Source organism: Oryzisolibacter propanilivorax (assembly GCF_900103645.1).
Classification (GTDB): domain Bacteria; phylum Pseudomonadota; class Gammaproteobacteria; order Burkholderiales; family Burkholderiaceae_C; genus Melaminivora; species Melaminivora propanilivorax.
Window position 1 is genome coordinate 282,041 of the sequence record NZ_FNHP01000002.1, and the last position, 333,224, is coordinate 615,264.

A 333,224-nucleotide genomic window follows, 5' to 3' on the forward strand; every position below is an offset into this window, starting at 1 on the left:
GTGTTCACGTCGGGCGCCGGGATGTCCTTCGTGGGGCCGATGATGATGCCGATCTCGCTGGTGTAGCGGCGCGTCAGGCGCTCCAACTCGGAGCGCGAGAGCTTCTTCGGGTCGACGCGGATGCCGCCCTTGGCGCCGCCGTAGGGCACGTTCACCGCCGCGTTCTTGATGCTCATCCAGGCCGACAGCGCCATCACTTCCGACAGCGTCACGTCCTGGTGGAAGCGCACGCCGCCCTTGCCCGGGCCGCGGCTGGTGTTGTGCTGCACGCGATAGCCCTCGAAGTGGGCAATCGTGCCGTCATCCATCTCGATCGGCACGTCGACGATCAGCGCGCGCTTGGGGCGCTTGAGCGTCTCCACCCAGCGCGCCAGGCTGCCCAGGTAGGGCGTGACGCGGTCGACCTGCTGCAGGTAGATGCCCCAGGGGCCCAGGTGCTGCGGGTCGAGGTAAGAGGGCAGCGCGTGCGAGTGGCTGGCGATGGGCGGCTTGGAGGGCATGTAATGGTCCTTGTGCTGGCCCCGGCAGACGGGGCGGGCGTGAAAGCCGGCTACTCTATGCCCGGCCTGCGGCGCTGTCCAACGCCGCAGTCTTTGGCTGAGATGCAGGCGCGGCATGGACCTTGCGGGCAACAGGGCCATGCCGGGCTGCAGATCTGCCCTGGCCGGTGGCGCCGAAGCCGCCGGAAAAACCGCCGCCGCCCTGCCGCGCGGCACCGGCACGGACGTCATGTGATTGACCTAGGTTACTATTAAAACAATAGCTAAATGCCGTTATGGAATATGGGCCCGAGCCGTATTTTCCTTATAAAACACCGCGGCAAGCCGCGCTGCCTATACTGGCCCTATGCCTGCCAGTCAATCCCAGAAGAACCCTTCCAACCCCGCCACGCCCGGCCTGCAGGGCCCGCGCCGGCGCCTGGTGTTCGTCGCGCTGTACGAGCTGATCGCGGTGGCCGCCTCGACGCTGCTGTTCATGGCCATCGGGCAGGAGGTGGGGGCCTCGGGCGTGATGTCGGTGGTGGCCTCGACGCTGGCGATTGGCTGGAATGTCACCTTCAACCACCTGTTCGAGCGCTGGGAGGCGCGCCAGTCGGTCAAGGGCCGCTCGGTGCTGCGCCGCGTGGTGCATGCGGTGGGCTTCGAGGGCGGGCTGGCGCTAATGCTGATCCCACTGATGGCTTGGTGGTTCGACGTCGGCCTGTGGCAGGCCACGCTGATGGAGGCCGGGCTGCTGGTGTTCTTCCTGGTCTACACCTACGTTTTCAACTGGGGCTTTGACCGGGTTTTTGGCCTGCCGGCGTCGGCGCAACCGCTGCCGGCTGTATCGCCGCAGGGCTGATTCCGGCGCTGCGTGCACGGGCTGGCGCATCTGCCCCTCCCCCCGCCCTCTCCCCCTGGCGGGGACCGAGGGAGCAGCAGATGCCCGCCCGCTCACCCGGTCCCGCGCATTGGCCGGCTCAAAAAGCGCGAGCCGGCCTCGCCGAAACGCCAGGGCACGTCCGCCGCGCGGGTGATGCCGATGCGCGGACCGGACACCACCTGCGGCGCCGGCGCATCCGCCGGCGGCGCCAGCAGGGCGAACGGCGGCGCGTCCAGCGGCAGCTGGTCGAAGCCGCCGTCGATGCCCAGCGCCTGCGCCAGCCGCCCTGGCCCGGCGCACAGCAGCCGCTCGTCCTGCAGCCCGCGCCGCGCGCACATCGCCTCCAGCCCGTGCGTCGGCTCCAGCGCCCGGATCAGCACCGCCGTGCCCTCGCCCTCGGCGCCGCAGACCAGGTTCAGGCACCAGTGCACGCCGTACGAGCGGTACACATAGGCGCGCCCTGGTGGGCCGAACATGGCGGCGTTGCGCGGCGTGCGCCCGCGAAAGCTGTGCGAGGCTGGGTCGGCATCGCCATAGGCCTCGGTTTCGACTATGCGCCCGCCCACGCCATCGACCAGCAGCGTGACACCGATCAGCAGCGGGGCCAGCGCATGCGCCGGCGCGCGGAAGTCCAACCCCGCCAACGGCGCAGCCCCTGGCACGCAGGCGTTTTTCGGGCCCTTGTTGCTGCTGGCAGTGGTGCTGGGCACGACGGTCTTCAGCGATGGCCCTGGAAGGCGAAGAAATCCACCAGCGACGGCGCCACGCTGGTGATGGTCAGGCGCGGGCCGTCCAGCACCGCGATGCCGGCCACGGAGGCGCCGTGCGGCAGCGGGCAGTTCGGGCCGGTGAATGACGCGCGCATGTCGTACACCGCACGCCCGCCGGGCCGCGGGCCGATCGAGCCGCGCACCAGGCAGTCGGTGGAGGCCGGCGTCAGCCCCAGGCCGCCGTCGGGCGTGATGGTCAGCGTCAGCGGGTGCGGCCAGCCGCCGGCGTAACCGGTATAGCTGCCTGCCAGCGCGGCAGTGGTCACCGCGCGCTCGTACGCCGCCACGTAGCTGCCGTTGAAGACATCGAATACGAACCCCGCCTGCAACTGGCGCTGGGGCACGTAGCTGCCGCCGTAGAGCGACGAATGCACCTGTCCGCCCTTGTCGTAGTCCACCATCGCGGCCGAGCCGCGCAACTGCCCGTCGGACGAGCCGCTGGTGCCGTGGAAAGCGCCGTGGATGATGGGCCCGGTGTGGTACAGCCCCCAGGTCTCGCCCGTGTCCAAAATGGTCAGCAGCACGTCATAACCGGTGGAGGTTCTCCCGTCCCAGCGGCCCTCGGCGCCGGCCACGGGGCGCACGCCGGGCGGGGTGGCGGGGCCGACGTCGTCGTCATCGTCGCTGCCGCCGCCGCAGGCGGTGAGCAGCGCGGCCAGTGCCAGCAGGGCGGCTGAGCGGCGATAGGCGAAGGGGGGCACCGGGTTCTCCTTGGATGATGGCGGCTTGCAGGACAGGATTGCGCCTGCAATGCAGGTGCAGGTTATACCGGCAGCGCCGCCATGCGGGCCGCCCGGTGGCCACCGCCTGCTGCAGGCCCCGAGGCCCGCCAGCGCCATGCTGCCCGGCACTCGCCACAAGCCCCCACCACCCGGGCGCCGCCCCGCGTTTCCTAAAATCCCCGCCTTCGCCCCGCCAAGGAGCGTTGCAGCGGCCGCCTTCGACCACGCGGATCAGGCCGTCAGGCTTGGCGGAGACTGCCGTTTTTCGCGCAACGACGCTCGCCTGTTCCCCCACGAATCGACCGCACAGGTGAGCCTGATGACCACTGCCGCCGCGCCTATCGCGCCCCCTCCTCCCATGAAGCTCTCCGGCCTGGAGCCCGTCTCCATCGGCCCGGGCTCCCTGTTCGTCAACGTCGGCGAGCGCACCAACGTCACCGGCTCCAAGGCCTTCGCCCGCATGATCCTGGGCGAGCAGTACGAGCAGGCGCTGTCGGTGGCGCGCCAGCAGGTGGACAACGGCGCGCAGGTCATCGACGTGAACATGGACGAGGCCATGCTGGACAGCAAGGCCGCGATGGTGCGCTTTCTGAACCTGATCGCGTCCGAGCCCGACATCGCCCGCGTGCCGGTGATGGTGGACTCGTCCAAGTGGGAGGTGATCGAGGCCGGCCTGCGCTGCCTGCAGGGCAAGGGCATCGTCAACTCGATCAGCATGAAAGAAGGGCTCGACGAGTTCAAGCGCCAGGCGCGCCTGATCCGCCGCTATGGCGCCGCCGCCGTGGTGATGGCCTTCGACGAGCAAGGCCAGGCCGACACCTACCAGCGCAAGATCGAGATCTGCGAGCGCGCCTACCGCGTGCTGGTCGACGAGGTCGGCTTTCCGCCCGAGGACATCATCTTCGACCCGAACATCTTCGCCGTGGCCACTGGCATCGAGGAGCACGCCAACTACGCGGTCGAGTTCATCGAGGCGGTGCGCTGGATCAAGGCCTACCTGCCCGGCGCCAAGGTCAGCGGCGGCGTGTCCAACGTGTCGTTTTCCTTCCGCGGCAACGACCCGGTGCGCGAGGCGATTCACACCGTGTTCCTGTACCACGCGATTGCCGCCGGCATGGACATGGGCATCGTCAACGCCGGCATGGTCGGCGTGTACGACGACCTCGACCCCGAGCTGCGCGAGCGCGTCGAGGACGTGGTGCTGAACCGCCGCCCGGACGCGGCCGAGCGGCTGCTGGAGATTGCCGAGGCCGCCAAGGGCGCGGCCAAGGACGACAGCAAGAAGCTGGAGTGGCGCGGCACGCCCGAGCACCCGAAAACGGTGGGCGAGCGCCTGTCGCACGCGCTGGTGCACGGCATCACCGACTTCATCGTCGAGGACACGGAGGAGGCCTACCAGGACATCGTCGTGGCCAAGAGCGGCCGCCCGCTGCACGTCATCGAGGGCCCTTTGATGGCCGGCATGAACGTCGTCGGCGACCTGTTCGGCGCGGGCAAGATGTTCCTGCCGCAGGTGGTCAAGTCCGCCCGCGTGATGAAGCAGGCGGTGGCGCACCTGATTCCCTACATCGAGGAGGAAAAGCGTCAGCAGGAGGCCGCCGGCGTGGACGTCTCCAGCAAGGGCAAGATCATCATCGCCACGGTGAAGGGCGACGTGCACGACATCGGCAAGAACATCGTCACGGTGGTCCTGCAGTGCAACAACTTCGAGGTCATCAACATGGGCGTGATGGTGCCCTGCCATGAAATATTGGCGCGCGCCAAGGCGGAAGGCGCCGACATCATCGGCCTGTCCGGCCTGATCACCCCGAGCCTGGAGGAGATGCAGTACGTCGCCGGCGAGATGAGCAAGGACGACTACTTCCGCATCAAGAAGATCCCGCTCCTGATCGGCGGCGCCACCTGCTCGCGCGTGCACACCGCCGTGAAGATCGCGCCGCAGTACGACGGCCCGGTGGTGTACGTGCCCGATGCCTCGCGCAGCGTGAGCGTGGCGCAGAGCCTGCTGGGCGAAGGCAAGGACAGCTACTTGGCCGAGGTGCAGGCCGACTACGACCATGTGCGCGAGCTGCACGCCAAGAAGAAGAAGGTGCCGCTGTGGCCCATCGCCCGCGCGCGCGCCAACGCCGCGGCGGTGGATTTCGACCAATACGCGCCCACCGTGCCCCGCGCCCTGGGCCGGCGTGTATTCAGGAATTTCGACCTGGCCGAGATCGCCAGATACCTGGACTGGGGCCCGTTCTTCCAGACCTGGGACCTGGCCGGGCCGTTCCCCGCCATCCTCGACGACGAGGTGGTCGGCGAGGAGGCGCGCAAGGTCTTCGCCGACGGCCAGGCGATGCTGAAAAAGATCATTGAGGGCCGCTGGCTGACGGCCAACGGCGTGATGGGCCTGTGGCCCGCGGCGCGCGTGGGCGACGACATCGTGTTCTACACCGACGAGTCGCGCAGCCAGGTGCTGACCACTTGGCACGGCCTGCGTCAGCAGGCGGAAAAGCAGGTCGATGCCGAAGGCAAGCTGCGCCCCAGCCGCTGCCTGGCGGACTTCGTCGCGCCGCTGGACAGCGGCGTGCGCGACTACGCCGGCCTGTTCGCGGTGACGGCCGGCATCGGCGCCGAGAAGAAGGAAAAGGAGTTCCTGGACGCGCTGGACGACTACTCGTGCATCCTGTTCAAGGCCCTGGCCGACCGCCTGGCCGAAGGCTTCGCCGAGTGCCTGCACGAGCGCGTGCGCCGCGACCTGTGGGGCTACGCGGCGGACGAGACTTTGGGCAACGCCGAGCTCATCAAGGAGCAATACCAGGGCATCCGCCCCGCGCCGGGCTATCCGGCCTGCCCCGACCATACGGTCAAGGTCGAGCTGTTCCGCACGCTGCAGGCCGACGAGATCGGCATGTCGCTCACGGACAGCTTCGCTATGTATCCGGCCTCCAGCGTCAGCGGCTACTACCTGGCGCACCCGCAGGCGACGTATTTCAACGTCGGCCCGATCGGCGACGACCAGGTGCAGGACATGGCGCAGCGCCGGGGCATGGACCTGGACGAGCTGCGCCGGCGGCTGGCGCCGAACCTGGGGATGTGAGCCGCCACGGCAGGCAGTGCTGTTGCTATTGAAAGAATAGCTGCCTGCGCTTGATACACCAGGGCTAGCATCGGTTTTTATGGGAAATCCCTCCCCGCCCGTCGCACAAGGCGGGCGGGTCCTGCCCCCTTGATCACAGAGGACTTTGCGCACTCGCCTTCATCCGACCCTGGCCGCCACGGTCCAGCGCCAGTTCCTGCATGGCTGGCTGGTGGCGCTGGCGCTGTTCGCGCTGGCCCTGGGGCTGCTGCTGCACACGCGCTGGGAGGTGGCAGGCTGGGCAGCGGCGCTGGCCTTCGGCGCCTGGATGCTGGCGCTGCTGCTGCACCTGTACGGGCAGGTGCGCCGCGTGCCCTGTCCCGACTGCGGCCAGGTGCTGCGCAGCCATCCCGACCCTGCCGACGGCTGGGTGGCGTCATGCGAGGGCTGCCAGGTGCGCTGGCAGCTGCAGATCGGCACGCGCCTGCGCAACTGAGTGCGCTCGAGGCGGGCGGTGTGCCCGCCTGGTGCGCCGCCGGGCATGGGTCCTCTACGCACCCTCCACAACTGCCGTGCCGCGATGGCGTCGCTATCATGGTCCGCAGCTTTCCGCCCACCGTACGGCGGCAGCGGGAGCGATATGCGCTTTTCGCCCACAGGAGACAACACCATGCAACGACGCCACCTCATCGCCGGCGGCCTGGCCGCGGCCGCGCTGCCCGGCTTCAGCTTCGCCCAGGCACTGGAAAAAACCAAAGTCACCATCGCCGTCGGCGGCAAGAACCTGTTTTATTACCTGCCCCTGACCATCGCCGAGCAGCAGGGCTACTTCAAGGACGAGGGGCTGGACGTGTCCATCGTCGACTTCGCCGGCGGCTCGCGCGCGCTGCAGGCGGTGGTGGGCGGCAGCGCCGACGTGGTCTCCGGCGCGTTCGAGCACACCATCAACATGCAGCTCAAGGGCCAGCCGATGCGCGCCTTCGTGCTGCAGGGCGCGGCGCCGCAGGTGGTGCTGGGCGTCAACCCCAAGACCATGCCCAACTACAAGAGCGTGGCCGACCTGAAGGGCAAGAAGATCGGCGTGACGGCGCCGGGCAGCTCGACCAACGTCGTCGCCAACTACGTGCTGGCCAAGGCGGGGCTGAAACCCAGCGACGTGAGCTTCGTCGGCGTCGGCGCGGGCAACGGCGCCGTGGCGGCGATGCGCGCCGGGCAGATCGACGCCATCTCGAACCTGGACCCGGTCATCACGCTGCTGCTGCGCTCGGGCGACCTGAAGATCATCTCCGACACGCGCAAGCTGGACGAAGCCGAGCGCGTCTTCGGCGGCCCCATGCCCGCCGGCTGCCTGTACGCGCCGCAGCCCTTCCTGGACAAGCACCCGAACACCGCGCAGGCCCTGGCCAACGCCATCGTGCGTGCCGACAAGTGGATCCAGCAGGCCGGCGGCGGCGACGTCATCAAGGTCGTGCCCGAGAGCTACCTGCTGGGCGACCGCGCGGTCTACATCGACGGCTTCATGGCCGCCAAACAGGCCATGTCGCCCGACGGCAGCTTCCCGGCCAAGGGCCCGCAGACGGCGCTGCGCGCGCTGGCCAGCATCGATCCCAAGCTGGAAGCAAACAAGGTGGACCTGAACGCGATCTACACCAACGAGTTCGTCAAGAAGGCCAACGCCAAGTACCCGAAAGGTTGAGCGGATGACGATGCGTGATTCCGAGAGCCGGCACGTGCGGAGACTCCCGTGACCGCGCCCGCGATCGAACTGCAGGGCGTTGCCTGCACCTTCGTGGACAAGCACAACCCGGCGCAGCGCTACACGGCGGTCAGCCAGGTGGACCTCACCGTCGGTGCGGGCGAGTTCGTCAGCGTCGTCGGGCCCACGGGCTGCGGCAAGAGCACGCTGCTGAACGTCGCCGCCGGGCTGCTGGAGCCTTCCGAGGGCAGCGTGCGCATCTTCGGCGAGGCGCTGCAGGGCCTGAACCGGCGTGCCGGCTACATGTTCCAGGCCGAGAGCCTGATGCCCTGGCGCACGGCGCTGGCCAACGTCATGGCCGGGCTGCAGTTTCGCGGCGTGGCCGAAAGCGACGCGCGCGCACAGGCCGGGGACTGGCTGCGCCGCGTGGGCCTGGGCGCCTTCGGCGACCGCTACCCGCACCAGATGAGCGGCGGCATGCGAAAGCGCGCCAGCCTGGCCCAGACCCTGGTGCTGGACCCGGACATCATCCTGATGGACGAGCCGTTCTCGGCTCTGGACATCCAGACGCGCCAGCTGATGGAAAACGAGGTGCTGGCGCTGTGGCAGGGCAAGAAAAAGGCGGTGCTGTTCATCACCCACGACCTGGATGAAGCCATCGCCATGAGCGACCGGGTGGTGGTCTTGAGCGCCGGCCCGGCCTCGCGGCCGATCGGCGAGTTCACCATCGACATCGAGCGCCCGCGCGACGTGGCCGAGGTGAAAACCACGCCGCGTTTCCTCGAGTTGCACGCCGCCATCTGGGACGAACTGCGCGGCGAAGTCCTGAAGGGCTACCAGCAACAACTGCAGAAGGCCTGAAGAACAGCCATGTGGAATCTCATCAAACCGCGCCGCGCCACGCTGCGGCTGTGGCAACTCGGCCTGCTGGTGCTGCTGTTCGTGTTCTGGCACGCCATGACCAAGCCCGGCGTCATCCCACCGTTCATGTTCGACAACGACCAGCAGGCGGCGTTCTTCTTCGGCGAGCCGATCAAGATCTTCGCGCGCATCTGGGACTGGTTCGTGACGGATGCCGACATCTACCGCCACCTGTGGATCACCCTGGCCGAGACGGTGCTGGCGTTCGCCATCGGCGCCGCGGGTGGCCTGGCCGGCGGGCTGTGGCTGGCGCTGTCGCCGATGGCCTCGGCCATCCTCGAGCCCTACATCAAGGCGCTGAACGCCATGCCGCGCATCATCCTGGCGCCGATCTTCGCGGTGTGGTTCGGCCTGGGGATCGGCTCCAAGGTCGCCTTGGGCGTCACGCTGGTGTTCTTCATCGTGTTCTTCAACGTCTACCAGGGCGTGCGCGAGGTCAGCCCGGTGATCCTGGCCAACGCGCGCATGCTGGGCGCCAGCCAGCGCCAGTTGCTGCGCCACGTGTACCTGCCGAGTGCCACCAGCTGGGTCTTCAGCTCGCTGCACACCAGCGTCGGCCTGGCCTTCGTCGGCGCGGTGGTGGGCGAGTACCTGGGCTCGAGCGCCGGCGTGGGCTACCTGATCCTGCAGGCCGAGGGCAGCTTCGACATCAACACCGTGATGGCCGGCATCCTGGTGCTCACGGCGTTCGCGCTGGCGCTGGACGCGCTGGTCGGGCGCATCGAGCGGCGCCTGATGCGCTGGCAGCCGCAGGCCGACGGCGGCGGCAAGCTGTGACGCGGCGCCGCGCGCGCTGAGCCTCCCTAGCGGCGCCGGCGCGCTGCGGCGGTCATCTCCAGCTGCATCGCCGCCATGCTGACCAGGCCGTGCACCGTGGGCCGGGGCGACTCGACGCAGTGCTGCGCCACCTCGCGGTACAGCGGGTCGCGCACGCGGTACAGCTCGCGCAGCCGGCCCAGCGGGTCCTCGACCTGCAGCAGGGGCCGGTTCTGGTCGTGGCGCAGGCGGCGCATCAGGTCCTCGGGCGTGGCGCGCAGGTACAGCACCGTGTCGAAGCCCGTGCGCAGCGCGGCGCGGTTGACCTCGCGCAGCACCACTCCGCCGCCGGTGGACAGCACCACCGGCCCGTCCTGCGCCGCCAGCTCGGCCAGCAGCGCCTGCTCGTGGTCGCGAAAGGCCGCTTCGCCGCATTCCTCGAAATACTGGCGGATGCTGGTGCCCAGCACCTCCTCCAGCCGCTGGTCCATGTCCACGAACGGCAGTTGCAGGCGGCGCGCCAGCTGGCGCCCGACAGTGGTTTTGCCCGAGCCGGGCATGCCGACGAGGGCGCAACGCGTTTGCATGGTGGAGGACTGGGACAGCACGGACAGTATTCGACGACGGTGGCCCGGCCATGCGGCCGCGCCCGTTGGGGACGCCGAGTGTACGGGCGCCGCGCAGCGCCGGACCGCGTACGCGCTGCCGCCACCGGCATACGCGGTCCGCACTGACACCGCTGGTTGCAACTGCTGCGCACAATCGCCGGCATGGCTTTTTCCTCGACGCTGGACACCCTGAAGGCGCGCGCGCAGCCGCTGCTCAAGCCCGTGCAACCCCTCATCCGGGCGCTGGGCCTGTGGTCGGACGCCGACGGCCTGCGCATGAGCGCAGCGATGTCGTTCTACGGCATGCTCAGCCTGGCGCCGCTGTTGCTGCTGATGGTCGGCGTGCTGGGCTGGTGGTTCGACAAGTCCTACCTGGAGAGCAACCTGATCGCCCAAGTGCGCGGCGTGATGGGCGAGCGCGTGGCCGACGTGGTGCGCGGCGCCCTGGAAAGTGCCCAGGAGCCGGCGCAGGGCCGCGTCGCGTCCATCGTCGCCTTCGTGCTGCTGGCATCGGGCGCGACCGGCGTGTTCGTCGAGCTGCAGTCGGCGCTGGAGCGCCTGTGGGCCAGTGGCACCCAGACCGAAGGCGGCCAGGACAAGGCCGCGTGGTGGCGCCTGGCGTCGCTGCGCCTGCGCGGCCTGGCCTACATCCTGGCGTTCGGCTTCCTGCTGCTGGTGTCGCTGGTGCTGTCCACCGCCATCAAGGTGCTGGCCAACTGGGCCGGCCCCTGGCTGCCGTTCGACTCCTCGGGCGTGGTGCTGAGCCTGATCAACGAGACGGTGTCGTTCGCGGTGACGGTGCTGCTGTTCGTCGGCCTGATGCGCATCGGCGGCGGGCACCATCCACCGATGAAATGCCTGGTGTCGGGCGCCTTTCTCGGCGCCATCCTGTTCACCGTCGGCAAGCAGGCGTTGGCGTTCTACCTGTCCACGGCGGCGGTGGTCTCGGCCTATGGCGCGGCGGGTTCGCTGGTGGTGCTGCTGATGTGGATCTACTTCTCGTCGGCGGTGCTGCTGCTGGCGGCCAGCAGCGCCCGCGCGCTGCACGAGCAGGCGCGCCCGGCCGAGGCACGCGCCTCGCGGCCGCTGGGCAAGGACGGCGGGCAGGACTCCGCCAGCGAGCGGAACGCGCACACAGCGGCAGCAGACGAGGCGTGGGTGGACGCTGCGCCAGCCGCTAGCTTCGAGCAGCAGCCCGACTTCGCGCAGCTGGCGCGCATGGCCCGGCACGAGCCGCGCTGAACGCTGTTCCTTCAACCGCTGATTACGCCGCTTACATCCCGGTCCGCCTTGTAAAGCGGTTGCCGGGATAGCCTTGGCTGCATCTGCGGGCCTGCCGCACCAGCTGCCCGCCTGAACCATGCAACCACAGGAATCACAGCCGCATGCATCCGCTCGTCCCTTCCGGCGCCGAGACGCCGCCCCAGCGCACCGTGAAGCAACTCTGGACCGCCGTCGGCGTGCTCGGCATCAGCGTGCTGGCACTGGGCGGCACGCTGGCGGCGCAGCAGCTGCGCGGCCCGGCGGCCACGCCGCAGGCCCAGGCGCCCGAGTCGCAGACCGTTGCCGCCGTGCCGTCCACGCCGGAATCCGAAATCATCAATGAAAAAGCGCCCCAGGCCCTTGCAGAACAACGGTCTGTAGCTCCTGTTTCGGGAGCAAAGGCACCCGCACCGCAGCTGGCCCTGGCGCCCGTGGCACCACCCGCTCCACGCCCGCAGCCGGCGCCGCGCGATGCATATCTGCAGCCTGCCGCACAGTCACGCGCTGCCGCGCCCGCCGTGTGCGGCAGCTGCGGCCATGTCGAATCGGTGCAGGCCCTCTCGCAGCCGGCGCCGGCCAGCGGCGTGGGCATGGTCGCCGGTGGGCTGCTGGGCGGCGTGCTGGGCAACCAGATCGGCAAGGGCTCGGGCCGCAAGGTGGCGACGGTGCTCGGCGCCGTGGGCGGCGGCTATGTCGGCCACCAGGTCGAGCAGCGCGCGCGCAGCACCACCACCTACCGCATGCGCGTGCGCATGCACGACGGCTCGGTACGCACCTTCACCCGCGCCCAGCCGGTGGCCGAAGGCACGCCGGTACGCGCCACGTCCAACGGTTTCCGCGTCGACAGTGCCGGCGGCGCCAGCGCACCGCCGGCCGCCATGCGGGTGGTGGACAGCGGCTATTGAGAGGAAAGCCGGCGTGCTTCGGGGCGGCTGGCCTGGCCCCTTCAGCCAGAACGGCCTGCCCAGCCTGAGGCTGGTTCGCCAACTCGTTGAGCCCACCTAATTGGGTTCTGACCCCAATTAAGAGCCACGCTCCCCCATGACCGGCGCATCTTGAGCCAGCAGACGCCGTGGATCCGGCTTCGCCGGTCCACCAGCGTCGTCCCCCCTTCACAGCACGCGCAGCGCGCGCCAGAGAAGGGGGAAGCGGCGCAACCGCTCAGGGGTTGTCCTTTATTTTTCGACGAACGCCCGCTCGATCACGAAGTCGCCCGGCCGCGTGGTGTTGCCCTCCTCGAAGTCGCGCTTTTCCAGCAGCTCCTTGAGCGAGGCCAGCATCTCCGGGCTGCCGCACAGCATCACCCGGTCTTCCAGCGGCGACAGCGGCGGCACGCCCAGGTCCGTGAACAGCTTGCCGCTTTCGATCAGCTCGTTGGTGCGACCCTGGTTGCGGAAGGGCTCGCGCGTCACGGTGGGGTAGTACTTCAGCTGCTTGGCGACCATCTCGCCCAGGAACTCGTGTTGTGGCAGCTCCTGGGTGATGTAGTCGTGGTAGGCCAGCTCAGCCACCTCGCGCACGCCGTGGATCAGGATGACCTCCTCGAATTTCTCGTAGGTCTCCGGGTCGCGGATGGTGCTCATGAACGGCGCCAGGCCGGTGCCGGTGGAGATCAGGTACAGCCTTTTCGCCGGCAGCAGGTAGTCGATCAGCAGCGTGCCGGTGGGCTTCTTGCCGACGACGATGGTGTCGCCCACCTGGATGTTCTGCAGGCGCGAGGTCAGCGGGCCGTCGGGCACCTTGATGGACAGGAACTCCAGGTGCTCCTCGTAGTTGGCACTGGCGATGCTGTAGGCGCGCAGCAGCGGCTTGCCATTGACCATCAGGCCGATCATGGTGAAGTGGCCGTTGGAGAACCGCAGCGCGGTGTCGCGCGTGGTGGTGAAGGAAAACAGGCGGTCGGTCCAGTGGTGCACCGACAGGACACGTTCTTCGAGGAATGCGCTCATGGCTGGAGGATCGGGAGGGCAGTGGAAATCAGGGCCTGCTCGGGCCCTGGCGCGAGTGTCGCCGCTTTGTTATTCAGCCTGCGAATAAGCCAAACAAAGGCCGGCGCCCTCGCCCTACGGACAAACCCTGGCATTGTGGGGCAAACTTGCGCGCCGGCCCGATGGGGGCCGGCCCTGCAATGACCTGCGACAAAGGATCGCCCCATGCCGTCTCGCCTGCTTGCCGCCACCGCGCTGGCGCTCACCGCCTCCCTGTCCCTGCTGGCCGCAGGCAGCGCCCATGCCCAGGGCATTTACAAGCTGGGCGAGGTCAACAGCTACAAGGCCCAGCCGGCCTTTCTGGAACCCTACAAGAAAGGCATGGAACTGGCGGTGGAGCAGATCAACGCCGCCGGCGGCGTGGACGGCAGGAAGCTGCAGCTCATCACCCGCGACGACAACGGCAACCCCGGCGACGCCGTACGCGCCGCCGAGGAGCTGTTCGCACGCGAGAAGATCGACGTGCTGATGGGCAGCTTCCTGTCGCACGTCGGCCTGGCGCTGACCGACTACGCGCAGCAAAAGAAGCGCTTCTTCCTGGCCGCCGAGCCGCTCACGGACAAGATCGTCTGGGAGCACGGCAACCGCTACACCTTCCGCCTGCGCCCCTCCACCTGGATGCAGGTGGCCATGCTGGTGCCCGAGGCGGTGAAGATGAACAAGCAGCGCTGGGCCATCGTCTACCCCAACTACGAGTACGGCCAGTCCGCCGTGGCCACCTTCAAGCAGCTGCTGAAAGCGGCGCAGCCGAACGTGGAGTTCGTTGCCGAGCAGGCCACGCCGCTGGGCAAGGTGGACGCGGGCAGCGTGGTGCAGGCGCTGCAGGACGCGAAACCCGACGCCATCTTCAACGTGCTGTTCGCCGCCGATCTGGCCAAGTTCGTGCGCGAAGGCAACACGCGCGGGCTGTTCGAGGGGCGCGGCGTGGTCAGCCTGCTGTCGGGCGAGCCCGAGTACCTGGACACGCTGAAGGGCGAGACACCGAATGGCTGGATCGTCACCGGCTACCCCTGGTACGCCATCCAGACGCCCGCGCACCAGGCCTTCCTGGACGCCTACCAGAAGCGCTTCAAGGACTACCCGCGCGCCGGCTCGGTCGTGGGCTACAACGCCATCCTGTCGGTCGCCGCGGGCCTGAAGAAAGCCGGCTCAGCCGACACGGAAAAGCTCATCGCCGCCTTCCGCGGCCTGCAGCTGGACACGCCCTGGGGCCCGATCACCTACCGCCTGCAGGACCACCAGTCCACCATGGGCGCCTACGTCGGCAAGACGGCGCTGCAAAAGGGCAAGGGCGTGATGGTGGACTTCCACTACATGGACGGCGCCGACTTCCAGCCCAGCGACGCCGAGGTGGCCAAGCTGCGCCCGGCCGCGCGCTGAAGCGCCCTGGCGCGGCACCCGCCCATGCGGCCCAACAGCTTCAAAAAGCATAGCTGCATTCCCTTGATCCGCAAGGGCCAGGGGCATTTTTCGCTTCAAAACCGCGCAGACTGAACCCATGCAACTCTCCAGCCTGCTGGTGCAGCTGCTCAACGGCCTGGCCGGCGCCTCGACGCTGTTCCTGGTGGCCGCCGGGCTGTCGCTGATCTTCGGCGTGCTGCGCATCGTCAACTTCGCGCACGGCTCGCTGTACATGCTGGGGCTGTACGTGGCGTACTCCAGCGTCGAGCAGCTGGCGCCCACGCTGGGCTTCTGGCCGGCGCTGCTGCTGGCGCCGCTGGCCGTAGGGCTGTTCGGTGCGCTGGTCGAGGTGCTGCTGCTGCGCCGGCTGTACCACGCGCCCGAGCTGCTGCAGCTGCTGGCGACCTTTGCGCTGGTGCTGGTCATCAAGGACGCCGCCCTGTGGCTGTGGGGGCCAGAAGAATTGTTCGGCCCGCGCGCGCCAGGGCTGGAGGGCGCGGTGACGCTGCTGGGCCGGCGCTTTCCGGCCTACGACCTGTTCCTGATCGCCGTCGGCCCGCTGGTGCTGCTGCTGCTGTGGCTGCTGCTGAAACGCACCCGCTGGGGCACCCTGGTGCGCGCCGCCACGCAGGACCGCGAGATGGTCGGCGCCCTGGGCGTGAACCAGGCCTGGCTGTTCACCGCCGTGTTCGCGCTCGGCGCGCTGCTGGCGGGCCTGGGCGGCGCGCTGCAGCTGCCGCGCGAGCCGGCCAGCCTGGAGCTGGACCTGAACACCATCGGCGCGGCCTTCGTGGTGGTGGTGGTGGGCGGCATGGGTTCCATCCCCGGCGCCTTCGTGGCGGCGCTGCTGATCGCCGAGCTGAAAGCCGTGTGCATCTGGCTCGGCGTGGTGGAGGTGGCGGGTGTCAGCATCGCCTTCCCGCGCCTGACGCTGGTGGTGGAATTTCTGGTGATGGCCGCCGTGCTGGTCTGGCGGCCGTGGGGTCTGCTGGGCAAGCCGCAGGCCCTGGTGCGCGCCAGCAGCGAGAGGGCCGAAGCCCCGCTGCGGCGCTCCGGCCTCGGGGCGCGGGCAGCCTGGGTGGTCGGCGTGGCCCTGCTGGCGCTGCTGCCCGTGGCGGCCGGCGCCTGGCCCTACGCCACCGTGCTGGTGCAGGACGTGCTGGTGGCGGCCCTCTTCGCCGCCAGCCTGCACGCCCTCATGGGCCCCGGCGGCATGCACTCGTTCGGCCACGCGGCGTACTTCGGCGCCGGCGCGTACACGGCGGCGCTGCTGGTGCGCAGCGCCGGCTGGCCAGTGGAGGGCGCGCTGCTGCTCGCGCCGCTCGGCGCGGCGGCGTTCGCGCTGGTCTATGGCTGGTTCTGCGTGCGCCTGTCGGGCGTGTACCTGGCCATGCTGACCCTGGCGTTCGCGCAGATCACCTGGGCCATCGCCTTCCAGTGGAACGCTGTCACCGGCGGCAGCAACGGCATCACCGGCGTATGGCCGCAGGGCTGGCTGGCGGACGGGCCGGCGTTCTACCTGCTGACGCTGGCCTGCGTGGCGGCGGGCGTGTTCGCCCTGCGCCGGCTGCTGCACGCGCCCTTCGGCATGGCGCTGCGCGCCGCGCGCGACTCCGCCCTGCGCGCCGACGCCATCGGCATCGACGTGCACCGCCTGCGCTGGGCGGCCTTCATGGTGGCCGGGCTGTTCGCCGGGCTGGCGGGCGCGCTGTTCGCCTTCTCCAAGGGCGGCGTGTCGCCCGAGGCGCTGTCGGTGGGCAAGTCGGTGGACGGGCTGGTGATGGTGCTGCTGGGCGGGCTGCAGTCGCTGTCCGGCCCGCTGGTGGGTGCGGCGGCCTTCACCTGGCTGCACGACACCGTCGCCCGCCACACCGATTACTGGCGCGCGCTGCTGGGCGGCATCATGCTGCTGCTGGTGCTGCTGTTTCCACAAGGAATGGCCGGCCTGGCCCAGGTAGTCAAAGGGCGGGCAGCTATCAAACCAGGAGCAAATGCGCCGGAGGCCGCGCCATGAGCCTGCTGCAGGTGACCGGCCTGTCCAAGTCCTTCGGCGGCGTGCGCGCGGTGGACGGCGTGGATTTTTCCCTCGCGCCCGGTGAGCTGCTGGCGCTGATCGGCCCCAACGGCGCGGGCAAGACCACCACCTTCAACATGGTGGGCGGGCAGCTGGTGCCGGACGCGGGCGCCATCGTGCTGGACGGCCACGACATCGCCGGCCTGCCGCCGCGCGCCATCTGGCGCCGGGGCGTGGGCCGCACCTTCCAGATCGCCGAGACCTTCGCCTCGCTCACCGTGCTGCAGAACGTGCAGCTGGCGCTGCTGTCGGCCGACGGGCGCATCTTCCGCGTCTGGCGCCCGGCCGGCACGCACCGCGTGCAGGACGCCCTGGCGCTGCTGGAGCGCGTGGGCATGGGCGCGCAGGCCGCACGGCCGTGCAGCGAGCTGGCCTACGGCGACATCAAGCGCGTGGAGCTGGCCATGGCGCTGGCGCACGCGCCGCGCCTGCTGCTGATGGACGAGCCCACCGCCGGCATGGCGCCCGCCGAGCGGCTGGCGCTGATGGCCCTCACGCGCGAACTGGCGCACGAGCGCCGCATGGGCGTGCTGTTCACCGAGCACAGCATGGACGTCGTGTTCCAGCACGCCGACCGGGTGCTGGTGCTGGTGCGCGGCCGCATCCTGGCCGAAGGCCCGCCCGCCGCCATCCAGGGCAACGCGCAGGTGCAGGCCGCCTACCTGGGCACCGGCCGCATCGGCGCTGCCCCACCTGCCGCCGCAGCGCCAGGAGCCGCGCCATGAAACTGAACGACAACACCGCGCATGCGCCGGGCGACGACGCGCCCCTGCTGCAGGTCGAGGGCCTGAACGCCTGGTACGGCGCCGCGCAGATCCTGTTCGGCGTGGGCCTGCAGGTAGGGCGCGGCGAGGTCGTCGCGCTGATGGGCCGCAACGGCGCGGGCAAGTCCACCACCCTGAAAAGCATCGCCGCCCTGGTGCCGCGCCGCGTGGGCAGCGTGCGCTTTCTGGGCCGCGACGTGTCGCGCCTGGCCCCGCACCAGATCGCGCGGCTGGGCCTGGGCTACGTGCCGGAAGAGCGGCGCATCTTCACCGACCTGACGGTGCTGGAAAACCTGGAAGTCGGCCGCCAGCCGCCGCGCCGCTGGCCGGACGGCACCGCCGCGCCGCTGTGGACGCCGGCGCAGCTTTTTGCCCTGTTCCCCAACCTGGGCGAAATGCCCGGCCGCCCCGGCGGGCGCATGAGCGGCGGCGAGCAGCAGATGCTGACGGTGGCCCGCACGCTGATGGGCCAGCCGCTGGTGGTGCTGCTGGACGAGCCCTCCGAGGGCGTGGCGCCGATCATCGTGGAGCAGATGGCGCAGACCATCCTGCAGCTGAAAGCGCAGGGCATCGGCATCTTGCTGAGCGAGCAGAATTTGCCGTTTGCGGAGGCTGTGGCGGACCGGGCAGTGGTGCTGGAGAAGGGGCAGGTGGTGCATGCGGCGCCGATGGGGGAGTTGGCGGCGGATGCGGGGATGCGGCGGTTGTATTTGGGCGTTTAAGCGTATTTGCTTCGCGCAGGACGTTTTGGGGGCGTAAGACAGTGATGGGGGTTGTTGCCCTCCATCGCTTTTAAGGCATGAGCGGCTGCTGTGCAGCGGGTGCCGTCGTTCACTGATGCGCCTCCAAAGCACGGTGACCGACACACAGCAGTCATTCGCCCCACCCACGACTAGTTCGTGCGGTCGGCACGTATCGGATGAGCTGGTGACGTTGGAGATGCCACGGGTCATGACGGCTACTCGAAGGTCTTCTGCCATGGATTGTGAGTGAATACAAGCCACTCATTTTCTTCACGACGGCTATTCACGAGCCAAACACTACCTGTAGCGCTTGATGCTATCAAATACACTATATATAGTGTCTGCACGAGCGTAGTCTTAACAAAGCGGCTGTCAAGCCCGCCTCCGCTCCCGACCCCCACAAATGACCTTTTCCTCTTATCACCTCCCCGCCCCGGCCGACTGGCAGGCGTTCGAGCGCTTCACCCGAGACCTGTTCAGTGCTGTCTGGGATGACCCACGTGCGCAGGCCAATGGTCGTGCCGGGCAGGCGCAGGCGGGCGTCGACGTGTTCGGGACGAGTTCGCGCACTGGCGGACTCGAGGGCGTCCAGTGCAAGGGCAAGGACGCACGCTACGGCAATGTGGTGACCGTGGACGAGCTGCAGGCAGAGGTGAAGAAGGCGTTGACCTTCAAGCCGGCGCTGACGCACTACTACTTGGTCACCAGCGGCGAGACAGACGTGAGGGTGCAGGAGGAGGCGCGGCGCATCAGCGATGCGAACAAACAGGTGGGACTGTTCGGGGTCGACGTTTACAGCTGGGACCAACTGCTGGCACTCCTCCAGGACCATCGCCGGGTGGCGCGCAAGCATTACAGGGCGCTGCAGGTCGCGCTGTCCGAAATGGACGCTCCGGCCGAGCTCATCGCCATCTGCCACCAGTCGTTCCAGAACGGGAACGCGCAGTTTCACACCGTCGATGCGGTCACCGCTGCCGAAGGTTTCTACCCGGTGCAGATGGACGCCTCGATGCACTACGAGGCCGGCGTGCTGGACGCGCAGGCCGCAATTGCCGGCCAGCGCAACTTGTTCCGCGACATCACCGCTCAGCTGCGCGCTCATCCGGACGCCACGGTGGCGTACTTCGGCATCGCGCACATCCCGTTGACCATGCATGCCGGCGCCGCGGCCTCCACCAAGCAAGCCATCCGGCTTTACGAGTTGGACGGCCCCTCCGGCCAGTGGGAGCCACTGCTGGACGAGTCTGGCCCCGACCTAGACGTGGAGTTGGTGGACATGGGCGGCCCGGTCGGCGGTGAGCACGCGGTTATCCAGGTCGAGGCCAGCGCTCGGGTGGCCAAGACTGACATCGACCAGACCATCACCAAACCGTATCGGCACATCGTCATCCGCGTCGCGGAACCGAAGCGCGGAGTCATCACCCATCACGACCAGGCCCGCGCGGTGGCCAATGCCTTCCGCGAAGCCGTTGACCGCATCCACAACGAGAACCCAGCGACGACGATGCACGTTTTCGCCGCAACGCCCGTCTCGGTCTCCTTCCGGCTCGGGCAGATGGTCAGCCAGACCATGCACCGCTCGGTGCTGGCCTACAACTACTCGCAACGAAGCACCCCGCCCTACCACTGGGCGGTCGATTTGGTTGCCGCGGACGGTGCTCCGGGTCAACTGTGGATTTCCGAAGGACAGCCCCGTGTTTGATGCATCCAACGAACTGAAGACCTACTACGAGAACCACCTCCGGCTCGGCACGCAGCTGCGCAACGACCTGGCCGGCTACCGTGACCTGAACCTGCAGCGCATCACTGACGGCCTGAAGCTGCTGGGTGAAAAGAACAGCGTCACGTACAGGACCTGGGCCGACTACAAGAACCAGGGCAGCTACGCTATGCACACCCTGAATCAGTGCGAACACACCGACTACGACATCGACGTGGCGATCATCTTTGAGAAGGACGACCTACCAGCGAACGCCGCGGACGCGCGCATTCGCATCCGGGATGCCCTTCAGGAAAAGACGAAGGGCACCAACTTCAGCAAGGACCCGGACGCCCGGAAGAACGCCGTCACGGTCTGGTATTCCGATGGGTACCACATCGACTTCGCGGTTTACCGTCGTCGCACCGACTGGCTGGGCAAGACGGTTATCGAGCACGCCGGCGGCGATGAGTGGACCGAGCGTGACCCGATGGCGTACACCAACTGGTTCACTGGTCAGGTCGACTCCAAGAGCCCGCCGACTATGCTGCAAAGCGCGCTCGGCATGACGGTCACCTTGCCCAAGGGGCAGCTGCGGCGCATCGTTCGCTTTGTGAAGGCGTTCGCGCGCTCTCGGTCTGCATGGGCACTGCCCGGAGGCATCACCATCACCACCCTCGTGTGCGAGGTATACAAGCAGCACGCCACGCGCGACGACGTGGCCTTGGTGGACACCCTCCAGGCCTTACTAGCGCGCCTGAAGGGTTCGGTACAGGTCGAGAACCCAGTCCAGCCCGGCGTGTACTTCACCTCCTCAGACCGGCGGCGCCGCGAGGTAGAACGCCTGCGCGACGAGCTCGAAGCCAAGCTGCCAAGCCTGGACGTGCTCTACCAGGCCGACTGCACGCGCAAGCAGGCCATGGGCGCCTGGGATGCCATCTTCTGGCACGACTATTGGTCTGACGTCAAGAAGGAGGCCGCGTGCTCGGCGCTGGGCTCGACTGGCCTTGCCATCGAATGCTGGCTGTCCAAGAAAAGTCAGGGGCCAGTTTACAAGCAGCACAAGAGCGATTCGACCGCCCTGCCCAAGGGAGTCCACCTGCGATTCACTGCGGTTCCGGACGGTGTTGCACCGCCCTATGACGTGCGATGGGCGGTGCGCAACGAAGGCCACGAGGCCAAGGAAGATCGGGCGCTAGAGCACGACACTATGAAGAGCGTGAATGAGCCGTACTGGACCTCCACCGCCTACAAGGGGCGTCACAAGATGATTTGCGAGGTCATCAAGGACGGCATAACCGTTCGCCGTGGCGAGCACCTCGTGCGAATTGGCCCCGGGCGCCGGTTCTTCTAGCCAGGGCTGCGCCAGAACCACTCTACGATTTTGGCGCGCTTGTCCCACTGAATCGCCCCGGGATTGAACTGACCCCCAGAAGTTGGACAAACTTCAAGGGGTTTCCATGAGGAAGTACGAAACGGAGTTCAAGCTGCGCCATGCGCCATGCGTCAGAAACCGAAGCTGTCTCTCTTTCCTTAACGCGCCACCCCCTCACTCACTACCCCATCCCCCGCCAAATGCTCCCCGACCACCTCCGCCAACCAATTCATCACCGCCTGCACCCTTCGCGGTAGGTTGCGCCGGTTCGCATACATCAGCGTCAGCGGCATCGACGGTGCCGCGCACTGTGGCAGCACCTCCACGATCTCGCCGCGCGCCAGCAGATCCACCACGCCCAAACGCGGCACCTGAATGATGCCCAGCCCGGCCAGACAACTGGCCAAGTAGGCCTCGGCGTTGTTCACGGTGATGCTGCCCTGTATGGGCGTCGCCACCAGCGTGCCGTCCACTACGGCCTCGAAGCCGGTGGAGCGGGCGCCCAGCGTGTTCACGAAGTGCACAGCCGGTGCTGCGCCAGATCGCCCAGTGACTGCCGCGTGCCGTACTGGCGCAGGTAGGCAGGGCTGGCGCAGTTGACCAGGCGCGCGTCGCCCAGCGGGCGGGCGATGAGGCTGGTGTCCACCATTGCGCCGGTGCGCAGCACGCAGTCGAAGCCCTCGCGCACCACGTCCGCGCGGCGTTCGGTGCTGCTCAGTTCCAGTTCCAGCCCGGGGTGGCGGGCCAACAGCTCGGGCAGGCGCGGCACGACCACGTTGCGCGCCATGCCGGTGGACATGTCGAGGCGTATCCGGCCCTGCAGGCCCGCGCCACCGGCGTGCTGGAACACGGACTGCAGTTCTTTCACGTGCCCAGCGCGTTGAGGCGTTGGGCAGATGTTGATATGAGCCGACGGCTGTTTTCAAGCAAAATCGGCTGCTAGCCCTTGTGGATCAAGGGCCTGCAGCTATCAATAGAGTAGCTTTGGCAGCCCCAACAGCCGCGCGTGGCCGACGTGCAGCGGCGCTCAGGGCAAGTTCACGATCAGAACGACTCCCAGTCGTCGTCGTTGCGCCGCGCGCTGGCGGCGGCTGGGGCGCTGGTAGGCGACAGCAGCGGCCGCGCGGCGGACGCAACCGGCGCCTTGGGCGCCGGGGCGGGGCGCGGGGCGGTGGCCGGTTGCCGGCGTGGCGCGGCCGGCATGGTGGCCGCCATCGCCGCAGCGGCGGCGGGCGCCTGGCCGCCCTCGATGCGGAACACACTCACGGCTGCGGCCAGCTGCCCGGCCTGCGCCTTCAGGGCGCCAGTGGCGGCAGCGGCTTCCTCCACCAGCGCGGCGTTCTGCTGGGTGACCTGGTCCATCTGCGTGACGGCCTGGTGCACCTGGTCGATGCCGCTGCTCTGCTCCTGGCTGGCGGCGGTGATCTCGGCCACCAGGTCGCTCACGCGCTGCACGTTGCTCACGATGGTCTGCATGGTGCGCCCGGCCTCGTCCACCTGCTGGGTGCCCGCGCCCACCTGCGCCACCGAGTCGTCGATCAGCGTCTTGATGTCCTTGGCCGCGGCGGCCGAGCGCTGCGCCAGCTGGCGCACCTCGGCGGCCACCACGGCGAAGCCGCGGCCCTGTTCGCCGGCGCGCGCCGCCTCCACCGCAGCGTTCAGCGCCAGGATGTTGGTCTGAAAAGCGATGGAATCGATCACGCCGATGATGTCGGCCATGCGCCGGCTGGCGTCGTGGATGGCGCCCATGGTCTGCACCACGCCGGCCACCACCTGCCCGCCCTGGGCGGCGGTCTGCGCGGCGCTGGCGGCCAGCTGGTTGGCCTGGCGCGCGTTGTCGGCGTTCTGGCGCACGGTGCCGGTCAGCTGCTCCATCGACGCGGCGGTCTGCTGCAGCGAACTGGCCTGCTCCTCGGTGCGCGCCGACAGGTCCTGGTTGCCGGCGTCGATCTGACTGGAGGCGGTGGCGATGCCCTCGGCGCCGGTGCGCACCTGGGCGACGACGCGCGTCAGGCTGGCGTTCATGTCGTGCAGCGCCTGCAGCAGCTGGCCGGTCTCGTCGCTGCCGTGCACCTGCACCTGCGTCGTCAGGTCGTTGGCGGCGACGGCCCGCGCCACCTGCACGGCCTGCGCCAGCGGCCGGGTGATGCCGCGCGTCAGGCGCCAGGCACACAGCGCGCCGGCGGCCAGGGCCAGCAGGCCCAGCGCCAGCAGCCACCAGCGGCTCTCTTCATAGGTCGCCTGGATGCCCTGGGCGGTGGCATCGATGCGCGCGCGCTGCAGGTCCAGCAGGCGCTGGATCTGGTCGATGTAGGCGGCGGTGGCGGGCTGCACGGTCTGCTCCAGCAGACGCTCGGCCTCGTCGGTGCGGCCCTCGGCCTTGGCCTGGACGGCCTGGTCGCGCGCGTTCAGGTATTGGGTGCGCGCCTGCTGGATGTCGCTCCACAGCGCTTTTTCCTCCGGGCTGTCCAGCAGTGCCTCGATGCGCTTTTGCAGTTCGGCCGCCTTGCTCGTGGTCATGGCGGTGTCGGCCTTGAAGAACTCCACCAGCGACGGGTCGGAGCTTTTCACGATGGCGCTGGTGCGCCGCGCGGCGGCCGACACGTAGCGGAACCAGTCGCTGATCATGCGTTCCATGGCCAGAGGTTGCTGGGTCATCTGGGCGCTGGCCTGGGCGACGGTCTGCAGGCGCCATACGCCAAAGCCGCTGATGCAGGCCATCAGCAGCAGGACAAGGGCGAAGCCGGCGGCCAGGCGGGTGCCGATGGAGAGGTTTTTCATGGGGCGAGTCGGGGCGGGAAAGCGCCACGCAGAAAGGGCGCGGCAGGCCGGCAGCGCTGCCGGGCGGTGTTGCCAGGCGCGGGTGCAACAAGGCCGCCCGGCGAAGCAAAAAGTTACAAAGAAGGGATTCTACCGACGTATTCGGGAAAACCCTAGTCCCTGGGAAATCCTGTGGCTGCCCCGGGCCTATGGCGCCCGCTGGCCTGAACCGGGCAGCTGGGCCTCGGCCAGGTGGCTTTACTTCATGCGGCTTTCAGCGCCAGCGCCGGTGCTCTCAGCGCCGACTGCGCCCGGTGCAGCGACAGCCAGGCGCAACCCGCGCCCAGCAACGCCCCGGCCAGCGCATCCAGCGCCACGTGCTGCAGCGTGGCGAGCGTGGACCAGGCGATGGCCAGGCACAGTGCATGGTTGGTCCACACCAGCGCCCGCGGCGCCTGCATGGCCTGCAGCAGGCGGTGCAGCCAGCAGGCGGTGAACACGGCCGACGCCACGTGCAGCGACGGGCAGGCATTGCCCGAGGCATCGATGCCTTTGAGAAACGCCAGATAGGGGTAGACGGCCCAGTCGATGGCCGCATCGGGCACCTGCGTGGGAAAGGCCCAGAAGATCAGCAGGCTCACGGCACACAGCAGCGTGACCCAGACCGTGTAGCGCAGCAGCCCGCGGAAGTTGCCGATCAGCGCCGGCGGCAGGGACACGTAGACCCACAGGAAGGCGTACACCGCGAACGCCTGCGGCGTGAACGGCACCCAGCGGTCCAGCCAGATCTCGGGCATCACCCACGGCGCGCGGGACGGGTGGCGCAGCACGAAAAAATACGCCTGGAAGAACAGCACCATGAACGCGGTCGTGCCCGCTGCCTTCACGGGCCACAGGTAGGTCAGACGCTGCGCCAGCTGCCCCTGCCAGGCGGCGGGCCGCGTGGCGGCAGGCGAAGAGACGTGTCGCATGGGTCCCCGAAAAGGTGGGCGCCGATCATATCGGCTGCCCGCGGGCGTGCACCGGCAGCCACGGGCCGGCCGATACAATGAAACCTTCCGTTGCCGGTGCCGGGCAACACGCATTTCATCGTTGTCCTAGCCTGCTGCGCGAACCATGGATTCCCTCGAGTTGATACGAAACTTCCTCAGTGAACGTCTGGGCGTGGAGCCCGAGCGCGTGCGCGAGGACGCCGTGCTGGCCGACCTGGGCGTGGACTCGCTCATGGTGGCCGAGCTGATGTTCGAGGCCGAAGACCGCCTGAACATCGACATCAACAACGACGAGCCGGTGCCGGTGACGGTCGGCGACATGCGCGCCATCATCGAGCGCGTGCTGGCCGCGAGCAACGCGGAGGGCTGATGCGCCGCCGCGTGGCGGTCACCGGGCTGGGGCTGGTCAGCCCCTACGGCGGTGACCTGGACGACTTCTTCGAGCGCCTGCTCGGCGGCGAATCGGCCGTGCGTCATCTGGTCACGGACGACGTGCCGCGACCGCTGTCGATGCCGTTCGTGCGCTGCGCCGGCTTCGACGCCGGCGCCGCGCTGGGCCGGCCGCTGGCGTCGATGATGGAGCGCTTTTCCCAGCTCGGCGTGGCCGCCGCGTTCGGCGCCTGGGCCGATGCGGGACTGCAGCGCCCGGTGGCCGACGGCGAGGACCGCAGCGACTGGGGCTGCATCTGGGGCACCGGCATCGGCGGGGTGTCCGTCCTTGAGCGCGGCTACCGCGACCTGTGGCTGAACGGGCGCGACCGGCTGTCGCCGCTGTCGGTGGTCATGGGCATGCACAACGCCGTCAACGCCCACCTCTCCATGCAGCTGGCCCTGGGCGGCATCAGCACCAGCCACACCGCGGCCTGCGCGTCGTCGGCCATCGCCATCGGCGAGGCCTTCCGGCGCATCCGCGCGGGCGACGCGCAGGTCGTGGTGGCGGGCGGCTCGGACGCCACGCAGACCTACGGCGTGGGCCGCGCCTGGGAGGCCATGCGCGTCATCGCCCAGGGCGAGGGTGAAGCGGCCATCTCCGCCTGCCGACCGTTCGCCCAGGACCGCACCGGCCTGGTGCTGGGCGAGGGCGCGGCCGCGCTGGTGCTGGAGGACTGGGAGCATGCGCAGGCGCGCGGCGCGCGCATCCATGCCGAGCTGGTGGGCTACGGCGCCACCTGCGACCACAGCCACCTGGTGCGCCCCGATGCGCGCGGCCAGGCGCGCGCGCTGCGCGCCGCATTGCACGAGGGTGGCCTGCAACCCGAAGAGGTGGGCTACGTGAACGCCCATGGCACCGCCACGCCCGAGGGCGATCCGATCGAGGTGCAGGCGCTGCGCGACGTGTTCGGCGCGCACGCGCCGCGGCTGGCCGTGAGCGCCACCAAGTCCATGCACGGCCACCTGCTGGGCGCTGCCGGCGCCATCGAGGCGCTGGCCACGGTGCTGGCCGTGGCGCGCCAGGCGCTGCCGCCCACCGCGCACCTGGCCGGGCGCATCGACCCGGCCTGCGTCGGCGTCGACCATGTCACCCAGGGCCGGCGCGGAGTGCCGCTGCGCGCGGCCCTGTCCAATTCCTTCGCCTTTGGCGGCAGCAATGCCGTGCTGGCGTTCCGCACGGCCAACTCCGCCTGACATCTTCCACTGCGGGGCGCGGCCCTGCCTTTTTCTTTCACGTTCCCACCATGTCGACAGAACAGCTCATGCCCGAGGTCGCGGCCCTCATCGTCGAGGCCCTGAACCTGCCGGTGCAGCCCCAGGACATCCCGCCCGACGATCCGCTGTACGGCGACGGCCTGGGGCTGGACTCGATCGACCTGCTGGAGATCGCGCTGGTGGTGTCCAAGCGCTACGGCTTCCAGCTCAAGTCCGACGACGAGAACAACCGTCAGATCTTTGCCTCGCTGCGCGCCCTGACGGCGCACATCGCCAGCCACCGCACCGTATGAGCCTGCAGCGCCCGTCCGCCGCCTTCTGGCGCGGCGCGCTGGGCGCGCTGCTGGGCGTGGCCTGGGCGGTGTCGGCGCACCTGGCCAGCGCCGGCATCGGGCCGCTGGACCTGCGCGTGGCGGTGGCCTTCGTGCCACTGGCGCTGGCACTGGTGCTGCTGGCCTGGCAGTCGCCGCGCCGCGGCCCGGCCACGGCCTGCGCGCTGCTGCTGGCCGGTGCCTGTGCGCTGCTCGGCTGGCCCTGGCTGCGCGGGCACTTCACCTGGCTGTTCTGCCTGCAGCACCTGGGCATGCACCTGGCGCTGGCGGCGTGGTTCGGCGGCTCGCTGCTGCCCGGCCGCGAGCCGGCCGTCACCGCCATGGCGCGCCTGATCCACGCGCAGCCGCTGGACGCGGCCACGCTGCGCTACACGCGCGGCGTGACCTGGCTGTGGACGCTGTTCTTCCTCGCCAACGGCGCGCTGTCGCTGCTGCTGTTCGCCTGGGCGCCGGTGGAGGTCTGGTCGCTGCACGCCAACGTGCTCACCGGGCCGCTGGTGGCGGTCGTATTCTTGGCCGAGCTGCTGGTGCGCCGCCGCGTGCTGCCGGCCCAGCAGCGCCCGCCGCTGCGCGAGATGATCCGCAGCTGGCGTCTGCACAGTGCCGGCGGCCCCGATGATGCTTCCCGACCATGAGTGAACCTGTGCTGCCCTTGGTCAGCGGCCACGCGCTGCAGGGCACCCTGGCCTGGACACCGCGCGGTCCGGTCAGCGTGGCGCGCTACTGCGCCGACGTGCAGGCGCTGGCGCGCTGGCTGCCCGCCGGCCGCTGGGTCATCAATCTGGTCGAGGACCGCTATCACTGCGCGGTGCTGCTGGGCGCCTGCGCGGTGAGCGGGCGCGTCAGCCTGCAGCCGTCGTCGCAGTCGCACGCGGTGCTGCGCCAGCTGGCCGGCGCCTACCCCGGCTGCCACGCGCTGCTGGACGCCGCACCCGCGCAGCCGCTGCCGGTGCCGACGCTGCAGATGCCGCCGCTGGCGGCCGGCGCAGCGCCGGCCATACCTCAGGTGCCGCGGGACGCCACCGTAGCGGTGCTGTTCACCTCCGGCTCGACCGGCCAGCCCACGCCGCACGCCAAGACCTGGGGGCGGCTGATGGCCAATGGCCGCAGCGAGGCGCGCAGCCTCGGGCTGGATGGCTGCCCGCACACGCTGGTCGGCACCGTGCCGGCGCAGCACAGCTACGGGTTCGAATCGACGCTGCTGCTGGCGCTGCACGGCGGCTGCGCGTTCTGGAGCGGCAAACCGTTCTACCCGCAGGACCTGGCCGATGCGCTGGACGCGGTGCCGCGTCCGCGCTTGGTGGTGACGACGCCGTTCCACCTGGCGCACATCCTGGCCTCGCACGTGCGGCTGCCCGCCGTCGATCGGTGGCTGTCGGCGACGGCCCCGCTGGACGCAGCACTGGCCGCACAGGTCGAGCAGGACAGCAGCGCGCCGGTGCACGAGATCTACGGCTCGACCGAATCCGCCCAGCTGGCCACGCGCCGCACGGTGCAGGGTGCCGAATGGACGCTGATGCCGGGCGTGCAGCTGGAGCAGCAGGGCGACACCACCTGGGCGCACGGCGTGCACGTGGAAGGCCGGGTGCAGCTGTCGGACGTGCTGGCCGTGCAGCCGGACGGGCGCTTCACGCTGCTCGGCCGGCACGCCGACATGGTCAACCTGGCAGGCAGGCGCACCTCGCTGGCCTACCTGAATGAAATGCTGCGCGGCATCGACGGCGTGCAGGACGGCGCGTTCTTCCTGCCGCACGATGACGCGCTGCGCCAGGTGGGTCGGTTGGCGGCCTTCGTCGTCGCGCCGGACGTGCCGGCAGCGTCGCTGCAGGCCGCGCTGCGCGAGCGCATCGACCCGGTGTTCCTGCCGCGCCCGCTGGTACAGGTGCCGGCACTGGCGCGCAACGCCACCGGCAAGCTGCTGCGCGCAACGCTGGAGCAACTGTATCGGGACTGGGCGGCGGCATCCTTTCCGCGGGAGGGCGGCGATGCAGCGTGAGTGGACCGTGCCGCCCGAGCATCCGGCGTTCGCCGGGCATTTCCCCGGCCGGCCGATCGTGCCCGGCGTGGTGCTGCTGGACCGCGCGCTGCTGCTGGCCGCCCAGGCGCAGCCAGCCGCCGCGTGGAGCATCGTGCAGGCCAAGTTCCTGCACCCAGTGGGCCCGGGCGAGACGCTAGCGTTCACGCTGACCGCCAGCGGCGCGAATCTGTGGGCGCTGCGCGTGGAAAGCGCCGGCCGGCCAGTGGCCTCGGGCCTGCTGCGCCAACTGTCGCAGGACACGCCATGACGCGGCAAGCACCCTCCGCGCCCGCCTGGACACAGCGCCGGGAGCGCAGCCACCCCTGGCTGCTGCGCCTGATGGTCTGGATCTCGCTGACCGCCGGGCGGCCCCTGGGCCGGCTGGTGCTGCGCGGCATCGCCAGCTACTTCGTGCTGTTCGCACCGGCGGCGCGGCGCGCCAGCCGTGCTTTCCTCACGCGCGTACTGGACCGCCCGGCGCGGCTGCGCGACGTGTACCGCCATGTGCTGTGGTTCGCCTCGACCATCCACGACCGGGTGTTCCTGTTGCGCGGCGACGGCCGGCCGCTGCAGGTGGAGATTGTCGGCGCCGAGGTGTTGCACGACGCCCTGGCAGCCGGGCGCGGCGCGCTGCTGATGGGGGCGCACTTCGGCAGCTTCGAGGTGCTGCGCGCCGCCGGCCGCCAGCGTGCCGGGCTGCGCGTGGGCATGGTCATGTACGAGGACAACGCGCGCAAGGTCAACGACACGCTGCGCGCCATCAACCCTGAGGCCATGCAGGACATCATCCCGCTGGGCCGGGCGGACTCGATGCTGGCGGTGCGCGACCGGCTGGACGAGGGCTGGCTGGTCGGGCTGCTGGCGGACCGCTCGATCGGCGGCGACGCCGGCGTGCCGGTGTCCTTCCTGGGCAGCGAGGCGCGCTTTCCCACCGGCCCGTGGCGCCTGGCGATGATGCTGCGCCGCCCGGTGTTCCTCATGGCCGGGCTGTACCTGGGCGGCAACCGCTACCAGCTGCGCTTCGAGCGGCTGGTGGATTTCTCCAGCGTGCCGCCGGGCCAGCGCCAGGCGGCCATCGACGGCGCTGCGCGCACCTATGCCAGCGCGCTGGAGCGCCTAGTGCGCGAGTCGCCCTGGAACTGGTTCAACTTCTTCGACTTCTGGGAGCCGCGATGAGCATCCTGACCACCGCCCTGCGCGCCGGGGCCGCCCTGGCGCTGGCCGGCGCCTGCCTGGCCGCCCAGGCCGCCGCCGCGTTCGATCTGGACCAGCTGATGGCAGCACTGGCGCAGTACCCCGGCGGGCGCGCGCGCTTCGTCGAGACGCGCACGCTGGCGCTGCTGGACCGCCCGGTGCGCGCCAGCGGCGAGCTGCGCTACACCCCGCCCGACCGGCTGGAAAAGCACACCCTGCAGCCGCGCGAGGAAACCCTGGTGCTGGACGGCGACCTGCTCACCGTGGAGCGCGACCAGCGCCGCCTGCGCGTGAACATCGCCAGCCGCCCGGAGGCGCGCGCCTTCGTCGAGAGCATCCGCAGCACCCTGGCGGGCAACCGCCAGGCGCTGGAGCAGCACTACCGGCTGCAGCTGGGCGGCACGCTGGCCGCCTGGACGCTGGCGCTGGAGCCGCGCGACGCCGCCGTGCAGGCGCTGGTCAGCCGCATCACCGTCACCGGCCAGGGCGGAGAGGTGCGGCGCATCGAGTACGCGCAGGCCGACGGCGACCGCTCGCAGCTGGACATCGAACCGCTCGCGCCATGAGGCTCACGCCCGCCCGCATCCTGCTGCTGTGGCTGCTGGCCCTGCTGGCCGGCGCCGCCGTGATCGCGCGCGGGCGCTTCGTGGCCGACATGTCGTTCTTCCTGCCATCGAATCCCAGCGCCGAGCAGCGCATGCTGGTGGCGCAGATGAGCGAGGGCAGCGTCTCGCGCCTGCTGATGCTGGGCATCGAAGGCGGCGACGCGGCACGGCGCGCGCAGGCCTCGCGCGCGCTGCGCCAGGCACTGGCGGACGGCGGGCAGTTCGTCTCGGTGCAGAACGGCGAGCTGGACGCGCTGCAGGCCGAGCGCGACTTCCTGCTGCGCTGGCGCTACCACCTGAGCCCGGCGGTCACCCCCGCGCGCTTCACCGAGGCCGGCCTGCGCGCGGCGGTGGAGGGCGCCATCGACGTCGTCACCTCGCCCGTGGGCGCGCTGTTCAAGCCCTACCTGCTGCAGGACCCGACGGGCGAGCTGCTGCAGGTGCTCGAGCAGATGCACGCCGGCGGCCAGCCGCCGCTGCAGGGCGGCGTGTGGGCCGCACCGGACGGCAGCCGCGCGCTGCTGCTGGTGCAGACGCGCGCCGCCGGCTCCGACACCGATGGACAAGAGCGCGCCATCGAAGCCGTGCGCGCGGCCTTCGCGCCGCTGGCGGGCGAGGGTGCGGATGCGCTGCGGCTGGTGCTGTCCGGGCCCGGGCAGTTCGCGGTGCAGTCGCGCGAGCAGGTGCGCAGCGAGATCTCGCGCACCTCGGCGCTGGGCATGCTCGGCATCACGCTGGTGCTGGCCTGGGTGTACCGCTCGGCGCGCACGCTGGCGCTGTCGCTGCTGCCGGTGGTGACCGGCGCCGTCGCCGGCGTGGTGGTGGTGGGCCTGGTGCACGGCAGCGTGCACGGCATCACCGTGGGCTTCGGCGCGGCGCTGATCGGCGAGGCGGTGGACTACGCCATCTATTTCTGCATCCAGTCGGGCCGGCACGGCCTGCAGGCCTGGCGCCAGCAGTTCTGGCCCACCATCCGGCTGGGGGTGCTGACGTCGGTGGCGGGCTTCGGGGCGCTGCTGCTGGCGGGCTTTCCCGGGCTGGCGCAGCTGGGGCTGTATGCGCTGTCGGGCGTGGCCACGGCGGCGCTGGTCACGCGCTTCGTGCTGCCGGCGCTGGTCGGCACGCGCGGCGTGCAGGTACCGCCGCCGGGGCCGCTGTCGCGCGCCTCGCAGCGTGCGCTGGGCCATGCGCGCGTGCTGCGCTGGCCGCTGCTGGCGCTGGCGCTGCTGGCGGCCGGCTACCTGGCCGCGCAGCGCGGCCAGCTGTGGAGCACCAACCTGTCGGCGCTGTCCATGGTCAGTGCCGAGGACGGGCTGGCGGACGCGCGCCTGCGCGCCGACCTGGGCGCGCCCGACGCGCGCTACCTGGTGCTGGTGCACGGCGCCGACCAGCAGCAGGCGCTCGAGCGCGCCGAGGACGCCGGCGCCCGCTTGCAAGTGCTGGTGGAGGAGGGCGTGTTGGGCGGCTTCGACAGCCCGGCGCGCTTTTTGCCCAGCCAGCGCACGCAGCGCGCGCGCCTGGCCGCCCTGCCCGCGCGGAATGTGCTGGAAGAGCGCCTGCAGCGCGCGCTGTCGGACGCGCCGCTGTCGCCGCAGCGCCTGGCGCCGTTCGTCGACGCCGTGGAGGCGGCACGCACCGCGCCGCTGCTGACGCGCGCCGACCTGGAAGGCACGGCGCTGGCGCTGGCGGTGGACGCCTTGCTGTCCCCCGGTGAAGAGGGCTGGAACGTGGTGCTGCCGCTGCACCCCGCAGGCGCCGCCGACGAGGCCGAGGTGCCTGTGGCCACGCTGGCCCGCGCGCTGCAGGGCAGCGGCGCGGTGGTGGTCGACCTGAAGGGCGAGTTCGAGCGCATGTATGACAGCTATCTGCGCCAGGCCGTGTGGCTGTCGCTGGCCGGCGTGGCGGCCATCGCGCTGCTGCTGGCGGCGTCGCTGCGCAGCGTGCCGCGCCTGGCGCGTGTGCTGCTGACGCTGGCGGTGACGGTGCTGCTGGTGCTGGCCGGGCTGCACCTGGCCGGCGTGCGCCCGCACCTGCTGCACCTGGTGGGGCTGCTGCTGGTGGTGGCGGTGGGCTCCAACTACGCGCTGTTCTTCGACCGCGTGCGCGCCGACGGCGCGCTGGCGGCCGACACCTGGCTGTCCATGTCAGTGGCGGTGCTGACCACCGCCATCGGCTTCGGCGTGCTGGCGCTGTCGCGCGTGCCAGTGCTACAGGCGCTGGGCGTGGCGGTGGCGCCGGGCGTGCTGCTGGCGATGCTGGTGTCGGCGGCGCTGATCCTGCCGGCGCGCGAGGCGGCCGCGTGACCGCCCTGCAGTCGTTCGTGCAGGCCGGCGCGCGCCGCGCACTGGTGCTGCTGCCGGGGGCGCAGATGCACCCGCCGCACATCGTGCAGGCCGGCCTGCCCGCAGCGCTGGCGGCCAGCGGCGTGCCGCTGGACCTGCACCTGCCCGACCTGCACCTGGATCCGACGGCAAGCCGCGACGCGGTGCACGAGCTGCTCGAGCAGGTGCTGGCGCCGCTGCGCCCGCGCTACGCCGCGCTGTGGCTGGGCGGCATCTCGCTGGGCGGGCTGCTGGCGCTGCGCTGCGCCCAACGCGCCCCCGACGGGCTGCGCGGCCTGTGCCTGCTGGCGCCGTACCCAGGCAGCCGCCTGACCACCAACGCCATCGAGCGCGCCGGCGGGCCGCAGGCCTGGCAGGCGACGCCAGCGCAGGCGCAGGACGTGGAATTCCAGCTCTGGCAGGACGCGCGCGCCGGCCGTCCCGACCTGCCCGCCTTCATCGGCTGGGGCCAGGGCGACCGCTTCGCCGCCAGCATGGCCGCGCTGGCGGCGTGCCTGCCGCGCGCGCACGCCGCCCAGGCGCCGCATGGCCATGACTGGAACGCCTGGTTGCCGCTGTGGCGCGACTTCCTGGCCTGGCTGCCCAAGGGAGAACGCTGACGTGGCCCGCCGCTGGACGCCCTCGCCCTTCCTGTCCGTCTCGGGGGCGCTGCACGGCGCCGCCGCGCTGGGCGTGGCGCTGCAGCCGGCGCTGTGGCCCTGGGCCGGCGGCGCGTTGCTGGCCAACCACGCGCTGATCACCGGCGCCGGGCTGCTGCCGCGCTCGCGCTGGCTGGGCCCCAACCTGACGCGCCTGCCGCCCGCGCCGGGCGCCGGGCGCATCGCCCTGACCATCGACGACGGGCCGGACCCCGAGGTCACGCCGCACGTGCTGGACGCGCTGGACGCGCTCGGCTTGGTGGCCACCTTCTTCGTGATCGGCCACAGGGTGCAGCGCCACCCGCAGCTGTGCCGCGCCATCGCCGCGCGCGGCCATGGCGTGGAGAACCACGGCCACAGCCACTCGCACGCGCTGTCGCTGTTCGGCCCGGCGCGCTTGCACGCCGACATCGCCCGCGCCCAGGCCGTGATCGCAGATGCCTGCGGCCAGGCGCCACGCTTTTTCCGTCCCACGGCCGGACTGCGCAATCCGTTTCTCGAACCCGTGCTGGCACGCCTGGACCTGCACCTGGCCAGCTGGACGCGGCGCGGCTACGACACGCGCGAGGCCGACGCCGCGCGCGTGCACCGGCGCCTGACCCGCGCCCTGGGCGACGGCGACATCCTGCTGCTGCACGACGGCCATGCCGCCCGCACCGCGGACGGCACGCCGGTGCTGCTGGCCGTGCTGCCGCTGCTGGCGCAGGCGCTGCAGCGCCGCCGGCTGAGCACTACCACCCTTGCTGCCGCCCCGCCCACATGAGCTCTTCTTCCGCCTCCCCGCCTCCCGGCCTGCTGGACGCTGCCAGCGCGCGCTTTCGCCGTGCCGACCGCTTCGCCTACCACTACGCGCGCGGCAAGCTCGGCGGCGATGCCGTGTTCGCCGAACTGCTGCGCCAGGACCTGCTGCCGGCCACGCCGCGCCTGCTGGACCTGGGCTGCGGCCAGGGCAGCCTGTTCGCCTGGCTGCTGGCGGCGGCCGAGCTGCACGCCGCGGGCCGCTGGCCGGCCGACTGGCCGGCGCCACCACGCCCGGCGCAGCTGCGCGGCATCGAGCTGATGCCGCGCGACGTGCAGCGCGCGGCGCAGGCGTTCGGGCCGCAGCACCCGGTGGTGCGCGTCAAGCAGGGCGACATGACCACGGCCGATTTCGGCCGCTGCGACGTGGTCACCATCCTGGATGCGCTGCACTACTTCGACCACGCGCGCCAGCGCCAGGTGCTCACGCGCATCCGCGACGCGCTGGTGCCCGGTGGGCGCTTCATCACGCGCGTGGGCGACGCCGCCAGCGGGCTGCCGTTCAGGCTGTCCAACTGGGTCGATCACGCCGTCACCTTCGGACGCGGCCACCGCCTGCCGCGGCTGTACTGCCGCAGCGTGGCCGAGTGGCGCGCGCTGCTGCAGGACGTCGGCTTCGACGTGCGCCCGCAGGCCATGAGCGGGCGCCTGCCGTTCGCCAACGTGCTGCTGATATGCGACGTGCGCGCCGTGCCGCAGCCCGCGGCGGCAGGCCCTAAGATCGGCGCCTTGCCCACCGACGCCGTCCCGTGCAGCCCCTGACCCTCACCGACTACACACTGGCCACCTGCCTGGGGCGCGGGCTGCAGGCGCACGCGCAGGCCTTGCGCGACGGGCGCAGCGGCCTCAAGCCCTGCGACTTCGAGACGGTGCGGCTGCCGACCTGGATCGCCGAGGTCGCGGGCGTGGAAGACACCGCGCTGGCGCCGCCGCTGGCGGAATTCGACTGCCGCAACAACCGCCTGGCGCTGTTGGCGCTGCAGACCGACGGCTTCGAGGACGCGGCGCGCGCCGCCGTGCGCCGCCATGGCGCGCAGCGCGTGGGCGTGTTCATTGGCACCAGCACCTCGGGCATCCTGGAGACCGAGCTGGCCTACCGCCGGCGCGATCCCACCACCGGCGCGCTGCCGGCCGCGTTGCACTACCACGGCTCGCACAACCCGTTTTCCGTCGCCGACTTCGTGCGCCGACAGCTCGGCATCGAAGGGCCGGCGATGACGATTTCCACCGCCTGCTCGTCCAGCGCCAAGGTGTTCGCCGCGGCGGCGCGGCAGCTCGCGCTGGGCCTGATCGACGCGGCCGTGGTCGGCGGCGTGGACAGCCTGTGCCTGACGACGCTGTACGGCTTCTCGTCGCTGCAGCTGACTTCCGCACAGCCGGCGCGGCCCTACGACGCCCAGCGCGACGGCATCTCGGTGGGCGAGGGCGCGGCATTCGCGCTGCTGCAGCGGCCAGATGAAGCCGCGAGCAGCGTGCAGGTGCAACTGCTGGGCTGCGGCGAATCGAGCGACGCGCACCACATGTCGGCGCCGCACCCGCAGGGCCTGGGGGCGCGCCTGGCGATGGAGGCCGCGCTGCGCTCGGCCGGCCTGACCGCCAGCGCCATCGACTACCTCAACCTGCACGGCACGGCCACGCCGGCCAACGACGCGGCCGAAGGCCTGGCCGTGGCGGCCGTGTTCGGGCGCGGCGTGCCCTGCAGCTCGACCAAGGGCGCCACCGGCCACACGCTGGGCGCGGCCGGCGCCGTCGAGGCGCTGCTGGGCGCGCTGGCGCTGCGCGGCGGCTGGATCCCGGGCAGCCCTGGCACGCGCACGCTCGACGATTCCATCGACATCGACTACCGGCTGCAGGGCAGCGCGGCGCCGCTGCGCACGGTGCTGAGCAACTCGTTCGGCTTCGGCGGCAGCAACTGCGCGCTGGTGCTGGGGCTGCGGCCATGAGCGGCACACCGCGCACGCTCGACCTCTGGCTGGACGGCATCGGCCTGATCGCCCCCGGCATGCCCGACTGGCCCGCCGCCGCCGCGGTGCTGGCCGGCCGGGCCGACTGGGTGCCGGCGCCTTCGGTGCTGCCCGCGCCTGCGCTGCTGCCGCCGGCCGAGCGCCGGCGCGCCAGCCGCGTGATCCGCCTGGCGCTGGCGCTGGGCGAACAGGCCGCCACGCACGCCGGCGCCGACGTGGCGCAGCTGGCCACGGTGTTCACCGCCTCCGGCGCCGACGGGCACAACTGCCATGCGCTGTGCGAGCAGCTGGCAGGCGACGACCGGCAGGTCTCGCCGACGCGCTTTCACAACTCGGTGCACAACGCCGCCGCCGGCTACTGGGGCATCGCCGCGCGCAGCATGCAGCCGTGCCAGGTGCTGTGCGCGCACGACGGCAGCTTCGGCGCCGGGCTGCTGGATGCCACCGCGCAGGTGGCGGCGGACGGCGTGCGCGTGCTGCTGATCGCCTACGACAGCGAATACCCCGAGCCGCTGCACGCCAAGCGGCCGTTTCCCGATGCCGCCGGCATGGCCTGGCTGCTGTCGCCTGCGCGCAGCGCCGCGTCGCTGGCACAGCTGCAGCTGCTGCACGGCGCGGCGCAGGCCGCGCCCACGGCGCTGGCCGATGCGCGACTGGACACTTTGCGCACGCAGTACCCGGCGCTGCGCGGCCTGCCCGCGCTGCAGCGGCTGGCGCGCGGCGCTGCCGGCACGGTGGTGGTGGACTACCTGCCGGGCCAGGCCCTGGCGCTGCAGGTGCAGCCATGCCCGAGCTGAACCACGCCTGGATCGCCGCGCACATTCCGCATCGGGGCGCGATGTGCCTGCTCGCATGCGTGCAACGCTGGGACGCGCAGGAAATTCTCTGCGCCGCGACCAGCCACCGCGCGACCGACAACCCGCTGCGCGCCGAAGGCCGCCTGGGCATTGCCGCCGGCATCGAGTACGCGGCGCAGGCCATGGCGGTGCACGGCGTGCTGCTGGCGGGCGGCGGCACGCCGCTGGGCGTGGGCTACCTGACCAGCGTGCGCGACGTGCAGCTGCATGCCACGCGCCTGGATGACCGCGCCGGCGCGCTGCAGGTGCGCGCCGAGCGCCTGTCGGGTGACGAGCGCCTGATCCTGTACCGCTTCGACGTGCGCGCCGAGGACGGCACGCCGCTGCTGGACGGCCGCGCCTCGGTGGTGCTGGACGCGGCGGCGCTGTGATGGCCTCCGGGTCCGTTTTCTCTTCTGCCTGGTCATGAACCCTGTTTCCGCTTCTCCCGCAACGCTTTCCAGCCCGCGCCGCGCGCTCGTCACGGGCGGCAGTGGCGGCATCGGCGCCGCCATCTGCGAACGCCTGGCCGCTTCCGGCCTGGACGTCGTGGTGCATGCCCACCAGGGGCTGGAGCGCGCGCAGGCGCTGGCCGCGCGGCTGCGTGCGACGGGCGGGCGCGCGTCGGCCGCGGCCTTCGACGTGACCGACCGCGCCGCCTGCGCCCAGGCGCTGGAGCAGCTGCAGCAGGACGGCCCCATCCAGGTGCTGGTGAACAACGCCGGCATCCACGACGACGCGGTGTTTCCCGGCATGCGCGGCGAGCAGTGGGACCGGGTGCTGGACGTGTCGCTGAACGGTTTCTTCAACGTCACCCAGCCGCTGGCGCTGCCCATGCTGCGCACGCGCTGGGGGCGCATCATCAGCCTGTCGTCGGTGGCGGCGGTGATGGGCAACCGGGGGCAGGTGAACTACGCCGCCGCCAAGGGCGCACTGCACGCGGCCAGCCGCGCGCTGTCGCTGGAGCTGGCCAGCCGCGGCGTCACCGTGAACGTGGTAGCGCCGGGCATCATCGACACCGGCATGGCGCAGGACCGCTTCAGTGCCGAGGCCATCGCACGAATGGTGCCGGCGCGCCGCGCCGGCCGGCCGGAGGAGGTGGCCGACCTGGTGAACTTCCTGGTTTCCGACCGGGCCGGCTACATCACTGGCCAGGTGCTGTCGATCAACGGCGGGATGGCCTGAAAGCCCGGCTGTCGCGGCGCCTCAGGCCGAGCGCGAGGCCTTAGCCGGACCTTCCAATGCGCTGTCCTGCGCCGGCGCGCGCCCCAGCAGCCGCGCCAGCCGCGGCTCGACCACGGGAATGGACAGCATGGTGCTGCCCACCGCCATCAGCAGCAGCGCGGTGAAGGTGGCGTTGGTGATGATGGCCCGGTCCAGCAGCACGTTGGCGAAGATGATCATGATCAGCGCCTTGGTCTGCAGCAGCCAGCCGATCACGCCGGCCTCGCCCGGCCGCCAGCCCAGCAGGCGCCCGGCCAGGTGCACGCCCGCCAGCTTGCCCGCCACCGACACGGCCAGCAGCAGCGCGGCGGCCGCCACCACCTCCCAGCCGCCGGTGTCCCAGTTGGTGCGCAGGCCGGTGGACAGGAAGAACACCGGCATCAGCACCAGCAGCACGTGCCCGCGCAGCAGGTCCATGCGCGCCTGGTCGAACCATTCGGCATCCAGCACCGCGCCGGCCAGGAAGGCGCCCACCATGAAGTGCAGGCCCGCCCAGTCGGCGCCGAACGAGCACGCCGCCAGCCACACCGGCAGCAGGTACCAGCGGTCGGTCTGGCCTACGCGCGCCATCAGCTGGCGAAAGCCCGCCGTGACCAGGCCGAAGGCCAGCAGAAAGCCGGCCTGGCGCCCGACCCGCTCCCAGTCCATGAGGATCAGCGCCAGCACCGCCCAGATGGCCAGGTCGTCCAGGCTGGCGTAGCGCAGGATGCGCTGACCCAGCGGGTGGCGCGTGAGCGCCAGCTTGTCCATCAGCAGCAGCAGGATGGGCAGCGCCGTCACAGCGCAGGACATGCCCACGCCCAGGACGAACTGCCAGGGCTGCGTGGCCGCGCCCATCCAGCCGGGCGCCGCCACCAGCGCCAGCGCGGCGGCGCTGCCCAGCAGCAGCGGCACGCCCAGCGCCAGGCCGGCGGTGATGCCGCTCTCGCGCCGGTGGCGCCAGGCCTGGCGCAGGTCCAGCTCGATGCCGGCGATCATGACGAACAGCATCACGCCCCACCAGGCCACGCCGTTCAGGGCCTGCATGACTTCGGGCGTGAGCACGAAGGCGTGCTGCTCGGGCAGCCACCGGCCCAGCAGGCCCGGGCCCAGCACGATGCCGGCCAGGATCTGCACCACCACCAGCGGCGCCCAGCGGTCGGTGCGGCCCAGGCGCCAGACCAGCCAGGGCAGGGTGAAGATCACAGCCAGTGCGATCAGATAGCGCTCGACGACGCCCATGCGGCGGCCCTCCTTGTAGCTGTTTGGTCAGTGCCGTCCGCGCACGCGGCGCGCGGCCAGCAGCGGCAGGCGCAGCACGAAACCCAGGAACAGGCGGGTGTGCATCCACGTCAGCAGCGTGTTGTCGCGCAGGTAGCGAAAGTGCGACACGCCGCCTTCGCTGGCGTCGAGGTAGCGCACCGGCGCGTCCAGGTTCAGCGGGCGCACGCCGGCCCAGCACAGGCGCACCACGGCCTCGGGGTCGAAGTCGAAGCGGCGCATGAAGCGCTGGCCCCGCATCACCTGCATCAGCGGCGCGATCGGGTAGACGCGAAAGCCGTACAGCGAGTCGCCGATGCCGGCCCACAGCGTCTCCAGGTTGGCCCAGGCGTTGGACACCTTGCGCCCGTTCACGCGCAGCGCCGGCGCCTCGGGGCCGAACACCGGCCGGCCCAGCACCATGGCATCGGGCCGTGCCTGCGAGGCCTGCATGAACGCCGAGATGAGACCGGCCGGGTGCTGGCCGTCCGAGTCCATGGTCAGCGCGTGCGTGAAGCCGGCGGCGCGGGCCTGGGCGATGCCCTCCAGCACGGCGGCGCCCTTGCCCCGGTTCACCGGCTGCACGATGACGCGCAGCCCCGGGTCCTGCGCCGCCATTTCCTGCAGCCAGGCAGGGCTGCCGTCGGTGCTGCCGTCCACCACCACCCACACCGGGTTCCACTGCGCGCGCGCGGCGCGCACGGTGTCGATCACGGTGCGCCCCGGGTTGTAGCTGGGGATCAGCACCAGGTGGGTGGTGGAGGGCAGGGGCGACGTGTTCATGCGAAGGAAGAGCCGGCCAGTCCGGCGCGCAGGTGCTGCTCCAGCGCTTCGGTGAAGGCGATATGGTCGGTGGGCGGCTCGAAGCGCCGCCCCAGCCGGGCGGTGCAGCGCAGCGGCAGCACCGGCGGGCACCACAGCGGCCAGTGCTTGCCCAGGTACGGGCTGGAGAACTCCAGCAGCACCGCCTGCACCGGCGCCTGCGCGCGCCGCGCCAGCAGCCCGGCGGTGCGCCCCAGCGGGTCGAGCGGGAACTGGCGCGTGCGCGAGCCCTCGGGAAACAGCACCACCTGCGCGCCCTCGGCCAAGCTGCGGCAGCCGCTGGCGACCAGTGCGCGCGCGTCGTCGTTGCGCACGTAGCCGGCCATGCGCGCGGCGGCGCCGAACAGCAGGTTGTCCAGCAGGCTGGCCTTCATGATGCACACGGCATCGGGCAGGCGCGAGACCAGCAGCACCGCGTCCAGCAGCGAGGGATGGTTGGCCGCAACGATCAGCCCGCGCTCGCCGCGCAGCGCATCCAGCGCCGACAGGTCGAACCGGCAGGCGCACAGCAGCGACAGCACGCCCAGGTAGAAGCGAAACGCCAGCGTGATGACGCGCCGCCCCAGCCACTGACCCTGCGCGCGCGGCAGCAGCGGGTGCAGGAGCGCGGCGAACGGCAGCCATGCCAGGCACAGCAGCGCCAGCGTGCCCAGGCCGATGCACATCGCCAGGCGCTCGTACAGCCGCCACAGGCCGTGCGCGGCCGAGCGCCGTACCCCAGGCGCGGCCTCAGGCGGGGGTGCGGGCGGCGTCATCGACGGGACGGATGTTCCAGCGGCGCTTTTGCCGCGCCGCCCAGGCGCGGCGCGGCTGCAGCACATTGGCCGTGTAGTACAGCGCCTTGAACATCCAGATCGAGCGCCAGATGGGCGTCTTGCCGAAGATGTCGCCGGCCAGCATCGACAGCAGCGCCTCCTGCATGCGGAACACGTTCTTCGGGTACATGAAGAAGTCGCGCATGATGGGATTGGTCATGCGGTAGATGAACCAGGAGAACTGGCGCGGCCCGTGGCGCATGACGCGGTCGAAGCGGCGCAGCGCGGCGGCGCTTTCGGCCGGGCGGCGCAGGCAGGCGTCCACGGTCTCGGCGCCGACCACGCCGCTGTTCATCGCCAGCCACACGCCCGAGGAGAACACCGGGTCGACGAAGGCGTAAGCGTCGCCCAGCATCAGGTAATTGCTGCCGTGGTTGCGGCTGGCCGAGTACGAGAAATTCCCCGTCGCCTCGACCTCGGTGATGCGCTGGGCCTGCGCCAGCCGCTCGGCCAGCGCCGGGCAGGCGGCGATGTTGTCCGCCAGGAACTGCTCCAGGCTGCGCCCGGCGCGGCTCTTCATGTGGTGCGGCCAGGTGACCATGCCGACGCTGGTGGTGTCCGCGCTCATCGGGATGAACCAGAACCAGCCGTGCTCGAACCAGAAGATGGAAATGTTGCCCTCGGCCAGGCCCTCGTGGCGCCGCGCGTGCGAGAAATGCGCGTACACCGCCGCGCTGGTGTGCTGCGGGTTGCGCTCCTTGATGCGGAAACGGTTGGCGAGAAACGTGTCGCGCCCCGAGGCGTCGATGAGAAAGCGCGCGTGCCAGCGTTTGAGCGTGCCGTCGCCATGCTTGGCGTCCACCTGCACGCCGCCGTCCGGGGTGAACTCCACGGCGGTGGCGCGGCTGCCCTGGTGCACCTCGGCGCCGCGGCGCGCGGCATTGGTGAGCAGCAGCTCGTCGAACTCGGCGCGCTTGACCTGATAGGCGTGCGGCATGGACTTGTCCCAGGCGTCGGCGAAGACGAAGGTCTGGGTGTGCTCGTGGTGCGGCGAGACGAACTCGGCACCGGGCTTGTGCATGCCGATGGCGCGCATCTCCTCGGCTAGCCCCAAACGCTCGAACAGCGGCAGGTTGGCCGGCAGCAGCGACTCGCCGATGTGAAAGCGCGGGTGCCGGTCCTTGTCCAGCACCACCACGCGGTGGCCGCGCTCGGCCAGCAGCGTGGCCACGGTGGAGCCGGCCGGCCCGCCGCCGACGACGAGCACATCGCAATGCGCATCCTGAGGGGCAGTGGGCGCGCTGTCGGGGGCGGCGTTCATGGGCGTTCCGGTCGTGGGCGAAAAAACAGGGAACGGATCATACGAGGCCGCGCTCTCCCAGCGGCCACGGCGCCGGCGCCGGCATCGGGCCGGGCGCTGCAGGCAGGGGTTGCACCGGCGGCCGCCGCCGTGCCTTTTTATGCATGAGAAGCGGCTCCAGCCCAATGAAATCCACGGCATACAGCTCCTTTTTCAGGAGCGTCGTGCAGCCGCAGCGCGCCGCGTCAGTCCTGCGCCGCGCCCTGCAGCGCCTGCACCGCCTGCACCACCTCGCCGGCATCGCGCTGGATGGCCTGCATCGACCGCAGCGCTTGGCCCGCCAGCGCCACGCCTTCGGCCACGCTGGCCAGGCCATCGTGCAGCGTGGCCTGCACCGCCGCCACCTCGTCCTGGATGGCGCGCACCGACTGGCTGATGTCGCCGGTGGCGGCGCGGCTGTCGGCGGCCAGGCGGCGCACCTCGCCGGCCACCACGGCAAAGCCCTTGCCGGCTTCGCCGGCGCGCGCGGCCTCGACGGCGGCGTTCAGCGCCAGCAGGTTGGTCTGGTCGGCCACGCGGCGGATGGTGTCCAGCACCGCGCCGATGGCCTGGGCCTGCCGGGCCAGCGCCTGGCCGCGCTGCGCGGCGTCTTCCACCGTCGCCGCCATGGCCTGGATGCGCTGCACCGCCGTGCCCACGGTGTGCGCGCTCTGCTCGGCCAGGCCCTGCGTGCCCACAGCGATGCCATAGGCCGTGTCCACGCCCTGCTGGCGCGCCTGCGACTGGCGCACGCGTTCGGTGATGTCGGTGGCCACCTTGACCACGCCGATCAGCTCGCCCTGCACGCCGTGCACCGGGTTGTAGGTCGCCTCCAGCCAGACGGTGCGACCGTGCCGGTCCACGCGCTCGACCTGGCCGCGAAAAAACTGCCCGGCGCGCAGCCGCTGCCAGAACTGCGCGTATTCGGCACCAGCCGCCAGCTGCGGCGGGCAGAACAGGCGGTGGTGCCGCCCCAACACCTCGGCCTCGGCGTAGCCCAGGGTCTGCAGGAAGTTCTCGTTGGCGCGCAGCACCTGGCCGTCCAGGTCGAACTCGATCACCGCCATCGAACGCTCGATGGCCTGCAGCAGGCCAGTGGCCTGCAGGCGCGCATTCACCTGCTCGGTCACGTCCTGCGACAGCTCGACCAGCCGCGTCACCTGCCCGGCACGATCCAGCACCGGGCTGTAGGTGGCACGCAGCCACAGCAGCCGGCCGTCGGCATGCCGGCGCTGCACCTGGCCGGTAAAGGATTCGCCGGCTTGCAGGCGCCGCATGACGTCCCGGTAAGCGGCGCTGTCGGTATAGCCGGGCGGACACACCACGGCGTGTGGCTGCCCACGCAGCGCCTGTGCCGGATGGCCGATCAGCTCGCTGAACCGGGCATTGGCATGCACGATGTGGCCTTGCAAGTCCAGCTGCAGCGCAGCGGTGGAGCGGTCGATGGCCCGCAGCATCGGCGCTGCACCACGCCGGTGGCGCAGTGCGCCGGCGAGAGAGGAAAACATGGGGGGAAGGGAAGAAGGGAAGGGGCAGGACGCTGGGGCGCCCCGATGAGCGAGGGAACGCGCTGGGATCCCGTTTTGTTTACGGGTGTAACAAGTGTGGAGCGCTTGCACATGAAAGCCTGTAGGCCAAACACGTATAAAACACTGTCTGGATAATCAGTGTTTTGCCTTGATCGCCATACGCCGCCATGCCCCCGCCACCCCTCGCCCGCCACCACCGCAAGCGCCTGATGGACGTCTGGCGCTCGGCCGGCTGGCCGTGCCAGGACGGGGTGGAGATCGACCTGCTGGCCGCCGGCATGCTGGAGCGCCAGACCAGCCCCGAGGGCCACACCCTGCTGCGCGTGACCGACGCCGGCATCGCCTGGCTGGCCGACGAGCGCCGCGCCGGCCAGCGCCGCATCAGCCTGCACGACCGCATGGCGCTGGCGTTCGCGCGCCAGCAGCTGCTGCCGGCCGGGCGCGTGGTCTGGCGCGAGCTGTCGCTGCGCGCCGAGCTGCTGCCCGAGGGCGGCGGCGCGCTGGTGTCCGATGCCGCGCCCGAGGCGCCGGCCCCGCCGCCGGTGCTCGCCAGCCTGTGGGACGAGTCGGAGCCCACGCTGCCCCAGCGCCGCGCCGCGCGCGTGTGGCGCGTGGCCCGGCCGGACCTGTTTTCCGTGCGCAACACCAGCGTACCGGGCTACCTGCACCCCCTGGTGCACGAGATCAAGGCCAGCCGCGCCGACCTGCTGTCCGACCTGCGCCATGCCGCCAAGCGCCGCGCCTACCAGTGGCTGTGCGAAGGCTGCCACTACGTCTTCCCCGCCGGCATCGCCGAAGCCGACGAGCTGCCGCCCGAGTTCGGCGTGTGGATGATGCACGGCACTCCCGACGAGGACGGCATGGGCGCGCGCTTCGAGCTGGCGCGGCCGGCGCGCCACGCTCGCTGCACGTTGCCGTTCGACGTCTGGATGGCGCTGTGCAAGGCCACGCCGCTGGGCGCGGGCGGCGAGCCGGCGCAAGCGCGCCTGGGCCCGGCGTGACAGCGGCACCGGCGCCGCCGGACGCGGTGGCCGGGGCCGAAGCCGCGCGCTGGCAGGTGGCGGTGCGCACGCTGTGCGAGTTCACCGCCCGCAGCGGCGACCTGGACCTGCGCTACACCCCCGCGCCCAGCGCGTTGCAGGGCATTGCCGGCCACGCCCGCGTGGCCGCGCGCCGCGGCGCTGGCTGGCAGGCCGAAGTGCCACTGCAAGGCCACCACGGCCCGCTGCTGGTGCGCGGGCGCGCCGACGGCTTCGACGCCGCGCGCGGCCGGCTGGAGGAGATCAAGACGCACCGCGGCAGCCTGGCGCGGCAAAACCCCGGCCAGCGCGCCCTGCACTGGGCACAGGCGCGCATCTACGGCTGGCTGCTGTGCGCCGAGCGCGGTCTGGACCGGCTGGAGCTGGCGCTGGTGTATCTGGACATCGACAGCGAGCAGGAAACCGTGTTCACCGAAGTGCAGGATGCGCCGGCGCTGCACGCGCATTTCGCGCTGCAGTGCGGGCGCTACCTGGCCTGGGCGCAGGCCGAGGCCGCGCACCGCGACGCGCGCGACGCGGCGCTGGCGGCGCTCGCCTTCCCGCACGCCGGCGGCTTTCGCGCCGGCCAGCGCGAACTGGCGGCGCAGGTCTGGCACGCCGCCACGCGTGGGCGCTGCCTACTGGCGCAGGCGCCCACCGGCATCGGCAAGACCGTGGCCACCCTGTTCGCCCAACTCAAGGCGGCGCCGCAGGCAGGCATCGACAAGGTGCTGTACCTGGCGGCCAAGACCTCAGGGCGGCAGATGGCGCTGGACGCGCTGGTGCTGCTGACAGCGGGCGGGGGCGCTGCGGCGGGAACGCCAGGCGGCCATGGTCTGGGCGCCGGCGGCATGGCGACGGTCGTTGGCGCGCCAGTGGGCTCAAACGACGGCTCTGCCGCCTGCACGCCTGCGCCCGCCATGCCTGTCTGCGCCGGCCCCAGCCCCGCCACTGTTCCGGCGCCCACCGCCAGCGGCACCCGGCCTGATCCTGCTGCAGCGGCGACCGCGGCCGCCCCGGCACCCGCCGCGCCCCTGCGCGTGCTGGAGCTGGTGGCGCGCGAGAAGGCTTGCGAACACCCGGGCAGCGCCTGCCATGGCCAGTCCTGCCCCCTGGCGCTGGGCTTCTTCGACCGGCTGCCGGCGGCGCGCGGCGCGGCGCTGGCGCCCGGCACGCCGCTGCTGACCCAGGCGCGCGTGCGCGCGGTGGCGCTGGCGCACGGCATCTGCCCGTACTACCTGTCGCAGGAGCTGGCGCGCTGGGCCGATGTGGTGGTGGGCGACTACCACTACTGGTTCGACCCGGCCGGCCTGCTGCACGCGCTGGCGCAGCAGCAGGGCTGGCGCGCGGCGCTGCTGGTGGACGAGGCGCACAACCTGGTCGAGCGCGCGCGCGGCATGTACGGCGCACGGCTAGACCCGCAGCTGCTGCGCCAGGCGCGCCAGTCCGTCACCGCCGCGCGCGTGCCGCGCGTGAAAAAGGCGCTTGGCGCTGTGCGCCGCGCCTGGCTGGCGCTGGAACGTGCCATGGACGGCGACTACGCCGTGCACGCCGCCCTGCCCGCGCCGCTGGCCGGCGCGCTCACGCGCTGCGCGCAGGCCCTGTCCGAGCAGCTGGCCGAGCAGCCCGAGCAGCTGGACGCCCCGCTGCTCGAGTGGTATTTCGCGCTGCTGCAGTTCAACGCCTTGGCCGAAGGGTTCGACGCGCGCCACGCGCTGCTGGACAGCCAGCGCCTGGGCCCAGGCGGCAACGGCGGCAGTGCCATCAGCCTGCGCTGCGTGGTGCCGGCGCCGCACCTGGCGCCGCGCTGGGCGGCGGCGCACAGCGCCACGCTGTTTTCCGCCACGCTGCAGCCGCAGCGCTACCACGCCGACCTGCTGGGCCTGCCGCCGCAGCACGCGGCGCTGCAGGTGGCGGCGCCGTTCGCCGCCGAGCAGCTGCAGGTGCGCGTGGCGCGGCATGTCTCCACGCGCTGGGCGCAGCGCGCGCAGTCGGTGGCGCCCATCGTGCGGCTGATGGCGGCGCAGTTCGGCGCGGCGCCGGGCAACTACCTGGCGTTCTTCAGCAGCTACGACTACCTGGACCAGGTGGCCGAAGCGTTCGCCGCGCAGCACCCGCACATCCCGCACTGGCGCCAGGAACGGCGCATGGGCGAGGCGGCGCAGCGCGACTTCCTGGCCCGCTTTGCCGAGGGCGGCCAGGGCATCGGCTTCGCGGTGCTGGGCGGCGCCTTCGCCGAAGGGGTGGACCTGCCCGGGCGGCGGCTGGTCGGCGCCTTCGTCTGCACGCTGGGGCTGCCGCAGGTCAACCCGGTGAACGAGCAGATCCGCCAGCGCCTGCAGGCGCTGTTCGGGCGCGCGCAGGGGCACGACTACACCTACCTGTACCCGGGGCTGCAGAAGGTGGTGCAGGCCGCCGGCCGGGTGATCCGCACGCCCGAGGACCGGGGCGTGGTACACCTGATCGACGACCGCTTCGACCGCGCGCAGGTGCGCGCGCTGCTGCCGGACTGGTGGCAGGTCGAGCTGTGATGTTGCTATTCATTCGATAGCTACAGGCCTTTTTCCTGTAAGGGCTTGAGCGGTTTTTCATCTGAACCAGCAGGACGACCGGGGCGGGGCGCGGCCCCATCCGGCCTGTCGCCCGGTGGCGGCACGGGCAAGCGCATGGCTCCTACAGTCCGGCGCGGCCCACCGGACCACACTGGCCGGCATTCCGCTTTCACTTCCATACGTCCCATGACCTTGCTGTCCCGCCGCCTCCTGCTCGTCTCCGCCACCGCCTTCAGCCTGGCGCCTGCCGCTTGGGCGGCGTCCGGCAAGGCCGCCGCCCAGGGCGCCTCGGGCGCGCTGGCCTTCGACACTTTCAACGCCGACGACGCCAGCCCCACGCTGGCGCAGGGCGCGCGCTCGGCCGCCGTGGCACGCGCGCAGATCCTGCTGGACCGCGCCTGGTTCTCACCCGGCGAGATCGACGGCGCCTTCGGCAAGAACATGCAGCGCATGGTGCGCGCCTTCCAGCGCTGCAACGGCCTGAAGGACAGTGGCCGCATCGACGCCGAGACCTGGAGGGCGCTGCGCCAGGCCAGCACCGAGCCGCTGCTGGCGCGCTACACCGTCACCGAAAAGGACGCTGCTGGCCCGTTCGCCAAGACCCCCGCCGACATGGCCGAGCGCGCCAAGCTGAAGGCCCTGCCGTACGAGTCGCTGGTCGAGATGCTGGGCGAGCGCTTCCACGTCAACCCGGACTTCCTCAAGCGCCTGAACCCGGGCGTGGAGATCGCCGCGGCGACTGAGCTGGTGGTGCCCAACGTGCGCGACTCCAAGGCGCCCGAGCGCCTGTCGCAGCAGCTGGAGATCGACAAGAGCGAGCGCGTGCTGTTCGTGCTGGACAAGGACGGCCAGGCGGTGGCGGGCTTTCCCATCAGCATCGGCAACGAGGACAACGACCCGCTGCCGCTGGGCGGCATGGCCATCAAGAACGTCGCCGAAAGCCCCAGCTTCACCTACAACCCGAGCCTGCTCAAGAACTCGCCCAAGGACGCCGAGAAGGCCGAGATCCCGCCCGGGCCGAACAACCCGGTGGGCAGCATCTGGCTAGGCCTGACCAAGCCGCACTGGGGCATCCACGGCACGCCCGACCCGGCCACCGTCGGCCACTCGGAGACCAACGGCTGCATCCACCTGACCAACTGGGACGCCGAGCGCCTGGCCAAGGTCATCAAGGCGGGCGCCAAGGTCGAGGTCAAGGCCTGAGCCGGGAGGCGGCACCTGGTGGCGGCAATGGCCGGCGGTTCTGGCCACGCAGCGGTCCCTGACCCACAGCGCCTGGCAGGCTGGCGGGCCGCCGCCGCCGGCTGCGGCCTGGTGTTGCTGGCCGGCGCGGCGCTGGCTGCGGCGCCGGTCGTCCCCGCTGCAGCGCCCGCTGCCGGGCCGGCGGCCACGGCCGACCCCTTGCCCGCCGACACCGCGCTGCTGGCCGCACGCCAACTGACCCTGCCGGTGCAGGGCGTCGCGCCCGAGGCGCTGGTGGACACCTTCCGCTCCGCGCGCAGCGCAGGCCGGCGGCACGATGCCATCGACATCCTGGCGCCCGCGGGCACGCCGGTGCTGGCGGTGGAGGACGGCCGCATCGCCAAGCTGTTCCTGAGCCAGCCCGGCGGCATCACCATCTACCAGTTCGACCCGCCCGGGCGCTACAGCTACTACTACGCGCACCTGCAGGGCTACGCGCCGGGGCTGCGCGAAGGCCAGCAGGTGCGGCGTGGCCAGGTCATCGGCTATGTCGGCAGCACCGGCAACGCCCGGGCCGGCGCGCCGCACCTGCACTTCGCCATCACGCGCCTGCCGCCCGACCGCGCCTGGTGGAAGGGCCAGGCGCTGAACCCGTACCCGGTGCTGCGAAAACCATAGCTGAACGCCCTTGTTCCGCATGGGCCGGAAGGGCTTTTGACTGCAAACCCCGTCGGAACCCGCCCACGCCCGGCGCTGCGCCAGGCCTACGGCCCGCGAATGGCCCCGGTTTCGATAATTTTTCCTGGCAGTGCCCCGGCCCCAGCGCCCCGGCACGTTCCGCCGCCGCCGGCGCATTGCGCCGCAGGTGGCCGTCTCACTTCAGGAGCTGAACCCATGACCGTCTCTCCCCTGCTGCGCACCGCCGCCGCCGCCCTGGCCCTGGGCGCGCTGGCCGCCTGTTCTTCCACCCCCAAGCCCAAAGAGGAAATGGCCGTCGGCCGCGCCACGCTGGAGCGCGTCAGCGCCATGCCCGAGGTCGCCGCCAACGCCCCGGTGGAGCTGCAGCGCGCCCGCGACAAATGGATGCAGGCGCAGCGCGCCATGGACCACAAGGACTACAAGGAGGCGCGCCGCCTGGCCACCGAGGCCCAGGCCGACGCACGCCTAGCCGAAGCCAAGGCCGAGGCGGTGGATAACCGCCGCAACCTGCAGGAGGTGCAGGGCAGCATCCGTTCGCTGCAGCAGGAGATCGAGTACCGCGCGCGCAACGCTGGCGAGCCGGTGGCCGTGCCGGTGCCGGTGCCGGTCCCCGTGCCGGTGCCCGCCACTGGCACCACCACCATCATCACCACGCCCGCGCCGGTGCGCTGACGCACCGCCCCGGCCCTGCCGCCGGCACGCGCGCCTGCTGCCCCTTGGCGGCAGGGCGCCCAGGCCCGCGACTGCCCTGAACCCGACCGGTCCGCGCGCACCGCCGCGCGGGCCCAATGCACCCGACAAGGAGCTTTTCATGTCCCGTTTCCATACCCCTGGCGCGCTGCGCCGCCTGTCGTCCCTGGCCGCCGCGCTGATCGCCGCCGGCACCCTGGCCGCCTGCGCCTCGCGCGCGCCGCTGGATTCGGTCGAGCAGGCCCGCGCCACCGTGAACCGCACCGTCACCGACCCGGTGGTGGCGCAATACGCCCAGCTCGAAGCCAAGACTGCCAGCGACACCCTGGCGCGCGCCGACCGCATATGGAGCGACAAGCACGACGCCGCCGAGGCCAACCACCTGGCCTACCTGGCCACGCAGCAGGCGCAGACCGCGCAGGCCACCGCTCAGGCGCGCAAGACCGACGCCGAGATCAAGCAGGCCGGCAGCGAGACCGACCGCCTGCGCCTGGAAGCGCGCACCCGCGAGGCCGAACTGGCGCGCCAGCAGGCCGCGGCCCAGGCGCGCAACGCCCAGGCCGCGCAGCAGCAGGCGATGAGCGCCGAGCAGCGCGCCGCCGCGCAGGCCGCCGCCGCCCAGTCCGCGCAGGACCGCGTGCGCCAGCTGGAGGCGCAGCTGCGCGACATCGAGGGCCAGCAGACCGAGCGCGGCCTGCTGGTGACGCTGGGCGACGTGCTGTTCGCCTTCAACAAGGCAGACCTGACGCCGCAAGCCGCGCCGCGCCTGGACAAGCTGGCCGGCTTCCTGCGCCAGTTCCCCGACCGCCGCCTGCTGATCGAGGGCTACACCGACAGCGTGGGTGGCGACGCCTACAACATGGAGCTGTCGCAGCGCCGCGCCCAGTCGGTGGCCAGCGCCCTGATGCAGCGCGGCGTGGACGCCAGCCGCATCACCGCGCGCGGCTACGGCAAGGCCTACCCGGTGGCCGACAACGGCACGGCCGAGGGCCGCGCCATGAACCGCCGCGTGGAGATCGTCATCGCCGACGAGCAGGGCAACCTGCGCGGGCGCTGACCACCGCGCCGGCCGGCACGGCCGGCGCACAGCGCGCATGCGCTACAACACCAGGCCGGGGCGCTGCCCCGGCCTTTTTGCCTTTGCGGCGCGCGCCCTGCCGCGCGCCGCCGCCTGTTGGGAGAGCCACCATGACGCCACACGACATCCTGCATTTCTGGTTCGAGGAAACGCCGCCCAAGCAGCGCTTCGCCAAGGACGCCGCTTTCGATGCCACCATTCACCAGCGCTTCGGCGCGCTGCACGCGCGCGCGGTGCAGGGCGAGCTGTGGGACTGGCGCGGCACGCCGCAGGGCCGCCTGGCGGAGATCGTGGTGCTGGACCAGTTCCCACGCAACCTGCACCGGGGCAGCGCGCTGGCCTTCGCGCACGACGGCATGGCGCTGGTGCTGGCACAGGAAGCCATCTCCGCTGGCGCTGACGCGCAGTTGACGCCCGAGCAACGCGCCTTCCTGTACATGCCCTTCATGCACAGTGAATCGCGCGCCATGCAGCGCGAGTCGGTGCGCCTGTTCACCGCCCTGGGCCGCGCCGAGAACCTGGACTTCGCGCACCGCCACGCCGAGATCATCGAGCGCTTCGGGCGCTTCCCACACCGCAACGCCGACCTGGGCCGCACCAGCACCGCCGAGGAGCTGGCCTTCCTGCAGCAACCGGGCAGCAGCTTCTGACCTGCCCACAGGCGCAAAAAAGGCTGCCATCTGGCAGCCCGAGGGGGTGAGATGCAGCGCCAGGCCCGCCAGTACCGGCCGGCATGGCGCGGGTGCGTCAGCGGCCGGGGATATGGCCGTCCGGCGTGCGGATGGTCTCGTGGCCCTGCTTGGCGCGCAGGCGCTCCTGGTCGTCACCGACCACGCGGATGATCTTGTCCAGCGCGGCGGAGAAGGCGTCGGCCACCTTGTCGCCATCGGCCTGGGCGCTCAGCGGCTGGTGGTTGGCGGGGCGGGCCTCGATCACGCAGCGCTTGTCGCGCACGCCGCCCTTGCCGGCGTTGGTGTCCGAGAAAAAGATCTCGACGCGCGTCAGGTATTCGCGGAAGCGCTCCAGCTTGGCCGTAGCCTCCTGCTGGGCCCACTGGATGAGCGTCTCGCCGCCCTGGATGTGATCGTCGGTCTGCACTTGCACCTGCATATGCGGTTCTCCTGTCGTTGCGCGAAGCGGGTTGAGGAACTGATGGCGGCGCGCCCTGGGGCGCCGGATGCCGCGCTCGCAACCATCATGCCCCACCGCCGCGGGCCCGCCCTATCGGAGCGCAGCCCCCGTGCCCGCTGGGTCTGCTCCTACAGCGCACGGCGCCGCGGGTGCGGACAATCCATTCCGGTGAAGGAGCGCTTTTTGCCCATGCTGAACCCACCCTCCGAGCGGCTGAAGATCGGCCTGTCGGCCTGCTTCTCGCACGCCGACCCGAAGCGCCCGCTGTTCACCAACAAGACCCTGCAATACGTCGAGCAGTCCATCGCCCACTGGCTGATGTCGGCCGGCGCGCTGGTGGTGATGGTGCCCTGCCCCACGGGCGAGACGGCGCGCGGCGATGTCACCCTGAAGCACTACGCCGAATGGCTGGACGGCATGGTCATGCACGGCGGCTCGGATGTCTGGCCCGGCAGCTACGGCGAAGTGCCGCTCAAGGACGCTTGGCTGGGCGACCGCGTGCGCGACCTATACGACTTGGCCGTGGTCGAGGCCTTCGAGCAGCAGGGCAAGCCGATCTTCGGCGTCTGCCGCGGGCTGCAGCTGATCAACGTGGCCTTCGGCGGCACGCTCTACCAGGACATCGAGACCCAGCACCCCGGCGCCATGCGGCACCGCGACCCGGTCAGCTACGACCAGCACTTCCACGACATCGACCTGGTGCCCGGCAGCTGGCTGGCGCGCATGTACCCGGGCCAGACCCAAGCGCGCGTCAACAGCATCCACCACCAGGGCATCAAGGACTTGGCGCCGGGCTTCGACATCGAGGCCTGGAGCAGCCCGGACTGCGTGCCCGAGGCCATCCGGCGCAACCCGCGCCAGGGGCGCGGCTACATCGCCGCCACCCAGTGGCACCCAGAATTTCGCGCGCGCGACGGGCAGGTGCTGGACGACTCGCCCATCCTGCACGACTTCCTGGCCGCCTGCCTGCTGGCGCGCCAGCGCCCGCGCCCGGGCCGCAGCCCGCTGCACATCCGCGACCGCGCGTCGCGGCTGCTGCGCCAGGCGCTGCTGCGGCGCGACTGACCTCGGGCGGTGGCCGAACGGACCGCCACCTGCGGTCGGCTTCATGCAAAAACCCTGTTGGCCCTGACAGACAAAGGGTGTACAGCTATTATTTTTGCAGCAACCGGGCGCGCCGCTTGCGGGCCCAGATGACGATGCCGGTCACCGACAGCATGACCACCAGCAAGCCCATGGCCGACATCAGGATGCGCCCCGGCAGACCCAGGATGCGGCCCGAGTGCAGCGGCAGCTGCAGCTGCACGAACACGTCGGCAGCGGTGCCATGCCAGGGCCGGTGCGCTCCCAGCACCTCGCCGGTCTGGGAGCTGACGTAGACGTTGGACAGGCCCATGCCCAGCGAGCCGCCCTCGTCGCCGGGATCGAAGAACGAGACGTTGTAGAACGGATAGTCGCCGCCGTACCAGATGCCGCCCGGCGGATGCGGCAGTCCCAGGCGATGGCCCTCGCTGCGGGCGATGTCGATGGCCTGGGCGAAGCCAATGCGCGGCGCGATGAAACTGCCCAGCGGCGCGGGCACGAGGGTCTCGTAGGGCCCCGGCGTGGTCGTGGAAATGCGGCTCATCAAGGGGTAGAACACCTCGCGGTACAGGTTGAGCGAGAACGAGGTGAAGGCCACCACGAGAATCACGATCCATACCCACAGGCCGCCGGCGCGGTGCAGATCGAAGTTCAGCCTGTAGCCTCCTGCGCGCCAACGCACCGCCCACGCGGGGCGCCAGCGCTGCAGCCAGTGGCGCGGTGCCGTGCGCGCCACCTGGCGCCGGGGAAACGTCAGGTACAGCGCGACGAAGCTGTCCAGCAGCCAGACCAGCGCCACCGCTCCCATCAGCCGGAAGCCCCAGCGGTCGCTGCCCCAGAAGGCGGGAACGTGCAGGCTCTCGTGCAGGTGGCGCAGCCAGGGCATGAGGTTGCGCTGGCTGAGCGCGATGCTGCGGGAGTCGCGGTGGCCGGTGATGCGCGCCGTGACGGGATCGACATAGGCGGTGTTGTAGCCCAGCGTGTACCTGGCGCCGGTCGCCGGGTCGATGCGCGGGCGCACCAGGAAGGAGGCGGCGTGACCCTCCTCCAGCCCCAGCGTCATGTAGCTGACCTCGGCGCGCGGGTCATCCGCCTCCACGGCGGCGGCCAGCGCCAGCGGGTCCTGCAGCGCCCCGCGACCGGGGGTGTGCATGATGTCGGCGTTGAGCCACTCGTCGATCTCGTGGTCCCACGAGATCACCGCGCCGGTGAGCCCGGCGACGATCAGGAACAGGGCCACGGCCAGCCCCGCCCAGCGGTGCACCACCGTCCAGAAAGCACGCATCAGCCTCGGAGCGGTAGTTGAACGCGCTCGCCAGTGCCGTGATCGGCGTGCCAGGCAAGGCGTGACGACGCAGCGCACTCCTGTGCGCAAGGAGGGGCAACGCCGCATGGCGCGGCGCGCGCGGTGCTGGCGGGTGCGTAGCACCGCTGGCCCCACGGGGGAGCGCCCACGAAGCGGCAAAAGTCAATGTCCATGCGTTCCTCGCGAAGTTGGCAAGCGGTCAACTGCCGTTTCCAGGCTCAAAAGTCGACGCTGGCCGTGAGCGAGAAGGTGCGCGGCGCGCCCTGCACCAGGTAGCCATAGGTGGTGTAGCCGCCCACCGAGGCCCAGTAGCCACGGTTGGCCACGTTGTCCACGCGCGCGTTCAGCGTGACCAGCCGGCCGCCCAGCTCGGTCAGGTAGAGCGCGCCCAGGTCCAGCCGCGTCCAGCTCGGTGCGCGCAGGGTGTTGGCGGCGTTGGCGTACTGGGCGCCGGTATAGAGCACGCGTGCGTTCAGCGCCAGGCCGCTGACGCCCGGCACGTCCCACTCGGCACCCAGGTTGGCCTGGCTGCGCGGCACGCCCACCACGCGGCGGCCGTCGAAGGCGCCGCCCGCCGAGGCCAGGTACTTGGCGTCCAGCAGGGTCAGGCCGCCGAGCACGCGCAGGCCCCTGGCGGGCTCGCCGAACACGTTGAATTCCAGCCCGCGGTTGCGCTGCTTGCCGAACACGCCGTAGACGTTGTCCACCACGTAGGCGCTGGGCATGTCGGAGGTGAAGAAGGCGGCGCTGGCGCCGATGCGGCCACCGTCGTACTTGACGCCCACTTCCTTCTGGCGCGTGACGTAGGGCACGAACACCTCGCCGGCATTGGCGACCGGCTGACCGCCACTGGTTGCCGGGGCCGAGCCGCCCTTGGCCAGGCCCTCGATGTAGTTGGCGTACACCGAAACGTCGGGGCGCAGCTTGAACACGATGCCGCCCACCGGGGTCACGCGGCTCTTGTCATAGTGGCCGGCGCTGGCGCCGCTGGTGGCATCGAAGCCGTCCACTTCGATGGTCTGGTGGCGCAGGCCCAGCGTGACCAGCAGGCGCTCGTCCAGAAAGGCCATGGTGTCGGCCAGCGCCAGGCTGCGGGTCTGGATGCGCTCGGTCTCGCGCGGGCTGCCCAGCGTGCCGCCGAAGCCGGTCAGCGGCGGCGGGGGCAGTGCCACGGGGCGGTAGAGGTTGTTGTTCTGGCCGGTGGCGTAGTTGTAGCCCCAGGAGTTGCGCTCGCTGGAGTCGAAGGCCGCGAGCGAGGCCACGGCCGTGTGCCGGACGGCACCGGTCTGGAAGCTGCCGCGCACGCCCAGCTCGCCGGTCTTGATGTGGTTCTCGCGCGTGTTGTCGAAGCGGTTGAGCGTGGCGTCGCCCGCAGCGCTGGCGAGCGTCAGGCCCGACAGGGAGTTGTCTTCCTTGCCGCGGCGCAGGCCCACGGCGGCCCAGCCCGTCCATTGGTCGTTGAAGTCGAACTCGCCGCGCACGGTGCCGAACAGGTCGCGGCTGTCGGAGTAGGTCCAGGGCTGGGCGTAGTTGGCCCGGGCATCGGGCGCGGCCGGCATCGGCAGACTGGCCGTGGGCGTGACGGCGGGGCGGGGCGCGCCCAGCCGGTGTTCCTGCCAGCCCAGGTCGGCCGACAGGCGCGCGCGGCGGCTGCGCCAGTCCAGGCCCAGCGCGCCCACGGTGGTGCGCGTGTCCTCGCCGTCCACGCCCGTGGCGCCGCTGCGCCGCGCCAGGTTCAGGCGCACCCCGGTGGCGTTGTCCGGGCCGAAGCGGCGCGACAGGTCGGTGGCGGCGTACAGCTGCCCGCCGCTGGCCGCGCCCACGGACACGCGGCTGAGCGGCTCGTTGCCGGCGCGCTTGGGCACCACGTTGATGAGGCCGCCCAGGCCGCCGCCGCTGACGCTGCCCGCGCCCGATCCACTCAGGAAGGCGTTGGCGCCGCGAAACACCTCCACGCGCTCGACGAACTCGGTGGCCATGTACTGGCGCGGCACCAGGCCATACAGGCCGTTGTAGGCCACGTCGTCCGAATACAGCGTGAAGCCGCGCACGAAGTACGTCTGTTGGAAGTTGCCGAAGCCGCGCGCCTGGCGCACCCCGGCGTCGTTGAGCAGCACGTCGCCCACGCTCCTGGCCTGCTGGTCCTGGATCAGCTCGCTGGTGTAGCTGGCGGCGGAGAACGGCGTGTCCATCATGTCCTGCGTGCCCAGCACGCCCACGCGCGCGCCACGCGCCACCTGCCCGCCGGCATAGGGTTTGGCCAGTCCCTGTGCCGAGGCGTCGGCGCTGGCCTCCACGGTCACGGCGGTCAGGGATGGCGCGCCGGTGGCGCTCTGCGACTGCGCGGCGGCGGCGCCGGCCGCAAGCGCCAGGCCCACGGCAACCACGATGGGCAGCGGTCGGAAGCGGTTGGTGTTGGGGTTCATTATGAGAAGACGATTGAGAAACAATCTCAATTATCTCTCCACTGTGGACCCCAGGCGCTGGCGGCATGCGCCAATGCCCTGCTGGCTGGATCAGGAAAGCGCCAGGCAGCCCAGCGGTTCGCTGCCGAGGGCCTCCTGGCCGTCAGCTTGTCAGTGGTGGTGGCCGTGGCCGCCGTGCACGTGGCGGTGGGCGATTTCCTCGGGCGTAGCGGCGCGCACCTCGGTCACCTTGGCGGCAAAGCGCAGCGCGCGGCCGGCCAGGGGGTGGTTGGCGTCCAGATGCACCTCGGGGCCCTTGATCTTGATCACGTGGAAGACCTGCGGCTGGCCGTCGGCGCCGGGGCCCTGCAGCTGGCCGCCGACCTTCACGCCGGGCGGGAACTCGCTCTTGGGGATGGTGCGCACCAGCGATTCGTCGCGTGCGCCGAAGGCGTCCTCGACCGCCAGCTCGACGGTGGTGCTGAAGCCGGGCGCCTGGCCTTCCAGCGCGGCCTCGACCTTCGGGAAGATGTTGTCGTAGCCGCCATGCAGGTAGGCGACGTTGCCGCTGTCGAGCTGCTGGGCGGTGGCGGGGTCGGTCACGCGGTAGCTGAGCGTGACGGCGGTGTCCTTGGCGATGTTCATGGCGCGATCAGAGAAGAAAAAGGGCCTGGCCGCGCACGGGCGCGGCACGAAGGGCGCCATTGTCGTGCATGGCCCGCACGGGCCAGGAGGCACGCTCAGGCCGTGTCGCCGACGATTGGATCGACCACGCCACGCGGGTCCAGCGTCACGCGCAGCTGCGGCGCCTGCGGCAGGTCGGGGCGGGGAATGTCGGACAGGTCGCGCTGGGCGGTGAACTGCCCGTCCAGGTACAGAAAGCCGATGCAGCGCGCTACGGCGGCCAGGGCTTCGTCGGCGCTGGCAAAGCCGGACTCGCCCGGGCACTCGTCGCCATCCAGCGCATACGCCCAGCTGCCGTCTTCCTCCTCGGCCAGGCTGCCCAGGTCGATGAGCTTGTCGCGCACGTTGCTGGCGTACACGTGGCCCTGGTAGGCGTACAGGGTGAAGCGGTGCGAGGCGTGCGCCGAGACGGCCTGTGCCGGGACAGGAATGGCCTTATCGGCGCCTTCGGGCAGGGCGGTTTCGGGTTCGGTGGTGGCGCTGGAGGGTTGGGCGGTCGGCATGACGACGATCCTTGCAAAGGATGGGACAAAAACGAAAAGAAGGGGAAACGCGGGATGCGCTGGCGCCCTGCGGGACGCGCCACCCGGTCATGCCCATGCTAGAAACGCTGCCGCCCGCGCCCTGTAGGAGAACACCCGCCGCGCCTGCCATGCAGGGCCTGCGGCTGCTGCCCGCACAGCGCTTGCACGCGGCGCTATGCAAATGAAAGCGCCTGGGCTGTCAGCGGCGCCGGCGCCCCAGCCACCAGCCGGCCAGCAAACCGGCCGCGCCCAGCGCCGCCACGGTGCCGACCACGGCGGCCTTGCCCTGTCCGGCGCGTCCGCCGCTGACCGAGGTCTGCAGCGAGGGCCGGAACAGGTTGCCCTCGGATAGCGGCACGCGGTCGGCGCGGCGCAGGCCGAAGTCGCTGGCCCAGCGCATCAGCCGGGCCACGCCCGTCGGCGCCACGGCGTGTGCCACGCGCCCGGCCAGCGTGCCCATGCCCATGAAGGTGACGGCGCGCGGGCGCGGCGCCTCGGCCAGCGCCAGGATGGTCTGCGCCACCGCGCGCGGGTCCACCATCGGCAGCGGCGGGTTGATGCGCCGGCCGGTGTAGTTGGCGCCGTGCGACAGGCCGGGCGAATCGACGAAGGTGGGGGCCACGTCGCAGACGAACACGCGCGGCAGGTCGGCGACTTCGGCGCGCAGGCTCTCGGACAGCGCACGCACGCCGAACTTGCTGGCGGCATAGGCTGCGGCATACGGCGCCGGCAGCCAGCCGCCCACCGAGATCATGTTGATCAGCCGCCCGTGGCCCTGCTGGCGAAAGCGCGCCAGCGCCGCATGGGCGCCGTGCAGGTGGCCGAGCAGGTTGGCCTCGACCACGCGTCGGTGCGCGGCCAGCGGCACCTCGTCGAAGCGGCCGATGGCGCCCACGCCCACGGCGTTCACCCACACGTCGATGCGCCCGAAGTGGCGCACCGTCTTGTCCGCCAGCGCCTGCACGGCGGCCGGGTCGGTCACGTCGGTGGGGATGCCGATCGCGCGCGCCCCGGCGGCGCAGCAGGCCAGCGCCACCGGCGCCAGGGTGTCGGGGTTGCGCGCCGCCAGCACCAGCCGCACGCCGCGCTGCGCGAAGGCCAGCGCCGTGGCGTGGCCGATGCCGCTGGAGGCGCCGGTGACGACCACCACCGCGTCCGCGGGCAGGGCCGAGAGTGCGCCGGGCAGGACATCGGCGTCGGGCAGGTCGGGGAGGCGGGCGGCAGGGATCATGGTGCGAAAAGGCCGGCGGCGGGCGGCGGTGAGCTCATCAGGCGGCCATTTTGTAACCGCGCCCGGCCGCTGGCACGTAGGACGAATACGAACGGCCCGGCGTTACAGGCCCAATCGGCCCCTGGTCCTTGACTGCCAAGGGCTTGCAGCTACGAAAGCGGGAGCGTTTTCAGGACGGCCGGCGTGGCGCGAAATCCACGGCCAGCCCGCTCTTGGTGACGCGGATGCGGTCCGGCTGCAGGCCCAGGCCGTCCACCAGCGCCAGGTCGGCCGGGCGTAGCTGGTGCAGCGTCACGTCGTTCAGCGCCTGGGTGGCCAGCTTCGCCCCGTGTTGTGCCAGCAGCTGCGACAGCGTCGGCGGCAAGCCCTGCACGCGGAACGCGTTGACCTGCAGCCGGTCGGTGCGGATGGTGCGGTCGCTGGGCTCGTAGCGCAGGCCGAAGTCCACGTCCAGCACGCCCTGCGCCGGCCGGCCGGGCAGCAGAGGGCCGCTGGCCTGCAGGTCGGCCACGGCGTTGAGCTGGTCGCGCTCGGGCCGCAGGCCCAGGGTGGGGGTGAGCAGTTGCAGCTCCAGCAGCCCGGCCAGCGGGTAGCGGCGCGGAAAGCGCCCGGCCAGGGCCTGCTGCATCTCGGCCAGGCCGACGCTGTAGCGCGGCGCGGCGGCGCTGGCGCAGCCCGGCAGCAGCGCCAGCAGGACCAGCGCGCCACTGCTGGAGGCGGCCCAGGACAGGGCCTGGCGGCGGGGAAGGCGGTGTGGGGTAGGCAGCGTCATGGGCGAGGCGGAGAAAGAAAACGGTGGTCGGGCGATGCAGCTGCGAACGGTAGCGGCGGGCCGTGTCGGCATCAAACGCCGGCCGGCAGCGCCACACGGTCGGGCATCGGAGCAGCGGCGGATGCGCGGTAGGAGGCTGCGGCCACCGCGCGCACGGCGCCAGCATCCGCAACCGGCAGCTGCGGCCTGGCATCGCCCCCCGTGCGCAGCGCCGCCAGGCGCTGGTGCGCGCGGCTGTCCGGCTGCGCCGGGCGCTGCTGGCGTGCCTGGTCGTAGCGCTCGGCATAGACCGCCAGCCAGGCCTGCAAGAGCGCGCCGGCGCGCGCGTCGCCGGCCAGCTGCAGGCAGCGCGCGGCGACCTCGCTGGTGCACCACTGGTCGTCCTGGCTGGCATGGCGCAGGCGGTAGCGCGTCGCCTCGCCGCCCTGCAGGCCGAGCACCGGGAAGCGCTCCAGGTAGGGGCTGCGGTGGAACATCTTGCGCGCCTCGGCCCAGGTGCCGTCCAGCAGGATGAACAGCGGCCGGGCCGCAGGCGCCTGCGCACCGGCGCCAGCGCCAGCGCCACAGTCGCCGGCAGGATGCGGCGCCGCCCAGTCGCAGCCCGGCGCGAAGGCGGCTTCACCCAGCACGCGCGCCGGCGCCACGCCCTCGGTCGGGAAGACCACGCACGGCCGCCACTGCGGGTCCTGCAGCAGCGCCAGCAGCGCCGGATCAACGCTGGTGCGCGCCCAGCCGAAGGCGAAGGTGTCGGCCACCACATCGGCGATCAGCCAGCCGGTGTTGCTGGGCTTGAGCGGCTCGCTGTCGTGCATCAGCAGGCACACGCCGGCGCGGGTGGCCAGCCGGATGCGCAGCGCGCAGCTGCAGTGGCTGACGGCCAGCCGGCAGCCGGTGCAGTGCACGCGGCGCGAGCCGCCGCGCGCCAGGAAGGGCTTGGCCGAGCGCTCCAGCCGCGCCGCGCGCAGGCGGGCGACGGCGTGCGGCGCGCTGTCAGGGCAATTCATGGTCATTTCGGCCCTCGGCCCTTGTGAATCAAGGGCAGGCAGCTATCAAAAGGGCAGCATTGTGGCAGGCCGGCGCGGTCATGCATCCCCGTCCTTCGACGGAATCTTCAGGCCGCGCTGCACCGCCGGCCGGTCCAGGAAGTTGGCCAGCACGCGCTGCACCTGCAGGTAGTCGGCTATGCCGACCAGCTCGCCGGCGCCGTAGAACTCGACCAGGTTGCGCACCGCGGGCAGCACGGCGATGTCGGCCACCGTGTAGTCCTCGCCCATGATCCAGGTCTGGTCCGTCAGGCGCTGGTCCAGCACCTTCAGCAGGCGCTGCACCTCCTTCACGTAACGGTCGCGCGGGCGCTTGTCCTCCCAGTCCTTACCGGCGAACTTGTGGAAGAACCCCAGCTGGCCGAACATCGGCCCGACGCCGCCGACCTGCCAGAACAGCCACTGCAGCGTCTCGTAGCGCTCGATGTCGTCCTTCGGTAACAGCGACCCGGTCTTGGCCGCCAGGTACACCAGGATGGCACCGGACTCGAACAGCGCGATCTGCCGCCCGCCCGGGCCGTTCGGGTCGAGGATGGCCGGGATCTTGTTGTTCGGGTTCAGCGCCAGGAACTCGGGCGAGTGCTGGTCGTCCTTGCCGAAGTCGACCAGGTGCGGCTCGTAGTCCAGTCCGGTCTCCTCCAGCATGATCGACACCTTCACGCCGTTGGGCGTGTTGAGTGAGTACAGCTGCAGCAGCTCGGGCTGGCGGGCGGGCCATTTGGCGGTGATGGGGTGCTGAACAGGCATGGCGTGGCTCCTTTGCGCGGCAAGCGGGGTGGGCGGCCAGTCACTGTAGGCAAAGACGGCAGGCCGTGCACGCGATCGGCGCCACGGCGCGCGCAGGTCGCGCCGGCCGGAGGCACGCGGCGGGGGCAGCGTCCGACAGTCGGCCCCGGCACTGGCGGGCAGCATGCCCACGGTCGCTGCCGCAGTGCCCGGCCCTGCCCCCTTTCGCACGCACCACACCCCCATGTCCGACACCCACAACCACGGCGCAGGCGCCAGCGAATCGCAACTGAAAAAAGCCCTGGCGCTGACCAGCGTCTTCCTGGTCGTGGAGGTGGCCGGCGGCCTGTGGAGCGGCAGCCTGGCGCTGCTGTCCGACGCCGCGCACATGCTGACCGACGTGGTGGCCCTGGCCATCGCCCTGCTGGCGGTGCGCATCGGCCGCCGGCCCGCGGACGACCAGCGCACCTTCGGCTACGCGCGCTTCGAGATCCTGGCCGCGGCCTTCAACGCGCTGCTGCTGTTTGCCGTGGCGGGCTATGTGCTGTACGAGGCCTGGCGGCGCTTTTCCGAGCCGCCCCAGGTGCAGTCCGTCGCCATGCTGGTAGTGGCCGCCGCTGGGCTGGCCACCAACCTGGTCAGCATGCGGCTGTTGGCGGGGGGCAAGGACGCGAGCCTGAACGTCAAGGGCGCGTACCTGGAAGTCTGGGCCGACCTGCTGGGCTCGGTAGGCGTGATCGTGGGCGCGCTCGTCATCTGGCTCACCGGCTGGGTGTGGGTGGACACGCTGGTGGCCGTGGCCATCGGCCTGTGGGTGCTGCCGCGCACCTGGCTGCTGCTGGGCGAGAGCGTGCACGTGCTGCTGGAGGGCGTGCCGCGCGGCCTGTCGCTGCCCGCGGTGCGCGGCGCGCTGGCCGGCCACCCGGGGGTGGCCAGCGTGCACGAGCTGCACGTGTGGAGCCTGTCCAGCGGGCAGGTCAGCCTGACGGCGCACGTCGTGCACGCGCCCGAGGCGCAGCCGCAGGCGCTGCTGGTGGCGCTGCGCGGCCTGCTGGCGCAGCGCTTCGATCTGCACCACATCACGCTGCAGGTGGAGGCGCAGGCCTGCGAGCTGGCCGGCGAGGTGCACAGCTTTGGCGGTCAAGGGCATGCCGCCAGCCACGAACACGATCACGGCGATGAGCACGGCCACGACGGCCACGCCCACGCGCGGGGCGCACACACTGCGCGCTGACGCGGCACGCGGCCGCCGTCGCTCAGTCCTTCACCAGCCCGCTGTCCACCACCAGGTTCTGCCCGGTCACCGCGCGCGCCCAGGGCGAGAGGAAGAACAGCACTGCGTCGGCGAACTCGGCCGGCGTGGTCACGCGGCGCAGCGGGGTCATGCTGGCGATCAGGTCGAACACCGCCTCGGGCGTGGCGCTGCTGGCGTCGGTGGTGCGCAAGAGCCCGCCCGAGACCATGTTCACCGTGATGCCGTCGGGCCCCAGGTCGTGCGCCGCCGTGCGGGTCAGCGACAGCAGTGCCGCCTTGGCCGCCGTGTAGTCGTGGTAGGGCACCACCGGGTTCTGGAACAGGTTGGTGCCCACGTTCACGATGCGCCCGAAGCCCTGCGCGCGCATGCCGGGCAGGGCGGCCTGCATGGTGTTGAGCGCGCCCTTGACGGCGCCCTCGATCTGCTGGGCGAAGCGCTCCCAGGCGATGTCGCCGAGCTTGGGCCGCGCGTCGCCGTCGAAGGAGAACTGCGCCAGGGCGTTGTTGACGACGGCGCTGATGGGGGCGCCGGCCCGCTCGCGTGCCTGGGCGAACAGGCGCTGCACGGCGGCGGCATCGGTCACGTCGGCCTGCAGGGCGACGGCGCGCGGGCCGAGTTCGTCGGCCAGGGCATGGGCGGCGGCTTCGCTGCGGTGGTAGTTGATGACCACTCCAGCGCCCTCGCGCGCCAGGGCGCGTGTGATGGCTTGGCCCAGGCCCCGGGCACCGCCGGTGACCAGCACCCATTGTTCGGACAGTTGCATGCGTGAGTCTTCCTATCGGTAGTTGCCATGGCGCTGCCCGGACTCAGCCAGGAGGCCGCGCAGCGTATCAGGGGATGTTGTTTCTTTTCTGCGAGCGGTGTTGCGCGCAGAGCTTGTTGCCGTTTGGGGTACGCAGATGGACAGATACCTCCAGCCTTCGCCCGCACCGCTTTAACCCAACCGATCTTCGCAGGTCACATCGCCTTCCGCTGCCACGCCATCGGCATGCACGGCATCAGTTGCCATTTGAAACGGCAGTAATGGTCAAACCATCAGCAAGCAGAAGCACTACCAAGTGACCAACGATCAATGCCCCCTATCGGCCACGAGCAGTCAGTGAGCACGATTGCCCAGCAGGCAGCTTCAGGGTGATCTACGTCGTTCGAGGCACCCCGGCCGAGCGGCGTTTAACTATTCACTAGCCGACGTTTAGGCAGGCAGGTGGGTCGGGGATTCCTTTAGGATTCTGCGAGCATGTACAGCTTAGGGAACAAACGCGCATGAGCGATAAGACTAAGAAGCTCGAAGAGTTCGTTGCTTGGGTGGGCGGGCACATCAAGGGCGATGAGAAGGGAGAGGCTCAAATCTATTTGAACTACCTCTTCCAAGCCTTTGGCCATAAGGGCTTGCTGGAAGCAGGCGCAACGTGCGAGGAGCGCGTCAAGAAGAACGACACCGGCGGCACGTCCTTCGCGGACCTGGTGTGGAAGCCACGCGTTGTCGTGGAGATGAAAAAGAGGGGTGCTGACCTCAAGAAGCACTACCGGCAAGCCTTTGAGTACTGGACCTACTTGGTGCCTAACCGTCCCAGGTATGCAGTGCTGTGCAACTTCGACGAGTTCTGGGTCTACGACTTCGAGACCCAGATGGACTCGCCGGTTGAGACGGTCAAGCTTGCTGACCTCCCGAACCGCTACGGGGCGCTGAATTTCCTCTTTCCAGGCGACGTCGCTCCGGTCTTCGGCAACCACCACGAAGAGGTCACTCGGGAGGCCGCGGACAAGCTGGCAAGGTGCTTCAACGCGATGGTCGGGCGCGGCATCGAGCGCCCCCTGGCTCAGCGCTTCATCCTCCAAATCCTCATGGCCTTCTTTGCGGAGGACATTGGGCTTCTGGAGAAGTATCTGGTGAAGCGGCTGCTCGACGAGTGCAAGTCGCCAGAGGACACGTACGACATTCTGGGCGGCCTGTTCGAGGCCATGAACCGTGCCTCAGGCAACCCGGGTGGCCGATACAAGGGCGTGGCGTACTTCAACGGAGGCCTGTACGCCAACCCAGCGAGGGTCGAACTGGTCGCCGAAGAGCGCTCCCTCTTGAAAGAGGCCTGTGACTTCAACTGGTCCAAGGTCCGACCGGAAATCTTCGGCACCTTGTTCGAGCATTCGCTGGGCAAAGAGGAGCGACACGCCCAGGGCGCGCATTTCACATCGCCGGTTGACATTATGAAGATCGTCGGGCCGACCATCGTCGAGCCATGGCGAGCAGCTATTGAGGGGACGAAGACCCTCTCCGAGATGCAGGGGTTGGCGCACCGCATGCAGACCTTCACAGTGCTGGACCCGGCGTGCGGGAGCGGCAACTTTCTCTTCACTGCGTACCGTGAACTTAAGCGCCTTGAGGCACAGCTCTACAACCGCATGGCCGATCGCTTTCCGAAGTCGGTGGACGTCAATCAGCGCACCCTGGGTTTCGTGACGACGACCAACTTCTACGGCATGGACCTCAATCCGTTTGCGGTAGAAATTGCCAAGGTCACAATGATGCTGGCTCACAAGCTCAGCATCGACGAGCTCCACGTCTCGGAGTCAGCGCTGCCCCTGGACAACCTGGACAGCAACATAGTGCACCGAGACGCCTTAGTCACCGATACGGGAAGCAGGTCCGAGTGGCCCACGGCTGACGTCATCATCGGCAATCCGCCTTTTCTGGGCGTGAAGAAGATGAAGCCGGAGCTCGGTCAGGCTTACATCGAGCGTATCCGCCGAGCCTACCCCGAGGTGCCTGGGATGGCCGACTTCTGCGTCTATTGGATTAGGCGGACACATGACGCGCTGCCAATCTGCACGCCTGCAGACCCACTGCAGGGTCGAGCTGGTCTTGTCGGCACCCAGAACATCCGCAGCAACGAGTCTCGCATCGGCGGTCTTGATCACGTGACGGTCAGCGGCACCGTCATTGAAGCGGTGGACAACCAGCCTTGGTCTGGCGACGCCAACGTTCACGTCTCCATCGCCAACTGGGTGAAGTCTCAAGACGACGCAGTGCTGCCAGAGACAAGGCGGCTGTGGTTCAAGACCAAGAAAGCCCTGCGCAAACCCAAGAGTGCTAAAGGCACGGTTCGTGCGGCCAAAGAGTACGACCTCGACATGCGAGAGGTGTCGTACATCAGCTCATCACTCTCAGACAAGACCGACACGAAGACCGCGGTTGCACTTGCCTGCAACACCAAGCCAAAGCGCACGTTCCAAGGCGTCACACCAGGCCATGAAGACTTTGTTCTCAAGCTCGATGCAGCGCAGGCACTCATTGCCAAGGAAGCGGACGCTTCGCAGCTGCTGAGCCCCTACGTTGTGGGCAAGGAAGTGCTCGGCGGCGCCACGAAGCCTAGCCGCATGATTTTGGACTTCGGCGAGCGAGACTTGCTCGCAGCGCAACAGTTCCCCAAGGCCTTGGAGCTGGTCAAGCAAAACGTGCTGCCAAAGCGTGAGGCGGCGGCCAAAAAGAGGGTGGATGACGAGGAGGAGCGCTCCCACCACGTGCAGTTCCTGGAGAGGTGGTGGCAGCTGTCATACCGGCGTACAAACTTACTGCAAGCGATCGCAGGGCTACCGCGCTACCTTGCTTGCTCCCGGGTGACCTCTAGGCCCATTCTCTTCTTCGTGAGCTCGAAGGTGAAGCCTGGCGACGCGCTGCAGGTTTTTGCCTTTGATGACGACTACAGCTTCGGCGTCTTGCAGTCAAAGGTGCACATCGAGTGGTTCATGAGCAAGCGATCAAACATGAAGTCGGACCCTCGTTATTCCTCTATTAACGTCTTCGGCACCTTCCCCTGGCCACAGAGACCTACGGCGGCGCAAGTCACTGCGGTGGTTGAAGCGTCGCGCAAGCTCCAAGCCGTGCGAACCACTGCGCTCAAGACGGCGAAAGGCGGGCTTCGAGTGCTTTACGACACCCTGGCGCTACCAGGGAAGAACCCACTTCGCGACGTCCACGATGCTCTGGACAAGGCCGTGGTGACCGCCTACGGATTTGACAGCAAGAGGGACGTGGTCGCCCAGGCCCTTGCTTTGAACGCAACCGTTGCGGCGCGCATCAAGACCGGCCAACCTGTGACAGGGCCGGGAGTCCCCGCAGTGATTTCAGACAAGTCGACAGTGGTGTCGAGCGACTGTGCGGTAAAACTTGAGTAGCGGGGATGCTACACGCGTGAGCAGCTCAACTGGCAGCTGTCAATGGGAAGGTTTGATTGAATCATGGCTCCCGCTGCAGAGCGGTTGTACCAAGTGGCATGTTGACCAAGACTAGACGCCGAACGAGAACCTGTGGCTCACTTTGGAAGTGATGCCAGAAAACTGTCCTGGTCCTTTTCTTGGGCCGATTCCGAGTAAGCCACTTTTCAGTCTGTGCTTGCGGCAACATCGGCATGGGTTTCCGCACTGCTGCTGAAACTACGGTGAGGCTGATGGATGCACTGCGTAGGATCAACACGATTTTCCGAACTCGCTCGAGCCATTCGGCTACGCAAACGTCTGTCTGCAATGCACTCAAACGTACCGCGAAGTCGGAAACTACTTGTAACCAGCGCTCTGGCGCTGTCGGTATGTTTCTGAGACAAAGTCGATAAAGGCCACTGCTGAAGCTACTGCGAGTCTTGCGTGACGCGGCTGAAGTCCACGATAGTTACCGTCGCGACCATGGCCGGTCCCATACAGCCCACGCAGTTGAGCAAGGTTGTTTGTCAACTGTGTCAGGTTTCGAAGTACTAACTTGATGTTCTCTGCACCCCTTGCCTCGTCTGAGATGCCCTCGGGTACCAGCTTTAGCTCCTTCGTTACCTTTTTGGTCAACTCCCCTAAGTCTTCGGATTTGGTGAATTCGACGCCTTGCCTCGTGAGTATTGTCTTGCAGCAAGTTTCGATTAGTTCCTTAGCGGTTCCTATAGCCAGCGCCGGGTCACGGTCAATGCTGTTTTCGAGGCGCTCGATTTCCTTGGCCATCCAGCCGGCATCCAGCGCATCGGCTACGTTCTTTGCTCGGAGGACAGCTCGTCCACCGTGGTCTGTTACTGCACGAAAATTGAATCGAGGTCGCCCGGCAATCCGTTCCACTTCGTATAGCTCCCACCCGACTTGTCGTAATGGATCGTTGAAATGAGAGACGAGCTTCAGGGCTTCGTCGCGATCCGGCCGCACAACTGGGTGAACGACCTCACATAGAAAGCGAAGGAATTGATCAGATGGGCCTCCAGTCAGGTTGAATCGCTCGTCTGAGAAAACCCAATCCTGCTCCCAGTCATCGTTATTTGACCGATGCTGCCAAATGTCTCCCGCTGCGTCTTTGAATCGACTGTCATGCGAAGGCAACTCTTTAAGATCATAGAGTCGGCTAAGGAATTCGACATCATCAAGTGCACCGCTCCAGCAGACCTGCTCCAGTTTCATTCCATCCAATATGTTGGTCCTGACGTCGCGGGGAACGCCTGGCCCCTCAGCTCGCCAATCCCTTCGGCGTTCTCGCTCGGGCAAGATCCGGGCGCTGTACCAATTTTGCGTCTCAGACTCCAGAACCGTCTTGAGGCGCGCCGCGATTTGGTCCTCAAGCTGGGAGCGCTTTGTCCCAAGTCGGGCGTACTCAGACGCAGGAACAGAAAACTGCACCTCCCAAATTTCCGTGCCGCCATTCCAGTTATCGTAGCCCGTCTGTTCAGCACGTGCCGGGTAAGTGCGAACCAGCGCAGCTGCTTCCACCATGCCCTCGGACCGCAAAAGCGCGTGGACCGTTGCAAGCGTCTCCTCAAGTGCTGATTTTTCCATGGACTAGTTCAGATGTATGTAAGCGATAAGCATCCAGCATAGCGGAATGAGAGCAATGACCGCTTCGCGTCTGATAGCGCAAATACGACCCTCAAAGGCAAAAGTCCGCTCCCGCTGCGAAGCAGATATTGGTCAATGAAGCTTAAATTTCCGCAATGGGTCGAAAACAGTAATAAGCCCTATCATCGAAACTCAAAAAACCAACACTCTCTGCGCAGCTCGCATCATCGCCACATAAGCCACCCGCGCTTCCAATATCTCATCCTGCTTCTCAGCACCCTTCGCCTCATTAGAGGCACGCTCGGGCATCACCGCCACCACCGGCCACTCCAACCCCTTGCTCGCATGCATCGTCATCACCTTGATGGCGTCCTCTTCCGGCCGGTAGTCGCCTGACCGCTTGCGCACCCGGTGCGGAGTCCCTTGCGCGCCAGGGCGGCGGCGCAGGCCTCCATCTCGCTGTGATGCTGGCACAGCACGGCCATGTCGCCTCAGGGGTGGCCCTGGGCGTACTGGTCGGCCAGCAGTTCGGCCACCCGGGCCGCGCGCTCGGGCAGGGTGGGCAGGTCGTCGACGACGATGGGCTCGGGCCCTTCGCGGCCGCAGCTCAGGGGTTGCAGCAGGGGGATGCCGTCGTCGCCGCCCTCGGGGTCTTCGGGTCGCAGCAGCATGTCGCCGGCCATGCGGTGGGCCAGCTGCAGGATCTGCCGCGTGTTGCGGTAGTTGATCTTCAGGATGGTGGTGCGGCCGGCGGCCTGGATGCCCACGCTTTTCAGGCTGAAGCTCTTGCTCCGGGTGCGGTCATAGATGCTTTGCGCGTCGTCATACAGCAGCAGCAGGCTGTTGGTGGCGGGGTCCACCATCTGCGTGGCGAGCGTGAGCCATTCGGGCGCGAAGTCGTGGCCCTCGTCGATGAGGACGGCGTGGTACTGGCCGGTGGGGATGCGGCCCGCCTCCACGCCGGCGATGACGCCCTGCACGTACTCGTCCATCAGCTTGGCCACGGCCTTGCGCTGCGTGCCTTCGGGCAGCAGCTGGTGCTGCACCAGCTGGTCGCGGCACCACTTGTGGAAGTGGCGCACGTGCACGCGCTCGTGCAGGCCCTTGGCGGCCATGTCGGCGGCCAGCTTCACGGCCAGCGGCTCGTTGTAGCAAAGCACCAGGATGGGCTTGCTGGCGGCGGTCTGCGTCTTGGCCAGGTGCTCGGCGCGGTAGCCCAGGATCATGGTCTTGCCCGGACCGGCCACGCCGTGGATGACGCGGTGGCCGTCGCCCAGGCTGCGGGCCAGTTGCTCCTGCTGCAGGTCCATCACCTGCATCAGGTCGGGCAGGCGGGCGTCCTCGTCGCTGGCGCCTGCGGCGGCATCGGCATCGGCATCGGCATCGGCGCTGAGCAGGCTGCGCTGCTGCGGCACGCGCACTTCGGGGAAGAGGATCCAGCGCACGCGGTCCAGCTGCCCGGGCGTCAGGCCGGCATGGCCGAAGCGGTGCGGAAACATCGCGTGCAGGCGCTGCGCGAAGGCGGCGGCGTCCACGCTCTCCAGCATCTCGTCCTTGCACACCACCAGGTGCGGCGCCATGGCCGCGCCCAGCCCGGCGGCGTCGAACTGCTTGCGGGTGATCTGGGTCAGCACCACGCCGTGGCCCCACGGCAGCGCCAGCTTGCCCTGGTGCGGGCCGTGCTGCTGCACCAGCTGCGCGTCGCGCTCCAGCGCGTTGACCACCTGGATGGCGCAGTGCCGCGCCTGCTGCAGCGGGCTCATGACCACCTTCAGCCGGCCTTCGGGCGCGATCTCGAAACGCTCGCGGGTGGCGCTGCGGATGGTGTCCAGGTGCCAGTCCTTCACCTCCAGCACCAGCGCGCCGTGCTGGGGGTGCAGCAGCACGAAGTCCGGCCGCGTCTGCTTGGGGCCTATGGGCACGTCCCACCACAGCAGCCAGTCCTGCGGCAGCTTCTTTTGCAGCCGCTCGGCCATTCGGCGCTCGCCGGGGGTGCCTTGGCCGGTGTGCGTGCCAGCCGATATCAACGTTGCCATCCTGCCGCTCGCTCCGTCAGCGTTTCAAAACGAAACACTTTATAGGAGGTCAGGCTGACGGCGGGCCGACAGGGGCCCGGTGGCTTGGCATGCAGCGACGGGGCTGGGGCTTGGTTTTGAGCCAAACCGGGCGCTGGCCCTTGTTGAGCAAGGGCTTCCAGCTATCGAAGTTGTAGTGACCTGCTGCCGTTGCTGCCGGACGGGCAGCGCCGAAAAAGCAGGCACAGCGGCAAACGCGGGCGGCGCATGGTCATGGCCCCGCCTGCGGCCAGGGTTGCGCCCTCACGGCGCCCCAGGCGGGTCAGGACGCCTTGGCCGGGCGGTGGATCAGGCACAGCTTGTGCCCGTCCGGGTCGCGCAGGTAGGCGGCGTAGTAGCGGCCATTGGCGCCGCCGCGGTCGCGCCAGCCGGGCGGGTCCTCGCAGGTGGCGCCGCCCGCGGCCAGGCCGGCGGCGTGCGCGGCATCGACCTGCTCGGGCGACTGCGCGGCCAGGCCCAGCGTGCTGCCGTTGGCGGCGCTGGCCGGCTGGCCGTCCAGCGGCCGGCCCACGCCCAGGGTGTTGCTGCCATGGCGCCAGAAGTGCCGGCCCTGCGGGTCGGTGAAGGCCGGCGCGACGCCCAGGGCGCCGAGCACGACGTCGTAGAACTGGCGCGAGGTGTCGGGGTCGCGGGCGCCGAGCAGGAGGTGGGTGAACATGGTGGGTCTCCGGTGAAGGGGATGAAACAGGCCTGCCCGCCCTTCAGGGCGAGGGCCATCATGGTGTGCCGCACAGGAGATTTCGTGATCGGTGCCGCAGGGGGTGCGCGACCCGAAATCGACAGGGGCTCCGCCGGCAACGGCACCAAGTGCTGGCAGGGGGTTTGCCGAGCCTAAGGCAATTCGCCTGCATCGCATGGGTGCGGCGAGTCCGCCCTAGCGCTATTGGCCGAGTTCACCATCACCGGTGCCCAGAGCGCGCTGCGCGGTTTCCACGAAATGGCTTTTCAGCGGTGATTCAGTTTCCCGGTTCCAGCACAAATGGACCTCGGCGCCTGTCTCCAGCGGCTCGGCCAATGCCCTGAACGTCAGGTTTTCCATATGGATCCGCATGCAGGTCTCCGGGACCAGGGCCACCCCCAGGCCAGCGGCGACCATGGCGACGATGGCGTGGGTCTGTGTGGCGCGCTGCACGAAGCGGGGCGTGATGCGCGCCTGACGCAGCGCCTCTTCCACCATGCCGTTGAAATAGGGAGCGTGGCGCAGGTCAAACCCGATGAAGGGTGCGCCATCGCAATCCGCCAGGGAGATGCGGGAACTCTGCCCGAAGGGATGAGACTGCGGCAGGGCCAGCACCAGTGGCTCACGCAGCAGGCACAGCGAACGTAGCGGCGCCTTGATGGGCACCGGGCGCAGCACGCCCAGATCAATGCGCTGCTGGCGCAGGGCCATCACCTGCTCGGTGGAGACCATCTCCAGCAGCTCCAGTTCAACCAAGGGATAGCTTTCGTGGAAAGCCCCGATCACCTCGGGCACCACCTTGTAGGCCGACGCGGCGGTGTAGCCGATGCGCAGCACGCCGTGGTAGCCCTTGCCGGCCGCCTGGGTGGACACGACGGCGTCCTCCAGCTCGCCCAGGATGAGCAGCGCCTTGTCCAGCAGCACGCGCCCGGCGGCCGTGAGCTCCACGGAGCGCTGGGTGCGAATGAACAGCGGCGTGCCCATGCGCTCTTCCAACTGCCGGATGCTGATGGACAGCGGTGGCTGCGAGATATTGAGCCGGCGGGCGGCGCGCCCGAAGTGCAGCTCCTGCGCCACGGCCACGAAATGCCGCAAGGACCGGGTCTCCAGCATTGATATCTTTTTCGAAAAATTAAGACGCCAATTTTATATTGGACGAATATTTTCAGCCTTCCTACATTGCCTTCCCTGTGGGCAGTGCATCTGCCCAGGATTTCCCGGAATACACGCACTTACCAAGGGCAAGGGCATGACGATCAGATATTTGAAGGAAGGCCAGGACGCGCAGGCACTGGCGGCGGCCGACGCCAAGGTCCGCAGCACGGTGGAAACCATCCTCGCCGACATCGGCCAGCGCGGCGATATGGCGGTGCGCGAGCTGTCGCGCACGTTCGACCAGTGGGACCCGGCCGACTTCCGGCTCAGCGACGACCAAATCCAGGCCGCGGTGCGCAGCCTGTCGCCGCGCGAGCTGGAGGACATTCGCTTCGCCCAGGCGCAGATCCGCAAGTTCGCCCAGGCGCAGCTCGACTCGATGCAGGAGATCGAGATCGAGACCGTGCCGGGCGTGCGCCTGGGGCACAAGCACATCCCGGTGCAGGCCGTGGGCTGCTACGTACCCGGCGGCAAGTACCCAATGATCGCTTCGGCCCACATGAGCGTGCTGACGGCCAAGGTCGCCGGCGTGCCGCGCGTGGCCGCTACCGCTCCCACCTACAAGGGGCAGCCGCACCCGGCCATCGTGGCCGCCATGCACTTGGCCGGCGCCGATGAGATCTACACCCTGGGCGGCGTGCAGGCCGTGGGCGCGCTGGCCCTGGGCACTGAGTCCATCCGGCCAGTGGACATGCTGGTCGGCCCGGGTAACATGTTTGTCGCCGAGGCCAAGCGCCAGCTGTACGGCCGCGTCGGCATTGATCTGTTCGCCGGACCAACCGAGACGCTGGTGATCGCCGACGACAGCGCCGATGCCGAGATGTGCGCGGTCGACCTGCTGGGCCAAGCCGAGCACGGGCCGACCTCGCCGTCGGTGCTGCTGACCACGTCCGAGCCGCTGGCGCGCGGCACCCTGGCCGCCATCGAGGAGCAGCTGCAGCGCCTGCCCACCGCCGAGGTGGCGCGCGCCTCGTGGGCCGCGCACGGCGCGGTGATCGTCTGCGACACGCTCGAGGAGATGCTGGCGAAGGCCGACGAGCTGGCCTACGAGCACGTGCAGGTGCTCACGCGCGACCCGGACTACTTCCTGCAGCACATGCGCAACTACGGCGCGCTCTTCCTGGGCCCGCGCACCAACGTGGCCTATGGCGACAAGGTCATCGGCACCAACCACACCCTGCCTACCAACCGCAACGCGCGCTACACGGGCGGCCTGTGGGTGGGCAAGTTCCTCAAGACCTGCACCTACCAGCGCGTGCTGACCGACGAGGCTTCGGCCCTGATCGGTGAGTACTGCTCGCGCCTGTGCCACATGGAACAGTTCGCCGGCCACGGCGAGCAGGCGAACCTGCGCGTGCGCCGCTATGGCACGCGCGCCGAGGTGCCGTGGTACCAGCCCGTGGCGGCCCTGGACTGAGCGGCGCCATGGCCACGTTGACGATGCCCAGCTGGCGCCTGGACGGGCGCCGCGCACTGGTCACCGGCGCCAGCCGGGGCATTGGCCTGGCGGCGGCGCACGCGCTGGCGCAAGCCGGCGCCGAGGTGGTGCTGGCCGCGCGCGGCGCCGACGACCTGCAGGCCGCGTGCGCCGGCATCCGCGCGGCCGGCGGCCGGGCCGAGGCCTGGGTGCTGGACGTGTGCGACACCGCCGCCGTGCGCGAGGGCCTGCAGCGGCTGGCGCCCTGCCAGATCCTGGTGAACAACGCCGGCACCAACCGCCCGCGCCACGTGCTGGACGTCAGCGACGAGGACCTGGATGCGCTGCTGGCGCTCAACCTGCGCTCGACCTACGTCGTGGCCCGGGAGTTCGCCCGGGCGCTGGTGGCGGCCGGGCTGCCGGGCAGCGTGATCAACGTGTCCTCGCAGATGGGCCATGTGGGCAGCCCCGGCCGCTCGGTGTACTGCGCGACCAAGCACGGCATGGAGGGCATGACCAAGGCGCTGGCCTGCGACCTGGGGCCCCACGGCATCCGCGTCAACACCCTGTGTCCAACGTTCGTGGAGACCGACATGACGCGCGACATGCTGCGCGACGACGCCTTTCGCGAGTTCGTCATGGGCCACATCGTCCTGGGCCGCCTGGCACGCCTGCAGGACCTGATGGGGCCTGTCGTGTTCCTGGCCAGCGACGCCTCGGCCATGGTGACCGGCACCGCCCTGCTCGTCGATGGCGGGTGGACCGCCTCCTGATCCCCTTTTTTCCACCAATCCCTGCCTGCCATGAGCCAAGTCCTCCCCTCCACACTGACCGCGCAACTGACCGACATCCTGACCTCGGTGGACACGCCCACCATCTGCAACGCGCTGGAGATCGTCACCGGCTCGCGCAGCGCCGAGGGCTTCACACGCGGCACCTTCGTCAGCGCCCACCCGCGCATGCGTCCCATCCTGGGCTTCGCGCGCACGGCCACGCTGCGCACGGCCGTCCCCTACACCGACCCGGCCGCCGTGCTCAAGGAGCGGCGCCTGCGCTGGTACGAGCACATCAGCGGCAGCGCGCAGCTGCCCACCATCTCGGTGATGCAGGACATCGATGACGAGCCCGGCCTGGGCGCGTTCTGGGGCGAGGTGCACAGCAACGTGCTCAAGGGCCTGGGCGTGCGCGGCGTGCTCACCAACGGCGCCATGCGCGACTTCGGCATGCTCGCCGAGGACTTCCAGATCCTGGCCGGCTGCATATCGCCCAGCCACGGCTTCGCGCAGATCGTGGACATCGCCGTGCCGGTGCAGGTGCATGGCCTGTCGATCCACGACGGCGACCTGCTGCACGCCGACGCCCACGGCGCCGTGCGCATCGAGCAGGACATGCTGCAGGCGCTGCCGCGCGCCATCGAGGTCATCACCGCCCGCGAGCGCCCGCTCATCGAGGCCTCCCGTCGCCCGGGCTTCGGCGTGGCGGACCTGCGCGCCGCCATGCGCGAGGCCGAAGACATCCATTGACCCCACAACGAAGGAGACAAGCACCATGCAACAGAACCCGTTTTCCCGCCGCGCCTGGCTGCGCGGCGCCGCAGGCAGCTGCCTGGCCCTGCCCCTTGGGGCCGGCTGGCTGGGCAGCGCCATGGCGCAGGCCGCAGCCTATCCATCGCGCGCTGTCAAGGCCGTGGTGCCTTATCCAGCGGGAGGCATGAGCGATGTCTCCAGCCGTGCGGTGCTCGAGCGCCTGTCGCGCGAACTGGGCCAGCCGGTGATCATCGAGAACAAGGCCGGCGCGGCCTCGACCCTGGCCAGCAACTGGTTCGCCAGCCAAGCGGCCGACGGCTACACGCTCTACGCGGCCCCGGTCTCCATCGTCATCAACCCGCTGCTGCAAAAAAGCGTGGGCTACGAGGCGCGGCGCGACTTCGTGCCCATCTCGATGATGATCAAGTCGCCTTTCGTGCTACAGGCCAACCCGCAGCTGAACGTCAGCAACATGAAGGAGCTGCTGACGCTGCTGCGCGCCAACCCCGACAAGTACGCCATTGGCAGCTCGGGGCCTGGCTCGATCAACCACCTCGCGGCCGAGTACTTCATGCGGGCCATGAACGTGAAGATGCAGGTGGTGCACTACCGCGGTGGCGCTCCGGCGGCGCAGGACCTGATGGGCGGCGTCATCCAGCTCATGTTCTCGGCCGCCAACGAGGCCGCCCCGCTGATTCGCGCCGGCCGCACCCGCGGCATCGCCGTCACCACGCGCCAGCGCCTGCCCATCCTGCCCGAGCTGCCCACCGTGGAGGAGGCAGCAGGCGTCGAAGGCTTTGAGGCCGTGTTCTGGCTGGCCCTCATGGCCCCGGCGAAGACGCCCGAGGATGTGCTGGCGCGCCTGCGCAGCGGCATGCAGGCAGTCGGCCAGGACAAGGCGCTGCGGGACAAGCTGGAAGGCCTGGGGGTGCAGCTGCAGACCTCGACAACGGCTCAGGTGCTGGCGGCCATGGACCGCGACGAAGCCCTGTGGAGCCGGATCATCCGCGAACAAGGGATCAAGGAATGACCACGCCCCGCAAGCCCGTCCGGCGCATGGCGGCCGAAGACCTGCGCAGCCACCGCTGGTTCGGCGCGCAGGACCTGCGCGCCTTCGGCCACCGCTCGCGCACCATGCAGATCGGCCTGGTCCGGGAGGACTTCGTCGGCAAGCCGGTCATCGGCATCGTCAACACCTGGTCCGACATCAACCCCTGCCACACGCACCTGCGCGAGCGGGCCGAGCAGGTCAAACGCGGCGTGTGGCAGGCCGGCGGCTACCCCGTGGAGCTGCCGGCCATCACGCTGGCCGAAACCATCCAGAAGCCCACCACCATGATGTACCGCAACCTGCTGGCGATGGAGACGGAGGAGCTGCTGCGCTCCTACCCCATCGACGGCGTGGTGCTGCTGGGCGGCTGCGACAAGACCACGCCGGCGCTGGTCATGGGCGCGACCAGCATGGGCCTTCCCACCATTTTCCTGCCGGCCGGGCCAATGCTGACGGCGCGCTGGCGCGGCCAGACGCTGGGCTCGGGCTCGGACCAGTGGAAATTCTGGGACGAGCGCCGCGCGGGCCGCATCACCGCCGAGGAGCATGCCGAGGTCGAGGGCAGCATCGCCCGCTCGCACGGCACCTGCATGACCATGGGCACGGCTTCCACCATGGCGGCGGTGTGCGAGGCGCTGGGCGTGTCGCTGCCCGGCTCTTGCAGCATCCCCGCGCCCGACTCGGGCCACATGCGCATGGCCGGTGAGTGCGGCAAGCGCATCGTCGAGATGGTCTGGGAGGACCTGCGCCTGGAGCACATCCTCACGCCCCAGGCCTTCGACAACGCCGCCACCACGCTGATGGCCAACGGCGGCTCGACCAACGCCCTCATCCACCTGGTGGCCATGGCCGGGCGCGCGGGCGTGGACTTCCCGCTGGAGCGCTTCAACGCCATCAGCGCGCGCACGCCGGTGCTGGCCAACGTGCGCCCGGTCGGGCAGGCCTATCTGATGGAGGACTTCCACTACGCGGGCGGCCTGCCGGCGCTGCTGGCGCAGCTCAAGGACCTGCTGCACCTGGACAGCCTGAACTGCAACGGCCGCACCCTGGGCGAGAACCTCGAAGGCGCGCGCATCTGGAACGAGGACGTGATCCGCACGCGCGACAACCCGGTCAAGGCCGACGGTGGCCTGGTGGTGCTCAAGGGCAACCTGGCACCCGACGGCGCCGTCATCAAGACCGGCGCCATGGACCCGCGTTACCTGCAGCACACCGGCCCCGCGCTGGTCTTCGACGACTACAACCACATGGCCTCGCTGATCGACCGCGACGACCTGGACGTGGATGAGAACACCGTGCTGGTGCTGCGCAACGCCGGCCCGCTGGGCGGCCCCGGCATGCCCGAGTGGGGCATGATGCCGCTGCCGCGCAAGCTGCTGCTGCGCGGCGTCAAGGACATGGTGCGCATCTCGGACGCACGCATGTCCGGCACCAGCTACGGCACCTGCGTGCTGCACGTGGCGCCCGAGAGTTGGGTCGGCGGGCCGCTGGCGCTGATCCGCACCGGCGACACCGTCACGCTGGACGTGCCGGCGCAGTTGTTGCACGTGCACCTGAGCGACGAAGAGCTGGCCGAGCGCCGCAGCGCCTGGCAGCCACCGCCGCCGCGCTTCGCGCGCGGCTACGGCAAGCTGGTGGTGCAGCACATCCAGCAGGCTGACAAGGGCTGCGACTTCGACTTCCTGACCGGCACCGCGCCCACCGCCGAGCCGGAAATCCACTGACAACGCCTCCACCATGCCCCACCTGCTGATTGCCAGGACCGTGCACGAAGACGGCCTGCGCCTGCTGCGCGAGCGCAGCGACTGGACCTTTACCTGCCTGGACAATGCCCCCGACCAGGAATTTGCCGAGCACCTGCCGCAGGCCGACGCCGTGGTGCTGCGCTACCGTCCGCTGGGACGCGCGCACGTGGAGCAGGCCCCGCGCCTGCGCTGCGTCTCGCGCCATGGGGTGGGCTACGACAGCGTGGATACCGCGGCGCTGCGCGAGCGCGGCATCGCGCTCGCCATCACGCCCAACGCCAACGCATCAGCCGTGGCCGAGCACGCCATGGCGCTGCTGCTGGCTGTGGCACGGCGCATTCCGCAGTGCCACGCCAGCGTGGCCGCCGGCCAGTGGGCGCAGGGCATCGGCGCGCAGCCGTTCTTCGAGCTGGAGGGCAAGCAGGCGCTGGTCGTCGGCGCAGGCCGCATCGGCCGCGCCATGGCCACGCGGCTGCAAGGCTTTGGCATGGCGGTGCGATGCTTCGACCCCTTGCTGCCCGCCGGCGCGCCCCTGCCGGCGGGCTGCGAGCGCGCCGAGGCGCTGGCGCCGGCGCTGGCCGAGGCCGACGTGGTCAGCCTGCATGTGCCGGCCACGCCAGCCACGCTTGGCCTGGTGGACCCGCTGGCCTGCAAGCGCGGGGCGATCCTGTTGAACACGGCGCGTGGCGGCGTCGTGGACATGCAGCGCCTGCACACGGCGCTGCGCACCGGGCACCTGTATGGCGCGGGTACGGACGTGTTCGACACCGAGCCCGTGCCCGCGGGCCATCCGCTGCTGGCCGAGCCGGCGCTGGTGGCCACGCCCCACGTAGCCTCGCTCAGCGATGGCGCGCTGCGGCGCATGGCGCAGGAGTCGGTGCAGAACGTGCTGGATTTCTTCGACGGCAGGCTGCAGACCGGGGCCGCGGTCGACCTGCGGGCAGGCGCCGCATGAGCATGCTGCTGTCCACCGCCGACTACGAGCGCGCCGCGCGCCGCCGCCTGCCCCGCTGCGTGCACGGCTTCGTGCTGGGCGGCACCGAGGACGGCGCCTCGCTGCGCGAGAACCGCCGCGCCTTCGACGACTGGCAGTTCGTGCCGCGCGGGCTCAACGACGTCAGCCAGCGCCACACCCGCGCCACGCTGTGGGACACCGAATACGCCATGCCCGTGGGCCTGGCGCCCACCGGCCTGACGGCGCTGGTGGCGCACGACGGCGATCTGGCGCTGGCGCGCGCGGCCCAGGCGGCGGGCGTGCCCTTCATCATCAGCGGCTCCTCCAGCGTGCCGCTGGAGGAGCTGATGCAGGCGGCCCCTGGCAGCTGGTACCAGGCTTACTTTCCGGGCGACCGCGAGCGCATCGGGCGCATCGTGCAGCGCCTGCAGGCGGCCCGGGTGCGGACGCTGGTGGTCACCATGGACACCTGCGTCGCCGCCAACCGCGAGAACAATGCGCGGCTGCACTTCAACATCCCGTTCCGGCTCACGCCGCGCCTGCTGCTGGACGGCGCGCTGCACCCGCGCTGGAGCCTGGGCGTGCTCCTGCGCTCGCTGGCCACGCGCGGCGTGCCGCGCTTTGCCAACCTGTACGAGGAAATCGGCACGCCCATCACGGTCGAGCCCCCGCAGGGCTTTCGCACCGGCCGCGACCAGCTCACCTGGGACGACATGGCCTGGCTGCGCCAGCGCTGGGACGGACGGCTGGTGATCAAGGGCGTGCTGCACCCGCAGGACGCGCAGCGGGCGCTGGACATCGGCGCCGACGCGCTGATCGTCTCCAACCACGGCGGGCGGCAGCTGGACGGCACCGTCGCCCCGCTACACGCCCTGCCAGCCATCGCCCAGGCGGTGGGCCACGCCCTGCCCATCCTGCTGGACGGGGGCGTACGCCGCGGCACCGACGTGCTCAAGGCCCTGGCCCTGGGTGCGCGCTTCGTCTTCGTGGGCCGCCCGACGCTGTGCGGCCTGGCCGTGGGCGGCGTGGAGGGCGTGCGCGACGTGCTGGCGCTGCTGCAGCAGGAAATCGACCGCGATCTGGCGCTGCTGGGCTGCGCGGCACCCGATGCCGTGCATGCTGGGCTGCTGCGCCCCCACCCCCGGGCGCAGTGGCCGCACCCGCAGACCTGGCGCCCGGATGCCGGGGATGCCGGCGTCGCACCAGCAACCGGGAATCCATGAGACCTACAGGAGACACACGATGACAGAACCCCGTCTGGCAACGAACCGACGCCAGTGGCTGCGGAGCGCTGGCGCGCTGGCCTGCCTGCCGCTGGCCACCCGCGCCCAGGACAGCGCCTGGCCCGCCAAACCCCTTACCTACATCGTGCCGTACGCGCCGGGCGGGGGCACGGACGTGGTGGCGCGCATCCTGGGCCCCCACATGGGGCAGGTGCTGGGCCAGCCCATCGTGGTGGTGAACAAGGCCGGTGCCGGCGGCAACATCGGCGCGGCCGCCCTGGCGCAGGCGGCGCCGGACGGCTACACCATCGGCGGCGGCTCCATCGCCTCGCACGCCATCAACGGCAACCTGTACACCAGCATGCCCTACGACATGGTGCGCGACTTCACGCCCATCACCGTGGCCGGCACCATGCCCAACCTGCTGATCGTGCAGGCGGACACACCCTACCGGTCGGTGGCCGACCTGGTGCGCGCCGGCAAGGGTTCGGGCAGCAAGCTGTCCTACGCCTCGGCGGGCAACGGCACCTCGCAGCACTTGTGCATGGAGCTGTTCAAACTGCAGTCAGGCATGGACGCGGTGCATGTGCCCTACAAGGGTGCCGGCCCGGCGCTGCAGGCCGTGATGTCCGGCGAAACACAGTGCAGCTTCGAGAACCTGGCCGTGGCGGCGCCCCAGCTGGCCAGCGGGCGCATCCGAGCCTTGGCCATCACCAGCCCGCAGCGCATGCCGGCATGGCCTTCGGTCCCAACGGTGGCCGAGTCCGGTTACCCGGGGTTCGAGGTGACTTCCTGGCAGGCCCTGTTCGCCCCCGCCGGGCTGCCGCAGCCGCTGCTGGCGCGCTTGAACGCTGCAGCGGTGGCCGCCCTGGAGCAGCCGCGCACGCGCGAGCGCTTCGCCACCCTGGGCATGGACGTCACGCCGATGACGCCGCAGCAGGCCCGCGCCTTCCAGCGCGCCGAGGTGGACAAGTGGGCGAAGGTGATCCAGGCGACCGGTCTGACGCTCGGTTGACGCCGGCGTCGCGGTGCGCAAGTGGGCCGCGCGGCGCGTTCGCAGCGGCTGCGACAGGGGCGCCGAGGCCCCGGAGCCTCAGCGCGAGCGTTGCGCGCCGACGTTCACGTCCACCGTGCCGAACACGGTCACGCCGCCTTCGCTCGCCGGCTGCTGGCCGGACCCGTGGGCGGGCTGGCCCCGGGGCAGGTCGCTGCAGCCGGCCAGCGCCAGCGCCAGCAGCAGGCCGGCCGCGACGGCGGCGCGCGTCGTGGATGGATATGCAGGAGTCATGGATTCGCCTCTCGTACGGTGGGAGCGTTGCACGCAGCGCACGCTGTCGCGCAGTGCCAGGCCCACAGCCTGCCCGAAGGGGCTGCGCCGTGGGCGAGAAAGGGTGAAAAAGTCCGCAGTCGCCGCAGGCCTCGGCTCAGGCCCACCGCAGCTCCTGCCTACCGGATTGCCTTGTCTTGTCCCACAGCGCCGGCCGGCCCACGGCTCCTAGGATGGACGTTTTCACCCGCCATGAAAGGAGCTTCCCATGAGCATCGCCAAGGTCGTAGAGATCAGTTCCACCAGCAACAAGAGCTTCGAGGAAGCCATCGAGAACGGCATCCGCAACGCCTGCAAGGACGCCTCCAGCGTGCGCGGCGCGTGGATCAAGGAGCAGAAGGTGACGGTGGAAGGCGGCCGCATTGCCGCCTACCGTGTGAACATGCAGGTGACGTTCGTCGAGAACGCCGCCTGACCGCGCGGCGCACCTGGGTGCGCAAGGGCGGGCCGCCACGGCGGCCCGCTTTTTTTGCACCTTACGCCAGGTGCTGCCCCAGGATGCCCGCCAGTTCGAACATGCCGATGCGGTCCTTGCCCAGCACGGCGCGCAGCCGGTCGTCGGCGACGATGGTGCGCTTGTCCTGCGGGTCCTGCAGGTTCTGCGCCTTGATGTAGTCCCAGACCTTTTTCATGGCCTCGGTGCGTGCCACCGGATCGGGGCCGATGACGGCAGCCAATGCAGCGCTGGGCGTCTTGCCGGCCGCGGTGCTGGGCTTGCGCGGGGTCTTGGCGGCGGCCGCCTTCTTGGCCGCCGGTTTCGCGGCTTTGTTGGCCGCGGCCCCTGTCCTGGCTGCGCCGGCAGCTGCTGTTTTGGTAGCAGCGGCCGTCTTGCGCGCCGGGTACTTGCTGTCGCGCTGCTCGAACTCGAAGTTCACCTTGCCCGCCGCCGCGTCCCAGGCCAGGTGCGCCTTGAACGGGCGGCGCGTGCGCATGCTAACGAACTTGTCCAGCAGGTCGGTCTTGCCGGTGGCCAGCAGCTTGCTCATCTGCGCACGCTCCACCGGCTGCTGCAGGATGACCTTGCCGCTCTTGAAGCCGCACGACGGCACTGGCTGCTGCGCGGTGGGCACGGCGCGGCTGCAGACGTAATTGGCGCCGTGTTCGTACACCGGGGCGCCGCAGACCGGGCAGGCACCCAGGCTGTCCTGGCCGGCAAAGTCCACCAGCTCGCCACTGGCGGCGGCGTCGGCCGTGTCGTCGCCGAAGTCGAACTCCAGCTTGTGCTGGCCGCTTTCCTCATCGCGCACGATGGCCACCTCGGCCGTGAACGGCCAGCCGGCCTTGGAGCGGAAACCCTCCAGCGGGCCGATGCGCCGCTCGCGCAGCAGCGCCTCGGCCTCGGCCGTCTCGAAGGTGCGCCCGGCGGGCGACTTGGTGAAGGAGAAGCCGCAGCCCTCGCTGCTGCCCGCCGCGCCGGTGCAGGCATAACGGCGGTAGTTTTCCTTGACCACGCCGCCGCAATCGGGGCAGGGCGACTGCAACGTGGCGTAGTCGCCGGGGATGCTGTCGCGGTCGTATTCCTTGGCCTTGCGGACGATCTTTTCCGTCATGGCCTGGATCTGCTGCATGAACGCCTCGCGCGGCAGCTCGCCGCGCTCCATCTGCGCCAGCTTGTATTCCCACTCGCCGGTCAGTTCGGCGCGCGACAGCTCGTGCACGCCCAGCCCCCGCAAGAGCGTCATCAGCTGGAAAGCCTTGGCCGTGGGAATCAGCTCGCGGCCCTCGCGCAGCATGTATTTCTCGGTGATCAGCCCTTCGATGGTGGCGGCGCGCGTGGCCGGGGTGCCCAGGCCTTTTTCCTGCATGGCGCCGCGCAGCTCCTCGTCCTCGACCTGCTTGCCGGCCGACTCCATCGCGCCCAGCAGCGTGGCTTCGCTGTAGCGCGCGGGCGGCTTGGTCTTCAGGGCCTTGGGGTCCACGGTCTCGGCCAGCGGGCGCTCACCAGGGCGCACGGCCACCAGCGGCTGGCCCTTCTCGCCGTCCTTGCCGCCGTCGGTCTCGGCGGCGGCCTCCTTGCCGTAGATGGCCAGCCAGCCCGGCTTGACCAGCACCTTGCCGTCGGTGCGGAAGGCATGCTGTGCAACACGGCTGATGCGCGTGGTGACCAGGTACTCGGCGCTGGGGAAGAACACCGCCAGGAAGCGGCGCACTACCAGGTCGTACAGCTTTTGCTCGGCCTCGGACAGGCCGCTGGGCGCCTGCGTGGTCGGGATGATGGCGAAGTGGTCGCTGACCTTGCTGTTGTCGAACACGCGGCGGGTTGCACGCACGTAGTCCTCGTCGATGGCCTGTTGCGCATACGGTGCCAGGTGGCGCATGCCGCTGGTGGCCAGCATGGCGAAGGTGTTTTTCGCCACCGGCAGATAGTCCTCGGGCAGCGCGCGCGAGTCGGTCCGCGGATAGGTCAGCGCCTTGTGGCGCTCGTACAGCGACTGCGCCAGCGCCAGCGTGGTCTTGGCCGAGAAGCCGAAGCGGCCGTTGGCCTCGCGCTGCAGGCTGGTCAGGTCGAACAGCAGGGGCGAGGCCTGGGTGGTGGGCTTGGCCTCCTCGGTGACCGTGGCCGGCTGGCCGCGCACGGCGTCCGCGATGCGCTGCGCATCGGCGCGCGACCACAGGCGGTCGGCGCGCGCCTCGGGGTCGTCGCTCTTCTTCCACTGCGGGTCGAACCACTTGCCCAGGTACTGGCCGGCTTCGGCCGCGAAGCCGGCGTGCACCTCCCAATAGTCGCGCACGACGAACTTGCGGATCTTTTCCTCGCGCTCCACCACCAGCGACAGCGTGGGCGTCTGCACCCGGCCGACGGTCGTCAAAAAGAACCCGCCGCCCTGGGAGTTGAACGCCGTCATGGCGCGCGTGCCGTTGATGCCGACCAGCCAGTCGGCCTCGCTGCGGCTGCGCGCGGCGTCGGCCAGGCCGCGCATCTGCGCGTCGCTCTTCAAATTGGCGAAGCCGTCGCGGATGGCCTGCGGCGTCATGCTCTGCAGCCACAGGCGGCGCACCGGCTTGCCCAAACCGCCCTTGGCGCCGCCGGCGTACTGCTCGATCAGGCGGAAGATCAGCTCGCCCTCGCGGCCCGCGTCGCAGGCGTTGACGAGCTCCGTCACGTCCTTGCGCTTGGCCAGCTTCACCACCGCGTTCAGGCGGCTCTTGGTCTTGTCCACCGGCTTCAGGTCGAAGTACGGCGGGATCACCGGCAGGTGGGCGAAGCTCCACTTGCCGCGCTTGACGTCGAATTCCTCGGGCGCCTGGATCTCCACCAAGTGGCCCACGGCGCTCGTGACCACATAGCGCTCGTTCTCGAAATGGTCCTCGTGCTTGTCGAATTTGCCCGCCACGGGGGTCAGCGCCCGCACGATGTCCTGCGCCACCGAGGGCTTCTCTGCGATTACCAGCGTCTTGCTCATGCTTCGTTTTTTCGGTCGTTTTCCGGGTGCGGCCGTTCTCTACAATGGCCGCCTTCGTGCGCGCACGCACGCGCACCTGTGTGCATATTCACGCTAACAGAGTTTTTTCAAACCCCATGCCCCGCCCGTCCCAAGCCCTTTCCCCGAGCGCCGCCGGGCGGCGCATCCAGACCCGGCGCTCGGGCGTGCACGGCAAGGGCGTGTTCGCGCTGCAGGCCATCGCCGAGGGCGAGGTGATCATCGAGTACACCGGCGAGGTCATCACCTGGGACGAGGCGCAGGCGCGCCACCCGCACGACCCGGCGCAGCCCAACCACACCTTCTATTTCCACGTCGACGAGGACCGGGTGATCGACGCCAATGTCGGCGGCAACAGCGCGCGCTGGATCAACCACAGCTGCAACCCCAACTGCTGGGCCGATGAGCGGGATGGCCGCATTTTCATCACCGCGCTGCGCAACATCGCCGCCGGCGAGGAGCTGAACTACGACTACGGCCTGATCATCGAGGAGCGCTACACCAAGAAGCTCAAGGCCGAGTATCCCTGCTGGTGCGGCGCGCGCAACTGCCGCGGCACGCTGCTGGCGCCCAAACGCGGCTGGTCGCCGCCCGGCCCGCGCGAGGGCGCATGAAGGCCCTCATCCCCACCTGGCCCGCCGAGGACATCTGGCAGCAGGTCGAGCCGGTGCTGCCGGGCTTTTCCGTCGAGGTGCTGGCCAGCGTCGATTCGACCAGCAGCGAGCTGATGCGCCGCGCGCGCGACGGCCGCCTTGACCCCACGCTGCTGGTCGCCGAGACCCAAACCGCCGGGCGCGGCCGCCTGGGCCGGCAGTGGAAGAGCAGCGCCGCCTACGAGGGCACCGGCGTGGTGCCGGCGCTGACCTTTTCCCTGGGCCTGATGCTGGCGCCGCAGGACTGGTCCGGACTGTCGCTGGCCGTTGGCGTGGCGGTGGCCGAGTCGCTCGACCCCACGCCGGCCGGCGCCGCGCCGCGCATCCGCCTGAAATGGCCCAACGACCTGTGGCTGGACGGCGACCGCAAGCTCGGCGGCATCCTGGTCGAGACCGCCACCTTCACCGCCGGAGCGCAGGCCCCGGGCGCAGCGCGCTACGTGGTGGTGGGCGTGGGCCTGAACGTGCTGCCGGTGCTGGCCGAAGGCCTGACCACGCCGCCCGGCTGCCTGCGCGAGCTGGACACACGCCTGACCGCGCCCCGCGCGCTGCAGCAGCTGGCGGCGCCGCTGGTGCACACGCTGCTGGGTTTCGCCACGCACGGCTTCGCGCCGTTTCAGCCGCGCTTCGCCCGGCGCGACGCGCTGGCCGGGCGCGAGGTGACGCTGAGCAACGGCCAGGCTGGCAGTGCGCATGGCGTGGGCGACGACGGCGCGCTGCTGGTGCACACCCCGGGCGGCATGCAGGCCATCACCAGCGCCGACCTGAGCGTGCGCCCGCGCGCCGGCACCTCTTGATCCCATGCTGCGCCTGGTTGTCCTCGTGCTGCTGCTGGCCAATGCCGGCTACTACGCCTGGAGCGCCGGGCTGCTGCGCTCCCTGGACCTGGGCCCGGAGAGCGTGAGCGAGCCGCAGCGCCTGCGCGAGCAGATCGCCCCCGAGCGGCTGCAGCTGACCCCGCTGCCGCCGCCTACGGGGACAGGCACTGCACCGGAGCCCGCCCCCAGCCCTGCCCCTGCGCCGGAGCCCGCCGCCCCGCCGCAAGCGCCGCCGGCTTCCAGCCCGGCGCCGGACGCCGCTCCTGGCGCATCCGCCCAGCGCGACAGTGCCGCTGCGGCGCAGCCCGGCACCTGCCTGCAGGCCGGGGTGTTCGACGCGCGCCAGGCCGAGGCGCTGCGCACCGCGCTGGCCGACTGGCCGGCGGGCAGCTGGCAGTTGGAAGACACCACCATCGCCGGGCGCTGGATGGTCTACATGGGGCGCTTTCCCGACGAAGACATCGTGGCGCGCAAGCGCGCCGAGCTACGCACGCTGAAAGTCGCCTACGACCGCCCGAGCGCGGCGCTGGAGCCGGGCCTGTCGCTGGGGCGGTTTTCCAGCGAGGAAGCCGCCCGGCGCGGTCTGGCGCAACTGGCCACGCAGGGCGTGCGCACTGCGCGCGTGGTGCAGGAGCGTGCCGACGCGCCCGGCCACATCCTGCGCCTGCCCGCCGCCACGCCGGCGCAGCGCGCGCGGCTGGAGCGCGACGCGGCGCTGTCCGGGCGCACCCTGCGGCCCTGCGGCTGACAGGCCGGCAGGGCGCCCCGCGTCATCGCTTTTTTGGATGAAAAGTGCCGCAGGCCCATATGGATCATGGGCCTGCAGCTATTGAAAACGTAGCAATCGCGCTGCCGTGCCGGCCCGCTCGGGCGGGCCCGCCGGCGCGGTGCCTCACACGCCGCGCGGGTCGGTCCGCAGCAGCAGCTGCACCAGTTCGCGCAGGTCGCGCTGCAGCCGCTCGAAGCCCGGCGGCCTGATCTCCAGCGTCTGCTCGTCCATGTACAGGCCGCGGTTGATCTCCAGCTGGATGCTGTGGCGGTCCTGTTGCGGGCGGCCGTAGCGGCGCACCAGCTCCACGCCCTTGTAGGGGTGGTTGTGGTCCACGCTGTAGCCGCGCCCGCGCAGGAAGTCGACGATGCGCTGCGACAGCGCCGCGCTGGCGGTGCTGCCGTCGCGGTCGCCGACGACGAAGTCGGCGTGCGCCAGGCCCGGGTGCAGCGTGGCGTGGCTGCCCGCCACCGCCGGCATCGAGTGGCAGTTCAGGTGGATGCTGTAGCCGTGGCGCGCGTGCGCCGCGTCAATCTCGGCGGCCACCGCCGCGTGGTAGGGCTTCCAGCAGCGCTCGATGCGCGCGCGCACCTCATCCACCGTCAGCCGGCGGTCGTAGATGGGCTGGCCGTCGTCGGTGTATTTCCACACCAGGCCCTTGCCCAGGCGCACTTTTTGCAGCACCACCGGGTCGGCGGTGATCTCGTGCGGCCAGGGCGCGTCCAGCAGCGTGTCGTCCAGCTCGGTGGTGTCGCGGTTGGCGTCCAGGTAGATGCGCGGGAAATGCGCCTCGACCCAGCCCACGCCCAGCGCCGGCGCGAAGCCGTACAGCTTCTCGACATGCGTGTCCTCGGCGCGGCGCAGCACCGGCAGCTGCAGCGCGGCGCGGAAGTCCTCGGGGTAGGTGGTGCCGCTGTGCGGCGAGTCCAGCACCAGCGGCGTGCGGCCGGGGATGCGCGTGACCATGCACGCCGGCGCAGTGCCGCCACCGGCCGCGCCCGGCTCGGGCTGGCAGTGGCGGGCAGAGATGACTTTCAGTACCGCTTCCATAGGCGCGTTCCCGGTCGTGGGGTGTCAGTCGAGCTGGATCTTGGCATAGGCCGCGACCTGCTTCATCTTGGCGATCTCGCGCTCGATCTGCGCCGAGAACTCGGCCGGCGTGGTGCCCGAGGCGTACAGCCCCTGCGCCGCCAGGCGGTCGCGCACCGCCGGCTCGGCCAGTGCCTGCGCCACTGCCTGCTGCACGCGCTGCACCTGCGCGGCCGGGGTGGACTTGGGCGCCACCAGGCCGAACCAGGAGGCGTCGTTGGCCTGCTTGTAGCCCAGCTCGGCATAGGTCGGCACGTCGGGCAGCACGTCCAGGCGCGCGTCCCACGACACCGCCAGGGCCTTGAGCTTGCCGGCCTTGACGTGTGGCAGCGACGAGGCCACCTGGTCGAAGTACACCGGCACCTGCCCGCCCAGCACGTCGTTGATGGCCGGGCCGGCGCCGCGGTAGGGGATGTGCACCATGCTGGTGCCGGTGGCGCTCTTGAACAGCTCGCCCCACATGTGGCCGATGGTGCCCGCGCCCGGCGTGGCGTACTCGACCTTGCCGGGGTGCGCCTTCAGGTACTGCACCAGTTCCTGGAAGCTGTTCACCGGCAGCACCTTGGGGTTGACCACCAGGATGCCCGGCGCCTTGACGATCTCGGTCACGCCGGCGAAGCCCTGGATGGGGTCGTAGGGCAGCTTCTTCAGCACCGCCGGGTTCACGCCGTGCGTGGACAGCGTGGCCACGCCGAAGGTCAGGCCGTCGCTGGCGCGCGCCACGTCGGCCATGCCGATGGAGCCACCGGCGCCGGCCTTGTTCTCGATGATCACCGGCTGGCCCAGGATGCGCTGCAGCGGCTCCTGCAGCGAGCGGCCGGCGATGTCGGTGGCGCCGCCCGGCGGGAAGGGCACGACGATGCGCAGGGGCTTGGTGTTGTCCTGCGCGAAACTCATTCCGGACACTACACAGGTGACGGCCAGGGTGGCCAGCAGTTTGCGCCGCATCATGGGCTCGCTCCTTGCAATTTGTAATAGGGAAGCCGCAAGATAAACCACCGCGCCCGCCCTGCCAAGCAACGGCTGGTCCACTTATCATTCCATGCTGGAATGTTTTGACCCCGATCGCTCAGGGTGAACCCGCATTCGGCGCGCTCCGATGCCTTGGTGCGCCGCCCGGAGCGGGCCGGCCCTTTGAGCACCACGCCATGAATCCACCTCCCTCCACGCTGGCCATCATGCGCCGGCTGCAGCCGCCGCTGCACCTGCTGCGCGCCTTCTGCACGGTGGTGCGCTTCGGCGCCGTGTCGCGCGCCGCCGAGGCGCTGCACCTGACGCAGAGCGCCGTCAGCAAGCAGGTGCAGGAGCTGGAGCGCTGGGTCGGCGTGCCGCTGTTCGAACGCAGCCGCCGGCGCCTGACGCTGACGCCCGCCGGCGAGCGCTACGAGCAGGCCGTGTCGGCGCTGCTGGCGCGGCTGGAGGCGGCGACGCTGGAGCTGATCGCCAGCGGCGAGGACGGCGGCGCGCTGCACCTGTCGGTGCTGCCCACGCTGGCCGCGCGCTGGCTGATCCCGCGCCTGCCGCAGCTGCGCGCCCGGCATCCGCAGCTGACGCTGCACTTCGTGCCCTACGTGCAGGGCTACGATTTCCGCAGCCCGGAGCTGGACTGCTCCATCCTGTTCGGCGACGGGCACTGGCCCGGCGCGCGCGCGCACTACCTGACCGGGCGCGACGTGGCGCTGATCGCCCCGCGCGCCGGCATGGCCGCGCAGGCGCCGCCGGCCAGCGCCGACGAAGTGGCCAGCCATACCCTGCTGCGCCACGTCAGCGTGCCTGGCGCCTGGCAGCACTGGGCGCAGGCGCACAGCGTGGCCGGCATCGACCCGCTGGTGGGCCCGCAGTTCGACCAGTTCGAGACCATCATCCGCGCCGTCTCGGTCGGCATGGGGCTGGCGCTGGTGCCGCGCTGCTTGGTGCACGACGAGCTGCGCGCCGGCGTGGTGACCGAGCCGCTGCCCGGCGGCGGCTACACCAGCGACCAGGGCTACTGGCTGTGCTACCCGCAGGCGCGGGCGCAGCTGGCGTCGCTGGTGCGCTTTCGCGACTGGCTGCTATCGCTGGCGGCCGAGGATCTCCCGTCCTGACCGGAGCTTCCGAAGCAAATCGGCCAATGGCCCTTGTGCATCAAGGGCCGGCAGCTATGAAAAACGTAGTTTCCGCCTGGACCCGCCACGCTCCCCCTGGCGCCCGTGCGCGTGCCGCGGCGTATGTCAGTGCGCTTCCTGCGTTGCCGCGCGGCGCCCCGCACGCAGGTGGGCAAAAGCGTGGGGCGCTGTCTCACAGGCGGCGGCAGGTGGCGGGGTTCAGATGCAGGTGTCGTTTCCGATTCAACCAACTCGAAAGGAACCACCTCATGACAACGACTTTCCGTACCGCCCTGTCCATCGCCGCCTTCGCCGGTGCCTCTCTTGCCATGTCCGCCCACGCCGTGGATCTGGGCCCGGGCGAGGCCTGGGGCAGCCAGATGACGCAGATGCAGACCCAGCAGGGCTCGGCCCTGTCGCGCGCCGAGGTGCAGGCCGACATGGCGCTGTGGCAGGACGCCGGGCTGCAGGCCGTGAATGCGGGCGAGGCCCCGACCCTGTCCTCCGACACCTACCAGGAACGCCTGGCCGACTACCAGCAGATGCGCAGCGGCCCGCAGTACGTCGCCGAAGTGCGCAGTCTGGGCGGCAACGTCGACATGGCCGCCTGGCAGCCTGCCGTGCTCTACGTCTATTGATCCGGACGCGGCGCCAGCGCCTCGTCCCGGCCCTCGCCCGCCAGCGGCCGCTCCTGCCGGCCGCTGGCGGGAAAACGCAGGCTGAACCGCGCCCCGGGCATTGCTGCGCCGGGGCGCACGTCGTCCACCCGCACCTCGGCGCCGTGCTGACGGGCGATCTCGCGCACGATGGGCAGGCCCAGACCGGAGCCGTCGGCATCGGTGCCCAGCGCGCGGTAGAACGGCTGGAAGATCAGGTCGCGCTCAGATTGCGGCACGCCCGGGCCGCTATCCTCGATCTGCAGCAGCAGCACCCGCCCGAAGGTGTCGGGCAGCAGCCGTGCGGTGACCATGCCCGGCCGCTGCTGGCTGGACGGGGTGTAGTTGATGGCGTTGTCCAGCAGGTTGCGCGCCAGCTCGTGCAGCAGCACCGGGTTGCCGTCCACCACCACGCCGCGCGTGCCCGGCCCCGGGCCTTCGTACCCCAGGTCGATGTGCTTGTGCAGCGCGTGCGGCACGGCGTCCTGCACCACGTCGATGACCAGCTGCGCCAGGTCCACCGACTGGTGCTGCAGCGCAGTGGCGCCACCCTCGGCGCGCGCCAGCGCCAGCAGCTGGTTCACGGTGTGCGTGGCGCGGATCGACGAGCGCTCGATCTGCTGCAGCGAGCGCTTCAGCTCCTCGGTGCTGGTGCCCTCGCGCTGCGCCAGGTCGGCCTGCATGCGCAGCCCGGCCAGCGGTGTTTTCAGCTGGTGCGCGGCGTCGGCCAGGAAGCGCTTTTGCGTCGCCATCGACTCGTGCAGCCGGCGCAGCAGGTCGTTGACCGAGTCCACCAGCGGCGCCACCTCCAGCGGCACGGCGCGCACGTCCAGCGGCGACAGGTCCTCGGGCTTGCGCGCACGGATGCGCTCTTCCAGCAGGTGCAGCGGCTTGATGCCGCGGGCGAGGGCCAGCCACACCAGCAGCACCGCCAGCGGCAGGATGACGAACTGCGGCAGCATCACGCCCTTGATGATTTCGGTGGCCAGCACGCTGCGCTTGGTGCGCGTCTCGGCCACCTGCACCAGCGCCGCGGGCGCGCCCGGCAGCGGCACGCGCACCCAGATGTAGGCCACGCGGATGCCGATGCCGCGCAGCTCGGCGTCGCGCAGGCGCACCTCGGAGGAGCTGGCCTTTTCCTCGGGCGGCGGGGGCGGCAGGTCGCGCTCGCCGGCCAGGTATTTGCCGGACGGCGCCAGCACCTGGAAATACACGAAGTCGGACTCGTCGGCGCGCAGCAACTCGCTGGCCGGCTGCGGCAGGCTGAAGTCCACCTGCCCGCCGCGCACCGTGACGAACTGCGCCAGTGCATGCGCGTTGTATTCCAGCGCCCGGTCGAACGGCTTGTTCGCCAGCCCCTGCGCCACCAGCCAGGTCAGCGCCAGACTCACCGGCCACAGCAGCAGCAGCGGGGTGAGCATCCAGTCCAGGATCTCGCCGAACAGGGAGCGCTGCTCGCGCCGGAAGAGGGTCACGACCGCCGCCGCGAATTTGAATGAAAACCGCCTCCAGCCCTTATGCAATAAGGGCGTTTAGCTATCTTTTTTTCAACATCTCCAGCGCTGCGCAGGTACGCCATGGGCACACCCGGACCAGTCGTTTTACCTACCCGTCCTGCCCAGGAAGCTGCTGCCAGTTGATCGTGCCCGCCTCCTGCCACCAGCCACCGTGCAAGGGCCACCCCGCCGCACCGGTGGCGTCCCCCCTCCCGCCGCGCTGCGCGCGGCGAGAGAGGGGGGAAGGAGCGCAGCGACACAGGGGGGTGTCCCCTTAATCCGCGATCTTTTCCAGGCAATACCCCAGCCCGCGCACCGTGGCGATGCGGATCGGGCCGCGCTCGATCTTCTTCCTGAGCCGGTGGATGTAGACCTCGATGGCGTTGTTGCTGACTTCCTCGCCCCACTCGCACAGGCGCTCGACCAGCTGCTCCTTGGACACCAGCCGGCCGGCGCGCTGCAGCAGCACCTCCAGCAGCCCCAGCTCGCGCGCCGACAGCTCGACCAGCTTGCCGTCGATGGTCGCCACGCGCCCGGCCTGGTCGTAGGTCAGCGGGCCATGGCGGATGGCGCTGCTGGTGCCGCCCATGCCGCGGCGCGTCAGCGCGCGCACCCGCGCCTCCAGCTCCTGCAGCGAAAACGGCTTGGCCATGTAGTCGTCGGCGCCCAGGTCCAGGCCCTTGACGCGCTCCTCGATGCCGTCGGCGGCGGTGAGGATCAGCACCGGCAGCGCCGAGCCGCGCCCGCGCAGGCGCTTGAGCACCTCCAGGCCGTGCATCTTGGGCAACCCCAAGTCCAGGATCAGCAGGTCGAACTCGGTGTTGGTCATCAAGGCGGCATCGACCTCGGTGCCGCTGGCCACGTGGTCCACCACCGCGCCCGAGCCGCGCAGGCTGCGCAGCAGGCCATCGGCCAGGACCTGGTCGTCTTCGGCGATGAGGATGCGCATGAACGTGTCTCCGCTGTGCAGGCGGCCGCGTCGGTGTGCGCGGCTCGTGGGGGGTGGGGCAAATTCTAGGCGGGCGCGCCGTCGCCGCCGGCGTAGGCCTCCAGGCCGAGCGCGACCACGGTGGCCACGTCTTCGCCGACCTCGGCGCGGAACTCGGCCTCGGCCTGCGCCACCGCCTGGCGGAAGGCCTCGCGCCAGGACAGGCCCAGGGGCGTGTAGCGCACGATGCGCGCGCGCGCATCGTGCGGGTCCGCCTCGCGCGTGACCAAGCCCCAGGCGGTGCACTGGTCGATCAGCGCGGCCATGGACTGCTTGGCCATGCCGGCGCGCGCCGCCAGGTCGGTGATGCGGTCGCCGCGCGGCGACAGGTGGCGCGTCAGGTGCACGTGCGCCGCGCCGACCTGCTCGCGCGCGGCCAGGTTGGACAGCGCCAGCGGCGCCTCGGCGCTGCGCGCCATCAGCTGCAGCACGCGTGCGTCGAAGCGCCGCATGGCATGGCCCAGCAGGCGGCCCAGGTGGGTCTGGCGCCAGTCGTCGTCGTGTGCCTGAGGGCTGTGGAAGGGGTCGGGATCGGGCATGGCTTATTGTCAGGCAAACTGACCAATAAATCATTGAAATGACCTGAACCCGTCCCTACACTACTGTTCAAGTATCCAGTTGGACTGCACCGATGCCGGGTGGCGGGACTGGAGAAAACCGTTGAAGTTTTCCTTTTTCAGGAGCCGTTTCATGAACGCAACCGCCACCCAGACCCCCGCCGCCAACAGCGAAAAGGCCAAGGCCCTGCAGGCCGCCCTCGCGCAGATCGAAAAGCAGTTCGGCAAGGGCACCATCATGCGCCTGGGCGAGGGCGAGGCCATCGAGGACATCCAGACCGTCTCTACCGGCTCGCTCGGGCTGGACATCGCCCTGGGCGTCGGCGGCCTGCCGCGCGGCCGGGTGATCGAGATCTACGGGCCGGAAAGCTCGGGCAAGACCACGCTGACCCTGCAGGTCATCGCGCAGATGCAAAAGCTCGCCGGCCAGTGCGCCTTCGTCGACGCCGAGCACGCGCTGGACGTGCAGTACGCGCAAAAGCTCGGCGTGAACCTGTCCGACCTCTTGATCAGCCAGCCCGACACCGGCGAGCAGGCGCTGGAGATCGTCGATAGCCTGGTGCGCTCGGGCGCCGTGGACCTGATCGTCATCGACTCGGTCGCGGCGCTGACCCCGAAGGCCGAGATCGAGGGCGACATGGGCGACCAGCTGCCCGGCCTGCAGGCGCGCCTGATGAGCCAGGCGCTGCGCAAGCTCACCGCCACCATCAAGAAGACCAACTGCACGGTCATCTTCATCAACCAGATCCGCATGAAGATCGGCGTGATGTTCGGCAGCCCCGAGACCACGACGGGCGGCAATGCGCTGAAGTTCTACGCCTCGGTGCGCCTGGACATCCGCCGCATCGGCACCATCAAGAAGGGCGACAACCCGATCGGCAATGAGACGCGCGTCAAGGTGGTGAAGAACAAGGTCAGCCCGCCGTTCAAGACGGCCGAGTTCGACATCCTGTTCGGCGAGGGCATCTCGCGCGAGGGCGAGATCATCGACATGGGCGTGAACGAGCGCATCGTCGAGAAGAGCGGCGCTTGGTACGCCTACAACGGCGAGAAGATCGGCCAAGGCCGCGACAACGCGCGCGAGTTCCTGCGCGAGAACCCGGCGCTGGCGCGCGAGATCGAGAACAAGGTCCGGGCCAGCCTGGGCATCACCCTGCTGCCGGCCGTGGCCGCCCAGCCCGTGGCCGATGAGTCCGACGCCGCCGCTCTGGCCGCCGAGGACAAACCGGCGCCCACGCCGCGCGGCCGTGGCAAGGCTGCCGACAAGGCCGAGGACGTGCTGCTGTAAGGCTGAGCCACAGCCGCCGCAGGGCCTTCGCGCCCTGCACCGGGCGGCGCGACCAAAGCGCCGCCCGGTTGTTCCCCTCTCGCCAGCGCCTGCCCTCGTGCAGGCGCTGGCGTTTCGGCAATCGGGAGATGCAAGCGCCATGGGATTTCAGAAACTCTCGCTCAAGGGCCGCGCGCTGCGCCTGCTGGCCCAGCGCGAGCACTCGCGCAGCGAACTGCAGACCAAGCTGGCGCGCCACGTGCAGGAGGGCGAGGACCTGCAGGCCGTGCTCGACGAGCTGCAGGCCAAGGACTTCATCAACCCGCAGCGCGTGGCCGAGTCGGTGCTGCACCGGCGCGCGCCGCGTCTGGGCGCCCAGCGCGTGCTGCAGGAGCTGCGCGGCAAGGGCCTGGACGAGGAGCTGGTGCGCGCCGCCGCCGCGCAGCTGCAGGACACGGAGTACGAGCGCGCGCTGGCCGTGTGGCGCCAGCGCTTCGGCAGCGCGCCGCCAGCGGACACGCCGCAGGAGCGCGCGCGGCAGATGCGCTTCCTGGCGGCGCGCGGCTTCGCCGGCGACGTGGTGCGCCGGGTGCTGCGGCACGGGCATGACGAGCCGCAGGACTGACGCCCAAACGGATGGCGCAGCGGTTATTGACATTAAAACCGCCTCCAGCCCATATGGAAAAACGGCCTTCAGCTATCAATATGATAGTGAGTCGGTGGTTCAATCCCCGCGCAGCTCGAACCGCGCGAAGCGTTCCTGCACGCCCTGCAGCACCGCCTGCGCGTCGCCGCGCCAGGGTGGCAGGCCTGGCAGCGTGCAGCGCTGCAGTGCCCAGTGGCGCACGCCCAGGTCGGCCAGCCGGGTGGCCAGCGCGCGCAGCGCGGCGGCGTCGAACAGGGCCGGGTGCCAGGTGGTCCGGCATTCGAAGGCCGTGGCGCCGTCCAGCAGCCGCTGCAGCGACTGCCAGGCGCGCGCGCCGCTGCCCGGGGTGCGGGTGATGGCGTCGTAGTGCCGCGGCAGGGCCTTGATGTCCAGTCCCACCCAGTCCAGCAGCGGCAGCGCCGCCGCCAGGCGCTGTGGGTACATGCCGCCGGTGTGCAGCGCGGTGGCGAAGCCCAGCGCGCGCACCTGCGCCAGCGCCTGGGGCAGTGCCGACTGCGCCAGCGGCTCGCCGCCGGAGAACGCCACGCCGTCCAGCAGGCCACGGCGGCGGCGCAGGAAGTCCAGCACCGCCGGCCAGTCCAGCGCGCCGGGGCGGGCGGCGTCGAGCAGCCCGGGGTTGTGGCAATAGCCGCAGCGCCAGGGGCAGCCCTGGCAGAAGACCACCGCCGCCAGCCGGCCGGGAAAGTCGATGCTGGTCCAGCGCGTCAGCCCGCCCACGCGCAGCGCGGCCATGCCGGTCAGCGGCCGGGCGCCTGGAAGAAGCGGCGCTCGGCGTGCTCGCCCTGCTTGCCGATGTTGAAGCTGGCCACCGGCCGGTGGTAGCCCATGACGCGGGTCCAGACCTCGCACGGCTGGCGCTCGGCATCGGTCAGCTGCACGGCGTCGGCCAGGGGCTGGCGGGCGGCGGATTCGGAAGGGGCGGGGTGGCGCATGGTGGTGGCTCCTAAGGTTGGGGGAAAAAACCGGTTGCGAGGCGGTAGCCGATGCGCCGCCAGCGCTTTGTTTTTGATAGCTGCAGGCCCTTGCTTTGCAATGGCCGGACACGCTTTTGGCTGAAATCCCGGCGCTCAGGCCGGCTGCGCCTCGGGCTGGTGCTGCTGCTGGCGCTTGCGCTGCAGCCGCTCCTCGTCGCAGCGCGGGCAGAAGGCGTGCTCGCCGGCCAGGTAGCCGTGCGTGGGGCAGATGGAGAACGTCGGCGTGACGGTGATGTAGGGCAGGCGGAACTGCGTCAGCGCCCGGCGCACCAGGTCGCGGCAGGCGGCGCTGCTGGCCAGGCGCTCGCCCATGTACAGGTGCAGCACCGTGCCGCCGGTGTACTGGCCCTGCAGCTGCTGCTGGCGCGCCAGCGCCTCGAACGGGTCGTCGGTGAAGCCCACCGGCAGCTGCGAGCTGTTGGTGTAGTAGGGGCGCTCGGCCGTGCCGGCCTGCAGGATGTGCGGCCAGCGCTTCCTGTCTTCCTTGGCGAAGCGGTAGGTGGTGCCCTCGGCGGGCGTGGCCTCCAGGTTGTACAGGTGGCCGGTCTGCTCCTGGAACTGCACGATGCGCGCGCGCACGTGCTGCAGCAGGCGCAGGGCCAGGGCGTGCCCCTGGTCGCTGGTGATGTCGTGCGCGTCGTGCGTGAAGTTGCGGATCATCTCGTTCACGCCGTTCACGCCCAGGGTCGAGAAGTGGTTGCGCAGCGTGCCCAGGTAGCGCCGGGTGTAGGGGAACAGGCCCTGGTCCATCAGCTGCTGGATCAGCGCGCGCTTGGTCTCCAGGCTGCGCTGGCCCAGCTCCAGCAGCCGGTCCAGCGCCGCCAGCAGGCCGGGCTCGTCCCCGGCGTGCAGGAACCCCAGCCGCGCGCAGTTGATGGTGACCACGCCCAGGCTGCCGGTCTGCTCGGCGCTGCCGAACAGGCCGTTGCCGCGCTTGAGCAGCTCGCGCAAGTCCAGCTGCAGCCGGCAGCACATGGAGCGCACCATGTGCGGCGACAGCTCGGAGTTGATGAAGTTCTGGAAGTAGGGCAGGCCGTACCTGGCCGTCATCTCGAACAGGGCGGCAGCGTTCTCGCTGTCCCAGGGGAAGTCGGGCGTGATGTTGTAGGTCGGGATAGGGAAGGTGAACACGCGCCCCCGGGCATCGCCCGTGGTCATCACGTCGATATAGGCGCGGTTGATGGTGTCCATCTCGGCCTGCAGCTGGCCGTAGGTGAAGGGCATCTCCACGCCGCCGACCACCGGTACCTGCTCGCGCAGGTCTTCCGGGCAGGTCCAGTCGAAGGTCAGGTTGGTGAAGGGCGTCTGCGTGCCCCAGCGCGAGGGCACGTTCAGGTTGTAGACCAGCTCCTGCATGCACTGGCGCACGGCGGCGTAATCCATCCCGTCCTTGCGCACGAAGGGCGCCATGTAGGTGTCGAACGACGAGAACGCCTGCGCGCCGGCCCACTCGTTTTGCAACGTGCCCAAAAAATTCACGATCTGCCCCACGGCCGAGCCCATGTGCTTCGGGGGACTCGCCTCGACCTTGCCCGGCACGCCGTTCAGGCCCTCGTGCAGCAGCGTGCGCAGCGACCAGCCGGCGCAGTAGCCGCTGAGCATGTCCAGGTCGTGGATGTGCAGGTCGCCATTGCGGTGCGCATCGCCGATCTCGGGCGCATAGACGTGCGACAGCCAGTAGTTGGCCGTGACCTTGCCGGCCATGTTCAGGATCAGCCCGCCCAGCGAATAGCCCTGGTTGGCGTTGGCGTTGACGCGCCAGTCGGCGCGGGTGAGGTACTCCTCGACCGTCGGAAGGACCTCGACGATGGCGGACTTACATGGCTCGGGGGATGGCGGCATGGAAACACCTGAAACACTACATATGGTGTTCACCATACCTTCCAAACACTACTGGTAGTTTGATCCGGCGCAAACCCGGATGGCCCGGCCAAAAAAACAGCCGGCACGCTGGCCGGCTGAAAGCAAGGCTGCCCTGGTGGGCCCTGCCGATGGAAACACGGGATGCCGGCGGCAGGTGCATGCCGGCCGCCTGGCCAAGATGGGCCGGCGCTCAGGCCGGCAGGGCCTCCTCGGCCTCGATGCGCGGGTAGAAGTCGCGGTCTTCGCGGCGCATGCGCTCGTACACGCTGCGCAGCGCCACGTTGGCCTCGGCGCGGAAGCCCTCCGGGTCGGCGGCGACGCGCTCGGCGGTGTTCCAGCGCCGGGCGAACGCCATGTAGCCGCCGGCGATCTCGCCCATCTCGCGCTGGAACTGCGCGCCCAGGCGCGCCAGCTGCGCGTCGCGCCCGGTGGCCAGCGCCGGGTACAGCAGCCGGTCCTCCACCGCCAGGTGCAATCGGATGGTGGAGCTCATGGCGACGATGGCCTGGGCGATCTGCGCGGCGTGCTGCGCCGGGCCGGCATGGCTCAGGGCGCGCAGGGCGTCGATCTGCGCCAGGATGTCCTCGTGCTCGTGCTTGAAGCGGTCGATGTTCATGGCGTTGCACACTCCTTGCGACAAAGGTCCAAAAAACGGGGGTCACCAGGGGCACGGCGCCGGCCGTGCCCCTGGTGCCCGATCAGCGGGCGGCGCCCGCCAGGGTGCCGGCGGTGGGCGCGGCGCCGGCGCGTTCGCCGAACAGCACGCCGCTGACCACCTGCCAGCTCACGCACAGCGCGCCGGTGATGAACACCAGGTCACCGAAGGTGCGCACCCAGCGCAGCGTCACGAAGAACGGCTGCTGCATGAAGGCCTCGCTGCGGGCGTACCACAGGCCTTCGGTCACGCTGGCGTGGAACTGGAACAGGCCGATGGGCAGCAGGCTGGTGGCGATCATCAGCACCAGGCCGGCGTTGAGCCACCAGAAGCCCGTCTTCATCAGACGTTCGTTGAACACCAGGGTCGGGCGCACGTAGCGCAGCACCATCAGCGTGAAGCCCAGGGCCAGGAAGCCGTAGACACCGAACAGCGCGGCGTGGGCGTGCACCGGCGTGGTGTTCAGGCCCTGGATGTAGTACAGCGAGATCGGCGGGTTGATCATGAAGCCGAAGACGCCCGCGCCCAGCATGTTCCAAAACGCCACGGCGACGAAGCACATCAGCGGCCACTTCAGGTTGCGCATCCAGCCGGCCTTGTGCTGCAGGCGCCAGTGCTCCCAGGCCTCGTGGCCCAGCACCACCAGCGGCACCACCTCCAAAGCGCTGAAGGAGGCGCCCACGGCCATCACCGGCGTGGTGGTGCCCGAGAAATACAGGTGGTGGAAGGTGCCGGGCACGCCGCCCAGCATGAACAGCGAAGCCGAGGCCAGGCTGGCGGCGGTGGCCATGCGGTAGGACACCAGGCCCAGGGTCGAGAAGATGAACGCCAGGGCGGTGGTGGCGAAGACCTCGAAGAAGCCCTCGACCCACAGGTGCACCACCCACCAGCGCCAGTACTCCATCACCGACAGGTGCGTGCGCTCGCCGTAGAACAGGCCCGAGCCGTAGAACAGGCCGATGCACACCACCGACGAGGTCAGCAGCGCCAGCAGGTTCTTGTCCTGCCCGTTGGGCGCCAGCAGCGCGGGGAAGATGGCGCGCGCCATCAGCACCAGCCAGAAGGCGATGCCGGCGAACTTGCCGATCTGCCACAGGCGGCCCAGGTCCACGTACTCATAGCCCTGGTGGCCCAGCCAGAAGTTCAGGTTGGGCGGCAGGATCTGCGCGATGGCCAGGTAATTGCCGATGAACGAGCCCACGCAGACCACCACCAGCGCCCAGAACAAAATGTCCACGCCCAGCTTCTGGTACTTGGGATCACGGCCGCCGTTGATCAGCGGCGCCAGGAACAGGCCGGCGGCCAGGAAGCCCGTGGCGATCCAGAACAGCGCCGCCTGCAGGTGCCAGGTGCGCACCAGCGAATAGGGGAACCAGCGTGAGACGTCCACGCCGTAGAAGGTCTGGCCTTCCACCGTGTAGTGCGCGGTGAAGCCGCCCAGGAAGACCTGCGCGGTGAACAGCGCCACCACCAAAAACAGGTACTTGCCCAGCGAGCGCTGCGAAGGCGTCAGCGGCACGCGGGTGAGCGGGTCGTGCGCGGGCACGGTGGGCTCTTTTTCGTCTTCCTTGCGCAGGAAGGCCCAGCCCCAGATCAGGAAGCCCACGCCGGCCATCATGATGACCACGCTGACGATGGACCACATCACGTTTTCGCCCGTGGGCTGGTTGCCGATCAGCGGCTCGTGCGGCCAGTTGTTGGTGTAGGTGGCGCCGGTGCCGCCCACGTCCTGCGGGCGCTCGGTGGCGGCGACCCAGGCGGTCCAGAAGAAGAAGCCGGCCAGCTGCGCGCGCCGCTCGGCGCTGGGCAGGGTGTTTTCCTTCATGGCGAAGTGCTCGCGCGAGGTGTGCAGCGAGGGGTTGTCGCTGAACAGCTTGTCGTAGTACTGCGTGACCTCGGCGATGGCCTTGGCGCGGACCGGGCTGAGCGTCGCGGTGTCGGTCACCTTGTCATAGGTGTTGGTGCGGTACTCCTTCTTCAGGCGCGCCTTGAGCACGGCCTGGGTGTCGGCGTCCAGCTCGGCGAAGCGCTTGCCGTGCAGCTCCTGCGCGCTCAGCTCCAGCCAGGCCAGCAGCTCGCGGTGCAGCCAGTCGGCCGTCCAGTCGGGCGCCTGGTAGGCGCCGTGGCCGAAAACCGAGCCCAGCTGCATGCCGCCCACCGACTGCCAGGCGGTCTGGCCGTCCAGGATGCCGTCCTTGGTGTAGAGCGCGTCGCCGCTGCCCTGCACCAGTACCTTGCCCGGAATCGGCGGCGCGGTGCGATACACCTCCACGCCGTAGTAGCCCAGCAGGCTGAAGGTGACGATCAACACGCCGATCAGCGTGTACCAGTACTTGGCGTACTTACCCATGAAGGGCCTCCCTCATCGTGTTGTTGTGAAGAGAAGAAAGGACACCCGCTGCGCCGGCCGTGCACACGGCGGGTGGCGGGAACCAGGAGTGGGGCAGGGGCATGGATGCTTTCCTTGCAGGTCATCACTTTTGAAACGCTGCGTTGTGTGAAGACACATCACGCAACCGCTGCCCTGTCCTTTGCAAGCCCCGGGCCAGCCTGTGCACCGCAGCAAATCAAGGGTTTACGCGGGTAACGGTAAAATTCACCGTGGCACAATCGGGTAAAAAGGACCGCAAAAAGGTGAATACAACCGTGATGGAGACGCCGTTGGCGAACGGCGGTGACCTGCTGGCGCTGTGCGCCGACCTGGGCGCCGAGCTGCCGCAGGCGGTGCGCCTGCAGCGCCTGGTGGACCTGCTGCGCGCCCAGTTCCGCTGCGGCGCGGTGGCGCTGCTGCGCCTGGAGGACGAACGCCTTCGCCCGGTGGCGGTGAACGGCCTGGTCAGCGACGCGCTGGGCCGGCGCTTCGCCGTCGGCCAGCACCCGCGCCTGGCGGCCATCCTGGCGCGCCACGAGGTGACCTGCTTCGAGCACGACAGCGCCTTGCCCGACCCCTACGACGGGCTGCTGGACACCCTGGTGGGCGAGCCGTTGCCGGTGCACGACTGCATGGGCGTGGGCCTGCAGGTGGAGGGCCGGCCCTGGGGCGTGCTGACGCTGGACGCGCTGGACACCGGCACCTTCGGCGCGGCGGCGCGCGCGCGGCTGGCGCGCTGCGTGCCGCTGGTCGAGGCGGTGGTGCGCGTGGCCCGGCTGGAGCAGGAACTGCGCACCCTGCGCATGGCGGCCACCGCGCCCAACGAGGGCGCCAGCGACGGCGCCGCCGGCCTGGCGGCGCGCCGCGCCGGGGAGGTGGAGATCGTCGGCGAAAGCCCGGCGCTGGCGCGGCTGCTGCACGAGCTGTCGGTGGTCGCCACGTCCGAGCTGCCGGTGCTGCTGCTGGGCGAGACCGGCGTCGGCAAGGAGCTGTTCGCGCGCCTGCTGCACCAGCGCTCGCCGCGGCGCAACCGGGCGCTGGTGCACGTCAACTGCGCGGCGCTGCCCGAGTCGCTGGCCGAGAGCGAGCTGTTCGGCCACGTGCGCGGGGCGTTCTCCGGCGCGGTGAGCGACCGGCCCGGGCGCTTCGAGGCGGCCGAGGGCGGCACCCTGTTCCTGGACGAGGTCGGCGAACTGCCGCTGTCGGTGCAGGCCAAGCTGCTGCGCACGCTGCAAAACGGCGAGATCCAGCGCCTGGGCGCCGACCGCCCGCGCAGCGTGAATGTGCGCGTGGTCGCCGCCACCAACCGCAACCTGCGCGAGCAGGTGGCCAGCGGGGCGTTTCGCGCCGACCTGTACCACCGCCTGTCGGTGTACCCGGTGCCGATCCCGCCGCTGCGCGAGCGCGGCAACGACGTGCTGCTGCTGGCCGGGCGCTTCCTGGAGCTGAACCGCGCGCGCCTGGGCCTGCGCAGCCTGCGCCTGTCGCCCGACGCGCAGAACGCCCTGCGCCGCTACCCCTGGCCGGGCAACGTGCGCGAGCTGGAGCACGTCGTCAGCCGCGCCGCGCTCAAGGCGCTGTCGCGCGGCGTGGACGCGGCCGCCATCGTCACCCTGGAGGCGGCGCTGCTGGACCTGGACGCGCTGCTGGCGCCGGCCGCGCCCGCTGCCCCTGCCGAGGCCCCTGGGGCACAGGGCGCCGCCGCGCCTCCGGGGCCGACTACGCTGCGCGATGCGGTGGACGACTGCCAGCGCCAGGTGGTCATGGCGGCGCTGGCGCGTGCCGGCGGCAACTGGGCCGGCGCCGCGCGCGCGCTGGACGTGGACGCCAGCAACCTGCACAAGCTGGCGCGGCGGCTGGGGCTGAAGGTCTGAAACGCCTCTGCGCCCCGCCTTTTGCTATTGTTTATATAGCTGGAGACCCTTGATTTTCCTGGGCTCAGGCCGGTTTTGGCTGCAAATACCGCTGCAGGTACTGCCCGGTGTGGCTGGCCGGCTGCGCCGCCACCTGCTCGGGCGTGCCCTCGGCCACCACCTGCCCGCCGCCGGCGCCGCCTTCCGGGCCCATGTCGATGACCCAGTCGGCGGTCTTGATCACGTCCAGGTTGTGCTCGATGACGACCAGCGTGTTGCCCGCGTCGCGCAGCCGCGTCAGCACCTGCAGCAGCAGGTCGACGTCGGCGAAGTGCAGGCCGGTGGTGGGCTCGTCCAGGATGTAGAGGGTGCGGCCGGTGTCGCGGCGCGAGAGTTCCTGCGCCAGCTTGACGCGCTGCGCCTCGCCGCCCGACAGCGTCGTGGCGCTTTGCCCCAGGCGGATGTACGACAGGCCGACCTCCAGCAGCGTCTGCAGCTTGCGCGCTATTCCCGGCACGTCCTTGAACAGCAGGTAGGCGTCCTCCACCGTCAGCTCCAGGATCTGCGCGATGTTGCGGCCCTTCCACTGCACCTCCAGCGTCTCGCGGTTGTAGCGCTGGCCGTGGCAGACGTCGCAGGGCACGTACACGTCGGGCAGGAAGTGCATCTCCACCTTCACCACGCCGTCGCCCTGGCAGGCCTCGCAGCGCCCGCCGCCCGAGGCCTGCGAGACGTTGAAGGAAAACCGCCCTGGCCCGTAGCCGCGCTCGCGCGCGGTGTTGGTCTCGGCCATCAGTTCGCGGATGGGCGTGAACAGGCCGGTGTAGGTCGCCGGGTTGCTGCGCGGCGTGCGGCCGATGGGGCTTTGGTCGACGTTGATGACCTTGTCGAAATACTCGATGCCCTCGATCGCATCGTGCTCGGCCGGCTCGTCGTGCGCGCGGTAGAGCTGGCGCGCGACGGCTTTCAGCAGCGTGTCGTTGACCAGCGTGCTCTTGCCCGAGCCGGAGACGCCCGTGACGCAGGTGAACAGGCCGACCGGGAAGGACACGCTGACGTCCGCCAGGTTGTTGCCACGCGCGCCCAGCACGCGCAGCGCCTGCAGGTCGCCCAGCGTGGCGCGGTGAGCGGCCAGGCGCTCCTGGCGGCGGGCGCTGGCGGCGGTCTCGGGAAAGCGCGACGCGCCGTTTTTCCTCGGCGCCGGCGCCTCGCGGTCCTGCGCGCGCACCGGCAGCCAGGGCGTGCGCCGCAACGGCACGGCGATGGTCTTGGCGCCCGACAGGTACTGGCCGGTGAGCGAATCCGGGCTGTCCGCCAGGTCCTGCGCCGTGCCTTGGGCCATGACGCGCCCGCCGTGCACGCCGGCGCCGGGCCCCATGTCCACCACGTGGTCGGCGGCGCGGATCATGTCCTCGTCATGCTCGACCACCAGCACGCTGTTGCCGATGTCGCGCAGCCGCACCAACGTGGCGATCAGCCGGTCGTTGTCGCGCTGGTGCAGGCCGATGCTGGGCTCGTCCAGCACGTACATCACGCCGGTGAGGCCGCTGCCGATCTGGCTGGCCAGGCGGATGCGCTGCGCCTCGCCGCCCGAGAGCGTATCGGCGCTGCGCGCCAGGCTCAGGTACGACAGGCCGACGTCGTTCAAAAAGGACAGGCGCGCGCCGATCTCGCGCACGATGCGCGCGGCGATCTCGGCCTTGGCGCCGGTCAGCTGCAGGCGCGCGAACCAGTCCTGCGCGGCGGCCAAGGTGAGCGCGCTGACTTGGTGGATGGCCAGCGCCTCACTGCCCTCGCCCACCTTGACCGCGCGCGCTTCCGGGCGCAGGCGTGCGCCGCGGCACGCCGGGCAGGGCTGGCACTGGCGAAAGCGCGCCAGTTCCTCGCGCACGGTGGCCGAATCGGTGTCGCGCCAGCGCCGCTCCATGTTGGGCACGATGCCCTCGAACGGGTGGCTCTTGACGATCTCCTGGCCCTTGCGCGCGCCGCTGTCCAGCACATAGGAAAACGCGATCTCCTCTTGCCCTGAGCCGTGCAGCACCACCTGGCGCACCTTGTCCGGCAGCGCCTCGAAAGGCGTCTCGACGTCGAAACGATAGTGCCGCGCCAGGCTCTCGAGCATGGCGAAGTAGTACCCGTTGCGCCGGTCCCAGCCGCGCACCGCGCCGCCGGCCAGGCTGAGTTCGGGGTGCGCCACGATGCGCTCTGGGTCGAACACCTCCAGTTCGCCGATGCCGTCGCAGCTCGGGCAGGCCCCGGTCGGCGAGTTGAAGGAAAACAGCCGCGGCTCCAGCTCGGGCAGGGCGTAGCTGCACACCGGGCAGGCGAAGCGGCTGGACCACAGGTGTTCGTGGCCGCTGTCCATCTCCAGCGCCAGCACGCGGCCGGCGCCTTCGCTCCCGCCCACGCGCAGCACCGCCTCGATGCTCTCGGCCAGGCGCTGGCGCGCGTCGGGGCGCACTTTGAGGCGGTCGATGACGACGTCGATGTCGTGCTTCTCGGTTTTCTTGAGCGCCGGCAGGCTCTCGGCATCGACGATCTGCCCGTCGATGCGAAAGCGCACGTAGCCGAGCTGCTGCATCTGCGCCAGCACCTCGGCGAATTCGCCTTTTTTCTCGCGCGCCAGCGGCGCCAGCAGCATCAGGCGCGTGTCGTCCGGCAGCGCCAGCACGGCGTCGACCATCTGGCTCACCGTCTGCGCGGTGAGCGGCAGGCCGTGCTCGGGGCAGTAGGGCGTACCGGCGCGCGCATAGAGCAGACGCAGGTAGTCGTGCACCTCGGTCACCGTGCCGACGGTGGAGCGCGGGTTGTGGCTGGTGGCCTTTTGCTCGATGGCGATCGCCGGCGACAGGCCTTCGATCAGGTCCACGTCGGGTTTGTCCAGCCGGCCCAGGAACTGCCGCGCATAGGCCGACAGGCTCTCCACGTAGCGCCGCTGGCCTTCCGCGTACAGCGTGTCGAAGGCCAGGCTGGACTTGCCCGAGCCTGACAGGCCGGTGATAACCACCAGCCGGTTGCGCGGAAGGTCCAGGTCGATGTTCTTCAGGTTGTGCGTACGCGCGCCGCGGATGCTGATGCGCTGCTCGCGCAGCACGCGGGCGAGGTAGGCGTCATCGCGCAGGTCATCGGAGAGGGAGGAGGTCACGGCAGCGGGTGGCGGGAGGGAAACCCACCATGATAGTCAGCCCCGCTGCGGCAGGTGGATGTCTGTAAATCGCCCTTTCTTGTCGCCAGTGTCAGGCAGCGGCGCATGCAAAAGCCCTTCGGACTGGGCAGCGTGGCCTCGCTCTTGGGACGGTCCGTTCGCTGTCTCGCCTTTACCGATGTGCAGGGCTGCCGGCGACTCGCATACTGTCCCGATGCAAGACATCGCTTCTTCCGATCTCAAGGCTATCCTTCATTCGCAGCGCGCCAACCTCTATTACCTGGAGCACTGCCGAGTGCTCGTCAACGGAGGGCGTGTGGAATATGTGACTGAACCGCCCCGGCTTTGAACTGACCCCCAGAATTTGGACGGTCACGATGCCGCCGTGTAGGCAGTGCTTCTCAATCGGTACTCCACCGGACTGAGCCCCAAAAGCCCGAGCTTGATGCGCTCGTGGTTGTAGTAGTGGACGTAATCATGTACGCCCGCTTCGAGCGCACCAATGCTGTCGGGCCTTTCAAGATGGAAATACTCGGCCTTCAGGGTGCCGAAGAAGCTTTCAATCGCCGCGTTGTCGAAGCAGTTGCCTTTGCGACTCATGCTTTGCCTGGCTCCGCGTCGCGCGAGCATCGATCGGTAGGGTTGCATCTTGTAGTGCCGGCCTTGATCGGAGTGCACGATCAGGTCGACCGCGCAACTGGTCTGCGAGAGTGCGGCCTCAAGCATGGTGGAAACCATCTCGAAAACCGGCCGCCTTGCCATGCGGTACGCGACGATCTCGCCGTTGTACAGATCCATGCAGGCCGACAGGTACAGCTTGTGGCCGCTCACGTTGAACTCGGTGACGTCGGTCGCCCACTTCTGGTTCGCAGCAGTCGCACTGAAGTCGCGCTGCAGAATGTTGGGGACGTGTGCATCGCTTGTGCCCGGAACATGCCGGGAGCGCTTCTTCACCCGAATCAACGCTCGCAGCCCCATCTTCTGCATCAGACGCTGCACGCACTTGTGGTTGATCGGCTCCTGCGTCGAGCGGCGTAGCACGGCAGTGATCCGCCTGTATCCGTAGCGGCCTTTGTGCTCGTCGTAGACAGTGCGAATCCGAGTCTCCAGGATGCTTTGCGCGTCGGCGCGCTGGGCCGCCCGGCACTGGTAGTAGAACGTGCTGCGCGCCAAGCCGGCTGCCTGCAACAGATCCACCAATTTATGGTCATGCCTCAACCCAGCAATCAGACACGCTTTGTCGGCGCAGCTGATCTCTTTGACCGGATCAAGGCCTGCAATTTTTTTAGGTACGCGACCTCCGCGCGCAGTCGGTCGTTCTCTTCCCGCAGGGTTTTCTGCGTATCGGCAACGATCGTGCTTGGCGGCGCTGCAGAGCGTCGTTCTGGTTTGATCTTGAGCTGCTCTTGTTCCCCGCTAGCGCGCGCTTGCAGGCGACCTTGATCGAGATTGCGTCTCCAGACCACGATCTGATTGGGATTGCGGATGTCATAGAGCGCCGCAACCTGACGGCTGGAAAGCTGCTCGCGATCCTGATGAGCCAGCACCTGCAGCTTGAACTGCGCACTGTACGCGCTGCGCTTGGGGCGCAAGCCCTCGATGCCGTGCAGACGGTAGTGGTTCACCCAGGTGCGGACCTTCTCCTCGGGAATCGACCACCGCCGAGCCAACAGCTTCGCGCCACCTTCGCCGGCTAAAAAGCTCTGGACGACTTTCAGCTTGAAATCCGTTTCGTACTTCCTCATGAAAACCCTTGAATTTTGTCCAAATTCTGGGGGTCAGTTCAAAGCCGGGGCGGTTCAGCCCACCTGCAGTCCGGTGGAGCGCGCGACCCGTTCTCTGCCGCATAGGCAGCTCAGAAATTGCCAAATGAATTGCCCCGGCGGCACTGCACACGCAAGAGCTTGGAATCTGAAGCCCGATAGGAGGTCCCCTAAGGCCGGAACAACCATGCCTGAGGAATCCGAGACTGAAGCAGGCCAGAAGATACCGTCTGCTGCGGGCAATTTCGGTTGTCGACAAAATGTCGACAGTTCAACGCCTTCTTCCGCCTTAACCAACTACTTCAGCTCGAAGTGGTAGTCGCGCGGGTTCGGGCTGTCGATAAGAACTGGTATGACGTCGATCACGGCGCACTACCAAATTTCGTTTTCTTCATCGTGTAGCCGGCTGATAGACCGGCCTCCACCTCCTCTCCCGACTTCATCACACAACGATGCCCCCCCGCACCATCGCCATCGTCGACACCGACCGCTGCGACACCTGGACGCGCTGGCGCGCCGGGCTGTGCGAGTCCTGCAACGCCAACTGCTGCACCATGCCGCTGGAGGCGGCGCTGTCCGATCTGGTGCGGCTGGGCTGGGTCGAGGCGTTCGAGGCCGAGCATGTCGAGGAGCGGCTGATCGCCCGCCGGCTCACGAAGGCCCGGCTGATCGAGCACTACAGCCCCAAGAACGGCCTGTTCACCCTGGCGCGGCGCGCCAGCGGCGACTGCCAGTTCCTGGACGCGGCCACGCGCCGCTGCACGGTGTACGAGCGCCGGCCCGAGACCTGCCGCCTGCACCCGCAAAAGAAGAGCCCGCGCCCTGGCTGGTGCGCCTACGGCGCGCGCACCCGCGCCTGATCCGCCCGGCGCAGAATGTCGCCATGTACCTCCCCGCTGCCTTCAATGAAGAGCGTCCTGACGCGCTGCACGCGCTGATCTGCGAGCACCCGCTGGGCCTGCTGTGCCGCCAGGGGCCGCAGGGTCTGGACGCGGACCACATGCCTTTCCTGCTCGACGCCGGGCGCGGCCCGCACGGCACGCTGGTGGCGCATGTGGCGCGCGCCAATGCGCTGTGGCGTGAGGTGCCGGCCGGCGGCGCGGTCGATGCACTGGTGGTGTTTCGCGGGCAGCACGGCTACATCTCGCCCAACTGGTACCCCTCCAAGCACGAGACGCACCGCGCCGTGCCCACGTGGAACTACGAGGCCGTGCACGTGCACGGCCGGCTCTCCGTGCATGACGACGAACGCCATGTGCGCGGCGTGGTGGCGCGCCTGACGCGCCGGCACGAGGCCGGCGAGCCCCGGCCCTGGAAGATGGGCGACGCGCCGCGCGACTACCTGGACGAGATGCTGCGCGCCATCGTCGGCATCGAGGTGCGCATCACGCGCATCGAGGGCAAGCGCAAGCTGAGCCAGAACCGCACGGCGCCCGACCGCGAGGGCGCCATCGCCGCCCTGGCCGAACGCGGCTGCGGCGCGCTGGCCCGGGCCATGCGCGACGCTGGCGACAACCCTGGCCCCGGTTAAACCGTTGCTTCCTGCGTGAAGCCGCCTGGCAGCGGCTCGGGCAGCGCTTCTTCGAGTACCTGCACCCGCTCGACGCGCGCCGCCGCCGGCCCCTGGTGCGCCCAGTCGATCAGCGCCTGCACCTGCTCCGGCGTGCCGACGGCCAGCGTCTCGACGCTGCCATCCCGCCGGTTGCGCACCCAGCCGGCCAAGCCCAGGCTGCGCGCGGCCTCGACGGTGGACTGGCGGAAGTACACGCCCTGCACTGTTCCGTGGATGTGCAGGCGGCGGGCAATCCAAGGGGCGGCGAAGAAGGAAGCGGCGTCGTTCGGCATGCGCTGCACTGTAGCGCCCGGTGGTGTAGGCCGGATGCCGCACCGGCACGGCACGCGCGCCGACAGCCGAGGGATCGGGACCGTGCTGTGATGCGAGTTTGCCTGGCGCGGCATTGCCTTGCGGCAGGCAGGCACCAGGCGCCTGGCAGGGGGCCTCAGTTGCTCCGGCTGTCTTGCTTTTTCTTTCTTCAACCCCTCACAGGAGTCGTCCATGAGCGAAAAATCCGCATCCGTCCACTGGGAAGGCGCCGGCAAGGCCGGTCAGGGCCAGATCAGCACCGAGACCGGCTCGCTGCACAAGTACCCCTACGGCTTTGCCAGCCGCTTCGGCGACGACCGCAAGGGCACCAATCCCGAGGAGATCCTGGGTGCGGCGCATGCAGCGTGCTTCACCATGGCGTTTTCCTTCGCCTGCGACAAGGCCGGCATCGCCACGCGCAGCGTGGACACCACGGCGCGCGTGCGCCTGGTGCAGGACGGCGAGGGCTTCAAGATCGACCGCATCGCGCTGACGCTGGACGCGGACGTTCCGGGCATCGACGAGGCGCGCTTCCAGCAGATCGCCGAGGACGCCAAGCGCAACTGCCCGCTGTCCAAGGCGCTGGCCGCGGTGCCCGAGATCACGCTGCAGGCGACGCTGAAGAAGTCTTGAGCGTTTCATGGTCTTTTTCCGGCCCGGCCCTTGTTTTCAAAGGGCAATTAGCTATCTTTTCAATAGCGAATGCAGGGCCGGCAGGGCCTGCGCTACACTGACCGCCATGTTCCGCCTGCCCACCTTGCCTGCCACCGCCGCCCGTCCGGGTGTGCCGGGCAGCGTGCCGGTGCTGCAGGCACCCATGATTACCACCATGACCACCGCGGCCCCCTGACGCGCGTGGGGTGGCCGCACAAGGCGGTCACCTGGTGTCTTGTTCCTCTTCCAGTGAATGAAACCCAGCCCGGCCGCTGGGTTTTTTTGTTTCCCGCGCCCGGCAGCCGCTGCCGGGCCATTCGCAAGGAGAGATTTCGATGTTGGCCCATGCCGAGCCCGCGCTGACCACAGCGCCCCAGCCATCGCCGCTGCCATCCGCTTGGCCCGTCAGCGGCGGCCACCTGCTGCGGCTGCGCTCCGAGCGGGCGCTGTGCGAGGCCACTGTCGTGCGCCTGCTGGCACGCTGGGGTCTGGCGGTGCAGCGGCGCCGCTGGCTGGCTGGCGGCGCGGTAGGGAGCACGCCCGAACTGCTGCTGCTGACCGCCGCCGCGCCGGCCGAACTGGCAGCCGCGGCGGCGTTGCAGCTGCAGCAGGCGACGGGCGCTCTGGTGCAGTGCCAAGCTGCGGCCGAGCATCTGGATTTTGATGCGTTTTCTGGCTGAAGCCCTTGAAAACAAAGCGCCTGCAGCTATCTAAAGAGTAGCAAAAGCGGTGGTCAGGGTTGCGGCTTGCGCCCCACGTTGTGCGAGCGCAGGCCCTGGTCGGTGTCCTGCAGGCCACGCTCCACGTCGCGAAAGCCCTGTTGCACCTGGGCATCGGGCTCGCCGTCGGTCATGCACTTGTCCTGGTCGCGCTCGTGCGGCAGTTGCGGGGTGGTGTCCTCAGCCTCGGGCTGGTCGGTCTGGGTCAGGTCGATGCCGTGCGGATCGGCGGGCTTGCCCGGCGTGTCGCGGCGTTGCGGCGAGGTGGGAACGGGATGAGAAGGAGTGGTCGTCATGGCGAAATAGGTGTGGGGTGGAAAGGCGGGCAACTCCGGCACTGGCGCGCGACGCGCAGCAGCTGTCCACCCATGCTAGGCACGCTGCCTGCCGCTGGCGTAGGCCGCTGCCGGTTGACCCCATCGGCCACGGGCTTGGGTGCTGTGCACTACCATCCCTGGATGAAAGCACAGTAATCGCGCCCTGGGCTTTCCCTGTTTCCTTCACCGTGTCCTCTTCCTCCCCATTGTTCGTTTCTCCCTCCATGTCCACGCAGCAATGGGCCGACGCGGCCCTGGCCAGCTTCGAGACGGTGGTGCAGGCCACCGCCGGCTTTCGCGTGCGCGACGGCCAGCGGCGCATGGCCGAGCAGGTGGCGCAGACCTTCGCCGCCGCCGAGCTGGGCAAGGCCGAGGACGAGGACGCCGAGCCGCAGCGCGCCATTGCCGTCATCCAGGCCGGAACCGGCGTGGGCAAGTCGCTGGCGTACAGCGCGCCGGCCATCGCCCTGGCGCTGGCGCGCGGCACGCGGGTGCTGATCTCCACCGCCACCGTGGCGCTGCAGGAGCAGCTGGTGCACAAGGACCTGCCGGCGCTGGCGCAGCACCTGGAGCAGCCGGTGCGCTTCGCCCTGGCCAAGGGGCGCGGGCGCTACGTGTGCAAACTGAAACTGGAGCGCCTGGCCGGCGGCGGCGCCGAGGACGACGAGGACTGGAGCGGCACCGACGACCTGTTCGGCGCCACCGAATCGCCCCAGCCCGCCGTGCGCCAAGCGGCCCAGTCGCGCGTGCAGTTCTACGCCAGCATGGCCGATGCGCTGGCCTCCGGCCAGTGGGACGGCGACCGCGACACGCTGGCCACGCCGCCTGAAGCAGAGGCCTGGTCGCCGGTGGCGGCCGAGGCGCACTCGTGCACCGGCAAGCACTGCCCGCTGTTCTCGCGCTGCACCTACTACGAGCGCAGGAAGGACCTGGTGGCCGCGCAGGTCATCGTGGCGAATCACGACCTGCTGCTGTCGTCCATCGGCGCGCGGCTGCTGCCCGAACTGGACAACTGCCTGCTGATCGTCGACGAGGCGCACCATCTGCCCGGCACCGCGCTGTCACAGTTCGCCTGCGAGGCCGACCTGTCGCACCTGGGCTGGATCGACAAGCTGGCCAGCCGCGCGCTGCGCATCGGCCAGCTGGTGGAGGTGGGCGAGATCGCCGACATCCCGAATCACGCCGCGCGCCTGCGCGCCGCGCTGCAGGACGCGGCGCGCCTGGCGATGGACCTGTACGGCGCGGGCCTGAAAGCCGCACCGCGCTTCGGCAGCAGCGCCGGCCAGCCGACGCGCGCACGTGTGCCCGGCGGCGCGCTGCCCGAGGCGCTGATCGAGCCCTTCAGCCAGGCCGCGCACCACGCCGAGGGCTTTCTCACGGCGCTGCGGGCGATTGCCAAGGCGTTGCGCGCGGCCATGCGCGACACGCCCGACGAGGCGCGCCGGCTGTCGCAGCTGTACGCCCAGGTGGGTGCGCTGGCGCCGCGCCTGGAGGGCGTGCACGCCTGCGCACAGCTGCTGCTGCAGGACGCGCCCGAAGGCGCGGTGCCGGCGGCCAAGTGGTTCACGCTGGCGGTGGACGGCGACTTCGTCACCATCCGCGCGCACGCCTCGCCGGTGCTGCCGGGCAACGCGCTGCGCCAGCACCTGTGGAGCAGCGTACGCGGCGCGGTGCTGACCTCGGCCACGCTGACCAGCTGCGGGCAGTTCGACTTCTTCCTGCGCGAGGCGGGTCTTGCCGGCGACGACGCCGTGGCCACGCTGGCCGTGGCCAGCCCGTTCGACTACGCGCTGCAGGGCACGCTGGTGGCGCGCGAGACGCGCGCCGAGCCGCGCGACGTGCAGCAGTTCACCGCCCAGATGGTCGAGGCGCTGCTGACCGACCTGAGCGCGGTGGAGGCCGGCGCGCTGGTGCTGTTCACCTCGCGCGAGCAGATGCGCCGTGCCGTGGACGAGCTGCCCACGCACCTGCGCGGCACGGTGCTGGTCCAGGGCCAGCTGCCGCGGCGCGAGCTGCTGGCGCGCCACCGCGAGCGCGTGGCCGCCGGCCAGCCGTCCATCGTCTTCGGCATGCAGTCCTTCGGCGAGGGGCTGGACCTGCCGGGCGCGCTGTGCGAGTCGCTGTTCATCACCAAGCTGCCGTTCGCGCCGCCCGATGACCCGGTGGGCGAGGCGCGCGCGGAGTGGCTGCGCGCGGCCGGGCGCGACCCGTTCAGCGAGCTGGTGGTGCCGGCCACCGCCATCCGCCTGGCGCAGTGGGTCGGCCGCGCCATCCGCACCGAGGACGACCGGGCGCACGTTTACTGCTACGACAAGCGCCTGGTGCGCACCGGCTACGGCCAGCGGCTGCTGTCCGGCTTGCCGCCGTTCACGCTGCAGCGCCAGCTGGCCGCCTGAGGCGCCGGCCGCGCGGCTGGCAGAGCGCGTCGGACAGCCCCCACAGCCGGGCTGGCGCCGCGCCGACCGGGGCGGCGCGCAGGGCCTTCTAGAGTGGTTGCTCCCTTTCCCTTCACCACAGGAGAGCCGCTTCATGGCCCACGAACACGACCAGGACAACGACCGCGAAGCGCTGTTCGAGCGCATCAAGGACATCCGCTTCGGCATGCTCACGCACCGCGGCGACAACGGCATCCTGCATGCGCACCCGCTGACCACGCTGAACAAGGAAATCGAGCAGCAGGGGCAGCTGTACTTCTTCATCCCGCGCGGCCAAGAGCTGCACCAGCGCCTGCAGGCCGACAGCCAGACCAACGTCAGCTACGCCAACCCCGAGGAAGACTGCTACGTCTCCATCTCCGGCAACGCCACGTTCATCGAGGACAAGAAGCGCAAGGAGGAACTCTGGACGCCCATGGCCAAGGCCTGGTTCCCGGAGGGCCCCGAAGACCCGAACCTGGTGCTGCTGGCGGTGCAGGTCCGCCATGCCGAGTACTGGGATGTGAAGGAAAGCAAGATGACCCAGCTGTTCAAGATGGCCACCGCCGCGCTGACCGGCGAGCGGCCCAAGGGGCTGGGCGAGCACCGCGAGGTCGAGCTCTGACTTCCCTCCCCATCCATCCAATCCGCATCACAGGAGCACATACCATGAACCCCAAGGACCAGCAGACCCCCGGCACCGGCAAGGTGGAGAACGACCACAACCGCCAGGGCCAGCAGGAGACCACGCAGAAGAACCAGGCGCAGCGCACGCCCGAGAGCCGTCACGACCGCCAAAACCACATCGGCAGCGACAACCAGTCGCAGGAGCGGCGCGGCGTGAACGTGAACATGAACAAGCCCTGAGCCGCCTCCCGCACCGCCGCGCCGCCCCTTGGTGCGCAGCATCCCACGCCCTCGCGCTTCACGCGCGGGGGCGTTTTTCTTGCCCCGGCTGCCTATTGACCTGGACTCCGGCTGTAAAGAATTGGGGTCAGATTCCAATTTTTTTCCGGCTGGCATGGCCCCGGCTGGCGACGCGATCCGAAGACGCCCGGGTCGCCCTGCACCGCACGCTGCTACCCTTGGCCGCATGTGGTCCGCGTTTCTTCTTCCTCGTCCGGCCAGCGTGGTGCTGCTGGCCGCGGCGCTGCTGGCCGGTTGCGCCAGCGGCCCCAAGCCACCGCCGGCTTCGCCACGCGCGCCCGCCTATGCGCGCCTGAGCGCCGAGCAGTCCAGCGACATCGCCATCCACGCTCTGGGCCTGGTCGGCACGCCGTATCGCTACGGCGGCAACACCCCTGAGAGCGGCTTCGACTGCAGCGGCCTGATCGGCTACGTGTACCAGAGCCGCGCCGGCGTGGCGCCGCCGCGCACGGTAGCGCAGCTCAGCGGTTTCGGCGCGCCGGTGGACGCGCAGGACCTGCGCACCGGCGACCTGGTGGTATTCGGCCGTGGCCGGCCCTCGCACGCCGGCATCTATGTGGGCGAGGGGCGCTTCGTGCACGCGCCCTCCAGCGGCGGCACGGTGCGGCTGGACCATCTGCAATCGCGCTACTGGTCGGGGCAGAACGCGCGCTTCCGGCGTCCCTGAGGGCGCGCGGCGCCGGGCGCTGCAAGCCGGCCCATGCTTCTCTTTTAATAGCTTGCGGCCCTTGTAACGTAATGGCTGCAGCCCGATTTCGTTCAAATGCATGCCGACCAGCCCAGGGCCGGAGTGCGGCACGGTGCGCGCGCCGCACAATCGGACCACCATGACCCACATCCCGCCCACCCCCTGCACCACCCTGGACACCACGCGCATCGACGACCTGCGCATCCGCGCCGTGCGCCCGCTCATCACCCCCGCGCTGCTGCAGGAATGGCTGCCCGCGCCGGACGCCGCGCAGCAGCTCGTCGAGGACAGCCGCGCGGCGCTGGCGCGCGTGCTGGCGGGCCAGGACGACCGGCTGATCGTCGTCGTCGGTCCCTGCTCGATCCACGACCACAACGAGGCGCTGCAGTACGCGCGCCAGCTGAAAAGCGAGGTCGATGCGCTCGCTGCCGACCTGCTGGTGGTGATGCGCGTGTACTTCGAGAAGCCCCGCACCACGGTCGGCTGGAAGGGCTACATCAACGACCCGCACCTGGACGGCAGCTTCGCCATCAACGAAGGACTGGAGCGCGCCCGCGCGCTGCTGCTGGAGGTGCTGGCGCTGGGCCTGCCGGTGGGCACCGAATTTTTGGACCTGCTCAGCCCGCAGTTCATCAGCGACCTGGTCAGCTGGGGCGCCATCGGCGCGCGCACCACCGAGAGCCAGAGCCACCGCCAGCTGGCCAGCGGCCTGTCGTGCCCGGTGGGCTTCAAGAACGGCACCGACGGCGGCGTGCGCGTGGCCACCGATGCGATGCTGGCGGCCGCGGCGCCGCATGCCTTCATGGGCATGACCAAGATGGGCCAGGCGGCCATCTTCGAGACCCGCGGCAACCGCGACTGCCACGTCATCCTGCGCGGCGGCAAGCAGCCCAACTACGCGGCCGAGCACGTGCACGCGGCCTGCGAACTGCTGGCCAAGAGCGGTCTGCGCGAGCAGGTCATGGTCGATCTGTCGCACGCCAACAGTAGCAAGCAGCACGCGCGCCAGATCGACGTGGGGCACGACGTGGCGGCGCAGATCGCCGGCGGCGACGCGCGCATCACCGGCGTGATGATCGAGAGCCACCTGCAGGAAGGCCGCCAGGACATCGTCGCCGGCCAGCCGCTGGCGCCCGGCGTATCGGTGACCGACGCCTGCATCAGCTTCGCGCAGACGCAGCCGCTGCTGCAGGCACTGGCACAGGCGGTGCGCGCGCGACGCGGCGCGCGCGGCTGAGCCCTCAGTCCACCTTGGCGCCCGAGTCCTTGACCACCTGGGCCCACTTGACGATGTCCTGCTTCAGGAAGTCGCCGAACTCGCGCGGGCTGTTGCCGATGATGTCCAGGCCGAGCGAGCGGAATTTTTCCTGTACCGCCGGCTCCTGCAGCACGTGCATCAGCTCGGCATGGAACTTGTCGATGGCCGCCTTGGGCGTGCCGGCTGGCGCTACGAAGCCGAGCCAGGGCATGGCCTCGTAGCCGGGCAGGCCCGACTCGGCCACCGTCGGCACGTCGGGCAACAGCTTGGAGCGCCGGGCCGTGGTCACCGCCAGCAGGCGCGTCTTGCCGTCCTTGACGAACGGCCCCGACGAGGCCCAGGCGTCGAACATGACCTGCAGGTTGCCAGCCACCATGTCCATCAGCGCCGGCGCGCTGCCCTTGTACGGGATGTGCGTCATCTTCACGCCGGCCATGGTGTTGAACAGCTCGGCCTCCAGGTGGGTGGAAGTGCCGGCGCCCACCGAGCCGTAGTTGGCCTTGCCCGGATTCGCCTTGAGCCAGGCGATCAGTTCGGCGACGTTCTTGGCGGGCACGCTGGGGTGCACCTCCAGCACGTGCACCACCGAGGCCACCAGCGAGATCGGCGCAAAGTCCTTGACCGGGTCGTAGTTGACCTTGCGGTACAGCGCCGGGGCAATGCCCAGCGACGAGGCGGCCATCAGCACGGTGTGTCCGTCGGGTGCAGCGCGCGCCACGTACTCGGAGGCGATCATGGTGCCGGCGCCGGGCTTGTTGTCCACGATCACCGGCTGGCCCAGGCGCTTGCCCAAGCGTTCGGCCAGGGTGCGCGACATGATGTCGGTGGCGCCGCCGGGCGAGAACGGCACGACGATGGTCACCGGCTTGGACGGGTAGTCCTGCGCATGGGCCACGCCGCACACGGCGGAAGCGGCCAAGGCCACGGTGGCGAGGATCTGCTTGATCATGGGGGAGTCTCCTGAGGTCGTTGCACGGCTTGCGGGGTGAGGAAAATCAGACGCTGGGGCGATGCGCCGCCTCAGGACGCAGAGGGCGGCGCGGGCAGCACCAGGGCGTCGAGCGCGCACACGCCCTGGCCTTCGGCCTTGACGAGCAGCGGATTGACCTCGGCCTCCTGCACCTGCGCGCCCAGCGCCAGCACGGCGCGCGAGAAGCCAGCGATGGCCGCGCAGGCTGCCGCCACGTCGCCCGCCGGACGCCCGCGAAATCCGGTCAGCAGCGGGTAGGCCTTGAGCTCGCGCAGCATTTCCAGCGCCATGGCCTCGTCCACGGGCAGTACGCGGTGGCTGACGTCCTGGTAGAGCTCGGTGAGCACGCCGCCCAGGCCGACGGTGAGCGTCATGCCGAACACCGCGTCGCGCGTGGCGCCGACGATGAGCTCGGCCACGCCCGACTCCATGCGCCCGACCAGCGCCCCCTCGATGCGCGCCTGCGGGGCATGGCGCCGGCAGCTGGCCAGCACCTCGCCGTAGACGGCGCGCACGGCATCGGCGTCGTGCAGCCGCAGGCGCACGCCACCGGCCTCGGTCTTGTGGGCAATGTCGGGCGACAGCACCTTCAGCACCACCGGGTAGCCCAGCGCCTCGGCGGCGGCCACGGCCTCGTCGGCGCTGGTGGCCACGCGCTCGGCGACGGCGGGCATGCCGTGCGCGGCCAGCAGCTGCTTGGTGCGGTACTCGTCCAGCTGCGCCGGCAGCGCGGCTGGGGCGGGTAGGGGCTGCGCGCGCAGCTGCAGCCAGCGGCCAGTGCGGCGGCGCTCGTGCCACAGCAGGAAGGGCGCCAGCGCCGCGACGGCCACGCCGATGTCCTCGAACACCGGCACGCCGCCGGCGCGCAGCTGCGCGCGGGTCGTGGCGGCGCCGGTGTCGATGGCCACGAACAGCTTGCCGTGCGCGGCCGAGACGGCCACCAGGTCGTCGGCCATGCGATCCAGCATGTAGCCCGGCGCGTAGAGGACCACCGTGTCCACCGCGTCCGACTGCGCCAGCGCCTGCATGGCGGTGCGCACGAAGCCGGGGTCGTTGACCACGTTGCCGGTTACGTCCACCGGGTTGGTCACCATTCCGTAGTCAGGGATGCCGGCGCGCAGCACGTCCTGCAGCGGCTGCGGCAGCGTAGGCACCTCCAGCCCGGCGCCGATGAACTTGTCGGCCAGGATGGCACCCAGCGCGCCGGAGATGGTGATGATGGCCACGCGCTTGCCGGCACTCTTGTGGCGGTAGTCGGCCAGGTGCGCCAGCTGCGCCAGCTGCACGAAATCATGCCCCTGGACGATGCCCAGCTGCGCGAACGCCGCCTGGTAGACCGCGCGGTCGCCGGCCAGCGCCGAGGTGTGCGAGCGCACCGCCTCCGAGCCCTTGTCGGTCTCGCCGGCCTTGTAGAGGATGAGCAGCTTGCCGCGCCGCGCGAACTCGGCTGCGGCGGCCATGAAGCGCGGGCCATCGCGCAGTTCCTCGATGTAGCCCAGCGCCACGTCGGTGGCGTCGTCCTGGGCCAGGTACTCCAAGTACTGCGCGAAGTCCACGCAGGCCTCGTTGCCGGTGTTGATGAAGTGGCTGAAGTCCACCCCCAGCCGGCGCGCGATGGCGTACACCGCGGCGCAGACGTTGCCGCTTTGCGTCAGCAGGCTGACGCGGCCCGCTCCCTGCTGCATGGGCACAGTGTTGAATACCGAGGCGAAGTTGGTGTGCGCCTGGGTGTTGAGGTTGGCGAATCCCATGGCGTTGGGCCCGGCCACGACCAGATCGGTGGTGGCCACGTAGGCCTCGAGCTCGGCCTGCAGCTGCGCGCCGCGCGCCCCTTCCTCGGCGAAACCGGCGGCGTAGACGAGCACGGCGCGCACGCCGCGCGCGGCGCAGCGCTGCAGCATCGGCAGCACCTGCGCGGCGGCCACGGCCAGCACCACCAGGTCGGGCGCCTCGGGCAAGGACTCCAGGTCCGGCCAGCAGCGCAGGCCGAAGACCTCGCCGTATTTGGGATTGATGGGATAGACGCGCCCGGCGTAGCCGAAGCGCGTCAGGTGCGCGATCGGCATGCCGCCGATGCGCGCGGCGTCGCCGCTGGCGCCGACGATGGCGATGGACGCCGGGTTGAGCAATGGCTGCAGGCGGTGGGCGGGGTGCTGGCCGGGAGCAAGCATCAGGAGGCCTTGGCCGGGCTGCCGGGGGTTTTCTGGATGGCGCTGGCCAAGCCGCGGTCGCGCGCGGTGAGGAAGCCCTCGCTCAGGTGCGACAGCTGGTGCGTGTCGAAGTGCGCGGCCAGTGCGCTGCGCAGGCCCTGGGCGTCCAGGCTGCGGTTGATGGAGCGCTTGGTCAGGCGCAGCCCGAAGGGCGGTGCCTGGGCGATCTGCTGCGCCAGCGCCAGGGTCGCCGCGTCCAGCTCGGCATCGGGCACCACGCGGTTGACCATGCCGATGGCCTGCGCCTCCTGGGCCGAGACCCGGCCGCCGGTGAACAGCATCTCCTTGGCCTTGCGTGCGCCCATCACCCACGGGTGGATCAGCACCTCGGTGGCGGCGGCGCCCAGCGTGTGGCCTACCGGGTCGGAAAAGTACGCCGACTCGCTGGCCACCACCAGGTCGCACATGTTGGCCAGCATGAAGCCGCCGGCCACGCAGGCGCCCTGCACCTGGGCGATGGTGGGCTTGGGGAAGTCCCAGATGCGCATGGAATAGTCGAAGTAGCGCAGCTGCTCGTAGGCCCAGCGCTGCTCGACGGTGAAGTCGGCCCGTTCGGCCTGGGCCTGTTTCAGGTCGTGGCCGGCCGAGAAATGCGCGCCTTTGCCGGCCAGCACCACCACGCGCACGCTGTCGTCGGACTGCGCCGCATCGAAGGCCTGCATCAGTTCGTCCAGCATCTGCTGGCTCTGCGCGTTGCGCTGCGCCTCGCGCGCCAGCAGGATGCGGCGCACGGCGCCGTGGCTTTCGATCTCCAGAGTGGCGTAGGCCATGGGGTCTCCTTGCGGGATTTTTGCCAGTCTAGACTTGGACTTTTCTGCATCGCAAACTAAACAACGATTTTTTCCCACACTATGGACACTTCCGCCGGTACTTCGGGCGCGCAAAGCCTGCGCCGCGCGCTGCAGCTGCTGCGCCTTCTGGCCGAGCACCAGGAGCAGGGCATTCGCCTGACGGACACCGTGGCGGCCACCGGCCTGGAACGCTCGACCGTGCACCGGCTGCTGTCGTGCCTGGTCGAGGAGCGCTTCGCCGAGCGCGACGGCGCAGGCAAGGCCTACCGCCTGGGAGTGGACGCAATGCAGCTGGGCTTTGCCTCGATGCGCCGCGCGCCTCTCGTGGACATGCTGCGCCCACTCATGCAGCGCCTGGCGCGGCTGTCGGGCGACACCGTGTTCCTGGTCATCCGCCAGGGCGACTATTGCCTGTGCCTGCATCGAGAGGAAGGGCACTTTCCCGTGAAGGTCTTCACCACCGATGTCGGCGGCCGGCGTCTGCTGGGACTGGGCGCGGGTGGCCTGGCGCTGCTGGCCGCGCTGGAGGATGCCGAGGCCGAACGCATCTTCGAGCGCCATGCGCCCGAATATGCCCAGGCCGGCTTCACGCGCGAATCCCTGCTGCAGGCCGTGCGACGCACCCGCTCGACGGGTTGGGCCGACATCGTGGACACGCTGACCACCGGGGTGTCGGGCGTCGGCATCACCTTCGCCGCGTCGGCCAGCACGCAGGCGGCGATCAGCTTCGGAGCCATCACGCCCCGGCTGCCGCCCCAGCGCAAGGCCGAGATGGCGCAACTGCTGCAAGCGCAGCTGGCCGGCTGGGATACAGCCCGTCCAGCGCTCGCGCCAAGCGGACAGACGCCCTCTGGCGCATGACGGCAGCCCGGCCTTCGGGCAGGCCGGACAGCGGCGCCAGCGGTGTACGATGCCCTGCCCGCCGCTGCCATGCAGCCGTCTGCGGTGCCGCTTTCCTTCGCCTGACACCATGCTGCCGCACCTGTCGGTTTTCTTCGCTGCTTCACCGGATGCGCGCGCCCCATGCAAGCGCGCCGTCGCGCGCGGCCTGACCAGAACATGAGCCAGGCGCCAGAACTGCCCCCCGAGGCCAGCGCGCAACAGCACGTGCTGCAGGCTGCGGCGCAGCGCGCGGGCATCGTCGGCTGGCATCTGCTGGAGCAGCAGGCGGCGGACGATTTCCCGTGCCTGCTGTGCTGGTCCCCGGAAGCGGCCACGCTGTTCGGTTGGCCGCAGCAGGCGCAGCCGCTGGCCCAGGCACTGGCGCCATTCGCCCCCGAAAGCCGCGCGCTGCTGGAGCAGGCACTGCGGCACTGCGCACAAGAGGGCACGGATTTCGACCTGGTGCTGCATGCCCGCCGCGGCTCAGGCGATCCCGTCTGCCTGCGTGTGACCGGCCACGCGGCCAGGCCAGCGCAGGCCGATGCGCCCGGCGTGTGCGGCACGCTGCAGGATGTGCGAGACAGCGAGGCGCGTTTCCAGATGGTGGCGCGCGCCACCCTGGACGTGCTGTGGGACTGGAATCTGCTCACCGACGCACTCGAGTGGAGCGAAGGCGCACAGGCGCTGCTGGGCGGAACGCCGCAGCAGCTGCCGCTCGACGGCCACGGCTGGGCCGAGCGGATCCACGCCGACGAGCGCGTGGCCATGGTGCAGGACATCGAGGCCGCGATTGACAGCCCCGGCATGCAGGACTGGAGCGGGGAGTACCGCGTGCACCGCCTGGACGGCAGCCTGTGCTGGATTCAAGACCGCGGCTTCATCCTGCGCGATGCCACGGGCGCCGCATACCGCATGGTCGGCGGCATGCGCGACATCAGCGCGCGCAAGCAGGCCGAACGCCAGTCCCTGGAGGAAGCGCACGCGCACGCGCTGCTGCTGCAGGTGCAGCAGCTGATCACCCGGCGCGTCCAGCCTTTGGAGGACTCCCTGCGCCAGGCGGCGCAACTGGCGCTGGAGCTGGTGGGAGCGCAGACGGCGAGCATCGAGCTGGGCCCCGGTGACCAGCCGGCGCTGCTGCAGGTACGGGCCGGCGCGGCGTCGCAGTCCGCTGCGCAGGAGCCATTGCCGGCGCAGTGCATCGCCGCGCCCCTGCGCGCCGACGGCATCCAGCTGGGGGTGTTGCGGCTGTGCACCTACGACACGGAATTCGCCAGCAAGCACCAGGAGCACCTGCACATCCTGGCCGGATCACTGTCGGCGCTGATCCAGTTGCGCCATGTGGGCGAGCTGCTGCGGGCTTCCGAGCGCCAGTACCGCGCGCTGTTCGCCGAGCACGCCCAGCCGATGTGGGTCTGCGAGCAGGGCAGCCTGCGCCTGCTGGCGGTGAACCATGCCATGGTGCGCCAGTACGGCTGGAGCGAGGAAGAACTGCTCGCCATGGATGTGCGCGCGCTGTGGCCGGCGGCGCAACGCGATGCGGCCGCCGCCGCGCTGGAGCAGGCCGGGCGCACCCAGGCGCCGGTGCTGTGGCGCCACGCGCGCCGCGGCGGCGCGCCGCTGGACATCGAGGCCGTGGTCGGCCCGGCGGTCTTCGGCGAGCGCGCGGCCTGGCAGGTGCTGGCCAGCGACGTGACCGACCGCTGCCGGCTGGAGGCCGAGCTGGCACGCGTCACCCGCGCACGCCGGCTGCGCAGCGCCTGCAGCCAGGTGCTGGTGCGTGCGGCCACGGAAGGCGATTTCCTGGAGGCGGTGTGCCGCATCACGGTGGACATCGGCGGCTACGCCCTGGCCTGGGTGGGCATGGCACGGCACGACGCGCGCAAGAGCATCGCGATCGTGGCACACGCCGGCAGCCCTTCGGAGCACCTGCACGGCCTGAGCCTGAGCTGGTCGCACGCCGGCGACAGCGGCCGCGGCCCGGCCGGCAAGGCGGTGCGCACCGGGCAGACGACCATCGTCGCCGACGTCGGCGCCAGCCCGGTGCAGCACATGCGCGCCACCGAACTGCAGCGGCTGGGCCTGCACGGCGTGGTGTGCCTGCCGCTCAAGGACGGCACGCGCACCTTCGGCCTGCTGCACCTGTACGCGCGCCACGTGCTGCACCTGGGCGCCGAGGAAACGCAGCTGCTGGAGGCGCTGGCCGCCGACGTGGCCTACGGCATCCTGAGCCTGCGCGCGCGCGCCGAGCAGCAGCGCCTGCAGTCGGCGCTGCTGAGGGTGGCGTCGGCAGTGTCGGCCGGCACCGGCGCACAGTTCTTCGCGCAGCTGGCACAGCACATGGCCCAGGCGCTGGACGCACCCGTGGCCTGCGTGGGGCGGCTGCTGCCCGCCACCTCGGACCAGCCAGAACGGGTGCTGACGCTGTCCTACGTGAACCAGGGCGAGGTGCAGGACAACGGCATCTACGTGCTGGCCGGCACGCCCAGCCAGCAGCTGCTGCGCCACCGGCAGTTCGTCGTCGCCGACCGCGCCGACGAGCTGTACCCGAGCGCTCCCATCCTGACGTTGATGCGCGCGCGCGGCTACGTTGGCCAGCAGCTGACGGGCAGCGACGGGCAGGTGCTGGGCATCCTCTTCGTGGCCTTCACCGACGCGCTGGAGCAGCCGCAGTTCATCGTGCACATGCTGCAGATCTTCGCCGCGCGCGCCGTCGCCGAGCTCGAGCGCCAGGAAGCCGACGCGCAGTTGCGGCGCCAGGCCTCACTGCTGGACAAGGCGCGCGACGCCATCGTGGTGCGCGAGCTGGACAGCCACCGCGTGGTGTACTGGAACCAGGGCGCCGAGCGCATCTACGGCTGGCGCCGCGAGGAGGCGCTGGGCCATCCCGTGGCGCAGCTGCTGTACCGTGACACGGCGGCATTCGAGCGCTCCATGCAGCGCATGCTGCGCGAGGGCGGCTGGCGCGGCGAGATCCAGCAGTACGACCGGCACGGCCGCCAGCTGGAGATCGAGAGCCGCTGGACGCTGGTGCGCGGCGAGCACGGCCAGCCCGACGTGGTGCTGGCCATCAACTCCGACATCGGCCAGCGCAAGGCCAGCGAGCGCGAAATCCAGCGCCTGGCGTTCTTCGACACCCTGACCGGCCTGCCCAACCGGCTGCAGCTGCTCGAGCGCCTGGGCGACGCGCTGCTGGCGGCGCGCCAAGGCGGGCACGGCGGGGCGCTGCTGTTCATCGACCTGGACAACTTCAAGACCCTGAACGACACCCTGGGCCACGAGCAGGGCGACCTGCTGCTGCAGATCGTCGCTCGGCGCCTGAGCGGCTGCGCGCACTCCGGCGACACCGCCGCGCGCCTGGGCGGCGACGAGTTCGCGCTGCTGCTGCCCGAACTGGCGGGCAGCCAGGAGCAACGCCTGGCGCAGGCGCGCCAGCGCGGCGAGCAGGTGCTGACCGCGCTGGCCGCGCCCTACGGCCTGTCGGGCTACCAGGTGCGCAGCACGCCCAGCCTGGGCATCGCCCTGTTCGACGGCGATGCGGCCACGGTGGGCGAGTTGCTGAAGCAGGCCGAGATGGCGATGTACGAGGCCAAGCGCGCTGGACGCCACACGCTGCGCTTCTTCGACCCCGCCATGCAGCGCGCCGTGGCCGAGCGCGCCCAGCTGGAGGCCGACCTGCGCGAGGCGCTGGCGCAGGGCGAGTTCCTGCTGGCCTACCAGCCGGTGGTGGACGGCGCCGGCGCGGTGCTGGGCGTGGAGGCGCTGGCGCGCTGGGCGCACCCGCGCCGCGGCATGGTCTCGCCGGCCACCTTCATCCCGCTGGCCGAGGAGACCGGGCTGATCCTGCCGCTGGGCCGCTGGGTGCTGTCCACCGCCTGCCAGCTGCTGGCCGAGTGGCAGCGCACGCCCCGCTGCGCGCACCTGACGATGGCGGTGAACGTCAGCGCGCGCCAGTTCCGCGACGTGGGCTTCGTGCAGGAGGTGGTGCGGGTGCTCGACGAGACCGGCGCACCGGCGCACCGGCTGAAGCTGGAGCTGACCGAGAGCGTGCTGGTTGAGGACCTGCAGGCCACCATCGCCACCATGGCGGCGCTGCGCGCGCACGGCGTGGGCTTCTCGCTGGACGACTTCGGCACCGGCTACTCGTCGCTGGCCTATTTGAAGCGCATGCCGCTGGACCAGCTGAAGATCGACCAGAGCTTCGTGCGCGACCTGCTGGAGGACGCCAGCGACGCGGCCATCGTCAAGACCATCATCGCCTTGGCCGACAGCCTGGACCTGCAGGCCATCGCCGAAGGCGTGGAGACCGCCGCGCAGCGCGACTGGCTGGCCGCCGCCGGCTGCCGGCACTTCCAGGGCTACCTGTTCAGCCGGCCGCTGCCGGTGGACCAGCTCGAGCGCTTCCTGCGCGAGCGGCTGGGCGGCTGAACCGCCGGCCACCCGTCACGGGTGGAACGGCCAGAACACCGGGATGAAGGCCACGCCCACCACCCAGAAGACCAGGTTCAGCGGACCGCCAACCTTGATGAAATCGGCGAAGCGGTAGCCGCCGGCGCTGTAGACCATGGTGTTGGTCTGGTAGCCCACCGGCGTAAGGAAGCTGGTCGAGGCCGAGAACGCCACCGCGACGATGAACGGCGTCGGGTCGGCGTCCACCAGCTTCGCCGTCGAGAACGCGATCGGCGTGAGCAGCACCGCCGCGGCCGAGTTGCTCATCAGCTCGCCCAGCACCAGCGCCATCAGGTACAGCGCCGCCAGCATCACATGCGGCCCCCACGCGGCCGCCAGCCCCAGGGTGTGGTCGACGATGAATTGCGCCGCGCCGCTGCTGCTCACGGCGTTGCCCAGCGGCAGCAGCCCGGCCATCAAGAGCAGGATGCGTCCGTCTATGGCGTCGTACATGTTCTCCAGCTCGACGCAGCGCGCCAGCACCATGACCAGCGCCCCGGCCACCGCCGCGATGGCGATGCTGGTCACGCCCAAGGCCGCCGCCAGCACCACCGCCACCATGGTCGCCAGCGCGAAGGGCGCGCGCCAGCCCTTGGGCAGGGGCGCGCTGCGCTCAGACAGCACGATGGCGTTGCGGTTGCTGCGCACCCGCGCCAGCTCGCCCTCGGGCATCAGCACCAGTAGGATGTCGCCGACCGCCAGCCGCACCGTGTCCAGCGACTCGCGCACCACCTGGCCGCGCCGCTGGATGGCCAGGATCGAGCTCTGGCGCGGCAGCGTGCGCTCCACCGCCGGGATGCGGTGGCCGACCAGCACCGAGTTGGGTGCGGTCATGATCTCGGCCAGCACCAGCGGCTGGGCATCGCCCGGCTGCTCGTCGGCCTCCGCGCCCGCCAGGGCGTTCTTCTCCTGGCGCCGTGCGGCGCGGTGGTACTGCAGCGCCAGCGCCTCCTGCAGCTTCTGCAGCCGCGACCAGCGCCCGCGCACCAGCAGGATGTCACCCTCCTGCAGCTGCTGCGATTTCGGCGACCACATCTTTTCCTCGCCGCGCCACAGCTCCAGTACATACACCTGGTGCTGCTGGGCGAACTGCGCCTCCTCCACGCTCAGGCCCAGGCAGGCGGACTCGGCCGTCACGCGCAGCTCGGTCACGTAGTGGCCCGACTCCTGCAGCGCGCTCAGGTCGGTATTGCCGCGCTCGGGCAGCAGCCAGCGGCCCAGGGTCAGCAGGTATACGCAGCCGGCGGCCAGGCACAACGCCCCCAGCCCTGCGAACTCGAACATGGAAAAGCCCCGGTGGCCCAGGTCCTTGGCGACCGAGTTGACGATCAGGTTCGTGGAGGTGCCGATCAGCGTGCACACCCCGGTCATCTGCGAAACATAGGACAGCGGGATCAGCGCCTTGGTCGGCGGCAGGCCGATCTGCAGGCTGGCGCTGATGACAATGGGGATGAACACCGCCACCACCGCCGTGTTGTTGACGAATGGCGACGTCAGCGTCAGCAGCGCGAACAGCACCAGCAAAAATACCGTCGGCGAGCGGCTCTTGGTCAGCAACCGCCCCAGGCCGGACAGCGCGCCGGTGTTCTCCAGCCCCGCGGCCAGGATGAACATGGAGGCGACGGCGATGGTCGCCTCGTTGGAAAAGCCGCTCAGCGCCTCGGCCGGCGTCACCAATCCGAGCAGCGCCAGGCTGACCAACACCAGCAGCGCCACCACGTCCATGCGCAGGCGTTCGGTGAAGAACAGGTACAGCGCCACCGCCGCGATGGCCAGCACGCTCAGGATGGGGAAGGTCATGGCGCGTGCCCCCCAGTGGGCAGGCAGCGCGAAGCGCCAGACGGATCAATGGAAGAAAAGTGGTCCATATCGTGGCCTGGCAAGGGCTTGCAGCTATGAAATTTGAATAAATCCAGCGCCTGGGACGTTTTGCCTGCCTTGCAGGCTGTTATTCATTCAAATCTTTATGAAGAAATTAGTCGTAGTAGTAGGAGCCCGTCCGAAGCTGTGGACAAGCGGCTTTTCCTGAGCCGTGGCGCGCACTTGGACCAGCGGCAAGGCTGTTCGTGAGCATGCGTCCGGCGCAGTGCGCGTTTGGGGACAAGGCGCCGGCCGGCGCCGCGGCTGTGGACAAGTGCCGGGTTGCGCATTTCGGCTCCCCAAGGTTGTCCACAGCCTGACGTGGCGCGAGGTCAGAAATGCAGCGCGTAGCGCAGCTGCACGAAGTTGTTGCCCGGGTTGGGGTGCTTGATGCCGGCGTTGGAGACGTGCTGCACGCGCAGCAGCAGCTCGTGCTGGCGCTGCGCCCCCAGCCGCACGCCGGCGCCCAGGTGCGAGGCGAAGTTGAAGCGCGTGCTGAATTCGCGATCCGGCGTGACGTAGCGCTTGTCGGCGTAGGTGGCGCCGATGCCGCCCTCGACGAAGAACGCCGAGCGGCCCTGGTCCGGTGTCAGGCGCAGCACCGGCGTGACGCCCAGCAGCGTGCTGTGGCCGCTGCGGCCGGGAACGGCGTCGTACGACCAGCGGCTGACATACAGGTCCCAATGCCCGGTGACCGCGCTGCCCCACAGCTCGCGCTGAAAGCTGCGCCAGGGCAGGGTAGCGCCCAGCGTGAGCGCATCGGTGTCGCCGCGCGCACGGCCGGCCTGCAGGTAGACCGACGGGGTGTCGGCCACCGGTGTCTGCGCCAGCGCCGGCTGGGCCGCCAGCAGCAGGGTGGAAATGGCAGCGCCGCCCAGGCCGGTAAGGGCCAGCGGGCGGCGCGGAGCGAAAGCGCGTTGCAGGGGCATGGTGCGTGCAGTGGTTACGAAATATGTGTAACGACTGTAGGGGTCGGCCCCTGGCACGCCCTGTAGTCCGGCGCCGCAACGCCGCGCCGGGGGCGCGGCGCTTACGCGCCGGTATCGGGAAGTTACTGCGGCTGCGCCAGGGCCTGGCCCGGGTGGCGCGGTCCACCGGCGTGCTTCGCGTGGTGGCGCTGCGCGTGGCCTTGCATGCCGTGGCGGTGGCCGTGCGGGCCCCCGGCGAAGCGCGCCATGAGGCGCTGGCCTTCGGCATCGAAGGTCTTTTGCTGCTCCGGGCGCAGCGTGGCGTAGAAGGCCTTGACGGCGTCGGCGCGGCGGTCGAACTCGGCCGCCCGCTGGACGCGCAGCGCGCGCATGCGGTCCAGGCGCTCGGGGGTGCTCAGTTGCCGCCAGTCCTGCGGGCTGCCGCCGCCCAGGCGGGCGTGGCGCTGGCCGGGCTTCAGGGCCTCGGTCAGGGTGTTCCAAGCCGGCTCCTGGTCGGCGCTCAGGGACAGCTTCTGCTTGAACTCGGCGATGTGCCGCTCGCGCGCCTGGCGGAACTGCTCGCGCTGGTGCTGGCGCTGCTCGGGCGTCAGCGCGGCGCGGCGGGCGTGCCCGGCGTGGTGCGGCGCGGGGGCCGCCGTTTCGGCGGCCGACACGGACGCGGCGGGCGCCGGCTGGGCCAGGGCGGCAGTGCCGGAGAAAGCCAGCAGTGCCGCGCAGGCGGCGCTGGACAAAAGGGTTCGGGTGCGGGTCATGGTGGCGTTCCTTTCAAGGGGTGCACTGCGATGGAAGGCAGTGTGCGGCGCCGCTGTAACGCCGGCGTGTGGCAATGCTGCGCCTGTGTAAAGTTGCGGCACGCTGCGCGGCCCGGCGGCACCGGTTTTCAAGCCTTTTTTGACATGGGCCCTTGTGTTGCAAGGACCTGCAGCTCCATTTTTGATAGCAGAAAGCAGTACTGAAGTGTTCAAGAACCTCATCGTCTACCGCATCGCCGAGGGCTGGCAGTCCGACCTGACGGCGCTGGAGGAAGCCCTGGCCAAGACCCCCTTTGTCGAATGCGGCGCGACGCAGGAGCGCAGCGCCGGCTGGGTGCCGCCGCGCGGCGAGGCGCACGGCCCTCTGGCCGAGAGCGTGGCCGGCCAGTGGGTGCTGCGCTGGCACAGCGAGTCCAAGGTGCTGCCGGCCAGCGTGCTGGCGCGCAAGGTCAAGGAAAAGGCCGACCGCATCGAGCAGGAAACCGGTCGCAAGCCGGGCAAGAAGGAGTCGCGCGAGCTCAAGGACGAGGCCAAGCTGGACCTGCTGCCCATGGCCTTCACCAAGCAGGGCGGCACCTGGATCTGGATCGACCGCGAGGCGCGCACGCTGGTGATCGACGCCGGCTCCCAGGGCCGCGCCGACGAGATCAGCACCGCGCTGGTCGAGGCGCTGCCCGGCCTGTCGCTGGCGCTGATCGACACCCAGACCAGTCCGCAGGCGGCGATGGCGCACTGGCTCAAGGAACAGGAGCCGCCGGCCGGCTTCACCGTGGAGCGCGAGTGCGAGCTGAAAAGCGGCGCCGAGGACAAGGCGGTGGTGCGCTACGCACGCCACCCGCTCGACATCGACGAGGTGCGCGCGCACATCGAGGCCGGCAAGCTGCCCACGCGCCTGGCCATGGGCTGGGACGACCGCGTGTCCTTCGTGCTGACCGAGGGCCTGCAGCTGAAGAAAGTGGCGTTGCTGGACACGGTGCTGGAAGGCCAGGGCGACGACGGCGGCTTCGACGCCGACGTGGCGATCGCCACCGGCGAGCTGTCGCGCCTGATCGCCGACCTGGTGCTGGCGCTGGGCGGCGAGGGGCGCGGCGTACCAGGCACTGCGGCCCAGCCGGCCAGCACGCCCACCACCGCTGCGGCCGCCACCGGCGCCGCTGCGCCTGCGGCGGCCGGCGCTGCCGACGACGACGCACCGTTCTGATGGCCAGGGCGGCGGCGCGTTGCCAGCGCCGCGCCTGCTTTGCGTTTCGGGACCGGGCGGATCACGGCCCCGTTCCCATGGCGCCCATCCCGCTGCCTGCCCCGGTCTGAAGCGGCCCCGCGCCCACTCTGCCGCGCGACCCGGCATTCGCAGGCCGTTCCATCCCTTTTTTCCGGCACCGACGAGGCACACATGGCAATGAACTGGGTCTGGATCGGCCTGCTGGCCACCGGCATCGCCACCGCGGCGGTGCGCGCCGCCCTGGGCGAGGCGGAGATCTTCGGCGCGCTGCTGAAGGCCCTGTTCGACGGTGCGCGCTCGGGCTTCGAGATCTCGCTCGGCCTGGCCGGCATCATGGCGCTGTGGCTGGGGCTGATGCGCGTGGGCGAGCAGGCCGGCATGGTGCAGGCCCTGGCGCGGCTGGCGGCGCCGTTGCTGGCGCGGCTGTTTCCCGGCGTGCCCGCGGGCCACCCGGCGCAGGGCGCGATGACGCTGAATGTCTCGGCCAACCTGCTCGGCCTGGACAACGCCGCCACGCCGCTGGGCCTGGCGGCGATGCGCGAGCTGCAGACGCTGAACCGCGAACCGGCCGGCACCGCCAGCGACGCGCAGATCATGTTCGTCGTGATGAACACCGCCGGCCTGACGCTGATCCCAACCTCGGTGATCGCCATGCGCCAGAGCGTGGCGCTGCAGCAGGGCCTGGGCGCGGGCTTCAACGCCGCCGACATCTTCTTGCCCACCCTGCTGGCCACGGCCATCTCGCTGCTGGCCGGCGTGCTGGCGGTGGCTTGGTGCCAGCGCTTGCCGCTCTTGCGCCCGCGCGCCCTGCTGGTGCTGGGACTGTTGGTGGCGGCGCTGGGCGGCGCGCTGGCGCTGCTGGCGCGCCTGCCGCCGGCGCAGGCCGCGCGCATCACCGGCAGCGTCGGCGCGGCAACCATCCTGGGCGTGGTGCTGATGTTCGTGCTGGCCGGTGCCTGGCGGCGCGTGAACGTGTACGACGCCTTCATCGACGGCGCCAAGGAGGGCTTCGGCGTGGCGGTGCAGATCGTGCCCTACCTGGTGGCCATCCTGGCCGCCGTGGGCGTGTTCCGCGCCGCCGGCTGCATGGACGCGCTGCTGGCTGTGGTCGGGCGCGGCGTGGGCGCGCTGGGGCTGGACACCGATTTTTTGCCGGCGCTGCCGGTGGGCGTGATGAAGGTGCTGTCGGGCTCGGGTGCGCGCGCCTTGATGGTGGACGTGATGCAGGCGCACGGCGTGGATTCGTTCCCGGCGCGGCTGGCGGCCATCATCCAGGGCTCGACCGAGACTACCTTCTACGTGCTGGCGGTGTATTTCGGCAGCGTCGGCGTGCAGCACACGCGCCACGCGCTGGCCTGCGCGCTGATCGCCGACGCGGTGGGCGTGCTGGCCGCCATCGGCGTGGGCTACGCGCTGCTGCGCTGAACGCGCGGGCTGGCAGCCCTGCGCTGCCGAACGCTCCCCGGGCGCCCTGAACGGGGCGCTTTTTTTTGCCTTGCGTTTTTGCTCCCTCCCGCTCTTGCGCCGCAGGGCTGGGGTCAGGGCGCCTTGCTTCCTGCCGGCCTGTCTCTCGTCGCCCTGCCGGCGGGTGCGACGCCACTATTCCTATCCATTGACTTCAATATTTCAAATTAGTAGTCGTAGTAGGCACCGCCCCTGGCTGTGGATAACCATTTTTTTCTTTTTTGTTTCAAATACTTGTGCACACCGCAAGCCTGGGGGCGGGGCGGGGTGCGGCGGCGCCCGGTTTTGGGGACAAAACGCGCCGGCGCGCCGCGCCTGTGGACAACCGCCGGGTTATGCGGGAACGCTGCTCAGGGTTGTCCACAGGCCAGGTGAAATTCTGGAATATGAGTGAAATACGGCCTCAGTCCATGCACTGCATGGGCATGCAGCTATCGAAAAAGAAGCAAAAACGCGCGTGGCCGATAATGCGCGGCCGTTTTTTTCTCTCTCTCGCGACCGCGAGTCGCCTTCCGCCATGACCGAACCCACGTCCTCCCTGCTGCCCCTGCCCGACCACCTGTCCATCGACCCGCGCAGCCCGCACCACGCGGCGGCGATCTTTCAGCAGCCGGTGGAGATCGGCATCCGCTTCAACGGCAAGGAGCGCTTCGACGTGCAGGAGTACTGCGTGAGCGAGGGCTGGATCAAGGTGCCCGCCGGCAAGACGCTGGACCGGCGCGGCCAGCCATTGCTGATCAAGCTCAAGGGCAGCGTGGAGGCGTTCTACAAGCCCTGAGCCCGGCCGGGCCGGCACGGCGCGCACGGCTGCGCCGCGCCGGGCGCACAGGGCGCGGCGCCGTCCTGTCGGATGGCCCAGGGGCGCGCAGGCGCGCGCGTCAGCGTCCGCTGAAGACCGGCTTCCTGCGCTCGAAGAAGGCCTCGATGCCCTCGCGCAGGTCCTGCGTGCGCGCGCAGGTGTCGAAGGCCTCGGCCTCGGCCTGTAGTTGCGCGTCCAGGCCGCGCTCCAGGCTGCCGCGCAGCAGCCGGCGCATCTGGCCGTAGGCGCGCGTCGGACCGGCCGCTAGGCGCTCGGCCAGGGCCTGGGCAGCGCCCTCCAGCTCGGCCGCCGGCAGGACGCGGTTGACCAGGCCCAGGCGCAGGGCCTCGTCGGCATTCAGGGCGTCGCCCAGCAGGGCAATCTCCAGCGCCGGGCGCAGCCCCACCAGGCGCGGCAACGCCCAGGACGCGCCCACGTCGCAGCTGGTGCCCAGGTTGATGTAGGCCAGGTTGAACTTCGTGCCCTCGGCGGCCAGCACGAAGTCGCACATCAGCATCAGCGACATGCCGGCGCCGGCGGCCGCGCCATGCACTTGGGCGATGACCGGCGCGTCCAGCTGCTGCAGCACGCGCAGCGCCTCGTTCAGCGGCTTCAGGAGGGTGTCCGCGCGCCCTGCACCGGGTCGGCGCGCAGCAGCGCCAGGTCGCCGCCGGCGACGAACGCCCGGCCCGCGCCCTTGAGCCGCACGGCGCGTACGCCGCCGTCGGCGGCGATGCCCTGCAGCGCTGCCAGCAGCGCCTCGGACGTGGCCAGGTCCAGCGCGTTCATGGCCTCGGGGCGGTTGAACTGCAGCGTGGCGATGGCGCCATCACGGGTGACGAGCAGGGGAGGCTGGTCGGACATGGATGCTCCTGAAAAAGTAGCTGCTGGCTCAATGAATCTCACGGCCAGCGGCCAAAAGGCTGCAAAAGACCAGTGTAGCGGTGCGCCGGCGCCGCACCCTGCGTCCAAGCTACAGCGCCATCGACGGCCGCTCGGCCATGCGCGCGCGCCAGCGGCGCAGGTGCGCATGCCGCTCCTCGGGCTGGCGGCGCACGATGCGCGCGAAGTCCACGGCCACCACGGCAGTGATGTCGGCGACGCTGAACATGTTCGCGGCGACGAAGTCGCGCCCGTCCAGGCGCGCGTCCAGCAGGTCGAAGAACTGCGCCACGCGCGCCAGGCCACGCTCGGCCAGCGCGGGGATCTGCGCGTGGCCGAGCGGCCCGGGCAGCGCCCGACCGGCCATGGCCGGCGCGCTGTTGCGCAGCGCCTCGGCCACGGCCAGCAGGCCGTCGAACTCCATGCGCCAGTTCCAGCTGGCGATCTCGGCTTTCTCCGCAGGCGTGCGGCCGAGCAGCGGCGGCTCGGGGTAGGCTGCCTCCAACCAGGCGGCGATGGCGGCGTTGTCGGTCAGCAGCAGGCCGTCGTCGGTGCGCAGCGCCGGTACCGTGCCCTGCGGGTTCAGCGCCAGGTAGGCCGCGCCCAGCTGCTCGCCGGCTTTCAGGTCCACCGGCACGGTGGCGTGTTCCAGGCCCTTTTCCGCCAGGAAAATGCGCGCACGGCGCGGGCTGGGGGCGGTGGCGCAGTCGTACAGGGTCAGCATGGCAGGCTCCAGGGGCGAAGGGGATCAGGCACCGGCGGGCGGGGGCGCGTCGAAGTCGCGCGCGTCGTGGCGTTCGCGCAGGCCGCCGCCGGGCGTGTGCGGCGTGTCGGGCGCGCGGTTCACACGCCGGCCGCGCTGCACCGCCGGGCGCCGGGCGATCTGCTCGGCCCAGCGGCGCACGTGCGAATACCCGTGCACCTGCAGGAATTCGCCCGCCTGGTACAGCTCGCCCAGCGCCAGCGCGCCGTACCAGGGCCAGGCGGCGATATCGGCGATGGTGTAGTCGGCGCCGGTGAGGTACTCATGCTCGGCCAGGCGCCGGTCCAGCACGTCCAGCTGGCGCTTGGCCTCCATGGCGTAGCGGTCGATGGCGTATTCGATCTTGACCGGCGCGTAGGCGTAGAAATGCCCGAAGCCGCCGCCCACGAAGGGCGCACTGCCCATCTGCCAGAACAGCCACGACAGGCATTCGGCGCGCTGCGCGGGCGAGGTGGGCAGCAGGGCGCCGAACTTTTCCGCCAGGTAGGTCAGGATGGCGCCGGACTCGAACACGCGGATCGGCGCGGCCGGGTCGCTGCGGTCGAGCAGCGCGGGGATCTTGGAATTCGGGTTGACGCCGACGAAGCCGCTGCCGAACTGCTCGCCCTCGTGGATGCGCACCAGCCAGGCGTCGTACTCGGCGCCGGCGCGGCCCAGGGCCAGCAGTTCCTCCAGCATCACCGAGACCTTCACGCCGTTGGGCGTGCCCAGCGAGTACAGCTGCAGCGGGTGGCGGCCGACGGGCAGCTCCCGCTTGTGCGTGGCGCCGGCGACGGGGCGGTTGATGGCGGCGAAGCGGCCGCCGTTTTCCTTGTTCCATTGCCAGACGGCGGGCGGGGTGTAGGGGGCGGCATCGGGCATGGGCAGGGTTCCTGTGGTTGGGTGGGCCAGCCGGTGTTTGTACCCAAAACCGGGCAGGGCCGCAGCCGCCTCGGTGCCATGGCCGCATCAGCCGCTATGGCATGCCACACAGGCGTCGGGAACGCTTGGAGGCATGCGCTGCGGCGCGCTTCGCCTCCACACCCGGCGCCTGGCGGCCGAACGCTCCCAGCTGCTCAGGCAGCGCCGGCCGGCGCCGCAGGAGCGGGCCGTCCGGGCAGCCTGCGGCCGGCATAGCGCGCCAAGGCCAGGCCTTCGGTGCTGATCTCGGGGCTGCGGCCCAGCATCAGGTCGGCCAGCAGCCGGCCCGAGCCGCAGGCCATGGTCCAGCCCAGGGTTCCGTGACCGGTGTTCAGGAACAGGTTGGGGTACGGCGTGGCACCGATGATCGGCGTGCCGTCGGGCGTCATCGGGCGCAGCCCGGTCCAGAAGCTGGCGCGCGGCACGTCGCCGCCGGGGAACAGCTCGCCCACCACCATCTCCAGCGTCGCCCGGCGGCGCGGGTCCAGGCGCAGGTCGAAGCCGGCCAGCTCGGCCATGCCGCCGACGCGGATGCGCTCGCCCAGCCGTGTGACGGCGATCTTGTAGGTCTCGTCGAGCACCGTCGAGCGCGGCGCCCGCGCTGCGTCCCGCAGCGGCAGCGTCAGCGAATAGCCCTTGACCGGATAGACCGGCAACCGCAGCCCCAGGGGCGCCAGCGCGGCGCGCGAGTAGCTGCCGAACGCCATGACGTAACGGTCGGCACGCAGCACCCGGCCGTTGGCGCGCACGCCGGCGACCCGCCCGCCCTCGAGCAGCAGCGTCTCCACCTGCTGGTTGAAGCACAGCTCCACGCCCAGCCCGCGCGCGATGTCGGCCAGCCGGCTGGTGAACTGCTGGCAGTCGCCGGTTTCGTCGAGCGGCAGGCGCAACCCGCCGCTGAGGCTGGCCCGCGCCTGGGCCAGCGCCGGCTCGACCCGCGACAGGCCCGCGCGGTCCAGCAGCTCGTGGCGTATGCCGCACTCGCGCAGCACGTCGATGTCGCGCTGCACCGCGTCGAGCTGGGCCTGCGTGCGAAACAGCTGCAGCGTGCCGCCGCTGCGCTGCTCGTAGGCGATGCCAGTGTCGGCGCGCAGCTGCTGCAGGCAGGCGCGGCTGTACTCGGCCACGCGCAGCATGCGCTCCTTGTTGACCGCGTAGCGCGCCGGCGTGCAGTTGCGCAGCAGCTGCGCCATCCAGCCCAGCTGGAACGCGCTGCCATCGAGCCGCACGGCCAGCGGCGCATGCCGCTGCAGCAGCCACCGCAGCGCCTTGAGCGGAATGCCCGGCGCCGCCCAGGGGGTGGAATAGCCAGGCGAGATCTGGCCCGCGTTGGCGAAGCTGGTTTCCTGCGCGGGGCCGTCCTGGCGGTCGAGCACCGTGACCTGCGCGCCCAGGCGGGCCAGGTAGTAGGCGCTGCTGATGCCGATCACGCCCCCGCCCAGCACAAGAATCTTCATGGCAGCAACTCCGGTCGAAGTGGTTCGCGCTAGGTTAGTGCGGACCTCGAAGGGTTTTCCACCGAAAATCGGCGTTTTCCGGTTGAAAACCGCCTCACAAGGCTGCTCTCATGACCTCCGCCAGTGAAATCCCCTGCAGCCTCGACCGCACGGACCGCCGCATCCTGGACATCCTGCGGCGCGAGGGGCGCATCGCCATCACCGAGCTGGCCCAGCGGGTCGGCCTGACGGCCTCGCCCTGCGCGGAGCGCATGCGGCGCATGGAGCGCGCAGGGGTGATCACCGGCTACCACGCGCGCGTCGCGCCGCAGGCCCTGGGCAAGACGCTGCTGGTGTTCGTCGAGCTGACACTGGCGGCCAAGTCTGAGGACATCTTCGAGAAGGTGCGCCACGAACTGTTGCAGGTGCCGGACGTGCTCGAGTGCCATCTGGTCTCCGGCAGCTTCGACTACCTGGTCAAGGCGCGCCTGGGCGGCATGCCCGAGTACCGCCGGCTGCTGGGCGATCTGCTGAAGCGCCTGCCGGTACCGGCCGAGTCGCACAGCTACGTGGTGATGGAGGAGATCAAGGGCGGCTGAGCGGCCGGGCCCGGGCGTCAGGCCGCCAGGTCGTCCAGGATCGGGCACTCCGGCCGGCCGTTGCCCTGGCAGCACGCCACCAGCGCCTGCAGCGAGCGCTGCATGGCCTGCATGGCGGCGATGCGCTCGCCCAGGTTGTCGATGTGCTGCTGCGCGATGCGCTTGACCTGGGCGCTGGCGCGGCGCCGGTCCTGCCACAGGCCCAGCAGCCGGGTGATCTCGTCGATGGAGAACCCCAGGTCGCGCGCGCGGCGGATGAAGCGCAGGGTGTGCACCTCGGCCGCGCCGTACTGGCGGTAGCCGCTGCCGGTGCGCGCTACTGTGCCCAGCAGGCCCAGGCCCTCGTAGTGGCGCACCATGCGCGCCGAGACACCGGCGCGGCGCGCCGCCTCGCCGATGGGAACAGGCCAGGTGTCGTCTGGGGCGGCGGCAGCGGTCATGACAAGAGGCTCCTCACGATGGGCGGCGCGGCGGCCGGATCGAACTGCGCCGCCAGCCATGCGCTGGCACACATCGCGGTTTCAAGCCAAAACAGGCCTCAGCCCTTGTAACGCATGGGCCTGCAGCTATCAAAAGCAAAGCGCCTGGCGAGCGATACGGTCACCGGCTCTGGCCGGCATCAGGCCGCCACCTGGTAGCCCTCGTCGCGGATCGCCTGGGCGATGGCGTCGCGCGACTTCTCGCTGTCCACGCTGACCTGGCCGCTGTCCAGGTTGACCTGGACGATGGCCTCGGTGTCCACCTCGCGCACGGCGTGCACCACGGCGCGCTCGCAATGGCCGCAGGTCATGCCCTGGACGTTGAATTGGTGTTGCATGGCGGGGTCCTTTCGTGCAGAGGAGGGGAAAGAAAGACAGGAGCGACGCCGCAGTGCGACTGCTGGCGCCATCATGAAGCCTGACATGGTGTCAAAGTCAAGCACCGACCGCGCGGCTTGACCTTGCCATGCTGTCAAGGTTTAAGGTGGCGCCATGGACTCCACCACGCTCGCCCCTGCTCCTGCCGCCGCTGCCCGCACTGGCGGTCCCGCCACCCTGGACCTGGGCGTGGGCGGCATGACCTGCGCCAGCTGCGTGGCGCGGGTGGAGCGCGCGCTGCGCAAGGTGCCCGGCGTGCAGGACGCGGCGGTGAACCTGGCGACCGAGTCCGTCCACGTGACCTTCGCCGAAGGCGCCGCGCCCGACCTGCCGGCGCGCGCGCGCCGCGCCATCCGCGATGCCGGCTACGAGCCGCGCGAACTGGCCGACGCCGCGCAGGCCCAGGCCGCGCAGGACGCATCGCCCTGGGCCGGCTTCGCGCCGGTGGGCTGGGGCCTGCTGCTGTCGGCGCCGCTGGTGCTGCCGATGCTGGGCGACCTGTTCGGGCAGGACTGGATGCTGCCCGCCTGGATGCAGTTCCTGCTGGCCACGCCGGTGCAGTTCATCCTGGGCGCGCGCTTCTACCAGGCCGGCTGGCACGCCGCCCGTGCCCTCACGGGCAACATGGACCTGCTGGTGGCGCTGGGCACCAGCGCCGGCTACGGCCTGTCGCTGTGGCTCTGGGCCACGGCGCCGGCAGGCCATGCGCCGCACCTGTATTTCGAGGCCTCGGCGGTGGTCATTACGCTGGTGCTGCTTGGCAAGTGGCTGGAGGCCCGCGCCAAGCGCCAGACCACCGCGGCGATCCGCGCGCTGCATGCGCTGCGTCCGGAGGTGGCGCACCTGCTGGGCCGCGACGGCGAGATGGATGTGCCGATCGGCGAAGTCCTGGCCGGCGACCGGCTGGTGGTGCGTCCGGGCGAGCGCATCGCGCTGGACGGCACGCTGCTGGAGGGCGAGACGCAGGTGGACGAATCCATGCTGACCGGCGAGCCGCTGCCCGTGCCGCGCGGCCCGGGCGACCGGCTCACGGGCGGCGCCATCAACGGCGAGGCGCGCGTGGTGATGCAGGTGACGGCGGTGGGCGCCGAGACGGTGCTGGCGCGCATCATCCGCCTGGTCGAGGACGCACAGGCCGCCAAGGCGCCGATCCAGCGGCTGGTGGACCAGGTGGCGGCGGTGTTCGTGCCGGCGGTGCTGGCGATCGCACTGGTCACGCTGGCCGGCTGGCTGCTGGCCGGCGCGGGCGTGGAGGACGCGCTGATCCACGCCGTGGCGGTGCTGGTCATCGCCTGCCCATGCGCGCTGGGGCTGGCGACGCCGGCGGCCATCATGGCCGGCACCGGGGTGGCGGCGCAGCATGGCGTGCTGATCAAGGACGCCGAGGCGCTGGAAACCGCGCACCGCGTCGACACCGTGGCCTTCGACAAGACTGGCACGCTGACCGTGGGCCGGCCGACGCTCACCATGTTTCACGTGGAACAGGGCCAGGACGAGGCCGCGCTGCTGGCGACGGTGGCGGCGGTGCAGTCCGGCAGCGAGCACCCGCTGGCGCGCGCCGTGGTGCAGGCGGCGCAGGATCGCGCCCTGGCGCTGCCGCCCGCCGACGCCGTGCGCGCCCTGCCCGGGCGCGGCACCGAGGGCCAGGTGCAGGGCCGGCGCTGGCGCATCGGCAGCCTGCGCTGGATGGACGAGCTGGCCGCGCCGCTGGGCGCGCTGCAGGCGCGCGCGCTGGCGCTGCAGCAGCAGGGCGCCACGGTCTCGGCGCTGGCCGAGGAGATGGACGGCGGCGCCCCGGTGGTGCGCGCGCTGCTGGCCTTTGGCGACGAGCCCAAGCCCGGCGCGCGCGCGGCGCTGGCGCAGCTGCAAGCGCGCGGCGTGCGCTGTGTGATGATCTCGGGCGACAACCGTGGCGCGGCCGAGGCCATGGCGCGGCGCCTGGGACTGGAGCCGGACACCGGCGCCGTCATGGCCGAGGTGCTGCCCGGCGGCAAGGCGGATGCCGTGCGCGCGCTGCAGCAGGGCGGTCACGTGGTCGCCATGGTGGGCGACGGCGTGAACGACGCGCCGGCGCTGGCGGCGGCGGATGTGGGCCTGGCGATGGGCAACGGCACCGACGTGGCCATGCACGCCGCCGGCATCACGCTGATGCGTGGCGACCCGGCGCTGGTGGCGGCGGCGCTCGACATCTCGCACCGCACGGTGGCCAAGATCCGGCAGAACCTGTTCTGGGCGTTCATCTACAACGTCGCCGGCATCCCGCTGGCGGCGCTGGGCTACCTGAGCCCGGTGATGGCCGGCGCGGCGATGGCGCTCAGCTCGGTCAGCGTGATGGCCAACGCCTTGCTATTGAAGCGCTGGCGCGGTTGAGAAATTTGCGCCCAAAACGCTGGGCGTCTGGCAAACTGCAACGTTTTGTTGCATACAGATCGGTGCCGTCCCTTGGCGGTTCATCCGAAGCCAGACAGGAAAGACCCAGGTTTATGAATCTCGACGCACTGATGCGGGCCTTCAGCATCCGCACCCGCATGATCGGCGCCATCGCCGTGGTCATGGCATTGCTGGCGCTGCTGGGCGGCGCGGGCATGCTGGGCATGCTGCGCATCCACGCGCAAAGCCAGGACTTCATCACCCAGTCGCATGCCGCGGTGGCGCTGCTGGGCCAGCTGCGCGGCGAACTGGGCAACGTGCGCCAGCACGAGAAGGACATGATCATCCACTACGAGAAGCCCGAGCAGGTGCGCATGGCCAAGGGCCAGTGGGACGCGGCGGTGGAGGCCGCCATCCAGGTGGCGCAGCAGATGGCGCAGGTGCTGCCCGAGGAAGACCGGGCCAGTGCGCAGGAGGTGGCCGGCTTCCTGAAAGCCTACCGCGAGCGCTTCGCCCCGGTGGCGCGGCAGCTGGAGGACGGCGGCTACGACACCGCCACCATCGCCAACCGCATGAGCGAGCGGGCCATCGAGCAGGTGGCTAACGCCACCGCGCAGATGCAGCAACTCGAGCGCTCCTTGAGCGAGGACGTGCAGCAGGCCATCGACACGCAAAGCAGCACCGCCGAGCGCACCAAGTGGCTGTTCATCCTGGCGGTGGTGCTGGCCATCGTGGTGGTGGTGCCGCTGACGCTGCTGAACATGGTCTCCATCTGCCGCCCGCTGGCGACGGCGCGCGCCATGGCGCAGGCGATCGCCGGCGGCGACCTGTCTCAGCGCGTGACGGTGCAGGGCCGCGACGAGGTGGCCGACCTGCAGCGCGCGCTGGTGGACATGCAGCAGGGCCTGGCCGGCCTGGTGTCGCAGGTGCGCGACGCCAGCGGCTCCATCGCCACCGCCAGCCAGCAGATCGCCATGGGCAACCAGGACCTGTCGGCGCGCACCGAGCAGACCGCCAGCAACGCCCAGGAGGCGGTGGCCTCGCTGTCGCAGCTCACCGCCACGGTGCAGCAGACGGCCTCGTCCTCGCAGGTCGCCAGCCAGCTGGCGGCCACGGCGTCGGGCAGCGCGGTGCGCGGCGGCGACGTGGTGCAGCAGGTGGTGGGCAGCATGCAGGACATCGCCGGCTCCAGCCGCAAGATCGGCGACATCATCGGCCTGATCGACTCCATCGCCTTCCAGACCAACATCCTGGCGCTGAACGCCGCCGTGGAAGCGGCGCGCGCCGGCGAGCAGGGCCGGGGCTTTGCGGTGGTGGCCGGCGAGGTGCGCAGTCTGGCGCAGCGCAGTGCCCAGGCGGCCAGCGAGATCAAGCAGCTCATCGGCGCCAGCGTGACGGCGGTGGACGGCGGCGTGCGCCAGGTCGAGGACGCGGGCCGCGCCATGCAGGAGATCGTCTCCGGCGTGCAGCGCGTCACCGACATCATTGGCGAGATCAACGCCGCCGCCAGCGAGCAGTCGGCCGGCATCGGCCAGGTGAACGGCGCCGTCGGCGAGATCGACCGCATGACGCAGCAGAATGCCGCGCTGGTCGAGGAATCGGCCGCCGCCGCCGAGAGCCTGCGCGAGCAGGCGGCACGCCTGTCGCAGGTGGTGCAGCAATTCCGCCTGGACGGCGGCGACCTGCTGGCCAGCGCCGGTGCGCCACTGGCGAGCACCGGGCGTGCCCCGGCCCTGGGTGGCCAGCTGCGCCCGGCCCTGGCGGCGTAGCGCCCGGCGAACTACCCCTCGCAAGCCGTGGCAGACAGGCCGCGGCACTATCGAAAAAATAGCTGCAGGCCCATATGGAACATGGGCCTGCGGTGTTTTTGGCTTGAAATCCAGGGCGCGCGCGCCGGTTGCGTGTCCAGCCGCCGGCCGTCACTGGACGAGCTGTCAAGGCCGCGCCGACCATGGCCTCGGCCGGTGCAGGAGCGCGAAGGGCGGGCCGTGCCGCACCCGCCGTCCGCGCCCCTCGCCGGGTGTGCGCCGCGCCCTCAGCCCTGCGCTGGCAGCGTCGGGTAGTCGGTATAGCCGTGCGCGCCGCCACCGTAGAAGGTGGCGCGGTCGCCTTCGGCCAGCGGCGCATCGCGGCGCAGGCGCTCGACCAGGTCCGGGTTGGCGATGAACGGGCGGCCGAAGGCCACCACGTCGGCGCGGCCGCTGGCCACCGCCTCTTCGGCGCTGGCGCGGTCGTAGCCGTTGTTGACCATCCACGCGCCGCGTCCGCCGGCGTCCTGGTAGGCGGCGCGCAGCGCGGCGTAGTCGAACGGCCGGCCCTCGACCTGGCGCGCGCCGCCGGTGGCGCCCTCGATGATGTGGACATAGGCCAGGCCCAGCGGCGCCAGCTGGCGCACCAGGTACTCGAACAGCGGCTGCGGGTCGGCGTCCTGGATGTCGTTGGCCGGGGTGACCGGCGACAGGCGGATGCCGGTGCGGCCCGCGCCCACGGCGTCTGCCACGGCGCGCGTGACCTCCAGCATCAGGCGCGCGCGGTTGGCGATGCTGCCGCCGTAGTCGTCCTGGCGCTGGTTGGCGCCGGTCTTCAGGAACTGGTCGAGCAGATAGCCGTTGGCGCCGTGGATCTCCACGCCGTCGAAGCCGGCGGTGTGCACCGCATTGCGCGCCGCGGCGGCGAAGTCGTGCACGATGCCAGGCAGCTCGCCGGCATCGAGCGCGCGCGGCGTCGAGGTGGGCGCGAAGCTGCCCTGGCCGCTGGTGCGGTCGATCAGGTAGGTCTTGGTCTGCGCGGCGATGGCCGAGGGCGCCACCGGCGCGGCGCCCTCCGGCTGCAGGCTGGTGTGCGAGACGCGGCCCACGTGCCACAGCTGGCAGACGATGCTGCCGCCAGCGGCATGCACGGCGTCGGTCGTCAGCTTCCAGCCGTCCAGCTGCTGGCTGCCGTACAGGCCCGGCACGTCGGCGTAGCCCTGGCCCTGCGGGCTGATGGCGGTGGCTTCGGTGATCACCAAGCCGGCGCTGGCGCGCTGGCGGTAGTACTCGGCCTGCAGGGGGCCGGGCGTGGCGTCGGGCGCGCGGTTGCGCGTCAGCGGCGCCATGGCGATGCGGTTGGCCAAGTGCAGGGCACCGGCGTCCAGGGGGTCGAACAGGGAAGTCATAGAAGATGTGGGCGGCAAAAGAAAAGCAGGGGTGCCAAGGGTAGCGCCGCCGTCGCGGCGCTGCGGCGCGCCCAGTCAACCGGGCGACTCGGCGCGCCGCCGGCGCGGTGTGACAAAAGGGCCGGTACCGCACCCTGCAGGGCGGCCCGGGAGGCCAGGGCATCTGGCGCTGGCCCCGTGGCATCCGGTCCGAGAGGGGCCGCGCGCTCTGCGGGAACGGGCAGGGCAAGGGTGCCCGGCGGTGGGGCCGTTACTTCAGCAGCCCTTCGGCCTGCATGGCGGCCTGCACGGCGGGACGCGCAGCGATGCGCTGGCGATACGCCGCCAGGTGCTGCAGGCCGCTGATGTCCAGGCCCACGTGCTGCGCCCAGTTGGTGACGGTGAACAGGTAGGCGTCGGCCACGCTGAAGTGCTCACCGACCAGCCAGTCGCGGCCCGCCAGCTCGCCGTCCAGCCACTGCAGGCGGCCCAGCAGGTTCTGGCGCGCGATGGCCTTGTACTCCTCGGGCGTGTTCGGCTTGAACAGCGGCGAGAAGCCCTTGTGGATCTCGGTGCTGATGAAGTTCAGCCACTGCTGCAGGCGGTAGCGCGGCAGCGTGCCGTTGGCCGGCGCCAGGTTCTTGTGCGGCGCCTGGTCGGCCAGGTACTGCACGATGGCCGGGCCCTCGAACAGCCGCGTGCCGTCGTCCAGTTCCAGCACCGGCACATAGCCCAGCGGGTTGATGGTGTAGAAGTCGGTGCCGTCCTGCAGCTTGTGGCTCTTGGTGCTGGCCAGCACCGGCGTGAAGACCAGGCCGGCCTCGTGCAGCACGATATGCGGCGACAGCGAGCAGGCGCCGGGGGAGTAGTACAGCTTCATGGGAGAACAGTCCTTTCTTGGCTGGCAAAACGGCTTCTTGCGCGAGGAAGGAAGAAGACAAGAAGACGGAAGAGCGCGTACCGCGCGGACGCCGGGAAGCGCCGGCTGCACGCCGCCGGGCAGCGTGCGGCCCGGGCGGCATCCATGCTAGCCAGTGTCGGCCGAGCCTGCAGGCGGCACGGAAAAAGGCACGGGGCGCTGCGCGTCAGCCCGGCGCGGTGGCGCGCTCCAGCCAGGCGATGCGCGCCAGGGCCTGGTGCCGGTCCGCGCCGCACATCTCTTGCGCCGGCTGCAGCGAGGCGCATACCGCCGGGCGTTCGGGCCGGCCGAACAGCCGGCAGCGGCCGTGCGGGTCCAGCTGCACGCAGGGCACGCCGGCGGGCTTGCCCTGCGGCATGCCCGGAATGGCGCTGGAGATCGACGGCGCAATGCAGCAGGCGGCGCAGCCAGGGCGGCAGTCCATCACTCGATCACTATGTTTTTGATAGCTACAGACCCACGTTCCGTATAGGCCAGTGGGCTTTTTGGCTTGGCAATGTCAGGCCTGCTCGCCGTGCAGCCGCCCGGCGGCCCACAGCACCTGCCGCACGACGTCCGCCACCTGCGCCTGCTGCTCCGCGTCCAGCAACTGCCCCTGCGCGTCGAACGCGCTGGCGGCGCGGGGCAGGGCGTAGGCGCGCGGCGCCAGCCAGCAGCCCAGGTTCAGCAGCAGCGGTGCCAGGTGGCTTTGCGCGCGCAGCCCGCCCAGGGCGCCGTTGGATGCGCTCAGCATGCCGACCACCTTGCCGGCGAACGGCCGGCTGGCGTCGGCGAATACCGGGTGCCCGGCCACCGGGCTGGAGGTCCAGTCCAGCGTGTTCTTCAGTAGGCCGGTGTAGCTGCCGTTGTATTCCGGCGTAGCGATGATCCAGGCCGGGTGGGCGTCCATCGCCTCCTTCAGCCGGATCACGTCCGGCGGCGTGCCGCGCGCCTCCAGCTCGGCGTGGTACATCGGGATGTCGTAGTCGGCCAGCTCCAGCAGCGTGGCCTGCGCGCCGGCCGCCCGGGCCGCGTCGGCCGCCACGCGCGCCAGGCGCCGGTTGAACGATTCGCTGCGGGCGCTGCCCGCGAAGACCAGGAGTTTCATGCGCGGGATTGAAGCACAGCGCCGGCGCGCGATTCCTGCATGCGTGTTTCACGTGGAACATTCCTGTGGCCGACAGCCCCGCGCTGCACGGTTTTTCAGCAAAGGTGGGAAAATCGCGGGCTTTCCCGGCCGTGCGCCGCACCCTGTTCTTTGTGAGTTCGTCCAATGCTGTATCCCCAGGAATTTGACGTGATCGTCGTCGGCGGTGGCCACGCCGGCACCGAGGCGGCGCTGGCCGCCGCGCGCATGGGCTGCAGCACGCTGCTGCTCACGCACAACATCGAGACCCTGGGGCAGATGAGCTGCAACCCCAGCATCGGCGGCATCGGCAAGGGCCACTTGGTGAAAGAGGTGGACGCGCTGGGCGGCGCCATGGCGCTGGCGACCGACGAGGCGGGCATCCAGTTCCGGATCTTGAACAGCTCCAAGGGCCCGGCGGTGCGCGCCACACGCGCGCAGGCCGACCGCATCCTGTACAAGGCGGCCATCCGCCGCATGCTGGAGAACCAGCCGAATCTGAGCCTGTTCCAGCAGGCGGTGGACGACCTGCTGGTCGAGGGCGAGCGGGTGGTGGGCGCGGTCACGCAGATGGGCCTGGCCTTTCGCGCGCGCACGGTGGTGCTGACGGCCGGCACCTTTCTGGACGGGCGCATCCACGTCGGTCTGCAGAACTACGCCGCCGGCCGCGCCGGCGACCCGCCGGCGGTGAGCCTGTCGGCACGCCTCAAGGAGCTGCAGCTTCCGCAGGGCCGGCTGAAGACCGGCACGCCGCCGCGCATCGACGGGCGCAGCATCGATTTTTCGCGCTGCCAGGAGCAGCCCGGCGACGGCATGCCCGGCGGCGTGAACCCCGGCCACCTGCCGGTCTTCAGTTTCATGGGCAACGCGGCCCTGCACCCGCGCCAGGTGCCGTGCTGGATCACGCACACCAACGCGCGCACGCACGAGATCATCCGCTCGGGGTTCGACCGCAGCCCCATGTTCACCGGCAAGATCGAAGGCGTGGGGCCGCGCTACTGCCCCAGCGTCGAGGACAAGATCAACCGCTTCGCCGACAAGGACAGCCACCAGATCTTCCTCGAGCCCGAGGGGCTGACGACGCACGAGTTCTACCCCAACGGCATTTCCACCAGCCTGCCGTTCGACATCCAGCTGGCGCTGGTGCGGTCGATGGACGGGCTGGAGAACGCGCACATCCTGCGCCCCGGCTACGCCATCGAGTACGACTACTTCGACCCGCGTGCGCTCAAGAGCAGCTTCGAGACGCGCGCCATCGCCGGCCTGTTCTTTGCCGGGCAAATCAACGGTACGACCGGCTACGAGGAAGCCGCTGCGCAGGGCCTGTTCGCCGGTTTGAACGCCGCGCTGCAGTGCCGCGGCGAGGTGCCCTGGGTGCCGGCGCGCGACGAGGCCTATCTGGGCGTGCTGGTCGACGATTTGCTGACCAAGGGCGTGACCGAGCCCTACCGCATGTTCACCAGCCGCGCCGAGTTCCGGCTGCAGCTGCGCGAGGACAACGCCGACATGCGCCTGACGGAAACCGGCCGGCGCCTGGGCCTGGTGGATGACGCGCGCTGGGATCACTTCAGCCGCAAGCGCGACGCCGTGGCGCGCGAGACCGAGCGCCTGAAGTCCACCTGGGTGAACCCGCGCAACCTGCCGGCGAGCGAATCCGAGCGCGTGCTGGGCAAGGCCATCGAGCACGAATACAACCTGTTCGACCTGCTGCGCCGTCCGGGCGTCGACTACGCCAGCCTGATGAGCCTGGACGATGGGCGCCACGTCAGCAGCGCTGTTTCACGTGAAACACTGGGCGAGCTAGCGGACAGCGTGGTCGAACAGGTGGAGATCGCCGCCAAGTATTCCGGCTACATCGACCGGCAGAAGGACGAGGTGCAGCGCGCCGCACATTACGAGCAGCTGCGCTTGCCGGCCGAGCTGGACTACTCCCAGGTGCCGGCGCTGTCCATCGAGGTACGGCAGAAGCTGCAAAAGCACCGCCCCGAAACCCTGGGCCAGGCGTCGCGGATTTCCGGCGTCACGCCGGCGGCCATCTCGCTGCTGCTGGTGCACCTGAAAAAGGGCGGCTTCAAGGGGTTCGCACAAAACAGCGAAGGAGCCGGCCATGCCGTTTCCGCCTGAAGAACGCAGCGCGTTGCGGGCCTGCCAGGGCGCCCGCTCGACCGTGCACGGTCGGCAGGTGCAGACGGTCCGTGCCTCGCTGGCGCAATGGGCCACGGCCCGAACGCAGGACATCCGGCGGGCCAGTGCCGGGCTGGCCGGCTCCAGCCGCCGGAAGAGCCGTCCCCAGGCGCGCGCGGCAATGGACGCGGCGCGGCATTCCGTGCGTGCGCGCCAGCACCAGGGTTGAGGCCATGTCCGTTTCTGACTCCTCCCTGCCGGACGAACTGCGCGCCGGCGCCGAGGCCCTGGGCCTGCAGCTGACCGAGTCGCAGCACACGCAGCTGCTCGACTTCCTGGCGCTGCTGCAGAAGTGGAACCGGGTCTACAACCTGACGGCGGTGCGCGATCCGCGGGAGATGCTGACGCACCACCTGCTGGACAGCCTGGCGGCGGTACCGCCGCTGCAGCGCCACCTGCAGGCGCGGGACCTGGCGCAGCCGGGCAGGGCGCCGCAGCTGCTCGACGTGGGTTCGGGCGGCGGCCTGCCGGGTGTGGTCTTCGCCATCTGCTGCCCGCAGCTGCAGGTCCGCTGCGTGGACACGGTGGCCAAGAAGGCAGCCTTCCTGCAGCAGGCGGCGGCCACGCTGCGCCTGCCCAACCTGCGCGGCCTTCATGCCCGCGTCGAGACATTGAGCGGGCCGTTCGACGTGGTCAGCAGCCGCGCCTTCGCGTCACTGGCGGACTTCACCGGCTGGTCGCGCGCGGCGCTGGCGCCACAGGGCGTCTGGTTGGCGATGAAGGGCAGGCAACCCGACGACGAGATCGCCCAGCTGCCGCCCGAGGTGCAGGTGTTTCACGTGGAACAGTTGCAGGTGCCGGGCCTACAGGCCGAGCGCTGCATCGTCTGGCTGCGCCCCACAGGGTCCTGACCGCCCCGGTTGCCACGGACCGGCGGCTACACTTGTCCGCTTCCCGCACCACCTCCTGCATCCATGTTCGGCATTTCCGACTATGGCGCCTTCGTCGCCGCCATCGTGCTGTTCCTGGCCATCCCCGGGCCGGGCAACCTGGCACTGATCACCTCCACCGGCAAGGGCGGGGTGCGCGCCGGGCTGGCGGCGGCGTGCGGCGTGATCGCTGCCGACCAGCTGCTGATGTGGACGGCGGTGGCCGGGGTGGCAGCGCTGCTAGCCACCTACCCGGCGGCCTTCCATGCCGTGCAGTGGCTGGGCGCCGCCTACCTGGCCTGGCTGGGCTGGAAGATGCTCAGCGCCCGACCTGGCGACGCGCCGGTGCTGCGCATGCAGCCGCGTCACTACTTTCGCCAGGGTGCGGTCATCACCCTGCTGAACCCCAAGGCCATCGTGTTCTACATGGCGTTCTTCCCGCTGTTCGTCGACCCGGCGCGCCACCAGGGTCTGCTCACCTTCGGCGTGATGGCGGTGACCATCGCCGCGCTCACCTTCTCGTACAGCCTCGCTGTCGTGCTGCTGACGCAGCATCTGGCCGCGCGCATGCGCACCAGTCCGCGCATCGCGCGCACGCTGGAAAAGACCGCTGGCACCTTCCTGATCGGCTTCGGCGTCAAGCTGGCCGTCTCCTCCTGATACCTGCACGCTCGCACTCATATTCGCGCATGGCCAAGATTTTCTGTGTCGCCAACCAAAAGGGCGGCGTCGGCAAGACCACCACCACCGTCAACCTCGCCGCCGGCCTGGCCAAGATAGGCCAGCGCGTGCTGCTGGTCGACCTGGACCCGCAGGGCAACGCCACCATGGGCTCGGGCGTGGACAAGCGCGCGCTGGCGCACACGGTGTATGACGTGCTGCTGGGCGAATGCAGCGTGGCCGACGCGGCGGTGTCGGCCGAAGCCGCCGGCTACCAGGTGCTGGGCGCGAACCGCGAGCTGGCCGGCGCCGAGGTCGAGCTGGTCGAGCTGAAGCAGCGCGAAAAGCGCCTGAAAGCCGCGCTGGCGCTGGTCGACCCACACTACGACTTTGTGCTCATCGACTGCCCGCCCTCCTTGAGCCTGCTGACGCTCAACGGCCTGTGCGCGGCGCACGGCGTGGTGGTGCCGATGCAGTGCGAGTACTTCGCGCTGGAAGGCCTCACGGACCTGGTCAACACCATCAAGCAAGTGCATGCCAACTTAAACCCGGACCTGCAGATCATCGGCCTGCTGCGCGTCATGTTCGATCCGCGCATCACGCTGCAGGCGCAGGTCAGCGCGCAGCTCAAGGAGCACTTCGGCGACAAAGTCTTCGACTCGGTCATCCCGCGCAACGTGCGCCTGGCCGAGGCGCCCAGCTACGGCCTGCCGGGCGTGGTGTTCGACGCCAATGCGCGTGGCAGCCGGGCGTTCGTCGAGTTCGCCAGGGAAATGGTGCAGCGCGTCCAGCGCATGTGACAACCGGTTTTTTGAATGAAAAGTGCCTGGAGCCCATATGGTGCCCTGGCCTCCAGCTATCAATATGGGAGCGAAAAGCGCATGCGCCCGTCCAGCGTCCTGACCCTGCCCGGGTGGCAGAACTCCACCGAAGGCCATTGGCAGACCGAGTGGGAACAGGCTTATGGCTATCGCCGCGTCGAGCAGCACGACTGGCTGCACCCCAAACGCGGCGACTGGTGCGCACGGCTGCAGGACGTGGTCGCCGACCAGGAAGGCCCGCTGCTGCTGGCCGCGCACAGCCTGGGCTGCATCCTCGTCGCCTGGTGGGCTGCGCACTCGCCCGACGCGCACAAAGTGCGTGGCGCGCTGCTGGTGGCCCCAGGCGACGTCGAGCAGCCCGGCGTGTCCGAACTGATCCCGGGCTGGACGCCGATCGCGCGCCAGCGCCTGCCTTTCCCTTCCATCGTCGTCTCCAGCAGCGACGACCCGTACTGCAGCCCGGCGCGGGCGCGCGAACTGGCACAGGGCTGGGGCGCGCGCTGGGTCGATGCCGGCGCGCACGGGCACCTGAACGCCGCCTCTGGCTTAGGCGTGTGGCCCCACGGCCACGACCTGCTGCGCTCGCTGATGCCGCCCGCCGGCTCTGCCGCGCCCGACCACTCTTCCAGGACATAACACTTCCATGGCGACCAAGAAACCCAAGGGCCTGGGCCGCGGCCTGGAAGCCCTGCTCGGCCCCAAGGTGGCCGAACCAGTGGCGGGCGCGCAAGGCGCTGCCGGCGGCGCTCCGTCCACCCTGGCGCTGGACCAGCTGGTGCCCGGCCAGTACCAGCCGCGCACGCGCATGGACGAGGGCGCGCTGTACGAGTTGGCCGAGAGCATCCGCGCGCAGGGCATCATGCAGCCCATCCTGGTGCGCCGGCTGGCTGCGGGCGAGCACGCCGGCAAGTACGAAATCATCGCCGGCGAGCGGCGCTTCCGTGCCGCCCGTATCGCCGCGCTGGCCGAGGTGCCGGTGCTGGTGCGCGACGTGCCCGACGAGGCCGCCGCCGCCATGGCCCTCATCGAGAACATCCAGCGCGAGGACCTGAACCCGCTGGAGGAAGCCCAGGGCCTGCAGCGCCTGACGCGCGAGTTCGGCCTGACGCACGAGCAGGCGGCGCAGGCCGTGGGCCGCTCGCGCAGCGCCGCCAGCAACCTGCTGCGCCTGCTGCAGCTGGCCGAGCCGGTGCAGACCATGCTCATGGCCGGCGACCTGGACATGGGCCACGCGCGCGCGCTGCTGGCGCTCGAGCGTGCTGGCCAGATCACCGCCGCGCACCAGATCGCCGCGCGCCAGCTGTCGGTGCGCGAAGCCGAAGGCCTGGTGAAGAAGCTGGGCGCCGAGGGCGACGGCGCCCCGGCACGGCCCACGCGCAGCGACAAGCCGCGCGACGTGCGCCGGCTGGAGGAAGAGCTGTCCGACCTGCTCATGGCCGAGGTCGAGATCCGCGTCAAAAAGCGCGTCAGGCGCGGCGGCCGCAGCGACGAGCTGGGCGAGCTGGCGATTCAGTTCGGCTCGCGCGATGCGCTGCACGGCCTGATCGAGCGCCTGCGCGGCGGCGCCGGGGAATAGCCGGACACCCGGCCGCAGTTCCTGTCGCCCGCGGCCCCGGCGCGACCCCGTGCGCATGGGGCGGCCGGCCCGCCAACGCTCCACCCAAACCCTCCACCATGTCCCGGCTGCTGCGCTGGCCCCTGCCTGCCCTGCTGGCGTGGGGCGGCGCGTGGCTGCTGTACCTGGCGCTGCTGCCCCGGCTGGGGCCCGTGGGGGCGCTGCTGGCAGCCGGCAGCTGCGGCGCGCTGGCCAGCCTGCTGGCCGATCGCTGGTGGCGCCGGGCGATGGTGGCGCTGGGTTTTCCGCTGTCGCTGGCGCTCACCGGCGCGGCGGCGGTGCCGGCCTGGGCCTGGCTGGCGCCGCTGGCCGTGCTGCTGCTCCTGTACCCGGTGCATGCCTGGCGCGACGCGCCGCTGTTCCCCACGCCGGCCGGCGCGCTGCTGGGGCTGGCGCAGGCCGCGCCGCTGCCGCCCGGCGCCCGGGTGCTGGATGCCGGCTGCGGCCTGGGCGACGGCCTGCGTGCGCTGCACGCGGCCTATCCGCAGGCACGGCTGGAAGGCGTGGAGTGGAGCTGGCCGCTGGTGCTGCTGTGCCGCCTGCGCTGCCGGCGCCTGGCGCGCGTGCGCCGCGGCGACCTATGGGCCGACGACTGGCGCGGCTACCAGCTGGTGTACGTGTTCCAGCGGCCCGAATCCATGGCGCGCGTGGCCGACAAGGCGCGGCGCGAGCTGACTCCGGGCAGCTGGCTGGTCAGTCTGGCCTTCGAGGTGCCGGGATGGGTGCCCACCGCCCGGCTGCCTGCGCCGGCACCGCAATCGGCGCTGTGGCTCTACCGCATTCCGGACGATGCAGGCGGGGCAAATGGCAACAGGAGGCAATAGAAGGTAGCAAAACGCGCCGGATGGCTATGATTTTGGCCTCCCGCCGGCACGACGCTGCGTGTACGGCAATCCCATCCAACAGACCGACATCCAAGGAGAGAGAGCCATGTCAGAGAGAGCCATGTCCCGTATTACCCTGAGCGTGCTCGCCGCCGCCTGCGCCGCACTGGCCCTGGCCGGCTGCGAGACCACCAACATGAAAATGGGCAGCGCCGAGTCCAAGACCGTGGCCACCGGCGCTGCCGGCGGCGCCAACGCCGCCGGCGAGAGCAGCCAGCTGCAGCGCTGCCAAGCGCCGCTGGGCACGGTGTCGCTGGTGGAGAACCAGGACGCCGGCTGGTACACCATCCTGCGCAACGAATACAAGCTGCCGCCCACGGCCAACCTGCTGCGCCTGCTGATCCAGCAGTCCAACTGCTTCGTGGTGGTCGAGCGCGGCGCCGCCGGCATGCGCGCCATGGACCGCGAGCGCCAGCTCATGGGCTCGGGCGAGATGCGCGGCGGCAGCAACTTCGGCAAGGGCCAGATGGTCGCCTCCGACTACGGCCTGTCGCCCGAGATCGTGTTCTCCAACAACGACGCCGGCGGCATGGGCGCGGCGCTGGGCGGGCTGATCGGCGGCGGCCGCGGCCGGGCCGTGGCGGCCATCGGCGGCGGCCTGCAGACCAAGGAAGCCAACGTCATGCTGACGCTGGTGGACAACCGCTCGGGCGTGCAGGTCTCGGCCTCCGAGGGCAGCGCCTCCAAGAGCGACTTCGCCGGCTTCGGCGGGCTGTTCGGCGGCGTCGCCGGCGCCGGCCTGGGCGGCTACCAGAACACCGCGCAGGGCAAGGTCATCACCGCCGCCTTCATGGACGCCTACAACCAGATGGTTGTGGCGCTGCGCAACTACAAGGCGCAGAGCGTGCAGGGCCAGGGCCTGGGCGGCGGTGGCCGGCTCGGCGTGGACGGCGGTTCTGCCCCGTCGCAGACGCGCGCCGGCGCCAGCATGAGCGCGCGCGAGGCGCAGGAGCGCCTGAACGCGCTGGGCTACAACGTCGGCACGCCCGACGGCGCCCTGGGCCCGCGCAGCAAGGCCGCCATCCGCGCCTTCCAGGCCGACAAGGGCCTGCGCGCCACCGGCCAACTGGACGCGCCGACGCTGGACGCGCTGTCGCGCTGAAGTGCCGTGCCGCGCCGCCGCAACCCTGCGGCGGCCGGCCTGCCGCAGCTGTGGCGCGGCCCGGCGCCCGGCAGCGGCCCGCTGCTCCCGTGGCCGGCACAGCCGGCCAGAGCTATAAATTCTATAGCGACAGGTCTTTTATCGATCGAGGCCTGCGGGCTTTCTGGCCTGATGGACGGGTAGCCCGGCCCGGCTGCCCCTGTCGCACCCCGCCCATGAAAAAGCCGCCCCTTGGGGCAGCTTTGCGTTGCCAGGCCATAGGCTGGCCGTCGCGCCGGGGTGCTTCAGCGCGGCAGCGCCAGCAGCCGGTTCACGTCGCGGTCGTTGGGCAGGGCGTAGTCGTGGCCGCGGATGATGCGGCTGTCCTCGGTGCGCACCAGCTTCAGGCTGATGTAGGTGTAGTTGGCGGCGGGCGAGAAGGTGCCCACCAGCACCATCGAGGCGTTCTGCTGGCGCGCCAGGTCGCGCACCTCGCGCGACAGCAGCAGCTCGCCGGCACCTTCTTTGACGAAGACCTCGCCACGCAGCTTGATCTCCTTGACGTTGAAGCCGGTCATGGCCATGGCCGTGGCGTACTGCTCGGACAGCGTGCGCCCCAGCGGCGCCGACGTGCCCAGGTCGTTCACGTTGACCACCGTGGCCACCAGCACCGGGCCGTCGCCAGTGACCACCGTGTCCAGGCCCTGCAGCAGCTGGGCGACGGCCTCGCGGCTGCTGGCCAGCAGCGGCGCGCGCGCCGCGTCCTGGTAGCTGGGCTCGACGCGCAGGGGCGCCGGGGGCTGCTGCGCGCAGCCGCCGGCCAGCACGGCGGCGCCCAGCGCGGCCAGGGAGGCGAGAGTCGTCATGCGGCGGCCCGTCATTGCGACACCACCTGCATGGTCATCGGGCGGTACGGCTGTGGCAGCGGCAGGGGGCGCAGGAACAGCGGCACGTCGGCGTTCTCCAGGTAGTACACGTCGGTCTTGCGGGCGATGTACTGACCGCCGCGCGTCACGGTGGTGGTCAGCACCATCTCGGTGTTGGTGGGGCCGCCGGAGTTGATGCTGGAGGCATAGTCGGCGGCCGCGGTCAGGCCCAGGGTGGCCAGCAGCTGCGCGTCGATGTGCTGGTGGCGCAGGCCGTAGGCGGCCATCAGGCCGGCGGCGATCATGGTGTACTGGCCGGGGATGAAGTGCGGCCGGTCGCTGTTGTGGCGCACCAGCTGGGCGTGGTAGTTCACCTCCAGCCCGGCGCCCGGCTGCTGGTGCACGATGGAGCCGCCCTGGACCATCTCGGTGATCAGGAAGTCGCGGAACGCCAGGTCGAACGCGCTGGGATTGTGCGGCAGCGCCACGTGCAGCGGCGCCTCCTGGCCGTAGCCGACCTGCGCCAGCGTGGCGCGGGTCTGCGCCACCACGTCGCGCGAAACCAGCTCCCAGTGCCCGGCCGAGCGCACCTTGTGCTGGCTGGTCTGCTCGAAGTTCTTGGCCAGCGGAATCGGCGCGCTGCCGCAGCCGGCCAGTGCCAGCGCGGCCAGTGCCACGGCCGGCAGGCCGATCGCCTTGATCAAAGACATGGGTCCCTCCTGAATCTGGAATTGCGTGCCGCCCGCAGGCAGCAAAACGCCCCGGCAGGAGCGGGGCACACGTTTGCAAACGATTCTGATGGCTGGCAACACCAAAAACAAGCGCAGCGGGGCCCTGGGCGGGCCAGGCGCGCCGCGGATGTTGTTTGCCGGTCAGCCGGCGGCGCGCTTTTGCAGGATTTCCAGGGCCGGCAGCTGCTTGCCTTCCAGTACTTCCAGGAATGCGCCGCCACCGGTGGAGATGTAGCCCACCCGGTCCTGGATGCCGAAGCGGGCGATGGCCGCCAGCGTGTCGCCGCCGCCGGCGATGCTGAAGGCGTCGGACTCGGCGATGGCCTCGGCGATCACCCGGGTGCCGCCGGCGAACGGGTCCATCTCGAACACGCCTACCGGGCCGTTCCAGACGATGGTGCCGGCGGCCTTGAGCTGCGCGGCCAGGCGCGCGGCGGTCTCGGGGCCGATGTCCAGGATCAGGTCGTCGTCCTGCACCTCGGTGGCCGGCTTCACGCTGGCCGGCGCGTCGGCGGCAAAGGCCTTGGCGGTGACCACGTCGGTCGGGATCGGCACCTGCGCGCCACGCGCGGCCATGGCGTCCATCACCGCGCGCGCCTCGGCCACCAGGTCAGGCTCGGCCAGGCTCTTGCCGATCGGCAGGCCGGCGGCCAGCAGGAAGGTGTTGGCGATGCCGCCGCCGACGATCAGCTGGTCCACCTTGTCCGCCAGGCTGCGCAGGATGGTCAGCTTGGTGCTGACCTTGGAGCCGCCGACGATGGCCACCAGCGGGCGCTTCGGGTCGGTCAGCGCCTGGGTCAGCGCGTCGATCTCGGCGGCCAGCAGCGGGCCGGCGCAGGCCACCTTGGCGTATTCGGCCATGCCGTAGGTGGTGGCTTCGGCGCGGTGCGCGGTGCCGAAGGCGTCGTTCACATAGATGTCGCACAGCTGCGCCATCTTCCTGGCCAGAGCCGGATCGTTCTTCTTCTCGCCGACGTTGGCGCGGCAGTTCTCCAGCAGCACCACCTCGCCGGGCTGCACGCTCACGCCGTCCACCCAGTCGGCGATCAGCGGCACCGGCCGGCCCAGCAACTCGGCCAGGCGCGCGGCCACCGGCGCCAGCGAGTCCTCGGGCCGGAACTGCCCCTCGGTCGGCCGGCCCAGGTGGCTGCAGACCATGACGGCGGCGTCGGCGGCCAGCGCCATGCGGATGCAGGGCACCGAGGCGCGGATGCGCGTGTCCTCGGTGATGTGGCCGGCCTGGTCCAGCGGCGTGTTCAGGTCGGCGCGGATGAACACACGCTGGCCCCGGGCCTGGCCTTGGTCGCAGAGATCGGAAAAGCGAAGGATGTGCATGGGAGAGGGAGGGGAAGGAGGGGGAAAGCGGTTTTCTTGGCGCGCGATTGTAGGAAACGCTCGCCGCTGCCCCTTGCAGCCTCGCCGCGCTACCAGCCCAGCCCGATGTGCAGCGGCAGGTACACCGCCATGCCGACCACGATGGTGCCCAGGATGCCGCGGCGCCAGAAGTAGTAGCCGCCGGCCAGCAGCACCGCCGGCAGGCGCGCGTCGGCCAGGGTGCGGATCAGCGCGCCGCCGCTCATAGCGATCTCCGGCGCGATGACGGCCGCCAGCGCCGCCAGCGGCGCGTATTTCAGGCCCCGGCGCAGCCAGTCGGGCATGGGCAGCTCGCGCTCGGGGATCATGAAGAAGGTGCGCGTGATCAGGGTGATCACCGCCAGGCCGGCGATGGCCAGCACCGGCCACAGCCAAGTGTCCAGCAGGTCGCTCACGCCGCGCCCTCGCTGCGCGGCGCACGGCGCAGCGCGCGCTCGGCGGCCTCGGCGCCCAGGCCCGCGGCCACCGCCGCGGCGATCGCCACCAGGATGTTCAGCTTCAGGGGCAGGGCGAAGGTGGCAATCGCCGCCGTGCAGGCCACGCCGGTGGCCAGCCAGCTGGCGCGGTCGCGCAGCATGGACAGCAAAATGCCCAGCAGCGCCAGCACCCCGGCGAAGCCCAGGCCCCAGGACAGCGGAATCGCGTTGGCGGCCAGGATGCCGATGATGGAGGGCACCTGCCAGGCCAGCCAGTTGGCCGCCGCCGCGCCCCAGAAGTAGGGCACCTGTTCGGGCACCGGCTCGGCGCGCGGGAAGCGCTTCATGAAGGCCACGAAGATCACGTCGCCGCTGAAGTAGCCCATCCACAGGCGCTGGCGCCGCGGCAGGTGCGCGAAGTAGCCGCGCCACATGCTGCTGAAGATGACGAAGCGCAGGTTCACGCAGGTGGCGGTGAGCCACACCACCCACAGCGGCGCGCCCGCCGCCATCAGCGGCAACACCGCCAGTTGGGCGCTGCCGGCGTACACCAGCAGCGACATCAGGATGGCCAGCTCCACGGACAGCCCGGTCTTGACCATGGCCACGCCGGTCACCAGGCCCCAGGCGGCAATGCCGACGCAGGTGGCCAGCATGTCGCTCAGCCCCAGGCGCACCCAGGGGTCGGCCAGCCCGCGGCGCAGCGCCCGCAGCGTACGGACACCGCCCTTCGGGCCGGCTCCGGTCGTCACGCGCCGCCGCCGCTGCCCAGCACCTGGCCCGGCGCCAGCGCGAAGCCGCGCAGGAAGTCACGCGCCGCCAGGCGCCGGCCGCCGGCGCGCTGCAGCTCGGTCAGGCGCAGCGCCGTGCCGTCGCCGCAGGCCACGGTCACGCCTGCATCGCTTGCCAACAAAATATGGCCCGGTCCCTTGTCCTTCAACGGCGTACAGCTATCGATTTCGCAGCGCCAAAGCTTCAGCGCCTCGCCATCCAGGGTGGTGCTGGCGCCGGGAAACGGGTCGAAGGCGCGCACCCGCCGGGCGATCACCGCGGCCGGTTCGCGCCAGTCGATGGCGGCCTCGGCCTTGTCGATCTTGTGCGCGTAGGTGATGCCCTCGGCGGGCTGCGGCACGGGCCGCAGCCGGCCCTGGCGCGCGTCCTGCAGCGCCTGCACGATCAGCCGTCCGCCCAGGGCGGCCAGCCGGTCGTGCAGCGCGGCGGTGGTGTCCTGCGCGCCGATCGGCAGGCGCGCCTCCAGCAGCATGTCGCCGGTGTCCAGGCCCGCGTCCATCTGCATGATGGTCACGCCGGTCTCGGCATCGCCGGCCTCGATGGCGCGGTGGATGGGCGCCGCGCCGCGCCAGCGCGGCAGCAGGCTGGCGTGGATGTTCAGGCACCCCAGCCCTTGCCAGGCCTCCACGCTCCCCGCTGCGCGTGGTTTGCTGCCCCCGCGGGGGGCGCTCGCGCCTTCGGGCGGCCGTGCGGCGCTCAGGTCGTCCAGCACCCACTGCGGCAGGATCAGGCCGTAGGCGGCGACCACCAGCACGTCCAGGCGCGCGTCGGCCAGGGCCTGCCGGGCGGCGGCAGCGTCATCGGGGTACTTGCCGTCCAGGCGCAGGCTGCGCGGCTGGGCCACGGCGATGCTGCGCTCCAGTGCCAGCTGCTTGACCGGCGAGGCCTGCAGCTTCATGCCGCGCCCGGCCGGGCGGTCGGGCTGGGTCAGCACCAGCGGCACCGGGAAACCGGCGTCCAGCAGCGCGGCCAGCGCCACGCGCGCGAACTCGGGGGTGCCGGCGAAGCCGACGCGCAGCGCGGCAGCAGCGCCGCTCATGCGCGCTCTGCCTGCTGGGCCTTGTGCTGCTTCAGCAGCTTGGTCTTGATGCGCCCGCGCTTCAGGGGTGAGAGGTATTCCACGAACACCTTGCCCTGCAGGTGGTCCAGCTCGTGCTGGATGCACACCGCTAGCAGGCCCTCGGCCTCGATGGTGCGCTCGACCCCGTCGGCGTCCTGGGCGCGCACGCGCACCGCCAGCGAGCGTTCGACGCCATCGTAGATGCCGGGCACGGACAGGCAGCCTTCCTCGCCCACGCGCGTCTCGGGGCTGGACCAGGTGATCTCGGGGTTGACCAGCACCAGAGGCTCGTCGCGCTCCTCGGACACGTCGATGACCACGATGCGCTCGTGCACGTCCACCTGCGTGGCGGCCAGGCCGATGCCCTTGGCGTCGTACATGGTCTCGAACATGTCGGCGACGATGGCGCGCACGCGGTCATCGACGGCAGCAACGGGCTGGGCGACCTGGTGCAGGCGCGGATCGGGAAAGCAGAGGATGGGAAGAAGGGCCATGACAACAGACGGGTATTGCGACATTTTCGCCACTTCCAGCTGGGGCGGCGGCGGGGCGCCGCAATAATCGTTGCTGGTTCAAGGGCTTGCAACCAGAATCGCCGCGGCGTCTGGCACGTGGCGGCGGGCTGCGGCCGCAACGCTTGGGCGAGAGGGTCAATTTTCCGATGCATCACCACCGTCACCACCTTGGCGCCGCGCTGGCGCTGGCCGCGCTGCTGGCCGCACCGGCCGCCGGTGCGCAGGCCCAGGCCCATCCCGTCACCGCGCAGCAGCGCTCCACGGCGCAGCAGGTGGCCGCGCAGGGCGTGCCGCTGGCCGATCTCAGCCCCGCGGCGCCCGACACCTACGTGGTGCGCCCGGGCGACACGCTGTGGGCGATCTCGGCGCTGTACCTGCAGCAGCCCTGGCGCTGGCCCGAGCTGTGGGGCATGAACCTGCAGCACATCGTCAACCCGCACCTGATCTACCCCGGCCAGATGCTCTATCTGGAGCGCCTGGACGGCCGCGCCCGCCTGCGCACCACCCCGCCCGGCAGCGCCGGCGCGCTGGAAACCGTGCGCGTGTCGCCGCGCACGCGCAGTGAAAGCCTGTCGGCCAGCGCCGTGCCGACGCTGCAGCCGCACCTGATCGAGCCCTTCCTGGCCGAGCCGCTGGTGGTCGACGAGCTGACGCTGGCGCAGGCGCCGCGCATCGTCGCCGCGCGCGATGAGCGCGTCATCATGGCCAGCGGCGACCGGGTCTATGCGCGTGGCCCGCAGGGCAGCCCGCTGGAGCCGGGCGCGCCGCGCCAGTGGCGCATCTTCCGCAACGCCACGGCGCTGAAGGACCCGGTGACCGGCGCCGTGCTGGGCTGGGAGGCGCAGTACGTCGGCCAGGCCACGCTGGTGCGCGGCGAGGCCGTCGAGCTGCCGCCGAACGCGCGCCAGGGCGACCAGCCCGAGCCGGTGCCGGCCACGGTGCAACTGCTGCGCACCAAGGAAGAGGCGCGCGTGGGCGACCGGCTGCTGCCCGCGCCCGAGCGCACCTTCACCAACTACGCGCCGCACGCGCCGCGGGACGAGGTCGAGGCGGCGGTGGTCTCGCTGTACGGCAGCGCCGCGGTGCGCTATGCCGGGCAGAACTCGGTCGTCGCCATCAACCGCGGCAGCGACGACGGCATGGAGCCCGGACATGTGCTGCGGCTGCTCACGCGCGGGCGCCGCGTGGTCGACAAGACCGACGAGGACCGCGCCACGTTGCGCCTGCCCAGCGAGGCCAACGGCCTGGCGATGGTGTTCCGCACCTTCGAGCGCGTGTCCTATGCGCTGGTGCTGCAGGCGCAGGAGCCGGTGGTCATCGGCGACCGGCTGGTCAACCCGGACTGACGCGGCATGCGTGCCGCCCGCTGCGCCGGGTGCTGCCGGCCCAACCGCCGGCTGTGCGCCGGACCCGCGCGCCGCGCGCTGCCGGGTGGCCGCGTGTCTGCGGCGCCATCCGCGGGCGCGTGACGCCATGCAGCACGACGAACTCGCCGCCTGGCTGCGCCTGACGACCACGCCCGGCGTGGGCCGCACCAGCGCGCGGCGCCTGCTGGCCGCCTTCGGCCTGCCGCAGGCGGTGTTCGCGCAGGACCTAGACGCCTGGCGCGCCTGCATCGGCGGCGCGCCGGCGCAGGCGCTGGCCCGACCACCGGAAGGCCTGCCGGCGCTGCTGGCGCAGACCTGGGACTGGCTGCATCCGGGCGGCAGCGCGGCGCCCGAGGACGATGCGCGCGCCATCGTCACCCTGGGCGACGCCGCCTATCCGCCGGCCTTGCTGGACACCGCCGATCCGCCGCTGCTGCTGTATGTGCGCGGCCCGGCGGCGCTGCTGCACGGCGGCGGCGCGCGGCCGTTCGCGCCGGCGCGCTGCCTGGCCATCGTCGGCAGCCGCAACCCCACGGCGCAGGGCGCCGAGCATGCGCGCCGCTTCGCCCAGGCGCTGCGCGCGCAGGGGCTGTGCATCGTCTCCGGGCTGGCGCTGGGCGTGGACGCGGCGGCGCACGAGGGCGCGCTGGCCGCCGCTGCCGGCCCGGGCGACGCAGACACCGCGGCCACCATCGCCGTCGTCGGCACCGGGCTGGACCGGGTCTATCCGCGCGCTCACCACGCGCTGGCGCGGCGCATCGTGCAGCGCGGCCTGCTGGTCAGCGAATACCCGCTGGGCACGCCGCCGCTGCCGGCGCACTTTCCGCAGCGCAACCGCATCATCTCCGGGCTGTCGCAGGGCACGCTGGTGGTCGAGGCGGCGCTGGCCTCGGGCTCGCTGATCACCGCGCGCCTGGCGGCCGAGCAGGGGCGCGAGGTGTTCGCCATCCCCGGCTCGGTGCACGCGCCGCAGTCGCGCGGCTGCCATGCGCTGATCCGCGACGGCGCCAAGCTGGTGGAGTCGGCGCAGGACGTGCTGGAAGAGCTGCGCCTGCCCGCCGCGCCCGCTCCGCAGCCGCCGGCCGGGGCGGCCGCGGCCTCTGGCGCCGACGACCCGGTGCTGGACGCCCTGGGCCATGACCCCACCGGCCTGGACGCGCTGACGGCGCGCACCGGCCTGGACGCCGCGCACCTGCAGGCGCGGCTGCTGGAGCTGGAGCTGGACGGGCAGGTGGCGCGCCTGCCGGGCGGACTGTTCCAGCGCATCGGCCTGGGATGAGACCGGCACGCGGTTACCTGCCTGAAACTATTGTTTTGATAGCTTCAGGTCCTTGATCTACAAGGGTTTGAGTTATTTTTCATCCACATCCAGCGTCGTGGCGCATAACCGGTTGCGGCCGCCGTGCTTGGCGGCATACAGCTGCGCGTCGGCTGCGGCCAGCAGCTCGGGCGCGGCGTGCTCGCCGCCTTGCAGCGTGACCACGCCGATGCTGACGCTCAGCCGCGGCCAGGGCGCCAGGGCGTTGGGCAGCGCCAGTTCCTGCACCGCGGCGCGGATGCGCTCGGCCATGTCGCGGGCATCGCCTGCGCCGGTGCCGGGCAGCAGGCAGACGAATTCTTCGCCGCCGTAGCGCGCCGCCAGGTCGGTGCTGCGCCCGGCATGGCGCGCCAGCAGCCGTGCCACGGCGCGCAGGTAGTCGTCGCCGGTGGCATGGCCGTAGTGGTCGTTGACGTGCTTGAAGTGGTCCAGGTCGACAAACAGCAGCGACAGCGCCTCGCCGCTGCGCAGCGCGCGCGCGTGCTCGCGCGCCAGGACGTGGTCGAAATGGCGCCGGTTCGCCAAGCGCGTCAGGCCGTCGGTGCGGCTTTGCTGCGCCAGCTCGTCATGCGCCGTCTGCAGCGCCTGCTGCTGCTGTGCCATCAGGGCATGGCTGTCGGCCAGCTGGCGCAGCAGCCGGCGGTGGTGGCGCAGCGCGGCGAATGCCGCCAGCGCCAGCAGTCCCGCGGTTGCGCTGGCGGCCTGCAGCAGCGTGCGCTGGCTGCGCTGGCTGACGTAGCGCTCGATCAGCTGGCGCTCGCCGTCCAGGTGCTGCTGCAGCGAGGGCGCGATGTCGATGACACGCAGGTAGCGGTCGAAGGCGGCGACCACGCGCTGGTGCTGCGGCGTGGGGCTGAAATAGAACCGGTAGCCATTGGCGTGCTCGTACAGCGTGTGCACGGCGTGCAGGTCGAACAGCCGGTGGCGGTAGCGCTGCTCGGAGAAGAAGTCGCCGTTGAACACCGCCGCGTCGATGGCGCCGTCGCGCAGTGCATCGAACAGGCCGCCGCGCGCAAAGCTTTGCCGGTAAGTCACCAGCTGCCCCTCGGGAACGATCTGGCGCAGCAGCGGCACCAGCGCCACGCCTTCCACCACGCCCACGCGCAGCCGCGCCAGATCGGCGGTGGTCTTGAGGTCCAACCGCCGGCCCTTGCGCGCAATGACCGCGTAGTGGCTGTCGTAGAACGGCGCGCTGAACAGGCCCAGCTGCTCTCGCTCGGGCAGGTGGCTGAGCGGCATGAAGACATCGATGTGGCCCTGCTGCACCTGCTCGATCTTCTGCGGCACGCTTAGCTCGTGCGCCGGCACGAACTCGATGCGCAGGCCGAGCTGGCCGGAGATGAAGCACAGCACGTCGGCGGCGATGCCGGTGTAGGTGTTCTGGCCGGCATCGAAGCTGGCCAGCGGCGGCGCATTCACCGCCGTCACGCGCAGCGGCGGCAGGGCGTGCAGCGCCTCCAGCTCCTCAAGGTCGATGGGCACCGGCTCGAGCAGCCGGATGCGTTCGGCGCCGTTGCATTGCACCGCCGTCGCCATGGCACCGGCGGGCAGCAGCGCCAGCGCCAGCAGCCAAGTCCACAGGTTCCACCATGCGCACATGCTCCGGCGCGCAGCACAGGTCGGGCAGGCGAGGGTGGTCATGGAACAGGAAAGCAGGAAAAAGGCGCAGATGTGTCCAGCACGCATCATCGTCGGTAAACGGCGCACAACCGTCTTCCAACAGTCAACAAGCTTCAATCTTGCAAGACCAAGTGCGGCGTGTCCTGGCCGCCGCAGGCAGCGCCGCATGGGGGGCAACTCGACCAGCGCCAGGACGGCCGTGTCCGGGCCGTCGCACGCCCGACACGGGCTTGGGCCAGAATGGCCTGGACCGACCTTGCGACCATGACCCATTTCGCCGTCATTGCCCCTGTCTTTCCCAGCCACGTGCGCGCCCTGGAGGCGCTGGCTGGCGCGCTGCTGGCGCGCGGCCACCGCGTGAGCTGGCTGGCGCCGGCCGATGTGGGCGGGCTGCTGCGCACGCCGGGCATCGAACTCCACGCGCTGGGCGCCGCCACGCACCCGCCGGGCAGCCTGGCTGGCATGGTGGCGCGCGCCGCGCGCCCGGGCGGGCCGCTGGGCCTGCGCCGCGTCATCCAGGACATGGCCGGCGCCACCGACATGCTGTGCCGCGAGGCGCCGCCGCTGCTGTCGCGCCTGGGCGTGCAGGCGGTGCTGGCCGACCAGATGGAGGCGGCCGGCGGCCTGGTGGCCGAGCACCTGGGACTGCCGTGGGTGTCGGTGGCCTGCGCGCTGCCCGTGAACCGCGAACCCGCGCTGCCGCTGCCGGTGATGCACTGGGGCCATGCGGACCACGAGATGGGCCTGCGCATGAACGAAGGCAGCGCGCAGGTCTATGACCGGCTGATGGCGCCGCACGCCCGCGTGGTGGCGCACTGGGCGGCTGCGTGGGGCCTGGCGCCGCGCACGCGCATCGACCAGTGCCTGTCGCCCCGGCTGCAGCTGTCGCAGACCGTGGCGGGGTTCGACTTCCCGCGCCGTGACGGGGCGCTGCAGCACGTCGGGCCGCTGCGCGCGCCCGAGGCCACGCACGCCGCCGAGGACGACTCGGCCCTGGCTGCGCATGCGCCGGGACTGACGCGCACGCGGCCGTTCGTCTTCGCCTCGCTGGGCACGCTGCAGGGCGGGCGCATGGGGCTGTTCACACGCATCGCCCGCGCCTGCCGCGCGCTCGACGTGCAGCTGCTGGTGGCGCACTGCGACGCACTGAATACGCACCAGGCCGAAGCGCTGCGCCGCGCCGGCGCCACCTGGGTGACGGGTTTCGCGCCGCAGGCGGCGGCGGTAGCGCGTGCCGACGTGGTGGTGACGCACGGCGGGTTGAACACGGTGATGGACGCGCTGGCCGCCGGCACGCCGATGCTGGTGCTGCCCATCGCCTTCGACCAGCCCGGCTGCGCGGCGCGCGTGCTGCGCAGCGGCGCCGGGCTGCGCGTGTTGCCGGCGCTGGCGACCACCGGCGCACTGCGCCGCGCGCTGGCGCGGCTGCTGGCCGAGCCGTCGTTCCGCACCGCGGCGCGGGCGCTGGCTCCGCAGGTGCGCGCCGCTGGCGGCGCCGAGCGCGCGGCGGATCTGATCGAGGAGCTGCTTGGCGCGGGCTTTGCCGCCAAATGCGCGGCCACCGTACCGGCAATGCCAACGCCGGCAACGTGCGCCGCGGCATTGGCTCAAAGCCACGTGGCAGGGCGCGCCGTGCCAGCGCGCACAACGCATGCAATGCCTGCATCCGCACCAGCCGATAAGGCACACACGCCGGCGGGTGCCGCAGCGGCATCGCTGGGTCCACCCTCGCCCACTCCGGGCGCCGTCTCATGAACCCCGTTGCCAACCCTGCTGAGCCGCTGGACCTGCTGCTGGTCGGCGCCGGCCTGGCCAACGGGCTGATCGCGCTGCACCTGGCCGCGCACCGCCCGGACGTACGCTTCGCGCTGCTGGAGGTGGGCGACGCGCCCGGCGGCAACCACACCTGGTCGTTCCACGACAGCGACCTGGACGCCGCCGGCCACGCACTGCTGGTGCCCTGCGTGGCGCACCGCTGGCCAGGCTATGGCGTGCGCTTTCCGCAGCGCACGCGGCGCCTGGCGGGAGGCTATGCCTCGGTGACGTCCGAACGCTTCGCCGCCGTGCTGCGCGAGCGCCTGGGGCCTCGGCTGCACTGCAGCGCCCCGTCCGCGCAGGTCGAGGCCACGCGCGTCGTGCTGCAGGATGGCCGCACGCTGCATGCGCGCTGCGTGCTGGACGGGCGCGGCGCGCGCGCCAGCGCGCACCTGGCGCTGGGCTTTCAATCGTTCGTCGGCCAGGAGGTGCGCACGCAGGCGCCGCACGGCCTGGCCGAGCCGGTCCTGATGGACGCCACCGTGGCGCAGCACGGCGCTTACCGCTTCGTCTACGTGCTGCCGCTGGCCGCCGACCGGCTGCTGGTAGAGGACACCTACTACGCCGACGGCGACGCGCTGGACGCCGCCGCGCTGCGCGCGCGCATCGGCGCCTACGTGCAGCAGCAGGGCTGGGCCATCGCCGAGGTGCTGCGCGAGGAGCGCGGCGTGCTGCCCATCGTGCTGGCCGGCGACGCGCAGGACTTCTGGGCCGAGTCGGAGGGCGGCGCAGTGCCGGTGGGCTTGGCGGCCGGACTGTTCCACCCCACCACCGGCTACTCGCTGCCCGATGCGGCGCGGCTGGCCGCGCGTATCGGCACGCTGCAGGACTGGTCTCACGCGCAGGTGCGCGCGGCAGTGCGCGCGCACGCGCTGGCCGCGTGGGACGATCGCGGCTTTTTCCGGATGCTGAACCGCATGCTGTTCCTGGCGGCCGAGCCCACCGAGCGCTGGCGCGTGATGCAGCGCTTTTATGGCCTGCCGGCGCCGCTGATCGAGCGCTTCTATGCCGCGCGCCTGACCTGGGCCGACCGGCTGCGCCTGGTCAGCGGCCGCCCGCCCGTGCCGCTGCTGGCCGCCGCGCGCGCCGCCAGCGCCACCGGACTGCGTGGCGCCCCGGCCACCCCACGGAGACACCCGGCATGACGACCCTTCCCCCCCACGCCCGGCGTGCCGTGGTCATCGGCGCCGGCTTTGGCGGGCTGGCGCTGGCCATCCGGCTGCAGTCCGCCGGCATCGCCACCACGCTGCTCGAAGCGCGCGACAAGCCCGGCGGGCGCGCCTACGTGTACCACGACGAAGGCTTCACCTTCGACGCCGGCCCCACCGTCATCACCGACCCGTCGGCGCTGGAAGAACTCTTCGCCCTGTCGGGCCGGCGGCTGGCGGACTATGTGGAACTGCTGCCGGTGGCGCCGTTCTATCGCCTGTGCTGGGAGGACGGCAGCCACTTCGACTACGCCAACGACCAGGCGGCGCTGGACGCGCAGATCGCCGCGCGCTGCCCGGCCGACGTGGCGGGCTACCAGCGCTTCCTGGCGTACTCGCGCGCGGTGTTCGACGAGGGGTATCTGAAACTGGGCACCGTGCCGTTTCTCACCTTCCGCAGCATGGTGCAGGTGGCGCCGCAGCTGGCGCGCCTGCAGGCCTGGCGCAGCGTGTACGGCACGGTAGCGCAGTTCATCCAGGACGAGCACCTGCGCCAGGTGTTTTCCTTTCACTCGCTGCTGGTGGGCGGCAACCCGTTCGCCACCTCGTCCATCTACGCGCTGATCCACGCGCTGGAGCGCGAGTGGGGCGTGTGGTTCCCGCGCGGCGGCACGGGCGCGCTGGTGCAGGGCATGGTGCGGCTGTTCCAGGACTTAGGTGGCACGCTGCGCCTGAACGCCCCCGTGGCGCGCATCGAGGTCGAGGGCCAGCGCGCCACTGGCGTGGTGCTGCAAAGCGGCGAGCGCATCGCGGCAACCCAAGTGGCGTCCAACGCCGACGTGGTGCACACCTACGAGCGCCTGCTGGGCCACGCGCCGCGCGGGCGGCAGGCGGCGGTGCAGCTCAAGCGCCGGCGCTTTTCCATGTCGCTGTTCGTGGTGCACTTCGGCTTGAAGTGCCCGCAGCCGCAGTTGCGCCACCACACGGTGTGCTTCGGGCCGCGCTACCGCGAGCTGATCCGGGACATCTTCCATGGCAACGCGCTGCCCGACGACTTTTCGCTCTACCTGCACGCGCCCTGCGCCACCGACCCGTCGATGGCGCCGCCCGGCTGCTCCAGCCACTACGTGCTGGCGCCGGTGCCGCACCTGGGCCAGGCGCCGATCGACTGGGCGGTGGAAGGCCCGCGCTTTCGCGACCGCATCCTGCAGTACCTGGAGGCGCGCTACATCCCGAACCTGCGCGCCGACCTGGTCACCTGCCGCATCTTCACGCCCGAGGATTTCCGCGACGAGCTGGGCGCGCACCTGGGCTCGGCGTTCTCGCTGGAGCCGCTGCTGACGCAAAGCGCGTGGTTCCGCACGCACAACCGTGACCGCGCCATTGGCAACCTGTATTTTGCCGGCGCGGGCACGCACCCGGGCGCCGGCGTGCCGGGCGTGGTCGGCTCGGCCAAGGCCACGGCGCGGCTGATGCTCGAAGATGTGGAAGGCGCGCCCGCATGACCGACGCCATCCAGCACCACGCCACCGAGGCCATCCGCCAGGGCTCGCAGAGCTTTGCTGCCGCCGCGCGCCTGCTGGAGCCTGCCGCGCGCGCCGGCACCGTGCGGCTGTACGCCTGGTGCCGGCACTGCGACGACGTGATCGACGGCCAGCAACTGGGCCATGGCGGGCGGCAGCAGGGGGTGGACAAGGACGACCTGCAGGCGGGCCTGGCGCGCATCGCCGCGCTGCGCGACCTGACGCGCCGCGCCTGCGCGGGCGAGCCCGTGGCGCACCCGGCGTTCGCCGGCCTGCAGCAGGCCGTGCGCGCGCACGGCATCCCGCTGCAGCTGCTGGAAGAGCACCTGGCCGGCTTTGCCATGGACGTGGACCCGGCCACGCGCTACGAGCGCATCGAGGACACGCTGCACTACGCCTGGCGCGTGGCCGGCGTGGTGGGCGTGATGATGGCGCTGGTCATGGGCACGAAGGAGGGCGCCCGCGTACCGCCCGAGGTGCTGGACCGGGCCTGCGACCTGGGGGTGGCCTTTCAGCTCACCAACATCGCGCGCGACGTGGCCGACGACGCGCGCGCCGGCCGCGTCTATCTGCCCGCGCAGTGGCTGCGCGAGGCCGGGCTGCCGGTGGACGACCCGCAGGCGCTGCTGCTGCCACGCCACCGCGCGGCGCTGGCCGGCGTGGCCGCGCGCTTGGTGGCGCTGGCCGAGCCGTACTACCGCTCGTCGCTGGCCGGCATCGGCGCGCTGCCGCTGCGCTCGGCCTGGTCGATCGCCACCGCGCGTGGCGTGTACCGCGAGATCGGCCGGCGCGTGCAGGCCCTGGGGCCGGCGGCGTGGGACACGCGCGTGGCCACCTCGCGCGCGGACAAGCTGCGCTTCATCGCCCGTGGCGGCGCGCTGGCGCTGCTGTCGCGCACCTGGCTACCGCCGGTGAGCGCGCCGCTGTCGTCGTGGCAGGCGCCGGCGCGGCCTTGCGCCGGCTGATCCATCGGCTCACGGACAGGTGGCATCTGCCGACGCGCCGGCGGGCTGCACGCCGGCGGTGCCGGCGTCAACGGCCGCGCGTGTCGGCCTGCGGCGGCCGCTGGGGTGGGGCCTGCCGCGGCTGCGCCCGGCGCTGCGCCTGCGCCGCCTGCAGTTGCGCGCGCAGCCGGGTGGGCGAGGGTGCCCACAGAAAGCCGAACGACACGCAGCCCTCGCGCCCGTGCACCGCGTGGTGCAGCCGGTGCGCCTGGTACAGGCGCTTCAAGTAGCCGCTGCGCGGCACCCAGCGCCACGGCCAGCGCTGGTGCACCAGCCCGTCGTGCGCGACGAAGTACAGCGCGCCGTACAGCGTCATGCCGGCGCCGATCCACTGCAGCGGCCAGCGCCCCGAGGTGCCCAGCGCGATCAGCACGATGGCCAGCGCGGCGAACACGAGGGCGTACAGGTCGTTGGCCTCGAACCAGCCGCTGCGCGGCGCATGGTGCGACGCATGCCAGCCCCAGCCCCAGCCGTGCATGACGTACTTGTGCGCCAGCCACGCGAAGGCCTCCATGCCGGCGACGGTGGCGAGGACGATGAGGGTGTTGGTGAGGAACACGGGCAGGGCAGGAAAGAGCCAGGCGCCATCGTACGCTGCGGCCGCAACGCCCTCGCTCGCCAGAGGCGCTGCCCCCAAGGCGCGGTCAGAGCTGCCGGTGCATCGCCGATGCGGCCATCGCGCCGCCGGCCATCGCCACGGTGATCTGGTTCAGACCCTGCGACACGTCGCCGGCCGCCCACAGGCCGGGCACGGTGGTGGCATGGTGGCGGTCGATCACCAGGTACCCATCGTCGTCGACCTGCGCGCCCAACTGCTGCGCCAGCGCGGTATGGATGTCCAGCCCGAGCGCGCAGTAGAGCGAATCGCACACCGTCTCGCGCGCGCCATGGCGCACCGTGATGCGGTCCTCCCAGTGACGGATGCCGTCGATCGGCTCGTCGGCGCAGGCGATGCCGGCTTCCGTCAGCCGGCGGCGCGCGGCGGCATCCAGCGCGGCGGCGCCTTGCTCCATGAACAGCGTAACGTGCGGCGTGAAGTGCCGCAGATACAGCGCCTCGCCCACGCCGGCCTCGCCGTCGGCAATGACGCCCACGGCCTGGTCGATCACCTCGTAGCCGTCGCACACCGGGCAGTAGCGCAGCACGCCGGCGCGCAGCGCCTCGAGCACGTACGGCATCGCCGGCGGGATGTCGGTCACGCCGGTGGCCAGCAGCACCTGGCGCGCACGCACCGACCCATCGGCCCAGCCGACCTCGAAGCCGCTTCCGTGCCGCTGCACCGTGCGCACCTGGGCCGTGACGCTATGCACGGGGTAGCGCAGCGTCTGCTCGCGCAGCATCGCCAGCAGACTGGTGCCGGTGACGCCCTCGGCAAACCCAGGATAGTTGTGCGTGCGCGGAATCTTGGACAGCCGGCTCTGCGCCGCGTCGAGCAGCACCACCGAGCGGCGAAAGCGCGCGAGGTACAGCGCTGCCGTCAGCCCGGCCGGGCCGCCGCCGATGACGATGGCATCGACTTCGGCGGGCAGGGCGGCGGCAGGCGCCGCTGTCGCCGCAGACGCCTCTGCGCCGTCGGCGCTGGGGATGGAGGGGGCAGAGTCGGTTGTCATGGCGGTTCCCGCTGCGAACGGCTTGCAGGGCGCTAGGCGCGCTGCAGCAGGTCCTGCACTTCCGGGTGCCGCTCGGCCCAGCGGGCCATGAAACTGCACACCGGCTCGACCCGCAGGCCTTCGCGCCGGGCCGTATCGAAGGCGTGGCGCGCCAGTTGGGAGCCCACGCCGCGCCCCTCGAATGCGGGCTGAACCACCGTATGCGGCAGCGTGAGGGTGCCGCCCGTGCACCGGTAGTCGGCAAACCCGGCGAGCACGCCGTCGTCGCTGCGGGCTTCGAAACGCCCCTGCTGTGGGTGGTCGGATACGGTGTAGTGGCGCATGGCGGTCCGTGGAGAGGTCGGGTCAGGGCAGGCGAGACTATGCGAGTGTTCTACGCTGGCCGTGTGGGATGACAGCGCAATCCGCTGGAAACCGGCCCGATCAGTTTCCAGGCCCAGAGAGCAGTGCCGGGTCATCACGCTGAACCACTGAAACCGCCGTGGTGTTGCGCGTGAACGAAACCACATGGGAAAGTCGAACCGTGGCGCGGCTTTCCCCGGAACTCAGCGGCTTCTTACCGCACGTGCGACCGTTCGGTGCGGCAAGCAACCCATGCCATGAAAGTTGCAAGCCCATCGCTGCACCCATCTTCCACAGTTGCCCACCTCTGGCCCAATGGCGGCATGCGCCGCCGCGCCGCCATCGCCGCGCCACGCGCGCCAAGAACTACCCAATACCCTCTCATGAAAACCATCGACGAGATGCTGCACCTGGCCTTGCTGACCTCCGACCAGCACCACCAGATCAGCGCCTGGATCGCCCACGCCGATTCGCCCGAAGACATCCTGAACATGCCCCCGCTGCTGTGGCAGGCGCTGGAGCGCGCCAGCGCTGTCATGGGGATCGACAAGGACCTGCTGCGGCCGCCGACCTTCGAGGCGGGCGACGGGGCCGCTTGACCGGCCTTTCGGCCACCGGGCCTGGGCCGGCCGGTGGACAGTGTCCTGACAGGCTGCGCAGGACCAGCGCCAGCCTACGGGCACCCAGGCACGTTGCGGCGAAAGACAAGCAGGCGGTTGTTGGCGGGCATGGCGTGGTCGTCCTCCAGGCGCAGGCCGTGTTGCGAGGCCAGGGCCACGACGTCTTCGGCATCGCGCAGGCCACTCTCGGGATCACGCGAACGCAGCCAGGCATCGAAGGCGCGGTTGCTGTCGCTGGTGAACGCGCCGCCGTAGTTGAAGGGGCCGTACATCGCCAGCACCCCGCCCTCGGGCAAATGCCCTCCCACCAGAGCAAACAAACGCTGCACCAGCGGCCACGCCACGATGTGCGCGGTGTTGCTGGTGAACACCGCATCGAACGCACCCTGCGGCCAGTCACTGGCGCGCAGGTCCAGCAGCACGGGTGGCAGCAGGTTGGGCGCCGGGCGGTGGGCCTGCCAGGCGCGGATGCCTGCGTGGTGCTCGGCCAGGTCGCTGGTCTGCCACATGAGGTGCGGCAGGCGCCGCGCGAAGTACACCCCGTGCTGGCCCGTGCCGGAGCCGATTTCCAGCACCCGGCGGCGGTCTGCGAATGCCTGCGCGAGGACGGAAAGGATGGGCGCCTGGTTGTTTTCGCAGGCTTGGGAGAAGGGCAGGTCGGGTGGCTGAATGGCGGGCATGGGGCAACGGTTGTTGGCTTCGAACCAGCCTTGGTTCGGCGGGTGGCGCGCTGCGCGGCAGACCCATCTGTGCGTGACCTCCTGATACGCCAGCCAAGCGGTAGCCATCATGGTGAAGGTGATGGCCAAGCCAGGAGGAGGTAAGCGCGGAACACGGCAGGTACGAGACCGCAGGCGGCCAAGTTTATGCTTCACCTTCCAATACAAGACATGCAAATCCGCACCGCAGTACCAGGCGTTGCCGCTGCGTGGGTTTTCCCAAAACACAACACCAGGGAGGGGCGCGATGGCCGCCGGTATCCGCCAGCTCAGCGAAACCGACATCTGCGACCGCTTCATCACGCCCGCGCTGCAGCGCGCCGGCTGGAGCGTGCAGCAGCACATCCTGCGCGAATACACGCTGCGCCCCGGCCGCATGGTGGTGCGTGGCCAGCAGGCACAGCGCGACAGGGCCACCATCCTGCGTGCCGACTATGTGCTGCTGCACAAGCCCAACCTGCCCCTGGCCGTGCTGGAGGCCAAGGATGCCGGCCATGCCCCGGGCGCCGGAATGCCGCAGGCGCTGCGCTATGCCGAACTGCTGGACGTGCCGTTTTGCTTTTCCAGCAATGGCGCAGGCTTCGTCTTCCGCGATGCCACGCTGGCCGATGGCGTGCTGGAGCGCACGCTCAGTGCCGACGAGCTGCCCTCGCCCGCGCAGCTGTGGGCCCGCTACTGCGCCTGGAAAGGCTGGACGGCGCCCGAGCAGCAGATCGCCGCCAGCGACTACGCGCCCAGCAAGACACCGCGTTACTACCAGCTCAACGCCATCAACCGCACCGTGCAGGCCATCGCCCAAGGCCAAAAGCGCGTGCTGCTGGTCATGGCCACCGGCACGGGCAAGACCTACACCGCGTTCCAGATCATCTGGCGGCTGTGGAAGAGCGGCGCCAGGAAGCGCATCCTGTTCCTGGCCGACCGCAACATCCTCATCGACCAGACCATGGTCAACGACTTTCGTCCGTTCAAGGGCGCCATGGCCAAGCTCAGCCCGCATGCCAAGGGGATCGAGCGCGTCGGTGCCCAGGGCCAACCGGCGGTCGAGGACGTGGCCCTGCCGTGCACAAGACCACCAAGCAGGTGGACAAGAGCTACGAGATCTACCTGTCGCTCTACCAGGCCGTCACCGGCACCGAGGAAGAGCGCGACATCTACAAACAATTCAGCCCCGACTTCTTCGACCTCATCGTCGTCGACGAATGCCACCGGGACAGCGCCGCCGAGGACTCGGCCTGGCGCGACATCCTGACCTACTTTGCCAGCGCCACGCAGATCGGCCTGACGGCCACGCCCAAGGAGACTGAAGCAGTCTCCAACAGCGACTACTTCGGTGTGCCGCTCTACACCTACAGCCTCAAGCAGGGCATCGAGGACGGTTACCTGGCGCCCTACAAGGTGGTGCGCGTGGACCTGGACCGCGACACCTTCGGCTGGCGCCCGCACGAGGGCATGCGCGACAAGTTCGGCCACCTGATCGAGGACCGCATCTACACCGGCGCCGACATGAACCGCAAGCTGGTCATGGAGCAGCGCGACGCCGTGGTCGCCGGCAAGATCACCGAATACCTCAAGGCCACCGACCGCTACGCCAAGACCATCGTCTTCTGCGAGGACATCGAGCACGCCGCCCGCATGCGCCAGGCGCTGTCCAACGCCAATGCCGACCTGTGCGCGGCCCAGCCCAAATACGTGGTGCAGATCACCGGCGACAACGCCGAGGGCAAGCGCGAACTGGACAACTTCATCGACCCGGAGAAAACCTACCCGGTCATCGCCGTCACCTCCAAGCTCATGAGCACCGGCGTGGACGCGCAGACCTGCAAACTCATCGTGCTGGACCAGACCATTAAGTCCATGACGCTGTTCAAGCAGATCATCGGCCGCGGCACCCGGCTGCGCGAAGACCTGGGCAAGCGCTGGTTCACCATCCTGGACTTCAAGCGCGCCACCGAACTGTTTGCCGACCCACAATTCGACGGCGAGCCGGTGCAGGTGCATGAGCCCCGCCCTGACCAGCCGCTGGCGCCGCCCCCACCGGCCGAGCTGCCCGGCGCCAGCCCGCCCGCCAGCGGCTGGCCCGACGACCCGGCGGCCACCGTGGGCCTGCTGCCGGCCGATGACGAGGCGCCGCGCAAATACACCGTGGATGGGGTTGCGGTTGGCGTGGCGCGCGAGCGCGTGCAATACCTGAACGCCGAAGGCAAGCTCGTCACCGAGAGCCTGCGCGACTACACCCGCATCAACCTGCGCAAACAATACGATTCGCTCGACCAGTTCCTGCAGACCTAGCAGCAGGCTGACCGCAAGGCCGCCTTGCTGCACGAGCTGGAGGGCCAGGGCGTGCTGCTGGACGCCCTGGCCGCCGAGGTCGGCAAGGAGCTGGACCCGTTCGACCTGCTGCTGCACGTCGCCTACGACCAGCCGGCGCTGACCCGCCGCGAGCGCGCCCAGCGCGTGCGCAAGCGCAACGTCTTCACCCAGTACGGCCCGGTGGCGCGCAAGGTGCTCGACGCCCTGCTCGACAAATACGCCGACCAGGGCATCACCACCCTGGAGAGCGACGACGTGCTGCGCCTGCAGCCGATCAGCCAGCTGGGCAGCCCCGCCGAGCTGGTGCGCAGCTTCGGCGGGCGCCCGCAATACCGGGGCGCGCTGCAGGCCCTGGCCCGCGAGCTGTACGCCCCGCCTGCTGCGTAAACTATCAATTCAATAGCTGGAGGCCCTTATGGAATAAGGGCTGAGGCCCGATTTGGCTTAAAAAATGTCCAACCTCACCCCTGTCATCAAATCCATTCAGGACGTCATGCGCCAGGACTCCGGCGTCGATGGCGACGCCCAGCGCATCGGCCAGCTCACCTGGCTGCTGTTCCTGAAAGTCTTCGATGCGCTGGAAGAGGAACTCGAACTCACCCGCGACCACTACGCCAGCCCGCTGCCCGAAGCACTGCGCTGGCGCGCCTGGGCCGCCGACGCCGAAGGCATGACCGGCGACGCACTGCTCGACTTCGTGGACCAGCAGCTCTTCCCCGCGCTCAAGAACCTGCCCGCCGACCCGCAGCGCAACCCGCGCGGCTACGTGCTGCGCAGCGTGTTCGAAGACGCCTACAACTACATGAAGAGCGGCCACCTGCTGCGCCAGGTGGTCAACAAGCTCAACGCCATCGACTTCAACCGCCAGGCCGAGCGCCACCAGTTCAACGACCTGTACGAGAAAATCCTGCGCGACCTGCAAAGCGCCGGCAACGCCGGCGAGTTCTACACGCCGCGCGCCGTCACCCAGTTCATGGTGGACATGACCAACCCGCAGTTGGGCGAAAGCGTCATGGACCCCGCCACCGGCACCGGCGGCTTCCTGGTCTGCGCCATCGAGCACCTGCGCAAACAGGTGCACAACGCCGAACAGGAAGCCGTGCTGCAGAACAGCATCCGCGGCGTCGAGAAAAAACAGCTGCCGCACATGCTGTGCGTCACCAACCTGCTGCTGCACGGCATAGAGGTGCCCAGCCAGATTGCGCACGACAACACCCTGGCGCGCCCGCTGCGCGACTATTCCAACGCCGACCGCGTGGACGTCATCCTCACCAACCCGCCGTTTGGCGGCATCGAGGAGCCGGGCATCGAGCAGGGCTTTCCCGCCGACGTGCGCACCAAGGAAACCGCCGACCTGTTCCTGGTGCTCATCCAGCACCTGCTCAAGCCCGGCGGCCGCGCTGCCGTGGTGCTGCCCGATGGCTTCTTGTTCGGCGAGGGCGTCAAGGCGCGCATCAAGGAGCAGCTGCTGCAGCACTGCAACCTGCACACCATCGTGCGCCTGCCCAACGGCGTGTTTGCGCCCTACACCGGCATCAAGACCAACCTGCTGTTCTTCACCAAGGGCCAGCCGACCCAGCACATCTGGTACTACGAGCACCCGTACCCCCAGGGCGTCAAAACCTACAACAAGACCAAACCCATCCGCATCGACGAGTTCGACGCCGAGAAAGCCTGGTGGGGCAACGAGGCCGACGGATTCGCCGCCCGAGTGGAAAACGAGCGCGCGTGGAAGGTCGGCATCGACGCCATCCGCGCCGCCAACTGGAACCTCGACCAGAAGAATCCGCATGTCGGCGAACAGCAAAGCCACGACCCCGAAGTGCTGCTGGCCGACTATGCCCGCCTGCAGGCCGAAGCCCAGGCCCTGCGCGACGAGCTCAAGGGCATCCTGGCGGAGTGTTTGAATGCCAAAACGGCCGCTGGCGCTTGAAGGGCAAGGGCATGCTGCTATCAAATTTGGATGTGCTGGCTACTGCGCCCGGTGGCGTCGCCAAGCTGCGCGAACTCATCTTGACCCTGGCCGTGCAAGGCAAGCTGGTGCCACAGGACCCGGCCGATGAACCGGCGGGTGTGCTGCTGCAGAAGATTCGGGCGGAGAAGGATCGGCTGATTGCCGAAGGCAGGATCAAGCGGGACAAGCCGCTGGCGGAGATAGCGGAGGAGGAGAAGCCGTTTGAGTTGCCGCAGGGGTGGGAGTGGGCGCGGCTTGGAGCGGTGGTTAACGCCAGTGAAGCGGGCTGGAGTCCTACCTGTATTGGGTCTCCCCGTCGCCCCGGCCATTGGGGTGTTTTGAAGGTCAGCGCAGTCTCTTGGGGGAGGTTTGACCCGACAGCCAATAAGGAACTCCCCTCGGAGCTGGCACCCAAGCCTGAATGCGAGGTCAAGGATGGCGATTTCCTTTTGTCTCGGGCGAACACTGCTGAACTCGTTGCGCGATCAGTGGTGGTCGGAGTGGCGGAGCCTCAGCTCATGTTGAGCGACAAGATCATTCGGTTGGCGGTTTCCAGCCAGATGAGTCGTGCCTTTCTCAATATGGTGAACAACGCAAGCTATTCGCGTAAGCACTACGCGGCGAATGCGTCTGGCACCAGCAGCTCAATGAAAAACGTATCGCGTGAGGTGGTGCTGGCTTTGCCGGCCCCGCTCCCACCCCTCTCCGAACAATCCCGCATCGTCACCCGCGTCGAAGCCCTCATGCGCCTGTGCGATGCGCTGGAGGCCAAGGGCCAGCTGGAGGCCACGGAACACGCCCAACTGGTCAGCACCCTGCTGGGCACGCTCACCGCCAGCGCCACGCCCGAGGAGCTGGCTGACAACTGGCAGCGCGTGGCCCAGCACTTCGACCTGCTGCTGGACCGCCCCGAAGCCATCGACACCCTGGAGCAAACCCTGCTGCAATTGGCCGTGCGCGGCCTGCTCGTGCCCCAAGACCCCACCGACGAACCCGCCAGCGCCCTGCTGCAAAAAATCCGCGCCGAAAAAGACCGCCTCATCGCCACCGGCCAGATCAAACGCGACAAACCCCTGCCGCCCATCACCGACGAGGAAGAGCCGTTTGAGTTGCCGGTGGGGTGGGAGTGGGTGCGCGTCGGTGACGTTGTAGAGCTACTCAACGGTTACGCGTTTAAGAGCGAGTGGTTCAAACCAGCCGGAGTTCGGCTTTTGCGCAACGTGAACATCAGTCATGGTCACGTTGATTGGTCTGCGCCGGTCATGCTTGATGCAGTTGCCGCGCAGAGTTATGAGCAGTTCGCTCTACACGTGGGGAACATCGTTCTTTCGCTAGATCGTCCCATTATCTCCACGGGCCTGAAGTACGCAGTCATTCGAGAATCTGACTTGCCGTGCCTACTGCTCCAGCGGGTAGCTCGACTCACCGCATCTGCCTGTTTATCGCCCGAGTTTCTGCAGCTTTGGCTCCAGTCGGATTTGTTCGTGGGCACTATCGACCCCGGTCGAAGCAACGGGGTGCCACACATATCGACGAAGCAGGTGGCGGGGCTGGCTTTCGCCCTCCCTCCCCTTGCCGAACAATCCCGCATCGTCACCCGCGTCACCGCCCTGCGCCGCCTGTGCGCCGACCTGCGCCAGCGTCTGGCCGAACGCCAGTCCGTACAGGTTCGCCTGGCAGATGCGCTGGTGGCGTCCGTGGCACGATAGCCCGTTCTCTCTAAAAAATTACCACCATGGTAAATATGGTCGTCGTCTCAGAGTACAGTCTGAATCCTCCAGCGGATGCCCAGGGACGCACCAAGATCGCCCAGGGCCCCCTCTACGCACTGGCGCGGGTTCAGCAGCTTGCAGCGGCTGGAAGCCTGAATACCTGGACCAGCCGTTGCGACAAGACGGTGTATGAGTTGTTCGCAGGGGATCTCGAAGCTGTGGCCGATCTCTTAGGGCATCTGCGCTCCACCGACTACCGTGACTCCGAGTGGTGCACCAATGGACGCAATGCCTGGGCAGCCTGTGACGCCTATGCGCTGCGCCGTGTGGAATGGGTGGCCACCGCGAGCAAGGAGATGGGCGTTGAATATTTTGTGAAGTTTGCAGTGGGCAAGACGGGGCAACTGTTGTTGCTGGTGTCGTGCCATCTGTCTTGAAGGAGAGCCGACATGGAAAACAAGGCGCTGTGCGCCATTTGTGGCGAAGGCCACGTCACCGCGCTCACCCGGGCGGTGGAAACGCAATACAAAGGCGCCAAGGCCCTGCTGCCCATGCACTACCAGCAGTGCGACACCTGCACCTCGGACTACGCGGGCATGGCGGAATCCAAGCTGAACAAGCGCATCGTGATGGCGTTCCGCAAGCAGATCGACGGTTTGCTGACCGGCGATGAGATCGCGGCGCTGCGCAAGCAATACCGGCTCACCCAGGCGCAGGCCGCCCAGCTGTTTGGTGGTGGGCCGGTGGCGTTCAGCAAGTACGAAAACGACGATGTGGCCCAGTCCGAGGCGATGGACACCTTGCTGCGCCTGGTGCGCCGCAGCGCCGAGGCATTCTGGGCGCTGGTGGAAGAAAAGGGCCTGCAGGCCGAGTTCACCCAGCAGCGTGCAAGCGTGCGTTCCAGCATGCAGGTTGCTGCAAACGTGGTGGCGTTCAAGAGGGTGCCAGTGCATCCCGGCGCGCCTGACCCGCACTACCGCCCCCGGGAGTTCCGCAGGTTCGACCAAGGAGCCGTTTCATGTCCGCGTTGACCGTTCATCGCCCGGTGCTTCGCAGCTTCCGTGTGCTCGCCTGCCAGGGCGACAACCGGGGCGAAGCCGCTGGCGTGGCGATGCGGCTGGATTTTCAGCAAGAGATCGAATTTGGCTTGGCCGTTCCCGAGGTTGCAGGGGCGCCGCTGATGGTGGGCGTCAAGATCAAGCTGGAGACAGTGGCCACCAACCACAACGATGCCAGCGACGTCGCCCGCTACAGCAGTGAGTACGAGGCGCGGTTTTATTACCCGGCAGGCGTGACAGAGGATGCCGTTGCGCCGCTGCTGGATGACCACGACTACCAGTACGCCCTCATCGCACAGGCTTACCCTTTGGCCATGACGCACCTACGCCGTGAGCTCCAGGCCATGGGGCTGGACGCGCGCGAATTGCCCCTGGGCTTGCCCTAGCACTGATGCAGGGCGCCGGTGCTTGCCGCGCGCATGATCCGCCAAAGAAACGGGCCAGCAAGTGTGTCTTGCTGGCCCGTTCTGTTGGATGCGGCAGGTGAACGCTTACACGTCCACGTTCACCGCCCTGAGCGCATTCGTTTCGATGAAATCCCGCCGCGGCTCTACCTCGTCGCCCATCAGCATCGTGAACACTCGGTCCGCCTCGATCGCATCGTCGATCTGCACGCGCAGCAGGCGCCGCACTTCCGGGTCCATGGTGGTTTCCCACAACTGCTCGGGGTTCATCTCGCCCAGGCCCTTGTAGCGCTGGCGCGCGGTGGTGCGCTCGGCCTCGCGGATCAGCCACTGCATGGCTTCGCGGAAGTCCTGTACCTTTTCCTCGCGCTGGCGCTCACCCTCGCCGCGCGTGGCGCGGGCGCCTTCGCCGATCAGGCCGCGGAAGCTCTCGGCCGCCTCGGCCAGCGCGGCGTAGTCGGCGCCCTCGACGAAGTCCTGCGTGATCAAGCTGCTCTTCACGTTGCCGTGGTGGTGCCGGCTGATGCGCAGCACCGGCTTGTCGCTGCGCGCGTCGAACTCGCCGGCCACCTCGGCCGGCACGCCGCTGGTGCCACCCTCGCGCAGCCATTGCTGCAGGCGCACGGCGCTGGCCTCGGCGTCCTCCACCGTGTCCAGCTTGATGGCCACGCCGTCGGCAATCGCGCGCAGCGCCTCCTGGTCCATGAAGGCCGACAGGCGCTCGATGATGTGCTCGGCACGCTGGTGGCGCTGGGCCAACTCGGCCAGCTCGTCGCCGGCGATGGTGCGGCCGGCGTCGCCGCCGGTGTGCACCGCCGCGTCGCGCAGCGCCACGCGCAGCAGGAAGCTGTCCAGCGCCGCGGCGTCCTTCAGGTACAGCTCTTCCTTGCCGTTCTTCACCTTGTACAGCGGCGGCTGGGCGATGTAGATGTGGCCGCGCTCGACCAGCTCGGGCATCTGGCGGTAGAAGAACGTCAGCAGCAGTGTGCGGATGTGCGCACCGTCCACGTCGGCGTCGGTCATGATGATGATGCGGTGGTAGCGCAGCTTGGCGATGTCGAAGTCATCGGCGCCGCTCTTGGCCTTGCCGTTGCCGCTGAAGTCGTCCTCGCTGGCCTTGCCGATGCCGGTGCCCAGCGCGGTGATCAGGACGATGATTTCCTGGCTCGACAGCAGCTTTTCATAGCGCGCCTTTTCCACGTTCAGGATCTTGCCGCGCAGCGGCAGGATGGCCTGGAACTTGCGGTCGCGCCCCTGCTTGGCGCTGCCGCCGGCCGAGTCGCCCTCGACGATGTAGATCTCGCACAGCGACGGGTCCTTTTCCTGGCAGTCGGCCAGCTTGCCGGGCAGTCCCATGCCGTCCAGCACGCCCTTGCGGCGCGTCATCTCGCGCGCCTTGCGCGCGGCCTCGCGGGCACGGGCGGCCTCGACGATCTTGCCGCACAGGATCTTCGCGTCCTGCGGGCGCTCCTCCAGGTACTCGGCCAGCAGCTTGCCGACGATGTCCTCGACCGGCGCGCGCACCTCGCTGGACACCAGCTTGTCCTTGGTCTGGCTGCTGAACTTCGGCTCCGGCACCTTCACCGACAGCACGGCGCACAGGCCTTCGCGCATGTCGTCGCCGGTCACTTCCACCTTGGCCTTCTTGGCCAAGTCGTTCTGCTCGATGTACTTGCCGATCACCCGCGTCATCGCCGCGCGCAGGCCCGTCAGGTGCGTGCCGCCGTCGCGCTGCGGGATGTTGTTGGTGAAGCACAGGACCTGCTCGTTGTAGCCGTCGTTCCACTGCATGGCCACCTCGACGCCGATCTCGGTGCCAGGGATGCCGCCGTAGGTTTCGGCCGGGCGGGTGCCGGTGGCGTGGAAGGGCGTGGGGTGCAGCACCTTCTTGGTGCCGTTGATGAACTCGACGAAGCCCTTGACGCCGCCAGCACCGGAAAAATCGTCTTCCTTGCCGGTGCGCTCGTCCACCAGGCGGATGCGCACGCCGTTGTTCAGAAACGAAAGCTCGCGCAGCCGCTTGGCCAGAATCTCGTAGTGGAACTCGTTGTTTTCCTTGAAGATTTCCGTGTCGGGCAGGAAGCGCACCTCGGTGCCGCGCTTTTCCGTCGGGCCGACGACCTTCATGGGTGAGACTTCCTCACCATGAACTTCCTCGATGAGGCGGTTTTGCACGAAACCGCGCGAGAAGTCGAGCTGGTGCGTCTGCCCATCACGGCGCACCGTCAGGCGCAGGGTTTTCGACAGCGCATTCACGCACGACACGCCCACGCCGTGCAGGCCGCCCGAGACCTTGTAGCTGTTTTGGTTGAACTTGCCACCGGCGTGCAGCTCGGTCAGGGCGATCTCGGCGGCCGAGCGCTTGGGCTCGTGCTTGTCGTCCATCTTCACGCGCGTCGGGATGCCGCGGCCGTTGTCCACCACCGACAGCGAGTTGTCGGTGTGGATGGTGACCAGGATGTCGTCGCAGTAGCCGGCCAGCGCCTCGTCGATGGAGTTGTCCACCACCTCGAAGACCAGATGGTGCAGCCCGGTGCCGTCGGACGTGTCGCCGATGTACATGCCCGGGCGCTTGCGCACCGCCTCCAGCCCTTCCAGGATCTGGATGGCGCCTTCGCCATAGCCCTCGCCGGGCGCGGCAACGGCGGTCGGCGGCGTCTCGTCGGCACCGAACAGGGGCTCGTCAGGGGCGTGCGGGTGGTGCTCTGCAGTCATGAATTTCTAGCCAAAATGGCCGCTAGCCCATGTGGAACACAGGCTCGCAGCTATCAAAAAAATAGCAATCTCTCACAAGGACAGCCCTGGCAGATCCGCTGCGCACCAGGCGCGACCACAGCCAGTGGCCGCCGTGCAAGAGCCGCCCCGCAGCGCTGGCGGCGTCCCCCTTCCGCCGCGCCACGCGCGGCGAGAGAAGGGGGAAGGAACGCAGCGACACAGAGGGATGTCCTAGATCCTCATCGGCATCACCACGTACTTGAACGCATCGTTGCCGGGGATGGTCATCAGCACTGAGCTGTTGCCGTCGGCCAGGTCCATGGTGACCATGTCCTGGCCCATGTTGGCCAGTGCGTCGATCAGGTAGGTGACGTTGAAGCCGATCTCGATGGTCGGGCCGCCGTAGTCGATGTCCAGCTCGTCCACGGCTTCCTCCTGCTCGGCGTTGTTGCTCGACACGCGCAAGCTGCCCGGCTCGATGTTCAGGCGCACGCCCTTGAACTTGTCGCTGGTCATGATGGCCGTGCGCTGCAGGCTGGCCAAGAGCGGCGCGCGCCCCAGCGTGATGCTGTTGGGGTGGTTGCGCGGGATGACGCGGTTGTAGTCGGGGAACTTGCCCTCGACCAGCTTGGTGACGAACTCCATGCCGCCGAAGGTGAAGCGCGCCTGGTTGTTGGCGAACTGCATCTCGATGGCGCCGTCGGCGTCCGACAGCAGGCGCTGCAGCTCCAGCACCGTCTTGCGCGGCAGGATGACCTCCTGCTTGGGCACTTCCACCTCCAGCTGGCTGCTGGCGAACGCCAGGCGGTGGCCGTCGGTGGCCACCAGCGACAGGGTGTTGCCCTCGGCCACGAACAGGATGCCGTTCAGGTAGTAGCGGATGTCCTGCACCGCCATGGCGAACGAGACCTGCTGCATCAGGCTCTTGAGCACCTTCTGCGGCACGCTGAAGGCCGGGCCGAACGCGGCCGACTCCTGCACCAGCGGGAAGTCCTCGGCCGGCAGGCTGGTCAGGGTGAAGCGGCTCTTGCCGCCCTTGAGGATCAGCTTGGCCTGGCTCGATTCCAGCGCCACGGTCTGGTCGGACGGCATGGTCTTGAGGATGTCGATCAGCTTGCGCGCGCCCACGGTGGTGGTGAAGTCCCCCGCGTCGCCGCCCAGCTCGGCGGTGGTGCGGATCTGGATCTCCAGGTCGCTGGTGGTGAATTGCAGCGCGTTGCCGGTCTTCCTGATCAGCACGTTGGCCAGGATGGGCAGCGTGTGGCGGCGCTCGACGATGCCGGCCACCGCCTGCAGGACGGCCAGGACCTCGTTTTGGGGAGCCTTCAGGACGATCATGACAAGTCAACCTCGGTGTGGGTGGGAAGGGGGTGCGCGGGGCCCGCTCCAGGGGCCGAAGGCAACGGGGGATTTTGCCTGCGAAGCATGGCGTTTCGGGTCAGCCCTTGAGGGTCTGTTCCAGCACGTGCAGCTGCTGGTTCAACTCGGTCAGCTGCTGGCGCTCGGCGCCGATCTTGCGCACCGCGTGCAGCACCGTGGTGTGGTCGCGGCCGCCGAACAGCTCGCCGATTTCGGGCAGGCTTTTCTGCGTCAGCTCCTTGGCCAGGTACATGGCGATCTGGCGCGGGCGGGCGATGCTCGCCGGGCGCTTCTTGCTGTACATGTCGGCGACCTTGATCTTGTAGTAGTCGGCCACCGTCTTCTGGATGTTCTCGACGCTGATCTGGCGGTTCTGGATGGACAGCAGGTCGCGCAGCGCCTCGCGCGCCAGCTGGATGGACACTTCCTTCTGGTTGAAGCGGCTGTACGCCAGGATCTTGCGCAGCGCGCCTTCGAGCTCGCGCACGTTGGAGCGCACGTTCTTGGCGACGAAGAAGGCCACCTCCTCGGGCATCTCCGAGCCCTCGCTGCGCGCCTTGTTGATCAGGATCGCCACGCGCATCTCCAGCTCGGGCGGCTCGATGGCCACCGTCAGGCCCGAATCGAAGCGCGAGACCAGCCGCTCGTGGATGTTCGCCAGGCCCTTCGGATAGGTATCCGAGGTCATGACGATGTGGCTCTTCTTGGCGAGCAGCGCCTCGAAGGCGTTGAAGAACTCCTCCTGCGTGCGGTCCTTGTTGGCGAAGAACTGCACGTCGTCGATCAGCAGCAGATCCAGCGAGTGGTAGCGCGCCTTGAAATCGTCGAAGGTGCGCCTTTGGTACGACTTGACCACATCCGAGACGAACTGCTCGGCGTGGATGTAGAGAACTCGCGCGTCGGCACGGTCCTGCAGCAGCCGGTTGCCCACGGCGTGCACCAGGTGCGTCTTGCCCAGGCCGACGCCGCCGTAGATGAACAGCGGGTTGTACAGATGCCCGGGCGAGCCGGCCACGTGCATCGCCGCCGACCGGGCCATGCGGTTGGCCGTGCCCTCGACCAGGGTCTCGAAGGTCAGTGCCGGGTTCAGCCGGGTGCGAAAGGCGCCAGCCGCGCTGTCTTCTGCCGGGGCGGGGGGCGCGATCAGGTCGGGGGCGGTCGGTGCGGGCGCCGCGGCGGGGCGCACATAGGTGCGCACCACGCTCTCGCGCTGCGCTAGTGCCAGCTCCAGCGTCACCGGCTGGCCGTACAGGTCCTGCAGCAGCGCGGTGATGCGGCCGGCGTACTGCGCGCGGATCCAGTCGAGCTTGAAGCGGTTGGCCACCAACAGGGTGACCTTGGAAAAATCGGGCGCGACCTGGGCCGCGAGCGGCTTGATCCAGGTGTTGAACTGCTGTTCGGGCAGCTCCTGCGCCAGCAGCTCGGCGCAAGCCTGCCACAGGCCCTGGCCTGCGCTGGCGCCGTCGAAATCGTCAGGGGAGGACAAGGGTTCCTCGTGCATCAAAAATGGCCGTTGTAGTTGTGGATAGAGGAACGCAAGGGAACGGGAAATTCTACCTTGTCAATAAGTTATCCACAACGCGGCGGGACTTGTCCAAAGCACCCGCGGCGCCCACGGGCATTGCCAGCGCCGCGCGCGCCTGCAATAATCGCCGGTTTCCCTGAAATGCGTTCAGGGTAGCTATAGGCCTGGGTGAGCGGTTTTCCTTGCGGTGCGGTGTTGCGCCAAGGGGTGCGCCGGCCCGGCTTTTCGCGCTTTCCCGGCCGATGTGCCCTGCCGCCTCGTCGCGGCAGCCCAGGCCGGCGGCAGCGCCCCATCACTGCACCCTTTCAAGGACCGAGATCATGAAACGTACCTACCAGCCCTCCAAGACGCGCCGCGCCCGCACCCACGGTTTCCTGGTGCGCATGAAGACCCGCGGCGGCCGCGCCGTCATCAACGCCCGCCGCGCCAAGGGCCGCAAGCGCCTGGCCGTCTGAGGCCGGCGCCCGCTGCCCCGGTGTGCGCCGTGCCGGCTGCCGCGCGCGGTGATGCCGTTGCCATGCACCGGCTGAAGACCCGCCCCCAGTTCCAGTCAACCCTGGCCGGGGGCACCGTCGCGCGCACGGCGCACTTCGCGCTGCATCGGCTCGTGTTGCCGGTGCCGGGCGAGGCGCCACCCGCATTCGCATCCGCTTCCACAGGGCCCGAAGGCGCAGCGCCTTCGCCGGCCCTGTTCGCGTTGCCGGCGGGCGCTGCCCAGGCTCCCTGGCTGGGCGCCATGGTGCCCAAGCGCTGGGCGCGCCGCGCCGTCACGCGCAACGCCATCAAGCGGCAGATCTACACCGTCGCGCGCGAGCACGCGCAGCGTCTGCCACATGCCGCGCATGTGGTGCGCCTGCGCGCTACGTTCGACCGCAAGCAGTTCATCAGTGCGTCCTCCGATCTGCTCAAGCAGGCGGTGCGCGCCGAGCTGCAGCAGCTGTTCGCGCGCGCCGTGCGTGGCCCTGGTCCCTCGGGCGCGGCATGATGCGCCGGCTGCTGATCGCGCTGGTGCGCGGCTACCGCCTGCTGCTCAGCCCCTGGCTGGGCTCGGCCTGCCGCTTCGAGCCGACCTGCTCGGTGTACGCACTGGGCGTGCTGGAGCGCCACGGCGCCGCCGCCGGCAGCTGGCTGACCCTGGGTCGCCTGGCGCGCTGCCATCCCTGGTGCGCCGGCGGGCATGATCCCGTGCCGCAGCAGCTGCCGCGCCACCTGCACCTGTTCTCGCGGCTGGTCCCGCCCGGCCATCCACCTTCCTCGGACAACCAGACCTCCTCCTCTCCATGAACGACATCCGCCGCACCATCCTGTGGGTGATCTTTGGCTTTTCCATGGTGTTGCTGTGGGACAAGTGGCAGATCCACAACGGCCACAAAGCCACCTTCTTCCCCTCCGCGCCGAGCCAGACGGCCCCCGTCGCGCCGGCCGCGCCGGCTGCCACTACCGCCGATGTGCCGGCGGCCAGCAGCAGCGGCGCCGTGGCGGCGCCGCCCACCGGCGTGCCGGGCGATGCCCCGATGGCGGCGCCTGCGACACCGCGCGAGCGCGTCACCGTGAGCACCGACGTGCTGCGCCTGGCCTTCGACAGCGAGGGCGGCTCGCTGGTGCATGGCGAGATGCTGCAGTACGCCGACATGCAGGACAAGTCGCGCCCGTTCGTGCTGCTCGACCAGAGCGCGCAGCGCGTGTACGTGGCGCAGACCGGCCTGATCGGCGGCGCCTGGCCGACGCACAAGACGACCATGACCGTCGTGCCCGGCCCGCGCGAACTGCAGCCCGGCCAGGACACGCTGGCCGTGCGCTTCGAGTCCCCGGACCTGGGCGGGGTGAAGCTGGTCAAGACCTGGACGCTCCAGCGCGGCTCCTATGACATCGCCGTGCAGCACGAGGTGGTCAACACCGGCAGCACCCCGGTGTCGCCGCAGCTGTACCTGCAACTGGTGCGCGACGGCAACAAGCCCGAGGGCGAGTCGTCGTTCTACTCGACCTTCACCGGCCCGGCCGTCTACACCGAGGCCAAGAAGTACCACAAGGTGGACTTCAAGGACATCGAGAACGGCAAGGCCGAGATCGACAGGAACGCCGACAACGGCTATGTCGCCATGGTGCAGCACTACTTCGCCACCGCTTGGTTGTTGGCCCAGGGGCAGCAACGCGAGCTGTTCGTGCGCAAGGTCGACAGCAACCTGTACGCCGTGGGCATGATCACGCCGCTGGGCGAGATCGCCCCCGGCCAGGCCAAGACGCTGCAGGCGCAGCTGTACGCCGGCCCGCAGATCGAGACGCAGCTGGAAAAGCTCGCCCCCGGCCTGGAGCTGGTCAAGGACTACGGCTGGCTGACCATCCTGGCCAAGCCGCTGTACTGGCTGCTGGACCAACTGCACAAGGTGCTGGGCAACTGGGGCTGGTCCATCGTGGCGCTGGTGGTGCTGCTGAAGATCGCCTTCTACTGGCTGAACGCCAAGGCCTACTCCAGCATGGCCAAGATGAAGGCCATCAACCCCCGCATCCAGGAAATGCGCGAGCGCCTGAAGGACAAGCCGCAGCAGATGCAGATGGAGATGATGCGCATCTACCGCGAGGAAAAAGTGAACCCCATGGGTGGCTGCCTGCCCATCATGATCCAGATCCCGGTGTTCATCGCGCTGTACTGGGTGCTGCTGTCCAGCGTCGAGATGCGCAACGCGCCCTGGATCGGCTGGATCCACGACCTGTCCTCGCCCGATCCGTTCTTCATCCTGCCCATCCTGATGGCGATGTCGTCGCTCCTGCAGACCGCGCTGAACCCGGCGCCGCCGGACCCGATGCAGGCCAAGATGATGTGGTTCATGCCGCTGATCTTCAGCGTGATGTTCTTCTTCTTCCCGGCCGGCCTGGTGCTGTACTGGCTGACGAACAACCTGCTGTCGATCGCGCAGCAGTGGATCATCAACCGCCGCATGGGTGTGCCGCCGCAGTTCAACCTGCCGAAGTTCCGCTGATGCCGCGCCCGGGCGCGCTGCGCGTCCGGCTGCTCCCTGCCACGGCCGCCCTTGGGCGGCCGTGGTCGTTTTGGTTAGGATGCGCCACCAACCAACCCAACGAGGAGACCGATCTGATGACGCACCGCAAGACGTTCCGCCTGGCCCTGCTGGCCGGCACCGCGCTGCTGGCCCTGGGCAGCGCCCAGGCCGCCACCCTGCGCTGGGCCGGCGCCAATGACATTCTCACCGTCGACCCGCACGCGCAGAACCACCAGACCACGCACGCCTTCCTGCAGCAGGTCTACGAGAGCCTGGTGCGCTACGACGAGAAGTTTCAGATCGAGCCGGCCCTGGCCACCAAGTGGGAGCAGATCAGCCCGACCCAGGTGCGCTTCACGCTGCGCCAGGGCGTGAAATTTCATGATGGCGCACCCTTCACTGCCGACGACGTGGTGTTCTCGCTCACCCGGGCGATGACGCCGCCGTCCAACATGCAAAGCGCCACGCAGAGCATCAAGGAAGTCAAGAAGGTCGACGACCACACGGTGGACCTGATCTTGAAGGGCCCGAACCCCATCCTGCTGCGCGAGATCACCGAGGCGCGCATCATGAACAAGGCCTGGGCCGAGAAGAACAACTCGGTCAAGTCGCAGGACTACGGCGGCAAGGAAGAAAACTACGCCTCGCGCAACGCCAACGGAACGGGGCCCTTCAAGCTGGTCGGCTGGCAGCCCGACGTGAAGGTGCAGCTGACCAAGAACCCGGACTGGTGGGACAAGCCGCGCGGCAACGTCGACGAGGTAGTGTTCACGCCCATCAAGTCGGCCGCCACGCGCACCGCGGCGCTGATCTCGGGGCAGGTGGACTTCGTCGTCGACCCACCGCCACAGGACCTGGCGCGCATGAAGTCCAACCCCGACATCAAGCTGATCGAAGGCGCTGAGAACCGCACCATCTACTTGGGCCTGGACCAGTTCCGCGACGAGCTGCCCGGTGCCGGCACACCGGGCAAGAACCCGCTCAAGGACAAGCGCGTGCGCCAGGCGCTGTACCAGGCGATCGACTCTGCCGGCCTGCACAAGAACACCATGCGCGGCCTGTCGGTGCCCGCCGGCGCGATGGTTGCGCCCATGGTGCATGGCTGGACCAAGCAGCTGGACGAGCGCGCCGCCAAGTACGACGTGGAAGCGGCCAAGAAGCTGTTGGCCGACGCGGGCTATCCCAACGGCTTCGCGTTGAAGCTGGAATGCCCGAACGACCGCTACGTGAACGACGAAGCCATCTGCCAGGCAGTCACCGCCATGTGGACGCGCATCGGCGTCAAGACCTCGCTGTCGGCAGCGCCCATGGCGCAGTTCGTCACCCGCGTCATGAACAACGACGTCAACGCCTACCTCTTCGGCTGGGGCGTGGCAACGTTCGATGCGCTGTACACGCTGGACTCGCTCATGGCCACCAAGCAGGGCAAGACGGCGGCCGGCGTGTACAACGGCGGGCGCATCAGCGACCCGAAGCTGGACGCCATGATCCAGCAGATCAAGACCGAGATGGACCAGCCCAAGCGCGACGCGCTGCTGCACGATGCGCTGAAGCTGACCAAGGACGAGTACTACTACCTGCCGCTGCACCACCAGATCCGCCCCTGGGCGATGCGCAAGGGCGTGGACACGGTACACCGCGCCGACGACCGGCCGATGCCGATCTGGACGACCATCAAGTAACCATAGCGCGCGGGCTACAAGGCCTGTGACCTATCCAAGAAGCCCGCCATGTGCGGGCTTTTTTCATGTGGCGGTGTAGGCGTTAACCCTGATAAAAAACGTGTCATGTCTTGTTGTTTGATGAAATTTTCTTCTTAACATGGATGCGGGAAAATTTTTGATCATTGCGCAGTTGCCGTGCCCACTATGTCCTCCATACTTGAGGTCGACACCATTTCCATCGCTGCCCGCATCGCTCGTGCCAAGCCCTCGCTGACCCGCTCGCATCAGCAGATGGCCGAATACGTGCTGCGCCATCCGCTACAGGCCGCGACCATGCCGATCGACGAGCTGGCTGCCGCAGTCGGGGTGTCGGTGGCCACGGCCAACCGGTTCGCGCGTGCCATCGGGCTGTCGGGCTATCCCATGTTGCGCGCGGAGCTGGTCAAGGGCTTTGAAGCCATGCTCGCGCCGGTCGAAAAAATGCGCGCACGGCTGCAGCAGCCTGGTTCGGTCTTCGACGCATTTCTGGCGGCGCTGGATGAGAACCAGCGCAACATCGCCGCTACGCGCGCCGCCCTGCAGGCCCAGGAATGCGAAGCAGCCGTGCAGGCCATTGTCCAGGCCCACCGTGTCTATGTGCTGGGCTTTGGCGCATCAGGCTGGTTGGCTGGCCTGTTGCAGCGTGGATTGGAAACGTACTGCGAGAACGTGCACCTGATGAGCAGCGTCGGCGGTGCCTCGCAGGGGGCGCGCCAGTTGCCGCGCATGGGTGCGCGCGACTTGGTCATTGCCATCGCCTTCCCGCGCTACCTGTCCGATACCGTGTTGCTGGCTCAGGCAGCGCATGAGCGTGGAGTGGGCGTGCTGGCGTTGACCGATGGGCCGCATTCGCCTCTGGTGCCGGTCGCACACCACTGCCTGTACGCGCATGCCGAGAGCTACCACGCGGCCAACTCCGAATCCACGGTCCTGGCGCTCATCGAGGCGCTATGCAGTGCCGTGGCGCTGCGCAGACGCGGTTCCGTGCAGGACGCCGCGCGCGTCACCGAGGCCGTTCTGCCCTGGTTGCACGACAGCGCCCGCGCGAGCCTGCGCGTTCGCGCGCCTGCGGCCAATGTCTCTGAATGAACCCCATGCCTCCGACACCTGCTTTGCCCTCCATCCCTGTCATCGTTCTCCACGGCGGCGCAGGCACTCTCTTGCGCAGCCTCATCAGCGCTGAACAGGAGCAGGCCTACCATGCCGCACTGCACTCTGCGCTTGTGGCCGGGCAGGGGGTGCTGGCGCGCGGCGGCGCGTCGCTGGAGGCCGTGTGCGTGGCCGTGCAGGCCATGGAGGACTGTCCCCTGTTCAATGCGGGCCATGGTGCCGTCTTCACTGCCGAAGACACGCACGAACTTGATGCCGCCGTGATGGAGGGCACACACCTTGCCGCAGGTGCAGTTGCCGGTATCACGCGCATTCGCAACCCCGTGCTGGCCGCACGCGCCGTGCTGCAGCACGGCCAGCACGTACTGATGGCAGGCGAGGGCGCCGAGCAGCTGGCGCGGGATGCGGGGCTGCCTGTGGTGGAGCCGGAGTATTTCTCCACCGAGGCACGCCGCGCGCAGCTGCGCGATGCGCAGGCGCGTGCCAGCGGCGCAGTGCTCGACCATGACGGTGCGGCGGCCCTGGCCGCCCGCCCGCCCGGTGGGCCGTTGCACGAGGGCAGCAAGATGGGCACGGTAGGAGCCGTGGCGCTGGACGCGCATGGCCACCTGGCGGCCGCCACCTCCACCGGTGGCATGACCAATAAACGCCCCGGACGTGTGGGCGACAGCCCGTTGATCGGCGCCGGCACCTACGCCGACGACCGCACTGCCGCCGTTTCCTGTACCGGACACGGCGAGAGTTTCATCCGTGTGGCGGCCGCGCACGACGTTTGCGCGCGCATGGCCTATGGCGGCTTTTCGCTGCAGCAGGCCTGCGACGCCGTGGTGCACCAGGCGCTGCCGGCCATTCACGGCACTGGCGGGCTGGTGGCCGTGGACGCGCGCGGCAACGTCTGTCTGTCTTTCAACACCGAAGGCATGTACCGCGGCCTGGCGCGTGTCGGTCAGGCGCCTGAAACCTTCATCTACCGTTGAGCAGCCACGACTGTGGCGCCCGAATACGTCCGATGCCCATGAATTCCATTTCTTCTCCTGCCCGCCTGGTGCTGCCAGAGCAACGCGTGCTGGATGTGCGCGACCTGACCATCCGCTTCACCAGCTCCGAGCGCACGGTGGAAGCCGTGCGCGACCTGTCGTTCCACGTCGACCGCGGCGAGACGCTGGCCATCGTGGGCGAGTCCGGCTCGGGCAAGTCCGTGACCTCGCTGGCGCTGATGCGCCTGGTCGAGCACGGCGGCGGGCGCATCGTGCGTGGCTCGGCGTTGCTGCGCCGGCGCGGCGGCCAAGTGCTGGACGTGGCGCAGGCGAGCCAGGCGCAGATGCGCGCCGTGCGCGGCGCCGACGTGGCCATGATCTTCCAGGAGCCGATGACGTCGCTGAACCCGGTGTTCACTGCCGGTGACCAGATCGCCGAGTCGATCCGCGTGCACCAGGGCATGGACCGCGCGGCCGCCCGTGCCGAGGCGCTGCGCATGCTGGAGTTGGTACGCATCCCCGAGGCGAAGAACGTGCTCGACCGGTTCCCGCACCAGCTCTCGGGCGGCATGCGCCAGCGCGTGATGATCGCCATGGCGCTGTCGTGCAAGCCGCAGCTCTTGATCGCCGACGAGCCCACCACGGCGCTGGACGTGACCATCCAGGCGCAGATCCTGCAGCTCATCCGCCAGCTGCAGGATGAAATGCACATGGGCGTGGTCTTCATCACCCACGACATGGGCGTGGTGGCCGAGGTGGCCGACCGCGTGCTGGTCATGTACCGCGGCGACAAGGTGGAGGAGGGCACATCGGACCAGGTCTTCGCCGCGCCGCGGCACGACTACACGCGCGCGCTGCTGTCGGCGGTGCCCAAACTGGGCGCCATGCAGGGCACCGAGCTGCCGCGCCCGTTCGAGCTGCTGCGCGTCGATGGCAGCCAGGCGCCGGTCGAGTCCACGCCCGTCGACACCCGGCCTGAGGGAGCCCAGCCCATCCTGCGGGTAAAGAATCTGGTCACGCGCTTTGATCTGCGCTCCGGCCTGCTCAACCGGGTCACGCGCCGCGTGCATGCGGTCGAGCAGGTGAGCTTTGACCTGTATCCCGGCGAGACGCTGGCGCTGGTGGGCGAGTCGGGCTGCGGCAAGTCCACCACCGGCCGCTCGCTGCTGCGCCTGGTGGAGAGCCAAAGCGGCGCCATCGAGTTCGGCGGGCGCAACATTCTCGACCTGCCCAAGAGCGAAGTGCAGGCGCTGCGCCGCAACATCCAGTTCATCTTCCAGGACCCGTTCGCCTCGCTGGACCCGCGCCTCACGGTGGGCTTCTCGATCATGGAGCCGTTGCTGGTGCACAAGATCGGCACGCCCGCCGAGGCCCAGGCCCGCGTGGACTGGCTGTTGGAGAAAGTCGGCCTGCCGCGCGAGCACGCGCAGCGCTACCCGCACGAGTTCTCGGGCGGCCAGCGCCAGCGCATCGCCATTGCGCGGGCGTTGGCGCTCAACCCCAAGGTGGTCGTGGCCGACGAATCGGTCTCGGCGCTGGACGTGTCGATCCAGGCACAGATCGTCAACCTCATGCTCGACCTGCAGCGCGAGCTGGGCGTGGCGTTTCTCTTCATCTCGCACGACATGGCGGTGGTCGAGCGCATCAGCCACCGCGTGGCGGTGATGTACCTGGGCCGCATCGTCGAGATCGGTCCGCGCCGCGCGATCTTTGAAAACCCGCAGCACCCCTATACCCGCAAGCTGATGGCGGCCGTGCCCATCGCCGACCCAGCGCGCCGCCACCTCAAGCGCGCACTGCTGGAGGGCGAGATACCCAGCCCCATCCGCGCAGTGGGAGACGAGCCGGTGGTACCGCCCATGGTGCAGGTCGGCCCGGGCCATTTCGTGGCACCTGCCACGGCGTGAATTTGAATGAAATCGGCCTTCAGCCCTCATAAAACAAGGGCAGAAAGCTATCTTTTTTGTAGTCGTCCCGTTTCCTTCTCACTGGAGAGTTCACCCATGAAGACAACCGCTTCCACCCGCCGCACGGCCCAGGCCCTGATGGCCCTGGCCGCCTTCGCTGCATCCGGCTCCGTGCTGGCCGCGGGCAATGCCGTGCTGGCCATTTACCAGCAGCCCGAGACGCTGGACCCGTACAACACCAACACCACCATCACCACGGCCGTCACCAAGACCTTCTATGAAGGGCTGTTTGCGTTCGACAAGGACCTGAAGATCAAGAACGTGTTGGCCGAGAGCTACGACGTGTCCGGTGACGGCCTGGTCTACACCTTCAAGCTGCGCCAAGGCGTGAAGTTCCACGACGGCACCGACTTCAACGCCGCCGCGGCCAAGGCCAACCTCGACCGTGTGATGGACCCCGCCAACCGCCTGCTGCGTGCCAACCAGTTCAATCGCGTTGCCAAGGTCGAGGCCGTGAACCCGCAGACCCTGCGCATCACGCTCAAGGAACCCTTCGGCCCCTTCATCAATGCTTTGGCCCACGCCTCGGCCGCGATCATCTCGCCCGCCGCGCTGCAAAAATGGGGCAGCAAGGACATCGCCTTCCACCCCGTGGGGACCGGCCCGTTCGAGTTCGTCGAGTGGAAGCAGACCGAAGCCATCGTCGGCAAGAAGTTCGCCGGCTACTGGAAGCAGGGCTACCCCAAGGTCGACCAAGTGACCTGGAAGCCCGTGACCGAGAACAACACCCGCGCCGCCATGCTGCAGACGGGCGAGGCCGATTTCGCGTTCACGCTGCCCTATGAGCAGATCGCCACGCTCAAGAAGAGCGACAAGGTGGAGGTCGTGTCCCGACCGTCCATCATCCAGCGCTTCCTGACGTTCAACCTGCTGCAAAAGCCCTTCGACAACGTGAAGGTGCGCGAGGCCATCGGCTACGCCATCAACAAGGACGCGCTGGCCAAGGTGGCCTTCAGCGGCCATGCTTTCCCCGCCCAGGGCTTCGTGCCGCAGGGCGTGGAGTACGCGCTGAAGATGCCGCCCGTTCCCTACAACGTGGCCAAGGCCAAGGAGCTGCTCAAGGAAGCGGGCTTCCCCAACGGCTTCGAGACCACGCTGTGGAGCGGCTACAACAACACCACCAGCCAGAAGGTGATCCAGTTCATCCAGCAGCAGCTGCAGCAGGTCGGCATCAAGGTGTCGGTGGAGGCGCTGGAGCCCGGCAAGCGCGTGGAGCTGGTCGATTCCTGGCCCGACCCGAAGACCGCCAAGGCGCGCCTGTACTACATCGGCTGGTCGTCCTCCACCGGCGAGGCCGACTGGGCGCTGCGACCGCTGTTCGCCACCGAGTCCTGGTCGCCCAAGCTGGCGAACTACGCCTTCTACAGCAACCCCGTGGTCGATGACGCCATCGCCAAGGCCTTGATCACCACCGACAGCGGCGAGCGCGCCGCCCTGTACAAGACCGTGCAGGAACAGCTTGGCAAGGACCTGCCGCGCATTCCGCTGGTGACGGAGGACGTGCTGTATGCCCACTCCAAGCGCCTGTCGGGTGTCTACGTGATGCCCGACGGCAACATCAACAGCGACGAGATCGCCATCAAGTGAGGCACCCCCCTGCGGCATTGCGCGCCTTCCCCCCGCTCTCGCAGCGCTGCACGCTGCGGGCAGGGGGACGCCGCCGGTGCTGCGGGACGGTCCTTGCACGGCGGCCCTGGCCTGGGGCGCGCCGGTTTCTTGCCCTGACCCCAAAGCGGGATTGGTACCCCGCACTGCCATGCTGAATTACTTTTTCAAACGCCTGCTGGGGCTGCTGCCCACGCTGCTGATCGTGGCGGTGCTGGTGTTCCTGTTCGTGCACCTGCTGCCCGGCGACCCGGCGCGGCTGGCCGCCGGGCAGGACGCCGACGAGGCCACGGTGCAGCTGGTGCGCCAGGAGCTGGGCCTGGACCGGCCGCTGCCCGAGCAGTTCGTGCACTTCTTCTCGCGCATGGTGCAGGGCGACTTCGGCCTGTCGATGCGCACACGCCGCCCGGTGGCGGCCGAGATCGGCGAGCGCTTCATGCCCACGCTGCTGCTCACCCTGAGCAGCATGGCCTGGTCGGTCGTCTTCGGCATGGCCATCGGCATCGTCTCGGCCGTGTACCGCAACCGCTGGCCCGACCGACTGGGCATGACGCTGGCGGTCTCGGGCATCTCGTTCCCAGCGTTCGCGCTGGGCATGATGCTGATGCAGGTGTTCTCGGTGCAGCTCGGCTGGCTGCCCACCGTGGGCGCCGATTCGTGGCGCCACTACATCCTGCCGTCCATCACGCTGGGCGCGGCCGTCGCCGCGGTGATGGCGCGCTTCACCCGCGCCTCCTTCGTCGAGGTGGTGCAGGAGGACTTCGTGCGCACCGCGCGCGCCAAGGGCCTGAACGAGCGCGTGGTGATCCTCAAGCACTGCCTGCGCAACGCCCTGATCCCGGTGGTCACCATGATGGGCCTGCAGTTCGGCTTCCTGCTGGGCGGCTCCATCGTGGTCGAGGCGGTGTTCAACTGGCCGGGCCTGGGCCGCCTGCTGGTGGACGCGGTGACCATGCGCGACTACCCCGTCATCCAGACGCTGGTGCTGCTGTTCTCGCTGGAATTCATCCTCATCAACCTGGTGGTGGACATGGCCTATGGCTTCATCAACCCCACCATCCGCTACAAGTGAAAGAAGAGGACCGGCGATGAGCGCACCCTCCGTTTCCTCCCCGGCCGCTGCGGCCCCGGCCGCCGAGGCGGTCCGCACCCCCTGGCGCGAGTTCTGGCGCAAGTTCAAGCGCCAGCACGTGGCCGTGGCCGCGCTGGTGTTCGTGCTGCTCTTGGTGCTGGTGGCCGTGCTGGCGCCGTACCTGGCGCCGTTCGACGCCGAGAACTACTTCGACTACGACCGGCTGAACGAGGGCCCTTCGGCGCTGCACTGGTTCGGCGTCGATCCGCTGGGGCGCGACATCTTCAGCCGCATCCTGATGGGCGCGCGCATCTCGCTGGCGGCGGGCTTCTTCTCGGTGGCCATCGGCTGCCTGATCGGCACCGCGCTCGGGCTGCTGGCCGGCTACTACGAGGGCTGGTGGGACCGCATCGTGATGCGCATCTCGGACGTGCTGTTCGCCTTTCCCGGCATCCTGCTGGCGCTGGGCGTGGTGGCCATCCTGGGCTCCAGCATGACCAACGTGGTGGTCGCCGTGGCCGTGTTCAGCGTGCCGGCCTTCGCGCGGCTGGTACGCGGCAACACGCTGGTGCTCAAGCACCAGACCTACATCGAGTCGGCGCAGAGCATCGGCGCCAGCGACTGGACCATCATCACGCGCCACATCCTGCCGGGCACCATCTCGTCCATCGTCGTGTACTTCACGATGCGCGTCGGCACGTCGATCATCACCGCGGCCAGCCTGTCCTTCCTGGGCATGGGCGCGCAGCCGCCCACGCCCGAGTGGGGCGCCATGCTCAATGAAGCGCGCGCCGACATGGTGAATGCGCCGCACGTGGCGCTGTTCCCGAGCCTGGCCATCTTCCTCACGGTGCTGGCCTTCAACCTGCTGGGCGACGGCCTGCGCGACGCGCTCGATCCGAAGATCGACCGGCAGACATGAGCATGCAGCCCCCCCGCATCGGCGGCCTGCCGGCCGGGCCGCGCGACGCGATCAGCGACGTGGCCGGCGTCACCGTCGGCCACCTGACGCTGGCCGAGGGCGATGTGCAGACCGGCGTCACGGTCATCCGCCCGCATGCGCAGGATCCCTTCCGCCACAAAGTGCCCGCGGCGGCCGCCGTCATCAACGGTTTCGGCAAGAGCGTGGGCCTCACGCAGTTGGCCGAGCTGGGCCAGCTGGAGACGCCGATCGCGCTGACCAACACCTTCTCGGTGCCGGCCGTGGCGCAGGCGCAGATCGCGCAGTGCGTGCGCGCCAACCCCGAAACCGGCCGCGCCCTGCCCACGGTGAACCCGCTGGTGCTGGAGTGCAACGACGGCTACCTGAACGACATCCAGCGCATGGCTGTCACGGCTGCGCACTACGAGGCGGCCTGTGCCTGCGCGAGCGCCGACGTGGCCCAGGGCGCAGTGGGCGCGGGGCGCGGCATGTCCAGCTTCCAGCTCAAGGGCGGCATCGGCACTGCGTCACGGCGTACGGGTGAGGGCTACACGGTGGGCGCGCTGGTGCTGGCCAACTACGGCATACAGGCCAACCTGGTCTGGGGCGGCCAGCCTCTTGGGCAGCGGCTGGCCGCGCGGCAGGGCGCCCCGGCGGCTGCCACGGAAAAGGGCTCCATCATCATGCTGCTGGCCACCGACGCGCCGCTGGACGCGCGCCAGCTCGGGCGCCTGGCGCTGCGCGCAGCGGCGGGGCTGGCGCGCACCGGCTCGGTCTACGGTCACGGCAGCGGAGACATTGCCGTGGCGTTTTCCACCGCCTACACGCTGCCCGACCTGCCGGATGCACCCATGCCCGCCGTGGCGATGGTGCACGAGACCCGGCTGGACGCGCTGTTCCAGGCCGCCGCCGACAGCGTGGAGCAGGCCATCGTGCACGCGCTGTGGCATGCCGAGCCGGTGATGGGCCGCAGCGGCCACCATCGGCAGGCGCTGCGTCAACTCCTGAATCAATAGCTTTCAGCGCATGTAAGACAAGGGCTGGAGGCCGATTTGACCTCTAAAACATCTTCGGATCTGTCCATGAAAATTCTGATCTCCGTCGACATCGAGGGTGTGGCTGGCGTCTACCACGCCGAGCAGGTGCGGGCGGGCAACCCCGAATACGAGCGCGCCCGCCGCCTGATGGTTGCCGAGGCCAACGCCGCCATCGCTGGCGCCTTCGACGGCGGCGCGCGCGAGGTCTACGTGAACGACTCGCACGGGGGCTTTCGCAACATGCCGCCGGACCTGCTCGACGAGCGCGCCCAGGTGATCCAGGGCAAGCCGCGCTACCTGGGCATGGTGGCCGGCGTGGAGCTGGGTGTGCAGGGGGTGTGCATGATCGGCTACCACTCGCGTGCCCAGGGGCGTGGCATCCTGGCGCACACCATCAACAGCTTCGCGTTCGCGCGCATCCGCCTGAACGGGCAGGAGCTGGGCGAGATGGGCCTGTACGGGCTGCTTGCCGGCAGCTACGGCGCGCCGGTGATCGCGGCCTCGGGCGACGATGTGTTCATCGAAGAGCACCAGGCGATGTTTCCGCAGACCCGTTTTGTGCAGGTCAAGCGTGCCACGGGCTTTTCCAGCGGCATCAGCCTATCGCCGCAGCAGGCCTGCGCCGCCATCCGCGAAGGCGTGGCCCAGGCCGCATCGCAGGCCCGGGGCGTGGCGCCGCTGCGCATCCAAGGCCCAGTCACTGTCGATCTGTTGGCGCAAAGCCCGGCGCTGGCCGAGCTGTTTTGCCAGTGGCCAATGCTGGAACGCACCGACGGCGATGCGCTGCGCTTCACCGCGCCGGACGTGGAAGGCGCGGTGCGCATGCTCAACTGCCTGTCGGCGATGTCGACGATGTTGAAATGAAGGGCATCCCCCTGAACGGCTGCGCCGCTTCCCCCCTTCTCTCGCCCTGCTGCGCAGTGCGGGAAGGGGGACAACGCTGGTGGACTGGCGAAGCCAGATACACGGCGTCTGCTGGCGTGGGTGCGCCCTTTGCGTATGCCGCGGTGGTGCCGCGCGGCGGGGAGTTGAGATGACACATGTTGCAAGCCGCACGGTCGGCATCCTGGCCGGCATGGGGCCGGCCGCAGGGGCGGACTTCGCCCGGTTGTTTGTCCTGGCCTGCGAGGACTGGCTGCGCACGCACGGCCATGCCGTGGTTGACCAGGCCTATCCCGCGCACTGGATGGCGCAGCTGCCCATCGCCGACCGCACGCGTGCGCTGGCCGACCCGCAGGCGCCGCAACCGCTGGCAGCCATGGCGCAAGGCCTGGCGCAGCTTGCAGGCCTGGGCGCGCATGCCGTGGCCATGCCCTGCAATACCGCGCACGCCTGGCACGCTGCCCTGCAGCGGCAGGTGCCGCAGGTCGAGCTGCTGCACATGCCTCAGGAGACGGCGGCCGAGCTGCGCCGCCGTGGTCTGGACCGCGTGGCGCTGCTGGCCACCGAGGGGAGCTACCGCATCGGCCTGTACGAGCAGGCTTTCGCCGCCCAGGGCATCGCCTGCGTGCTGCCGTGCGAAGCAGCGCGGCGGTGGTTGATGGAAGGCATCTACGACGGCGTGAAGGCCGGTGACCTGCCGCTGGCGCAGCAGCGCTTCGTGCAGGCCGGCACGCAGCTGCGCGCGCAGCACGGCGACATTCCCCTGGCCATGGCCTGCACCGAGATCCCGCTGGCGCTGCCCCAGGCGCCCGAGGCGCAGGGCTGGACGCTGGTCGACCCCACCGCCATCCTGGCCGCCAGCCTGGCGCGGCGCGCCTACGCAGGCTCCTGATGCGCTCCTGAGCCTCTTGCGCGCGCCCGGCGCCGCAGGCATGGTGAGCGCATGCGATTGCGCCACATCGAAGTCTTCCACGCCGTCATGCTCACCGGCAGCGTCAGCGCCGCGGCGCGGCTGATCAACGTCACCCAGCCTGCCGTCAGCCGCATCCTGGCCCATGCCGAGCTGCAGCTGGGTTTCGCGCTGTTCCAGCGCATGCGTGGGCGCCTGGTGCCCACGCGCGAGGCGCAGATCCTGCATCCCCATGTCGAGCAGCTGTTCGCCCAGCTGGGCGACGTGCAGCGCCTGGCGGCGCGCCTGCGCCAGGAAGAGCGCCAGGACGAACTGCGCATCCTGACGGTGTTCGCCTTGAGTTTCGAGGTGCTGCCGCGCGCGCTGCGGGCATTTCGTGCCCAGTACCCGGGTGTGGCGGTGACCATCGACGCGCTGCACTCGCCGCAGATCGTCGCCGCGCTGGTGCGCCAGGAGGCAGATCTGGGCTTTGTTTTCACTGGTGTGGCGCACCCCCTGCTGGCGCAGGAACACTTGGCAGACGGCGCCGTACTGTGCGTGGCGCCGCGCGGCCTGCTGGCGCCCGACGTGCTGTCGCGCGGCAGCGTGCAGCTGGCCGACCTGGACCAGCTGCCTTTCGTGCAGTTGGCCGCCAGCGACCCGGTCGGCACCATGGTCGACCGTGCCTGCCGTGAAGCCGGCGCGCGTCCGCAAGTCCTGTACACGGTGCAAACCTACCACGCCGCACTGGCGCTGGCCCAGCACGGCCAGGCGGCGGCGCTCATCGACGCCTGTACGGCGGCATCGGCCGACCGCGCCAAGGTTGACGTGCTGCCACTGCTGCCGCGCATCGCCGTGCCGGTGCAATCGCTGCGCCTGGTCGAGGGGCCGGGCTCGCTGTTGGCCAACGCCATGGCGCGCTGCATGCGCGAGGCGCTGGCGCAGACGCTGGCGGCGTCCGACTCCTGATCAGCGGGCGGCCTGCTGCGCCACCTCGGCGGCGGTGCCAAAGGCCAGGGTGAAGCCCAGGGCGCCATGTCCAGTGTTGACCAGCAGATTGCGTGGACCGCCGGCTTGCACGCCCACGATGGGCACGCCGGTGGGTGTGGCCGGGCGCAGGCCCGCCCAGGGGTGCGCGACCTGCTGCGTGTCGCTGCGCGGGAAAACGGCGCGCGTGGCCTGGCGCAGGGTGTCGATGCGTTCCGGCGGAATGTCCAGTCCATGGCCCACCAGCTCGGCCATCCCGGCCACGCGCAGCTGGTCCCCCAGGCGGGCGAAGACCACCTTGCGTGCGGCATCGGTCACGCTTACCTGGGGGGCTGAGTCGGCCTGACGGTCCACGTCGAGGGTGATGCTGTAACCCTTGAGCGGATACACCGGAAGGGACAGGCCCACGCTGCGCGCCAGCGCCGGGCTGGCGCTGCCCAGGGCCAGCACGAAGCGGTCGGCCTCGATGGCGCCCGCGCCGGTCTGCACGGCCGCCAGCCGGCCGGCGGACTGCACCAGGGCCGTGATGCGCGTGCCCAGCACGAAACGCACGCCGCGCGCTGCCAGCAGCCGGTGCAGGCCCTGGCAGACCTTCAGGCAGTCGGCCGCGCACTCGCTGGGCGTGTGGACGGCGCCGGCGATGTGCGGGCGGTAGTCAGCCAGCGCGGGCTCGATCTCCACGCAGCGCTGTGGGCTCACGGTCTGCTGCTCGCTGCCCCAGGCGCGCTGCAACTCCAACTGGCGCCGGGCGGCCTCCAGCGCGCTGGGCGTGGCATACAGGACCAGTTTGCCGGTACGCGAGAAGTCGCACTCCAGCCGCTCGGCGACGAGCATGCGCTCGAAACCCTCGCGGCTGCGCGCAGCCAGTGCCAGCAGTTGTGCGGTGCTGCGGCGGGAGGTCTCGGTGTTGCAGGCTCGCAGGAATTGCAGCGCCCAGCGCCACTGTTGCGGGTCGAGCTGCGGGCGCAGCTTCAAAGGCGAGTCAGGCGACAGCAGCAGCTTGGGCAGCTGCGCCCAGATACCCGGGTCAGCCAGTGGCTGGACATAGCTGTAGCTCAGCTGCGCGCCGTTGCCGCCGCTGGCGCCGCTGCCGGGCTGCGCCTGGTCGACCACAGTGACGCGCAGGCCCTGGCGCTGGAGTTCGTAGGCAGTGGCCAGGCCCACGATGCCTGCGCCCATGACACACACATGCATAACTGGAATGGTTGAAGCCGGTTGGCGAAAGCGGCACTGTAGATCCGCGCACCGGTGCTTGAACAATGCCAAGCGCGCGCGTGGGCATGCCGGCAGGTTATGGCTTGCGGGTGTTTGTCTCCATGGCCGTGCCCTGCTCTGGGCCACATAATTTTTGGTAATGCCATCCGCCGTGAATGGCATTGTTCAAGCGAGCTGCAGCCTCTCTACAGTGCCGCTGCACCGCACCACAACCATGAAAGAAGGAGACGACAGCATGCAACCCACCACCTCTTTGGCGCTGGCCGCCGCCATCGCCGCCTGCACCCTGGCCACCGCCCACGCGGACACGCTGAAGAAGGTCGCCGACTCGGGCAAGATCACCGTGGCCTACCGCGAGTCCTCGGTGCCGTTCAGCTACTTGGCCGGTTCGGGCGGGCCGGTGGGCTTTTCGGTGGAGGTCACCAACGCCATCGTGGACGCCGTCAAGAAGCAGGTGAACAACCCCGGCCTGAAGGTGGAGATGCAGGCCGTGACCTCGCAGAACCGCATCCCGCTGCTGCAAAACGGCACCGTCGACATCGAGTGCGGCTCCACCACCAACAACGCCACGCGCGGCAAGGACGTGCAGTTCGCCATCAACTACTTCTACACCGGCACCCGGCTGCTGGTGAAGAAGTCCTCGGGCATCAAGAACTACGCCGACCTGGCCAAAAAGAAGGTGTCCAGCACCACCGGTACCACCAACGCCCAGGTCATCCGCAAGTACAGCCGTGACAACAATCTGGATTTCGACATCGTCATGGGCAAGGACCATGACGACGCCATGCTGCTGGTCGACGCCGGCCGGGCCGAGGCCTTCGCCATGGACGATATCCTGCTGTTCGGCTTGAAGAACAACGCCCGCAACCCGGCCGAATGGGAGGTGGTGGGCGATTCGCTGCAGGTCGAGCCCTACGCCTGCATGATGCGCAAGGACGATCCACAGTTCCAGACCCTGGTCAATGGCGTCATTGGCGGAATGATGAAGTCGGGCGCGTTCGAGAAGCTCTACGACAAGTGGTTCCTGTCGCCCATACCGCCCAAGAATCAGGTCATCGGCCTGCCCATGAGCAAGGAACTGCGCGACAACCTCACCGCGCAAAGCGACAAGCCGGCTTCCTAAGGCCAGCCAGGGGCGTCGTTCCGCTCCACTCTCGCGCTCTTAGTCCGTGTGAACGATGAGCGCCCGGCCCGGCATTCACAGAATGCCGGGCCGCTTGCGGTACCGCGTAGCCAGGTTGCAGCCGCGCGAGGTCCGTACAGGAGGGGTAATCATGACGAGCGAATCTTCCCGGCCCGGCGTGGCCGTCGTCACCGGTGCCAGCCGCGGTGTGGGCCGTGGTGTGGCCGAGGCGCTGGGCGCCGCCGGCATGACCGTCTACGTCACCGGGCGCAGCACTGAGCCTGGCATGGCGCACCTCGGCGACGTGCCGCTGGCCGGCACCATCGGCGAGGCGGCGCAGGCCGTCACCGACGCCGGCGGCCAGGGCATCGCCGTGCATTGCGACCATGCCGACGACGCGCAAGTGCAGGCGCTGTTCGAGCGCATCAGGCGCGAGCAGGGCCGCCTGGACATCCTGGTGAACAACGCGATCTGCATCGACGACAGCCTGATCGAGCCTGGTCCGTTCTGGTCCAAGCCGCTGGCGCAGGCCGACATGTTCGGCGTCGGGCTGCGCTCCAACTACGTCGCCGCGCACTGCGCAGCGCCACTGCTGCTGCAAGGCGGGCAGGGCCTGGTGGTGTTCACCTCGTCGTATGGCGCCGGCTGCTACATGCATGGCCCGGCCTACGGCGCGCAGAAGGCCGGCTGCGACAAGATGGCCGCCGACATGGCGGTGGACTTCGGGGGCACGGGCGTGGCCGCGCTGTCGCTGTGGCTGGGCGTGCAGCGCACCGAGCGCACCCATATCGCCGCGCAGCGCACGCCGGCCTACAGCGATTTCCTCGCGCGCAGCGAGGGGCCATGCTTCGTCGGCGAGGTCATCCACGCGCTGTGGCGCGACCCGGAGCTGGCGCAGCTGTCGGGCCAGACCCTGATCGCCGCCGAGCTGGGCCAGCGCTACGGCATCCGCGACGAGGGCGGGCGCGAGCCGCCGACCTGGCGCGCCATGCTGGGCGCGCCGCGCCCGTTCCACCCCGCGCGCGTGGGTTGAAGGAGCTGCCATGACCACCGACATCGAACAGCGCCTGGCGCGCCTGGAGGCGCTGGAGGCCATCCGCCAGCTCAAGGCCCGCTACCTGAACGCCTGCGACCTGAAGGAAGTCGAGACCATCCGCGACTGCTTCGCCACCGGCCCGGTGGAGATCGACTACGAGGCCGTGGGCCGTTTCGAGGACCGCGACAGCTTCGTCGCGCTGTACGCGTCGCTGGCCTGCCAGCCGCGCGTGCGCGACAGCCACCACGGCGCCAACCCCGAGATCGAGCTGCTGGACGGCGGCCAGCGCGCGCGCGGGCGCTGGGCGCTGGCCTACTTCAATCTGGACACCGAGACTGGCGCCACGCGCCAGTTGGGCGTGGTGTACGACGACGAATACCGCTGCGACGGCGGTGTGTGGAAGATCGTCACCACGCGCTCGCGCATCCTCTCGGCGGTGGGCGGACAGAGCAGCCTGCCGGTCGCGGCACCGGCCTGAGCGTTCGGCTGGCGGAGCCGGCCTGCGCACTGCGGATCTGCAGTGCGCGCAAGGCCGCAGGAAGGCCGGCAGCTGGCTGCTTCTGTCCTGGACTGGCGGGCGCCCGCCGCGCCGTGCGGTGCGTCCCGGCGCGAGGGCAATAATCGGCGCTGCTTTTTTGAACTTCGCCCGCCCGCCATGCTTGCCCGCCGCCACCAGCCCATCGCCGCCATCGCCACTGCTCCGGGGCGCGGCGCCGTGGGCATCGTGCGCGTGTCGGGCGCCGGCCTGGGCGCCTTCGTGCAGGCCCTGCTGGGACGCGCGCTCACGCCGCGCCACGCGCACTACCTGCCGTTCCCGGACGCCCAGGGCCAGCCCATCGACCACGGCCTGGCGCTGCATTTTCCCGCCCCACACAGCTACACCGGCGAGGACGTGCTGGAGCTGCAGGCGCACGGCGGCCCGGTGGTGCTGCAGCTGCTGCTGGCGCGCTGCCTGCAGGTGGCGCAGGCCGGCAGCCTGCCCGGGCTGCGCCTGGCCGAGCCGGGCGAGTTCACCGAGCGCGCCTTCCTGAACGACAAGCTGGACTTGGCGCAGGCCGAGGCCGTGGCCGACCTGATCGACGCCAGCACCGAGGCGGCGGCGCGCAGCGCCGGGCGCTCCATGGCCGGCGCGTTCTCGGCCGAGGTGCATGGCCTGCGCGACGCGCTGGTGCACCTGCGCATGCTGGTCGAGGCGACGCTGGACTTCCCCGAGGAAGAAATCGACTTCCTGCGCAAGGCCGACGCCGAGGGGCAGCTATCCAAACTGCAGCAAATGCTGGCCGGCGTACAGCAGCGCGCGGCGCAGGGCGCGCTGCTGCGCGAGGGGCTGAAGGTGGTGATCGCCGGCCAGCCCAACGCCGGCAAGAGCTCGCTGCTGAACGCGCTGGCCGGCGCCGAGCTGGCCATCGTCACCCCGATCGCCGGCACCACGCGCGACAAGGTGCAGCAGACCATCCAGATCGACGGCGTGCCGCTGCACATCATCGACACCGCCGGCCTGCGCGAGAGCCATGACGAGGTCGAACGCATCGGCGTGGCGCGCGCCTGGGACGAGATCGCGGGCGCCGACGCGGTGCTGTTCCTGCACGACCTGACGCGCCAGGACGCTATTGAATACGTAGCGGCGGACGCAGACATCACGAGGACTTTGGGGCAAAAACTGCCGCAAAACGTGCCGGTGATCCACGTCTGGAACAAGAGCGACGCCGCGCCGCAGGCGGCGTCTGCAGGCGGGGTACGCCTGTCCGCGCGCACCCGCCAGGGGCTGGACGCGCTGCGCGCCGCGCTGCTGCAGACCGCCGGCGTGCAAGCCATGCCCGAGGGTCTGTACATCGCGCGCGAGCGCCATCTGCAGGCGCTGCGCGCCACCGACGCGCACCTGATGCAGGCGGCGGCGCAGCTGCTCGACCCCGCGCCGGCGCTGGACCTGCTGGCCGAGGAGCTGCGCCTGGCGCAGAACGCGCTGAATGCCATCACCGGCGAGTTCGGCGCCGACGACCTGCTGGGCGTCATCTTCTCGCGCTTTTGCATCGGGAAATAAGCGCGCGACATCGCGGTAAGTGGATGTAAGTGTCGCTTGTGCAGCCCAGGGCGCGCGGTTACCTTCGCCGCTCCATGACCACGTCCCTGATGCCCTCCGCCCACCCGCCCCGTGCCGACCTGGGCGCGCTGGTGGCCGCCATCGGCCAATCGGTGGCCGAGGACGGGCTGGTCAATAGACTGAGCCCTGAGCAGTGGGACGTGCTGTCGGGCTACCTGCTGCCGATGTCGCTCGACGCCGGGCAGGTGCTGTTCGCCCAGGGCAGCCTGGACCGATCGCTGTACCTGGTGGAAAGCGGCAGCCTGAGCGTGCACTACGAGGACCACAAGCAGCGCCTGCGCCTGGCCATCGTCGGGCCGGGCGGCGTGGTGGGCGAGGGCGGCTTTTTCTCGCACCGCCCGCGCAGCGCCACCGTGCAGGCCGGCACCGCGTCGCGGTTGTGGAGCCTGTCGGCGCTGCGCCACGCCGAGCTGGCCAACCGCCAGCCGGCCGTCGCCCTGCAGCTGGCCATGGCCGCGGGCGCGGTGCTGGCCAAGCGCCTGGCCGACCGGCGCCGTCGCATCGCCGCGACGTGATCCGCCGGCGTGGCGCAGCACGCGCGAACCGCTAGACTGGCAGCGCCGCACCCTGCCTGCGGCGCCGAACCCGAACCTGAATCCGAACCTGAATCCGAACCCGCCATGTCGCTGCTGAGCTGGCTTTTCCCATCGTCCCGGCGCGCTGCCACGCCGGCGCGCGCCGCGCCCCCCGCCGGCGCCGTGCCGGCGCAGGCGCCTGCCGTTTCGGCCGAGCGCATGCAGCGGCGCGAGCAGCTGTATGCCGTGGTGCGTGACGTGATGGTGCGCGTGGGAGTGCTGTCGGCCGGCTACAAGTTCAAGGTGCTGTCGCTGGACCAGCGCGGCGCGCAGTTCCTGGTGCTGGTGGACACGGCGCCCGAATACGTCGGCGACCCGGCGCGTGGCGCCGAGATCGAGGCGCTGATCGTGCAGACCGCCCAGGTGCGCTGCGACATCCTGGTGACCTCGGTGTACTGGCGCGTCAACCCGCAGCTGGGGCGCCAGCCGGCGGCGCGCGCCGCCGGGGCGCCGTTGCCGGCGGCTGACGGCGCCAGCCCCGCCGCGCCCTCGGCCGAGGCGGCGCCACCCGTCCCCCAGGCTGCGCCGGCGCCGCCGCTGGTGGCTCCTGCCCCCGCTGCGCCGCTGGTGCCGCCCGCGCAGCCGGTGCCACTGGTGGCCGGGCGCGCGCCCGGGCGTTTCGAGCCCATCGAGGACGACGAGGTCGAGGCCTTCCGCCAGGCTGTGGCCCGGGCCGCCGCCACGCGCCCGGCGCCTGCGGCTGGCCCCGTGCGCAGTGGCCCGCTGCTGCCGCCGGCGCCCGGGTTCGAGGACACGCTGATGCCCGGCCAGGAGCCGCGCAAGGACGACCTGAGCGCCACCCAGTACGGCGACCTGTAGCGCCGGCGGCGGCCAGGCCGGCGGTCAGTGCCCGGCGAAATCCACCAGCGTGTGCAGCGCCAGCCCACTGGCGCGCAGCCGGCTGGAGCCGCCCAGCTCGGGCAGGTCGACGATGGCGGCGCCCTCCATGACCTGCGCGCCCAGCTTTTCCAGCAGGCGCTTGCCGGCCATCATGGTGCCGCCGGTGGCGATCAGGTCGTCCACCAGCAGCACCCGGTCGCCGGCGCGCACGGCGTCGGCATGCAGCTCGACGGTGGCGCTGCCGTATTCCAGCTCGTAGGTTTCCTCCACGGTGGTGAAGGGCAGCTTGCCTTTCTTGCGGATCGGCACGAAGCCCACGCCCAGTTCATAGGCAACCACCGCGCCGATGATGAAGCCGCGCGCATCCAGCCCGGCGACCACGTCTGGGCGGTGCTCGCGCGCCCTGTAGCGGTGCACGAAAGCGTCGATCATCACGCGGAACACCTGCGGGTCCTGCAGCAGCGGCGTGATGTCGCGGAACTGCACGCCCGGCGCGGGCCAGTCGGGCACGGTGCGGATGTGCTGGCGCAGGTAGTCGTTGACGCTCAGGTCGTGCATGGTCGGTCCGGGGAGGGCAAGGGAAGTGGAAAAGCCGCCGGCGCCGCCGGGGGGCGAGCCGGCAGTGTACGGAAAAGCCAGGAACGTCTTTTGCTGCTTTTTCGATAGCTTGCGGCCCTTGTATTACAAGGGCTGGGGGCGCTTTTGGCGGAAAACCCTGGCTGGCGCGCCGGATCCGCCTGGTGCGGCGCCGGTCAGCCCTTGAGCAGCTGCTCCTCGGCCAGCGCCAGCGCCGTCGGGTGGCCGCTGAGCACCAGCGTGTCACCGGCTGCCAGCGGCCGCGGGCTGTCGGGCGCGCCCAGGTGTCCGTTGGCGGTGCGCACGCTCACCAGCCGCGCGCCCAGCGGACGCAGCACCAGGTCGGCCGGGGCCTGGCCCAGGGCGGCCGCGCCGTCCGGCAGCGTCACCGAGGCCAGCCGCTCCTGGTCGCGCTCGGCGACGGTGTCGTCGTCGGCGCCGTGGAAATGCCCGCGCAGCAGGCCGTAGCGCGCATCGCGCTGGTCGCGCACCAGGCGCAGCACGCGACGCATCGGCACGCCCAGCAGCGCCAGCGCGTGGTTGGCCAGCATCAGCGAGCCCTCGATGGCCTCGGGCACCACGGCGGTGGCGCCGGCGGCCTGCAGCTGGTCCAGGTGGGTGTCGTCCTGCGTGCGCACCACCACCGGCACGTGCGGCGCGTGCTCGCGCGCGCTGGCCAGCACCTTCAGCGCCGCCGGCGTGTCCAGGTAGGTGACGACCACGGCGGCGGCGCGCGCCAGGCCGGCCGCCATCAGCGCCTGCAGCCGCGTGGCGTCGCCGAACACCACCGAGTTGCCGGCGGCGGCCGCCTGGCGCACGCGGTCCGGGTCCAGGTCCAGCGCCATGTAGGCGATGCCTTCGTGCTCGAGCATGCGCGCCAGGTTCTGGCCGCTGCGGCCGTAGCCGCAGATCAGCACGTGCCCGCTGGCGTTGATCGACTGGCGCGCGATGGACGTCACTTGCAGCGACTGCTGCAGCCAGTCGCTGGCCACCAGCTTCATGACGATGCGGTTGCTGTGCTGCAGCAGGAACGGCGTGGCCAGCATGGACAGCACCATCGCCGCCAGCACCGGGTTCATCAGCGCCGGCTCGATCAGCGCGTGCGTCTGCATCAGGCTGAGCAGCACGAAGCCGAACTCGCCGGCCTGCGCCACGTACAGCGCGGTGCGCAGCGACACCCCGGCGGTGGCGCCCTGCCAGCGCGCCAGCGCGACGATCACCGCCATCTTGATCAGCAGCGGCCCGAGCAGCAGCAGCAGCACCAGCGCCCAGTGCTCCAGCAGGATGTGCCAGTCCAGCATCATCCCGACGGTGATGAAGAACAGCCCCAGCAGCACGTCGTGGAACGGCCGGATGTCGATGCCCACTTGGTGGCGGTACTGGGTTTCCGAAACCAGCACCCCAGCGATGAATGCCCCCAGCGCCAGCGACAGCCCGGCCTGCTCGGTCAGCCAGGCCAGGCCGAGCGTGACCAGCAGCAGGTTCAGCATGAACAGCTCGTCGCTCTTTCGGCGCGCCACCAGGGTCAGCCACCAGCGCATGAAGCGCTGCCCGCCCACCAGCAGCACCGCCACCAGCACCGCCGCCTTGAGCAGCGCCAGGCCCAGCGCCAGCAGCAGCTTGTCCGGCGACGAGCCCAGTGCCGGGATCAGCACCAGGAGCGGCACCACCGCCAAGTCCTGGAACAGCAAGATGCCCAGCACCCGCTGGCCGTGCTCGCTCTCCAGCTCGGCGCGCTCGGCCAGCAGCCGGGCGACGATGGCGGTGCTGCTCATGGCCAGCGTGCCGGCCAGCGCCAGCGCCGACTGCCAGCCCATCTGCCACACCGTCGGCCCCCAGCGCGACAGCACCAGGAAGGTGGCGATGAACACCAGCATCGAGCCGACGACCTGCGCCAGCCCCAGGCCGAACACGTGCCGGCGCATGGCGCGCAGCTTGGGCAGGTTGAATTCCAGCCCGATGGTGAACATCAGGAACACCACGCCGAACTCGCCCAGGTGCCGCACGCCCTCGGAGTTGCGCGTCAGCGCCAGCGCGTGCGGCCCGATCAGGATGCCGGCCGCCAGGTAGCCCATCATCGGCGGCAGGCGCAGGCTGCGGCAGGCCACCACGCCCAGCACGGCGGCCAGCAGGTACAGCAGCGTCAGGGCGAGCGAGGACATGGCCGGATCGTAGCGGCAGCACAGGGCGCGGCCGTTCGCCGGCAGGTCGGTAAAAATTCAGGAAAATCGGCCCTTGGCCCTTGTATATCAATAACCTATAGCTATTGAAAAAATAGCAAATTTTTCGTATTCCATGTGGGGTGAAGGGCGCGCCGGCGCTCATGGGTAGGGGCGGCCGGGGCATGCGGCCGTCGATAGAATCGGCGCCATGTCCGCTGCCCACACCGTCCGCCCCCTGTCATCGCCCGACGACCGCATCCTGCAGCTGGCGCGCGACACCCTGGCGATCGAGGCCCAGGCCCTGCAGGGCGTGGCCGCGCGCCTGGACGCGCCCTTCGTGCAGGCGGTGCGGCTGATGCTGGCCACCACCGGGCGGGTCATCGTCATGGGCATGGGCAAGAGCGGGCATGTCGGGCGCAAGCTGGCGGCCACGCTGGCCTCCACCGGCACGCCGGCGTTCTTCGTGCACCCGGCCGAAGCCAGCCACGGCGACCTCGGCATGGTCGCCGCTGGAGACCTGGTGCTGGCGCTGTCCAACAGCGGCGAGAGCGGCGAGCTGAACGTGCTGCTGCCGGTCCTCAAGCGCCAGGGCGTGCCGCTGGTGGCGCTGACCGGCGGCGCGCAGTCGACCCTGGCGCGGCACGCCGATGTGGTGCTGGACTGCGCCGTCGAGCGCGAGGCCTGCCCGCTGAACCTGGCGCCCACCGCCAGCACCACCGCGCAGCTGGCGCTGGGCGATGCGTTGGCCGTGGCGCTGCTGGACGCGCGCGGCTTCCGCGCCGAGGACTTCGCCCGCTCGCACCCCGGCGGCGCCCTGGGCCGGCGCCTGCTGACCCACGTGCGCGACGTGATGCGCAGCGGCGCCGACGTGCCGCGCGTGCTGCCCGACGCGGATTTCAGCACCCTGATGCGCGAGATGAGCGCCAAGGGCGTGGGCGCCACGGCCATCGTGGACGAGGGCGGCCGGCCGCTGGGCATCTTCACCGACGGCGACCTGCGCCGGCGCATCGAGGCCGGCGCCGACCTGCGCGCGCTGCGCGCCGACAACCTGATGCACCCGGCGCCACGCACCATCGCCGCCGACGCCCTGGCCGCCGACGCGGCGCAGCTGATGGAGCGCCACGCCATCACCAGCGTGCTGGTCACCGACGCGGACGGCCGGCTGGCCGGCATCGTGCACATCGGCGACCTGATGCGCGCCAAGGTCATCTGATGGACCACGCCGCCACGCCCCTGCCGCCCCTGGCCCCGGCACTGTCCTTCGCGCCCGAGCTGCTGCTGCGCGCGCAGGGCGTGCGCGTGGCGTTCTTCGACGTCGACGGCGTGCTGACCGACGGCGGGCTGTACTTTTCCGGCGAGGGCGAGGTGCTCAAGCGCTTCAACACCCTGGACGGCCACGGCCTGAAGCTGCTGCAGCACGGCGGCATCGTGCCGGCGGTCATCACCGGGCGCGACGCTCCGGCGCTGCGCGCGCGCCTGCAGGCGCTGGGCGTGGTGCACGCCCGCTTCGGCACTGAGGACAAGCGCCCGGCGGCCGAGTCCATCCTGGCCGAACTGGGCCTGGGCTGGCACCAGGCCGCCGCCATGGGCGACGACTGGCCGGACCTGCCCATGCTGCGCCGCGCCGCGCTGGCCTGCGCGCCGCCCCAGGCGCACGCCGAGGTGCGCGCCGTGGCGCACCACCTGACGGCCGCCGACCCCGGCCACGGCGCGGCGCGCGAGCTGTGCGACCTGCTGCTCACCGCCCACGGGCGCTACGCCGCGCTGCTGGAGCGCTACGCCGCATGACGCCGGCGCCCGCCGCCGCCCGCACGCCCCGGCCACGCCGCTCGGCGCTGCGCCGCGCCTGGGACCGGGCCACGCTGTACCTGCCGGTGCTGCTGATGGGCCTGCTGGCGCTGGCCACCCTGTGGCTGGTGCGCAATGCGCCGCGCCCGCAGCTGCCCGAGGCCGAGCGCCCGGTGCAGCACCAGCCCGACTACTACATGCGCGATTTTTCGGTGAAGAACTTCGAGGGCGACGGCCGCCTGGGCAGCGAGTTGCGCGGCGCATTGCTGCAGCACTATCCCGACACCGACACCCTGGAGGTGGACCAGGCGCGCATGCGTTCGCTGGGCGTGGACGGGCGCGTGACCACCGCGCGCGCCAACCGGGCGCTGAGCAATGCCGACGGCTCGGAGGTGCAGCTGTTCGGCGAGGCGCAGGTGGTGCGCGAGCCCCTGGCGCGCCCGGGCGGCGAGTCCCTGCCGCGGCTGGAGTTCGCCGGCGAGTTCCTGCACGTGTGGACGCGCGAGGAGCGCGTGCGCTCCAACCAGCCGGTCACCCTGCGCCGCGGCGCCGACACCTTTACCGCCGACGGCATGAGCTACGACCATCTGGCGCAGGTGCTGGAGCTGCACGGGCGCGTGCGCGGCAGCATGGCGCCGCCGGCGGTGCGGCGCTGATGCGCGCCACACCGGATGGCCGCCAGCGTCCGCTGGCCTTCATCACCGGCGCCTCCAGCGGCATCGGCCAGGCGCTGGCGATGCACTACCTGCGCGCAGGCTGGCGCTTGGCGCTGGTGGCGCGCCGCGCGGAGGTGATCGAAACCTGGCTGAGCCGTGAAGACATACCGGCATCCAGCTATGAAATCCACAGCTGCGACGTGTCCTTGCCGGACGCCGTCATCGCCGCTGCCGAGGCCTGCCTGCAGCGCCAGGGGCTGCCCGACGTGGTGATCGCCAACGCCGGCATCAGCATCGGCATGGACAGCGCCGAGCGCGCGGACCTGGAGGTCATGGCGCGCATCTTCGCCACCAACAACCTGGGGCTGGCGGCTACCTTCCATCCGTTCATCGCGCCCATGCGCGCACGCGGCAGCGGCCGGCTGGTGGGCATCGCCAGCGTCGCCGGCGTGCGCGGCCTGCCGGGCCACGGCGCCTACTGCGCCAGCAAGGCGGCGGTCATCGCCTACTGCGAAAGCCTGCGCGGCGAGCTGCGCGGCAGCGGCGTGCGCGTGGTCACGCTCAGCCCCGGCTACGTGGACACGCCACTGACGCGCCAGAACCGCTACGCCATGCCGTTCCTGCTGGACGTGGACGCCTTCGCCGCACGGGCCGCGCATGCCATCGCCCGTGGCGACCGGCATCGCGTCATTCCCTGGCAGATGGGCCTGGTGGCCGGCCTGCTGCGGGTGCTGCCGGGCGCGCTGTTTGACCGGCTGCTGGCGGGACGGGCGCGCAAGCACCGCCAGGGCCAGGGACGCGGCGACGCGGCTTGAGCAACGGCAGAGGCGCCCATCACAGCGCGAGCAGCCACAAAAAAGGGCTCCCGAAGGAGCCCTTGTGCATGTCTGGCTTCAAGCCAGGGCCGTGCGGCCCCGCCGAAGATCAGTAGCCGTTGCCGCCGCCGTAGCCGCCGCCACCGCTGCGGCCACCGCCACCGTAGTTGCCGCCGCCGCCGCCGCCGCCGCCACCGCTGCGGCCACCGCCGCCGTAGGGGCTGCGGAAACCGCCTTCGCTGCGGCCGCCGCCGTAGCCGCCGCCGCCGCCACCACCACCACTGCGGCCACCGCCGCCGCCGTAGTTGCCGCCGCCGCCGAAGCCGCCACCGCCACCACCGAAGCCGCCGCCACCGCTGCGCGGGGGACGCGGCTCCATGGGACGGGCCTCATTCACGACGATGCTGCGGCCGCCCAGGGACTGGCCGTTCATGCCGTTGATGGCTTCTTGCGCCTCGGCATCGCTGCCCATTTCGACGAAGCCGAAACCCTTGGAACGACCGGTGTCGCGCTCCATCATGACCTTGGCGCTGGTAACAGCGCCGAACTGGCCGAAGGCCTGCTCCAGGTCCTGGTCGCGCACGGAATAGGGCAGATTGCCTACGTACAGTTTGTTGCCCATCAGGGACTCCTCAAAAACACAAAAGAACTCAGCGACGGAGTCCCGAACCCGCAGCCAGTGAATCACTAAGACGCCCTATGCGCGAAAACTGACGGATCACCGCAACCTCGGCAGGTATTGATAAGTGAAAAAATACCTGCTCGAACATTATGTGGCACAACCCGGCGGCCGGGACAACGGTTTTTCACCAATTCGGGCACCAACAGGCACTGGCCGGGTTTGTCCTGAGGGCGGCGTGGCGGCGCCGCTACAATCCGCGCCATTCCATTGGGGAGTAGCCTGCCTGCAGCGACAGGAGGCATGCATCAACAGACTTGGCGCGTTCGCCCGCGCCGTGGTGCATGAGGCTGGCCGCGCCAAGCGCGTGGCCGAGCGGGGCAAGACCATTGGCCATGCACCGGCGCGTTCCGCGGCCGGGGTCGGTGCGTGGTCGATGACGTCCGTCACTGCCTGGCCGCGCCTTGCGCTGTTCCTCCACATGGAAGCTTTTTTTTTCTCCACCGCCGTCGTCGCCTTCGCCGAGATGGGCGACAAGACCCAGCTGCTGGCCCTGGTGCTGGCGGCGCGCTTCAAGAAACCCTGGCCCATTGTGTTGGGCATCCTCGTGGCCACCCTGGCCAACCACCTGCTGGCCGGCGCCGTGGGCGCCTGGGTCGGCGCGCTGCTGGGTGCGCAGGCGCTGCGCTGGGGCCTGGGACTGTCGTTCATCGCCATGGCCGCCTGGATGCTGATCCCCGACCGGCTGGACGAAGGCGACAGCGCCGCCGCCGCGCCACGCCTTGGGGTGTTCGGCGCCACCGCGCTGGCGTTCTTCCTGGCCGAGATGGGCGACAAGACGCAGGTGGCGACGGTGATGCTGGCGGCGCGCTTCGAGTCCTACCTGGCGGTGGTCGCCGGCACCACCCTCGGCATGCTGGCGGCCAACGCGCCGGTGGTCTGGCTGGGCGAGCGCATCGTGCGCCGGGTGCCGATCCGCGCGGTGCATGTGGTGTCGGCGCTGATCTTCCTGGCGCTGGGGCTGCTGGCCCTGCTGGGGCCGGCTTTGGCATAATCCCCGGCTTCGACGCGCCGATTTGCACCGCTTGCGGGCGCCCTACAAATACTGCTAAAGACGCGCCCGATCGCCCGCATGCAATCCGACCCGGCCCGCCTTTAGCGCCAGCCGGGTTTTTGTTGCCTGCCATGTCGTTCATCGCCACCCCGCAGACCCTGCACTTCCCCGAGCCGCTGGCGCTCGCCTCGGGCGCCCAGCTGCGCGACTATTCGCTGACCTACGAGACCTACGGCGAGCTGAACGCCGCGCGCGACAACGCCGTGCTGGTGTGCCACGCGCTCAACGCCTCGCACCACGTCGCCGGACACTACGCCGGCGAGCCGAAAAGCGCCGGCTGGTGGGACAACATGATCGGCCCGGGCAAGAGCGTGGACACCGACCGCTTCTTCGTCATCGGCGTGAACAACCCTGGCTCGTGCTTCGGCTCCACCGGGCCGATGCATGTCAACCCGGACACCGGCGAGGTCTACGGCGCCGACTTCCCCGTGGTCACCGTCGAGGACTGGGTCAACGCCCAGGCGCGGCTGCTGGACGCCCTGGGCATCCGGCAGCTGGCCGCCGTCATGGGCGGCAGCCTGGGCGGCATGCAGGCGCTGAGCTGGACGCTGCAGTACCCCGAGCGCATGCGCCACGCCGTGGTGGTGGCCAGCGCGCCGAACCTGACGGCCGAGAACATCGCCTTCAACGAGGTCGCGCGCCGCGCCATCGTCACCGACCCGGACTTCCACGGCGGGCACTTCTACCGCCACGGCGTGGTGCCGAAGCGCGGCCTGCGCATCGCCCGCATGATCGGCCACATCACCTACCTCTCCGACGACGTGATGAACGAGAAGTTCGGCCGGGAGCTGAGGGACGCCGCGGCCGGCGACTACCACTACAGCACGCAGGACGTGGAGTTCCAGATCGAGAGCTACCTGCGCTACCAGGGCGACAAGTTCAGCGACTACTTCGACGCCAACACCTATTTGCTCATCACCCGGGCGCTGGACTATTTCGATCCGGCGCGCGCGCACGGCGGCAGCCTGGCGCGGGCGCTGGCGGCGGCACGCGCGCAATTCCTGCTGGTCAGCTTTTCCACCGACTGGCGCTTCGCTCCGGCGCGCAGCCGCGAGATCGTGCAGGCGCTGCTGGAGAACCAGCGCGACGTGGCCTACGCCGAGATCGACGCCCCGCACGGCCACGACGCCTTCCTGCTGGACGACGCGCGCTACCTGGGCGTGGTGCGCGCCTACTTCGAGAACATCGCCAAGGAGCTTGCCGCATGAGCGACCACGCCACCATGGATGCCATCGCCCGCCTGGTGCCCGAGGGCAGCCGGGTGCTCGACCTGGGGTGCGGCGACGGCGCGCTGCTCGACCTGCTGCAGCGCACGCGCGGCTGCTCGGGCTACGGCATCGAGATCGCCGACGCCAATGTGCTGGCCTGCGTGCGCCGCGGCGTGAACGTCATCCAGCTGAACCTGGACGAAGGCCTGGCGATGTTCGGCGACCACAGCTTCGACGTGGTGCTGCAGATCGACACCCTGCAGCACCTGCGCAACGCCGAGGTCATGCTGCGCGAGACCGCGCGCGTGGGCCGCAGCGCCGTCGTCGCCTTTCCCAACTTCGCGCACTGGCCGAACCGCCTGTCCATCCTGCGCGGCCGGATGCCGGTCACGCGCCGCCTGCCCTACCAGTGGTACGACACGCCCAACATCCGCGTCGGCACCTTCAAGGACTTCGAGGTGCTGGCGCACCGCAACCGCCTGCGCGTGCTCGACGCCTTTGGCCTGCAGGACGGGCAGGTGGTGCGCGCGCTGCCCAACCTGCGCGCCGGCACGGCCGTGTTCCATCTGCAGGGCGACGGCGCGCTGGGGCGCTGAAACGGCGGCGGCAACCGCTCGCCGGGCCATGGTGGGGCAGGGCGGTTTGCCACCTATCGACCCGGCAGGCTGGAGCACTGCACAGCCGCTTACGCAGTAGTGCTTAAGGGAAGGCGTGAATAAATGTAAGCAGAGTCCTGCCTTAGATTCTCCGGTGGCCTGCGCCCGCAGGCCGCTGCCTGTTGGTGCAAGGAGAACTCCGTCGTGGCTGCTGCTTCCCCGCTCGTTTCGTCCCGTCCGCAGTCCATGGCGCGCCGGGTCACCCTCGCCGCGCTGGGACTGGTCGCGCTGGTACTGCTGCTGGTGGGCGCGGCGCTGGCGGTGTTGACCGAGCGCAATGCACGCGCGCAGCTGGTGCGCAGTGTCGGCACCACCGCACAGGCGGTGGCGCAGTCGCTGGACGCGGCGCACAACACCAGCGGCGCCATGGTGCAGGGCGCGATGCGCAGCTTCCAGCGCTACTTCGAGCCCACCATGCAGCTGGACGAGGCCGCGGGCGAGCTGCGCAGCTTCGGCGGCCTGGTCAACGGCGACTACGGCGGCGTGGACCGCTTCGCCCAGGACACCGGCGGCATGGCGGCGGTATATGCCCGCCGCGGTGAGGACTTCGTCACTGTGACCACCTCGCGCAAGGGCGCCGACGGCCAGCGCCTGCTGGACGAGCCGCTGCCGCGCACCGACCCGGCCTGGGCGGCCGCCGCGCGCGGCGAGGCCTACACGGGCCTCGCCACCATCGGCGGCCAGCCCTACATGGCGCACTACCTGCCCGTCAAGGACCCGGGCGGGCGCGTGGTGGCGCTGATCTTCATCGCCAGCGACGTGGCCGTGTTCCAGAACATGCTGCAGCAGCAGGTCGAGCGCACTCGCTTCTTCGAGCACGGCGGCGTCTACGTCGTCGATCCAGGTGCATCGCCCGAGCAGGCGCGTTTCGTCTTCCACCCGACCCAGCGCGGGCGCCGGGTGCTGGAGGCGAATGCGCAGGCCGGCGCCTTCCTCGAGGCGCTGGCCGACGCACCCGACGGCTACGTGCGCCATGCCCAGGCGCTGCTCGAGCCGTCCACCACGGATGCCTGGGCGCTGCTGCGCAAGACCGACAGCGGCTGGTGGGTCGTGGCCGAGGTGCCGGACGCCGAGGCCATGGCCGGCCAGCACCGGACCACGCTGGCGGTGTGGGGCCTGATGGCGCTGGCCCTGGCGCTGCTGGGCGCCGGGTTGCTGGTCATGCTGCGCCGTGGCGTCAGCCAGCCGCTGACCGGGCTGACCCGCGCCATCACCCTGGTGGCCCAGGGCGACCTGACGCAGCGCTTCACCACCACGCGCCGCGACGAGGTCGGTACGCTGGTGCGCGAAGTCGAGGGCATGCGCGGGCGGTACGTGGACATGCTGCGCCAGGTGCGCCAGTCGGCCGACAGCATCGACACCGCCAGCGCCGAGATCGCCAGCGGCAACCTGGACCTGTCGGCGCGCACCGAAACCGCCGCCGGCAGCCTGGCCGAGACGGCGCAGAGCATGGAACAGCTCACCGCCACGGTGCAGCAGTCCGCCGACGCGGCGCGCCAGGCGCACCAGCTGACCGGCTCGGCCGCCGAGGTCGCGGCGCGTGGCGGGCAGGCGGTGGGCGAGGTGGTGGCCACCATGGCCCAGATCCACGACGCCAGCCGCAAGATCGCCGACATCATCCAGGTCATCGACTCCATCGCCTTCCAGACCAACATCCTGGCGCTGAATGCGGCTGTCGAGGCGGCGCGCGCCGGCGAGCAGGGGCGCGGCTTCGCCGTCGTGGCCGGCGAGGTGCGCGCGCTGGCCGGGCGCTCGGGCGAGGCGGCGCGCGAGATCCGCCAGCTCATCCAGGCCTCGGTCGACCAGGTCGCCTCGGGCACGCGTCTGGTGCAGCACGCCGGCAGCACCATGGACGAGATCGTGGGCAGCGTGCAGCGCGTGGGCGACATCGTCGGCGAGATCAGCGCCGCCGCGGCCGAGCAGGCCAGCGGCATCGGCCAGGTCAACCAGGCCGTCGGCCAGCTCGACCAGATGACCCAGCAGAACGCCGCGCTGGTGGAGGAATCCGCCGCTGCCGCGCACAGCCTGCGCGAGCAGGCGGCCCGGCTGGCAGCAGCGGTACAGGTATTCCGCCTGGAAGGTATCGACGGCGCGGGGGCGCCGCTGCCGCCCCCAGGCCCGGTAGTGGCACCTGCGGGACGTGCGCGCGCCGCATCGCCCGAGGCGCTGGCGCTGGACTGCGCCTGAGCGCAGGCAGGGCAGGGCAGGGCAAGGTCGGGGAGGCGGTTATCCTCGCGCCCCTTCTCCCTATCGCCCTGCCGACCCCCGCCATGCTGCCCGCCCTGGACGTCGCCACCATGCTGCTGATGACGGCGGTGGCATCCTTTGCCATGGCCGGGGCGCTGGCTGCTGTGCGGCCCGAGCAGCGCGAAGGCATTGGCCTGTGGGCTCTGGCGCTGGTGCTGCATGGCACCTGCTACGTGCTGTATGCGCTGCGCGGCCAGGTGCCGGCCTGGGCCAGCGTGGTACTGGCCAATGCCCTGCTGTCGGGCAGCTTCGCGCTCATCCTGGGCGCCATCGAACAGTTCCACGGCCGGCCTGCGCCGTGGTGGCGCATGGTCCTGCCGGTGGCCGTGCTGACGCTGCTGTTCGCCCTGTACATCGACCGCTTCACCACCCGTGTCGGCATGCTGGGCGTGGTGCTGTCGCTGCAGCTGCTGCTGATGCTGTGGGCGCTGTGGCGCCCGGCGCCGCCGGCGCAGGTGCGCGGCGCCTGGCTGCTAACCGCGGGCCTGGGCCTGCAAGTGCTGTTGCTGACCAGTCGTGGCTGGCTGGTGGCCACCGGCCGTGTCGGGGTCGAGCAGCTGATGCAGGCCAGCGCGCTGCAGGCGGTGAGTTTCGTCGCTGCGTTCGTGGTCGTCATCCTGGCCTCGCTGGGCTTCATCCTGATGGCCAAGGATCGCTCGGACGCCGCGCATCGCCACCTGGCAGCGCACGACGCGCTCACCGGCTTGGCCAACCGGCGCGCGCTGATGCTGATGCTTGAGCGCGGCGTCGCACACGCCACACGCACGCAGCAGGAGTGCGCGCTGCTGTTGCTGGACATCGACCACTTCAAGGCCATCAACGACACCCACGGGCATCTGGGCGGCGACCAGGTGCTGCGCCACGTCGCCGAAGTCCTGCGCACCCGGGTGCATGCGCAGGACTTTGTCGGCCGCTATGGCGGCGAGGAGTTCATGGTGCTGCTGCCGGGCACCGGCCGCGAGGGCGCATTGCAGCTGGCCGAGACGCTGCGCCAAGCCGTGGCAGACAGCGCCTGCCCGCTGCCGGGCGGCGCCATCGCCACCACCATCAGCATCGGCGTGTGCGCCGGCGCTGCCGGCCTGCGTGGCAGCGCACCCGCGCTGGTGCAGTGCGCCGACCAGGCGCTGTATGCCGCCAAGGCCGCTGGGCGCAACCGCGTGGAGTATCGCCAGGGCTGAGAAGCTGTGAACGAATCCCTCATGCCCGGTCCTTGCGCACGAACGCGCGCCGTCGGCGTTGTCCATGCTCGCCATGGCTGTGCTCGGCGCCTTGATGGCGCACGTTGGTGCGGCCCGCTCGGACACGCCGGATTCATTCACGGCTTCTGAGCCGGCGCAGCATGCCCATGCGCCCGTCCGGGCGCGGGCCCTGGCGTATCCTGCGCGATTGCCGTCCTGCCTTCCGAGGAGTTGTCATGAACGCCCCCCTGCCCACCGCCGCACTCGACCCCGTCCTGGCCCTGGAGCGTGTCTCGCGCGCCTGGGATGAGTCCATCGTGCGCGAACTCACCGACTACATCCGCATCCCCGCCAAGTCGCCCGGCTTCGCGCCCGACTGGCGCGAGCAGGGCCTGCTGGAGACGGTGCTGCGCAATGCCGCCAGCTGGATCGAGGCGCAGAAGGTGCCCGGCCTGACGCTGGAGATCGTGCGTCTGCCCGGGCGCACACCGGTGCTGTTGTTCGAGGTCGCCGCCACGCGCGCGCACAGCACGCAGACGGTGCTGATGTACGGCCACCTGGACAAGCAGCCCGAGTTCGACGGCTGGCGCGCCGACCTGGGGCCGTGGAGCCCGAAGTACGAGGACGGCAAGCTGTATGGCCGCGGCGGCGCCGACGACGGCTACGCGGCCTACGCCAGCATCGCCGCGGTGCAGGAACTGAAGCGCCAGGGCGTGGAGCACCCGCGCATCATCGGCCTGATCGAGACCTGCGAGGAAAGCGGCTCGGCCGACCTGCCGGCCTACATCGACGCGCTGCAGGACCGGCTGGGCGACGTGGCGCTGGTGATCTGCCTGGACTCGGGCGCCGGCAACTACGACCAGCTGTGGCTCACCACCAGCCTGCGCGGCATGGCCAGCGGCACGCTCAAGGTGCAGATCCTGACCGAGGGCGTGCACTCGGGCGATGCCTCCGGCCTGGTGCCGTCGTCGTTTCGCATCATGCGCCAGGTGCTCGACCGGCTGGAGGACTCCGCCACCGGCCGCCTGCTGCCGGCGAGCTTCCATTGCGCGGTGCCGCCCGAGCGCCTGGCCCAGGCGCGCGCCACCGCGGCCATCCTGGGCGACGAGGTCTGGCGGCGCTTTCCGTGGGCGCACGCCGACTGCGGCGGCAGCGGCCCGGTGTTCGCCCTGCCGACCACGCAGGACCCGGTGCAGGCCCTCATCCGCCGCACCTGGGAGCCGACGCTGTCGGTGACCGGCGCCGAAGGCCTGCCCGCGCTGCAGGATGCGGGCAACGTGCTGCGCCCCTACACCGCGTTCAAGCTCAGCCTGCGCCTGCCGCCGCTGGTCGATGCGGCCGCCAGCGTGCAGGAGCTGAAAGCTTTGCTGGAGGACAACGCACCCTACCAGGCGAAGGTGACGTTCGAGCACGGCGGCGCCGCCAGCGGCTGGAATGCGCCGGACATCGCGCCCTGGTTCGGCAGCGCGCTGGACGCCGCCAGCCAGGCGCACTTCGGCGCGCCCTGCGGCTTCATCGGCCAGGGCGGCACCATTCCGCTGATGAACATGCTCAGCCAGGGCTTTCCGAAGGCGCAGATGATGGTCTGCGGCGTGCTCGGCCCCAAGAGCAACGCGCACGGCCCGAACGAGTTCCTGCACGTGCCCTACGCCAAGCGCCTGACGGCGGCGGTGGCGCAGGTCGTGGCCGCCATGCCCTGACGCTCGGTTTCAGGTGTTTTAGGCCTGTAGCCCTTTATATACAAGGGCATGCAGCTGCATTTTCAATAGCAAAACATGCGGATTCTGTTGGCCGAGGACGAGCCCGAACTGGCGCGCTGGCTGGTCCAGGCGCTGGCCCAGTCGGGCCTGCAGGTGGACTGGCTGAACGACGGCCGGCTGGTGCTGCCGGCGCTGCGCGGCACGCGCTACGATGCGCTGGTGCTGGACCTGGGCCTGCCCGGGCGCGAGGGCCCCGAGGTGCTGGAGGGCCTGCGCGACGCCGGCCAGCAGCTGCCGGTGCTGATCCTCACCGCGCGCGACTCGCTCATGGGACGGGTGCACCTGCTGCGCGCCGGCGCCGACGACTTCCTGGCCAAGCCGTTCGAGCTGGCCGAACTCGAGGCGCGGCTGCTGGCGTTGGTGCGCCGCGCGCGCGGCACCGAGGCGCCGCGCTTCGCCTGCGGCCCGCTGGTCTGGGACCCCTTGAGCCAGCAACTGCTGCTGCGCCACCAGCCGATGAAGCTCACCGCGCGCGAGCACGCCCTGCTGCGCGCGCTGGTGCAGCACAGCGGCCAGCCGATGTCCAAGCGCGACCTGCTCGAGCGCGTGTTCGCCGACGAAGCCGACGTGCAGCCCGAGGCCGTCGAGGTGCTGGTGCACCGCCTGCGCAAGCGCCTGGAGGGTAGCGGCGTGCGCATCGCCACGCTGCGCGGGCTGGGCTACGTGCTGGAGCCGGACGCCGAGGCCGCCGCCGCACCGCCCGCCGCCGATGACCCCGCCGCCCCCTGACGCGCTGGCCGCAGCACCTGCCAGCGCGTCCCGCCGGCGCCTGCCCTGGACGCACTGGAGCCTGCGCCGCACGCTGCTGGCGGTGCTGCTGCCGGGGCTGCTGCTGGTCATGGGGCTGGAGCTGATGGTGAGCTGGCGCAACGACCTGTCGGCCGCCAACGCGGCCTTCGACCGCTCGCTGCTGGGCGCCATCAAGGCGATGGACGCCAACATCTCCACCGATTCCGGCGGGCTGTCGGTCGAGCTGCCCTACCGCACGCTGGAGTTCTTCGAGCTCACCGCCAGCGGCCAGGTGTTCTACCGCGTGGCCAGCAGCGACGGGCTGGTGGAGATCGGCGACTCCGGCCTGCCGCCGCCGCCGCTGCCGCTGGTGGACGGGCGCGCGCAGTTCCACGACGCCGCCTATTTCGGCGTGCCGGTGCGCGTGGGCTCGTACGCGCGCCGGCTGCCGCAGCCGCTGTCGCAGGGCTCGCACTCCGACCGGGTGCTGATCCAGGTGGCCGAGACGCTGCAAAGCCGCCAGGACTTCACGCGCCGGCTGCTGCTGGAGAACGTGGCGCGCGACGCGCTGCTGCTGCTGGCGGCGCTGGCGCTGGTCACGCTGGCGGTGCACGGCGCGCTGCGCCCGCTGTCGCGCCTGCGCGCCGAGGTGGCGGCGCGTGCCGCCGCCGACCTGACGCCCATCGACCCGCGGCGTGTTCCGAAAGACGTGCGCCCGCTGGTGCAGGCCATCAACACCCACATGCAGCGCTACCAGCAGGTGCTGGGCCAGCAGCGGCGCTTCATCGACGACGCCTCGCACCAGCTGCGCACGCCGCTGACCACGCTGGCCACACAGGTCGGCTTCGCGCTGCGCGAGGGCGACGCGGCGCGGCGCGAGGCGGCGCTGCTGGCCATCAAGGAGCAGGTGGACGGCGCCATCCGCCAGGCCAACCAAATGCTGGCGCTGGCGCGCGCCGACGCCGCGCCGCTGCCTGCCGCCGAAGCCGTGGACCTGACGGCGCTGGCCGAGGGCGTGGCGCGCCAGCTGTGGCCGCTGGCGCGCCAGCACGGCATCGACCTGGGGCTGGAGCCGCTGCCGGGCGCAGCGCCGGTCGATGCCGATGCGCCGCTGCCACCCGCCTGCGCGCCGGGCCACGCCGCGCTACTGCACGAGGCGCTGGCCAACCTGCTGCACAACGCCCTGCTGCAGGTGCCGCGCGGCGGCCGCGTCACGCTGCACGCCGGCGTGCGGAACGGCCAGGCGCTGCTGGTGGTGCGCGACGACGGGCCGGGCATGCCCCCCGAGGCGCGGGCCCGCGCCGGCGAGCGCTTCTTGCATGTTGAAGGCAGCGCGGCGCGCGGCAGCGGCCTGGGGCTGGCCATCGCCCAGGCCATCGTCCAGCGCCACGGCGGCGCGCTGCTGCTGGACGCGGCCCGGCCAGGCCAGCCGCGCCCGGGACTGGTGGCCACGCTGTGCTGGCCGGCGGACACGGGCGCCCTCCAGGAGACCCAGGGTTAACCCCGGGTTTTGCCGGCCCCGGTTGAAAGCCGGGCGAAAGCCGGCGTTTTCTACAGTGCCCACTCGCCCCGGTCCGCGCGCAGTCCGCGCCAGGACCCGACCGATGTCCCACCCTGGAGGAGACCCCATGAAGAACACCCTGCGCTGCGCCCTGGTGGCGGCCGCCCTGGCCCTGACCGGCACGCTGGCCGTCGCCGGCCCGCTGGACAAGCCCGAATGCATTGCCCCTGCCAAGCCCGGCGGCGGCTTCGATCTGACCTGCAAGCTGGCGCAGGGCGCACTGATGGACGGCAAGTACATCAGCGACCCGATGCGCGTGAGCTATATGCCCGGCGGCATCGGCGCCGTGGCGTACAACGCCATCGTCGCCCAGCGCCCGGCCGAGAACAACACCATCGTCGCCTTCTCGGGCGGCTCGCTGCTGAACCTGGCGCAGGGCAAATTCGGCCGCTACAGCGAGTCCGATGTGCGCTGGCTGGCCGCCATCGGCACCGACTACGGCGCGGTGATCGTGGCCGACAGCTCGCCCATCAAGTCCATCCCGGACCTGGTCGCGGCCATCAAGGCCAATCCGTCCAAGGTGGTGTTCGGCGCCGGCGGCAGCGTCGGCAGCCAGGACTGGATGAAGGCCGCGCTCACCGCGCGCGCCGCCGGGCTGGACCCCAAGGCCATGCGCTTCGTGGCCTTCGAGGGCGGCGGCGAGGCGCTCACCGCGCTGCAGGGCGGCCACGTGCAGGTCTACTCGGGCGACGCCTCGGAGGCCGAGGAGCAGATCAAGGCCGGCGCCAAGATCCGCGTGCTGGCGGTGATGGCCGACAAGCGCCTGGAGGGCAGCATGTCCGGCGTGCCCACGCTCAAGGAGCTGGGCTATGACGTGCAGTGGCCAATCATCCGCGGCTTCTACATGGGCCCGAAGGTCAGCGACGCCGACTTCAAGGTCTGGAGCGACACCTTCGCCAAGATGATGGCCACGCCCGGCTACGACAAGCTGCGCGCCGAGCGCGGCCTGTTCAAGTTCGCGCTCACCGGCCCCGAGCTGGACGCCTTCATCAAGGAGCGCATGGCCGCCTACCGCAAGCTGGCCAGCGACTTCGGCCTGCGCGTGACGCAGTAAGCCGGTCGTTTTCCAGCGAAACATGCCCCAGGCCCTTGCAGCGCAAGGGCCTTTTACTATCGAAACAAGAGCGAGGCAGACCATGTCCGATCGCATCCTGGGTGTGCTGGCACTGGCGCTGGCCATCGCCATGGCGTGGATGGCGCAGGCCTACCAGGCCGAGTTTTCCTATGAACCCGTGGGCCCGCGCGCCTTCCCGATGCTGCTGGCGGCGGTGCTGGCGCTGGCCGGCATGTGGCTGGCGGTGCGGCCGGGGCGCGCCGCCGACGGCCTGCGCTGGCGCCCGGCGCCGGCGCTGCTGCTGGTGATGGCGTCGATGCTGGTGTATGCCCTGCTGTTCCAGACGTTGGGCTTCGTGCTGGCGACCACGCTGATGGCGCTGCCCGTGGGCATGAGCTTCGGCGGCCGGCCGCTGCCCAGCCTGGGCGCCGGCGTGGGCCTGGGCCTGGGCCTGTACTTCCTGTTCGACAAACTGTTCGACGTGATCCTGCCGACCGGCGTGCTCGCGTTCATCCTGGGAGGCCGCTGACATGGGTGACACATTGCACCATCTGGGCGAGGGCTTCGGCGTCGCGCTCGCGCCGATCAACCTGCTGCTCGGCCTGATCGGCTCGTTCATCGGCACCGTGGTCGGCATGCTGCCGGGCCTGGGGCCGATCAACGGCGTGGCCATCCTGATGCCGCTGGCGTTCGCGCTGAAGCTGCCGCCGGAGTCGGCGCTGATCCTGCTCACCGCCGTGTACATCGGCTGCGAGTTCGGCGGGCGCATTTCCTCCATCCTGATCAACGTGCCGGGCGACGCCGGCGCCATCATGACCGCCGTCGACGGCTATCCGATGGCCGTCAAGGGCGAAGCCGGCGTGGCACTGTCGATCTCGGCCTGGTCGTCGTTCATCGGCTCGTTCGTCGCCTTCATCGGCATCGTGCTGGCCGCGCCGCTGCTGGCGCGCTGGGCGCTGGCGTTCGGGCCGGCCGAGTACTTCGCGCTGATGTGCTTCGCCTTCGCCTGCATCACCGGCCTGATGGGCGACGCGCCCATGAAGGCGGTGCTGGCGGCGGTGCTGGGCCTGTCGCTGTCCACCGTGGGCCTGGACAGCAACTCCGGCATCTACCGCTTCACGGGCGGCAGCGTGCACCTGTCTGACGGCATCCAGTTCGTGGTGGTCGTCATCGGCCTGTTCTCGGTCAGCGAGATCCTGCTGATGCTGGAGCAGCACCTGGTGGCCGCGCCGCGCATCCGCGCCATCGGCCGCAACATGTTCAACCGCGCCGAGATGGCGCTGACCTGGTGGGGCACGGTGCGCTCGTCGGTGCTGGGCTTCGTCGTCGGCGTGCTGCCCGGCGCCGGCGCGACGATCGCCAGCGCCATGGCCTACACGCTGGAAAAGCGCCTGGGCGACAAGGAAGGCACCTTCGGCAAGGGCGACATCCGCGGCGTGGCCGCGCCCGAGGCCGCCAACAACGCCTCGGCCAACGGCTCGTTCGTGCCCATGCTGACCCTGGGCGTGCCGGGCTCGGGCACCACCGCGGTGATGGTCGGCGCGCTGTCGCTGTACAACATCACGCCCGGCCCGGCGCTGTTCACCCAGCAGCCGACGCTGGTGTGGGGCCTGATCGCCTCGATGGCGGTGTGCAACGTGCTGCTGCTGGTGATGAACATCCCGATGATCGGCGTGTTCACGCGCATGCTGGCGCTGCCCAACTGGATCCTGGTGCCGGGCATCCTGGCGATCAGCGCGGTGGGGGTGTACGCCATCCACGCCACCACCTTCGACCTGGTGCTGATGGTCGTGCTGGGCATCGTCGGCTACCTGCTGCGCAAGGCCGGTGTGCCGATGGCGCCGCTGATCCTGGGCTTCGTGCTGGGCGACATGATGGAGCAGAACCTGCGCCGCGCCCTGTCCATCACCAACGGCGAGCTGGGCATCCTGGTGGAGAGCCCGATCGCCATCGGCCTGTGGATCGGCGTGGCCATCATGCTGCTGGTGCCGCCGCTGTACCGCCGGCTGACGCGCGGCCGCCGCGTGACCGCCGAGGTCGCCTCCGCCGACGACGCGCCCGCCGCGCGCTGACCTTCTCGATGGGGTTCGGCCGGCTGCGCGCCTGGGGCGCTCTCGCCCTGTGCAGTGCGCTGCTGGCCGCCGCGCTGCTGGCGCTGCATGTGCCGGCAGCGGTGCTGCTGGCGTGCATGCTCTGCGCCATCGCGCTGGCGCTGCGCGGCACGCAGCTGGCCCTGCCGCGGCGGCTGTTTGGCTGGGGCCAGGGCCTGCTGGGCTGCCTGATGGCGCAAAGCCTGCAGCCGCGCCACCTGGGGCCGCTGCTGCAGCGCTGGCCGCTGTTCCTGGCGGCCACGCTGGTGCTGATCGCCGCCAGCACGCTGCTCGGCTGGTGGCTGATGAAGCGCCGCGTCATGCCCGGCACCACCGCGCTGTGGGGCATGTCGCCCGGCGCCGCCTCGGCCATGGTGGTGCTGGCCGAGCACTACGGCGCCGACGCGCGCCTGGTGGCCGTCATGCAATACACCCGCGTGCTGCTGGTGACCCTGGCCGCCGCCGCCGTGGCGCGCCTGGCCGGCGGCGCGCATCCGCTGGCCAGCGCCGGCACCGACTGGTGGGCCGCGCCGGACGCCGCCGGCCTGCTGCTGACCGCCGCGCTGGTGCTGGGCGGCAGCTGGCTGGCGCGGCGCCTGCACATCGCCGGCGGCGCCATGGTGCTGCCACTGCTGGCGGCCACGCTGGCGCAGGCGCTGTGGGACGTGCAGCCGGCGCTGCCGCCGCTGTTGCTGCTGGCGGCCTACGCCGCCATCGGCTGGAGCGTCGGCCTGCGCTTCACCCGCGCCATTGCCCTGCACGCGCTGCGCGCACTGCCGCAGGTGCTGCTGTCCACGCTGGCCCTGATGCTGGCCGGCCTGGCCACCGGCGCGGCGCTGGTGTGGGGCGCCGGTGTGGCGCCGCTCAGCGCCTACCTGGCGACCAGCCCGGGCGGGGCCGACTCGATGGTGGTCATCGCCGCCACCAGCGCAGTGGACGCCAGCTTCGTCATGGCCATGCAGCTGGCACGCTTCCTGATCGTGCTGGCTGTGGGGCCGGGCATCACCCGGCGCCTGGCGCGCGCCAGCGGGGCGCAGCCGGCGCCGCCCCTATGATCCGGGCACGGCCGCTGACCGCCTCTTGAACCGCCGCGGCCGCCGGAACACCCGACCCCCCCGCGTCGTCGCGGATCCCCAGGAAGGCCAGCACGCCATGCCCCCAACAGCACCATGCCGCCGCCCACCGCACCCCCGCTGACCCTGCCCGACGGACGGGCGCTGGCACTGCACGACTGGCCGCTGGCGCCTGAACGGCGCCGCGCCACGGTGCTGCTGGTGCACGGCCTGGGCGAGCACGCCGGGCGCTATGACGCGCTGGCGCGGCGCCTGAACGGCTGGGGCCTGGGCGTGCGCGGCTACGACCAGCAGGGCCACGGCGCCTCGGGCGGCGCGCGCGGCAGCCTGCATGCCGAGGGCGGGCTGTACCAGGACCTGGCCTGCGTGCTGGACGCCACCCGCGCCGGCATGGCCGCGAACGAGCCGCTGGTGCTGCTGGGCCACAGCCTGGGCGGTTTGGTGGCGGCCGACCTGATGGCGCGCGGCCTGCGCCCGGTGAATGCGCTGGTGCTGTCATCGCCGGCGCTGGCCGTGCACACCAGCGCGCTGCAGCGCCTGCTGCTGGCCACGTTGCCACGCCTGCTGCCCGGCCTGCGCGTGGCCAACGGCCTGGACGCGCGCGGCCTGTCGCACGACGCGCAGGTGGTCGCCGCCTACCGCGCCGACCCGCTGTGCCACGACCGCATCAGCGCGCGGCTGGCGCGGTACGTGGCCACCGGCGGCGCGCCGGTACTGGCCGCGGCGCCCGGCTGGCGGGTGCCAACGCTGCTGCTGTGGGGCGAGGACGACCGCATCGTCGATCCCGGCGGCAGCCGCGCCTTCGCCGCGGCGGCGCCGGGGCACGTGGTCACGGCGCGCGGTTTTGCCGGGCTGCTGCACGAGGTCTTCAACGAGGCCGACGCCGAGCCGGTCATGGCGCAGCTGCATGCCTGGCTGGCGCTGCACCTGGGCGATTGCCCATGAAAAGTGCCCCTAGCCCTTGATCAGCAAGGGCTTTAAGCTATCCATTCGGGAGCATCGCCCGGCGCCCAGGCGATGCGGTTGCGCCCCTGGTGCTTGGCCGCGTAGAGCGCGGCGTCGGCGCGCTGCAGCACCGCGTCGACGCTCTCGTGCGGGCGCAGCCGCGCCACGCCGATGGACACCGTCAGGCGCACGCTGTTGCCGTCCGGCAGGCGCACCGGCGTGGCGGCGGCGGCCAGCACCCGCGCCAACATGCCCGCGCCGTCGTGCGGCACGACGCCCACCATGAGCAGCACGAACTCCTCGCCGCCCCAGCGGGCCAGCGTGTCGCCGGCGCGCAGGCAGCGGCTCACCTGGTGCGCGAAGCCCTGCAGCACGGCGTCGCCCCCGGCGTGGCCACAGGTGTCGTTGATGACCTTGAAGTGGTCCAGGTCCAGCTGGGCCACCAGCACCGGGCGCGCGTCGCGCCGTGCCTGTTCGCGCTGCGCGTGCAGCATCTCCAGCATGCAGCGCCGGTTGGGCAGGCCGGTGAGCTCGTCGCGCGTGGCCATCTCGCGCACCTGCTCCACGGCCAGCGCCAGCTGCACCTTCTGGCGATGCAGCTTGGCGCGGATGGCGTGCGCGCGCAGGATCAGGAAGGTGCTGCTGAGCAGCACCACGGCGGTCACGATCAGGTAGGCGCCGGCCAGCGGCCAGGGCGGGCCGCCCTCGGGCTGGCGCCACTGCACGCCGGCGATGGTCAGGCTGAACAGCACCAGGCTGTAGACCAGTACCGCCATCATCTGGCGCGGCGCCAGGCCGAACACGCCGAACATCAGGATCACCGCCACCAGCGGCAGCACCAGCCCGCGCGCCGGCAGCGCGATCACGTAGGCGGCGGCCACGCAGGTCATGGCCGCCAGGCACTGGAACAGGGTCAGCGCCGGGTCGCGCCAGCGCCGGCTGTAGCCGCTGCGGATCAGCGTATAGGCCAGCGCGAAGATGGCGCAGGCGGTCAGCGTCCACCAGTGCACCGCCTGCAGCGACGCCAGCCCGGCGCTGGCCGACAGGTACATGGCGGCGATGCCGCACAGCATCAGCAGCGCCGCCAGCAGGCACATGCCCAGGCGGATGCGCTGGTGGGGCTCGCGCGTCAGCAGCAGGTCCAGCACGCGCGCCTGCAGGCCGCGCGGCCCGGTGCCACGCACGTGCGCATCGGCGCTGCTGCCAGGGGATGACAGCGCCTGGGAATCGCAATGCCGCATCGCAAGACCAGAAAAAGGGGGAAGGACAAAAGCGCCACCGCCGGCAGCCGAGCCGCGAAGCCCGTGGCTGCAAAGCACATTCTGATACAAAATGCCCGCGCGTGTAGCGGGTCTTCCCTGTATCGCGCGGCAGCGGCGCATTGTGGGCTGGCACCCCCGCCCTGCCTGTAGGCGCGCGCCGCGCGCCCGGCGTTCAGCCCAGCAGCGCCAGCGCGGCCAGCGCCGCCGTCTCGGCGCGCAGCACGCGCGCGCCCAGGCTGGCGGGCGCGAAGCCGGCGGCCAGCGCCGCGTCTTCCTCGTGCGCGGCCAGCCCGCCCTCGGGGCCATGCAGCAGCCACACCGGCGCAGTGCCGGCAGCGGCCTCGGGCAGCGACCGACTGCCGGCGCGCAGCGACAGCACCAGGCGCAGTTCGTCCGCCGGCGGCGGCGCGGCGCGCAGCCAGTCGGCCAACGGCCGCGGCGCATGCACCGCGGGCACGCGGTTGCGCCCGCACTGCTCGCAGGCGGCTACGGCGATCGCCTGCCAGTGCGCCTGGCGGCGCTCGGCGCGCTCGCCGGCGAGCTTCAGCACGCTGCGCGCGGCGGCTACCGGCTGGATGCTGGCGGCGCCCAGCTCGGTGGCCTTTTCCACCAGCCAGTCCATGCGCTCGTTGGCCGGCATGCCGACGACCAGGTGCAGCGCGCGCGCCGCCTCGCGCTCGACGGCGTGGTGCGTGTCCACCTGCACCTCGACGTCGGAGCGGCCCATGCGCAGCACGCGGGCGTCCCACTCGCCGCCTGCGCCGTTGAACAGCGTCAGCGCGTCACCGGGCTGCAGGCGCAGCACCTGGACGTGGCGCGCGGCCGTGGCGGGCAGCGCCACCTGGGCGCCGGCGGCCAGGGGCAGAGGGCAGTGAAAGCGGGGCATTTGCTACTTTTTCGCTAGCTGTAGGCCTATGTCATGCAAGGGCTGGAGCCGTTTTTCATTCGAAACTGGTGCAGTGCCAGCCTACATCCGCCCGAACGCGTAGCCCATGGCGGCCTGCGTGCCCTCGATCTCGTCGACCAAGCGCAGCAGCGGCGCCAGTTCGCGGTAACGCCCGGCGGTCTGGCGGATGTAGCCGATGAAGCGCGGCGCGTCCCCAAGATAGCGCGGCTTGCCGTCGCGCAGCGTCAGGCGCGCGAAGATGCCGGCCACCTTCAGATGGCGCTGCAGCGCCATCCAGTCCACGGCGCGGTAGAACTCGCCGAAGTCCTGGCCGAAGCCGCTGGCGCTGCCCACGCCCAGCAGGCCGGCGCGGCGCGCTTTTTCCCAATAGCGCACGGTGATGTCGATGACGAATTCCTCGTCCCAGCTGATGAAGGCATCGCGCAGCAGGCTGGCGATGTCGTAGGTAATGGGGCCCAGCACCGCGTCCTGGAAGTCCAGCACCGCCAGGCGGCCATCCGTGCCCATCATCAGGTTGCGCATCATGAAGTCGCGGTGCACGAACACGCGCGGCGCGGCCAAGTTGTGCGCCACGATAGCGTCGAAAGTGCGCGCCAGCAGGGCCTGCTGGGCATCGGTCAACTGCACGCCGCGGTGGCGCGCGATGTACCAGTCCGGAAACAATTGCAACTCGCGCCGCAGCAGCGCCTCGTCGTAGGGCGGCAGGACGCCGTCCCGCGTGGCGCGCTGCCAGTCCAGCAGCACATCCACCGCCTGCAGGTACCAGGCCTGCGCGGCCTGGGGGTCGTCCTCGCGCAGGCGCTCGATCACCGTCTGGCGGCCCACGTCCTCGAGCAGCATGAAGCCCTGCGCCTCGTCCCAGGCCAGGATGTGCGGCACGCGCAGGCCGGCGTCCTGCATCAGCTGCTGCACGTGCACGAAGGGGCGGCAGTCTTCCTGCTGCGGCGGCGCGTCCATGACGATGCGCGTGCCGCCGCCCTGTGTGTCCAGCCGCAGGTAGCGGCGAAAGCTGGCGTCGCTGGAGGCCGGGCGCAGGCTGTCCGGCAGCAGGCCGTAGGCCGCGGCCAGCGGCGCCAGCCAGCGCGCGAAGGCCTGCGCGCGCCCCGCATCGGGCCAGGTAACAGGGCCGGTCGCCATCGCGGCCGGGGCGGGGGAGTGGGACAAGTCGCTCATGGATAATCCGATTTTAGGCAGCGCCCGTCGGGTGCTGGCCGTCCCGCCCGCCTTCCTCCGCTGCCGCTGCCCGACCCTGCCCCTCGTGCCGACTGACCCTCGCCCCCTGTCCCCGAAGCCCCTGCCGCCGCGCCGCGCCCTGGCCCGGCTGGCGGCGCTGATGCTGTGCGGCGTGCCGCTGGCCGTCCTGGCGCAGCCCGAAGCCGCCACCCCAGCGGCCCCCGCGTTGCGCGCCAGCCCGGCGCTGGCCGAAACGCTGCCCCAGGCGGTGCGCGCGCAGCAGCCGGTGTTCGTGCGCGGTGACCAGCTGTCGGGCCAGCCCGATGTGGAGGCGACCATCGAGGGCAACGCCGAGCTGCGCCGCGGCGACACCGTGGTGCATGCCGACCGCATGCACTACGACGTGGCCGCCGACCGCGCCCGCGCCAGCGGCAACGTACGCATCAACAACGCCGGCAACCGCTACCAGGGAACGCTGCTGGACCTGGAGGTGGACGCCTTCCATGGTTTCTTCAGCGATGCGCGCTACCGCTTCCTGGCCACCGGCGCGCACGGCGAGGCGTCGCGCGTGGACTTCATCGACCGCGACCACTCGGTGGTGCACGAGGCCACCTACACCACCTGCGAGCGCACCATTGAAGCCAGCTGGCGGCCCGACTGGGTGCTGCGCGCGCGCCGCATCGAGCTCGACCAGGTCGAGGACATCGGCCGCGCCGAGGCCGGCGTGCTGGAGTTCAAGGGCGTGCCCATCCTGCCGGTGCCGGCCATCACCTTCCCGCTGTCGGACAAGCGCAAGTCCGGCCTGCTGCCGCCCACCTTCGGCCTGGACAGCATCAGCGGCTTCGAATACGCCCAGCCGTACTACTGGAACATCGCGCCGAACCGCGATGCCACCATCACCCCGATGGCCATGACGCGCCGCGGTGTCTCGCTGGCCGGCGAGTTCCGCTACCTCGAGCCCACCTACAAGGGCGAGCTGGGCGCGCAGTACATGCCCAACGACCGCCTGCGCGAACGCGACCGCTGGGCCTGGCGCGCGCGCCACGACCAGCTGCTGGCCACGCCCGTGGGCGGGGTGGCGCTGGGGCTGAACATCCGGCGGGTGAGCGACGACGACTACTGGCGCGACTTCACCCAGCGCGGCAGCATCACCGCCATGGGCGGCGTGACCGGCCAACTGGCCGAGCGCCTACTGCCCGGCGAGGCCAGCCTGAACTGGGCTGGCGGCGCGCACAGCCTGTCGCTGCGCACGCTCCAATGGCAGACCCTGCAGGACCCGCTGGCGCCCATCATCCCGCCCTACGACCGCCTGCCCCAGCTGCACTGGCGCTATGCGCCCAACGCGCTGCCGCTCGGCCTGGACGCCAGCGTGGACGGCGACTACACGCACTTTTCCGCCGACCGGCGCTTCTATCGCCAGCCCAACGCGCGGCGCAGCTACGCGCTGGCGCAGGTCAGCCGGCCGTTCCTGGCGCCGGCTGGCTTCATCACGCCGCGGCTACAGCTGCACGCCACCAGCTACGAGTTCGACGGCCTGCTGGCCAATGGCCAGCGCTCGGCGCAGCGCGTGCTGCCCACCTTCAGCCTGGACAGCGGGCTGGTGTTCGAGCGCGACGCCAGCTTCTTCGGCCGGCGCTTCCTGCAGACGCTGGAGCCGCGCGCCTTCTACACCTACACCCCGTACCGCGACCAAAGCTACCTGCCGGTGTACGACACGGCGGCGACCGACTTCAACTTCGCCACCATCTACACCGAGAACGCCTTCGGTGGCAACGACCGCATCGCCGACAATAACCTGCTGACTCTGGGCGTGACCACCCGGCTGCTGGACGAAGACACCGGCGCCGAGGCGGCGCGCTTCGGCATCGCCCAGCGCCTGCGCTTTTCCGACCAGCTGGTGACCATGCCCGGCGCCGCGCCGGTCAGCGAACGGCTGTCGGACGTGCTGCTGGGCGCGGCGGTGAACTGGACGCCCCAGTGGGGCCTGGACAGCACGCTGCAGTACAACCCCAAGGACGGGCGCTCGCTGCGCACCACCATCGGCGCGCGCTACTCGCCCGGGCCGTACCGCACGGTGAGCGCCGCCTACCGCATGCAGAAGGTGACCGACCTGATCACCGAGCCCAGCAAGCAGCTGGACGTGGGCTGGCAGTGGCCGCTGGACGCCCTGTGGGGCGGCGGCGCGGCCCGTCCGGCCACCGGCGTGGCGCCCGGCAGCGGCGGGCGCTGGTACAGCGTCGGCCGGCTGAACTACAGCCTGCAGGACCGCAAGCTGGTGGACACCATCGTCGGCCTGGAATACGAGGCCTGCTGCTGGACCGGCCGAGTGGTGCTGGAGCGGCTGCAGCGCAGCGTCGAATCCTCCAGCACGCGCGTCATGGTGCAGCTGGAGTTCCTCGGCTTCTCGCGCCTGTCGCTGGGTGCCAACCCGCTGGCCACGCTGCGCCAGCACGTGCCGCGCTACACCCCCCTGGGCCGGGACGCGCCGGTGCCCAGCCGCTTCTCCCAGTACGATTGACGGCTCGCCTTTTCCTGCCCCCTTGCCGCGGCTGCCCGGCGCAGCCGCCCTCGCACCCCTTGCACCGAACGCCATGACCTTTCGCGCCCTGACCCTGAGCCTGGCCTGCCTGTCCGCCCTGGCCCTGTCCGCACCGGCGCCGGCCCAGGGCCTGCGCACGCCCGGCGGCAGCGCCGCGCGCCTGCCGGCGACCCTCCTGCCGCCCGCTGGCACCGGCAGCGCCGCCGCGGCCGCCGGCACCGCGCCACGCCAGGCCGACTACATCGTCGCCGTGGTCAATTCCGAGCCCATCACCAACAACGAGGTGCGCCAGCGCGCCGCCCGCCTGCAGCAGCAGCTGGCCGCGCAGAACGTCGCGGCACCGCCGCGCGACGTGCTGGCGCGCGAGGCGCTGGAGCGCCTGGTCATGGAGCGCGTACAGGTGCAGCTGGCGCGCGAGAGCGGCATCAAGGTCGACGACTGGGCGCTGAACCAGGCCGAGCAGACAGTGGCGCGGCAAAACGACGTCAGCGTCGAGGAGATGCACCGCCGTCTGGCGGCCGACGGCGTCAGCCCCGAGCGCTTCCGCGAGGAACTGCGCCAGCAGCTGCTGGCGCTGCGCGTGCGCGAGCGCGACGTGGAGGCGCGCGTGCGCGTGTCCGACCTGGACGTGGACCAGTACCTGCGCGAGCAGCAGCAGGCCGCCGGCGGCGGCCGGCTGGAGCTGAACCTGGCGCACATTTTCGTGCGCGTGCCCGAGAGCGCCACGCCGGTGCAGGCCGCCGAGCGCGAGAAGCGCGCCCAGGAGATCCGCGCGCAGATCAACGCCGGCGGCGATTTCGCCCAGCTGGCGCGCGAGTATTCCGACGCGCCCGAGGGCGCCAGCGGCGGCGAGCTGGGCCTGCGCCCGGCCGAGCGCTACCCGGACCTGTTCGTCAGCGCGACGCAGAGCGCGCCGGTGGGCGGCGTGGTCGGGCCGGTGCGCTCGCCCGCCGGCTACCACATCCTGAAGGTGGTGGACCGCAGCCGCGCCGGCGTGGTCGCCGCCACCGCCGTCGAGAGCCACGCGCGCCACATCCTGCTGCGCGTGCAGCCTGGCACCACCGAGGCGCAGGCCGCCGAGCGTCTGGAAGAGCTGCGCCAGCGCGTAGTGCAGGGCGGCGCCGACTTCGCCCAGCTGGCGCGCGAGTTCTCGCAGGACGGCAGCGCCAAGGACGGCGGCGACCTGGGGTGGGCGCTGCCCGGGCGCTTCGTGCCCGAGTTCGAGCAGACCCTGAATGGCCTGGCGCCCGGCGAGGTCAGCCAGCCGGTGGCCACGCGCTTCGGCGTGCATCTGATCCAGCTGCTGGGCCGGCGCGAGGTGAAGCTGAACCAGCGCCAGCAGCGCGACATGGTGCGCGAGGCAGTGCGCGAGAAGAAGCTCGACGAGGCCTTCAGCAACTGGCTGCGCGACGCGCGCGCGCGCGCCTACGTCGAGTACCGCGACGCGCCGCAGCTGTAATGGCCCACCCGAAACCGCACGTCGCGCGCAAGCGCTTCGGCCAGCACTTCCTGTCCGACCCCGGCATCATCGACGCCATCGTGCGCGCCATTGCGCCGCGCCCGGGCCAGCCCATGGTGGAGATCGGCCCCGGCCTGGCGGCGCTGACCCAGCCGCTGGTCGAGCGCCTGGGCCAGCTGACGGTGATCGAGCTGGACCGCGACCTGGCCGCGCGACTGCGCCAGCACCCGCAGCTGCGGGTCATCGAGTCCGACGTTTTGAGAGTCGATTTCGCCCAGGTGGCGCAAGGGTTGGATGCTCCCAAAATCAGAGTAGTGGGCAACCTGCCCTACAACATCTCCACCCCCATCCTGTTCCACCTGCTGGAGCATGTGCAGGCCATCGAAGACCAGCACTTCATGCTGCAAAAGGAGGTCATCGACCGCATGGTGGCGCGCCCCGCCACCGCCGCCTACGGCCGGCTGTCGGTGATGCTGCAGTGGCGCTACGAGATGGAGAACGTGCTGTTCGTGCCGCCCGAGGCCTTCGAGCCGCCGCCGCGCGTGGACAGCGCCGTGGTGCGCATGCTGCCGCTGGCCGAGCCGCCGCAGGTGGACGTGGCGCTGCTGTCCGAACTGGTGCAAGTCGCCTTCAGCCAGCGCCGCAAGCTGCTGCGCCACGCCCTGGGCCCCTGGCTGGCCGGCCGTGGCTACGCCGGTGCCTTCGACCTGCAGCGCCGCGCCGAGGAAGTGCCCGTGGCCGAATACGTCGCCCTGGCGCAGGGTTGCTCCTGAAACAATAGCTGCAGACCTATGTAAAACATAGGCCAAGGGCTGTTTTTGCTAAAAATTGTGCGCTCCATCAAAAGCAGCGCAAGGCTCTGCCAGCAGACGCCGTGGATCTGGCTCCGCCAGTCCACCAGCGTCGTCCCCCTTCCAAGCGAAGCGCCAGGGAAGGGGGAAGCGCCAGGGAAGGGGGAAGCGGCGCAGCCGCTCAGGGGGATGTACCTAGCCCTTCAGGGGGATGTCCCTGTCAAGCCGCCGCCAGCCAATAGCCGGTATTGAAGGGGCTGCTCATGCGCAGCGCCAGCGGCGAGACGTCCGACAGCACGTCCGTCGGCAGGCCCTGGGCCTGGGCTGCCGCGGCGATCTCGATGTGCATGGCCTGGTGCGGGGTGCCCTGCGGCGCCTCGCTGGCCCGTTCCACTTGGCCGGTGGATGCGGAACGGGCTACAGAAAAGAATAGAAACAGCGGAAGGCGATCTTGCGCTCGGCCCAGTAGTCGGCCGCTTCGCGGAACACGTCCAGCAGCTGTTCGCGCACTTCCTTGTCGAACTTCGGCGTGACCGGGATCTGCTCGAGCACCACCACGAAGCCCGGCTGCGGGCCGCACTTGTGCAGCGGGTCGGTCAGGCAGTCATACAGCGCGTCGAAGTTCTTGCCAAAGTGCGCCGGGAAGGTGAACTGCAGCGCGATCAGCTCCAGGATGTCCTGGCGCGTCTGCGCGTGCGCCAGGTTGGCATACAGGAAGTGGTGGCCCAGAACGCGCGCGCTTTCCTGCAACTCGTGCGCGCTGTAGGCGCGGATCGACTGCACGATGTTCGGGCGCACTCCACGCAGCAGGGCGTCCTGGTCCTTGCGAGGTGGCGATTGCATCTGCGTTGCTCTTTCTTTCTAGGTTCAAAAAACGATGGTCGCCGCCGCTGCGGGCCGGCGGGCGCCGCAGGCGGCGCGGGTTTCGGACAGGGGCCGCAGGCGCGCGGGACGTGGCAGGCCGGACACGGCGGATGCGGTCACGGCGCTATTTCCCGGAAGCTGGCGTAGTGGTCGCTGGTGTAGTAGCAGACCTCGGGCGTGCGCGGCAGCGCGCCGCCGCAGACGATGCGTCGCGCCCCGCGGTGCCGCACGCCCGGCGTGCGCACCGTATATTCGCGCCAATAGCCACGGCGCTGCGCCGGCAGCAGCCGCTCGCGGTTGCCGAACACCGCGCCATCCTTGTCGTGCGGGAAGGGGCCGCCGGCATGGATCAGCGCATAGGTGGCGCGGCCCTGGGTGGGCAGCTCGGCGAGGGCGATGGGAGCGCTGGCGGCAGCAGGCGCGGACAGCGGGGGGGACGGCAGACGCGCGCTCGACACGGCCGGCGCCAGCAGGACCGCGGCACCCACAGCACACGCCACAAACGCCTTGCGCACCGCAAGGGCACCGGCCTTGAACATCCACGATACCTTTCCAAAACCCCGGGTTAACCCGAAATTTCGAGGCGCAAGTGTGACAAAAAGGGCCGACAAAGGCAAGCATCTGCCCATATTTTGGGCAGATGCCTGTTGTCTTCACGCCCTCTGGCGTGCGTGCGCGGCGGCTTTCGGTCAGCGCACGGTGTTGGCGTCGGCCACCGTCAGCGCGGTCATGTTGACGATGCGGCGCACCGTGGCACTGGGGGTCAGCACCTGCACCGGCGCGGCCGCGCCCAGCAGCATCGGGCCGATGGCGATGCCGCCGCCGGCGGCAGTTTTCAGCAGGTTGTAGGAGATGTTGGCCGCGTCGATGTTGGGCATGACCAGCAGGTTGGCGCTGCCCGACAGCGTGCCGTGCGGCATCAGCTGCAGGCGCTCCCTTTCGTCCAGCGCCACGTCGCCGTGCATCTCGCCGTCCACCTCCAGCCAGGGCGCCTGCTCGCGCAGCAGCGCCAGCGTGCGGCGCATCTTCACCGCGCTGTCGTGGTTGCTTGAGCCGAAGTTGGAGTGCGACAGCAGCGCCGCCTTGGGCTTGATGCCGAAGCGCATGATCTCCTCGGCCGCCATGACGGTGATCTCGGCCAGCTGCTCGGGCGTAGGGTCGTAGTTGACGTGCGTGTCGACGATGAACACCTGGCGGCCGGGCAGCAGCAGCGCGTTCATGGCGGCGTAGGTGGTGGCGCCGGCGCGCTTGCCGATGACCTGGTCGATGTACTGCAGGTGGTGCTGCGTGGTGCCCCAGGTGCCGCAGATCAGTCCGTCCACCTCGCCCTTGTGCAGCAGCATTGAGCCGATCAGCGTCAGGCGCCGGCGCATTTCGATCTTGGCGATCGGCACCGTGATGCCCTTGCGCTCGGTCATGCGGTGGTAGCTCTGCCAGAAGTCGCGGTAGCGGTGGTCGTCCTCGACGTTGACGACGTCGTAATCCGCGCCTTCCTTCAGGCGCAGACCGAACTTCTCGACGCGCTGGGCAATGATCGCCGGGCGGCCGATCAGCGTCGGGCGCGCCACGCGCTCGTCCACCAGGATCTGCGCGGCGCGCAGGATGCGCTCCTCCTCGCCCTCGGAGAACGCGATGCGCTTGGCCGTGGCCTGCTTGGCGGTCATGAAGATCGGCTTCATGATGTTGCCGGACGCATAGACGAAGGTCTGCAGGTGGTCGCGGTAGGCGTCCATGTCGGCGATCGGGCGCTGGGCCACGCCCGAGTCCGCCGCCGCCTGCGCCACCGCCGGCGCGATCTTCATCATCAGCCGCGGATCGAACGGCTTGGGGATCAGGTACTCACGCCCGAACGCCAGCGGCTCGCCCACGTAGGCCGCGGCCACCACCTCGCTCTGCTCGGCCTGGGCGAGTTCCGCGATGGCATGGACCGCGGCGATCTCCATCTCGGTGGTGATGGTGGTGGCGCCGCAGTCCAGCGCGCCGCGGAAGATGTAGGGGAAGCACAGGACGTTGTTGACCTGGTTCGGGTAGTCGGTGCGGCCGGTGGCGATGATGGCGTCGCCGCGCACTTCCTGCACGTCCTCGGGGGCGATCTCGGGGTTGGGGTTGGCCAGCGCGAAGATCAGCGGGTTGGCGGCCATCTGGGCCACCATGTCCTTTTTCAGCACGCCGCCGGCCGACAGGCCCAGGAACACGTCCGCGCCCTCGATGACCTGGGTCAGCGTGCGCTGGTCGGTCACCTGCGCGAACTGCGCCTTGTCCTCGTCCATCAGTTCAGTGCGGCCCTGGTACACCACGCCGGCGATGTCGGTCACCCAGATGTTGCCGCGCGGCAGGCCCAGCTTGACCAGCAGGCCCAGGCAGGCCAGGGCTGCGGCCCCCGCGCCGGACGCAACCAGCTTGACCTGGGCAATGTCCTTGCCCGCGACTTTGAGGCCGTTCAGGATGGCCGCGCCGACGACGATGGCCGTGCCGTGCTGGTCGTCGTGGAAGACCGGGATCTTCATGCGCTCGCGCAGCTTGCGCTCAACGTAGAAGCAGTCCGGCGCCTTGATGTCTTCCAGGTTGATGCCGCCAAAAGTGGGCTCCAGCGCGGCGATGATCTCGACCAGCTTCTCCGGGTCCTTCTCGTCGATCTCGATGTCGAACACGTCGATGCCGGAGAACTTCTTGAACAGCACCCCCTTGCCTTCCATGACCGGCTTGCCGGCCAGCGGGCCGATGTCGCCCAGGCCCAGCACGGCGGTGCCGTTGGTGACCACGCCGACCAGGTTGCCGCGCGCGGTGTAGCGGAAGGCGGCGGCCGGGTCCTTGACGATCTCCTCGCACGGCGCGGCCACGCCCGGCGAGTAGGCCAGCGCCAGGTCGTGCTGGTTGCTCATCTGCTTGGTCGCGGCGATGGCGATCTTGCCGGGCTGCGGGAACTCGTGGTATTCCAGCGCGGCGCGTCGCAGCAGGGCGCGCTTGTCGGTGGGGGCGGGGGTAGGCGTGGCGGGGGTGTCGGGCATGCGGGCTCCAGCTTTTGTCAAACGTGGCCGCGCCTACAACGAAATTGGGCCGTTGCAGGACGCACAGGGGGCTGTCCGATTGTAGGAGCCGGCCCCGCGTCCCACGCCCCGTGCGCGCCCGGTTCGCAGTGCAAACACCTTTGCGCCCGGCGCCGCAATGTGGTTGATGCCCAGGCGGCGAACAGGAAGGCCATGCCCTTCAACATGAGGATCGGCGATACGTACAGCATTGAAAAATTAGGGTATTGATCCTCTGCAACCTTCCGTGTTTACCTGTTAAAAACCTTTTCTTTGTCTTGCAGCACAGCCAGCTGTCGTTCTGACCAGACCACAAGCACAGCCGCGCCAGCGTGATCAACGCCGAGAAATATCAAAAACAATAGCTGCCAGCGCTTGCTGCATAAGCGCTGGATGCCAAAAACGTTCGCAGAAAAATCCATGAACGACATGACTGTTACCGCACGCGACATCATCTTCATCGACAGCCGCGTGCAAAACGCCGCCACGCTGCTGAAGGGCCTGCCGCCCGGCGCCGAGGTGATGTACTTGAAGGCTGGCGAAGACGGCTTGCAGCAGATGGCAGCCGCCCTGGGCGAGCGCGGCGACGTGGGCGCCGTGCATGTGCTCGCGCATGGCAGCCCTGGCCAGTTGTGGCTGGGCACTACCCACCTGGATCTTGCTGCACTGGAGCGCCCGCAGGTGCGGGCCGATCTGGCTGCACTGGGCCGAGGCTTGACGGCGGATGGCGATCTGCTGTTGTACGCATGTGATCTGGCACAGGGTGAACTGGGCGCGCGTCTTATCACTGCCCTGGCCCAATGGACGGACGCTGACATTGCCGCGTCGATCAATTCCACCGGTGCGGCGGCCTTGGGCGGCGACTGGTTGCTCGAGGCCCACGTTGGCGCCATCGAAGCGGTCACACCATTCGACCCGCTGAGGCTGGCCGACTATGCCGGCACGCTCGCTGCGCCCAGCAGCGGTGTGACCACGTTCGGCACAGGTGGTAATGACCAAACGCTGGCGAGCGGACCTGGAAGTCAAGGGGTGACGGTTTCCGATATGAGAGGCAGCGGCTGGGACGTCACAGTGACCACTACCACCGCAACGCTTATCCAGATCGCTGCGGGCGATTTGGCATGGGGTACTGGTGACGGCATCTATTACACGGATGCGACGAGCAATGGCGAGCCTCTGCAGTCGTTCCGCATCGCCAGCAATGGCGGCAGCCTGTTCGATCTGCAAAGCCTGAAGGTCTCGGTCAGTACTGTGGCGTCCGGCGGAAGCGTGACCTTGCAGGTCACAGGCTACAGCAACGGCAATCCCAAGGCCGGAGCAGCGCAGACGTTCAACCTGAACATTGATGCAAATAGTCAGTCCAATCTTGAGTCGCTGGACGTGAGCAGTGACCCAGATTTTGTTGGCGTCGACGCCTTCGTTCTTACCCAGACCGCGGGCAGCCCCGTCATCTTTGTGGGGATCGACGATATTCATGCGTTGAACGTGCGCACAGCCAATGTGCCCCCGCTTCTTGGCGGCCTGCAAGGCGACAGCGTCGCCTTCACCGAAGGCGACAGCGCCCGGCTGATCGACCTGTACAGCAATGCCACGGTGTCGGACGGCGACTCGGCCGACTTCAACGGCGGCAGCGTGCGGGTGGCGATCACCACCAACCGCGTCACCGCCGAAGACCTGCTGTCGATCCGGAACCAGGGCACCGGCACCGGGCAGATCGGCGTCAGCGGCAGCACCCTCACCTACGGTGGTGTCGCCATCGGCACTTTCACCGGCGGCAGCGGCAGCAACGATCTGCTGATCACCTTCAACTCCACCTCGGCCACGCCGGCCGCGGTCGGAGCGCTGCTGCACAACCTGGTGTACGACAACAGCAACGTCGACAACCCCACCGCGTCGGCGCGCACCCTGAGCGTCACCGTCAGCGACGGAGATGGCGGCACCAGCACCGCCAACACCGTCACCGTCAACGTGGTGGCGGTGAACGACGCGCCCACGCTCAACCCGACCAACAGCGTCACCAGCTATGCCGAGGGCGGCAGCGCCGCCGTGCTCAGCGGCAGTCTGACGCTTGCCGACGTGGACAGCACCACCTTCCAGGGCGCCACCGTCACCGTCAGCGACTTCCGCGCCGGCGACGTGCTGTCCGTCGGCGCGCCCAATGGCTTCACCGTCGGCTACGACAGCGGCACCGGCGTGCTGACCCTGAGCGGCGGCGGCTCGCTGGCCGCGTTGCAGGCCGCGCTGCGCTCGATCACCTATTCCTCGACCTCGGACGACCCCACCGCTGGCGGCACCGACGCCACCCGCCAGATCAACTTCACCGTCACCGACAGCGGCGGCGCCACCTCCACGGCGGCCACCGCGCAAGTGGCCGTCACCGGCGTCAACGACGCGCCGATGGTCACCGCCAGCGGCGGTAGCACCGCCTTCGTCGAAGGCAACAACGTGACCTCGACCCCGGTGGTCATCGACAGCGGCCTCACCGTGTCCGACAGCGATTCGCCGCTGCTCTCCAGCGCCACGGTGGCGATCAACGGCAACTTCCTCAGCAGCCAGGACCTGCTGGGCTTCAGCAACAACCCAGCCACCATGGGCGACATCAGCGCCAGTTACGACAGCAGCACTGGCGTGCTGACGCTGACCTCGACCAACGGCGCCAGTGCCGCGCAATGGCAGGCCGCGCTGCGCAGCGTCACCTACAGCAACAGCTCGGATACGCCGTCCAGCGCCAACCGCACCATCACTTTCCACGTCAACGACGGCAACAGCGTCAGCAGCGGCGCCAGCCGCACCGTCACCGTCGCCGCCGTCAACGACGCACCGGTCAACACCGTACCGGCCGCGCAGAACGCGGCGCAGGACGGCGCCCTGGTATTCAGCGCCGGCAACGGCAACGCCATCGGGATCGCCGACGTGGACGCGGGCAGCAACCCGGTGCAGGTCACGCTCACGGCCAGCCATGGCCTGCTCACGCTGGGCGACACCACCGGTCTGGCTTTCTCAGTTGGGGATGGGGTCGGCGATGGCACCATGACCTTCGTGGGCACCATAGCCGCCATCAACACCGCGCTGGCCGGCCTGTCGTTCTCTCCCAATGGCGGCTACTACGGTGCCGCCGCGGTGCAGATCACCACCGACGACCTTGGTCAATCGGGCAGCGGCGGTGGTCAAACCGACACCGACACCATCGCCATCACCGTCGCCCAGGCCGACCCCACGGTCACCGGCGTGGCCGCGTCCAGCCCGGACGGCACGTACAAGGCGGGTGACGCGGTGAACATCACCGTCACCTTTGACCAGGCCGTGAACGTGAGCGGTGGCACACCCACGCTGCTGCTGGAAACCGGCGTCACCGACCGCAAGGCCACCTATGTCAGCGGCAGCGGCAGCAACACCCTGACCTTCCGCTACACCGTGCAGACCGGCGACGCCAGCAGCGACCTGGACTACGTCAGTGCGTCCGCACTGGCGCTTGAGGGCGCCACCATCCAGAGCGCCAGCGGCGGCCAAGGCGCCGTGCTCACCTTGCCCGCGCCCGGCGGTGCGCAGTCCCTTGGCGGGCAGTCGGCCCTGGTCATCGACGGCATCGCCCCCACCGTGACCAGCGTCGCCGTGCCCGCCGACGGCACCTATGTCGCCGGCCAGATCCTCGACTTCACCGTCAACTTCAGCGAGAGCATCAGCGTCGACACCAGTGGCGGCACGCCGCGCCTGGCCGTGACGCCGGAGACCGGCGGCACGGCGTACGCCCAATATGTGTCGGGCTCGGGTACGAGCGCGCTGGTGTTCCGTCTGCCCGTGACCATTGGCCAGAACGATGCCGACGGCATCACCCTGGGCGCCAGCCTGGAGCCCAACGGCGGCACGCTGCGCGATGGCGCCGGCAATGATGCCGTTCTGACACTGAATGCGGTACCCCCAACCGCCGGCGTGCGCGTCGACGCGGTCGCCCCGACGCTGCTGCCAGCGCCCAGCACGCCTGCGGACGACGCGACCGGCGTTCTCCTGAACAGCAGCCTCGTGCTGTCCTTCAGCGAGCCGCTGTCGGCAGCGGGAGCGGATCTGACGCGGGTCTACCTCAAGGACGTGGCCAGCGACACCACGGTGCCTGCCGCCGTGTCGATCAACGGTGCGGGCCAACTCGTCATCGCGCCCACTTCCAGCCTGAGCTACGGCACTGCGTACTACGTGACCTGGGACGCCGGCGCCCTGCGCGACGCGGCCGGTAACGCCGCCGCAGCCGTCGCGGATGAGACCACCTACAACTTCACCACGCAGGCCGCGCCGCCACCGCCGCCACCACCACCGCCGCCCAGCCCATCAGTGGACGGCGTACCGGTGACCACGCAGCCTGGCCCCGGTGGCACGACCATCGTCACCATCCCGGTCATCACGCCCACCCGCCCAGACGATCCGGCCAGCCCGAACCATGACCTCGCCGATATACCGCTGGTCACCGCCCCGGGCGGCCAGCCCATCGTGCAGGTCGGTGTGCCCGTGGGTGTCGGCGTGCAGGCCCAGGGCCCCAGCCGCCCGATCAGCGGCGACGCGGCCCTGGCCGAGCTGGGCCTGAGCATCGTGCGGGTGGCGGGCAACGACCCGGAGCTGACCAACAGCGGCCAGGTGTTCTTCGCCACGCTCGACCCGTCCGAGCCGCTGACGGTGCAGACCATCACCGTCACCACCGGCGCCGGCTTCGACCCTGGACGGCCCCTGCACATCACCGGTAGCGCGCAGGCCGGCGTCGGCCAGCAGGCCATCATCCTGGACGCTCGCGCGCTGCCCAGCGGCACGCTGGTGCAGGTGGACGACGTGGACTTCCTGGCCGTGGTCGGCGCGGTGCGCGTCATAGGGGGCGCCGGACAGAACATCGCCAGCGGAGATGGCGCCAGCCAGTGGATCGTGCTCGGCGCGGACGATGACGTGATTCACGGCGGCGGCGGCAACGACGTGGTGGCCAGCAAGGGCGGCCATGACTGGCTGTATGGCGATGCGGGCGACGACCTCATCGTCGGCGGCATCGGCGACGACCACCTGGAGGGCGGCGCCGGCAACGACGTGCTGCAGGGCGGCATGAGCGATGCCGGCATCTGGAGCTTCGCGCTGCAGGCCAACGGCAGTCTGCGGGTCGACTACGGCGCCAGCCAGGCGCTGCTGACCGATGTGCTCCAGGCGAGCGCCACGGGCCGCTGGAACGGCGGAGTAGTGCTGGACGAACGGCTGGCCCTGGCGTGGCAGGACCCCGCGCAGCTTGAGACCGTCAGCCTGGTGTATCAGGGGCTGACCGGGGCGCTGCCGAGCCTGGAGGCGATGAACCTGTTCTCAACCCAGGGTTGGAGCGTTGACGACACGCTGCTGGCTGCGTGGAGCTGGTTCGAGCACACGCTGCCGGCCGGCGCCGGCACGCGCGACAAGCTGCAGGCACTGCTCATGCGGACTTGGGGCGCCGATCGGGTGACCAGCGCGCTGCTGGATGCCGGCGAGCAGTACATCGCTGCCGGCGGGCGCTTCAGCGACGTGCTGCAGCTGCTGGTGAACGACGACCAGGTGCGCGGCGCGATCACCCGGGATGGCGTGCTCCAACTCACCCAGGCACATCTGGGAGAGATGGGCTGGGGGCCTGACAGCGGCCACGACACCCTGGTGGGCGGCGCGGGCAATGACGTGCTGATCGGCGGGGGCGGCAACGACGTGCTCGATGGCGGCGGCGGCACCGACATGGCCGTGTTCTTCGGCACGCTCGACCACTTCAGCGTGCAGGTGCGCGCCAGCACCGCCGAGGACGCCGCAGCCGGTGCGCGTGAGGTGGTGCTGCGCAACGCCTTGAGCGGCGAGCAGGACGTCCTGCGCGATGTGGAACTGGTGCAGGTCGGTGGTCAGGCGTATTGGCTGGACACGGCGCAGCTGCAGGAGGGCCACGTGGCGCAGCCGCTGGCGGATGCGGTGCGACCCGTGGGCGGGCCCGAACTGGTGCTGGTCGGCCTGCCCGCGTTCTGACCCTGCGCCGCGCGCCGTGCCCCTGGCGGGTGCGATGCGCGGCCGAGGGGCACCCGGCGCCCCTGTCTGTTGCGTCGATACAAGCCAAAACTGCTTGCAGCCCAATGAATACGCGGGCTTGCAGCTATGACTAAAGGAGCATCACGCAGTTTCCTGCAGCACATCCCCCAGTGCGCTCACCAGCCGCTCCAGCTCCGCCTCAGTGCTGATGAACGGCGGCGCCAGCTGGATGGTGTCGCCGCCGTAGCGCACATAGAAGCCCTTGTCCCAGCACTTCATCGCCACCTCGTACGGCCGGCGCGCCGGCTCTTCCGGCAGGGATTCCAGCGTGAAGCCCGCGGCCAGGCCGAAGTTGCGGATGTCCGCCACGTGCCGCGCGCCGCGCAGGCCGTGCACCATGCGCTCGAAGGCGGGCGCCAGCGCCCGCACGCGCGCCGGCATGTCGTCCTGCTGCAGCACCTGCAGCACCGCGTTGCCAGCGGCGCAGGCCACCGGGTGCGCCGAGTAGGTGTAGCCGTGCGGGAACTCCAGCATGTACTGCGGCCCGCCGGCGGCCATGAAGGTGTCGTGGATCTCGGCCGTGACCACGCAGCCGCCCAGCGGCTGCGCGCCGTTGGTCACCTGCTTGGCGAAGTTCAGGATGTCCGGCGTGACGCCGAAGACCTCTGCACCCGTCCAGCCGCCAGCGCGGCCGAAGCCGGTGATGACCTCGTCGAAGATCAAGAGGATGCCGTGCTGCGTGCAGATCTCGCGCAGGCGCTGCAGGTAGCCGACCGGCGGGATGACCACCCCGGCCGATCCCGAGAACGGCTCGACGATGACGGCGGCGATGGTGCTGGCGTCGTGCAGCGCGATCAGGTCCAGCAGCCGGTCGGCCAGCGCCGCGCCGCCGCCTTGCGGCATGCCGCGTTGGAACGTGCCGGCCGGCGGCTGGGTGTGCGGCAGGTGGTCGGCCTCGATGCCCTGGCCGAAGGCCTTGCGGTTGCCGACCATGCCGCCCACCGACACGCCGCCGAAGTTCACCCCGTGGTAGCCCTTCTCGCGCCCGATCAGCCGCGTCTTGCCGCCTTGACCCCGGGTGCGCCAGTAGGCGCGCGCCATCTTCAGCGAGGTGTCGGCGGCCTCCGAGCCCGAGGAGGTGAAGAACACATGCCGCAGTCCCTCGGGCATCAGCGCGACGATGCGGTTGGCCAGCTCGAACGACGCCGGATGGCCGAACTGGAACGCCGGCGCGTAGTCCAGCTGCAGCGCGGCGCGGCCGATGGCCTGGGCGATGTCCTGCCGCCCGTGCCCCAGGCCCGAGCACCACAGGCCCGACAGCCCGTCGAAGACCTTGCGGCCGTCCGTATCGGTGTAGTAGGCGCCTTCGCCGGCGACGATCATGCGCGGGCGCGCCTTGAAGTCGCGGTTGCCGGTGAAGGGCATCCAGTGCGCGTCCAGCCAGGCGGCGTCCAGGCGCGGCGCGGCGGGCGCGGTGGCATCCAGGGTGCGGGGGTCGTCGAGCACGGCGAAGGTCATGGCGGTCTCCAACAGGCAACAGGGCGGGACGGACGCGAACGCCAGATTGTGGGCAGGGCTGATAAATTCATGAAGTACCCGATGTCCACGTTCACTTGACGCTGCATGCAAGCAAACCCCCTGCGCCCGCGCGCCGTGCTGGGCCAGCTGTCCGACATGGACCTGCGCCTGCTGCAGGTCTTCAAGGCCGTGGTCGAGTGCGGCGGCATGGCGGCGGCCGAGCTGGAGCTGAACATCGGCACCAGCACCGTCAGCCGCCATGTGAAGGACCTGGAGACGCGCTTGGGCCTGACGCTGTGCCGGCGCGGGCGCGCCGGCTTCGCCCTCACGCCCGAGGGCCAGCGGGTGTACGAGGAGACGCTGCGCCTGCTGGCCTCGGTGCGCGGCTTCCTGGCCAGCGTGGACGACATCCACGCGCGCCTGGGCGGGCCGCTGGCGCTGGCGCTGTTCGACAAGACCGCCAGCAACCCGGCGGCGCGCATCGACCGGGCGCTGGCCGATTTCACCGCGCGGGCGCCCGGGGTGCAGCTGCAGCTGCACGTGGGCAGCCTGCCGGCCATCGAGCGCGGCGTGCTCGACGGCAGCTTCCACGTCGGCGTCGTGCCGGCGCACCGCAGCGCCCCCAGCCTGGTCTATGCCGAGCTGTTCGGCGAAGCCATGCGGCTGTACTGCGGAGAAGGCCACCCGCTGTTCGGCGCGCCGCACGACGCGCTGGACTGGGACGCGCTGCGCGCCTGGCCATTCGCCGGGCTGGGCTACCACTCGCCCAACATGGAGCTGAGCCACCGCGCTCGGCTGGCACGCAGCGCCACCGGCTTCGACCAGGAGGCCATCGCCACGCTGGTGCTGTCCGGGCGCTTCCTGGGCTTTCTGCCGGAGCACTATGCCGAGGGCTTCGTGCAGCGCGGCCGGCTGCAGGCGGTGCGCCCCGACCTGTTCCATTACCACTGCCAGTTCGTCGGCGTGCTGCGCCGGCCCCCGCAGGCGACGCGCGCGGCGCAGCTGCTGCAGGAGTGCCTGGTGCGGGCGCACACGGGTATTGAGACATGAAACAGGCCGCAAGCCCTGGATAGGCAATGGCCTTTAGCTATCGAAAGCGCAGCAGACGACAGACTTCAGAAGCGGCCCGCCAACGCCGATAACCCCTACACCATGTCCTCCATCACCTCCACCGCCGCCTCCGGCCTGAACGCCGCCCAGCTGCGCCTGTCCGGCAGCGCGCACAACATCGCCAACGCGAACACGCCCGGCTTCACGCGCCAGGAAACCCGGCTGAAGGCCGCGCCCGACCAGGGCGGCGTGCAGGCGCAGGCCGCGCCGGCATCCGCCCCCGGCGTGGCGCTGGAGGCCGAGACCGTCGAGCAGATCGCCGCCGCCCACGCCTTCAAGGCCCATGCGCTGGTGCTGCGCAGCGCCGACGCGGCGCTGGGCACGCTGCTGGACGTGCGCGCCTGAAGCCTTGCACGGCGCGGGCGCCGCGTTGCGCCGCGCCCTGCCGCTGGCCACTATGATGGCTGCCGCCCGCGCGGCGGCGCCGTGTGGCGCCGGCCCGGCGCGGCCCCGCACCCCCATCCGTCACCCTTTGCCGCCCAGGAGCACGCCATGGCCCTCATGGACTTCATCAAGAAGCAGTTCATCGACATCCTGCAATGGACCGAGGACGGCGACGGCACGCTGGCCTGGCGCTTCCCGATGGAGGGCATGGAAATCCAGAACGGCGCCACGCTGGTGGTGCGCGCCTCGCAGATGGCGGTGTTCGTCAACGAGGGCCAGGTGGCCGACGTCTTCGGCCCCGGCACCTACAAGCTGACCACGCAGACGCTGCCGGTGCTGACCTACCTGCGCAACTGGGACAAGTTGTTCCAGTCGCCGTTCAAGAGCGACGTGTACTTTTTCAGCACGCGCCAGCAGGTCGACCAGAAGTGGGGCACGCCCCAGCCCATCAGCATCCGCGACGCGGACTTCGGCGCGGTGCGGCTGCGCGCTTTCGGCAACTACGCCTACCGCGTGGCCGACCCGAAGCTGTTCCACACCGAGATCTCCGGCACCCGCGCCGAGTACACCGTGGCCGACCTGGACGGCCAGCTGCGCGGCCTGGTGCTGCAGAACATCAGCAACGCCATCGCCGAGAGCGGCGTGCCCTTCCTCGACCTGGCGGCCAGCCAGGGACGCTTTGCCGAGGCCATGAGCGCCACGCTGCAGCCGGCGTTCGCGCGCATCGGCCTGCAGCTGGAGGGCTTCACGGTGCAGAACCTGTCGCTGCCCGAGGAGCTGCAGAAGATCCTCGACCAGAAGATCGGCATGGGCATGGTCGGGGGCGACATGGGCAAGTTCATGCAGTACCAGACGGCGCAGGCCATCCCGAAGTTCGCCGAAGGCGCAGGGCAGGGCGGTGGCGGCGTGGCCGGCGACGCCATGGGCCTGGGCGCCGGCGTGGCGCTGGGGCAGGTGCTGGCGCAGAACCTACAGGCCGGGTTGCAGCAGCCCGCGCAGGGCGGCGCCGCGGCCGCGCCCCAGCCGCCCGCCGGCGTGCGGCCCGACGAGGTCATGGCGACGCTGGAAAAGCTCGGCGAGTTGAAGTCCAAGGGCATCCTCACCCAGGAAGAGTTCGACGCCAAGAAGGCCGAGTTGCTGAAGAAGCTCGTCTGACACTATCAAAACCATAGCTTGAGGCCCATATTCCATATGGGTCTGGGCCATAAAACACCCTGAAATGGCCAGCAGCGCCCCCCAGCGCCACTACCGCGCGCCCTGCCCGGGCTGCGGCGCGCCGGTCGAATTCCGCAGCGCCCAGTCGGCCTACGCCGTCTGCCCCTACTGCCACAGCACCGTGGTGCGCAGCGGCGATGTGCTGCGCCGCCTGGGCACCATGGCCGAGGTATTCGACGACCACAGCCCTTTGCAATTGGGCGCCAGCGGCCGCATCGCGCTGCCCGGGCAGGATTCGCTCCAGCCGTTCACGCTGATCGGCCGGCTGCAGTACCAGGGCGAGCAGGGCCGCTGGACCGAGTGGATCGCGCTGCTGCCGGACGGCACGAGCGGCACGCTGTCCGAGGACAACGGCGCCTACGTCTTCTCGCTGCCCGTGGCCGACGGCCTGGCGCTGCCGCCCGCGCACGCGCTGCAGCTGGGCCAGGCGCAGACCGTCGACGGGCAGGCGTTCACGGTCGCTGCCCTGCTGCAGGCGCAGCTGGTCGCCGCCGAGGGCGAGCTGCCCGCCCTGCCGCCGCTGGGCCAGCCGTTCGACATCGCCGAACTGCGCGCGCCCGACGGCACGCTGCTGTCCATCGACTACGCCAGCGTGCCTGCGCAGGCGCAGCGCGGCCTGGCTGTGCGGCTGGAAGACCTGCAGCTCACCGGCCTGAAGGACGCGTCGGTGCGCGAGGAAGTCGCGCGCCAGTTCGACTGCCCGAACTGCGGCGCGCCCGTGGCCGTGCAGCTGGAGGCCAGCAAGAGCTGCACCTGCCCGTCCTGCCACAGCCTGATCGATTTGACTGCCGGCATCGGCGGCGAGCTGCGCCACGCCGAGCAGGACGAACCCATCCGCCCGCTGATCCCGCTGGGCAGCCTGGGGCAGTTCGAGGGCGCGTCCTGGCAGGTGGTGGGTTTCCAGCACCGCACGGGCGTCGAGCCAGGCGACGACGAGCACTTCGGCTGGGAGGAGTATTTGCTCTACCAGCGCGAGCGCGGCTTCGTCTTTCTGGTGGATGCCAGCGACGGCTGGAGCCTGGTGCGCCCCACGACCGGCGCGCCCACGTACAAGAACGGCACGCCGCGCGCCAGCTACCTGGGCCGGCAGTACCGCCTGACCTCGACCTACCGGGCCGAGACGAACTACGTCGCGGGCGAGTTCTACTGGCCCGTGCAGCGCGGGCAAGTGACGAGCAACAGCGACTTCGAGGCCGTGGACGGCAAGGGCCTCCTGTCGCGCGAGCAGTCGCCGGGCGAGGTCACCTGGTCGCACGGCCGGCGGCTGGACAGCAGCGCGGTGGCGGCGGCCTTCAAGATGGACGCGCGCGCCGGGCTGTTCCGCCGCCAGGACGCCGGCCCGGTGGCCGGCCTGGGCGGCGCGGGCGCCGGCATCGGCTGCGGCACGCTGGTGCTGATCTTCATCGTGCTGGTCGTGCTCTTGATCCTGATGAGCAATTGCTCGGGCTCGTCTGGCGGCGGCTACCGCAGCTCGGGCGGCTCCTGGGGCGGCTACACGTCGGGCGGGGGGCACAAGTGATGGCCCGCGCCGCGCACCGCCTTTCCTTTTTTTATCCACCCCCCTGCAACCACAAGGAGCAAACGCCATGATGGGAATCGAATGGCTGCGGCCCGCCGCCTTCCTCGGGTCCATCCTCTACGCGCTGATCGGCGTGGTCATTTTCTGGCTGTGCTTCTGGCTGATCGACAAGATCACCCCCACCGACCTGTGGGCCGAGATCGTCGAGAAGCAGAACCGCGCCCTAGCGCTGGTGGTGGCGGCGATGTGCCTGGGCATCAGCATCATCGTGGCGGCGGCGATCCACTGACCCCACCTGCACCTGCACCTGCACCTGCACCTGCACCTGCGACCGCCCGGCGCGCTGACGCCTTCACCCTTTCCGCCATGACCGCACCGACCCCGCCCGCGCCCCCGGCGCAACCACGCAACCCCCTGCACGGCCTCACCCTGGAGGCCATCGTCACGGCGCTGGCCGAGCACTACGGCTGGGACGAGCTCGGCCGGCGCATCCCGCTGCGCTGCTTCACCAGCGACCCCAGCGTGTCGTCCAGCCTGAAATTCCTGCGCAAGACGCCGTGGGCGCGCGAGAAGGTCGAGGGGCTGTACCTGTTCATGCTGCGCGAGCAGCGGCGCGGCCAGGCGCGGCGGGATGCGTAGGCTTCTCAGCTCCGCCCAGCCCCGCCTGGGCGGGCAGGGCGCCAGCGGGCTGCACGGACCGCTGGCGCCGCCCGAAACGCCATGCAGGACCTGAGCGCGGACAGCGCGCCGCACATGCGGCCTGCCGCGCGCCCGGCCGACCTGGCCCTGCTCGCCAGCGTCTTCGTCATCGCCGCCTGCGGCCTGCTGTACGAGCTGGCGGCCGGGGCGCTGGCGTCGTACCTGCTGGGCGACTCGGTGCTGCAGTTCTCCACCATCATCGGCACCTACCTGTTCGCCATGGGCATCGGCTCGTGGCTGTCGCGCTACTTCGAGCGCCAGCTGCCGGCGCACTTCCTGCGCATCGAGCTGCTGGTGGCCCTGGTCGGGGGCACGCTGCCGGCGCTGCTGTTCCTGGCCAACGCGCACGCCCCGGGGGCATTTCGGGTGCTGCTGTACGGCCTGGTGCTGCTGGTGGGCACGCTCGTCGGCCTGGAGATCCCGCTGGTCATGCGCATCCTCAAGCGCAACGTGCAGCTCAAGGACCTGGTCAGCCAGGTGCTGACGTTCGACTACCTCGGCGCGCTGGCGGTGTCGCTGGCGTTTCCGCTGCTCTTGGTGCCGCAGCTGGGGCTGGTGCGCACGGGCTTTCTGTTCGGCTTCCTGAACGCGGCGGTGGCGCTGTGGGCGCTGTGGCTGTTCCGCCATGAGCTGCGCAATTTCCGCGCGCACGCGCTGGCCTGCGCGGCGGTGCTCTTCGCCCTGGCCGGCGGCTTGGCGGGCGCCGAGCAGATCACCCGCTTCGCCGAGGACAAGTTCTACCAGGACCGCATCGTGGAAAGCCACGCCTCGCCCTACCAGCGCATCGTGCTGACCCAGGGCCGCCAGGGCCTGCGGCTGTACCTGAACGGCAACCTGCAGTTCGCCGAGGCCGACGAGTACCGCTACCACGAGGCGCTGGTGCACCCGGCCATGGCCGCGCACGGCGCACCACGGCGTGTGGCGGTGCTGGGCGGCGGCGATGGCATGGCGGTGCGCGAGATCCTGAAATACCCGTCCGTGCAGTCGGTCACGCTGGTCGAGCTGGACCCGGCCATGACGCGCCTGTTCGCCCGGCAGCCGGCGCTGCGCCGGCTGAACCACGATGCGCTGCACGACGCGCGCGTGCAGGTGGTCAACCAGGACGCCTTCCAGTGGCTGCAGCAGGAAGGCATCGAGCCGTTCGACGTGGTCGTGGTGGATTTCCCCGACCCGACCAACTTCGCCATCGGCAAGCTCTACACCGACAGTTTCTACGCCCTGCTGGACCGGCGCCTGGCCGCCAGCGGCTATGCGGTGGTGCAGACCACCTCGCCGCTGGTGGCGCGGGGCAGCTTCTGGACGGTGGTGGCAACCATCGAATCGGTCGGGCTGACCACCACGCCGTACCACGCGCACGTACCCAGCTTCGGCGAATGGGGTTTCGTCATCGCCGCGCGCCGGCCGTGGCGGCTGCCACAGGCGCTGCCCGCCGGCCTGCGCTTCCTGGACGCGGCGTCGCTGCCGCTGCTCATGCAATTCCCGCGCGACATGGCGCGCGTGCCGGCGCCGGTGAACCGGCTGTCCAACCAGGCGCTGGTGCATACCTACGAGCGCGAATGGGGAGCCGTGTCCGGGCATTGACCCGCAGTGTGTAAAAACATTACAGAGAAATCACAATGCAACCGAAATGGCGATAACCCGCCTTGCCCTGTGACTCTCTGATGCTCGATTCCTTCTTCGCCAGCGGCCTGGAGCCCTACCCCTTGCTGTGGCGCCAGCACGATCCGCTGCTGGTGGCGCTGTCGGTGCTGCTGGACGTGAGCGCCTCCATCGTCGCGCTGCACATGGCGGCGCTGGCACGGCGCGCCGGCAGCGCCGGCATGCGGCACCTGGCGCTGGTCTCGGGCACGCTGGCGCTGGGCGCCGGCATCTGGGCCATGCACTTCGTGGCCATGCTGGCGTTCCGCATCTGCGCGCAGGGCAGCTTCGATCCGTGGATGACGGCCGCCTCCATCGTGCCCAGCCTGCTGGCGTCGTGGGTGGCGCTGCGCCTGCTGGCGCAGCCGCGCATCCGGCTGCCCGCCCTGGTGGCCAGCGGCGTGCTGGTGGGCGCGGGCATCGGCGCCATGCACTACCTGGGCATGCAGGCGTCGGACATCGCGCCCATCCTGCGCTACGACCCGGCGGGCTTTGCCCTGTCCATCGTGGTGGCGGTGGCGCTGGCGGTGCTGGCGCTGTGGGTGCGCTTCGGCCTGCGCGGGCGCTGGCTGGCCCACCGCACAGTGGCCACGCTGGCGGCGGGGCTGGTCATGGGGCTGGCGATCACCGGCATGCACTACACCGGCATGGCCGCCATCCGCTTCGTGCAGCCGGTGGTGCAGCTGCCCGACGGCGCCATGCCCGAGCATGTCGTGCTGCCGCTGGCCATCGCAGTGGTTGCCGCCACCCTGTTCCTGCTGGCGGTGGCCATCAACGCCAGCCTGCGCTACCGGCAGATGTACCTGCAGGCGCAGGCCAGCGAGTTGCGCCAGCGCGCGGTGCTGGAGACGGCGGTGGACGGCGTGGTGCTGATCGACGGCCACGGCACCGTGCAATCCTTCAACCCGGCGGCCGAGCGGCTGTTCGGCTACGCCGCGCACGAGGTGGTCGGGCGCAACGTCAACATGCTGATGCCGGAGCCGCACCGCGGCGCGCACGATGGCTATCTGGACACGCACCTGCGTACCGGGCGGCGCAGCATCATCGGCTCCGGGCGCGAGGTCGAGGGCCGGCACAAGGACGGCACACTGCTGCCCCTGCGCCTGGCGGTGGGCCGGGTGGAGCAGCCGGGCGCGCCGCTGTTCGTCGGCTTCCTGACCGACCTGCGCCACTACCACGCGTTGCAGCGCGAGCGCGAGCAGGACGCGCGCCAGCTGCAGGCGCTGGTGTCGAACGTGCCGGGGGTGGCGTTCCGCGCCAGCCTGGAGGGTGGCTGGCCGATGGAGTTCGTCAGCGATGCCATCCACGACCTGACCGGCTGGAGCGCGCAGGACTTCATGCAGGGCACGGTACTGTTCGGCCAGCTGGTGCACCCGCAGGACGATGCGCTGACGCAGCCCGAGCTGGAGCAGGCGCTGACGCAGGGCCTGCCGTACCGCATCGAATACCGCATCCGCCGGCGCGACGGTGCCACGCGCTGGGTGGTCGAGCACGGGCGCGGCGCGCGCGACGCCGCCGGCGCGATGCGCTGGCTCGACGGCGTGCTGCTGGACATCACCGACCTGAAGGCGCGCGGCGCCGAGTTCGCCGGCACCGTGGCGGCCATCAACCGCTCGCAGATCAGCGCCGAGTTCGACCTGCAAGGTCGGCTGACTACCGCCAACGCCGCCTACCTGGCGCTGATGGGCTACACGCTGGAGCAGGTGCACGGCCAGCCGCACGCGCTGTTTTGCGAACCGGGCTACGCGCGCAGCGAGGCCTACCGCGCGTTCTGGCAGCAGCTGGTGCGCGGCGAGTTCGTCGCTGGCGAGGTCCAGCGCTTCGGCCGCGACGGCCGGCCGGTGTGGCTGCACGCCACCTACAACCCGATCCTGGACGCCGATGGCCAGGTCTGCAAGATCATCAAGATCGCCACCGACCTGTCGGCGCGCCGCGCCATGGAGCAGGACCTGCGCGCCGCCAAGGAGCGCGCCGAGGCAGCCGCCGCCGCGCGCGCCACCTTCCTGGCCAACATGAGCCATGAGATCCGCACGCCCATGAACGCCATCATCGGCTTCACCGACGTGCTGCTGGAGTCCAGCCTGGACGACACCCAGCGGCGCCACCTGGGCACCGTGCGCCAGGCCTCGCGCTCCATGCTGCGCCTGCTCAACGACATCCTGGACACCGCCAAGCTGGACAAGGGCGCGGTGGCGCTGGAGAGCGCGCCGTTCGACCTGCGCGAGCTGTGCCGGCACATCCTGGTGTCGCTGCGCATCGGCGCTGGCAAGAAGGGGCTGGAGCTGGTGCTGCACTACGCGCCCGACGTGCCCGGGCACTGGGAGGGCGACGCCTTCCGGCTGCAGCAGATCCTGGTCAACCTGGTCGGCAACGCCATCAAGTTCACGCACCAGGGACGCGTGACGCTGCAGGTCTCGGGCCGGGACGGGGCGCTGCTGGTGGAAGTCTCGGACACCGGCATCGGCATGGACGAGGCGACGCTGCGCCGGGTGTTCGAGCCGTTCGCCCAGGCCGATGTCTCGACCACGCGGCGCTATGGCGGCACCGGCCTGGGCACGACCATCGCGCGCCAGCTGGCCGAGCTGATGGGCGGCCAGCTGGACGCACACAGCCGGCCCGGCCAGGGCAGCACCTTCAGCGTGCGCCTGCCGCTGCGCGCCGTGCAGGGTGGCAGTGCGGGCGCGGCGCTGCCGGCCGTGCCGGTCGATGCCGGTCCGGTGCTGTCGCCGCTGCGTGTGCTGGCGGTGGACGACGTGCTCACCAACCTGGAGCTGCTGCAGCTGATGCTGCAGCGCGAAGGCCACCAGGTGGTGCTGGCGCACGGCGGGCTGGAGGCGCTGCAGGCCTTCCAGCGCGGCAGCTTCGAGCTGGTGCTGATGGACCTGCAGATGCCCGAGATAGACGGCCTGCAGGCGGCGCAGCGCATGCGCGCCTGGGAGCGCGAGCACAACCTGCCGCCGACGGCCATCGTGGCGCTGTCGGCCAGCGTGCTGGAGCAGGACCGGCGCGCCGCGCGCGCCGCCGGCATGGACGGCTTCGCCAGCAAGCCGCTGGAACTGCAGCGCCTGCGCGCCGAGGTGGCGCGGGTGCTGGGCCTGCCGGCGCAGGCCGGTGCGGTGCTCGGGCAGGACGGCGCCGCGCCGGTGCCGGTGGTGCACTGGGAGCGGGGCCTGCGCCTGTGGGGCCAGGCGGCGCCGCTGCGCGCCGCCATCGACCGCTTCGCGCACGACCTGCCGGAGCAGCTGGCGGCGCTGCACGCCGCCGTCGCCGCGGGCGATGCGCCGGCGCTGGCCGCCGGCGCGCACCGCCTGCACGGCGCGGCGGCCAACCTGGCGCTGGCGCAGCTGCAGCAGGTGGCGCAGCAGCTGGAGCGCGCGGCGCTGCCGGGCGGGCTGGCTCCGCAGTCCTGGCCGGCGCTGCTGCAAGCCCTGCAGCAGGCGCTGGAGCGCATCGTGGCCCTGCCGCAGCCACCCGACGCGCAACCGGCCGTATCCGCCGCGGCGCCGGTGCCCGCCAGCGCGCCGGCGGCGGGCGCCGCCCTGGCGCTGCCGACGCTGGATGCTCTGGACGCGCTCTTGCAGGCACTCGACGCCGGCGAACTGCCGCGCCAGGCCCTGCAGCAGCTGCAGCCGCACCTGGACGCGCCGGCGCTGGCGACGCTGCACGATGCGCTGGAGCGCTTCGAGTTCAGCGCCGCGCGCCAGCAGCTGCAGGCCCTGCGCGCGCGCCTGGCCGGCGCGCAGGCGGCCTGCGCATGACGGCCGCCATGCGCGGGCCCGCCGCCGCACCGGGCATTGCCGCCGCGGCTGCGGCGCGCGCGCCGGCCCGCGACAATGCGCGCTCAGCGCCACGGATGCACCCATGAACCCTTCGCCCTCCCCGGACTCACGCCCGCGCCTGCTGCTGGTGGACGACGAGCCCACCAACCTGCACGTGCTGCGCCACGTGCTGCAGGACGACTACCGCCTGCTGTTCGCCACCGACGGCGAGCGCGCGCTGGCGCTGGCCGCCCAGCAGCGCCCGGACCTGGTGCTGCTGGACGTGATGATGCCGGGCCTGGACGGGCGCGACGTGTGCCGCGCGCTCAAGGCCGACCTGCGCACCGCCGCCATCCCGGTCATTTTCGTCACCGCCATGGGCGACAGCGCCGACGAGGCGCACGGCTTCGCGCTGGGCTGCGTCGACTACATCACCAAGCCGATCAGCGCCGCCACGGTGCGCGCGCGCGTGCGCACCCACCTGTCGCTGGTGCGCATGGAGGAGCTGGCAGCCACGCGGCTGCAGATCGTGCAGTGCCTGGGCCGCGCCGCCGAGTACAAGGACAACGAAACCGGCATGCACGTCATCCGCATGAGCCACTTCGCGCGGCTGCTGGCGCTGGCGGCGGGCTGCGCGCCGCAGTGGGCCGACGACCTGCTGTGCGCCGCGCCCATGCACGACGTGGGCAAGATCGGCATCGCCGACGCGGTGCTGCAAAAGCCCGGCCCGCTGGAGCCGCACGAATGGGACGCCATGCGCCGCCATCCGCTGATCGGCGTGGAGATCATCGGCGAGCACCCCGCCGGCATGCTGCAGCTGGCGCGCTCGGTGGCGCTGGCGCACCACGAGAAATGGGACGGCAGCGGCTATCCCGCGGGCCTGGCCGGTGAGCAGATCCCGCTGGAGGCGCGCATCGTCGCGCTGGCCGACGTGTTCGACGCACTGACCTCCGAGCGCCCCTACAAGCGCGCCTGGGAGCCCGAGGCGGCCATGGCGCACATCCAGGAACAGGCCGGGCGGCACTTCGACCCGGCGCTGGTGGCGCTGTTCGTGCCGCTGCTGCCGCAGCTGCTGGAGATCCGCGCGCGCTGGGCCGACTGAGAACGTGTGAAAGAACCCGCCATGCCCGTTCATCCCGCCACAACACACCCGCTTGTTGTTGCACATGCTCGCCATAGCCCACGCCATGGCTGCGCTTTGCGCCTGGATCGGCTGCGTCTTCGCGGCCTGCTCGGCCACGCCGGATTCATTCACACGTTTTGACCCTGTGCGCCTGCGTGTGACCGCCAGCGCCGCCGTGCACCGCCGCAGCTTTCTAGCCCTGGCTGCCAGCCTGCTGGCGCTGCCCGGCTGCGAGCGCGCGCCGGCGGCGCTGCCTGCTGGCGGCTTCGGCACCGACGACCTGGCGCGCGGCCACGCACTGCGCGAGCGCCTGGCGCAGGGCCTGGACCTGCGCCCGGATGTGCGGCAGCGCACGCGCGTGCTGATCGCCGGTGGCGGCATCGCCGGCCTGGCGGCGGCGCGCGCGCTGCGCCTGGCCGGCGTGCCGGACGTGGCGCTGCTGGAGTTGCAGGACAGCGCCGGCGGCAACAGCCGCGCCGGGCAGCTGGGCGGGCTGGCCTGCCCGCTGGGCGCGCACTACCTGCCGGTGCCGGGCGATGGCGCCCCCGAGGTGCAGGACCTGCTGGAGGAGCTCGGCCTGCGCCGGCGCGAGGCCGGGCGCTGGCGCCATGGCGGCGACGGCGGGCGCCACCTGGTGCACAGCCCGCAGGAGCGGCTGTACCTGCACGGCCACTGGCAGGAAGGCCTGCTGCCGCTGCAGGGCGTGGGCGCCGGCACGCTGGCGCAGTACCGGCGCTTCGGCGCGCGCGTGGCGCAGCTGGCGCGCACCGCGCCGTTCGCCATGCCGACACTGGGCACCTGGCGCGCCGGGCAGGGGCTGCACCCGGAGATCGCCGCGCTGGACGCCGTCACCTTCGACGCCTGGCTGGCGCACGAGGGCCTGGACGACGCCTGGCTGCGTTGGTACCTGGACTATTGCTGCCGCGACGACTACGGCGCCGGCAGCGCGCGCGTCTCGGCCTGGGCCGGCATCCACTACTTCGCCAGCCGGCATGGCTTTGCCGCGCCGGGCGAGGAGGGCGACGTGCAGGACCACGGCGTGCTCGCCTGGCCCGAGGGCAACGGCTGGCTGGCGCAGCGCCTGGCCGCGCCGCTGCAGGCCGCCGCCCAGCTGCACACCGGCCGCGCCGTGCTGCGCATCGACGAAGGCGCGGACGGCGTGCAGCTCGATGCGCTGGACTTGGCCAGCGGCCGCGTCGAGCGCTGGCAGGCCGAGCGCTGTGTGGTCGCGCTGCCCACTTTCATCGCCGCGCGCGTGCTGGGCGCCGGCGCGCCGGACGTCGTGCACCAGGCGGCGCGGCGCCTGCCGCGCGCGCCCTGGCTGGTGGCCAACCTGCACCTGTCGCGCCCGCTGCAGGACGTGCCCGGTGCCGCGCCGTCCTGGGACAACGTGATCCACGCCGACCCGGTGCCGGGCGGCCTGGGCTACGTGGACGCCGGCCACCAGCGCCTGGCCGGCGGCGCGCTGCTGGCCGCGCCGACGGTGCTGACCTACTACCAGGCGCTGGGCGACGTGCCGGGCGCCCGCGCCGCGCTGGCCACGCAGGACTGGACGCACTGGGCCGCGCCCATGCTGCAGTCGCTCAGTGCCGCGCACCCGGACCTGCCCGATGTCGCCACCCGGCTGGAGCTGACGCGCCACGGCCATGCCATGGCCATCCCGGTGCCGGGCACGCAGGCGTTTTTGAGTCAAATCGGACTCCAGTCCAATAAAAACAAGGGCCTGCAGCTATCAAACGGAGAGCGTGCACGCGTTCTGCCGGTGCCCGCCACCGCGCGCCTGGTGTTCGCGCATGCTGACTGGTCGGGCTATTCGGTATTTGAAGAAGCGTTCACGCGCGGGCACGCCGCCGGGCTGTGGGCGGCCTGAAGGGGTGCGGCAAGGCGCAGCGAGCACGGCGCCACGTCGGCTTCGGCGGCGCCCGCAGGCGAGCGTTGCTTCTGCCCCGTCATGGCTGCCGGCCTGCCTGCGGGCGCAGTGCACGCCGACAGCCGCGCAGGGCAGGCTGGGCCCAGAATCCGCCCGATGTCCCTGCCTTCCCTGCTGACCGAACCCGCGCCGGTACTCGCCCTGCTGCTGGGCATCGGCTTCGCCGCCCAGTGGCTCGCCTGGCGCGTGCGCGTGCCGGCCATCCTGCCGCTGCTGCTGCTGGGCCTGCTGCTCGGACCGTTCACCGGGCTGGTGGACCCGGACGAACTGCTGGGCGATCTGTTGTTCCCCACCGTCTCGCTGGCGGTGGCGGTGATCCTGTTCGAGGGCAGCCTGAACCTGCGCTTTGCCGAGCTGGAGGGTATCGGCCACGCCGTGCGGCGCCTGACGACCTATGGCGCGCTGGTGGCACTGCTGGGGCTGGCGGCGGCGGCTCACTGGCTGGCGCAGCTGCCCTGGCCGCTGGCGTTCCTGTTCGGCGCCATCAGCTGCGTGACCGGGCCGACGGTAGTGGGCCCGCTGCTGCGCGTGGTACGCCCGACCGAGAAGGTGGCCAACCTGCTGCGCTGGGAGGGCATCGTCATCGACCCGCTGGGCGCGCTGCTGGCGGTGCTGGTGTACGAGCTGATCGCCGCCAGCCACTTCCAGGGGCAGCCGCTGTGGCTGTTCCTGCTGACCATGGCCGGCGGCGCGCTGATCGGCCTGGCCAGCGCGCTGGCGCTGGCGGCGCTCTTGCGCCGGCACTTCATCCCCGAGTACCTGCAGGGCTACGCCACCCTGGCGCTGGTGCTGGTGACCTTCGCGCTGAGCAACGCCGTCACGCGCGAATCCGGCCTGCTGGCCGTCACCGTCATGGGCATCACCCTGGGCAACCTGCGCGGCATCCACATCGAGGCCATCACCAGCTTCAAGGAAAACCTGTCCATCCTGCTGGTGTCGATGCTGTTCCTGATCCTGGCGGCGCGCCTGCCCTGGCCGCTGCCGGACGGCACGCTGCTGGCCGGCCTGCTGGTGTACCTGGCGGCGCAGTTCCTGGTGCGGCCGCTGTCGGTGGCGGTGTCCACCTGGGGCAGCCAGTTGAACTGGCGCGAGCGCCTGCTGGCGGCGTGGATTTCGCCGCGCGGCATCGTCGCCGCGTCGATCTCGGCGCTGTTCGCGCTGCAGCTGCAGGACGAGGGCGTGGACGGCGCCGATCGCCTGGTGCCGCTGGTGTTCATGCTGATCATCGCCACCGTGGTGGTGCAAAGCCTCACCTCCGGCGCCCTGGCGCGCTGGCTGGGCGTGCGCGAGCCGGACCCACGCGGGGTGCTGGTGTTCGGCGCCAACGCCGTGGCGCGTGCGGTGGCGCTGGCCCTGAAGCGCCAGGACGTGCCGGTGCTGGTGGCCAGCGACGACTGGGAGGGCATCCGCGCCGCGCGCATGGCCGGCCTGCGGACCTACTTCGGCAACCCCGCCTCGCAGCACGCCAGCCGGCACCTGGACCACACCGGCCTGGGCTGGATGCTGGCCATGTCGGCGCGCCCCGAGATGAACGCGCTGACCAGCGTGCACTACCAGCGCGAGTTCGGCCGCGACAAGGTGCTGGCGCTGCGTGTGGCGGCGCAGCCGCCGGGCGGCACGCGCGCCGACGTGGCGCGGCCGCTGCGCGCGCCGGCGCTGTTCGGCAAGGAACAGACGCTGGCGCGGCTGGCCGAGCTGCTGGATGCCGGCTGGCAGATCAAGAGCACGCAGCTGGGCGAGCAGTACGGCTGGGAGCAGTTCCAGCAGGCCTGGGGCGGCCAGGCGTTGCTGCTGTTCGCGCAGACCGACAAGGGCCTGCTGCGCGTCGCCGGCAACGGCCCGCGCCTGGAGCCGCGCAGCGGCTGGACGGTGACGGCGCTGGTCCCGCCCAAGGCCGCCGCCACGGCCGGGGCGCCAGAACCGGCGGACGCGGGTGCCACGACACTGGGTTGAGCCACCCGATGTCTGGCGATGCTATCTTTTAAATAGCTAAAGGTCCATGTGAATAAAGGGCTGGAGGCCGATTTGGCTGAAACCTGGCTCAGAACTGGAAGCCGAACCCGGTCATCTCTCGGGCCGCCCGTTCGTGCTCGCGTGCCAGCCGGGCCTGCTCGCGCAGCCAGGCCTTGAGCGCCTTGTCGTCGTCCTGCAGGGCGTGCACGTCATGTTCCATGCCCTCGGCCAGGTTCTGCAGTTCGTCCTGCAGCGCCTGCAGGTCGGCCTCCAGCAGCCGGCGCGGGTCGGCGGCGCGCACCTGCACGCCCAGTTCGTGCGCCAGGCGCGCCTCGGCTTCGGCCAGCTCGCGGTCCAGCGTGCCGACCTGGCGCTGCAGCAGCAGGCACAGCGACTGCAGCCGCGCGTCGCCCAGACGTGCCATGGCAGCCTCGTCCACCTGCTCGGCGGCCAGCTGCAGGCGCAGCAGCGCCAGCAGGTCGCCGCGTTCGTGCGCGGTGTTGGCTTGGCTCATCAGCGCGTGCTTGCGCTCGCGCTCGGCGGGGTCGGGCTCACGGTCCGGGTGCAGGCTGCTGGCCAGCTGGCGGTAAATGCCGCGCAGCGCCGAGCGCGCGTCCTGCGCCTGGGCCTGGGCCTCGGCCTGGCGCGCGGTGGTCTTGCGCCGGGCGCGGCGCTCGGCGGCGGCGGCGCGGCGCGCCTCGTCCTGTGCGTGCAGCCGCTCGGCCAGCGCCTCTATCAACGCCTCGGGGCTGCCGGCGTCCTCCAGGTCGGACAGCTCCAGCGTCTCGCCAGAGGCGGCGCTGAGCACATCCAGCAACTGCTGCAGCGCCTCGGGCGAGGGCGCCGCGGGCACGGGCCGGGGGTAGGCGGCGCGCAGCGCGGCCCACTCCGGTTCGGGCTGCGGCGATGGCGGCACGGCATGCACCAGGTCGCGCAGCAGGGCGCGCACCGCGCGCTGCTGCGCCGCGGTCAGTCCCGGGCGCTGCAGGCGCGCGTGCAGCAGCTGCGCCATGGCGCGTTGCGCCTGGGCCATGCGCTGGCGCAAGGCGTCCATGCGCTGCAGGTGCGGCGCGCGCAGGGCGTCGGCGGACTGCTGCAGCTGCTCCAGCTGGCGTTCCAGGCTATTCACGCGCGCCAGCAGGCGGTTGAATTTCTTCTGCGCCGCGCTCAGCGGCTGCTCGGCGGGCGCGACCTTCAGGCGCTGCAGCGCCTGCGCCGGTGCGGGCGCGGCGGCATCGGGGCAGGAAGGCGGCGGCGACAGGTCGTCGGCGGGAGGCGGGGAGGCGGTCATGCGATGGTGAGGCCGGCCGCACAGGCGCGGCGGCAAGCGAAAAGGCCAGGCGCGGATTGTGTGCCCGTCAGCCGGCCGGCGGCGCGGCCGCGGCCGGCTTGGGCACGGGCGGCGCGGTGGGATGCAGCGGCTTGTCGCCCGGGCGCGGGTCGCAGCCCGCCAGCAGCAGGGCGGCCGCGGCCAGCAGCGCCAGGGCCGCGCTGCGGCGGGCGCGCGGACGGGGAGAGGGCAGGCGGTGCAGGGTCATGGTGCAGCAGCGCAAAAGGGCTTGGCGCATGGTAGGCACGCGCGGTCCGGGCGCTGGGTAGGATGGCGCCGACAGCGCGGGCGTCGCTCGCGCGCCTGCCTTTTTCCCCTGATCGCTTTCTTCCCGCATGGCCAAGGACAAGACTCTCTACACCTGCACCGACTGCGCCGCCACCAGCCCGCGCTGGCTTGGCAAGTGCCCCGGCTGCGGCGCCTGGAACACGCTGATCGAGACCGTCGCCGAGGCGCCCGGCGCCGGCAAGAACCGCCTGAGCGCGCCGCAGTACGCCGGCTTGGCGCAGGCCCAGGCGGTGGCGCCGCTGTCGGCCATCGAGGCCACCGAGGTGGTGCGCAGCGCCAGCGGCATCGAGGAGCTGGACCGGGTGCTGGGCGGCGGCATTGTCGAGGGCGGCGTGGTGCTGATCGGCGGCGACCCGGGCATCGGCAAGTCTACGCTGCTCTTGCAGGCCATGGACGCGCTGCAGCGCGCCGGCCTGCCGACGCTGTACGTGACGGGCGAGGAAAGCGGCGCGCAGGTGGCGCTGCGCTCGCGCCGCCTGGGACTGGAGGGCAGCCAGGTGAACGTGTTGGCCGAGATCGGGCTGGAAAAGATCCTGGCCACGGTGCAGGCCACCCAGCCGGCGGTGTGCGTGATCGACTCGATCCAGACCATGTACTCCGACCAGCTGACCAGCGCACCCGGTTCGGTGGCGCAGGTGCGCGAGTGCGCCGCGCACCTGACGCGCCTGGCCAAGGCCACCGGCATCGCGGTGATCCTGGTCGGCCACGTGACCAAGGAGGGCGCGCTGGCCGGCCCGCGCGTGCTCGAGCACATGGTGGACACGGTGCTGTACTTCGAGGGCGACACGCATTCCAGCTACCGCCTGGTGCGCGCGATCAAGAACCGCTTCGGCGCCGTGAACGAGATCGGCGTCTTCGCCATGACCGAGCGCGGGCTGCGCGGCGTGTCCAACCCCAGCGCCATCTTCCTGTCCCAGCACGCCGAGCCGGTGCCGGGCTCGTGCGTGCTGGTCACGCTGGAGGGCACGCGCCCGATGCTGGTGGAGATCCAGGCGCTGGTGGACAGCGGCGGGCCCAGCCCGCGCCGGCTGTCGGTGGGCCTGGAGCGCGACCGCCTGGCGATGCTGCTGGCGGTGCTGCACCGCCACGCCGGCATCGCCTCGTCCGACCAGGACGTGTTCGTCAACGCCGTGGGCGGCGTGCGCATCAGCGAGCCGGCGGCCGACCTGGCGGTGCTGCTGGCCATCACCTCGTCGTTGCGCGCGCGCGCCCTGCCCAAGGGCTTCATCGCCTTCGGCGAGGTTGGCCTGGCCGGCGAGGTGCGCCCTGCGCCGCGCGGACAGGAGCGGCTGAAGGAGGCCGCGAAACTCGGCTTCACCGTGGCCGTGGTGCCCAAGGCCAACGCCCCGAAAAAAGCCATTGCCGGCCTGACCATCCACGCCGTGGAGCGTGTCGAGGAGGCGATGCAGGTGGTGCGCGGGCTGGACTGACGGCCGCCCGCGCCTACGCAGCAGCCACAACCGGCGCCGTCGCGCCGGCGCGGACAATGCCCCCACCATGAACCTGCGCAAGATCGTCCCCCCCATCCTGGTGCTGTTGCTGCTGGTCGCCGGCTGGCGCTCGGCCGGCATGCAGGGCCTGCTGGTCGCCGTCGGCGGCGTGCTGATGTGGGGGCTGCTGCACTTCACCCGGCTGATGAACGTGATGCACAAGGCCGCCAAGCGGCCCATCGGGCATGTGGCCAGCGCCGTGATGCTCAACGCCAAGCTCAAGCCGGGGGTCAACCTGATGCACGTGGTGGCCATGACACGCGCGCTCGGCCAGCTGCTGTCGGCGCCGGGCGAGGACCCGGAGGTCTACCGCTGGACGGACGCCGGCGGCTCGCACGTCACCTGCGAGTTCCGCCAGGGGCGGCTGGCGCAGTGGCGGCTGGAACGGCCAGGGGCCGCGGGCGAACCGTAAAATCGCGGGTTTCGTGGCGTTTGGCCGCGTTTGTCTGTTCCGAGAGTCAAAGGATTCCCCATGAGCCCCGTTGTTGCTCCGCTGTCCGACCGTGACGGCAAGATCTGGATGGATGGCCAGATGGTGGACTGGCGCGACGCCAAGATCCACGTGCTGACCCACACGCTGCACTACGGCTGCGGCGCCTTCGAGGGCGTGCGGGCCTACGACACCGCGGCCGGCACGGCCATCTTCCGCCTGCAGGAGCACACCGACCGGCTGTTCAACAGCGCCAAGATCCTGCGCATGCAGATGCCGTTCTGCAAGGACGAGGTGAACGAGGCGCAGCGCGCCGTGGTGCGCGAGAACGGCCTCAAATCCTGCTACCTGCGCCCGCTGGTGTGGATCGGCTCGGAAAAGCTCGGCGTGTCCCCGAAGGGCAACCGCATCCACGTGATGGTCGCGGCCTGGGCTTGGGGCGCCTACCTGGGCGAGGAAGGCCTGCAGCGCGGCATCCGCGTCAAGACCAGCAGCTACACGCGCCACCACGTCAACATCACCATGACGCAGGCCAAGGCGGTGAGCAACTACAGCAACTCCATCCTGGCCAACATGGAGGCCACCGAGGACGGCTACGACGAGGCGCTGCTGCTGGATGCCTCGGGCTTCGTTTCCGAAGGCGCGGGCGAGAACATCTTCGTCGTCAAGGACGGGCGCATCTACACCCCCGACCTGTCGGCCGGCGCGCTCAACGGCATCACGCGCAACACGGTGTTCCACATCGCCGCTGACCTGGGCCTGGAGATCGTGCAAAAGCGCATCACGCGCGACGAGATCTACATCGCCGACGAAGCCTTCTTCACCGGCACCGCGGCCGAAGTCACGCCGATCCGCGAACTCGACCGGGTACAGATCGGCGAAGGCCGGCGCGGCCCGATCACCGAGAAGATCCAGAACGCCTTCTTCGACATCGTGAACGGGCGCAACCCGAAGTACGCCCACTGGCTGACCCAGGTCTGAGCCGGAAGGAAGACAACGCCATGACCCAACAAGCCGTCGTCGAACTGCTGGCCCGCGACCTGAACCGCCAGGGCGGGGTGTACTGCCCGAACCCGAAGGCGGGCATGCCGCTGTGGAGCGCGCACCCGCGCATCTTCCTGGACATGGCGCACACCGGCGAGGCCAAGTGCCCGTACTGCGGCACGGTCTATCGCCTGAAGGCGGGCGAGACCGTCCATGCGGGGCACTGACCCGGGCTGGTCCGCGCGCGCATGTCGTCGCCAGCGCTGCTGAACCCGGCAGTGCGTCACTCGCCACTGCCCGCGCCCCAGGGCGGCGCCTGGGCCGGGGCCACCGATGCCGCCGTCGGCCTGCTGCTGGCCGGCTCGCTGCTGCTGCCCTCGGGCTACTCCTGGGGCGCGGCGCTGCTGGTGCTGCTGGGCCTGCTGCGCCTGCCCGGCTGGTGGCGCGCAGGCCCGCCACTGCCCGCGCCGCTGCGCTGGTGGGCGGCGGCGGTGCTGCTGATGGCCCTGGGCTGGAGCATCCACCTGTTCGACCACGGCCAGCTGCAGTGGAAGACCTTGGGGCTGGACCGCGTCGTCAAATACCTGCTGGTGCTGGCCGCCGTGCTGGCGCTGGCGCTGCAGCCGCCGCGCTGGCGGGCCGTGGCCTGGGGCAGCGCGCTGGGCGGCGTGGGCGCCGGCGCCATCGCCGTGTGGCAGGTGGGCCTGCAGCAGCTCGAGCGCGCCGAGGGCCACACCAACGCCATCCAGTTCGGCAACCTGGCGCTGCTGCTGGGGCTGTGGTGCGTGGCGCTGGGGCTGGCCCTGTGGCGCCAGCGGCGCCTGGCGCTGCCCTGCGCGCTGGGCGCGGCGGGTGGCCTGCTGGCCAGCCTGCTGTCGGGCAGCCGGGGTGGCTGGATGGCGCTGCCGGTGCTGCTGGCGCTGACGCTGTGGTTCCTGCACCCCGGGCGCGGCAAGGCACCGGCATGGCGCCTGGGACTGCAGGCGCTGTGCGCGGTGGCGCTGCTGGGCGCCGCGCTGCTGGCCGTGCCCAGCGTGCGCGACCGCGTGCAATTGGGCGTGTACGAATGGGAGCATGCCGACGCGCAGGTGCTGAACACCGCGGTGGGGCTGCGCCGCGCGCTCTGGGTGTATGCCTGGGAGGAGGGGCAGACCGCTCCGCTGCTGGGTGTCGGGCAGCAGGCCTTCACCGAGCGCATGCCTGCCGCCGTCGCTGCCGCCCGGCTGCCCTCGCATGCCCTGCTGCTGAACCACGCGCACAACGAATGGCTGGACATGTTCGCCAAGCGTGGCCTGCTGGGCTGCCTGTGCCTGCTGGCGTTCTTCGCGGTGCCGGGTTACGGGTTCTGGCGCCTGCTGCGCCAGGCCGACCGGCAGATACGCGCGGCAGGTGCCGATGCTGCGGCCTGGGCACAGTCGCGCCTGGCGGCAGTGTGCGGCCTGGTGACGGTGCTGGGCTTCCTGGGCTTCGGCCTGACCCAGGTCATGTTCGCGCACAACAACGCCAACATCCTGTACCTGCTGGGGGTGACGCTGTGGCTGGCGCTGTCGGTGCACAGCCGGCCGGGTGCGCCACAGGTGGCGCTGCGGCCCGACGGGGCGCGCGCGGCTGATGCGGCGCAGGCGGACCGGCCGCTGCGCGTCATGCATTTCGTCTCCGGCGGGTTCTCCGGCGCCACGCAGGTGGCCATCGACCTGTGCGCGCCCCATCCGGGCCAGGAAAGCCTGCTGGTGCTGCGCCGCCGCGCCATGGACATCACCGAGCGGCTGCAGCGGCTGCAGGCACAAGGCATCGCGGTGCGCACGGTGTCGCGCTGGTCGCACTGGGTGACGCAGCGCGAGGTGGCGCGGCTATGCCGGCAGTGGCGACCCGACGTGTTCGTCGCGCACGGCTTCAGCGAGCACCTGTGGGGCCGCTACGGCGCACTGCAGGCCGGTGTGCCGCGCCTGCTGCACGTCGAGCACAACACGCGCGAGCGCTACACCGCGCGGCGCCTGCGCCAGTCGCTGGAACTGGCGGCGCGCACCGAGCGCATCGTCGGCGTGTCGCAGGCGGTGTGCGACGCGCTGGTGGCGCGCGGGCATCCTGCGGACAAATGCGTCGCCATCCTGAACGGCATTGACCTGCAGCGCTGGCAGGGCGGTCTGCCCTGGCACGAGCGCGAGGACGCCATCGTCATGTCCGCGCGCTTCGCCCAGCAAAAGGACCATTTCACGCTGATCCGCGCTGCCGCCGTGCTGCGCGACACGCACGGGCTGCGGCCCACCGTGTACCTGGCCGGCGAGGGCAAGTCCAGCTGGCGCCGGCGCGCGCAGGTGCTGGCGCAGGAGCTGGGGCTGCAGGAGCAGGTGCGCTTCCTGGGCCATGTGTCCGACCTGCCGGCGCTGTGCGGGCGGGTGAAGCTGGCGGTGCTGTCCACGCACTACGAGGGCCTGGGGCTGGGGCTGATCGAGGCCATGGCCTGCGGCTGCTGCGGCATCGGCACCGACGTGGAAGGCGTGCGCGAGATCCTGACCGATGGCGACACCGGCTACCTGGTGCCGCACCAGGACGCGGCCGCGCTGGCGGCGCGGCTGGCGCAGCTGCTGCAGCACCCGGAGCAGGCGCAGGCCGTGGCCGCGCGCGGCCAGGCGCACGTGCGCGCCACCTTCGACCGGCGGCGCATGACGCAGCAGTACCTGGACCTGCTGCGCGCGCCACCGATCCCATCCCCACCGTCCGCAATGCCATGAAACGCCGCAAGACCGTCTTCGAGCACTGGTTCTCCTGGAGCCGCCACCAGCGCCGCCAGGGCGCGGCCGAGGTGACGGCGCAACTGAAGCAGGCCGACCTGCGGGCGCTCAAGCAGCAGACCGTGGCCGGCGAGCAGCCGCAGTACGGCCATGGCGCCCAGCCCGACCTGCGCGAGCACCTGCAGCGCCTGGAGGGCGAGTTCGCCGGCCAGTCGCGGCTGCTGCTGCACCACGCCACGCTGATCGTGCTGATCCGCCGCGAGGCGCAGATCGGCCGGCACTACGCGCAGTTCCGCGCGCTGTGGGACGCCGAGCGCGACTTCCTGTGCCGGCACCTGAACCTGCGCTGGCTGGTGTCGGCCTGCGACACCTTCATCGACCACGACCGCGACCCGGTGCTGCGCGCGCTGATGCTGCAGGCGGTGCTGCTGGTCAACACCGTCAAGCTGTGCGAGACCGAGCGCTTCCTGCAGCACCCCGAGGGCGGCGCGCCCGCCGACCGGCCCGAGGCGCTGCAGGCGCTGCAGGGCGGGCGCGTGCCGCTGCTGGACGGCCTGTCGGCCTTCACCGTCGGCACCGACGACACGCTGCGCAACATGCGCTGGCGGCTGCAGTCGGTGTGCGCGCTGCACCCGCTGGGCGCGCTGGTGCTGGAGGTGTTCGACCGCCTGACGCGCGAGGACGCGGGCGACAACATTTATCTGCGCTTTCGCCGGCGGCACACGCGCGTGCGCACGCAGTGGTGGTGAGACGCGCCGGCGGCTGACGCGGCCGGGCGCGGGGTGCAGGAGGTTTTCAGGTCAAATCGCCCTGCAGCCCTTGGTAATCAAGGGCATGCAGCTATCGAAAGCGTAGTAATTGAGTGCCCGCGCCGCGCCCGCGCAACCGGTCGCCCTCGCCCCTTCGGGGAGAGGGAGGGGTGAGGGGCTGCCCCGCCGCCTGCCCGGCGACAGGCTTGCGTGCCCGCTCACGCCCCCTGCGCATCGCCCGCCACGCGCCCACAAGCAGCGCGCCATTCGCGCTCCAGCAGCGCCACCAGCTGCGCCGCCGGCAGCGCCCGCGCCAGCCCCACGCCCTGGCCGGCCCACAGCGACAGGTAGTCCGCCCGGCCCTGCGCCGCCGCCGCGCGCCGCAGCGGCGCCGTCAGCGCGTTCTGCACCGGGTAGGGCGGCAGCGTGTCCGCGTGCGCGTCCAGCTGCTCCATCATGGCGTTGACGATGCCGCGCGCCGGGCGGCCGGAATAGGCGCGGGTGATGCGCGTGTCGCTGCCCTCGGCCCGCGCCATGGCCGCGCGCTGGGCGGCGCCGATGGCCGACTCCGGGCAGGCCAGGAAGGCCGTGCCCAGCTGCGCCGCCTGCGCGCCCAGCGCCAGCGCGGCGGCGATGCCGCGCCCGTCCATGATGCCGCCGGCGGCGATCACGGGAACGTCCAACGCATCCACGCAGGCCGGCACCAGCGCCAGGGTGCCGATCTGGCTGCTGCTTCCCAGGTCCAGGAAGCTGCCGCGGTGCCCGCCGCCCTCCATGCCCGAGGCGCAGACCGCGTCGGCTCCGGCCTCGGCCCAGGCGCGCGCCTCGGCCACGGTGGTGGCGGTGCCGATGACCAGGCTGCCGGCCTCATGCTTCACGCGCTCCACCTGCGCCGCGCTCAGCAGCCCGAAGGTGAAGCTGGCCACGGCCGGGCGCGCGGCGATCAGCGCCTGCAGCTGCGCGTCGAAATCCTCGCACCATTGCGCGGGCGGCTCGGGCATGGCTAGGGCCAACTCGGCGTACAGCGGCGCCAGGCGGTCGATGGCGGCGCGCACCGTGGCCGGGTCGGGCGACGGCGTCTGCAGCACGAACAGGTTCATGCCGAAGGGCCGGCGGGTGGCGGCGCGCACGGCGGCGGCGGCCTCGCGCATGGCCTGCGGCGAGCGCATGCCGCAGCCCAGCATGCCCAGGCCGCCGGCCTCGGACACGGCAGCCGCCAGCTGCGGCGTGTCCGAGCCGGTCATGGGCCCCTGGACGATGGGCAGGTCGAGGGACAGGCGTTGCAGCAGGCGGGGGACAGTGGCCATGGCGGGCTCCGGGAGGGTTCAGGAAAGGGAGAGTTCGGGTGCGTCCGGCCGCAGCGCCTGCAGCAGCGCGGACAGCGCCGGGGTGTCGTGGCCGGCGCGGTGCACCAGCAGGGTCGGGCAGGTGCCCAGCTCCAGCCAATGCAGCGGCGGCGGCGCGCGCAGCAGCTCTAGCACCGCGCGCGGCAGCACGCCGGCGCAGCGCCCGGCGGCCACGCAGGCCAGGATGGTGCTGTAGGAGGCCAGCTCCAGCACGCGCGGCGCGCGGCCCAGGGCCTGCGCCATCCAGGCCTCGCCGATGCGCCGGTAGGTGCAGCCGTGGGCGAAGGCGGCCAGCGTGTCCACCTGCAGGTCGGCCGGCGCGTGCACCGGCGGGTGGCTGGCGGGCAGCGCCAGCAGCAGCTGCTCCTGCCACACCGGCACGCGCGCCAGGGCGGTGGCGGCGTCGTCGTCCAGGCCGGGCGGTGGCCAAGCAACCAGCGCGCAGTCCAGCCGGTGCGCCAGCACGTCCTCGACCAGTACGCGCGAGGCGCCGGTGCGCAACTCCAGCGCCAGCGCGGGCCAGCGTGCGTGCAGCTGCGCCAGCGGCGCGGGCAGGCGCGCGGCGGCGGTGCTCTCCATAGCGCCCAGGCGCAGGCGGCCGCTGGGCTCGGGCGAGCACACCGCCTGGCGCGCCTCCTCGGCCAGCGCCAGCAGGCGCTCGGCGTGGCGCGCCAGGCGCTGGCCGGCGTCGGTCAGCACCATGCCCCGGCCTTCGCGCACGAACAGCCGGCAGCCCAGCGATTCCTCCAGCTGCTGCACGCGCGTGGTCACGTTGGACTGCGCGCGCCCCAGGCGCTCGGCGGCGCGCGTGACGCTGCCCTCGCGCGCCACGGCCAGGAAAATGTCCAGGGCTATCAGGTCCACTGCTGCAATCTTTTCATGAGATGATTTCAGTCTAAACCATCTTCAAAACGTATGTCTTCCCCTTTTCAGGAGATCTCCGGTCCGGGCGCGCGACCGGCCATGGTGGCGCTGGCCGGCATGCTGGCGCTGGCCGTGGCCATGGGCGTGGGGCGGTTCGCCTTCACGCCGCTGCTGCCGATGATGCTGGCCGACGGCGTGGTCACGCTGGCCGGCGGCAGCTGGCTGGCCACGGCCAACTACATCGGCTACCTGCTGGGCGCGCTGGCCTGCACGGCGCTGCCCTGGGTGGCGCGCGGCTGGTACGCGCGCTGGCATCCGGCGCGGCTGGCGCGCGCCGGACTCATCGCCACGGTGCTGCTGACGGCGGCCATGGCGCTGCCGCTGCCCGGCGCCTGGCCAGCGTTGCGCTTCGCTGCCGGCGTGGCCAGTGCCTTCGTGCTGCTGAACATCGCCGCCTGGTGCATGGTGCGCCTGGCGGTGCTGGGCCGGCCGGCGCTGGGGGCGCTGATCTTCTGCGGGCCGGGCGTGGGCATCGCGCTGACCGGCTTCCTGACTAGCGCCATGGTCGCGGCACACTGGCGCGCGGCGTCCGGCTGGGCGGCGTTCAGCGTGCTGGCGCTGCTGCTGTGCGCGCTGGTCTGGCCGGTGGTGCACGGGCGTGCGGCCACGGCCGGCGCGCATGCACCCGGCGCCGCCGCGGCGCGGCCGGCGGCCAGCGTCGCGGCCCGCGCGCTGCATGCGCTGGCCTATGGCCTGTCGGGACTGGGCTACATCGTCACCGCCACCTTCCTGCCGGTGATCGCGCGCGGCGCGCTGCCGGCCGGCTCGCCGTGGCCGGACCTGTTCTGGCCGATCTTCGGCGTGGCGGTGGCGGTCGGGGCGGCCGGCAGCGCGCGAGCGCCGGCGCACTGGGACCGCCGCTGGCTGCTGCTGGCCTGCTATGTGCTGCAGGCGCTGGGCATCGCGGTCGGCCTGTGGTGGCCGACGCCACCGGGCTTCGCCCTGGGCAGCGTGTTGCTGGGGCTGCCGTTCACCGCCATCACCTTCTTTGGCCTGCAGGAGGCGCGCCGCCTGTGGCCGGCCTCGGCCGACAGTTTCGCCAGCCTGGTCACCGCCGTGTATGGCGTCGGGCAGATCGCCGGCCCGCCCCTGGCGGCGGCACTGGTGGCCGGCAGCGGCGAGGCGCTGGGCTTCGCGCGTGCGCTGACCCTGGCAGCGGCGGCGCTGGGGCTGGGGGTGGGGCTGTACGCGCTGTCGGCCTGGTGCTGGCCGGTTGGGCAGCGGCGCTGAGCTGCAGTGCCGGTGCGCAAAGAGCGGCACTGGCCATAGTGAAACTGGAATCGTGGACAGGCTCTCAAGCCTGACCTTCCAGCCGGCCGGTCCAGTCGATGGTCTGTCCGTTAAAGAAGGTCTGCGCAATGCGCTTTGAGATGTGCTGATGCTGGTCGGCCCAGCCAACTGGCCGCGTCAGCTTCGTCGAAGTCCGGCGTCGGGCTGTTTTCGGCCCATTTGCCGGCCCTTTGGCCGTTTGCAGGCGCACTCATGCCTGCGCCCCCGTCAAAGTTCGCCGCGCCATCCACAGGTTGGACAGTGCAAGCAGCAGTGTGCAACTACGCGGTGTTCTTGGCCAGGCCCCGGTAGCGCACCTTCACGTGGCCCCATTGCCTTTTGATCACCCGAAACGGATGCTCGACCTTGGCCCGGATGCTGGCTTTGAGGCGTTCGAGTTGGTCGGTCAGGTCATCGACGAGTTTGGTCTTGTCCAGCGCACGGCGCTTGCCGGGGCGCATCGCGATGTTCCAGCGCACGCCGGCTTTGGCATCTGGGCGCTTGTCCGCACCCTGGTAGCCCGCATCACCCCAGGCCTCGGCTTCCTCGTCATGCAGCAGTGTGTTGGCCTCGACCACGTCGACCACGTCGCCCACGTTGCCGGCCGTGCCGCGCACGGTGTGCACCAGGCCCGAGTCCGCGTCCACGCCAATGTGGGCCTTCATGCCGAGGTACCACTGCTGGTCTTTCTTGCTCTGCTTCATCTGCGGGTCGCGCTCGCCCGAGGCGTTCTTGGTCGAGCTGGGCGCGGCGATCAGGGTGGCGTCCACCGCGGTTCCTGCACGCAGCATCAAGCCCTTGGCGCCCAGCAACTCGTTGACCAGCGCCAGGATCTGCGGGGCCAACTTGTGTTCTTCCAGCAGACGGCGAAAGCGCAGGATCGTGGTTTCGTCAGGCACCGGCGTGTCCCAGTTCAGACCCGCGAACTCGCGGAACAAGGGCACGTCGTGCAGCGACTCCTCCATGGCTGGATCGCTCAGCGTGAACCACTGCTGCATGAAGTGAATGCGCAGCATCGTCTCCACGGCAAACGGCGGGCGTCCGCGTTTGCCTTCGGGCGCATACGGCGCGATCAAGCCCACCAGGGCTGCCCACGGCACCACGCGCTCCATCTCTGTCAGGAACTCGCGTTTGCGCGTGCGCTTGATCGTCAGGTTCAGGCCCAGGTCGGCTTGTTTCGTGGCGTCGATTGTCCGTGCACTCCCGCGTCCATCAGCACATCGCGGCGCGATTTACGCAGACCTTCCCAAGGTCCACATGGCAGTGGACACCTTGGGCTACCTGCTGGCGTTGCATGTCACGCCGGCCGACGAGCAGGAGCGAGCGCAAGTGAAAACGCTGTGCGAAGCGGTGCAGCAAGCCACAGGCCATACGGTAGAGGCGGCCTGGGCAAATCAAGGCTACACGGGAGGGCGGGCGCATCAAGCGGCCCGAGACATCGGCATCGACTTGCAGATCGTGAAGTTGCCCGAAGCGAAAAAGGGCTTCGTGCTGCTGCCGCGGCGCTGAGTGGTATAGAGAAGCTTCGGCTGGCTGGCCAAGTTTCGCCGCCTCCCGCGAGACTATGAGCGCCTGCCTGACGTTTTGAGCGGCCTGTATTTCCTGGTCTTCGCCGTACTAATGTTCTCAGCATCCGCTTGGGTGCTGGTTGCAACGGGAAGTGCATAACGCGCTCTAAGACCCATTGCAATTTACCCGCTCTCTCCCGCACTGCGAAATTTCACCTTGCTTCCTTTGACAACAATAGAGCCAGGTGTTGGCATTATACGATATGGACATCCATAGCCGGAGAAATCAGCATCATCTGGCCCGTCAATTGATATTTCCTCGGGAATCAAGCCAGCTTTTTCAACTACTTCTGAATAATTGATATCGCATTCGGATTTCGGAAAAGGTACTTTTATGCTTTCTGTGCTATTTTTTTCACTCGCTACTAATTCGTATTTGACCGGTATGAAAATTTGCTCTCCGAAATTTATTTTTTTTCTCCAAGGGATTTTCGGAGAGAAATCTTCCAATTCCTTTTTTATGATGGCTGACTCTGTCTTGGCAAGCTCAAGTTTAGACTTGATTTTTTGAGCATCATAAACGGCGCTACCCGGTCGGGGATCATGTGTGTTAAATATGGAAGAATCTGCATTAATTATCGGGGAGAATTTTATATTTGCCTCTGTTCCTGGATTTTTATCAAGTGCATCTAATGCGGAAGAGAAGGTGCTTATTGCTCTATCGTAATACCTATCAACTTTCTTAAGGGCTAAGTTGTATATTTGTGGGCAATTTAACCCATGTAGATTATGGGCAGAAGGTCCTTCCCCTGCAATAGCAATACTATTTAAGCACCAACGCTGAGAGAATGGTGACCACTTCAGCATTCGGTCAATTGAATTGGGGTCCTTTCTGTCATAATCGAGATCGATCGTTAGCCAAACAATTCCGATAATTATTATTAATAAAAAATTTCTACGATAATTTATCATATTAAGTCCGCTATGATTTTGAAAATTCGCTTTTTATAAATATTCTTATCGGGGTTGTGTATTGAAATAAAGAGCGATTTGATTCTGTCGATTTCCTGCTGCGCGCTTTAATTACTCTAATTTGCTGTGTTTATTTACTTTTAAGCAATTCTGCAAATTGACGGTAGGAGTCGGTGCTTGCGAGAAGCCACAGTTCTGCAATTCACCAGTTGCGAGCCCGCATAGTCACCGATTCTGAGTAATGACAAGTAGGGCCTTCCAAAGCAAGGCTTGATATCACACAAGTTTCTCTTTGTATCACAAAACAACTGCAAGATACGCAGTGTGAAGATGGCTCCGCAACTTTGCTCCAGCCAGTATCCTGTACTTGACCGTTCCAGTTACAAAGGCCCAGCATGAACCCCCCCGACCCCAGCCCTGGCCAAATCTTCACCGGCCCCTTCTTCGAAAACTTCCTCGTTCTCACCCGCTGGCAAACCTTGGTCTGGGCAGCCCTGCTCCTGCTGGCCTTCTGGCTGCTGGTGCGCCTGAAAAAAGCCGGCAAGAGTTTCTCCCTGCGCATGATGATCGCCCTCGGCCTGGGCCTGGCGCTCGGTCTGTCGCTGCAGCTTCTGGAGGGCATGCCGCAAAACCCCAGCGCCGCGCTGCGCGAAACGGCCACCTGGTACGGCCTGTTCGGGCGCGGCTTCGTGGCGTTGATCCGCATGCTGGTCATTCCGCTGGTGTTCGTTTCCATCGTCAAGGTGGTGCTCGACCATTCGGGCGACGAATACCTGTCGAAGGTGGCGGTGCGCGGCATCTTCTGGTTGCTGGCGACCACGGCCGTCGCGGCGCTGGTGGGCATGGCGCTGGCCCATGTGTTCGGGCTGGGGCAGGGCACGCTGTACCAGGCGGGCAAAGCGGCGCTGCGCGAGCAGACCAGCTTGGTCAACATCCTGGTGAACCAGATCCCGGCCAACATCGTCTCGGCCATGAACGGCAACAACGTGGTCGGACTGGTGATCTTCTCGGCGCTGCTGGGCGTGGGCGCGCAGCGCGCGGCGGCGCGCCTGCCCGGGCCGGTGGCGGCGTTTCGCGGCTTCATCGACGGGCTGCACACGGTGGTCATGGCCGTGACGACCATGGTCATCCGGCTGCTGCCCTACGGCGTGACGGCGCTGATGGGCGGCACCCTGATGAGCAACGGCATCCCGGCGATCCTGGACGTGTCGGGCTTCATCGTGGCGGTCTACGTGGCGGCGCTGGTCATGGTGGCGGTGCACCTGCTGCTGGTGGCGGCCAACGGCCTGTCGCCGCTGACCTACCTCGCCAAGGCGCGCGAGACGCTGGTCATGGCGTTTTCCAGCCGCTCGTCGCTGGGCACGCTGCCGCTGACCATCGCCACGCTGACCGAGCGCATGGGCGTATCGGCCGGCTCGGCCAACCTGGTGGGGTCACTGGGCGCCACCATGGGCATGAACGGCTGCGCGGGCTTCTTCCCGGCCATGCTGGTGGTGATGGTCGGGCACATGGTGGGGCTGGAGCTGAACCTGCAGTTCTACCTGATGACGCTGATCGTGGTCATCGTCGGCTCCATCGGCGTGGCCGGCATCCCGGGCACGGCCACCATCGCTGCGACCATCGCGCTGTCGGGCATGGGGCTGGGCGAGCATTTCGCGCTGATCGGCATGGTGCTGGCCATCGACCCGATCATCGACATGGCGCGCACGCTGACCAACGTCTCGGGCGCCATGACCTCGGCGCTGATCACCGACAAGCAGGTCGGCAGCTTCGACCGGCAGGTGTATGCCGACCCACGGGCGCGCGTCAGCGCGTCGGGGCTGGAGCTGGAGGGGCTGTAGGCGACACGAGCGCCGGATGCGCAGCCAGCGGCCGGTGCGGACGCGCAGGGCCTGAGGGTGCGCGGCGGTGGCAGTGCCCAGGCCAGGGCGGTCAGCCGTCCAGCCGCGCGCGCCAGTCCTCGACCTGGCCGCTGTCCAGCCGGCGCTGGAACAGCCGCTGCCAGTTGGGCGGCAGCGGCAGGGCCAGCAGCTGGTGCATGAGCGCCGGGGTGCAGTCGCCCTGGGCGATCGCCCGCATGATGCGCGCCAGCGGCCAGTCCGGGTGCGGGCGCGCCAGCAGGTGCACGCGGTCACCGGCGCGCACCGCGCCGGCTTCCAGCACGCGCAGGTACCAGCCGGTGCGCAGGCTGGACTGCACGCGCAGCGCCATGTCCGGCACGCCGAAGCGGTCGCTCAGCTTCCAGCACGGCTGGCGGCCCTGGCTAACCTCCAGCCGTGCGCCGCCCACCTGCCACTGGTCGCCCAGGCAGACGCCGGCCTCGTCGATGCCTTGCAGGCTGAAGTTCTCGCCAAACGCGCCGGGCCGCTCCAGCAGCGCCAGCGCCTGCGGGTGGCCGGCCAGCTCGGCGCGCCAGGGCGCGTATTGCTCCCAGGCATAGCAGTGCACGGCCTTGAACGGCCCGCCGTGCACGCGCGGGTCGCCCTGCTCGTCGCCCGCCAGGCCCTCGGCGCCCACGGCCACCGGCGCGTCGCAGGGCTGCTTGTCGATGGCGCTGGCGCTGCCCGGGCGGGTGTAGGGCCGGGCGCGGCCGGTGAGCACGGCGCGCAGCACGCCGATGGCCGGCGCCGCGCGGTCGGCTGGAACAGGAATGCGGGTCATACCCGCGATGATGCCGCAGCCTGCGGCCCGCCTGCCACGGGGCCGGGTGCGCTGCCCTGCACCGGCAGGCGCAGCACGAAGCACGCGCCCGGCCGGCCGTCGGGGCGCGCCTGGCAGGCCACGCTGCCGCCGTGGCGCTCCGCGATGGTGCGCACCAGCGCCAGCCCCAGGCCGACGCCGCCCGAGCGTTCGCTGGCGCCGGGCAGGCGGTAGAACGGCTCGAAGATGCGCTCGCGCTGCGCCTCGGGCACGCCCGGCCCGTGGTCGCACACACGCAGCACGCATTGGGCGCCCTGGCGCGCCAGCGCCAGGGTGATCTCGCCCTGGCTGTAGCGGCGCGCGTTCTCCAGCAAGTTGCGCAGCGCGCGGCGCAGCAGCTTGGGGTCGCCGCGCAGCTGCAGCGCGCCGGCATCATCCTGTGGCGCGGCGATGAGTTCGGCATCGACGCGCGCGCATTCCTCGGCGGCCAGGCCGACCAGGTCCACCTCTTCGGCGGCGAAGACGCTCTCGGCGCCGGCGTCCAGCCGGCTGGCCAACAGGATCTCGTCGACCAGCTGGTCGAGCTCGGCGATGTTGCGCTCGATCTCGGCGCGCGCGGCCGGTGGCGGCGCGTGACCCTGGCCCTGCATCAGCTCCAGCCCCATGCGCAGGCGGGTGAGCGGCGAGCGCAACTCGTGCGAGGCGTTGGCCAGCAGCGCCTTGTGCGACTGCACCAGCGTCTGGATGCGCGCGGCGGCGGCGTTGAACTGGTGCGCCAGGCGCGCCACCTCGTCGTGGCCCTGCTCGGGCACGCGCACCGACAGGTCGCCCTCGCCGAAGCGCTGCACGCTGCGCTCGAGCTGCTCCAGGCGCTGCAGCAGCCGGCGGATGATGGGAAACACCCCGACGGTCACGGCGATGCCCACCAGCGCCAGCATCCACACGAAGCCGTAGGGCGGGGTGAGCCAGAAGGCAGCGCCGTGGCGCCCTGGCCCGGAGCTGCGCGGGCGCGGGCGGCGCTCCATGTGCAGCTCATAGTCTTGGCCGTCGCTGCCCTGCACGTTCAACACGAACTTGTCCTCCGGCTGCTCGCCCGGCACGCGCGTGGCTTGGCCCTGCAGCAGCACGCGGCCGTCCGGCGTCTGCAGCTGCAGCGCGCGCGGCGGCGCATTCAGCGTGCGCGCCTGCTCGGCATGCTCGGCGGCCACGCGCCAGGCATAGCCGACCACCAGGGCGAACACCGCCACGCCGCCGACCACCGCCAGCCACAGGCGCAGGTACAGCCGACGCGAGAACGAACTCAGGATCGACATGGCCTGCCCGCTCCATCCAGGGCACAACGCGCACCACTGGCGCACCGCCTGCCAGGCCGCCGTGCAAGGGCCGCCCCGCCGCACCGGCGGCGTCCTCCTGCCCGCATTGCATGGCAATGCGAGAGCGGGGGGAAGGGCGCGCAGCGCCACAGGGGGGTGTTCACTCTCAGTCCTGCTGGCGCGCGAAGACGTAGCCCACGCCGCGCACGGTGAGGATGCGCCGAGGGTTCTTGGCGTCGGCCTCGATGGCGGCGCGGATGCGGCCCATGTGCACGTCGATGCTGCGGTCGAAGGCCTCCAGTTCGCGTCCACGCACGGCTTCCATGATCTGCTCGCGCGTCAGCACCCGGCCGGCACGCTCGGCCATGGCCACCAGCAGGTCGAACTGGTAGGAGGTCAGGTCGGCCGGCTGGCCGGCCACGGTCACGGTGCGCGCGTCGCGGTCGATCTCCAGCTGGCCGAAGCGCAGCACGTTGGCTGCCGGCACGCTGCCGGCCTCGCGCCGGCGCAGCAGGGCGCGGATGCGCGCCAGCAGCTCGCGCGGCTCGAACGGCTTGGGCAGGTAGTCGTCGGCGCCGATCTCTAGGCCGATCACGCGGTCCATCGGGTCGCCCTTGGCGGTCAGCATCAGCACCGGCACGCGCGCCGCGGCGCCGGGCAGGGCGCGGATGCGCCGGCACACCTCCAGGCCGTCGATGCCGGGCAGCATCAGGTCCAGCACCACCAGCTCGGGCGTGGGCCCGCCCTCGGGGTGCTGCAAGAGCGCCAGGCCGGTCTCGCCGTCGCCCACGTGCTGCACCTGCAGGCCGGATTGGGTCAGGTACTCGATGACCATCTGCGCCAGGCGCCGGTCGTCCTCGATCATCAAAAGCTGCGAACTCATGGTGCGGGCCATCCTGCGGCGGGGCTGTCTCGCCCCGGTGTCGTGGGTGTAAAGCAGCGGTAAAGCTGCTGCATTGCTATTCCACTGATAGCTGCGTGCCCTTGCATATCAAGGGTTGGGGGCGGTTTTGGCATATTTTGCCGCCAGCACCACCAGCAGCAGCACCGGCACGCCCAGCGCCGCCGTGCCGGTGAAGAACGCGGCGTAGCCGTGCGCGTCCACGAACTGCCCGGAAAACCCCGCCAGCCATTTCGGCAGCAGCAGCATCATCGAGCTGAACAGCGCGTACTGCGTGGCCGTGTACTGCACGTTGGTCAGCCCGGACAGGTAGGCGATGAACGCCGCCGAGGCGATGCCGCCGGCCAGGTTGTCGGCCGAGACCACGAACACCAGCGCGCCCACGTCGTGCCCGTGCCCGGCCAGCCAGGCGAACAGCAGGTTGCTGGCTGCCGACAAGAGTGCGCCCAGCAGCAGCACGCGCATCACGCCCCAGCGCAGCGCCAGCGCGCCGCCCAGGAAGGTGCCGGCCAGCGTCATCAGCACGCCGTAGACCTTGGTCACCGCCGCCACCTCGTCCTTGGTGAAGCCCAGATCGACGTAGAACGGGTTGGCCATGATGCCCATGACCACGTCGCTGATGCGGTAGACGGCGATCAGCGCCAGGATCAGCGCCGCCTGCCAGCGCCAGCGGCCGATGAACTCGGCAAAGGGTGCCACCAGCGCGCCGTGCAGCCACGCGCGCAGACCCTGGAAGGGCGGCAGCGGGCGCAGCGCCGGCTCGGGCGCGGCCAGCGTGGTGGCCATGCCGATCAGCATCGACACGGCCATCGCCAGGTAGGCCACGCGCCAGGCGCCGGCCTGGTAGCCGGTGGCACCGGCGACCTCGGCGCGCGCGGCCAGCCACAGCACGCCGGCGCCGGCCCAGATCATCGCCAGCCGGTAGCCGGTCTGGTAGGTGGCGGCCAGCGCCGCCTGGCGCTCGGTACCGGCGGACTCGATGCGCAGCGCGTCCAGCGCGATGTCCTGCGTGGCCGAGCCGAACGCCACCACCAGCGCGCAGCCCACCAGCGCCAGCAGCTGGGTGCGCGGGTCGGCCAGCGCCATGCCGACCAGCCCGGCGGCCACCAGCAGCTGCGCCGCCAGCAGCCAGCCGCGGCGCCGGCCCAGCGTGCGCGTCAGCAGCGGCAGCGGCAGCCGGTCCACCAGCGGCGCCCAGGCCCACTTGAAGGCGTAGGCCAGGCCGACCCAGGACAGGTAGCCGATGGTGGTGCGGTCGATGCCCGCCTCGCGCAGCCGGAACGACAGTGTGCCCAGCACCAGCAGCAGCGGCAGCCCGGCGGAAAAGCCCAGCGTCAGCATGCGCAGGCTGGCCGGCTCCAGGTACACGCGCCAAGTCTGCAGCCAGGACGAGCGGGGCGCGGCGGAGGGCGGGGCGGCGGGCGGCAGGGCGGGCATGAAGGGCGGCAGGTCGGGCGGGCAGGAAACGGCGCCGCGGCGCGGCAGGCGGCAGCCCGGCAGCAAGGGCGCCGGGCCGTGGCGGGGCATTATCCGCAGTGCCCGCATCGGGCGCATCGGCCGGCACCGGCCCGCGCAGATGCGTCTGCATGCCGCGCCCTGCGCTGCCCCATCGACCGCTAGCATGCGGCCCATGTTCGCCGATGTCACGCCCCTGTGCCCCACCGCCTCGGTGCGCCGCTATGGCGGCGAGCACCAGGCGCACGCGCACGACCATGCCCAACTGCTGTTCGCGCTGCAGGGGCGCATGGAGCTGGAAGTCGCCGGGCGCAGCGCCTTCGTCGACAGCAGCTGCGGCCTGGCGGTGCCGGCCGGCGCGGTGCACGCCTTCCTGGCGCGGCCGGACACGCGCCTTTTCGTCATCGACGCGCCGCCCGGCGCCGGGCTGCAGCGTGTGCGCCGCTTCGCCGTGCCGCCGGCGGCACAGGCGCTGGCGCGCAGCCTGGGCGCGGCGCCGCAGCCGGCGGGCGCGCCAGTGCGCGCCGCCGACGCCTGCCTGGCCTTGCTGCTGGGTGCGCCGCGCGTGCTGGCGCGCCGGCCGCTGGACGTGGCGCTGCTGCAGGCCGCCGTCGGGCGCACGCTGCGCGAACCCTGGCCGACGGCGCGCATGGCGCGTCTGTACCACCTGAGCGCGGCGCGCTTTCATGCGCGCTGGCTGGAGCTGACCGGCGCCACGCCGCAGGACTGGCTGCGCGCGCGCCGCCTGGACGCCGCTGCGCAGCTGCTGGCGCGTGGCCGGCCGCTGGCGCAGGCGGCACTGGCCACCGGCTACGCCAGCGCCAGCGCCCTGGCGGCGGCGCTGCGGCGCGAGCGCGGCGTGGGCGCCCGGGCGCTGCGCGCGGCGCAATTGCAAAAATTGCGGCTAAATAGCGCCTGAGCCCTTTGTTTCAAAGGGCCTGCAGCTACTTTTTGAATAGCAGGAATCCAGGCCACCACACACGTTGCGCGACATTTGCGCGCGCCGGACCGCGGCAGGATGCCGGCCATGCAACACCATCACACAGCCCCTGGCGCGTCGCCGCTGACCGGCATCGCCCTGGTCAGCCTGGCGGCGCTGCTGTGGGGCACGACCGGCACCGCGCAGCAGCTGGGCGCGGGCGGGCTGTCGCCGTTCTGGGTCGGCGCCGCGCAGCTGGCCGTGGCCAGCGGTTTTTTCTGCTGCGCGCAGGCATTGGCGCGCTGGCGCCGCCGGCGCGCGGCGGGCGCGCCTGGGGCGCAGGCGGCGGCACAGCCCGCCCCAGGCAATGCGCCACGGCCGCGCGTGCCGCTGTCCTGGCTGGCGCTGGCCTCGGCCGGCATCGGCGGCTACAGCATCGCCTTCTATGCCGGCGTGCGCCTGGCCGGGGTGGGGGTGGGCACGGCGGTGGCCATCGGCAGCAGCCCGGTCTGGGCCGGGCTGATCCAGGCGCTGGTGCAGCGCGCCGCGCCGCCGCTGCTGTGGTGGCTGGGCGTGGCGGTCAGCGTGGCCGGCGGCGGGCTGATGGCGCTGGCGCGCGGCGCGGCGCAGGTGGCGCCGTCATGGGCCGGCCTGGGGCTGTGTCTGCTGGCTGGGCTGGCCTATGCCAGCTATGCGTTGGTGAACAAGCGGCTGGTGGCGCGCGCGCCCGCCGGCTGGGTGAACCTGCGGGTGTTCAGCGGCGCGGCGCTGCTGGCGCTGCCGGTGGCGGCGCTGCTGGCCGGGACGCCGCGTTTCGGTCCGGCGTCGCTGGCCCTGGTGCTGTACCTGGGTGTGGTGGTGTCGGGGCTGGCCTATGTGGCGTTCTCCGGCGCGCTGCGGCACATCCAGGGCGCGACGGCGGTGACGCTGAGCCTGATCGAGCCGGCCGCCGCCTTCGCGCTGGCGCTGCTGGTGCTGGGCGAGCGCCCGCCGGCGCCCGCCTTCTGGGGCCTGGCCGGGCTGCTGGCGGGGCTGGGGCTGGTGATCTGGGCCGAGCTGCGCGGCGCGCGCTGAGCGCAGCCAGGGCGGTTTTGCTTGCACTTGCTGGCCAATGGTTACCGGCCTGGGGTCAACCCCTGGGGCAAAGTCGCTGTTGGCTGAAAGGGAAGGACTTTGCACCGCGCAGTCCCGCAGAGAAAGGAAAAAGAAAGACATGAACAACAAGAACACGCGCAGGGCCTGGGCACTGGCCGCCCTGCTGGGGCTGGGCAGTGGCGCCGCCATGGCGCAGGTGGACGTCCATGTGAACCTGAACCTGCCCGGCCGCCTGGCCGTGCCAGCGCCGGTGTACGCGCCGCCACCGCAAATGCTGCCGCGCCCGGTGTACGTGGCGCCGCCGCCGCCCGTGCACGTCATGCCGCGCCCGGTCTATGTGGCGCCGCCGGTGGCGCTGGCCCCGCAGCCGGTGCATGCACAGCACTGGCACGGCAGCAAGGAATGGCACAAGTGGCACAAGCGCCAGGCCAAGGAGCAACGCAAGGCCGAAAAGCGCGCCTACAAGCGCTGGAAGCGCGACTGGGATGACGACGACGATTGAGCCGCTGCCGGCAGCGCACCGCCGCTGCAGCGCGCGCGGGCTGCGCACGACAGCCGCGCGCGTGGCCGGCTGACACGCCAGCCGCTGCGCGCCTCACTAGACTGCCGGCCATGAACGCCGCTGCTTCTGTTCCTTCCCCCTCCGATCTGTCTCTCGCCCGCTGCCGTTGCTGCGCTGGGGGTCCGTCCACCGGCCCATGGCAGGCGCGGCGCGCCTTCGTGCTGGCCGGCCTGGCCGCGGCCGCCACGCCGGCGCTGGCGCAGGTGGACGTGGGCCAGTCTTCGCGCCTGCGCAGCCTGGTGCCGGCAGAAACGCTGGAGACCTCGGCCACCCAGCAGTACCACCAGATGCTGGAGCAGGCCCGCGCCAAGCGTGCCCTGGCGCCGGACAACCACCCGCAGCTGGTGCGCCTGCGCGGCATCGCGCGCCGCCTGATCCCGCAGGCCATCCAGTGGAACCCGCGCGCCCGCGACTGGCAGTGGGAGGTGAACCTGATCGGCAGCAAGCAGATCAATGCCTTTTGCATGCCCGGCGGCAAGATCGCCTTCTTCACCGGCATCCTGGACCAGCTGAAGCTGACCGACGACGAGGTCGCGATGGTCATGGGCCACGAGATGGCGCACGCCCTGCGCGAGCACGCGCGCGAGCGCATCGCCAAGACCCAGGCCACCAGCATTGGCCTGTCGCTGGGCGCGCAGCTGCTCGGCCTGGGCGACCTGGGCAACGCCGCGGCCAACCTGGGCACGCAGCTGCTGACGCTGAAATTCAGCCGCTCCGACGAGACCGAGGCCGACCTGGTCGGGCTGGAGCTGGCCGCGCGCGCCGGCTACGACCCGCAGGCCGCCGTGAGCCTGTGGCGCAAGATGGGCGAGGCCACGGGCAACAACGGCGTGGCGTTCTTGTCCACCCACCCCAGCGGCCCGGACCGCATCCGCGAGCTGGAGCGCAACGTGCCGCGCGTGCAGGGGCTTTACCGGCAGGCGGCCGGGCAGCGCTGACACGGCAGGGTACGCGGCCCTCAGGTCCCGCCCACGAACGGGTTGCTGCGCCGCTCCTGCCCGAAGCTGCTCTCCGGCCCATGGCCCGGGATGAACACCGTCTCGTCGCCCATCGGCCACAGCCGCTGGGTGATGCTGTCGATTAGCTGCTGGTGGTTGCCCTGCGGAAAGTCGGTACGGCCGATGCTGCCGGCGAACAGCACGTCGCCGACGAAGGCGCGTTGAATTTGCGGCGCGTGGAACACCACGTGCCCAGGCGTGTGGCCGGGGCAGTGGCGCACGTTCAGCGTTTCCTGGCCGATGGTCACGGTGTCGCCGTCGTGCAGCCAGCGCGTGGGCGTGAAGGCCTGCGCGGGCGCGAAGTGGAACATCGCACTTTGCTGCGGCAGGCCGTCGATCCAGAACTGGTCGCCCTCGTGCGGGCCGATGATGGGCAGCTGCAGCTTTTCCGCCAGCTCGCCGGCGCCGCCGGCATGGTCGATGTGCGCGTGCGTCAGCCAGATGGCTTTCAGGTTCAGCCCGCGCCCCTGCACGGCGGCCAGCAGCCGGTCCAGGTCGCCGCCGGGGTCGATGACGGCGGCGTCCATAGTTTGGTCGCACCAGACGAGCGAGCAGTTCTGCTGGAACGGCGTGACGGGGATGGTCAGGTAGTGGAGCATGGTTTTTCAGTGAAATTGGCTGTCAGCCCTTGTTTCATATGGGTCTGCAGCTCTTTTTTTCATAGCGCAAGCGCGTAGTCCACGGTGATCGGCGCGTGGTCGCTGAATTTCTCGCCCTTGTAGATATGCTCGCCGCGCGCCAGCCGGGCCAGCGCTGGCGTCGCCAGGTGGTAGTCCAGCCGCCAGCCGACGTTGTTGGCATAGGCCTGGCCGCGGTTGCTCCACCAGGTGTAGCAGGCGTCGGTGGCGTCGGGCTGCAGGTGGCGGTACACGTCCACCAGGCCGCCGCCCGCGTCCTCGGCGTGCAGCAGGCGCGTCATCCAGTCGCGCTCCTCGGGCAGGAAGCCGCTGTTCTTCTGGTTGCTGCGCCAGTTCTTCAGGTCCTGCTGCTGGTGCGCGATGTTGATGTCGCCGCACAGGATGAACTCGCGCTCGGCCTTGAGCGCCATCAGGTGCGGGTGGAAGTTGCCCAGGAAGCGGAACTTCGCCGCCTGGCGCTCCTCGCCCGACGAGCCGCTGGGAAAGTAGGCGCTGATGATCGACAGCTTGCGCGCCGGGGTGTCGAAGCGCAGCTCGACATAGCGCCCCTCGGGGTCGAACTCGTGGCAGCCATAGCCCACGCGCACGTCGCTGGGTTCGCGCCGGGTGTAGATGCCCACGCCCGAATAGCCCTTCTTGGCGGCGAAGTGGAAGTGGCCGGACAGGCCGGCCAGCTGCTCGAAACGCCCGGCCATGTCCGGCGCCTGGGCCTTCAATTCCTGTACGCAAATACAATCCGGCCGCTGCCGGTCCAGCCATGCTTCGAGCCCCTTGGAGGTCGCCGAGCGGATGCCGTTGAGGTTGAGACTGGTGAGCTTGAACAGGGACGAATCCATCATGCTGAATCAGGGCGCCGCCGCTGCGGGCGGGCAAGGCGAGAACACAGAAAACGCGGCCGGGGCCGAGCTGGCGCAGGAGTTCGTACGCTTCGCGGTCGAGGCGGGCGTGCTGCGCTTCGGGGAATTCAAAACCAAGGCCGGGCGCATGAGCCCGTATTTCTTCAACGCCGGCCTGTTCGACGACGGCGCCAAGCTGGGGCGCCTGGCGCAATTCTATGCACGCGCCCTGGTGGCCAGCGGCATCGGCTTCGACATGGTCTTCGGCCCGGCCTACAAGGGCATCCCGCTGGCGGCCACGGTGGCGGTGGAGCTGGCGCGGCTGGGACGCAACGTGCCGTTCGCCTACAACCGCAAGGAGGCCAAGGACCACGGCGAGGGCGGCACCCTGGTCGGCGCGCCGCTGGCCGGGCGGGTGCTGATCATCGACGACGTGATGAGCGCCGGCACGGCGGCGCGCGAGTCCATCGCGCTGATCCGCGCCGCCGGCGCCACCCCGCACGCCATGGCCATCGCCCTGGACCGCCAGGAAAAGGCCACCGAGGGCGGGCGCGACGTGGAGCACAGCGCCGTGCAGTACGTGCGTGACGCGCTGGGGCTGCAGGTGTGCGCCATCGCCACGCTGGCCGATTTATTGCTTTATCTTTCGGCCAGCGGCGGCGACGCGCAGATGCACACGCACCGCGACCGCGTGCTGGCCTATCGCCAGCGCTATGGTGTCGAGGACACCACTGCGCCTACCATGGCAGCCGGCAGCCGATAGGGCGCCGGGCAGACCGCCCGTGCCCTTCACGCGCCGGATCGGCTGCCTGCCTACGAGGAGTCCGCACTTGCCCCTGCTGTCCATTGCCCGTCCCTGGCCCGCCCGCTTCGTGTGCAGCAGCGTCGTGGTGCTGGGCAGCGTCCTGGGAGCGGTGCCGGTCAGCGCCCAGGAGGCCAAGTCGCCCAAGGAGGTCTACACCTGCGTGGACCGGGCCGGCCGGCGCATCACCGCGGACCGGCCTATTGCCGAGTGCACCGACCGCGAGCAGCGCGTGCTGGACACCACCGGCACCGAGCGCCGGCGCATCGGCCCGACCCTGACCGATCACGAGCGCGCGGCGCTGGAGGAGCGGCGCCGGCGCGAGGCGCTGGAGCGCGCCCGGGCAGCCGAGGAGCGCCGCCGCGAGCGCGCCCTCACCGCGCGCTACCCGGACGAGGCCGCGCACCAGGCCGAGCGCGCCCAGGCGCTGGCGCAGGTGGACCAGGTCAGCGCCGTGGCACGCCAGCGCATTATCGACCTGGGCGCCTCGCGCCAGCGCCTGAACACCGAGCTGGAGTTCTACCAGGGCGACGTGGCCAAGGCGCCGCCCAAGCTGCAGCGCCAGTTTGCCGACATCGACCAGGAACTGCGCGAGCAGCAGCGCTTCATCGACATGCAGGAGCAGGAAAAGCGCCGCATCGAACAGCGCTTCGACGCCGAGCTGGCGCAGCTGCGCCAGCTGTGGGCGGCGCAGCGCGCGGCGTCCGAGCGCTGGGCCGCGCCGCCTGCGCCTGCCGCCAAGCCGTGACGGCCGGCCCTGTCGAGGCGTGAAAAAAGCGCCCGAGGACGCTTTTTTGTGCAGCTGTCATGTCGAAAATGATAGCTGTCAGCCCTTGTATTGAAAGGGCTGGCGTCAGATTTGGCCTGAAATTCAGTCCAGCCGGCTTTTCAGCAGCGCATTGACCTGCTGCGGGTTGGCTTTGCCGCGGCTGGCCTTCATGACCTGACCGACCAGCGCGTTGAACGCCTTGTCCTTGCCGGCGCGGTACTGCTCGACGTTGGCAGCATTGGCCGCGATGACCTCGTCCACGATGGCTTCCAGTGCCCCGGTGTCGCTCATCTGCTTCAGGCCCTTGGCCTCGATCAGTGCGTCTACCTCCTGGCCCTCGCCGGACCAGAGCGCCTCGAACACCTGGCGCGCGGCGTTGTGGCTGATGGTGCCGTCCTGGATGCGTCCGATCAGCGCGGCGAGCTGCGCGGCCGGCACGCGCACCTGCTCCATGCCGATCTCCTCGGCATTCAGCCGGCGCGAGATCTCGCCCATGACCCAGTTGCTCGCCAGCTTCGGCTGGCCGCTGAGCTGCGCCGCCTGCTCGAAATAGGCGGCCATGGCCTGGCTTTGCGTCAGCGTGGTGGCGTCGTATTCGGGCAGGCCGTACTGCTGCACGAAGCGCGCGGCCATGGCGCGCGGCAGCTCGGGCATGGCGGCGCGCACCTGCTCGATCCATTCGGGCGCGACGACCAGCGGCGGCAGGTCCGGGTCGGGGAAGTAACGGTAGTCGGCCGCGTCCTCCTTGGTGCGCATGGCGCGCGTCTCGCCGGTGTCGGGGTCGAACAGCACGGTGGCCTGTTGGATCGTGTGGCCGTCCTCGAGCTGCTCGATCTGCCAGCGGATCTCGTAATCGATCGCCTGCTGCATCGAGCGGAACGAGTTCAGGTTCTTGATCTCGCGGCGCGTGCCCAGGGGCTGGCCGGGCTTCCTGACCGAGACGTTGGCGTCGCAGCGAAACGACCCTTCCTGCATGTTGCCGTCGCAGATGCCGATCCAGGTGACGATCTTGTGCAGTTCCTTGGCATAGGCCACGGCTTCTTCCGTGCTGCGCATGTCGGGTTCGGTCACGATCTCCAGCAGCGGCGTGCCGGCGCGGTTCAGGTCGATGCCGCTCATGCCGATGAAGTCCTCGTGCAGCGACTTGCCGGCGTCTTCTTCCAGGTGCGCACGCACCAGCCGCACGGTCTTCTTGTCCTCGCCGAGCAGGAACGACACCTCGCCGCCCTGCACCACGGGGATCTCGAACTGGCTGATCTGGTAGCCCTTGGGCAGGTCCGGGTAGAAGTAGTTCTTGCGCGCGAAGATGCTTTCGGGCGCGATGTGGCTGCCCAGCGCCAGCCCCAGGCGGATGGCGAGTTCCACCGCTTTCTTGTTCATCACCGGCAGCGTGCCGGGCAGCGCCAGGTCGACGGCGCTGGCCTGGGTGTTGGGCTCGGCGCCGAAGGCGGTGCTGGCGCGGCTGAAGATCTTGCTGGCGGTGGCCAGCTGGGCGTGCGTCTCGAAGCCGATCACGACCTCGTAGCCCTGGATGAGTGTGGCTGTCATGTGCAAGGGAGGGCGGTGCGGGGTCAGGCGCCGGCCGGGCGGCGCTGGTGGAAGTCGGTGGCCTGCTGCAACGCGTGCGCCACGTTCAGCAGTTGCGCTTCCTCGAAGTGGTTGCCGATCAGCTGCAGGCCCACCGGCAGGCCATGCGCGCCGAAGCCCGCGGGCGTGCTCATGGCGGGCAGGCCAGCCAGCGATGCGGGCAGGGTGTAGATATCGGCCAGGTAGGTCGCCAGCGGGTCGGTCTTGGCGCCGATCTCCCAGGCCACGCTGGGCGACACCGGCCCGGCGATCACGTCGCATTGGGTGAAGGCGCTTTGCAGGTCGTCGGCGATCATGCGGCGCAGGCGCTGCGCCTGCAGGTAGTAGGCGTCGTAGTAGCCCTCGGACAGCACGTAGGCGCCGATCATGATGCGCCGCTTGACTTCCTCGCCGAAGGCCTCGGAGCGCGACTTCTTGTACATGTCCAGCAGGTCGCTGTAATCCTTGGCGCGGTGGCCGTAGCGCACGCCGTCGAAGCGCGACAGGTTGGACGAGGCCTCGGCCGGGCTCAGGATGTAGTAGACCGGCACGGCCAGGTCGGTGCGCGGCAGCGAGATGTCGACCAGCGTGGCGCCGAGCTTTTCGTATTCCTTCAGCGCGGCCTGCACGGCGGCGCGCACGTCGTCCTGCAGGCCCTCGGCGAAGAACTCGCGCGGCACGCCGATGCGCAGGCCGTCGATGCGGCCTGTGAGCTGGCGCGTGAAGTCCTCGGCGGGCCGGTCCAGGCTGGTCGAGTCGCGCTCGACGTCCGGGCCGCACAGGTGGCTCAGCAGCAGCGCGCAGTCTGCGGCCGTGCGCGCCATGACGCCGGCCTGGTCCAGGCTGGAGGCGTAGGCGATCATGCCGTGGCGGCTGGCGCGGCCGTAGGTCGGCTTGATGCCGGTGATGCCGCATAAAGCGGCCGGCTGGCGGATCGAGCCGCCGGTGTCGCTGGCCGTGGCGCCGGGCACCAGGCTGGCAGCCACCGCCGCGGCCGAGCCGCCCGAGGAGCCGCCCGGAATGCGCGCCGTGTCCCACGGGTTGCGCACCGGCTGGGCCGCGTCCAGGCCCACGGCCGGCACGGCGGCGTTCTCGTTGCTGCCGCCCATGGCGAACTCGTCGCAGCTGAGCTTGCCCAGCGTCACGCAGCCGGCGTCGGCCAGGTTGGCGACGATGGTGGCGTCGAACGGCGAGCGGTAGCCGGCCAGCATGCGGCTGGCGGCGGTGGTGGGGAAGTCGCGCGTGACGAACACGTCCTTGTGGCCGATGGGCACGCCGGCCAGCGGGCCGGCGCTGCCGGCGGCGATGGCCTGGTCCTGGACGCGCGCCTGCGCCAGGGTGGCGTCCGCGTCGATGGCGAGGAAGGCAGCCAGGTCCTGGCGCGCCTGCGCGCGGGCCAGGAAGTGCCGGGCCAGTTCCTCGGCGCTGACCTGCCTGGCGCGCAGCTGCGCCGCCAGCGCGGCGACGCCCTGCTCGTGCAGCGCGGCGCCGGAAGATGAAATGGAAGTCGTCTGTTGCATGCCGTGGTCCCCGCCGTTCACTCGATCACCCGCGGCACCAGGAACAGCCCGCCCTCGACCGCCGGGGCGTTCGCCTGGTAGGCCTCGCGCCGGTTCGGCTCGCTGGCCACGTCCTCGTGCAGGCGCAGCGCCACGGGCTGCACGGCCGCCAGCGGATGCGCCAGCGGCGCCACGCCGGTGGTGTCCACCGCCTGCATCTTCTCGACGATGGCGAAGAAGTCGTTGATGGTGGTGAGCATGCGCTCGCCCTCGGCGGGGTCGAGCTCCAGCCGCGCCAGATGGGCGATGCGGGCGATGTCCTGGGGGGTCAATGCCATAGAAAAAAGGCGCCGCAACTGGATGTAAAGCTGACCATCCCGCTCGTCGGCGCGCAAAGTTATTCACAGGGGATGCGTTATTATCCCGCCTTTGCCGCCACGCCCTCCCGCAGCGCCGGTGACCGTGCGAAAAAAGCCCCCCTGCCCCTGAGACCCTTCGAGATTTTGACGGTGACGGCCAGCCGACCTGCCTGCCGTCCTGCATTGAGGACCCCTGCATGTTCGGATCACTGCGTCGGTACTTTTCCACCGACCTGGCCATCGACCTCGGTACCGCCAACACCCTGATCTTCGCCCGCGACAAGGGCATCGTGCTGGACGAGCCCTCGGTGGTGGCCATCCGCCACGAGGGCGGGCCGCATGGCAAGAAGGTGATCCAGGCGGTGGGGCGCGAGGCCAAGGCCATGCTGGGCAAGGTGCCGGGCAACATCGAGGCCATCCGCCCGATGAAGGACGGCGTGATCGCCGACTTCGTGATCACCGAGCAGATGATCAAGCAGTTCATCAAGATGGTGCATCCGCGCTCGGTGCTGACCCCCAGCCCGCGCATCATCATCTGCGTGCCCTGCGGCTCCACCCAGGTCGAGCGCCGCGCCATCAAAGACGCGGCCGAGGCCGCCGGCGCCACCGCCGTCTACCTGATCGAGGAACCCATGGCCGCCGGCATCGGCGCCGGGCTGCCGGTGTCCGAAGCCTCGGGCTCGATGGTCGTGGACATCGGCGGCGGCACCACCGAGGTTGGCGTCATCAGCCTGGGCGGCATGGTCTATAAGGGCAGCGTGCGCGTGGGCGGCGACAAGTTCGACGAGTCGATCATCAACTACATTCGGCGCAACTACGGCATGCTGATCGGCGAGCCCACCGCCGAGGCCATCAAGAAGAACATCGGCAGCGCCTTTCCCGGCGCCGAGGTGCACGAGATGGAGGTCAAGGGCCGCAACCTGTCCGAGGGCGTGCCGCGCAGCTTCACCATCTCCAGCAACGAGGTGCTGGAGGCCCTGACCGAGCCGCTCAACCAGATCGTCAGCGCCGTCAAGAATGCGCTGGAGCAGACCCCGCCTGAGCTGGGCGCCGACATCGCCGAGCGCGGCATGATGCTCACCGGCGGCGGCGCGCTGCTGCGCGACCTGGACCGCCTGCTGGCCGAGGAAACCGGCCTGCCGGTGCTGGTGGCCGAGGAGCCCCTGACCTGCGTGGTGCGCGGCTGCGGCATGGCGCTGGAGCGCATGGAGCGCCAGGGCGGCATCTTCACCAGCGACTAATGGCGCCCGGCGGCGTGCAGGCGCTGGCCTGGGCCGCCACCGCGCCCCGCAGCCCGCCCTGTCCGACGCATGCCCCCGGGAACGCTTGAACGCACCGCGCCCTCGCTGTTTCGCCACGGGCCGTCGCCGCGCGCGCGGCTGCTGCTGTACGCCGCGCTGGCGCTGTTCCTGATGGTCGCCGACGCACGCTTTCGCGTCACCGAGCCGCTGCGCAATGCGGTGGCGACGGTGCTCTACCCGCTGCAGTGGCTGATGCTGCAGCCGGTGCAGTTCATCAGCCAGGGGGCGGAGCGCCTGCAGTCCCTGGAGCAGGCGCAGCACGAGCGCGACAGCGCGCAGCAGGCCCTGGTGCAGCTGGCGCAGCGCGCCGGCCAGGCCGAGCAGCTGCTGAGCGAGAACACCCAGCTGCGCGAGCTGCTGGCGCTGCGTGAGCGCATCACCACGCCGGCACGCGCCGCCCAGGTGCTGTACGACACGCCCGACGCCTATACCCGCCGGGTGGTGGTCGACCAGGGCCAGCTGGCCGGCGTCGCGCCGGGCTCGCCGGTCATGGACGCGCGCGGCGTGCTCGGCCAGGTCACGCGCGTGCACCCGGCCCTGAGCGAGGTCACGCTGCTCATCGACCGCGACCAGGCCATCCCCGTGCTGAACGTGCGCACCGGCGCGCGCAGCGTGGCCTATGGCGACCCGGTGGCGGCGCACGGCGGCGGCATGGAGCTGCGCTTCACGCCCGGCAATACCGATGTGCAGGAGGGCGACCTGCTGGCCACCAGCGGCATCGACGGCGTCTATCCGCCCGGCCTGCCGGTGGCGCGCGTGGTGCACGTCGAGCGCCGCGCCGACTCCACCTTCGCGCGCATCTACTGCGAGCCGCTGGCGCAGATGCAGGGCGCGCGCCACGTCATGCTGCTGGAGCCGGTGGCCGCGGCGCTGCCTGAGTTGCCCCCGCCCGAGCCCGCGGCCGGCCAGAAGAAGCGCGTGCAGTCCACCCCGGCCGCCGAGGCTGCCGCCAAGGGGGGCCGCCGATGATCATGCCGCGCGGCCAGCCGCTGCTGATGCCGGTGCGCCCGGCGTTCATCGCCTTGAGCCTGCTCATTGCCCTGGCGCTGTCCATGCTGCCGCTGGGGCGGGTGCTGTGGACGCCCGACTGGGTGCTGCTGCTGCTGCTGTTCTGGGCGCTGCAGCAGCCCGGGCGCGTGGGCATGGGCCTGGCCTTCGCCATGGGCCTGGTGCTGGACGTGCAGCAGTCGGCGCTGCTGGGCCAGCACGCACTGGTGTACGCGCTGGCGGTGTTCGCGGTGCAGGCGGCGGCGCGCCGGCTGCTGTGGTTCGGCGCGCTGATGCAGGCGCTGCAGCTGGGGCCGGTGTTCCTCGCCGCCCACCTGCTGCAGGCGGCGCTGCGCGTGGCCGGCGGCGGGCTACTGCCCGACTGGACGCTGCTGCTGGCACCGTTGCTGGAGACGCTGCTGTGGCCGCTGGCCAGCTGGCTGCTGCTGGCGCCGCAGCGCCGCCCGCCGGACCAGGACCAGAACCGCCCGCTGTGACATGACCGAGCTGCGCAATGCCCAGGCCGATGCGTGGCGCTTTCGCCTGCGCGTGGTGGTGGTGGGGCTGGTGGTGCTGCTGGCCTTCGGGCTGATCGCCGCGCGCCTGTACGTGCTGCAGGTGGTGCGCCACGAGGGCCTGGCGGACCAGGCCGAGAGCAACCGCACCGCCGTGGTGCCCATCGTCCCCAACCGCGGCCAGATCCTGGACCGCAACGGCGTGCTGCTGGCGACCAACTACTCGGCCTACACGCTGGAGATCACGCCCACGCGCTCGATGGATGTGGACGCGACCATCGACCAGCTGGCCGAGATCGTGGACATCCAGCAGCGCGACCGGCGCCGCTTCAAGCGGCTGATGGACGAATCGCGCCGCTTCGACTCGCTGCCGATCCGCACCCGCCTGTCCGACGAGGAGGTGGCACGCTTCGCCGCGCAGCGCTGGCGCTTTCCCGGCGTGGACATCAAGGCGCGGCTGTTCCGCACCTACCCGCTGGGCGAGGTCGGCAGCCACGCCATCGGCTACATCGGCCGCATCAACCAGCGCGAGAAGGAACGCATCGAGGACTCCGAGGACGCGGCCAACTACCGCGGCACCGACTACATCGGCAAGCTGGGCGTAGAACAGAGCTTCGAGGCCACGCTGCACGGCCACACCGGCGTGGAGCTGCTGGAGACGTCGGCCGGCGGCTACGCGGTGCGCCGCCTGGAAAGCCACCCGGCGACGCCCGGCAACACCGTCATGCTGTCGCTGGACATCAAGCTGCAGAAGATGGTCGAGGACCTGTTCGGCGAGCGCCGCGGCGCGCTGGTGGCGCTGGACCCGCGCAACGGCGAGGTGCTGGCGCTGGTGTCCAAGCCGACATTCGACCCGAACCTGTTCGTCGAGGGCATCGACCAGGAAAACTGGCAGGCGCTGAACGAATCCATCAACAAGCCGCTGCTCAACCGCGCGCTGCGCGGCACCTATCCGCCGGGCTCGACCTACAAGCCGTTCATGGCGCTGGCGGCGCTGGAGACCGGCAAGCGCGCCGCCAGCGTGGTGGTCAACGACCCGGGCTACTACAACTACGGCGGGCGCACCTTCCGCAGCCACCCCGGCGGCCTGGGCGGCGTGGACATGGTGCGGGCCATCCAGTATTCGAGCAACACCTACTTCTATTCGCTGGCCGTGGAGATGGGGGTGGATGCCATCCACGACTTCATGGCTCCGCTGGGCTTCGGCCAGATCACCGGCATCGACTTAGGGGGAGAGGTGCGCGGCGTGCTGCCCAGCACCGAGTGGAAGAGGAGCGCCTACAAGCGCGCCGAGGCCAAGCGCTGGTTCTCCGGCGAGACCGTGTCGCTGGGCATCGGCCAAGGCTACAACAGCTTCACCATGCTGCAGCTGGCGGTGGCCGAGGCGACGCTGGCCAACGGCGGCACGCGCCACCGCCCGCACCTGATCAAGGCGGTGAAGGACCAGGTCACCGGGGCGGTCACCGAGGTGCAGCAACCGCCCGGGGAATCGCTGGGCTACAAGCCGCGGCACATCGAGACCATCCACAAGGGCCTGCGCGCGGTGATCGAGGCCGGCACCGGCCGGCGCGTGTTCGCCGGCGCGCCCTATGCCGCCGCCGGCAAGACCGGCACGGCGCAGGCCGCCGCCTGGGCCCAGGGCACCAAGTACAACGCCGCGCTGCTGGCCGAGCACCAGCGCGACCACTCGCTGTTCGCCGCTTTCGCGCCGGTGGAGGACCCGAAGGTGGCGGTGGCCATCATCGTGGAGAACGCCGGTTTCGGCTCGGCCGCCGCCGCGCCCATCGTGCGGCGCGTGTTCGACTACTGGCTGCTGGGCCAGTACCCGAGCGAGGAGGACATCGCCGCCGCCGCCCGGGGCCAGGCAGGCGCGCCGATCGGCACGCCGCGGCGGGCGGAAGAGGTGGAGCTGCCCGCGGCCGCCGCACCTTGAGGCCGCGCGGCCGGGTCAGGCCGTCGCTGCTGGCGCCACGCGCGGCGGCTGCAGCTGGCTGGCGATGAGCGCCGCCACGATCAATGCCGCCCCGGCCAGGCCGCTCGCGCCCAGCGTCTCGCCGATCAGCACCCAGGCGGTGAGCGCGGCGAACACCGGCTCCAGCCCGAAGACGATGGCGCTGCGCATGGCGTCCACGCGCTGCTGGCCCCAGGCCTGCAGCGTCACCACCACCACGCTGGCGACCACCCCCAGGTAGACCAGCGCCGCCAGGCTAGGGCCGGGCAGGGCGCCGAGGGCGTCCCAGGTGCTGGCCATGCCGCCATGGCGTGCCAGCAGCAGCACGCCGGCGGCGGCGCACATCACCAGCGCCTGCATCGCCGCCAGGCGCGTGGCGCGCAGCGGCTGGCGGGCGGTGCGGCGCGCGCATTCCTCCAGCACCAGGATGTAGACGGCGTAGAACAGCGTGCTGCCCAGCGTCAGCGAGTCGCCCAGGTTCCACGGCGCGTCCTCGTGGAACATCAGCACCATGCCGGCCAGCGCCATGGCGCAGGCCAGCCACAGCGCGGCGCCGTAGCGCCGGCCCAGCACGGCCATCGCCAGCACCGGCACCACCAGCACGTTCAGCCCGGTGACGAAGGCGTTGCGGTTGCTGCTGGTGCGCGCCAGGCCCTCGACCTGCAGCCAGAAGGCGATGAACAGCAGCGCGCCCAGGAACGCGCCCCAGCGCGCTTCCGGCGCACGCAGGCCGCGCCACATCGGTGCCAGCACCAGCAGGGCGATGGCGAAGCGCACCCAGATGATCTGCAGCGCGTCCAGCTGCGCCGACAGCAGCTTCATCGCGGGAAAGGTAGTGCCCCACACGGCCACCACCAGCAGCAGGGCCAGCAGCCCCTGGCGTTCTGAACGCATGTTTACTATTGGAATGATAGCTGCACGCCCTTATGGAATAAGGGCTGGAGCCGTTTTTGACTGAAAGTCCTGGCCTGGCGCCCAGGCCGCTGGGCAGCGCGCGCTCAGGCGTTCATGCGCCGCAGGAACGAGCGGATGCGCTCGCTGGCCGGCTGGCCGAAGAACTCCGCCGGCGGCGCGTCGTGCGCGATGCAGCCCTGGTCGAAGAACATCACCCGGTCGGCCACCTCGCGGGCAAAGCCCATCTCATGCGTCACCACGATCATGGTCATGCCGCCGCGCGCCAGCTCGCGCATCACGTCCAGCACCTCCTGCACCATCTCCGGGTCCAGGGCGCTGGTCGGCTCGTCGAACAGCATGACCTTGGGCGCCATGGCCAGCGCGCGGGCGATCGCCACGCGCTGCTGCTGCCCGCCAGAGAGCTGCCAGGGGTACTTGTGCGCGTGGTCCTGCATGCCCACGCGCTTCAAGAGCTGCATGGCGCGGTCGTTGGCCTCGCCGCGCGCCGTGCGGTGGACGCGCCGCGGCGCCAGCGTCAGGTTGTCCAGCACCGTGAGATGCCCGAACAGGTTGAACTGCTGGAACACCATGCCCACCTCGCAGCGCTGCGCCTGCAGCGTGCGCTGGTCGTCCGTCACCGGCACGCCGCCGATGGTGATCGAGCCGCTGTCGTGCGGCTCCAGCCGGTTGATGGCGCGCAAGAGCGTGCTCTTGCCCGAGCCCGAGGCGCCGATAATGGTCGTGACCTCGCCGGTGCAGAACTGCGTGGACACACCTTTCAGGACTTCGTGGCTGCCGAAGGCCTTGCGCACGTCCTGGCAGACGATGTAGGGGGTGGCGGTAGAAGAATCACTCATGGCAGCAGGCCGCAAAAATCAGGGCGCAACGGTCGATACAGACACCCGCCAGCCCAGCAGACGCCGTGGGTCCGGCTTCGCCGGCCCAGTGGCGTCGTCCCCCTTCCCAGCGCGCAACGCGCGCGCCAGAGAAGGGGGAAGCCGCGCAGCGGCTCAGGGGGTTGCTCACTTGACTCTTCCTTCGACATCGAAGCGGTGTTCGATGGCATGCGTCACCTGCGTCACCAGCGTGGTCAGGATCAGGTAGGTGATGGCCACCGTGGTCAGCGTCGCCACCGGCTGGAAGGTGGCCGACTGGATGCGGTTGCCGACGTTGGTCAGCTCGACCACGCCGATGGCATAGGCCAGCGAAGAGTCCTTGAGCAGCGCCACGAAGTTGCTCACCAGCGGCGGCAGGGCGATCTTGAAGGCCTGCGGGAAGACCACGTCCAGGAACACGCGCGAGCGCGGCAGCCCCAGCGCGCGCGCGGCCTCGGTCTGCCCGCGCGGCACGGCCAGCAGGCCGGCGCGGATGGCCTCGGCGTTGTAGGCGCCGACGTTCAGGCCCAGGGCGACCACGGCGGCGGCGAAGTCCGGCAGGTTCAGCCACGGCACCAGCACCGGCAGCGCGAAGTACACGAACAGGATCTGCACCAGCAGCGGCGTGCCGCGGATCGCCCAGATGTAGAAGCTGGCCAGCCAGCGCAGGCCGATCCAGCGCGAGGTGCGCGCCAGCGCCGCCGCCGTGCCCAGGATCAGGCCGGCGGTGCCGGCCACCAGCGTCAGCTCCAGCGTGGTGAGCGCGCCTTCGGCGAACAGCGCGGCGTTGGAGCCGATGGGCTCGGGAAACAGCGACAGCAGCCGGCCCAGCAGCGACAGGACCAGTGCCATCAGCACCAGCGCGGCCACCAGCGTCGCGTTGCTGCGCTGCGGGCGGCTCCAGTGCGAGGGCCAGAGAGCGACAAGCATGTGGGAAAAAAGGGTCGGGGGCGAAACGCGCGCGCCGGGCACAACGGCCCGGCGCGCATCAAAGCATCGAAAAGCCTGCCGGCCAGACGGCTGTGGGCAGGCCGCGTGTCACTTGCAGGTCACGTCTTCCTGGAAGTACTTCTGCGAGATCTTGCCGATGGTGCCGTCGGCGATGAGGGCCTTCAGCGCCTGGTTCCAGGCGTCGGCCAGGCCCTGGTTGCCCTTGGCCACGGCGGCGGCGACCTGCTCGACGAACAGCATGTCGCCGGTCTTGAAGCCGGCCTTGGGCACCTTGGCCAGCATCTCCTTGGCGACGAATTTGTCGGTCACCCAGGCGTCCACGCGCTTGGAGCCGAGCGCGTTGCGCGCGGCCTCGTCGGTGGGGAAGTTCTTAACGTCTTTGATGCCCGGCACCTTCTTCACCGCGTCCAGATAGGTGGTGCCGGTCTGCACCGCGACCACCTTGCCCTTCAGGTCGCCGGCCTTGGCGATCTCCGGCTTCATGGAGACGATCTGGCCACCCGAGCAGTAGTGCGGCAGCGTGAAGGTGACGGCCTTGGAGCGCTCATCGGTGATGGCGTGCGAGGCGATCACCAGGTCCCAGCGGTCCTGTGCCAGGCCGGTCAGCAGGGCGTCGAAACCCACCGTCTTCCACTCGTACTTCAGGCCCATCTTCTTGGCCACGGCCTCGGCGACCTCGATTTCGTAGCCGGTGAGTTCCTTGCCCTTGAAGAAGTTGAACGGGGCGTACTGGCCCTCGGAGCCAAGAACGATGGTGCCGCTTTTCTCGATCTCGGCCAGCGGACGGGCCTGCACGGTGGCAGCGGCGCACAGCGCCAGGGCGGCAGCGGCCAGGGTCTTGAGCATCTTCATGGGGTTCCTGCGGGGTGGTTCAGGGCACGGACGCCGGGCGGGCGCAGGGGATGGGAAAAGCGCCGCCCGGGGCGAAATCTGCCCACGCATGGCACCCGCCGGATGGGCGGGCAGCGCGGGGTGGCGCATTATAAAGAGGCGCTTTTGACCACCGACATGGGCTCAAACCCGCGGCGGTGCACGGGTTTTGCCAAGAAAAGCACGGGCGTGCGGTTTGTCCGCGCGCGGCTTCAGCGCGCACGCACCAGGGTGGACTTGCCGAACAGGCTCTCCAGCAGGTCCACCGCCAGCTCGGCGGTCTGGTTGCGCACGTCCAGCGCCGGGTTCAGCTCCACCAGGTCGGCCGAGGCCAGTTGCCCGCAGTCGGCCAGCATTTCCATGCACAGCTGGGTCTCGCGGTAGGTCAGGCCGCCGCGCACGTCGGTGCCCACGCCGGGCGCCACCGACGGGTCCATGGCGTCCATGTCGAAGCTGACATGCAGGTGCGTGTCCGCGTCCACGTCGGCCAGCGCCTGCTGCATCACCGCGCGCATGCCGTGCTCGTCGATGCTGCGCATGTCGTGCACCGCGATGCCGTGCTCGGCGACGAAGCGCTTTTCCACCGCGTCCACGCTGCGCACGCCGATCTGCGTGATCTGCCCCGGCGCCAGCGCCGGCTGGCCGGCCAGTGCGGTGAGCGTGCGCGGGCCGTGCCCCATCAGGCAGGCCACCGGCATGCCGTGCAGGTTGCCGCTGGGCGAGGTGCCGGGCGTGTTGGCGTCGGCGTGGGCATCGAACCACAGCACCTTCAGCCGGCGGCCGCGCGCGCGGCAGTGCGCCGCCACGGCGCTGATGGAGCCGATCGCCAGGCAGTGGTCGCCGCCCATCAGCAGCGGTAGGCGGCCCTGGCCCAGGGCGGCGGCGGTGGCGCCGAACACCGCGCGGTTCCACTGCACCACCTCCTGCAGGTGGCGCAGGCCGTCCTGCGCCAGTGCCTGCGGGTTGCCGGGGCCGGGCAGGTTGCCGGCGTCGCGCACCTCCAGCCCCAGCGCGCGCAGCGCGCGGGCGATGCCGGCGATGCGCAGCGCATCCGGCCCCATGCTGGCGCCCAGCACGCTGGCGCCGACATCGGTGGGCGCGCCGATCAGGGTCACGGTGGTCATCACGGTCCTCCGGTCAGGGCAAACAAGGGGGCAGGCAGCGGGGCTCAGCGCAGGAAGGCGTCCCAGCCGGTTTTCAGGATCAGCGCGCCGACCACGAAGATGAAGATGCCGCGCACGAAGCCCGCGCCGTGCTTGAGCGCCAGGTGCGCGCCCAGCAGGCTGCCGACCACGTTGGCCACCGCCAGCGGCAGGGCGAAGTGCCACCAGACGTGGCCCTTGGCGGCGAACAGGAGCAGCGCGGCCACGTTGGTCGCCAGGTTCAGCAGCTTGGCCGAGGCCGAGGCGTGCAGGAAGTCGTAGCCCAGCACCCGCACGAACAGGAACACGAAGAAGCTGCCGGTGCCCGGACCGAAGAAGCCGTCGTAGAAGCCGATCCCCAAGCCGATGAGGCTGGCCGCCCAGGTTTCCGCGCCACCGGCCAGGCGCGGCGCGTGCGTGCGCCCCAGCTCCTTCTTCGCCAGGGTGTAGAGCAGCAGCGCCACCAGCACCAGCGGCAGCAGCTTGCGCAGGAAGTCGGCCGAGATCAGCGTCACCACCCAGGCGCCCAGGAAGGCGCCGGCAAAACCCGCGGCGGTGGCCGGCAGCATGGCGCGCCAGGGCATGGTCACGCGCCGGCTGTACTGCCAGGTGGCGATGCCGGTGCCCCAGATGGCGGCGCTCTTGTTGGTGCCCATGAGCGTGGCCGGCGCGGCGGCGGGGAAGGTGGCGAACAGCGCGGGCAGCAGTATCAGCCCGCCGCCGCCGACGATGGCGTCCACGAAGCCGGCCAGCAGCGAGGCCAGCGTGACGATGATCCATTCCATGGCGCGGATTGTCGCATCGCCGGCACTTCACTATTGATAGCTGCAGGCCCTTGATCTGCATGGGCTGGAGGCCGATTCGATGCCAAACAGCCGAAAAGCGCGCAAAAAAAAGCACCTGCCTTGCGGGCAGGTGCTGGGTGCAAAAAGGCGCCTCTTGTGGGCGCCTGATTGTGTGTTGGTGTTGTTGTGTTTTGTCTGTCTCCTCGGTCCCCTCGCGTGGCGTGCCGAGGCGCGCGTCGAGTGGGGGCAATGTAATCAAGTCATGCAGTTGTCACATCGGGGATTTCCCGCGTTGTCGGCGAATGATGCTTTTTGCAGTCAGTTACTTGCCTGGTCGTCGCCGCGGCGCAGCCACTGCGCGGCCATCTCGGCCAGCATCAGCGTCGGACTGTTGGTGTTGCCGCTGGTGATGGTCGGCATGGCGCCCGCGTCCACCACGCGCAGGCCGGCCACGCCGCGCACGCGCAGGCGCGCGTCCAGCACCGCCAGCGGGTCGTCCTCGCGGCCCATGCGGGTGGTGCCGACGGGGTGGAAGATGGTGGTGGCGATGTCGCCGGCCAGGCGCGCCAGTTCCTCGTCGCTTTGGTATTGCGGGCCGGGCTTGTATTCCTGCGGCGCATAGCGCGCCAACGCCGGCTGCCCGGCGATGCGGCGCACCACGCGCAGGCTGTCGGCGGCGACCTGGCGGTCCTCGGGGGTGGACAGGTAATTCGGCGCGATGGCCGGCGCGTCCTCGAAGCGCGCGCTTTTGATCGTGACGCTGCCGCGGCTGCTGGGGTTCAGGTTGCAGACACTGGCGGTGAACGCCGGGAAGGCGTGCAGCGGCTCGCCGAAGGCGTCCAGCGACAGCGGCTGGACGTGGAACTGCAGGTTGGCGTGTGGCCGGTCCGGGCTGCTGCGCGTGAAGGCGCCCAGCTGCGACGGCGCCATGCTCATCGGCCCGCTGCGGCGCAGGGCGTATTCCAGCCCGATGCGCGCCTTGCCCCACACGCTGGCGGCCAACTGGTTCAGCGTCGGCACGTCCCGCACCTGGTACACGGCGCGGATCTGCAGGTGGTCCTGCAGGTTGGCGCCCACGCCGGGCAGCTCGTGCAGCACTGGGATGCCGTGCGACTGCAGCAGCGCCCCCGGGCCGATGCCCGACAGCTGCAGCAGCTGCGGCGAATTCACCGCGCCGGCGCACAGCAGCACCTCGCCGCGGGCATGCGCGGTGACCATCTCGCGGCCGGTCCAGACCTGCACGCCGGTGCAGCGCAGCGTGCCGTCCGGCTGGCGCTCGGTGACCAGGCGCGTGGCCTGGGCGTGCGTCCACAGCTCGAAATTGGGCCGGCCGTAGCAGGTCGGGCGCAGGAAGGCCTTGGCGGTGTTCCAGCGCCAGCCGCCCTTTTGGTTGACCTCGAAGTAACCCACGCCCTCGTTGTCGCCGCCGTTGAAATCCTGGGTGGCCGGGATGCCGGCCTGCTGCGCGGCCTGGGCGAAGGCGTCCAGGATGTCCCAGCGCAGGCGCTGGCGTTCCACGCGCCACTCGCCGCTGCTGCCGGTGCGCCGGTTGCCGTGCAGCTGCTCGAACGCCGCATCCGCCTGGCCGGGCTGGTCCAGGCGCCAATGGTCCTCGTGGCGACGAAAGGCGCCCAGCACATTGCGCCAGCGCCAGGCATCGTCGCCCGTCACGTCGGCCCAGTGCTCGTAGTCGCGCGCCTGGCCGCGCATGTAGATCATGCCGTTGATGCTGCTGCACCCGCCCAGCACCTTGCCGCGCGGGTAGCGCAGGCTGCGCCCGTTCAGGCCGGCGTCGGCTTCGGTCTGGTACAGCCAGTCGGTGCGCGGATTGCCGATGCAGTGCAGGTAGCCCACCGGGATGTGGATCCAGTGGTAGTCGTCCTTGCCGCCGGCTTCCAGCAGCAGCACGCGCCGGCCGCGCTCGGCGCTCAGGCGGTTGGCCAGCAGGCTGCCGGCGGTGCCGGCGCCGACGATGATGGTGTCGAAAGTGGTGTTGTCGTGGCTCATGGCAGGCTTATCGCGCCTGGCTGACAGGCGGTCGGGGCATTGTCCGAAGACGCGCCCGGCTGTCCAGGGGGAAAGTCCTGCAAGCTATGCTTTGCGTAGCGGCATGCCCTTGTGTTGTAAGGGCTGCAGGCCGATATGGATGTTTTTTCAAAGCTCCGCGAGGCCGGCGCGCGATTGTGCAAAACTCCCCCTCCATGCCCGGCCTGACCCTGCCCACCCTGACCCGCGAGGACGCGCAGCAGCCCGCGCGGGTGCTGGCGGCCGGTGACTGGGTGGCCGCCGCGCTGGCCCAGCGCGCCGGCGCGCGCCGCCTGCTGCGCCAGCTGCAGGGCACGCGGCCAGACGCTGCCTGGGACCTCTCGGCCATCACGCGCCTGGACCACATCGGCGCGCAGCTGCTGTGGGACCAGTGGCGCCAGCGCTGGCCCGAGCAGCTGCAGATCGGCGACGCGCACCGCGACATGATCGAGCGCGTGGCCGAGTTCACCACCGAGCGCCCGGCGCGCCAGCGCGCCAGCCTGGGCCGCGCGCTGGACAGCCTGGGCACGCGCGTGCTGCACGCGCTGGACCATCTGCAGCACCTGGTGCAGCTGATCGGCCAGCTGCTGCTGGACGTGCTGCGGCTGCTGCGCCAGCCGGCGCGCGGGCCGTGGCGCGACATCTCGGGCCACCTGTTCCGCATGGGCGCGACGGCGCTGCCGATCACCGCGCTGGTGGGCTTCCTGATCGGCGTGGTGCTGGCCTATCTGATGAGCCTGCAGCTGCGCCAGTTCGGCGCCGAGGCCTTCATCGTCAACATCCTGGGCATCTCGCTGATCCGCGAGCTGGGGCCGATGCTGGGCGCCATCCTGGTGGCCGGGCGCTCGGGCTCGGCCATCACCGCGCAGATCGGCGTGATGCGCGTGACCGAGGAGCTGGACGCGATGCGCGTCATGGGCATCCCGCACGGCTTTCGGCTGGTCATGCCGCGCGCGCTGGCGCTGGGGGTGGCGATGCCGCTGATCGCGCTGTGGACCACGCTGGCGGCGCTGGCCGGCGGCATGCTGGCGGCGGACCTGGCCATGGGCATCTCGCCGGCGTACTTCGCGCAGGCGCTGCCGAACGCCGTGGGCGTGGCCAACCTGTGGCTGGCGATGGCCAAGTCGGTGGTCTTCGGCATTTTCATCGCGCTGATCGGCTGCCACTGGGGCCTGCGCGTCGAGCCCAACACGCAGAGCCTGGGGCAGGGCACGACCGCCTCGGTGGTCAGCGCCATCACCATGGTCATCATCGTGGACGCGCTGTTCGCGGTGGCGTTCAAGAACGTGGGCTTCTGAGGCCATGGCGCAGCTGTCCGCACCCGTCCCATCCGCCGACGCGCCGCCGGTGGTCGAGATCCGCGACCTGGCCACGGTCTTCGGCAAGGGGTCGGACGCGTTCACGGTGCACGAGCACTTGGATCTGACGGTGCGCCGCGGCGAGATCCTGTCGCTGGTCGGCGGCTCGGGTACCGGCAAGACGGTGCTGCTGCGCCACATCCTGGGCCTGACGACCCCCACGCGTGGCAGCGTGACGGTGCTGGGCCGACCGGCGACGGAGCTGGGCGGCGAGGGCGCCAGCAGCCGCGTGGGCATGCTGTTCCAGCACGGCGCGCTGTTCTCGGCGTTCAGCGTGCTGGAGAACATCGCTTTCGCGCTGCGCGAGTTGGGCACGCTGCCCGACGGGGTCATCACCGACGCCGCCCTGGTCAAGCTGCGCATGGTGGGGCTGAAGGCCGAGCACGGCACGCGCATGCCGTCCGACCTGTCGGGCGGGATGATCAAGCGCGCGGCGCTGGCGCGCGCGCTGATCATGGACCCGCCGCTGCTGCTGCTGGACGAGCCTACCGCCGGGCTGGACCCGAACAGCTCGGACGAGTTCTGCCAGCTGCTGCTGGAGCTGCACGCCGCGCTAGGGCTCACCGTCATCATGGTGACGCACGACCTGGACTCGCTGTTCGCGCTGTCCACGCGCGTGGCGGTGCTGGCCGAGCGGCGCGTGATCGTGGAAGGCACGCCGGACGAGGTGATGCAGTTCCAGCACCCGTTCATCGAACAATTTTTCCTGGGCGAGCGCGGACGCCGCGCCCGGGAGAGCGAGGAAAAAGCCTGATGGAAAACAAGTCCCACGCCCTGGCCGCGGGCGCCTTCGTGCTGGTGGTCGCCGCGCTGCTGACCGGCCTGGCGCTGTGGCTGACGCGCGACCAGACCGCCTACAACCTCTACGAGCTGTCCAGCAAGGACAGCGTCAGCGGCCTGCAGCCGCAGGCCGCGGTGCGCTACAAGGGCGTGGCCGTGGGCAAGGTCACCAGCATCGGCTTCGACCCCCAGGCCAGCGGCAACGTGCTGATCCGCATCGCCGTGGACCGCGCCGCGCCCATCAGCCCGACGACCTTCGCCACCCTGGGCTACCAGGGCGTCACGGGCCTGGCGCACATCCAGCTGGACGACGCCAAGAAGCCCCTGCCGCAGCCCGCGCCCGGCGCCAGCGGCCTGCCGCGCCTGCCGCTCAAGAGCTCGCCCTTGAGCCAGCTGGCCGAGCAGGGCCCGGCCATCCTGGGCCAGGTGCAGGAGGTGACCAAGCGCATCAACGAGCTGCTGGGCGAGGACAACCAGCAGCGCTTCGCCACCGCGCTGGAGCAGCTGGGCCAAGCCGCCGGCAGCGTCAACCAGCTGGCGCAGCGCCTGGAGCGCACCGTGGACACGCGCCTTGACCCGGCGCTGGCGGTGGTGCCGCAGGTGGCGCAGGACGCGCGCCAGACCCTGGCCGCACTGCGCCAGGCCGGCGACAGCGCCGGGCGCGCCGCCGAGGACATCGGCGCCACGGTGCGCGGCCTGAGCGCCGAGGGTGGGCCGATCCAGGAGATCGCCGCCGGCTCGAAGTCGCTGGCCGCCGCCGCCGACCGCTTCGGCCGCGTCACCCTGCCGCGCCTGAACCACGCCGCCGACGAGACCGCGCGCGCCGCGCGCCGCCTGGGCCGCACCGCCAGCGGCATCAGCGACAACCCGCAGTCGCTGCTCTATGGCCCGGGCGAGGCCGCGGCCGGCCCGGGCGAGCCCGGCTTCGCCCCGCCGCCCGCCCGCCCCTGACACGCGCCACCGGATTGTTGCCATGCAAACTATCAAAACCATAGCTGATCGCCGTTGTTCCACCAGGGCTGGAGCCCTTTTTGCCTGTGTTCTGGCCGGGCTGATGGCAAGCGGCTGCTCGGTGCTGCCCAAGCCCCCGGCGCGGCCCGACGTGTACGACTTCGGCCCGGGAACGGTGGTGGTGCCCGCGCCGGACGCCGCCGCCGCGCTGGCGCCGCTGGCGCTGGCCGACGTGGAGACCGTCGGCCTGCCCGAGGGCAGCTCGGCGCTGCTGTACCGCCTGGTCTACGCCAATGCCCAGCAGCTGCAGCCCTACAGCCAGGCGCGCTGGAGCCAGCCGCCGGCGCTGCTGGTGCAGCAGGCGCTGCGCGCCCATCTGGGCGCCGGGCGCGCCGTGCTGTCCGGCGACGACGGCCTGGCCACGCTGCTGCAGCAGGACCGCATGCCCACCGTGCTGCGCGCGCAGCTGGAGGAATTCAGCCAGGTGTTCGAGTCGCCGGCGCAAAGCCACGGCCTGCTGCGCCTGCGTGTCTCGGTGGCCGACGCCAGCGCGCGCGGCGAGACGCTGGTCGCGCAGCGCGTGTTCGAGGTGCGCCGGCCCGCGCCCAGCGCCGACGCCGCCGGCGGTGCGCGCGCGCTGTCCGAGGCCGCCGCCCAGGCGGCCACCGAGGTCGCGGCCTGGCTGCGCCAGCTGGGCCGCTGAACGCCGCCGCGCCCGGACGCGGCATGCGCCCCCAGGACGTGCAGCGCACGTCTTTTTTTTGCCTGCGCCACGGCCGCTGGGCGGCGGTGCGGCCTACACGCGGGCTGGGTGAGCGGCTGACGCCAGGCGCCACCGCCTGCCCACAGGCCACGCCCGGCGCCGCTTCTACAGTGCTTCCATCGCCTTTCGGGGCGCCGGCCCGGTCACCTGGAGCCCGGCACCGGCGGGCGAGCATCACCACCCGTTTCCTGGAACTGGAACATCGTTGAAGGAGAACCGTCATGAATGAAGACCGCATCAAGGGCAACTGGAAGCAGTTCACTGGCAAGGTCAAGGAGCAGTGGGGCAAGCTGACCGACGACGACCTGGACGTCATCGCCGGCAAGCGCGACCAGATGCTGGGCAAGCTGCAGGAGCGCGAAGGCCTGGCCCAGGACGCCGCCGAGGACCAGCTGAAGAACTGGGAGCGCGCCAACCCCGATTTCCGCTGGGACTGAGGCGCCACGCGCCATTCCCCTAGCCCCCGCCAAAAATTTCAAGTCAGAGAGAAGGAACACGACCATGACACATATGCGCAACCTGATGGCCCTGGCCATCGCGGGCCTGCTTGCCACTTCCGGCATGGCCATGACCAAGGAAGAGCACAGCGCCGCCAAGAACCGCATCGAGGCTGATTACAAGGCTGCCAAGGCACAGTGCGACACCCTCAAGGACAACGCCAAGGATGTCTGCCAGAAGGAGGCCAAGGGCAATGAGAAGGTCGCCAAGGCCGAGCTGGAGGCCCAGTACAAGCCCAGCGACAAGCACACCTATAAGGTGCACGAGGCCCGCGCCGACGCCAACTACGAGGTCGCCAAGGAAAAGTGCGACGACCTGTCGGGCAACGCCAAGGATGTCTGCGTGAAGGACGCCAAGGCCGCCCACGTGAAGGCCAAGGAAGACGCCAAGGTCGCCAAGGCCCAGGCCAAGCCGACCAACGACATGGCCGACAAGCGCGCCGACGTCGCCGAAGCCAAGAAGGATGCCGCCGAGGAAAAGCGCGAAGCCGATTACAAGGCCGCCAAGGAGCGCTGCGACAGCATGAGCGGCGACACCAAGGACAAGTGCGTGGCTGATGCCAAGCGCATGTACGCCCAGTAATTCGGACACTCCAAGCCTTTCGCCAGCTGCGCTGGCATCCAGCCCCGCCGCCCCGCGCAGCGGGGTTTTTTTTGTGCCTGGCCACGTGCCTTGACCAGCGTCAAGGCGCGCGCTGGCGCAGCCGCCTAGATTCGCTCCTTTGTCATACCGGCGAAGGCTGCGCGCGGCCTCCGCCACTGGAAGCGGGAGCTAAGGGCATGGCCACACTGGAGTGGAGCGGCGATCTGGCGCTGGGGCTGGAGCAGATGGACCAGACGCACATCGAATTCGTGCAGCTGCTGCAGGCGGCGCAGGGTGAGGAAGGCGACGCGCGCTTCGTGCCCGCGTTCCGCGAACTGGTCGAGCACACGGCCGAGCATTTCGCGCAGGAAGACCGCTGGATGCGCGCCACCGGCTTTGCCGAGGGCAACTGCCATACCACGCACCACGCCATGGTGTTGACCTCGCTGCGCGAGGGCCTGGACAAGGCCGCCGCCGGCGACTGCACGCTGGCGCGCGAGATGGCGGCCGAGCTGGGTGCGTGGTTCCCGCTGCACGCGCAGAGCATGGACTCGTCGCTGGCCGCGCACCTGCGCGAAGTCGGCTTCGACCCCGCGACGGCGCAGATGGCATTGCCCGAGGCGTTGCCAGCGCAGGTCATCCACGGCTGCGGCGGCGCCTGCTCGACGCCCACGCCGCAGGCCGCCTGAACGTTCGGCAGGCCGCCTGAGCCTGGTTGCCGCGTCAGCGCCCGGCCAGGCCGGGGAACAGGTGGTTCAGCCCGTCGGCCATGACCTCCACCGCCAGCGCCGCCAGGATCAGCCCCAGCAGCCGCGTCATGACGTTGATCCCGGTGCGCCCGAGCACGCGCGCGATCGGGTCGGCCAGCGAAAAACACAGCGCCGTGGCCAGCGCGATCACCACCCCGTAGCCGACCAGCGCCGCGTGCTGCCAGACGGTCTGCGCGCGGTCGGCGTAGATCACCACCGTGGACATGCTGGCCGGGCCGGTGAGCAGCGGAATGGTCAGCGGCACCACCGCCACGCTGTCGCCCTGGGCGGCCTTTTCGGCGCCGGCCTGCAGCACGCGCTCCTGCGGCTTGGCCTCGGCCGGGCGGGCGTTGAGCATGTTCACCGCGCTGATCAAGAGCAGCAGCCCGCCGCCGACCTGGAAGCTCTGCAGCGAGATGCTGAAGAACGCCAGGATCTGCAGCCCCAGCAGCGCGCATACGGCGATCACGCAGAACGCCGTGAAGGCCGAGACCTGGATGGTGCGCCGGCGCTGCTCGGCGTTGAAGCCCTCGGTGTAGTGGATGAAGAACGGCACGATGGCCAGCGGATTGACGATGGCCAGCAGGGCCACCAGCGGCTTGATCCAGTCCATCGGTCAGTCTCCGGCGGGGGCGGCGATGGCGGTGTTGGCTGGCATGGTGGACGGCTCCTGGCGGCAACAATGGAAGCCGCTATTGGAACGCACAAATCTGCCCCTGCCGCTCGGGCGCGGGCACCCGGCACCTTCATCATTCAAGGAAAGAACACCCATGGGTCAGTGGATCGAACTGGTTGCCGCCGACGGCTTTGCGCTGCCGGCCTGGCAGGAGCAGCCTGCGGGCACGCCGCGCGGCGCGGTGGTGCTGCTGCAGGAAATCTTCGGTGTGAACAGCCATATCCGCGACGTGGCGGCGCGCCTGGCCGCGCGCGGCTACGCGGTGGTGGCGCCGGCCACCTTCGCGCGCGTCGAAAAAGGCGTCGAACTGGGCTATGGCGATGCCGACATGCAGCGCGGCAAGCAGCTGAAAGCGGCCGTGGAGGCGCTGCCCGCGCCCGGCGTGCTGCCCGACCTGCAGGCGGCCATTGACTTCGCCGCGCAGGACAGCGGCGCGCGCGTGGGCATCGTCGGCTTTTGCTGGGGCGGGCTGCTGGCCTGGCGCGCGGCCTGCGCGCTGCACGGCCTGTCGGCCGCCGTGCCGTACTACGGTGGCGGCATGACCACCAAGGCGGAAGCCGCGAGCACGCCGCGCGTGCCGGTGCTGGCGCACTTCGGCCGGCGCGACCACTTCATTTCAGAGAAAAGCGTGCATGACTTCGCCGCCGCGCACCCCGAGGTGCGGGTCGAGCTGTACGACGCCGACCACGGCTTCCACTGCGACCAGCGCGCCAGCTACGACGCGCCGGCGGCGCAGCTGGCGTGGACGCGCACGCTGGATTTCCTGGACCAGCATTTGCAGGCCAAATAGGCCGCCAGCCCTTGTATTTCAAGGGCTCTCAGCTCTTCTTTCAGGAGCGATGGCGCGTCAGTGCGCCCCCGCCGCCGCATCCGCCGCGCCGCCGCCCTGGGCACGCGGCGCGTGCGCCAGCCAGACCAGCGGGATCAGCAGCATGAACAGCACGGCCGAGGCGTAGAAGATGTCGTTGGCCGCCAGCATGAAGGCCTGCTGGGTGGTCATGCGCTCGATCTGCGCCAGCGCCTGCACGTCGCTCAGTCCGCCGGCGCGCAGCACGGCGATGGCCTGGTCGAAGCCGGGGCTGCCGGGCGTCAGGTGCTCGACCAGCTGCGCGTGGTGCAGCGTGGCGCGCCGCTCCCACAGCGTGGTGGTGACCGAGGTGCCGATGGCGCCGGCGGTGATGCGCATGAAGTTGGACAGGCCCGAGGCCGCCGGGATGCGCGCCGGCGCGATCTCCGACAGGGTGATGGTCACCAGCGGAATGAAGAAGAACGCCGTGGCCACGCCCTGCACGATGGTCGGCACCATGATGGTGGCGAAATCGGCCTGGGTGGAAAAGCGCGAGCGCATCCACAGCACCAGCGCGAACACCAGGAAGGCCAGCGTGGCATAGCGGCGCGGATCGACGCGGCCGATGCTCTTGCCGACCATGGGCGAGAGCACCAGCGCCAGCAGCCCCACCGGCGCCATGATCTCGCCGGCCTGGGTGGCGGTGTAGCCCATGTACTGCTGCAGCCACAGCGGCAGCAACACCACGTTGCCGAAGAACAGCCCGTAGCCGACCGAGGTGGCCAGCGAGCCGGCCCAGAAGTTGCGGTTGCCAAACAGCGACAGGTCCACCACCGGGTGCTCCTCGCCGCGCTCCCAGATCAGGAAGGCGATGAAGCCCACCACTGCCACCAGCGCGCTGCCCACCACCAGCGGCGACGAAAACCAGTCGTGCTCCTTGCCGATGTCCAGCACCAGCTGCATGGCGCCGACCCAGATCACCAGCAGCGCCAGCCCGACGGAGTCGATCGGCAGGCTGCGGCGTTCGCTCTCGCGCTGGCGGAAGATGGCCCAGGTGACGAACACCGAGGCGATGCCCACCGGCACGTTGATGTAGAAGATCCACGGCCAGCTGATGTTGTCGGTGATCCAGCCGCCCAAGAGGGGCCCCAGCACCGGCGCCACCAGCGTCGTCATCGACCACATCGCCATGGCCAGCCCGGCCAGCGCCTTCGGGTAGCTCGACAGCAGCAATGCCTGCGACAGCGGAATCATCGGCCCGGCGACGAAGCCCTGCAGCGCGCGCGCGGCGATGAGCAGCGGCATGTTCGGCGCCAGCCCGCACAGCAGCGACGCCAGCACGAACAGCGTCACGCTGGCCACGAACAGCCGCACCTGGCCGAAGCGCTGCGACAGCCAGCCCGTCAGCGGCACGGCGATCGCATTCGCCACGGCAAAGCTGGTGATGACCCAGGTGCCCTGCGTCGGGCTGACCCCCAGGTCGCCGGCAATCGCCGGCAGCGAGACGTTGGCGATCGACGTGTCCAGCACGTTCATGAACGTCGCCGCCGACAGCGCCAGCGTGCCCCAGGTGCGGGCGCTGCCGGTCAGCGGCGCAATGGGAGTGGCCGCCATGTCAGGACTTGCCGAGGTTCGCTTCGATGATGCGCGCTACTTCGGCCTCGGCGCCCGCGTCCTGCTGTTCGAACACGCGCGTGCGCGCGGCCGGCTCGCTGCGCGGCGCCTCGGCCAGCGAGGCGCCGCCGCGCTCGCGCGTGTCTACCTCCACGTCCATCGACAGGCCGACGCGCAGCGGATGCTCGGCCAGCTGCGCGCCGTCCAGCGCGATGCGCACCGGCACGCGCTGCACCACCTTGATCCAGTTGCCGGTGGCGTTCTGCGCCGGCAGCAGGGCGAACGCCGCGCCGGTGCCCACGCCCAGGCCGGCGACGGTGCCGTGGTACGGCACCTTCTTGCCGTACAGGTCGGCCGTGAGCTGGGCGGGCTGGCCCAGGCGCAGGTTGCGCAGCTGGTTTTCCTTGAAGTTGGCCTCGACCCAGACCTCCTTGAGCGGCACGATGGCCATCAGCGGGCTGCCGGCGGCCACGCGCTGGCCCAGCTGCACGCTGCGCCGCGCCACGTAGCCGTCGACCGGCGCCAGCAGCTGGGTGCGCTGGCTGGCCAGCCAGGCCTCGCGCAGGCGTGCCGCGGCCGTGAGCACGGCCGGGTGCTGCTGCACCGCCACGCCCTGGGTAAGCGCGCGGTTGCTGGTCAGCTGCTCGCGCGCGGCGGCGGTCGCGGCCTGCGCGGCGCCGACGGCGGCCTCGGCGGCGGTGCGCTGGCTGCGCGTGCCGGCCAGCTGGCTTTGCGCGTGCTGCAGCTCCTCGGTGGAGACGGCGCCCACGCCGGCCAGCTGGCGGCGGCGCTGCACGTCGTCCTGCGCGCGCTCGATCTCGGACTGCAGGCGCTGCACATCGGCCTGGGCGCGGCGCGCCTCGGCCTCGCGCAGGCGCACCTGGGCGGCCAGGGTGTCGTTGTTGGCGTACAGCGTGCGCGCCTGGCGCACGGCCTGTGCCAGCTGCGCCTCGGCCTGCGCCAGCGCGACGCGCGCGTCGGCCGGGTCGAGCTGCACCAGCGGCGCGCCGGCGCGTACGAAGTCGGTGTCGTCGGCGCCGATGGCCAGCACCGTGCCGCCGGTCTGCGGCGTGATCTGCACGACGTTGCCCTGCACGTAGGCGTTGTCGGTGTGCTCGTAGTGGCTGGCGACCAGCCAGTCGTACAGGCCGAAAGCGACGGCGCCCACGCCGACCACGGCGCCCAGCAGCAGCAGCGCGCGCTTGCGGCGCGCCTTGGCCTGCAGGGGCGAGGGCTGGGACGGGGCGGCGGGAGCGGGTGCGTTCATGGGAGTGTCGGAAGGAGGGAAGGGCGGGAGCGCCGCCAACCCGGCCTGCCGCTATCGAAAAAATAGCTGCAGGCCATTGCAAATCATGGGTTGGGGCCGGTTTTTATGGAAAATTTCAGCCAGGACCCTGGCGCGCACTGGCGGGCGGCGGGGTGGCCAGGGTCTGCAGATTGGCCTCCAGCCGGTCCAGGTAGCCGCGCAAAGCCTGCTGCTCGGCGGCGTCGAAGCCCTGCAGCAGCTGGTCCTGCGCCGCGGCCAGCAGCGCCGGCAACCGGGCGGCAACCGTGCGGCCGCTGTCGGTCAGCGCCACCTGCACCACGCGCCGGTCGTGCGGCGCGCGCTCGCGCTGCACCAGGCCCTTGGCCTCCAGGCGGTCCAGCAGCCGCGTCAGCCCGCCACTGTCAATGTGGCAGTCGCGCGCCAGGGCGCTGGCATTGGCGTGCTCGCCCAGGTGCAGGCGCAGCAGCGGCTTCCACTGCGCATCGGTCAGGCCCAGCGGCTCGACGTGCTGCTCGACGGCCGCGCCCAGCTGGTTGACGATGCGCCGCAGCTGCAGGCCGACGCTGCGCTCAAGGGCGTAAGGGACGGGCAGAAGCGTGGAGTCGGGTGCGGACATGGGGGCGCCAAGATACTTGACGCCGCAATCATTGTCAAAGCAAATTTTTCCTCGAACGCTTTCAGCCACGCCCTGTGCGCGCCAGGTAGCGGTTGCGCCAGAAGTAGGCGATCAGCCCGGCGGCGATGGCCAGCATCACCACCAGCGCACCCCAGAAGCCGTTTTCCTTGTCCACGAAGGGCAGGAACTCGAAGTTCATGCCGAAGATGCCGGCGATCAGGTTCAGCGGCAGGAACACGGCGGTGAGCACAGTGAGCACGCGCATGATCTCGTTGGTGCGGTTGTTCTGCACCGAAAAATGCATCTGCACCGCGGCCTCGGTGCTCTGCTCCAGCCGGCGCACATGGTGCGAAACGCGCTCGATGTGCTCCAGCACGTCGCGGCTGCGCACGCGCAGCAGCTCCAGCTCGCGCTGCGCCACCGGGCTGTTGCCGCCGCCGCCCAGCTCCAGCGAGGCGCTCCAGGCCTGCAGCGCCGAGCGCTGGTCCTCGCAGATCTCGGTCAGGTGGTGCAGCGCCAGGCGTGCGGCCATCAGCGCGCTCCAGTGGTTGAAGCGTCCACGCGGGTTCAGCAGCGCCACCTGCCAGTGGTCGAGCTGGTGCGACAGGTGGCGGCGCAGCTCCAGGTAGTTGTCGACGATGTGGTTGACCAGGCGCAGCATCAGGTCCGGCGGGCTGGTCGGCAGGCGGATGCCGACGATGGGCGCATTGACGTGCAGCTCGCAGACCAGCGTCTCGGCGCTGGTTTCGACGTCGCCGGCCTCGTCCTCGGTCACCACCGCCGCCAGCGGCGGCGGCGCCATCAGGCGCTCGGCGTAGCTGTCGCGCACGCTGCAGTCCTCGGTGTGCACTGACAGCAGCAGCGCATCGAACACCACCAGCCCGACCGGGCTGGTCTCGATGCGCCGCAGCACCGGCGGGCCGCCGCGCGCGGTGCGCGGCAGGGGCTGCTCGGCCGTGCCCTCGGTGGTCGTCAGCTGGCGCATGACCAGCAGTTCGTACTGCGAGGTGTAGTCGTAGTGCGAGGGCAACTGGGTGCTGAGCAGGTCGGTGACGTGCAGGTCCACCAGCTGCAGCCCGGTGACGCACTGCAGCATCTGCTGAAACTCCGCCAGCCGTTCCTGCAGCGCGCTGCGGGTGCAGGCCACCCAGTAAAAGCCCACCGGCGGGGGCTGCGCGGGCAGCGTGTCCAGTTCGACGACGCTGGCGCCGGGCTGCAGGTGGAAGATGCGCACCGGCACGCAGGCCGGTGCCGGTTCTGTTGCGCTGGGCGTGGCGGGTAGGGCGGTGTCCTGGGTCAAGGTCGGTCTCTCCTGCTCCCGACCGGCACCGCGCCCGCGCACGGCCGGCGGCTAGCGCGCTGCAGGCAGCGGCTGCAGCAGCCGCGCGGCTTCGAGGGCGAAGTAGGTCAGCACGCCATCGGCGCCGGCGCGCTTGAAGGCCAGGAGCGACTCCATCATCACCTTGTCATGGTCCAGCCAGCCGTTGGCCGATGCCGCTTTCAGCATGGCGTATTCGCCCGACACCTGGTAGGCGAAAGTCGGCACGCGGAACTCGTCCTTGACGCGGCGCAGCACGTCCAGGTAGGGCATGCCGGGCTTGACCATGACCATGTCGGCGCCCTCGGCGATGTCCAGCGCCACCTCGCGCAGCGCCTCGTCGGTGTTGGCCGGGTCCATCTGGTAGACGTTCTTGTTGCTCGCGCCCAGGTTGGCGGCCGAGCCCACGGCGTCGCGGAACGGCCCGTAGAAGGCGCTGGCGTACTTGGCGCTGTAGGCCATGAGGCGGGTGTGGATGTGCCCATGTGCCTCCAGCGCGTCGCGGATGGCACCGATGCGCCCGTCCATCATGTCGCTGGGCGCGACCATGTCCACGCCGGCCTCGGCATGCGCCAGCGCCTGGCCAACGAGGATTTCCACCGTCTCGTCGTTCAGGATGTAGCCGGTGGCGTCCAGCACGCCGTCCTGGCCGTGGCTGGTGTAGGGGTCGAGCGCCACGTCGGTCATCACGCCGAGCTCGGGGAAGGCGCGTTTGAGCGCGCGAATGGTGCGCGGGATCAGGCCGTCGGGATTCAGCGACTCGCTGCCGTCGGGCGTCTTCAGCTGCGCGTCGATGGACGGAAACAGCGCCAGGTACGGAATGCCCAGGCGCAAGCACTCTTCGGCCACGGGCAGCAGCAGGTCGATGCTCAGGCGTTCGACGCCGGGCATGGAGGCCACCGGCACGCGCCGATTCTCGCCCTCGTGCACGAACACCGGGTAGATGAAGTCGTGCGGCGACAGGGCATGCTCGCGCACCAGGTTGCGGGTGAAGGCGTCGCGGCGCAGGCGGCGCGGGCGCTGGCTCGGGAAGGGGGTGGGGCTGGACAGGTGCATGGCGCCCGATTGTGCGCCAGGGGTCCTGGGCGGCAGTCCGGCGTGCTTGCGCCGCCCTGGCGGCGGTGCTAGATTGCCGCCGGGCGCATCCCCCCCCGCGCCCCCCGCTTCACCTCCCTGAGCGGGGTCCCGGGCACCTCCTGTCCCGGGGCTTTCCCGCCCGGCCGCGCCGGGCTTCTTTTTTGGCACACTGCGGCGATGCTCTGGGTCAAAGCCTTCCACATCGTCTTCATCGCCAGCTGGTTCGCCGGGCTGTTCTACCTGCCGCGCATCTTCGTCAACCTGGCCATGGTGCCGCCCGGCTCCAGTGCCGAGCGCGAACGGCTGCTGCTGATGGCGCGCAAGCTGCTGCGCTTCACCACCCTCCTGGCGGTGCCGGCGCTGGCCCTGGGCCTGTGGCTGTGGCTGGGCTACGGCATCGGGCGCGGGCCGGGCAACGGCTGGCTGCACGCCAAGCTGGCGCTGGTGCTGGTCATCGTCGGCTACCACCATGCCTGCGCGGTACTGCTGCGCAAGCTGGCCGCCGGCACCAGCCGGCGCAGCCACGTCTGGTTCCGCTGGTTCAACGAACTGCCGGTGCTGCTGCTGGTGGCGGTGGTGGTGCTGGTCGTGGTCAAGCCGTTTTGAACGCCGATCCGGCCCCCGTGCAGGACGGCCCGCCGGGGCCGCACCGCACCTCGGCCTGGCCGCTGGCGGCGATCTACGCGCTGCTGATCGTCTTCGCCAGCCTGTTCCCGTTCGAGGGCTGGCGCGCGCAGGGCATCTCGCCGTGGGTGTTCCTGACGGCGCGCATCCCGCCGCCGTACTGGACCTGGTTCGACGTGAACATCAACGTCGCCGGCTACGCGCCGCTGGGTTTCCTGCTGGCGCTGGCTTGCCTGCGCTCGGGCGTTGCGCCGCTGGCGGCAGTGCCGCTGGCGGCATTCAGCGGCGCGCTGCTGTCGCTGTGTATGGAATACCTGCAGATCTTCCTGCCGCGGCGCGTGCCGTCCAACCTGGATTTGCTGCTGAACGCCGCGGGTGCGCTGCTCGGCGCGCTGGTCGCGGCGCTGCTCGAGCGCCTGGGCGCCATCGCCCGCTGGAGCCGGCTGCGCGAGCGCTGGTTCACGCCGGATGCCAGCGGCGCGCTGGCGCTGCTGGCGCTGTGGCCGTGGGCGCTGCTGTTCCCGGCGGCGCTGCCGTTCGGGCTGGGGCAGGTCTGGCAGCGGCTGGAAGACGCGCTGGCCGAACTGCTGGAGGGCACGCCGTTCCTGGACTGGCTGCCGATGCGCGAGGCGCCGCTGGAGCCGATGTCGCGCGGCGCCGAGGTGCTGGCGGTGGCCCTCGGCCTGCTGGTGCCGTGCCTGCTGGGCTACTGCATCATGCGCCAGCGCTGGCGCCGCGCGGTGCACGCGCTGGGGGTGACGGTGCTGGGCGTGGCGGTGACGGCGCTGTCGGCCGGCCTGAGCTGGGGCCCGGTGCATGCCTGGGAGTGGCTCACGCCGGCCGCGCGCGTGGGCATCGCGCTGGGCTTCGGGATGGCGCTGGCGCTGCTGGCGCTGCCGCGCCGGGCCAGCGCGGCGGTGCTGCTGGTGTTGCTGATGCTGCACCTGGACCTGCTCAACGATGCGCCGCAGGACGCCTATTTTGCCCAGACGCTGCAGGCCTGGGAGCAGGGGCGCTTCATCCGCTTCTACGGCCTGGGGCAGTGGCTGGGCTGGCTGTGGCCCTATGCCACGCTGGGCCACGTGCTGGCCCAGGTCTCGCGCCGGGAGCGCCCGCGCGCGGCGCCGCCGGGCTGACAACCGCGCGCCGGCCAGGGTCGGCGCGCGCACGGCGGCAGGGCGCCGGCTGCCTAGAATCCCGCGCATGACCGCACCCGACACCCCCACGCCCGCCCAGCCGCCTTACTTCCAGCGCCACATCTTCTTCTGCCTGAACGAGCGCAAGGCGCCCGAGGCCTGCTGCGCCGCGCAGGGCGCGCAGCAGGCCTTCGAGCATTGCAAGAAGCAGGTCAAGGCCGCGGGCCTGGCCGGCCCGGGCAAGGTGCGCGTGAACAAGTCCGGCTGCCTGGACCGTTGCTCGGGCGCGCCGGTGGCCGTGGTCTACCCGGAAGGCACCTGGTACACCTATGTGGACCAGCAGGACATCGACGAGATCGTCGAGTCGCACCTGAAGCACGGCCAGGTGGTCGAGCGCTTGCTGCTGCCGCCCGACGTGGGGCGCTGAGCCGTCCCGCTGGTTTTTGAGAGTTTTCGGCCTCCAGCCCTTTATGTATAACGGCCTCCAGCTATGTTTTCAGGAGTGAACCCGGCATGAATGCCCAGACCGAGCGCCTGCAGTTCTCCGGCGCCGCCGGCGCCATCGAGGCGCTGCGCGACAGCCCGGCGCCCGACGCCACGCCGCGCGGCACGGCCGTCATTGCGCACCCGCACCCGCTGTTCGGCGGCACCATGGACAACAAGGTGGTGCAGACCCTGGCGCGCGCCTGCGTGGCCTGCGGCTTCACAGCGCTGCGCTTCAACTTCCGCGGCGTGGGCGCCAGCGCCGGCGTGCACGACGAGGGGCGCGGCGAGCTGGACGACCTGCTGGCGCTGGTCGAGCAGGCGGCACCCGAAGGCCCGCTGGTGCTGGCCGGCTTTTCCTTCGGCGCCTTCGTCACCAGCCATGCGCTGGCCCGGCTGTGGGACGGCGGGCGCATCGAGCGCGCCATCCTGGTCGGCACGGCCGCCAGCCGCTTCGAGGTGGCGCCGCTGCCGCCCGAGGCGCACCTGGCCACGCTGGTGGTGCACGGCGAGCACGACGAGACCGTGCCGCTGGCCTCGGTCATGGACTGGGCGCGGCCGCAGCAACTCCCGGTTACGGTTGTGCCGGGGGGCGGCCATTTCTTTCACGGACAATTGCCGCTGCTGAAAAACCTCGCCATGCGCCATCTGCAGCCGCCGGCACTGTCCTGACGCGCTGCCTGCCGGCCACGCCGCCGGCGCGCACTTCGGCGGCCTCCCGCCTTCCGATCCTTGTTGCCCTCCTTCCTGTTGCCCGCGATGCCCTCCGTTCTGTCCCTGCTGCGAAACCTTGCCTGCGCCCTTGCCCTCGCTCCTGCCCTGCTGTGGGCGCAGGTGCCCCAGCCGCCCGAGATCGCCGCGCGCAACTACCTGCTGGTGGACGTGACAGCTGGCCAGGTGCTGGCCGGCAAGGACATCGACGCGCCGGTGGAGCAGGCCTCGCTGACCAAGCTGATGACCGGCTACCTGGTGTTCGATGCGCTGCGCGCCAAGAAGATCACGCTGGAGCAGCGCGTGCCGGTGAGCGAGCGTGCCTGGAAGATGCCCGGCTCGCGCATGTTCATCGACCCGAAGATGCAGGTGCCGATCGACGACCTGCTCAAGGGCATGATCGTGCAGTCCGGCAACGACGCCACCATGGCGCTGGCCGAGGCCGTGGGCGGCACCGCCGAGAACTTCGTGCGCCTGATGAACGAGCAGGCCAAAGCCTTCGGCATGAAGGGCACGCAGTACAAGAATCCGGAAGGCCTGACCGAGCCCGGCCACACCACCACCGCGCGCGACCTGGCGACCCTGTCGACGCGGCTGATCCAGGACTTTCCGGAATACCTGCACTACTACTCCACCAAGCAGTACCGCTACGAGGGCACGCCGAAGTCCAACAGCAACAACCGCAATACGCTGCTGTTCCGCGACCCGACGGTGGACGGCCTGAAGACCGGCCACACGGCCGCGGCGGGCTACTGCCTGGTGTCCACCGCCAAGCGCGACTTCCCGCAGGTCGGCCAGCGCCGGCTGCTGTCCATCGTGCTGGGCACCGCCAGCGAGAATGCCCGCGCCAACGAAAGCCAGAAGCTGCTGAACTGGGGCTACACCGCGTTCGACGCCGTGAAACTGTTCGACGCCGGCCAGCCGGCCGCGACGCCGGCGATCTGGAAGGGCACGCAGAACACCCTGAAGATCGGCCGCCCCGAGGCCATCGTCGTCACCGTGCCGTCGGGCAGTGCCGGCAAGCTTTCGACCACCGTGGTGCGCCAGGACCCGCTGATCGCGCCCTTCACCCAGGGCCAGTCGGTGGGCACGCTGAAGGTGACGCTGGGCGAGCAACAGGTCGCCGAGGTGCCGCTGGTGGCACTGGAGAGCGTTGGCGAGGCCGGCTTCTTCGGCCGCGCCTGGGACGCGCTGCGCCTGTGGATCAAGTGACGTGATCCGGCGCACCTGACCCGGTCGCGCGGGGTGGGGCTGCGGCACAATGGGCGGGCGCCCCTTCGCCCGTCAAGCCCACACCCATCCGCCATGAACGCCTGCGCCCCCGCCTGGTTCGAGGCCCTCGGCCGGATGCTGGACGCCTTGCAGGTCGGCATGTGCCTGTTCGACGAAGGCGATTGCACCCAGGCCTGGAACCAGAGTTTCCTGCGCTTGTTTCCCGAGCACCGCGCGCAGATCCACCGGGGCGAGCCCTATGCCGAGAACCTGCGGCGCTTCTACCGGGCGCGGCTGGAAGGCGCGGAGCTGGCCAACCTGGAGCGCTACGTGCAGGCCGGCATCGAACGCCACCAGCAGCAGTTCCATCCCTACGATTTCCTGCACCGCGGCGAACGCATCACCGTGGCTTCGCTGCCGCTGGCCGGCCTGGGGCGGCTGCGGTTGTGGCGCATCCTGGCCCCGCCGGCGCCCGAGCGCGCGCCCGAGCCGCGCATCGACGCCGCCGCGCTGCTGGACCGGGCGCCCAGCGGGCTGGTACTGAGCGACGACCAGGGCCGCATCACCTGGGCCAACGACCCCTTTGCCATGCTCTACGGCCTGGCCGACGCGCAGGCGGCGCTGGGCCGCACGCTGCCCGAGTTGTTCCTCGACGTCTGGATGCGCGAAGGCGCGGAGCTGGCGGCGCAGCACGCCGACGAGGCCGCCATGCTGCAGGAGATCATGCTGTTCACCGGCTCGCCCTTCGAGCTGCAGCTGCCGGGCGGGCGCCAGCTGCGCGTGCTGAGCCGCAGCGGCGCGACTGGCGGCGCGCAGTTGTACGCGCACCTGGATGTCACCGAGCTGCAGCGCCAGCGCGAGCGCCTGGCGCAGGCCGAGCGCAACGCGCGTATCCATGCTGATACCGCGCTGCGTGAATCGGCCTTGCTGCAGGCCGTGCTGCACGGCATGCAGCAGGGCATCGCCATGGTCAGCGCCGAAGGACGCGTCGACTATCACAACCAGCGCCTGCTGCAGTTGCTGGACCTGGCGCCGGAGTACCTGCAGGGCCGGCCCTGGCAGGACGACGTGGTGCGGCTGCTGCGCGAGGGCGGCGACTGGGAGGCGCTGTCGCCCGAGGCGCTGGCGCAGCTGTCCGGCTGGCCGCCGGAGAACGCGCCGGGGATCGTCTGCCTGGCGTTGCGCCAGCGCAGCAGCGGCCGGGTGCTGGAGGTGGGCAGCGTGCAGGTGCCGGGTGGCGGCGTGCTGCACACCGTGAACGATGTGACCGAGCGGCATGCGCACCAGCAGCACATCGAGCACATGGCCAGCCACGACGGTCTGACCGGCCTGCTCAACCGGGGCCGCTTCCTGGAGCTGCTGGCCGCCGAGATCGCGCTGGCGCAGCGCTCCGGCGCCCGCCTGGGGGTGCTGTATGTCGATCTGGACGGCTTCAAGCCGATCAACGACGTGCATGGCCACGCCGCGGGCGATGAAGTGCTGCGCCAGGCGGCGCAGGTGCTGCAGTCGCTGGCACGCGAGAGCGACTTCGTCGCGCGCCTGGGCGGCGACGAGTTCGCGGTGCTGCAGCGCGGCATCCACCAGCCGCACGAGGCGCAGGCCCTGGCCGTGCGCGCCGCTGCGGCGTTGGCGCAGCCGGTGGCCACTGCCGGTGCCGCGGTGGCCGTGGGCGCCTCCATCGGCGTGGCGCTGTACCCGGAAGATGGCGCCGATCCGCAGGCCCTGCTGGCGGCGGCCGACCAGGCCATGTACCGCGCCAAGGCCCGGGCCCGCCCCCGCCCCTTGTCCTGAAATCCTTCAGCGGCTACACTTGCGGGCTTTTCGGAAATTTTCCGAAGGGAATGACGTTTTCGCAAACGGCGCAGCGGAGGTTTGTCCGCACGCCCTTTTCACGTTTAGGGACGAGTATTTAATGCCAACCATCAACCAACTCGTGCGCCAGGGGCGCACGGTCGAAGTGGTGAAATCCAAAAGCCCGGCCATGGAGAACTGCCCCCAGCGCCGCGGCGTGTGCACCCGTGTGTACACCACCACCCCCAAGAAGCCCAACTCGGCGCTGCGCAAGGTCGCCAAGGTGCGTCTGACCAACGGCTTCGAAGTCATCTCCTACATCGGCGGCGAAGGCCACAACCTGCAAGAGCACAGCGTGGTGCTGGTGCGCGGCGGCCGTGTGAAGGACCTTCCCGGCGTGCGCTACCACATCGTGCGCGGCTCCCTGGACCTGCAGGGCGTGAAGGACCGCAAGCAGTCGCGCTCCAAGTACGGCGCGAAGAAGCCCAAGGCCAAGTAAGCCCGGCTGTCGCCGAGCCAATTCGGTGCTGCCTGCCGCGTGGCGCGGTGTGCGGCGTAGTGACCCTGAACGCAGGTGTTCTGCGCGGGTCGAGTAAGTGAGGGTCCCAATGGCTCTCGCGGTACCTGAGATGGTGCCAACTGAAGCAAAGATTGAGGTAAGAAATGCCACGTCGTCGCGAAGTCCCCAAACGTGAAATCCTGCCGGACCCGAAATTCGGCAATGTCGAGCTGTCCAAGTTCATGAACGTCATCATGGAAGGCGGCAAGAAGGCAGTTGCAGAGCGCATCATCTACGGCGCCCTGGAGCTGATCGAGAAGAAGCAGCCCGAGAAGGACCCCCTGGAGGTGTTCCTGACGGCCATCAACAACATCAAGCCGATGGTCGAGGTGAAGTCCCGCCGCGTGGGCGGTGCCAACTACCAGGTGCCGGTCGAAGTGCGCCCGGTGCGTCGCCTGGCCCTGTCCATGCGCTGGCTCAAGGACGCTGCCCGCAAGCGCGGCGAGAAGTCCATGGCGCTGCGCCTGGCCAACGAGCTGATGGAGGCCAACGAAGGCCGTGGCGGCGCCATGAAGCGCCGTGACGAGGTGCACCGCATGGCCGAAGCCAACAAGGCCTTCAGCCACTTCCGCTTCTAAGCCAGCCCTCCCTCCTCGCATTCCGGGAGCCCGGCCCGTCGATTTCGGCGTGTCGGGCTCCCGGCGTTAACGAAAGACCATCACCATGGCACGCAAAACCCCCCTCGAGCGCTACCGCAACATCGGCATCTCGGCCCACATCGACGCCGGCAAGACCACCACGTCCGAGCGCATCCTGTTCTATACCGGCGTGACCCACAAGCTGGGCGAGGTGCACGAAGGCGCCGCCACGACCGACTGGATGGAGCAGGAGCAGGAGCGCGGCATCACGATCACCTCGTCGGCCGTGACCTGCTTCTGGAAGGGCATGGACCTGTCGCGTCCCGAGCACCGCATCAACATCATCGACACCCCCGGCCACGTGGACTTCACCATCGAGGTGGAGCGTTCCATGCGCGTGCTGGACGGCGCGGTGATGGTCTATTGCGCCGTGGGTGGCGTGCAGCCGCAGTCCGAGACCGTCTGGCGCCAGGCCAACAAGCACAAGGTGCCGCGCCTGGCGTTCGTGAACAAGATGGACCGCACCGGCGCCAACTTCTTCAAGGTCGTCGAGCAGATGAAGACGCGCCTGAACGCGCACCCGGTGCCGATCGTGGTGCCGATCGGCGCCGAGGACAAGTTCCAGGGCGTGGTGGACCTCATCAAGATGAAGGCCATCATCTGGGACGAGGCCTCGCAGGGCATGAAGTTCGAGTACGCCGAGATCCCCGCCGACCTGGTCGAGACCGCCAACAAGTGGCGCGAGAACATGGTCGAGTCGGCCGCCGAGGCGTCCGAGGAGCTGATGAACAAGTACCTGGAAGACGGTGACCTGTCCGAGCAGGACATCATCGCCGGCCTGCGCCAGCGCACCATCGCCACCGAGATTCAGCCCATGCTGTGCGGCTCGGCGTTCAAGAACAAGGGCGTGCAGCGCATGCTGGACGCGGTGCTGGACTTCCTGCCGGCGCCTACCGACATTCCCGACGTGGTTGGCACCGACCCGGACGACGAAGAGAAGAAGCTGACCCGCAAGGCCGACGACAACGAGAAGTTCTCGGCCCTGGCGTTCAAGCTGATGACCGACCCGTTCGTCGGCCAGCTGACCTTCGTGCGCGTCTATTCGGGCGTCCTGTCCAAGGGTGACACCGTCTACAACGCCGTCAAGGGCAAGAAGGAGCGCATCGGCCGTATCGTGCAGATGCACGCCAACGAGCGCCAGGAGATCGACGAAATCCGCGCCGGTGACATCGCCGCCTGCGTGGGCCTGAAGGAAGTGACCACCGGCGACACGCTGTGCGACCTGGATGCGCACATCATGCTCGAGAAGATGGTCTTCCCCGAGCCGGTGATCGCCCAGGCCGTCGAGCCCAAGACCAAGGCCGACCAGGAAAAGATGGGCATCGCCCTGTCGCGCCTGGCTTCGGAAGACCCGTCGTTCCGCGTGCGTACCGATGAGGAATCGGGCCAGACCATCATCGCCGGCATGGGCGAGCTGCACCTGGACATCATCGTCGACCGCATGAAGCGCGAGTTCAACGTCGAGGCCAACGTCGGCAAGCCCCAGGTGGCCTACCGCGAAACCGTCCGCAACACCGTCAAGGATGTGGACGGCAAGTTCGTGCGCCAGTCGGGCGGCAAGGGCCAGTACGGCCACGTGGTGTTCCGCCTGGAGCCCAACGAGCCGGGCAAGGGCTTCGAGTTCCTGGACGAGATCAAGGGCGGCGTGGTGCCGCGCGAGTACATCCCCGCAGTGCAAAAGGGCGTGGAAGAAGCCCTGACCTCGGGCGTGCTGGCCGGCTACCCGGTGGTGGACGTGAAGGTCGCGCTCACTTTCGGCTCCTACCACGACGTGGACTCGTCCGAGCAGGCGTTCAAGATGGCCGCCATCTTCGGCTTCAAGGAAGCTGCCAAGAAGGCTAACCCCGTCATCCTCGAGCCGATGATGGCCGTGGAAGTCGAGACGCCTGAGGACTATGCCGGCACGGTGATGGGCGACCTGTCCAGCCGCCGCGGCATGGTGCAGGGCATGGACGACATGGTCGGTGGCGGCAAGGCCATCAAGGCCGAGGTGCCGCTGTCCGAGATGTTCGGCTACGCCACGCAGCTGCGCTCGATGACGCAGGGCCGCGCGACCTACACGATGGAGTTCAAGCACTACGCCGAGGCTCCGAGGAACGTCGCCGAGGCCATCATGGCCGCGCGCGCCAAGTAACTGTCAAGGACCGACCCCGCCCTGAGGATACAGGGCGGGGTCGGATACTTTGATATGAAAGTGGCTCCAGCCCTGATGCATTAAGGGGCTGAAGCTATTTTTTCAGTAGCATTTTCCTGTCTGCGATCCGGTGCCGCCCCGTTGTCCTGTGCGGGGCGAGCCAGCAACCGGATGCAGACGTTAAACCCTCACACAGGCAACGCTCTTTTGGAGTAACAAGAAATGGCAAAAGGCAAGTTCGAACGTACCAAGCCCCACGTGAACGTGGGCACGATCGGTCACGTGGACCACGGCAAGACGACGCTGACGGCGGCG

At 70.3% G+C, this 333,224-nt stretch carries 296 protein-coding genes, 6 pseudogenes and 1 riboswitch (1 of these 303 cut by a window edge); of the genes and pseudogenes, 187 read left to right on the forward strand and 115 right to left on the reverse strand.

The features are described from left to right. Positions 1–500 carry the 5' portion of a Glu/Leu/Phe/Val family dehydrogenase gene (locus BLQ61_RS04015; protein WP_091566941.1) on the reverse strand. The gene continues 805 nt to the left of window position 1, outside the view, so only the first 500 of its 1,305 coding nucleotides appear in the window; it begins with the start codon at positions 498–500; its stop codon lies beyond the left edge, outside the window. Positions 501–846: 346 nt separating this feature from the next. Here BLQ61_RS04015 and BLQ61_RS04020 point away from each other — a divergent pair, with 346 nt between their 5' ends. Then, the gene (locus tag BLQ61_RS04020) at positions 847–1,341 is read left to right on the forward strand and encodes a PACE efflux transporter (protein ID WP_091566943.1); all 495 of its coding nucleotides are present in this window, start codon (positions 847–849) and stop codon (positions 1,339–1,341) included. Positions 1,342–1,433: 92 nt separating this feature from the next. On the opposite strand, the gene BLQ61_RS04025 is transcribed toward BLQ61_RS04020, so the two are convergent. Then, the gene (locus BLQ61_RS04025; protein ID WP_217629375.1) at positions 1,434–2,024 is read right to left on the reverse strand and encodes a DNA-3-methyladenine glycosylase; all 591 of its coding nucleotides are present in this window, start codon (positions 2,022–2,024) and stop codon (positions 1,434–1,436) included. 56 nt (positions 2,025–2,080) lie between these two features. Beyond that, entirely contained in the window at positions 2,081–2,833 is a 753-nt protein-coding gene (locus tag BLQ61_RS04030) for a hypothetical protein (protein WP_091566945.1), read from the reverse strand. 210 nt (positions 2,834–3,043) lie between these two features. Beyond that, a riboswitch (S-adenosyl-L-homocysteine riboswitch) is annotated at positions 3,044–3,142 on the forward strand. Positions 3,143–3,212: 70 nt separating this feature from the next. On the opposite strand from BLQ61_RS04030, the gene metH reads away from it, so the two are divergent. From metH to BLQ61_RS04055, 5 genes are all read left to right on the forward strand, one after another. Continuing rightward, the gene (metH, locus tag BLQ61_RS04035; protein WP_091566947.1) at positions 3,213–5,936 is read left to right on the forward strand and encodes a methionine synthase; all 2,724 of its coding nucleotides are present in this window, start codon (positions 3,213–3,215) and stop codon (positions 5,934–5,936) included. Between the two features lie 145 nt (positions 5,937–6,081). After that, positions 6,082–6,411 carry a hypothetical protein gene (locus tag BLQ61_RS04040; RefSeq protein WP_091566949.1) on the forward strand — a complete coding sequence of 110 codons (330 nt, stop codon included), beginning with the start codon at positions 6,082–6,084 and terminating at the stop codon, positions 6,409–6,411. Positions 6,412–6,585: 174 nt separating this feature from the next. Continuing rightward, entirely contained in the window at positions 6,586–7,611 is a 1,026-nt protein-coding gene (locus BLQ61_RS04045; RefSeq protein ID WP_091567499.1) for an ABC transporter substrate-binding protein, read from the forward strand. A gap of 48 nt (positions 7,612–7,659) precedes the next feature. Beyond that, positions 7,660–8,472, forward strand: a complete 813-nt coding sequence (locus tag BLQ61_RS04050; protein ID WP_091566951.1) for an ABC transporter ATP-binding protein — start codon at positions 7,660–7,662, stop codon at positions 8,470–8,472. A 9-nt stretch (positions 8,473–8,481) separates the two neighbouring features. After that, complete coding sequence (locus BLQ61_RS04055) at positions 8,482–9,309, forward strand: ABC transporter permease (protein WP_091566953.1); 828 nt, start codon at positions 8,482–8,484, stop codon at positions 9,307–9,309. 26 nt (positions 9,310–9,335) lie between these two features. On the opposite strand, the gene BLQ61_RS04060 is transcribed toward BLQ61_RS04055, so the two are convergent. Continuing rightward, a complete protein-coding gene (locus tag BLQ61_RS04060; protein ID WP_091566955.1) occupies positions 9,336–9,875 on the reverse strand; it encodes a shikimate kinase in 540 nt (179 codons plus the stop codon). A gap of 183 nt (positions 9,876–10,058) precedes the next feature. Here BLQ61_RS04060 and BLQ61_RS04065 point away from each other — a divergent pair, with 183 nt between their 5' ends. Beyond that, positions 10,059–11,138, forward strand: a complete 1,080-nt coding sequence (locus BLQ61_RS04065) for a YihY/virulence factor BrkB family protein (protein WP_091566957.1) — start codon at positions 10,059–10,061, stop codon at positions 11,136–11,138. A gap of 143 nt (positions 11,139–11,281) precedes the next feature. Beyond that, positions 11,282–12,064: an outer membrane lipoprotein gene (locus tag BLQ61_RS04070; protein ID WP_091566960.1), complete on the forward strand. Its 783-nt coding sequence runs from the start codon at positions 11,282–11,284 to the stop codon at positions 12,062–12,064. 270 nt (positions 12,065–12,334) lie between these two features. On the opposite strand, the gene BLQ61_RS04075 is transcribed toward BLQ61_RS04070, so the two are convergent. Next, on the reverse strand, positions 12,335–13,108 hold the full coding sequence (locus tag BLQ61_RS04075) for a ferredoxin--NADP reductase (protein WP_091566962.1): 774 nt from the start codon (positions 13,106–13,108) through the stop codon (positions 12,335–12,337). A 204-nt stretch (positions 13,109–13,312) separates the two neighbouring features. Between BLQ61_RS04075 and BLQ61_RS04080 the strand changes: the two genes are divergently transcribed. From BLQ61_RS04080 to BLQ61_RS04105, 6 genes are all read left to right on the forward strand, one after another. Further along, positions 13,313–14,527 carry an ABC transporter substrate-binding protein gene (locus BLQ61_RS04080; protein ID WP_091566964.1) on the forward strand — a complete coding sequence of 405 codons (1,215 nt, stop codon included), beginning with the start codon at positions 13,313–13,315 and terminating at the stop codon, positions 14,525–14,527. Positions 14,528–14,645: 118 nt separating this feature from the next. Further along, the gene (locus BLQ61_RS04085) at positions 14,646–16,562 is read left to right on the forward strand and encodes an ABC transporter permease (protein WP_091566966.1); all 1,917 of its coding nucleotides are present in this window, start codon (positions 14,646–14,648) and stop codon (positions 16,560–16,562) included. Further along, positions 16,559–17,347, forward strand: a complete 789-nt coding sequence (locus BLQ61_RS04090) for an ABC transporter ATP-binding protein (protein ID WP_091566967.1) — start codon at positions 16,559–16,561, stop codon at positions 17,345–17,347. The genes BLQ61_RS04085 and BLQ61_RS04090 overlap by 4 nt, the downstream gene beginning before the upstream one ends. After that, positions 17,344–18,108 (forward strand): ABC transporter ATP-binding protein, encoded by a 765-nt coding sequence (locus BLQ61_RS04095; protein WP_091566969.1) that lies wholly within the window; start codon positions 17,344–17,346, stop codon positions 18,106–18,108. Before BLQ61_RS04090 ends, BLQ61_RS04095 begins: the two co-directional genes overlap by 4 nt. A 424-nt stretch (positions 18,109–18,532) precedes the next feature. After that, positions 18,533–19,831, forward strand: coding sequence for an SAVED domain-containing protein (locus tag BLQ61_RS04100; protein WP_091566971.1), 1,299 nt, complete (start codon positions 18,533–18,535; stop codon positions 19,829–19,831). Next, the gene (locus tag BLQ61_RS04105) at positions 19,824–21,182 is read left to right on the forward strand and encodes a nucleotide-binding domain-containing protein (protein WP_245703827.1); all 1,359 of its coding nucleotides are present in this window, start codon (positions 19,824–19,826) and stop codon (positions 21,180–21,182) included. The genes BLQ61_RS04100 and BLQ61_RS04105 overlap by 8 nt, the downstream gene beginning before the upstream one ends. Positions 21,183–21,361: 179 nt before the next feature. Here the strand turns inward: BLQ61_RS04105 and BLQ61_RS17770 are convergent, their stop codons facing one another. From BLQ61_RS17770 to BLQ61_RS04120, 4 genes are all read right to left on the reverse strand, one after another. After that, positions 21,362–21,727, reverse strand: coding sequence for a LysR substrate-binding domain-containing protein (locus BLQ61_RS17770; protein WP_425415599.1), 366 nt, complete (start codon positions 21,725–21,727; stop codon positions 21,362–21,364). After that, the gene (locus BLQ61_RS17775; RefSeq protein WP_425415600.1) at positions 21,715–22,071 is read right to left on the reverse strand and encodes a LysR substrate-binding domain-containing protein; all 357 of its coding nucleotides are present in this window, start codon (positions 22,069–22,071) and stop codon (positions 21,715–21,717) included. Before BLQ61_RS17775 ends, BLQ61_RS17770 begins: the two co-directional genes overlap by 13 nt. Before the next feature lie 176 nt (positions 22,072–22,247). Continuing rightward, entirely contained in the window at positions 22,248–23,984 is a 1,737-nt protein-coding gene (locus tag BLQ61_RS04115; protein ID WP_091566973.1) for a methyl-accepting chemotaxis protein, read from the reverse strand. Positions 23,985–24,226: 242 nt separating this feature from the next. After that, complete coding sequence (locus BLQ61_RS04120; RefSeq protein ID WP_217629371.1) at positions 24,227–24,934, reverse strand: phosphatase PAP2 family protein; 708 nt, start codon at positions 24,932–24,934, stop codon at positions 24,227–24,229. Between the two features lie 145 nt (positions 24,935–25,079). On the opposite strand from BLQ61_RS04120, the gene BLQ61_RS04125 reads away from it, so the two are divergent. From BLQ61_RS04125 to fabG, 16 genes are read left to right on the forward strand one after another with little or no spacing between them, the layout of a single operon-like run. Beyond that, entirely contained in the window at positions 25,080–25,325 is a 246-nt protein-coding gene (locus tag BLQ61_RS04125) for an acyl carrier protein (RefSeq protein ID WP_091566975.1), read from the forward strand. After that, positions 25,325–26,581 carry a beta-ketoacyl-[acyl-carrier-protein] synthase family protein gene (locus tag BLQ61_RS04130; RefSeq protein ID WP_217629372.1) on the forward strand — a complete coding sequence of 419 codons (1,257 nt, stop codon included), beginning with the start codon at positions 25,325–25,327 and terminating at the stop codon, positions 26,579–26,581. The genes BLQ61_RS04125 and BLQ61_RS04130 overlap by 1 nt, the downstream gene beginning before the upstream one ends. Positions 26,582–26,631: 50 nt before the next feature. Beyond that, positions 26,632–26,895, forward strand: coding sequence for a phosphopantetheine-binding protein (locus tag BLQ61_RS04135; RefSeq protein WP_091566979.1), 264 nt, complete (start codon positions 26,632–26,634; stop codon positions 26,893–26,895). Continuing rightward, positions 26,892–27,569, forward strand: coding sequence for a COG4648 family protein (locus BLQ61_RS04140; RefSeq protein WP_091566981.1), 678 nt, complete (start codon positions 26,892–26,894; stop codon positions 27,567–27,569). Before BLQ61_RS04135 ends, BLQ61_RS04140 begins: the two co-directional genes overlap by 4 nt. After that, positions 27,566–28,930 (forward strand): AMP-binding protein, encoded by a 1,365-nt coding sequence (locus BLQ61_RS04145; RefSeq protein WP_245703829.1) that lies wholly within the window; start codon positions 27,566–27,568, stop codon positions 28,928–28,930. The genes BLQ61_RS04140 and BLQ61_RS04145 overlap by 4 nt, the downstream gene beginning before the upstream one ends. Then, positions 28,920–29,219, forward strand: a complete 300-nt coding sequence (locus BLQ61_RS17525; protein WP_245703830.1) for an ApeI family dehydratase — start codon at positions 28,920–28,922, stop codon at positions 29,217–29,219. The genes BLQ61_RS04145 and BLQ61_RS17525 overlap by 11 nt, the downstream gene beginning before the upstream one ends. Next, entirely contained in the window at positions 29,216–30,127 is a 912-nt protein-coding gene (locus BLQ61_RS04150; protein ID WP_091566983.1) for a lysophospholipid acyltransferase family protein, read from the forward strand. The genes BLQ61_RS17525 and BLQ61_RS04150 overlap by 4 nt, the downstream gene beginning before the upstream one ends. Continuing rightward, positions 30,124–30,711 carry a LolA-related protein gene (locus BLQ61_RS04155; RefSeq protein WP_091566985.1) on the forward strand — a complete coding sequence of 196 codons (588 nt, stop codon included), beginning with the start codon at positions 30,124–30,126 and terminating at the stop codon, positions 30,709–30,711. Before BLQ61_RS04150 ends, BLQ61_RS04155 begins: the two co-directional genes overlap by 4 nt. After that, positions 30,708–33,053 carry an MMPL family transporter gene (locus BLQ61_RS04160; RefSeq protein WP_091566987.1) on the forward strand — a complete coding sequence of 782 codons (2,346 nt, stop codon included), beginning with the start codon at positions 30,708–30,710 and terminating at the stop codon, positions 33,051–33,053. The genes BLQ61_RS04155 and BLQ61_RS04160 overlap by 4 nt, the downstream gene beginning before the upstream one ends. Continuing rightward, positions 33,050–33,691, forward strand: a complete 642-nt coding sequence (locus BLQ61_RS04165) for a hypothetical protein (protein ID WP_091566989.1) — start codon at positions 33,050–33,052, stop codon at positions 33,689–33,691. The genes BLQ61_RS04160 and BLQ61_RS04165 overlap by 4 nt, the downstream gene beginning before the upstream one ends. A 1-nt stretch (position 33,692) precedes the next feature. Continuing rightward, positions 33,693–34,493 carry a polysaccharide deacetylase family protein gene (locus BLQ61_RS04170; RefSeq protein ID WP_175488209.1) on the forward strand — a complete coding sequence of 267 codons (801 nt, stop codon included), beginning with the start codon at positions 33,693–33,695 and terminating at the stop codon, positions 34,491–34,493. Next, on the forward strand, positions 34,490–35,290 hold the full coding sequence (locus BLQ61_RS04175) for a class I SAM-dependent methyltransferase (protein WP_091566993.1): 801 nt from the start codon (positions 34,490–34,492) through the stop codon (positions 35,288–35,290). Before BLQ61_RS04170 ends, BLQ61_RS04175 begins: the two co-directional genes overlap by 4 nt. Further along, entirely contained in the window at positions 35,278–36,471 is a 1,194-nt protein-coding gene (locus tag BLQ61_RS04180; protein ID WP_091566995.1) for a beta-ketoacyl-[acyl-carrier-protein] synthase family protein, read from the forward strand. The genes BLQ61_RS04175 and BLQ61_RS04180 overlap by 13 nt, the downstream gene beginning before the upstream one ends. Beyond that, on the forward strand, positions 36,468–37,289 hold the full coding sequence (locus tag BLQ61_RS04185; protein WP_091566997.1) for a beta-ketoacyl synthase chain length factor: 822 nt from the start codon (positions 36,468–36,470) through the stop codon (positions 37,287–37,289). The genes BLQ61_RS04180 and BLQ61_RS04185 overlap by 4 nt, the downstream gene beginning before the upstream one ends. Then, positions 37,277–37,720 (forward strand): hotdog family protein, encoded by a 444-nt coding sequence (locus tag BLQ61_RS04190; protein WP_091566999.1) that lies wholly within the window; start codon positions 37,277–37,279, stop codon positions 37,718–37,720. Before BLQ61_RS04185 ends, BLQ61_RS04190 begins: the two co-directional genes overlap by 13 nt. Positions 37,721–37,754: 34 nt before the next feature. Next, positions 37,755–38,513: a 3-oxoacyl-ACP reductase FabG gene (gene fabG / locus BLQ61_RS04195; protein WP_091567001.1), complete on the forward strand. Its 759-nt coding sequence runs from the start codon at positions 37,755–37,757 to the stop codon at positions 38,511–38,513. A 21-nt stretch (positions 38,514–38,534) separates the two neighbouring features. Here the strand turns inward: fabG and BLQ61_RS04200 are convergent, their stop codons facing one another. From BLQ61_RS04200 to BLQ61_RS04220, 5 genes are all read right to left on the reverse strand, one after another. Then, a complete protein-coding gene (locus BLQ61_RS04200; RefSeq protein WP_091567003.1) occupies positions 38,535–39,773 on the reverse strand; it encodes a cation:proton antiporter in 1,239 nt (412 codons plus the stop codon). A 27-nt stretch (positions 39,774–39,800) separates the two neighbouring features. Beyond that, the gene (locus tag BLQ61_RS04205) at positions 39,801–40,574 is read right to left on the reverse strand and encodes a glycosyltransferase family 2 protein (protein WP_091567005.1); all 774 of its coding nucleotides are present in this window, start codon (positions 40,572–40,574) and stop codon (positions 39,801–39,803) included. Then, positions 40,571–41,368: a lysophospholipid acyltransferase family protein gene (locus BLQ61_RS04210; RefSeq protein ID WP_091567008.1), complete on the reverse strand. Its 798-nt coding sequence runs from the start codon at positions 41,366–41,368 to the stop codon at positions 40,571–40,573. The genes BLQ61_RS04205 and BLQ61_RS04210 overlap by 4 nt, the downstream gene beginning before the upstream one ends. Further along, positions 41,343–42,689, reverse strand: a complete 1,347-nt coding sequence (locus BLQ61_RS04215) for an NAD(P)/FAD-dependent oxidoreductase (protein ID WP_091567010.1) — start codon at positions 42,687–42,689, stop codon at positions 41,343–41,345. Before BLQ61_RS04215 ends, BLQ61_RS04210 begins: the two co-directional genes overlap by 26 nt. Before the next feature lie 224 nt (positions 42,690–42,913). Continuing rightward, a complete protein-coding gene (locus BLQ61_RS04220) occupies positions 42,914–44,215 on the reverse strand; it encodes a methyl-accepting chemotaxis protein (RefSeq protein WP_091567012.1) in 1,302 nt (433 codons plus the stop codon). Between the two features lie 188 nt (positions 44,216–44,403). Here BLQ61_RS04220 and BLQ61_RS04225 point away from each other — a divergent pair, with 188 nt between their 5' ends. From BLQ61_RS04225 to BLQ61_RS04255, 7 genes are all read left to right on the forward strand, one after another. After that, positions 44,404–45,237 (forward strand): hypothetical protein, encoded by an 834-nt coding sequence (locus BLQ61_RS04225; RefSeq protein WP_091567014.1) that lies wholly within the window; start codon positions 44,404–44,406, stop codon positions 45,235–45,237. After that, the gene (locus BLQ61_RS04230; protein ID WP_245703831.1) at positions 45,234–47,786 is read left to right on the forward strand and encodes an ATP-dependent DNA helicase; all 2,553 of its coding nucleotides are present in this window, start codon (positions 45,234–45,236) and stop codon (positions 47,784–47,786) included. The genes BLQ61_RS04225 and BLQ61_RS04230 overlap by 4 nt, the downstream gene beginning before the upstream one ends. 207 nt (positions 47,787–47,993) lie before the next feature. After that, positions 47,994–49,010, forward strand: a complete 1,017-nt coding sequence (locus tag BLQ61_RS04235) for a L,D-transpeptidase family protein (protein ID WP_175488210.1) — start codon at positions 47,994–47,996, stop codon at positions 49,008–49,010. 27 nt (positions 49,011–49,037) lie between these two features. Then, positions 49,038–49,667, forward strand: coding sequence for a M23 family metallopeptidase (locus BLQ61_RS04240; RefSeq protein WP_091567019.1), 630 nt, complete (start codon positions 49,038–49,040; stop codon positions 49,665–49,667). Between the two features lie 216 nt (positions 49,668–49,883). Next, positions 49,884–50,360, forward strand: a complete 477-nt coding sequence (locus BLQ61_RS04245; protein WP_091567021.1) for a DUF4398 domain-containing protein — start codon at positions 49,884–49,886, stop codon at positions 50,358–50,360. A 139-nt stretch (positions 50,361–50,499) separates the two neighbouring features. Further along, positions 50,500–51,435: an OmpA family protein gene (locus BLQ61_RS04250; RefSeq protein ID WP_091567024.1), complete on the forward strand. Its 936-nt coding sequence runs from the start codon at positions 50,500–50,502 to the stop codon at positions 51,433–51,435. 131 nt (positions 51,436–51,566) lie between these two features. Beyond that, positions 51,567–52,106 (forward strand): DUF924 family protein, encoded by a 540-nt coding sequence (locus tag BLQ61_RS04255; RefSeq protein ID WP_091567026.1) that lies wholly within the window; start codon positions 51,567–51,569, stop codon positions 52,104–52,106. Between the two features lie 97 nt (positions 52,107–52,203). Here the strand turns inward: BLQ61_RS04255 and BLQ61_RS04260 are convergent, their stop codons facing one another. Continuing rightward, positions 52,204–52,566, reverse strand: coding sequence for an HPF/RaiA family ribosome-associated protein (locus BLQ61_RS04260; RefSeq protein WP_091567028.1), 363 nt, complete (start codon positions 52,564–52,566; stop codon positions 52,204–52,206). Between the two features lie 210 nt (positions 52,567–52,776). Here BLQ61_RS04260 and BLQ61_RS04265 point away from each other — a divergent pair, with 210 nt between their 5' ends. After that, positions 52,777–53,652 carry a gamma-glutamyl-gamma-aminobutyrate hydrolase family protein gene (locus tag BLQ61_RS04265; protein WP_091567507.1) on the forward strand — a complete coding sequence of 292 codons (876 nt, stop codon included), beginning with the start codon at positions 52,777–52,779 and terminating at the stop codon, positions 53,650–53,652. An 88-nt stretch (positions 53,653–53,740) separates the two neighbouring features. Here the strand turns inward: BLQ61_RS04265 and BLQ61_RS04270 are convergent, their stop codons facing one another. The 8 genes from BLQ61_RS04270 to BLQ61_RS04305 form a co-directional block, all read right to left on the reverse strand. Continuing rightward, positions 53,741–54,955: a PepSY-associated TM helix domain-containing protein gene (locus tag BLQ61_RS04270; RefSeq protein WP_091567030.1), complete on the reverse strand. Its 1,215-nt coding sequence runs from the start codon at positions 54,953–54,955 to the stop codon at positions 53,741–53,743. A 239-nt stretch (positions 54,956–55,194) separates the two neighbouring features. Continuing rightward, complete coding sequence (locus tag BLQ61_RS04275) at positions 55,195–57,402, reverse strand: TonB-dependent receptor (protein ID WP_091567032.1); 2,208 nt, start codon at positions 57,400–57,402, stop codon at positions 55,195–55,197. 150 nt (positions 57,403–57,552) lie between these two features. After that, the gene (locus tag BLQ61_RS04280; protein WP_091567036.1) at positions 57,553–58,026 is read right to left on the reverse strand and encodes an FKBP-type peptidyl-prolyl cis-trans isomerase; all 474 of its coding nucleotides are present in this window, start codon (positions 58,024–58,026) and stop codon (positions 57,553–57,555) included. Between the two features lie 95 nt (positions 58,027–58,121). Beyond that, entirely contained in the window at positions 58,122–58,568 is a 447-nt protein-coding gene (locus BLQ61_RS04285) for a hypothetical protein (protein WP_245703833.1), read from the reverse strand. A gap of 220 nt (positions 58,569–58,788) precedes the next feature. After that, the gene (locus BLQ61_RS04290; RefSeq protein WP_091567038.1) at positions 58,789–59,820 is read right to left on the reverse strand and encodes an SDR family oxidoreductase; all 1,032 of its coding nucleotides are present in this window, start codon (positions 59,818–59,820) and stop codon (positions 58,789–58,791) included. Between the two features lie 169 nt (positions 59,821–59,989). Continuing rightward, positions 59,990–60,592: a hypothetical protein gene (locus tag BLQ61_RS04295; protein ID WP_091567040.1), complete on the reverse strand. Its 603-nt coding sequence runs from the start codon at positions 60,590–60,592 to the stop codon at positions 59,990–59,992. A 71-nt stretch (positions 60,593–60,663) separates the two neighbouring features. Continuing rightward, on the reverse strand, positions 60,664–61,602 hold the full coding sequence (locus tag BLQ61_RS04300; protein ID WP_091567042.1) for a tRNA-uridine aminocarboxypropyltransferase: 939 nt from the start codon (positions 61,600–61,602) through the stop codon (positions 60,664–60,666). 72 nt (positions 61,603–61,674) lie between these two features. After that, entirely contained in the window at positions 61,675–62,382 is a 708-nt protein-coding gene (locus BLQ61_RS04305) for a glutathione S-transferase N-terminal domain-containing protein (RefSeq protein ID WP_091567044.1), read from the reverse strand. Positions 62,383–62,605: 223 nt separating this feature from the next. Here BLQ61_RS04305 and BLQ61_RS04310 point away from each other — a divergent pair, with 223 nt between their 5' ends. Continuing rightward, positions 62,606–63,595, forward strand: a complete 990-nt coding sequence (locus BLQ61_RS04310) for a cation diffusion facilitator family transporter (RefSeq protein WP_091567046.1) — start codon at positions 62,606–62,608, stop codon at positions 63,593–63,595. A gap of 22 nt (positions 63,596–63,617) precedes the next feature. On the opposite strand, the gene BLQ61_RS04315 is transcribed toward BLQ61_RS04310, so the two are convergent. Then, the gene (locus BLQ61_RS04315) at positions 63,618–64,379 is read right to left on the reverse strand and encodes a 3-oxoacyl-ACP reductase (protein ID WP_091567048.1); all 762 of its coding nucleotides are present in this window, start codon (positions 64,377–64,379) and stop codon (positions 63,618–63,620) included. 500 nt (positions 64,380–64,879) lie between these two features. On the opposite strand from BLQ61_RS04315, the gene BLQ61_RS04320 reads away from it, so the two are divergent. After that, positions 64,880–67,789, forward strand: coding sequence for a class I SAM-dependent DNA methyltransferase (locus BLQ61_RS04320; RefSeq protein WP_091567050.1), 2,910 nt, complete (start codon positions 64,880–64,882; stop codon positions 67,787–67,789). A gap of 378 nt (positions 67,790–68,167) precedes the next feature. On the opposite strand, the gene BLQ61_RS04325 is transcribed toward BLQ61_RS04320, so the two are convergent. From BLQ61_RS04325 to BLQ61_RS04340, 4 genes and pseudogenes are all read right to left on the reverse strand, one after another. After that, positions 68,168–69,412, reverse strand: a complete 1,245-nt coding sequence (locus BLQ61_RS04325) for an abortive infection family protein (RefSeq protein ID WP_091567052.1) — start codon at positions 69,410–69,412, stop codon at positions 68,168–68,170. Positions 69,413–69,604: 192 nt separating this feature from the next. Continuing rightward, positions 69,605–71,448 (reverse strand): annotated as a pseudogene (locus BLQ61_RS04330) (DEAD/DEAH box helicase). 301 nt (positions 71,449–71,749) lie between these two features. Next, positions 71,750–72,145, reverse strand: a complete 396-nt coding sequence (locus BLQ61_RS04335) for a VOC family protein (RefSeq protein WP_091567054.1) — start codon at positions 72,143–72,145, stop codon at positions 71,750–71,752. A gap of 222 nt (positions 72,146–72,367) precedes the next feature. After that, positions 72,368–73,279: a LysR family transcriptional regulator gene (locus BLQ61_RS04340; protein WP_091567056.1), complete on the reverse strand. Its 912-nt coding sequence runs from the start codon at positions 73,277–73,279 to the stop codon at positions 72,368–72,370. 136 nt (positions 73,280–73,415) lie between these two features. Here BLQ61_RS04340 and hisD point away from each other — a divergent pair, with 136 nt between their 5' ends. The 8 genes from hisD to BLQ61_RS04380 are packed head-to-tail and all read left to right on the forward strand — an operon-like array spanning position 73,416 to position 82,253. Next, on the forward strand, positions 73,416–74,738 hold the full coding sequence (gene hisD / locus BLQ61_RS04345; RefSeq protein ID WP_091567058.1) for a histidinol dehydrogenase: 1,323 nt from the start codon (positions 73,416–73,418) through the stop codon (positions 74,736–74,738). A gap of 8 nt (positions 74,739–74,746) precedes the next feature. Next, the gene (locus tag BLQ61_RS04350; RefSeq protein WP_091567060.1) at positions 74,747–75,511 is read left to right on the forward strand and encodes an SDR family NAD(P)-dependent oxidoreductase; all 765 of its coding nucleotides are present in this window, start codon (positions 74,747–74,749) and stop codon (positions 75,509–75,511) included. A gap of 30 nt (positions 75,512–75,541) precedes the next feature. Then, positions 75,542–76,261, forward strand: a complete 720-nt coding sequence (locus BLQ61_RS04355; protein ID WP_091567062.1) for an RraA family protein — start codon at positions 75,542–75,544, stop codon at positions 76,259–76,261. Positions 76,262–76,286: 25 nt separating this feature from the next. After that, positions 76,287–77,294 carry a Bug family tripartite tricarboxylate transporter substrate binding protein gene (locus BLQ61_RS04360; RefSeq protein ID WP_091567064.1) on the forward strand — a complete coding sequence of 336 codons (1,008 nt, stop codon included), beginning with the start codon at positions 76,287–76,289 and terminating at the stop codon, positions 77,292–77,294. Continuing rightward, complete coding sequence (gene araD / locus BLQ61_RS04365) at positions 77,291–79,039, forward strand: L-arabinonate dehydratase (protein WP_091567066.1); 1,749 nt, start codon at positions 77,291–77,293, stop codon at positions 79,037–79,039. Before BLQ61_RS04360 ends, araD begins: the two co-directional genes overlap by 4 nt. A 13-nt stretch (positions 79,040–79,052) precedes the next feature. Continuing rightward, a complete protein-coding gene (locus tag BLQ61_RS04370) occupies positions 79,053–80,015 on the forward strand; it encodes an NAD(P)-dependent oxidoreductase (protein ID WP_091567068.1) in 963 nt (320 codons plus the stop codon). Then, positions 80,012–81,238: an alpha-hydroxy acid oxidase gene (locus BLQ61_RS04375; RefSeq protein WP_091567070.1), complete on the forward strand. Its 1,227-nt coding sequence runs from the start codon at positions 80,012–80,014 to the stop codon at positions 81,236–81,238. Before BLQ61_RS04370 ends, BLQ61_RS04375 begins: the two co-directional genes overlap by 4 nt. A 19-nt stretch (positions 81,239–81,257) precedes the next feature. After that, the gene (locus BLQ61_RS04380; protein ID WP_175488211.1) at positions 81,258–82,253 is read left to right on the forward strand and encodes a Bug family tripartite tricarboxylate transporter substrate binding protein; all 996 of its coding nucleotides are present in this window, start codon (positions 81,258–81,260) and stop codon (positions 82,251–82,253) included. A gap of 78 nt (positions 82,254–82,331) precedes the next feature. Here the strand turns inward: BLQ61_RS04380 and BLQ61_RS04385 are convergent, their stop codons facing one another. Further along, positions 82,332–82,526, reverse strand: a complete 195-nt coding sequence (locus BLQ61_RS04385) for a hypothetical protein (RefSeq protein ID WP_139182710.1) — start codon at positions 82,524–82,526, stop codon at positions 82,332–82,334. 247 nt (positions 82,527–82,773) lie between these two features. Between BLQ61_RS04385 and BLQ61_RS04390 the strand changes: the two genes are divergently transcribed. Continuing rightward, positions 82,774–82,980 (forward strand): dodecin family protein, encoded by a 207-nt coding sequence (locus BLQ61_RS04390; RefSeq protein ID WP_091567076.1) that lies wholly within the window; start codon positions 82,774–82,776, stop codon positions 82,978–82,980. A gap of 61 nt (positions 82,981–83,041) precedes the next feature. On the opposite strand, the gene BLQ61_RS04395 is transcribed toward BLQ61_RS04390, so the two are convergent. Next, the gene (locus BLQ61_RS04395; RefSeq protein ID WP_091567079.1) at positions 83,042–85,969 is read right to left on the reverse strand and encodes a DNA topoisomerase III; all 2,928 of its coding nucleotides are present in this window, start codon (positions 85,967–85,969) and stop codon (positions 83,042–83,044) included. Between the two features lie 116 nt (positions 85,970–86,085). Here BLQ61_RS04395 and BLQ61_RS04400 point away from each other — a divergent pair, with 116 nt between their 5' ends. From BLQ61_RS04400 to BLQ61_RS04410, 3 genes are read left to right on the forward strand one after another with little or no spacing between them, the layout of a single operon-like run. Continuing rightward, positions 86,086–86,601 (forward strand): SET domain-containing protein, encoded by a 516-nt coding sequence (locus BLQ61_RS04400; protein ID WP_091567081.1) that lies wholly within the window; start codon positions 86,086–86,088, stop codon positions 86,599–86,601. Then, the gene (locus BLQ61_RS04405) at positions 86,598–87,437 is read left to right on the forward strand and encodes a biotin--[acetyl-CoA-carboxylase] ligase (protein ID WP_091567084.1); all 840 of its coding nucleotides are present in this window, start codon (positions 86,598–86,600) and stop codon (positions 87,435–87,437) included. Before BLQ61_RS04400 ends, BLQ61_RS04405 begins: the two co-directional genes overlap by 4 nt. Before the next feature lie 4 nt (positions 87,438–87,441). Further along, positions 87,442–88,206 (forward strand): sporulation protein, encoded by a 765-nt coding sequence (locus BLQ61_RS04410; protein WP_091567086.1) that lies wholly within the window; start codon positions 87,442–87,444, stop codon positions 88,204–88,206. Positions 88,207–88,350: 144 nt separating this feature from the next. Here BLQ61_RS04410 and BLQ61_RS04415 read toward each other — a convergent pair whose 3' ends face one another. Beyond that, positions 88,351–89,277: an N-formylglutamate amidohydrolase gene (locus BLQ61_RS04415; RefSeq protein ID WP_091567088.1), complete on the reverse strand. Its 927-nt coding sequence runs from the start codon at positions 89,275–89,277 to the stop codon at positions 88,351–88,353. Between the two features lie 24 nt (positions 89,278–89,301). After that, positions 89,302–90,267, reverse strand: coding sequence for a Bug family tripartite tricarboxylate transporter substrate binding protein (locus BLQ61_RS04420; protein ID WP_091567090.1), 966 nt, complete (start codon positions 90,265–90,267; stop codon positions 89,302–89,304). Positions 90,268–90,464: 197 nt separating this feature from the next. On the opposite strand from BLQ61_RS04420, the gene BLQ61_RS04425 reads away from it, so the two are divergent. Beyond that, the gene (locus tag BLQ61_RS04425) at positions 90,465–91,400 is read left to right on the forward strand and encodes a LysR substrate-binding domain-containing protein (protein WP_091567092.1); all 936 of its coding nucleotides are present in this window, start codon (positions 90,465–90,467) and stop codon (positions 91,398–91,400) included. 269 nt (positions 91,401–91,669) lie between these two features. Then, complete coding sequence (locus BLQ61_RS04430; protein ID WP_091567093.1) at positions 91,670–92,038, forward strand: DUF4148 domain-containing protein; 369 nt, start codon at positions 91,670–91,672, stop codon at positions 92,036–92,038. On the opposite strand, the gene BLQ61_RS04435 is transcribed toward BLQ61_RS04430, so the two are convergent. The 3 genes from BLQ61_RS04435 to BLQ61_RS04445 all read right to left on the reverse strand — a co-directional run bounded on the left by BLQ61_RS04435 (position 92,032) and on the right by BLQ61_RS04445 (position 95,079). After that, positions 92,032–93,531 (reverse strand): sensor histidine kinase, encoded by a 1,500-nt coding sequence (locus BLQ61_RS04435; RefSeq protein ID WP_091567095.1) that lies wholly within the window; start codon positions 93,529–93,531, stop codon positions 92,032–92,034. The two genes, BLQ61_RS04430 and BLQ61_RS04435, sit on opposite strands and share 7 nt — an antisense overlap. 295 nt (positions 93,532–93,826) lie before the next feature. Then, positions 93,827–94,501 carry a response regulator gene (locus BLQ61_RS04440; protein WP_091567098.1) on the reverse strand — a complete coding sequence of 225 codons (675 nt, stop codon included), beginning with the start codon at positions 94,499–94,501 and terminating at the stop codon, positions 93,827–93,829. Between the two features lie 65 nt (positions 94,502–94,566). Further along, the gene (locus tag BLQ61_RS04445) at positions 94,567–95,079 is read right to left on the reverse strand and encodes a MarR family winged helix-turn-helix transcriptional regulator (protein ID WP_091567100.1); all 513 of its coding nucleotides are present in this window, start codon (positions 95,077–95,079) and stop codon (positions 94,567–94,569) included. Between the two features lie 151 nt (positions 95,080–95,230). Between BLQ61_RS04445 and recA the strand changes: the two genes are divergently transcribed. Both recA and recX read left to right on the forward strand, forming a co-directional pair. Continuing rightward, positions 95,231–96,385 (forward strand): recombinase RecA, encoded by a 1,155-nt coding sequence (gene recA, locus BLQ61_RS04450; RefSeq protein ID WP_091567102.1) that lies wholly within the window; start codon positions 95,231–95,233, stop codon positions 96,383–96,385. A 139-nt stretch (positions 96,386–96,524) separates the two neighbouring features. Then, positions 96,525–96,989, forward strand: a complete 465-nt coding sequence (recX, locus tag BLQ61_RS04455; protein ID WP_091567104.1) for a recombination regulator RecX — start codon at positions 96,525–96,527, stop codon at positions 96,987–96,989. A gap of 99 nt (positions 96,990–97,088) precedes the next feature. On the opposite strand, the gene BLQ61_RS04460 is transcribed toward recX, so the two are convergent. The 5 genes from BLQ61_RS04460 to BLQ61_RS04480 all read right to left on the reverse strand — a co-directional run bounded on the left by BLQ61_RS04460 (position 97,089) and on the right by BLQ61_RS04480 (position 102,873). Continuing rightward, a complete protein-coding gene (locus BLQ61_RS04460; RefSeq protein WP_091567106.1) occupies positions 97,089–97,763 on the reverse strand; it encodes an anaerobic ribonucleoside-triphosphate reductase activating protein in 675 nt (224 codons plus the stop codon). 5 nt (positions 97,764–97,768) lie between these two features. Next, a complete protein-coding gene (gene nrdD / locus BLQ61_RS04465) occupies positions 97,769–97,963 on the reverse strand; it encodes an anaerobic ribonucleoside-triphosphate reductase (RefSeq protein WP_091567108.1) in 195 nt (64 codons plus the stop codon). Between the two features lie 135 nt (positions 97,964–98,098). Beyond that, the gene (locus tag BLQ61_RS04470) at positions 98,099–99,847 is read right to left on the reverse strand and encodes a ribonucleoside triphosphate reductase (RefSeq protein WP_091567109.1); all 1,749 of its coding nucleotides are present in this window, start codon (positions 99,845–99,847) and stop codon (positions 98,099–98,101) included. Between the two features lie 211 nt (positions 99,848–100,058). Continuing rightward, positions 100,059–100,484, reverse strand: a complete 426-nt coding sequence (locus tag BLQ61_RS04475; protein WP_091567110.1) for a hemerythrin domain-containing protein — start codon at positions 100,482–100,484, stop codon at positions 100,059–100,061. An 82-nt stretch (positions 100,485–100,566) separates the two neighbouring features. Next, positions 100,567–102,873, reverse strand: a complete 2,307-nt coding sequence (locus BLQ61_RS04480) for a nitric-oxide reductase large subunit (RefSeq protein WP_091567111.1) — start codon at positions 102,871–102,873, stop codon at positions 100,567–100,569. A 299-nt stretch (positions 102,874–103,172) separates the two neighbouring features. Between BLQ61_RS04480 and norR the strand changes: the two genes are divergently transcribed. Then, positions 103,173–104,768: a nitric oxide reductase transcriptional regulator NorR gene (norR, locus tag BLQ61_RS04485; protein ID WP_175488225.1), complete on the forward strand. Its 1,596-nt coding sequence runs from the start codon at positions 103,173–103,175 to the stop codon at positions 104,766–104,768. 64 nt (positions 104,769–104,832) lie between these two features. Here norR and uvrA read toward each other — a convergent pair whose 3' ends face one another. Further along, positions 104,833–107,892, reverse strand: coding sequence for an excinuclease ABC subunit UvrA (gene uvrA, locus BLQ61_RS04490; RefSeq protein WP_091567113.1), 3,060 nt, complete (start codon positions 107,890–107,892; stop codon positions 104,833–104,835). 214 nt (positions 107,893–108,106) lie between these two features. Here uvrA and BLQ61_RS17125 point away from each other — a divergent pair. Next, positions 108,107–108,226, forward strand: a pseudogene (locus tag BLQ61_RS17125) (type I-F CRISPR-associated endonuclease Cas1f); the annotation flags it as partial. Between the two features lie 38 nt (positions 108,227–108,264). On the opposite strand, the gene BLQ61_RS04495 reads toward BLQ61_RS17125, so the two are convergent. Next, positions 108,265–109,637 (reverse strand): IS3 family transposase gene (locus BLQ61_RS04495; RefSeq protein ID WP_425415602.1). Its coding sequence is split into 2 segments (ribosomal slippage): positions 108,265–109,136 and positions 109,136–109,637, totalling 1,374 coding nucleotides; the frame shifts between segments, so codons are not numbered across the junction. A 470-nt stretch (positions 109,638–110,107) separates the two neighbouring features. Between BLQ61_RS04495 and BLQ61_RS04500 the strand changes: the two genes are divergently transcribed. Both BLQ61_RS04500 and BLQ61_RS04505 read left to right on the forward strand, forming a co-directional pair. Beyond that, complete coding sequence (locus tag BLQ61_RS04500; RefSeq protein ID WP_091567117.1) at positions 110,108–110,515, forward strand: YkgJ family cysteine cluster protein; 408 nt, start codon at positions 110,108–110,110, stop codon at positions 110,513–110,515. A 23-nt stretch (positions 110,516–110,538) separates the two neighbouring features. After that, a complete protein-coding gene (locus BLQ61_RS04505) occupies positions 110,539–111,186 on the forward strand; it encodes an FMN-binding negative transcriptional regulator (protein ID WP_091567513.1) in 648 nt (215 codons plus the stop codon). Here the strand turns inward: BLQ61_RS04505 and BLQ61_RS04510 are convergent. Then, the gene (locus BLQ61_RS04510; protein WP_091567119.1) at positions 111,183–111,500 is read right to left on the reverse strand and encodes an acylphosphatase; all 318 of its coding nucleotides are present in this window, start codon (positions 111,498–111,500) and stop codon (positions 111,183–111,185) included. The two genes, BLQ61_RS04505 and BLQ61_RS04510, sit on opposite strands and share 4 nt — an antisense overlap. A 211-nt stretch (positions 111,501–111,711) precedes the next feature. Here BLQ61_RS04510 and BLQ61_RS04515 point away from each other — a divergent pair, with 211 nt between their 5' ends. Together BLQ61_RS04515 and BLQ61_RS04520 are read left to right on the forward strand one after the other, a co-directional pair. After that, the gene (locus BLQ61_RS04515) at positions 111,712–112,152 is read left to right on the forward strand and encodes an OsmC family protein (RefSeq protein WP_091567121.1); all 441 of its coding nucleotides are present in this window, start codon (positions 111,712–111,714) and stop codon (positions 112,150–112,152) included. Between the two features lie 356 nt (positions 112,153–112,508). After that, positions 112,509–112,853, forward strand: coding sequence for a hypothetical protein (locus BLQ61_RS04520; protein WP_091567123.1), 345 nt, complete (start codon positions 112,509–112,511; stop codon positions 112,851–112,853). Between the two features lie 53 nt (positions 112,854–112,906). Here the strand turns inward: BLQ61_RS04520 and BLQ61_RS04525 are convergent, their stop codons facing one another. Then, a complete protein-coding gene (locus tag BLQ61_RS04525; protein WP_091567125.1) occupies positions 112,907–113,188 on the reverse strand; it encodes a hypothetical protein in 282 nt (93 codons plus the stop codon). A 245-nt stretch (positions 113,189–113,433) separates the two neighbouring features. Here BLQ61_RS04525 and dinG point away from each other — a divergent pair, with 245 nt between their 5' ends. The 5 genes from dinG to BLQ61_RS04550 all read left to right on the forward strand — a co-directional run bounded on the left by dinG (position 113,434) and on the right by BLQ61_RS04550 (position 118,475). Then, entirely contained in the window at positions 113,434–115,605 is a 2,172-nt protein-coding gene (gene dinG / locus BLQ61_RS04530) for an ATP-dependent DNA helicase DinG (protein ID WP_091567127.1), read from the forward strand. Positions 115,606–115,738: 133 nt separating this feature from the next. Next, positions 115,739–116,248, forward strand: a complete 510-nt coding sequence (locus BLQ61_RS04535) for a pyridoxamine 5'-phosphate oxidase family protein (protein WP_091567129.1) — start codon at positions 115,739–115,741, stop codon at positions 116,246–116,248. Positions 116,249–116,292: 44 nt separating this feature from the next. Next, positions 116,293–116,490 carry a hypothetical protein gene (locus BLQ61_RS04540; RefSeq protein WP_091567131.1) on the forward strand — a complete coding sequence of 66 codons (198 nt, stop codon included), beginning with the start codon at positions 116,293–116,295 and terminating at the stop codon, positions 116,488–116,490. A gap of 226 nt (positions 116,491–116,716) precedes the next feature. After that, positions 116,717–117,217 (forward strand): C40 family peptidase, encoded by a 501-nt coding sequence (locus BLQ61_RS04545; RefSeq protein ID WP_091567133.1) that lies wholly within the window; start codon positions 116,717–116,719, stop codon positions 117,215–117,217. Between the two features lie 160 nt (positions 117,218–117,377). Continuing rightward, complete coding sequence (locus tag BLQ61_RS04550; RefSeq protein WP_091567515.1) at positions 117,378–118,475, forward strand: 3-deoxy-7-phosphoheptulonate synthase; 1,098 nt, start codon at positions 117,378–117,380, stop codon at positions 118,473–118,475. Positions 118,476–118,479: 4 nt separating this feature from the next. On the opposite strand, the gene BLQ61_RS04555 is transcribed toward BLQ61_RS04550, so the two are convergent. The 3 genes from BLQ61_RS04555 to BLQ61_RS04565 all read right to left on the reverse strand — a co-directional run bounded on the left by BLQ61_RS04555 (position 118,480) and on the right by BLQ61_RS04565 (position 122,446). After that, entirely contained in the window at positions 118,480–119,445 is a 966-nt protein-coding gene (locus BLQ61_RS04555; RefSeq protein WP_091567135.1) for a Bug family tripartite tricarboxylate transporter substrate binding protein, read from the reverse strand. Between the two features lie 71 nt (positions 119,446–119,516). After that, positions 119,517–121,637, reverse strand: a complete 2,121-nt coding sequence (locus tag BLQ61_RS04560; RefSeq protein ID WP_091567137.1) for an acetate--CoA ligase family protein — start codon at positions 121,635–121,637, stop codon at positions 119,517–119,519. Beyond that, positions 121,637–122,446: an enoyl-CoA hydratase gene (locus BLQ61_RS04565; protein ID WP_091567139.1), complete on the reverse strand. Its 810-nt coding sequence runs from the start codon at positions 122,444–122,446 to the stop codon at positions 121,637–121,639. Before BLQ61_RS04565 ends, BLQ61_RS04560 begins: the two co-directional genes overlap by 1 nt. 81 nt (positions 122,447–122,527) lie before the next feature. Between BLQ61_RS04565 and BLQ61_RS04570 the strand changes: the two genes are divergently transcribed. Both BLQ61_RS04570 and BLQ61_RS17705 read left to right on the forward strand, forming a co-directional pair. Then, positions 122,528–123,328 carry an IclR family transcriptional regulator gene (locus BLQ61_RS04570; RefSeq protein ID WP_091567141.1) on the forward strand — a complete coding sequence of 267 codons (801 nt, stop codon included), beginning with the start codon at positions 122,528–122,530 and terminating at the stop codon, positions 123,326–123,328. A 162-nt stretch (positions 123,329–123,490) separates the two neighbouring features. Further along, positions 123,491–127,774: an EAL domain-containing protein gene (locus tag BLQ61_RS17705; RefSeq protein ID WP_281218496.1), complete on the forward strand. Its 4,284-nt coding sequence runs from the start codon at positions 123,491–123,493 to the stop codon at positions 127,772–127,774. Between the two features lie 15 nt (positions 127,775–127,789). On the opposite strand, the gene BLQ61_RS04580 is transcribed toward BLQ61_RS17705, so the two are convergent. The 3 genes from BLQ61_RS04580 to BLQ61_RS04590 all read right to left on the reverse strand — a co-directional run bounded on the left by BLQ61_RS04580 (position 127,790) and on the right by BLQ61_RS04590 (position 131,336). Then, positions 127,790–129,595 (reverse strand): SLC13 family permease, encoded by a 1,806-nt coding sequence (locus BLQ61_RS04580; RefSeq protein WP_091567143.1) that lies wholly within the window; start codon positions 129,593–129,595, stop codon positions 127,790–127,792. A 392-nt stretch (positions 129,596–129,987) separates the two neighbouring features. Further along, positions 129,988–130,584 carry an acyloxyacyl hydrolase gene (locus BLQ61_RS04585; RefSeq protein ID WP_091567145.1) on the reverse strand — a complete coding sequence of 199 codons (597 nt, stop codon included), beginning with the start codon at positions 130,582–130,584 and terminating at the stop codon, positions 129,988–129,990. 122 nt (positions 130,585–130,706) lie between these two features. Next, entirely contained in the window at positions 130,707–131,336 is a 630-nt protein-coding gene (locus BLQ61_RS04590; RefSeq protein ID WP_091567147.1) for a Spy/CpxP family protein refolding chaperone, read from the reverse strand. Positions 131,337–131,541: 205 nt separating this feature from the next. Here BLQ61_RS04590 and BLQ61_RS04595 point away from each other — a divergent pair, with 205 nt between their 5' ends. The 3 genes from BLQ61_RS04595 (at position 131,542) to BLQ61_RS04605 (ending at position 134,800) form a co-directional block, all read left to right on the forward strand. Next, positions 131,542–132,537, forward strand: coding sequence for a recombination-associated protein RdgC (locus BLQ61_RS04595; RefSeq protein WP_091567149.1), 996 nt, complete (start codon positions 131,542–131,544; stop codon positions 132,535–132,537). 192 nt (positions 132,538–132,729) lie between these two features. After that, on the forward strand, positions 132,730–133,983 hold the full coding sequence (locus BLQ61_RS04600; protein WP_091567151.1) for a nucleoside recognition domain-containing protein: 1,254 nt from the start codon (positions 132,730–132,732) through the stop codon (positions 133,981–133,983). 556 nt (positions 133,984–134,539) lie between these two features. Next, entirely contained in the window at positions 134,540–134,800 is a 261-nt protein-coding gene (locus BLQ61_RS04605; protein ID WP_091567153.1) for a DUF3297 family protein, read from the forward strand. Between the two features lie 100 nt (positions 134,801–134,900). Here the strand turns inward: BLQ61_RS04605 and BLQ61_RS04610 are convergent. The 4 genes and pseudogenes from BLQ61_RS04610 to BLQ61_RS04625 form a co-directional block, all read right to left on the reverse strand. Next, positions 134,901–135,685: pseudogene (locus BLQ61_RS04610) on the reverse strand (enoyl-CoA hydratase/isomerase family protein). Between the two features lie 109 nt (positions 135,686–135,794). Further along, positions 135,795–136,427 carry a glutathione S-transferase family protein gene (locus BLQ61_RS04615; protein ID WP_091567155.1) on the reverse strand — a complete coding sequence of 211 codons (633 nt, stop codon included), beginning with the start codon at positions 136,425–136,427 and terminating at the stop codon, positions 135,795–135,797. Positions 136,428–136,451: 24 nt separating this feature from the next. Beyond that, a complete protein-coding gene (gene yghU / locus BLQ61_RS04620; protein ID WP_091567157.1) occupies positions 136,452–137,327 on the reverse strand; it encodes a glutathione-dependent disulfide-bond oxidoreductase in 876 nt (291 codons plus the stop codon). Positions 137,328–137,521: 194 nt separating this feature from the next. After that, on the reverse strand, positions 137,522–138,892 hold the full coding sequence (locus BLQ61_RS04625; RefSeq protein ID WP_281218497.1) for a D-amino acid dehydrogenase: 1,371 nt from the start codon (positions 138,890–138,892) through the stop codon (positions 137,522–137,524). A gap of 41 nt (positions 138,893–138,933) precedes the next feature. Here BLQ61_RS04625 and BLQ61_RS04630 point away from each other — a divergent pair, with 41 nt between their 5' ends. Continuing rightward, positions 138,934–139,401 (forward strand): winged helix-turn-helix transcriptional regulator, encoded by a 468-nt coding sequence (locus BLQ61_RS04630; protein ID WP_091567161.1) that lies wholly within the window; start codon positions 138,934–138,936, stop codon positions 139,399–139,401. Positions 139,402–139,418: 17 nt separating this feature from the next. Here BLQ61_RS04630 and BLQ61_RS04635 read toward each other — a convergent pair whose 3' ends face one another. After that, positions 139,419–139,841, reverse strand: a complete 423-nt coding sequence (locus tag BLQ61_RS04635) for a MerR family DNA-binding protein (protein WP_091567163.1) — start codon at positions 139,839–139,841, stop codon at positions 139,419–139,421. Positions 139,842–140,020: 179 nt separating this feature from the next. Next, positions 140,021–140,218 carry a heavy-metal-associated domain-containing protein gene (locus tag BLQ61_RS04640; RefSeq protein WP_091567165.1) on the reverse strand — a complete coding sequence of 66 codons (198 nt, stop codon included), beginning with the start codon at positions 140,216–140,218 and terminating at the stop codon, positions 140,021–140,023. Between the two features lie 154 nt (positions 140,219–140,372). Here BLQ61_RS04640 and BLQ61_RS04645 point away from each other — a divergent pair, with 154 nt between their 5' ends. Next, positions 140,373–142,628 (forward strand): heavy metal translocating P-type ATPase, encoded by a 2,256-nt coding sequence (locus BLQ61_RS04645; RefSeq protein WP_091567167.1) that lies wholly within the window; start codon positions 140,373–140,375, stop codon positions 142,626–142,628. 113 nt (positions 142,629–142,741) lie between these two features. Continuing rightward, a complete protein-coding gene (locus BLQ61_RS04650; protein ID WP_091567169.1) occupies positions 142,742–144,397 on the forward strand; it encodes a methyl-accepting chemotaxis protein in 1,656 nt (551 codons plus the stop codon). Between the two features lie 266 nt (positions 144,398–144,663). On the opposite strand, the gene BLQ61_RS04655 is transcribed toward BLQ61_RS04650, so the two are convergent. From BLQ61_RS04655 to BLQ61_RS04670, 4 genes are all read right to left on the reverse strand, one after another. After that, a complete protein-coding gene (locus BLQ61_RS04655; protein ID WP_091567171.1) occupies positions 144,664–145,785 on the reverse strand; it encodes an alkene reductase in 1,122 nt (373 codons plus the stop codon). 250 nt (positions 145,786–146,035) lie between these two features. Then, entirely contained in the window at positions 146,036–146,644 is a 609-nt protein-coding gene (gstA, locus tag BLQ61_RS04660) for a glutathione transferase GstA (RefSeq protein ID WP_091567172.1), read from the reverse strand. A 205-nt stretch (positions 146,645–146,849) separates the two neighbouring features. Further along, positions 146,850–147,107 (reverse strand): YkgJ family cysteine cluster protein, encoded by a 258-nt coding sequence (locus BLQ61_RS04665; RefSeq protein WP_091567174.1) that lies wholly within the window; start codon positions 147,105–147,107, stop codon positions 146,850–146,852. Between the two features lie 75 nt (positions 147,108–147,182). Continuing rightward, on the reverse strand, positions 147,183–147,770 hold the full coding sequence (locus BLQ61_RS04670) for an NADPH-dependent FMN reductase (RefSeq protein ID WP_091567176.1): 588 nt from the start codon (positions 147,768–147,770) through the stop codon (positions 147,183–147,185). A gap of 165 nt (positions 147,771–147,935) precedes the next feature. Here BLQ61_RS04670 and mnmG point away from each other — a divergent pair, with 165 nt between their 5' ends. The 9 genes from mnmG to BLQ61_RS04715 all read left to right on the forward strand — a co-directional run bounded on the left by mnmG (position 147,936) and on the right by BLQ61_RS04715 (position 155,923). Further along, a complete protein-coding gene (gene mnmG, locus BLQ61_RS04675; RefSeq protein WP_091567178.1) occupies positions 147,936–149,912 on the forward strand; it encodes a tRNA uridine-5-carboxymethylaminomethyl(34) synthesis enzyme MnmG in 1,977 nt (658 codons plus the stop codon). Further along, positions 149,896–150,141 (forward strand): hypothetical protein, encoded by a 246-nt coding sequence (locus BLQ61_RS04680; protein WP_091567180.1) that lies wholly within the window; start codon positions 149,896–149,898, stop codon positions 150,139–150,141. Before mnmG ends, BLQ61_RS04680 begins: the two co-directional genes overlap by 17 nt. 4 nt (positions 150,142–150,145) lie before the next feature. Next, positions 150,146–150,823 (forward strand): 16S rRNA (guanine(527)-N(7))-methyltransferase RsmG, encoded by a 678-nt coding sequence (rsmG, locus tag BLQ61_RS04685; protein ID WP_091567182.1) that lies wholly within the window; start codon positions 150,146–150,148, stop codon positions 150,821–150,823. A 63-nt stretch (positions 150,824–150,886) separates the two neighbouring features. Next, positions 150,887–151,501 carry a LysE family translocator gene (locus BLQ61_RS04690; RefSeq protein WP_091567184.1) on the forward strand — a complete coding sequence of 205 codons (615 nt, stop codon included), beginning with the start codon at positions 150,887–150,889 and terminating at the stop codon, positions 151,499–151,501. A 29-nt stretch (positions 151,502–151,530) separates the two neighbouring features. Continuing rightward, the gene (locus tag BLQ61_RS04695) at positions 151,531–152,301 is read left to right on the forward strand and encodes a ParA family protein (protein WP_091567186.1); all 771 of its coding nucleotides are present in this window, start codon (positions 151,531–151,533) and stop codon (positions 152,299–152,301) included. A gap of 81 nt (positions 152,302–152,382) precedes the next feature. After that, complete coding sequence (locus tag BLQ61_RS04700) at positions 152,383–152,958, forward strand: RBBP9/YdeN family alpha/beta hydrolase (RefSeq protein WP_091567520.1); 576 nt, start codon at positions 152,383–152,385, stop codon at positions 152,956–152,958. Positions 152,959–152,965: 7 nt separating this feature from the next. After that, complete coding sequence (locus BLQ61_RS04705; RefSeq protein WP_091567188.1) at positions 152,966–153,898, forward strand: ParB/RepB/Spo0J family partition protein; 933 nt, start codon at positions 152,966–152,968, stop codon at positions 153,896–153,898. A 98-nt stretch (positions 153,899–153,996) separates the two neighbouring features. Then, positions 153,997–154,761 (forward strand): class I SAM-dependent methyltransferase, encoded by a 765-nt coding sequence (locus BLQ61_RS04710; RefSeq protein WP_091567190.1) that lies wholly within the window; start codon positions 153,997–153,999, stop codon positions 154,759–154,761. A 121-nt stretch (positions 154,762–154,882) separates the two neighbouring features. Continuing rightward, positions 154,883–155,923, forward strand: a complete 1,041-nt coding sequence (locus BLQ61_RS04715) for a peptidoglycan-binding domain-containing protein (RefSeq protein ID WP_091567192.1) — start codon at positions 154,883–154,885, stop codon at positions 155,921–155,923. Between the two features lie 284 nt (positions 155,924–156,207). On the opposite strand, the gene BLQ61_RS04720 is transcribed toward BLQ61_RS04715, so the two are convergent. The 7 genes from BLQ61_RS04720 to def form a co-directional block, all read right to left on the reverse strand. Next, positions 156,208–156,768: a FlgO family outer membrane protein gene (locus BLQ61_RS04720; RefSeq protein WP_091567522.1), complete on the reverse strand. Its 561-nt coding sequence runs from the start codon at positions 156,766–156,768 to the stop codon at positions 156,208–156,210. Positions 156,769–156,779: 11 nt separating this feature from the next. Next, the gene (locus BLQ61_RS04725; protein WP_091567194.1) at positions 156,780–157,478 is read right to left on the reverse strand and encodes a hypothetical protein; all 699 of its coding nucleotides are present in this window, start codon (positions 157,476–157,478) and stop codon (positions 156,780–156,782) included. A gap of 162 nt (positions 157,479–157,640) precedes the next feature. Further along, complete coding sequence (locus BLQ61_RS04730; protein WP_091567196.1) at positions 157,641–158,834, reverse strand: phosphoglycerate kinase; 1,194 nt, start codon at positions 158,832–158,834, stop codon at positions 157,641–157,643. 89 nt (positions 158,835–158,923) lie between these two features. Further along, positions 158,924–159,259, reverse strand: coding sequence for an AzlD domain-containing protein (locus BLQ61_RS04735; RefSeq protein WP_091567524.1), 336 nt, complete (start codon positions 159,257–159,259; stop codon positions 158,924–158,926). A 5-nt stretch (positions 159,260–159,264) separates the two neighbouring features. Then, positions 159,265–160,002, reverse strand: a complete 738-nt coding sequence (locus BLQ61_RS04740; RefSeq protein ID WP_425415606.1) for an AzlC family ABC transporter permease — start codon at positions 160,000–160,002, stop codon at positions 159,265–159,267. Between the two features lie 35 nt (positions 160,003–160,037). Next, a complete protein-coding gene (fmt, locus tag BLQ61_RS04745) occupies positions 160,038–161,099 on the reverse strand; it encodes a methionyl-tRNA formyltransferase (protein WP_091567528.1) in 1,062 nt (353 codons plus the stop codon). A gap of 17 nt (positions 161,100–161,116) precedes the next feature. After that, complete coding sequence (def, locus tag BLQ61_RS04750) at positions 161,117–161,635, reverse strand: peptide deformylase (protein WP_091567198.1); 519 nt, start codon at positions 161,633–161,635, stop codon at positions 161,117–161,119. A gap of 167 nt (positions 161,636–161,802) precedes the next feature. Here def and BLQ61_RS04755 point away from each other — a divergent pair, with 167 nt between their 5' ends. Together BLQ61_RS04755 and dprA are read left to right on the forward strand one after the other, a co-directional pair. Then, positions 161,803–163,002: a LysM peptidoglycan-binding domain-containing protein gene (locus BLQ61_RS04755; protein ID WP_091567200.1), complete on the forward strand. Its 1,200-nt coding sequence runs from the start codon at positions 161,803–161,805 to the stop codon at positions 163,000–163,002. 127 nt (positions 163,003–163,129) lie between these two features. Further along, entirely contained in the window at positions 163,130–164,302 is a 1,173-nt protein-coding gene (gene dprA, locus BLQ61_RS04760; RefSeq protein ID WP_091567202.1) for a DNA-processing protein DprA, read from the forward strand. A 72-nt stretch (positions 164,303–164,374) separates the two neighbouring features. On the opposite strand, the gene BLQ61_RS04765 is transcribed toward dprA, so the two are convergent. Continuing rightward, complete coding sequence (locus BLQ61_RS04765; protein WP_175488212.1) at positions 164,375–165,982, reverse strand: GGDEF domain-containing protein; 1,608 nt, start codon at positions 165,980–165,982, stop codon at positions 164,375–164,377. A gap of 1,050 nt (positions 165,983–167,032) precedes the next feature. Between BLQ61_RS04765 and BLQ61_RS17780 the strand changes: the two are divergent. The 4 genes and pseudogenes from BLQ61_RS17780 to BLQ61_RS04785 form a co-directional block, all read left to right on the forward strand. Further along, positions 167,033–167,434: pseudogene (locus BLQ61_RS17780) on the forward strand (glycosyltransferase); the annotation flags it as partial. Between the two features lie 278 nt (positions 167,435–167,712). Continuing rightward, positions 167,713–168,921 (forward strand): lycopene beta-cyclase CrtY, encoded by a 1,209-nt coding sequence (gene crtY / locus BLQ61_RS04775; protein ID WP_091567209.1) that lies wholly within the window; start codon positions 167,713–167,715, stop codon positions 168,919–168,921. After that, complete coding sequence (locus BLQ61_RS04780; RefSeq protein WP_091567211.1) at positions 168,918–170,429, forward strand: phytoene desaturase; 1,512 nt, start codon at positions 168,918–168,920, stop codon at positions 170,427–170,429. The genes crtY and BLQ61_RS04780 overlap by 4 nt, the downstream gene beginning before the upstream one ends. After that, entirely contained in the window at positions 170,426–171,412 is a 987-nt protein-coding gene (locus BLQ61_RS04785) for a phytoene/squalene synthase family protein (protein WP_091567213.1), read from the forward strand. The genes BLQ61_RS04780 and BLQ61_RS04785 overlap by 4 nt, the downstream gene beginning before the upstream one ends. Before the next feature lie 67 nt (positions 171,413–171,479). Here BLQ61_RS04785 and BLQ61_RS04790 read toward each other — a convergent pair whose 3' ends face one another. From BLQ61_RS04790 to BLQ61_RS04800, 3 genes are all read right to left on the reverse strand, one after another. Beyond that, complete coding sequence (locus BLQ61_RS04790) at positions 171,480–172,010, reverse strand: sterol desaturase family protein (RefSeq protein ID WP_245703835.1); 531 nt, start codon at positions 172,008–172,010, stop codon at positions 171,480–171,482. A gap of 85 nt (positions 172,011–172,095) precedes the next feature. After that, positions 172,096–173,061, reverse strand: coding sequence for an NAD(P)/FAD-dependent oxidoreductase (locus BLQ61_RS04795; RefSeq protein ID WP_091567215.1), 966 nt, complete (start codon positions 173,059–173,061; stop codon positions 172,096–172,098). A 32-nt stretch (positions 173,062–173,093) separates the two neighbouring features. Then, a complete protein-coding gene (locus BLQ61_RS04800; protein WP_342672226.1) occupies positions 173,094–173,570 on the reverse strand; it encodes a GNAT family N-acetyltransferase in 477 nt (158 codons plus the stop codon). 216 nt (positions 173,571–173,786) lie between these two features. Here BLQ61_RS04800 and BLQ61_RS04805 point away from each other — a divergent pair, with 216 nt between their 5' ends. Then, the gene (locus tag BLQ61_RS04805; protein ID WP_091567219.1) at positions 173,787–174,002 is read left to right on the forward strand and encodes a hypothetical protein; all 216 of its coding nucleotides are present in this window, start codon (positions 173,787–173,789) and stop codon (positions 174,000–174,002) included. A 74-nt stretch (positions 174,003–174,076) separates the two neighbouring features. Here BLQ61_RS04805 and BLQ61_RS04810 read toward each other — a convergent pair whose 3' ends face one another. Then, positions 174,077–174,703, reverse strand: a complete 627-nt coding sequence (locus BLQ61_RS04810) for a DUF938 domain-containing protein (RefSeq protein WP_091567532.1) — start codon at positions 174,701–174,703, stop codon at positions 174,077–174,079. Between the two features lie 286 nt (positions 174,704–174,989). On the opposite strand from BLQ61_RS04810, the pseudogene hsdR reads away from it, so the two are divergent. The 6 genes and pseudogenes from hsdR (at position 174,990) to BLQ61_RS04840 (ending at position 182,162) form a co-directional block, all read left to right on the forward strand. After that, positions 174,990–177,439, forward strand: a pseudogene (gene hsdR / locus BLQ61_RS04815) (EcoAI/FtnUII family type I restriction enzme subunit R). Positions 177,440–177,503: 64 nt separating this feature from the next. Next, on the forward strand, positions 177,504–178,985 hold the full coding sequence (locus BLQ61_RS04820; RefSeq protein ID WP_091567221.1) for a type I restriction-modification system subunit M: 1,482 nt from the start codon (positions 177,504–177,506) through the stop codon (positions 178,983–178,985). Between the two features lie 11 nt (positions 178,986–178,996). After that, on the forward strand, positions 178,997–180,715 hold the full coding sequence (locus BLQ61_RS04825) for a restriction endonuclease subunit S (protein WP_091567223.1): 1,719 nt from the start codon (positions 178,997–178,999) through the stop codon (positions 180,713–180,715). A gap of 26 nt (positions 180,716–180,741) precedes the next feature. Then, a complete protein-coding gene (locus tag BLQ61_RS04830) occupies positions 180,742–181,155 on the forward strand; it encodes a hypothetical protein (RefSeq protein WP_139182712.1) in 414 nt (137 codons plus the stop codon). A 12-nt stretch (positions 181,156–181,167) separates the two neighbouring features. Beyond that, on the forward strand, positions 181,168–181,749 hold the full coding sequence (locus BLQ61_RS04835) for a type II toxin-antitoxin system MqsA family antitoxin (protein ID WP_091567227.1): 582 nt from the start codon (positions 181,168–181,170) through the stop codon (positions 181,747–181,749). Then, on the forward strand, positions 181,737–182,162 hold the full coding sequence (locus BLQ61_RS04840; protein WP_139182713.1) for a hypothetical protein: 426 nt from the start codon (positions 181,737–181,739) through the stop codon (positions 182,160–182,162). Before BLQ61_RS04835 ends, BLQ61_RS04840 begins: the two co-directional genes overlap by 13 nt. A gap of 105 nt (positions 182,163–182,267) precedes the next feature. Here the strand turns inward: BLQ61_RS04840 and gyrB are convergent, their stop codons facing one another. The 3 genes from gyrB to dnaA all read right to left on the reverse strand — a co-directional run bounded on the left by gyrB (position 182,268) and on the right by dnaA (position 187,755). Continuing rightward, on the reverse strand, positions 182,268–184,895 hold the full coding sequence (gene gyrB, locus BLQ61_RS04845) for a DNA topoisomerase (ATP-hydrolyzing) subunit B (RefSeq protein ID WP_091567231.1): 2,628 nt from the start codon (positions 184,893–184,895) through the stop codon (positions 182,268–182,270). Between the two features lie 231 nt (positions 184,896–185,126). Continuing rightward, a complete protein-coding gene (dnaN, locus tag BLQ61_RS04850; protein ID WP_091567233.1) occupies positions 185,127–186,233 on the reverse strand; it encodes a DNA polymerase III subunit beta in 1,107 nt (368 codons plus the stop codon). Positions 186,234–186,333: 100 nt separating this feature from the next. Next, a complete protein-coding gene (dnaA, locus tag BLQ61_RS04855) occupies positions 186,334–187,755 on the reverse strand; it encodes a chromosomal replication initiator protein DnaA (protein ID WP_091567235.1) in 1,422 nt (473 codons plus the stop codon). 344 nt (positions 187,756–188,099) lie between these two features. On the opposite strand from dnaA, the gene rpmH reads away from it, so the two are divergent. The 15 genes from rpmH (at position 188,100) to BLQ61_RS04930 (ending at position 203,911) form a co-directional block, all read left to right on the forward strand. After that, entirely contained in the window at positions 188,100–188,234 is a 135-nt protein-coding gene (gene rpmH / locus BLQ61_RS04860) for a 50S ribosomal protein L34 (RefSeq protein WP_005798102.1), read from the forward strand. Between the two features lie 62 nt (positions 188,235–188,296). Next, positions 188,297–188,764, forward strand: a complete 468-nt coding sequence (locus BLQ61_RS04865; protein ID WP_091567236.1) for a ribonuclease P protein component — start codon at positions 188,297–188,299, stop codon at positions 188,762–188,764. Beyond that, positions 188,761–189,063, forward strand: coding sequence for a membrane protein insertion efficiency factor YidD (gene yidD, locus BLQ61_RS04870; RefSeq protein WP_091567238.1), 303 nt, complete (start codon positions 188,761–188,763; stop codon positions 189,061–189,063). The genes BLQ61_RS04865 and yidD overlap by 4 nt, the downstream gene beginning before the upstream one ends. Next, complete coding sequence (yidC, locus tag BLQ61_RS04875; protein WP_091567240.1) at positions 189,060–190,757, forward strand: membrane protein insertase YidC; 1,698 nt, start codon at positions 189,060–189,062, stop codon at positions 190,755–190,757. Before yidD ends, yidC begins: the two co-directional genes overlap by 4 nt. 116 nt (positions 190,758–190,873) lie before the next feature. Then, complete coding sequence (locus tag BLQ61_RS04880) at positions 190,874–192,460, forward strand: ABC transporter substrate-binding protein (protein WP_091567242.1); 1,587 nt, start codon at positions 190,874–190,876, stop codon at positions 192,458–192,460. A 186-nt stretch (positions 192,461–192,646) separates the two neighbouring features. Next, positions 192,647–193,570, forward strand: coding sequence for a MurR/RpiR family transcriptional regulator (locus BLQ61_RS04885; RefSeq protein ID WP_091567244.1), 924 nt, complete (start codon positions 192,647–192,649; stop codon positions 193,568–193,570). Between the two features lie 5 nt (positions 193,571–193,575). Then, positions 193,576–194,568: an isoaspartyl peptidase/L-asparaginase family protein gene (locus tag BLQ61_RS04890; RefSeq protein ID WP_091567534.1), complete on the forward strand. Its 993-nt coding sequence runs from the start codon at positions 193,576–193,578 to the stop codon at positions 194,566–194,568. A gap of 38 nt (positions 194,569–194,606) precedes the next feature. Continuing rightward, the gene (locus tag BLQ61_RS04895; RefSeq protein WP_175488213.1) at positions 194,607–196,475 is read left to right on the forward strand and encodes a dipeptide ABC transporter ATP-binding protein; all 1,869 of its coding nucleotides are present in this window, start codon (positions 194,607–194,609) and stop codon (positions 196,473–196,475) included. A gap of 96 nt (positions 196,476–196,571) precedes the next feature. Further along, positions 196,572–198,122 (forward strand): glutathione ABC transporter substrate-binding protein GsiB, encoded by a 1,551-nt coding sequence (gene gsiB, locus BLQ61_RS04900; protein WP_091567248.1) that lies wholly within the window; start codon positions 196,572–196,574, stop codon positions 198,120–198,122. A 169-nt stretch (positions 198,123–198,291) separates the two neighbouring features. Then, positions 198,292–199,212, forward strand: a complete 921-nt coding sequence (gene gsiC, locus BLQ61_RS04905; protein WP_091567250.1) for a glutathione ABC transporter permease GsiC — start codon at positions 198,292–198,294, stop codon at positions 199,210–199,212. Between the two features lie 16 nt (positions 199,213–199,228). Beyond that, the gene (gsiD, locus tag BLQ61_RS04910) at positions 199,229–200,134 is read left to right on the forward strand and encodes a glutathione ABC transporter permease GsiD (RefSeq protein WP_091567252.1); all 906 of its coding nucleotides are present in this window, start codon (positions 199,229–199,231) and stop codon (positions 200,132–200,134) included. Then, positions 200,131–201,150 (forward strand): P1 family peptidase, encoded by a 1,020-nt coding sequence (locus BLQ61_RS04915; RefSeq protein ID WP_091567254.1) that lies wholly within the window; start codon positions 200,131–200,133, stop codon positions 201,148–201,150. The genes gsiD and BLQ61_RS04915 overlap by 4 nt, the downstream gene beginning before the upstream one ends. Before the next feature lie 66 nt (positions 201,151–201,216). Beyond that, positions 201,217–202,035 carry a M55 family metallopeptidase gene (locus BLQ61_RS04920; RefSeq protein WP_091567256.1) on the forward strand — a complete coding sequence of 273 codons (819 nt, stop codon included), beginning with the start codon at positions 201,217–201,219 and terminating at the stop codon, positions 202,033–202,035. A 169-nt stretch (positions 202,036–202,204) separates the two neighbouring features. Next, positions 202,205–202,945 (forward strand): aspartate/glutamate racemase family protein, encoded by a 741-nt coding sequence (locus tag BLQ61_RS04925; RefSeq protein ID WP_091567258.1) that lies wholly within the window; start codon positions 202,205–202,207, stop codon positions 202,943–202,945. Between the two features lie 51 nt (positions 202,946–202,996). Continuing rightward, a complete protein-coding gene (locus BLQ61_RS04930; protein WP_091567260.1) occupies positions 202,997–203,911 on the forward strand; it encodes a LysR substrate-binding domain-containing protein in 915 nt (304 codons plus the stop codon). On the opposite strand, the gene BLQ61_RS04935 is transcribed toward BLQ61_RS04930, so the two are convergent. Next, the gene (locus BLQ61_RS04935) at positions 203,912–205,123 is read right to left on the reverse strand and encodes a D-amino acid dehydrogenase (RefSeq protein WP_175488214.1); all 1,212 of its coding nucleotides are present in this window, start codon (positions 205,121–205,123) and stop codon (positions 203,912–203,914) included. Positions 205,124–205,379: 256 nt separating this feature from the next. Between BLQ61_RS04935 and BLQ61_RS04940 the strand changes: the two genes are divergently transcribed. The 6 genes from BLQ61_RS04940 (at position 205,380) to BLQ61_RS04965 (ending at position 210,798) form a co-directional block, all read left to right on the forward strand. After that, on the forward strand, positions 205,380–206,267 hold the full coding sequence (locus BLQ61_RS04940) for an amino acid ABC transporter substrate-binding protein (protein WP_091567536.1): 888 nt from the start codon (positions 205,380–205,382) through the stop codon (positions 206,265–206,267). 151 nt (positions 206,268–206,418) lie between these two features. Beyond that, positions 206,419–207,300, forward strand: coding sequence for an SDR family NAD(P)-dependent oxidoreductase (locus BLQ61_RS04945; protein WP_091567264.1), 882 nt, complete (start codon positions 206,419–206,421; stop codon positions 207,298–207,300). A 10-nt stretch (positions 207,301–207,310) separates the two neighbouring features. Then, on the forward strand, positions 207,311–207,781 hold the full coding sequence (locus BLQ61_RS04950) for a nuclear transport factor 2 family protein (protein ID WP_091567266.1): 471 nt from the start codon (positions 207,311–207,313) through the stop codon (positions 207,779–207,781). Positions 207,782–207,958: 177 nt separating this feature from the next. Beyond that, a complete protein-coding gene (mnmE, locus tag BLQ61_RS04955) occupies positions 207,959–209,344 on the forward strand; it encodes a tRNA uridine-5-carboxymethylaminomethyl(34) synthesis GTPase MnmE (RefSeq protein ID WP_091567268.1) in 1,386 nt (461 codons plus the stop codon). Between the two features lie 74 nt (positions 209,345–209,418). Beyond that, a complete protein-coding gene (locus BLQ61_RS04960) occupies positions 209,419–209,919 on the forward strand; it encodes a Crp/Fnr family transcriptional regulator (RefSeq protein ID WP_245703840.1) in 501 nt (166 codons plus the stop codon). A gap of 105 nt (positions 209,920–210,024) precedes the next feature. Next, the gene (locus tag BLQ61_RS04965; RefSeq protein WP_091567270.1) at positions 210,025–210,798 is read left to right on the forward strand and encodes a hypothetical protein; all 774 of its coding nucleotides are present in this window, start codon (positions 210,025–210,027) and stop codon (positions 210,796–210,798) included. 24 nt (positions 210,799–210,822) lie between these two features. On the opposite strand, the gene BLQ61_RS04970 is transcribed toward BLQ61_RS04965, so the two are convergent. Together BLQ61_RS04970 and BLQ61_RS04975 are read right to left on the reverse strand one after the other, a co-directional pair. Beyond that, the gene (locus BLQ61_RS04970; RefSeq protein ID WP_091567272.1) at positions 210,823–211,377 is read right to left on the reverse strand and encodes an adenine phosphoribosyltransferase; all 555 of its coding nucleotides are present in this window, start codon (positions 211,375–211,377) and stop codon (positions 210,823–210,825) included. 194 nt (positions 211,378–211,571) lie between these two features. Continuing rightward, the gene (locus BLQ61_RS04975; RefSeq protein WP_091567274.1) at positions 211,572–213,557 is read right to left on the reverse strand and encodes a monovalent cation:proton antiporter family protein; all 1,986 of its coding nucleotides are present in this window, start codon (positions 213,555–213,557) and stop codon (positions 211,572–211,574) included. Positions 213,558–213,765: 208 nt separating this feature from the next. Here BLQ61_RS04975 and BLQ61_RS04980 point away from each other — a divergent pair, with 208 nt between their 5' ends. From BLQ61_RS04980 to BLQ61_RS04995, 4 genes are read left to right on the forward strand one after another with little or no spacing between them, the layout of a single operon-like run. Then, positions 213,766–214,770: a KpsF/GutQ family sugar-phosphate isomerase gene (locus BLQ61_RS04980; protein ID WP_091567276.1), complete on the forward strand. Its 1,005-nt coding sequence runs from the start codon at positions 213,766–213,768 to the stop codon at positions 214,768–214,770. Continuing rightward, positions 214,770–215,345: a KdsC family phosphatase gene (locus BLQ61_RS04985; RefSeq protein WP_091567278.1), complete on the forward strand. Its 576-nt coding sequence runs from the start codon at positions 214,770–214,772 to the stop codon at positions 215,343–215,345. Before BLQ61_RS04980 ends, BLQ61_RS04985 begins: the two co-directional genes overlap by 1 nt. Next, the gene (gene lptC / locus BLQ61_RS04990; RefSeq protein WP_091567280.1) at positions 215,342–216,001 is read left to right on the forward strand and encodes an LPS export ABC transporter periplasmic protein LptC; all 660 of its coding nucleotides are present in this window, start codon (positions 215,342–215,344) and stop codon (positions 215,999–216,001) included. The genes BLQ61_RS04985 and lptC overlap by 4 nt, the downstream gene beginning before the upstream one ends. After that, the gene (locus BLQ61_RS04995) at positions 216,001–216,816 is read left to right on the forward strand and encodes an SDR family oxidoreductase (RefSeq protein WP_091567282.1); all 816 of its coding nucleotides are present in this window, start codon (positions 216,001–216,003) and stop codon (positions 216,814–216,816) included. The genes lptC and BLQ61_RS04995 overlap by 1 nt, the downstream gene beginning before the upstream one ends. A 109-nt stretch (positions 216,817–216,925) precedes the next feature. On the opposite strand, the gene BLQ61_RS05000 is transcribed toward BLQ61_RS04995, so the two are convergent. Then, a complete protein-coding gene (locus BLQ61_RS05000) occupies positions 216,926–217,438 on the reverse strand; it encodes an RNA recognition motif domain-containing protein (RefSeq protein WP_091567285.1) in 513 nt (170 codons plus the stop codon). 478 nt (positions 217,439–217,916) lie between these two features. Here BLQ61_RS05000 and BLQ61_RS05005 point away from each other — a divergent pair, with 478 nt between their 5' ends. The 13 genes from BLQ61_RS05005 to BLQ61_RS05065 all read left to right on the forward strand — a co-directional run bounded on the left by BLQ61_RS05005 (position 217,917) and on the right by BLQ61_RS05065 (position 233,050). Next, on the forward strand, positions 217,917–218,489 hold the full coding sequence (locus BLQ61_RS05005; RefSeq protein WP_091567540.1) for a TMEM165/GDT1 family protein: 573 nt from the start codon (positions 217,917–217,919) through the stop codon (positions 218,487–218,489). A 131-nt stretch (positions 218,490–218,620) separates the two neighbouring features. Further along, positions 218,621–219,757, forward strand: coding sequence for a homoserine O-succinyltransferase MetX (gene metX, locus BLQ61_RS05010; protein ID WP_091567287.1), 1,137 nt, complete (start codon positions 218,621–218,623; stop codon positions 219,755–219,757). After that, entirely contained in the window at positions 219,754–220,353 is a 600-nt protein-coding gene (gene metW, locus BLQ61_RS05015) for a methionine biosynthesis protein MetW (RefSeq protein WP_091567291.1), read from the forward strand. Before metX ends, metW begins: the two co-directional genes overlap by 4 nt. A gap of 246 nt (positions 220,354–220,599) precedes the next feature. Then, positions 220,600–222,600 (forward strand): methyl-accepting chemotaxis protein, encoded by a 2,001-nt coding sequence (locus BLQ61_RS05020; RefSeq protein WP_091567295.1) that lies wholly within the window; start codon positions 220,600–220,602, stop codon positions 222,598–222,600. Between the two features lie 83 nt (positions 222,601–222,683). After that, positions 222,684–223,838 carry a GGDEF domain-containing protein gene (locus BLQ61_RS05025; protein ID WP_091567300.1) on the forward strand — a complete coding sequence of 385 codons (1,155 nt, stop codon included), beginning with the start codon at positions 222,684–222,686 and terminating at the stop codon, positions 223,836–223,838. Positions 223,839–224,074: 236 nt separating this feature from the next. Continuing rightward, positions 224,075–225,538: a M20 family metallopeptidase gene (locus tag BLQ61_RS05030; RefSeq protein ID WP_091567304.1), complete on the forward strand. Its 1,464-nt coding sequence runs from the start codon at positions 224,075–224,077 to the stop codon at positions 225,536–225,538. A 75-nt stretch (positions 225,539–225,613) separates the two neighbouring features. Next, complete coding sequence (locus BLQ61_RS05035; protein ID WP_091567307.1) at positions 225,614–226,327, forward strand: response regulator; 714 nt, start codon at positions 225,614–225,616, stop codon at positions 226,325–226,327. Continuing rightward, positions 226,308–227,828, forward strand: a complete 1,521-nt coding sequence (locus tag BLQ61_RS05040; protein WP_091567310.1) for a sensor histidine kinase — start codon at positions 226,308–226,310, stop codon at positions 227,826–227,828. The genes BLQ61_RS05035 and BLQ61_RS05040 overlap by 20 nt, the downstream gene beginning before the upstream one ends. 127 nt (positions 227,829–227,955) lie before the next feature. Beyond that, complete coding sequence (locus BLQ61_RS05045; RefSeq protein ID WP_091567313.1) at positions 227,956–228,942, forward strand: Bug family tripartite tricarboxylate transporter substrate binding protein; 987 nt, start codon at positions 227,956–227,958, stop codon at positions 228,940–228,942. A gap of 82 nt (positions 228,943–229,024) precedes the next feature. Continuing rightward, complete coding sequence (locus tag BLQ61_RS05050) at positions 229,025–229,471, forward strand: tripartite tricarboxylate transporter TctB family protein (protein WP_091567317.1); 447 nt, start codon at positions 229,025–229,027, stop codon at positions 229,469–229,471. Between the two features lies 1 nt (position 229,472). Then, positions 229,473–231,014 (forward strand): tripartite tricarboxylate transporter permease, encoded by a 1,542-nt coding sequence (locus BLQ61_RS05055; RefSeq protein WP_091567320.1) that lies wholly within the window; start codon positions 229,473–229,475, stop codon positions 231,012–231,014. Positions 231,015–231,022: 8 nt separating this feature from the next. Next, on the forward strand, positions 231,023–232,087 hold the full coding sequence (locus BLQ61_RS05060; RefSeq protein WP_091567323.1) for an AbrB family transcriptional regulator: 1,065 nt from the start codon (positions 231,023–231,025) through the stop codon (positions 232,085–232,087). Between the two features lie 114 nt (positions 232,088–232,201). Then, a complete protein-coding gene (locus BLQ61_RS05065; protein ID WP_091567325.1) occupies positions 232,202–233,050 on the forward strand; it encodes an alpha/beta hydrolase in 849 nt (282 codons plus the stop codon). A 32-nt stretch (positions 233,051–233,082) separates the two neighbouring features. On the opposite strand, the gene BLQ61_RS05070 is transcribed toward BLQ61_RS05065, so the two are convergent. The 3 genes from BLQ61_RS05070 to BLQ61_RS05080 form a co-directional block, all read right to left on the reverse strand. After that, a complete protein-coding gene (locus tag BLQ61_RS05070) occupies positions 233,083–234,291 on the reverse strand; it encodes a GGDEF domain-containing protein (protein ID WP_245703841.1) in 1,209 nt (402 codons plus the stop codon). Between the two features lie 193 nt (positions 234,292–234,484). Then, a complete protein-coding gene (locus tag BLQ61_RS05075; RefSeq protein ID WP_091567327.1) occupies positions 234,485–235,198 on the reverse strand; it encodes a 16S rRNA (uracil(1498)-N(3))-methyltransferase in 714 nt (237 codons plus the stop codon). 81 nt (positions 235,199–235,279) lie between these two features. Continuing rightward, the gene (locus BLQ61_RS05080; RefSeq protein ID WP_425415607.1) at positions 235,280–236,383 is read right to left on the reverse strand and encodes an aminoglycoside phosphotransferase family protein; all 1,104 of its coding nucleotides are present in this window, start codon (positions 236,381–236,383) and stop codon (positions 235,280–235,282) included. 169 nt (positions 236,384–236,552) lie between these two features. Between BLQ61_RS05080 and BLQ61_RS05085 the strand changes: the two genes are divergently transcribed. The 3 genes from BLQ61_RS05085 to rsmA all read left to right on the forward strand — a co-directional run bounded on the left by BLQ61_RS05085 (position 236,553) and on the right by rsmA (position 241,163). After that, the gene (locus BLQ61_RS05085) at positions 236,553–238,910 is read left to right on the forward strand and encodes an LPS-assembly protein LptD (RefSeq protein ID WP_091567544.1); all 2,358 of its coding nucleotides are present in this window, start codon (positions 236,553–236,555) and stop codon (positions 238,908–238,910) included. Between the two features lie 73 nt (positions 238,911–238,983). Continuing rightward, entirely contained in the window at positions 238,984–240,390 is a 1,407-nt protein-coding gene (locus tag BLQ61_RS05090) for a peptidylprolyl isomerase (RefSeq protein WP_091567331.1), read from the forward strand. After that, positions 240,390–241,163, forward strand: coding sequence for a 16S rRNA (adenine(1518)-N(6)/adenine(1519)-N(6))-dimethyltransferase RsmA (rsmA, locus tag BLQ61_RS05095; protein ID WP_091567333.1), 774 nt, complete (start codon positions 240,390–240,392; stop codon positions 241,161–241,163). The genes BLQ61_RS05090 and rsmA overlap by 1 nt, the downstream gene beginning before the upstream one ends. Positions 241,164–241,401: 238 nt before the next feature. Here rsmA and BLQ61_RS17325 read toward each other — a convergent pair whose 3' ends face one another. From BLQ61_RS17325 to BLQ61_RS05110, 4 genes are all read right to left on the reverse strand, one after another. Then, positions 241,402–241,575 (reverse strand): hypothetical protein, encoded by a 174-nt coding sequence (locus tag BLQ61_RS17325; RefSeq protein ID WP_175488201.1) that lies wholly within the window; start codon positions 241,573–241,575, stop codon positions 241,402–241,404. A 23-nt stretch (positions 241,576–241,598) separates the two neighbouring features. Continuing rightward, positions 241,599–242,024 (reverse strand): barstar family protein, encoded by a 426-nt coding sequence (locus BLQ61_RS05100; protein ID WP_091567335.1) that lies wholly within the window; start codon positions 242,022–242,024, stop codon positions 241,599–241,601. Positions 242,025–242,161: 137 nt separating this feature from the next. Then, positions 242,162–242,584, reverse strand: a complete 423-nt coding sequence (locus tag BLQ61_RS05105; RefSeq protein WP_091567337.1) for a guanyl-specific ribonuclease — start codon at positions 242,582–242,584, stop codon at positions 242,162–242,164. Positions 242,585–242,734: 150 nt separating this feature from the next. After that, complete coding sequence (locus tag BLQ61_RS05110; protein WP_091567339.1) at positions 242,735–245,053, reverse strand: NADP-dependent malic enzyme; 2,319 nt, start codon at positions 245,051–245,053, stop codon at positions 242,735–242,737. A gap of 438 nt (positions 245,054–245,491) precedes the next feature. Between BLQ61_RS05110 and BLQ61_RS05115 the strand changes: the two genes are divergently transcribed. Beyond that, on the forward strand, positions 245,492–251,068 hold the full coding sequence (locus tag BLQ61_RS05115) for a DUF4347 domain-containing protein (protein ID WP_217629373.1): 5,577 nt from the start codon (positions 245,492–245,494) through the stop codon (positions 251,066–251,068). Positions 251,069–251,209: 141 nt separating this feature from the next. On the opposite strand, the gene aptA is transcribed toward BLQ61_RS05115, so the two are convergent. Beyond that, positions 251,210–252,586, reverse strand: coding sequence for an omega-aminotransferase AptA (gene aptA, locus BLQ61_RS05120; RefSeq protein ID WP_091567547.1), 1,377 nt, complete (start codon positions 252,584–252,586; stop codon positions 251,210–251,212). A 105-nt stretch (positions 252,587–252,691) separates the two neighbouring features. On the opposite strand from aptA, the gene BLQ61_RS05125 reads away from it, so the two are divergent. The 11 genes from BLQ61_RS05125 to BLQ61_RS05175 all read left to right on the forward strand — a co-directional run bounded on the left by BLQ61_RS05125 (position 252,692) and on the right by BLQ61_RS05175 (position 267,915). Beyond that, complete coding sequence (locus BLQ61_RS05125; RefSeq protein WP_091567341.1) at positions 252,692–253,636, forward strand: LysR family transcriptional regulator; 945 nt, start codon at positions 252,692–252,694, stop codon at positions 253,634–253,636. 102 nt (positions 253,637–253,738) lie between these two features. After that, positions 253,739–254,041 carry a flagellar basal body protein gene (locus BLQ61_RS05130; protein WP_091567343.1) on the forward strand — a complete coding sequence of 101 codons (303 nt, stop codon included), beginning with the start codon at positions 253,739–253,741 and terminating at the stop codon, positions 254,039–254,041. 147 nt (positions 254,042–254,188) lie between these two features. Beyond that, on the forward strand, positions 254,189–255,235 hold the full coding sequence (locus tag BLQ61_RS05135) for an SPFH domain-containing protein (RefSeq protein ID WP_091567346.1): 1,047 nt from the start codon (positions 254,189–254,191) through the stop codon (positions 255,233–255,235). A gap of 64 nt (positions 255,236–255,299) precedes the next feature. Then, complete coding sequence (locus BLQ61_RS05140; protein ID WP_091567348.1) at positions 255,300–256,814, forward strand: DUF4178 domain-containing protein; 1,515 nt, start codon at positions 255,300–255,302, stop codon at positions 256,812–256,814. A 67-nt stretch (positions 256,815–256,881) separates the two neighbouring features. After that, positions 256,882–257,103: a DUF350 domain-containing protein gene (locus BLQ61_RS05145; protein ID WP_091567350.1), complete on the forward strand. Its 222-nt coding sequence runs from the start codon at positions 256,882–256,884 to the stop codon at positions 257,101–257,103. Positions 257,104–257,180: 77 nt separating this feature from the next. Next, on the forward strand, positions 257,181–257,453 hold the full coding sequence (locus BLQ61_RS05150; protein ID WP_091567352.1) for a VF530 family protein: 273 nt from the start codon (positions 257,181–257,183) through the stop codon (positions 257,451–257,453). An 81-nt stretch (positions 257,454–257,534) separates the two neighbouring features. Next, entirely contained in the window at positions 257,535–259,094 is a 1,560-nt protein-coding gene (locus tag BLQ61_RS05155; protein WP_091567354.1) for a polyamine aminopropyltransferase, read from the forward strand. An 80-nt stretch (positions 259,095–259,174) separates the two neighbouring features. Further along, entirely contained in the window at positions 259,175–262,909 is a 3,735-nt protein-coding gene (locus BLQ61_RS05160) for a PAS domain S-box protein (protein ID WP_091567356.1), read from the forward strand. Between the two features lie 103 nt (positions 262,910–263,012). Then, on the forward strand, positions 263,013–264,011 hold the full coding sequence (locus BLQ61_RS05165; protein WP_091567358.1) for an HD-GYP domain-containing protein: 999 nt from the start codon (positions 263,013–263,015) through the stop codon (positions 264,009–264,011). Between the two features lie 196 nt (positions 264,012–264,207). Next, a complete protein-coding gene (locus tag BLQ61_RS05170; protein WP_091567550.1) occupies positions 264,208–265,902 on the forward strand; it encodes an FAD-dependent oxidoreductase in 1,695 nt (564 codons plus the stop codon). 156 nt (positions 265,903–266,058) lie between these two features. Continuing rightward, positions 266,059–267,915 (forward strand): cation:proton antiporter, encoded by a 1,857-nt coding sequence (locus BLQ61_RS05175; protein ID WP_091567360.1) that lies wholly within the window; start codon positions 266,059–266,061, stop codon positions 267,913–267,915. A gap of 88 nt (positions 267,916–268,003) precedes the next feature. Here the strand turns inward: BLQ61_RS05175 and BLQ61_RS05180 are convergent, their stop codons facing one another. Together BLQ61_RS05180 and BLQ61_RS05185 are read right to left on the reverse strand one after the other, a co-directional pair. After that, on the reverse strand, positions 268,004–269,206 hold the full coding sequence (locus BLQ61_RS05180) for a hypothetical protein (RefSeq protein WP_091567362.1): 1,203 nt from the start codon (positions 269,204–269,206) through the stop codon (positions 268,004–268,006). 67 nt (positions 269,207–269,273) lie between these two features. Then, positions 269,274–269,453 carry a hypothetical protein gene (locus BLQ61_RS05185; RefSeq protein ID WP_091567364.1) on the reverse strand — a complete coding sequence of 60 codons (180 nt, stop codon included), beginning with the start codon at positions 269,451–269,453 and terminating at the stop codon, positions 269,274–269,276. 127 nt (positions 269,454–269,580) lie between these two features. On the opposite strand from BLQ61_RS05185, the gene radA reads away from it, so the two are divergent. From radA to BLQ61_RS05215, 6 genes are all read left to right on the forward strand, one after another. After that, a complete protein-coding gene (gene radA, locus BLQ61_RS05190) occupies positions 269,581–270,963 on the forward strand; it encodes a DNA repair protein RadA (protein ID WP_091567366.1) in 1,383 nt (460 codons plus the stop codon). A gap of 67 nt (positions 270,964–271,030) precedes the next feature. Continuing rightward, positions 271,031–271,435 carry a glycerate kinase gene (locus tag BLQ61_RS05195; RefSeq protein ID WP_091567368.1) on the forward strand — a complete coding sequence of 135 codons (405 nt, stop codon included), beginning with the start codon at positions 271,031–271,033 and terminating at the stop codon, positions 271,433–271,435. A 60-nt stretch (positions 271,436–271,495) separates the two neighbouring features. Further along, on the forward strand, positions 271,496–272,434 hold the full coding sequence (locus BLQ61_RS05200; RefSeq protein WP_091567370.1) for a branched-chain amino acid transaminase: 939 nt from the start codon (positions 271,496–271,498) through the stop codon (positions 272,432–272,434). Positions 272,435–272,454: 20 nt separating this feature from the next. Further along, positions 272,455–272,664 carry a zinc-finger domain-containing protein gene (locus BLQ61_RS05205; RefSeq protein WP_091567371.1) on the forward strand — a complete coding sequence of 70 codons (210 nt, stop codon included), beginning with the start codon at positions 272,455–272,457 and terminating at the stop codon, positions 272,662–272,664. Between the two features lie 21 nt (positions 272,665–272,685). Beyond that, positions 272,686–275,169 (forward strand): glycosyltransferase, encoded by a 2,484-nt coding sequence (locus tag BLQ61_RS05210; RefSeq protein ID WP_091567373.1) that lies wholly within the window; start codon positions 272,686–272,688, stop codon positions 275,167–275,169. Next, a complete protein-coding gene (locus BLQ61_RS05215; protein ID WP_091567375.1) occupies positions 275,166–275,918 on the forward strand; it encodes a hypothetical protein in 753 nt (250 codons plus the stop codon). The genes BLQ61_RS05210 and BLQ61_RS05215 overlap by 4 nt, the downstream gene beginning before the upstream one ends. A gap of 218 nt (positions 275,919–276,136) precedes the next feature. Here the strand turns inward: BLQ61_RS05215 and BLQ61_RS05220 are convergent, their stop codons facing one another. After that, on the reverse strand, positions 276,137–277,225 hold the full coding sequence (locus BLQ61_RS05220; RefSeq protein WP_091567377.1) for an NAD(P)H-dependent flavin oxidoreductase: 1,089 nt from the start codon (positions 277,223–277,225) through the stop codon (positions 276,137–276,139). 18 nt (positions 277,226–277,243) lie between these two features. Then, positions 277,244–278,128, reverse strand: a complete 885-nt coding sequence (locus tag BLQ61_RS05225) for a LysR family transcriptional regulator (RefSeq protein ID WP_091567379.1) — start codon at positions 278,126–278,128, stop codon at positions 277,244–277,246. Between the two features lie 51 nt (positions 278,129–278,179). Here BLQ61_RS05225 and BLQ61_RS05230 point away from each other — a divergent pair, with 51 nt between their 5' ends. After that, the gene (locus BLQ61_RS05230; RefSeq protein ID WP_091567381.1) at positions 278,180–279,418 is read left to right on the forward strand and encodes a YbfB/YjiJ family MFS transporter; all 1,239 of its coding nucleotides are present in this window, start codon (positions 278,180–278,182) and stop codon (positions 279,416–279,418) included. 250 nt (positions 279,419–279,668) lie between these two features. Here the strand turns inward: BLQ61_RS05230 and BLQ61_RS05235 are convergent. After that, positions 279,669–280,647 (reverse strand): IS5 family transposase gene (locus tag BLQ61_RS05235; protein ID WP_425415608.1). Its coding sequence is split into 2 segments (ribosomal slippage): positions 279,669–279,740 and positions 279,742–280,647, totalling 978 coding nucleotides; the frame shifts between segments, so codons are not numbered across the junction. 58 nt (positions 280,648–280,705) lie between these two features. On the opposite strand from BLQ61_RS05235, the pseudogene BLQ61_RS05240 reads away from it, so the two are divergent. Continuing rightward, positions 280,706–281,125, forward strand: a pseudogene (locus tag BLQ61_RS05240) (transposase); the annotation flags it as partial. A gap of 23 nt (positions 281,126–281,148) precedes the next feature. On the opposite strand, the gene BLQ61_RS17180 reads toward BLQ61_RS05240, so the two are convergent. Further along, the gene (locus BLQ61_RS17180; RefSeq protein ID WP_139182714.1) at positions 281,149–281,832 is read right to left on the reverse strand and encodes a hypothetical protein; all 684 of its coding nucleotides are present in this window, start codon (positions 281,830–281,832) and stop codon (positions 281,149–281,151) included. A 500-nt stretch (positions 281,833–282,332) separates the two neighbouring features. Between BLQ61_RS17180 and BLQ61_RS05245 the strand changes: the two genes are divergently transcribed. Further along, on the forward strand, positions 282,333–283,778 hold the full coding sequence (locus BLQ61_RS05245; RefSeq protein ID WP_091567382.1) for a cation:dicarboxylate symporter family transporter: 1,446 nt from the start codon (positions 282,333–282,335) through the stop codon (positions 283,776–283,778). Positions 283,779–283,869: 91 nt separating this feature from the next. Here BLQ61_RS05245 and BLQ61_RS05250 read toward each other — a convergent pair whose 3' ends face one another. The 4 genes from BLQ61_RS05250 to BLQ61_RS05265 all read right to left on the reverse strand — a co-directional run bounded on the left by BLQ61_RS05250 (position 283,870) and on the right by BLQ61_RS05265 (position 288,228). Beyond that, positions 283,870–284,598 (reverse strand): MOSC domain-containing protein, encoded by a 729-nt coding sequence (locus tag BLQ61_RS05250; RefSeq protein WP_091567384.1) that lies wholly within the window; start codon positions 284,596–284,598, stop codon positions 283,870–283,872. Continuing rightward, positions 284,595–285,890 (reverse strand): ATP-binding protein, encoded by a 1,296-nt coding sequence (locus tag BLQ61_RS05255; RefSeq protein ID WP_091567386.1) that lies wholly within the window; start codon positions 285,888–285,890, stop codon positions 284,595–284,597. The genes BLQ61_RS05250 and BLQ61_RS05255 overlap by 4 nt, the downstream gene beginning before the upstream one ends. A 166-nt stretch (positions 285,891–286,056) precedes the next feature. Beyond that, complete coding sequence (locus tag BLQ61_RS05260; protein WP_091567553.1) at positions 286,057–286,773, reverse strand: response regulator; 717 nt, start codon at positions 286,771–286,773, stop codon at positions 286,057–286,059. Between the two features lie 108 nt (positions 286,774–286,881). Then, on the reverse strand, positions 286,882–288,228 hold the full coding sequence (locus tag BLQ61_RS05265; protein WP_091567556.1) for an AmpG family muropeptide MFS transporter: 1,347 nt from the start codon (positions 288,226–288,228) through the stop codon (positions 286,882–286,884). Between the two features lie 193 nt (positions 288,229–288,421). On the opposite strand from BLQ61_RS05265, the gene BLQ61_RS05270 reads away from it, so the two are divergent. The 4 genes from BLQ61_RS05270 (at position 288,422) to BLQ61_RS05285 (ending at position 291,760) form a co-directional block, all read left to right on the forward strand. Next, entirely contained in the window at positions 288,422–289,165 is a 744-nt protein-coding gene (locus BLQ61_RS05270) for a helix-turn-helix domain-containing protein (RefSeq protein ID WP_091567387.1), read from the forward strand. A gap of 108 nt (positions 289,166–289,273) precedes the next feature. Continuing rightward, complete coding sequence (locus BLQ61_RS05275; RefSeq protein WP_091567559.1) at positions 289,274–290,239, forward strand: DMT family transporter; 966 nt, start codon at positions 289,274–289,276, stop codon at positions 290,237–290,239. A 139-nt stretch (positions 290,240–290,378) separates the two neighbouring features. Further along, positions 290,379–290,762 carry a hypothetical protein gene (locus BLQ61_RS05280; RefSeq protein WP_091567388.1) on the forward strand — a complete coding sequence of 128 codons (384 nt, stop codon included), beginning with the start codon at positions 290,379–290,381 and terminating at the stop codon, positions 290,760–290,762. A 110-nt stretch (positions 290,763–290,872) separates the two neighbouring features. Beyond that, positions 290,873–291,760, forward strand: coding sequence for a M48 family metallopeptidase (locus BLQ61_RS05285; RefSeq protein ID WP_091567390.1), 888 nt, complete (start codon positions 290,873–290,875; stop codon positions 291,758–291,760). A 20-nt stretch (positions 291,761–291,780) separates the two neighbouring features. Here the strand turns inward: BLQ61_RS05285 and BLQ61_RS05290 are convergent, their stop codons facing one another. Both BLQ61_RS05290 and BLQ61_RS05295 read right to left on the reverse strand, forming a co-directional pair. Then, complete coding sequence (locus BLQ61_RS05290; protein WP_091567392.1) at positions 291,781–292,419, reverse strand: MBL fold metallo-hydrolase; 639 nt, start codon at positions 292,417–292,419, stop codon at positions 291,781–291,783. 59 nt (positions 292,420–292,478) lie between these two features. Then, a complete protein-coding gene (locus BLQ61_RS05295; RefSeq protein WP_245703860.1) occupies positions 292,479–293,294 on the reverse strand; it encodes an exodeoxyribonuclease III in 816 nt (271 codons plus the stop codon). A 1-nt stretch (position 293,295) separates the two neighbouring features. Between BLQ61_RS05295 and pyrE the strand changes: the two genes are divergently transcribed. After that, a complete protein-coding gene (gene pyrE / locus BLQ61_RS05300; RefSeq protein WP_245703844.1) occupies positions 293,296–294,057 on the forward strand; it encodes an orotate phosphoribosyltransferase in 762 nt (253 codons plus the stop codon). A 76-nt stretch (positions 294,058–294,133) separates the two neighbouring features. After that, positions 294,134–294,844, forward strand: a complete 711-nt coding sequence (locus BLQ61_RS05305; protein WP_091567567.1) for a DUF4124 domain-containing protein — start codon at positions 294,134–294,136, stop codon at positions 294,842–294,844. A 123-nt stretch (positions 294,845–294,967) separates the two neighbouring features. On the opposite strand, the gene gatB is transcribed toward BLQ61_RS05305, so the two are convergent. Genes gatB through gatC form a run of 3 tightly spaced genes read right to left on the reverse strand, consistent with a single transcriptional unit; the run spans position 294,968 to position 298,268 of the window. Further along, positions 294,968–296,413 carry an Asp-tRNA(Asn)/Glu-tRNA(Gln) amidotransferase subunit GatB gene (gatB, locus tag BLQ61_RS05310; protein WP_091567394.1) on the reverse strand — a complete coding sequence of 482 codons (1,446 nt, stop codon included), beginning with the start codon at positions 296,411–296,413 and terminating at the stop codon, positions 294,968–294,970. Positions 296,414–296,436: 23 nt separating this feature from the next. Beyond that, a complete protein-coding gene (gatA, locus tag BLQ61_RS05315) occupies positions 296,437–297,951 on the reverse strand; it encodes an Asp-tRNA(Asn)/Glu-tRNA(Gln) amidotransferase subunit GatA (protein ID WP_091567569.1) in 1,515 nt (504 codons plus the stop codon). A gap of 17 nt (positions 297,952–297,968) precedes the next feature. After that, the gene (gatC, locus tag BLQ61_RS05320) at positions 297,969–298,268 is read right to left on the reverse strand and encodes an Asp-tRNA(Asn)/Glu-tRNA(Gln) amidotransferase subunit GatC (RefSeq protein WP_091567396.1); all 300 of its coding nucleotides are present in this window, start codon (positions 298,266–298,268) and stop codon (positions 297,969–297,971) included. 218 nt (positions 298,269–298,486) lie between these two features. Here gatC and BLQ61_RS05325 point away from each other — a divergent pair, with 218 nt between their 5' ends. The 4 genes from BLQ61_RS05325 to mrdA all read left to right on the forward strand — a co-directional run bounded on the left by BLQ61_RS05325 (position 298,487) and on the right by mrdA (position 303,025). Beyond that, the gene (locus tag BLQ61_RS05325) at positions 298,487–299,530 is read left to right on the forward strand and encodes a rod shape-determining protein (protein ID WP_091567398.1); all 1,044 of its coding nucleotides are present in this window, start codon (positions 298,487–298,489) and stop codon (positions 299,528–299,530) included. A 69-nt stretch (positions 299,531–299,599) separates the two neighbouring features. After that, positions 299,600–300,559 (forward strand): rod shape-determining protein MreC, encoded by a 960-nt coding sequence (mreC, locus tag BLQ61_RS05330; protein WP_091567399.1) that lies wholly within the window; start codon positions 299,600–299,602, stop codon positions 300,557–300,559. Beyond that, on the forward strand, positions 300,556–301,074 hold the full coding sequence (mreD, locus tag BLQ61_RS05335; RefSeq protein ID WP_091567400.1) for a rod shape-determining protein MreD: 519 nt from the start codon (positions 300,556–300,558) through the stop codon (positions 301,072–301,074). The genes mreC and mreD overlap by 4 nt, the downstream gene beginning before the upstream one ends. A gap of 1 nt (position 301,075) precedes the next feature. Continuing rightward, positions 301,076–303,025: a penicillin-binding protein 2 gene (mrdA, locus tag BLQ61_RS05340; protein ID WP_091567402.1), complete on the forward strand. Its 1,950-nt coding sequence runs from the start codon at positions 301,076–301,078 to the stop codon at positions 303,023–303,025. A gap of 15 nt (positions 303,026–303,040) precedes the next feature. Here mrdA and BLQ61_RS05345 read toward each other — a convergent pair whose 3' ends face one another. The 7 genes from BLQ61_RS05345 to BLQ61_RS05375 all read right to left on the reverse strand — a co-directional run bounded on the left by BLQ61_RS05345 (position 303,041) and on the right by BLQ61_RS05375 (position 310,567). Beyond that, complete coding sequence (locus BLQ61_RS05345; RefSeq protein WP_091567404.1) at positions 303,041–303,937, reverse strand: DMT family transporter; 897 nt, start codon at positions 303,935–303,937, stop codon at positions 303,041–303,043. A gap of 104 nt (positions 303,938–304,041) precedes the next feature. Then, the gene (locus BLQ61_RS05350) at positions 304,042–304,794 is read right to left on the reverse strand and encodes an amino acid ABC transporter ATP-binding protein (RefSeq protein ID WP_091567406.1); all 753 of its coding nucleotides are present in this window, start codon (positions 304,792–304,794) and stop codon (positions 304,042–304,044) included. Between the two features lie 165 nt (positions 304,795–304,959). Then, positions 304,960–305,742, reverse strand: coding sequence for an amino acid ABC transporter permease (locus BLQ61_RS05355; protein WP_091567408.1), 783 nt, complete (start codon positions 305,740–305,742; stop codon positions 304,960–304,962). Positions 305,743–305,850: 108 nt separating this feature from the next. Then, complete coding sequence (locus tag BLQ61_RS05360; protein WP_091567410.1) at positions 305,851–306,615, reverse strand: ABC transporter substrate-binding protein; 765 nt, start codon at positions 306,613–306,615, stop codon at positions 305,851–305,853. A 230-nt stretch (positions 306,616–306,845) separates the two neighbouring features. After that, positions 306,846–307,757: an arginase gene (gene rocF, locus BLQ61_RS05365; RefSeq protein WP_091567412.1), complete on the reverse strand. Its 912-nt coding sequence runs from the start codon at positions 307,755–307,757 to the stop codon at positions 306,846–306,848. 44 nt (positions 307,758–307,801) lie between these two features. After that, the gene (locus tag BLQ61_RS05370; protein ID WP_091567414.1) at positions 307,802–308,560 is read right to left on the reverse strand and encodes a sulfite exporter TauE/SafE family protein; all 759 of its coding nucleotides are present in this window, start codon (positions 308,558–308,560) and stop codon (positions 307,802–307,804) included. A 318-nt stretch (positions 308,561–308,878) separates the two neighbouring features. Beyond that, positions 308,879–310,567, reverse strand: coding sequence for a GMC family oxidoreductase (locus BLQ61_RS05375; RefSeq protein ID WP_091567416.1), 1,689 nt, complete (start codon positions 310,565–310,567; stop codon positions 308,879–308,881). A gap of 194 nt (positions 310,568–310,761) precedes the next feature. On the opposite strand from BLQ61_RS05375, the gene BLQ61_RS05380 reads away from it, so the two are divergent. The 7 genes from BLQ61_RS05380 to BLQ61_RS05410 all read left to right on the forward strand — a co-directional run bounded on the left by BLQ61_RS05380 (position 310,762) and on the right by BLQ61_RS05410 (position 316,206). After that, complete coding sequence (locus tag BLQ61_RS05380; protein WP_091567418.1) at positions 310,762–311,883, forward strand: MlaE family ABC transporter permease; 1,122 nt, start codon at positions 310,762–310,764, stop codon at positions 311,881–311,883. 4 nt (positions 311,884–311,887) lie between these two features. After that, on the forward strand, positions 311,888–312,697 hold the full coding sequence (locus BLQ61_RS05385) for an ABC transporter ATP-binding protein (RefSeq protein ID WP_091567420.1): 810 nt from the start codon (positions 311,888–311,890) through the stop codon (positions 312,695–312,697). Continuing rightward, positions 312,697–313,674 carry an MlaD family protein gene (locus BLQ61_RS05390; protein WP_091567422.1) on the forward strand — a complete coding sequence of 326 codons (978 nt, stop codon included), beginning with the start codon at positions 312,697–312,699 and terminating at the stop codon, positions 313,672–313,674. The genes BLQ61_RS05385 and BLQ61_RS05390 overlap by 1 nt, the downstream gene beginning before the upstream one ends. A 22-nt stretch (positions 313,675–313,696) precedes the next feature. Next, positions 313,697–314,377 carry an ABC-type transport auxiliary lipoprotein family protein gene (locus BLQ61_RS05395; RefSeq protein ID WP_091567423.1) on the forward strand — a complete coding sequence of 227 codons (681 nt, stop codon included), beginning with the start codon at positions 313,697–313,699 and terminating at the stop codon, positions 314,375–314,377. A 281-nt stretch (positions 314,378–314,658) separates the two neighbouring features. Further along, positions 314,659–314,874 carry a CsbD family protein gene (locus tag BLQ61_RS05400; protein ID WP_091567424.1) on the forward strand — a complete coding sequence of 72 codons (216 nt, stop codon included), beginning with the start codon at positions 314,659–314,661 and terminating at the stop codon, positions 314,872–314,874. Between the two features lie 64 nt (positions 314,875–314,938). Continuing rightward, the gene (locus tag BLQ61_RS05405; protein WP_091567425.1) at positions 314,939–315,517 is read left to right on the forward strand and encodes a hypothetical protein; all 579 of its coding nucleotides are present in this window, start codon (positions 314,939–314,941) and stop codon (positions 315,515–315,517) included. A gap of 197 nt (positions 315,518–315,714) precedes the next feature. Beyond that, positions 315,715–316,206, forward strand: coding sequence for a hemerythrin domain-containing protein (locus tag BLQ61_RS05410; RefSeq protein WP_091567426.1), 492 nt, complete (start codon positions 315,715–315,717; stop codon positions 316,204–316,206). A gap of 34 nt (positions 316,207–316,240) precedes the next feature. Here the strand turns inward: BLQ61_RS05410 and BLQ61_RS05415 are convergent, their stop codons facing one another. After that, a complete protein-coding gene (locus BLQ61_RS05415) occupies positions 316,241–316,879 on the reverse strand; it encodes a MarC family protein (RefSeq protein WP_091567427.1) in 639 nt (212 codons plus the stop codon). A 157-nt stretch (positions 316,880–317,036) separates the two neighbouring features. On the opposite strand from BLQ61_RS05415, the gene BLQ61_RS05420 reads away from it, so the two are divergent. Continuing rightward, a complete protein-coding gene (locus BLQ61_RS05420) occupies positions 317,037–317,732 on the forward strand; it encodes a dienelactone hydrolase family protein (protein ID WP_091567428.1) in 696 nt (231 codons plus the stop codon). A gap of 57 nt (positions 317,733–317,789) precedes the next feature. On the opposite strand, the gene BLQ61_RS05425 is transcribed toward BLQ61_RS05420, so the two are convergent. The 5 genes from BLQ61_RS05425 to hemB form a co-directional block, all read right to left on the reverse strand. Next, entirely contained in the window at positions 317,790–319,343 is a 1,554-nt protein-coding gene (locus BLQ61_RS05425) for a DHA2 family efflux MFS transporter permease subunit (protein WP_091567429.1), read from the reverse strand. A 1-nt stretch (position 319,344) separates the two neighbouring features. Next, positions 319,345–320,610, reverse strand: a complete 1,266-nt coding sequence (locus BLQ61_RS05430; protein WP_091567430.1) for an HlyD/EmrA/EmrK family protein — start codon at positions 320,608–320,610, stop codon at positions 319,345–319,347. Positions 320,611–320,725: 115 nt separating this feature from the next. Beyond that, entirely contained in the window at positions 320,726–321,226 is a 501-nt protein-coding gene (locus tag BLQ61_RS05435; protein ID WP_091567431.1) for a MarR family winged helix-turn-helix transcriptional regulator, read from the reverse strand. A 61-nt stretch (positions 321,227–321,287) separates the two neighbouring features. Then, positions 321,288–322,526 carry a magnesium transporter CorA family protein gene (locus tag BLQ61_RS05440; RefSeq protein WP_425415603.1) on the reverse strand — a complete coding sequence of 413 codons (1,239 nt, stop codon included), beginning with the start codon at positions 322,524–322,526 and terminating at the stop codon, positions 321,288–321,290. Positions 322,527–322,577: 51 nt separating this feature from the next. After that, positions 322,578–323,600 (reverse strand): porphobilinogen synthase, encoded by a 1,023-nt coding sequence (hemB, locus tag BLQ61_RS05445; protein WP_091567432.1) that lies wholly within the window; start codon positions 323,598–323,600, stop codon positions 322,578–322,580. 198 nt (positions 323,601–323,798) lie between these two features. Between hemB and BLQ61_RS05450 the strand changes: the two genes are divergently transcribed. The 10 genes from BLQ61_RS05450 to BLQ61_RS05495 all read left to right on the forward strand — a co-directional run. Further along, a complete protein-coding gene (locus tag BLQ61_RS05450; RefSeq protein ID WP_091567433.1) occupies positions 323,799–324,227 on the forward strand; it encodes a CopD family protein in 429 nt (142 codons plus the stop codon). Next, a complete protein-coding gene (locus tag BLQ61_RS05455; RefSeq protein WP_245703845.1) occupies positions 324,224–325,381 on the forward strand; it encodes a VanZ family protein in 1,158 nt (385 codons plus the stop codon). The genes BLQ61_RS05450 and BLQ61_RS05455 overlap by 4 nt, the downstream gene beginning before the upstream one ends. A gap of 67 nt (positions 325,382–325,448) precedes the next feature. Next, on the forward strand, positions 325,449–325,808 hold the full coding sequence (locus BLQ61_RS05460) for a (2Fe-2S) ferredoxin domain-containing protein (protein WP_091567435.1): 360 nt from the start codon (positions 325,449–325,451) through the stop codon (positions 325,806–325,808). An 86-nt stretch (positions 325,809–325,894) separates the two neighbouring features. After that, positions 325,895–326,536, forward strand: a complete 642-nt coding sequence (locus BLQ61_RS05465) for an alpha/beta hydrolase (RefSeq protein WP_091567436.1) — start codon at positions 325,895–325,897, stop codon at positions 326,534–326,536. Between the two features lie 87 nt (positions 326,537–326,623). Beyond that, on the forward strand, positions 326,624–327,787 hold the full coding sequence (locus BLQ61_RS05470; RefSeq protein ID WP_091567437.1) for a D-alanyl-D-alanine carboxypeptidase family protein: 1,164 nt from the start codon (positions 326,624–326,626) through the stop codon (positions 327,785–327,787). Between the two features lie 93 nt (positions 327,788–327,880). After that, entirely contained in the window at positions 327,881–329,578 is a 1,698-nt protein-coding gene (locus BLQ61_RS05475) for a diguanylate cyclase domain-containing protein (RefSeq protein WP_091567439.1), read from the forward strand. Between the two features lie 121 nt (positions 329,579–329,699). Further along, on the forward strand, positions 329,700–330,077 hold the full coding sequence (gene rpsL, locus BLQ61_RS05480) for a 30S ribosomal protein S12 (RefSeq protein ID WP_012202325.1): 378 nt from the start codon (positions 329,700–329,702) through the stop codon (positions 330,075–330,077). Between the two features lie 164 nt (positions 330,078–330,241). Further along, complete coding sequence (rpsG, locus tag BLQ61_RS05485; protein ID WP_091567441.1) at positions 330,242–330,715, forward strand: 30S ribosomal protein S7; 474 nt, start codon at positions 330,242–330,244, stop codon at positions 330,713–330,715. Positions 330,716–330,800: 85 nt separating this feature from the next. Next, complete coding sequence (gene fusA, locus BLQ61_RS05490; RefSeq protein WP_091567443.1) at positions 330,801–332,909, forward strand: elongation factor G; 2,109 nt, start codon at positions 330,801–330,803, stop codon at positions 332,907–332,909. Positions 332,910–333,131: 222 nt separating this feature from the next. Beyond that, on the forward strand, positions 333,132–333,224 hold a 93-nt coding region (locus BLQ61_RS05495), incomplete at its 3' end, for a GTP-binding protein (protein ID WP_005434227.1).

What these genes read in the sequence shown, in the direction of transcription:
- BLQ61_RS04020 (WP_091566943.1), top strand. Translation starts at nt 847, where the DNA reads ATGCCTGCCAGTCAATCCCAGAAGAACCCTTCCAACCCCGCCACGCCC.
- metH (WP_091566947.1), top strand. Translation starts at nt 3,213, where the DNA reads ATGAAGCTCTCCGGCCTGGAGCCCGTCTCCATCGGCCCGGGCTCCCTG.
- BLQ61_RS04045 (WP_091567499.1), top strand. Translation starts at nt 6,586, where the DNA reads ATGCAACGACGCCACCTCATCGCCGGCGGCCTGGCCGCGGCCGCGCTG.
- BLQ61_RS04055 (WP_091566953.1), top strand. Translation starts at nt 8,482, where the DNA reads ATGTGGAATCTCATCAAACCGCGCCGCGCCACGCTGCGGCTGTGGCAA.
- BLQ61_RS04060 (WP_091566955.1), bottom strand. Translation starts at nt 9,875, where the DNA reads ATGCAAACGCGTTGCGCCCTCGTCGGCATGCCCGGCTCGGGCAAAACC.
- BLQ61_RS04065 (WP_091566957.1), top strand. Translation starts at nt 10,059, where the DNA reads ATGGCTTTTTCCTCGACGCTGGACACCCTGAAGGCGCGCGCGCAGCCG.
- BLQ61_RS04070 (WP_091566960.1), top strand. Translation starts at nt 11,282, where the DNA reads ATGCATCCGCTCGTCCCTTCCGGCGCCGAGACGCCGCCCCAGCGCACC.
- BLQ61_RS04075 (WP_091566962.1), bottom strand. Translation starts at nt 13,108, where the DNA reads ATGAGCGCATTCCTCGAAGAACGTGTCCTGTCGGTGCACCACTGGACC.
- BLQ61_RS04080 (WP_091566964.1), top strand. Translation starts at nt 13,313, where the DNA reads ATGCCGTCTCGCCTGCTTGCCGCCACCGCGCTGGCGCTCACCGCCTCC.
- BLQ61_RS04085 (WP_091566966.1), top strand. Translation starts at nt 14,646, where the DNA reads ATGCAACTCTCCAGCCTGCTGGTGCAGCTGCTCAACGGCCTGGCCGGC.
- BLQ61_RS04090 (WP_091566967.1), top strand. Translation starts at nt 16,559, where the DNA reads ATGAGCCTGCTGCAGGTGACCGGCCTGTCCAAGTCCTTCGGCGGCGTG.
- BLQ61_RS04095 (WP_091566969.1), top strand. Translation starts at nt 17,344, where the DNA reads ATGAAACTGAACGACAACACCGCGCATGCGCCGGGCGACGACGCGCCC.
- BLQ61_RS04100 (WP_091566971.1), top strand. Translation starts at nt 18,533, where the DNA reads ATGACCTTTTCCTCTTATCACCTCCCCGCCCCGGCCGACTGGCAGGCG.
- BLQ61_RS04115 (WP_091566973.1), bottom strand. Translation starts at nt 23,984, where the DNA reads ATGAAAAACCTCTCCATCGGCACCCGCCTGGCCGCCGGCTTCGCCCTT.
- BLQ61_RS04120 (WP_217629371.1), bottom strand. Translation starts at nt 24,934, where the DNA reads ATGCGACACGTCTCTTCGCCTGCCGCCACGCGGCCCGCCGCCTGGCAG.
- BLQ61_RS04125 (WP_091566975.1), top strand. Translation starts at nt 25,080, where the DNA reads ATGGATTCCCTCGAGTTGATACGAAACTTCCTCAGTGAACGTCTGGGC.
- BLQ61_RS04130 (WP_217629372.1), top strand. Translation starts at nt 25,325, where the DNA reads ATGCGCCGCCGCGTGGCGGTCACCGGGCTGGGGCTGGTCAGCCCCTAC.
- BLQ61_RS04135 (WP_091566979.1), top strand. Translation starts at nt 26,632, where the DNA reads ATGTCGACAGAACAGCTCATGCCCGAGGTCGCGGCCCTCATCGTCGAG.
- BLQ61_RS04140 (WP_091566981.1), top strand. Translation starts at nt 26,892, where the DNA reads ATGAGCCTGCAGCGCCCGTCCGCCGCCTTCTGGCGCGGCGCGCTGGGC.
- BLQ61_RS04145 (WP_245703829.1), top strand. Translation starts at nt 27,566, where the DNA reads ATGAGTGAACCTGTGCTGCCCTTGGTCAGCGGCCACGCGCTGCAGGGC.
- BLQ61_RS17525 (WP_245703830.1), top strand. Translation starts at nt 28,920, where the DNA reads ATGCAGCGTGAGTGGACCGTGCCGCCCGAGCATCCGGCGTTCGCCGGG.
- BLQ61_RS04150 (WP_091566983.1), top strand. Translation starts at nt 29,216, where the DNA reads ATGACGCGGCAAGCACCCTCCGCGCCCGCCTGGACACAGCGCCGGGAG.
- BLQ61_RS04155 (WP_091566985.1), top strand. Translation starts at nt 30,124, where the DNA reads ATGAGCATCCTGACCACCGCCCTGCGCGCCGGGGCCGCCCTGGCGCTG.
- BLQ61_RS04160 (WP_091566987.1), top strand. Translation starts at nt 30,708, where the DNA reads ATGAGGCTCACGCCCGCCCGCATCCTGCTGCTGTGGCTGCTGGCCCTG.
- BLQ61_RS04175 (WP_091566993.1), top strand. Translation starts at nt 34,490, where the DNA reads ATGAGCTCTTCTTCCGCCTCCCCGCCTCCCGGCCTGCTGGACGCTGCC.
- BLQ61_RS04185 (WP_091566997.1), top strand. Translation starts at nt 36,468, where the DNA reads ATGAGCGGCACACCGCGCACGCTCGACCTCTGGCTGGACGGCATCGGC.
- BLQ61_RS04190 (WP_091566999.1), top strand. Translation starts at nt 37,277, where the DNA reads ATGCCCGAGCTGAACCACGCCTGGATCGCCGCGCACATTCCGCATCGG.
- fabG (WP_091567001.1), top strand. Translation starts at nt 37,755, where the DNA reads ATGAACCCTGTTTCCGCTTCTCCCGCAACGCTTTCCAGCCCGCGCCGC.
- BLQ61_RS04200 (WP_091567003.1), bottom strand. Translation starts at nt 39,773, where the DNA reads ATGGGCGTCGTCGAGCGCTATCTGATCGCACTGGCTGTGATCTTCACC.
- BLQ61_RS04205 (WP_091567005.1), bottom strand. Translation starts at nt 40,574, where the DNA reads ATGAACACGTCGCCCCTGCCCTCCACCACCCACCTGGTGCTGATCCCC.
- BLQ61_RS04210 (WP_091567008.1), bottom strand. Translation starts at nt 41,368, where the DNA reads ATGACGCCGCCCGCACCCCCGCCTGAGGCCGCGCCTGGGGTACGGCGC.
- BLQ61_RS04215 (WP_091567010.1), bottom strand. Translation starts at nt 42,689, where the DNA reads ATGAACGCCGCCCCCGACAGCGCGCCCACTGCCCCTCAGGATGCGCAT.
- BLQ61_RS04220 (WP_091567012.1), bottom strand. Translation starts at nt 44,215, where the DNA reads ATGTTTTCCTCTCTCGCCGGCGCACTGCGCCACCGGCGTGGTGCAGCG.
- BLQ61_RS04225 (WP_091567014.1), top strand. Translation starts at nt 44,404, where the DNA reads ATGCCCCCGCCACCCCTCGCCCGCCACCACCGCAAGCGCCTGATGGAC.
- BLQ61_RS04235 (WP_175488210.1), top strand. Translation starts at nt 47,994, where the DNA reads ATGACCTTGCTGTCCCGCCGCCTCCTGCTCGTCTCCGCCACCGCCTTC.
- BLQ61_RS04240 (WP_091567019.1), top strand. Translation starts at nt 49,038, where the DNA reads ATGGCCGGCGGTTCTGGCCACGCAGCGGTCCCTGACCCACAGCGCCTG.
- BLQ61_RS04245 (WP_091567021.1), top strand. Translation starts at nt 49,884, where the DNA reads ATGACCGTCTCTCCCCTGCTGCGCACCGCCGCCGCCGCCCTGGCCCTG.
- BLQ61_RS04250 (WP_091567024.1), top strand. Translation starts at nt 50,500, where the DNA reads ATGTCCCGTTTCCATACCCCTGGCGCGCTGCGCCGCCTGTCGTCCCTG.
- BLQ61_RS04255 (WP_091567026.1), top strand. Translation starts at nt 51,567, where the DNA reads ATGACGCCACACGACATCCTGCATTTCTGGTTCGAGGAAACGCCGCCC.
- BLQ61_RS04260 (WP_091567028.1), bottom strand. Translation starts at nt 52,566, where the DNA reads ATGCAGGTGCAAGTGCAGACCGACGATCACATCCAGGGCGGCGAGACG.
- BLQ61_RS04265 (WP_091567507.1), top strand. Translation starts at nt 52,777, where the DNA reads ATGCTGAACCCACCCTCCGAGCGGCTGAAGATCGGCCTGTCGGCCTGC.
- BLQ61_RS04270 (WP_091567030.1), bottom strand. Translation starts at nt 54,955, where the DNA reads ATGCGTGCTTTCTGGACGGTGGTGCACCGCTGGGCGGGGCTGGCCGTG.
- BLQ61_RS04275 (WP_091567032.1), bottom strand. Translation starts at nt 57,402, where the DNA reads ATGAACCCCAACACCAACCGCTTCCGACCGCTGCCCATCGTGGTTGCC.
- BLQ61_RS04280 (WP_091567036.1), bottom strand. Translation starts at nt 58,026, where the DNA reads ATGAACATCGCCAAGGACACCGCCGTCACGCTCAGCTACCGCGTGACC.
- BLQ61_RS04285 (WP_245703833.1), bottom strand. Translation starts at nt 58,568, where the DNA reads ATGCCGACCGCCCAACCCTCCAGCGCCACCACCGAACCCGAAACCGCC.
- BLQ61_RS04290 (WP_091567038.1), bottom strand. Translation starts at nt 59,820, where the DNA reads ATGATCCCTGCCGCCCGCCTCCCCGACCTGCCCGACGCCGATGTCCTG.
- BLQ61_RS04295 (WP_091567040.1), bottom strand. Translation starts at nt 60,592, where the DNA reads ATGACGCTGCCTACCCCACACCGCCTTCCCCGCCGCCAGGCCCTGTCC.
- BLQ61_RS04300 (WP_091567042.1), bottom strand. Translation starts at nt 61,602, where the DNA reads ATGACCATGAATTGCCCTGACAGCGCGCCGCACGCCGTCGCCCGCCTG.
- BLQ61_RS04305 (WP_091567044.1), bottom strand. Translation starts at nt 62,382, where the DNA reads ATGCCTGTTCAGCACCCCATCACCGCCAAATGGCCCGCCCGCCAGCCC.
- BLQ61_RS04310 (WP_091567046.1), top strand. Translation starts at nt 62,606, where the DNA reads ATGTCCGACACCCACAACCACGGCGCAGGCGCCAGCGAATCGCAACTG.
- BLQ61_RS04315 (WP_091567048.1), bottom strand. Translation starts at nt 64,379, where the DNA reads ATGCAACTGTCCGAACAATGGGTGCTGGTCACCGGCGGTGCCCGGGGC.
- BLQ61_RS04320 (WP_091567050.1), top strand. Translation starts at nt 64,880, where the DNA reads ATGAGCGATAAGACTAAGAAGCTCGAAGAGTTCGTTGCTTGGGTGGGC.
- BLQ61_RS04325 (WP_091567052.1), bottom strand. Translation starts at nt 69,412, where the DNA reads ATGGAAAAATCAGCACTTGAGGAGACGCTTGCAACGGTCCACGCGCTT.
- BLQ61_RS04335 (WP_091567054.1), bottom strand. Translation starts at nt 72,145, where the DNA reads ATGTTCACCCACCTCCTGCTCGGCGCCCGCGACCCCGACACCTCGCGC.
- BLQ61_RS04340 (WP_091567056.1), bottom strand. Translation starts at nt 73,279, where the DNA reads ATGCTGGAGACCCGGTCCTTGCGGCATTTCGTGGCCGTGGCGCAGGAG.
- hisD (WP_091567058.1), top strand. Translation starts at nt 73,416, where the DNA reads ATGACGATCAGATATTTGAAGGAAGGCCAGGACGCGCAGGCACTGGCG.
- BLQ61_RS04350 (WP_091567060.1), top strand. Translation starts at nt 74,747, where the DNA reads ATGGCCACGTTGACGATGCCCAGCTGGCGCCTGGACGGGCGCCGCGCA.
- BLQ61_RS04355 (WP_091567062.1), top strand. Translation starts at nt 75,542, where the DNA reads ATGAGCCAAGTCCTCCCCTCCACACTGACCGCGCAACTGACCGACATC.
- BLQ61_RS04360 (WP_091567064.1), top strand. Translation starts at nt 76,287, where the DNA reads ATGCAACAGAACCCGTTTTCCCGCCGCGCCTGGCTGCGCGGCGCCGCA.
- araD (WP_091567066.1), top strand. Translation starts at nt 77,291, where the DNA reads ATGACCACGCCCCGCAAGCCCGTCCGGCGCATGGCGGCCGAAGACCTG.
- BLQ61_RS04370 (WP_091567068.1), top strand. Translation starts at nt 79,053, where the DNA reads ATGCCCCACCTGCTGATTGCCAGGACCGTGCACGAAGACGGCCTGCGC.
- BLQ61_RS04375 (WP_091567070.1), top strand. Translation starts at nt 80,012, where the DNA reads ATGAGCATGCTGCTGTCCACCGCCGACTACGAGCGCGCCGCGCGCCGC.
- BLQ61_RS04380 (WP_175488211.1), top strand. Translation starts at nt 81,258, where the DNA reads ATGACAGAACCCCGTCTGGCAACGAACCGACGCCAGTGGCTGCGGAGC.
- BLQ61_RS04385 (WP_139182710.1), bottom strand. Translation starts at nt 82,526, where the DNA reads ATGACTCCTGCATATCCATCCACGACGCGCGCCGCCGTCGCGGCCGGC.
- BLQ61_RS04390 (WP_091567076.1), top strand. Translation starts at nt 82,774, where the DNA reads ATGAGCATCGCCAAGGTCGTAGAGATCAGTTCCACCAGCAACAAGAGC.
- BLQ61_RS04395 (WP_091567079.1), bottom strand. Translation starts at nt 85,969, where the DNA reads ATGAGCAAGACGCTGGTAATCGCAGAGAAGCCCTCGGTGGCGCAGGAC.
- BLQ61_RS04400 (WP_091567081.1), top strand. Translation starts at nt 86,086, where the DNA reads ATGCCCCGCCCGTCCCAAGCCCTTTCCCCGAGCGCCGCCGGGCGGCGC.
- BLQ61_RS04405 (WP_091567084.1), top strand. Translation starts at nt 86,598, where the DNA reads ATGAAGGCCCTCATCCCCACCTGGCCCGCCGAGGACATCTGGCAGCAG.
- BLQ61_RS04410 (WP_091567086.1), top strand. Translation starts at nt 87,442, where the DNA reads ATGCTGCGCCTGGTTGTCCTCGTGCTGCTGCTGGCCAATGCCGGCTAC.
- BLQ61_RS04415 (WP_091567088.1), bottom strand. Translation starts at nt 89,277, where the DNA reads ATGGAAGCGGTACTGAAAGTCATCTCTGCCCGCCACTGCCAGCCCGAG.
- BLQ61_RS04420 (WP_091567090.1), bottom strand. Translation starts at nt 90,267, where the DNA reads ATGATGCGGCGCAAACTGCTGGCCACCCTGGCCGTCACCTGTGTAGTG.
- BLQ61_RS04425 (WP_091567092.1), top strand. Translation starts at nt 90,465, where the DNA reads ATGAATCCACCTCCCTCCACGCTGGCCATCATGCGCCGGCTGCAGCCG.
- BLQ61_RS04430 (WP_091567093.1), top strand. Translation starts at nt 91,670, where the DNA reads ATGACAACGACTTTCCGTACCGCCCTGTCCATCGCCGCCTTCGCCGGT.
- BLQ61_RS04440 (WP_091567098.1), bottom strand. Translation starts at nt 94,501, where the DNA reads ATGCGCATCCTCATCGCCGAAGACGACCAGGTCCTGGCCGATGGCCTG.
- BLQ61_RS04445 (WP_091567100.1), bottom strand. Translation starts at nt 95,079, where the DNA reads ATGCCCGATCCCGACCCCTTCCACAGCCCTCAGGCACACGACGACGAC.
- recA (WP_091567102.1), top strand. Translation starts at nt 95,231, where the DNA reads ATGAACGCAACCGCCACCCAGACCCCCGCCGCCAACAGCGAAAAGGCC.
- recX (WP_091567104.1), top strand. Translation starts at nt 96,525, where the DNA reads ATGGGATTTCAGAAACTCTCGCTCAAGGGCCGCGCGCTGCGCCTGCTG.
- BLQ61_RS04460 (WP_091567106.1), bottom strand. Translation starts at nt 97,763, where the DNA reads ATGGCCGCGCTGCGCGTGGGCGGGCTGACGCGCTGGACCAGCATCGAC.
- nrdD (WP_091567108.1), bottom strand. Translation starts at nt 97,963, where the DNA reads ATGCGCCACCCCGCCCCTTCCGAATCCGCCGCCCGCCAGCCCCTGGCC.
- BLQ61_RS04470 (WP_091567109.1), bottom strand. Translation starts at nt 99,847, where the DNA reads ATGCCGCCATCCCCCGAGCCATGTAAGTCCGCCATCGTCGAGGTCCTT.
- BLQ61_RS04475 (WP_091567110.1), bottom strand. Translation starts at nt 100,484, where the DNA reads ATGAACATCGACCGCTTCAAGCACGAGCACGAGGACATCCTGGCGCAG.
- BLQ61_RS04480 (WP_091567111.1), bottom strand. Translation starts at nt 102,873, where the DNA reads ATGGGTAAGTACGCCAAGTACTGGTACACGCTGATCGGCGTGTTGATC.
- norR (WP_175488225.1), top strand. Translation starts at nt 103,173, where the DNA reads ATGGAGACGCCGTTGGCGAACGGCGGTGACCTGCTGGCGCTGTGCGCC.
- BLQ61_RS04500 (WP_091567117.1), top strand. Translation starts at nt 110,108, where the DNA reads ATGCCCCCCCGCACCATCGCCATCGTCGACACCGACCGCTGCGACACC.
- BLQ61_RS04505 (WP_091567513.1), top strand. Translation starts at nt 110,539, where the DNA reads ATGTACCTCCCCGCTGCCTTCAATGAAGAGCGTCCTGACGCGCTGCAC.
- BLQ61_RS04510 (WP_091567119.1), bottom strand. Translation starts at nt 111,500, where the DNA reads ATGCCGAACGACGCCGCTTCCTTCTTCGCCGCCCCTTGGATTGCCCGC.
- BLQ61_RS04515 (WP_091567121.1), top strand. Translation starts at nt 111,712, where the DNA reads ATGAGCGAAAAATCCGCATCCGTCCACTGGGAAGGCGCCGGCAAGGCC.
- BLQ61_RS04520 (WP_091567123.1), top strand. Translation starts at nt 112,509, where the DNA reads ATGTTGGCCCATGCCGAGCCCGCGCTGACCACAGCGCCCCAGCCATCG.
- BLQ61_RS04525 (WP_091567125.1), bottom strand. Translation starts at nt 113,188, where the DNA reads ATGACGACCACTCCTTCTCATCCCGTTCCCACCTCGCCGCAACGCCGC.
- dinG (WP_091567127.1), top strand. Translation starts at nt 113,434, where the DNA reads ATGTCCACGCAGCAATGGGCCGACGCGGCCCTGGCCAGCTTCGAGACG.
- BLQ61_RS04535 (WP_091567129.1), top strand. Translation starts at nt 115,739, where the DNA reads ATGGCCCACGAACACGACCAGGACAACGACCGCGAAGCGCTGTTCGAG.
- BLQ61_RS04540 (WP_091567131.1), top strand. Translation starts at nt 116,293, where the DNA reads ATGAACCCCAAGGACCAGCAGACCCCCGGCACCGGCAAGGTGGAGAAC.
- BLQ61_RS04545 (WP_091567133.1), top strand. Translation starts at nt 116,717, where the DNA reads ATGTGGTCCGCGTTTCTTCTTCCTCGTCCGGCCAGCGTGGTGCTGCTG.
- BLQ61_RS04550 (WP_091567515.1), top strand. Translation starts at nt 117,378, where the DNA reads ATGACCCACATCCCGCCCACCCCCTGCACCACCCTGGACACCACGCGC.
- BLQ61_RS04555 (WP_091567135.1), bottom strand. Translation starts at nt 119,445, where the DNA reads ATGATCAAGCAGATCCTCGCCACCGTGGCCTTGGCCGCTTCCGCCGTG.
- BLQ61_RS04560 (WP_091567137.1), bottom strand. Translation starts at nt 121,637, where the DNA reads ATGCTTGCTCCCGGCCAGCACCCCGCCCACCGCCTGCAGCCATTGCTC.
- BLQ61_RS04565 (WP_091567139.1), bottom strand. Translation starts at nt 122,446, where the DNA reads ATGGCCTACGCCACTCTGGAGATCGAAAGCCACGGCGCCGTGCGCCGC.
- BLQ61_RS04570 (WP_091567141.1), top strand. Translation starts at nt 122,528, where the DNA reads ATGGACACTTCCGCCGGTACTTCGGGCGCGCAAAGCCTGCGCCGCGCG.
- BLQ61_RS17705 (WP_281218496.1), top strand. Translation starts at nt 123,491, where the DNA reads ATGCAAGCGCGCCGTCGCGCGCGGCCTGACCAGAACATGAGCCAGGCG.
- BLQ61_RS04580 (WP_091567143.1), bottom strand. Translation starts at nt 129,595, where the DNA reads ATGACCTTCCCCATCCTGAGCGTGCTGGCCATCGCGGCGGTGGCGCTG.
- BLQ61_RS04585 (WP_091567145.1), bottom strand. Translation starts at nt 130,584, where the DNA reads ATGCCCCTGCAACGCGCTTTCGCTCCGCGCCGCCCGCTGGCCCTTACC.
- BLQ61_RS04590 (WP_091567147.1), bottom strand. Translation starts at nt 131,336, where the DNA reads ATGACCCGCACCCGAACCCTTTTGTCCAGCGCCGCCTGCGCGGCACTG.
- BLQ61_RS04600 (WP_091567151.1), top strand. Translation starts at nt 132,730, where the DNA reads ATGGCAATGAACTGGGTCTGGATCGGCCTGCTGGCCACCGGCATCGCC.
- BLQ61_RS04605 (WP_091567153.1), top strand. Translation starts at nt 134,540, where the DNA reads ATGACCGAACCCACGTCCTCCCTGCTGCCCCTGCCCGACCACCTGTCC.
- BLQ61_RS04615 (WP_091567155.1), bottom strand. Translation starts at nt 136,427, where the DNA reads ATGCTGACCCTGTACGACTGCGCCACCGCCCCCAGCCCGCGCCGTGCG.
- yghU (WP_091567157.1), bottom strand. Translation starts at nt 137,327, where the DNA reads ATGCCCGATGCCGCCCCCTACACCCCGCCCGCCGTCTGGCAATGGAAC.
- BLQ61_RS04630 (WP_091567161.1), top strand. Translation starts at nt 138,934, where the DNA reads ATGACCTCCGCCAGTGAAATCCCCTGCAGCCTCGACCGCACGGACCGC.
- BLQ61_RS04635 (WP_091567163.1), bottom strand. Translation starts at nt 139,841, where the DNA reads ATGACCGCTGCCGCCGCCCCAGACGACACCTGGCCTGTTCCCATCGGC.
- BLQ61_RS04640 (WP_091567165.1), bottom strand. Translation starts at nt 140,218, where the DNA reads ATGCAACACCAATTCAACGTCCAGGGCATGACCTGCGGCCATTGCGAG.
- BLQ61_RS04645 (WP_091567167.1), top strand. Translation starts at nt 140,373, where the DNA reads ATGGACTCCACCACGCTCGCCCCTGCTCCTGCCGCCGCTGCCCGCACT.
- BLQ61_RS04650 (WP_091567169.1), top strand. Translation starts at nt 142,742, where the DNA reads ATGAATCTCGACGCACTGATGCGGGCCTTCAGCATCCGCACCCGCATG.
- BLQ61_RS04655 (WP_091567171.1), bottom strand. Translation starts at nt 145,785, where the DNA reads ATGACTTCCCTGTTCGACCCCCTGGACGCCGGTGCCCTGCACTTGGCC.
- gstA (WP_091567172.1), bottom strand. Translation starts at nt 146,644, where the DNA reads ATGAAGCTGTACTACTCCCCCGGCGCCTGCTCGCTGTCGCCGCATATC.
- BLQ61_RS04665 (WP_091567174.1), bottom strand. Translation starts at nt 147,107, where the DNA reads ATGGACTGCCGCCCTGGCTGCGCCGCCTGCTGCATTGCGCCGTCGATC.
- BLQ61_RS04670 (WP_091567176.1), bottom strand. Translation starts at nt 147,770, where the DNA reads ATGAAACTCCTGGTCTTCGCGGGCAGCGCCCGCAGCGAATCGTTCAAC.
- mnmG (WP_091567178.1), top strand. Translation starts at nt 147,936, where the DNA reads ATGCTGTATCCCCAGGAATTTGACGTGATCGTCGTCGGCGGTGGCCAC.
- BLQ61_RS04680 (WP_091567180.1), top strand. Translation starts at nt 149,896, where the DNA reads ATGCCGTTTCCGCCTGAAGAACGCAGCGCGTTGCGGGCCTGCCAGGGC.
- rsmG (WP_091567182.1), top strand. Translation starts at nt 150,146, where the DNA reads ATGTCCGTTTCTGACTCCTCCCTGCCGGACGAACTGCGCGCCGGCGCC.
- BLQ61_RS04690 (WP_091567184.1), top strand. Translation starts at nt 150,887, where the DNA reads ATGTTCGGCATTTCCGACTATGGCGCCTTCGTCGCCGCCATCGTGCTG.
- BLQ61_RS04695 (WP_091567186.1), top strand. Translation starts at nt 151,531, where the DNA reads ATGGCCAAGATTTTCTGTGTCGCCAACCAAAAGGGCGGCGTCGGCAAG.
- BLQ61_RS04700 (WP_091567520.1), top strand. Translation starts at nt 152,383, where the DNA reads ATGCGCCCGTCCAGCGTCCTGACCCTGCCCGGGTGGCAGAACTCCACC.
- BLQ61_RS04705 (WP_091567188.1), top strand. Translation starts at nt 152,966, where the DNA reads ATGGCGACCAAGAAACCCAAGGGCCTGGGCCGCGGCCTGGAAGCCCTG.
- BLQ61_RS04710 (WP_091567190.1), top strand. Translation starts at nt 153,997, where the DNA reads ATGTCCCGGCTGCTGCGCTGGCCCCTGCCTGCCCTGCTGGCGTGGGGC.
- BLQ61_RS04715 (WP_091567192.1), top strand. Translation starts at nt 154,883, where the DNA reads ATGTCCCGTATTACCCTGAGCGTGCTCGCCGCCGCCTGCGCCGCACTG.
- BLQ61_RS04720 (WP_091567522.1), bottom strand. Translation starts at nt 156,768, where the DNA reads ATGACGACTCTCGCCTCCCTGGCCGCGCTGGGCGCCGCCGTGCTGGCC.
- BLQ61_RS04725 (WP_091567194.1), bottom strand. Translation starts at nt 157,478, where the DNA reads ATGTCTTTGATCAAGGCGATCGGCCTGCCGGCCGTGGCACTGGCCGCG.
- BLQ61_RS04730 (WP_091567196.1), bottom strand. Translation starts at nt 158,834, where the DNA reads ATGCACATCCTTCGCTTTTCCGATCTCTGCGACCAAGGCCAGGCCCGG.
- def (WP_091567198.1), bottom strand. Translation starts at nt 161,635, where the DNA reads ATGGCCCTTCTTCCCATCCTCTGCTTTCCCGATCCGCGCCTGCACCAG.
- BLQ61_RS04755 (WP_091567200.1), top strand. Translation starts at nt 161,803, where the DNA reads ATGCATCACCACCGTCACCACCTTGGCGCCGCGCTGGCGCTGGCCGCG.
- dprA (WP_091567202.1), top strand. Translation starts at nt 163,130, where the DNA reads ATGCAGCACGACGAACTCGCCGCCTGGCTGCGCCTGACGACCACGCCC.
- BLQ61_RS04765 (WP_175488212.1), bottom strand. Translation starts at nt 165,982, where the DNA reads ATGACCACCCTCGCCTGCCCGACCTGTGCTGCGCGCCGGAGCATGTGC.
- crtY (WP_091567209.1), top strand. Translation starts at nt 167,713, where the DNA reads ATGAACCCCGTTGCCAACCCTGCTGAGCCGCTGGACCTGCTGCTGGTC.
- BLQ61_RS04780 (WP_091567211.1), top strand. Translation starts at nt 168,918, where the DNA reads ATGACGACCCTTCCCCCCCACGCCCGGCGTGCCGTGGTCATCGGCGCC.
- BLQ61_RS04785 (WP_091567213.1), top strand. Translation starts at nt 170,426, where the DNA reads ATGACCGACGCCATCCAGCACCACGCCACCGAGGCCATCCGCCAGGGC.
- BLQ61_RS04795 (WP_091567215.1), bottom strand. Translation starts at nt 173,061, where the DNA reads ATGACAACCGACTCTGCCCCCTCCATCCCCAGCGCCGACGGCGCAGAG.
- BLQ61_RS04800 (WP_342672226.1), bottom strand. Translation starts at nt 173,570, where the DNA reads ATGTGGTTTCGTTCACGCGCAACACCACGGCGGTTTCAGTGGTTCAGC.
- BLQ61_RS04805 (WP_091567219.1), top strand. Translation starts at nt 173,787, where the DNA reads ATGAAAACCATCGACGAGATGCTGCACCTGGCCTTGCTGACCTCCGAC.
- BLQ61_RS04810 (WP_091567532.1), bottom strand. Translation starts at nt 174,703, where the DNA reads ATGCCCGCCATTCAGCCACCCGACCTGCCCTTCTCCCAAGCCTGCGAA.
- BLQ61_RS04820 (WP_091567221.1), top strand. Translation starts at nt 177,504, where the DNA reads ATGTCCAACCTCACCCCTGTCATCAAATCCATTCAGGACGTCATGCGC.
- BLQ61_RS04825 (WP_091567223.1), top strand. Translation starts at nt 178,997, where the DNA reads ATGCTGCTATCAAATTTGGATGTGCTGGCTACTGCGCCCGGTGGCGTC.
- BLQ61_RS04830 (WP_139182712.1), top strand. Translation starts at nt 180,742, where the DNA reads ATGGTAAATATGGTCGTCGTCTCAGAGTACAGTCTGAATCCTCCAGCG.
- BLQ61_RS04835 (WP_091567227.1), top strand. Translation starts at nt 181,168, where the DNA reads ATGGAAAACAAGGCGCTGTGCGCCATTTGTGGCGAAGGCCACGTCACC.
- BLQ61_RS04840 (WP_139182713.1), top strand. Translation starts at nt 181,737, where the DNA reads ATGTCCGCGTTGACCGTTCATCGCCCGGTGCTTCGCAGCTTCCGTGTG.
- gyrB (WP_091567231.1), bottom strand. Translation starts at nt 184,895, where the DNA reads ATGACTGCAGAGCACCACCCGCACGCCCCTGACGAGCCCCTGTTCGGT.
- dnaN (WP_091567233.1), bottom strand. Translation starts at nt 186,233, where the DNA reads ATGATCGTCCTGAAGGCTCCCCAAAACGAGGTCCTGGCCGTCCTGCAG.
- dnaA (WP_091567235.1), bottom strand. Translation starts at nt 187,755, where the DNA reads ATGCACGAGGAACCCTTGTCCTCCCCTGACGATTTCGACGGCGCCAGC.
- rpmH (WP_005798102.1), top strand. Translation starts at nt 188,100, where the DNA reads ATGAAACGTACCTACCAGCCCTCCAAGACGCGCCGCGCCCGCACCCAC.
- BLQ61_RS04865 (WP_091567236.1), top strand. Translation starts at nt 188,297, where the DNA reads ATGCACCGGCTGAAGACCCGCCCCCAGTTCCAGTCAACCCTGGCCGGG.
- yidD (WP_091567238.1), top strand. Translation starts at nt 188,761, where the DNA reads ATGATGCGCCGGCTGCTGATCGCGCTGGTGCGCGGCTACCGCCTGCTG.
- yidC (WP_091567240.1), top strand. Translation starts at nt 189,060, where the DNA reads ATGAACGACATCCGCCGCACCATCCTGTGGGTGATCTTTGGCTTTTCC.
- BLQ61_RS04880 (WP_091567242.1), top strand. Translation starts at nt 190,874, where the DNA reads ATGACGCACCGCAAGACGTTCCGCCTGGCCCTGCTGGCCGGCACCGCG.
- BLQ61_RS04885 (WP_091567244.1), top strand. Translation starts at nt 192,647, where the DNA reads ATGTCCTCCATACTTGAGGTCGACACCATTTCCATCGCTGCCCGCATC.
- BLQ61_RS04890 (WP_091567534.1), top strand. Translation starts at nt 193,576, where the DNA reads ATGCCTCCGACACCTGCTTTGCCCTCCATCCCTGTCATCGTTCTCCAC.
- BLQ61_RS04895 (WP_175488213.1), top strand. Translation starts at nt 194,607, where the DNA reads ATGAATTCCATTTCTTCTCCTGCCCGCCTGGTGCTGCCAGAGCAACGC.
- gsiB (WP_091567248.1), top strand. Translation starts at nt 196,572, where the DNA reads ATGAAGACAACCGCTTCCACCCGCCGCACGGCCCAGGCCCTGATGGCC.
- gsiC (WP_091567250.1), top strand. Translation starts at nt 198,292, where the DNA reads ATGCTGAATTACTTTTTCAAACGCCTGCTGGGGCTGCTGCCCACGCTG.
- gsiD (WP_091567252.1), top strand. Translation starts at nt 199,229, where the DNA reads ATGAGCGCACCCTCCGTTTCCTCCCCGGCCGCTGCGGCCCCGGCCGCC.
- BLQ61_RS04915 (WP_091567254.1), top strand. Translation starts at nt 200,131, where the DNA reads ATGAGCATGCAGCCCCCCCGCATCGGCGGCCTGCCGGCCGGGCCGCGC.
- BLQ61_RS04920 (WP_091567256.1), top strand. Translation starts at nt 201,217, where the DNA reads ATGAAAATTCTGATCTCCGTCGACATCGAGGGTGTGGCTGGCGTCTAC.
- BLQ61_RS04925 (WP_091567258.1), top strand. Translation starts at nt 202,205, where the DNA reads ATGACACATGTTGCAAGCCGCACGGTCGGCATCCTGGCCGGCATGGGG.
- BLQ61_RS04930 (WP_091567260.1), top strand. Translation starts at nt 202,997, where the DNA reads ATGCGATTGCGCCACATCGAAGTCTTCCACGCCGTCATGCTCACCGGC.
- BLQ61_RS04935 (WP_175488214.1), bottom strand. Translation starts at nt 205,123, where the DNA reads ATGCATGTGTGTGTCATGGGCGCAGGCATCGTGGGCCTGGCCACTGCC.
- BLQ61_RS04940 (WP_091567536.1), top strand. Translation starts at nt 205,380, where the DNA reads ATGCAACCCACCACCTCTTTGGCGCTGGCCGCCGCCATCGCCGCCTGC.
- BLQ61_RS04945 (WP_091567264.1), top strand. Translation starts at nt 206,419, where the DNA reads ATGACGAGCGAATCTTCCCGGCCCGGCGTGGCCGTCGTCACCGGTGCC.
- BLQ61_RS04950 (WP_091567266.1), top strand. Translation starts at nt 207,311, where the DNA reads ATGACCACCGACATCGAACAGCGCCTGGCGCGCCTGGAGGCGCTGGAG.
- mnmE (WP_091567268.1), top strand. Translation starts at nt 207,959, where the DNA reads ATGCTTGCCCGCCGCCACCAGCCCATCGCCGCCATCGCCACTGCTCCG.
- BLQ61_RS04960 (WP_245703840.1), top strand. Translation starts at nt 209,419, where the DNA reads ATGACCACGTCCCTGATGCCCTCCGCCCACCCGCCCCGTGCCGACCTG.
- BLQ61_RS04965 (WP_091567270.1), top strand. Translation starts at nt 210,025, where the DNA reads ATGTCGCTGCTGAGCTGGCTTTTCCCATCGTCCCGGCGCGCTGCCACG.
- BLQ61_RS04970 (WP_091567272.1), bottom strand. Translation starts at nt 211,377, where the DNA reads ATGCACGACCTGAGCGTCAACGACTACCTGCGCCAGCACATCCGCACC.
- BLQ61_RS04975 (WP_091567274.1), bottom strand. Translation starts at nt 213,557, where the DNA reads ATGTCCTCGCTCGCCCTGACGCTGCTGTACCTGCTGGCCGCCGTGCTG.
- BLQ61_RS04980 (WP_091567276.1), top strand. Translation starts at nt 213,766, where the DNA reads ATGTCCGCTGCCCACACCGTCCGCCCCCTGTCATCGCCCGACGACCGC.
- BLQ61_RS04985 (WP_091567278.1), top strand. Translation starts at nt 214,770, where the DNA reads ATGGACCACGCCGCCACGCCCCTGCCGCCCCTGGCCCCGGCACTGTCC.
- lptC (WP_091567280.1), top strand. Translation starts at nt 215,342, where the DNA reads ATGACGCCGGCGCCCGCCGCCGCCCGCACGCCCCGGCCACGCCGCTCG.
- BLQ61_RS04995 (WP_091567282.1), top strand. Translation starts at nt 216,001, where the DNA reads ATGCGCGCCACACCGGATGGCCGCCAGCGTCCGCTGGCCTTCATCACC.
- BLQ61_RS05000 (WP_091567285.1), bottom strand. Translation starts at nt 217,438, where the DNA reads ATGGGCAACAAACTGTACGTAGGCAATCTGCCCTATTCCGTGCGCGAC.
- BLQ61_RS05005 (WP_091567540.1), top strand. Translation starts at nt 217,917, where the DNA reads ATGGAAGCTTTTTTTTTCTCCACCGCCGTCGTCGCCTTCGCCGAGATG.
- metX (WP_091567287.1), top strand. Translation starts at nt 218,621, where the DNA reads ATGTCGTTCATCGCCACCCCGCAGACCCTGCACTTCCCCGAGCCGCTG.
- metW (WP_091567291.1), top strand. Translation starts at nt 219,754, where the DNA reads ATGAGCGACCACGCCACCATGGATGCCATCGCCCGCCTGGTGCCCGAG.
- BLQ61_RS05020 (WP_091567295.1), top strand. Translation starts at nt 220,600, where the DNA reads ATGGCGCGCCGGGTCACCCTCGCCGCGCTGGGACTGGTCGCGCTGGTA.
- BLQ61_RS05025 (WP_091567300.1), top strand. Translation starts at nt 222,684, where the DNA reads ATGCTGCCCGCCCTGGACGTCGCCACCATGCTGCTGATGACGGCGGTG.
- BLQ61_RS05030 (WP_091567304.1), top strand. Translation starts at nt 224,075, where the DNA reads ATGAACGCCCCCCTGCCCACCGCCGCACTCGACCCCGTCCTGGCCCTG.
- BLQ61_RS05035 (WP_091567307.1), top strand. Translation starts at nt 225,614, where the DNA reads ATGCGGATTCTGTTGGCCGAGGACGAGCCCGAACTGGCGCGCTGGCTG.
- BLQ61_RS05040 (WP_091567310.1), top strand. Translation starts at nt 226,308, where the DNA reads ATGACCCCGCCGCCCCCTGACGCGCTGGCCGCAGCACCTGCCAGCGCG.
- BLQ61_RS05045 (WP_091567313.1), top strand. Translation starts at nt 227,956, where the DNA reads ATGAAGAACACCCTGCGCTGCGCCCTGGTGGCGGCCGCCCTGGCCCTG.
- BLQ61_RS05050 (WP_091567317.1), top strand. Translation starts at nt 229,025, where the DNA reads ATGTCCGATCGCATCCTGGGTGTGCTGGCACTGGCGCTGGCCATCGCC.
- BLQ61_RS05055 (WP_091567320.1), top strand. Translation starts at nt 229,473, where the DNA reads ATGGGTGACACATTGCACCATCTGGGCGAGGGCTTCGGCGTCGCGCTC.
- BLQ61_RS05060 (WP_091567323.1), top strand. Translation starts at nt 231,023, where the DNA reads ATGGGGTTCGGCCGGCTGCGCGCCTGGGGCGCTCTCGCCCTGTGCAGT.
- BLQ61_RS05065 (WP_091567325.1), top strand. Translation starts at nt 232,202, where the DNA reads ATGCCGCCGCCCACCGCACCCCCGCTGACCCTGCCCGACGGACGGGCG.
- BLQ61_RS05070 (WP_245703841.1), bottom strand. Translation starts at nt 234,291, where the DNA reads ATGCGGCATTGCGATTCCCAGGCGCTGTCATCCCCTGGCAGCAGCGCC.
- BLQ61_RS05075 (WP_091567327.1), bottom strand. Translation starts at nt 235,198, where the DNA reads ATGCCCCGCTTTCACTGCCCTCTGCCCCTGGCCGCCGGCGCCCAGGTG.
- BLQ61_RS05085 (WP_091567544.1), top strand. Translation starts at nt 236,553, where the DNA reads ATGCTGTGCGGCGTGCCGCTGGCCGTCCTGGCGCAGCCCGAAGCCGCC.
- BLQ61_RS05090 (WP_091567331.1), top strand. Translation starts at nt 238,984, where the DNA reads ATGACCTTTCGCGCCCTGACCCTGAGCCTGGCCTGCCTGTCCGCCCTG.
- rsmA (WP_091567333.1), top strand. Translation starts at nt 240,390, where the DNA reads ATGGCCCACCCGAAACCGCACGTCGCGCGCAAGCGCTTCGGCCAGCAC.
- BLQ61_RS05100 (WP_091567335.1), bottom strand. Translation starts at nt 242,024, where the DNA reads ATGCAATCGCCACCTCGCAAGGACCAGGACGCCCTGCTGCGTGGAGTG.
- BLQ61_RS05105 (WP_091567337.1), bottom strand. Translation starts at nt 242,584, where the DNA reads ATGTTCAAGGCCGGTGCCCTTGCGGTGCGCAAGGCGTTTGTGGCGTGT.
- BLQ61_RS05110 (WP_091567339.1), bottom strand. Translation starts at nt 245,053, where the DNA reads ATGCCCGACACCCCCGCCACGCCTACCCCCGCCCCCACCGACAAGCGC.
- BLQ61_RS05115 (WP_217629373.1), top strand. Translation starts at nt 245,492, where the DNA reads ATGAACGACATGACTGTTACCGCACGCGACATCATCTTCATCGACAGC.
- aptA (WP_091567547.1), bottom strand. Translation starts at nt 252,586, where the DNA reads ATGACCTTCGCCGTGCTCGACGACCCCCGCACCCTGGATGCCACCGCG.
- BLQ61_RS05125 (WP_091567341.1), top strand. Translation starts at nt 252,692, where the DNA reads ATGCAAGCAAACCCCCTGCGCCCGCGCGCCGTGCTGGGCCAGCTGTCC.
- BLQ61_RS05130 (WP_091567343.1), top strand. Translation starts at nt 253,739, where the DNA reads ATGTCCTCCATCACCTCCACCGCCGCCTCCGGCCTGAACGCCGCCCAG.
- BLQ61_RS05135 (WP_091567346.1), top strand. Translation starts at nt 254,189, where the DNA reads ATGGCCCTCATGGACTTCATCAAGAAGCAGTTCATCGACATCCTGCAA.
- BLQ61_RS05140 (WP_091567348.1), top strand. Translation starts at nt 255,300, where the DNA reads ATGGCCAGCAGCGCCCCCCAGCGCCACTACCGCGCGCCCTGCCCGGGC.
- BLQ61_RS05145 (WP_091567350.1), top strand. Translation starts at nt 256,882, where the DNA reads ATGATGGGAATCGAATGGCTGCGGCCCGCCGCCTTCCTCGGGTCCATC.
- BLQ61_RS05150 (WP_091567352.1), top strand. Translation starts at nt 257,181, where the DNA reads ATGACCGCACCGACCCCGCCCGCGCCCCCGGCGCAACCACGCAACCCC.
- BLQ61_RS05155 (WP_091567354.1), top strand. Translation starts at nt 257,535, where the DNA reads ATGCAGGACCTGAGCGCGGACAGCGCGCCGCACATGCGGCCTGCCGCG.
- BLQ61_RS05160 (WP_091567356.1), top strand. Translation starts at nt 259,175, where the DNA reads ATGCTCGATTCCTTCTTCGCCAGCGGCCTGGAGCCCTACCCCTTGCTG.
- BLQ61_RS05165 (WP_091567358.1), top strand. Translation starts at nt 263,013, where the DNA reads ATGAACCCTTCGCCCTCCCCGGACTCACGCCCGCGCCTGCTGCTGGTG.
- BLQ61_RS05175 (WP_091567360.1), top strand. Translation starts at nt 266,059, where the DNA reads ATGTCCCTGCCTTCCCTGCTGACCGAACCCGCGCCGGTACTCGCCCTG.
- BLQ61_RS05180 (WP_091567362.1), bottom strand. Translation starts at nt 269,206, where the DNA reads ATGACCGCCTCCCCGCCTCCCGCCGACGACCTGTCGCCGCCGCCTTCC.
- BLQ61_RS05185 (WP_091567364.1), bottom strand. Translation starts at nt 269,453, where the DNA reads ATGACCCTGCACCGCCTGCCCTCTCCCCGTCCGCGCGCCCGCCGCAGC.
- radA (WP_091567366.1), top strand. Translation starts at nt 269,581, where the DNA reads ATGGCCAAGGACAAGACTCTCTACACCTGCACCGACTGCGCCGCCACC.
- BLQ61_RS05195 (WP_091567368.1), top strand. Translation starts at nt 271,031, where the DNA reads ATGAACCTGCGCAAGATCGTCCCCCCCATCCTGGTGCTGTTGCTGCTG.
- BLQ61_RS05200 (WP_091567370.1), top strand. Translation starts at nt 271,496, where the DNA reads ATGAGCCCCGTTGTTGCTCCGCTGTCCGACCGTGACGGCAAGATCTGG.
- BLQ61_RS05205 (WP_091567371.1), top strand. Translation starts at nt 272,455, where the DNA reads ATGACCCAACAAGCCGTCGTCGAACTGCTGGCCCGCGACCTGAACCGC.
- BLQ61_RS05210 (WP_091567373.1), top strand. Translation starts at nt 272,686, where the DNA reads ATGTCGTCGCCAGCGCTGCTGAACCCGGCAGTGCGTCACTCGCCACTG.
- BLQ61_RS05215 (WP_091567375.1), top strand. Translation starts at nt 275,166, where the DNA reads ATGAAACGCCGCAAGACCGTCTTCGAGCACTGGTTCTCCTGGAGCCGC.
- BLQ61_RS05220 (WP_091567377.1), bottom strand. Translation starts at nt 277,225, where the DNA reads ATGGCCACTGTCCCCCGCCTGCTGCAACGCCTGTCCCTCGACCTGCCC.
- BLQ61_RS05230 (WP_091567381.1), top strand. Translation starts at nt 278,180, where the DNA reads ATGTCTTCCCCTTTTCAGGAGATCTCCGGTCCGGGCGCGCGACCGGCC.
- BLQ61_RS17180 (WP_139182714.1), bottom strand. Translation starts at nt 281,832, where the DNA reads ATGCTGAAGTGGTCACCATTCTCTCAGCGTTGGTGCTTAAATAGTATT.
- BLQ61_RS05245 (WP_091567382.1), top strand. Translation starts at nt 282,333, where the DNA reads ATGAACCCCCCCGACCCCAGCCCTGGCCAAATCTTCACCGGCCCCTTC.
- BLQ61_RS05250 (WP_091567384.1), bottom strand. Translation starts at nt 284,598, where the DNA reads ATGACCCGCATTCCTGTTCCAGCCGACCGCGCGGCGCCGGCCATCGGC.
- BLQ61_RS05255 (WP_091567386.1), bottom strand. Translation starts at nt 285,890, where the DNA reads ATGTCGATCCTGAGTTCGTTCTCGCGTCGGCTGTACCTGCGCCTGTGG.
- BLQ61_RS05260 (WP_091567553.1), bottom strand. Translation starts at nt 286,773, where the DNA reads ATGAGTTCGCAGCTTTTGATGATCGAGGACGACCGGCGCCTGGCGCAG.
- BLQ61_RS05265 (WP_091567556.1), bottom strand. Translation starts at nt 288,228, where the DNA reads ATGCCCGCCCTGCCGCCCGCCGCCCCGCCCTCCGCCGCGCCCCGCTCG.
- BLQ61_RS05270 (WP_091567387.1), top strand. Translation starts at nt 288,422, where the DNA reads ATGTTCGCCGATGTCACGCCCCTGTGCCCCACCGCCTCGGTGCGCCGC.
- BLQ61_RS05275 (WP_091567559.1), top strand. Translation starts at nt 289,274, where the DNA reads ATGCAACACCATCACACAGCCCCTGGCGCGTCGCCGCTGACCGGCATC.
- BLQ61_RS05280 (WP_091567388.1), top strand. Translation starts at nt 290,379, where the DNA reads ATGAACAACAAGAACACGCGCAGGGCCTGGGCACTGGCCGCCCTGCTG.
- BLQ61_RS05285 (WP_091567390.1), top strand. Translation starts at nt 290,873, where the DNA reads ATGAACGCCGCTGCTTCTGTTCCTTCCCCCTCCGATCTGTCTCTCGCC.
- BLQ61_RS05290 (WP_091567392.1), bottom strand. Translation starts at nt 292,419, where the DNA reads ATGCTCCACTACCTGACCATCCCCGTCACGCCGTTCCAGCAGAACTGC.
- BLQ61_RS05295 (WP_245703860.1), bottom strand. Translation starts at nt 293,294, where the DNA reads ATGGATTCGTCCCTGTTCAAGCTCACCAGTCTCAACCTCAACGGCATC.
- pyrE (WP_245703844.1), top strand. Translation starts at nt 293,296, where the DNA reads ATGCTGAATCAGGGCGCCGCCGCTGCGGGCGGGCAAGGCGAGAACACA.
- gatB (WP_091567394.1), bottom strand. Translation starts at nt 296,413, where the DNA reads ATGACAGCCACACTCATCCAGGGCTACGAGGTCGTGATCGGCTTCGAG.
- gatA (WP_091567569.1), bottom strand. Translation starts at nt 297,951, where the DNA reads ATGCAACAGACGACTTCCATTTCATCTTCCGGCGCCGCGCTGCACGAG.
- gatC (WP_091567396.1), bottom strand. Translation starts at nt 298,268, where the DNA reads ATGGCATTGACCCCCCAGGACATCGCCCGCATCGCCCATCTGGCGCGG.
- BLQ61_RS05325 (WP_091567398.1), top strand. Translation starts at nt 298,487, where the DNA reads ATGTTCGGATCACTGCGTCGGTACTTTTCCACCGACCTGGCCATCGAC.
- mreC (WP_091567399.1), top strand. Translation starts at nt 299,600, where the DNA reads ATGCCCCCGGGAACGCTTGAACGCACCGCGCCCTCGCTGTTTCGCCAC.
- mreD (WP_091567400.1), top strand. Translation starts at nt 300,556, where the DNA reads ATGATCATGCCGCGCGGCCAGCCGCTGCTGATGCCGGTGCGCCCGGCG.
- mrdA (WP_091567402.1), top strand. Translation starts at nt 301,076, where the DNA reads ATGACCGAGCTGCGCAATGCCCAGGCCGATGCGTGGCGCTTTCGCCTG.
- BLQ61_RS05345 (WP_091567404.1), bottom strand. Translation starts at nt 303,937, where the DNA reads ATGCGTTCAGAACGCCAGGGGCTGCTGGCCCTGCTGCTGGTGGTGGCC.
- BLQ61_RS05350 (WP_091567406.1), bottom strand. Translation starts at nt 304,794, where the DNA reads ATGAGTGATTCTTCTACCGCCACCCCCTACATCGTCTGCCAGGACGTG.
- BLQ61_RS05355 (WP_091567408.1), bottom strand. Translation starts at nt 305,742, where the DNA reads ATGCTTGTCGCTCTCTGGCCCTCGCACTGGAGCCGCCCGCAGCGCAGC.
- BLQ61_RS05360 (WP_091567410.1), bottom strand. Translation starts at nt 306,615, where the DNA reads ATGAAGATGCTCAAGACCCTGGCCGCTGCCGCCCTGGCGCTGTGCGCC.
- rocF (WP_091567412.1), bottom strand. Translation starts at nt 307,757, where the DNA reads ATGACCACCGTGACCCTGATCGGCGCGCCCACCGATGTCGGCGCCAGC.
- BLQ61_RS05370 (WP_091567414.1), bottom strand. Translation starts at nt 308,560, where the DNA reads ATGGAATGGATCATCGTCACGCTGGCCTCGCTGCTGGCCGGCTTCGTG.
- BLQ61_RS05375 (WP_091567416.1), bottom strand. Translation starts at nt 310,567, where the DNA reads ATGAGCCACGACAACACCACTTTCGACACCATCATCGTCGGCGCCGGC.
- BLQ61_RS05380 (WP_091567418.1), top strand. Translation starts at nt 310,762, where the DNA reads ATGCCCGGCCTGACCCTGCCCACCCTGACCCGCGAGGACGCGCAGCAG.
- BLQ61_RS05385 (WP_091567420.1), top strand. Translation starts at nt 311,888, where the DNA reads ATGGCGCAGCTGTCCGCACCCGTCCCATCCGCCGACGCGCCGCCGGTG.
- BLQ61_RS05390 (WP_091567422.1), top strand. Translation starts at nt 312,697, where the DNA reads ATGGAAAACAAGTCCCACGCCCTGGCCGCGGGCGCCTTCGTGCTGGTG.
- BLQ61_RS05395 (WP_091567423.1), top strand. Translation starts at nt 313,697, where the DNA reads ATGCAAACTATCAAAACCATAGCTGATCGCCGTTGTTCCACCAGGGCT.
- BLQ61_RS05400 (WP_091567424.1), top strand. Translation starts at nt 314,659, where the DNA reads ATGAATGAAGACCGCATCAAGGGCAACTGGAAGCAGTTCACTGGCAAG.
- BLQ61_RS05405 (WP_091567425.1), top strand. Translation starts at nt 314,939, where the DNA reads ATGACACATATGCGCAACCTGATGGCCCTGGCCATCGCGGGCCTGCTT.
- BLQ61_RS05410 (WP_091567426.1), top strand. Translation starts at nt 315,715, where the DNA reads ATGGCCACACTGGAGTGGAGCGGCGATCTGGCGCTGGGGCTGGAGCAG.
- BLQ61_RS05415 (WP_091567427.1), bottom strand. Translation starts at nt 316,879, where the DNA reads ATGGACTGGATCAAGCCGCTGGTGGCCCTGCTGGCCATCGTCAATCCG.
- BLQ61_RS05420 (WP_091567428.1), top strand. Translation starts at nt 317,037, where the DNA reads ATGGGTCAGTGGATCGAACTGGTTGCCGCCGACGGCTTTGCGCTGCCG.
- BLQ61_RS05425 (WP_091567429.1), bottom strand. Translation starts at nt 319,343, where the DNA reads ATGGCGGCCACTCCCATTGCGCCGCTGACCGGCAGCGCCCGCACCTGG.
- BLQ61_RS05430 (WP_091567430.1), bottom strand. Translation starts at nt 320,610, where the DNA reads ATGAACGCACCCGCTCCCGCCGCCCCGTCCCAGCCCTCGCCCCTGCAG.
- BLQ61_RS05435 (WP_091567431.1), bottom strand. Translation starts at nt 321,226, where the DNA reads ATGTCCGCACCCGACTCCACGCTTCTGCCCGTCCCTTACGCCCTTGAG.
- hemB (WP_091567432.1), bottom strand. Translation starts at nt 323,600, where the DNA reads ATGCACCTGTCCAGCCCCACCCCCTTCCCGAGCCAGCGCCCGCGCCGC.
- BLQ61_RS05450 (WP_091567433.1), top strand. Translation starts at nt 323,799, where the DNA reads ATGCTCTGGGTCAAAGCCTTCCACATCGTCTTCATCGCCAGCTGGTTC.
- BLQ61_RS05460 (WP_091567435.1), top strand. Translation starts at nt 325,449, where the DNA reads ATGACCGCACCCGACACCCCCACGCCCGCCCAGCCGCCTTACTTCCAG.
- BLQ61_RS05465 (WP_091567436.1), top strand. Translation starts at nt 325,895, where the DNA reads ATGAATGCCCAGACCGAGCGCCTGCAGTTCTCCGGCGCCGCCGGCGCC.
- BLQ61_RS05470 (WP_091567437.1), top strand. Translation starts at nt 326,624, where the DNA reads ATGCCCTCCGTTCTGTCCCTGCTGCGAAACCTTGCCTGCGCCCTTGCC.
- BLQ61_RS05475 (WP_091567439.1), top strand. Translation starts at nt 327,881, where the DNA reads ATGAACGCCTGCGCCCCCGCCTGGTTCGAGGCCCTCGGCCGGATGCTG.
- rpsL (WP_012202325.1), top strand. Translation starts at nt 329,700, where the DNA reads ATGCCAACCATCAACCAACTCGTGCGCCAGGGGCGCACGGTCGAAGTG.
- rpsG (WP_091567441.1), top strand. Translation starts at nt 330,242, where the DNA reads ATGCCACGTCGTCGCGAAGTCCCCAAACGTGAAATCCTGCCGGACCCG.
- fusA (WP_091567443.1), top strand. Translation starts at nt 330,801, where the DNA reads ATGGCACGCAAAACCCCCCTCGAGCGCTACCGCAACATCGGCATCTCG.